The 461,373-nt window shown below is 71.4% G+C and carries 373 protein-coding genes, 7 tRNA genes, 4 pseudogenes, 1 CRISPR repeat array and 2 riboswitches; of the genes and pseudogenes, 216 read left to right on the top strand and 168 right to left on the bottom strand.

The features are described from left to right. The first annotated feature begins 84 nt into the window (after positions 1-84). The 3 genes from ACF1CT_RS02585 (at position 85) to ACF1CT_RS02575 (ending at position 2,772) form a co-directional block, all read left to right on the top strand. Positions 85-158: transfer RNA gene (locus ACF1CT_RS02585), tRNA-Met, on the top strand. A 213-nt stretch (positions 159-371) separates the two neighbouring features. Continuing rightward, positions 372-2,570 (top strand): tetratricopeptide repeat protein, encoded by a 2,199-nt coding sequence (locus ACF1CT_RS02580; protein WP_391781894.1) that lies wholly within the window; start codon positions 372-374, stop codon positions 2,568-2,570. A 128-nt stretch (positions 2,571-2,698) separates the two neighbouring features. Beyond that, positions 2,699-2,772, top strand: a tRNA-Met gene (locus ACF1CT_RS02575). A gap of 157 nt (positions 2,773-2,929) precedes the next feature. Here the strand turns inward: ACF1CT_RS02575 and ACF1CT_RS02570 are convergent. Then, the gene (locus ACF1CT_RS02570) at positions 2,930-3,349 is read right to left on the bottom strand and encodes a Fur family transcriptional regulator (RefSeq protein ID WP_391781893.1); all 420 of its coding nucleotides are present in this window, start codon (positions 3,347-3,349) and stop codon (positions 2,930-2,932) included. 161 nt (positions 3,350-3,510) lie between these two features. Here ACF1CT_RS02570 and ACF1CT_RS02565 point away from each other — a divergent pair, with 161 nt between their 5' ends. After that, positions 3,511-4,962: a catalase gene (locus tag ACF1CT_RS02565; protein ID WP_391781892.1), complete on the top strand. Its 1,452-nt coding sequence runs from the start codon at positions 3,511-3,513 to the stop codon at positions 4,960-4,962. An 82-nt stretch (positions 4,963-5,044) separates the two neighbouring features. On the opposite strand, the gene ACF1CT_RS02560 is transcribed toward ACF1CT_RS02565, so the two are convergent. The 6 genes from ACF1CT_RS02560 to ACF1CT_RS02535 form a co-directional block, all read right to left on the bottom strand. Continuing rightward, positions 5,045-5,449 (bottom strand): cyclic nucleotide-binding/CBS domain-containing protein, encoded by a 405-nt coding sequence (locus tag ACF1CT_RS02560; RefSeq protein WP_391781891.1) that lies wholly within the window; start codon positions 5,447-5,449, stop codon positions 5,045-5,047. A 167-nt stretch (positions 5,450-5,616) separates the two neighbouring features. Next, entirely contained in the window at positions 5,617-6,417 is an 801-nt protein-coding gene (gene hisN / locus ACF1CT_RS02555; RefSeq protein WP_391781890.1) for a histidinol-phosphatase, read from the bottom strand. Positions 6,418-6,499: 82 nt separating this feature from the next. Next, positions 6,500-6,823 carry a DMT family transporter gene (locus tag ACF1CT_RS02550; protein ID WP_391781889.1) on the bottom strand — a complete coding sequence of 108 codons (324 nt, stop codon included), beginning with the start codon at positions 6,821-6,823 and terminating at the stop codon, positions 6,500-6,502. Between the two features lie 183 nt (positions 6,824-7,006). Continuing rightward, positions 7,007-8,023 (bottom strand): ribosome small subunit-dependent GTPase A, encoded by a 1,017-nt coding sequence (rsgA, locus tag ACF1CT_RS02545; RefSeq protein ID WP_391781888.1) that lies wholly within the window; start codon positions 8,021-8,023, stop codon positions 7,007-7,009. 3 nt (positions 8,024-8,026) lie between these two features. Further along, a complete protein-coding gene (gene aroA / locus ACF1CT_RS02540; protein WP_391781887.1) occupies positions 8,027-9,367 on the bottom strand; it encodes a 3-phosphoshikimate 1-carboxyvinyltransferase in 1,341 nt (446 codons plus the stop codon). Between the two features lie 122 nt (positions 9,368-9,489). Next, positions 9,490-10,203, bottom strand: coding sequence for a M50 family metallopeptidase (locus tag ACF1CT_RS02535; protein ID WP_391781886.1), 714 nt, complete (start codon positions 10,201-10,203; stop codon positions 9,490-9,492). A 78-nt stretch (positions 10,204-10,281) separates the two neighbouring features. On the opposite strand from ACF1CT_RS02535, the gene ACF1CT_RS02530 reads away from it, so the two are divergent. The 7 genes from ACF1CT_RS02530 to ACF1CT_RS02500 all read left to right on the top strand — a co-directional run bounded on the left by ACF1CT_RS02530 (position 10,282) and on the right by ACF1CT_RS02500 (position 16,657). Beyond that, on the top strand, positions 10,282-11,097 hold the full coding sequence (locus ACF1CT_RS02530; RefSeq protein WP_391781885.1) for an SOS response-associated peptidase: 816 nt from the start codon (positions 10,282-10,284) through the stop codon (positions 11,095-11,097). Between the two features lie 25 nt (positions 11,098-11,122). Then, positions 11,123-11,809 carry an alpha/beta family hydrolase gene (locus tag ACF1CT_RS02525; RefSeq protein ID WP_391781884.1) on the top strand — a complete coding sequence of 229 codons (687 nt, stop codon included), beginning with the start codon at positions 11,123-11,125 and terminating at the stop codon, positions 11,807-11,809. 330 nt (positions 11,810-12,139) lie between these two features. Then, positions 12,140-12,796 carry a sigma-70 family RNA polymerase sigma factor gene (locus ACF1CT_RS02520; protein WP_376234883.1) on the top strand — a complete coding sequence of 219 codons (657 nt, stop codon included), beginning with the start codon at positions 12,140-12,142 and terminating at the stop codon, positions 12,794-12,796. Further along, complete coding sequence (gene rsrA, locus ACF1CT_RS02515) at positions 12,793-13,113, top strand: mycothiol system anti-sigma-R factor (RefSeq protein ID WP_391781883.1); 321 nt, start codon at positions 12,793-12,795, stop codon at positions 13,111-13,113. Before ACF1CT_RS02520 ends, rsrA begins: the two co-directional genes overlap by 4 nt. Before the next feature lie 764 nt (positions 13,114-13,877). Then, positions 13,878-14,870 carry a tetratricopeptide repeat protein gene (locus tag ACF1CT_RS02510; RefSeq protein ID WP_391781882.1) on the top strand — a complete coding sequence of 331 codons (993 nt, stop codon included), beginning with the start codon at positions 13,878-13,880 and terminating at the stop codon, positions 14,868-14,870. A gap of 230 nt (positions 14,871-15,100) precedes the next feature. Continuing rightward, the gene (gene def / locus ACF1CT_RS02505; protein ID WP_391781881.1) at positions 15,101-15,739 is read left to right on the top strand and encodes a peptide deformylase; all 639 of its coding nucleotides are present in this window, start codon (positions 15,101-15,103) and stop codon (positions 15,737-15,739) included. A 180-nt stretch (positions 15,740-15,919) separates the two neighbouring features. After that, positions 15,920-16,657, top strand: a complete 738-nt coding sequence (locus tag ACF1CT_RS02500) for a D-Ala-D-Ala carboxypeptidase family metallohydrolase (protein WP_391781880.1) — start codon at positions 15,920-15,922, stop codon at positions 16,655-16,657. Positions 16,658-16,781: 124 nt separating this feature from the next. On the opposite strand, the gene ACF1CT_RS02495 is transcribed toward ACF1CT_RS02500, so the two are convergent. Then, positions 16,782-18,704: a family 20 glycosylhydrolase gene (locus ACF1CT_RS02495; protein WP_391781879.1), complete on the bottom strand. Its 1,923-nt coding sequence runs from the start codon at positions 18,702-18,704 to the stop codon at positions 16,782-16,784. A gap of 92 nt (positions 18,705-18,796) precedes the next feature. Then, positions 18,797-19,771 (bottom strand): GlxA family transcriptional regulator, encoded by a 975-nt coding sequence (locus ACF1CT_RS02490; protein WP_391781878.1) that lies wholly within the window; start codon positions 19,769-19,771, stop codon positions 18,797-18,799. 81 nt (positions 19,772-19,852) lie between these two features. On the opposite strand from ACF1CT_RS02490, the gene ACF1CT_RS02485 reads away from it, so the two are divergent. Further along, positions 19,853-20,065, top strand: coding sequence for a hypothetical protein (locus tag ACF1CT_RS02485; protein WP_391781877.1), 213 nt, complete (start codon positions 19,853-19,855; stop codon positions 20,063-20,065). Between the two features lie 22 nt (positions 20,066-20,087). On the opposite strand, the gene ACF1CT_RS02480 is transcribed toward ACF1CT_RS02485, so the two are convergent. The 5 genes from ACF1CT_RS02480 to ACF1CT_RS02460 form a co-directional block, all read right to left on the bottom strand. Next, positions 20,088-21,119, bottom strand: a complete 1,032-nt coding sequence (locus ACF1CT_RS02480; RefSeq protein ID WP_391781876.1) for a ribonucleotide-diphosphate reductase subunit beta — start codon at positions 21,117-21,119, stop codon at positions 20,088-20,090. Beyond that, a complete protein-coding gene (locus ACF1CT_RS02475; protein WP_391781875.1) occupies positions 21,119-23,527 on the bottom strand; it encodes a ribonucleoside-diphosphate reductase subunit alpha in 2,409 nt (802 codons plus the stop codon). Before ACF1CT_RS02475 ends, ACF1CT_RS02480 begins: the two co-directional genes overlap by 1 nt. A 140-nt stretch (positions 23,528-23,667) precedes the next feature. Continuing rightward, a riboswitch (cobalamin riboswitch) is annotated at positions 23,668-23,796 on the bottom strand. Positions 23,797-23,963: 167 nt separating this feature from the next. Beyond that, positions 23,964-25,592 carry a monocarboxylate uptake permease MctP gene (gene mctP, locus ACF1CT_RS02470; protein ID WP_391781874.1) on the bottom strand — a complete coding sequence of 543 codons (1,629 nt, stop codon included), beginning with the start codon at positions 25,590-25,592 and terminating at the stop codon, positions 23,964-23,966. Then, positions 25,589-25,843: a DUF3311 domain-containing protein gene (locus tag ACF1CT_RS02465; protein ID WP_391781873.1), complete on the bottom strand. Its 255-nt coding sequence runs from the start codon at positions 25,841-25,843 to the stop codon at positions 25,589-25,591. Before ACF1CT_RS02465 ends, mctP begins: the two co-directional genes overlap by 4 nt. A gap of 340 nt (positions 25,844-26,183) precedes the next feature. Beyond that, on the bottom strand, positions 26,184-26,948 hold the full coding sequence (locus ACF1CT_RS02460) for a GntR family transcriptional regulator (protein WP_391782169.1): 765 nt from the start codon (positions 26,946-26,948) through the stop codon (positions 26,184-26,186). A 279-nt stretch (positions 26,949-27,227) separates the two neighbouring features. Here ACF1CT_RS02460 and ACF1CT_RS02455 point away from each other — a divergent pair, with 279 nt between their 5' ends. From ACF1CT_RS02455 to ACF1CT_RS02440, 4 genes are all read left to right on the top strand, one after another. Further along, entirely contained in the window at positions 27,228-28,526 is a 1,299-nt protein-coding gene (locus tag ACF1CT_RS02455) for a sugar ABC transporter substrate-binding protein (protein WP_391781872.1), read from the top strand. A gap of 115 nt (positions 28,527-28,641) precedes the next feature. After that, the gene (locus ACF1CT_RS02450) at positions 28,642-29,655 is read left to right on the top strand and encodes a carbohydrate ABC transporter permease (RefSeq protein WP_391781871.1); all 1,014 of its coding nucleotides are present in this window, start codon (positions 28,642-28,644) and stop codon (positions 29,653-29,655) included. Further along, on the top strand, positions 29,652-30,512 hold the full coding sequence (locus tag ACF1CT_RS02445; RefSeq protein ID WP_391781870.1) for a carbohydrate ABC transporter permease: 861 nt from the start codon (positions 29,652-29,654) through the stop codon (positions 30,510-30,512). The genes ACF1CT_RS02450 and ACF1CT_RS02445 overlap by 4 nt, the downstream gene beginning before the upstream one ends. Before the next feature lie 9 nt (positions 30,513-30,521). Beyond that, positions 30,522-32,063, top strand: a complete 1,542-nt coding sequence (locus ACF1CT_RS02440; protein WP_391781869.1) for a glycoside hydrolase family 3 protein — start codon at positions 30,522-30,524, stop codon at positions 32,061-32,063. 183 nt (positions 32,064-32,246) lie between these two features. Here ACF1CT_RS02440 and nagB read toward each other — a convergent pair whose 3' ends face one another. Next, complete coding sequence (nagB, locus tag ACF1CT_RS02435) at positions 32,247-33,029, bottom strand: glucosamine-6-phosphate deaminase (RefSeq protein ID WP_391781868.1); 783 nt, start codon at positions 33,027-33,029, stop codon at positions 32,247-32,249. A 469-nt stretch (positions 33,030-33,498) separates the two neighbouring features. Between nagB and ACF1CT_RS02430 the strand changes: the two genes are divergently transcribed. Beyond that, on the top strand, positions 33,499-34,965 hold the full coding sequence (locus ACF1CT_RS02430) for a histidine kinase N-terminal domain-containing protein (protein WP_391782168.1): 1,467 nt from the start codon (positions 33,499-33,501) through the stop codon (positions 34,963-34,965). Between the two features lie 243 nt (positions 34,966-35,208). Here ACF1CT_RS02430 and ACF1CT_RS02425 read toward each other — a convergent pair whose 3' ends face one another. Together ACF1CT_RS02425 and ACF1CT_RS02420 are read right to left on the bottom strand one after the other, a co-directional pair. After that, a complete protein-coding gene (locus tag ACF1CT_RS02425; RefSeq protein WP_003953983.1) occupies positions 35,209-35,466 on the bottom strand; it encodes a WhiB family transcriptional regulator in 258 nt (85 codons plus the stop codon). A gap of 318 nt (positions 35,467-35,784) precedes the next feature. Further along, positions 35,785-36,753, bottom strand: a complete 969-nt coding sequence (locus ACF1CT_RS02420) for a diacylglycerol/lipid kinase family protein (RefSeq protein WP_391781867.1) — start codon at positions 36,751-36,753, stop codon at positions 35,785-35,787. A gap of 253 nt (positions 36,754-37,006) precedes the next feature. Between ACF1CT_RS02420 and ACF1CT_RS02415 the strand changes: the two genes are divergently transcribed. Beyond that, the gene (locus ACF1CT_RS02415; protein ID WP_391782167.1) at positions 37,007-37,387 is read left to right on the top strand and encodes a hypothetical protein; all 381 of its coding nucleotides are present in this window, start codon (positions 37,007-37,009) and stop codon (positions 37,385-37,387) included. Between the two features lie 129 nt (positions 37,388-37,516). On the opposite strand, the gene ACF1CT_RS02410 is transcribed toward ACF1CT_RS02415, so the two are convergent. The 3 genes from ACF1CT_RS02410 to ACF1CT_RS02400 form a co-directional block, all read right to left on the bottom strand. Then, entirely contained in the window at positions 37,517-38,443 is a 927-nt protein-coding gene (locus ACF1CT_RS02410) for an RNA polymerase sigma factor SigF (protein WP_391782166.1), read from the bottom strand. 23 nt (positions 38,444-38,466) lie between these two features. Beyond that, positions 38,467-38,880 (bottom strand): anti-sigma regulatory factor, encoded by a 414-nt coding sequence (locus ACF1CT_RS02405; protein WP_073781878.1) that lies wholly within the window; start codon positions 38,878-38,880, stop codon positions 38,467-38,469. Positions 38,881-39,146: 266 nt separating this feature from the next. Then, positions 39,147-39,407, bottom strand: a complete 261-nt coding sequence (locus tag ACF1CT_RS02400; protein ID WP_391781866.1) for a UBP-type zinc finger domain-containing protein — start codon at positions 39,405-39,407, stop codon at positions 39,147-39,149. A 235-nt stretch (positions 39,408-39,642) separates the two neighbouring features. Here ACF1CT_RS02400 and ACF1CT_RS02395 point away from each other — a divergent pair, with 235 nt between their 5' ends. Further along, positions 39,643-41,247, top strand: a complete 1,605-nt coding sequence (locus ACF1CT_RS02395) for a Na+/H+ antiporter (protein WP_391781865.1) — start codon at positions 39,643-39,645, stop codon at positions 41,245-41,247. A gap of 10 nt (positions 41,248-41,257) precedes the next feature. Here the strand turns inward: ACF1CT_RS02395 and ACF1CT_RS02390 are convergent, their stop codons facing one another. The 3 genes from ACF1CT_RS02390 to ACF1CT_RS02380 form a co-directional block, all read right to left on the bottom strand. Continuing rightward, complete coding sequence (locus tag ACF1CT_RS02390; RefSeq protein ID WP_391781864.1) at positions 41,258-42,151, bottom strand: 1-aminocyclopropane-1-carboxylate deaminase/D-cysteine desulfhydrase; 894 nt, start codon at positions 42,149-42,151, stop codon at positions 41,258-41,260. Positions 42,152-42,241: 90 nt separating this feature from the next. After that, positions 42,242-43,438, bottom strand: a complete 1,197-nt coding sequence (locus ACF1CT_RS02385) for a globin domain-containing protein (protein ID WP_391781863.1) — start codon at positions 43,436-43,438, stop codon at positions 42,242-42,244. Positions 43,439-43,634: 196 nt separating this feature from the next. Beyond that, complete coding sequence (locus ACF1CT_RS02380) at positions 43,635-44,081, bottom strand: RrF2 family transcriptional regulator (RefSeq protein ID WP_391781862.1); 447 nt, start codon at positions 44,079-44,081, stop codon at positions 43,635-43,637. A gap of 171 nt (positions 44,082-44,252) precedes the next feature. On the opposite strand from ACF1CT_RS02380, the gene ACF1CT_RS02375 reads away from it, so the two are divergent. The 3 genes from ACF1CT_RS02375 to ACF1CT_RS02365 all read left to right on the top strand — a co-directional run bounded on the left by ACF1CT_RS02375 (position 44,253) and on the right by ACF1CT_RS02365 (position 48,177). Further along, positions 44,253-45,659 (top strand): family 2B encapsulin nanocompartment shell protein, encoded by a 1,407-nt coding sequence (locus tag ACF1CT_RS02375; RefSeq protein ID WP_391781861.1) that lies wholly within the window; start codon positions 44,253-44,255, stop codon positions 45,657-45,659. Between the two features lie 635 nt (positions 45,660-46,294). After that, positions 46,295-47,341 (top strand): family 2 encapsulin nanocompartment cargo protein polyprenyl transferase, encoded by a 1,047-nt coding sequence (locus ACF1CT_RS02370; RefSeq protein WP_391781860.1) that lies wholly within the window; start codon positions 46,295-46,297, stop codon positions 47,339-47,341. A gap of 167 nt (positions 47,342-47,508) precedes the next feature. Beyond that, complete coding sequence (locus ACF1CT_RS02365) at positions 47,509-48,177, top strand: DUF6304 family protein (RefSeq protein ID WP_391781859.1); 669 nt, start codon at positions 47,509-47,511, stop codon at positions 48,175-48,177. Positions 48,178-48,738: 561 nt separating this feature from the next. On the opposite strand, the gene ACF1CT_RS02360 is transcribed toward ACF1CT_RS02365, so the two are convergent. From ACF1CT_RS02360 to ACF1CT_RS02350, 3 genes are all read right to left on the bottom strand, one after another. Next, the gene (locus tag ACF1CT_RS02360) at positions 48,739-51,747 is read right to left on the bottom strand and encodes a BTAD domain-containing putative transcriptional regulator (protein ID WP_391781858.1); all 3,009 of its coding nucleotides are present in this window, start codon (positions 51,745-51,747) and stop codon (positions 48,739-48,741) included. 403 nt (positions 51,748-52,150) lie between these two features. Then, the gene (locus ACF1CT_RS02355; protein WP_391781857.1) at positions 52,151-52,702 is read right to left on the bottom strand and encodes a hypothetical protein; all 552 of its coding nucleotides are present in this window, start codon (positions 52,700-52,702) and stop codon (positions 52,151-52,153) included. Between the two features lie 41 nt (positions 52,703-52,743). Continuing rightward, positions 52,744-53,907: a hypothetical protein gene (locus ACF1CT_RS02350; RefSeq protein ID WP_391781856.1), complete on the bottom strand. Its 1,164-nt coding sequence runs from the start codon at positions 53,905-53,907 to the stop codon at positions 52,744-52,746. 323 nt (positions 53,908-54,230) lie between these two features. Here ACF1CT_RS02350 and ACF1CT_RS02345 point away from each other — a divergent pair, with 323 nt between their 5' ends. Then, complete coding sequence (locus ACF1CT_RS02345; RefSeq protein ID WP_391781855.1) at positions 54,231-55,214, top strand: DUF1648 domain-containing protein; 984 nt, start codon at positions 54,231-54,233, stop codon at positions 55,212-55,214. 2 nt (positions 55,215-55,216) lie between these two features. Continuing rightward, a complete protein-coding gene (locus ACF1CT_RS02340) occupies positions 55,217-55,576 on the top strand; it encodes a GntR family transcriptional regulator (RefSeq protein ID WP_391781854.1) in 360 nt (119 codons plus the stop codon). Positions 55,577-55,690: 114 nt separating this feature from the next. Here the strand turns inward: ACF1CT_RS02340 and snpA are convergent, their stop codons facing one another. After that, positions 55,691-56,368 (bottom strand): snapalysin, encoded by a 678-nt coding sequence (snpA, locus tag ACF1CT_RS02335; protein ID WP_391781853.1) that lies wholly within the window; start codon positions 56,366-56,368, stop codon positions 55,691-55,693. A 461-nt stretch (positions 56,369-56,829) separates the two neighbouring features. Between snpA and ACF1CT_RS02330 the strand changes: the two genes are divergently transcribed. The 6 genes from ACF1CT_RS02330 to ACF1CT_RS02305 all read left to right on the top strand — a co-directional run bounded on the left by ACF1CT_RS02330 (position 56,830) and on the right by ACF1CT_RS02305 (position 63,011). Further along, positions 56,830-58,509: a sensor histidine kinase gene (locus ACF1CT_RS02330; protein ID WP_391781852.1), complete on the top strand. Its 1,680-nt coding sequence runs from the start codon at positions 56,830-56,832 to the stop codon at positions 58,507-58,509. Between the two features lie 84 nt (positions 58,510-58,593). Then, entirely contained in the window at positions 58,594-59,271 is a 678-nt protein-coding gene (locus ACF1CT_RS02325; protein ID WP_391781851.1) for a response regulator, read from the top strand. A 498-nt stretch (positions 59,272-59,769) separates the two neighbouring features. Beyond that, the gene (locus tag ACF1CT_RS02320; RefSeq protein ID WP_391781850.1) at positions 59,770-60,723 is read left to right on the top strand and encodes a LysR family transcriptional regulator; all 954 of its coding nucleotides are present in this window, start codon (positions 59,770-59,772) and stop codon (positions 60,721-60,723) included. A gap of 195 nt (positions 60,724-60,918) precedes the next feature. Beyond that, positions 60,919-61,278, top strand: a complete 360-nt coding sequence (locus ACF1CT_RS02315; protein ID WP_391781849.1) for a DUF952 domain-containing protein — start codon at positions 60,919-60,921, stop codon at positions 61,276-61,278. Further along, complete coding sequence (locus ACF1CT_RS02310; RefSeq protein ID WP_391781848.1) at positions 61,275-62,291, top strand: NAD(P)H-binding protein; 1,017 nt, start codon at positions 61,275-61,277, stop codon at positions 62,289-62,291. The genes ACF1CT_RS02315 and ACF1CT_RS02310 overlap by 4 nt, the downstream gene beginning before the upstream one ends. 105 nt (positions 62,292-62,396) lie before the next feature. Next, positions 62,397-63,011 (top strand): nucleotidyltransferase domain-containing protein, encoded by a 615-nt coding sequence (locus ACF1CT_RS02305; protein ID WP_391781847.1) that lies wholly within the window; start codon positions 62,397-62,399, stop codon positions 63,009-63,011. Between the two features lie 26 nt (positions 63,012-63,037). Here ACF1CT_RS02305 and ACF1CT_RS02300 read toward each other — a convergent pair whose 3' ends face one another. Then, the gene (locus tag ACF1CT_RS02300; RefSeq protein WP_391781846.1) at positions 63,038-63,517 is read right to left on the bottom strand and encodes a VOC family protein; all 480 of its coding nucleotides are present in this window, start codon (positions 63,515-63,517) and stop codon (positions 63,038-63,040) included. 336 nt (positions 63,518-63,853) lie between these two features. After that, a complete protein-coding gene (gene sodN, locus ACF1CT_RS02295; RefSeq protein WP_327369805.1) occupies positions 63,854-64,249 on the bottom strand; it encodes a superoxide dismutase, Ni in 396 nt (131 codons plus the stop codon). Positions 64,250-64,483: 234 nt separating this feature from the next. Here sodN and sodX point away from each other — a divergent pair, with 234 nt between their 5' ends. Beyond that, positions 64,484-64,942, top strand: coding sequence for a nickel-type superoxide dismutase maturation protease (gene sodX, locus ACF1CT_RS02290; protein ID WP_391781845.1), 459 nt, complete (start codon positions 64,484-64,486; stop codon positions 64,940-64,942). Here sodX and ACF1CT_RS02285 read toward each other — a convergent pair. Continuing rightward, a complete protein-coding gene (locus ACF1CT_RS02285; RefSeq protein ID WP_391781844.1) occupies positions 64,846-65,475 on the bottom strand; it encodes a CGNR zinc finger domain-containing protein in 630 nt (209 codons plus the stop codon). The two genes, sodX and ACF1CT_RS02285, sit on opposite strands and share 97 nt — an antisense overlap. Positions 65,476-65,633: 158 nt before the next feature. Between ACF1CT_RS02285 and ACF1CT_RS02280 the strand changes: the two genes are divergently transcribed. After that, complete coding sequence (locus ACF1CT_RS02280; RefSeq protein WP_391781843.1) at positions 65,634-66,323, top strand: class I SAM-dependent methyltransferase; 690 nt, start codon at positions 65,634-65,636, stop codon at positions 66,321-66,323. Between the two features lie 133 nt (positions 66,324-66,456). On the opposite strand, the gene ACF1CT_RS02275 is transcribed toward ACF1CT_RS02280, so the two are convergent. From ACF1CT_RS02275 to ACF1CT_RS02265, 3 genes are read right to left on the bottom strand one after another with little or no spacing between them, the layout of a single operon-like run. Further along, complete coding sequence (locus tag ACF1CT_RS02275) at positions 66,457-67,218, bottom strand: amino acid ABC transporter ATP-binding protein (protein WP_391781842.1); 762 nt, start codon at positions 67,216-67,218, stop codon at positions 66,457-66,459. Beyond that, positions 67,215-68,165: an amino acid ABC transporter permease gene (locus ACF1CT_RS02270; RefSeq protein WP_391781841.1), complete on the bottom strand. Its 951-nt coding sequence runs from the start codon at positions 68,163-68,165 to the stop codon at positions 67,215-67,217. Before ACF1CT_RS02270 ends, ACF1CT_RS02275 begins: the two co-directional genes overlap by 4 nt. Before the next feature lie 58 nt (positions 68,166-68,223). Further along, positions 68,224-69,282, bottom strand: a complete 1,059-nt coding sequence (locus ACF1CT_RS02265; RefSeq protein ID WP_391781840.1) for an ABC transporter substrate-binding protein — start codon at positions 69,280-69,282, stop codon at positions 68,224-68,226. A 527-nt stretch (positions 69,283-69,809) separates the two neighbouring features. Here ACF1CT_RS02265 and ACF1CT_RS02260 point away from each other — a divergent pair. The 5 genes from ACF1CT_RS02260 (at position 69,810) to ACF1CT_RS02240 (ending at position 74,904) form a co-directional block, all read left to right on the top strand. Further along, on the top strand, positions 69,810-71,021 hold the full coding sequence (locus tag ACF1CT_RS02260; RefSeq protein WP_391781839.1) for an NADP-dependent malic enzyme: 1,212 nt from the start codon (positions 69,810-69,812) through the stop codon (positions 71,019-71,021). A 550-nt stretch (positions 71,022-71,571) separates the two neighbouring features. Then, complete coding sequence (locus tag ACF1CT_RS02255; RefSeq protein WP_391781838.1) at positions 71,572-72,537, top strand: zinc-binding dehydrogenase; 966 nt, start codon at positions 71,572-71,574, stop codon at positions 72,535-72,537. Positions 72,538-72,704: 167 nt separating this feature from the next. Then, on the top strand, positions 72,705-74,102 hold the full coding sequence (locus ACF1CT_RS02250; protein WP_391781837.1) for a cellulase family glycosylhydrolase: 1,398 nt from the start codon (positions 72,705-72,707) through the stop codon (positions 74,100-74,102). 35 nt (positions 74,103-74,137) lie between these two features. Continuing rightward, positions 74,138-74,347, top strand: coding sequence for a helix-turn-helix domain-containing protein (locus ACF1CT_RS02245; RefSeq protein ID WP_391781836.1), 210 nt, complete (start codon positions 74,138-74,140; stop codon positions 74,345-74,347). Beyond that, positions 74,347-74,904 carry a Clp protease N-terminal domain-containing protein gene (locus ACF1CT_RS02240; protein ID WP_391781835.1) on the top strand — a complete coding sequence of 186 codons (558 nt, stop codon included), beginning with the start codon at positions 74,347-74,349 and terminating at the stop codon, positions 74,902-74,904. Before ACF1CT_RS02245 ends, ACF1CT_RS02240 begins: the two co-directional genes overlap by 1 nt. A gap of 133 nt (positions 74,905-75,037) precedes the next feature. Here the strand turns inward: ACF1CT_RS02240 and ACF1CT_RS02235 are convergent, their stop codons facing one another. From ACF1CT_RS02235 to ACF1CT_RS02225, 3 genes are all read right to left on the bottom strand, one after another. Continuing rightward, a complete protein-coding gene (locus ACF1CT_RS02235) occupies positions 75,038-76,081 on the bottom strand; it encodes a helix-turn-helix transcriptional regulator (RefSeq protein ID WP_391781834.1) in 1,044 nt (347 codons plus the stop codon). A gap of 1 nt (position 76,082) precedes the next feature. Beyond that, on the bottom strand, positions 76,083-76,946 hold the full coding sequence (locus ACF1CT_RS02230; protein WP_391781833.1) for a DUF4097 domain-containing protein: 864 nt from the start codon (positions 76,944-76,946) through the stop codon (positions 76,083-76,085). 802 nt (positions 76,947-77,748) lie between these two features. Further along, on the bottom strand, positions 77,749-77,931 hold the full coding sequence (locus tag ACF1CT_RS02225; RefSeq protein ID WP_003961784.1) for a DUF6104 family protein: 183 nt from the start codon (positions 77,929-77,931) through the stop codon (positions 77,749-77,751). A 208-nt stretch (positions 77,932-78,139) separates the two neighbouring features. Between ACF1CT_RS02225 and ACF1CT_RS02220 the strand changes: the two genes are divergently transcribed. The 8 genes from ACF1CT_RS02220 (at position 78,140) to fxsT (ending at position 92,170) form a co-directional block, all read left to right on the top strand. Then, positions 78,140-78,823 carry a CU044_2847 family protein gene (locus tag ACF1CT_RS02220; protein ID WP_391781832.1) on the top strand — a complete coding sequence of 228 codons (684 nt, stop codon included), beginning with the start codon at positions 78,140-78,142 and terminating at the stop codon, positions 78,821-78,823. Then, positions 78,820-80,988, top strand: coding sequence for a trypsin-like peptidase domain-containing protein (locus ACF1CT_RS02215; RefSeq protein ID WP_391781831.1), 2,169 nt, complete (start codon positions 78,820-78,822; stop codon positions 80,986-80,988). Before ACF1CT_RS02220 ends, ACF1CT_RS02215 begins: the two co-directional genes overlap by 4 nt. Positions 80,989-81,085: 97 nt before the next feature. Beyond that, entirely contained in the window at positions 81,086-82,117 is a 1,032-nt protein-coding gene (locus tag ACF1CT_RS02210) for an AAA family ATPase (protein WP_391781830.1), read from the top strand. Positions 82,118-82,124: 7 nt separating this feature from the next. Continuing rightward, a complete protein-coding gene (locus tag ACF1CT_RS02205; protein WP_391781829.1) occupies positions 82,125-85,688 on the top strand; it encodes an SAV_2336 N-terminal domain-related protein in 3,564 nt (1,187 codons plus the stop codon). Positions 85,689-86,028: 340 nt separating this feature from the next. Then, positions 86,029-86,262, top strand: coding sequence for an FxSxx-COOH cyclophane-containing RiPP peptide (gene fxsA / locus ACF1CT_RS02200; RefSeq protein WP_391781828.1), 234 nt, complete (start codon positions 86,029-86,031; stop codon positions 86,260-86,262). Positions 86,263-86,551: 289 nt separating this feature from the next. Next, positions 86,552-87,691 carry an FxsB family cyclophane-forming radical SAM/SPASM peptide maturase gene (locus ACF1CT_RS02195; RefSeq protein ID WP_391782165.1) on the top strand — a complete coding sequence of 380 codons (1,140 nt, stop codon included), beginning with the start codon at positions 86,552-86,554 and terminating at the stop codon, positions 87,689-87,691. After that, positions 87,688-89,076: an aKG-HExxH-type peptide beta-hydroxylase gene (locus ACF1CT_RS02190; protein WP_391781827.1), complete on the top strand. Its 1,389-nt coding sequence runs from the start codon at positions 87,688-87,690 to the stop codon at positions 89,074-89,076. The genes ACF1CT_RS02195 and ACF1CT_RS02190 overlap by 4 nt, the downstream gene beginning before the upstream one ends. Before the next feature lie 100 nt (positions 89,077-89,176). Then, on the top strand, positions 89,177-92,170 hold the full coding sequence (gene fxsT / locus ACF1CT_RS02185; RefSeq protein ID WP_391781826.1) for an FxSxx-COOH system tetratricopeptide repeat protein: 2,994 nt from the start codon (positions 89,177-89,179) through the stop codon (positions 92,168-92,170). Positions 92,171-92,254: 84 nt separating this feature from the next. Here the strand turns inward: fxsT and ACF1CT_RS02180 are convergent, their stop codons facing one another. The 6 genes from ACF1CT_RS02180 to ACF1CT_RS02155 form a co-directional block, all read right to left on the bottom strand. Continuing rightward, complete coding sequence (locus ACF1CT_RS02180; RefSeq protein WP_391781825.1) at positions 92,255-96,061, bottom strand: multifunctional oxoglutarate decarboxylase/oxoglutarate dehydrogenase thiamine pyrophosphate-binding subunit/dihydrolipoyllysine-residue succinyltransferase subunit; 3,807 nt, start codon at positions 96,059-96,061, stop codon at positions 92,255-92,257. Between the two features lie 257 nt (positions 96,062-96,318). Continuing rightward, a complete protein-coding gene (locus ACF1CT_RS02175; RefSeq protein ID WP_391781824.1) occupies positions 96,319-97,395 on the bottom strand; it encodes an ATP-binding protein in 1,077 nt (358 codons plus the stop codon). Beyond that, entirely contained in the window at positions 97,392-98,129 is a 738-nt protein-coding gene (locus ACF1CT_RS02170) for a response regulator transcription factor (protein ID WP_391781823.1), read from the bottom strand. The genes ACF1CT_RS02175 and ACF1CT_RS02170 overlap by 4 nt, the downstream gene beginning before the upstream one ends. A 229-nt stretch (positions 98,130-98,358) precedes the next feature. After that, the gene (locus ACF1CT_RS02165; RefSeq protein ID WP_391781822.1) at positions 98,359-99,051 is read right to left on the bottom strand and encodes a spermidine synthase; all 693 of its coding nucleotides are present in this window, start codon (positions 99,049-99,051) and stop codon (positions 98,359-98,361) included. A 192-nt stretch (positions 99,052-99,243) separates the two neighbouring features. Next, on the bottom strand, positions 99,244-99,615 hold the full coding sequence (locus tag ACF1CT_RS02160; protein WP_391781821.1) for a hypothetical protein: 372 nt from the start codon (positions 99,613-99,615) through the stop codon (positions 99,244-99,246). Positions 99,616-99,759: 144 nt separating this feature from the next. Next, the gene (locus tag ACF1CT_RS02155; RefSeq protein ID WP_391781820.1) at positions 99,760-100,512 is read right to left on the bottom strand and encodes a hypothetical protein; all 753 of its coding nucleotides are present in this window, start codon (positions 100,510-100,512) and stop codon (positions 99,760-99,762) included. Positions 100,513-100,846: 334 nt separating this feature from the next. Between ACF1CT_RS02155 and lon the strand changes: the two genes are divergently transcribed. The 3 genes from lon (at position 100,847) to ACF1CT_RS02140 (ending at position 103,766) form a co-directional block, all read left to right on the top strand. Next, a complete protein-coding gene (gene lon, locus ACF1CT_RS02150; protein ID WP_391781819.1) occupies positions 100,847-103,270 on the top strand; it encodes an endopeptidase La in 2,424 nt (807 codons plus the stop codon). 113 nt (positions 103,271-103,383) lie between these two features. Beyond that, entirely contained in the window at positions 103,384-103,611 is a 228-nt protein-coding gene (locus ACF1CT_RS02145; RefSeq protein WP_391781818.1) for a hypothetical protein, read from the top strand. Beyond that, the gene (locus tag ACF1CT_RS02140) at positions 103,608-103,766 is read left to right on the top strand and encodes a hypothetical protein (RefSeq protein ID WP_391781817.1); all 159 of its coding nucleotides are present in this window, start codon (positions 103,608-103,610) and stop codon (positions 103,764-103,766) included. Before ACF1CT_RS02145 ends, ACF1CT_RS02140 begins: the two co-directional genes overlap by 4 nt. Before the next feature lie 67 nt (positions 103,767-103,833). On the opposite strand, the gene ACF1CT_RS02135 is transcribed toward ACF1CT_RS02140, so the two are convergent. Both ACF1CT_RS02135 and ACF1CT_RS02130 read right to left on the bottom strand, forming a co-directional pair. Beyond that, on the bottom strand, positions 103,834-104,598 hold the full coding sequence (locus ACF1CT_RS02135; protein ID WP_391781816.1) for a polysaccharide deacetylase family protein: 765 nt from the start codon (positions 104,596-104,598) through the stop codon (positions 103,834-103,836). Between the two features lie 239 nt (positions 104,599-104,837). After that, on the bottom strand, positions 104,838-105,692 hold the full coding sequence (locus tag ACF1CT_RS02130; protein WP_391781815.1) for a lysozyme: 855 nt from the start codon (positions 105,690-105,692) through the stop codon (positions 104,838-104,840). Positions 105,693-105,934: 242 nt separating this feature from the next. Here ACF1CT_RS02130 and ACF1CT_RS02125 point away from each other — a divergent pair, with 242 nt between their 5' ends. Further along, positions 105,935-106,417 (top strand): MarR family winged helix-turn-helix transcriptional regulator, encoded by a 483-nt coding sequence (locus tag ACF1CT_RS02125; protein WP_391781814.1) that lies wholly within the window; start codon positions 105,935-105,937, stop codon positions 106,415-106,417. A gap of 187 nt (positions 106,418-106,604) precedes the next feature. On the opposite strand, the gene ACF1CT_RS02120 is transcribed toward ACF1CT_RS02125, so the two are convergent. Next, on the bottom strand, positions 106,605-107,390 hold the full coding sequence (locus tag ACF1CT_RS02120) for a hypothetical protein (protein WP_391781813.1): 786 nt from the start codon (positions 107,388-107,390) through the stop codon (positions 106,605-106,607). Between the two features lie 366 nt (positions 107,391-107,756). Between ACF1CT_RS02120 and ACF1CT_RS02115 the strand changes: the two genes are divergently transcribed. The 5 genes from ACF1CT_RS02115 to ACF1CT_RS02095 all read left to right on the top strand — a co-directional run bounded on the left by ACF1CT_RS02115 (position 107,757) and on the right by ACF1CT_RS02095 (position 114,009). After that, on the top strand, positions 107,757-111,194 hold the full coding sequence (locus ACF1CT_RS02115; protein ID WP_391781812.1) for a nitrate- and nitrite sensing domain-containing protein: 3,438 nt from the start codon (positions 107,757-107,759) through the stop codon (positions 111,192-111,194). Next, positions 111,191-111,670, top strand: a complete 480-nt coding sequence (locus ACF1CT_RS02110; protein WP_391781811.1) for a roadblock/LC7 domain-containing protein — start codon at positions 111,191-111,193, stop codon at positions 111,668-111,670. The genes ACF1CT_RS02115 and ACF1CT_RS02110 overlap by 4 nt, the downstream gene beginning before the upstream one ends. Further along, positions 111,667-112,080, top strand: coding sequence for a DUF742 domain-containing protein (locus tag ACF1CT_RS02105; RefSeq protein WP_391781810.1), 414 nt, complete (start codon positions 111,667-111,669; stop codon positions 112,078-112,080). Before ACF1CT_RS02110 ends, ACF1CT_RS02105 begins: the two co-directional genes overlap by 4 nt. Further along, on the top strand, positions 112,061-112,708 hold the full coding sequence (locus ACF1CT_RS02100) for an ATP/GTP-binding protein (protein ID WP_391781809.1): 648 nt from the start codon (positions 112,061-112,063) through the stop codon (positions 112,706-112,708). The genes ACF1CT_RS02105 and ACF1CT_RS02100 overlap by 20 nt, the downstream gene beginning before the upstream one ends. Before the next feature lie 62 nt (positions 112,709-112,770). After that, complete coding sequence (locus tag ACF1CT_RS02095) at positions 112,771-114,009, top strand: styrene monooxygenase/indole monooxygenase family protein (RefSeq protein WP_391781808.1); 1,239 nt, start codon at positions 112,771-112,773, stop codon at positions 114,007-114,009. Positions 114,010-114,566: 557 nt separating this feature from the next. Beyond that, a CRISPR array of direct repeats spans positions 114,567-115,022; the repeat unit is 28 nt; unit sequence GTGGTCCCCGCAGGCGCGGGGGTGGTCC. Positions 115,023-115,293: 271 nt separating this feature from the next. On the opposite strand, the gene ACF1CT_RS02090 is transcribed toward ACF1CT_RS02095, so the two are convergent. From ACF1CT_RS02090 to ACF1CT_RS02070, 5 genes are all read right to left on the bottom strand, one after another. Then, on the bottom strand, positions 115,294-116,442 hold the full coding sequence (locus tag ACF1CT_RS02090) for a C40 family peptidase (RefSeq protein WP_391782164.1): 1,149 nt from the start codon (positions 116,440-116,442) through the stop codon (positions 115,294-115,296). A 276-nt stretch (positions 116,443-116,718) separates the two neighbouring features. Continuing rightward, on the bottom strand, positions 116,719-119,355 hold the full coding sequence (locus ACF1CT_RS02085; RefSeq protein WP_391781807.1) for a PQQ-binding-like beta-propeller repeat protein: 2,637 nt from the start codon (positions 119,353-119,355) through the stop codon (positions 116,719-116,721). Between the two features lie 278 nt (positions 119,356-119,633). Next, complete coding sequence (locus tag ACF1CT_RS02080; RefSeq protein ID WP_391781806.1) at positions 119,634-119,903, bottom strand: hypothetical protein; 270 nt, start codon at positions 119,901-119,903, stop codon at positions 119,634-119,636. A gap of 81 nt (positions 119,904-119,984) precedes the next feature. After that, a complete protein-coding gene (locus ACF1CT_RS02075) occupies positions 119,985-120,737 on the bottom strand; it encodes a TetR/AcrR family transcriptional regulator (protein WP_391781805.1) in 753 nt (250 codons plus the stop codon). A gap of 159 nt (positions 120,738-120,896) precedes the next feature. After that, positions 120,897-121,832: a diiron oxygenase gene (locus tag ACF1CT_RS02070; RefSeq protein WP_391781804.1), complete on the bottom strand. Its 936-nt coding sequence runs from the start codon at positions 121,830-121,832 to the stop codon at positions 120,897-120,899. Between the two features lie 191 nt (positions 121,833-122,023). Here ACF1CT_RS02070 and ACF1CT_RS02065 point away from each other — a divergent pair, with 191 nt between their 5' ends. Beyond that, entirely contained in the window at positions 122,024-123,133 is a 1,110-nt protein-coding gene (locus tag ACF1CT_RS02065; RefSeq protein ID WP_391781803.1) for a ferritin-like domain-containing protein, read from the top strand. A 195-nt stretch (positions 123,134-123,328) separates the two neighbouring features. Here ACF1CT_RS02065 and ACF1CT_RS02060 read toward each other — a convergent pair whose 3' ends face one another. The 9 genes from ACF1CT_RS02060 to ligD all read right to left on the bottom strand — a co-directional run bounded on the left by ACF1CT_RS02060 (position 123,329) and on the right by ligD (position 134,313). Then, complete coding sequence (locus ACF1CT_RS02060) at positions 123,329-123,763, bottom strand: DUF3291 domain-containing protein (protein ID WP_391782163.1); 435 nt, start codon at positions 123,761-123,763, stop codon at positions 123,329-123,331. A gap of 98 nt (positions 123,764-123,861) precedes the next feature. After that, a complete protein-coding gene (locus ACF1CT_RS02055; protein WP_391781802.1) occupies positions 123,862-124,956 on the bottom strand; it encodes an amidase family protein in 1,095 nt (364 codons plus the stop codon). 4 nt (positions 124,957-124,960) lie between these two features. Continuing rightward, positions 124,961-126,418, bottom strand: coding sequence for a peptidoglycan D,D-transpeptidase FtsI family protein (locus ACF1CT_RS02050; protein WP_391781801.1), 1,458 nt, complete (start codon positions 126,416-126,418; stop codon positions 124,961-124,963). Next, positions 126,415-127,797 (bottom strand): FtsW/RodA/SpoVE family cell cycle protein, encoded by a 1,383-nt coding sequence (locus ACF1CT_RS02045; protein WP_391781800.1) that lies wholly within the window; start codon positions 127,795-127,797, stop codon positions 126,415-126,417. Before ACF1CT_RS02045 ends, ACF1CT_RS02050 begins: the two co-directional genes overlap by 4 nt. Before the next feature lie 130 nt (positions 127,798-127,927). After that, positions 127,928-129,487 (bottom strand): ATP-binding protein, encoded by a 1,560-nt coding sequence (locus ACF1CT_RS02040; protein WP_391781799.1) that lies wholly within the window; start codon positions 129,485-129,487, stop codon positions 127,928-127,930. Further along, the gene (locus ACF1CT_RS02035) at positions 129,484-130,227 is read right to left on the bottom strand and encodes a hypothetical protein (RefSeq protein ID WP_391782162.1); all 744 of its coding nucleotides are present in this window, start codon (positions 130,225-130,227) and stop codon (positions 129,484-129,486) included. The genes ACF1CT_RS02040 and ACF1CT_RS02035 overlap by 4 nt, the downstream gene beginning before the upstream one ends. 265 nt (positions 130,228-130,492) lie before the next feature. Beyond that, on the bottom strand, positions 130,493-130,831 hold the full coding sequence (locus ACF1CT_RS02030) for a zinc-ribbon domain-containing protein (RefSeq protein WP_391781798.1): 339 nt from the start codon (positions 130,829-130,831) through the stop codon (positions 130,493-130,495). Then, on the bottom strand, positions 130,828-133,011 hold the full coding sequence (locus ACF1CT_RS02025) for a HEAT repeat domain-containing protein (RefSeq protein WP_391781797.1): 2,184 nt from the start codon (positions 133,009-133,011) through the stop codon (positions 130,828-130,830). The genes ACF1CT_RS02030 and ACF1CT_RS02025 overlap by 4 nt, the downstream gene beginning before the upstream one ends. Positions 133,012-133,401: 390 nt before the next feature. After that, entirely contained in the window at positions 133,402-134,313 is a 912-nt protein-coding gene (gene ligD / locus ACF1CT_RS02020; RefSeq protein ID WP_391781796.1) for a non-homologous end-joining DNA ligase, read from the bottom strand. An 88-nt stretch (positions 134,314-134,401) separates the two neighbouring features. Between ligD and ACF1CT_RS02015 the strand changes: the two genes are divergently transcribed. After that, positions 134,402-135,505: a Ku protein gene (locus ACF1CT_RS02015; RefSeq protein ID WP_391781795.1), complete on the top strand. Its 1,104-nt coding sequence runs from the start codon at positions 134,402-134,404 to the stop codon at positions 135,503-135,505. Positions 135,506-135,682: 177 nt separating this feature from the next. Here ACF1CT_RS02015 and ACF1CT_RS02010 read toward each other — a convergent pair whose 3' ends face one another. From ACF1CT_RS02010 to ACF1CT_RS02000, 3 genes are all read right to left on the bottom strand, one after another. Further along, the gene (locus ACF1CT_RS02010; RefSeq protein WP_391781794.1) at positions 135,683-137,674 is read right to left on the bottom strand and encodes a protease pro-enzyme activation domain-containing protein; all 1,992 of its coding nucleotides are present in this window, start codon (positions 137,672-137,674) and stop codon (positions 135,683-135,685) included. A gap of 281 nt (positions 137,675-137,955) precedes the next feature. Next, the gene (locus ACF1CT_RS02005; RefSeq protein ID WP_391781793.1) at positions 137,956-139,569 is read right to left on the bottom strand and encodes a hypothetical protein; all 1,614 of its coding nucleotides are present in this window, start codon (positions 139,567-139,569) and stop codon (positions 137,956-137,958) included. Positions 139,570-140,166: 597 nt separating this feature from the next. Continuing rightward, positions 140,167-143,388 carry a tetratricopeptide repeat protein gene (locus tag ACF1CT_RS02000; protein ID WP_391781792.1) on the bottom strand — a complete coding sequence of 1,074 codons (3,222 nt, stop codon included), beginning with the start codon at positions 143,386-143,388 and terminating at the stop codon, positions 140,167-140,169. 480 nt (positions 143,389-143,868) lie between these two features. On the opposite strand from ACF1CT_RS02000, the gene ACF1CT_RS01995 reads away from it, so the two are divergent. Next, positions 143,869-145,122: a hypothetical protein gene (locus ACF1CT_RS01995; RefSeq protein ID WP_391781791.1), complete on the top strand. Its 1,254-nt coding sequence runs from the start codon at positions 143,869-143,871 to the stop codon at positions 145,120-145,122. Positions 145,123-145,549: 427 nt separating this feature from the next. On the opposite strand, the gene ACF1CT_RS01990 is transcribed toward ACF1CT_RS01995, so the two are convergent. Both ACF1CT_RS01990 and ACF1CT_RS01985 read right to left on the bottom strand, forming a co-directional pair. Beyond that, positions 145,550-147,847, bottom strand: a complete 2,298-nt coding sequence (locus ACF1CT_RS01990) for an ATP-binding protein (RefSeq protein ID WP_391781790.1) — start codon at positions 147,845-147,847, stop codon at positions 145,550-145,552. Between the two features lie 251 nt (positions 147,848-148,098). Further along, complete coding sequence (locus tag ACF1CT_RS01985) at positions 148,099-148,512, bottom strand: hypothetical protein (protein WP_391781789.1); 414 nt, start codon at positions 148,510-148,512, stop codon at positions 148,099-148,101. 142 nt (positions 148,513-148,654) lie between these two features. On the opposite strand from ACF1CT_RS01985, the gene ACF1CT_RS01980 reads away from it, so the two are divergent. Next, positions 148,655-149,032: a hypothetical protein gene (locus ACF1CT_RS01980; protein WP_391781788.1), complete on the top strand. Its 378-nt coding sequence runs from the start codon at positions 148,655-148,657 to the stop codon at positions 149,030-149,032. Between the two features lie 680 nt (positions 149,033-149,712). Here ACF1CT_RS01980 and ACF1CT_RS01975 read toward each other — a convergent pair. Further along, a tRNA-Arg gene (locus ACF1CT_RS01975) sits at positions 149,713-149,784 on the bottom strand. A gap of 169 nt (positions 149,785-149,953) precedes the next feature. Between ACF1CT_RS01975 and ACF1CT_RS01970 the strand changes: the two genes are divergently transcribed. The 25 genes from ACF1CT_RS01970 (at position 149,954) to ACF1CT_RS01850 (ending at position 176,421) form a co-directional block, all read left to right on the top strand. Then, positions 149,954-150,436: a response regulator gene (locus ACF1CT_RS01970; RefSeq protein WP_391781787.1), complete on the top strand. Its 483-nt coding sequence runs from the start codon at positions 149,954-149,956 to the stop codon at positions 150,434-150,436. A gap of 55 nt (positions 150,437-150,491) precedes the next feature. After that, the gene (gene nrtL / locus ACF1CT_RS01965) at positions 150,492-151,490 is read left to right on the top strand and encodes an ArgS-related anticodon-binding protein NrtL (protein ID WP_391781786.1); all 999 of its coding nucleotides are present in this window, start codon (positions 150,492-150,494) and stop codon (positions 151,488-151,490) included. A gap of 26 nt (positions 151,491-151,516) precedes the next feature. Beyond that, positions 151,517-152,908 carry a diaminopimelate decarboxylase gene (gene lysA, locus ACF1CT_RS01960; protein WP_391781785.1) on the top strand — a complete coding sequence of 464 codons (1,392 nt, stop codon included), beginning with the start codon at positions 151,517-151,519 and terminating at the stop codon, positions 152,906-152,908. Positions 152,909-153,003: 95 nt separating this feature from the next. Next, positions 153,004-154,335 carry a homoserine dehydrogenase gene (locus ACF1CT_RS01955; protein WP_391781784.1) on the top strand — a complete coding sequence of 444 codons (1,332 nt, stop codon included), beginning with the start codon at positions 153,004-153,006 and terminating at the stop codon, positions 154,333-154,335. 6 nt (positions 154,336-154,341) lie between these two features. After that, entirely contained in the window at positions 154,342-155,412 is a 1,071-nt protein-coding gene (gene thrC / locus ACF1CT_RS01950) for a threonine synthase (RefSeq protein ID WP_391781783.1), read from the top strand. Positions 155,413-155,862: 450 nt separating this feature from the next. Next, the gene (thrB, locus tag ACF1CT_RS01945) at positions 155,863-156,780 is read left to right on the top strand and encodes a homoserine kinase (protein WP_391781782.1); all 918 of its coding nucleotides are present in this window, start codon (positions 155,863-155,865) and stop codon (positions 156,778-156,780) included. 385 nt (positions 156,781-157,165) lie between these two features. After that, positions 157,166-159,184: a transcription termination factor Rho gene (rho, locus tag ACF1CT_RS01940; RefSeq protein WP_391781781.1), complete on the top strand. Its 2,019-nt coding sequence runs from the start codon at positions 157,166-157,168 to the stop codon at positions 159,182-159,184. Between the two features lie 446 nt (positions 159,185-159,630). Further along, a complete protein-coding gene (locus ACF1CT_RS01935; protein ID WP_391781780.1) occupies positions 159,631-160,734 on the top strand; it encodes an LCP family protein in 1,104 nt (367 codons plus the stop codon). 226 nt (positions 160,735-160,960) lie between these two features. Further along, on the top strand, positions 160,961-161,185 hold the full coding sequence (rpmE, locus tag ACF1CT_RS01930; protein WP_376234244.1) for a 50S ribosomal protein L31: 225 nt from the start codon (positions 160,961-160,963) through the stop codon (positions 161,183-161,185). A 156-nt stretch (positions 161,186-161,341) separates the two neighbouring features. Next, positions 161,342-162,418, top strand: a complete 1,077-nt coding sequence (gene prfA, locus ACF1CT_RS01925) for a peptide chain release factor 1 (protein WP_391781779.1) — start codon at positions 161,342-161,344, stop codon at positions 162,416-162,418. 133 nt (positions 162,419-162,551) lie between these two features. Next, the gene (prmC, locus tag ACF1CT_RS01920; protein ID WP_391781778.1) at positions 162,552-163,397 is read left to right on the top strand and encodes a peptide chain release factor N(5)-glutamine methyltransferase; all 846 of its coding nucleotides are present in this window, start codon (positions 162,552-162,554) and stop codon (positions 163,395-163,397) included. Positions 163,398-163,461: 64 nt separating this feature from the next. After that, a complete protein-coding gene (locus ACF1CT_RS01915; protein WP_391781777.1) occupies positions 163,462-164,109 on the top strand; it encodes an L-threonylcarbamoyladenylate synthase in 648 nt (215 codons plus the stop codon). Beyond that, entirely contained in the window at positions 164,106-164,747 is a 642-nt protein-coding gene (locus tag ACF1CT_RS01910) for a protein-tyrosine-phosphatase (RefSeq protein ID WP_391781776.1), read from the top strand. Before ACF1CT_RS01915 ends, ACF1CT_RS01910 begins: the two co-directional genes overlap by 4 nt. 181 nt (positions 164,748-164,928) lie before the next feature. Then, the gene (gene glyA / locus ACF1CT_RS01905; protein WP_391781775.1) at positions 164,929-166,254 is read left to right on the top strand and encodes a serine hydroxymethyltransferase; all 1,326 of its coding nucleotides are present in this window, start codon (positions 164,929-164,931) and stop codon (positions 166,252-166,254) included. A 156-nt stretch (positions 166,255-166,410) separates the two neighbouring features. Next, positions 166,411-167,793, top strand: a complete 1,383-nt coding sequence (locus tag ACF1CT_RS01900; RefSeq protein WP_391782161.1) for an MraY family glycosyltransferase — start codon at positions 166,411-166,413, stop codon at positions 167,791-167,793. 259 nt (positions 167,794-168,052) lie between these two features. Beyond that, positions 168,053-168,490: a hypothetical protein gene (locus ACF1CT_RS01895; protein ID WP_391781774.1), complete on the top strand. Its 438-nt coding sequence runs from the start codon at positions 168,053-168,055 to the stop codon at positions 168,488-168,490. 210 nt (positions 168,491-168,700) lie between these two features. Then, complete coding sequence (atpB, locus tag ACF1CT_RS01890) at positions 168,701-169,537, top strand: F0F1 ATP synthase subunit A (protein WP_391782160.1); 837 nt, start codon at positions 168,701-168,703, stop codon at positions 169,535-169,537. Positions 169,538-169,621: 84 nt separating this feature from the next. Next, on the top strand, positions 169,622-169,873 hold the full coding sequence (locus ACF1CT_RS01885; protein ID WP_037689279.1) for an ATP synthase subunit C: 252 nt from the start codon (positions 169,622-169,624) through the stop codon (positions 169,871-169,873). Between the two features lie 37 nt (positions 169,874-169,910). Continuing rightward, positions 169,911-170,468: a F0F1 ATP synthase subunit B gene (locus tag ACF1CT_RS01880; protein WP_391781773.1), complete on the top strand. Its 558-nt coding sequence runs from the start codon at positions 169,911-169,913 to the stop codon at positions 170,466-170,468. Continuing rightward, positions 170,465-171,280, top strand: coding sequence for a F0F1 ATP synthase subunit delta (locus tag ACF1CT_RS01875; protein WP_391781772.1), 816 nt, complete (start codon positions 170,465-170,467; stop codon positions 171,278-171,280). The genes ACF1CT_RS01880 and ACF1CT_RS01875 overlap by 4 nt, the downstream gene beginning before the upstream one ends. Before the next feature lie 133 nt (positions 171,281-171,413). Continuing rightward, positions 171,414-172,985, top strand: coding sequence for a F0F1 ATP synthase subunit alpha (gene atpA / locus ACF1CT_RS01870; protein WP_391781771.1), 1,572 nt, complete (start codon positions 171,414-171,416; stop codon positions 172,983-172,985). A gap of 3 nt (positions 172,986-172,988) precedes the next feature. Further along, a complete protein-coding gene (locus ACF1CT_RS01865; protein ID WP_391781770.1) occupies positions 172,989-173,903 on the top strand; it encodes a F0F1 ATP synthase subunit gamma in 915 nt (304 codons plus the stop codon). Continuing rightward, complete coding sequence (gene atpD, locus ACF1CT_RS01860; protein ID WP_391781769.1) at positions 173,903-175,345, top strand: F0F1 ATP synthase subunit beta; 1,443 nt, start codon at positions 173,903-173,905, stop codon at positions 175,343-175,345. Before ACF1CT_RS01865 ends, atpD begins: the two co-directional genes overlap by 1 nt. Before the next feature lie 111 nt (positions 175,346-175,456). Beyond that, positions 175,457-175,831 (top strand): F0F1 ATP synthase subunit epsilon, encoded by a 375-nt coding sequence (locus ACF1CT_RS01855; RefSeq protein WP_391781768.1) that lies wholly within the window; start codon positions 175,457-175,459, stop codon positions 175,829-175,831. 143 nt (positions 175,832-175,974) lie between these two features. Continuing rightward, complete coding sequence (locus ACF1CT_RS01850; RefSeq protein WP_391782159.1) at positions 175,975-176,421, top strand: DUF2550 domain-containing protein; 447 nt, start codon at positions 175,975-175,977, stop codon at positions 176,419-176,421. 296 nt (positions 176,422-176,717) lie between these two features. On the opposite strand, the gene ACF1CT_RS01845 is transcribed toward ACF1CT_RS01850, so the two are convergent. The 3 genes from ACF1CT_RS01845 to ACF1CT_RS01835 all read right to left on the bottom strand — a co-directional run bounded on the left by ACF1CT_RS01845 (position 176,718) and on the right by ACF1CT_RS01835 (position 180,612). Next, entirely contained in the window at positions 176,718-178,598 is a 1,881-nt protein-coding gene (locus tag ACF1CT_RS01845; RefSeq protein WP_391781767.1) for a glycosyl hydrolase family 18 protein, read from the bottom strand. 170 nt (positions 178,599-178,768) lie between these two features. Further along, entirely contained in the window at positions 178,769-179,419 is a 651-nt protein-coding gene (locus ACF1CT_RS01840) for a response regulator (protein WP_391781766.1), read from the bottom strand. After that, positions 179,416-180,612, bottom strand: coding sequence for a sensor histidine kinase (locus ACF1CT_RS01835; protein WP_391781765.1), 1,197 nt, complete (start codon positions 180,610-180,612; stop codon positions 179,416-179,418). Before ACF1CT_RS01835 ends, ACF1CT_RS01840 begins: the two co-directional genes overlap by 4 nt. A gap of 150 nt (positions 180,613-180,762) precedes the next feature. On the opposite strand from ACF1CT_RS01835, the gene ACF1CT_RS01830 reads away from it, so the two are divergent. Beyond that, a complete protein-coding gene (locus ACF1CT_RS01830; RefSeq protein ID WP_391781764.1) occupies positions 180,763-181,326 on the top strand; it encodes a hypothetical protein in 564 nt (187 codons plus the stop codon). Positions 181,327-181,369: 43 nt separating this feature from the next. On the opposite strand, the gene ACF1CT_RS01825 is transcribed toward ACF1CT_RS01830, so the two are convergent. Then, on the bottom strand, positions 181,370-181,942 hold the full coding sequence (locus tag ACF1CT_RS01825) for a cob(I)yrinic acid a,c-diamide adenosyltransferase (protein ID WP_391781763.1): 573 nt from the start codon (positions 181,940-181,942) through the stop codon (positions 181,370-181,372). Positions 181,943-182,327: 385 nt separating this feature from the next. Between ACF1CT_RS01825 and ACF1CT_RS01820 the strand changes: the two genes are divergently transcribed. From ACF1CT_RS01820 to ACF1CT_RS01810, 3 genes are all read left to right on the top strand, one after another. Then, complete coding sequence (locus ACF1CT_RS01820) at positions 182,328-183,176, top strand: 3-hydroxyacyl-CoA dehydrogenase family protein (RefSeq protein ID WP_391781762.1); 849 nt, start codon at positions 182,328-182,330, stop codon at positions 183,174-183,176. A 234-nt stretch (positions 183,177-183,410) separates the two neighbouring features. Next, a complete protein-coding gene (locus tag ACF1CT_RS01815; RefSeq protein ID WP_376234295.1) occupies positions 183,411-183,734 on the top strand; it encodes an STAS domain-containing protein in 324 nt (107 codons plus the stop codon). 309 nt (positions 183,735-184,043) lie between these two features. After that, positions 184,044-186,590, top strand: a complete 2,547-nt coding sequence (locus tag ACF1CT_RS01810; RefSeq protein ID WP_391781761.1) for an ATP-binding protein — start codon at positions 184,044-184,046, stop codon at positions 186,588-186,590. Between the two features lie 359 nt (positions 186,591-186,949). Here ACF1CT_RS01810 and nucS read toward each other — a convergent pair whose 3' ends face one another. After that, the gene (nucS, locus tag ACF1CT_RS01805; protein WP_391781760.1) at positions 186,950-187,621 is read right to left on the bottom strand and encodes an endonuclease NucS; all 672 of its coding nucleotides are present in this window, start codon (positions 187,619-187,621) and stop codon (positions 186,950-186,952) included. Positions 187,622-187,891: 270 nt separating this feature from the next. Here nucS and ACF1CT_RS01800 point away from each other — a divergent pair, with 270 nt between their 5' ends. Beyond that, on the top strand, positions 187,892-188,284 hold the full coding sequence (locus ACF1CT_RS01800) for an SCO5389 family protein (RefSeq protein WP_391781759.1): 393 nt from the start codon (positions 187,892-187,894) through the stop codon (positions 188,282-188,284). A 340-nt stretch (positions 188,285-188,624) separates the two neighbouring features. On the opposite strand, the gene ACF1CT_RS01795 is transcribed toward ACF1CT_RS01800, so the two are convergent. Next, positions 188,625-189,680 carry an LLM class flavin-dependent oxidoreductase gene (locus ACF1CT_RS01795; protein WP_391781758.1) on the bottom strand — a complete coding sequence of 352 codons (1,056 nt, stop codon included), beginning with the start codon at positions 189,678-189,680 and terminating at the stop codon, positions 188,625-188,627. Between the two features lie 211 nt (positions 189,681-189,891). Between ACF1CT_RS01795 and ACF1CT_RS01790 the strand changes: the two genes are divergently transcribed. Further along, positions 189,892-190,221: an ATP/GTP-binding protein gene (locus ACF1CT_RS01790; RefSeq protein ID WP_391781757.1), complete on the top strand. Its 330-nt coding sequence runs from the start codon at positions 189,892-189,894 to the stop codon at positions 190,219-190,221. A gap of 52 nt (positions 190,222-190,273) precedes the next feature. Here the strand turns inward: ACF1CT_RS01790 and ACF1CT_RS01785 are convergent, their stop codons facing one another. The 7 genes from ACF1CT_RS01785 to mce form a co-directional block, all read right to left on the bottom strand. Next, positions 190,274-191,146, bottom strand: a complete 873-nt coding sequence (locus ACF1CT_RS01785) for an ABC transporter permease subunit (protein ID WP_391781756.1) — start codon at positions 191,144-191,146, stop codon at positions 190,274-190,276. Beyond that, positions 191,143-192,282, bottom strand: coding sequence for an ATP-binding cassette domain-containing protein (locus ACF1CT_RS01780; RefSeq protein ID WP_391781755.1), 1,140 nt, complete (start codon positions 192,280-192,282; stop codon positions 191,143-191,145). Before ACF1CT_RS01780 ends, ACF1CT_RS01785 begins: the two co-directional genes overlap by 4 nt. 206 nt (positions 192,283-192,488) lie before the next feature. Then, positions 192,489-193,268 carry an ABC transporter permease gene (locus ACF1CT_RS01775; protein WP_391781754.1) on the bottom strand — a complete coding sequence of 260 codons (780 nt, stop codon included), beginning with the start codon at positions 193,266-193,268 and terminating at the stop codon, positions 192,489-192,491. Positions 193,269-193,273: 5 nt separating this feature from the next. Next, positions 193,274-194,317, bottom strand: coding sequence for an ABC transporter ATP-binding protein (locus ACF1CT_RS01770; RefSeq protein WP_391781753.1), 1,044 nt, complete (start codon positions 194,315-194,317; stop codon positions 193,274-193,276). A 95-nt stretch (positions 194,318-194,412) separates the two neighbouring features. Beyond that, a complete protein-coding gene (locus ACF1CT_RS01765) occupies positions 194,413-195,351 on the bottom strand; it encodes a cellulose-binding protein (RefSeq protein WP_391781752.1) in 939 nt (312 codons plus the stop codon). A 182-nt stretch (positions 195,352-195,533) separates the two neighbouring features. Further along, positions 195,534-199,493: a polarized growth protein Scy gene (scy, locus tag ACF1CT_RS01760; RefSeq protein WP_391781751.1), complete on the bottom strand. Its 3,960-nt coding sequence runs from the start codon at positions 199,491-199,493 to the stop codon at positions 195,534-195,536. A 203-nt stretch (positions 199,494-199,696) separates the two neighbouring features. Then, a complete protein-coding gene (gene mce, locus ACF1CT_RS01755; protein WP_391781750.1) occupies positions 199,697-200,125 on the bottom strand; it encodes a methylmalonyl-CoA epimerase in 429 nt (142 codons plus the stop codon). A gap of 135 nt (positions 200,126-200,260) precedes the next feature. Here mce and ACF1CT_RS01750 point away from each other — a divergent pair, with 135 nt between their 5' ends. Further along, positions 200,261-201,460: an acetyl-CoA C-acetyltransferase gene (locus ACF1CT_RS01750; protein ID WP_391781749.1), complete on the top strand. Its 1,200-nt coding sequence runs from the start codon at positions 200,261-200,263 to the stop codon at positions 201,458-201,460. 117 nt (positions 201,461-201,577) lie between these two features. Next, positions 201,578-202,534, top strand: a complete 957-nt coding sequence (meaB, locus tag ACF1CT_RS01745; protein ID WP_391781748.1) for a methylmalonyl Co-A mutase-associated GTPase MeaB — start codon at positions 201,578-201,580, stop codon at positions 202,532-202,534. A gap of 214 nt (positions 202,535-202,748) precedes the next feature. Here meaB and ACF1CT_RS01740 read toward each other — a convergent pair whose 3' ends face one another. Beyond that, a complete protein-coding gene (locus ACF1CT_RS01740) occupies positions 202,749-203,378 on the bottom strand; it encodes a PepSY domain-containing protein (RefSeq protein ID WP_391781747.1) in 630 nt (209 codons plus the stop codon). A 119-nt stretch (positions 203,379-203,497) separates the two neighbouring features. On the opposite strand from ACF1CT_RS01740, the gene ACF1CT_RS01735 reads away from it, so the two are divergent. Together ACF1CT_RS01735 and ACF1CT_RS01730 are read left to right on the top strand one after the other, a co-directional pair. After that, positions 203,498-204,163, top strand: a complete 666-nt coding sequence (locus ACF1CT_RS01735) for a response regulator transcription factor (protein WP_391781746.1) — start codon at positions 203,498-203,500, stop codon at positions 204,161-204,163. Further along, a complete protein-coding gene (locus ACF1CT_RS01730) occupies positions 204,160-205,632 on the top strand; it encodes an ATP-binding protein (protein WP_391781745.1) in 1,473 nt (490 codons plus the stop codon). Before ACF1CT_RS01735 ends, ACF1CT_RS01730 begins: the two co-directional genes overlap by 4 nt. Before the next feature lie 255 nt (positions 205,633-205,887). Here ACF1CT_RS01730 and ACF1CT_RS01725 read toward each other — a convergent pair whose 3' ends face one another. From ACF1CT_RS01725 to ACF1CT_RS01710, 4 genes are all read right to left on the bottom strand, one after another. Then, complete coding sequence (locus ACF1CT_RS01725) at positions 205,888-206,364, bottom strand: MarR family winged helix-turn-helix transcriptional regulator (protein ID WP_391781744.1); 477 nt, start codon at positions 206,362-206,364, stop codon at positions 205,888-205,890. Between the two features lie 361 nt (positions 206,365-206,725). Continuing rightward, positions 206,726-207,415 (bottom strand): AIM24 family protein, encoded by a 690-nt coding sequence (locus ACF1CT_RS01720; protein WP_391781743.1) that lies wholly within the window; start codon positions 207,413-207,415, stop codon positions 206,726-206,728. Further along, complete coding sequence (locus ACF1CT_RS01715) at positions 207,412-208,062, bottom strand: AIM24 family protein (protein ID WP_391781742.1); 651 nt, start codon at positions 208,060-208,062, stop codon at positions 207,412-207,414. The genes ACF1CT_RS01720 and ACF1CT_RS01715 overlap by 4 nt, the downstream gene beginning before the upstream one ends. Next, positions 208,062-208,691: an AIM24 family protein gene (locus ACF1CT_RS01710; protein WP_391782158.1), complete on the bottom strand. Its 630-nt coding sequence runs from the start codon at positions 208,689-208,691 to the stop codon at positions 208,062-208,064. Before ACF1CT_RS01710 ends, ACF1CT_RS01715 begins: the two co-directional genes overlap by 1 nt. 267 nt (positions 208,692-208,958) lie before the next feature. On the opposite strand from ACF1CT_RS01710, the gene ACF1CT_RS01705 reads away from it, so the two are divergent. Together ACF1CT_RS01705 and ACF1CT_RS01700 are read left to right on the top strand one after the other, a co-directional pair. Further along, the gene (locus ACF1CT_RS01705) at positions 208,959-209,309 is read left to right on the top strand and encodes a DUF3817 domain-containing protein (RefSeq protein WP_391781741.1); all 351 of its coding nucleotides are present in this window, start codon (positions 208,959-208,961) and stop codon (positions 209,307-209,309) included. Further along, positions 209,306-209,605: an MTH1187 family thiamine-binding protein gene (locus tag ACF1CT_RS01700; RefSeq protein ID WP_391781740.1), complete on the top strand. Its 300-nt coding sequence runs from the start codon at positions 209,306-209,308 to the stop codon at positions 209,603-209,605. The genes ACF1CT_RS01705 and ACF1CT_RS01700 overlap by 4 nt, the downstream gene beginning before the upstream one ends. 90 nt (positions 209,606-209,695) lie before the next feature. On the opposite strand, the gene ACF1CT_RS01695 is transcribed toward ACF1CT_RS01700, so the two are convergent. Next, positions 209,696-210,691, bottom strand: coding sequence for a DUF5937 family protein (locus tag ACF1CT_RS01695; protein ID WP_391781739.1), 996 nt, complete (start codon positions 210,689-210,691; stop codon positions 209,696-209,698). Positions 210,692-210,767: 76 nt separating this feature from the next. Here ACF1CT_RS01695 and ACF1CT_RS01690 point away from each other — a divergent pair, with 76 nt between their 5' ends. From ACF1CT_RS01690 to ACF1CT_RS01675, 4 genes are all read left to right on the top strand, one after another. Beyond that, the gene (locus tag ACF1CT_RS01690; RefSeq protein WP_391781738.1) at positions 210,768-212,186 is read left to right on the top strand and encodes an MFS transporter; all 1,419 of its coding nucleotides are present in this window, start codon (positions 210,768-210,770) and stop codon (positions 212,184-212,186) included. A gap of 10 nt (positions 212,187-212,196) precedes the next feature. Further along, positions 212,197-212,706, top strand: coding sequence for a MarR family winged helix-turn-helix transcriptional regulator (locus tag ACF1CT_RS01685; protein ID WP_391781737.1), 510 nt, complete (start codon positions 212,197-212,199; stop codon positions 212,704-212,706). A gap of 63 nt (positions 212,707-212,769) precedes the next feature. Next, a complete protein-coding gene (locus ACF1CT_RS01680) occupies positions 212,770-213,102 on the top strand; it encodes a DUF3817 domain-containing protein (protein ID WP_391781736.1) in 333 nt (110 codons plus the stop codon). Positions 213,103-213,209: 107 nt separating this feature from the next. Then, positions 213,210-214,910: a methylmalonyl-CoA mutase gene (locus ACF1CT_RS01675; protein ID WP_391781735.1), complete on the top strand. Its 1,701-nt coding sequence runs from the start codon at positions 213,210-213,212 to the stop codon at positions 214,908-214,910. Between the two features lie 85 nt (positions 214,911-214,995). On the opposite strand, the gene ACF1CT_RS01670 is transcribed toward ACF1CT_RS01675, so the two are convergent. Continuing rightward, on the bottom strand, positions 214,996-215,625 hold the full coding sequence (locus ACF1CT_RS01670; protein WP_391781734.1) for a TetR/AcrR family transcriptional regulator: 630 nt from the start codon (positions 215,623-215,625) through the stop codon (positions 214,996-214,998). A gap of 314 nt (positions 215,626-215,939) precedes the next feature. Between ACF1CT_RS01670 and ACF1CT_RS01665 the strand changes: the two genes are divergently transcribed. The 4 genes from ACF1CT_RS01665 (at position 215,940) to ACF1CT_RS01650 (ending at position 220,144) form a co-directional block, all read left to right on the top strand. Next, complete coding sequence (locus ACF1CT_RS01665; protein ID WP_391781733.1) at positions 215,940-216,920, top strand: tetratricopeptide repeat protein; 981 nt, start codon at positions 215,940-215,942, stop codon at positions 216,918-216,920. A 600-nt stretch (positions 216,921-217,520) separates the two neighbouring features. Next, complete coding sequence (locus ACF1CT_RS01660; RefSeq protein WP_391781732.1) at positions 217,521-218,165, top strand: DUF6230 family protein; 645 nt, start codon at positions 217,521-217,523, stop codon at positions 218,163-218,165. 97 nt (positions 218,166-218,262) lie between these two features. Then, positions 218,263-218,838, top strand: a complete 576-nt coding sequence (locus ACF1CT_RS01655; RefSeq protein ID WP_391781731.1) for a DUF6114 domain-containing protein — start codon at positions 218,263-218,265, stop codon at positions 218,836-218,838. Continuing rightward, positions 218,828-220,144, top strand: a complete 1,317-nt coding sequence (locus tag ACF1CT_RS01650; RefSeq protein WP_391781730.1) for a hypothetical protein — start codon at positions 218,828-218,830, stop codon at positions 220,142-220,144. The genes ACF1CT_RS01655 and ACF1CT_RS01650 overlap by 11 nt, the downstream gene beginning before the upstream one ends. A gap of 85 nt (positions 220,145-220,229) precedes the next feature. Here ACF1CT_RS01650 and pyk read toward each other — a convergent pair whose 3' ends face one another. From pyk to pta, 3 genes are all read right to left on the bottom strand, one after another. Next, complete coding sequence (gene pyk / locus ACF1CT_RS01645; RefSeq protein WP_391781729.1) at positions 220,230-221,660, bottom strand: pyruvate kinase; 1,431 nt, start codon at positions 221,658-221,660, stop codon at positions 220,230-220,232. 74 nt (positions 221,661-221,734) lie between these two features. Continuing rightward, entirely contained in the window at positions 221,735-222,952 is a 1,218-nt protein-coding gene (locus tag ACF1CT_RS01640; protein ID WP_391782157.1) for an acetate kinase, read from the bottom strand. A gap of 53 nt (positions 222,953-223,005) precedes the next feature. After that, the gene (pta, locus tag ACF1CT_RS01635) at positions 223,006-225,135 is read right to left on the bottom strand and encodes a phosphate acetyltransferase (protein WP_391781728.1); all 2,130 of its coding nucleotides are present in this window, start codon (positions 225,133-225,135) and stop codon (positions 223,006-223,008) included. Positions 225,136-225,603: 468 nt separating this feature from the next. Here pta and ACF1CT_RS01630 point away from each other — a divergent pair, with 468 nt between their 5' ends. Continuing rightward, positions 225,604-226,629, top strand: coding sequence for an ATP-dependent 6-phosphofructokinase (locus ACF1CT_RS01630; RefSeq protein ID WP_391781727.1), 1,026 nt, complete (start codon positions 225,604-225,606; stop codon positions 226,627-226,629). Positions 226,630-227,002: 373 nt separating this feature from the next. On the opposite strand, the gene ACF1CT_RS01625 is transcribed toward ACF1CT_RS01630, so the two are convergent. The 3 genes from ACF1CT_RS01625 to ACF1CT_RS01615 all read right to left on the bottom strand — a co-directional run bounded on the left by ACF1CT_RS01625 (position 227,003) and on the right by ACF1CT_RS01615 (position 230,205). Next, positions 227,003-227,641 carry a helix-turn-helix domain-containing protein gene (locus tag ACF1CT_RS01625; RefSeq protein ID WP_391782156.1) on the bottom strand — a complete coding sequence of 213 codons (639 nt, stop codon included), beginning with the start codon at positions 227,639-227,641 and terminating at the stop codon, positions 227,003-227,005. 189 nt (positions 227,642-227,830) lie between these two features. Beyond that, complete coding sequence (locus ACF1CT_RS01620; RefSeq protein WP_391781726.1) at positions 227,831-228,505, bottom strand: response regulator; 675 nt, start codon at positions 228,503-228,505, stop codon at positions 227,831-227,833. Then, positions 228,502-230,205, bottom strand: coding sequence for an ATP-binding protein (locus tag ACF1CT_RS01615; RefSeq protein WP_391781725.1), 1,704 nt, complete (start codon positions 230,203-230,205; stop codon positions 228,502-228,504). The genes ACF1CT_RS01620 and ACF1CT_RS01615 overlap by 4 nt, the downstream gene beginning before the upstream one ends. 165 nt (positions 230,206-230,370) lie before the next feature. Here ACF1CT_RS01615 and ACF1CT_RS01610 point away from each other — a divergent pair, with 165 nt between their 5' ends. The 3 genes from ACF1CT_RS01610 to trxA all read left to right on the top strand — a co-directional run bounded on the left by ACF1CT_RS01610 (position 230,371) and on the right by trxA (position 232,632). Continuing rightward, positions 230,371-231,750 carry a cation:dicarboxylate symporter family transporter gene (locus tag ACF1CT_RS01610; RefSeq protein ID WP_391781724.1) on the top strand — a complete coding sequence of 460 codons (1,380 nt, stop codon included), beginning with the start codon at positions 230,371-230,373 and terminating at the stop codon, positions 231,748-231,750. A 129-nt stretch (positions 231,751-231,879) separates the two neighbouring features. After that, positions 231,880-232,284 carry a MerR family transcriptional regulator gene (locus ACF1CT_RS01605; RefSeq protein ID WP_391781723.1) on the top strand — a complete coding sequence of 135 codons (405 nt, stop codon included), beginning with the start codon at positions 231,880-231,882 and terminating at the stop codon, positions 232,282-232,284. Positions 232,285-232,287: 3 nt separating this feature from the next. Beyond that, positions 232,288-232,632, top strand: coding sequence for a thioredoxin (trxA, locus tag ACF1CT_RS01600; protein ID WP_391781722.1), 345 nt, complete (start codon positions 232,288-232,290; stop codon positions 232,630-232,632). Between the two features lie 73 nt (positions 232,633-232,705). Here the strand turns inward: trxA and glgB are convergent, their stop codons facing one another. The 4 genes from glgB to ACF1CT_RS01580 form a co-directional block, all read right to left on the bottom strand. After that, positions 232,706-235,108: a 1,4-alpha-glucan branching enzyme gene (gene glgB, locus ACF1CT_RS01595; RefSeq protein WP_391781721.1), complete on the bottom strand. Its 2,403-nt coding sequence runs from the start codon at positions 235,106-235,108 to the stop codon at positions 232,706-232,708. A gap of 62 nt (positions 235,109-235,170) precedes the next feature. Next, positions 235,171-236,571, bottom strand: a complete 1,401-nt coding sequence (locus ACF1CT_RS01590) for a maltokinase (protein WP_391781720.1) — start codon at positions 236,569-236,571, stop codon at positions 235,171-235,173. A gap of 315 nt (positions 236,572-236,886) precedes the next feature. Next, positions 236,887-238,593 (bottom strand): maltose alpha-D-glucosyltransferase, encoded by a 1,707-nt coding sequence (gene treS, locus ACF1CT_RS01585; RefSeq protein WP_391781719.1) that lies wholly within the window; start codon positions 238,591-238,593, stop codon positions 236,887-236,889. Continuing rightward, complete coding sequence (locus tag ACF1CT_RS01580; protein WP_391781718.1) at positions 238,590-240,614, bottom strand: maltotransferase domain-containing protein; 2,025 nt, start codon at positions 240,612-240,614, stop codon at positions 238,590-238,592. Before ACF1CT_RS01580 ends, treS begins: the two co-directional genes overlap by 4 nt. A 387-nt stretch (positions 240,615-241,001) precedes the next feature. Here ACF1CT_RS01580 and glgP point away from each other — a divergent pair, with 387 nt between their 5' ends. After that, positions 241,002-243,602: an alpha-glucan family phosphorylase gene (gene glgP, locus ACF1CT_RS01575; protein ID WP_391781717.1), complete on the top strand. Its 2,601-nt coding sequence runs from the start codon at positions 241,002-241,004 to the stop codon at positions 243,600-243,602. Positions 243,603-243,791: 189 nt separating this feature from the next. Here the strand turns inward: glgP and ACF1CT_RS01570 are convergent, their stop codons facing one another. The 4 genes from ACF1CT_RS01570 to ACF1CT_RS01555 all read right to left on the bottom strand — a co-directional run bounded on the left by ACF1CT_RS01570 (position 243,792) and on the right by ACF1CT_RS01555 (position 248,980). Beyond that, positions 243,792-245,831, bottom strand: a complete 2,040-nt coding sequence (locus tag ACF1CT_RS01570) for a M4 family metallopeptidase (RefSeq protein WP_391781716.1) — start codon at positions 245,829-245,831, stop codon at positions 243,792-243,794. Between the two features lie 753 nt (positions 245,832-246,584). After that, on the bottom strand, positions 246,585-247,607 hold the full coding sequence (locus ACF1CT_RS01565; RefSeq protein ID WP_391781715.1) for an alcohol dehydrogenase catalytic domain-containing protein: 1,023 nt from the start codon (positions 247,605-247,607) through the stop codon (positions 246,585-246,587). A gap of 199 nt (positions 247,608-247,806) precedes the next feature. Beyond that, positions 247,807-248,244, bottom strand: a complete 438-nt coding sequence (locus ACF1CT_RS01560; protein ID WP_391781714.1) for a hypothetical protein — start codon at positions 248,242-248,244, stop codon at positions 247,807-247,809. 10 nt (positions 248,245-248,254) lie between these two features. Then, entirely contained in the window at positions 248,255-248,980 is a 726-nt protein-coding gene (locus ACF1CT_RS01555) for a hypothetical protein (RefSeq protein WP_391781713.1), read from the bottom strand. A gap of 181 nt (positions 248,981-249,161) precedes the next feature. Between ACF1CT_RS01555 and ACF1CT_RS01550 the strand changes: the two genes are divergently transcribed. From ACF1CT_RS01550 to ACF1CT_RS01540, 3 genes are all read left to right on the top strand, one after another. Then, a complete protein-coding gene (locus ACF1CT_RS01550) occupies positions 249,162-249,890 on the top strand; it encodes a Crp/Fnr family transcriptional regulator (RefSeq protein ID WP_391781712.1) in 729 nt (242 codons plus the stop codon). Positions 249,891-250,031: 141 nt separating this feature from the next. Then, positions 250,032-252,479, top strand: coding sequence for an ATP-binding protein (locus ACF1CT_RS01545; protein ID WP_391781711.1), 2,448 nt, complete (start codon positions 250,032-250,034; stop codon positions 252,477-252,479). Between the two features lie 25 nt (positions 252,480-252,504). Beyond that, positions 252,505-252,816: a hypothetical protein gene (locus ACF1CT_RS01540; protein ID WP_391781710.1), complete on the top strand. Its 312-nt coding sequence runs from the start codon at positions 252,505-252,507 to the stop codon at positions 252,814-252,816. A 92-nt stretch (positions 252,817-252,908) separates the two neighbouring features. Here the strand turns inward: ACF1CT_RS01540 and ACF1CT_RS01535 are convergent, their stop codons facing one another. Then, entirely contained in the window at positions 252,909-254,780 is a 1,872-nt protein-coding gene (locus ACF1CT_RS01535; protein ID WP_391781709.1) for an ABC transporter ATP-binding protein, read from the bottom strand. After that, the gene (locus tag ACF1CT_RS01530; protein ID WP_391781708.1) at positions 254,777-256,720 is read right to left on the bottom strand and encodes an ABC transporter ATP-binding protein; all 1,944 of its coding nucleotides are present in this window, start codon (positions 256,718-256,720) and stop codon (positions 254,777-254,779) included. The genes ACF1CT_RS01535 and ACF1CT_RS01530 overlap by 4 nt, the downstream gene beginning before the upstream one ends. Positions 256,721-257,007: 287 nt before the next feature. Between ACF1CT_RS01530 and ACF1CT_RS01525 the strand changes: the two genes are divergently transcribed. The 12 genes from ACF1CT_RS01525 to ACF1CT_RS01470 all read left to right on the top strand — a co-directional run bounded on the left by ACF1CT_RS01525 (position 257,008) and on the right by ACF1CT_RS01470 (position 268,742). Next, entirely contained in the window at positions 257,008-257,910 is a 903-nt protein-coding gene (locus ACF1CT_RS01525) for an ATP-binding cassette domain-containing protein (RefSeq protein ID WP_391781707.1), read from the top strand. A gap of 1 nt (position 257,911) precedes the next feature. Then, the gene (locus ACF1CT_RS01520) at positions 257,912-258,733 is read left to right on the top strand and encodes an ABC transporter permease (RefSeq protein ID WP_391781706.1); all 822 of its coding nucleotides are present in this window, start codon (positions 257,912-257,914) and stop codon (positions 258,731-258,733) included. Between the two features lie 48 nt (positions 258,734-258,781). Continuing rightward, complete coding sequence (locus ACF1CT_RS01515; protein ID WP_391781705.1) at positions 258,782-260,071, top strand: sensor histidine kinase; 1,290 nt, start codon at positions 258,782-258,784, stop codon at positions 260,069-260,071. Positions 260,072-260,090: 19 nt separating this feature from the next. After that, positions 260,091-260,753 (top strand): response regulator, encoded by a 663-nt coding sequence (locus tag ACF1CT_RS01510; RefSeq protein ID WP_391781704.1) that lies wholly within the window; start codon positions 260,091-260,093, stop codon positions 260,751-260,753. Between the two features lie 56 nt (positions 260,754-260,809). After that, on the top strand, positions 260,810-262,051 hold the full coding sequence (locus ACF1CT_RS01505; protein WP_391781703.1) for an Ig-like domain-containing protein: 1,242 nt from the start codon (positions 260,810-260,812) through the stop codon (positions 262,049-262,051). Between the two features lie 219 nt (positions 262,052-262,270). After that, entirely contained in the window at positions 262,271-263,521 is a 1,251-nt protein-coding gene (locus ACF1CT_RS01500; protein WP_391781702.1) for an Ig-like domain-containing protein, read from the top strand. A gap of 148 nt (positions 263,522-263,669) precedes the next feature. Beyond that, on the top strand, positions 263,670-264,437 hold the full coding sequence (locus ACF1CT_RS01495) for an enoyl-CoA hydratase/isomerase family protein (protein WP_391781701.1): 768 nt from the start codon (positions 263,670-263,672) through the stop codon (positions 264,435-264,437). A gap of 251 nt (positions 264,438-264,688) precedes the next feature. Beyond that, the gene (locus ACF1CT_RS01490) at positions 264,689-265,204 is read left to right on the top strand and encodes an ATP-binding protein (RefSeq protein WP_391782155.1); all 516 of its coding nucleotides are present in this window, start codon (positions 264,689-264,691) and stop codon (positions 265,202-265,204) included. 424 nt (positions 265,205-265,628) lie between these two features. Further along, a complete protein-coding gene (locus ACF1CT_RS01485) occupies positions 265,629-266,450 on the top strand; it encodes a polysaccharide deacetylase family protein (RefSeq protein ID WP_391781700.1) in 822 nt (273 codons plus the stop codon). Continuing rightward, positions 266,450-267,643, top strand: coding sequence for a beta-propeller fold lactonase family protein (locus ACF1CT_RS01480; RefSeq protein ID WP_391781699.1), 1,194 nt, complete (start codon positions 266,450-266,452; stop codon positions 267,641-267,643). Before ACF1CT_RS01485 ends, ACF1CT_RS01480 begins: the two co-directional genes overlap by 1 nt. Before the next feature lie 133 nt (positions 267,644-267,776). Continuing rightward, positions 267,777-268,385 (top strand): ADP-ribosyltransferase, encoded by a 609-nt coding sequence (locus tag ACF1CT_RS01475; RefSeq protein WP_391782154.1) that lies wholly within the window; start codon positions 267,777-267,779, stop codon positions 268,383-268,385. A 141-nt stretch (positions 268,386-268,526) separates the two neighbouring features. Next, the gene (locus ACF1CT_RS01470; RefSeq protein ID WP_391781698.1) at positions 268,527-268,742 is read left to right on the top strand and encodes an EF-hand domain-containing protein; all 216 of its coding nucleotides are present in this window, start codon (positions 268,527-268,529) and stop codon (positions 268,740-268,742) included. Positions 268,743-268,851: 109 nt separating this feature from the next. Here the strand turns inward: ACF1CT_RS01470 and ACF1CT_RS01465 are convergent, their stop codons facing one another. The 3 genes from ACF1CT_RS01465 to ACF1CT_RS01455 form a co-directional block, all read right to left on the bottom strand. Next, positions 268,852-270,345 carry a carboxylesterase/lipase family protein gene (locus ACF1CT_RS01465; protein ID WP_391781697.1) on the bottom strand — a complete coding sequence of 498 codons (1,494 nt, stop codon included), beginning with the start codon at positions 270,343-270,345 and terminating at the stop codon, positions 268,852-268,854. A gap of 192 nt (positions 270,346-270,537) precedes the next feature. Continuing rightward, on the bottom strand, positions 270,538-271,959 hold the full coding sequence (locus ACF1CT_RS01460; RefSeq protein WP_391781696.1) for an MFS transporter: 1,422 nt from the start codon (positions 271,957-271,959) through the stop codon (positions 270,538-270,540). Positions 271,960-272,050: 91 nt separating this feature from the next. Beyond that, on the bottom strand, positions 272,051-273,559 hold the full coding sequence (locus ACF1CT_RS01455) for a long-chain fatty acid--CoA ligase (protein WP_391781695.1): 1,509 nt from the start codon (positions 273,557-273,559) through the stop codon (positions 272,051-272,053). A gap of 211 nt (positions 273,560-273,770) precedes the next feature. On the opposite strand from ACF1CT_RS01455, the gene ACF1CT_RS01450 reads away from it, so the two are divergent. Further along, positions 273,771-275,300: a PucR family transcriptional regulator gene (locus tag ACF1CT_RS01450; protein ID WP_391781694.1), complete on the top strand. Its 1,530-nt coding sequence runs from the start codon at positions 273,771-273,773 to the stop codon at positions 275,298-275,300. Positions 275,301-275,612: 312 nt separating this feature from the next. On the opposite strand, the gene ACF1CT_RS01445 is transcribed toward ACF1CT_RS01450, so the two are convergent. The 3 genes from ACF1CT_RS01445 to ACF1CT_RS01435 all read right to left on the bottom strand — a co-directional run bounded on the left by ACF1CT_RS01445 (position 275,613) and on the right by ACF1CT_RS01435 (position 278,246). Next, a complete protein-coding gene (locus tag ACF1CT_RS01445) occupies positions 275,613-276,590 on the bottom strand; it encodes a terpene synthase family protein (RefSeq protein WP_391781693.1) in 978 nt (325 codons plus the stop codon). A gap of 966 nt (positions 276,591-277,556) precedes the next feature. Further along, a complete protein-coding gene (locus ACF1CT_RS01440) occupies positions 277,557-277,790 on the bottom strand; it encodes a hypothetical protein (RefSeq protein ID WP_391781692.1) in 234 nt (77 codons plus the stop codon). Between the two features lie 147 nt (positions 277,791-277,937). Further along, positions 277,938-278,246, bottom strand: a complete 309-nt coding sequence (locus tag ACF1CT_RS01435) for a hypothetical protein (RefSeq protein ID WP_391781691.1) — start codon at positions 278,244-278,246, stop codon at positions 277,938-277,940. Between the two features lie 282 nt (positions 278,247-278,528). Between ACF1CT_RS01435 and ACF1CT_RS01430 the strand changes: the two genes are divergently transcribed. Together ACF1CT_RS01430 and ACF1CT_RS01425 are read left to right on the top strand one after the other, a co-directional pair. After that, complete coding sequence (locus ACF1CT_RS01430) at positions 278,529-279,332, top strand: ABC transporter permease (protein WP_391781690.1); 804 nt, start codon at positions 278,529-278,531, stop codon at positions 279,330-279,332. Positions 279,333-279,334: 2 nt separating this feature from the next. Continuing rightward, positions 279,335-280,081, top strand: coding sequence for an ABC transporter ATP-binding protein (locus tag ACF1CT_RS01425; RefSeq protein ID WP_391781689.1), 747 nt, complete (start codon positions 279,335-279,337; stop codon positions 280,079-280,081). Positions 280,082-280,274: 193 nt separating this feature from the next. Here the strand turns inward: ACF1CT_RS01425 and ACF1CT_RS01420 are convergent, their stop codons facing one another. The 7 genes from ACF1CT_RS01420 to ACF1CT_RS01390 form a co-directional block, all read right to left on the bottom strand. Next, complete coding sequence (locus tag ACF1CT_RS01420) at positions 280,275-281,090, bottom strand: hypothetical protein (protein ID WP_391781688.1); 816 nt, start codon at positions 281,088-281,090, stop codon at positions 280,275-280,277. 132 nt (positions 281,091-281,222) lie between these two features. Further along, positions 281,223-281,615 carry a DUF2511 domain-containing protein gene (locus ACF1CT_RS01415; RefSeq protein WP_391781687.1) on the bottom strand — a complete coding sequence of 131 codons (393 nt, stop codon included), beginning with the start codon at positions 281,613-281,615 and terminating at the stop codon, positions 281,223-281,225. A gap of 7 nt (positions 281,616-281,622) precedes the next feature. Then, the gene (locus ACF1CT_RS01410; RefSeq protein WP_391782153.1) at positions 281,623-282,546 is read right to left on the bottom strand and encodes an ABC transporter ATP-binding protein; all 924 of its coding nucleotides are present in this window, start codon (positions 282,544-282,546) and stop codon (positions 281,623-281,625) included. Continuing rightward, positions 282,546-283,337: a hypothetical protein gene (locus ACF1CT_RS01405; RefSeq protein ID WP_391781686.1), complete on the bottom strand. Its 792-nt coding sequence runs from the start codon at positions 283,335-283,337 to the stop codon at positions 282,546-282,548. Before ACF1CT_RS01405 ends, ACF1CT_RS01410 begins: the two co-directional genes overlap by 1 nt. Beyond that, on the bottom strand, positions 283,334-283,975 hold the full coding sequence (locus tag ACF1CT_RS01400) for a hypothetical protein (RefSeq protein ID WP_391781685.1): 642 nt from the start codon (positions 283,973-283,975) through the stop codon (positions 283,334-283,336). The genes ACF1CT_RS01405 and ACF1CT_RS01400 overlap by 4 nt, the downstream gene beginning before the upstream one ends. Positions 283,976-284,167: 192 nt before the next feature. Next, positions 284,168-285,235, bottom strand: coding sequence for a hypothetical protein (locus ACF1CT_RS01395; protein WP_391781684.1), 1,068 nt, complete (start codon positions 285,233-285,235; stop codon positions 284,168-284,170). Beyond that, entirely contained in the window at positions 285,232-285,789 is a 558-nt protein-coding gene (locus ACF1CT_RS01390) for an RNA polymerase sigma factor (protein ID WP_391781683.1), read from the bottom strand. The genes ACF1CT_RS01395 and ACF1CT_RS01390 overlap by 4 nt, the downstream gene beginning before the upstream one ends. A 349-nt stretch (positions 285,790-286,138) precedes the next feature. Here ACF1CT_RS01390 and ACF1CT_RS01385 point away from each other — a divergent pair, with 349 nt between their 5' ends. From ACF1CT_RS01385 to ACF1CT_RS01355, 7 genes are all read left to right on the top strand, one after another. After that, positions 286,139-286,309 (top strand): gallidermin/nisin family lantibiotic, encoded by a 171-nt coding sequence (locus ACF1CT_RS01385; protein WP_391781682.1) that lies wholly within the window; start codon positions 286,139-286,141, stop codon positions 286,307-286,309. Positions 286,310-286,554: 245 nt separating this feature from the next. Further along, a complete protein-coding gene (locus ACF1CT_RS01380) occupies positions 286,555-289,998 on the top strand; it encodes a lantibiotic dehydratase (RefSeq protein WP_391781681.1) in 3,444 nt (1,147 codons plus the stop codon). Continuing rightward, the gene (locus tag ACF1CT_RS01375) at positions 289,995-291,497 is read left to right on the top strand and encodes a lanthionine synthetase LanC family protein (RefSeq protein ID WP_391781680.1); all 1,503 of its coding nucleotides are present in this window, start codon (positions 289,995-289,997) and stop codon (positions 291,495-291,497) included. The genes ACF1CT_RS01380 and ACF1CT_RS01375 overlap by 4 nt, the downstream gene beginning before the upstream one ends. Further along, a complete protein-coding gene (locus ACF1CT_RS01370) occupies positions 291,494-292,474 on the top strand; it encodes an ABC transporter ATP-binding protein (protein ID WP_391781679.1) in 981 nt (326 codons plus the stop codon). Before ACF1CT_RS01375 ends, ACF1CT_RS01370 begins: the two co-directional genes overlap by 4 nt. Next, a complete protein-coding gene (locus ACF1CT_RS01365; protein ID WP_391781678.1) occupies positions 292,471-293,274 on the top strand; it encodes an ABC transporter permease in 804 nt (267 codons plus the stop codon). The genes ACF1CT_RS01370 and ACF1CT_RS01365 overlap by 4 nt, the downstream gene beginning before the upstream one ends. Further along, positions 293,271-294,674, top strand: a complete 1,404-nt coding sequence (locus tag ACF1CT_RS01360) for a DUF6895 family protein (protein ID WP_391781677.1) — start codon at positions 293,271-293,273, stop codon at positions 294,672-294,674. Before ACF1CT_RS01365 ends, ACF1CT_RS01360 begins: the two co-directional genes overlap by 4 nt. Positions 294,675-295,040: 366 nt before the next feature. Further along, a complete protein-coding gene (locus ACF1CT_RS01355; RefSeq protein ID WP_391781676.1) occupies positions 295,041-296,171 on the top strand; it encodes a DUF5954 family protein in 1,131 nt (376 codons plus the stop codon). A 471-nt stretch (positions 296,172-296,642) separates the two neighbouring features. Here the strand turns inward: ACF1CT_RS01355 and ACF1CT_RS01350 are convergent, their stop codons facing one another. From ACF1CT_RS01350 to gcvT, 4 genes are all read right to left on the bottom strand, one after another. Next, a complete protein-coding gene (locus tag ACF1CT_RS01350; RefSeq protein WP_391781675.1) occupies positions 296,643-298,025 on the bottom strand; it encodes an L-serine ammonia-lyase in 1,383 nt (460 codons plus the stop codon). Positions 298,026-298,307: 282 nt separating this feature from the next. Then, entirely contained in the window at positions 298,308-299,567 is a 1,260-nt protein-coding gene (gene glyA / locus ACF1CT_RS01345; RefSeq protein ID WP_391781674.1) for a serine hydroxymethyltransferase, read from the bottom strand. Positions 299,568-299,587: 20 nt separating this feature from the next. Then, a complete protein-coding gene (gcvH, locus tag ACF1CT_RS01340; RefSeq protein ID WP_391781673.1) occupies positions 299,588-299,965 on the bottom strand; it encodes a glycine cleavage system protein GcvH in 378 nt (125 codons plus the stop codon). Between the two features lie 191 nt (positions 299,966-300,156). Then, on the bottom strand, positions 300,157-301,332 hold the full coding sequence (gcvT, locus tag ACF1CT_RS01335; protein ID WP_391781672.1) for a glycine cleavage system aminomethyltransferase GcvT: 1,176 nt from the start codon (positions 301,330-301,332) through the stop codon (positions 300,157-300,159). 140 nt (positions 301,333-301,472) lie between these two features. Continuing rightward, positions 301,473-301,570, bottom strand: a riboswitch (glycine riboswitch). 179 nt (positions 301,571-301,749) lie between these two features. Here gcvT and ACF1CT_RS01330 point away from each other — a divergent pair. From ACF1CT_RS01330 to ACF1CT_RS01285, 10 genes and pseudogenes are all read left to right on the top strand, one after another. Beyond that, positions 301,750-302,418, top strand: a pseudogene (locus tag ACF1CT_RS01330) (AAA family ATPase); the annotation flags it as partial. A 243-nt stretch (positions 302,419-302,661) separates the two neighbouring features. Continuing rightward, positions 302,662-303,432 carry an enhanced serine sensitivity protein SseB gene (locus ACF1CT_RS01325; protein WP_391782152.1) on the top strand — a complete coding sequence of 257 codons (771 nt, stop codon included), beginning with the start codon at positions 302,662-302,664 and terminating at the stop codon, positions 303,430-303,432. 223 nt (positions 303,433-303,655) lie between these two features. Further along, positions 303,656-304,429, top strand: a complete 774-nt coding sequence (locus ACF1CT_RS01320) for an enhanced serine sensitivity protein SseB C-terminal domain-containing protein (protein ID WP_391781671.1) — start codon at positions 303,656-303,658, stop codon at positions 304,427-304,429. Between the two features lie 547 nt (positions 304,430-304,976). Then, positions 304,977-305,981 (top strand): ABC transporter permease, encoded by a 1,005-nt coding sequence (locus tag ACF1CT_RS01315; RefSeq protein WP_391781670.1) that lies wholly within the window; start codon positions 304,977-304,979, stop codon positions 305,979-305,981. Positions 305,982-306,084: 103 nt separating this feature from the next. Then, on the top strand, positions 306,085-307,857 hold the full coding sequence (locus ACF1CT_RS01310) for an ABC transporter substrate-binding protein (protein WP_391781669.1): 1,773 nt from the start codon (positions 306,085-306,087) through the stop codon (positions 307,855-307,857). Positions 307,858-307,998: 141 nt separating this feature from the next. Continuing rightward, positions 307,999-309,000, top strand: coding sequence for an ABC transporter permease (locus tag ACF1CT_RS01305; RefSeq protein WP_391781668.1), 1,002 nt, complete (start codon positions 307,999-308,001; stop codon positions 308,998-309,000). Beyond that, positions 308,997-310,094, top strand: a complete 1,098-nt coding sequence (locus ACF1CT_RS01300) for an ABC transporter ATP-binding protein (protein WP_391781667.1) — start codon at positions 308,997-308,999, stop codon at positions 310,092-310,094. The genes ACF1CT_RS01305 and ACF1CT_RS01300 overlap by 4 nt, the downstream gene beginning before the upstream one ends. Before the next feature lie 110 nt (positions 310,095-310,204). After that, positions 310,205-311,395: an ABC transporter ATP-binding protein gene (locus tag ACF1CT_RS01295; RefSeq protein WP_391782151.1), complete on the top strand. Its 1,191-nt coding sequence runs from the start codon at positions 310,205-310,207 to the stop codon at positions 311,393-311,395. Between the two features lie 18 nt (positions 311,396-311,413). Next, entirely contained in the window at positions 311,414-312,085 is a 672-nt protein-coding gene (locus ACF1CT_RS01290; protein WP_391781666.1) for a trimeric intracellular cation channel family protein, read from the top strand. A 95-nt stretch (positions 312,086-312,180) separates the two neighbouring features. Further along, entirely contained in the window at positions 312,181-313,047 is an 867-nt protein-coding gene (locus ACF1CT_RS01285; RefSeq protein ID WP_391781665.1) for a thioesterase family protein, read from the top strand. Positions 313,048-313,302: 255 nt separating this feature from the next. On the opposite strand, the gene ACF1CT_RS01280 is transcribed toward ACF1CT_RS01285, so the two are convergent. Further along, positions 313,303-313,941, bottom strand: coding sequence for a TetR/AcrR family transcriptional regulator (locus ACF1CT_RS01280; RefSeq protein ID WP_391781664.1), 639 nt, complete (start codon positions 313,939-313,941; stop codon positions 313,303-313,305). A gap of 106 nt (positions 313,942-314,047) precedes the next feature. On the opposite strand from ACF1CT_RS01280, the gene ACF1CT_RS01275 reads away from it, so the two are divergent. After that, a complete protein-coding gene (locus ACF1CT_RS01275) occupies positions 314,048-314,893 on the top strand; it encodes a class I SAM-dependent methyltransferase (protein ID WP_391781663.1) in 846 nt (281 codons plus the stop codon). Positions 314,894-314,994: 101 nt separating this feature from the next. On the opposite strand, the gene ACF1CT_RS01270 is transcribed toward ACF1CT_RS01275, so the two are convergent. After that, positions 314,995-315,684: a TetR family transcriptional regulator gene (locus tag ACF1CT_RS01270; RefSeq protein ID WP_391781662.1), complete on the bottom strand. Its 690-nt coding sequence runs from the start codon at positions 315,682-315,684 to the stop codon at positions 314,995-314,997. Between the two features lie 117 nt (positions 315,685-315,801). Here ACF1CT_RS01270 and ACF1CT_RS01265 point away from each other — a divergent pair, with 117 nt between their 5' ends. The 3 genes from ACF1CT_RS01265 to ACF1CT_RS01255 all read left to right on the top strand — a co-directional run bounded on the left by ACF1CT_RS01265 (position 315,802) and on the right by ACF1CT_RS01255 (position 317,860). Next, positions 315,802-315,963 (top strand): hypothetical protein, encoded by a 162-nt coding sequence (locus ACF1CT_RS01265; RefSeq protein WP_391781661.1) that lies wholly within the window; start codon positions 315,802-315,804, stop codon positions 315,961-315,963. 70 nt (positions 315,964-316,033) lie between these two features. Next, entirely contained in the window at positions 316,034-316,516 is a 483-nt protein-coding gene (locus tag ACF1CT_RS01260; protein ID WP_391781660.1) for a DUF4190 domain-containing protein, read from the top strand. A gap of 174 nt (positions 316,517-316,690) precedes the next feature. Then, positions 316,691-317,860: a cysteine desulfurase family protein gene (locus ACF1CT_RS01255; RefSeq protein WP_391781659.1), complete on the top strand. Its 1,170-nt coding sequence runs from the start codon at positions 316,691-316,693 to the stop codon at positions 317,858-317,860. Positions 317,861-318,010: 150 nt separating this feature from the next. On the opposite strand, the gene ACF1CT_RS01250 is transcribed toward ACF1CT_RS01255, so the two are convergent. Then, positions 318,011-318,703, bottom strand: a complete 693-nt coding sequence (locus tag ACF1CT_RS01250; RefSeq protein ID WP_391781658.1) for an N-acetylmuramoyl-L-alanine amidase — start codon at positions 318,701-318,703, stop codon at positions 318,011-318,013. 61 nt (positions 318,704-318,764) lie between these two features. Between ACF1CT_RS01250 and mnmA the strand changes: the two genes are divergently transcribed. After that, entirely contained in the window at positions 318,765-319,895 is a 1,131-nt protein-coding gene (gene mnmA, locus ACF1CT_RS01245; protein ID WP_391781657.1) for a tRNA 2-thiouridine(34) synthase MnmA, read from the top strand. A 184-nt stretch (positions 319,896-320,079) separates the two neighbouring features. On the opposite strand, the gene ACF1CT_RS01240 is transcribed toward mnmA, so the two are convergent. Both ACF1CT_RS01240 and ACF1CT_RS01235 read right to left on the bottom strand, forming a co-directional pair. Next, positions 320,080-320,883: an alpha/beta fold hydrolase gene (locus ACF1CT_RS01240; RefSeq protein WP_391781656.1), complete on the bottom strand. Its 804-nt coding sequence runs from the start codon at positions 320,881-320,883 to the stop codon at positions 320,080-320,082. Positions 320,884-320,995: 112 nt separating this feature from the next. Beyond that, the gene (locus ACF1CT_RS01235; protein ID WP_391781655.1) at positions 320,996-321,331 is read right to left on the bottom strand and encodes a DUF427 domain-containing protein; all 336 of its coding nucleotides are present in this window, start codon (positions 321,329-321,331) and stop codon (positions 320,996-320,998) included. A 235-nt stretch (positions 321,332-321,566) separates the two neighbouring features. On the opposite strand from ACF1CT_RS01235, the gene ACF1CT_RS01230 reads away from it, so the two are divergent. The 12 genes from ACF1CT_RS01230 to ACF1CT_RS01175 all read left to right on the top strand — a co-directional run bounded on the left by ACF1CT_RS01230 (position 321,567) and on the right by ACF1CT_RS01175 (position 339,268). Beyond that, a complete protein-coding gene (locus tag ACF1CT_RS01230) occupies positions 321,567-322,106 on the top strand; it encodes a TIGR00730 family Rossman fold protein (RefSeq protein WP_391781654.1) in 540 nt (179 codons plus the stop codon). 50 nt (positions 322,107-322,156) lie between these two features. Next, positions 322,157-322,846: an SDR family oxidoreductase gene (locus tag ACF1CT_RS01225; protein ID WP_391781653.1), complete on the top strand. Its 690-nt coding sequence runs from the start codon at positions 322,157-322,159 to the stop codon at positions 322,844-322,846. 124 nt (positions 322,847-322,970) lie between these two features. Beyond that, positions 322,971-323,996 (top strand): methionine synthase, encoded by a 1,026-nt coding sequence (locus ACF1CT_RS01220; protein WP_391781652.1) that lies wholly within the window; start codon positions 322,971-322,973, stop codon positions 323,994-323,996. A 30-nt stretch (positions 323,997-324,026) separates the two neighbouring features. Then, positions 324,027-326,219 (top strand): NAD-dependent DNA ligase LigA, encoded by a 2,193-nt coding sequence (gene ligA, locus ACF1CT_RS01215; RefSeq protein ID WP_391781651.1) that lies wholly within the window; start codon positions 324,027-324,029, stop codon positions 326,217-326,219. 525 nt (positions 326,220-326,744) lie between these two features. After that, on the top strand, positions 326,745-328,907 hold the full coding sequence (locus tag ACF1CT_RS01210; RefSeq protein WP_391781650.1) for a putative bifunctional diguanylate cyclase/phosphodiesterase: 2,163 nt from the start codon (positions 326,745-326,747) through the stop codon (positions 328,905-328,907). 170 nt (positions 328,908-329,077) lie between these two features. Next, positions 329,078-329,374 carry an Asp-tRNA(Asn)/Glu-tRNA(Gln) amidotransferase subunit GatC gene (gatC, locus tag ACF1CT_RS01205; protein ID WP_015036350.1) on the top strand — a complete coding sequence of 99 codons (297 nt, stop codon included), beginning with the start codon at positions 329,078-329,080 and terminating at the stop codon, positions 329,372-329,374. Positions 329,375-329,379: 5 nt separating this feature from the next. Next, positions 329,380-330,891 carry an Asp-tRNA(Asn)/Glu-tRNA(Gln) amidotransferase subunit GatA gene (gene gatA, locus ACF1CT_RS01200; RefSeq protein ID WP_391781649.1) on the top strand — a complete coding sequence of 504 codons (1,512 nt, stop codon included), beginning with the start codon at positions 329,380-329,382 and terminating at the stop codon, positions 330,889-330,891. After that, positions 330,888-331,127 carry a hypothetical protein gene (locus tag ACF1CT_RS01195; RefSeq protein ID WP_391781648.1) on the top strand — a complete coding sequence of 80 codons (240 nt, stop codon included), beginning with the start codon at positions 330,888-330,890 and terminating at the stop codon, positions 331,125-331,127. Before gatA ends, ACF1CT_RS01195 begins: the two co-directional genes overlap by 4 nt. 15 nt (positions 331,128-331,142) lie before the next feature. Beyond that, positions 331,143-332,651 (top strand): Asp-tRNA(Asn)/Glu-tRNA(Gln) amidotransferase subunit GatB, encoded by a 1,509-nt coding sequence (gene gatB / locus ACF1CT_RS01190; RefSeq protein WP_391781647.1) that lies wholly within the window; start codon positions 331,143-331,145, stop codon positions 332,649-332,651. Positions 332,652-333,029: 378 nt separating this feature from the next. Continuing rightward, positions 333,030-334,289 carry an arsenic transporter gene (locus ACF1CT_RS01185; protein ID WP_391781646.1) on the top strand — a complete coding sequence of 420 codons (1,260 nt, stop codon included), beginning with the start codon at positions 333,030-333,032 and terminating at the stop codon, positions 334,287-334,289. 318 nt (positions 334,290-334,607) lie between these two features. Continuing rightward, on the top strand, positions 334,608-336,734 hold the full coding sequence (locus ACF1CT_RS01180; protein ID WP_391781645.1) for a phosphocholine-specific phospholipase C: 2,127 nt from the start codon (positions 334,608-334,610) through the stop codon (positions 336,732-336,734). 266 nt (positions 336,735-337,000) lie between these two features. Next, positions 337,001-339,268, top strand: coding sequence for an MMPL family transporter (locus tag ACF1CT_RS01175; RefSeq protein ID WP_391781644.1), 2,268 nt, complete (start codon positions 337,001-337,003; stop codon positions 339,266-339,268). Between the two features lie 47 nt (positions 339,269-339,315). Here the strand turns inward: ACF1CT_RS01175 and ACF1CT_RS01170 are convergent, their stop codons facing one another. Further along, complete coding sequence (locus tag ACF1CT_RS01170; RefSeq protein ID WP_391781643.1) at positions 339,316-341,910, bottom strand: helix-turn-helix domain-containing protein; 2,595 nt, start codon at positions 341,908-341,910, stop codon at positions 339,316-339,318. Positions 341,911-342,236: 326 nt separating this feature from the next. Between ACF1CT_RS01170 and ACF1CT_RS01165 the strand changes: the two genes are divergently transcribed. The 7 genes from ACF1CT_RS01165 (at position 342,237) to ACF1CT_RS01135 (ending at position 349,322) form a co-directional block, all read left to right on the top strand. Then, complete coding sequence (locus tag ACF1CT_RS01165) at positions 342,237-342,464, top strand: hypothetical protein (protein WP_391781642.1); 228 nt, start codon at positions 342,237-342,239, stop codon at positions 342,462-342,464. Positions 342,465-342,569: 105 nt separating this feature from the next. Continuing rightward, positions 342,570-343,796 (top strand): serine hydrolase domain-containing protein, encoded by a 1,227-nt coding sequence (locus ACF1CT_RS01160; RefSeq protein ID WP_391781641.1) that lies wholly within the window; start codon positions 342,570-342,572, stop codon positions 343,794-343,796. 116 nt (positions 343,797-343,912) lie between these two features. Then, complete coding sequence (locus ACF1CT_RS01155; RefSeq protein ID WP_391781640.1) at positions 343,913-345,004, top strand: alpha/beta hydrolase; 1,092 nt, start codon at positions 343,913-343,915, stop codon at positions 345,002-345,004. A 115-nt stretch (positions 345,005-345,119) separates the two neighbouring features. Beyond that, positions 345,120-346,982 carry a hypothetical protein gene (locus ACF1CT_RS01150; RefSeq protein ID WP_391781639.1) on the top strand — a complete coding sequence of 621 codons (1,863 nt, stop codon included), beginning with the start codon at positions 345,120-345,122 and terminating at the stop codon, positions 346,980-346,982. Continuing rightward, positions 346,979-347,530: a hypothetical protein gene (locus ACF1CT_RS01145; RefSeq protein WP_391781638.1), complete on the top strand. Its 552-nt coding sequence runs from the start codon at positions 346,979-346,981 to the stop codon at positions 347,528-347,530. Before ACF1CT_RS01150 ends, ACF1CT_RS01145 begins: the two co-directional genes overlap by 4 nt. 13 nt (positions 347,531-347,543) lie before the next feature. Next, positions 347,544-348,185 (top strand): hypothetical protein, encoded by a 642-nt coding sequence (locus ACF1CT_RS01140; protein ID WP_391781637.1) that lies wholly within the window; start codon positions 347,544-347,546, stop codon positions 348,183-348,185. A gap of 390 nt (positions 348,186-348,575) precedes the next feature. Then, positions 348,576-349,322, top strand: a complete 747-nt coding sequence (locus ACF1CT_RS01135) for an alpha/beta fold hydrolase (RefSeq protein ID WP_391781636.1) — start codon at positions 348,576-348,578, stop codon at positions 349,320-349,322. 294 nt (positions 349,323-349,616) lie between these two features. On the opposite strand, the gene ACF1CT_RS01130 is transcribed toward ACF1CT_RS01135, so the two are convergent. The 3 genes from ACF1CT_RS01130 to ACF1CT_RS01120 all read right to left on the bottom strand — a co-directional run bounded on the left by ACF1CT_RS01130 (position 349,617) and on the right by ACF1CT_RS01120 (position 352,386). After that, complete coding sequence (locus tag ACF1CT_RS01130) at positions 349,617-349,991, bottom strand: DUF6191 domain-containing protein (RefSeq protein WP_391781635.1); 375 nt, start codon at positions 349,989-349,991, stop codon at positions 349,617-349,619. A 21-nt stretch (positions 349,992-350,012) separates the two neighbouring features. Continuing rightward, positions 350,013-351,185 (bottom strand): PQQ-dependent sugar dehydrogenase, encoded by a 1,173-nt coding sequence (locus ACF1CT_RS01125; protein ID WP_391781634.1) that lies wholly within the window; start codon positions 351,183-351,185, stop codon positions 350,013-350,015. Between the two features lie 244 nt (positions 351,186-351,429). Then, entirely contained in the window at positions 351,430-352,386 is a 957-nt protein-coding gene (locus ACF1CT_RS01120; protein ID WP_391782150.1) for an aldo/keto reductase, read from the bottom strand. Positions 352,387-352,990: 604 nt separating this feature from the next. On the opposite strand from ACF1CT_RS01120, the gene ACF1CT_RS01115 reads away from it, so the two are divergent. The 10 genes from ACF1CT_RS01115 to ACF1CT_RS01070 all read left to right on the top strand — a co-directional run bounded on the left by ACF1CT_RS01115 (position 352,991) and on the right by ACF1CT_RS01070 (position 367,620). Next, positions 352,991-353,941, top strand: coding sequence for a 2-hydroxyacid dehydrogenase (locus ACF1CT_RS01115; protein WP_391781633.1), 951 nt, complete (start codon positions 352,991-352,993; stop codon positions 353,939-353,941). Positions 353,942-354,428: 487 nt separating this feature from the next. Beyond that, positions 354,429-357,272, top strand: coding sequence for a putative bifunctional diguanylate cyclase/phosphodiesterase (locus ACF1CT_RS01110; RefSeq protein WP_391781632.1), 2,844 nt, complete (start codon positions 354,429-354,431; stop codon positions 357,270-357,272). Positions 357,273-357,488: 216 nt separating this feature from the next. Further along, positions 357,489-359,345: an acetolactate synthase large subunit gene (locus ACF1CT_RS01105; protein ID WP_391781631.1), complete on the top strand. Its 1,857-nt coding sequence runs from the start codon at positions 357,489-357,491 to the stop codon at positions 359,343-359,345. Positions 359,346-359,367: 22 nt separating this feature from the next. Then, entirely contained in the window at positions 359,368-359,895 is a 528-nt protein-coding gene (gene ilvN / locus ACF1CT_RS01100; RefSeq protein WP_376234605.1) for an acetolactate synthase small subunit, read from the top strand. Positions 359,896-359,995: 100 nt separating this feature from the next. Then, positions 359,996-360,997: a ketol-acid reductoisomerase gene (gene ilvC / locus ACF1CT_RS01095; protein ID WP_391781630.1), complete on the top strand. Its 1,002-nt coding sequence runs from the start codon at positions 359,996-359,998 to the stop codon at positions 360,995-360,997. A 260-nt stretch (positions 360,998-361,257) separates the two neighbouring features. Further along, a complete protein-coding gene (gene serA / locus ACF1CT_RS01090) occupies positions 361,258-362,850 on the top strand; it encodes a phosphoglycerate dehydrogenase (RefSeq protein ID WP_391781629.1) in 1,593 nt (530 codons plus the stop codon). A 161-nt stretch (positions 362,851-363,011) separates the two neighbouring features. Further along, positions 363,012-363,599, top strand: a complete 588-nt coding sequence (locus ACF1CT_RS01085) for a TetR/AcrR family transcriptional regulator (protein WP_391781628.1) — start codon at positions 363,012-363,014, stop codon at positions 363,597-363,599. A gap of 236 nt (positions 363,600-363,835) precedes the next feature. Next, entirely contained in the window at positions 363,836-366,286 is a 2,451-nt protein-coding gene (locus ACF1CT_RS01080; protein WP_391781627.1) for a Tox-REase-5 domain-containing protein, read from the top strand. A 102-nt stretch (positions 366,287-366,388) separates the two neighbouring features. Then, positions 366,389-367,105 (top strand): hypothetical protein, encoded by a 717-nt coding sequence (locus tag ACF1CT_RS01075; RefSeq protein WP_391781626.1) that lies wholly within the window; start codon positions 366,389-366,391, stop codon positions 367,103-367,105. Beyond that, positions 367,102-367,620 (top strand): hypothetical protein, encoded by a 519-nt coding sequence (locus tag ACF1CT_RS01070; RefSeq protein ID WP_391781625.1) that lies wholly within the window; start codon positions 367,102-367,104, stop codon positions 367,618-367,620. Before ACF1CT_RS01075 ends, ACF1CT_RS01070 begins: the two co-directional genes overlap by 4 nt. Positions 367,621-367,782: 162 nt before the next feature. Here the strand turns inward: ACF1CT_RS01070 and ACF1CT_RS01065 are convergent, their stop codons facing one another. Next, complete coding sequence (locus ACF1CT_RS01065; RefSeq protein ID WP_391781624.1) at positions 367,783-368,925, bottom strand: PucR family transcriptional regulator; 1,143 nt, start codon at positions 368,923-368,925, stop codon at positions 367,783-367,785. 179 nt (positions 368,926-369,104) lie between these two features. Between ACF1CT_RS01065 and ACF1CT_RS01060 the strand changes: the two genes are divergently transcribed. Both ACF1CT_RS01060 and pruA read left to right on the top strand, forming a co-directional pair. After that, entirely contained in the window at positions 369,105-370,031 is a 927-nt protein-coding gene (locus ACF1CT_RS01060; protein WP_391781623.1) for a proline dehydrogenase family protein, read from the top strand. Between the two features lie 53 nt (positions 370,032-370,084). Continuing rightward, positions 370,085-371,716: an L-glutamate gamma-semialdehyde dehydrogenase gene (gene pruA, locus ACF1CT_RS01055; RefSeq protein ID WP_391781622.1), complete on the top strand. Its 1,632-nt coding sequence runs from the start codon at positions 370,085-370,087 to the stop codon at positions 371,714-371,716. 140 nt (positions 371,717-371,856) lie between these two features. Here pruA and ACF1CT_RS01050 read toward each other — a convergent pair whose 3' ends face one another. Further along, positions 371,857-372,567: a nitroreductase family protein gene (locus tag ACF1CT_RS01050; protein WP_391781621.1), complete on the bottom strand. Its 711-nt coding sequence runs from the start codon at positions 372,565-372,567 to the stop codon at positions 371,857-371,859. A 168-nt stretch (positions 372,568-372,735) separates the two neighbouring features. On the opposite strand from ACF1CT_RS01050, the gene ACF1CT_RS01045 reads away from it, so the two are divergent. From ACF1CT_RS01045 to ACF1CT_RS01000, 10 genes and pseudogenes are all read left to right on the top strand, one after another. Beyond that, on the top strand, positions 372,736-373,290 hold the full coding sequence (locus ACF1CT_RS01045) for a GNAT family N-acetyltransferase (RefSeq protein ID WP_391781620.1): 555 nt from the start codon (positions 372,736-372,738) through the stop codon (positions 373,288-373,290). A 361-nt stretch (positions 373,291-373,651) separates the two neighbouring features. Continuing rightward, on the top strand, positions 373,652-373,780 hold the full coding sequence (locus ACF1CT_RS01040; RefSeq protein ID WP_391781619.1) for a hypothetical protein: 129 nt from the start codon (positions 373,652-373,654) through the stop codon (positions 373,778-373,780). Between the two features lie 402 nt (positions 373,781-374,182). After that, positions 374,183-375,244 (top strand): 3-isopropylmalate dehydrogenase, encoded by a 1,062-nt coding sequence (locus ACF1CT_RS01035; RefSeq protein ID WP_391781618.1) that lies wholly within the window; start codon positions 374,183-374,185, stop codon positions 375,242-375,244. A gap of 256 nt (positions 375,245-375,500) precedes the next feature. Continuing rightward, on the top strand, positions 375,501-376,589 hold the full coding sequence (locus ACF1CT_RS01030) for a branched-chain amino acid aminotransferase (RefSeq protein WP_391781617.1): 1,089 nt from the start codon (positions 375,501-375,503) through the stop codon (positions 376,587-376,589). A 196-nt stretch (positions 376,590-376,785) separates the two neighbouring features. Then, positions 376,786-378,404: pseudogene (locus ACF1CT_RS01025) on the top strand (urease subunit alpha); the annotation flags it as partial. A gap of 2 nt (positions 378,405-378,406) precedes the next feature. Next, positions 378,407-378,586, top strand: a pseudogene (locus ACF1CT_RS01020) (TetR family transcriptional regulator C-terminal domain-containing protein); the annotation flags it as partial. Positions 378,587-378,742: 156 nt separating this feature from the next. Continuing rightward, on the top strand, positions 378,743-380,077 hold the full coding sequence (locus ACF1CT_RS01015; RefSeq protein ID WP_391781616.1) for an MFS transporter: 1,335 nt from the start codon (positions 378,743-378,745) through the stop codon (positions 380,075-380,077). A 278-nt stretch (positions 380,078-380,355) separates the two neighbouring features. Then, the gene (cimA, locus tag ACF1CT_RS01010; RefSeq protein WP_391781615.1) at positions 380,356-381,963 is read left to right on the top strand and encodes a citramalate synthase; all 1,608 of its coding nucleotides are present in this window, start codon (positions 380,356-380,358) and stop codon (positions 381,961-381,963) included. 211 nt (positions 381,964-382,174) lie between these two features. Further along, positions 382,175-383,593, top strand: coding sequence for a hypothetical protein (locus tag ACF1CT_RS01005; RefSeq protein WP_391781614.1), 1,419 nt, complete (start codon positions 382,175-382,177; stop codon positions 383,591-383,593). A gap of 218 nt (positions 383,594-383,811) precedes the next feature. Beyond that, on the top strand, positions 383,812-386,550 hold the full coding sequence (locus tag ACF1CT_RS01000; RefSeq protein ID WP_391782149.1) for a SpoIIE family protein phosphatase: 2,739 nt from the start codon (positions 383,812-383,814) through the stop codon (positions 386,548-386,550). A gap of 181 nt (positions 386,551-386,731) precedes the next feature. Here ACF1CT_RS01000 and ACF1CT_RS00995 read toward each other — a convergent pair whose 3' ends face one another. Next, the gene (locus ACF1CT_RS00995) at positions 386,732-387,352 is read right to left on the bottom strand and encodes a YceI family protein (RefSeq protein WP_391781613.1); all 621 of its coding nucleotides are present in this window, start codon (positions 387,350-387,352) and stop codon (positions 386,732-386,734) included. 380 nt (positions 387,353-387,732) lie between these two features. Between ACF1CT_RS00995 and ACF1CT_RS00990 the strand changes: the two genes are divergently transcribed. From ACF1CT_RS00990 to ACF1CT_RS00965, 6 genes are all read left to right on the top strand, one after another. Continuing rightward, entirely contained in the window at positions 387,733-388,257 is a 525-nt protein-coding gene (locus ACF1CT_RS00990; RefSeq protein WP_391781612.1) for a hypothetical protein, read from the top strand. A gap of 214 nt (positions 388,258-388,471) precedes the next feature. Beyond that, a complete protein-coding gene (locus tag ACF1CT_RS00985) occupies positions 388,472-389,572 on the top strand; it encodes a DUF4185 domain-containing protein (protein WP_391781611.1) in 1,101 nt (366 codons plus the stop codon). Positions 389,573-389,669: 97 nt separating this feature from the next. Further along, complete coding sequence (locus ACF1CT_RS00980) at positions 389,670-390,140, top strand: nuclear transport factor 2 family protein (protein WP_391781610.1); 471 nt, start codon at positions 389,670-389,672, stop codon at positions 390,138-390,140. Positions 390,141-390,284: 144 nt separating this feature from the next. Next, positions 390,285-390,914, top strand: a complete 630-nt coding sequence (locus ACF1CT_RS00975; RefSeq protein ID WP_391781609.1) for a PadR family transcriptional regulator — start codon at positions 390,285-390,287, stop codon at positions 390,912-390,914. Continuing rightward, on the top strand, positions 390,911-391,918 hold the full coding sequence (locus ACF1CT_RS00970; protein ID WP_391781608.1) for a hypothetical protein: 1,008 nt from the start codon (positions 390,911-390,913) through the stop codon (positions 391,916-391,918). Before ACF1CT_RS00975 ends, ACF1CT_RS00970 begins: the two co-directional genes overlap by 4 nt. 186 nt (positions 391,919-392,104) lie before the next feature. Beyond that, positions 392,105-392,806, top strand: a complete 702-nt coding sequence (locus ACF1CT_RS00965; protein WP_391781607.1) for a type 1 glutamine amidotransferase domain-containing protein — start codon at positions 392,105-392,107, stop codon at positions 392,804-392,806. Between the two features lie 166 nt (positions 392,807-392,972). Here the strand turns inward: ACF1CT_RS00965 and ACF1CT_RS00960 are convergent, their stop codons facing one another. The 19 genes from ACF1CT_RS00960 to ACF1CT_RS00870 all read right to left on the bottom strand — a co-directional run bounded on the left by ACF1CT_RS00960 (position 392,973) and on the right by ACF1CT_RS00870 (position 413,932). Continuing rightward, a complete protein-coding gene (locus tag ACF1CT_RS00960) occupies positions 392,973-393,617 on the bottom strand; it encodes a dihydrofolate reductase family protein (RefSeq protein WP_391781606.1) in 645 nt (214 codons plus the stop codon). Between the two features lie 139 nt (positions 393,618-393,756). Then, a complete protein-coding gene (locus tag ACF1CT_RS00955) occupies positions 393,757-394,986 on the bottom strand; it encodes a glycoside hydrolase family 64 protein (RefSeq protein WP_391781605.1) in 1,230 nt (409 codons plus the stop codon). Between the two features lie 433 nt (positions 394,987-395,419). After that, entirely contained in the window at positions 395,420-395,797 is a 378-nt protein-coding gene (locus tag ACF1CT_RS00950; RefSeq protein WP_391781604.1) for a hypothetical protein, read from the bottom strand. A gap of 137 nt (positions 395,798-395,934) precedes the next feature. Then, the gene (locus ACF1CT_RS00945; RefSeq protein ID WP_391781603.1) at positions 395,935-396,753 is read right to left on the bottom strand and encodes a fumarylacetoacetate hydrolase family protein; all 819 of its coding nucleotides are present in this window, start codon (positions 396,751-396,753) and stop codon (positions 395,935-395,937) included. Between the two features lie 47 nt (positions 396,754-396,800). Next, positions 396,801-398,036 (bottom strand): acyl-CoA dehydrogenase family protein, encoded by a 1,236-nt coding sequence (locus ACF1CT_RS00940; RefSeq protein ID WP_391781602.1) that lies wholly within the window; start codon positions 398,034-398,036, stop codon positions 396,801-396,803. Continuing rightward, positions 398,033-398,629: a flavin reductase family protein gene (locus tag ACF1CT_RS00935; RefSeq protein ID WP_391781601.1), complete on the bottom strand. Its 597-nt coding sequence runs from the start codon at positions 398,627-398,629 to the stop codon at positions 398,033-398,035. Before ACF1CT_RS00935 ends, ACF1CT_RS00940 begins: the two co-directional genes overlap by 4 nt. 165 nt (positions 398,630-398,794) lie before the next feature. Then, positions 398,795-400,255, bottom strand: a complete 1,461-nt coding sequence (locus tag ACF1CT_RS00930) for a purine-cytosine permease family protein (protein ID WP_391781600.1) — start codon at positions 400,253-400,255, stop codon at positions 398,795-398,797. A gap of 78 nt (positions 400,256-400,333) precedes the next feature. Beyond that, a complete protein-coding gene (locus ACF1CT_RS00925; RefSeq protein ID WP_391781599.1) occupies positions 400,334-400,735 on the bottom strand; it encodes a RidA family protein in 402 nt (133 codons plus the stop codon). Between the two features lie 13 nt (positions 400,736-400,748). Then, entirely contained in the window at positions 400,749-402,353 is a 1,605-nt protein-coding gene (locus ACF1CT_RS00920) for an aldehyde dehydrogenase family protein (protein WP_391781598.1), read from the bottom strand. Between the two features lie 84 nt (positions 402,354-402,437). Beyond that, positions 402,438-402,860 (bottom strand): cupin domain-containing protein, encoded by a 423-nt coding sequence (locus tag ACF1CT_RS00915; protein WP_391781597.1) that lies wholly within the window; start codon positions 402,858-402,860, stop codon positions 402,438-402,440. A gap of 3 nt (positions 402,861-402,863) precedes the next feature. Then, complete coding sequence (locus ACF1CT_RS00910; protein WP_391781596.1) at positions 402,864-403,640, bottom strand: dimethylmenaquinone methyltransferase; 777 nt, start codon at positions 403,638-403,640, stop codon at positions 402,864-402,866. Continuing rightward, entirely contained in the window at positions 403,637-404,572 is a 936-nt protein-coding gene (locus ACF1CT_RS00905) for a VOC family protein (RefSeq protein ID WP_391781595.1), read from the bottom strand. The genes ACF1CT_RS00910 and ACF1CT_RS00905 overlap by 4 nt, the downstream gene beginning before the upstream one ends. 142 nt (positions 404,573-404,714) lie before the next feature. Then, positions 404,715-406,280, bottom strand: coding sequence for a 4-hydroxyphenylacetate 3-hydroxylase N-terminal domain-containing protein (locus tag ACF1CT_RS00900; protein ID WP_391781594.1), 1,566 nt, complete (start codon positions 406,278-406,280; stop codon positions 404,715-404,717). A 487-nt stretch (positions 406,281-406,767) separates the two neighbouring features. Continuing rightward, the gene (locus ACF1CT_RS00895; protein ID WP_391781593.1) at positions 406,768-407,673 is read right to left on the bottom strand and encodes a LysR family transcriptional regulator; all 906 of its coding nucleotides are present in this window, start codon (positions 407,671-407,673) and stop codon (positions 406,768-406,770) included. Between the two features lie 452 nt (positions 407,674-408,125). Further along, the gene (locus tag ACF1CT_RS00890; protein WP_391781592.1) at positions 408,126-408,449 is read right to left on the bottom strand and encodes a putative quinol monooxygenase; all 324 of its coding nucleotides are present in this window, start codon (positions 408,447-408,449) and stop codon (positions 408,126-408,128) included. Positions 408,450-408,840: 391 nt separating this feature from the next. After that, positions 408,841-409,977 (bottom strand): ATP-grasp peptide maturase system methyltransferase, encoded by a 1,137-nt coding sequence (gene tgmC, locus ACF1CT_RS00885; protein ID WP_391781591.1) that lies wholly within the window; start codon positions 409,975-409,977, stop codon positions 408,841-408,843. Further along, on the bottom strand, positions 409,967-410,935 hold the full coding sequence (gene tgmB, locus ACF1CT_RS00880) for an ATP-grasp ribosomal peptide maturase (RefSeq protein ID WP_391781590.1): 969 nt from the start codon (positions 410,933-410,935) through the stop codon (positions 409,967-409,969). The genes tgmC and tgmB overlap by 11 nt, the downstream gene beginning before the upstream one ends. Then, positions 410,932-411,180 (bottom strand): putative ATP-grasp-modified RiPP, encoded by a 249-nt coding sequence (gene tgmA, locus ACF1CT_RS00875; RefSeq protein ID WP_391781589.1) that lies wholly within the window; start codon positions 411,178-411,180, stop codon positions 410,932-410,934. Before tgmA ends, tgmB begins: the two co-directional genes overlap by 4 nt. 319 nt (positions 411,181-411,499) lie before the next feature. Continuing rightward, on the bottom strand, positions 411,500-413,932 hold the full coding sequence (locus ACF1CT_RS00870; protein WP_391781588.1) for a DUF4157 domain-containing protein: 2,433 nt from the start codon (positions 413,930-413,932) through the stop codon (positions 411,500-411,502). Between the two features lie 257 nt (positions 413,933-414,189). Here ACF1CT_RS00870 and ACF1CT_RS00865 point away from each other — a divergent pair, with 257 nt between their 5' ends. Next, a complete protein-coding gene (locus ACF1CT_RS00865) occupies positions 414,190-414,417 on the top strand; it encodes a hypothetical protein (RefSeq protein WP_391781587.1) in 228 nt (75 codons plus the stop codon). Between the two features lie 91 nt (positions 414,418-414,508). Here ACF1CT_RS00865 and ACF1CT_RS00860 read toward each other — a convergent pair whose 3' ends face one another. The 3 genes from ACF1CT_RS00860 to ACF1CT_RS00850 all read right to left on the bottom strand — a co-directional run bounded on the left by ACF1CT_RS00860 (position 414,509) and on the right by ACF1CT_RS00850 (position 415,978). Next, complete coding sequence (locus ACF1CT_RS00860; RefSeq protein WP_391781586.1) at positions 414,509-414,754, bottom strand: DUF397 domain-containing protein; 246 nt, start codon at positions 414,752-414,754, stop codon at positions 414,509-414,511. Positions 414,755-414,896: 142 nt separating this feature from the next. After that, positions 414,897-415,160 carry a DUF397 domain-containing protein gene (locus ACF1CT_RS00855; protein WP_391781585.1) on the bottom strand — a complete coding sequence of 88 codons (264 nt, stop codon included), beginning with the start codon at positions 415,158-415,160 and terminating at the stop codon, positions 414,897-414,899. After that, positions 415,157-415,978, bottom strand: coding sequence for a Scr1 family TA system antitoxin-like transcriptional regulator (locus ACF1CT_RS00850; RefSeq protein ID WP_391781584.1), 822 nt, complete (start codon positions 415,976-415,978; stop codon positions 415,157-415,159). Before ACF1CT_RS00850 ends, ACF1CT_RS00855 begins: the two co-directional genes overlap by 4 nt. Positions 415,979-416,090: 112 nt before the next feature. On the opposite strand from ACF1CT_RS00850, the pseudogene ACF1CT_RS00845 reads away from it, so the two are divergent. After that, positions 416,091-416,507: pseudogene (locus ACF1CT_RS00845) on the top strand (ATP-binding protein); the annotation flags it as partial. 182 nt (positions 416,508-416,689) lie between these two features. Here ACF1CT_RS00845 and ACF1CT_RS00840 read toward each other — a convergent pair. The 3 genes from ACF1CT_RS00840 to ACF1CT_RS00830 all read right to left on the bottom strand — a co-directional run bounded on the left by ACF1CT_RS00840 (position 416,690) and on the right by ACF1CT_RS00830 (position 420,980). Then, on the bottom strand, positions 416,690-417,868 hold the full coding sequence (locus ACF1CT_RS00840) for a glycoside hydrolase family 3 N-terminal domain-containing protein (protein WP_391781583.1): 1,179 nt from the start codon (positions 417,866-417,868) through the stop codon (positions 416,690-416,692). 205 nt (positions 417,869-418,073) lie between these two features. Next, entirely contained in the window at positions 418,074-418,892 is an 819-nt protein-coding gene (locus ACF1CT_RS00835) for a GH25 family lysozyme (RefSeq protein WP_391782148.1), read from the bottom strand. 567 nt (positions 418,893-419,459) lie between these two features. Beyond that, a complete protein-coding gene (locus ACF1CT_RS00830; protein ID WP_391781582.1) occupies positions 419,460-420,980 on the bottom strand; it encodes an alpha/beta fold hydrolase in 1,521 nt (506 codons plus the stop codon). A gap of 455 nt (positions 420,981-421,435) precedes the next feature. On the opposite strand from ACF1CT_RS00830, the gene ACF1CT_RS00825 reads away from it, so the two are divergent. After that, the gene (locus ACF1CT_RS00825) at positions 421,436-422,389 is read left to right on the top strand and encodes an MBL fold metallo-hydrolase (protein ID WP_391781581.1); all 954 of its coding nucleotides are present in this window, start codon (positions 421,436-421,438) and stop codon (positions 422,387-422,389) included. 47 nt (positions 422,390-422,436) lie between these two features. Here ACF1CT_RS00825 and ACF1CT_RS00820 read toward each other — a convergent pair whose 3' ends face one another. From ACF1CT_RS00820 to ACF1CT_RS00800, 5 genes are all read right to left on the bottom strand, one after another. Next, a complete protein-coding gene (locus ACF1CT_RS00820; RefSeq protein WP_391781580.1) occupies positions 422,437-422,973 on the bottom strand; it encodes a S26 family signal peptidase in 537 nt (178 codons plus the stop codon). A gap of 282 nt (positions 422,974-423,255) precedes the next feature. Then, positions 423,256-425,115: an ABC transporter ATP-binding protein gene (locus tag ACF1CT_RS00815; protein WP_391781579.1), complete on the bottom strand. Its 1,860-nt coding sequence runs from the start codon at positions 425,113-425,115 to the stop codon at positions 423,256-423,258. Continuing rightward, positions 425,112-425,690 carry a hypothetical protein gene (locus tag ACF1CT_RS00810; protein ID WP_391781578.1) on the bottom strand — a complete coding sequence of 193 codons (579 nt, stop codon included), beginning with the start codon at positions 425,688-425,690 and terminating at the stop codon, positions 425,112-425,114. The genes ACF1CT_RS00815 and ACF1CT_RS00810 overlap by 4 nt, the downstream gene beginning before the upstream one ends. 2 nt (positions 425,691-425,692) lie before the next feature. After that, on the bottom strand, positions 425,693-426,256 hold the full coding sequence (locus ACF1CT_RS00805) for a MauE/DoxX family redox-associated membrane protein (protein ID WP_391781577.1): 564 nt from the start codon (positions 426,254-426,256) through the stop codon (positions 425,693-425,695). Between the two features lie 210 nt (positions 426,257-426,466). Next, complete coding sequence (locus ACF1CT_RS00800) at positions 426,467-426,667, bottom strand: hypothetical protein (protein ID WP_391781576.1); 201 nt, start codon at positions 426,665-426,667, stop codon at positions 426,467-426,469. Between the two features lie 175 nt (positions 426,668-426,842). Between ACF1CT_RS00800 and ACF1CT_RS00795 the strand changes: the two genes are divergently transcribed. The 10 genes from ACF1CT_RS00795 (at position 426,843) to ACF1CT_RS00750 (ending at position 445,843) form a co-directional block, all read left to right on the top strand. Continuing rightward, the gene (locus tag ACF1CT_RS00795) at positions 426,843-429,713 is read left to right on the top strand and encodes a BTAD domain-containing putative transcriptional regulator (protein ID WP_391781575.1); all 2,871 of its coding nucleotides are present in this window, start codon (positions 426,843-426,845) and stop codon (positions 429,711-429,713) included. 168 nt (positions 429,714-429,881) lie between these two features. Continuing rightward, complete coding sequence (locus ACF1CT_RS00790; RefSeq protein ID WP_391781574.1) at positions 429,882-433,754, top strand: endo-alpha-N-acetylgalactosaminidase family protein; 3,873 nt, start codon at positions 429,882-429,884, stop codon at positions 433,752-433,754. 90 nt (positions 433,755-433,844) lie between these two features. Further along, complete coding sequence (locus ACF1CT_RS00785; protein WP_391781573.1) at positions 433,845-436,193, top strand: polysaccharide lyase 8 family protein; 2,349 nt, start codon at positions 433,845-433,847, stop codon at positions 436,191-436,193. Positions 436,194-436,277: 84 nt separating this feature from the next. After that, complete coding sequence (locus tag ACF1CT_RS00780) at positions 436,278-437,609, top strand: serine protease (protein ID WP_391781572.1); 1,332 nt, start codon at positions 436,278-436,280, stop codon at positions 437,607-437,609. Between the two features lie 317 nt (positions 437,610-437,926). Then, the gene (locus ACF1CT_RS00775; RefSeq protein ID WP_391782147.1) at positions 437,927-439,987 is read left to right on the top strand and encodes a tetratricopeptide repeat protein; all 2,061 of its coding nucleotides are present in this window, start codon (positions 437,927-437,929) and stop codon (positions 439,985-439,987) included. 93 nt (positions 439,988-440,080) lie between these two features. Continuing rightward, positions 440,081-441,550 (top strand): hypothetical protein, encoded by a 1,470-nt coding sequence (locus ACF1CT_RS00770; RefSeq protein WP_391781571.1) that lies wholly within the window; start codon positions 440,081-440,083, stop codon positions 441,548-441,550. Further along, on the top strand, positions 441,547-442,569 hold the full coding sequence (locus ACF1CT_RS00765; protein WP_391781570.1) for a hypothetical protein: 1,023 nt from the start codon (positions 441,547-441,549) through the stop codon (positions 442,567-442,569). The genes ACF1CT_RS00770 and ACF1CT_RS00765 overlap by 4 nt, the downstream gene beginning before the upstream one ends. After that, the gene (locus ACF1CT_RS00760; protein ID WP_391781569.1) at positions 442,566-443,807 is read left to right on the top strand and encodes a carbohydrate ABC transporter substrate-binding protein; all 1,242 of its coding nucleotides are present in this window, start codon (positions 442,566-442,568) and stop codon (positions 443,805-443,807) included. The genes ACF1CT_RS00765 and ACF1CT_RS00760 overlap by 4 nt, the downstream gene beginning before the upstream one ends. Positions 443,808-443,961: 154 nt before the next feature. Next, positions 443,962-445,545: an acyl-CoA carboxylase subunit beta gene (locus ACF1CT_RS00755; protein ID WP_391781568.1), complete on the top strand. Its 1,584-nt coding sequence runs from the start codon at positions 443,962-443,964 to the stop codon at positions 445,543-445,545. A 94-nt stretch (positions 445,546-445,639) separates the two neighbouring features. Next, complete coding sequence (locus tag ACF1CT_RS00750; protein WP_362203972.1) at positions 445,640-445,843, top strand: acyl-CoA carboxylase subunit epsilon; 204 nt, start codon at positions 445,640-445,642, stop codon at positions 445,841-445,843. A 149-nt stretch (positions 445,844-445,992) separates the two neighbouring features. Here ACF1CT_RS00750 and ACF1CT_RS00745 read toward each other — a convergent pair whose 3' ends face one another. The 8 genes from ACF1CT_RS00745 to ACF1CT_RS00710 all read right to left on the bottom strand — a co-directional run bounded on the left by ACF1CT_RS00745 (position 445,993) and on the right by ACF1CT_RS00710 (position 456,675). Continuing rightward, a complete protein-coding gene (locus ACF1CT_RS00745; protein ID WP_266911682.1) occupies positions 445,993-446,574 on the bottom strand; it encodes an ATP/GTP-binding protein in 582 nt (193 codons plus the stop codon). Beyond that, positions 446,555-447,151, bottom strand: a complete 597-nt coding sequence (locus ACF1CT_RS00740) for a DUF742 domain-containing protein (protein ID WP_391781567.1) — start codon at positions 447,149-447,151, stop codon at positions 446,555-446,557. The genes ACF1CT_RS00745 and ACF1CT_RS00740 overlap by 20 nt, the downstream gene beginning before the upstream one ends. A gap of 89 nt (positions 447,152-447,240) precedes the next feature. Then, complete coding sequence (locus tag ACF1CT_RS00735) at positions 447,241-447,654, bottom strand: roadblock/LC7 domain-containing protein (protein ID WP_037649449.1); 414 nt, start codon at positions 447,652-447,654, stop codon at positions 447,241-447,243. A gap of 10 nt (positions 447,655-447,664) precedes the next feature. Continuing rightward, complete coding sequence (locus tag ACF1CT_RS00730; protein WP_391781566.1) at positions 447,665-450,994, bottom strand: nitrate- and nitrite sensing domain-containing protein; 3,330 nt, start codon at positions 450,992-450,994, stop codon at positions 447,665-447,667. A 348-nt stretch (positions 450,995-451,342) separates the two neighbouring features. Beyond that, on the bottom strand, positions 451,343-451,924 hold the full coding sequence (locus ACF1CT_RS00725; RefSeq protein WP_072487286.1) for an ATP/GTP-binding protein: 582 nt from the start codon (positions 451,922-451,924) through the stop codon (positions 451,343-451,345). Further along, positions 451,905-452,312 (bottom strand): DUF742 domain-containing protein, encoded by a 408-nt coding sequence (locus ACF1CT_RS00720; protein ID WP_073784783.1) that lies wholly within the window; start codon positions 452,310-452,312, stop codon positions 451,905-451,907. Before ACF1CT_RS00720 ends, ACF1CT_RS00725 begins: the two co-directional genes overlap by 20 nt. Before the next feature lie 127 nt (positions 452,313-452,439). Further along, positions 452,440-452,862 carry a roadblock/LC7 domain-containing protein gene (locus ACF1CT_RS00715; protein WP_014048545.1) on the bottom strand — a complete coding sequence of 141 codons (423 nt, stop codon included), beginning with the start codon at positions 452,860-452,862 and terminating at the stop codon, positions 452,440-452,442. Further along, the gene (locus ACF1CT_RS00710) at positions 452,863-456,675 is read right to left on the bottom strand and encodes a nitrate- and nitrite sensing domain-containing protein (RefSeq protein ID WP_391781565.1); all 3,813 of its coding nucleotides are present in this window, start codon (positions 456,673-456,675) and stop codon (positions 452,863-452,865) included. 580 nt (positions 456,676-457,255) lie between these two features. On the opposite strand from ACF1CT_RS00710, the gene ACF1CT_RS00705 reads away from it, so the two are divergent. From ACF1CT_RS00705 to ACF1CT_RS00670, 8 genes are all read left to right on the top strand, one after another. Further along, positions 457,256-457,444 carry a hypothetical protein gene (locus ACF1CT_RS00705; protein WP_391781564.1) on the top strand — a complete coding sequence of 63 codons (189 nt, stop codon included), beginning with the start codon at positions 457,256-457,258 and terminating at the stop codon, positions 457,442-457,444. Between the two features lie 163 nt (positions 457,445-457,607). Next, the gene (locus tag ACF1CT_RS00700; RefSeq protein ID WP_391781563.1) at positions 457,608-458,384 is read left to right on the top strand and encodes a fumarylacetoacetate hydrolase family protein; all 777 of its coding nucleotides are present in this window, start codon (positions 457,608-457,610) and stop codon (positions 458,382-458,384) included. Further along, positions 458,377-459,891, top strand: a complete 1,515-nt coding sequence (gene gltX, locus ACF1CT_RS00695) for a glutamate--tRNA ligase (protein ID WP_391781562.1) — start codon at positions 458,377-458,379, stop codon at positions 459,889-459,891. Before ACF1CT_RS00700 ends, gltX begins: the two co-directional genes overlap by 8 nt. A 254-nt stretch (positions 459,892-460,145) precedes the next feature. Next, on the top strand, positions 460,146-460,865 hold the full coding sequence (locus tag ACF1CT_RS00690) for an HAD family hydrolase (RefSeq protein WP_391781561.1): 720 nt from the start codon (positions 460,146-460,148) through the stop codon (positions 460,863-460,865). An 87-nt stretch (positions 460,866-460,952) separates the two neighbouring features. After that, a tRNA-Gln gene (locus ACF1CT_RS00685) sits at positions 460,953-461,024 on the top strand. Between the two features lie 34 nt (positions 461,025-461,058). Continuing rightward, positions 461,059-461,131 (top strand) — tRNA-Glu (locus ACF1CT_RS00680). A gap of 60 nt (positions 461,132-461,191) precedes the next feature. Beyond that, positions 461,192-461,264, top strand: a tRNA-Glu gene (locus tag ACF1CT_RS00675). Between the two features lie 12 nt (positions 461,265-461,276). Beyond that, positions 461,277-461,348, top strand: a tRNA-Gln gene (locus tag ACF1CT_RS00670). Positions 461,349-461,373 lie beyond the last annotated feature (25 nt).

Here is a 461,373-nt window from a genome sequence, read left to right as displayed (position 1 = left end):
GCCCGGAAGCGGCCGGGCCGCCCGGTGACCGGGCGGCCCGGTAAGGACCCACCCCCGCGTCGTGGTACTGTTTCCACACAACGACGCGGGGTGGAGCAGCTCGGTAGCTCGCTGGGCTCATAACCCAGAGGTCGCAGGTTCAAATCCTGTCCCCGCTACTGAAAGACGAAGGCCCGGATTCTTTCGAGGATCCGGGCCTTCGTCGTGTCGCGACGACTTTCTTGGACAGTCGGTCCGAAGGGCGGTTCGCGGGCCATGAGTTGAGGCCGAACGTGTTTGACTTATCTCTCTGTGGGCATGTCGACAAAACGCTGAAGTGACCTCGCTGGCTGCGATATACCAGCAGTGCGCGGGTTGCGGGTGGTGCGACGATGATATTTATGGGGGACAGGGCAACTCTGTTGGAAACAGGGCGATTTGTTCGGCGCCGCGTTCATCGGCAGGAAAGCGTGGTGAATGCGGCTTTCGGTGTTGCCGCCGCGGAGGACGCGGAGAACAGCGAGATCACTGATACCACTGAGATCACCGGGACTACTGAGACCGTCGAAACGGCTGGGACCACCGAGACGGCTGGGACCACCCGGGCAACGGAGACTGCCGAGACTGCGGGGTGTGCCGCGACCGTCGAGAGCACAGGGACAGCGAACGCGAAGGACGCTGCGGCGTCCGGCACCCCGGACGGTGCAGCGGGCCTCGGGGCTCCGGAGCGTCGGGGTGGTCGCGGGGCCCGGGAGGAGCAGGACCCCGCGGAGACCCCGGAAAGCGACGAGAACGAGGCGCGCCATCGCAGGGCCGCCGACGCCGGCGACACCACGTCGATGAGCATCCTCGGTGCCCTGCTGCTGCGTCGAGGAGATCTGGACGAGGCCGAGTCCTATCTGCGTGCGGCGACCGCCGACGGCGACCGGGCCGCCGCGAACAACCTGGGCGTCCTCCTCCACCGGCGCGGGTACACCGATGACGCCGCAGGCTGGTGGCGCATCGCGGCCGTCGCAGGATCCGCCGCCGCGGCGCACGCCCTCGGCCGCCACTACCGCGAGCGCGGGGACGAACCCGGCGCCGAGTACTGGCTGAGGCAGTCCGCCGAGCAGGGCCACGCACTGGGCGCCTACGCCCTCGCCGAGCTGCTGGAGCACCGCAGCGACGTCGGGGCCGAGCGCTGGCTGCGCGCCGCCGCCGAGCAGGGCCACCGGGAGGCCGCGTACCGTCTCGCGCGGATGCTGGACCGCAACGCCGACGACGACGATCCGCAGGACGCGTTCGGACACCACGCGCCGCGCCACGGCATCGGCCGCCCCACGGCCACGGGCGGCTTCTCGGTACTCAGGGGCGACGGCCCGGTGGCAGGTCCCACGACCGGGCGCGTGGGCGAGGCGGAGCAGTGGTACCGGCAGGCCGCCGCGCGCGGTCACCGGCAGGCCGCGCTGCGCCTCGGCGCCATCCTCGAACAGCGCGGCGAGCCCAAGGAGGCGGGCCGCTGGTACCTCATCTCGGCGAAGGCCGGCGAGCCGCGGGCGGCCTGCGCCCTCGGATTCCTGCTGCGCGACGCGGGGGACGAGGAGAGCGCCGCCGTGTGGTGGCTGCGCGCGGCCCAGGACGGCGACGGGAACGCCGCCAACGCCCTGGGTGCGCTGCACGCCGCCCGCGGCGAGCAGCAGACCGCCGAACGCTGGTACCGGGCCGCCATGGACGCCGGCGATGTCAACGGCGCCTACAACCTGGGGCTGCTCTGCACGGCACAGGACCGCACCCCCCAGGCCGAGCAGTGGTACCGCCGGGCCGCGTACGCGGGTCACCGCGAGGCCGCCAACGCGCTGGCCGTGCTCCTGCTCCAGGCGGGCGACGCGAGCGGAGCCGAACCCTGGTTCTCCAAGGCCGCCGAGTCCGGCAGCGTCGACGCGGCCTTCAACCTCGGCATCCTGTACGCCGGGCGCGACGAGGACCGGATGGCGTTGGTCTGGTACGAGCGCGCCGCGGCGGCGGGCCATACGGAGGCCGCGCTCCAGGTCGGCATGGCCCTGCTGCACCAGGGCGAGGACCAGGAGGCCGAACGGCATCTGCGCTGCGCGGCGGGCGGTGGCAGCGCGGAGGCCGCCTTCCGGCTGGCCGGGGTGCTGGACTCGCGGCAGCCGCGGCCCGGCGCCCCCGCGCTGGGCGAGCCGATGCCGGTGAAGACCGAGTGCGAGGAGTGGTACGAGCGGGCCGCCGAGCAGGGACACCGCCGTGCCCAGGTGCGGGTCGGGATGCTGGCGGCGGCCCGGGGCGACGTGGCGAGCGCGGCCCGCTGGTACCGCGAGGCCGCCGAGGCGGGCAGCCGCAACGGGGCCTTCAACCTCGGGCTGCTGCTCGCGCGGGAGGGGAGCGACCGTGAGGCCGCCCTGTGGTGGACCCGGGCCGCGAACGACGGGCACGGGCGGGCGGCCCTGCGCCTCGCCCTGCTGGCCGCCCGCCGGGGCGAGCTCGCGGAGGGGCAGCGCTGGTGTGCGCGGGCGGTCGAGCTGGGCCCGGCCGAAGTGGCCGAGCGGGCCGCCAGGCTCCGGGAGGCGCTGCACCAGGAACTCACCGCGTGAGACGCACCGCCCGCGGCACGCGGGGCGCCGGACGTGGGCCCGGGCGACAGGCCGGGGTGTCCGCACAGGCGCCCCGGAAGTGATTTGCACAGGTCCGAAGCGGTGACGTAAGGTTGTGAACACAACGACGCGGGGTGGAGCAGCTCGGTAGCTCGCTGGGCTCATAACCCAGAGGTCGCAGGTTCAAATCCTGTCCCCGCTACTGAAGACCGAAGGCCGGATCCTTTCAAGGGTTCGGCCTTCGGTGTTTTCCGGTGCGCGGAAACGCGTCCCTGTGCATGTCTGAGGCCTCGGTGCGCGTGCGCTCCGAGGCCTCAGGCGTTTCGGTCGGGGTCGTTGCCCGGGGTGGTCGTCGTGCCTCAGGCCGTCGCGGCGCAGTTCGGGCAGAGGCCCCGGTAGGTCACCTCGACGCCGGAGACCGTGAAACCGAACCGCTCGTCCTGCGGCAGGTCCGCCAGCGGATTGCCCGCCGGGTGAACATCTCGGATGGTGCCGCAGCGCGCGCAGACGAGGTGGTGGTGGGGGCGATGCGCGTTCGGGTCGTAGCGCTTGGCGCGGCGATCGGTGGACACCTCGATGACCTCACCGAGCGTCACCATCTCACCCAGGGTGTTGTAGACGGTGGCGCGGGAGATCTCCGGCAGCCTTGCCACGGCCCGCGCGTGCACCTCGTCGGCCGTCAGGTGCACATGGTCCCCGTCGAGGACCTCGGCCACGACGCGCCGCTGGGCGGTCATGCGCCAGCCGCGTCCGCGCAGTCGTTCCAACAGGTCACTCATGCGTACAAGCCTAACAGTGAGGGGACCGAGTCCCGAACGGGTGTGACTTTGGATGTTCCCTTGACTTGGACTAAGTCCATTGTAGGATCGGAAACGGCATACGCCAAGGGACAGGCTGTGCAGGACATGACGAATGTGCAGGAACGACGCAGGAGGCGCACGTGACGCAGGGACCGCTCACCACGGAGGCCGGGGCGCCGGTCGCCGACAACCAGAACAGCCAGACCGCAGGGGTCGGCGGTCCGGTGCTGGTGCAGGATCAGTCGTTGCTGGAGAAGCTCGCGCACTTCAACCGTGAGCGGATTCCGGAGCGCATCGTGCACGCCCGGGGCGCCGGCGCGTACGGCACGTTCACGCTGACCCGCGACGTCTCGCAGTGGACGCGCGCGAAGTTCCTGTCCGAGGTCGGCAAGCAGACGGAGACCTTCCTCCGCTTCTCCACCGTGGCGGGCAACCTCGGCGCCGCCGACGCGGTGCGCGACCCCCGCGGCTTCGCGCTGAAGTTCTACACCGAGGAGGGCAACTACGACCTCGTCGGCAACAACACCCCGGTGTTCTTCATCAAGGACGCCATCAAGTTCCCCGACTTCATCCACACCCAGAAGCGCGACCCGTACAGCGGCTCGCAGGAGGCGGACAACGTCTGGGACTTCTGGGGGCTGTCGCCCGAGTCGACGCACCAGGTGACCTGGCTCTTCGGCGACCGCGGCATCCCGGCCTCGTACCGTCACATGAACGGCTACGGTTCGCACACGTACCAGTGGAGCAACGAGGCGGGTGAGGTCTTCTGGGTCAAGTACCACTTCAAGACCGACCAGGGCATCAAGAGCCTCACCCAGGCCGAGGCCAACAAGCTCGCCGGTGAGGACCCCGACAGCCACCAGCGCGACCTGCGCGAGGCCATCGAGCGCGGCGACTTCCCGTCCTGGACGGTGCAGGTCCAGATCATGCCGGCGGCCGAGGCGGCGGCGTACCGTTTCAACCCGTTCGACCTCACCAAGGTGTGGCCGCACGAGGACTACCCGCCGATCGAGATCGGGAAGCTGGAGCTGAACCGCAACCCGGAGAACATCTTCGCCGAGGTCGAGCAGTCGGTCTTCAGCCCCGCGCACTTCGTGCCGGGCATCGGCCCGTCCCCGGACAAGATGCTCCAGGGCCGGCTCTTCGCCTACGGCGACGCCCACCGCTACCGCGTCGGCATCAACGCCGACCACCTGCCGGTGAACCGTCCGCACGCCACCGAGGCCCGCACCAACAGCCGCGACGGCTTCCTGTACGACGGCCGCCACAAGGGCGCGAAGAACTACGAGCCGAACAGCTTCGGCGGACCGGCCCAGACGGACCGGCCGCTGTGGGAGACCACCCCGGTCACCGGTGAGGTCGGCACGCACCCGGCGGCCGTCCACGCCGAGGACGACGACTTCGTGCAGGCCGGGAACCTCTACCGGCTGTTCTCCGAGGACGAGAAGGCCCGGCTGATCGACAACCTGGCGGGGTTCATCGCCAAGGTGTCGCGCGATGACATCGCCGAGCGTGCGATCAACAACTTCCGCCAGGCGGACGGCGACTTCGGCAAGCGTCTGGAGGCCGCGGTCCAGGCCCTGCGCGGCTGACGAGGACGCCTGTCGTCGACGGCGGGCCGGCCCCTTCCCCGAAGTCCGTGGAGAGGGCCGGCCCGCCGGTTGTCGTGGGCGCTCAGCCGACGAGTTCCACGTGGCGGCGGCGCCTGTGGGGCGCCCAGCAGCGCAGGATGTCGCGGACGGAGACGATGCCGACGGGTCCGTGATCGTCCAGGACGATCAGATGGCGGAACCCGCCGTGTGTCATGGCCTCCGCGGCCTCTTCCAGGGTCCAGGTGGGCGCGGCGAAGACCACGTCGGTGGTGGTGTGGGCGGAGGCGGTCTCGACGTCGGGATTTCGGCCCGAGCCGACCGCGTTGAGGATGTCGCGTTCGGTGATGATGCCGAGCCCGCTGGTGTCCTGGTCGAGGACCACCGCGGCTCCGACGTGCCGGACCGACATGAGCCGGGCGGCATCGCGGAGCGTATGGGCGGGCCCGATGGTGAGGACCAGTGTGCTCATGGCGTCACGGACGAGCATGAAGGGAGCCACCTCCTTCGCGAAACGATTGCGTGACTTGATTCACAAGTTCACAAGATGGGTGGGCTCTCAGCGTTGCATCCGTGCGGGGCAGCAGCAAGGGGGGAATGGGGCCGTCCGAGGGGCGCACGGTGGTGCGTGACGCCCCTCGGGGGGCGCGGCCGGGGTCAGGGGCGCGGGTTGAGGTAGCTGAGCAGTTCGTGGTGGAGCAGTCCGTTCGAAGCGGCGGCGTTGCCGCCGCCGGGGCCGGACACGCCGTCCAGGCTGGTGAACCTGCCGCCCGCCTCCTGGACGATGATCGCGTTCGCGGCCATGTCCCAGAGCGAGAGTTCGGGCTCCGCGCAGATGTCCACCGAGCCCTCGGCGACCATCATGTACGGCCAGAAGTCCCCGTAACCGCGGGTGCGCCAGCAGGCCCTGGTCAGGTCCAGGAATCCGTCCAGCCGGCCCTGCTCCTCCCAGCCGCTCAGCGAGGCGTAGGCGAACGAGGAGTCCGCGAGCCGTTCGACCTTCGACACCTGGATGCGGGTCGCGGAGGTGAGGGAGCGGCCGGTGAACGCCCCGGCACCCTTAGCCGCCCACCAGCGCCGGTTCAGCGCGGGCGCCGAGACCACGCCGACCACCGGCTGGAAGCCGTCCTCCCCGGCCTCCATCAGCGAGATCAGCGTCGCCCAGACGGGCACACCGCGGACGTAGTTCTTGGTGCCGTCGATCGGGTCGACGACCCAGCGCCGGGGGCCGGTCCCCTCGATCCCGAACTCCTCGCCCAGGATCGCGTCGCGCGGGCGGGCCCGATGCAGGTGGCCGCGGATCAGTTCCTCGGCGGCCTTGTCGGCCTCGCTCACCGGCGTCATGTCCGGTTTGGTCTCGACCTTGAGGTCCAGGGCCTTGAACCGGTCCATGGTCGCCGCGTCGGCGGCGTCCGCCAGTACATGGGCAAGGCGCAGATCATCGTGGTAATCGGGCATGTCGTCACAGTATCGACCGCAGGTGAACGGATCCACACGTCCTCGTGGCCGTGCGGCAGGCCCGGCGGGGTGCGGCGCCAGGTCAGTGGGACGAGCCGGAGAGCTGGAGTCCGATCACCCCGACGATCACGAAGGAGATCGAGACCAGCTTGAGCGTGGAGACCACGTCGTTGAGGAAGACCATGCCGTAGATCGCGGTGCCCGCGGCCCCGATGCCGGTCCACACGGCGTAGGCGGGCCCCACGTCGAGCTTCTTCAGCGAGAGCGTCAGCAGACCGAAGCTGCCGAGTGCGAAGGCACAGAACGCGATGGTCGGCCAGAGCCGGGTGAAGCCGTGCGACAGCTTCAGACAGACGGCGAAGCCGGTCTCCAGAAGCCCTGCGACCACGACCAGCAGCCACGCCATCGTCAGTGCCTTCCCACGTCGGTGACCGCCTTGCCACGGTGAGTGTGATTATGCACTTACCGGCTCCGACCGGTCGCAAACGCGCCCCGACCGGTCACCTTCGCGTCGCTTCCGGATCGGTCGTCTTCGCATTGCTTCTTGATCGGTCGTCTTCGCATGGACCCGGGCCGGTCGTCCAGGCTCTCAGTCGCCCTCGCGTCGCTCCCGGGTGGACAGCAGCCGCCGCAGCGAGTCCAGCCGCGCCGGGTCCGCGTGCCCCCCCGCCACCCAGGCGTCCAGGGCGCATTCCGGCTGACCGCTCTCGTGGGTGCAGCCGCGCGGGCAGTCCTCGGCGGCGGGCTCCAGGTCCGGGAACGCGTGGATCACCCGGGACGGGTCGATGTGGTGGAGCCCGAAGGAACGCACGCCCGGAGTGTCGATCACCCAGCCCCGGTAGTCGGGCAGCGGCAGCGCCAGCGCCGAGGTGGTGGTGTGCCGGCCGCGGCCGGTGACCGCGTTGACGACCCCCGTCGTGCGCCGCCGGTCCTTCGGCACGAGCGCGTTGACCAGCGTCGTCTTCCCGACGCCGGAGTGCCCGACGAAGGCCGTGACCCGGTCGCGCAACTGCTCGCGGACCCGCTCGGCGGCGTCGCCGTTCTCCAGCTCCTCGCGACTGGTCACCACGAACGGGACGCCCAGCGGCGTGTACGCCTCCAGCAGCTTGTCCGGGGAGGCGAGGTCCGACTTGGTGAGGACCAGCAGCGGGGACAGCCCGCCGTCGTACGCGGCGACCAGACAGCGGTCGATCATCCGGGGGCGGGGCTCCGGATCGGCCAGCGCGGTGACGATCGCCAACTGGTCGGCGTTGGCGACGACGACCCGCTCGTACGGATCGTCGTCGTCCGCGGTCCGGCGCAGCACCGAGCGGCGCTCACCGATCCGGACGATCCGGGCGAGGGTGTCCTTGTCGCCGGAAAGGTCGCCGACCAGGGAGACCGTGTCACCCACCACGGCGGCCTTCCGGCCCAGCTCACGGGCCTTCATCGCCATGACCGTACGGTCCTCGACGAGGCAGGTGAGGCGGCCCCGGTCCACGGTGAGGACCATGCCGTCCTCGGCGTCCTCGTGCTTGGGACGGATGTGGGTGCGGGGCCGGTTGCCCTTGCGGTTGGGGCGGACCCGGACGTCGTCCTCGTCGGGGTTCTTGCCGTAACGGCGCATCTCTCAGGCCCCGAGCATTCCGGTCCACATCTGCGGGAAGTCCGGCAGGGTCTTGGCGGTCGTCGCCACGTTCTCGATCTCCACTCCGGGGACGGCGAGTCCGATGACCGCCCCGGCCGTCGCCATCCGGTGGTCGTCATAGGTGTGGAAGACGCCCCCGCGCAGCGGGCGCGGCCGGATGTGGAGGCCGTCGACGGTCTCGGTGACGTCGCCGCCGAGCTCGTTGATCTCCTTGGTGAGCGCGGCCAGCCGGTCCGTCTCGTGCAGTCGCAGGTGGGCGACACCGCTCAGCGTGGACGGGCCGTCGGCAAGGGCCGCGACCGCCGCGATGCCCGGGGTGAGCTCCCCGACCTCGCCGAGGTCGACCTCGATGCCGTGGATACGACCCGAACCGGTGAACGTGAGGCCGTGTTCGGTCAGCTCGCAGCTACCGCCCATGGCGGTGAAGATCTCGCGCAGCGCGTCGCCCGGCTGGGTGGTGTGCTCGGGCCAGTCGGGGATGGTGACCCGGCCGCCGGTGACCAGCGCGGCGGCCAGGAACGGCTGCGCGTTGGAGAGATCGGGCTCGATGGTCAGGTCGCGGCCGAGGAGCGCCGAGTGGGAGACCCGCCAGACGTTCGGCTCGCCGCCCGTCTCCGGCTCGTCGACCTGGGCGCCTACGGCCCGCAGCATGTCGACGGTCATGCGGATGTGCGGCATCGAGGGGAGCCGGGTGCCGGTGTGGCGGACCTCCACCCCCTGGTTGAAGTGCGGAGCCGACAGCAGCAGCGCCGAGACGAACTGCGAGGACGAGGAGGCGTCGATCTCCACCGCCCCGCCGTCCAGCGCGCCGCCGCCGTACACGGTCATCGGCAGCGCGCCGCGCTTGTCGTCGTCGATCCGGGCGCCGAGCACCCGCAGCGCGTCGATCACACCGTTCAGCGGACGCTCGTACGACCGCGGATCGCCGTCGAAGCGGATCGGGCCGTCGGCGAGGGCAGCGACCGGGGGCAGGAAGCGCATGACCGTACCGGCGTTGCCGACGTCGATCGTGGCCGGGCCGTGCAGCCCGGCCGGGATGACCCGCCACGCCTCGCCGGAGACGTCCGGCGCACCGGCGACGGCCGAACTGGACGACACCGTCTCCTCGATGCCGACGCCCATCGCGCGCAGCGCCTCGGCCATCAGCAGGGTGTCGCGGGAGCGCAGCGGGCGGCGCAGCCAGCCCGGCTCGGCGGCGAGGGAGGCAAGGACGAGCGCGCGGTTGGTGACCGATTTCGAACCGGGCACGGTGACGGTCGCGTCGACGGCTCCGCTCGCGTGCGGAGCGGGCCAGAGGGCGGGGTGCACGGGGGTTTCGGTCATGAACCTCACTTTAGTGGTTCACCGCGAACCGGAATCTCGATCAAATGAGCCGAAACCCGTGCTTAATCAATCTGTGGTAGACACCGGTGACCCTTCTGCACGCCACCGGGCGTCCTGCGGTCTCACATGCCGAGCAGCCAGCGACCGCCGCCGATCAGCGAACAGAGCGACACCGCGTGGAAGAGGAACAGCCAGAGCACGGCCGGCACGTTCGTCAGCCGCGACAACTGGTCCGCGTCCGAATCGGGCGCGCCCCCGTGCCGCCGCTTCGACTGGAGCTCGAAGACCGGCCGCACCCCGCCGAACAGCAGCAACCAGATCACCGTGTACGCGAACAGCGACTGCACGGCGGGCGAGGCCAGCCAGGACACCAGCAGGAACGCCGACCCGGTGAGGATCACGGCCAGTGCCCCGTACACGTTGCGGATCATCACCAGCATCGCCGCGAGCAACGCGGTGGCCAGCCACAGCAGCAGCGTGATCCTGCCGTCGACGAGCAGCCACGCGCCGCCGAGCCCCAGCAGCGACGGGGCGGTGTAGCCGGCCGCCGCGGTGAGGATCATGCCGATACCGGTCGGCTTGCCCCGGCTGACCGTCAGCCCGCTGGTGTCCGAGTGCAGCCGGATTCCCGACAGCCGCCGTCCGGTGAGCAGCGCCACCAGTCCGTGCCCGCCCTCGTGCGCGATGGTGACCGCGTTGCGGCTCAGCCGCCATATCGGGTTCGGCACGACGGCGATCATGGCGAGCGTGCCGGTCACCACCACCAGCCACTGCTCGGGTGCCGGCTGGGTGCCGAAGACGCGGTCCCACAGGTTTCCCAGATCGGTGCTGTCCATGGTGCGGGCGGCTCCTCGTGGTAGCGGCTTGCGATATCGGCGTCCGGTCACCCGGGCGGTCGTGGCAGTCTGGCACTCATGTGCGGACGGTTTGCAGCGAGTCGGCGGCCCGAGGACCTGACCGGGCTCTTCCAGGTGGAGAAGTGGGAACCGGCGGAGACGCTGGCGCCCGACTGGAACGTGGCACCGACCAAGGAGGTCCACGCGATAGTGGAGCGTCCTCTGAAAGACGCAGAGGACCGGCGTCCGGTTCGCCAGATGCGCGCCCTGAAATGGGGACTCGTGCCGTCCTGGGCGAAGTCCCCCGAGGGCGCCGCGCGCATGATCAACGCCCGGGCGGAGACCGTCCACGAGAAGCCGTCCTTCCGCCGTCCGTTCGTCTCCCGGCGCTGCATCCTGCCCGCCGACGGCTACTACGAGTGGGTCACCGGCGCGGAGGAACGGCAGCTGGAGGAACAGGGGAGGAGGAAGCGCCCGCGCAAGCAGCCCTACTTCGTGACGCCTGCCGACGGTTCGGTCTTCGCGATGGCCGGACTGTACGAGTTCTGGCGCGACCGGACGCTGCCGGACGACCACCCGACGGCCTGGTGGGCGACCTGCACGGTGATCACCACCGAGGCGGAGACCACCCCGCTCGCCGTCGCCCCCGCCGAGGGCCCGGCCACGCTCGCCGACATCCACCCCCGGATGCCGCTGATGCTCACCCCGGACCGGTGGGACGCCTGGCTCGACCCCTCGTGCACCGACGTCGCGGAACTGCGGGCGCTGCTCGCGCCGCCGCCGAGCGGTCTGATGCGCGCCTACCCGGTGACCACCGCCGTCAGCAACGTCCGCAACAACGGTCCCGAGCTGCTGGCGGAACTTGCCGCGCCGGAGGCCGGCACGCTCTTCTGACGCGCGGGCGGGCAGGATGGGAACCGTGACTGCCACGGAGACGGAACGCAGGGTCGAGACGGTGGACACCGGGGCCGGGCCCGCCCGGATCACCTGGGTGCCCGCGGAGCGCGAGGGAAGTACGGGAAGCGCCGCCGGCACCGGCGGCGCCCGGCTGGTGCTCGCCGTCGGCCACGGTGCGGGCGGCGGCATCGACAGCCGTGATCTGCGGGCCCTGGCCGCCGCGCTGCCCGCGCACGGGGTGACCGTCGCCCTGGTGGAGCAGCCGTGGCGCGTCGCCGGCAAGAAGGTCGCGCCCGCCCCGAAGACGCTGGACACCGGATGGCGGGGCGTGTGGCCCGCGCTCGCCGCCCCCGGACTCCCCGTCGTCGCTGGCGGGCGCAGTGCCGGGGCCCGGGTGGCCTGCCGGACGGCAACGGAGCTCGGTGCCCGCGCCGTTCTCGCGCTCAGCTTCCCGCTGCACCCTCCGGGCAGGCCGGAGAAGTCCCGCGCGGAGGAACTCCTCGCGACCGGCGTGTCCACGCTCGTCGTCCAGGGCGGGAACGACCCGTTCGGACGGCCCGCGGAGTTTCCGCCGGGGGAGTACGCACTCACCGAGGTGCCGTACGGGGACCACGGGTTCGCCGTACCGAAGAAGTCCGGTTCGACCGAGGAGCGGGCGATGGGGATCGTGACCGACGCCGTGACCGCCTGGCTGTCCGCCCTGCTGTGAGCCGCGCCCTCCCCGAGCCGTCCGCCCCGGTGCGGGCCGGACGCGCCGCCGGGGCGGGCGCCTCCCGGGGGAATGTTGCGCCGGGGGCCGCTGTTGTCGGTGACATCGGTACATCACGTCGTATGTGGAGAGGGAGTCCGTCGCATGGGTTCGACCATCTGCCCGCGTCGCTCGAACACCGCTGACCTGGAGTGGACGGTCCTGCATGCGGCCACGACCGCTTCCGGGCACGCTCCGGGCGCGCCGGAACGACAGCCCGTCTCCGGGCAAGGTCGACTATTCTCCGATTCGAGCGGGTCCGGTTTCGGTTCCGCCACAGCGTTGGAGGAGGTGGGTCCGGTCACCGGTACCGGCACAGGGACCGACGACGGCCGCGCGCAGGAGACGGCCGCCGAGCGCAACGCGCGCTTCGAGCGGGACGCCCTCGGTTACCTCGACCAGATGTACTCGGCGGCGCTGCGCATGACGCGCAACCCCGCGGACGCCGAGGACCTGGTCCAGGAGACGTACGCCAAGGCGTACGGCTCCTTCCACCAGTTCCGTGAGGGCACCAACCTCAAGGCGTGGATGTACCGCATCCTCACCAACACGTTCATCAACTCGTACCGCAAGAAGCAGCGCGAACCCCAGCGCAGCGCCGCCGAGGAGATCGAGGACTGGCAGCTGGCGCGCGCCGAGTCGCACATGTCGACGGGTCTGCGTTCGGCCGAGTCCCAGGCGCTGGACCACCTTCCGGACTCCGACGTGAAGGCCGCACTGCAGGCGATTCCCGAAGAGTTCCGCATCGCCGTGTATCTCGCCGATGTGGAGGGCTTTGCCTACAAGGAGATCGCGGACATCATGGGGACTCCCATCGGTACGGTGATGTCCCGACTGCACCGGGGCCGCCGCCAGTTGCGCGGCATGCTGGAGGACTACGCCCGCGAGCGCGGGCTCGTCCCGGCCGGTGCCGGAGAGTCGGACGATCGGAAAGGCTCGGGCTCATGAGCTGCGGAGAGCCGCACGAGACGGACTGCTCGGAGGTCCTCGACCACCTCTACGAGTTCCTCGACCACGAGATGCCCGACAGCGACTGCACCAAGTTCGAGACGCACTTCGAGGAGTGCTCCCCGTGCCTGGAGAAGTACGGCCTGGAGCAGGCCGTGAAGAAGCTGGTGAAGCGCTGCTGCGGCCAGGACGACGTACCGAGCGACCTGCGGTCCAAGGTGATGGGACGAATCGACCTGATTCGCTCGGGGCACGCGGTTCCGGAACAGGACCTGACGGCGCCCGAACCGGACCGGCCGACCGCCGCCAAGGAATGACGGCCGCTGTCGAGTACTGACGACCGCCGTCAGGCGAATGGCGGCGGTGTCGGACGACGGCCGCCGTCCCGGGGATGACGCCCGCCCCCTAGGGCCGCGGTGCGTGACGCCCGCCCCCTCGCGAACGCGCATCCCACCGCGCCACCACCGGGGCCCTCGTGCGGCCCGCCGATGTCAAGGACACGGACGCCCGCGGCCACGGCGAGCGGGTGGGTCACGCCTCCTCCGCGCCCCTCGCCCGCGGACCGGGCACGGACCCGCGGACCGGGCGTGGAACGGAGCCGGCCGGACGCACTCCCGTCCGCCGGTGTTCCGCACGACAGCGGTGAACTTTTCTTCGCCGGGGCCGTCGACGCATACGACGGCCTGTCCGGGGAAGGGCTCATCCGGCCGCTCGACGCACGGGAACACCCCAGGTCCGGTACCGGCCGGGACTACCGGCCGCAGGCCGTCGAGACCCCGGCCCGGGTTCCGGCCCGGGGTGGTCCGGCGTCCGTCCCGCACGGGTAACCCATGGGTAATGAGCGGGCGTCCGGCCGGGCATGGTTGGATGCGAAGAAGAGCGGAAAACGAGGGTGTCCAGAGCGTCCGGCAGCAGGCAGCGCAGGCGAAGGAGCGGGGCCGGGGTGCGTGCATCGCAAGGCGGAGGATCGAGGCGACGCGGAGCGTTGGTGAGGAACGACAACGCCGCGAGGCGCACGCCCCGGGCCCACGACGCCGCGAAGCCCACTGCCGGACGCTCCTAGTCGGGACGGGCGGGAATCGTGAGGATCTTCGGGAAGGTACGGCATCGGCCCTCCGCCTCTTGGCGGCAGGCCACGGACCGCGCGTTCACGCTGATCGGCGACGGGCGGTACGAGGACGCGGGCGCACTGCTGACACGTGCGGCGGATCTGGAACCCTGGCTCTCGGAGTCGTGGTTCAACCTGGCGCTGCTGCACAAGTTCCGGCACGACTGGGAACAGGCGAGAGCCGCCGGTCTGCGGGCCGTCGCGCTGCTCGACAAGGAGTCCGGCGCCCCCGACTGGTGGAACGTCGGGATCGCGGCCACGGCGTTGCAGGACTGGCCGCTGGCCCGCCGGGCCTGGCAGGCGTACGGCCTGAAGGTTCCGGGAGTCGGCCAGCACACCTCGGCGGCGGCCAGTGAGCCCGTCGGCATGGATCTCGGCAGCGCCGCGGTACGGCTGTCGCCGGAGGGCGAGGCCGAGGTGGTGTGGGGGCGCAGGCTCGATCCGGCGCGCATGGAGGTGCTGTCCATCCCGCTGCCGTCGTCCGGACGCCGCTGGGGCGAGGTCGTCCTGCACGACGGTGTGCCGCACGGCGAGCGGGTCACCGCGGCCGGTCCCTCGTATCCCGTCTTCGACGAGATCGAGCTGTGGGCTCCGTCGCCCGTTCCCACCTGGGTCGTGTTGCTGGAGGCGGCCACCGAGGCGGACCGGGACGCGCTGGAGCGGCTGGCGTCCGACGCCGGGTTCGCCGCCGAGGACTGGTCGTCGTCCGTACGGCTGCTCTGCCGGGCGTGCTCGGAGAGCCGGATGGAGAGCGACGAGGGCGACGGCGAGCACCTGGACCCGCACGATCACAGCGAGCCGGGGCATCCGGGGCCGCTGGGCCACCGCACCGCGGGCGAGCTGTGGGTGCCGGAGCGCGAGTGCGGGATAGCGGCGCCGGCCGGACTGGTGCGCGGGCTGCTGGACGGCTGGGTCTCGGACAGCCCGGACAGCCGCGAGTGGCGGGATCTCGAAGAGGTCTGCTGACCGGCGCTCGATCCCTGCGTCCTGCCCCGGGGCGGGGCGGGGCGGTGTCGTGTTGGCGCCGTGCGGTGACGCGTGCCCCCGCGGTCCGCGGGGCGCTGTCCGGTCCGGCCCACACGAGTGGCCCCGGTGCCCGTAGGCTGTACGGGCACCGGTCTCGGTGCTCGGGTGCTCGGGGCCCGAACCGCTTCGGACGCCCGGGTTTCAGGTTTTGAGGAAGGCGTACGGCGGACATGGCGCAGCAGGAGACGGACGAGCAGACCAGCGTCGACGACGAGGGCTTCGTCGTGGACACCGAGGACTGCGAGGCGCGCGAGACGGCGCATCGCGAGCGCGGCACCTCGCGTCCGATCACGGTCGTGGGCAACCCGGTGCTGCACAAGGAGTGCAAGGACATCACCGCGTTCGACGAGGAACTGGCCCGGCTGATCGACGACATGTTCGCCAGCCAGCGGACGGCGGAGGGCGTCGGCCTTGCCGCGAACCAGATCGGTGTCGACCTCAAGGTCTTCGTCTACGACTGCCCGGACGACGACGGTGTGCGGCACGTCGGCGCGGTCTGCAACCCGGTGCTGGAGGAGCTGGCGCCCGAGGCGCGGGTCCTGGACGACTCCAACGAGGGCTGCCTCTCCGTGCCGACGGCGTACGCCTCGCTGGCCCGCCCCGACTACGCGGTGGTGCGCGGCCAGGACGCCGAGGGCAACCCGATCCGGGTCCGGGGAACCGGCTACTTCGCCCGCTGCCTCCAGCACGAGACGGATCACCTGTACGGGTACCTCTACATCGACAGGCTCTCCAAGCGCGACCGCAAGGACGCGCTGCGACAGATGGCGGAGAACACGCCGCGTTACGAGACCGTGCCGAACGACTGAGCGCGCACCGGACTGCACCCGGGCCCGGCATCCCTTCCACGGGGTGCCGGGCCCGTGGTCCTTGCGCTCGCCCGATCGTCAACTGCCGTTTTCCTGCGCACAGTTGACGCGCGTCGACTCGTCCGACAGGCTCTCTCACCACATCTTCGTCACGCCTCCGTCTCGACAGGGAGCCCCTTCATGCTCAGACGCACCGCCCGACTCCTGCTCGGCATTGTCATGACCATGGCTTTCGCTGCGGGAGGTGTCGCCGTCACCGCCGGGACCGCGCAGGCCGACGGCTGCTACACGTGGACCCGCACGCTGTCCCCGGGCGCCACCGGGAACGACGTCGTCCAGCTCCAGATCAGGGTGGCCGGCTATCCCGGATACAACTCCGTGCTCGCCGTCGACGGCTCCTACGGGCCCGCGACCACCGCCGCCGTCAAGCGTTTCCAGGCCGCCTACGGGCTTGCCGCCGACGGCATCGCCGGTCCGGCGACGCAGGCCAAGCTGTACGCCCTCCAGGACAACGACTGCACCCCGGCGCACTTCACCTACGCCGAACACAACCAGTGCAATTCCACCTGGGCGGGCGGGGCCGTGGCGGCCGGCACCGCGAAGGCCAACGCCCTGAGCACCATGTGGAAGCTGGAGGCGCTGCGGCACGCGCTCGGCGACCAGCCCATCCGGATCACCAGCGGTTTCCGCTCCGCGAGCTGCAACAGCGCGGTCGGCGGCGCGGCCAACAGCCGTCACATGTACGGGGACGCGGCCGATCTGGGCGCCGGGCCGCATTCCCTGTGCACGCTCGCCAAGCAGGCCCGCAACCACGGCTTCAACGGGATCCTCGGCCCGGGCTACCCCGGCCACGGCGATCACATCCACGTCAACCAGGGCCCCAGCCACTTCTGGTCGGCGTCCGGCTGCGGCATCTGACGGGTGCGGGGGCCGGGCGGTCCCGGCCGCGGGCGGCCCGGTCCGTGGGGTGGCCCGGTCCACGGACCGGGCCCCGTCCGACGGGATCGTTCCGCCGGGCGGGGCCGTCGTCGTTTCGCGGGTCTCAGGCGGTGCGCGCCGTGAGCGGCGTTCCGCCCGTCGTCTGGACCGCGGCACCGTCCGGTGCCCGTTCCGTCAGGCGGAGCTGCGAGACGGCGTTGCGCAGGACCAGTGCCCCCGCCACGGGATCCAGCTGCCAGCGCTGGGTGCGTGCCGTCGCCGAGCAGGCCCCGAGCGACAGCTCGGCCCCGACCTCCAGCGGGGCGCCCAGGTACTTCTTGCCGCGCACCGCGTCCAGGCACTGGCCGGTCGCCGCCGACCGCACCGTGTAGTAGCCGTCGGTGGTCGCCGTCAGGGTCCAGGAGGCGGCGGTGCCGCGGACCAGGGAGACCGCCGAGTCCGCGCCCGGGGTGAGCGCCTTCGGGCCCGAGGCCAGCCGGTACGTGCCGTCGGCGAGCGGGGCGCGGTCGGTGTTCGACCAGCCGGGCGCGTGACCGATCCGCCGGGCGAGTTCCTCGAACCCGGCGTAGGTGTCGCTCGGCTTCGGCCCGCCCCAGGTGGCCTGTGCGAGGAAGCGCAGGGGCATGAAGGTCTTCTCCTCCACCTCGTTCTCGGTCTCGGCCGCCGCGCTGTCCGGCCACAGGCTGATCTTCGCGCCGGTCAGGTTCTCCGGGGCGGCCGGCAGGGTCTCGTCCTCGAAGCGCAGCGGCGTCCAGTCGCTCTCGTACAGCTCCCGCGTCCGCGTCGTGTAGCCGCCGCGCACCAGGTAGAGCGCGTACGCGGAGTTCATGACCGGTCGGCCCTCGGCCAGCAGCGCGGACGGCTTCTGCACGGCGCCGCCGCCCAGCCAGTGCTCGACGGTGATGTCGGGGTTCAGCGGGACGACGCCGTTGCGGCCGGACAGGCCGTCGTTCCAGATCCGCAGCGACCGGCCGTCGGCCCGCACGTGTCCGTCGACCTGGTTGACGAAGTCGGCGAAGAGATCGTCGGGGGTCGCGTCGGCGCCGAACCCGGCGGTCGCGGCGGCCTGGAGCTGTGGGTACTCCGGGTACGAGGAACCGATCATGTACTCGTCGGCGCCCATGTGCCAGGTCCGGGTGTCCCACACCTCCAGGGCCTCGTCGACGAGCGAGGTGTAGTAGGCGAGCGCCTCGGGCCGGGAGATGTCGAGCCGGGACGGGGAGGCGACCCCGTCCCGGTCCTTGAGCTGGAGCTCCGGATGGTTCTCCAGGTAGGTGTCCATGTGTCCGGGGGAGTTGATCTCCGGCACCAGCTCCACGTGGTACTTCTTCGCCAGTGCGACCAGCGTGCGCACCTGCGGCTTGGTGTAGTAGCCCCAGAAGGCCGACGCCGGGTCGGTGTCACTGCGGACCTTGGCCTCGATCCACAGCTGGTTGAGCTTCTGCGAGGCCATGTCCTTCAGCAGCCGCTCGAACCACGGGATCGAGACGTTGATGTAGCAGGCACAGACGCCGACCCCGCGTTCCCGGTACTCCGGCACGTCGGTCGCCGAACCGCGGGCGGCCCGGCCGTCGTCGTTCAGCAACTGGAGGGCGGTGCGCGAACCGTAGAAGACGCCGGTGGAGGTGGCGGCCGTGACGGTCATCCGGTCGCCGACGTCGAGGCGGTAGCCCTCCGGACCCAGCGAGCCCTTCAGGGCGGCGTCCTGGCGCAGCACGATGTCGCCGGAGCGGGCCGCCCCCCGGCCCCGTACCACCGATGCCCCGCCGGCCAGCTCGTCGGCGAAGCGGCGCGCGTCGGCGGCCGTCCGGCCGTCGCGCTCCCCGTCCAGCACGATCCTCGCCCGGTCGGCGAGCGTGAACTCTCCCTCGTCCGGGTGCCACTGCCGCAACGAGGGCAGCACCTCGGGCGGTGGCGCGGCGGCGGGGGAGCCCTCGGCCGCGGCGCTCTGCCAGGGCAGCAGCGCGGCGGCGAGCGCGGCCACCACCGCCCAGGTCGTCCTTCGTCCTATCGTCTGCGTGTTCATGCCACAGACCTTGGTGCGGTGTGCGGGTGGCGGTCCATGGACAGGTGCGGCGATCGGTTGGACGAATGATCTGACGTCAGATCTGCTCCGGTTCAGGCGACTTCGGCCGCCGTCCCCGGGCCGCGGAAGGTGCGGCGGTAGGTGTGCGGGGTGGTGCCCAGCGACCGCACGAACTGATGGCGCAGCGCGGCGGCGGTCCCGAACCCGGTGCGCCCGGCGATCGTGTCCACCGTTTCGTCGGACGTCTCCAGCAGGTGCTGTGCCAGCAGCACCCGCTGACGCAGCAGCCAGCGGTACGGCGTGGTGCCCGTCTCCTGCTGGAAGCGGCGGGCGAAGGTGCGCGGCGACATGTGCGCCTGCGCCGCCAGCTGCTCGACGGTCATCTCCCGGTCGAGGTGGCGTTCCATCCACACCAGCGTCTCGCCCACGGTGTCGCACCGGGTGCGCGGCAGCGGCCGTTCGATGTACTGCGCCTGTCCGCCGTCCCGGTGCGGCGGCACCACCATCCGGCGGGCGATCGCGTTCGCGGTGTCGGTGCCGTACGCCTGCCGGACCAGATGCAGGCAGGCGTCGATGCCGGCCGCGGTGCCCGCCGAGCTGATGACCGGTCCGTCGTCCACGTACAGCACGTCGGGCTCGACGGTGGCCCGCGGGTAGCGGCGGGCCAGCTCGTCGGCGTGCCGCCAGTGGGTGGTGCAGCGGCGGTCGTCCAGCAGCCCCGCCGCGCCGAGGACGTACGCCCCGGAGCAGACGCTCAGCACGCGTGCGCCCCGGCCCACGGCCCGGCGCAGGGCGTCGAGGACCTCCTCGGGGTACTCCCGCTCGATGTAGCTGCCGCCTGCCGGTACGGCGATGAGATCGGCCTCCTCCAGACGGTCGAGGCCGTGCGGCGTGCCGATGGTGAACCCGGCGTGGGTCCGCAGCGTGGGGCCCTCGGCGGAGACGACGGCGAAGTCGTGGACCGGCAGACCCTCCTCGCTGCGGTCGAGACCGAAGATCTCGCACAGCACGCCGAGCTCGAAGGGGTGGACCTCGTCCAGCAGCAGGGTGGCGACATTGTTCAGCATCGGACCAGTGTGGCAGTAAATCGATGCTGTGTGGCAGTCCTGCCACTGCCGGAATGTGCGGGCGCCGACGAGAGTGAGGTCATGAACACCTTCCTGAATGTTCTCGGCATGTCCGCGTTCGTCGTCCTCTCCCTGCTGCCCGCCCTCCTCGGCCTCGCCCGGGAGCGCCGCATCTCCCGCGAACTGCTGGAGGCGGAACGGGCACGGGGGGACGCGCCACCGGAAACGGAGGGCGCCGCCCGGCCGGTCATGGCCGAGCGGCGCCCGTACGTCAGGAGCTGGGCCCGGATCTGATCCACCGGGCCCGCCCGGTGGATCAGAAGTCCTCGTCCAGGTCGACCGAGCCCTCCACCGCCACCTGGTACGCGGACGGCCGGCGCTCGAAGAAGTTCGTCAGCTCCTGCACGCCCTGGAGCTCCATGAACGAGAACGGGTTCTCGGAGCCGTAGACCGCGGGGAAGCCCAGCCGGGTGAGGCGCTGGTCGGCCACGCACTCCAGGTACTGCCGCATCGACTCCGTGTTCATGCCGGGCAGTCCCTCGCCGCACAGGTCGCGGCCGAACTGCAGCTCCGCCTCCACGGCCTCCTTCAGCATGTCGGTGACCTGCTGCTGGAGCTCGTCGTCGAAGAGGTCCGGCTCCTCCTTGCGGACGGTGTCCACGACCTCGAACGCGAAGTTCATGTGCATCGTCTCGTCGCGGAACACCCAGTTGGTGCCCGTGGCGAGACCGTGCAGCAGGCCGCGCGAGCGGAACCAGTAGACGTACGCGAACGCGCCGTAGAAGAACAGTCCCTCGATGCACGCCGCGAAGCAGATGAGGTTGAGGAGGAAGCGACGGCGGTCGGCCCTGCTCTCCAGCCGGTCGATCTTCTCGACCGAGTCCATCCACCTGAAGCAGAACTCGGCCTTCTCGCGGATGGACGGGATGTTCTCGACCGCCGCGAACGCCGCCGCCCGGTCCTCCGGATCGGGCAGGTAGGTGTCGAGCAGCGTCAGATAGAACTGGACGTGCACGGCCTCCTCGAACAGCTGACGGCTCAGGTACAGCCGCGCCTCGGGGGAGTTGATGTGCTTGTAGAGCGTGAGCACCAGGTTGTTGGCGACGATCGAGTCACCCGTCGCGAAGAAGGCGACGAGCCGCCCGATCATGTGCTGCTCACCCGGCGACAGCTTCGCGAGGTCGGCGACGTCCGAGTGGAGATCGACCTCCTCCACCGTCCAGGTGTTCTTGATCGCGTCCCGGTAGCGCTCGTAGAAATCGGGGTAGCGCATGGGGCGCAGGGTCAGCTCGAAGCCCGGGTCGAGCAGGTTCTTCTCGGCCTTCGCGGTGTGTTCGGTGGAGCTCATTACTGGCAGGCCTCGCAGGACTCGGGGTTTTCGAGGGAACAGGCGATCGCGTCCGCGTCGGGCGCCGACGCCTGCTGGGCGGGAACGACGGCGGCGGCGGCCGTGCCGGAGGCCGCGCGGGCGATCCGGGTGGCGGGGCGGGACCGCAGGTAGTACGTCGTCTTCAGCCCCTTCTTCCAGGCGTACGCGTACATGGAGGAGAGCTTGCCGATGGTCGGCGTCTCCAGGAAGAGGTTCAGCGACTGGCTCTGGTCGAGGAACGGCGTACGGGCCGCCGCCATGTCGATCAGACCGCGCTGCGGGATCTCCCACGCGGTGCGGTACAGGGCCCGCACGTCCTCGGGGATCCAGGCGAAGCCCTGCACCGAGCCGCTCGCCTCGCGCAGCGCCTCACGGGTGCGCGCGTCCCACACGCCGAGCTTCTTCAACTCCTCCACCAGATAGGCGTTGACCTGGAGGAACTCGCCGCTGAGCGTCTCGCGCTTGAAGAGGTTGGAGACCTGCGGCTCGATGCACTCGTACACACCCGCGATCGAGGCGATCGTCGCCGTCGGCGCGATGGCCAGCAGCAGCGAGTTGCGCATCCCGGTCCTCGCGACGCGGGCGCGCAGCGCGTCCCAGCGCTCCGGCCAGTTCAGCTCGGCGTCGTAGTGGTCCGGGTGCAGCACCCCGCGCGCGGCACGCGTCTGCTCCCAGGCGGGCAGCGGACCCGACCGCTCGGCGAGATCGCAGGACGCCTCGTACGCGGCCAGCATGATCCGCTCGGCGATCCGTGTGGACAGCGCGCGGGCCGCGGGGGAGTCGAACGGCAGCCGCAGCTGGAAGAAGACGTCCTGGAGGCCCATCGCACCCAGGCCCACCGGGCGCCACTTGGCGTTGGAACGCCCGGCCTGCTCGGTCGGGTAGAAGTTGATGTCGACGACCCGGTCCAGGAAGGTCACGGCGGTGCGGACGGTGGCGTCCAGCCGCTCCCAGTCGATGTCGCCGTCGGCCACGAACGCGCCGAGGTTGACCGATCCCAGGTTGCAGACGGCCGTCTCGCCGTCGTCGGTGACTTCGAGGATCTCGGTGCACAGGTTCGACGAGTGGACGACGCGGCCCGGCTCGGCGGTCTGGTTGGCGGTCCGGTTGGCGGCGTCCTTGAACGTCATCCAGCCCTGGCCGGTCTGCGCGAGGGTGCGCATCATCCGGCCGTACAGCTCACGGGCCGGCATCGTCTTGCGGGCCAGGCCCTTCGCCTCGGCGGCCCGGTACGCGGCGTCGAACGCGTCGCCCCACAGGTCGACGAGCTCGGGCACGTCGGAGGGGGAGAACAGCGACCAGTCGCCGTCCGCGTCGACCCGGCGCATGAACTCGTCGGGGATCCAGTGCGCCAGGTTGAGGTTGTGCGTGCGCCGCTGGTCCTCGCCCGTGTTGTCGCGCAGCTCCAGGAACTCCTCGATGTCCGCGTGCCAGGTCTCCAGGTAGACCGCGGCGGCACCCTTGCGGCGACCGCCCTGGTTGACGGCGGCGACGGACGCGTCGAGCGTCTTCAGGAACGGCACGATGCCGTTGGAGTGTCCGTTGGTGCCGCGGATCAGCGAGCCGCGGGCCCGGATGCGGGAGTACGGCAGGCCGATGCCGCCCGCGTGCTTCGAGAGCCGCGCCACCTGGTGGTAGCGGTCGTAGATCGAGTCGAGCTCGTCGAGCGGGGAGTCCAGCAGGTAGCAGGAGGACATCTGCGGGTGCCGGGTGCCGGAGTTGAACAGGGTCGGCGAGGACGGCAGGTAGTCGAGCCGGCTCATCAGCCGGTACAGCGCCGCGACGTCGTCCACGGCCTGCGGCGAGTCGTCCTCGGCGAGCCCGGACGCCACCCGCAGCATGAAGTGCTGCGGGGTCTCGATGACCTGGCGGGTGTGCGGGTGGCGCAGCAGGTAGCGACTGTGCAGGGTCCGCAGGCCGAAGTAGCCGAACCTGTCGTCGGCGCCGTCGACGAGGGCGCGTTCGACGAGGGCGTCCAGGGTCGCCGTGTGGGCCGCGACGAACGCGGCGGTGCGGTCGGCGATCAGGCCCTCGCGGTGACCGACGGCGACGGAGGCGGAGAAGGAGACAGCGCCCTGGCCCGCCGCCTCGTCCGCGATGGTGCGGGTGAGCAGCCGGGCGGCGAGCCGGGAGTAGGCGGGGTCCTCGGAGATGAGTCCCGCGGCGGCCTCGGTGGCCAGCGACCGCAGCTCGGCCTCGTCCGCCCGGGCGCTGCGGCCCCGCAGCGCGGCGGCGGCCACCCGTCCGGGGTCGGCGTCGGGAAGGTCGACGGTGAGGTCGGTCAGGGTCCGCAGCAGCGCGGTGCCCGGTCCGTCCTGTGCGGTTCCCTCGGACTCGGCCGCTACGGACGCGGCGACTGAGGCCGGATCGGCTGGCGCGATGGTCACGTGGTGCTCTCCCTCGCTCGGCTCGGGGCCAGGGCGGGGGAACGGGGCAGCCGGGCAGCACGGAGCCCTGGGCGGGCGGCACTGCGTACGGCGTCCACCGGCCCATCCGCGAGGCCCGGACGTCTGGCACCCGGATCGGTCGAGCCGGGTGCGCTGTCGGCAGGTCGTCGGACTTCGTCGGGGGTGCGCAAAAGCGCACTGAACACACCGTTGCGGGACAGTTCCGGATTCGCACCGGATTCCCCTGCGACGACAGCGAGGATGAGCATACATGTGGGGGCCGCCCGATGAGGCAGCCCCCAGATGTTGTGTCGGCCTCCGTGTGCCGGGCCCGCAGGAGGCGCCCTGCGGGCCTCGTGCCGGGCGGCGGACGGCCCGCCACCCGCCCCCTTTCGAAGGGGCGGGGACGGGCCGTCCGGGGGCCGGGAAGGGGCGGTCAGCGACCGTCCGGAACTCCCGCGGTGACCGGCGCCGGCTCCGCCCGGACACCCGGGTCGCCCGCGTCGGCCGTGTAGTCGGCCGGTGACGTCTCGTCCGTTCCGGCGGGCGCCTTCACCGTGTTCAGGACGAACGTCAGCACCACCGTCACGATCACGTTCAGCACGAACGCGGTGAGGCCGATGTAACCGATCTCACCGATGCCGGGGATCTTCTCGGAGGAGCCGCCGAAGTGCTTCTGGGTGGGCGACGCCACTCCGTACGCGGCCAGCGTGCCGTACACCATGCCGACCGCCCAGCCCGCGAGCAGTGCCCAGCGGTGGAACCAGCGGGTGAACAGGCCGCCGACGAGGGCGGGCATCGTCTGGAGGATCCAGATCCCGCCGAGCAGCTGGAAGTTGATCGCGACCGTCTTGTCCATGGTGAGGACGAAGGCCAGCGCCCCGACCTTCACCAGCAACGACACAAGCTTGGAGACCTTGGTCTCCTGCTCGGGAGTCGCGTCCGGCTTCAGGAAGTCCTTGTAGATGTTGCGGGTGAAGAGGTTCGCCGCCGCGATCGACATGATCGCCGCGGGCACCAGCGCGCCGATCCCGATGGCGGCGAACGCCACCCCCGCGAACCAGTCGGGGAACATGTTCTCGAAAAGCTGCGGAATGGCCAGCTGCCCGTTGTCCACCTCGATCCCGGCGGCGATCGCCATGAAACCGAGCAGCGCCAGCAGCCCGAGCATCAGCGAGTACAGCGGCAGGATCGTGGTGTTGCGCCGGATCACGTCGCGGCTGCGGCTGGAGAGCGTCGCCGTGATCGAGTGCGGGTACATGAAGAGCGCCAGCGCCGAGCCCAGCGCCAGGGTGGCGTAGCCCCACTGGCTGCCCGCGCCGGGGGCCAGGGCACCGGTCGGCTTCCCTCCCGGCGGCCCGGCGAACTTCTCCTGCGCGGCGGCGAAGATGTCGTGGAAGCCGCCCAGCTTGATCGGGATGTAGATGATCGCCACGGCGATGACCAGGTAGATCAGCCCGTCCTTGACGAACGCGATCAGCGCGGGCGCCCGCAGGCCGGACGAGTAGGTGTACGCGGCGAGCACCGCGAAGGCGATCAGCAGCGGCAGGTCCTTGACGAACCAGTGGGTGTTCTCGCCGCCGCCGACGCCCATCACGTCCAGCACCGCCTGGATGCCGACGAGTTGCAGCGCGATGTACGGCATGGTGGCGAGGATGCCGGTGACGGCGACCGCCAGCGACAGGCCCTTCGAACCGAACCGGCCGCGCACGAAGTCCGAGGTGGTCACGTACCCGTGCCGGTGCGAGACCGACCACAGCCGGGGCAGGAAGGTGAAGATCAGCGGGTACACCAGGATCGTGTACGGCACGGCGAAGAAGCCGGACGCGCCGGCCGCGTAGATCGCCGCGGGGACGGCGACGAAGGTGTACGCCGTGTACAGGTCGCCGCCGAGCAGGAACCAGGTGACCCAGGTGCCGAACGACCGTCCGCCCAGGCCCCATTCGTCGAGACTCGCCTCGTTCTCGGCCTTGCGCCAGCGCGCCGCCAGGAAGCCCATGACCGTGACGGCCAGGAAGAAGAAGACGAAGACGCCGAGCGCGACGCCGTTCACGCCGTCCTTCACGCCGACGCACCCCCCTTGCGGGCGCGCTGGTCACGCCGCCACAGCGTGTGCGCGGTCGCGGTGAGCGCGGTGGAGATCAGTACCCAGAGCATCTGGTACCAGTAGAAGAACGGAACGCCGATGAAGGTGGGGTCCACCTTCGCGTACGAACTCACCCAGAGCATCGCGACGAACGGTGCGACGAGGCACAGGGCGATGACGACCCGTACCGGTGTGATGGTGGGCGGCTTTCCTTCCGGCCCTGCTGACATGCGGCGACTCCGTCCCCTCGCTGATCACCTGCTGTGACGCGCAGGAAATCTAGGGGAGGTTTCCGGTCACCGTCACCCCCGGCCGCGTTGCGGTCCGGAAACGGCCACGCGGGCGGGTACACATATGCGAAATCCGGTCAGGCGTACGGGAGTTCGTTCGTCCCGGACACACGGAACGCCCCCGTGGGGAACAGCGTTCCACGGGGGCGGACGGGGTGCTGGTGCGACGGGGAAGGGGTGGCCGGAATCGATCGGCCGGATGCCCTGCCGGGCCCGGTGGGGCATCCGGCCGATCGATTCCGCGCGGGTGGCGGGGCCGGTGCCCCGTCCGGGCCGGAGATCAGTCGGTCGGCCGCTTCAGGCGCGCCACGAACTTGTACCGGTCGCCGCGGTAGACCGAGCGCACCCATTCCACGGGCTCGCCCCGTCCGTCCAGCGAGTGGCGGGAGAGCATCAGCATCGGCAGGCCCACGTCCGTACCGAGCAGCCCGGCCTCGCGCGGGGTGGCGAGAGAGGTCTCGATGGTCTCCTCGGCCTCGGCCAGCCGCACGTCGTACACCTCGGACAGCGCGGTGTAGAGCGAGGTGTACTTCACCAGCGAACGGCGCAGCGCCGGAAAGCGTTTGGCCGAAAGGTGTGTGGTCTCGATCGCCATGGGCTCGCCGCTGGCGAGCCGCAGCCGCTCGATCCGCAGCACCCGGCCGCCGGACGAGATGTCGAGCAGACCGGCGAGCATGTCGTCGGCCGTGACGTAACCGATGTCCAGTAGCTGGGACGTCGGTTCCAGTCCCTGGGCGCGCATGTCCTCGGTGTACGAGGTGAGCTGGAGCGCCTGCGAGACCTTCGGCTTGGCGACGAAGGTGCCCTTGCCCTGGATGCGTTCCAGCCGGCCCTCGACGACGAGTTCCTGGAGCGCCTGGCGCACGGTCGTGCGCGAGGTGTCGAACTCGGCTGCCAGGGTTCGTTCCGGCGGCACGGGGGTGCCCGGCGGCATGGTGTCCGTCATGTCGAGGAGATGTCGCTTCAGCCGGTAGTACTTCGGGACGCGCGCCGTGCGTGTGGCCGCGCCCGTCTCGTTCTCCGAACTGCCCCCGCCGGCGCCCATGGCCCGCCTTCCCGACTGCTGCGTTGCTGCCGTCACCGGCTCCTCCGTCTGTCGCGGCTCACATGGTGGCACGGTCCGGTCACGGCTCGTCGCCCTCCCTTAGGTGTCGGTCCTATAACGGACGCGAGTGCACTTCTTATACACCCTTGACACCCCTAAAGGTCTAGGCCAAGCTCCCGGTACTGGTCTAAACCATTAAAGACCAGGTCCAGCCCCAGCAGTACTCGTCGAATGTCTTCGCGGTGGGCGGGGTTGCAGCATCCCTGAGGAGGGTTTGGCGTGAAGCGCAAGCTCATCGCGGCGATCGGCGTCGCGGGCATGTTGGTGTCGATCGCGGCGTGTGGTTCCGACGACAAGGCATCGTCGAAGGACCCGAAGGACCGCAAGGACAACCTGACCGTCTGGCTCATGGGCGAGGCCCGGACCACCTGGCCGGAACTGGTCAAGGACGTCAATGCCGAGTTCAACAAGAAGTACCCCAACGTCAAGGTCGATGTCCAGTACCAGCAGTGGGGCGACAAGGTCAAGAAGCTTGACACCGCGCTGGGCGGCGACAAGTTCCCGGACGTTGTCGAACTCGGCAACACCGAGACCATGCAGTACATCCTCAATGGTGCGCTCGGCGAGATCGACGCCAAGAAGTACGAGAACTCCGACACCTGGATCAAGGGCCTCAAGGACACCTGCTCCTACGAGGGCAAGCTCTACTGCGTTCCTTACTACGCCAGCGCCCGCGTCGCCGTCTACAACAAGGACATGCTGAAGGCCGGCACCGGCAGCGACGCCCTCCCGCAGACCGAGGACGAGTTCCTCAAGGGCATGGACAAGGTCGCGGCCGAGCTCGCCAAGAAGGACAAGCGCGCCTCCTCCCTGTACTACCCGGGCCGCTACTGGTACGCCGCGATGTCCTACGTCGCCGCCTACGGTGGCCAGATCGCCAAGTACGACGAGGGCAGCAAGGAGTGGAAGGCCTCCCTCTCCACGCCCGAGGCGCAGCAGGGCCTGACCCACTTCGTCGATCTGGTCAAGAAGTACAACAAGGCCGACCAGACGAAGGACGAGCAGGACCACGCCAACGTCATGGCCAACGAGAAGGCCGCGGTCATCTACGGCCAGGCGTGGGAGGCCGGCAGCGTCACCACGGGCGAGAACGGCAACCCGAAGCTGGAGGGCAAGATCGGCACGGCCGGTATGCCCGGCCCGAACGGCAAGGCGCTCCCGTCCTTCATCGGCGGCTCCGACCTGGCGACCATCTCCAAGTCGAAGAACCAGGACCTCGGCGAGGAGTGGATCTCGCTCTTCACCAACGCGAAGTCCATGGAGGTCCTCGCGGCGAAGAACATCCTTCCGAACAACGAGAAGCAGCTTGAGCCGCTGAAGAGCAAGCCGGAGACGGCCCCCATCGCCAACGCGGTGCCGGACGCCTGGTTCACCCCGATCGCGCCGGGCTGGGCCTCGATCGAGAAGGAGGAGACCCTGGAGAAGATGCTCCTGGAGATCCTCAAGGGCACCTCCGTCGCCGACGCCACCAAGAAGGCCGACGCCGAGATCAACGGTCTGATCAACAAGAAGGCCTGAGCCTTCCGAACTGCCAGGTGGGGGCCCGGCGTTGTGCCGGGTCCCCACTTTTTCAGCTAGAGACTGCTGTGATTTCCGGGGCGTGCCTCGGATCCCGCGATGGAAGGTCAGCCACGTGACTGCCGCTGATACCAAGGCTGCCGGACCACCGGTCCCCGCACCACGTGATCCCCAAGTGTCCACGAGCCCGTCGTCCGGCGAGGCCGGCACCGGACCACGCAAGCAGAAGAGGCGGCGGAAGAAGGGGGAGCTCCTCCCCTATCTCCTGATACTCCCGGCGATCGTGGCGATCGCCGCCGTCTACCTCTACCCGCTCGGCAAGACCGTCGTCATGTCCTTCCAGGACATGGGCCGGCGCGAGCTGTGGACCGGCGATTCCGCGCCATGGGTCGGACTGGACCAGTTCACGAACATCCTCGGCGACTCCGAGTTCTGGTGGGTCACGCTCCGCACGGTCGTCTTCATGGCCGTCTGCGTGACGCTCACGATGGGCATCGGACTGCTGATATCGCTGCTGATGCGCCGCCTGACCAACTGGGTCCGGCTGGCGCTGACGTTCGCCCTGATCGCGGCCTGGTCGATGCCGCTGATGGTCGCCGCCTCGGTCTTCCGTTTCATGGCGGACTCCGACTACGGCCTCATCAACACCCTGATCGCCAAGGTCGTCGGCGAGGACTGGCTCGGCCACAACTGGTACCTCGACCCGATCCAGGGCTTCTCGATCATCACCCTGCTCGTGGTCTGGGGCGCCATCCCCTTCGTCGTCGTCACCCTGTACGCGGCGCTCACCCAGGTCCCCAAGGAACTGGAGGAGGCAGCCTCCCTCGACGGCGCGAGCAGCTACGGCGTCTACAAGTACGTCACCTGGCCGGTCATCAAGCCGGTCTTCACCATGGTGGCCACGCTCTCGGTCATCTGGGACTTCAACGTCTTCGGCCAGATCTGGCTGCTGCGTGGCAACAAGCCCGAGCCGGAGTACGAGACCCTCGGCCTCTACTCCTACTCCAAGGCATTCACGTCCACCTCCTTCAGCCAGGGAACGGCGATCGCCCTGATCACGGTCGTCCTGCTGTCCGGCGTGGCCGTGTACTACCTGCGCCAGCTCATGAAGACGGGAGAGGTCGAATGAGCACCACGACCGACACACAGGTCCTGCGGCCGGACCGCAAGAAGAGCCGACTGGGCTTCGACGTCCTCGGCCTGGGCATCGCGCTCGTCATGATCTTCCCGGTCTACTGGCTGGTGATCAGCGCCCTGCGCCCCAACCGGGAGATCCGGTCCTACGACCAGACCCTGTGGCCCACGTCGATCACCTTCGACAACTTCGCCCGGGCGATCAAGCAGGCCAACTTCGCCACCGCGATCCAGTCCAGCCTGATCGTCTCCATCACCGCCGTGGTCGGCGGCATGATCATCGCCACCCTGGCCGCGCTGGCCATCGGCCGCTTCCGCTTCTTCGGCCGCAAGCCGCTGCTCCTGATCATGATCCTTGTGCAGATGCTGCCGCCGACGGCGATGCTCATCCCGATCTACGCGCAGCTCAACGCCATGGGCGGGATCGACGAGTACTGGGGCCTGATCGTCGTCTACCTGGTCTCCACCCTGCCGTTCGCGACCATCATGATCCGCGGCTTCGTGGTGAACATCCCGGTGGAGCTGGAGGAGTCCGCCATGGTGGACGGCTGCACCCGCTTCGGCGCCTTCCGCCGCGTGATCTTCCCGCTGCTCGCCCCCGGGCTCGCCGCCGCGTCGATCTTCGCGCTGGTCAACGCCTGGAACGAGTACCTCTTCGCGTACATCCTGATCAACGACAACTCCAAGTACACGCTCAACGTGTGGCTCATGACGTTCACCACCGAGCGGGGTACCGACTTCGGCGCGCTCATGGCGGCGTCGACGATGATCGCGCTTCCGGTGGTCGTGTTCTTCATGTTCATCCAGAAGAAGATGGCCACGGGTCTCACCTCGGGCGCCGTGAAGGGATAACGCAGCCTCATGACCACCCTGATATCCACCACGGACACCCTCACCCGCGACGCGCTCGCCGTCCTGCAGCCCGGGTTCACCGGCACCACCGCCCCGGACTGGGTGCTGCGCCGGGTCGACGAGGGACTCGCCTCCGTCGCGCTGTTCGGCCGCAACATCCGTACGGCCGAGCAGGTCACCGCGCTTACCGCCCAGCTCAGGGCCGAGCGTGACGACCTCCTCGTGGCCATCGACGAGGAGGGTGGTGACGTCACCCGGCTGGAGGTCCGCACCGGCTCCTCCTTCCCCGGCAACCTCGCGCTCGGGTACGTCGACGACGTGGAGCTGACCCGCGGGGTCGCCCGGGAACTGGGCCGCCGGCTCGCCGAGTGCGGCGTCAACCTCAACTGGGCGCCGTCCGCCGACGTCAACTCCAACCCGGACAACCCGATCATCGGCGTACGTGCCTTCGGCGCCGACACCGGGCTGGTGGCCCGGCACACCGCCGCGTACATCGAGGGAATGCAGAGCTCCGGGGTCGCCGCCTGCACCAAGCACTTCCCCGGGCACGGCGACACCGCGATCGACTCGCACCACGCGATGCCGCGCATCGACGTGGACCTGGAGACCCTGCACGCCCGCGAGCTCGTGCCGTTCCGGGCGGCCGTCGCGGCGGGCTCCAAGTGCGTGATGAGCGCGCACATCCTGCTGCCCGCGCTCGACCCGGAGCGCCCCGGGACCGTGAGCCCGCTGATCCTCACCGGTCTGCTCCGCGAGGAGCTGGGCTTCGACGGCCTGATCGTCACCGACGCCGTCGAGATGCAGGCCATCGCCGGGACGTACGGCATCGAGCGCGGTTCCGTCCTCGCCATCGCCGCGGGTGCCGACGCCCTGTGCGTCGGCGGCGGCCTGGAGGACGACGGCACCGTGCTGCGGCTGCGCGACGCGCTGGTCTCGGCGGTGCGCAGCGGCGAACTCGCCGAGGAGCGGCTCGCGGACGCGGCGGCCCGGGTGCGTGCCCTCGCGTCGTGGGCGCAGGGGGCCAGGGGGACCGGTTCGGAGCCGGGTGCGGCAGCGCAGGAGGGGACCGCGCCCGGCACCGGAATCGGTTCCGACATCGGTCTGGTCGCCGCCCGTCGCGCGGTGGAGGCGACCGGCTCCGCCGAGCCGCTGACCGCCCCGGCGTACGTCGCCGCGTTCACCTCCGCGTCGAACATCGCGGTCGGCAACGAGACCCCGTGGGGTGTGCTCGCCGAGCTGGCCCGGCTGGTCCCGGGCACGGAGGGCGACACCTACAGCGACGAGACCGAGGCACCCGTGGACGCCGTGCTGGCGGCGGCGGGGGAGCGGCGCATCGTCGTGGCCGTCCGCGACGCCCACCGCCACGCCTGGATGGCCGAGGCGCTCGACGCCCTGGTCGCCCGGCGCCCCGACACGGTCGTCGTCGAGATGGGCGTCCCGCAGGCTCCCGCCCGCGGCGGTCTGCACATCGCCACCCACGGCGCCGCCCGCGTCTGCGGTCTGGCGGCCGCGGAGCTCATCGTGCGGGGGACGCCCGCCCGGCAGGGCTGACCCGCGCCACCACCGGCCCCGACGCCCGGTGACCGTCCCCGCGGACGGTCACCGGGCGTCGTCCGTCCGGCCCGGCGGGACGGGGCGCGCGCCCACGACATCGCGGCCACGACGCGCGGGAGGCCCGGAACACCCACCTCGGGTGTTCCGGGCCTCCTCGTCGGTTTCGGCCTTCCGGAGGGCCTACAGCCCCTGCCACGACGGCTTCGCCGCGTACGTGGCGCGGAAGTAGTCCGCCAGCTTCAGCTTGGACGCCGCGGCCTCGTCGACCACCACCGTCGCGTGCGGATGCAGCTGGAGCGCCGAGGCGGGCACGATCGAGGCCACCGGCCCCTCGACCGTCTGCGCCACGGCGTCCGCCTTGCCCTCGCCGGTGGCGAGCAGGATCGGGTGGCGGGAGTCCAGGATGGTGCCGATGCCCTGGGTGATGACGTGGTGCGGCACCTGCGAGATGTCGTCGAAGAAGCGCGCGTTGTCGATCCGGGTCTGCTCGGTGAGCGTCTTGATCCGGGTGCGGGAGGCGAGCGAGGAGCACGGCTCGTTGAAGCCGATGTGCCCGTCGGTACCGATGCCGAGGAGCTGGAGGTCGACGCCCCCGGCCTCGGCGAGCGCCCTGTCGTACGCCTCGCAGGCGGCCGGGATGTCCTCGGCGGCGCCGTCGGGGCCCATGAAGGACGCCTCGGACAGACCGAGCGGTTCGATGACCTCGCGCAGCACCACGGAGCGGTAGGACTCGGGGTGGCCGGCGGGCAGTCCGACGTACTCGTCGAGCTGGCACACGCGGGCGCGCGAGGCGTCCACGGCGCCGGAGCGGACCTTGTCCGCCAGCGCCCGGTAGATGGGCAGCGGGGTAGAGCCGGTGGCAACGCCGAGAAGGGCGTCGGGCTTGCGGCTCAGCAGAGCGGCGATGGCCTCTGCGATGAGTTCGCCGCCTGCCTTGGCGTCCGGGACGATGACAACTTCCACGCGGGGCCTGCCGATCTGAAGAGTTGAATCAGGTGGTATAGACCATTCAAAGTCCAATCTAGCAGAAGCGGGTGAGGGCCCGGGGGCAAGAGGGGGAAGGGAGCGCGCGGCGCCCCGGGGCCCGGAAACACCCGCGGGCCGCGGTGCCGGAACGGGACCCTCAGCCCGTCCGGCGCCGCGGCCCGGAATGGGACCGGCCCATCGGGCGGTCCGCCCGGCCGACGGTGTGCGGTGCCCCCGGCCGGAGGAGGCGCCTGCGCGGTCAGGGCAGAGAGTGCGGACGCCTCGATCCGCCCTCCTGTGCGGGGAGAGCGGAAGCTCTGTCCTGAGCATTGTGGACTAGACCATTCCTCCGTGTCCATCCGTCGGCGCACCGCAATTCCGCGGGCCCGTTCCCTTTCACGCGGGGCCGGCCCGTCCGGTTCGAGGCCGTGGCCCGTACGCGGGTACGCTCGCACACGTGCCCTCCATGAACGACCTCGTCCGCCAGCACACAGCCCTCGGTGACACCGACCTGGAGTGGCTGCATCTGCTGGTCTCGGAGTGGCAGTTGCTCTCCGACCTGTCCTTCGCGGATCTCGTGCTGTGGGTGCCCACCCGCGACGGCACCCGCTACGTGTCCGTGGCCCAGATGCGGCCCAACACCGGCCCGACGTCCTACCAGGACGACATGGTGGGCCACCTGGTGCCGCGCGGTCGCCGTCCGATGCTCGACGTGGCGCTGGACGAGGGCCGGATCGTGCGCGAGGGCGATCCGGAGTGGCGCGAGGAGGTTCCGGTGCGGGTGGAGTCGATCCCCGTGCGCCGGGAGGGCCGGGTCCTGGGCGTGATCGCCCGCAACACCAACCTGCTGACCGTCCGCACGCCGTCCCGGCTGGAGCTCACCTACCTCCAGTCGGCCTCCGACCTCGCCCAGATGATCGCCGCCGGGGCGTTCCCCTTTCCCGGGCAGCAGGTCGACATGGACGCCTCGCCCCGGGTCGGCGACGGGCTGTTGCGGCTCGACGCCGACGGGGTCGTCCAGTACGCCAGCCCCAACGGCCTCTCCGCGTACCACCGCCTCGGCCTCGCCTCCGATCTGGTCGGCCAGCACCTGGGGTCGATCACCGCCGAACTCGCCCCGTCCCGGGGCCCGGTGGACGAGGCCCTGGTCAAACTGGCCAGCGGTTACGCGCCGCGTGAGTTCGAGGTCGAGTGCGCGGGCGGGGTGATCCAGCTCCGTGCGATCCCGCTCAAGCCGAAGGGGGTCCGGATCGGCTCCCTGGTCCTTCTCCGGGACGTCACCGAACTACGCCGCCGTGAACGTGAGTTGATCACCAAGGACGCCACCATCCGGGAGATCCACCACCGGGTGAAGAACAACCTCCAGACCGTGGCCGCCCTGTTGCGGCTCCAGGCCCGCCGGATGGACTCGGTGCGGGGCCGCGAGGCACTCAACGAGGCGGTGCGGCGCGTCGGTTCGATCGCCATCGTTCATGAGACGCTGTCCCAGAATCTGGACGAGCGGGTGGAGTTCGACGAGATCGCCGACCGGGTCATCGCGATGGTCGCCGAGATCTCCCCGGGCAAGGTCGTCTGCCGCCGCACGGGACGCTTCGGCATTCTCGATGCCGAGGTGGCCACCCCGCTGGCGATGGTCCTCACCGAGGTTGTGCAGAACGCGCTGGAACACGCCTTCACCCTTGCCGAACGCGGCACCGTGGACGTGTCGGCGGTGCGCGGCGGGACCTCCGCCGAACAGCGGTTGCTGATCACGGTCCAGGACGACGGGTGCGGTCTGCCCGAGGGGTTCGACCCGCAGAGCGCCGGCAATCTGGGGCTCCAGATCGTGCGGACGCTGGTGGAAGGGGAGCTCGGCGGGACGTTCGGCATGATCCCGGCACCGGAGCGCGGCACGCAGGTCGTCCTCGACATCCCGGTTCGAGCCGAGAAGTAGCATTCCGGTCCGAGCCGAGAAGCGGCATTCCGGTCCGAGCCGAGAAACAGTGCGAGCGCCGGAGCGCACACCCGGCGCGGGACCGGCAGCGCGCACAGCAGTGGGCCCGGACCGTGAATCACGGTCCGGGCCCACTGTTCATGCATGCGCTTGGGGGGTACTGCGCGCTGCGACTCGGGGGGCGGGGTGATGCGTACGCGCTGTACGCGCCGCCTGGCTGAGGCTCGTAGCGGTGGCGTCGGATCAGGCGCTGGCGTTGCGCGCCCGGTTGCGAGCGGCGCGGCGCTTCATTGCGCGGCGCTCGTCCTCGCTGAGGCCACCCCAGACACCGGAGTCCTGACCGGACTCGAGCGCCCACTGCAGGCACTGCTCCATGACGGGGCAGCGACGGCAGACGGCCTTGGCTTCCTCGATCTGCAGCAGCGCAGGACCGGTGTTGCCGATGGGGAAGAACAGCTCGGGGTCTTCCTCACGACAAACGGCGTTGTGACGCCAGTCCATGGCTGCTACCTCTCCTTGGTATTGCAAACAGTGCTTGTGAATGTGAACGCTTTCACGAATCCCCCCGCGGCTAAACGGGCCGACTCCCAGATGAACTGGTTGTGGTCCTGTGAAGTGAGGAGGGGTTCTGGCTCTCAGTGGAGGCTGTTGTTTCTGCCGTCCCGATCGCCATGTAGAGATTCGCAAACCTCAGCGGCGGATACAACCCCTTCCGGAAAGTTTTTTTTGATTCCTCGGTGTCGACTAGGTCACAGCCGTACTTCTATGGGGTGGATCGCAGCCCAAACGTTCGAGTTAAAGGACTTTGGACTCTTCTACTCACACAATCACACGCAGTGCACGGCGTACGCCTGTGAACGTCACACTCGTACGCACTCCCAGATGGTCGCCGTCCATCTGGAAAGGCAGCGGTGCCTTTGAATGCAAGGTGAAGTCCGTGAGGTCGTGGAGCGACACGGCGTGCTTGCCGCGCGGGCCCTTTTCGGGGCTCGACGTGAGCAGCTGGGTGCCGTAACGGGCGACCGCCGAAGTGGAGAGCCGCTTCAGGCCGAGCACGTCCAGGCCGGTGTCGAAGGAGGCCGCGGGCGACGCGTACATCGGCCGGTTCCCCAGGTAGGTCCAGGGGGCCGTGTTGGAGATTATGGACAGCGCGAGATCGGTGACCGGCTCGTGTCCGGGCGCCTCCAGGGTCATCGCCCCGTGCCTGCGGTGCGGTTCCTCCAGGAACTGCCGGACCACCTGACGCACGTAGAGCGCGTGCGTCGACCGCTTGCCGCGTTCGCGCTTCTGCTCGACCCGGCCGACCACGCCCGCGTCGAATCCGAGCCCCGCGCAGAACGTGAACCAGCGCTCGGGAACGGATTCGTCCTCGGTGCCCGGGGTGCCGGCCGCGAGGCCGAGGCCCACGGTGCGCTCGGTGCGGTTGGCGAGCGCGTCCAGGATCGCGCCGGTCGCCTCGACCGCGTCGTTCGGCAGGCCCAGGGCGCGTGCGAAGACGTTGGTGGAGCCGCCGGGGACCACCGCGAGGCGGGGCAGGACGTCCAGGTCGGGGCCGTTGTGGAGCAGGCCGTTGACGACCTCGTTGACCGTTCCGTCGCCGCCCAGGGAGACCACCAGGTCGATTTCCCCGGAGTCCGCCGCCTGGCGGCCGAGGTCCCGGGCGTGCCCCCGGTACTCCGTGGTCACGGCCTCCAGCTTCATCTCGCTGGCCAGGGCGTGGATGAGGACATCACGGGTCCGCGCACTGGTGGTGGTAGCAGCTGGATTGACCACGAGAAGTGCGCGCATGACCGCCAGAGTACCTACCCGGTGGTATCGCCAAGAAGTCCTTCCCCATGGCCTTTACGCTCCGTGACGGCCCGGGTGCGGTGGGGCGGGCGCGGTTCCGTGTCCCCGTGTCGTTCGCCACCCCGGCTTCGCCTTCAGGGGGTGGGGATGCCAGTCTGCAAGGGTGAGTACTCAGCAGAACGCCCCCGACTCGTCGGCCCCGTCGTCGTCCTCACCGCCGGTCGAACCGGCGAAGCCGAGCAGGATCACCCTGGTGGCGGGGCTCACCGCCCTGGAGGGGGCGGCGCTCGTCGTCGGGGGGCTCTACATGCTGGTGATGGGGCTGCTCGGGCGCCCCGAGAGCCCGCAGCAGGCGGAGACGGGCGGCCTCACCCTGATCGCGCTGGGCCTGATCCCGCTGATCGCCGCGCGGGGGCTGCTGCTGCGGCGCAGTTGGAGCCGCGGCCCCGCCCTCATCACGCAGATCATCGCGCTCCCGGTGGCCTGGACGCTGCTGCGGTCCCACGGTGTGCTGATCCCGGCCGGGATCGTGCTCGCCGCGGTGGTCGTGACCGCGTTCTACCAGTTGGTCAGGCCGACGACGATCGAGGAGCTCGGCATCCGCCGCCCCGGGACCACGACCCCGGACGCCTGACGGGCCCGGCCCGGACCCCGGTGGCACCGCGAGGCGCCACCGGGACCGCGGGCCGCCGCGCCGCTCTCTCCTGCCCGGTTCCGGGTGACGTCTCCCCGGTCCCGCCCGCGGCACGAGCCGGGCGGCCCACTACTCCTCGACGAGCAGCCGTTCGCGCAGCTGGGCCAGGGTGCGGGCCAGCAGGCGCGAGACGTGCATCTGCGAGATGCCGACCTCCTGCGCGATCTGCGACTGGGTCATGTTGCCGAAGAAGCGCAGCAGCAGGATCCGCTTCTCGCGCGGTGGCAGGTCCTCCAGCAGGGGCTTGAGGGACTCCCGGTACTCGACCCCCTCCAGCGCCTCGTCCTCGGAGCCCAGCGTGTCCGCGACCGCCGGGGACTCGTCGTCGGTGTCCGGCACGTCCAGCGAGAGCGTGCTGTACGCGTTGGCCGATTCCAGGCCCTCCAGCACCTCCTCCTCGGAGATGCCCAGGCGCTCCGCCAGTTCGTGCACGGTCGGCGAGCGGCCGTGCAGCTGGGAGAGTTCGGCGGTCGCCGTGGTGAGCGACAGCCGCAGTTCCTGGAGGCGGCGCGGCACCCGGACCGCCCAGCCCTTGTCGCGGAAGTGGCGCTTGATCTCGCCGACGACCGTGGGGGTCGCGTACGTCGAGAACTCGACGCCGCGGTCCGGGTCGAACCGGTCCACCGACTTGATCAGCCCGATCGTGGCGACCTGGGTCAGGTCGTCCAGCGGTTCGCCCCGGTTGCGGAACCGGCGGGCCAGGTGCTCCACCAGCGGCAGGTGCATCCGCACCAGCCGATTGCGCAGCTCCGCCCGCTCGGGCGACCCGTCGGGGAGGTCGCGCAGCTCGATGAAGAGCGCCCGCGCGCCGCTGCGGTCGTGTGGATCGTGGTGCCCGTGCTCGCTCATCTGGCCTGCCCGTTCCGCCTGCGACTGCTCCATCGCGACCGTACGGCCCGCAGGCCCGTCCGCCCCGTCCTCCGGATGGGGCAGGGCCTGCTGTTCCGGGATGCCTGCCGTACGCACCACCCCGGGTCGGATCGTCTCGTCCCGCACCGGACCGTCCCCGTTTCCGTCGCTCACGCCGGCCCGGGTCCCGCGCCGCGCTGCTTGTAGAGACTGATGCTGACCGTTCGGTCGTCGGCCACCGAGGAGTCGACCTTCCCGGCCAGTGCGGAGAGCACCGTCCAGGCGAAGGTGTCGCGCTCCGGCGCCCGGCCGTCCGTCGTCGGGGCCGACACGGTCACCTCAAGAGAATCCTCGATGAGCCGGAAGACGCAGCTGAGGACGGAGCCGGGCACGGCCTGCTGGAGCAGGATCGCGCAGGCCTCGTCGACCGCGATGCGAAGATCCTCGATCTCGTCGAGCGTGAAGTCCAAGCGCGCCGCGAGACCGGCCGTGGCCGTACGCAGCACCGACAGGTAGGCACCCGCAGCCGGCAGCCGGACCTCTACGAAGTCCTGATTCCCGGGCTCGCCTGCGATCTGGGACACCCTCACCTCCAAGGTGGCACAAACTCTTCCGAGGATCCGGGAAGGGCACCCCGGAGCCATGTGGTACGTCTTCGGTTCTGGTCCGGCGACGCTATCGCGATCCATGATGCCGTGTCCCCGGACGTCCGGGGTCTGCCGACGGATCAAGGTCGGGCAGGCCCCAGCCCATGGCTGTCACTCATGGTAAGTCAGTGACCACACACGGTGGCTAGGGGTCTGCGGCGATCAATTACGGACAACGGGCGCCGGGTTGACGTACCCAGGTGTCAGACGATCGAACCGTCCTCGTAGCACCATCGCCAGCTCTCGCCCGGTTCGAAGCTGCGCATCACCGGGTGACCGGTCTCCTCGAAGTGCGCCGTGGCGTGCCGCAGCGGTGACGAATCGCAGCAACCGACGTGGCCGCAGACCAGACACAGCCGCAGATGCACCGGTCGCACCCCCGCCGCGACGCACTCGGGGCAGGTCGTGTCGAGCGGGCCCGGTTCGGGGCGCGGCAGCACGAGCACATGCGGGCATTCACTCATGATGGTCAGGTTACGAGCCGGGGAGCGGGAACGGGCGCGCTCGCGACGCCCTGTGACCGCGCCTCCCGCGTTGTCGCCGGTCGAGAGGTTGCCCGCGTTCCCGGCTTCGCCCGCACAGGGGAGGACCCATTCGGCCTCACCCTCCTCCGGCCCGGACCCGAAGCCTCAGGACGCCACTCGCCGCTCCACCCCCTGTTGCCCCCCAGCCCGTCACGACGGATGCGAGGATCATGAGATGGACGCATTGCCGCTGGTGGGACTGGTCGCGGCCAGTGCCGCCGTCGCGGGCGCGGCCCGCCGCGTGCCGGTGCCGGCGCCGCTGCTGCTGGTCGCGGCCGGGCTCGTCGCCTCGTACCTGCCCGGGGTGCCGACGTACACCCTGGACGCGCACATCGTGCTCCCGCTGCTGCTGCCGCCGCTGCTGCACACGGCGGCCGTCGACAGCTCGTACCTCGACCTGCGGGCCAATCTCCGCCCGGTCGCGCTGCTCTCCGTCGGTTACACCCTCTTCGCGACCGTGATGGTCGGCTGGCTGGCGTACCGCCTGGTGCCCGACCTGCCGCTCACCGCCGCGCTGGTGCTGGGGGCCGTCGTCGCCCCGCCGGACGCGGTCACGGCCGCCGCGATCGCCCGGCGGGTCGGGCTGCCCGGCCGCGTCACGACGATCCTCCAGGGCGAGTCCCTGGTGAACGACGCCACCGCGATCACGGCCTACAAGGTGGCCCTCGCCGCCGCCGTCGGCGAGGGCATGAGCTGGGGCGCGGGCATCGGCGACTTCCTCCTGGCCGCGGTCGGCGGGGTCGTGGTCGGCCTGGTGCTGATGGTGCCGCTGCACTGGCTCCGTACGCACCTGAGGGAGCCCCTGCTGCAGAACACGCTGTCGCTGCTGATCCCCTTCGTGGCGTACGCGGCGGCCGAACGCGTCCAGGCCTCGGGGGTGCTCGCCGTGGTCGTCGTCGGGCTCTACCTGGGGCACCGTGCCTGGCAGGTCGACTTCGCGACCCGGCTCCAGGAGGCGGCCGTCTGGCGGATGGTCGCGTTCGTCCTGGAGTCCGCGGTGTTCGCGCTGATCGGCCTCCAGCTGCCCCTGGTGCTGAAGGGGCTCGGCGCGTACGCGGTGGCGGACGCCCTGTGGTACGCGGTGGCGGTGTTCCTCGCCGTCGTCGTGGTCCGCTTCGTCTGGGTCTTCCCGGCGACGTACCTGCCCCGGTGGCTGTCGGCACGGATCAGGCGGCGCGAGCCCGACACCGACTGGAAGGCACCGCTGATCGTCGGCTGGGCCGGCATGCGCGGCGTCGTCTCGCTCGCCATCGCGTTCTCCATCCCCCTGCTCACCGCCGACGGCCGGCCGTTCCCGGCCCGCAACCTCGTGCTGTTCCTCACCTTCACCACCGTCATCGCCACCCTCGTCGTCCAGGGGCTCAGCCTGCCGCCGCTGGTGCGTGTGCTGAAGCTCCCGGGGCGCGACGCGACGGCGCAGACACTTGCCGAGGCCCAGGCGCAGAGCGAGGCGTCCACCGCCGCCGAGGCGCGCCTGGAGGAGTTGCTCGCCGACCCGCGCAACACCCTGCCGGAGCCGCTCACCGACCGCCTGCGCACGGTCCTGGAACGCCGCCGCAACGCCGTGTGGGAGCGGCTCGGCGCCGCCAATCCGGTGACCGGGGAGTCGGCGGACGAAACCTACCGGCGCCTGGCCGGGGAGATGATCGACGCCGAGCGCGAGGTCTTCGTACGGCTCCGGGACGAGCGGCGGATCGACGACGAGATGCTGCGCGACCTGCTCAGACGCCTCGATCTGGAGGAGGCGGCGGCCTACCGCGAGGAGTCGGACGCGCCGTGAGCGGGGCCGGTCAGGGGCGGCCCGTGACGACGGCCGCGACCGCCGTCCCCGCAGGGAACGCGCCCTCCGCGGCGAGCGCGGTGAGCGCGAACAGGAGCTTGGCCACGTAGAGCCGCTCGACGGCCAGCCCGTGCCGCTGCTCGAAGTCGTCCGCGAAGGCGTGCAGCTCCGGGGAGGTACGGGCGTAGCCGCCGAAGTGGAAGCGCTCGTCCAGGGACCACGACCCGGTGGGCCCGCCGAACGCGTCCCGTTGCAGTTCCCGCACCGCGTCGCCGAGGAAGCCGCCGCGCAGCACCGGGACACCGAGCGCCCGCTGCCCCGGCGCCAGACCGGCGGCCAGGCCGGCGAGGGTGCCGCCGGTCCCGCAGGCCACCGCGGCCACGTCGGCCCGGTCGCGCAACTCCCGGCCCAGCTCCGCACAGCCCCGCACGGCCGCGGTGTTGCTGCCGCCCTCCGGGACGACGCAGCAGTCGCCGAAGGTGCTCAGCAGGCCCTCCAGAACCTCCGGCTCGTTCTTCGCGCGGTACGTCGTACGGTCCACGAAGCGCAGGGTCATCCCGTCGGCGGCGCACCGCGCGAGCGAGGGGTTGAGCGGGCGGTCGGCGAGTTCCTCGCCCCGGACCACCCCGATGGTGCGGAATCCGAGCAGCCGCCCGGCGGCGGCGGTGGCCCGCAGGTGGTTGGAGTACGCCCCGCCGAAGGTCAGCACGGTGCGTCCGGCGGCGGCCCGCAGATTGGGTGCGAGTTTCCGCCATTTGTTGCCCGGGACGTCGGGGTGGATCAGGTCGTCCCGCTTCAGCAGGAGCCGGACGCCGTGGCGGTCGAACCGCTCGTCCCGCACCTCCTCCAGCGGGGAGGGAAGCCGGGGCGCGAGCAGTGCTTCGGGGGACGGGGGCCGGTTCACCCGTCCATTGGACCAGGCCCGCGGGGCCGTGTGCCGGACCGGGTTCCGGTCCGGTCCGGGCACGGCCGGTTCCGCGGAGGGGAGAGGCTCTCAGTCCTGGCCGAGCCAGAGGTCGGGGCCGAACACCTCGTAGTGGATGTCGCAGGCCGGAACCCCCTTGGCCAGCAACTGGGTGCGCACGGCGCGCATGAAGGGCAGCGGGCCGCAGAGGTAGGCGTGGGTACCGGGGACGACCGGGAGGTCGGTGAGGTCGACCAGGCCGGTGCGGTCGGCCGGGTGGCCCGGCTCCGGGTGCTCGTACCAGAAGTGGGCTCCGGCGTCGGGGAGCTTGCCGGTGAGCGCCGCGTGGTCGGTGCGCATCGCGTGGTCGGCGGGGGAGCGGTCGCCGTGCACGACGGTGACCGGCGCGCGGTGGCCGGTCGTGGCGAGGTGCTCCAGCATCGAGAGCATCGGGGTGCAGCCGATGCCCGCGGAGGCGAGCAGCAGCGGGGCGTCGGCGGAGTCGAGCACGAGATCGCCGTACGGTGCGGAGACGCGCAGCCGGTCGCCGGCCCCGATCTCGGCGTGCAGATGGCGGGAGACCTCGCCGTCCGGCGAGCCGCCGCCGTGCACTCGCTTGACGGTGATCGAGCGCAGCGGGGACCCCGGGGCGCCGGAGAGGCTGTACTGGCGTATCTGGTGGGCCCCGTCGGGGAGCTCGACCTGCACGGAGACGTACTGGCCGGGACGGAAGACGGGGGCGGGCGCATCGTCTGCGGGGCGGAGCCGGAAGGTCGCCACGTCGGCCGTCTCCTCGATCCGGGAGACCACGTCCCACTCGCGCCACACGTCGCCGGCGACGACGCCCTGCTGGGCGTACAGCCGTTCCTCGATCGAGATCAGGGCACCGGCCATCAGCCAGTAGACCTCGTCCCAGGCGGCGGCGACCTCGGGGGTGACCGCGTCGCCGAGCACCTCGGCGATGGCGGCGAACAGATGGGTGTGGACGATCTTGTACTGGTCGGCGGTGACGCCGAGCGAGGCGTGCTTGTGGGCTATGCGGCCGAGCATCACGTCGGGGCGGGTGTCCGGGTGCTCGACCAGGTGGGTCGCGAACGCGGCTATGGAGCCCGCGAGGGCCTGGCGCTGGGCGCCGGACGACTGGTTGCCGCGGTTGAAGAGGTCGCGCAGCAGCTCCGGGTGGGCGTCGAAGAGCTTGCGGTAGAAGAGATCGGCGATGTCCCCGATGGCCGCTCCCACGGCGGGGAGAGTGGCACGGACGGTGGTGGTCGACGTCTCGGAGAGCATCGGTGACTCCTTGGTTTCTCGGGTGTCTGGCTTTCTCGGGAATCTGAATTGGTATTTCAGATTCGTATTTTTGGGCGAGATGAACCCGGGCAGGGGTGCCCGGTCGTGGGGGAGGGTGCGGCTCGGATCGGGCCGGTGTTTGGCCGCTACGGGCCGACTCGGTCCATCGGGTCGGCCCGGTGGGTGCCCGGCCGGCTCAGCCGGTGTCGGGCCGGCTGGTGATGCCGATCAGCAGGGGGCCGGTGGGGGAGGCGACGAGTTCTTCCACGGTGAGCGGGTCGAGGGAGGCGTAGAAGGCGTCCTCGGCCTGGCGCAGGGCGACGCGCAGGCGGCAGGCCGAGCGCAGGGGGCAGGGGGTGGTGCCCTCGCAGTCCACGACATCACCCGGGCCCTCCAGCTCCCGGACGAGCCCGCCGATCGAGGCGGACCGGCCCGCCTCGGTGAGGCCGATGCCTCCGCCGCGACCCCGACGTGCCTCGATCAGGCCGAGGTGCTGGAGCCGGGCGACGACCTTCGCGGTGTGGGTGTACGGCACCTGCATCGTCGCCGCCACCTCTCGGGTGGTCGGCGGGTCCTCGCCCTTCACGACGGCGAGGCGCATCAGCACGCGCAGCGCCACGTCGGTGAATCTCGTCAGCCGCATGACCGCCACGGTAGATAAGTTGCATCCTGGATGCAACTTAAGGCGCCTCGTTCGGCGTAGTGCCCAGTCCGATGCCGGGATAATCACACTCTTTTGTGTAATGGCGGTGCGACTCTGCGTGCTGAAAGGCTTCTTCGCGCAGGCCAGTCGGAAATTTCGAGAGGACCACAGATGTCCGTGGGTGAAGAGGTTCAGAACGCGTCGCTGCCGCCGCAGCAGAGTCTGGGAACGGCGGCGGCGCGGAACCTCGCGACAACCACCAAGTCCGCACCGCAGATGCAGGAGATCACCTCGCGGTGGCTGCTGAAGATGCTGCCGTGGGTGCAGGTGCAGGGCGGTACGTACCGGGTGAACCGGAGGCTGAGCTACTCGGTCGGGGACGGCCGCGTCACCTTCGTGCAGACCGGTGACCGGGTGGCGGTCATTCCCGCCGAACTCGGGGAGCTGCCCGCCCTCCGTGACTTCGGCGACGAGGAGGTGCTCGGCGAACTGGCCCGGCGGTGCGAGCAGCAGGAGATCGCCGCGGGCCAGGTACTGGCCAGCGCCGGGGAAGCGGCGGACCGCGTCTACCTCCTGGCGCACGGCAAGGTGCAGAAGGTCGGCACCGGCAAGTACGGCGACGAGACGGTGCTCGGCGTCCACGCCGACGGCGCCTACTTCGGCGACCAGTCCCTGGTGGACGGCAACGCCACCTGGGACTACACGGCCCGCGCCCTCACCGCCTGCACCGTGCTGACGCTGAGCCGGGCGGATCTGCTGAACCTCGCCGAGCGCGCGGATTCGCTCCGCGGGCATCTCGCCGGTCTGCTCGACCTCCCGCAGCAGCGGACCAACAAGTACGGCGAGGCGGAGATCGATCTCGCGGCGGGCCATGTCGGCGAGGCCGTCGTCCCGCACACGTATGTCGACTACGAGGCCGCACCGCGCGAGTACGAACTGAGCGTCGCGCAGACCGTCCTGAAGGTCCACAGCCGGGTCGCCGACCTCTACAACCAGCCCATGAACCAGACCGAGCAGCAGTTGCGGCTGACGGTCGAGGCGCTGCGCGAGCGCCAGGAACACGAGCTGATCAACCACCGCGAGTTCGGCCTGCTGAACAACTGCGACTACGGGCAGCGCCTCCAGCCGCACGACGGCGTGCCCAGCCCCGACGACATGGACGAACTGCTTTCGCGCCGCCGCGGCTCGAAGCTCTTCCTCGCGCACCCGCGGGCCATCGCGGCGTTCGGGCGCGAATGCAACAAGCGCGGTCTGGTGCCGGAGAGCGTGGACGTCGGCGGGCACCATGTGCCGGCCTGGCGGGGCGTGCCGATCTTCCCGTGCAACAAGATCCCGGTCACCGAGGCCCGGACCACGTCGATCATCTGCATGAGGACGGGCGAGGCCGAGCAGGGCGTCATCGGTCTCCAGCAGACCGGCATCCCCGACGAGATCGAGCCCAGTCTGTCGGTCCGCTTCATGGGCATCGACGAACAGGCCATCATCTCCTACCTGGTGACTGCCTACTACTCCGCGGCCATCCTCGTCCCGGACGCCCTCGGCGTCCTGGAGAACGTCGAGGTAAGCCGCTGGAGGTAGCCCCTCGGGGCCCGGACGACCGTGTCCGGGCCCCGGACGACACCCCTGGACGACACGACCGTGTCCGGGTCCCTGACGACACCCCCCGGACGGACACCCGGCCCGGGCGCATCCGCCCCGGGCGGATCCGGGCAGGGGCAGACCCGGCCGGGGGCGGGGATGCGGCGGCCTCGCCCGCGACGGGCGGTGGCGCCGCTGCGTCGCGCGCCTCGCTCCCGGTGTTGCGCACTCCGCGTCCGTAGTCGTGCCTCTTCGTGCCCGGGGTCATGAACCCCGCGCCCGACGTCGCGCACCTCTGCCCCGACGGTGTCGTCGGTCCCCGACAGTCCTTCCCCGAGCTCCCGGTCCCAGCCGGGCGGGGGAGGCCCCGTTCGATCCTTTTCCCCCGCCTTGGACTCGAAGGCACCAGACACAGCTCCTTGCCCACTGCCCGTCGTGGGCGAGGCCGTAAGGACGCCCCAGTGAAGATCCACCACGCACCCCAGCCACCCACCCCCCGAGTCCCCGGCGGCGCCCGTCCGGCTGTCCCGGCGAGGCCGGTTCGGGACTCCGCGACACCGTGTCAGGAATCCGGGACTCCGGTTCGGGAGGTCGTGACGCCGGGCCAGGAACCCGCGACTCCGGTTCGGGAGGTCGTGACGCCGGGCCAGGAGGGCGCGGCCCCCGGTCAGGAGGCCCTGGCCCTCCTGGAACAGACCCGGATCCTCGTCGACCCCCAACTGCGCGCGGCCGTGGATTCGTTGCCCGGGTCCATCCGCCGCGTCGCGCGGTACCACTTCGGCTGGCAGCAACCGGACGGCACTCCCTCCACGGGACGGGCGGGCAAGGCGATCAGGCCCGCGCTCGTCCTCGCCGCCGCCCGGGCGCTGGGCGGCGATCCACGACAGGCGGTGCGGGCGGCCGTCGCCGTCGAACTGGCCCACAACTTCACGTTGCTGCACGACGACGTCATCGACGAGGACCGCACCCGTCGGCACCGGCCCACGGCCTGGGCGGTGTTCGGCGTCCCGGACGCGATCGTCGCGGGCGACGCCATGCTCGCCCTGTCCCAGCGACTCCTCTCGGAGGACACCGGCCCGACCGGGGCCCGCGCCTCGGCCAGGCTCTCGAACTGCGTCATCGAACTCTGCGCGGGCCAGCAGGCCGACTGCGCCTTCGAGGACCGAGGGCCGGAGGACGTCTCCCTCGACGAGTGCCTGGCCATGGCCACGGCCAAGACCGGCGCCCTGCTCGGCTGTGCCTGCGCGCTGGGAGCGCTGTACGCCGGTGCCGGGGAGCGGGCCGTCGGCGCGATGGACGGGTTCGGCCGGGAGGCGGGCCTCGCCTTCCAGCTGATCGATGATCTGATCGGCATCTGGGGAGATCCGGAACGGACCGGGAAGCCCGTCGGGGCGGATCTCGCCGCCCACAAGAAGTCCCTGCCCGTGGTCGCGGCACTGTCGTCCGGCACGCCCGCCGCCGCTGAACTCGCCGCGCTCTACCGGGGTTCCATGAGCACCTCCGACGAGGTGCGTCGTGCGGCCGATGCCGTCGACCGGGCCGGTGGCCGGGACTGGGCCCAGATGGGCGCGGCGGACCGGATGGCCCGCGCGGTTCACCACCTCGCCCGGGCGGTCCCCGACCTGGCCCGGGCCGGCGACCTCCTGACCCTTGCGGAGTTCGTCACCCGCCGCACGCACTGAGCCGTCCGCACCGAGCCGTCCGGCACTGAGTCACACGCACCGAGCCGTCCGGCGGTGAGCCGTCCGTACGGGAGTGGCAGCCGGAGCCCGTGGCCGTCACGGGGTCCGCGGGGTGAAGCGGAGGGCGGCAGGGCGACTGTCATGGGCACGGGCTACAGTCCGTGCCCATGACAGATGAGTCATGGGCGGGGTGGTACCGGGACCGGCAGGGTTCCGACGCAATCGTCCTCACCACCGACGGACAGCAACTCCGCCTCCGGGCCCGGGGCGTCGACTTCGAGGGCGAGAGCTTCGACGGCCTCGCGCCGGTGGCCGGCACCCCGCCGCCCGGCGACCTGTTCTCCCTGGTCGACGGGGCGCTGGGCGACTGCGTCCTGGAGTGGGACCTCCCGCTCCCGGTCCTCTGGGACGACTCCGTTCAGCAGGCCACGCTCAGCTGTCTGTTGTCGCTGCGCCGCCCCGATCCGTATCTCCACCTGGAGTTGCAGTTCGGCGGCGCGGCGTACGGATCCCACCGGGCCGAGAACGACTTCGCGACCGCCCTCGCCACGATTCAGCGCTCCCTGCCGCCGGGCGTACGCCTCCAGACGTGTATCGCCTGCGCCTTCTCGGACTACTTCCCGACCTCCGGCCGCGGCCTCTCCGGCGGCCTCGCGTGCTTCCGGGGCGCCAAGGACGCCTACCGGGGGGTCGCCGACGAGGGGGACGTCCGTGAGCTGTGGGACCGGCGGACGGGGTTCGTCCAGGAGATCTGGAGCTGCCGGGAGTACGAGCCCCGCCCGGATCGGGGAGCGGGCACCGGGCACCGGGGCGCGTTCCCGCTGGAACTGGCCTGAGAGCGCAGCGGGTGGCCTTCGACCGGAAAGCGGACGGGGCACGGTACGCACGCTTCCGGGGCGCCGGGAGGGCCCGGCGGCGGAGCTGCCCGGTCGTCCCGGCAGCGCCGGAAGCGTGCGTGCCAGGACGTGGCCGCCCGGTCGGAGGTCACCCGGCAGGCTCGGAGCGTCCGGCGCGTCCGAGAGGTGCGAAGGGGCTCCGTGCCGGAGTGCTTCCGGCGCCGACGATCCCGCCGGGGCCACGGGCGGGCTACGTGGTGCCGGTCCGTCCTATCTCCATCGGGAGAGAGTGCCCTGCGACGGCGGAATCTGCCTTTCCTGGCGCCGCGAGGAAAGAAGGCAAACAAATCAGCGTGATGGCGATAATGCGTCTGGCATATGCCATGATGTTGCGCCTGTTGGTGCTCACGTGCGACTGCTCCATGGTTTTTCGAAAGGTTCTTTGAACTAGTGCCGGAGCATACCGCTTCATGATCCCTAGGGCTCACCAATAGGTCGTGGGCGGTAAATCGCTCCACGCCACTTCATGCCGTACCGGTCGGTTTCCCGTGCCCGGTCGAATTACCCGCGCAGTGCGGAGAGTTCGTATTGCGCCTGAGTGGCTTCGTCCGTCGCCCCGATTCGGTCGGCGAGATCGACGGCCTCCTCCAGATGCCCGATCGCCGCACCGGTGCGACCGAGCCGGCGCTCGGTCGCACCGAGTCGGCAGAGGGCCTGAAGGCGGTCATGCGCTGCGCCTATGCCCGTGGCAACGTCGAGTGCGCGCTCGTGGTGCGCGACCGCCCGGTCGTCGTCACCGGCCGCCTCGAACGCGAGGCCCATGTGGTGCAAGGTGATCGACGTATTTCTGCGGTCGCCGAGGCGATGCAAAGTCAGCAGGGCGTCACGGTAGAGGCTCAGCGCCTCGTTCAATTCCTCGGGAATTTTCATGGTGTTCGCCAGATTTACCTGGCTGGTCGCCCGCGTCAATGGATTGGCTGCCGCGTGCGGACTCCCGAGGATTTTATTGAGGAGGCGGCGCGAGGATTCCTGGTCCCCGGTGATCGAATGGAGGTCGGCGATATTGTTGAGGGCCTTCAGTTCCTCCTGGATCTCTCCGGTCCGGCGAAATCCGCTGAGTGCGGAGGCGAAACACCCCATCGCTTCGGCGTAATTCTTCAGGTAGAGATGGGTGATTCCCAGGTTGTTGCGGCTCTTCGAGAGCTGGAGGTCGCCCCCGGTCCTCAGCCTTCGTTCCAGCGCTTGGGTCTGGAGGGACAGGGCCTCCTGGTGATTGCCGAGATTCCAGTGGATGACGCCCAGGAGATGCCGGGTCTCCGCCTCCGCCTCCGGGTCGTCGAGGGTGCCGGCGAGCTCCAGGGCCGAGTGGCCGGCGTCGAGCGAGTGCTCGTACCGGCTGGAACGCGCGAGTGCCGTACCGAGGTCCGTCAGGGCGCGCACCGCCGCCCGCCTGTCTCCCGCTTCGAGCCAGTACCGGGCGGCGGGTTCGTGCATGCGCCGAGCTGCCCCCCAGTAGCCGGCCTCGTCGAGGAAGCGCGCCAGAGCGCGGGCGAGCCGGGCCGCCCGGTGGGCGTGTCCCTGGGTGCGGGCGTACTGCTCCGCGGAGAGCAGGGCGGTGAGTTCCTGGGTCAGCCAGCCCGTCGCGGCGGCCGCGTCGGGCCATTCCGGGAGGAGGAACGTGGGTGCGGGCGGCGTTTTCCTCAGCGAGTGGTCGGGATAGATCATCACATCGGCGTGCTCGGCCGCCTGCACGTAGAAATCGATAAGCCTCTCCACGGCGAGGCGGTGATCTTCTTCCTGTTTCCCGGTGGAGGCGAGGGTCCGCGCGAACTCGCCGATCAGATCGTGGAACCGGTATCGGTCCGGCGCGGGTTCCTGGATGAGATGGGCGTCCAGCAGCGACTCCAGGACGCGTTCCACGGAATCGAGCGGCAAGGAGGTGAGGGCCGAGGCCGCATGGAGATCGAAGTCCTGGCCAAGATATCGACTGAGCATTCGAAACGACGTGCGCTGATCGGGGGTCAGAGTTGCATAGGACATTTCGAACACCCCGGCGATCTCGCGATATCCGTCTCTTATTTCGTCGAGTCGGCCGTGTGTGCGCGAGAGTTTTTTGATCAAGTGGGACGTGGTCCAGGACGGGCGGGACACCAGGCGTCCTGCGGCGATCTCCACCGCGAGCGGCAGGTAACCGCACAGGTGAACGATTCTTGCGACGTCGGCCGCGTCCGGTGTGCGCTCCTCGCCGGCGAACCGACGGAACAGTCGGCTCGCGTCGTCCTCGGGCAGTACGTCCAGGACGAGTGACCGGACGCCGGGCAGCCCCGTCAGCCGGTGGCGGCTGGTGATGATGATCAGCGAGGCGGAGGGGCCGGGAAGCAGCGGGCGGACCTGATCCGCGTCGACGGCGTCGTCGAGAACGATCACCGCGCGCCGGGTGCTGAGCAGGGTGCGCCACTGCGAGACGAGTCCGCCGAGGTCGTCGGGGAGTTCGCCGGCGGAGACGCCGAAGGCCCGCAGCAGGGTGGTCAGGGCCGATTCGGGCGACAGCGGACGCCGCCCCTGGGAGTGTGCGCCGAGATCGATGTGGATCTGCCCGTCCGGGTACTGGGCGGCGAGTCGTCGAGCCGCGTGGAGGGCGATGTGGGTCTTGCCGACCCCGCCCATCCCGGTGATCGTCTGTAACGCGATCACGGTGCCGGTTGTCGGGGAGGCTTCCAGGACGCGCATCTCCTTCTCCCGGCCCACCAGGTCTCCGTGGCTGGGAAGTGTGACCGGTACCACCCGGGCGGCCTCGGGCCGGCCCAGCAGCGCCGAGAGCGGGGCCCGGTCCAGAATGCGCTGGTAGAGCCTGGTCAGGGCCTCGCCGGGGTCCGAGCCGAGTTGCTCACTCAGCCGACGGCGGATGATGTCGTACGTGCGGAGCGCGTCGGCGAGTCTGCCGCAGCCGTAGGTCGCGACCATGAGCTGCTGCGCGACCGTCTCGTCCGTCGGGTGCTGCTCGAAGAGCGTGGACAGGTCCGGGACGAGTTCCGCGTAGTGCCCCATCCGGAGTTCGATCCCCGCGCGGGCCAGGGTGGCGGCGAGGTGCTTCTCCCTCAGGTTGGCGCGGACGCTCTCCGCCCAGAGGCCGGACAGCCCGGTGAGCGGATCGCCCCGCCACAGCCGTTCGGCCCGGTGGAACAGGGCGAGCGCGCCGGTGTCGTCGCCGTTGTCGGACAGCGCACGGGCCTCGGCGCAGAGCCGCTGGAAGCGGTGGCTGTCCACCCGTTCGGGGTCGATGGCGAGGGTGTAGCTGTGGGCCTGCTGGACCAGGAGGTCCGGGCCGTCGTCCTCGGGTCCGCGCAGACGCTGCCGGATCCGGGTGGCGTACGCGTGCAGGCTGGCCCGGGGCTTTCCCGGCGGGTTGTCGTCCCACAGACGGTGGATCAGGGTGTCGACGGAGATCGGGCGCCCCGCGTCGACGGCGAGTGCGGCGGCCATCGTCCTCGCCTTGGGCGTGCCGAGGGCTTCGCCGTGCCCGTTCACCCTCAATTCGACTGGTCCGAGCAGCGCGATCTCGAATTCCACCAGCGCCCCAATCGCCAGTCGGCTTCATCGGTCCCCGGCATCCGAACGCACGTCGGCAGCCGAAGTGATTCAGTGCACGCCCGAGGATGGCATGGCGCTGGCATCGTTTAAAAGATGGCGCTCTTTGGTCAATGAATACGATCAAGCGATCGTTTTGGAGTAGGGGCAGGTCGAGGTGAGGGCGACAGCGGAGGCAGATCTTGCCCTGTCCGGCTAAACACGAGACCGGCACCGCTCCTGATCCGAGAGGGAAGACGCTGGGTGCGAACCGATTTGTGGCCATCGAACGGTGGAGCGGAGGGGCGCTGAACTCGGCCTGCGCTCGGCGACACGGCGGCCGAGCGCGGCGACCTCCCGGCGGCCAGGGACTGGTACGACCGGTCCCTGGCCCGTTACGAACCGGTCAGCGAGGTGGACGTGCGGCGTCTGGCGGAGCGACTGCGCCTGCTCGGCGGCCGTCGCGAGGGGTGACGCCGGGCGACGGCGCGAGAGACGCGACGAGCCGGGCCACGACCTCGTGCAGGCCGGGCACGGACCCGGGCGGCCACGTCCCCAGCGCCGCCCGGCGGCCGAGGGTGACAGGAACGGAGGCGGAGGCGGTCACGGAGGCGGAGGCGGGTACGGGGTCGGGGCCGGGAGTGGAGTCGGAGACGGAAGCGGTGACGGGGCCGGGAGGGGAGTCGGGGCCGGGAAGGGAAACGGAACCGGGAGCGGAGACGGAAGCGGTGAGGCAGCAGCCGTCGTCGCGCCGGATCACGGCCAGTAGGCATCCGGGGTAGTGCCTGAGCGCCCACAGGGCGAGAGCCCTGGCCTCGGCCCCGGGACGCGGGCGGCTGCCGTACAGGACATCGGCGCACTGACGCCACGCCTCGTCGGCAGGGCTGTCGAGGTCGACGCCCACCGCTCCGTCCGCGGCCACGATGCCCGTGACGTCCGCGGCCACGACGCCGGTCACGGCTGCGGGCCCCCGCCGGGCGTCGTTCCGGCAGCGCCGGGTCACGCCGTCGCCTCCGACTCGTCGGCCCCGGCCCGCTGTCGCAGCGGCGTGGGCAGTGGCAGCGGTGCGGTCGCCGGGGCGTGGGCAGGCTCGCCGAGCCCCAGCATGCGGTACAGCAGCCGTCGCATCCGTCGGTCGAACCGGCCGGGCTCGGAGGAGATCCGTGCCGCGACGCGCCGGTGCTCCTGCGCCGCGTACTCGGCCGCGGCGTAGGCGAGTTGCTCCGTGAGCGGGTGGGTGGGCGAGAGCGCCGGGGCGATCCGGGCCAGTTCGGCCCCCGGCGACATCGGATTGACATCGGCCTCGGGGAAGCGCGCCAGGATGATCGGCAGTCCGGCCAGCGTGGCGTACAGGGTGACGGAGCCGTGGTCGCCGATGAGGAAGTCCGCCGCGATCAGGGTGGAACGCCAGTCCTCCTCCGGCGGGACGACCGTCATTCCGCGCCGCCGGAACGCGTCGAGCCAGGCCAGCACCTGCCAACGGCCGTGGCCCGACCAGACGTTGGGGTGCACCAGCAGCGCGATGCGGAACTCGTCCGCGGGCAGTTCGGCCAGCAGCCTCGGCAGCAGTGCCTCCAGCCGGTTGAAGGACGAGCCCAGCCCCCAGGTCGAGGAGACCAGGACCAGTTTCTGGCCGGGGCGCAGTCCCAGAGCCGCGCGGTAGCGCTCGCGCGACGGCAGGCCCGCCGTGATCCGGTCGTGGCTCGCGTCGCCGACCACCTCCGCGATCGGCAGAGCCTGGGGGCACCACCGCTCCAGCGCGACGAGATCCTCGTGGTGGGCCAGGGCGAAGGCCCTCGGGACCACCTTCCCGTCCCACATCAGATACGAGGCCCCCAGCCCGCCGACGGTACGGGGCGCGTCCTGGGGGCCGTCCGCCGGACGGGACAGCTTCATGTGGCCGATGCCGTGCGGCATGCGGAGCAAGGGGGCGCGGAGCTGTTCCACGCCCTGGGAACCGGCGGCCACCGCCAGGTCGAACGGTGTGCGCACCGCTTCCTCCCAGGGGACGACGGTGGCCCCGAGGTCGGGGAGCGAGTGGGCCGCGCCGTTGTTGAACGCGTGCGGCGCGATGGTGAAGGAGACCTGGACGCGAAGGTCCCCGGCCAGCAACGGCAGCAGGTCGCGCAGTCGTTGGCCGTAGACCTCGGTGTGCACGACCATCAGGACCTTCCTGCATCCGGGCAGGGTCAGCCACTGGTCGCGGTTGCGCCGGACCGGCGCGGTGGGTTCCGTTCGGGCGGGCCGCAAGGGCACCGCCGGGGCGGGTACCGGTACCGGCGGAGCCGCCGGTACCGGAACGGACGCGGGCACGGTCGTGAGGCCCGAGGGCCTTTCCGCAGCAGACATCGAATCCCCCGTTTTCGCTTCGGACAGTTCCACCTCCCAGCGTTGCCCGGTGCCGTGGCGCGAAGGCTTGCCCGGCGCTTGCCAAAACCTTGCCGTCCCAGGATTGTTCTACTAGCATGCGAACAATGGAGGTTTTCATGAAGCGTAAGAAACTGGGTGACGTGATCGTCGTGGCGCTGCCGTTCCTGCTCGCGCTCGTGGTCGACCTGGTGCTGTTCGTGGCCTTCCGCGACCGGCTTCCCGGGCGGATGGCCGAGCACTTCGGCATCGACGGCCGGGCGGACGGGTACATGGGGCAGGCCTGGCACGCGGTGCTCGGCAGCCTGCTGTTCGCCGTGACGGGGGTGCTGTGGACCGGCATGGTCGTGAAGGGGAGGTTCTACGGGCGGGCCCACCGACTGCTGGTCGCCGCCGGATACGCCTTCGCCGGATTCATGGGATGGCTGCTGGCCGCCGTGCTGTTCGCCAACGTGGACGCCGTCGAGGACGCGGCGGGCCGGGCGCAGGGTGTGTCGCTTCCGCTGTGGCAGATCGCCGCGGCCCTGGCGGCTGCCGCGGTCGCCTTCGGACTCGGTACGGCGCTGGCCGCGCTCACCCCCGTACCCGCGCCGCCCGCCGGAGCCGTGCCCGTCGGGGACGGTGCCCGGATCGCGCTCGCCGAGGGGGAGGTCGCCGGATGGGCCCGTGGCACGGGGGGCTGGTGGATGCCGCTGCTCGCGCTCGGGCTCGTGGCCGTCGGGGTGGTGCTGCTGCTCGCCTCGGGCTGGGCGGCCGGGATTCCGCCGCTGGTCCTCGGTGTCCTGCTGACCGTCTTCGCCCGTCCCCATGTGGTGGTCGACCGCCGAGGCATCACCATCTCGGGGCTACTGCCCTGGCCACGCCTCAGAGTCCCGCTCGACCGGATCGAGACCGCGACCAGCCGCGACATCAAGCCCCTCGCCGAGTACGGCGGATGGGGATACCGCGTCCGCCCGGGGCGGAGCGGCCTGATGATCCGTTCCGGTGAAGGCATCGTCGCCACCCTGGTCGGCGGCCGGGACTTCGCGGTGACCGTGGACGACTCGGCGACCGGGGCCGCGCTCCTCAACACCCTGATCGACCAGCGACGGGCGGAGCGCTGACCATGCTCTTCCGGGTCGACCCCACGTCCACCGTGCCGCTCGGCGACCAGATCGCCGCCTCCGTCCGCCGCGCCGTCGCCGACGGCACGGTGTCCACGGGCGAGCGACTGCCCGCCGCACGGGTGCTCGCCGAATCCCTCGGGGTGAACGTCCACACCGTGCTGCGCGGTTACCAGCAGCTCCGTGAGGAGGGGCTGATCGAACTCCGCCGCGGGCGCGGCGCGGTCGTCACCGGCGGCGCGTCGCCGCACCGCGCCCGCCTGCTGGAGCGCGTCCGCGAAGTGGCCGCGGACGCACGCGAGCTGGGGATGGCGGAGGACGAACTGCTGGCCCTGGTCCGTGCCGCGCTCGGCGCCCGGTAGACCCTCGCCCCGCGCCTGTGGCGGACCGTGCCGCGCGAGACGGATCCGGTGCCGACGCGCATGGGGCCGCCCCGTCCTACGAGGCGGCCCCACATGTCGCCGGAAGACCCGTCGTCAGGAGGCGTTGGCCGCGAGCGCGGCCGCGAAGCCGTACTGCCACAGGTAGTTCACCTGGCTGCGCTCGTTCGAGTCGGGGTACGGGTTGGTGCAGGACGGGCCGGGGCCACCACCGGACATCAGCTCGCTGCACGGACCGGAGTAGTGGTCCGGAAGGCCGAGCACGTGGCCGGTCTCGTGCGTGGTGACCCGCGTCGAGTCGTACTGCTGGTTCTGCGAGTAGTCGAGGAGGATGTACCCGTTGCCGTGCCCGTCGGTGCTCGCGTACGAACCGCGCGGGTCATTGCCCTCGTAGTACGTGAAGTCGGCGTTCGAGCCCTCCTGGAGCCGGACGTTGGACACCGAACTGTTCCAGATCTGCGCGCTGTTGGATATCTGCGTCCGGAAGCTCGGCGCGTTCGCCGTGCTGTAGACGATGGTGACCGCCTGGGCGCCGGGGTGCGCACCCCGCTTCTTCGCGACGGACTTGGCGACCGCCTCGAAGAACGCCTTGTTGGCGGCGGCGTCCTCGTGGGCACCGGCCTTGGCGGCGTAGCCGACGTGGGCCGCCGGTGCCGACGCGGGCGGTGCGGCGGGGGCGGGGGAGGCGGCGATGGCGGGTGCGGTGCCCAGCGCGGCCGCGAGTCCGAAGCCGAGGCCGATCACGGCCGACATGACGGTCCTGGGGTGTTTCATGGGGGGTCTCCTGCCGATTACCGGTCCGATGAACCCGTCCGACGAACCGTCCGATGACCGGACGTGGACGGGGGCGGTACGGGGAGAGTGTCGGGGAGACGAAAGCCCCGGCGGATGATGTCAACCGGCGATAGGACCGACCTATCACCACCGCCGGTACGGGCCCCGGGCGTTCTGCGACGTCGCGGGCCGCGCATCGGGACCGGCTCCGCGCGGTGGGGCGGTGGGGCGGAGGCGTGGTGGGGCGTTCCGGATGACGGGCGCCCCGGGCAAGGTCCCGGAAAGCCCGTCGGCCGGCGGGCTGTCGGCATCCCCGGCACCGGGCGGATCCGGTCGGGCCGGGAATACTCGCCGCGGCGGCCGACCGCTCCGACCGTTCCACAGCCTCTGCCGAAGGGCGGAGTCCCGGATCGGTCCTGAGGCCCATCTCCGCTCGACCGACGCGGTCGATACTGGACGGTGTGCCCCTCATCAGCCACTTCCGTCGTCGCGTCCGTCCCGGACGGGAGGCCCCGGCGCGCCCCTCGGGACGTGGCCGGGCCGTCGGGGAGACGGCCGGTGCGGCGGTTGCCGCGCTGTGTCTGTGGGCGGTCGCACTGCGGCTGTGGAACCTGCCGCACGCCGGGGCCCACCTCTTCGTGATCCCGGTCGCCGTCGCGCTCTTCCCGCTGCGTCGGCGTTGGCCGGACGCCACGCTCCTGGTCCTCGCCGTCCTGGCCGGGGCGGCACCCGCCGTGGGCCCGGTGACGGCGGGTGCCGCGTACACGGTGACGATCGACACGGCCGGTCCGCGCCGGCGTGTCCGGCTGCTGGGTGGCGCGAGTCTGCTGATCATGGCGTCCGCGACCGCGGCCGGCCCCTCGACCGGCCCCGGTTCGGCCGTCTACGGTCTGGAGCTCGGGCTGGCCCTGGCGGTTTCCGCCGTGGTCGTGCCCGGCCTGGCCGGGACGGTGTCGGGGCAGCAGACCCGGCTGTTGCGGGCGCTGCGGGAACGCGGGGACGCGGCCGAGCGGGCCCGCCGGTCCGCGGACAACGAGGCCCGCACCCACGAACGTTCCCGGATCGCCGCCGAGATGCACGACCTGGTGGGCCACCGGCTCAGTCTCATCTCCCTGCACGCCGGCGGCCTGGAGCTCGCCCTCGACGAGGCGGCCCCCGAACTGCGCGAGGAGGCGGTCCTGGTGCGGCGCACCACCCGGGACGCGATGCGCGAACTGCGGCAGGCGCTCGGGGTGCTCGGCCCGCTCGGCCGGGACACCGGGCCGGACGTGCTCACCGACGCCACCGGCACGCGCGCCGACGTCGAGGCGCTGGTCGCGGGATCCCGTGACGGCGGCATCGCCGTACGGCTGGAATGGAGCGGGCCCGACCTCGGCGTACGCCCGGCGCAGGTGCGGCGCGCGGTGCACCGGGTGGTGCGGGAGTCCCTGACGAACGTGCACCGGTACGCGGCGGCGTCCCAGGTCACCGTGCGGGTGGAGCACGACGACCGGACGGTACGTGTCACGGTCCGCAACGGTGCGTCGGCCGCCGTGGCGGGCACACCGTCCGGGGCCGGGACGGGGCGGGGCCTGCCGGGCCTGTGCGAACGGGTCGAGCTGCTCGGCGGCACCTTCGAGACCGGTGTGCCGACGTCCGGCGGGTTCCGGGTGGCCGCGACCGTCCCCGCGGAACCGGACGACACCGTCGCGAGGAGACCGGCCGCGGGCGACGTGGCGGCCTCCGCGCCGGACGGACCCGACGGCCCTGCCGCGGCGCTGCCGCGCGGCCCGGGAACCGCCGGGGCGCTGGCGTTCGGCCTCGGGGCGGTGGCCCTGTGGGGGGTGATGGCACTCGCGATCGGCGTGGCCTACAGCCAGCCTCGGCACACGGCCCCGCCTCCACAGCCGCGCCCGGGCATGACGTACCAGGAGCTGAAAGGGGTTTTCGACAGCCCGGCCGTGCGCGCGGCGGCCACCGGACGCGAGCCCCCGCGGCCCGTCGGCGCGGTGGGCTGCGTCTATCCTTCCGCCGGCTCGGGCACCCGGACCGGCGTATTCACCATCACCCGCTACTGCTTCGACGCCGCACGACGGCTCATCGCCATCGACCGCTTCCCCGTCCCGTCCGTGCGGGACGTCCCGCCCTGGAAGTCTCACTGATGAAGTCGAGCCGCTTGTTTGCGTGACGGGCGGGGCGGATCAGGCCCTTCCCTCCCGGGCCACCTCACAACTTACGGAGACCCCATGACCGAGTCCGCCGCGCCGATCCGTGTCCTGCTCGCCGACGACGAGGCGATGATCCGGTACGGGGTGCGACTGATCCTTCGGCACGCGCAGGGCATCGACGTGGTCGCCGAAGCCGCGAACGGACACGCGGCGGTCGAGGAGGCCGCGGCGCACCGCCCGGACGTGGCGCTGGTGGACATCCGGATGCCGGTGTGCGACGGGCTGGCCGCGATCGCGCCGCTGCTCGCCCTGGATCCCGCGCCGCGTGTGGTGATGCTGACGACCTTCGGCGACGACGACAACGTCATGCGGGCGCTGCGGGAAGGTGCCACCGGGTTCCTGCTGAAGGACGAGGGCCCGCAGGAGTTGATCAGCGCGGTGCGGGCGGCCGCCGCCGGGGACGCCGTGCTCTCGCCGGGCGTTACCGGGACGGTGATCTCCCGGATGCTGCGTTCCGGCAGCCCGCGGGGCGAGGAGGACGCGCCCGGGGACGACCGGATCGCCCGGCTCACCGGCCGGGAACGGGAGGTCCTGGCGATGCTCGGCAAGGGGCTGTCGAATCAGGACATCGCCGAGGGGCTCGGCATCGGGATCGGCACGGTCAAGACCCACATGGGCGCCATCCTGGACAAGACCGGTTCGGCGAGTCGCGTGCAGGCCGCGTTGCTGGCCCACCGCACCGGCCTGGCCTCCTGAGGCGCGATCGTCGACCGGCCACCCCGCAGCCGGGGGAAGCCGGCCCTGCGGCGGGGAGGAGCCGCGGAAACCGGTCCTCCGACAGAGAACAGCCGAGGGGAGCCGGCCCTTCGACAGATACCCAATCGGGCCTCCAGCACGACGTTTCCGCGGCTCGGAGCGTGCTCGTGGTCCTGCTCCCCCTCGCCGTCGGCGTGATCGCGGCCGCCCTGCCCGCCCGGCGGGCAGCCCCGCTCGCCCCCCTGCGAGCCGTCACCGGCGTCCGAGCCGGCGAGCCGGGTCCTGGCAAAGCGAACCGGCTCCCCGACGCGGCGCGGTGACCGGCACGCGCGGTCCCGGTCACGGACATCGCTCCCCGTGAGGCGCCCCCCTCACCCCGGCGGGCGCCCCCCACTGCACCAGTCGCCGAAGATCAGGTCAACTACCGGTGAATTCAAGGGTATTGAACGGGTTCGGTCGTCTGGTGCGACTGCCGTCCGCCGCCCTACGCTCAAGGGCATGGAGCTTGAGGTGAGACACCTCAGGGCGCTGTGCGCCATCGCGGACGCGGGCAGCCTGCACCGAGCGGCCCGCAGACTGGGCGTGAGCCAGCCCTCCCTGACCACCCAGCTGCGCCGGATCGAGAACGCCCTCGGTGCCGAACTCTTCTGCCGGGAACGGACCGGCTGCCGGCCGACGTTGCTCGGCCACGCCGTCCTCAGCCGGGCCCGCCCCCTGGTCGACGGCATGACCGCCCTGGTGAGTGACGCGAGGGCGGAGGCCGACGCGGTGCGCGCCTCGGGCCCACGGCTGCGCATCGGCAGCACCGCGAGCCGTGTCATCGGCGGCTGGCTGCGCGGGCTGCGGCTCCGGCTGCCCGGCACGGACATCTCGCTGCGCGTGGACGTGTCGGCGGGCGCGCTGCTGCGCACGGTCGAGGCCGGCGGGCTCGACGTCGCGTTCGTGCACGAGGTCGAGGGCTGCCCGCTGGCCATCCCCGAGACGCTCACGCGGCGTGTGCTCGTGGACCGCGAACCGCAGTTCATCTCCATGGCCCGGGACCATCCGGCCGCCGCCCGGACCGTCGTCGACCTCGGTGACCTGGCCGCGGACCGTTGGATGGTCGACCCCACGGTGGACGGTGAGTGGGACGGGCTGCGCCGGGTGTTCGGCGAGGCCGGTCTCGCGCCGACCGTCCTGCACGGCGACTACCTCACCGCCGCCTCCCTGGTGGTGCTCGGCGAGGCGGTCGCTCCCTGCCAGCCCACGTCCGGACCCCGTGACGACATGGCGATACGCCCACTGCGCGACGACCCCCTCGCGGTACGGCTGCTGCTGGTGTCCCGGCCGGGCACGGACATGACGACGGTGTACGCGGAACTGGAGGCCGCCTACCGGGAGGCGGCCCGGCGGGCGGCCGGTTACCACCAGTGGCTGCTGCGCCACCGCAGCCCGCTCGCCCGCACCGCGTGATCGGCGCCGCCCCCGCGGGACGGGACCGTGCGGCGGCCGGGGCGGACAGCGCTGCCACGCCGCCCGCCACCGTTGCCCGGCACGACGTCCGGAACTGCGTCCGGGACCGCCGTCCGGGCGCGAGGGCGTGTGAAGGCGCCGGACACCGCTCCTCGCTTCACCGCCAATCGTGGGCGAGGTCGTTAGCGTGGGCCCATGGCCGAACTGCTGCTGCACCTCACCGAAGGCCCCCTGTGGGAGGCGGCCCGCGGGATCGGGACGTACGAGATGTCCACCCGCGGCCGAACTCTGCACGAAGAGGGCTTCATCCACTGCTCGTTGCCGCACCAGCTCGACGGAGTGGCCGAGATGCTGTACGGCCCCGGGAGCCGGGCCGGGACCAGTGACCAGGACCTGGTGGTCCTCGTGATCGACCCCGCCCGGCTTCCGGTACCCGTACGGTACGAACCCGCCGCACCCGGCGGCGAGGAGTTCCCGCACATCTACGGCCCGGTCCCGGTGGACGCGGTCGTCGAGGTGCGCTCCTGGACGGGCGAGGGAGGCGGACACGCATGACCCCCCAGGACCGCACCGATCCCACCGACCGCACCGACCGCACCGATCCGGCCGGTGCCACCGACCGTGCCGATGCCACCGGTCCCACCGACCGTGCCGATGCCAACGGTCCTGAAGCTTCAGGGGCCCCCGTCATCGCCGTCACGGGTGCGAGCGGTGCGGTCGGCGGACAGGTCGCCCGACGCCTGGTGCGGGCCGGAGTGCCCGTACGGCTCCTCGGCCGCGACCCGTCCCGGCTGCCCGAACTCCCCGGAGCCGTCGCGGCACCGCCCGCCCCCTACGGTGACGGCGAGGCAATGCGACGCGCCCTCGCGGGGGCGCACACCCTGTTCCTCGTCTCGGCGCACGAGAGCCCCGACCGGGTCCGCGAGCACACCACCGCCGTGGACGCGGCCGTGGCCGTGGGCGTCGAGCGGATCGTCTACGTCTCCTTCCTCGGCGCCGCGCCGGACGCCACGTTCACCTTCGCCCGCGACCACTGGCACACCGAGGCGCACATCCGGGTCGCCGACGTCCGCCACACCTTCCTGCGGGACAGCCTGTACCTCGCCGGGCTTCCCGCGATGACCGGCGCCGACGGCGTGCTGCGCGGCCCGGGCGGCGACGGCCGGGTGGCGGCGGTGGCGCACGAGGACATCGCCGACGCGGCGACCGCCGTACTGCTCGCCGACACCGAGCGGGACGCGACCCGCCACGACGGAATCGGCTACGACCTCACCGGCCCCGAGGCGTTCACCCTCGCCGAGGCAGCCGAGGAACTCGGCAGGGTCACCGGCCGGACCGTCACCTACGTCCCGGAGACCCGCGAGGAGGCGTACGCCTCACGGGCGCGGTACGGGGCCGAGGACTGGGAGGTCGCCGGCTGGGTGACGTCGTACGAGGCCATCGCCGTCGGCGAGATGGCCACGGTCTCGGACGCCGTACCGCGGCTCACCGGACACCCGGCGATGAGCCTGGCCACCTATCTGACGAAACACCCGGACAGCTACCGGCACCTGCTGCCGACCGCCTGACGGGCCGCAGTCCGGCCCGGCCCGATCCAGTCCGGCCCGATCCAGTCCGGGCCGGACCGGTTCGGCCGGGGCGGTGGAGAAACGACAGGAAGGGGTCGCGCAGGGATGCGTACGGAAACGCCGTGGGGGCCCTGGGACCCGCCCCCGCTCGACGAGGCCGCCCGTCTCTTCGCCCCCCTGCGCACTCCCTGGTGGATCGCCGGCGGTTACGCGATCGAACTCGCCGTGGGCCGTGCCATTCGGGCCCACGGCGACATCGACGTGCTCCTGCTGCGCCGTGACCAGCTCACCGCGCAACGGATTCTGGCGGGCTGGGAGTGGTGGGCCGCCGACCCGCCCGGCACCTTGCGCCGCTGGCTGCCCGGAGAGATCCTGCCGCCGCACGTGCACGACATCTGGTGCCGCCCGGGGCCCGACGCCCCCTGGCGCGTCCAGTTGATGCTCGACGACACGGAGGGCGCCGACTGGCTGTTCCGCCGCGACCCCCGCATCCGCCTCCCGCTCGGCCGGCTCGGCCTGACCTCGACGGACGGCATCCCCTACCTCACGCCCGAGGTGCAGCTCCTCCACAAGGCCGGGTCCCGGCGCCCCAAGGACGAACAGGACTTCACGGCGGCGCTCCCGGTTCTCACCGGGGACCAGCGGGCCTGGCTGACCGAGACCATCATCCTCGTCCAGGGGGCCGGCCACCCCTGGACGACCCGCCTGCGCGCCCGTTGAGTGCCGGCCCGCGCCGCCCTCGCGTCTCAGCCCGCTTCGTACGCCCTCCGCAGCGCGGCGATGTCGAGCTTCTTCATGGTCATCATCGCCGCGGTGGTCCGCGCGGCACGTCCGGCGTCCTGATCGGCGATGAACTCGATCAGCGCCTCGGGCGTGACCTGCCAGGAGACCCCGTACCGGTCCGTCAGCCAGCCGCAGGCCCCCTCCTCGCCCCCGTCCGTGAGGCGGCCCCAGTAGTAGTCCACCTCGTCCTGGTCCGCACACCGGATCTGGAAGGAGACGGCCTCGTTGAACGTGAACTCGGGTCCACCGTTCACCGCGATGAACTTCTGGCCGTTGATCTCGAACTCGACCGTCATCACCGACCCGGCGGGCCCGGGTCCGGCCTCGGTGTAACGCACGGTCCTGCCGCGGCGGGAGTTCCCGAAGACCGAGAGGTAGTACTCCGCCGCCTCCTCGGCCTGTCCGTCGAACCACAGACACGTGGTGAAGCCCTCGGTGGTCATCCCTGTCTCCTGTCATGAGCGCGTACCGGTCGGGTGCGCAGATCCACTCATACCGACCGATCCCGCTCGCGGACCGGAAAGGTCGCACGCGAGAGGTGCGGGCATCTGTGTCGGTACGGCCATCATCACCGGCAACGCATTCAGGACACCGCTCAACGCGCCGGACGACCCGGCGAGCCGCAGGTCACATCTTCCTTGCCGCCCAGGGGTGTTCGGCGATCCGTACGCGCCGCACCCCTCCGCGGCCGACGCCGCTCGGCACCACGTCCGCTCACAGACGACCGAAGGGGTGCGGCCGCAGAGCGGTCGCACCCCTTCGGACAGGAAAGGAGAAGGTCAGGCCTTCTTGGTCTCCCAGAAGATCTTGTCGATCTCGGCGATGTAGTCCAGAGCCTTCTGGCCCGTCGCCGGGTCCGTGGACGCCTTCGCGGCCGAGAGGGCCTTCAGGGCGTCGTTGACCAGCTGGTGCAGCTCCGGGTACTTCTCGAAGTGCGGCGGCTTGAAGTAGTCGCTCCACAGCACCGAGACGTGGTGCTTGGCCAGCTCGGCTCGCTGCTCCTTGATGACCACCGCGCGGGCCCGGAAGTGCGGGTCCTCGTTGGCCTGGTACTTCTCCTGGACGGCCTTGACGGACTCCGCCTCGATGCGGGCCTGGGCCGGGTCGTACACACCGCAGGGCAGGTCGCAGTGCGCGCTGACCTTCACCTTGGGGGCAAACAGGCGGGAAAGCATGGAGCTGTCCTTCCTCGTGATCGTCTTCTCAGGTGGGACATTACTCCGTGAGAGACCGCTTTTCGTGGGTGCCCCCATGGGCTTAGGCCAAAAGTCCGGGGTGAGGATGGGTCCAGTGGCCGAATCTGCGGAACGCTGTCGGAGAAGCGGAAGACGTGGATCAGGCGGAACAGGCGGAAGGCGCGGACGACGTGGACGACGCGGTGACAGGACGGACGGGGAGGTGTCGGAACGATGCGGGAGGTGCCGGAGGTGCCGGAGCCGACGTGGGAACGGTCCGGGCGGGGGCCGGCGGGGCGGATGCCCTTTCAGGTGGTGGAGGTGACGGGGCCGTCGATGGTGCCCACGCTGTATCACGGGGACCGGCTGCTCGTGCACTACGGGGCGCGGGTGCGCCCCGGGGACGTGGTGATTCTGCGCCACCCGTTCCAGCAGGACCTGCTGGTCGTCAAGCGGGCCGCGGAGCGTCGCCGGGGCGGCTGGTGGGTGCTGGCCGACAACTCGTTCGCGGGGGGCGACAGCACGGACTACGGGACGGTGCCCGAGGACTTCGTGCTGGCCAGGGCGCGGGTACGGTACCGGCCGCTGAAGAAGGGTCAGCGATCGGTGCGGGCCGTGCTGGTCTGGGCCGCCTCCGCGGTGCGGCCGGTCTCGGCGGCGCGTTCCGTCTCCAGGCGCTTGCGGGCCCGGTAGGCGGCCACGTTGGCGCGGGTCGCGCAGCGGTCCGAGCAGTAGCGGCGGGACCGGTTGGTCGAGGTGTCGAGATAGGCGTTGCGGCACGGCGACGCCTGGCAGAGGCCGAGCCGGTCCACTCCGTACGAGGTGAGGTGGAAGGCGAGGCCCATCGCCGCGATCGCCGCGTAGCCTGCCGTCGCGTTGGACGGGTGGTCGGCCAGGTGCATGTGCCAGTCCGGTTTGCCGTCCTTGTCGCGGAAGTCGTGGCCGGAGATCTGCGGGCTGACCGGGAACTCCAGCAGCAGGGAGTTGAGCAGGTCGACGGCCAGCGTCTCGTCACCGTCGTCCGCCGCTTCGAAGACCGCGCGCAGTCGTGCCCGCACGGACCGGAAGCGGGTCACGTCCGTGTCGGTGGCGCGGCGGGCCGCCTGCTGGTTGGCGCCGAACAGTTCGCGGATCGCCTCGACGGAGGTGAGGGAGTCCTTGCTGCGGGCCGGCTCCTCGGTGTTGACCAGAGTCACCGCATAGTCCGAGTAATAGGCCAGTTCCACTTGTAGTCCTTACGGCGTCGGTCTAGAGTCGGTGCGCGAACGGTGTAATAGTCGTTTTCGGAACCAGGGTATTACATGGAGGTCTCGTGGTGGAGTCGACGGCACCTACGAATTGGGCGGCCTGGCAGGAGAGCTGGGATCGGCAGCAGGAGTGGTACATGCCCGACCGCGAGGAGCGGTTCCGGGTGATGCTGGACATGGTCGAGGCCCTGGTGGGGCCCCGGCCGCGCGTTCTCGACCTCGCATGCGGTACGGGAAGTATCACGGACCGGCTGCTCAAGCGGTTCCCGGAGGCGACCAGTACGGGTGTCGACCTCGACCCGGCGCTGCTCGCCATCGCCCGCGGCCACTTCGACGGCGACGAGCGCGTCACCTTCGTCACCGCGGACCTCAAGGATCCCGACTGGGCGGGGCGGCTGCCGTACGAGTCGTACGACGCCGTGCTCACCGCGACCGCCCTGCACTGGCTGCACACCGAACCTCTCGCCGCGCTCTACCGGCGGATCGGCGGGCTGGTGAGGGACGGCGGGGTGTTCATGAACGCCGATCACATGATCGACACGGACACCCCCAGGATCAACGCCGCCGAGCGTGCGCACCGGCACGCCGCCATGGACCGTGCCAAGGCCGCGGGCGCGCTGGACTGGGCGGACTGGTGGGCGCTGGCGGCCAAGGACCCGGCCCTCGCGGAGCCCACCGCCGAGCGGTACCGGATCTACGGTGAGCACGCCGACGGTGACACGCCGTCCGTTCGGTGGCACGCGGACACCCTGCGCGAGGCCGGGTTCGCCGAGGCGCGGGCGGTCTGGGCGTCGCCGTCGGACACCCTGGTGCTCGCCGTGAAGTAGCGGCGGACGACGGGACCGCGCGGGGCAGGATTCGTGCCCGGGAGCGGGATTCGTGCCAGGGCTCTGCCCGGGGCGGGATTCTTGCGCGGAGAGGGGTGGGGGCCGGGTCGGCCGCCACCCCTCTCCGGCGTCCTCAGAGGACCTTGGACAGGAAGGACTGCGTCCGGGCGTGCTGCGGATCGGTCAGCACGTCGCGCGGGTGGCCCGCCTCGACGACGACACCGTCGTCCATGAAGACCAGGGCGTCGCCCACCTCACGGGCGAAGCCCATCTCGTGGGTGACGACGATCATCGTCATGCCGTCCTGGGCCAGCCCGCGCATGACGTCCAGGACATCGCCCACCAGTTCCGGGTCGAGCGCCGACGTCGGCTCGTCGAAGAGCATCAGCTTCGGCTCCATGGCCAGGGCGCGGGCGATGGCCACCCGCTGCTGCTGGCCGCCGGAGAGCTGGGAGGGATAGCTCCCCGCCTTGTCGGCAAGACCGACCCGGTCCAGCAGCCGTTCGGCCCGGGTCCGTGCCACGGCCTTCGTCTCGCGCCTTACCTGGACCGGGGCCTCCATGACGTTCTCGATCGCCGTCATGTGGGGAAAGAGGTTGAACCGCTGGAAGACCATCCCGATGTCCCGGCGCTTCAGGGCCACCTCGCTGTCCTTGAGCTCGTGGAGCCGGTCACCCTTCTGGCGGTAGCCCACCAACTCGCCGTCGACGTAGAGCCGGCCCGCGTTGATCTGCTCCAGATGGTTGATGCACCGCAGGAAGGTCGACTTGCCGGAACCCGACGGGCCGATCAGGCAGAAGACCTCGCGCGGGGCGACCTCCAGATCGATGCCCTTGAGAATGTGCGCGGTGCCGAAGGACTTGTGGACGCCCTCGGCCTTCACCATGGCGGTCATGCCATGCCTCCCTTCGGGCGGCCCAGCGACAGCAGATCGGCCCTGATCCGCTGCAGCGGGGTGGGCGGCAGGCTGCGGGACGAGCCGCGTGCGTAGTAGCGCTCCAGGTAGAACTGGCCGATGCTCAGCACCGAGGTCATGATCAGGTACCAGGCCGCGGCGAGGAAGTACATCTCCACCGGGGCACCGGACGACTGCCCGATGTCCTGGGCGTACTTGAACAGCTCGTAGAACTGCACGGCGGCCACCAGCGAGGTCGTCTTGAGCATGTTGATGACCTCGTTGCCCGTCGGCGGCACGATCACCCGCATGGCCTGCGGGATCACCACCCGCCACAGGGTTCTGCCGTGGCTCATGCCCAGCGCGTGCGCCGCCTCCGTCTGCCCCTCGTCGACCGAGAGCAGACCCGCCCGGCAGATCTCCGCCATGTAGGCGGCCTCGTTGAGCCCCAGCCCGAGCAGCGCCGTCAGCAGCGGCGTCATGAAGCTCGACCAGTAGTCCTTGTAGACCGGCCCGAGATTGATGTACTCGAAGACCAGCCCCAGGTTGAACCAGACGAACAGCTGGACCAGGACCGGCGTGCCGCGGAAGAACCAGATGTAGAACCAGGAGACCGACGAGGTCACCGGGTTCTTCGACAGCCGCATGACGGCCAGCAGGACACCGCCGACGATGCCGATCACCATCGACAGGGCGGTCAGCAGCAGGGTCTTTCCGACGCCCGTCAGGATGCGGTCGTCGAAGAAGTAGTCGGGCACCGCTCCCCAATTGATCCTGCCCCGGGAGAAGGCGTAGACGATCGTGGCGAGCGCCGCGATCGCGGCGACGGCGGCGACGTACCGGCCGTAGTGCCGGACCGGTACGGCTCTGATCGGCTGCGGCGCGGTCGTCGCGGTGGCGGGAAGGGGCGGCCGATCGGCCGGACCCGTCTTCTGGATGTCGGTCACGGAAGAGTCCTTTCGGTGCCGGGCGGGGACACGGAGAAGTCCTTTCGGTGCCGGGTCGTCAGGACCCGCCGTTCAGCTTCGCCTCGGTCACCGCTCCGGCCTCCACCCCCCACTTGGCGATGATCCGGCCGTACTCGCCACTCCTGATGACCGCGTCGAGGGCCGCCCGCACGGCCTTGGTGAGCCGGTCGTTGCCCTTGGCGACGGCGATGCCGTACGGCGCGGCCTGTACCTGCTCGCCGACGAGCTGGAAGTCCTTGCCGCCGCCCGAGGTCTTCACCGCCCAGGCGGCCACCGGGAAGTCGGACGAACCGGCGTCCGCCCCGCCGCTGCGCAGCCGGGTCCGGGCCTCCAGGTCGTTGTCGAACGTCTCCATGGCGATGCTCCTGCCGCCGGCGCACTTCTTCGACTCGGTCTTGGCGAGGTTGTGCGAGACGGTGCCGCGCTGGACGGCGATCTTCTTGCCGCAGAGGTCCGCCCAGGTCCTGATCCCCTGGTCGTCGCCCTTCCTGGTGTAGATCGAGACACCGGCGGTGAGGTAGTCGACGAAGTCGACGCCCTCGCCGACCTTCTTCCCCGTGTCGGAGTCGATGCCCTCCTGGCGGTTCCTGGTGTCGGTCATCGCCGACATGGCCAGGTCGTAGCGCTTGGAGCGCAGCCCCGTGACCAGCGTGTCGAACGTGCCGTTCTCGAACCGGAACGTCACGCCGAGCTCCTTGCCGAGCGCGGCCCCGAGGTCGGGGTCGATGCCGACGGTGTCGCCCGACCCGTCCTTGAACTCGACCGGCGGATACGCGATGTCCGAGCCGACCCTGATGACGCCCCTGGCCCTGATCTCCGGTGGCAGGAGCGCGGCGGCCGCGGAGCTGCCGACGGTGTCGGGTCTCGTCGGGTCGCCGGGGCGGGGGTGGTTCTTCGTCTGGTCGCCGCAGGCGGTCAGCAGCAGGGCCCCGGCGACCACGAGGGCCCCGATCGCCGCGGTCCTGGAGCGGGCGGCCGTGCGACGAACGGTGCGAGCGGTGGCCGTGATGGTGCGACGAGTGTGGTGAGGGGGCGGGCACGTGCGACGGGTGCGGTGGGTGGCCGTGATCGTGCGACGAGTGGTGTGTGCGGTCATGATCGGGCTCCTTCGGCGAGTGCGGTTCGGGGCCGGGCGATGAGCGACACACGACGTCGGATGCCGTCGCGTCGAGCGGGTAAGGAAACGCGCCGGAACCGGGCGAACCCGGTTCCGGGCATGTCAAAATCGGGTAACGGGCGATCCCCTGACAGCAGCGGCCGGTACACCGCGGCCGGACCATCCACGACGGCTCCCTCCGTGCGCCGGCGCGTCTCCGGCGCGTCTCGACAACTGGACGCCATACGTCGTTCGCCGTTCGGCCTACTTGTCCGGATATTCGACTATGAGTCGCATCACCGTGCGGCCATGAACTCGTCCGTAACACGGTCCGTCCGGTAAGAAAGACCTTTACACCCCTCATCCGGGGCTCAGGGCGCGTGTGCGGCGCGCCCCGCGCGTACGTATTTCCCCCCTGCCGGGGCGGGCCAACCGCCGGGCGCAGGGCGCGTACGCGGTGCCCGCCCACCCCTCCTCAACCAGGAGTGGCCACCCTCAAACGATGAAAGACTTAAGGGGTCAACACCATGGCAGCGGAGATCGTGAATCCTCGCAGCGACAGCACCACAGACAGCACCACCGACGAGCCGTTCGATCCGGCCTTCGCCCTGCACCGCGGGGGGAAGATGGCCGTGCGGGCCACCGTCCCCGTCCGTGACAAGGACGACCTCTCCCTCGCGTACACGCCCGGCGTCGCCAAGGTGTGCAGCGCCATCGCCGAGAACCCCGAGCTGGTCCACGACTACACCTGGAAGTCGCAGGTCGTCGCCGTCGTGACGGACGGCACCGCGGTCCTCGGTCTCGGTGACATCGGCCCCGAGGCATCCCTCCCCGTGATGGAGGGCAAGGCGATCCTCTTCAAGCAGTTCGGCGGCGTCGACGCGGTGCCGATCGCGCTCGCGACCACCGACGCGGACGAGATCGTCGAGACTGTGGTCCGGCTCGCCCCGTCGTTCGGCGGTGTGAACCTGGAGGACATCTCGGCGCCGCGCTGTTTCGAGATCGAGCGCAGGCTCCAGGAACGCCTCGACATCCCGGTGTTCCACGACGACCAGCACGGCACCGCCGTCGTGACGCTCGCGGCCCTGCGCAACGCCGCGAAGCTGTCCGGCCGCAGCCTCGGCGACCTGCGCGCGGTCATCTCCGGCGCGGGCGCGGCCGGGGTCGCCATCGCCAAGTTCCTGCTGGAAGCGGGGCTGGGCGACGTCGCCGTCGCCGACCGCAAGGGCATCGTCAGCCGGGACCGCGAGGACCTGACGGACGTCAAGCGGGAGCTGGCCGAACTGACCAACCGGGCCGGCGTCTCCGGCTCGCTGGAGACCGCGCTGGCCGGCGCCGACGTCTTCATCGGCGTCTCCGGCGGTACGGTGCCCGAGGCGGCCGTCGCGTCGATGGCGCCCGGTGCGTTCGTCTTCGCCATGGCCAACCCGAACCCCGAGGTCCACCCCGACATCGCGCACAAGTACGCGTCCGTCGTGGCGACCGGACGGTCGGACTACCCGAATCAGATCAACAACGTGCTGGCCTTCCCCGGCATCTTCGCGGGCGCCCTCCAGGTGCGGGCCGCGCGGATCACCGAGGGCATGAAGATCGCCGCCGCGAACGCGCTGGCGGACGTCGTGGGCGACGAACTCGCGGCGGACTACGTGATTCCGTCGCCGTTCGACGAGCGCGTGGCGCCCGCGGTGACGGCGGCAGTCGCCGCCGCGGCGCGCGCCGAGGGCGTGGCCCGGCGCTGAGGGCCCGTCGGTGACCTCTGACCGGGCGGCCACGTCCTGGCACGCACGCACCGTGCCGCGTCCGCTCTCCGGTCGAAGGTCACCCGACACGCTCTGAGGCCCGGGTGCGGGGCGCGGGTGCGGGTGCCGGATGCGGGGTGCGTCTGGGGCGGGCCCGCCCGCCGTCCCGCCCCGTTCGCCCCGCGCCTTTCCCACGTGCGGCGCCCCGCGCCTCCCCCACGTGCAAGCAAGTGCCCGGTGCCTCTTCCCTCCCACGCGCAGTGCCCCGCGCTCCCGCAGTGTGTCGCGCCCCGCGCGTTCCTCACGCCGTGCGCCCCGCGCCTTCCCGGTGCTCTCCTCGCACTGTGCGCCCGCGCACTTCCCTGGCGTTGCGCCCCGCGCATGCGCAAGCGTTGCGCGCCGCGCTTCCTCCACGTGCGGCGCCCTTGCCCGTTGTGCCTTCCGGGCCCTGTGGCCCGCGCGCCCCGTTCCGCGAACGGCCGCACCCGCGCGGCGCGCGTCACACCGGTGACCGGTATCGCCGCCCCACCCACCGGCCTATCGTCGGGACATGTTCGCCGCCTACGCATCCCGCATCGATCGCGACCGCCCCCTCACCGGCCTCGAACTGGGTGAACGCCCCGCCCCCGAGGCACGCCCCGGCTGGACCACCGTCCGGGTGAGGGCCGCGTCGCTCAACCATCACGATCTCTGGTCGCTCCGGGGCGTCGGCCTCACCGAGGACAGGCTGCCGATGATCCTCGGCTGCGACGCCGCCGGGATCGACGAGGACGGCAACGAGGTAGTTCTGCACTCCGTCATCGGGCAGAGCGGCCACGGTGTCGGCCCGGACGAGCCCCGCTCCATTCTCACCGAGCGCTACCAGGGCACCTTCGCCGAGCAGGTCAGCGTCCCGAGCTGGAACGTGCTGCCCAAGCCGAAGGAGCTCACCTTCGAGCAGGCCGCCTGCCTGCCGACCGCCTGGCTCACCGCGTACCGGATGCTCTTCACCCATGCCGGAGTGCGGCCCGGGGACTCGGTTCTCGTCCAGGGCGCGGGTGGCGGCGTCGCCACCGCGGCGATCGTGCTCGGCCGCGCCGCCGGGCTGCGGGTCCACGCCACCAGCCGGGACGAGGCCCGGCGGAAGCGTGCCGTCGAGCTCGGCGCGGTGGCGGCGTACGAGCCCGGCGCGCGGCTGCCGGAGCGTGTCGACGCGGTCATCGAGACGGTCGGAGCGGCCACCTGGTCCCATTCGGTGAAGGCACTGCGTCCCGGCGGCACGATCGTCATCTCCGGGGCGACAAGCGGCGACCGGCCCTCGCACGCCGAGCTGACCCGGATCTTCTTCCTGGAGCTGAAGGTCGTCGGCTCGACCATGGGCTCCAAGGAGGAGCTGAAGGATCTGCTGTCGTTCTGCGCGACGACCGGGGTGCGTCCCGTCATCGACGAGGTTCTGCCGCTGGACCGGGCCCGCGAGGGCTTCGAACGGCTGGAATCGGGCGACCAGTTCGGAAAGATTGTGCTCAGCTGCTCTTGAGGTGTGCGGGGTGAACTGCTCTGATCTGCGCCATGCGAATGCGAATGCGAGTGCGGACGTGGGCGCGAGTGCGGACGTGGGCGCGGGTGCGGGTGCGAGCGAGAGTGCGTACGTGGACGCGGACGCGGGCGCGGATTCGAACCGGCGGCGTACTCACCTCGACCGTCATGTCGTTCGTGCTCGCGGCGGGGGCCCTCGCCCCCGCCGCCGACGCGCACCCCGTTCCATCGGACCGGTCCGGGATCCCCCGCCTCACCGACGACGCCGGACGCACGCTCACCCTGCGCGGCTGGAACGTCGAGGACAAGGCGAACCGGGGCGACCGGGCGCTGACCGCCATCACCGAGAAGCACTTCCGCGACCTGCGCGCCAACGGCTTCGACTTCGCCCGGCTGCTCATCTTCTGGGACGACCTGGAACCCCGTCGCGGCCACTACAGCACCGCGTACCTGCGCCGCATCGAGCGCGTCCTGGACTGGGCGCGGAAGTACGGCATCCAGGTGCTTCTCGACGCCCACCAGGACGTGTTCGGTCCGGCGTTCGGGCATCGCGGCATTCCCGCCTGGGCGACCCGGACCGACGGGCTTCCCTTCACGCCGCATCCCGACGACTGGTTCTCGGAGTACTTCGAGCCGGCCGTCCAGCGGGCCTTCACCCATCTCTACGAGGACCCCGATCTGCGACGCGCCCAGGAGCGGATGTGGCAGGTCGTCGCCGAGCGCTTCGGACGCCATCCCGCCGTCCTCGGCTACGACCTGATCAACGAGCCGATGGGGGAGATCGCCGAGGGCGAGGACCTGCCGACCGCGGCCCGCCGCATCGAGGCCCGTCAGCTGACTCCGATGTACAACCGGCTCGCCCGCGCGATCCGCTCGGTGGACCGCGCCAACTGGCTGTTCGTCGAGCCCACCCCCGCCGTCGGCGAAGGCGTACCCACCGGCCTCGGGACGATCGCGGACCACCGGACCGTCTACGCCCCGCACTTCTACGACACCGCGATGGAGGCGGGCGCCGACTACGACCCGTCGGCCGGATGGATCGAGTCGTACGAGGCCGCCGTCACCGCGTACCCGGCACGGCACCGCCTTCCGGTCGTCGTCGGCGAATGGGGCCCGCTCAACAACGCGCTGCCGATGATGGGCCGCTTCTACCGGGACGCGATGGCCTCGCTGAACCGCTACACCTCGGGCTGGGCGGGCTACGTGTGGTGCTACGGCGGAGGCTACTGCGCGCTGGACGAGAACGGCGCCTTCGCGGTCAACAAGGAACGGACCGTCACGCCGTACGCGCCCGCCGTCGCCGGAACGGTCCACTCCGACACGTACGACGCCACCACCGGCGTCTACCGGCTGACCTACACGGCGGGCCGCAGGGGTGTCACGGAGATCTCCCTGCCGACCGCGGCGGGGCGGTGGTGCGTCTCCGCGCACGGCAGCGCCGAGGTGCGCGGGAGCGGGGGAGCGATCACGGTCCGGGCCCGCGCGGGGGCCCGCGTCACGGTCACGGCGACCCCGGCCCGGCGGCACGGCCGAGCCGATGCGACCCGCTCCCGTTGTCAACTTTGATTGACGTTGGTCGACTGTCAACGTACATTGACGGCATGAGTGAAGCGACGGATCTCGCCGCACGCGCCGGTGACCACGACCCCCGGGTGGGGTTGCGGGCGGTCGCCGCGTTGCGCCGGCTGCTGGAGCACCTCGAATCCGTGCAGGTCGTACGCGCCCGCGCGCAGGGCTGGTCGTGGCAGGAGATCGCGGCCGAACTGGGTGTCAGCCGACAGGCCGTGCACAAGAAGTACGGGAGGCGATGATGTTCGAACGATTTACGTCGGATGCCCGGTCGGTCGTGACCGGCGCTGTGGCCCGCGCCGAACGGACCGGTGCCGCGGCGGTCACGGAGGAGCACCTGCTGCTCGCCGTGCTGGACCGGGAGGGCGGCCGGGCCGCCGCGGTCGCCGCCTCGTCGGGGCTCCTCGACCGCCGGGCGGCGGTCGAGGCCGATCTGGCCGCCGCCCGCCGCCGCGGCGGTCTGACCCGCGCGGACACCGACGCGCTCGCCGGAATCGGCATCGACGTCGACGCGATCGTCGCCCGCGTCGAGGAGGTCCACGGGGAGGGTGCGCTGGACCGGCCGGGGCGGCGCGGCGCGCGGCGTCGCCCGTTCAGTCGCGAGGCGAAGGACGTCCTGGCGAGATCTTTGCGGATCGCCGTGGGGCGCAAGGAACGTTCCATCGGTGACGAGCACCTCCTGCTGGCGCTCACCGCCCGCCCCGGAGCGGTCGCCGAAGTCCTCGCCACCCACGGTGCGACGTACGCGTCGGTGAGCCGCGCGCTGGACGGGGACGGGAACAGGAGAGGAGACGGGTAGGGGCAGGAACGGGGGACGGGGAGAGCGGGGTGAGGGGGGCGGGTGGCGGCGGGCGGTGACCGGCGGACTTCGGCCGCCCGGTCCCCGGGCCCCGTCGCCCGGCGTGGCGGCGGGCCCGGCCCGCCGCCACGGTTCACTTCTCCTCGTCGTTCCCGCCGTCCGTGCCGTCGCCCTTCCGCAGCAGTGCCCCGATGCGGGCCGCCGCCGTCGACAGGTGGCGACGGGTCTCGGCCAGCTGTTCCTCGGTGACGCCGTGGTCCCGTGCGGTGTCGCGGACGCCGTCGCGGAAGCGGTCCAGCAGCCGGTCGAGGTCCCGGGCCGGGTCACCGGTGCCGACGATGTCGCGGCCCCACTCCGGGTCGGCTTCGGCGGCGGGCTCCGGCTTGACGTACGGGGGCCGCCCGCCCGCCCTGGCGAAGTTGCCGAGCTGTCCGGTGATCTCGGCCAGCCCCTCCCGCACGCCCGAGGGCCAGTCGCCGCGTGCGAAGTGCTCCTGCACCTGGCGGGCGGCGTTCTGCATCTGCTCGCGCGCCCTCTCCTGCGCCTCCTTGGCCTGACGGCGGGCCTGTTGGGCTTCCTCGCGGGCGCGGCGCGACTCGTCCTTCGCCCGGCGCGCCTGCTCCTTCCATTCCTGCTTGGCCCTGCGCAACTCCTCCTTCGCCACGCGCCACGCCTCCTTGTCGCCGAGATCCGTGAAGTCGGCGAAGTCGGTGAAGTCCGGGAAGTCGGGGAAACCGCCGAGAGGAGACTTCCGGTTCCCCGGGCGTCCCGCGGACCCGGCGGGAGGCTGCCGGGTTTCGTGCGCCGCGGCCCTCATCTCGCTGCGCAGCTTGCCGGCCGCGCCGCGCACGTCGTCCCGTATCTCGGCGGCGAGCTCGGAGACGGAATCCTTGATCTCCTGTTCCAGGTCGGCGAGTTCGCCGGTGCGTCCGGCCAACTCGGCGCGACCCGCGTCGGTGATCGAATAGACCTTGCGGCCGCCTTCGGTGGCATGGGTGACGAGCCCCTCGGCCTCCAGCTTGGCGAGCCGTGGGTAGACCGTGCCGGCCGAGGGCGCGTAGAGCCCGTGGAAGCGCTCCTCCAGGAGGCGGATCACCTCGTATCCGTGGCGAGGGGCCTCGTCGAGCAGTTTCAGCAGATAGAGGCGGAGGCGGCCGTGGGCGAATACGGGGGGCATGTCAGAGCACCTTTCCGGTCGGCTCGGCGTCGTACGCGTCGTCCTCGGTCGCGGGGCGGCGGAGCAGGGCGATCGAGCCCGAGACGGTTGTCGCCCGCAGCTTTCCGGTTCCGGCGCCGAGGGTGCCGGAGATCTTCTTCGCGCCCCACTGGCCGCTGACCCGCAGGTCCTCGAAACCGTTGGACACGGCGCCGCTCGCGGTGTTCGCCTCGACCGTCGCGTCCGTCGGCTGCGGCAGCCGGACGGCTACCTCGCCGGACACCGTGGTCAGCCGGATGTCCGTGAGCTCTCCGGCCGGGACCGGGCCGAGGTCCAGCACCATGTTGCCGCTCACCGATTCCGCGCGAACCGACGGACCGGTGCCCTCGACGACCGTCAGATCGCCCGCGACCGTCTGGAAGCGCAGCTCACCGGTGACCGACTGGGCCTCCACGCTGCCCGACACCGTCTCGGCCCGGACCGGTCCGGCGAGCCCGACGAGCGTGGTGTCACCGGTGGCTCCGCGTACCTCCGTGCGCCCGCGGATGCCGGACACCACGGCCCCGGCACCGACCACGCCGACCGCCACGGCCGACCCGGCCGGTACGGCGAGGGAGACGACCGCCCTGCGGTTCCAGCCCTTGCGGTCGAACCATTCGAGGAGGCCGTTCCACGACAGGCCCTCGTACGCCACCGTGAGGACACCGGCCTCCTGGGTCACGATCAGCGGCGGCCCCTCGATCTCGGAGACCTCCAGGCGGGCGGTCGGCTCGTCGGTGCCGACGATGTTGACCGCGCCCCCGACGATGCGTACGTCGAGCGACGTCACGGGGGCGTCGAAGGCGAGCTTCTGGGGCTCGGCGATGGCCCATGTCGACACAGGCATGAATCTGGCCTCCCGGGGAAACGCGGAATGACGCAACATATCGCGTCTCTTGTGAACACGATATATCGCGGAATTGTGAAGTCAAGGGAGGAAGCCGGAGGAAGCCGGGGAGGAAGTCGGGGGAAGCCGGGGGAAGCCGGGGCGGAAGTCGGGGGAGCACGCGCGGGAACGATGATGCCGGGCGGAGAGACCGCGCGGGTGGAGAGGCCGCGTGCGGGGGATGAGTCCGGGCCGGGGAGTCCGGACCGGGGGAGGAGGGGACGCCCGGGAGCGAGACGGCCGTGGTGTGTGCGACGGGCCGGGGCCGGAGACTCGGGCCGAAGGCGGCTCCCGGACCGGCGCGCCCTGTGTGCTCGGTGGTCCCTGCGCACCCGGTGCGCTCTGTGTACGCGGTGCCCCCGGCGCCGGGGCGTCCGGCCGGTCCGGTCCGGTCCGGGATTTGAGGCGCCCGGCCGGTCCCGGGGCGCCCGACGCCGGGGTCCCGTACGAGGCGGCGCCCGGCAGCCGGAGATGTGCTTCCGCGTCTGCGTGCTTCCGCGCGGGGCATCGGGTGTGCGACCTCGGGCGGTCCGTGCGGTTGCTGTCGGTACTCACCGGGGACGAGGTCCGACGGCGTGCACCGAGGAGGCGGGAGGTGGGTCCCGGAGGGGGCACCGGGGCGGAACGGGTCCGTCGGGCGGCTCGACACCGGCCCGATCCGTCAGCGTCCGGTACTGTCCGGCGGCTTCCGCCGGATGCGCTGCGGGCCGGTGGGCCGGTGGGCCGGGGGGCCGGGGGGCCGACGGGCTGTGCGGCGGCCGGGCTACTCGTCCTCGTCCTCGTCGTCGAGGCGGGCCAGCCAGGTGGCGAGGCGCTCGACCGGCACCTCGAAGTCGGGGTTGAGGTCGACGAACGTACGCAGCTGCTCGGCGAGCCACTCGAAGGTGACTTCTTCCTCGCCTCGCCGCTTCTCCAGTTCCTCGATGCCGCGGTCGGTGAAGTACATGCCGCACAGCCTAATGCCTGGTGACGGCCCCCGCGGAGGCCGGAAGCGCGCCGCCGGGCCGGTCCGCGGCGGTGGTGCGGCCGGGGCCGGCGGCGGATCGTGACCCCCGTCGAGAACCCCCGCGCGGGCCCCCGCGTCATGGTTCATGTACCTCGCGCGGGTCGCGTACTGCCGTTAGCCTGCGGGTAGTTGGGAATCGGGGGGTTTCATGGACGACAACGGAGCTCGCGTCACGCGCATCGAGATGCCGGACGGCACGCCGGTCTGGGCACGGATCTCCGGTGCAGAGGAACTGGCGGCGCCCTCCCTGGGGCCGGCGTTCACGGACATCGGTTACGGGGACTTCGCCGACCAGGTACAGGCCCGGGTGGAGAGCCTCCGGGGCGTCGTGACCAGTGTGGCGCGCTCGCTCGCCGAGCCGCTGCGCGCGGTGCGCCCCGACGAGGTCAGCGTCGAGTTCGGTATCGAGCTCACCGCCAAGGCCGGCAAGGTCGTCGGACTGCTGGCGGACGGCGAGGCCAAGGGCGGTATCACGGTCACGCTGACGTGGCACGGCGGAGGGCCGCCCGTCGACCCGGCGATCCCGTCGCAGGGCGGTGCGGGCACGGCGGGGCGGACGCCGTCGGTCCCGGACGCGGAGCCCTCCCCGCCCTCGTCGACGTATGCGGCCCCTCCGCGCCCCGCCCCGCCCATGCCGCCGGGCCCCCCGCCCGCGCCGCCGAACGGGCGGGACGATGTGCCGCCCGCGTCTCCCGGTGGCCGGGACGACGCGTCCGCCGCGGCTCCGGGCGGTCCGGACGAGGGGTCCGCCGGGGGCTCGGGCACGGGGGCGTCCACCGGCGCACCGATGCATCGGGACGGGGACGGCCGGGGTGCCGGGAGCCGTTCATGACCCAGCCGCCGGGCTGGGGCGCAGGGGGCGGCTCGGAGAGTGCGCACCGTGCGCTGGCGGGCCTCGTGATGGCGGCGACCGTCCGCATCCACCGGCCGGAGCCCGGGTATGCCCCTGACGGATCCGACCGGGGATTCCTGGGGAGCGGCTTCTTCGTCGCCCCGAGCTGGGTCCTCACGTGCGCGCACGTGGCGATGGCGGGGGAGGGGCGGCAGGTGAGCGTGGTCTTCAAGCCCGACCCGGGCAGCGCCGAGACGGTGGTCGAGGGTGCCGTGGTCGCCGCCATGCCCGAGACCCGGCCCGGCAGCCCCGGCCCCCGCGGCGGACGGGCCGCCGCCCCGGGCGGCTGGCCCGCACCCGACCTCGCGCTGATCCGGTTGCTGCGGCCGGTCGAGCACCCGTGCGTGTACGTCACCGAGCGTCCGGCCGGCATGTTCGGCGGCGGGTCCGTCCTCTACACGGGCTGGACCGCGGGCGGATCCGGGCAGCTGACCCGGTTCAGCGGGCGGTGCCAGGTGATGGGCACCTTCGGCGACTGGGCCGAGGACGACGAACAGATGCGGCTCGACGGCGACCGGATGTACCCCGGTCTGTCCGGCGGCCCCGTGGTGGACCTGGCCCGCGGCGAGGTCGTCGGCGTACTCAAGTCCCGCTCCGACGGCACGACGGGCGGCACCTCGATCGGCCTCGAACGGCTGCGCACCCTGCCCGTACCGCCCGGAACGGTCGCCACCGAGTCCGACGACCCCTATCACGCGGTGTTCCACGCCCACGACCGCTACCACGCCGACCGGCACACCAGCCCGGTGGGCACCGAGCGGACCTGGGCCGACCTCCAGCGCGAGCTGGGTGCCGGGGCGGGGCGCGCGCTGAGTCCCCAGCAGCGCATCGACCTGCTCGGCAGGCTCGCCGACCTTCCGCCCCCGCTCAGCACCCGCAGCCTCCTCGACCTGCTGAACGAGCTGCCGGACACCCACCCGGGAGAGCACCACGCGGCCCCGCGCGGCTGGCGCGACGGACTCGGCGCCCTGTACGACGCCCCCGGGGGCGACAGCGCGCTGGAACTGGTCCTGCGCTACTGCATGAGCGCGCTCTCCGCCGAACGCCCCTACGTCCTGCCGTCCACGCCGGACGCCGAGGAGGCGCTGTGGCAGTGGGTGAAGCGGATCGCCGAGGACCGGCTCTCCCGCAAGTTCCGCCACGAACTCGCCGGGATCCGGTACAACGACCGGCACGCGGCCGGTCGCGAGCACCCGCTCGTTCCGGCGCCCACGACCGAACCCGCCAGACCGTTCGGCGCGCCGTTCGTCGTGCTGGAGCTGGAACCGCGCGGCTGGGAACGGGACCGCTACGACTGGCGGGTCGGCGTCGCCCGGCAGTCCGGGGAGGTGCTGCCGGTCGCCGAGGACAGCCGGGGCACGTCACCGGACGCCCTTCCGGCCCGGCTCGCCGCCCCGCTCGCCGAGGCGTTCCGGCGGTGCGACGAACCCGACGCCCCGGCGGTGCTTCAGGTCGTTGTCCCTCCGGCCCTGATGGACCTGGAGGTCGACGCGTGGCGGCCGGACCCCGACGGGCGACCGCTCGGGGTGCTCCGTCCGGTGGTCGTCCGCCCACTGCACCGCGGCATGTTCGTGGCCGGTGGAGGGGCTGATGGAGCAGCCGGTGGAGCGGCGGACGAAGGCACCGACGAAGGCGCCGACGAAGGAGGGGACGAGCGCGAGGCGCGCTGGAACCGGGCCATGACCGTTTCGATGCAGGCCGCCGTCGTCGACTGCGAGGACGGGATGGGGGTACCCGTACCGGCGGCGGAGGAACTGCGTCGGCTGGCGTACGAGACAGTTCCGGTGCTGTGCAGGTACGGCGAACGGCCCGGCCCGGAACGAGCGGCCGGACTGGGACGGGTGCTCGAAGCGGGCTTCGGGCTCGCCCTGTGGAGGCGCGGGGCGGCCGAGCCGGCCGCGGTCTGCGCCGACTTCCACCGGCGTGCCTCCGACGAGGTCGCCGCGGCCCGGACCCCCGATCGACTCCCCGGGAAAATACACGAATGGAGGCAGGGGGTGCATGCGGGGCGTACGGAGACGTACTGGTCGGCCGGGGTTGCCGTGATGTATGACGACCCGCACCAGCAAATCCCCGGCCACGGCGACTACTTGGAAGCGCCGTGAGAGCCGTCCGGCCCCTTACGGGGGGTGCGCCGGATCGCTACCGTGATGCACGTTCGACTGCTGCCCCTGGCGGACGAGTGACGACGAGGAACACGCTATGAGTGAACCCAGCGAGTGGCTCATCTATCGAGGGGCCGGCGAACCGCACGAAGGCATCGACCGGCTGCCGCCCCCGCCCCCCTGGCGGGACTTCGCGGGCCGCGGCGCCCCGGACGGCGACGGGCCGGACGGCGACGGATCGGCCGACCGCCGTCTCGGCGGCTACCGGCACATCGCCGAACTCCACCGGCCGGGGGCCGAGGAGCTGGAGATGATCAACGCGGCGCTGTATCTGCGGCGGCCGCTGCTGGTCACCGGGAGCCCCGGCGCGGGAAAGAGCACGCTCGCCCATTCCGTGGCCCACGAACTCGGTCTGGGCCGGGTGCTGCGCTGGCCGATCGTCAGCCGTTCGACGCTCCAGGACGGGCTCTACCGCTACGACGCGATCGCCCGGCTCCAGGACGTACAGCTCGCCGCGCACGCCGCGTCGGCCGGGACGACCGGAGCCGAATCGGCGGAGAACGTCGGCAGCTACATCCGGCTCGGCCCGCTCGGTACCGCGCTCATGCCCTCGGACCGGCCACGGGTCGTCCTCATCGACGAACTCGACAAGAGCGACATCGATCTGCCGAACGACCTGCTCAACGTGTTGGAGGAGGGCGAGTTCGGCATCCCCGAGCTGGAACGGATCGCCGACCGGCTGCCCGACGGCGAGGCGCAGGTACTGGACCACGACGGCAACAAGGTGACGGTGCGGGGCGGCAGGGTGCAGTGCCGGGCCTTCCCGTTCGTGGTGCTCACCAGCAACGGCGAACGGGACTTCCCGGCCCCGCTGATGCGCCGCTGCGTCCACCTGGAGCTGGGGCGCCCCGACCACCAGCGTCTCGCCACCTTCGTGCGCGCCCACCTCGGCGACGAGGCGGCTCGCTCCGGGGACGATCTCATCGCCCATTTCCTGGAACGGTCCCGGAGCGAACTCCTGGCCACGGACCAGCTGTTGAACGCGATCTATCTCACCGACGCCGCCGCGCCGGCCGGTCGGGACCGTCTCGCCGACCTGCTCATCCAGCGACTCGACCGGCCGAGGTGATGCGCTGATGTCCGATGGCGCGGCGCGGCACGGACCGCAGGGGAGACGCGGCCCCGACGGCGACCCCGAGGATCCGGCGCGGGGCCGCGACGACGACGCGCCGGTGGTGCCGCATGACCCGCGGGCGGACGGGGCGGGGGCCTCGGACACGGTGAACGGCCCGTCCCGGGCGGGGAAGGCGGCCCCGGAGCCCCGGCCGTACGACGGCGGGCTGCTGCCCGAGTTCGTCGCCCGGTTGCGCGAGGCGGGACTCGACCCCGACGCCGAGCAGCTCTGCGACGCCCTCTGGCTGGCCCGCTGGACCCGCCACCCCGACGCCCCGGGCGATGACGAGGGGACCGTTCCGCCGCTGTCCGACGCACCTGCCGCGACGCCCCGGCCGGACGGGGCGTCCGCGTCCCCCGTGTCCGGCCGGGACGGCGTCCCGGCCGCCCAGCCGGACGGCGATGACGGCGGCGACCCCGCGGAGCGCCGCCAGGACGCCGGGGGAGCGGACGGGCGCGTCGCGCTGCACCCCGTCCCCCGGGCCACGCCGTCAGCCGGGCCCCGCACGTCCGGGCGCGGCGCGGGCGGCACCCGGGGGGCGACACTGACCTTCGGCGTGCCCGCCGCCCCCGCCCTTCCCGCACCACTCGAACTCCAGCGCGCCCTGCGCCCGTTGCAGCGCTACCGCCCCGCCGCGCCGCCGATGCGCCACACCCTCGACGAGGCGGCGACCGCCGAGCGCAGCGCCGGGGCGGGCGGGCTGATCCTGCCGGTCTTCCGCGGCGCGTCCCGGCGCGAGTCGGTGGTGCAGTGCGTCATGGACGCCTCGTCCTCGATGCTGGTGTGGGACCGCCTCTTCGGCGAACTCCAGCAGATATTCGGGCAGTTGGGGGCCTTCCGGGACGTCCGGGTGCGCTATCTGCACCAGGGGCCCGACGGTGCGGCCGTGGTGAGCCGCAGCCCCGATCCGGCGGCCGCGCCGCTGCATTCCGCGGACCGGCTGAGCGACCCGACGGGCCGCCGCGTCACCGTCCTGGTCAGCGACTGCGCCGGTCCGCTCTGGCGCAGCGGCCGAGCCCACCGGCTGCTCCACCACCTGGCCGGTCAGGCCCCCACGGCCGTGCTGCAGCCGCTGCCGCAGCGGATGTGGAGCCGGACCCGGCTGCCGGTCACCTACGGCTCGCTGTCGCGCGGTGACGGTCCCGGCGGGGCCGGCGTGCTGAAGGTCGTGGAGCACGCCGGAGCGGGACCCGCCGTGCACCCGGGCGCGCTCCCCGTTCCCGTGCTCCCGCCGGTGGAAGGGGCGTTGGCGGCCTGGGCGAAGCTGCTCTCCGGCACCGGCGCGGGGCAGGTGTCCGGCGCCGTCGGCTGGGTGCGGGCCGACCAGCCCCCGGCTGCCGTCCAGCGCCCCGGCGACGGGCTGTCCTCGCTCCAGCTCGTCAGCCGCTTCCGCTCGACGGCCTCGCCCGCCGCCGGGCAGCTCGCGGTGTACCTCGCGGCCGCCCCGCTGTACCTGCCGGTGATGCAATTGGTGCAGCGCACGATGCTGCCGGACTCCGGTCCCTCGGAACTTGCCGAGGTGCTGCTCAGCGGACTGCTGACGCGGGCCGGGACCGAGGACGCCGCGGAGGCCGGCGGCCAGTGGTACGAGTTCGCGCCCGGCGTTCGGGAGGCCCTGCTCGGCCCGCTCGGCCGGGACGAGGCACTGCTCGTCCTCAAGCACTGCTCGCAGTACATCGAGCAGCGCTACGGCAAGGGCGGACCGAACTTCCCCGCCCTTGCCTTCGCCCAGTTGGGCGAGGGCAGGTACGGGCCCGCGCCGCTCACCGACCGGGCCCGGACCCCCGGGAATGGCGCGGGTGACGACGAGTTCGAGGAGGGGGACGAGGACGGGGGGAACGACACGGGCGGTGCCTCGCGCGTCCCGCATCCCTTCGCCGAGGTCGCCGTCCGGGTGCTGGAGCGCTTCATGCCCCTGCCCGACCGGTTCGTCGTCGACCCCGACCGGAACCTGCCGCCCGCCGACCCGCCGACACCGAACGCGGCGGTGGAGAGCGCCCGCGTCCTGCTGCGGCACTTCGAGTCGGACGGCATGGTCCAGTACCTGATCGACGCCGTGCAACTGCTGCGCGGTGCCACCGAGCGGCAGGACGGACAGGGCTCCGAGCCGGGGGTGTGGGCCGAGTACTCGCGCTGCGTCCTGCGGCTGTGGGAGGTCCAGGGCGACGCCGAACTGCTCCGTGAGGCCGAGTACGCCGCCGAGCGGGCCGCCGCGCACCCCGGCGCGATGCGCGAACGGGCGGCTCTGGCGAAGGTGTTGCACGCCGCGGCCGACGACCGCCGGGGGCGCGGCGACCGGCGCGGGGCACTGGAACTGCTGCGTCGCGCCGACCGCGAGTACACGGCGGCGTGCTCGGCCCCCGGACTGGAACCCGCCGAGGCCCTCCGGCTCACCCTGGAACGGGTCCGGGCGCTGGAGGCGCAGTGGCGGCTCGACGGCGACAGCGCGCTGCTCCAGGCCGCGTGCGGCATGCTGGAGGCGTTCGCCGACGCGTGGCACGACCAGGAGAACCGTCCCGCCGCCCTGCCGCTGGCGCACGGCCGCACCCTGCTCAGGCTCTCCGGGGCCACCGTCGACACCGAACAGTCCCGGGCGTACGCCGCCCGGGCCGCCCGCTCCCTGCGCACGGCCTTCCAGCAGGAGGGCGGCCGGCACACCGTGGGCACCGGGACGCGCGTCCTGCTGGACCTGGTGGACGCCCTGCTCGCCTCCGGCGCGGAGCCGGACGAGGCGGCCGTACTGGTCGACCGGGCCCTGGCGACCGTACGGGACCAACGGCTGCGCGCCTCGCTCCTGACCCGGGCGGCCCGGGTCGGGGTGGCCCGCTACGAGCACACCGGCGATCCGGACGAACTCGTCGAGGCGGCCGACCGGTTCGCCCGCGCCGCCCGCGGCGTGCCGCGCGACTCGCAGGCCCACGCCGACCTGCTCGCCGAGTGGGGCGGCACCCTGCTGCGGCGCGCCGGGCTGCCGGACGGGCGGGGTCATATCGGGGCTGCGGTGCGGGTGCTGCGCGACTGCCGCACCGAGACCGCGGCGGGCAGCGCGCGGCAGTCCGAGCGGCTGCTGATGCTGGGCCGGGCACTGATGCTGCGGCACCGCGCCACCGAGGACCGAGTCGACCTGCGGGAGGCCGAACACCTCTTCGGACTCGCGGCCCAGGAGGCGACAGAACCGCTGGCCGAGGCGCGCTGCTGGCTGGATCTGGGCCTTGCCCATCTCGACGCCGCCCGGGTGTTGCGGCGGCCGGCCCGGCTCGACGAGGCGGCGGAGGCGTTCCGGGACGCGGCCGAGGCGGCCGGAACGGCGGAGGAGGAACTGGAACATCCGCAACTGCTCCGGCAGGCCGTCGAGTTGCGCGCCGAGGCCCACCACTGGCGGGGGACGACCTACGAGAGGGCGGGCCGTCCCCGGGCCGCTCGCGACGCGTACCGCGCGGCACGCCACGAATGGCGCAAACTGCCGGACGGCGGCGGCGCAGCGGGGGAGGCGACCGTCGCGCGGCTGGCGGAGCTGGAGCGCTGACCGCCTCGGGCGGGGCGCCGACGGGCGCGCCCGCCGGCGTGTCCGGTACGACCGGCGCACGACGACACCGGCGGACAGGACGGCGCACCAGGCGTAGGCCGCGCCGTGCGGGGCATCCGTACAGGAGCGGCCGGTGCGGGCGCGGCCCCGTGCCGCCGCGGGCAGCACGGCACGGGGTGTGACGGAGGCCGGTGGCCACCGCCGCACGGGCAGAGGCACGGTGCCGGGAACCGGGCCCCGACGGCACGCTCGACGGCGAGCGCGCGTACGGGGCCGTGTGCCGCGGAACCGCGCGATACGGAACCACGCGATACGGAACCACGCGTTACGGGGAGGCGTGATGAACGAGTCGACGGGGAACGACGGGCCGTCCGACGGGCTGTCCGGTGGATTGCCCGACAGGCCGTCCGAGAGGCCGTCCGGTGGGCCGGACGCACTGCCGGAGCTGCTGGAGCTCGATCTGGAGGCGTTGCGGACCCTGGACCATCCGGTGCTCCGCGACGTGGTCGCGGAACTGCGCGAGCGGGCCGAGCAGCCGCGGGAAATGCTGTGGGGGTTCACCAACGCCTTCTGATCCGGCGCGCGCCGCGGCGGTGGGCTCCCGATCCGCCGCATGTCCGGGCTCCGGTGCCGGGGCCGCACGATTCCGGTCCCCGGCCCGTCCCAACCGGACATCGTGGCCCGCGGCGGGTTTGCCCGTAGGGCGGGCCAGGGATACTCGCCTCGGGCCGGCGACGGGGGCCGTCCCGGCGTACACGCAGCACGGGGGTGCCTCAGTGGCTGGACGGGCGACGCCGCGCGCACCCGGGCACACCGACGGCGACACCGTCCGCCGTCGGCCCCCGGTCCCCTTCGCGCAGTTCATCGTCAAGGTGCACGGCCGCTGCAACCTGGCCTGCCGCTACTGCTACCTCTACGAGGGCCCCGACCGGACCTGGCGCGACCGCCCGGCCGCCGCCCCGCCCGCCGTCCTGGACCGCACCGCCCACCGGATCGCCGAACACGCGAGCGCCCACGCACTGCGCGGCATCGCCCTCGTCCTGCACGGCGGCGAACCCCTGCTCGCCGGCACCGACCGTCTCGCCGCCCTCACCGACCGGGTGCGCGAGCTGGTCCCCGACTCCTGCGCCGTCCGCACCACCGTGCAGACCAACGGCACACTGCTCACCGACGCGCACGCCACCGCCCTCGCCCGGCACGGCATACGCGTCGGCGTCAGCCTCGACGGCGGCCTGTCCACCCACAACACCCTGCGCACCGACCGCGCCGGGCGCCCCTCCTGGCCCGCCGCCGCTCGCGGCGCCCGGCTCCTCGCCGAGCGGCACCCCGACGCGTACGCGGGCATCCTCACCGTCGTCGACCCCCGCACCGACCCGGTCGAGATGTACGAGTCGCTGCTCGCCCTGCGCCCGCCCGCCCTGGACCTGCTGCTGCCGCACGGCAACTGGACGAACCCCCCACCGGGTCTGCCCGTCCGGCAGCCGCCCCGCACCGGACCCGGAACGGACCGCCCGACCCCGTACGGGGACTGGCTCACCACCGTCTTCGACCGGTGGTGGCGGGCCGGACGGCGCGAGACCCGGATCCGGCTCTTCGAGGAGTGCCTCGCCCTGCTGCTGGGCCTGCCCGCCGCCACCGAATCCCTCGGCCTCGACCCCGTCAACGCGATCGTGATCGAGACCGACGGGACGATCGAGCAGGTGGACTCCCTCAAGTCCGCCTACGACACCGCCGCCGCCACCGGACTCGACGTGTTCCGCCACACCCTCGACGACGCCCTGCGCCACCCCGGCGTCGCCGCACGCCAGGCGGGCGCCGACGCACTCGCCGCCGTCTGCCGCGCCTGCCCGCTGCTGACCGTCTGCGGTGGCGGCCACTACGCACACCGCTACCGCGCCGACCACGGCTTCACCAACCCGTCCGTCTACTGCGCCGATCTCGGACGGCTGATCCGCCACGTCGCGGCCCGGCTGTCCGACGCGACCGCGGGAGCCCGCCGATGATCCCCCCACCCTTGGACCACATGCTGCGCCTGCTCGGCCGCACCGAGGGCGACGCAGACACCCTCCACGTCCTCGTCCGCGACCAGGACACCCGCCGACTCCTCCTGCTGCGCGCCCTGCTCGACGCGGCCGAGGCCGCCCCCGCCTCCCTCTGCCCGCCCCCGGCACTCGACCGGCTGCGACAGGACTGGGCGCTGCTGGAGACCGCCGAACGCGCCGACCGGGCCGCCGTGCGCACCGTCCTGTTCCACCCCTTCACCGGCCCCTGGGCACAGCGCTGCCTGCGCGGTCTCTCCGGTACCGCCACCGATCCCGAACTCACCACCGAGCTGAGGCACCTGGGCGCCCTCGCCGCCGCTTCCGCAATCCGCGCGGGCCTCCCGTTCACCACCCGGCTCACCGCCCGCGAGGGCCTCCTGGCGCTCCCCACCCTCGGCGCCCTGCGGACGGCGTCCTCGACCTCCCCGGTCCGGATCGCCTTCGACGGAACGGAACTGACGGCACGCGAGACAGCGGGCGGGACCCGCCTCACCGCGTACGCGCAACCGGACGGAACCACCGGCTCGGCCGACCCGCGCTGGCTGCCGGTGCTCGCCCTGCCCGCCACACGGCACGGCATCGGCCCCGTGCCGCTGGACGACGTGGACCCGTACCGCACCGACGGCAACGGCCTGCGCCGCCACGGGCTGAGCGCCGCCACCCACATCGACGACCACGACCGCAAGTCCTGGGCCGCCTCCTGGGCCGGGGTGACACCCCTGCTCCGCATCGGCGGCCCGCACCGTCTCGCCGAGACGGCCGTCCTGCTGCGCTGCCTCGTCCCGCTCGGCCCGCCCCCCGGCTCCGCCCCCACCGGCGAGGGCGCGGCCCACTGCAGCGGGACCAGGCGCGAGGCGTTCGGCGCCGTCCTCAGCAGCAGACCGGCCACCGCGGCCTACTTCGCCTCCACCCTCGTCCACGAACTCCAGCACACCAAACTCGCCGCCCTCACCGCCCTCGTACCGCTGCACCACGAGGACCCGGCACCACGCCACTTCGCGCCCTGGCGCTCCGACCCCCGGCCCTTCGACGGGCTCCTCCAGGGCGCCTACTCGCACCTCGCGCTCGCCGACTTCTGGCAACGGTTCGCGCTCGACGCGCGGCGCGTCACCCATCGCGACCTCGCCTGGGCCGAACACGCCCGCTGCCGCGAACAGGTCGGCGCGGTCCTGCCCGTGCTCGCCGGTTCGGCGGCCCTGACCCGCGAGGGCCGCGTCCTGGTCAACGAGATGATCGCGCTCTACCACCGTCTGGACGATTGTCCGCCCCCCGCGGGCCATCTCGCCCGCGCGGAGGCGTATGTGGCCACGGCCCGGGTGATATGGCAGCAGAGGAACGGCTCGTGAACGCGGTGCCGGACCGGCGCCCGTCCACGAAACGTCCGCCGGTACGACGGCGCCCAGGTGTATGTTGACAAAGCTCGGACCGAGGCAGGGAGACGGCTGAATGCCCGTTACGCGTAAGCAAGTTGGAGCCATCGGGGCGCAGACCGTCACCATCAGTTTCGCCGGTTTCAACCGGGCCTGGGCGGCATGGATCGGCGACCGGCTGGAACGGCGCGGGGTGTCGGTCGTCCAGCAGCGCTGGGACCCGCCGGTGGAGATTCCGCTGGAGGAGGCGCTCCGGGACCTGATGCTCGCCCGGGGCCAGGTCCTGGTCATCCTCAGCGACTGGTACTTCCAGCTCGGCCCGCGCAGCCACGAGGAGTGGAACAGGGCGCTGCGCGAGGTCGTCGCCCCCGACCCGGAGCGGTTCGCCGCCGTGTCCGTGACCACGTCCGCACTGCCCGGAGCCACCTCGGTGCTCGCCGCGGCCGATCTGACCCACGTCGGCGCCGACGAGGCCGAACGGCGACTCCTGACGCGCCTGGGACTGCCCGCCGACCCGCTGCCGGAGCCCGCCGAGGACCGGGCCGGGCCCCGCTACCCGGCCGACACCCCCGAGGTGTGGGGCGGGGTGCCGCGGCGCAACACCCGCTTCACCGGCCGCGAGGAACTGCTCAACCAGACCTACCGCGCCCTCCAGGACGCCGGATCCGGCGCCGGGGTCGTGGCCCTGCACGGCATGCCCGGCGTCGGCAAGACCCAACTCGCCGCCGAGTACGTCTACCGCTTCGGCCCCGAGTACGACGTGGTGTGGTGGGTGCCCGCCGACCGCCGCGCCCTCTACCGCCAGAAACTCGCCGAACTCGCCCCGGAACTCGGCCTGTCGACCGGTGCCGAGTACGGCGAACGGCTCCGCGCGGTCCGCGACGCGCTGCGCCGGGGCGAACCGCACTCCCACTGGCTCCTCGTCCTCGACGGCGCGGACGAACCCGAACAGATCTGGGACCTGGTGCCGACCGGCCCCGGACACGTCCTGATCACCTCCCGCAACCCGGAGTGGAGCGAGCACAACAGCAACCTCGTCGAGGTCCCGGTCTACGCCCGCGACGAGTCGGTGGCGTTCGTCCGCCGACGCGCCCCGCGACTGACCCCGGCCGAGGCCGACCAGCTCGCCGAGGCCCTCGAAGACCTGCCGCTCCTCCTCGACCAGACCGCCGGCTGGCTGGGCGACTCCGACATGTCCGTCCAGGAGTACATCGAACTCCTGGAGGGCGGCATCGACCAGGACGTCGTCAAGGTCTCCGCCGACTTCCCGCTCGCCTTCCAGACCGCCTGGTCGATACTCCTCAACAAGCTCAAGGAAACCGTCCCCGAGTCCGTCGACCTGCTGCGCCTGTGCAGCTTCTTCGCACCCGGCTCCATCCCCGTACGGCTGCTGCGGGAGATGCCCCCCGGCGAACTGCCCGAGCAGCTCTCCGGCCTGATGAACGACCCGCTGCTGTGGAACAGGGCCATCGGCCAGCTCCGCCAGTACTCCGTGGTCCGGCTGGAGTCCCACGAGACGCTCGGCGAGGAGTCGTCGTCCGGCGAATCGCTCTACATGCACCGCATGGTCCACCAGATCATCGGCAAGGACATGCCGGAACGCGACCGCCGGGAATTCATCGACGTGGTCCGCCGCGCCCTGGCCGCCGCCGACCCCGGCCGCCCCACCGACACCCGCCTGTGGCCCGCGTACGCCGAGATCACCCCGCACCTGAAGTGGGCCGACGTGCTCAAGAGCACCGAGCCCGCGGTGCAGAGCCTGGTCCTCAACTGCCTGCGCTACATGTACCTCTCCGGGGAGTACCGGGCCGGCATCAAACTCGGCCAACGCGCCATGGCCGCCTGGCGCGAGCTCCTCGGCGAGGACCACCCCAGGGTCTGGGACCTCAGCTACAACTACGCCAACGTGCTGCGGGCCGTGGGCGACTACGCCGGGACGGAGATCATCGAACGGGCCGCCGTCGAGCACCTGCGCGTCGAGCGCGGCGCCCAGGACCTGGAGCACCTGCGCGCCGCCGGTGGTCTCGCCGCCGATCTGCGGGGCCTGGGCCGGTACGACGAGGCGTTCCAGATCTCCAGCTGGATCTACGCCGCGTACCGCGAACTGCTGGGCGAGCTGGACTCGCGCACCCTCAACGCACAGAACAACCTCGCCGTGTCGGTCCGGCTGCTCGGCAGGTACGAGGAGTCCCTGGAGCTCAACCGGAGCACTCTGGACAACCGGCGGCAGCTACTGCGCTCGCGCCACACCTGGACCCTGTTCTCCGAGATCAACTACGCCACCGACCTGCGGCTGCTCGGCAGGTACACCGACGCCCTCTCGCTGCAGAACCAGAGCGTCCGGGTGCACCGGCTGGTCATGGGGCCCGACAACCCGCAGACCCTGCGCGCCGAGCACAACCTCGCGCTGTGCCAGTACCGATCGGGCGATCGCGGCAGGGCCGCCGCCCTCTTCACCCGGGTCCTCGAACGGGCGGAACGCGTGCTGGGCGAGAGCGACCCGTTGACCATGATGTTCGCGGTCAGCCAGAGCTTCTTCGCCCGCGAGCACGGCGACATCGACCGGGCCAGGGACATAAGCGAACAGGTCCTCGCGGGCTACGGGGCGATGCTCGGCCAGGCACACCCCTTCGTGGCGGGCACCCGGGCCAACCACGCCCTGATCCTGCGCAACGTGGGGGAGCGGGACCAGGCCCACGCCCTCCTGGAGGAAGCGCTCGCCGACATGACCTCGGCCGTGGGCGAGAACCACCCCTGGACCCTGGGCTGCGCGATCAACGCCTCGGCGCTGCGCAATCTGGTCGGGGACCCGGAATCCGCGGCGGCCCTCACGGACTCGGTCACCACCCGGGCCGTCGAGGTCCTGGGGCGGACCCATCCGCTGACCCTCTCCGCCCGCATCGCCCACGCCGCGGACCTGCGCGGCCTGCGCGAGCGGCAGCGGGCCCAGAAGGTCGAGGACGAAGCGCTGGGGGACCTGGCGGCGACACTCGGCGCCCAGCACGTCCACACCGTCTCGGCCCGTTCCAGGAACCGCCCGTACTGGGACTTCGAGCCGCCGATCGTCTGAGAGCCCGCCGGATCCCGCACACCGGGGGCCCGGCCCCGCGATCGAGTCGCGGGACCGGGCCCCCGGTGTGCGTACGGTGTCCGGTCAGGCGTCGAAGACCTCGGCGACGAGCTGGGCCTGCTCGGCCTGGTGGCGCTTGGCCGAACCGACCGCCGGGGAGGAGCTGCGCGGCCGCGAGATGCGGCGCAGGCGCTCACCGTGCGGGACGTCGGCGCCGACGGCCAGGTCCAGGTGGTCGATCAGGTTCAGGGCGATGAACGGCCAGGCACCCTGGTTGGCCGGCTCCTCCTGGGCCCACAGGTACTTCTCGGCGTTCGGGTACTTGGCGATCTCGGCCTGGAGCTCGGCACCCGGCAGCGGGTACAGGCGCTCCAGCCGGATGATCGCCGTGTCCGTGACACCGCGCTTGACCCGCTCGGCCTCCAGGTCGTAGTAGACCTTGCCGGAGCAGAAGACGACCTTGCGGACGTCGTTCGCGTTCACCGATTCGTCGCCGATCACCGGGCGGAAGCCGCCGGTGGTGAACTCCTCCACCTTCGACGCGGCCGCCTTGAGACGGAGCATCGACTTCGGGGTGAAGACGACCAGCGGCTTGTGGTGCGGGTTGTGCACCTGCCACCGCAGGAGGTGGAAGTAGTTCGACGGCAGGGTCGGCATGGCGACCGTCATGTTGTTCTGCGCACAGAGCTGGAGGAAGCGCTCCGGGCGGGCGGACGAGTGGTCCGGGCCCTGGCCCTCGTAGCCGTGCGGCAGCAGCAGCGTGACGCCGGAGGTCTGGCCCCACTTCTGCTCGGCGGAGGAGATGAACTCGTCGACGACGGTCTGCGCGCCGTTGACGAAGTCACCGAACTGGGCCTCCCAGACGACCAGCGCGTCCGGGCGGGCCAGCGAGTAGCCGTACTCGAAGCCCATCGCCGCGTACTCGCTGAGCAGCGAGTCGTAGACGTTGTAACGGGCCTGGTCGTCGGCGAGGTAGAGCAGCGGGGTGTAGTCCTCGCCGGTCACCTGGTCGACGAGGACCGCGTGGCGCTGGCCGAAGGTGCCGCGGCGGGTGTCCTGGCCGGCGAGCCGGACCGGGGTGCCCTCCATCAGGAGCGAACCGATGGCCAGGGTCTCGCCCATGCCCCAGTCGATCGTGCCGTTCTCCACCGAGGCCGCGCGGCGCTGCATCTGCGGCATCAGACGCGGGTGGACGGTGATCCGGTCGGGGATGTTGACCTGGGACTCCGCGATGACCTTCACGACCTCCTGGGAGACCGCGGTGGTCACGGCGACCGGGAACTCGGGCTGGACCTCGGGGGTGTGCGCCGGGGCCGGCAGCGAGGTGGCCTCGCGGACCTCCGCGAAGACCTTCTCCAGCTGGCCCTGGAAGTCCTGGAGCGCCTGCTCGGCCTCTTCCAGGGTGATGTCGCCGCGACCGATGAGGGACTCGGTGTAGAGCTTGCGCACCGAGCGCTTCTTGTCGATCAGCGTGTACATCTGCGGGTTGGTGAACTCCGGGTTGTCGCCCTCGTTGTGACCGCGGCGGCGGTAGCAGATGAGGTCGATCACGACGTCCTTGTTGAACGCCTGCCGGAACTCGAAGGCGAGCCGGGCGACCCGGACGACGGCCTCGGGGTCGTCGCCGTTCACGTGGATGATCGGCGCCTCGATCATGCGCGCCACGTCGGTGGCGTACATCGAGGAGCGGGAGGACTCCGGGGCGGCGGTGAAGCCGACCTGGTTGTTGATCACCACGTGCACGGTGCCGCCGGTGCGGTAGCCGCGCAGCTGCGACATGTTGAGCGTCTCGGCGACGACGCCCTGGCCCGCGAAGGCCGCGTCGCCGTGGAGCGCGACGGGCAGGACCGTGAAGTCCGTGCCGCCCTTGTTGATGATGTCCTGCTTGGCGCGGGCGATGCCCTCCAGGACCGGGTCGACCGCCTCCAGGTGCGAGGGGTTGGCGGCCAGCGAGACCTTGATCTGCTCGCCGTCCAGTCCGGTGAAGGTGCCCTCGGCGCCCAGGTGGTACTTCACGTCGCCGGAGCCGTGCATCGACCGGGGGTCGAGGTTGCCCTCGAACTCGCGGAAGATCTGCGCGTACGACTTGCCGACGATGTTCGCCAGCACGTTGAGCCGGCCGCGGTGGGCCATGCCGATGACGACCTCGTCGAGGCGGGCCTCGGCGGCGGAGTCGATGACCGCGTCGAGCAGCGGGATGACGGACTCGCCGCCCTCCAGCGAGAACCGCTTCTGGCCGACGTACTTGGTCTGCAGGAACGTCTCGAACGCCTCGGCGGCGTTCAGCCGGCGCAGGATGCGCAGCTGCTCCTCGCGCTCCGGCTGCGGGGTGCGCGTGCGCTCCACCCGGTCCTGGATCCACTTGCGCTGCTTCGGGTCCTGGATGTGCATGAACTCGATGCCGGTGGTGCGGCAGTACGACTCGCGCAGCACACCGAGGATGTCGCGGAGCTTCATCATCGACTTGCCGGCGAAGCCGCCGACCGCGAAGTCCCGCTCCAGGTCCCACAGGGTGAGGCCGTGCTCGGTGATGTCCAGGTCGGGGTGCTTGCGCTGGCGGTACTCCAGCGGGTCGGTGTCGGCCATGACGTGGCCCCGGACCCGGTAGGAGTGGATCAGCTCGAAGACCCGCGCGGCCTTGGTCACGTCGTTGTCGTGCGAGGCGTCGATGTCCGTGAGCCAGCGGACCGGCTCGTACGGGATGCGCAGCGCCTTGAAGATCTCGTCGTAGAACTCGTTCTCGCCGAGCAGCAGCTGGGAGACGATCCGCAGGAACTCGCCGGAGGCGGCGCCCTGGATGACCCGGTGGTCGTACGTCGAGGTCAGCGTCATGACCTTGGAGATGCCCAGCTTGTTCAGGGTGTCCTGGGAGGTGCCCTGGAACTCGGCCGGGTAGTCCATCGCGCCGACGCCCATGATGAGGCCCTGTCCGGGCATCAGGCGGGGCACCGAGTGGACGGTGCCGATGCCGCCGGGGTTGGTCAGCGAGGCGGTGACGCCGGTGAAGTCGTCCATGCCGAGCTTGCCGCTGCGGGCGCGGCGGACGATGTCCTCGTACGCCTGCCAGAACTCGAAGAAGTTGAGCGTCTCGGCCTTCTTGATGGCCGCGACGACCAGCTGGCGGTCGCCGTTCGGCTTGACCAGGTCGATGGCCAGACCGAGGTTGACGTGCTCCGGCTTGACCAGGGTCGGCTTGCCGTCCTTCACCGCGAAGGAGTGGTTCATCGCCGGCATGGCCTTGAGGGCCTGCACCATCGCGTAGCCGATGAGGTGGGTGAAGGAGATCTTCCCGCCCCGGGCGCGCTTGAGGTGGTTGTTGATGACGATGCGGTTGTCGAAGAGCAGCTTCACCGGGACGGCGCGGACGGACGTGGCCGTCGGCAGCTCCAGCGAGGCGTTCATGTTCTTCGCGACGGCGGCCGACGGGCCGCGCAGCGTCACGTACTCGGGGCCCTCGGGCGCCTGGGCGGCGGGGGCCGCCGCGGGCTTCGCCGGGGTCTCGGCCTTCGCGGCGGGGGCCGGAGCGGCCTTCGCCGGGGCGGCCGGGGCGGCCGGAGCGGCCTGTGCGGGGGCCGGGGCCGGTGCGGCGGGCGCGGGTGCGGCGGGGGCCTTCGCGGCAGGGGCCGGAGCCTGTGCCGGAGTGGCCTGCGGTGCGGCGGCGGTCGGGGCCGCGGCGCCGGGAACGGGCTTGTCCGCCGTGCCGGACGCACCCGGCTTGTAGTCGGCGAAGAAGTCCCACCAGGCGCGATCGACCGAATTGGGATCCTGGAGGTACTGCTGGTAGATCTCGTCGACGAGCCACTCGTTGGGGCCGAAGGCGGCTGCCGGGTCGGAACCCGGGCCTGCTTGGTCGGTCGAGATGCTCGAGTTACTGGGGGACTGAGACGACACGGCGGCAACCGCCCTCTTCCGCTTCACAAGGTGATGGACAGCGGAAATCAAGGCTACGCCTCCCCGGCCGTTCCTCGCAGGCGGGGCCACCCATCGTCGCGCAAGTCACATGGAAAGGCGGGTTTCGAGGGTGGAATTGGCGGGAAACAAGCCTGGTTCCGCTCCATCGCGACAACGCCGGACAAGGGCTACGGCCTCCTGGGCGGTACCCCTGGAAGAGAACACGCAGAACGCGTCCTTCCGGTTCGAACCCTACGTCAACCGCGCGGTCGAGGGATCCCCGGAAGAGTGACTCGAATGCGGCAACCGCGATCGGATTCGGCCACTCCGATCCGGCCGCCGTGCAGATCCACCGCCCAGCGGGCGATCGCCAGGCCGAGGCCCGTGCCGCCGTCGCTGCCGGGCCCGTGCGGCGAGGGCACCTCGCCGCGGTTGAAGCGCTCGAAGACCCGGTGCCGCTCCGGTTCCGGAATGCCGGGCCCCTCGTCCAGCACCTCCAGCGCCAGCGACTCCGGGCCCTCGCCGCGCCGTGCCAGCACCTGCACCCTGCCGTGCGGCGGACTGTGCTTGACAGCGTTGTCGATCAGATTGGCCACCACCTGATGGAGCCGTTCGGTGTCCGCGTACGCGGTCAGCTCCGGCGGCGACACGTCCAGGGCCAGGTGCACGTCCTTGCGGGTGTGGTTCCCGGAACCGGAGGCGAGCTGACGGTGCGAGACGGCGAGATTCGCCTCCTTCAGCACGCCCGACAGATACGGCCACACCTCGAAGCGTCCGGTCCTCAGCGTGACCACACCGTTGTCCAGGCGCGACAGGTCCAGCAGCGTCTCGACCAGCCGGCCGAGCCGCTCCGTCTGCTTCAGCGCCGTGCGCATCGTCTCCGGATCGGCCGAGGACACCCCGTCCACGACGTTCTCCAGCACGGCTCTCAGCGCCGCGATGGGGGTGCGCAGCTCGTGCGAGACGTTGGCCACCAGTTCCTTGCGGTGCCGGTCCACCGCCTCCAGGTCGTCCGCCATGCGGTTGATGGTCTGTGCCAGGTCGCCGAGCTCGTCGCGCCGGTCGGCGCCGCTCACCCGTCTGGTGTAGTCGCCGTGCGAGATCGACCGGGCCACGGTCGTCATCTCGTCCAGCGGTGCGGTGAGACCGTGTGCCACGAACTGGGTGATCAGCAGGGTCGCGATCACCGAGAACACGGTGATGAACCGCAGCTCGGTCCTGGTGCGCAGGGCCACCATCAGCAGCCCGGTGGTGATGAACACCGAGATCACCACGAGCGTTCCCAGCTTGGCCTTGACCGAGAAGGGACGCAGTCCGGAGCCGGGCCGGGTCATGTCGCCGGGGTCTCCAGGGCGTAGCCGACGCCGTGCACGGTACGGATCCGCTCCGCGCCGATCTTCCGGCGCAGGGCCTTGATGTGGCTGTCGACGGTACGGGTGCCGGAGGCGTCCGCCCAGTCCCAGACCTCGGCCAGCAACTGCTCGCGGGAGAGCACCGCGCGCGGGGTGTTGGCGAGGCAGACCAGCAGGTCGAACTCGGTCGGCGTGAGGTGGACGTCCTCGGCGCGCACCCGGACCCGGCGCTGGGCGTGGTCGATCTCCAGCTCGCCCAGGCGCAGGATGCCGCTGCGCGGGGTGACCGCGGCCAGCGCCGCCCGCTCGACCCGGCGCAGCAGAACGTGCACCCGGGCCGCGAGCTCACGCATGGAGAACGGTTTGGTCATGTAGTCGTCGGCGCCGACCCCGAGACCGACGAGCATGTCCGTCTCGTCGTCCCGCGCGGTCAGCATCAGCACCGGCACCGGCCGCTGGGCCTGTACCCGGCGGCAGACCTCCAGGCCGTCGAAGCCCGGAAGCATGATGTCGAGCACCATCAGGTCCGGCTGCCACGCCTCGGCGGCGTCCACCGCCGCGGGCCCGTCGAGTGCGGTCTGCACCAGAAAGCCCTCGGCCCGCAGCCGGGCGGAAATGGCATCGACGATCGTGGCGTCGTCCTCGACCACCAGCACCCGGCGCTGCGCGCCCGGGGTGGCCGCGACGCCGTTGTGGGTGGTGTGTGTCTGTTCCATCGCCCCGCCCCTGCCCGTCCTCCCGGGGGCCGTTCCCCCCGGGACGTACGGTCTTCGCTCGTGGATGTCGTGGGTGATCCCGTCACCCGTTCAGCAGCGTAAAGGCAGTGCACTGCTCTCGGCTACGCAGGGTGTAACGGCCGGGGCGCGCCGAAGTGGCGGAGTGTCGGCCTTGTGGCACTTGGCCCCCCGGTCGTCCGGGGCAAAGGGGAAGGAACGGAGAGGGGAATCAGACCGTCCGGATTGCGAGATGCACCACGTCGGGAACACCTCGGGCAACGCCGACCTCTTCCGTCCTTACTCCACTGAATCCGGCATTCCGCAATGCCTGTTCGAAGTCGGCCGAGGGCTGGGCGGACCAGACCGCGAGGACGCCGCCCGGCGTCAGCCGCTCCCGGCAGTCCGCCAGACCGGCGGGGGAGTACAGGTTCGTGTTGTCCTCGGTGACCGTCCAGTCCGGTCCGTTGTCGATGTCCAGACACAAGGCGTCGTAACGTTCCGTAGTCGTCCGCAGGTGCGCGACGAGGTCCGTGGTGAGGATCGACGTACGGGGATCGGCGAGCGCCGCGCGGGAGATCCGGCCCAGTGGCCCCCGCAGGTGCCACTCCACGATCGCCCGCTCCCGTTCGACGACGGCGATCCGCCCCCAGCGCGGTTCGGCGGCGGCCCGGACGAGCGAGAAGCCGACCCCGAGCCCCCCGACGAGCACCGTCGGCTCCGGCCGGTCGGCGGGCAGTGCGGCCAGGGCGGCGTCGATCAGCAGCCGCTCGGACCGGCCGTCCGAGGTGTCCATGAGGAAGCAGCCGTTGGCGATGATCTCGAAGTCGTCCCCCCGTTCCCGCAGCACCACCTCGCCGTACGGGCCGTCGCGGCGGTCGAGCGTGACGGGGGCGGGAACGTGGGTTCCGGGGCGATCGGGCATGGCGCGGCTCTCCGATGGGCGTCGGACGGGGTCCCCGCCATCCTGGCCGCCCGACGGGGTGGACGGCCAGCCGATTGCCGATGGCGTCACCCGGATCGGCCGGACCGGCGCCCGGGGGCCGTGCGCCGACGGTTCGCGGCCCGCCCCGGGCGTGACACGGGACGCCGCGCCGGCCGTGCACCGGGACTCGTGTCAGGCCGCCGGTCGTCGGCCGCCGCCGGGAAGGCGTGCGACGGCGGAGTCGAGCACGGCACCGAACTCCTGCGGGGTGGTGACCCGCGGGCACGAGGTGACGACCTCGTCACCGGTCAGCACGTCGAGATCCGCCCAGCCGCCGCGGTACAGGACGACGTGGAGTTCGGCGCTTTCGTCGGAGCCCAGGACGCGAACACCGACCGAATCCGGGGCGGCGACGACACCCCGGTCGGTCTCCGGCCGCCGGGGCCACGCGGCGGCCCCGTCCCGCCAGGTGAGCGGACCGGGGGCGTGGCCGGACGCGATCCAGACCGGCAGGCGCGCGACGATCTCGGCGGCGGCCCGATCGAGGTCGATGACGTGATCCATGGGGCGATCCTCGCCGATGCCGCTCCGCCGGGTGCGGTGCGGGGCCGCACCGTGCCCGGGACCCGGCCGCCGCTCCGGGCCGGTCGCCGTGCGGTGAATTCCTGACGAACTGGGGAGCGGCAGAGAGCGTCGCGAGCCCGTCCTCTATTGCTCCGCAGCCTGTTGGCCGGCGCCGACGCGGTCGGCGACTGAGAAGTCGGTCTCGCAGTCCGGGCAGGTCGCGTTCCCGAAGACGTAGGTCAGCACATGGGCGACTTCGTGCTGGCCGTCGCCGAGCGCGATGCCGTGGAGGCGCGAGCCGATGGCTTGCAGGTCCGCGGGGCTCGTCGGGCGGAGCGGGCGGGTTTCGACGGGGCCGTCCGACAGGGCGTAGTCCTCGCTGGTGCAGAAGAAACCGCGTTCGCCGAGGACGACGAAAAGGCTGGTTTCGCATCCGGGGCAGGAGACTTCGTATTCCTCGTTCCCGATTCCCCACGCCAGGTCCTCGCTCCATCCCGCGACGCCCTCGAAGCCGAGCATGGATTCCAGGAGCTCGACGTATTCGGTCCGGTCGGTCGCGGTCCGCAGACGGCGGTTCACCGATGCCAGCAGGGCCGCGATTTCCGTCGAGTGCCGGGTGCGGACATCGCGCGCTTCATGCGGCTGCTCGGCGCCCGCCATGATGGCCCCCGCCAGACCCAGGGCGTTCACGGCCTGTTCCCGGTCTTCGCTCTCGGCCATGTCGGCCAGCCAGGGCAGCGCCGCGAAGCTGGCCGGGTAGACGGTGCCTTGATGGCAGAGCGCGGACCACAGGTCGTTCCAGAGCTCCGGCTCGGGCTCGGAGGCGATGAGTGCCAGCAGGGCGGGTATGTCCTCGGCGGAGCCGTAGGCGTGGCTGAGTTGCGGCCAATCTGTCATGCCGGGGATCGAACCATGCCCGTGGCTGCCGGGGACGAGGGGGCGGCCACTCTCCGGCCCGGGAGGTGAACCCGCGGGACGGTGATCGGGCCCTGCCGGGTGCGTACGAAAACCCGGGACGGGCCGGAGGGGCCGTAGGGGACCTCCCGGACCGGAAAGGAGCGCGCGGAGCGTCGTGCGGTCGGGCCTTCCGGCCGGCAGCACCGCCGCGCAGATCGTGCGGGTGGTGACAACGGCCGCCCCTGATCGCTCACGGCGAACACGCTCGGGGAACAAGGGAACGCTCAGGAGCATTGAGTCTGCATAGCTCAACTTGACTGCCGAAGGGGAGATCATGGCTACTGAGTCCAATGCGGTCACTCCGCTCGCCCTGCCCGTGCTGCCGCTCGACGACGAGGTCGTGCTGCCCGGGATGGTGGTGCCCCTGGACCTGTCCGACACCGAGGTGCGCGCCGCCGTGGAGGCCGCGCAGGCCGCAGCCCGCGAGGGCGGCGGGAAGCCCGAGGTGCTGCTCGTGCCGCGCATCGACGGGACCTACACCGGAACCGGTGTCCTCGGCACCGTCGAGCAGGTCGGGCGGCTGTCGGACGGAGATCCGGGCGCACTCATCCGCGGCCGGGGCCGGGTGCGGATCGGGGCCGGGACCAGCGGACCGGGCGGGGCGCTGTGGGTGGAGGGGACGCGGGTCGACGCCGTCGTGCCCGACCCCCTTCCGGGCGCCGCCGCCGAACTCGTCAAGGAGTACAAGGCGCTCGCCACGAGCTGGCTGAAGAAGCGCGGGGCCTGGCAGGTCGTGGACCGGGTCCAGCAGATCGAGGACATCTCCGCGCTCGCCGACGATTCCGGATACTCGCCCTTCCTGACCACCGCCCAGAAGGTGCGGCTCCTGGAGACCGCGGACCCGGTCGCCCGGCTGAAGCTCGCCATCCAGTGGCTCGGCGAACACCTCGCCGAACAGGACGTCGCCGAGTCCATCGCCAAGGACGTCCAGGAGGGCGTCGACAAGCAACAGCGCGAATTCCTGCTGCGGCGCCAGCTGGACGCCGTCCGCAAGGAGCTCGCCGGACTCAACGGGGACCCGGAGGACGAGTCCGACGACTACCGGGTGCGCGTCGAGGCCGCCGACCTTCCCGAGCACGTCCGCGAGGCGGCGCTCAAGGAGGTCGACAAGCTGGAGCGCGCCTCCGACCAGAGCCCGGAGGGCTCCTGGATCCGCACCTGGCTCGACACCGTCCTCGAACTGCCGTGGACGAAGCGGACCGAGGACGCCTACGACATCCGCGGTGCCCGGGAGATCCTGGACGCCGAGCACGCGGGCCTCCAGGACGTGAAGGAGCGGATCACCGAGTACCTCGCCGTGCGCAAGCGGCGCTCCGACCGGGGCCTCGGCGTCGTCGGCGGCAGGCGCGGCGGTGCCGTGCTGGCGCTGGTCGGACCGCCCGGTGTCGGCAAGACCTCGCTCGGCCAGTCGGTGGCGCACGCCATGGGCCGCGAGTTCGTCCGCGTCGCGCTCGGCGGTGTCCGCGACGAGGCGGAGATCAGGGGCCACCGGCGCACCTACGTCGGCGCGCTGCCGGGCCGCATCGTCCGAGCCGTCAAGGAGGCCGGTTCGATGAACCCGGTCGTCCTGCTCGACGAGATCGACAAGGTCGGCTCCGACTTCCGGGGCGACCCGGCGGCGGCCCTCCTCGAAGTTCTCGACCCGGCCCAGAACCACACGTTCCGCGACCACTATCTGGAGGTCGAACTCGACCTCAGCGACGTCGTGTTCCTGGCCACCGCCAATGTGCTCGAAGCCATCCCGGAGGCCCTGCTCGACCGCATGGAGCTGGTCCGGCTCGACGGCTACACCGAGGACGAGAAGGTCGTCATCGCCCGCGACCACCTGGTCCCGCGCCAGCTGGAACGGGCCGGTCTGGCGACGGACGAGGTGACGCTCGACGAGTCCGCGCTGCGCAGGCTGGCCGGCGAGTACACCCGCGAGGCGGGCGTGCGGAACCTGGAACGGGCAGTCGCCCGGCTGCTCCGCAAGGTCGCCGCCCAGCACGAGCTGGGTGACCGGGAGCTGCCGTTCACGGTCACCGAGGCCGATCTGCGCGCGCTGATCGGACGGCCGCACCACGTGCCCGAGTCGGCCCAGGACCCGGCCGAGCGCCGCACCTCGGTGCCGGGCGTGGCCACCGGACTCGCGGTGACCGGCGCGGGCGGCGACGTGCTGTTCGTGGAGGCGTCGCTGGCCGACCCGGAGACCGGGGCCTCCGGACTGACCCTCACCGGGCAGCTCGGCGACGTGATGAAGGAGTCCGCGCAGATCGCGCTGAGCTTCCTCAGGTCGCACGGCGCGGAGCTTGAGCTGCCGGTGGCGGACCTCAAGGACCGCGGGGTGCACATCCACTTCCCGGCGGGAGCGGTTCCCAAGGACGGCCCGAGCGCGGGCATCACGATGACGACGGCGCTGGCCTCCCTGCTCTCCGGGCGGCAGGTCCGCACGGACGTGGCGATGACCGGCGAGGTCTCGCTGACCGGGCGGGTGCTGCCGATCGGTGGCCTGAAGCAGAAGCTGCTCGCCGCGCACCGGGCCGGGATCACCACCGTGGTGATCCCCCGGCGGAACGAGGCCGATCTGGACGAGGTGCCGGCCGAGGTGCTGGACACCCTGGACGTGCACCCGGTGACGGACGTCCGCCAGGTGCTGGAGATCGCCCTGACCCCGGCCTCCGCCGCCCGGCCCGAGGAGAGGATCCCGGCCGCGGCGTGACGGCCGCGGTGTGACGGACGCGGCGCCACGCACGCGACCGGCACGGACGGTCCGCCCGCCCATCGAGGGCGCGCGGACCGTTCCGTGCGCGGGCCCGACGCGTCCGGACCGTCTTGACGGGCGCCGAGGGGCTGCGGGTCGACGGCGATCTGGTGGTCTTCACCGGGTACGCCCCCTTCGGCGGCCGGCACGTCGGCCACGTCAACACCCGGACCGGCGACCAGGCCCACGTGGACGGCGGCAGGTACCGGCTCCCCACCGCCGCGGGCTCGGTCAGGGGCGACACGATCGCCTACGGGAAGCTCCGCCCCGGCGAGGGCGAGCGAGGGGGTGGCAGTTGACCCCGGACGGCTCGCGCGTCGAGCGGGTGTCCTGCAACCGCGGTGAGCAGTCGTACGCGGCCGCCGACGGCGGCGGCCGGGTGGTGTGGGTCGACGGCGCCACCGGCTGCACCGACCTGGTGACCGGGCAGCGGCCCGCGGGCAACTGTGGCTGACGGCGGGACGGTTCGTACGGCTCTCAGGCCCCCGGTGCCGACGCGCCGGAGGTTCGGCGTTCCAGGATCACGGGTGGTAGACGGTGCCCGGGACCGGCTCGGCGGGGGCCATCAGTTCCGGCACGGTGACGAAGGTGTAGCCCCGCTTCTTCAGTTCGTCGATGATGCCCGGCACCGCGGGCACCGTCCCCTTGTAGATGTCGTGCAGCAGGATGATGCCGTCCTTGCCCGCCTGGTCCAGGATGCGCTTCCTGATCAGCGCCGAGTCGGTGGTGGAGTAGTCCTTCGCGGTGGCGCTCCACAGCACCTCCGACAGCCCCAGGTCCTTGCTGATCTGCGAGACGGTCTCGTCGGTGCGGCCCTGCGGCGGGCGCATCAGGCGCGGCTTCCTGCCGGTTATCTCCGCTATCGCGTTCTGGGTCTTCTCCAGCTCGGCCCGTATCTCGGCCGGCTTCCGGTCGGTGAGGATCTTGTGCGTCCAGGTGTGGTTGGCCACCTCGTGCCCCTCGTCGGCGATCCTGCGCACGGTGTCCGGGTACTTCTTGACGTGGTTCTTGCCCAGCAGGAAGAAGGTCGCGTGCACCTTCTTCTCCTTGAGGACGTCCAGCAGATGCGGGGTGTCCTCGCCCGGCCCCGCGTCGAAGGTCAGCGCTATGCACTTCGCCTTGCGGCAGTCCGCCGGGCCGAAGGAGCCCTTGGCGTCGGAGCCCGCGTCCGCCCGGGCCGCGGCCGGCGCGGTGGTGTCCGAGGAACAGCCGGCCAGCGTCAGGGTGAGTGCCGTCACAAGGGCGGCGGCCAACCCCGTACCGATCGGCTTCGTCTTCAAGGGCACGGCGGGTCACTCCTCCACAGCTGGGCCGGACACACGATGTGCGGCGCAGATGGACTATACACATGGTGTATAGAGGGGTCGGGGGAGGGGTGGAGAAATCGAATGAGGACATGAAGTGCCCGGTGAGGGCTCGAAAACGGGTCGAGCCCCCGGCGATGGGTGGTCGCTGGGGGCTCGGCTGTGCGAAGCGGTCGATCCGGGTGGCGCGCTGGGCCGCGCGGCGGACGCGGCGGGCCGGGTCAGCCGTTCGCGAGGGCCTGCACACGGTCGTAGGCGCCGTTGAAGTGGCTGTGGTCGCCCACGTACGGGCCGGACGAGGTGTACTGCCACATCGTGTAGAAGCCCCAGCCGGCCGGGAGTTCGCCGACGGCGCTCGCGTAGCGGGCCACCCACAGCGGGTTGGTGGCGCCGAAGCCCGCGTTGTTGCCGGTGCAGTCCTTCCACCAGCTCGTCGCGGTGTAGATGACCGCGTCGCGGCCGGTGCGCGCCTTGTAGGTGTTCACGAAGTCGCGGATCCAGTTGACCATGGCCGCCTGGCTCAGGCCGTAGCACTGCGCGCCGTACGGGTTCCACTCGATGTCGAGCGCGCCGGGCAGAGTCCGGCCGTCCTTGGACCAGCCGCCGCCGTGGTCCACGAAGTAGTTGGCCTGGGCGGCGCCGCTCGTGGTGTTCGGGGTGGCGAAGTGGTACGAGCCGCGGATCATGCCTACGTTGTACGAGCCGTTGTACTGCTGCGCGAAGTAGGGGTTCGTGTAGTACGTGCCCTCGGTGGCCTTGGTGTAGGCCCATCGCACGCCGCTGCCGGAGAGTGTCGGCCAGTCGACGTTGCCCTGGTAGCTGGCGACGTCCACGCCCTCGGTCTGGGCGGCGCGGGTGTCGCGCGGCAGGCCGCCCTGACCGTCGTGGGCGACGACGCCCATGCCCATCGTGGCCGTGCCGCGGGCGGGCTTCTTGGCCGCGGCGGCGTCGGCGGTGTCCGTGGCGCTCGCCGCGCCGGGCAGGGCGAGGAGAAGGGAAAGGGCTGCGAGCAGGGTCCCGGCCGCCGCGAGGCGCGAGCGGCGGGGCGTTCCGGATGCGGATCTGAGCACCGGCATGTGAGTGCCTCCGAGGCGTTGGTGGGGGGACGCGCTGATCCCGGGGGGAGCCGGGCGCACCCCCCGTCGGCATGTCATGGTGTGAACATGCCAGGCATGACGCTACGCACGTAGACCCGTGCTGCGGAAGAGGGGCGGGGTGCCGTCACTGGTCTATGCCTGCGAAATACTGATCGAGCTGCGGCAATGACCAGCGGCGGAAGAAACTTTCAGCGACAGGAAAGCTCGTGAGGGGTGTTGACGTGCACGGGAGCGAAAGCGGTAGTGAACGCGGCGCGACCGGTGGAAGTGGTGTGGACCACGCATTCCTGGCCCTGGAAAGGGAGTTGGCCGTCTTCCTGCGCCGGGCGCGCGCCAACTCCGGGGAGATGGCGCGCGAGGTCCATCCCGAACTGGAGCCCGCCGCGTATGGACTTCTCGTACGGCTGGAGTCGGCCGGATGGCAGCGGGCCACCGATCTCGCGGCCTACTTCGGCGTCGGCAAGGCGACCATGAGCCGTCAACTTCGGGCCCTGGAGGGACTCGGGCTGGTGGCGCGCGAGCCCGATCCGGCCGATGGGCGGGCCTTCCTCGTCCACCTCACCGGCGAGGGGCTGGCCCGCTACCGCAGTGTCCGCGACGCCCGCCGGGACCGCTACGTGCGCAAGCTCGCCGACTGGGACCGGGCCGAGGTCGCCGAACTCGCCCGTCTGCTACAGCACTTGAACACCCGCGCGGAGGACTGACGCCGTTCGCCGGCATGCGACGGACCGGCCTCGCGACGTTGCGGCCCGCGCCGGCACGGCGATACGGAGTCACGGCGTCATCGGGATCGCTGTCACGGCCCCACGCCCCACGCCCCCACGGCGGCACAGCCTCACGGCTCCACGGCGGCACGGCCTGATGTCGTCACGTCGTCACGTCGTCACGTCGTCACGGCGTCACCAGGGTCGCCGTCGCGTCGTCATGCGTCTTGCTGCGGCGCAGGTGCACCCGCCCGGTGTCCTCGTCCTCCAGCGACCTGACCCGGTCGATCAGCCCCTGGGGTCCCTCTTCGCCGAGCACCGCGAGGCAGTCCGCCCAGTCGCCCTCGTGGAACATCTCGACCCAGCGTCCGGCCCCGTCGGTGAGGGCCGCCAGACTCCGCACCTCGGCGAGCGGGGTGCGCCCGGTGACGGCGCGGGCGGCCACGGACGGATCGGCGGCGGCGGTGAAGAAGCCGCCCTCCTTGTTCCGGAACCGCGCGTCGACGGCCGCCTCGTCGGTCAGCGCACCCGGCGGCAGCCGGTCCAGGCGGTCGTCGACGTGGGGGCGGGCGCTTCCGTCGGACATCTCGAACAGCAGCACGGAATCGGAGAGCACCAGGTGCTCGATCTCGTGTGTGTCCCAGCGGGCCAGGACGACCGTCGCCTGTGGCGTCCGCGCGTGAGAAAGGTCACACGAGGGCCGGTGGGTCTCGGCGGTGCGTCGAATGGACTCGGCCAAGATCTCCTGGAGGGTCAGATCCTGTCGTGAACCGGACAGTTCCATCAGTGATCCGCCCAGTCGTGCCGTGAACCAGGGGACCGAGTGCACACAACCGTCATCGCCGCGCGGTGGAGTCACCCCGTCCAGCAGGACGAGTGTCCCGCCCTGGCCGGAAGCGGGAAGGGCGGTGGCGACCCAGTCCTCGTTCGGGCGGTCGGCGCTGCCGGCGGCGGTGGCGAGTTCGATACGCATGCGGCCAGTCTGCACGACGCCTTCACGAACCCTGCACGTGGCTGAAATTGGCCTATACCAGCAGGTCAGACGGCTGGGCGGGGTGGAATGGGGGGCTCCGTGCGCGTTGCGGGCGGGCATCTTCCCAAAGCATGGACGGAAGTTCCAGCCGACGGTTCGGGTGTGGCGGAAAGGCCTCCGGGGGAGACTTGTTCGTCAACTCTGGAGTGATGTTCACTCGTTCGGGTGGCGGAGCGGTTGATGCGCGCCCCCCTCTCAAAAGCACTGGAATGGTCGGAAGCCGTACCAGGGGTCGGGGCGCTCGCTCACACGTGACCGCGCGTCACCTCTGCTTCAAGGGCGGACGAGTCAAGAATGCGAGCACCGGTGCAGAAGAAGCGGCCTCGGAGCAAGGTCAGCGAGCACAGCGGTTCCGGGGCGACGCCTCCGGTGTCCGCCGGGAGCGAGAGTGCCCGGCGTGCGGTGCGCGTACGCAGTCGGCTGGTCGCCGGCGTCGCGGTCGTCGGTATCACCGTCATCGCCGCCGGTGCCCCGGCGATCCTCGGCGCCTCCGCCGACCTGAGCGAGTCGCAGCGACTGGTCACACTCGCCGAGCTGAACCAGCAGGCCGTCGCGCTCGCCCACGCCCTGGCGGACGAGCGCGACGGGGTCACCGCCCTCCTCGCGACGGGCCGGGACAAGAAGTCCGGGGACAAGAAGTCCGAGGACAAGAGCGACGCCGACGCCCGGGGAGCCCGTGTCGACCGGCAGGTGGACGAGATCGGTGATGCCGCCCCCGCGGCGCTCCGCCGCGACCTGGCCACCATCCCCTCGGTGCGCCGCGACGCGCTCGGCGGCAAGGGCACGGCGCTGGAGGTCCACCAGGCGTACACCGAGATCATCGCCAAGCTCCACGCCGTTGCCGACGAGCTCGCCCGGAAGACCCCGCCGCGCGCCGCCGAGGCCACCCGTGCCCCGCTCGCCCTCGGCCGGGCCACCGAGCAGGCGTCCTCCGCGCGGGGGCTGTTGCTCGCCGCGCTCTCGGTGCCCGCCCAGGACACGAGCCCGCAGACCGACCCGTTCACCGGCCTGCCCGTGGAGACCCAGGACAAGGGCGACGACGAGGACGACCGCACCCGTGACGGGCTGAGCGCGGCGGCCCAGCAGGCCCGGGTCGGCGAACTCGCCTCGCTCGCCGACTTCGACCAGTCCGCGAGTCCCACCACCCGCGACACCCTGGCCTCCACCGTCACCGGACCCGAGGTCACCAAGGCCGAGAAGTACCTCAGCACGCTCGCCGACCGCCCCGAGCTGTCCGAGTCGGACCGGCGCACCAGCCGCAAGAAGGTCGAGGAGGCGCTCTCCGCCCGGCTCGACCGGATGCGCAGCGTCGAGTCCGCCCTCGGCACCGAGCAGGTCGCGCACCTCGAAGAACTCCGCGACGACGACGTCACCGCGCTCGAACTGCGGGTCGCGTTGCTCGGCGGCTGCCTGCTGATCGCGGTCGCTGTCTCGACGGCCGTGGCCCGCACCCTCACCCAGCCGCTCGCCGTCCTGCGGATCGGTGCCGCCCGCCTCGCGGCGGAGCCCGCCACCGCCGAGCCCGTGCGCTACAAGGGCCGCAACGACGAGTTCGCCCAGGTCGTACGCTCCGTCAACGCGCTCCACGGCCGACTCCGGGAGCTGCTCGGCGAGCAGCACGGACGCGTCGAGGGCCAGCGGGCCGAACACGCCGAACTGCTCGCCGCGCGCGAGGAACTCGCCGCCCGGCGCGCCGAGTTCCAGCGGGTGACCACCGAACTCACCACCCAGCTGGAGCAGCTGAAGCACACGGTCCACCACACCTTCGTCAACCTCTCACTGCGCACCCTCGGTCTCGTCGAGCGGCAGCTCGGGGTCATCGAGAGCCTGGAGGACCGGGAGCAGGACCCGGAGCAGCTGGCCACCCTCTTCAAGCTCGACCACATGGCCACGGTCATGCGACGGCACGGCGAGAACATGCTGGTCCTCGCGGGCACCGAGCACAGCCACAGCCACGCGGGCCCGATCCCGCTGGTCGACGTGGCGCGCGCGGCCGTCTCGGAGATCGAACGGTACGAGCGGGTCACCATCCAGGCCCTGCCGCCGCACGCCCAGATCGCCGGATTCGCCGCCGACGACCTCAGCCACCTCGTCGCCGAACTCCTGGAGAACGCGACCTCCTTCTCACCGCCGGACTCCCAGGTCCAGCTCTCCGGCTGGCTGCTGGAGAGCGGCGAGGTCATGCTTTCCGTCCAGGACGAGGGCATCGGCATGCCGGCCGAACGGATGGGCGAGCTCAACTCCCGGCTCGGCGATCCCGCCCTGTTCGACGCGGTGGAACGGGACGACCGGGGCGAGACCGAATCCGGCCTCGGCCTCCACGTCGCCGCCCTGCTGGCCGCGCGGCACGGTGTACGGGTCCAACTGCGCGAGCACACGGGCAGTGGGGTCACCGCGGTCGTCGTCCTGCCCAAGGCCCTGCTGCCGAAGGCGCCGTCGGCAGCCACGCCGCCCGCGGTGAAGGTCGCCGGGGACGGGCCGGGGCTCAACCTGCCGGGTTCGGTCGCCGAGGCCAACTCCAACGCGCTTCCCGCACGGGCCCCCGGTCACGTGGACGACGCGCTTCCCGCGCGTACCCCCGGTCACGTGGACGACGGGCTTCCCGCACGTGCCTCGGGCCACGTGGACGACGGGCTTCCCGCGGTGGTGTCCGACCAGTCGGGCGACGCGCTCGCCGCACGCACGCCGGACCGACCGGGCGACCCGCTGATCGCAGCCGCCGAGCGCGCGATCCGCGCCTCCGAAGCCGCGGCCGGGACCGAGGCCGCGCCCGCCCCCGACCGAGCGGCCGAGCACCTGGCCACCCCGAAGGCGGCCGACCCCGACCCGGTTGCCGATGTCGAGCCGTCCCCGGCGGCTCACCTGCCCGCCCCGGAGACTCACGCCCAGGCGGACGAAGCCGAGTTCGCGTTCGATTCAGAGTTCGGGTCCGAGTCCGATCCAGAGTTCGGGTCCGAGTCCGAGTTCGGGTCCGAGTTCGGGTCCGATTCCGAGTCCGAGACCACGATGCAGGTCCGGCTCCCGGTGGCCCCGACGACCGGGGATGCCCCCGGGGTCGCGGCGCCCGGCCCGTACGCCATCGGCCCCGACCGCCACGAGCGCACCGCCGACGCGTCCCCGGAGCAGTTCCGTCCGGCCGAACCGACGCCGCCCGCCCCGGAGCCGCACCCCGCGCCCGCCCCGGAGCCGTACGCGGAGCCGGAGCCGCACTTCGCGCCCGCGCCCGCCGCCGACACCGCCCCGGAGCCGCACACCGGACCGGAGACACACCACACCGTCCCGGAGCCGCACACCGGATCGCAGACGCACACCGTCCCGGCCCCCCGGCGACCGGAGCAGACGCAACCGGACCAGCCGCTGCGGGAACGCCTCACGGACAAGGGGCTGCCCAAGCGCACCCCCAGGGTCGTCAAGGCCGGCACGGCGCCCGCCGCCGAGCGCAAGGGCGGCGGCCTGGACAAGGAGGCCCTGCGCCGTAGGCTCGGAGGTTTCCACCAGGGGGCGAAGGACGGTCGTCGCGACGTCGAGGCGGAACTCGCCGGGACGCCGGAGACCCAGCCGCCCACCGGCGGCACCGCACCCGCCGCACCCGTCGCGCACACCGACCACCGCGCACCAGCCGCGCGCACCGCGCCGACCGACCATCGCGCATCCGCCGCGCCGACCGACCACCGCGCACCAGCCGACCGCACCAACGACCGAACCGATGAGACGGGGGACACAGTCGAGGAGGCACGCAGTTGACTGCGCCCAGCACATTCGGGCTGAGCACCGAGGCCCGGAACCTTCACTGGTTGCTGAGCAATCTGGTGGAGGAGGTGCCAGGGGTCCACTCGGTCACCGTCGTCTCGTCCGACGGACTGATGCTCCTCTCCTCCGACCCCGGCCACCTCACCGCCCCGGCCGCCGGTCAGCAGGACGGACCCAGGGGCTCCAGCGCCGATCTGGCCACCATCGTCTCCGGCATCGGCAGCCTCACTCAGGGGGCCGCCAAGCTGATGGACGGCGGAGGCGTCAAGCAGACCATGGTCGCCATGGACGAGGGCAGCGTCTTCGTCATGTCGATCAGCGACGGCTCGCTGCTCGGCGTGCACGCCACTCCGGACTGCGACATGAGCGTCATCGCCTACCACATGGCGCTCTTCGTCGGCCGGGCAGGACACGTACTCACCCCCGAACTCCGCAGCGAGCTGCGCAAATCGATGGAGAGCACCCAGTGACGTCCGCAGCCGAACCTCTCCGCAGGCTCCCCGTCCGAGGGGCCGACCGGAAGCCCGCGCGGGTCCGCCCGTACTCGCTCACCGGCGGTCGCACCCGCTTCGGCCACGTCCTGCTCGTCGAGACGTTCGTCGCCGCGCTCGAAGCGCCCGAGGAACGCCGCGAACTGGCCAACGGCGCGTCGGCCGGCCGTCTGATGCCGGAACTCCAGGCCATCGTCGAGATCTGCCGCCGGATGCGTACGGTCGCCGAGATCTCCGCCCTTCTCAAGATGCCGCTCGGCGTGGTCAGGGTCCTGCTCAGCGACCTCGCCGACCAGGGAAAGATCCGCGTGTACGGGACCGGTCACGGCACCGGCCAGCCCGACCGCGCACTGCTCGAAAGGGTGCTCGATGGACTCCGCCGTCTCTGAGCCGTCGCTCTTCGCCCCGCGCCAACCGGGGGTCGAGGACCTTGCCGACGAAGGGCTGCAGGCCTGGCAGCTGGACCGCACCCGGGCCCCCATCGCCACGAAGATCGTGGTGGCGGGCGGGTTCGGCGTGGGCAAGACGACCTTCGTGGGATCGGTCTCCGAGATCACCCCGCTGAGGACCGAAGCGATGATGACGCAGGCCAGTGAGGAGACCGACGACCTCACCGGGACGCCCGACAAGCTCACCACCACCGTCGCGATGGACTTCGGCCGCATCACGCTCGCCGACGACCTGGTGCTGTACGTCTTCGGTACCCCCGGCCAGCAGCGCTTCTGGTTCATGTGGGACGACCTGGTGCGCGGCGCGATCGGCGCGATCGTCCTCGCCGACACCCGGCGCCTCGCCGACTGCTTCCCGGCCCTCGACTACTTCGAGAGCTGCGGGCTGCCGTACGTCGTCGCCGTCAACCACTTCGAGGGGACAACGGCGTTCGACGCCGAGGACGTCCGCGAGGCCCTGACCATCCCGTCGCACGTGCCTGTTGTGATCATGGACGCGCGTCGGAGGATCACGGTCGTCGAGTCGCTGCTGGCCCTCGTCGGCCACGCGCTGGACGTCACCCCCTGACGCGGCCGGGGCGGCCGTTCCGGCCGCCCCCACACGGACACGCAGAACATCGGAGAACCGCGATGCGGAAGATACTCATAGTCGGAGCCGGTCAGTCCGGTCTCCAGCTGGCCCTCGGACTCCAGTCCAAGGGATACGAAGTCACCCTGATGTCCAACCGCACACCCGACGAGATCCGCTCCGGCCGGGTCATGTCGACGCAGTGCATGTTCCACACGGCGCTCCAGCACGAGCGCGACTATCAGCTCAACTTCTGGGAGTCGCAGGCCCCGCGCATCGAGGGCCTCGGCGTCTCGGTCGCCGCCCCCGACTCCTCGCGCGCCGTCGACTGGGTCGGCAAGCTGGACGGTTTCGCCCAGTCCGTCGACCAGCGCGTGAAGATGGCCGGCTGGATGGACACCTTCGCGCAGCGCGGCGGCCAGCTCGTCATCCACGGCGCCGCCGTCTCGGACCTTGACTACTTCTCCCGCACCTACGACCTGGTGCTGGTCTCGGCGGGCAAGGGCGAGCTGGTCTCCATGTTCGGCCGGGACGCGTCCCGTTCGCCGTTCGACGCCCCGCAACGCGCCCTCTCCGTCGCGTACGTCCACGGCATGGGACCGCGCCCCGAGCACCCCGAGTTCGACGCGGTCCGCTGCAACCTCGTCCCCGGCGTCGGCGAGCTCTTCGTGATGCCGACCCTGACCGTGTCCGGCCGCGCCGACATCCTGTTCTGGGAGGGCGTCCCCGGCGGTCCCGTCGACGTGTTCCAGGGGATCAAGGACCCCTCCGAGCACCTCGCCAAGACCTTGGAGCTCATGGAGCGCTTCCTCCCGTGGGAGTACACCCGCGCCACCAAGGTCGAGCTGACCGACGCCAACGGCACCCTGTCCGGCCGCTACGCCCCGACCGTCCGCAAGCCGATCGGCCGACTGCCCGGCGGCGGTCTGGTGCTCGGCGTCGCGGACGTCGTCGTCGCCAACGACCCGATCACCGGTCAGGGCTCCAACTCCGCGTCCAAGTGCGCGAACTCCTACCTCGACTCGATCATCGAGCACGGCGACCGGGAGTTCGACGCGGACTGGATGCAGGCCACGTTCGACCGCCACTGGGAGACCGCGCAGCACGTCGTGAAGTGGACCAACGCGATGCTCGGCGTCCCGCCGGAGCACGTGCTGAACCTGATCGGCGCGGGCGGACAACTCCAGCCCGTCGCCGACCGCTTCGCCAACGGCTTCAACAACCCGGCGGACTTCGAGAACTTCTTCTTCGACCCCGAGAAGACCAACGCCTACCTGGCCGAGGTCTCGGGCGCCGCGTAGGCTTCTGACCTGCGAAGAAGCGGTCAACGTTGGTGAACGTCCGTGAACGTCGGTGTCTGTGGGCCGCCCTCCGACGGCCCACGGACGACCCGGCCGTCGGCCCGAGAGGGAACGGGTCTGATACCTGTGTGACGCCTGGCAGAGTCACGGGGCCGTGACACCCAAACCCATAGGTGGGACGGGTGTGACGGGCGCGTCGCACTTGCCCGCGCACCTGCGTCACACCCCCCGTCACACCTCGTACAGTCACACAGCAGCAGAGCGCGAATCCCCACATCACGCGGCGCGTGAATCGGCCCGCACACGTTCGCACAGTCCTCCCGCACACCGCCTCACAGCTCCGTTGCACAGCTCACCAGGCAAGTGCAGGAGCCCGTAGGGGAGAGCGGATCCTGTAGTTCCATCTGATGCTGTGTGTGGTGTGATGGGTCCGCTCGTTCAAGGGGAGGGAGGGGCGGCGTTGAGATCGGCACGCACGTTTGCTGCGACTGGCGTGGGTCAGAAGCAACTAAACGAGAATGGCCACTTTCCCGAGTAAAACCGCAGCTCAAAAAGGGGTGGTCCCCGCAGGCGCGGGGGTGGTCCGGGTCGTACAACGGTGGGATGGGGGCCGTCCTGGTGGTCCCCGCAGGCGCGGGGGTGGTCCGTTGGTGCGGGAGTACTACTCCCGCTGCCCGACGTGGTCCCCGCAGGCGCGGGGGTGGTCCCTGCGGGACCTTGCTTTCGCGGCCGGTGGTCTGGTGGTCCCCGCAGGCGCGGGGGTGGTCCGGCACATCCAGTTCAGGATGCCGCCGAGGGTGCGTGGTCCCCGCAGGCGCGGGGGTGGTCCCTTTTGGCGGCGGTCCTCCGTCCACTGCGTCATGTGGTCCCCGCAGGCGCGGGGGTGGTCCGTGCGAGTTCTGCCACCAGGCCAAGCCCGACGTGGTGGTCCCCGCAGGCGCGGGGGTGGTCCGGCCGACCTCACCGGTGCGCGCCTGGTGCCGTAGTGGTCCCCGCAGGTGCGGGGGTGGTGCCCGGAGGGAAGAGCAGAAGGGGCCGCCTTCGGTGGACGGCCTTCGGGCGTCCACGCCGAGAGCTTCCAGAGCTGTCCGGCGCCCGCCCCCGTGGCTCGATGGCGCGCCAATGAAGCGACCATCCCGCCGCCGGGCCGTGTTCTTTTCCCTCCCACACGTTCGCGCCACCGAGAAGACCAATGCGTACCTTGCCGAGGTTTCCGGGCCGGCACCGTCCGCCCGACCGCGGTGTGCGTCCGCGAGGCCACTCGGGGCACGGCGGACGGGCCGCCTATTGCCCGGGGGCCGAGGACGAGCCGTACCCCGTGTCCGAACCCTCGGTCGCCCCGTCGGGGAGCCGGGGTCCGCGGTAGTCGGCCAGCGGGGCACCCCCCGGGTCCGGGCGGACGGCGCCGAGCAGCGGGTTGGAGGCCACCGGCGAGACCTTCACCCGCGTGCCGGGCCGCGGCGCCTGCACCACCAGACCGTTGCCGATGTACAGCGCCACATGCGTGGCCTTCGGGAAGTACACCACCAGGTCGCCCGGGCGCAGCGCGTTCAGCGGCACCTTGCGCAGTTGCCGCCACTGCTCCTGAGAGGTCCGGGGGATGACCAGGCCCGCCCTGGCCCAGGCACGAGAGGTCAGCCCCGAACAGTCGAACGAGTCCGGGCCCTCGGCGCCCCAGACGTACGGTTTGCCGAGCTGCTCGATCGCGTACCGCACCGCCGTGCCGCCCGCCGCGGACGGTGGCCGGACCGAGGACAGCGCCCCCGAGGCGGCAAGGGCGCTCTGTGCCTTGGCCGTGCCCTGCTGTTCCAGCCGGGCAAGTTCGGCGAGCTGAGCGGCGGACAGCTTGGCCAGCTTCGCCTCCACGACCCCCAGCCGGGCCCGTACGGTGTCCCGCTGCTTCCCGCGCCGCGTGGTCAGGGCCCGCTGCCGGTCCAGTACCTTGCGGGACTCGGATGCCAGGGCGTCGGCGCGCTTCTCGGCCGTGGCGAGCCGCTTCACCGTCGTCGCCCGCCAGGTCGCCGCCCGCCGCAGCAGGTGTTCCTGGTCCATGAGGTGCTCGGGGTCGGGGGCGAGCAGCAGCCGGGCGTAGCCGGAGAAGTCGGAACGCTCCCGGTACTGCTCGCGAGCCAGTCGCCCCGCCGCGTCACGGCTGTCGGACAACGCGGTGCGGGCGGCGGCGAGGGCGGCGCCGAGCCGCTTCGCCTGGGCCGTGCGCCTCTTCAGCTCCGCCGCGGTCCCGTTGTACGCCTCGGTGGCCTCCTCGGTCTGCTGGTAGAGCTTCTGGAGCTCGGTCAGCAGCGGCGCGACGCCCTGCGGTGGGGCCGGTGGGGCCGGTGCGGCGGGAGCGGCGGGAGCGGCGGGTGGCGGTTTTCCGGTGCGGTCCGCCGAGGGGCCCGGGTCCACGGGCGCGGCGATCGCCGACGTGCTCATGGCGATCGTGACCAGTGCCGCGGTGCAGGCCACGCGCAGGGCTCCGACGGGCACGACATCACCTCCGGTGACGGGGCGCGTCGCGGGACCGCCCCATGAGCGAGCGAACGCATCCATACGGACACCCGTCGCCGGAAGTCACAAGGACCGCGCGGTGTGGCGGCCTGCCGGTTCGCCCGGAAGGCGGCAACGCGGAAACCACGACGGAACCACGACGAAACCGGGGGAGAGGGGGAGCCGAGGGGAGCCGGGCAGTCCCAGGGGCACCGGTCCGGGTCAGGCGACGGGGAACGCGTAGAAGATCCGTTCCCGCTGGACGACGGCGGTCCGGCCGGCGGCGAGTACCCGGTACGGGGTGGTGACCGTGGGGCCCTTCGGGTCCTGGGCCCCGATGTCCTGGAACTTCCACAGCCGTCGTCCGTCCTGTGCCGCGAAGGCGGTCACCTGCGAACCGTCCGCGGCCAGCAGCGTCCTGCCGGTCGTGCTCAGCGTGACCGCCGGGGCGGTGGCGCCCGGCGCCGCCTCCGTCGAGCGCCGCCAGCGTGCCTGTCCCGTCGCCCGCTCGACCGCACCGACTTCCTGGTTGCGGTGGGTGGTGTAGAGGAGGGCTCCGCCGACGACGGGGGTGCCGTACGGGAGGCCGGTGGTGCCGTTGAGGATCCACTTCGGCTTGCCCGTGGGGGTTTCGAACGCCTGGAGGTCGTCGCCCGCGGCGGCGTAGAGCAGACCCTGCCCGTCGCCGGTGACCGCGCCGTCCGTCGCGACCGTGCCGACCGCCCTGGCCCACAACTGCTTCCCGGTCGTCCGGTCAAAGCTCCGGAAGATGGCCTTCCCCTTGGCCGCGGCGAGGTCGGCGGGGGTGAGTGTGGCCGGGGTCTGGCGCAGGACGATGTCCTTCTCACCGCAGGCGACCAGCCGGTACACGGGGGCGGCGGGGCCCCGTCCGACCGGCACCTGGGCCCGCCACAGTTCCTTGCGCCGGAGTACGTCGTAGGCGAAGAGGTACGCCTTGACGACCTGGGTGTCCTTGCCGGGCTTCTTGCCCTTCTTCGGCGGCGGGGCCTTGACGGTGACCGTGTGCGAGCCGGTGAACCAGATCACGGCCCCGTCCGCGCCGACGGTCTCCGAGACCACGAGGTCCGGCACGCCGGGGACCAGGGCCGTGTGGTTCTCCCGGTGCGCGACCTTGCCGTCCTTCGCTGACAGCCACAGGAACGCGCCGGGCCCGGCGACGAAGCAGAGATCCTCACCGGCCGGCAGTGCGGCTCGCCCGCCGGCGGCGTCCGGGCTCGCCCACAGCCGTCGTCCGGTGCGCAGATCGACACCGGTCGCCCCGTTCGCAGCGGTCAGTACCAGCAGCCGGTCGTTCCCGAGGGCGGCGGTGAGCGGCGGCGGCTCGGCCGCCGGATGCCGGTACACCCAGCGCGGTCGCGGTGCCAGCCCCGCGACGACGGGTCCGCTCTCGTCCGGCGCGGGCTTCGGGTCGTCCGCCGTTCCGTCGCCGGACGCCAGCGCGAACGCCCCACCGCCACCGATCACCAGCCCCGCGGCACCGGCGGCGAGACCGATGAACAGTCCGCGCCGGTCCGGAGCGGGAGAGGAGAGCGGGGCGGGAGGAGGGGAGGAAGAGACGGGTGGAGGTACGGGTACCGGCAGCGGGCCGGGGGGTGCCGGCGCGAACGCGGTTCCGGCGGCGGGTGCGGGGGCTGCGGTGAGTTCGCGTGGCACGGACAGTTGGGCCGTCGGCCGGTCGGTCCTCGGGACGTGGCGTCCGACGTCCCCGAGCTGGGTGGTGCGGGTGTCCGGGGAGGGGGTGGGGGTGGAGTGGGGAGCGGGGGAGGGGACGGGGGTGTCGTCCGACGCGCTGGGTGCCGTGACGGCGGTGGCGCCGGAAGGCCCGTCGGCGGGGACGGTGTCCGAGGGGTCCTCGGCCGGTTCGTGCGACGGTCGACCGGACCCGGTCAAGGACCCGGGCTGAGCCCCGGGCTCCGACCCGGTCAAGGACCTCACCCGCAGGCGCTGTTCCTCTAGCGCGGTCGTCAGGGCCACCGGCAGCCGGAGGCTCTCGGCCGGGCCCGTCGTCTTCTCCGGGGCGAGTTCCGCGGCCACTGTTCCCGCGTCCGGCCGTTCGGCCGGGTCCTTCGCCAGACAGCGGGCGATCAGGTCGCGCAACTTCTCGGGAACCGCGTCGAGTTCGGGCTCGGTACGGGCGATGCGTTCGGCGGCCCCGGCGGCGGGGCCGTCGGCGAGCGGGGTCGTGCCGGTCGCCGCGTACGCCAGCAGCAGGCCCAGTACGAAGAGATCGGAGGCCGGTCCGGGCTCCTCGCCCGCCACCTGCTCCGGGGTGAGGTAGCCGAGCCGTACGGACAACTGCCCGCCGGGGCGGGCCTCGGCATCGGCCGCCGCGCCCAGCGGCCCGAACGCGGTGAGCCGCGGTCCGTCCTCGGCCAGCAGCACCGTACCGGGCGTCAGCCCCTGGAGCACGGCTCCGGTGGCGTGGACCCGGGAGAGGGTTTCGGCGATGCCCGCGCCCAGTATCCGTACGATCCGTTCGGGAAGCGGGCCCACGATCCCGATCGCCTCGGTGAGCGTCAGGGCGGCCACGTAGGGGTTGGCCGTCCACGGCAGCTCGTCGTCACCGTCGTCGGCAGGGGCGCCGAGCCGGGGTTCGACCCAGGGGCCGGCCAGCAGTTCCGCGGTGCGGGCCTCCGCCAGGAAACGGCGACGGAAGGCGGGCAGCGCGGCCAGCTCGGGCCGGGCCGCGGTGACCACCACCGGGTGACCGGCGGCCTCGGAGCCCTCGGCGGATGTGTCGTGCGCGAGGTACCGCACTGCGCTCGCGGTCGCACGGAGTCGCGCCCGCAGGGCGTACGGGCCGATTCGACGTGGATCGTCCTGACGCAGCGCCTCCATGGCGCACCCCCTTGCTGGCCGTGCGGACCGGAGCGTCGATCTTACGACCTCGTCCGCGACCGTCAGCGGCCCCAGGACGCCCGGGACTTACGAGCTGGGGAGCAAGAGAGGCGGGCTCGTGACGTCCTCGACCGCTTCCCGGCCCGTTACGCCCCCGGATGCCACCCTCGGTCACCACGGCCCGGCGGCATCTCCTCCGTCTCCGCGCCGGACACGAGGATTCCTCGTGTCGTATTCTGCTCAACGCGCCGCGATTCCGCGCGAGTTGGTCCCTCTCTTCATCGCTCCGGCTTGGACCAGGGCCACTTGGGGCGCCGACGCACCCGGCCCTCCGGCGCGTACACGTACACCCAGCCGCGGGGGATCCCCAGCCGCTTGGAGTGACCGGCCGGGGTCCTGCGGTACGCGTGTACGGTGGCGGGCCCGCCGTCGGCGTCCGGCACCGGCACCTCGTACCACTGGGGTGGATGACCGGTCGGACCGACCAGGACGGGCAGCACGCGTCCGTCCAGCGGGCCGCCGGTGAAGTGGGTGTTCTCGCTTCTCACCACTCCAGTCTGGCTGATCGGCCCCGGGGGCGACGGGCTCGGCCCCCGCAGGCGACCCGAACGGCCCCCCGCGACGGACGATCAGCCCCGGGGCAGCAGGTGGGCGGCCCCGCCGACCACCGGGATCAGCCGCTCGGCGAGTCGTCCGGCCGGGCCCGACGGGCTCTCCCACGGCAGCAGCCCGGACACCACCGACGCGGTCTCCGGATCCGTGGCCGCAGTGGTGGCCAGCAGCCCGAGCAGCTGGTCGACCAGCCAGTCCCGCAGCTCGGCGGCATCGGGCCGCTTCCCCTCGTCCAGCCAGATCAGCGATGCCGCCTCGACGGCCGCGATCCAGGTGCGCACCATCATCCGCAGCCTGCGGCCCGGCCCGGACCCCGCCCCCATGCCGCCCAGGTGCCGCAGGATCTGGTCGGCCGCGGCCCGCCGCACCTCGTCGACGATCGCCGTCGTACGGGAGGTCCCGACGACGCCGCCGCCGCGCAGCAGGGCACTGAATCCGGTGTCGTGTTCGTCCACGAAAGCCAGATAGCGGTCGAGTACCCGCTGCACCCGTTCGGTGGGCGGCCCGGCCTCCGGCTCGTCGAAGCACCCGATCAGGGCCTCGGCCGCGGACCTGAGCGCCGCCTCGTACAACTGCTGCCGCCCGCCGGGAAAGTAGCGGTACACCAGCGGGCGGGAGACCCCGGCGACCGTCGCCACCTCGTCGAGCGAGACCTCGTCGGGTGCCCGGTGGGCGAAGAGGGTGAGTGCCGCACCGAGGAGCTGCGTACGGCGCTCCTCCACGGTGAGCCTGCGGTAGGCGCGGTGCGGCGGCGCGGCGGCGGAGGACATACGGGAAGCCTAACGATCGTGGGCGAGATCATGAGAGCTGTCCCCGATGGCCGGTCCGGCCTGAGTGGCTCCGTCCGCGGGTGGCCGGTCCGGCTTGAGCGGGGTCCGTCCGCGGGTGGCCGGTCCGGCTTGAGCGGGGTCCGTCCGCCGGGGTCCTGCTCAAGCCAGCAGGCCCGAGCTCTTCCACAGCCTGCGTCCGACGCCGTTCAGCACCCCGATGTCGTCGAAGAAGTCCGTCAGCCGTTTCGCGCCCGTCTGCATGATTTCCGCGCGGTGGCCGCTGGCCCGCACCTGGGCGACGGCCTGGCGCCGGTCCAGGCCGACGTTCTCGTACACCTTCGGGTTGATGAAGCAGACGGAGAACACGCGGGCCGCCTCGCCGCAGCTGACCCTGGTCAGTTCGCGTTCCCAGCGCGGTGCGGTCACCATCTGGCGGCGCAGCTCCTCACGGGCGTACCGGACGTGCCGGGCCTCCTCGACCACGTGGATGCGGGTCACCCCGCGCACCAGTGTCTGCACCCGCTCGTCCGGGAAGGTCAGCCGCTGCATCCAGTCGAGGATCTCCTCGCCGAGCAGCGTCGCGGCGAACGAACCGGGCGTCGTGGAGACGGACTTCAGTACCCGGGCCAGGTTGTGGTAGACGCGCGGAACGGGGTAGTCGGGTGCCCTGCCCCATGTGATCATGCGGCCGAACATCATCGAGTGCCGGCATTCGTCGGCGATCTCGGTGAGCGCGTAGCGGACATGATTGCTGGTCACCGGCCGGTCGTAGATGTGCCGGATCAGCAACTGCATGAGGATGATCTCGAACCAGATGCCCAACGAGGCCAGCGACGCCGCCTCGTGCCGGGACAGTTCGATCCGCTGCTCCTCGGACATCCGGCGCCACAGCGGGGTGTCGTAGAGCGAGACGAGTTCGGGCGGCCAGTGCCACTTGCCCTCCTCGACCGGTGCGTCCCAGTCGAGCTCCTTGTCCGGGTCGAAGGAGTGCTTCGCGGAGGCTTCGAGCAGGCGTGCGGCGATCTGCTCGCGGTCCCGGAGCGGGCCGATCGCATCGCGGAGCAACTGCACGTCGCGTTCGGTCACTGGCGTCATGGCTTGAGGCACCTCGCACAAGGATGACCGGTGAAGTTACCGGCGGTCACCCCTTATGAGACTGCTTGTCAGCAAAGCCGTCAATCCCTTGCGCACGACTTGTTGACCCGGCGTCCAACAACGTGTGAACCTGCCAACCAAGGTGACCAGCAAGGGACTTGATGGAGCACGTCAGGCGTAAGGAGCCGTCCGTGTCGACACACGACCTCTACACCACCGCCCCCGACGCACCGCTGTGGGAGGTGCCCGCCTCCGGTGCCGCCCGCTTCAGCTGGGACTACGACGACGGCCGTGAGCGCCTGCTCGCCCTCTACCAGAAGGGCAAGGACAAACAGTGGGACGGCAACAAGCGCATCGACTGGTCGCTGGAGGTCGACCCCCTCGACCCGCTCGGCACGCCCGACGACGCACTCCCGCTGTACGACTCGCCGCACTGGGCGAAGATGACCGACAGGGACCGGGGCGAACTGCGCAAGCACTACACCTCCTGGCAGTTCAGCCAGTTCCTCCACGGTGAGCAGGGCGCCATGGTCTGCGCCGCCCGGATCGTGGAGTCGGTCCCCGACCTTGACGCGAAGTTCTACTCGGCGACCCAGGCGATGGACGAGGCCCGGCACGCGGAGATATACGGCCGGTTCCTGCACGAGAAGATAGAGATGCTCTACCCGGTCAACGACAATCTCCAGGCGCTGCTGGGCGACACCCTGCGCGACTCCCGCTGGGACATGCCCTACCTCGGCATGCAGGTTCTCATCGAGGGGCTCGCGCTCGCCGCGTTCGGCATGATCCGCGACACCACGGACAAGCCGCTGCCCAAGCAGATCCTCGCGTACGTGATGCAGGACGAGGCCCGCCACGTCGCCTTCGGGCGGATGGCGCTGCGCGACTACTACAAGCAGCTCAGCGACGCCGAACTGCGCGAACGCGAGGAGTTCGTCATCGAGGGCTGCTACCTGATGAGGGACCGGCTGCGCGGTGTCGAGGTGCTGGAGAACTTCGGTGTCGGGAAGCGGGAGGCGCACGAGCTCTCCGAGCAGTCCCCGTTCCTCCAGCTCTTCCGCAAGCTGTTGTTCAGCCGGATCGTGCCGTGCGTCAAGGACATCGGTCTGTGGGGCGAACGGCTCCAGAAGGCGTACGTGGACATGGGCGTCCTCGAACTCGGCGATTCCAACCTGGACCTGTTGATGACCCAGGACGAGGAGCTTGCCGAGCAACTGGACCGGGACCGCTTCGCGGCGGAGGAACGTGCGAGGGTCGCCGAGGTCGAGGAAGCGGTGGTGCGGGGCGCGGCGGGGGAGTAAGGGCGCGGGGCACGGTGGGCGAGCGAGGTGCGGGGCACGACGGTGGGGGAGTGAGGGTGCGTGGTGCGGTGGCGGCGGGATGCGTCGCCGCGTGTCTCCCGCCGCCCGGTGCGGTCCTCGGCCGGTCGTGTCCGGCGCGGTCCTCAGCGGGCCGTGTCCGGTGCGGTCCTCAGCGGGCCGTGTCCGGTGCGGTCCTCAGCCGGCCGTGCCCGGCGCGGGGAAGGGCTTCCGCAGCGTGAACGCCCGCTCCGTGGGCCCGTGTTCACGCAGATGGCGCAGGCGCTCCTCGGCGTCCGCCACGGTCGGGCGCACGCCCGCCGGCACCCACCACAGGGCCGTCATCGCCTCGTCCACCCGCTCGAACCACTCCCGTCGGCGGGCCAGGAGCTCGCGGTGCCGGCCCTGGTACATGAACGCCGTCAGCGCGTCCGTGTCCCGCCACACCGACATGTTCACGATCAGCCAGGAGTCCCCGAAGACGGGTACGTCGGTGGCGTTGCCGGTGTCGCTCTGCAGGCGCCAGACGAAGCCGGTGGCCCGGTCGGCCACCGCGTTCACCGGGTCGAGCGCGTCGACGAAGTCCTTCAACTCGGTTGATTCCAGGGGAAACCGGAGGCGGGCTATGTTCACCTGAGCCAGCTCGTGACCCACGTGATTCGTCCGGGTCGGTTCGTGGCCGAGGTGATCCGTCCGGCCCGGTTCGTGGTCGTCCTGCGGGTTGTTGTGTGTCATGGCCGCACAGTAACGACCCGGGGAGCGATCAGCGCGCCCTCCACCGCATCGGCGATCTCGACAAGCGAGACGTCCGTGCCGTGCCGTGCTACCAGGTGCAGGCCCACCGGGCAGCCGTCCGCCGTGAAACCGGCGGGCACGCTCGCGGCGGGGTGCCCACTGAGGTTGAACGCCCAGGTCAACGCCGTCGAGTAGAGCTCCCCCGGTCCGTCGTGGCCGTGCGGGCGGTTCGGTGTGGTCGGGCTGAGCAGCAGGGGGACGCGGGCGAACAGCGCGTCGAGCCGGATGTCGTTCTCCCGCCGGATCTCCGCGGCGGCCGGGGACGGCTCGCCGCCCCGGACCGCCTGCCAGGCCTCCAGCGGGTCGAGCAGCCGGCACGGGGCGTCGACCAGCCGCACCACGCCGGTCGCCACAAGGCGGCGCACCGCGCGCCGGACCACCGCCGCCACCTCCGGGTCGACGTGCGCGTACCCCAGGTCCGGGGAGAAGACGGCCGGGACCGGGAGGGAGGGCGGCGGCTGCGGCCGGTGGTCGCCCAGGACGTGGCGCAGACAGGTCCGGGCCCCGGCCGCCGAGCGGGCCAGCACCCCGGCGGCGGCGAGCCCGGTGCGGTCGGGGGAGGGCAGCCGCCCGTTCGTCGTCTTCAGGCCGAAGACCCCGCACCACGCGGCCGGGATGCGTACCGACCCCGCCCCGTCGCTCCCGGTGGCCAGCGGCACCAGTCCCGCCGCGACCGCCGCCGCCGAGCCCGCCGAGGACCCTCCCGGCGTCCGGTCCGGCCGCCACGGATTGACCGTACGGCCGTGCGCGCCCAGCCCCCACGTCTGCCAGACCGTGCCCGGACCGGGCACCGAGGTCGAGCCGAGCGGCACGGCACCGGCCGCGATCAGCCGCCGGGCAACGTACGAGCGGATGCCGGCCGGTCCCTTCACGGCGAACGGCAGGGCGCCCAGCGGGAGCCGGACGGCCCGTTCCACGTCGGCGAGGGCCCGCTCGGGCCACACCTCGACGAACGCGGAGAGCCGCGGGTCCTCCCGCTCTATCCGCGCCAGTGCCGAGGCGACCTCGCCCGTATCCCCCGCGCCCGTCATGCGGTCAGTCTCGCAGCGCCGCCGCCATCACGGAACGGGCGATCGGGGCGGCGTTGCCGCCGCCGCTGATGTCGGCCCGGTGTGCGGCGGCGTCCTCCACGACCACGGCGACCGCCACGGCCGGCTGACTCGCGTTCCGCGCCTGCGCCCAGGAGATGAACCAGGCGTAGGGGCGGCCCGAGTTGTCGACGCCGTGCTGCGCGGTGCCGGTCTTGCCGCCGACGGTCACCCCGTCGATGGCGGCGTTGGATCCGGTGCCGCGTTCCACGACATCGACCATCATCTCCCTCAACTGCGCGGCCGTACGCGGGTTCATGGCCCGGTGGTAGGTGCGCGGACCGTACCGCCGGACGGTCGAGCCGCTCCGGGTCGTCGTACGGTCCACCAGATACGGGTGGGTGAGCCGGCCGTCGTTCGCCACCGCCGAGGCGACCATCGCCATCTGGAGCGGGGTCGCCGTCGTGTCGAACTGCCCGATCGAGGAGAGCGCCAGCTGGTCGTCGCTCATCTCGGTGTCGAAGTTGCTCTTCGCCACCCCGGACGGGATCAGTAGCCCGGTGTCGTCGAAGCCGAACTTCCGCACGGCGCCGACCATGCCGTTCAGCCCGACCCGCACGCCCAGCTCCGCCATCACGGTGTTGCAGGAGACCCGGATCGCCTCCGCCAGCGAGGCGTCCTCGCAGCCCTCCGCCTCGTTGGGGAGCGTGGTCGTCGTGCCCGGCAGCACGTAGGGAGAGGGGGTGTCGGTCTCGGCGTAGGGATCGGTGACGACACCCGCGTCGAGCGCCGCCGCCGCGGTCACGATCTTGAAGGTGGAGCCCGGCGGATAGGTCTGCCGGATCGCCCGGTTGAGCATCGGCAGGCTCTTGTCCGCGTTCAGCCGCTGCCAGGCATCGGTCACGGACGGACCGGTGCCGGAGATCAGCCCCGGGTCGTACGACGGGGAGGAGACCAGCGCCAGGACACGGCCGGTGGACGGTTCGAGGGCGGCGACCGCGCCCCGCCGTCCGGCGAGACCCTCGTAGGCGGCGCGCTGCACCGCGGCGTCGATGGTGGTGACCACGTTCCCGCCGGGCTGCTGGCCGCGGGTGATCTCGTTCCACAGCGGGACCGGGGCGAGCGCCGAGTCGGTACCGGAGAGGATGCCGTCCTCGGCGTGCTCGATCAGGGTGGTGCCGTAGGTCTGGGAGGCGTACCCGGTCACCGGCGCGTACAACGGACCGTCCTTGTACGTGCGCTCGTACGCGAGCTGCTCGCGGGTGTTCACGGAGCCGGTGACGGACGCGCCGCCGACCAGGATGTTGCCCCTCGGCTGGCCGTAACGGGCGATCGTGGCACGGCGGTTGGCGGGATTGTCGTCAAGTTCCGGGGAGTCGAGGACCTGGACGCGCGCCGCGTTCAGCAGCAGGGCCACGAGCAGCAGCAGACAGAGCGCGGCGGCCCGGCGGATGCAGCGGGTCACGACACCTCCCGCGGGCTCGGAGCGGCGGCCCCGGTGTCCGTGGAGTCGGGCGGCGGTGGTCTGCGGGCCTGGTCGCTGACCCGGATCAGCAGCGCCACGATGATCCAGTTGGTGACGACGGACGATCCGCCCTGGGCGAGGAACGGCATCGCCATGCCGGTCAGCGGGATCAGCCCCATCACCCCACCGGCGATCACGAACACCTGGAGCGCCAGGATCGAGGAGAGCCCGATCGACAGCAGCCTTCCGAACGGGTCGCGCAGGGCGAGCCCGGTCCGGTAGCCGCGGGCGACGAGCAGCGTGTACAGCAGGAAGATCGCGGTCAGCCCGGTCAGGCCGAGTTCCTCGCCCGCGGTCGCCAGGATGAAGTCCGACTTGGTGGCGAAGCCGATGAGGATGGAATGCCCGAGCCCGAGTCCGGTGCCGAGCATCCCGCCCGCGGCGAACGCGAACAGTGACTGGGCGAGCTGGCCGGGGCCGCGGCCGGCGGCGATGGAGGCGAACGGGTCGAGCCAGTCCTCGACACGGCTGTGCACGTGTGGTTCGAGCGAGCCGACGACGAACGCGCCCACCGCGGCCAGCAGCAGGCCCACCGCGATCCATCCCGTCCGGCCGGTCGCCACGTACAGCATGATCACGAAGAGGCCGAAGAAGAGCAGCGAGGTGCCCAGATCGCGTTCCAGGACCAGCACCCCGACGCTGAGCACCCAGATCGCCACGATCGGGCCGAGTACCCGGCCGGTGGGGAACTGGAGCCGCCAGATCCTGCGGCCGGTGAAGGCGAGGGCGTTGCGGTTCGCGGCGAGGTACGCGGCGAAGAACACGGCGAGCAGGATCTTGGCGAACTCGCCCGGCTGGAACGAGAACCCGCCGACCCGGATCCAGATCTTGGCCCCGTTCACCGCGGGGAAGAAGATCGGCACGATCATCAGCACCAGGGCGGCGGCGACCGACAGATAGGCGTACCGCTGGAGCACCCGGTGGTCGCGCAGCAGAACGACCACGACGATGAAGAGCGCCACCCCGAGCGTGGACCAGATCAGCTGGGTGGGGGCGGCCTGGTCCCTCGGGGTCTCCAGATCGAGCCGGTAGATCAGCACCAGGCCGAGCCCGTTGAGGAGCACCGCGATGGGCAGCAGCAGCGGATCGGCGTACGGGGCGCGGAAGCGGACCGCGAGATGGGCGAGGAGGGCGAGCAGCCCCAGTCCGCCCCCGTAACCGGCGACGTCGGGCGGGACCGCGCCGTTCCTGGCCAGGCCGACGGCGGCATAGCCGTAGACCGGGACGAGGACGGCGCCGACGAGGAGCAACAGCTCCACCCCGCGCCGCTTCGGCAGACGCGGCGCGGGCGGTGACGGGTCCACCGCGGTTACGGTCATGCCACGCAACGTAGCAAGAGGCGGTGCCTATTTCCCTTATGTCATAGCGGGGATGTTCTGATCCGCGGATGAGGAGAGACCTGATCCGCGGATGAGGAGAGACCTGACCGCGGATGAGGGGACCGGATCCTCAGTCCCGGGGGCGGGAACCGGAGCCCGGCCCGTGCTCGCCCCGCACGGTCTTGCCGCCTGTGCCGCCTGTGCCGCCTGTGCCGCCTGAGCGGTCCGAGCCGCCTGTGCCGGTCATGCTGTTTGCGCCGTCCGAGCCGCCTGTGCGGTCCGAGCCGTCCGGGGCGCCCGAGTCCTGCGAGCCGTCCGGGTCTTCCGACGGCACGTACGCGGGCAGTGCCAGCCGGGCCACCGCTCCGCCCTCCGGGGCGTTGGAGAACGTCAGCTCGGCGCCGATCACCGCGGCCTGCCCGACGGCGATGGTCAGGCCCAGTCCGTGTCCCTTGCCGCCGCTCTCGGTGCGAAACCGCTGCGGACCGCCGTCCAGCAGATAGTCCGGGAAGCCCGGTCCGTGATCGCGTACCGTCACGACCGGCCCGTCGACCGTCACGAGCACGGGCGGGCGGCCGTGCCGGTGCGCGTTGGCGATCAGATTGCCCAGCACCCGCTCCACGCGGCGTCTGTCGGTCTCGACCCGCACCGGCGCCGGAAGCGGTACGGGCGCGCGCTCGCGCAGTCGCCCCCCGGCCGCCCCCGACCCGGTGGCGGTCTTCCCGTGCCGGACCTCGGTCTCCGTCCCCGACGCGCGCACCACGCGTTCGACGAGGGGCGCCAGCTCATGCACGTCGAGATCGACGCGCTCGGTACGGGCGTCGAGCCGGGAGATCTCCAGCAGGTCCTCGGTCAGCGCCCGCATCGCCCGAACCCGGTCGCGCACCAGCTCGGACGGCCGCCCCGGCGGCAGCAGCTCGGCCGCGGCCGTCAGACCGGTGAGCGGGGTGCGGAGCTCGTGTGCCACGTCGGCGGTGAAACGCTGCTCGGCCTGCAGCTTGCGCTGGAGCGTGGACGCCATCGTGTCCAGCGCGCCCGCGACGATCGCCACCTCGTCCTGCGGGCGCGAGGGATGCGCCGTACGCGGGTCGTCGACGCGGGCATCGAGATCACCCGCGCTGATCAGACGGGCCACCCGGGCCGTCTGGTGCAGCCGCCGGGTGACCCGGGTGACGGCGAACGCGCCGACGAGCAGCGTGGCCCCGGTGGCCAGCAGCGAGGAGCCGACGATCGCCCGGTCGAGAGCGCCGATCGTGCCGGCGCTCTGGCTGTAGTCCACCGCGGTGGCCAGCACGCCCTCGTCGGCCGGGGTCGCCGCCCACATGGCGGGTCGCCCCTGACGGTCGGCGACGAGCGTGCCGCGTTCGCCGCGTGTGGCCAGTGCGCGCAGGGCGGTGGGCAGCTCGGGCGGATCGAGACCGGAACGCGGCGGCAGTGCCTCACCGGCCTCATACGCGGCCGTTGCCTCGGACAGCCGGAACAGCGCCTTCTCGCGCGCCACGGCGACGGTCTGCCGGGTCACCTCGCCGTGGACCAGGATGCTCAGCAGCGCGGCCAGCGCACAGCACATCGCGGTGATGAAGACGGCGGCCTTCCAGGTGAGCGTCGCGGTCCAGGCGGGGAAGCGCAGCCGGCGCGCCCCCGATCCCCGCTGTCCGGTCCCCCGCCGCCCCCGGCCGTGCCGTCTCATCGGCGCTCCGCCGCGACCCCGGCGGACGGGGAGGCCGAAGCGGAGGGCGCGGTCGCGGAGGGCGCGACGGGCGGCCGGGACGTGCGCGGCGGAGGCATCCGCAGGATCTCGTCCCGCGTGGGCAGCATCGCGCGCTGCCGCTGGTCCCAGGTCCAGGCGGTGCGGTACTCGTATCCGGTGATGGCCGACGGCACCCGCATGATCAGGTCCCGCCCGGCCAGTTCGATGCTGATCACGGCGTCCGAGGTGGACAGGATCCGGGTCAGCCCGCCCGCCTCCGGCATGTAGACCCGTACGGAGACCTGGTCGTCGGGCAGCCGGATGCCGAGCACCATGTCGTCCTTGCCGTCCCCCGTCAGATCACGGAAATAGGGGCGGAGCACCGGGCAGGAGGCGGGTGCGTCGTGGCACTCGTTGATCCGGCGGACGGTGTCGGCGGGCAGGGCCGCCGTACCGCTGGACCGGTCGGGCCGCGCCTTCAGCCCTGCCTGCGCCACCGCCACCGGATCCAGCCGGTGCACGTCACCGTCCGGGAGCTCGATCCCCGGGATGCGCGCGGTCTCGCCCTCGCCGTAGTCGTACGGGGCGGCCGAGGCGGGCGGCAGCTCGGGCCAGAGCCGGGCGGGCCCGATGGCGTGCGGGGCCGGGCCCGTGCTCCGCAGACCGCCGCCCGCACCGCAACCGGCCAGCAGGGCACCCCCGGCGACGGCCCCGAGGGCCGCCACCAGGCGGTATCGCATCCGGCGACGGGGACCCATGGCACCCTCCCTTCCCTCGGCCCATGCCCCTAGACCATATGCGGAAGGAAGTCGTTTATCCCTATTTACCTACTGGTCGGGATCTGGTGCCGCCCGGAATCCGGCGCGCAATCCGGCGCGGATTCCGGCACGGATTCCGGCGCGGATTCCGGTGCGGATTCCGGTGCGGGCCGGATTCCGGCGTGCGATCCGCTGCGGGTCGGGATTCCGGTGCCGATCGGGAGGCGGCGCCGACCGGGAGGTGGACTCAGCCCTGGTAGGGGTTCCCGCCCGGCGTGTACCCCGGCTGCCCCTGCCCCTGCCCCTGAACCGGTCCCTGCGGCTGCCCGAACGGATTGCCCTGCTGAGAGGCCGCGTGCTGTGCCAGCAGCTGCTCCGCCTGCTCCTTCGGGATCTGCTGCTCCCCGCCGCAGAACGTGCACTGCGTCGCGAACTTCGTCGAGAACGGGAAGAGCGGTATGAAGAACAGCGTGAACTTGGTGACCCGCTTGCGCAATGTGTGTGCGGCCGGGTTGGTGCACCAGTTGCAGACCAAGGTCATGACGGCCAACTGGTACAGATATCCCCGCGTACCGAAAATGATCACGTTGTGGGTCCTTTCCCCGTGTTCCCCTGGAGTGCTTGCCGGCAGAACGCCAGCAGCGATTCGTCCTCGTATATGTCGTGGCTGCCGTACCCGCCGTCCATCGCGTTGTGACGGCGGAGGGAGGCGAGTTCGGTGCGCAGCACACGCGTCGCGTCCGACCCTGCACCAACGGCACCCGTCCGCGCCAGGCATTCCGCCACACGAACCCGGATCTGCCGGTTCCGTTCCCAGGCCGACAGCAGCACGGGCACGGATTCCCCGGCCCGCCCGGATACCTCCCGCAGCGCGTCCGCGGCGTCCACCCGCACCCACACGTCCTCGTGCCCGAGCAGCGTACGCAGTCGGGGAACGGTCTCCGCCGCCCGGGTCCCGAGCTCGGCCACGGCGTTCACGGCACAGCGCAGCGCGTGGACGTTCCCGGCCCACAGCCCCTCGGCCAGTACCGGCAGTACGGCGACGTCGTCACCGCCGACCGCCCACAAGGTCCGGGCCGCCTCCGTGGCCGAGGCCGTCCCCGGACCGCGCAGTAACGCACGCAGCTCCGGTACGGCTTCACGTGCCGCGGGCCCGAACGAGGCGAGCGACCGCAGTGCGGCCCTGCGCAGCCACTCGCCCCGGCTCCCGTGGGCGCCGCGCAGCATCCGCAGCACCTCCGGCAGCGCCTCGTCCGCCCGCAGCGCGGTCAGGGCCGTCAGCAGCGGGCTCGCCAGTTCGTACGCCGCCTCGTCCAACGGGACCTCGCCGAGCCTGCGGCGCAGCACATCGGTCAGCGGGGCCGCCTCGGCGCCCAGGAAGCCGATCGTGAACCCCACGTCGTGCGGCACCCCGGGCCGCTCCAGGGCCGCCGCCAGCGCCGGTACGGCACGGGCGTCGCCCAGCCGGGCCAGGGCCTTCACCGCGCCGCCGAGCGCCGGGGGGCCGCTCGGCCAGTCCCGTACCCAGGCGCCGGGATCGGCGGTCACCCGGGCCGCCAGCGCGTCGGCGGCGGGTGCGGCCAGCCCGAACAGGTCCTCCAGCACATGCGCCGCGGCCTCGGCCAGCCGTGGTTCGGGTGTGGCGAGTTGCTCGCCGACCAGCCGGATCAGTTCCTCGTAGCCGCCCCGCCAGGACCGGATCAGGCCGTTGCTCATCCGGAGCGCGTCGATCCGCTGGTGACGGTCGGGGCTGCGCAGCTGATCCGCCAGCAGCGCCGATCGCTCGGCCACCCGGTCGTCGAGTCCGACGTGCAGCGTCCGCAGCAGGTCCGCCGTCCACGGGGCGGGGGGCATCGAGTCCTCGCCGCCCGGTGTTCGGGGCTGGCCGGCCCGGGTACCCGGCACGGACCACTCGTCCACGGACGGATCACCGGTCCCGGCCGCCTCGGTGTACGCGTCGACGGCCGCGATCACCCCGGCCGGTCCGGTCCGTTCCTCGCCCGTGCCGTACCCGGTCGGCGCGGACCGCCGTGCGGGCGCCGCCCGAAGCTGCCGCAGCAGCCCCGTCACCATCCGGACGACGTCGCCCGGCAGCGCGTCCGGTGCGCACCGGGCCAACTGCGCCAGGGCGGCGAGCCGCAGCCCCGGCGGGAACCCCTCACCGGCAAGCCGGGTCAGCCAGGCCGCCGCCTGCCCGGCGAGTGCGCGATGCCGGAGCGCGACCCTCCCGGCGGCCTCGACCAGCGCGAGCCGTACTTCCTCGGACGGTTCCACCGGCAGCCGTTCCCGCAACAGTGCGAGCACCCGCGTCGGGTGGCCGTGGAGCCCGGCGAGCGCCGACGGCGCGGCGAGCCGCACCCCCGGATCCTCGTCGGCCATCAACTCACAGAACACCCCGGCTCCCGCGGTGACGGCGGTCGCCGCCATCGCGTAGTTCGCCGCACCCTCGATCTCGTCCTCGCCGATCTCGTCCTCGTCGTCCTCGCCCAGATCGATGCCGCCGATGCTGGTGAGCAGCTCCACGATGCTGCCCCGGTCCTGGACGTCCGGATCCACGACCAGTTCGAAGAGAAAAGGAATGCAGGCCAGTGTGCAGGCGTACACATCACCCTGGTGGTGAACGGCCCCGTACATGCCGTCAAGTGCCTGCTCGCGCTCCGCCGGATCACCGGACGCGAGACCCCGCAGCATCGCCGGCACATCATCGGCAGGCCCGTAGGCATGCTCCATCGAGGCCCAGTCGACTTCGTCGATCCCTGCGAACACGCCATCGCCTCCCCACGCATATTCCACGAAGCAGTGTCTGCCAGAGTGTGCACCACGGCCCGGACGGTCCGCCCTTCACATGCGGTCTTTTCCTGACGGACATGACAAAAGTCTCGCCATGCGCTAGCGGTCGGCCGGGGAAAATGCCCCACTTCCCACGGATGCGCGTCACGCATGCCCGCGTCGCACGACGGCGCGGTGGTGCGGCGGACGGCATGCCTGCCCCGTCGGCGGACGGAGCCCCGTCGCGCCGCTCCCGCACCTGATCTGCACAGCAGTTCCCCCACGGTCGCTCCCGCAGCCGCTCGGCACGCAGCCGCCCCCGCAGCCGTTCAGCCCCTTCAGTCACCCAGCCCCTTCAGTCACTCAGTCACTCAAATGTTCGGTCGTTCATTCGTTCTGAGGGGTGTCCCCGCGCGGCAGCGGGCGGGCCCGGTCGGGGTCGACGAGCGGTGCCAGCAGGTCGCCGTGGTCCGCCAGCCGGGTCGCCATGTCGTCGGCGAGGAAGACGAGTTCCCCGGGTGCCCGGCACCCCTCGATCTCCGCCCACGAGACGGGCGCGGAGACCGTCGGCCCGGGGCGGGCGCGCAGTGTGTAGGGGGTGGCGGTCGTCTTCGCCGCGGCGTTCTGGCTGAAGTCGACGAACACCTTCCCCGGCCGCAGTGCCCGCCTCATCCGGTGCACCACCAGCTCCGGCAGGGCCCGCTCCGCCTCGACGGCCAGCCCCTTCGCGTAGGCCGACACCCGTTCGGAGGCAGTCGGCTCCAGCGGTACCAGCAGATGCAGCCCCTTCGAGCCGGAGGTCTTCGGGCAGGCGAGCAGCCCGTCCGCCGCCAGCCGTTCGCGCAGCCACACCGCCACCGCGCAGCACTCCACCACGGTCGCGGGCGCCCCCGGATCCAGATCGAACACCATCCGGTCGGCGACCCCGGGCGTCCCGGCCCGCCACTGCGGGGTGTGGAACTCCACCACCAGGTTGGCCGCCCACATCAGCGAGGCCAGATCCTCCACGACCACCTGCCCGGCCCGCTCGTCCCCGCGGTGCGGCACCGGAGTGGTGCGTACCCAGGACGGCGTACCGGGCGGCGGATTCTTGGTGAAGAAACACTGGCCCTCCGGCCCGTCCGGATAGCGCAGGAAGGACACGGGCCGGTCACGCAACTGGGCCAGCAGGGGCTCCGCCACGGAGGTCGCGTAGTAGTGGAGCACTTCCCCCTTGGTGGTTCCGGTGGCCGGGTACAGCACCTTGTCGAGGTTGCTGAGGACCAGCCGCCGCCCCTCCACCTCCGTGATCGGCGTCATACGATAAGAATCACATGATTTCCGCACAAACCGCATCGCCTCAAGCGGGCGGAACCTCCGGCGCATACGCGGACGCAAGGGGTGAACAGTGAGATCCATATGGAACGGCGCCATCTCCTTCGGGCTGGTCAGCATCCCGATCAAGTTGGTCAACGCGACCGAGAACCATTCGATCTCGTTCCGTCAGATCCATCTCGCCGACGGTGGCCGGATCCGCTACCGGAAGGTGTGCGAGATCGACGAACAGGAGGTCACCGCGGCCGAGATCGGCAAGGCGTACGAGGACGCCGATGGTTCGATGATCCCGATCACCGACGAGGATCTCGGTTCGCTCCCGCTCCCGACCGCCAAGACGATCGAGATCGTCGCCTTCGTGCCCGCCGCCTCGATCGATCCGCTCCAGATGGACGCGGCGTACTACCTCGCCGCCAACGGTGTCCCGGCGGCCAAGCCGTACACCCTGCTCCGTGAGGCGCTGAGACGGAGCCGGAAGGTCGCCCTGGCCAAGTACGCCCTGCGCGGGCGGGAACGGCTCGGCATGCTGCGCGTGGTCGACGACGTGATCGCCATGCACGGCCTGCTCTGGCCGGACGAGATCCGCAGTCCCGAGGGCGTCGCCCCGGAAGCCGGGGTCACGGTGCGCGATGCCGAACTGGACCTGGCGGACGCGCTGATGGACACCCTCGGCGAGGTCGACATGGACTCGCTCCACGACGACTACCGTGAGGCCGTCGAGGAACTCGTCGCCGCCAAGGCGGAGGGCCGGACCCTGGAACCCGAGAAGGCGCGGGACTCCGGCCGGGGCAAGGTCATCGACCTGGTGGCCGCGCTGGAGAAGAGCGTCCGGGCCGCCAGGAAGTCCCGTGGCGAGGAACCGGAGGACAAGACACCGGAACCGTCGGAGGAGCCTGCGGGCGCCTCCATGGCCGAGGTCACCTCGCTCGACGGCCGCAGAAAGCCGGGCGGCACCGGGACGAAGAGGAAGACCGCGTCGGCAGCCGGGAAGACGGCCGCGAAGAAGCCGAAGTCCACGACGAGCAGGGCCCCCGCCAAGAAGTCCGCCCCACGGTCCGCGGCGAAGAAGCGGGCCACCGCGACCGCGGCGAAGAAGACCACCGAGACGTCCGGAACCAAGACGACCGGCAAGTCCGCGGCGAAGAAGACGACATCGCGCAAACGCGCGTCGGCCTGAGCGCCGAGCGTCCGCACGCACCGAGCAGCCGTACGTCACCGAGCAGCTGTGCGTCGCAGGGCGGCCGTGTGTGGCCGGGAGGCCGTGCGTCGCCGACTGCCGCCCCGGAGCCGAAGCCCCGGGGCGGCAGTCACACCGCGCTCGTACGTCCCCCCGTGTCCGTACTCGGAACGCGCGTCAGTGCCCGTGCCCGTTCCCGTGCCCGTTCCCGTGCCCGTTTCCGAACAGTCGGTACGAGTCGACGTATCCGGCCGCCGGGGTCCCGACCCCCGTCACGTCGTCGTATCCCCTGACCGCCTTGAGCGAGGCGTCCTTGCCGAGGCCGCGCAGCGAGGTCAGCAGACCGTCCGTCGCGTCGACCCCGTTGGCGTAGTCGACGCGGACCACCGCGAGGTCGCGGTTGGGGCCGAGCGGGTGGTCGGTGACGTCGTGGTACGCCTTCGAGCCGTACCGGGCGTAGATCGCCGGATTGGCGAAGCCGATCGGCAGCCCGTACCGGGCCTGCTGGGCGAGCGCCTGCACGCCGGCGATGACCGGGGCGGCCAGTGACGTGCCGCCGATGCGGTACTCGTCGTAGCCGAGAGTGCCGTCGGGCAGCGTCTGGGTCTGACCGACCAGGAAGCCGGTGTTCGGGTCGGCGACGGCCGCGATGTCCGGCGCCGTGCGCATCCGCTGCTTCCCGTTGGCCCGCGCGAGCGAGTCCGGGACGACGCCGCGCTGGTAGAACGGCTGCTTCACGGTCGCGCTGGTGCCGCCGCCCGCGCCGCCGGTGTACGCGCCCGGGTAGTCGGCCCAGCTCTTGCCGTCGTCGGCCAGGTTCGCCTTCAGGGTGCCCCAGCCGGTCTCCCACAGGTACCGGTCGTTCTTCCCGACGGCCAGCGCGGTGCCGCCGACCGAGGTCACCCAGGCGGAGTTCGACGGCACGTCGATCTGCTTCGTCCCGGTGGAGTCGACGTTGTCACCGGCGTCGCCGGAGGAGAAGTAGAAGCCGATGCCTTCGATCGCGCCCATCTTGAAGACCTGGTCGTAGGCGGCCGCGATGTCCGGGGTCTCGTTCGACTCGACGTCGCCCCAGGAGTTGGACACGATGTCCGCGAGCCGATGGTCGACGATCTTGTTCAGCGAGTCCAGCAGGTCGGCGTCGTAGCAGGACGCGCCGCCCACGTACACGATGTCGGCGGCGGGCGCGAGCGCGTGCACCGCCTCGACGTCGAGGGTCTCCTCGCCGTACCAGCCGGAGGCCCCGCACTCCTCGGTCTTCGTGTAGTCGTCCGGCAGCACCTGGCGGAGCTGGCCCCGGCGGTACGGGGCGTCGCCGTTGCGCTTCGCGTACTCGGCGGCGTCCTTCGCGATGGTCGGCGAGGCGTACGCGTCGGTGATCGCGACGGTGACCCCCTTGCCGGTCCACTTGCCCGCACCGTACGCGGCCCGCAACTGCTTGCCGGTGTACCCCTTCACGGCGTACGGCGCCTTCTCCCCGTTGGCGCTCGGGAGCGTCGACGCGGTCTTCGAGCCGTAGTACGACGAGAACGGGCCGGAGTTGCGGAACACCGCGTCCGGCGGCGGCAGCGTCTCGTCGTGACTCGCCTTGTGCGGCGCGTTGTCCAGCCCGGAGACGGCGAGCACGGCATCGCTCAGCGCGGCGGGCACGGAGGCGGTGGAGGCGGGGGCGCGGTAGGTCCGCCCGCCCTTGCGGTAGTTGCGCAGCTGCGTACCGAACGTCTTCTCGGTGGCGGCGACGTCGCCGGTGGCCGAGACGTAGTGCTGGTTGGTGCCGGTGACGGTCAGCCCGTTCGACCGCAGCCACTGGGCGACCCGGTCGATCTGGTCCTGGGTGGCACCGTACCGGGCCTGCGCCTGCTGCGGGCTCAGGTACTTCCCGTACGAGGCCGACTGCGGGTCGGACACGGCGGCGGCGTAGGCGGCCAGCCCCTTGGCGTCCCGCCCGGCCAGATGCACCCGGACGGCGACCTTGCCGCTGTCGGCCGTGGCCCCCTGATCCGCCTGGGCGGTCGCCCAGGCCGGCTTGGTGCCCTGCAGAGCGTTCCGCCCGCCGGGTGCGGAGTCGGCACTGGCGTTCGGTGTTCCGAGGGCGAGTACACCGGCCAGCAACGGCAGTGTCGCTGCCATGCTGAGCGCGGCGCGCCTTCTCGCGCGGCTGGTTCTCATACAACCCCCTGCGAAGTGGTCTACGCGTGTGGACCATGTGCGGGATGAGGTGCACATGTAATGCGCCACTCTGGCGAGGAACCCTTCATGCAAGGGGCATGCATTCACCAAGAATCGACCAAGTGACGTTCTCCGCACCGCCGTTCACGAAGAATGCGGGGAAAAGCGCACCCATGATCGATCGGGTGGTCCCCGGCCGTACGACCGGGGACCACCCGACAGCGCCATCCGACGGGAACCACCCGACAGGGCCATCCGACCGGCGACGCCCCGACTGGCCGTCAGATTCCCGAGGTCGTGTCCCTCGGCGTGAGACCGAACGTCGGCGAACTGCTCATGTACGTGCAGCTCGTGTACCGGTAGCCGGACTGGATCTTCGAGCCGTCCGCGTAACTGCTGACGTCGCTCGACGAGCCGCCCCGGTGCTTGTACAGGAAGTGGTACTCGCCCGCGGGCAGCCTCAGCGTCGTCTTCGGATAGTTCTTCCCCTTGGCCTTGCACGCCGACAGGATCCCGTTGACCGGGGAGTACGTCGAGCAGCTGCCGCACTTCCCGATCACCGCCCTGCCCGTGACCGGTCCCGTGTACAGGACCTCGACCCCGTCGGGTGCGTCGTTGCTGATGACGAGTTCCATCCGGGCCCCGCCCGGCGCGCTCGCGGGTGGCAGATGTTTCCCGGCGGCGGCCCGTTTGTCGGCGATCTCGGCGGCGATGGCGATGTCCTGGGCTCGGGCCCGGCGCTTGTCCTTCTTGTACGTCGCGGCGAACTCCGTCAACGACAGCCGGGCCGAGTCGAACTTCTTCTCCTCGAACTTCGCGACGCCGCAGGCGTACGCGCCGTCCTCGATCCCCGGGTCGGCCTTCGCGGCCAGTGCCGAGACCTTCGCGTCCGGCAGCGAGAGGGCCGTCGCGCGGATCGTCCGCAGCGCCCCCAACGCCGTGCAGGGAGCCTTCCCGCGCACGGCCCGGCTCTGCGCCGAGATCTTCTCCGTGACCGTCGGCCCCACCTTTCCGGCCTGCGCGGAACCGGGGAACGTGCGGAGCAGCTCGGCGAGCTCAGGACCGTCCGCGGGGGAGGTCACGCTGCCGAGCTTCGAGACCCCGCACTCGTACAGCGCGGTGGCCAGCGGATCGTCCGGGAAGCCGACCAGATCGCCCAGCAGCTTCCGGTCGATCGCCTTCGGCACGGTACGCAGATAGGTCAGCGGCTCGACGGCCTCGCAGTACTTGTTCTGCCGGTACGGGGCCGAGATCGCCCGGTAGTAGGCGTCGAGCCGCTTCGGCACGAGCTTCCCGGCCCGCGAACCCGTGTGCTTCTCACCGAGGTCGCGATAGACGGCGAGGGCCGACCGGTAGTCGTCGCGTACGTCGGCGAAGGGCCTGCCCGAGGCCGCGGCGACACCCCTGTCGCCCTGCTCCAGCCGGTCCAGCAGCATCTGCTCCACGGCCTCGTCGCGTTCCGATCCGTAGAGGGCGACGCCCCCCGCGGGCGCTGCCAGCAGCACCAGACCCGCGCCCGCCGCCACCACCGGCCGCCACGACCCGCCCACCGCCCGCCGCCGGGCGGCCCGCGCCCCGTCCAGGGCGGCCAGGACCAGCGCCACGGCGTACGCGACCACCACCCCCGTGGCCACCCCGTCGGGATCGGCGGGCAACGCGACGAACAGCAGCGCGCCGGTCGCCGCCCAGCACGCGACCGCCCTGCCCCAACACCGCATCAGTACGTAGCCCAGCCCGAACCCGCTCAGATTGAGCAGCGCGACCGCCGCCGACCGCAGCCCGCTCCCGTCCGGCGGCGGCCCGACCATGGGCGGCCGCGTCGGCGGCGGCGGCACCGAGAATCCGGGCGGTACCGAGGACGAGGCGTCCACCCCCGCCCCTTCCCCTGTCTCCACGTCTCGATCATCCCAACTCACTTGCATTCCCCCACTGTTGAGCAATCCGAACACGATTCCCGTACCTGGCTGGAATACCTTCCATGACGTCATGAACAGTGTCAATCCGGGCTCCTGACCCGCTTCGGTGGCCCGGGCTGCGGCTCCCGGATGCCTACCGCCCCGCCAGGTTCGGTCACGGTCCGACGGGGTGGGTCGTCGTTTCGGACGAGGTGAAACTTCGCTCCGCATCGGCCGGGTGTTCGTGTACCGCGCGGATGGCGGACGAGGTCCCGTCCAGTGCGGGGCGTTTCGCTCCAGACCGTACTTCGCCACTACATCGCTGCTCATCGGTGTCGCGGAGCCTCGTACCACCGGGCGGCGCGCCCTCGCAATCTCATTGGTGCGGCTGCTGTCGGCCGCATAGAGTCTCGACGCGGATCACTCTTGTGAGTGATGTACCGTCATATCAATTACGTAGCAAGGAAAGTAAGCAATGCACCAGATGCTGATCTATTTCTCCTCCGCCGTCGACGTTCTGCGACAGTGGATGTGGTAGACGCTGGTCACGCCGACGGCCCGGCCGTCGGCGTCCGACGGCCGCCGGGGCGAAGTTCCTCAGGAGCCCGTCACCTCCGGATGATTCAGCAGTATGCGTCGTAGCCTGTCCACTTCCTGCCGGGCGTCGAGCCGCCGGTACAACGCCACCGCACGGTTGCCGTGGCGCCTGGCGGGTCCCCAGTCCTGCGTAGCCAGGGCCGTACGGGCCAGCCCCGCATCGGCCTGGGCGCAACCGAGCAGAGAACCGAACCCCCGGGCGACCGCCAGGGCCTCTGCGTACGTTCGGGACGCGTCGGTGAACCGCCCCGAAGCGCACTGGACGTCGGCTGTGCCCAACAGGGCGCGCTGACGCTCGTACGGGGAATCGATCCGCCGTGCTACTTCCTCCGCTCTCCGGAAATGATCCAGGGCCTCGTCTTCGCGACCCATGTCCGTGCATGCCTTGCCCAGCTGGATGAGGGCATTGGCCTCTCCCAGCGAGTCGCCGTGAGCACGATGGCTTTCCAACGAGCGCTGGAAGCAGCCCAGGGCCCGTTCCGTCTGACCCGTCGCCTGGTACACGGTCCCCATATTGGTGTCCAGGATGTCCAACTCCTGTCGTCCACCGTAGAGCTGGGCCAGAGTCAGGGAAACCTCGTAATAATCGAGAGCCTCTCTGTGTTGTCCCTGCAGCGCACAGAGCTCACCCAGATTGTTCAGGGCTCGAATCCGGCCGAGGAGGTTCTGCGTCTCCTCGTAGATGCCGAGCATCACCCGGGCCCTGTCCAACGCCTCTCCGTGCTGCCCCGTCTGGTAGAACGCCGCCCCTTGGACGTTCAGGGCGTCCGCCTCGCCCTCACGATCGCCGACCTCTCTGTACGCCGTCAGAGCCTGTCCGAGGACATCCAGGGCGGCCTTGCTGCGTCCCGACGCGAGGTGGGCGCGACCCGCCTGGAGAAGAGCGTCCGCGCAGCCGTGGGGGTGACCGAGCCCCCGGAACCGGACAAGGGCCTCGCTCGCGCAGCTCAGCGCCTCGTCGGGACCGGTCTGTGCGAGTATCTCGGCCGCTTCCACCAGGGTCTGGGCCAGCGCGTACGGGTTGTTGAGCATGCGCAGCGCCCGTACAGCGGCCTCGTAGAGCTCGTTGGTGACGACCCAGGAGCCGAGACGTTTGAGCGTGGGTGCGAGGACATGAGGGAAGAGTGCCGCGTACGCGGGAGCCTCCGCGGCGGCCGCACCCGCCGCCGCGAGGAGGTTGTTCCGCTCCAGGTCGAGCCAGTCGGCGGCGTCGTCGGGGCCAGCGAAGTCGTGTGCGTACAGGGAGGTGAGCTCGGGCTCCAACGGCAGCCGACGGCGCCGGGACCGGACATGTCGGTCGGCGTTGTGGGCGGTGGTGAGATAGAAGGCGAACAGTCGGTCGAGCGCCTCGGTCCGCGCCTCCTCCGGTTCCGTCCGGGCGAACACGCGCAGTGCGAAGCCTCTGATCAGTTCGTGCAGGCGGTACCTGCCGGGGGCGGGTTCCTCCAGCAGGTGGGCGTCCTGAAGCTCGTCCACACTGTGGCCGGTACTGGTGCAGTCCGGTGGTGCGTCGGCCAGTGCCGCAGCCGCGGCGACGGTGATGTCCGGAACAGGGTTCAGTGCGAGATGGCGCAACAACGTCCGTGCCGAGGAAGTGAGTTCGGTGTAGGAGAAGCGAACCACCGGGACGAGTTCCGCGTCGTCGAATTCGTCGAGCGGGTCTACGGCGGCGTTCAGCCGGTCCAACAGGTGGTGCAGATCCCAGGACTCCCGGTGCCGGAAGCGGCTCGCCAAAAGCTGAATCATCAGCGGGTGGTTGCCACAGGCATCCGTGACCGGGGCCAGGGCCGCGGGGATGGCGGGGACGCGTTCGGTACCCGCGATCCGGGTGAACAGGGCGGCAGCCTCCGTGCCGGACAGCACGTCGAGCCGGAACGTGGTGGCGCCGTCCAGCCCGGCGAGTCGGCTCCGGCTGGTCACGATTGCCCGGCAGGTGGCGGAACCGGGCAGTAACGGACGTACCTGCGCGGCGTTTCTGGCGTTGTCCAGCACCACGAGCACCTGGTGATGTGACGTCCACTCCCGCCACCGTGCCGACCGTTCGTCGACCGAGTCGGGGAGCTTGCCCGTCACCCCGGCGGCGTGCAGCAGCACGGCGAGCGCTTCGGCGGGATCGTACGGCGGGCGTCCGCTGAACCCGTGCAGGTCGACGTAGAACCGGCCTCCCGGATAGGCGGAACGGAGCCGGTGCGCGGCATGGACGGCGAGGGCGGTCTTGCCGATACCCGGCATGCCGTGAATGACCGTGACTGGCATGGCGTACTGGGCGGAGCCACGCGGATCGGGTGTGTCGGAGCCGGGGAGGGGCGTCGTACCCGCACCCGTACCGGCGTCGAGGCCCGAGCCGGGCGTTCCTGTTCCGGTACGGCTGTCCGAGCCGGACAAATCCGTTCCCGACGCGTCGTCATGCGACCATAAGTCTCCCAGCAACAGGCGGAGTTCCTTGGTGCGTCCGGTGAAATCACGACTGTCACGAGGAAGGTTGCTGCGCGGCTCCGGCTCGATGGGGTACTCGACACGCACCGCCGTCTCCGCCAGTGCGCCGTCCTGCTCCAGGATGCGTCGGTGGAGCCGTTGCAGATCCGGAGCCGGCTCCATGCCCAGGTCCTCGCTCAGACGCTGCCGTGTGGCGCGGAAGAGGGCGAGCGCCTCGTCGTGCCGTCCGGATCGGTAGAGGGCCAGCATCAGCGCGGCGATCACCTGCTGGGCCAGTGGATTCTCCGACGCCAGTTCGTGCAGCTCACCGAGGAGGTCCGCGTGCCGTCCCAGCTCCAGCTCCAGCCGGATGCGCTCTTCCCGTACGCGGCGATGGTCCTCCAGCAGGCGGGTCCGCACCGATTCCGCCCAGTCGCTCGCGGCCTCGGGCAGGGGGTCTCCGCGCCACCTGCTCTCCGCTGTTCGCAGCAGGCCGACCGCCAGTTCCCGCCTGCCCTCCTCTGCCGCCGCGCGGGCCTGTTCGCACAGTCGCTGAACATGGGTCAGGTCGACCTCGACGGAGGGCGCGAGCCGGAGCTGGTACCGACGGGGCGACAGGCTCTCCACCTGAATGAGATCACCGGCCGTGTCACGCAGTCGACGGCGCAGCTTCGACACGTAGCTCTGTATGGTCGCCGTGGCCCGACCGGGCGACGCGTCGCCCCAGACACGGTCGATCAGCGCGTCCGTGGAGACGGGCTCGCCACGGGCGTGCACCAGAACGGCGAGTACGCAGCGCGTCTTCACCGATCCGAGTTCGCACTGATGATTCCGGTGCCAGAGTTCCAGAGGTCCTAGAGCAAGAAGTTCCACATGGCCCCCGTTGGGTGCGTTACTTCCTGCTGCCGACGGCAGCGCCCGCACGTGTGTGCGGGACCTTTCACTGTTACTCCGGCGGCGACGGGAGCGGACAGAGGCGCATGGTCGCGTGCCGGGCGCATCGGCCCGCCCTTTCGGCCCAGGGGCCGGACCGGAACCGCAGGGTGTCCGGCGCTAGGCCCGAAGCCGGTTCGCACGCGCCCCGGCCACCGATCAGGGACGTGAGGGTGCCCACCGACGACTGCGGCGGGCTGCCCGGACGGACCCGCCTGGGCCTTCAGCCGGAGTGCAAGATTCCTGCAAGCGGTCCGTCCAGAACCTTGGGCATCCCTGAGACGTATGCCGCGAACGGACGCGGCGGCCGGCCCGTGTGCCGGTCCGATGTCGAGGAATCGGGGGATCGATTCGATGAGTCCGACAATGGCCGAAATCAACCGGCAGCCGGTGCCGGTACGCATGGACGTCGAGCGCTGGGTCACCCGGCGCGCCCGCAGAACGGTGCTGGCCGTGGTGCATACGGTGACCTCGGGCCAGCGACTGCTGGACGCCGTACGGTTACTGGAGGGCGACACCCGGGTACAGGTGTTCTTCACTGCGGCGCCCGACGTGTTCAGCCACGGGGTAGATACCTTCCTGGACCAGCTCAACGGGCTGGTACTGCCCTGGCACCAGGCGGTTCAGATGCCGTTCGACCTGGCGCTGGCCGCAGCGCACGGCGGCCTCAACGACCTGCACGCTCCGGTGATCGTGCTGCCCCACGGCGCCGGCCACAACAAACTCGTTCCCGACGGGCAGCGCGGACGCCCGGTGGCGGAGCGCGGTGTGTACGGGCTCAACCGGGAATGGCTCGTCCAGGACGGCAGGCTGGTGCCCGACTCCCTCGTGCTGGCCCACCACGAGGATTTGAACCGGCTCGGCCGCGAGTGCCCCGAGGCATTGCCCGCGGCGGAAGTGATCGGAGACCCCTGCTTCGACCGCATCCTCGCCAGCCTGCCGCTGCGGGCCCTGTACCGTGAGGCGCTGGGCACCGGCGCCCGGCAGCGACTGGTGCTCGCCTGCTCCACCTGGGGAGCCCGCTCCCTGTACGGGCAGAGCCCGGATCTTCTGGAACGCCTGGTCACCGAACTGCCCCAGCACGACTACCGGGTCGCCGTACTGCTCCACCCCAACATCTGGAACGCCCACGGCGAGTGGCAGATCCGTAGCTGGCTTGCGGCGCTCGGACGGGCCGGCCTGACGGTGGTCAGTCAGCAGGCCGACTGGGTGGGCGTCCTCGTGGCCGCGGACTACATCGTCGGCGACCACGGCTCCCTCTCGCTCTACGGCGCGATGACCGGTGCTCCTGTGCTGATGGCGGGCGCACCGGAAACGGACGTTGACCCCACCTCGCCAGGAGCCGAATTGGCCACGCTCGCCCCCAGGCTGCACCCGGACCGGCCGCTCGGCCGTCAGCTCACCAGGTCCTCGGCGCTGTACCGCAAACAGCGGTACGAGCGGATCGCGGACCGGATCACCTCCGAGCCCGGCCGGTTCGCCACCAGGATGCGTGCGCTCCTGTACCGCAAGCTCAAGCTGCGCGCCCCTGCCGTGGGGCTCGCGGCCGAGCACGCGCCGTTGCCGTTCGCCGTGCGCTACGACGAGCCCGGCCGGGCCGTCCGGTGACGGCGTCTGTCATGGTGTTGTCCGAGGACCCGCGTGGTCGGGGGCCGGCCCATCGTATCCGGGTCACACTGTTGCACCCCGGACTGAACGGCCCGGCCACGGACGACCACCTGAGGGTTCGGCTGCCCGCGCCCCGTCCGCTGCCCCTGCTGGCCGACGTACTGGTGGCCGCGGGACGGGGGCCCGAGGATGTGGCGGCGCTGGCCGCTCGTTACCCCGGAGCCCTCGTGCTGGCCGTGCATCGTGGGTCGCGGTGCTGGTTGCGGCTCGGCCGCGAGGGGCCGCTCCTGCTCCTGTCCACGCGGCGGCCGTGGTTGCCGTGGTCGCTGTTGGCCTCGCTCGCCCATGCCTGGCTGGTCGCGGGCCTGCCCGCTGCCGAGTTCGGCTCGGTCGCCGTACGCATGAGGGGCGGCACGAGCGTGCGGACTCAGTCGGCCGTATCACCGCCGATGTCCTCGCCCACCGCGTCACTCACTTCCTCGTCGGTGTCCGCGGCGGCATCGGGGTCCGCTTCCAGAGCCCCGAGCCGACTGCGCATCTCTGCCGCGTCCGCCGAGTCCGAACGGCCCGCCTCGGAGTACAGACGCAGCGCCTCCCGGTAACACCGTCCGGCGACTTCCGGCTGCCCGCGCCGCTCGGAGACCATGGCCAGGCTCCCCAGCGCGCGGGCCGTCTCGTAGTCGGCGGACATGGACCGCAGCGTGTCCACCGCCGTCCGGAGACCTTCCTCGGCCCGGTCGAGCAACCCGAGGCCGAGGTACGCCCGTCCGGCCAACGCGTCGGCGCGTGCGGCGTTATAGGTGTCCCCGACCTCTCGCAGCACGGAGCGGGCATCCTCGGCGCCGTGGACGGCGTCCTCGTACCGTCCGCGCGACAACGTGACATCCGCGAGATTGAACCGGGCCAGCGCACAGGCCCTGCGGTCGCCGCAGTCGAGCAGTTTGGCGGCCGCCCGGTCGAACAGTTCGGCGGCCCGGTCCGGATCATGGAGCCGCTGGTGAGCCAGGCCGCGGTAGTTGAGGGTACGTGCGTGTCCCAGAGAGTCCCCGGCGCGTCGAAAGATCTCGGACGCTCGCTCGAACATCTCCAACGCCGCCCCGTGGGCGCCCAGATCGAGTTCTCCCAGGCCGCCGGAGGTGAGCATGCGGCAGATGGCCGCCTCGTCGCCCGATTCCTCGGCCGCGAGCAGCCCCACTCTGTGCGTCTCACGCCACTCCGAGTAAAATTTGCGCCGCAGGAACAGCGGCCACATGGCATCGGCGAGCTGCCAGCCGAGTGCCGGAACCCCCCACTCGCGAGCGCGTCGAACGACTGCCATGAGGTTGGGCAACTCGCGTTCGAGCCAGTCCAGCGCGATGTCAGCGGCGTTAATGCTTTTGTCGGTGGTTCTGTTGCCCGCGCCACTCTCCCCTGCTCCGCGTCCATCGGCGGAAGTCCCGCCCGTGGTGCCGCCATCGAATTCCGCGACGAACGGACCGGAGCCGAGATCCCTTTCCATGGTGCGGTGCTGGGGGTCGAGGATCTCCTCCGCGAGGGTGGCGTTGGCCAGGTAGTGACAACCGATGCGATGCCGGGCCGCGGTTCGTCCCGCGGGGGATTCGTCCTCGTCCGCCTGCGCGACGGCGTGCAGCCGGACGAGGTCGTGAAAGCGGTAGCGCTCGGTGCCGGCCGCCTGACCGGCGTCGACGAGCAGGTTCGCGTCATACAGCGCGTCGAGTGCCTCGGCGGCTTCCGTACCCAGGACAGCCTCTGCCACAGGCCCGCCGAACTCCCGCCCCGGATGCAGCCCCAGCAGCCGATAGAGACGGGCGGCAATGGGCGGGAGCCCCTGGTAGGAGAGGTCCAGCGCGGCCCGTACATCGTGATCGCCCTCGATGGCCAGCGCCTCCAACCGGTCGTGCTCCTCAGCCAGCGCCCGAACCATCGTGGTGATGCCGTGCCGCGGGCGCGCCGCCAGCCGGGCCCCGGCGATGCGTACCGCGAGCGGCAGCCCCGCACACAGGTCGACCAGTGCACGCGCCTCCTCGGGCTGGGCAGCCACCCGCCCGTCGGCCAGCGTGGACGCCAGCAGTTCCACCGCCGCCTCCGTTTCCAGGGGCTCCAGATGGATCACGTGGCCCCCGTCGACGCTCAGCCCCGGCAGCCGCTGGCGGCTGGTCACTGCCGTCACGCACTGACCAGCGGGCAGCAATGGTCGGACCTGCGCCGCGGTGGCCGCGTCGTCCAGCAGGACCACGAGCCGCCTGCCCGCGGTCAATGACCGGTACAACGCGACCCGTTCGGCAAGCTTCGAGGGAACCTGGGGAGTCGGTACGCCCAGGGCCCGCAGGAACTGCCCGACGACATCGCCCGGATCCACCGGCCCGTCGGGCGACTGGGCCCCCAGGTCGGCGTGCAACTGGCCATCGGGGAACTGTGGACGGAGACCATGGAGCCAGGTCAGCGCAACCGCTGTCTTGCCGACACCACCGAGCCCGCTCACCACCGCCAGAGCGGGATGCCCCGCTTGGCCGGCGCGGTCACGGTGCTCCTCCAGCGCGCGTACCTCTGACCTGCGGTCGGTGATGCGGAGCGGCGGAGGTAACTGCCAGGGCGGATTCGGCCCACCGGGCTCCGGGAAGTTCCCCGTTCGGATGTGGATGCCGCCATACACGGTTCCCGACTGGATCGTGGGGCCGTGCACTGTTCCGCTCACGTCGTTGTCACTGCGCTCGTGTCCCCGCACTGGTCCCCCTCCGTACGGCCACCGACGAATGTCTCCGAGGACATCCTTTCCGCACAGACGAGCGATGACCCGGCCGGCCGGCGGCCGTTTCCGCCTCTGTCTGGATACTGTCCAAGGTATCGGCGTGTCGCATGTGCTGGAGGCATATGCAACACGCATGAGTGACGTCGATTGTGTGGCAAAGTGCGGTCAGTACCCGGAAGCAATACACCCGGTGGCCGCACCGTCGGTCGGGCGGCCGGAGCGACGGCTCACGGAGTGCGCGGCCGTAGGAGCGCGGAGGACAGAACGGTCACCGCGATGAACAGCGCCAGGGGACCGAGAGGCATCAACGTGCGGGGACTCTCGCCGAGTTGATTGATGCAGTTGCCGACGGTGAGGAACCATCCGACCGTGCCGACGATCACGATCAGATACACCCGGCGTTCCCCCAACAGCCGCATGCCTGTCCACAACACGGCAGGCATGGCCAGCAGTGTGTTGACGATCGCCGCGGAGAACGCGGTGTCGCCCGAACCACCGAGATCGCCGCCCACGTTCGCGGCGGCCTCCTGCCACTGGGACAGCGACAGGCCGTCGGACAGCAACAGATGGGACAGGGCGGTGGCGATTATGGTCGCTATCAGCGCCTTACCGGCCCGTCGTACCACGTGCGTTGATTCCATGGCGTCACGATAGGGCGCAGCCGAGAACGCCCCGCGAGGGGACCGGATCCATGTCCCTCGCGGGAGGCCGTGACCGTGGCGCCGCACGGACCATGGCTCCGACTGCCCCGCGCGGTACCGATTCCACACCTATGCTCACGGCATGGAGCAGAGCGAAGTGGTGAAGCGTGTGGTGGGAATCCTCACGGAAGCGGGCGAGATCCGTCGGCTGCTCGAAGAGAACATCGACCGCGACGACATCGAAACCGACTCGACGGTGGTGACCGCCCTCCTGAACGAGACGATGCCCCGGATCACGATTCCCGAGGACGCCTCGATCGAGGAGGTCGCGACCCTCGTCGGCCGGGAGGTCGGCGGCGCCGTGGAACAGTTGGTCGGCGCGTTCACCCTGGCTTTCGCCATGCTGGCCCAGGTGCACGACTCCGGACAGACCGACGTGACCTCCGCCGACGTGCTCCAGGACCTGGCACTGCGAGCGGAACAACTCGGCTCCGGCGGGACGGAGGGCACGGATGCGTAGGACGACGGCCGCCGGAGTGGTGTCACGGCAGGGGAGGGACGAGTCGCGGACGGTTCGACCGAGGCGAATCCCAGGGTGCTGGCAGGTGCCCGTTCCTTTGAGCGCGGGCGTGGATACCTCCATGCGGTGACCAGGGTCGAGATCCGTGACACCCGGATCACCGCCACCGTCCACGGTGCGGAACGGTACGAGACGGAGCCGACCTCACCGGGCCGGGAGGCCCGAGCGGCGGACTCGGCTGCCCGTACGGCCCGGAGGTCCTGGAGACATCTGCTCGCGCTCGGTCCGACCGTGCCGGGCCCGGCACAAGAGCCTCCTGCGGGCGGCGGGGCGTCGACGACTCCGGCGGATGGTTCGGGGAGGCCGGTGCCTCCCCGGCCGACGCCGCCTCGACGCGTGCCGCGCCGCACGTTCAGGCCGGACCGGCACGCGCGTCGGCTGGTCACCCATGTGCTCGGCGACGCCGACGACTTCACCGCCGCCCATCCGCTCGACTGCGAGGACGCGTACTCGGTGAACCGGGGACGGCGGCCCTGCGGAAGCACACGGTCGCCGCGTGGCGGCGCCATCGCACCAGGCGGCATAGGGCTGCACACAGCTGCATACGACGGCACATACGCAAAGACCCCGGCCTCAGCGTTTTCGCTGACGAACGGGGTCTTCAGGCACTTCGATCGAAGTGCCCCCGGCAGGATTCGAACCTGCGCACACGGCTCCGGAGGCCGATGCTCTATCCCCTGAGCTACGGGGGCGTATCGCTGTGCTGCTCGGCGACGGGTGAAACACTACCAGCTTCCGCGGGGTGCCCGTGAACAGGTATTTCCGCGCTGCGGGGGAGGGCGTCGCGAGGGCCGGAGGCGAGTGGCGTGGAACCGTCGGCGTACATCCGGCCACCCCCGCACCACTCGTCCGGGGCCGGAAATGGGCAAAACCCGGACGCAGCCCCTACACCCCGCCTACTCTCGGAGTGTGTCAGGCGCGTGCGGCCGCGTGCTTGTTGTCGACGACAACAAGGTCATCCGGCAGTTGATCAGGGTCAATCTCGAGCTTGAGGGCTTCGAGGTCGTGACCGCGTCCGACGGTGTCGAGTGTCTGGATCTGGTGCATCGGGTCTGTCCCGATGTGATCACTCTCGACGTCGTCATGCCTCGGTTGGACGGTTTGCAGACCGCCACCAGACTGCGTTCCGATCCGCGGACCAGACATCTGCCGGTGGCGATCATCAGTGCCTGCACGCCCCACGAGGTGGACAGCGGCGTCGCCGCGGGGGTCGACGCCTTCCTGGCGAAGCCCTTCGAACCCAGCGAGATGGTGCGGCTCGTACGCCAGTTGGCGAACCGGCAGGACTCGCCTTCGGCCGACGACAGACGCGGTGCGGGAAAGGCGGAGAGCGCCGCCGGATGACCGCATGGCGAAACCGGGTCGCGGGGTGCCCCCCTTCCTCCCATACGCTGGTCCCGTGACCCCCGCCGATCTCTCCAGGGCCGTGCTGCACGCCGTGTGCCGCGCGGTCGACGAGGGCGCCCTGCGCGCGCCCGTGCCCGCGCGCGTGCGGGTGGAGCGGACCCGGCCCGGCGGGCGCGGGGACTACGCCTGTGCCGTCGCCCTCCAGCTCGCCCGGCCCGCCGAGCTGCCGGCGAGGGACGTGGCCGAGATAATCCGGGAGCGGGTGCCGGGCGTGCCGGGGGTCGGCGCGGTCGAGGTCACCGGGCCCGGCTTCCTGAACTTCGTCCCGATGGACGGCGACGACCGCCTCGGAGCACTCGTCGAGACCGTCCGCGAGCGCGGCGCGGCCTACGGGCACGGGAACGCGCTCGCCGGTACGACGGTCTCGTTCGCTGCCGTCGAGGAGGTGCGGGCGCTGGTCGTCACCGAGACCGTCGAGCGGCTGCTCGGCGCCCAGGGGGCGACCGTCGGGGCACGGACCGGGGGCGGGGAGGCGCTGCACGTGGCGCCGGTGGCCGCCGCCGACCGCGACCTCTTCGAGCGACTCGGGAACGACGCCGCGCGCTGGGCGCTGCTGCGACCCGCCCCGCACGACCGCCCCCGTGACACCGGGGGCGACGCACTGCTCGCGCAGCGGGAGGACAACCCGCTGTTCCGGGTGCGGTACGCGTACGCGCGGACCCGGGCACTGGGCCGGAACGCCGAGCGGCTCGGGTTCGACGCCGGGTACGAGGAGCGGGTGGACGCGCCGGTGCTCGGGTCGCTGCTCGCCGATCATCCGGACGTGCTCGCCGCCGCCGCCCGCCACCGCGAGCCCGACCGGGTCGCCCGGCAGCTGGAGGCGGTCGCGGGGGCGTTCTTCGACTTCCACGACGCCGCTGCGCCGCTCCCCGCCGGTGACGAGAAACCCTCGGCCGCCCACCGCTCCCGGCTCGCCCTCGCCGAAGCCGCCGGGACGGTGCTGGCCGGCGGCCTGTCCCTGCTCGGCATCAGCGCACCCGAAGTCCTCTGAGAGAACCGAGAGAGCAGAGCAACACCATGAGCCGATCCGCACACCCCGCCGGGCCCCGCCACGCCGACGTCCTGCCGGACGGGCACTACACCGCCCCGCCCGCCGACCTCAACGTGCTGGACCGCAAGGTCTGGTCCCGCACCGTCGCCCGGAACGCCGACGGCGCGGTCGCCGTCGGCGGGATCGAAGTCACCCGGCTCGCCGAGGAGTTCGGCACCCCCGCCTACTTCCTCGACGAGGCCGACTTCCGGGCCCGCTGCCGGGCCTGGGCCGACGCCTTCGGGCCGGACGCCGACGTGTTCTACGCCGGGAAGGCGTTCCTGTCGCGCGCGGTGGTGCGCTGGCTCACGGAGGAGGGACTCAACCTCGACGTCTGCTCCGGCGGGGAACTGACCTGCGCGCTGGAGGCCGGGATGCCCGCCGAGCGCATCGCCTTCCACGGCAACAACAAGACCACCGCCGAGATCGAGCGCGCGGTCACCGCCGGCGTCGGCCGGATCGTGCTCGACTCCTTCCAGGAGATCGCCCGGGTCGCGCACATCGCGCAGCGGCTCGGCAAGCGGCAGCGCGTACAGATCCGGGTGACCGTGGGCGTCGAGGCGCACACCCACGAGTTCATCGCCACCGCGCACGAGGACCAGAAGTTCGGGATCGCGCTGGCCGGGGGAGAGGCCGCCGAGGCGGTGCGCCGGGCGCTCACCCTCGACGGGCTGGAACTCATCGGCATCCACTCCCACATCGGCTCGCAGATCTTCGACATGGCCGGTTTCGAGGTCTCCGCCCGGCGCGTGGTGCAGCTGCTCGCCGAGGTGCGCGACGAGCACGGCGTCGAGCTGCCCGAGATCGACCTGGGCGGCGGCCTCGGGATCGCGTACACCTCCGAGGACGATCCGCGCGAGCCGCACGAGATCGCCAAGGCGCTCGGCGACATCGTCACCCGTGAGTGCGAGGCGGCCGGGCTCGCCACCCCGCGGATCTCCGTCGAACCCGGGCGCGCCATCGTCGGTCCCACCGCCTTCACGCTGTACGAGGTCGGCACCATCAAGCCCCTGGAGGGGCTGCGCACCTACGTCAGCGTCGACGGCGGCATGTCCGACAACATCCGCACCGCGCTCTACGACGCCGAGTACAGCGTGGCGCTGGTCTCGCGCACCTCCGACGCCGAACCGATGCTCGTCCGGGTCGTCGGCAAGCACTGCGAGAGCGGCGACATCGTGGTCAGGGACGCGTTCCTGCCGTCCGACCTGGCGCCCGGCGACCTGATCGCCGTGCCCGCCACCGGCGCGTACTGCCGCTCCATGGCGAGCAACTACAACCATGCCCTGCGCCCGCCCGTCGTCGCCGTGCGCGACGGGGAGGCGCGTGTGATCGTCAGGCGCGAGACGGAGGAAGATCTCCTGCGTCTCGATGTCGGCTGATGAAATAGATGTCTCAGGATCCGGACGTATGGCAGAAAGTCCCGTCCGGTGAGTGAGACTGGTCCGGATACCAGAAGTAAAGGAATCGAGGTCGGATGATGCGTACGCGTCCGCTGAAGGTGGCGCTGCTGGGCTGCGGAGTGGTCGGCTCAGAGGTGGCGCGCATCATGACGACGCACGCCGACGACCTCGCCGCGCGCATCGGCGCGCCGGTCGAGCTCGCCGGCGTCGCCGTGCGTCGGCCCTCCAAGGTGCGCGAGGGCATCGACCCCGCGCTGATCACCACCGATGCGACGGCCCTGGTCAAACGGGGCGACATCGACGTCGTCATCGAGGTCATCGGAGGCATCGAGCCCGCCCGCACGCTCATCACCACCGCCTTCGAGCACGGTGCGAGCGTCGTCTCGGCCAACAAGGCATTGCTCGCCGAGGACGGCGCCGCCCTGCACGCCGCGGCCGAGCAGCACGGCAGGGACCTCTACTACGAGGCCGCGGTGGCCGGGGCCATCCCGCTGGTCCGGCCACTGCGCGAGTCGCTCGCCGGGGACAAGGTCAACCGGGTCCTGGGCATCGTGAACGGCACGACCAACTTCATCCTCGACCGGATGGACACCAGCGGCGCCGGATACTCCGAGGCGCTCGACGAGGCCACCGCGCTCGGCTACGCGGAGGCCGACCCCACCGCCGACGTGGAGGGCTTCGACGCCGCCGCCAAGGCCGCGATCCTTGCCGGTATCGCCTTCCACACCCGGGTCCGGATCGGCGACGTGCACCGCGAGGGCATCACCGAGGTGACCGCCGCCGACATCGTCTCCGCGCGCCGCATGGGCTGCACCGTCAAGCTCCTCGCGATCTGCGAGCGCGCCGCCGACGGAAACTCCGTCACCGCCCGGGTGCACCCCGCGATGATCCCGCTGAGCCACCCGCTGGCCTCCGTCCGCGAGGCGTACAACGCCGTCTTCGTCGAGGCCGAGGCGGCCGGTCAGCTGATGTTCTACGGGCCGGGCGCCGGCGGCTCGCCGACCGCCTCCGCGGTCCTCGGCGACCTGGTCGCGGTCTGCCGCAACAAGCTCAACGAGGCCACCGGCCCCGGTGAGTCCGCGTACACGCGCCTGCCGGTCAGCCCCATGGGCGATGTCGTCACGCGCTATCACATCAGCCTCGACGTGGCCGACAGACCAGGCGTGCTCGCCCAGGTCGCGACGGTCTTCGCCGAACAGGGCGTGTCGATCGACACGGTCCGCCAGCAGAGCAGGAACGCGAGCGGCGCCGACGCTGCCGCCGCCGCGCAGGACGGCGGCGAGGCCTCCCTCGTCGTCGTCACCCACCGCGCGCCCGACGCCGCCCTCTCGGCGACCGTCGAGGCGCTGCGCAAGCTCGACACCGTGCGCGGTGTCGCCAGCATCATGCGTGTTGAAGGGGAGTAAGGACCCATGACCAGCAAGGGCACCCACCAGTGGCGCGGCATCATCGAGGAGTACCGGGACCGCCTCCCGGTCACGGACACGACGCCGGTCGTCACACTCCGTGAGGGCGGGACGCCGCTCGTCCCCGCCCAGGTCCTCTCCGAGCGCACGGGCTGCGAGGTACACCTCAAGGTCGAGGGCGCCAACCCGACCGGCTCCTTCAAGGACCGGGGCATGACGATGGCGATCACCCGGGCCAAGGAGGAGGGCGCACGGGCCGTCATCTGTGCCTCCACCGGCAACACCTCCGCCTCCGCCGCGGCGTACGCGGTGCGGGCCGGCATGGTCTGCGCCGTCCTCGTCCCGCAGGGCAAGATCGCGCTCGGCAAGATGGGGCAGGCGCTCGTGCACGGCGCCAGGATCCTCCAGGTCGACGGCAATTTCGACGACTGCCTCACGCTGGCCCGCTCGCTCTCGGACAACTACCCGGTGGCGCTGGTCAATTCGGTCAACCCGGCCCGTATCGAGGGCCAGAAGACCGCCGCGTTCGAGATCGTCGACGCCCTCGGCGACGCCCCGGACATCCATGTCCTCCCGGTCGGCAACGCGGGCAACATCACCGCGTACTGGAAGGGGTACAAGGAGTACGCCGGGGACGGCATGGCCACGCACACCCCGCGCATGTGGGGCTTCCAGGCGTCCGGCTCGGCCCCCATCGTGCGCGGCGAGGTCGTCAAGGACCCGTCGACCGTCGCCACCGCGATCCGGATCGGCAACCCCGCCTCCTGGCAGTTCGCGCTGAACGCCCGGGACGAGTCGGGCGGTTTCATCGACGAGGTGACGGACCGCCAGATTCTGTCCGCCTACCGGCTGTTGGCCTCCCAGGAGGGTGTCTTCGTGGAGCCCGCGTCGGCCGCGTCCGTCGCCGGTCTGCTGAAGGCGGCCGAGCAGGGCAAGGTCGACCCGGGGCAGAAGATCGTCTGCACGGTCACCGGCAACGGTCTCAAGGACCCCGACTGGGCCGTCGCGGGTGCTCCGCAGCCGGTCACGGTCCCGGTCGACGCGGCGGCGGCCGCCGAGCGGCTCGGCCTCGTGTAGCACCCCCGTCCGGCCGGGGCGGGGTCCGGGCGCGGGACCGCCGCGACGGCGGCGGCTCCGCGACGGACCGCAAGGGCGTTCGGCCGGAGCGCGGACCGCACCGGCGGGAGCGGGTCCGGCCGCCGGGCCCCGTCGGCGGCCGGGCCGTCCGCCCTCGTGCGGAAACCCGCCCCAGTCGGGCAGGAACCCAGCTCAACCGTCCCTTTTCGGGGCGGAGAGCGCATAGGAGGCGGGCGACACGCATCGTGCGCCTCCTGTGCGCCCTATGTCGCCACAGAACCTTCCTTCGATAAGCTGTGGTCAACCCGCCCGCCGCATATGCCGCGGTGCAAGGGCCGTCGCGGCCGTCGGTTTCCCCAGGAACCCCACTCCCCGCCGCCCGCGACTTCGGGTACCGCCGAGAAAACGCACCACCACCCCCGCTGTCTCACAAGGAGAGTCGTCCGACCGATGGCCCCTCCCGCCTTCCGCGCCGCCGCCGTCCGGGTGCGCGTCCCCGCGACCAGCGCCAACCTGGGCCCGGGGTTCGACGCCTTCGGCCTCTCGCTGGGGCTGTACGACGACGTCGTCGTCCGCGTGGCCGACTCCGGACTGCACATCGACATCGCCGGTGAGGGCGCCGACACCCTGCCCCGCGACGAGCGGCATCTTCTCGTGCGCTCCCTGCGCACCGCCTTCGACCTGCTCGGCGGGCAGCCGCGCGGCCTGGAAATCGTGTGCGCCAACCGCATCCCGCACGGACGCGGTCTCGGCTCCTCCTCCGCCGCCATCTGCGCCGGCATCGTCGCCGCCCGCGCCGTGACGACCGGCGGCGACTCCCGGCTCGACGACGCCGCTCTGCTGGACCTCGCCACCGAGATCGAGGGGCACCCGGACAACGTCGCCGCCTGCCTGCTCGGCGGATTCACCCTTGCGTGGATGGACGGCGGATCCGCCCGCGCGATCAGGATGGATCCCGCGGATTCCATCGTTCCGGTGGTTTTCGTCCCCGATCGGCCGGTCCTGACGGAGACCGCCCGCGGACTGCTGCCCCGTACGGTCCCGCACGTCGACGCGGCCTTCAACGCCGGCCGGGCCGCGCTCCTCGTCGAGGCCCTGACCAGCCATCCCGAGCTGCTGCTCACCGCCACCGAGGACCGGCTCCACCAGGAATACCGCGCCCCGGCGATGCCGCAGAGCGCGGAACTCGTGAACCGACTGCGTGCCGAGGGCGTGCCCGCGGTCATCTCCGGTGCCGGGCCGACCGTGCTCGCACTTGCCGAGGACGGTGAGGCCGACAAGGTCGCACGACTGGCGGGCGAGGGATGGGCCGCCAACCGGCTCGCGCTCGACGCCCCGGGCGCGAGTGTGCTGCCGCTCGCCCCGTAGCCGAGAAGTGATTGCCGGTGCGTGAGAGGGGGAATGTTTGTTGGAGCCGGTAGTGTTAACCTCAAGTCTGCAATCGACGTCCATGAGGCGCGTTGCTTCGTGTCCCTTTCCGGGACCACCATTTCTCCGGGAGCCTCCTCAACTGCCTGAGCAGCCCGCCTGAGCAGTTTCGTGCACGCTCCGGAACCGGCACGACACCCCTCGCTCGTTCAGGAGTGGGCCGAGCAGGGGGATGCTCGCGCCGGACCCTTGCACACTTTCATCTCTCCGCCGTACCCGGCGGACCACCGCCCCGGCACGGTCCGCAAGAAGACAGACCGCAGTCGGACAGCACAACCGGTCGCCGAGCCAGAAGGCCGACGTCCGCTCCAGGGAAGGACCCTTCGTGAGCGACACCACCGATCTGATGGGCGTGACTGCCGACAAGACCGTCGACAGCGCCGCGCCCGCCGAAGGTGCTGCCACTGGCACCACCACACGGCGCCGCCGCTCCGGCACCGGCCTTGACGGCATGGTCCTGGCCGAGCTGCAGCAGGTCGCGTCCGGCCTCGGTATCAAGGGCACCGCGCGGATGCGCAAGGGCCAGCTGATCGAGGTCATCAAGGAGGCGCAGGCGGGCAACGCCGCGCCCAAGGCCGCCGCGGATGCCGAGACCAAGCCGAAGCGACGTGCCACGTCCAAGGCGCGCACCGGTGAGGAGTCCGCGGCCGCGTCCGCGCCCGCCGAGAAGGCCGCCGCCCAGCAGCAGATCGACATCCCCGGTCAGCCGGCCAGTGACGAGCAGCCCGCGGGCGAGCGTCGTCGGCGTCGCGCCACGGCCCAGGCGGGAAGCCCGGAGTCCAAGGCGGACAGCAAGCCCGCCGCGGAGGCCAAGGCCCAGCCGCAGGCCGACGCCAAGAGCGCCGAGCCGAAGGGCGAGGACCGCACCGACGCCAAGGCCGACTCCGCCGACACGGCCGAGGGCCGTCGCGGTGACCGCCAGGAGCGTGGCCAGCGCGGCGACCGCCAGGAGCGCGGCGAGCGCGGGGAGCGCCGCGACCGTCAGCGCGACCGCCGGGGCAAGGGCGACGACCAGGGCGGCGGCCAGGGCAGTGGTCAGGGACAGCCGGGCGGCCAGCGTCAGCAGCGCCAGGCCGGCCCGCAGGACGACGGCTACGACGACGAGGCGGGCGGTCGCCGCGGTCGTCGCGGCAGGTACCGCGACCGTCGCGGCCGGCGCGGCCGCGACGACTTCGCGGGCGAGGTCCAGGTCTCCGAGGACGACGTCCTGATCCCCGTCGCGGGCATCCTGGACATCCTCGACAACTACGCGTTCATCCGGACCTCCGGCTACCTGCCGGGCCCGAACGACGTGTACGTCTCGCTCGCGCAGGTCCGCAAGAACGGCCTGCGCAAGGGCGACCACGTCACCGGTGCGGTGCGTCAGCCCAAGGACGGCGAGCGGCGCGAGAAGTTCAACGCCCTGGTCCGCCTCGACTCGGTGAACGGCATGGCGCCCGAAACCGGCCGCGGCCGACCGGAGTTCCAGAAGCTGACCCCGCTCTACCCGCAGGACCGGCTCCGTCTGGAGACCGACTCCAATGTGCTGACGACGCGGATCATCGACCTGGTCGCGCCGATCGGCAAGGGGCAGCGCGGTCTGATCGTGGCCCCGCCGAAGACCGGCAAGACCATGATCCTCCAGGCGATCGCCAACGCGATCACGGTCAACAGCCCCGAGTGCCACCTGATGGTCGTCCTTGTCGACGAGCGTCCGGAAGAGGTCACCGACATGCAGCGGTCGGTGAAGGGCGAGGTCATCTCCTCGACCTTCGACCGCCCCGCCGAGGACCACACCACCGTCGCCGAACTGGCCATCGAGCGCGCCAAGCGTCTCGTCGAGCTGGGCCACGACGTGGTCGTCCTGCTGGACTCGATCACCCGTCTCGGCCGCGCGTACAACCTCGCGGCCCCCGCCTCCGGCCGCATCCTGTCCGGTGGTGTCGACTCGACCGCGCTGTACCCGCCGAAGCGCTTCTTCGGTGCCGCGCGCAACATCGAGGACGGCGGCTCGCTGACCATCCTGGCCACCGCGCTCGTCGAGACCGGCTCGCGCATGGACGAGGTGATCTTCGAGGAGTTCAAGGGCACCGGCAACATGGAGCTCAAGCTCGACCGGAAGCTCTCGGACAAGCGCATCTTCCCGGCGGTGGACGTCGACGCGTCCAGCACCCGCAAGGAGGAAATCCTGCTCGGCAGCGAGGAGTTGGGCATCGTCTGGAAGCTGCGCCGGGTGCTGCACGCGCTCGACCAGCAGCAGGCGATCGAGCTCCTCCTGGACCGGATGAAGAAGACCCAGTCCAACGCGGAGTTCCTGCTCCAGATCCAGAAGACGACGCCGGCCCCGGGCAACGGCAACGACTGACGTCGCGCCCGGAGCGGCAGGATCACAGGGCCGCCCCCGTCACCTTCGTGGTGACGGGGGCGGCCCTGTTCCGTGGACCGACGGGCGATTCGGCCCGTCGCCGTCGAATCTCCGCCGAACCGAGACCTTCGCCACACCGCCGCGCGGCGGAGCTGCCTCGGCGCGATGGCCGCAATGGGCAAGAAACCGCAGGTGAGTGCGGTGCCACCGCCCGTCCGGCGCCGCGCGGTGCCCCATGGGCGGGCACGCGGTACTCACGCGGATGTGACGGAACGCTGTGCAACCCTTCTTCATGCCGCGACGTCGTACGAAGTGGCGACAAGCCGTCGAAGTATCGACAAGCCGCCGAAGTGGCCACAAGCCGTCGAAGCCGACCAAACCGGTGCGCGCACGCCGCTGCCGGGGATGGCGGACAGCCGGGAGAAGCCGAGGACCGAAGGAGAAGGATGAGCGGGCAGAAGGGGAGCGGTGCCCGAATACGCCCCACCGGCAGACGCCGGAAGAAGCCTTCCCGTCGCCGTCGCGTGACGGTGGTCGCCGCCTGGACACTGGCGGGTGCCGTGGTCCTCGGCGGCGGCGGACTCACCCTCGCCTACCTCAGACTCAACGGCAACCTCAAGGCCGTCGACATCAACGCGGCGCTCGGCAAGGACCGTCCGGGCAAGGTCGACAACGGCTCCCAGAACATCCTCGTGCTCGGCTCGGACTCGCGCTCCGGCGCCAACGCCGCGTACGGCGCCGACGACGGAGGGGCCCGTTCCGACACCGCGATGGTCGTGCACGTCGACAAGGGCCACCGGACGGCCTCCGTCGTCTCCATCCCGCGCGACACCCTCATCACCCGCCCCGCGTGCGTCAGCGACACCGACGGGCGGACCGTCGCGGGGCAGTCGCGCGCCATGTTCAACACCGCGTACGAGGTCGGCGGACCGGCCTGCGCGGTGAAGACCGTCGAATCCATGTCCGGTATCCGCATGGACCACTACCTCGAAGTCGACTTCACCGGATTCAAGAAACTCATCGACGAACTGGGCGGTGTGGAGATCACCACCACCGCGGCGATCCACGACGCCAAGAGCCATCTGGACCTCGAACCCGGCACCCATGTCCTGGACGGCGAGCAGTCGTTGGGCCTCGTCCGTACCCGCAAGAGCGTCGGCGACGGCAGTGACCTCGGCCGCATCCAGCTCCAGCAGGCCTTCGTCAAGGCGCTGATGGAACAGGTGAGGACCGTTGGGGTGTTCTCCAACCCGAAGAAGCTGTTCGACCTCGCGGACGCCGCGACCAAGGCCGTCACCACCGACTCCGACCTGGGCTCGGTCACGCAGCTCACCGGCTTCGCGAACGGCCTCAAGGGGCTCGGCGCGAAGAACGTCCACATGGTCACCCTGCCCGTGCGGTACGACCCGGTCGACCCGAACCGCGTCGTCCCGCTGGAGGATTCCGCCCGGCAGGTCTGGGACGCGCTCGCGCGGGACGAGCCGATACCGGCCTCCGCCACCGAGAAGTCGGCGGGCGACAAGGGCGCCGCGGGCGGCGTCGTCAGGTGAGGTGCGCGCCGCCGCACGCGCGGACCCCGCGCCACGCGTGACGCACCGCGACGGACCGTCGCGACCGGTGACACCCGGATGCCCCGGAGGGCGCCGGGAATAGCTGGGCCCCGCCCCCGGTTTTGGGAGATGCGGCCGGTCCTGGCAGACTGGTACGTCGGCCCCGGTTCACGGACGCGCATCCCGCGCGTGCGACCCGGTGCCCTCCCGAACCTAGGAGAAACCCTTGAAGCGCGACATTCACCCCGAGTACGTCGAGACGCAGGTCAGCTGCACCTGTGGCGCGTCGTTCACCACCCGGAGCACCATCGACGGCGGCACCATCCGCGCCGAAGTCTGCTCCGAGTGCCACCCGTTCTACACGGGCAAGCAGAAGATCCTCGACACCGGTGGCCGCGTGGCCCGCTTCGAGGCCCGCTTCGGCAAGGCTGCCGGCTCCGCCAGCAAGTAGCGAGCCACTGCGCCGGTTCTCGGCGCCCTCTTTCCCGGGGGCGCCGAGGCCGGCGTTTTTCGGACTCGGGGCACGGACGACGTCCCCGCGTCCCAGCCCGGACGGCATCACGTCGCCCAGCAGGCACGTTCGAGTGAAGGAACCAGGAGCCCGAAGATGTTCGAGGCGGTCGAGGAACTGATCGGCGAGCAGGCCGATCTTGAGAAGAAGCTCGCGGACCCGGCGGTCCACGCCGACCAGGCCAACGCGCGCCGGCTCAACAAGCGCTACGCCGAGCTGACCCCGATCGTGGCCGCGTACCGCTCCTGGAAGCAGGCCGGCGACGACATCGAGACGGCCCGCGAGTTCGCCGCCACCGACCCCGACTTCGCCGCCGAGGTCAAGGACCTGGAGCAGCAGCGCGAGGAGCTCACCGAGAAGCTCCGCCTCCTGCTGGTCCCGCGCGACCCCAGCGACGACAAGGACGTGCTCCTGGAGATCAAGGCGGGCGCGGGCGGCGACGAGTCGGCCCTGTTCGCCGGCGACCTGCTGCGGATGTATCTGCGCTACGCCGAGCGCGTCGGCTGGAAGACCGAGATCATCGACTCCACCGAGTCCGAGCTCGGCGGCTACAAGGACGTCCAGGTCGCCGTGAAGACCAAGGGCGGCAACGGCGCCACCGAGCCCGGCCAGGGCGTCTGGGCACGGCTGAAGTACGAGGGAGGCGTGCACCGCGTGCAGCGGGTGCCGTCCACCGAGTCCCAGGGCCGCATCCACACCTCCGCCGCCGGTGTGCTCGTCACCCCCGAGGCCGAGGAGGTCGACATCGAGATCCACGCCAACGACCTCCGCATCGACGTCTACCGCTCCTCGGGCCCCGGCGGCCAGTCCGTCAACACCACGGACTCCGCGGTCCGCATCACCCACCTGCCGACCGGTGTCGTCGCCTCCTGCCAGAACGAGAAGAGCCAGCTCCAGAACAAGGAGCAGGCCATGCGCATCCTGCGTTCCCGGCTCCTCGCGGCAGCCCAGGAGGCCGCCGAGCAGGAGGCGTCGGACGTGCGTCGCAGCCAGGTGCGCACCGTCGACCGTTCCGAGAAGATCCGCACATACAACTTCCCGGAAAACCGGATCTCGGACCACCGCGTCGGCTTCAAGGCGTACAACTTGGACCAGGTGCTCGACGGCGACCTGGACACCGTGATCCAGGCGTGCGTCGACGCCGACTCCGCAGCCAAGCTCGCCGCCGCGTAGTCAGGTGACCGGAACGGCCCGCCGGGCGCCGCGCCTCGGCGGACCCCTCCGGATCACCGCCCCGGGACCGTCCGCACCCAACGGCCGGTCCGAGCCAAGCCCGCCCCGCCCGTAACCCCGTACGGAGTACGCGATGAACCTGCTGCTCGCCGAGGTGGCCCAGGCCACCCAGCGGCTGGCCGACGCCGGTGTGCCCTCACCGCGATTCGACGCGGAGGAGCTCGCCGCGTTCGTGCACGGCGTCAAGCGGGGCGAGCTGCACCGTGTGCCGGACGCCGACTTCGACGCCCGCTACTGGGAGGCCGTCGCCCGCCGCGAGGCCCGCGAACCGCTCCAGCACATCACCGGCCGCGCCTTCTTCCGCTATCTGGAACTCCAGGTCGGACCCGGTGTCTTCGTGCCCCGCCCGGAGACCGAATCGGTCGTCGGCTGGGCGATAGACGCGGTGCGCGCGATGGACGTCGTCGAGCCGACCGTCGTCGACCTGTGCAGTGGATCGGGCGCCATCGCCCTGGCCATGGCCCAGGAGGTGCCCCGCTCCCGGGTGCACGCCGTGGAACTCTCCGACGACGCCCTGAAGTGGACCAGGAGGAACGCCGAGGGATCCAGGGTCACCGTCCACCACGGAGACGCCCTTACCGCGCTGCCCGAGCTCGACGGCCAGGTCGACCTGGTCATCTCCAACCCGCCGTACATCCCGCTCACCGAATGGGAGTACGTGGCGCCCGAGGCCCGCGACCACGACCCGGAGATGGCCCTCTTCTCCGGCGAGGACGGCCTCGACACCATCCGGGGCATCGAGCGCACCGCCCACCGTCTGCTGCGCCCCGGCGGCCTCGTCGTCATCGAGCACGCCGACACCCAGGGCGGCCAGGTGCCGTGGATCTTCACCGAGGAACGGGGCTGGGCCGATGCGGCCGACCACCCCGACCTGAACAACCGGCCGCGTTTCGCCACGGCCCGCAAGGCCATGCCGTGACCGGCGGCCCCCACCCGCACGCCCCGCACCCGCCATACCCGTACACGCTTGAGGAGGCCGGCTGATGGCACGGCGATACGACTGCAACGACGCGACCGACCGCATCACGGGGCTGCGCGAGGCCACGTCGGCCGTACGCCGCGGCGAACTCGTCGTGCTGCCCACGGACACCGTCTACGGCGTCGGCGCGGACGCCTTCAGCTCCGAGGGCGTCGCCGACCTGCTGGCCGCCAAGGGCCGCGGCCGCAACATGCCGACACCGGTCCTGATCGGTTCCCCGAACACGCTGCACGGCCTGGTCACCGACTTCTCCGAGCAGGCGTGGGAGCTCGTCGACGCCTTCTGGCCCGGCGCCCTCACCCTCGTCGCCAAGCACCAGCCGTCGCTCCAGTGGGACCTCGGGGACACCCGCGGAACCGTCGCCATCCGCATGCCGCTGCACCCGGTCGCCATCGAACTGCTCACCGAGTTCGGCCCGATGGCGGTCTCCAGCGCCAACCTCACCGGGCACCCGGCCCCCGAGGACTGCGACGCCGCCCAGGAGATGCTCGGCGACTCCGTCTCCGTCTACCTCGACGGCGGACCGACACCCGGCATCGTGCCGTCGTCCATCATCGACGTGACCGGCAAGATCCCCGTGCTGCTGCGCGCCGGCGCACTCACGGTCGAGGAGCTCCGCAAGGTGGTACCCGACCTTGAGGTGGCGAATTGACCGTCCCCGAGGGGCGTGGCATAGCGGCGCGGACCGACACCTTCCGCATCCTCCACGTCAGCACCGGCAACGTCTGCCGCTCACCGATCACCGAGCGGCTGACCCGGCACGCCCTGGTGGACCGCCTCGGCGATCCGCTGCAGGGCGGACTGATCGTGGAGAGCGCGGGGACCTGGGGCCACGAGGGGGCCCCCATGGAGGACAACGCCGAGGTCGTCCTCGCCGACTTCGGCGCCGACCCCACCGGCTTCGTCGGCCGGGAGCTGCTCGACGAGCACGTGATCCGCGCCGACCTGGTGCTCACCGCCACCCGCGACCACCGGGCGCAGGTCATCTCGATGGGCCACTCGGCCGGTCTGCGGACCTTCACGCTCAAGGAGTTCACCCGGCTGGTCCGCGCCATAGACCCGGCCACCCTGCCCGACCCGCTCGACGAGGGCGTCGTCGAGCGCGCCCGCGCACTGGTCCGGGCCGCCGCCGCGCTGCGCGGCTGGCTGCTCGCGCCCACCGCCGAGGCCGACGAGGTGTACGACCCCTACGGTGCCCCGATCACGTTCTTCCGCTCCATCGGCGACGAGATCAACCAGGCCCTGGACCCGGTCGTCACCGCGCTGACCGGCGTGCCGGCCCCGCACTGACCGGCGCCGTACCCGCGACCTCGGCCGAAGCCGCCGGGCGCCGCCCCGGAGGCCGCACGCGAACGGGGTGAGGGGCAGGGCCCAACGGGCGTACTCCGGCGCCGCGGAGCGGGCACGGGACCCGCCGCGGGCCTACATTGGAGCTGACGCCAGCGCACCCACCCCAGGTCCGGAGCCCCCGATGCCGGTCACCACGCCCGCCGCTCCCTCCTCCGCCCCCGGCACGAGCCTCCCGCAGGATTTCGGCGCCCTGCTCCGGGAGGACCCGGAGATCGCCGCCGTGCTGCTGGGGGAACTGAACCGGCAGTCGGACACCCTGCAGCTCATCGCCGCCGAGAACTTCACCTCGCCCGCGGTCCTCGCCGCCCTCGGCTCTCCGCTCGCCAACAAGTACGCCGAGGGCTACCCCGACGCCCGGTACCACGGCGGCTGCGAGCACGCCGACGCCGCCGAACGCATCGCCCGCCGCCGCGCCACCGCGCTCTTCGGCGCCGAGCACGCCAACGTCCAGCCGCACTCCGGCTCCTCCGCCGTCCTCGCCGCCTACGCGGCCCTGCTGCGCCCCGGCGACACGGTGCTCGCGATGGGCCTCCCGTACGGCGGCCACCTCACCCACGGCTCGCCCGCCAACTTCTCCGGCCGCTGGTTCGAGTTCATCGGGTACGGGGTGGACCCCGAGAGCGGCCTCATCGACTACGCGCAGGTGCGCGCCCTGGCCCGCGCGCACCGGCCCAAGGCGATCGTCAGCGGCTCGATCGCGTACCCCCGCCACCCCGACCACGAGGTGTTCCGGGAGATCGCCGACGAGGTGGGGGCGTACCTCATCGCGGACGCCGCGCACCCGATGGGGCTGATCGCCGGGGGAGCGGCCCCGAACCCGGTCCGGTACGCCGACGTGGTCTGCGCGACCACGCACAAGGTGCTGCGCGGGCCGCGCGGCGGGATGATCCTGTGCGGTGCGGAACTTGCCGAGCGGATCGACCGGGCGGTCTTCCCGTTCACCCAGGGCGGCGCGCAGATGCACACGGTCGCCGCGAAGGCCGTCGCGTTCGGCGAGGCGGCCGCTCCGGCGTTCGCGGCGTACGCCCACCGGGTGGTCGCCCACGCCCGGGTGCTGGCCGCCGGTCTGGAGGCGGAGGGTTTCGAGATCACCACGGGTGGCACCGACACCCACCTGATCGTCGCGGACCCGGCCCCGTTGGGTGTCGACGGGCGGACCGCCCGGGACCGGCTGGCGGCGGCGGGCCTGGTGCTCGATGCCTGCGTGCTCCCGTACGGGAGCGGCAGAGGCATCCGGTTCGGCACCGCGGCCGTCACCACCCAGGGCCTGGACGAGGCCGACATGGCCCGGCTGGCGGTGCTCTTCGGGGCGGCGGTGCGGGGGAAGGGCGAGGAGGGGGCCGTTCGCGCGGAGGTCCGGGAACTGGCCCGCGCGCATCCGCCCTATCCCGGCCACGGGGTGCCGGCCGGCCTTCCGGGAGGTGCTCCGTCCGCCGGTCCGGTCTGATCCGGGCGCCGGGGCCGGTTGCGGAGCGGTCCCGTCCGGTGAGTGGTTCCGGCGCAACCGACCATGGAACCACGGGGCGGTGCTCGGTGTCCCGCACCACGGGGCGAAACGCTCGGAGCGTCTAAGGTTGAGGGCTGAGATGGCCGGCGAAATACTCTGGGGCAGCCTGTGCGTGATTATCTGCTGACACTCTGTGTCACGGCTGCCGTGACCTACTTGCTGACCGGTCCGGTGCGGAAGTTCGCCATCGCGGTCGGGGCGATGCCCGCGATCCGCGCGCGTGACGTCCACCGGGAACCGACACCCCGGCTCGGCGGCATCGCCATGTTCGGCGGGCTGTGCGCGGGCCTGATCGTCGCGGCCCATCTCTACAACCTGGACTGGATCTTCAAGTCCTCCAGCGAACCGCGGGCGCTGCTCTCCGGGGCGGCTCTGATCTGGCTGATCGGTGTCCTTGACGACAAGTTCGAGATCGACGCCCTGATCAAGCTCGGCGGGCAGATGATCGCCGCCGCGGTCATGGTGATCCAGGGCCTCACGATCCTGTGGCTGCCGATCCCCGGAATCGGCACGGTCGCCCTCACCCAGTGGCAGGGCACACTGCTGACGGTCGCCCTTGTCGTCATCACCATCAACGCGGTGAACTTCGTCGACGGTCTGGACGGTCTCGCGGCGGGCACGGTGTGCATCGCCTCGGCCGCGTTCTTCCTGTACACCTACCGGCTCTGGTACGGGCACATGATCGAGGCGGCAGCCCCCGCCACGCTGTTCACCGCCATCCTGATGGGCATGTGTCTCGGCTTCCTGCCGCACAACATGCACCCGGCCCGGATCTTCATGGGCGACTCGGGGTCGATGCTGATCGGTCTGGTGCTGGCGGCCGGCGCGATCTCCGTCACCGGGCAGGTCGACCCGGACACGATGAAGCTGTTCGCGGGCAGTGAGCGCGAGGCCACCCAGGCGATGCTGCCGGTCTTCATCCCGTTGCTGCTGCCGCTGACCATCATCGCGATCCCGGCCGCGGACCTGGTGCTGGCGATCGTGCGGCGGACCTGGAACGGCAAGTCGCCGTTCGCGGCGGACCGCGGCCACCTGCACCACCGGCTGCTGGAGATCGGTCACTCGCACAGCCGGGCGGTGCTGATCATGTACTTCTGGTCGGCGCTGATCGCGTTCGGGGCGGTCGGATACTCCGCGCACTCGACGTCCCTGTGGATCGTGCTGGTGGTGATGGGACTGAGCGCACTGGGTCTCGCCCTCCTGCTGATGCCCCGATTCACCCCGCAGGCGCCGCACTGGGCGGAACGCTTCCTTCCGCCGCGCTACCGACGGAGCCGGGGCGGGGGCGGTGGGGAGTCCTCCGCGCTCGCGCGAAAAGCCCAACAAGGGCCGTCGGCCGCGCAGATGGGGCAGGGCGCGCACGGACTCCAGGAGCGCGCGCAGGCCGTCGTCGTGGGAGTTTCGGGCGTCAACGGGGCGACCGCCGTCGGTACCCGTTCGCATTTTTCGGACAGAGGCACGGCCGATTCGCCCCGCTGACTATTCGGTTATTCGTGGGCAATACCAGACAAGATGTTGAGTTGTCTTGCTCACACGCGCATATTCACTCTCATGTGTGACAGTAAGCACAGGTCAGAGTAAAGACCTCATCAAATAGTTTGTGATACCGTTCACTAAGCCCGGTGACGGAGTTGAAGGACTTGAGTACCACGGTCCACCAGCCCGAGGCATCGACCCGGACCGGGCCATGCTCGTCCCCGACGACACACTGCCCATCCCCTGCAAGCGGAGCTGCCCCATGCCGTCCAACGACGCCCGGACTCTCCTCCATACCGCCGTACCCACCGCTGCCGCCGGCGCCGTCGCCGCTGCCATCAGCGGTGGTGTGGCGGGCGGCAAGGGAGCCCTCGGCGCGGTCGTGGGGACGCTCGTGGTGATCCTCTTCATGGGGATCGGGCTCGTGGTCCTGCAACGGACCGCCCGGTCGCTGCCCCACCTGTTCCAGGCGATGGGGCTGATGCTGTACACGGCTCAGCTTCTTCTGCTGTTCATCTTCGTCGCCGTATTCAAGAACACCACGGTGTTCAACCCGAAGGCCTTCGCGATCACCCTGGTCGCGACGACACTCGTGTGGATCGGCGCACAGGCGCGTGCGCACATGAAGGCCAAGATCCTTTACGTCGAACCCGAGTCCGACAAGGACAAGAAGTCCGAGAACTCAGGGCCGAAGTCGTGAAGGGTAGGGGCGGGATAAGCGGGGGTTCAAGACCCTGCTATCGTCCGGTTCCAACTGCGGCATTGCGGGCGCGGGCATGTGAGCTGACGCCTGCTCGATCGCGAGGCTCAATGCCTGACTGCCGCTCACACATCCGTAATACCAGTCCAGTGCCGAACCGCGGCTGCGCGCCGCGCCGACACAACGAGGTTGCCGTACCTATGCGCCACGCTGAAGGAGCCCGCGGTGAGTGCTGACCCGACACAGGTGCTCGCCTTCGAGACCGATTGTCACATCTTCGATGGTTGTGGCTTCCCGGCACCCGGCTTGCACTCGTTCCTGTTCGAGCCCCTCTGGGGCGACGCGGACAGCAACCTGTACTTCAACAAGACGATGCTGCTGGCGCTGCTCGGCTCGATCATCATCGTCGGCTTCTTCTGGGCGGCTTTCGCCAGGCCGAAGATTGTTCCGGGCAAGCTCCAGATGGTGGCCGAGGCCGGCTACGACTTCGTACGCAGGGGCGTCGTCTACGAGACGATCGGCAAGCGCGAGGGCGAGAAGTACGTCCCGCTCATCGTCTCGCTGTTCTTCTTCGTCTGGATGATGAATCTCTGGTCCATCATTCCGGTGGCCCAGTTCCCCGTGACGGCGATCATCGCCTACCCGGCCGCGCTCGCCCTGATCGTCTACGTCCTCTGGGTCAGCCTGACCTTCAAGAGGCACGGTTTCGTCGGAGCCTTCAAGAACTTCACGGGCTACGACAAGAGCCTCGGGCCGGTCCTGCCGCTCTCGATGACCATCGAGCTCTTCTCGAACCTGCTGGTCAGGCCGTTCACGCACGCCGTCCGGCTCTTTGCCAACATGTTCGCGGGTCACACGCTGCTGCTGCTCTTCACGATCGCCAGCTGGTACATGCTCAACGGCATCGGCATCGCCTACTCGGGCGTCTCGTTCGTGATGGTCATCGTGATGACCGCTTTCGAACTCTTCATCCAGGCTGTCCAGGCCTACGTGTTCGTGTTGCTGACCTGCAGCTACATCCAGGGCGCCCTGGCCAAGGGCCACTGAGCACCACAGCCACCGAACACCTCACCTCCTGAAGCTCCCGGTGGCCAACCCCCACCGGACCAAGAAAGAGAAGGAAGAACCGGCATGTCTGCTCTCCAGACCCTCGCCGCCACCAGCGTCGAAATCAAGGGCAACCTCGGCTCCATCGGTTACGGCCTCGCCGCGATCGGCCCCGGCGTCGGCGTCGGCATCATCTTCGGTAACGGCACCCAGGCGCTCGCCCGCCAGCCCGAGGCTGCCGGTCTCATCCGCGCCAACCAGATCCTCGGCTTCGCCTTCTGTGAGGCGCTCGCGCTGATCGGTCTGGTCATGCCGTTCGTCTACCCGACCTCCTGACCGGTCGCGAACAGCCCATTCGACGGAAGGCACTGACGTGAACCCTCTGGTTCAGCTCGCGGCGGAGGAAGCGGAAAACCCGCTCATCCCGCCGATCCCTGAGCTCGTCATTGGCTTCATCGCCTTTGTCATCGTCTTCGGCTTCCTCGCCAAGAAGCTCCTCCCGAACATCAACAAGGTTCTGGAAGAGCGCCGCGAGGCCATCGAAGGCGGTATCGAAAAGGCCGATGCGGCCCAGACCGAGGCCCAGAGCGTCCTTGAGCAGTACAAGGCTCAGCTCGCCGAGGCCCGCCACGAAGCCGCGCGCCTGCGCCAGGAGGCGCAGGAGCAGGGCGCCGTGATCCTGCAGGAGATGCGGGCCGAGGGCCAGCGGCAGCGCGAGGAGATCGTCGCTGCCGGCCACGCCCAGATCGAGGCCGACCGCAAGGCCGCGGCCGCCGCGCTGCGCCAGGACGTGGGCACGCTCGCCACCGAACTGGCCGGCAAGCTCGTCGGGGAGTCCCTGGAGGACCATGCCCGGCAGAGCGGCACCGTCGACCGCTTCCTCGACGAGCTCGAGGCGAAGGCCGACGCGAAGGCCGAGGCCGTCCGATGAACGGCGCGAGCCGCGAGGCACTGGCCGCCGCCCGCGAGCGTCTCGACGCGCTGACCGACAGCACGTCGGTCGACGCGGCGAAGCTCGCGGAGGAGCTGGCCGGTGTCACGGCACTGCTCCAGCGCGAGGTCTCACTGCGACGGGTCCTCACCGACCCGTCGCAGGCCGGCGAGGCCAAGGCCGAGCTGGCCGGACGACTGCTGAGCGGGCAGGTGGGCGGCGAGACCGTCGACCTGGTCTCCGGCATGGTCCGTTCGCGCTGGTCCCAGTCGCGCGACCTGGTCGACGCGGTCGAGGAACTGGCGAACATCGCGGACCTCACCGCCGCCCAGCGCGGCGGGGACCTCGACGACGTCGAGGACGAGCTGTTCCGGTTCGGCCGGATCGTCGCCTCGGACAAGGAACTGCGCGCCGCGCTGACCGACCGGTCCGCGACCGCCGCCGCCAAGGGACAGCTGCTGCACAGCCTGCTGGGCGGCCGGGCACGGCCCGCCACCGAGCGCGTCGTCGTGCGGCTCGTCACCCAGCCGCGTGGACGTAGCCTGGAAGCGGGCCTGGAGTCCCTCTCCAAGCTCGCCGCCGAGCGCCGGGAGCGCATGGTCGCCGTGGTCACCTCCGCGGTGCCGCTGAGCGACCGGCAGAAGCAGCGCCTCGGCGCCGCGCTGGCGAAGATCTACGGCCGGCCCATGCACCTGAACCTGGACGTGGACCCCGAGGTCCTCGGCGGGATCGCGGTGCAGGTCGGTGACGAGGTCATCAACGGCACCATCGCGGAGCGCCTCGCCGAGGTGTCCCGCCGCATGGCCGGCTGACGGACGAAGCAACAGAACAGAGCAAGACCAGCGGCCCGGTTGGGCCGTGCAGAAACTGCAGAAGATTCCTGGGGGTCGGCCCCCAGACCCCCTTAAGAAACTTCGGGCCCAACAAGGAGAGCAGGGAACCCAGATGGCGGAGCTCACGATCCGGCCGGAGGAGATCCGGGACGCACTGGAGAACTTCGTCCAGTCGTACAAGCCGGACGCGGCCTCGCGCGAGGAGGTCGGTACGGTCAGCGTTGCCGGCGACGGCATCGCGAAGGTCGAGGGTCTTCCCTCGGCCATGGCGAACGAGCTGCTGAAGTTCGAGGACGGCACCCTCGGTCTCGCCCTCAACCTTGAGGAGCGCGAGATCGGTGCGATCGTCCTCGGCGAGTTCAGCGGCATCGAGGAGGGCCAGTCGGTGCAGCGCACCGGCGAGGTGCTCTCCGTCGGCGTCGGCGAGGGCTACCTCGGTCGCGTCGTCGACCCGCTCGGCAACCCGATCGACGGCCTCGGCGAGATCGCGACCGACGGACGCCGCGCCCTCGAACTGCAGGCCCCCGGCGTCATGGTCCGCAAGTCGGTGCACGAGCCGATGCAGACCGGCTACAAGGCCGTCGACGCCATGGTGCCGATCGGCCGCGGTCAGCGTCAGCTGATCATCGGCGACCGTCAGACCGGCAAGACCGCGCTGGCCGTCGACACGATCATCAACCAGCGCGACAACTGGCGCTCGGGCGACGTCAACAAGCAGGTGCGCTGCATCTACGTCGCCGTCGGTCAGAAGGGCTCCACCATCGCCTCCGTGCGCGGTGCCCTGGAAGAGGCCGGAGCGCTGGAGTACACGACCATCGTCGCCGCCCCGGCGTCCGACCCGGCCGGCTTCAAGTACCTCGCGCCGTACACCGGATCGGCCATCGGCCAGCACTGGATGTACCAGGGCAAGCACGTCCTGATCATCTTCGACGACCTCTCGAAGCAGGCCGACGCCTACCGCGCCGTGTCGCTTCTGCTGCGCCGTCCGCCGGGCCGTGAGGCCTACCCGGGCGACGTCTTCTACCTCCACTCGCGTCTGCTGGAGCGCTGCGCCAAGCTCTCCGACGAGATGGGCGCCGGTTCGATGACGGGCCTCCCGATCGTCGAGACCAAGGCGAACGACGTGTCGGCGTTCATTCCGACCAACGTCATCTCCATCACCGACGGCCAGTGCTTCCTGGAGTCCGACCTGTTCAACGCCGGTCAGCGTCCGGCCCTGAACGTCGGTATCTCGGTCTCCCGCGTCGGTGGTTCCGCCCAGCACAAGGCGATGCGCCAGGTCTCCGGCCGTCTTCGCGTCGACCTCGCCCAGTACCGCGAGCTGGAGGCGTTCGCCGCCTTCGGTTCCGACCTGGACGCGGCCTCGAAGGCGTCGCTGGAGCGCGGCAAGCGCATGGTCGAGCTGCTGAAGCAGCCGCAGTACAGCCCGTTCCCGGTCGAGGAGCAGGTCGTCTCCGTCTGGGCCGGCACCAACGGCAAGATGGACGACGTCCCGGTCGAGGACATCCGCCGCTTCGAGTCGGAGCTGCTGGAGTACCTGCGCCGCGAGCGCAAGGACCTCCTCACCAGCATCCGCGAGGGCGCCAAGATGTCCGACGACACGCTGCAGGCGATCGCCGACGCCGTCGCCGCCTTCAAGCAGCAGTTCGAGACCTCGGACGGCAAGCTCCTGGGCGAGGGCTGATCGATGGGCGCTCAGCTTCGCGTTTACAAGCGCCGCATTCGCTCCGTCACCGCCACGAAGAAGATCACCAAGGCGATGGAGATGATCGCCGCCTCGCGCATCGTCAAGGCGCAGCGTCAGGTGGCGGCGTCGACGCCGTACGCCACCGAGCTCACCCGCGCGGTGACGGCGGTGGCGACCGGCTCCACCACCAAGCACCCGCTGACCACCGAGGCCGCCACCCCGGTCCGGGCCGCGATCCTGCTCATCACGAGCGACCGCGGCCTGGCCGGCGGTTACTCCTCCAACGCCATCAAGGCCGCGGAGCGACTGACCGAGCGGCTGCGTGGCGAGGGCAAGGAGGTCGTCACGTATGTGATCGGCCGCAAGGGTGTCGCCTACTACGGATTCCGCGAGCGCAAGGTCGAGGATTCGTGGGTGGGCTTCACCGACAGCCCGACCTACGCGGACGCCAAGCGTGCCGCCGCCCCGCTGATCGAGGTGGTGTCCAAGGAGACCGCCGAGGGCGGCGTGGACGAGCTGCACATCGTCTTCACGGAGTTCGTGTCGATGATGACGCAGAACCCGGTCGACGACCGGATGCTGCCGCTCAGCCTCGGCACCGCCAAGGACGAGGACAGCAAGGGCGAGATCCTGCCGCTGTTCGAGTTCGAGCCGTCGGCGGAGGACGTCCTCGACGCCCTGCTTCCGCGGTACGTCGAGAGCCGCGTCTACAACGCGCTGCTCCAGGCGGCAGCCTCCGAGCACGCCGCCCGTCGCCGCGCGATGAAGTCGGCGACCGACAACGCCGGTGAGCTCATCAAGACGCTCTCCCGGCTGGCCAACGCGGCCCGCCAGGCCGAAATCACCCAGGAAATCAGCGAGATCGTCGGTGGTGCCAGCGCGCTGGCCGACGCGACCGCGGGGAGTGACAAGTAATGACGACGACAGTTGAGACGGCCGTTGCCACGGGCCGCGTCGCCCGGGTCATCGGCCCGGTCGTCGACGTGGAGTTCCCCGTCGACGCGATGCCGGACATCTACAACGCGCTGACCGTCGAGGTGGCCGACCCGGCCGAGGACGGCAAGCTCAAGACGCTGACCCTCGAAGTCGCCCAGCACCTCGGCGACGGCGTGGTCCGCGCGATCTCGATGCAGCCCACCGACGGTCTGGTCCGCCAGGCCGCGGTGACCGACACGGGCACCGGCATCACGGTCCCCGTCGGCGACATCACCAAGGGCAAGGTCTTCAACACCCTCGGCGAGATCCTGAACAAGCCCGAGGCCGAGGCCGAGGTCACCGAGCGCTGGCCGATCCACCGCAAGGCGCCCAACTTCGACCAGCTCGAGTCCAAGACCGAGATGTTCGAGACCGGCGTCAAGGTCATCGACCTCCTCACCCCGTACGTCAAGGGCGGGAAGATCGGTCTGTTCGGTGGTGCCGGTGTCGGCAAGACCGTGCTGATCCAGGAAATGATCTACCGCGTCGCCAACAACCACGACGGTGTGTCGGTGTTCGCGGGCGTCGGTGAGCGCACCCGTGAGGGCAACGACCTCATCGAGGAGATGGCCGACTCCGGCGTCATCGACAAGACGGCGCTCGTCTTCGGTCAGATGGACGAGCCGCCGGGCACGCGTCTGCGCGTCGCGCTGGCCGGTCTGACCATGGCGGAGTACTTCCGCGATGTGCAGAAGCAGGACGTGCTCTTCTTCATCGACAACATCTTCCGGTACACCCAGGCCGGCTCCGAGGTGTCCACCCTGCTCGGCCGCATGCCGTCCGCGGTGGGTTACCAGCCGAACCTGGCCGACGAGATGGGTCTGCTGCAGGAGCGCATCACGTCGACCCGCGGTCACTCGATCACCTCGATGCAGGCGATCTACGTCCCCGCGGACGACCTGACCGACCCGGCCCCGGCCACCACCTTCGCCCACCTCGACGCGACGACGGTTCTCTCCCGTCCGATCTCCGAGAAGGGCATCTACCCGGCCGTGGACCCGCTGGACTCCACGTCCCGCATCCTGGACCCGCGCTACATCGCGGCGGACCACTACAACACGGCCATGCGTGTCAAGGGGATCCTCCAGAAGTACAAGGACCTCCAGGACATCATCGCGATCCTCGGTATCGACGAGCTGGGCGAGGAGGACAAGCTGGTCGTCCACCGTGCCCGTCGCGTCGAGCGCTTCCTGTCGCAGAACACCCACGTCGCCAAGCAGTTCACCGGCGTTGACGGGTCGGACGTGCCGCTCGAAGAGTCGATCACCGCGTTCAACGCGATCTGCGACGGCGAGTACGACCACTTCCCCGAGCAGGCGTTCTTCCTGTGCGGTGGCCTGGAGGACCTCAAGGCCAACGCCAAGGAGCTCGGCGTTTCCTGAGCCGACGGCTCACCGAGGGGGGCGGGCGCGTCCCGTCCCCCTCACCACGCCCCGTAGAATTGACCCAACACCCGGCCGGTCCCGGCCGGGTGGTGACCCGAGGAGCCACCCTTGGCTGCTGAGCTGCACGTCGAGCTGGTCGCCGCGGACCGCAGTGTCTGGTCCGGTGAGGCCACCCTGGTCGTCGCGCGCACCACGTCCGGCGACATCGGCGTCATGCCCGGTCACCAGCCGCTTCTGGGTGTGCTGGAATCGGGCCCGGTGACGATCCGCACGAGTGACGGCGGAACCGTTATCGCCGCCGTGCACGGCGGTTTCATCTCGTTCGCGGACGACAAGCTGTCGCTGCTCGCGGAGATCGCCGAGCTGGCGGACGAGATCGATGTCCAGCGCGCCGAGCGTGCGCTGGAGCGTGCGAAGTCGGACACGGACGCCGCTTCCGAGCGGCGCGCCGAAGTGCGACTGCGCGCGGTGGCGGTGCGCTAGCGCACCGCGACAACGTAGCTTTACCCTCAGCCGCGGCACGGCCTGGAGACCTCTCCGGACCGTGCCGCGGCTGAGGCGATGCAGGTGGGCACAAGACGTTCGTGTGTTTTCCGTTACTCGACGACGCGAGGAGGTCGGTGGAGATGTTCCTCGCGCTGTGGGTGGGCGGGCTGGTCGTCGCACTGGTCCTGATCGGACTCTTCGTCTTCGGCCTGCGCCGAAGGCTGATCCAGCGTTCCGGCGGGACCTTCGACTGCAGCCTGCGATGGAACGTGCCGGAGGAGCCCGATCTCTCGGGCAAGGGCTGGGTGTACGGGGTCGCCCGGTACCGGGGCGACCGGATCGACTGGTACAGGGTCTTCTCGTACGCTCCCCGTCCGCGCCGGACCCTGGAGCGTTCCGCGATCGAGGTCGTGGGCCGCCGGATGCCCGAGGGCGAGGAGGAACTGGCCCTCCTGTCGGACGCCGTGGTGCTCGGCTGTCTCCATCGCGAGACCCGCCTGGAGCTGGCCATGAGCGAGGACGCGCTCACCGGTTTCCTGGCCTGGCTGGAGGCGGCTCCGCCCGGTCAGCGGGTCAACGTGGCCTGAGCGGGGACGCTCCGGACGGAGTGCCCTCCCCGTTGTGTCGTTCGCGGTCCCGCAGGAGGACCGCTGCCCGCGTCCTGGCCCGGCGGGTGTTCTCGGCAGGGACCGACGTGATGTGTCGCGGGCGCTTTCCGGTCGTGACCGATGCAATGGCCGCGGGTGTCCTCACGCCGGGACCGATGTGTCGCCGGTGCTCTCCGCCGGGTGAACCGGGGCGTGGACGACGAGAACCGGGGAGACAGGGGGCGGACCTGTCTCCCCGGTGGCTTTCCGGAGTGGTGTGCGCGGTGCGCGGTGGGTTACTTCAGGCCGCTGTTGATCGCGCCGACCAGCTCACCGTTGGCGGTGTCGCCACTGAACTCCCAGAAGAACGCGCCTCCCAGGCCCTGGCCCTTCGCCCAGCTCATCTTGGACGCGATGGTGGCCGGGGTGTCGTAGCTCCACCAGTTGGTGCCGCAGTGGGCGTAGGCGGTGCCGGCGACGGTGCCGGTGGTGGGGCAGCTGGTCTTGAGGACCTTGTAGTCCTCGATGCCGGCCTCGTAGGTGCCGGGGGCGGCGCCGGTGGCGGTGCCGCCGGGCGCGTCCTGGGTGACGCCGGTCCAGCCGCGGCCGTAGAAGCCGATGCCGAGCAGCAGCTTGGAGGCGGGGACGCCCTGCGCCTTCAGCTTGGCGATGGCGTCGGCGGAGTTGAAGCCGGCCTGCGGGATGCCGTTGTACGAGGTCAGCGGGGAGTGCGGGGCGGTCGGGCCCTTCGCGTCCCAGGCGCCGAAGAAGTCGTACGTCATCACGTTGTACCAGTCCAGGGACTGGGCGGCGCCGGCGTAGTCGGTGAGGTCGATCTTGCCGCCGTCGGAACCGTCGGCGGTGATGGCGGCGGTGACCAGGTTGCTGCTGCCGAACTTGGTGCGCAGGGCCGAGGTGATGGCCTTCAGCGCGTTCGGGCCGCTGCTGTCGCAGGTCAGACCGCAGGCGTTGGGGTACTCCCAGTCGACGTCGATGCCGTCGAAGACATCGGCCCAGCGGGGGTCCTTCACCAGGTTGTAGCAGGAATCGGCGAACGCGGCCGGGTTCTTCGCGGCGTCGGTGAAGCCGCCGGACCAGGTCCAGCCGCCGAAGGACCACAGGACCTTGATGTGGGGGTACTTCGCCTTGAGCTTGCGAAGCTGGTTGAAGCTTCCGCGCAGCGGCTGGTCCCAGGTGTCCGCGACGCCGTCGACGGACTTGTCCGCGGTGTACGCCATGTCGTAGTCGGCGTAGGAGTCACCGATCGTGCACTTGCCGCCCTGGACGTTGCCGAAGGCGTAGTTGATGTGCGTGATCTTCGCGGCGGAACCTGACGTGTCCAGGTTCTTGACGTGGTAGTTCCGGCCGTAGACACCCCAGTCGGTGAAGTAGCCGAGGTTGACCTTGCCGCCGGTTCCCGGGCCGGGCGGGTTGCCGCCGCCACCGGTGGTGTGGACCTTGACGGCGCCGCTGACCGGGCCGGTCTGGTCGGCGGTGTCCCGGGCCTGCACGGTGTACGAGTAGTCGGTGCCCGCGGTGAGACCGGTGTCGGTGTGCGTCGTGCCGGTGACCGTGGCGACGACCGCGCCGTCGCGCAGGACGTCGTAGTTCTTGATGCCGTTGTCGTCGGTCGCGGCGGACCAGCTGAGCTTGACCGAGGTGTCGGTGATGGCGCTCGCGGTGGGGGTGCCCGGGGCGGAGGGGGCGTTGTCGCCGGGGACGCTGCCGCCGTCGCAGGAGGCGCCGTTGAGCTTGCAGCCGGTGGGGGCGCCGGGGCCGGTGCCGTTGAAGCCGAAGCTGACGCTGGCGCCCGGTGCGACCGAGCCGTTCCAGCCGAGGTTCTTGGCGGTCCAGTGGGTGCCGGAGCTGGTGACGGTGGCGTCCCAGGCCGAGCCGACCGCGGTGCCCGAGGGGAAGTCCCACTCGATGGTCCAGGAGGACAGGGCGGTGGTGCCGGTGTTCTTCACCGTCCACTGGCCCTCGAAGCCGCCGCCCCAGTCGGACTTCTTGAGGTACGTGGCGGTCGCCGAGGTGGCGGCTTCGGCGGGGGAGGCCAGGCCGACCATGGCGGCGAGGGGAAGGAGCAGTGCGGTGACGCCCGCGACCGCTCTGGATCTGGTGGCTCTCCCGGTCCCGAGTCTGAATCGGGTCCGGCGTAGGGGGGTTTCAGTGCTCAACGGTGCTCCTCGGTTGAGGTCTGGACAATCGGGGTGGTCCGTGGACTGCAAACCCTGCGCCGCCCAGAGCACGCTTTGTCATGGCGCACTCACCGCAGTGTGTGTGCGGCGAGATTAGGAAGGTCTGGACCAATCGTCAAGAGGTCCAGACCAAAGATCACGGATGAACGTCAGGCGTCCAACTCCTGTGCCAGCACGGCGGCCTGCAGTCTGCTGCGCAGTTTCAGCTTGCCCAGTACCCGGCTGACGTGCGTCTTCACGGTCGCCTCGGCCATCGACAGCCGAGTCGCGATCTCTGCGTTCGACAGCCCCGCGCCGAGACAGCCCAGCACCTCGCGCTCCCGTCGGGTCAGGGCGTCGAGCACCGCCGGATCGGGGGCGCGCGCCGAGCGCGAGGACGTCGCACCGGCGAATTCCGCGATCAGACGGCGCGTCACCGCGGGGGCGATCAGGCCCTCGCCGCGCGCCACGGTGCGTACCGCTTCGAGCAGATCGCGCGCGTCGGCGTTCTTCAGCAGGAAGCCCGCCGCGCCGGCCCGCAGTGCGCCGAAGACGTACTCGTCCAGGTCGAACGTGGTGAGCACCAGCACGTCCGCCAGTCCCTCGCCCGTCACCCGGCGGGTCGCCGAGACCCCGTCGAGGCGGGGCATCTGAATGTCCATCAGCACCAGGTCGGGCCGTAGTTCGCGGGCCAGGCGCACGGCCTCCTCGCCGTCCGCCGCCTCGCCGACCACCTCGATGTCCGCGGCGCTGCGCAGAATGAGCACCAGCCCGGCACGTACGGCGGACTGGTCCTCGGCGACCATCACCCGGATCGTCATGACGTCATATACCCTTCGCCCACGGGCAGTTCCGCCCGCACCCGCCAGATCCTCGTTCCGTCGGCACCGTGTGCCGGTCCCGCCTCGATCACCCCGTCCAGCAGGGTCACCCGCTCCCGCATCCCCACCAGACCGGCCGCCGACCCGGGCGCGCGCGGCTCCGGACGGTCGGCGAACACACTGCTGATCTCCACCGTGAGCGACTGCCCGGACTGCCCGAGCCGCACCGCTACCGGGCCCGGCGCGGCGTGCTTCAACGCGTTCGTCAGGGATTCCTGGACGATCCGGTACGTGGCAAGTCCGACCGGCGCCGGAACCGGCCCGCGATCCTCGCGGGTGTCGTCGAAGGTGCAGGTCAGTTCGGTGGATTCGGCGTTCGCTCCGGCCTGTTCGACAAGCGCGTCCAAGGAGTCGAGGGTCGGCGAGGCGCTCGGCCGGGCGCTGTCGCCGCCGGTGCGCAGCAGGCCGATCAGCCGACGCATCTCGGCGAGCCCCTCGACACTGTTCTCCCGGATCACGCCCAGCGCGTCGCGGGAGGTGCCGGGGTCGTCGATGGAGAGCGCGGCGGTGGAGTGGATGGCGATCGCCGAGAGGTGGTTCGCCACCATGTCGTGCAACTCGCGCGCCATCCGGGCGCGCTCCGCCGCCACCGCCTGGGTGCGGTCCATCTCTGCCAGCAGCGCGGTCTGCTCGGCCCGCAGCCGGGCCGTCTCGGCGGCGTCGCGATGGTTGCGCATGCTGACGCCGGTGATGGCGGGGCCGAACGCGATCACGCCGACGACGACCCCGACGATCAGCGCCTCGGGGGTGCGGAACCACGCGAGGAGACCGATCGTGACCGCGACCGTGACGAGGAACGTGATCACCGGAATGCGGCGTGCGGCGGACGGCGTCCCGTACACCACGGCCGCGTACACCAGATCGGTGAACAGCATGACGGTGGCCAGGTTCCCGGTCGTGAACTGGTCCGCGACCAGGGCGAGCGTGCCGACGCCCAGCGCCGTCCGCGGAGCGGTCCTGCGGACCAGTTCGAGACCGCACACGACGGCGAGCGGCAGCAGGGACGCCCAGGACGGGGCGAGGTACCGGTTGCCCTGGGTGTGCAGCCCCAGCGTCCACTGGAACAGACCGCCGAGGAGGCCGACGACGGCGATGAGCACGTCGTGGCGGTGCGGGCGGGGGAGGGAGGACACGCTCCCATCCAACACGGTGGCCCGGTCCCGGGCCTCGGCGCCGGGAGCGATGTCCGAGTACATCGAAGGATGCAGTCGACTGTCGTCACCTCAGACGACGATTCCGCGCCGCGGAGCCGGGAGGCTGGAGGAGGAGGAAGGAGAACCGCCGTGATCGTCACGCTGATCGTGCTCTGTGAGGTCGCCTTCTGGGTGCTGCTGGCCCTGGGGCTGGTGCTGCGGTACCCGGCGAGGAAGCCGCGCCTGGGGGCCGCGGTGCTGTTGTGCGAGCCACTGCTGGAGGTCGTGCTGCTGGTGGTGACCGCGATGGACCTGAGGAACGGGGCCCAGGCCGACTGGAAGCACGGGCTCGCCGCGGTGTACATCGGCTTCACGGTCGGGCTCGGCCACTCCACGATCCGCTGGGTCGACGCCCGGGTCGCCCACCGCTTCGCGGGCGGCCCGCCGCCGGTGAGGCCACCGAAGTACGGCACGGCGCGCGCCGTGCACGAGTGGCGCGTCGCCGCGCGGTGGACCGTCGCCGCGGTGACGGCCCTGGCACTGCTCCAGGCGGCGGTCTGGTACGTCGGCGGGGACGGGGACGTGTCGTCGCTGCGGGCGTGGCAGCAGAAGATGCTGTTCGTGATCGGGATCAACGTGGTCATCGCGGGGAGCTACACGCTGTTCCCGAAGCGGGAGCCGGCGCGGGAGCGGGGGCCCGCGGCGAAGCGGTGACCTCGCCGGGCGGGCCCGCGGGGCGGGACGCGCGGCCGGGCGGCTACCGCTCCCCGCCCGGCACCCACAGCACGTCGCCGACCTCCTTGTTCGCCGTCCGCGCGAGAATGAACAGCAGGTCGGAGAGCCTGTTGAGGTAGGTGGCGGTCAGCGCGTTCATCACCTCGCCGTGCACGTCGAGGGCCGCCCAGGTGGACCGCTCCGCGCGCCGGACCACCGTGCAGGCCTGATGCAGGAGAGCGGCCCCCGGTGTGCCGCCCGGCAGGATGAAGCTGCGCAGCTTCTCCACCCGCTCCAGGAAGTGGTCGCAGTCCGCCTCCAACTTGTCGACATAGCTCTGCTCCACCCGCAGCGGCGGGAACTTGGGGTTCTCGACGACCGGCGTCGACAGGTCCGCGCCCACGTCGAACAGGTCGTTCTGCACCCGGACGAGAACCTTCACGACGTCCTCGGGGAGACTGCCGAGGGCGATCGCCGTGCCGATGACGGCATTGGCCTCGTTCGCGTCCGCGTACGCGGCGATCCGCAGATCGGTCTTGGCGGTCCGGGACATGTCGCCGAGGTGGGTGGTGCCCCGGTCGCCGGTGCGGGTGTAGATGCGCGTCAGATTGACCATGCCGCCAAGCCTAGAGCGTGTTCCGGAAGCGGCGTCGTCCGCCCGAGGGCAGGCCGGGCGGTGTCCGGCAGAGGGGACTTCCGGAACACGCTTCGGACCCTTTCCCGGAGCGGGTGCCGTCCGGCGGGAGGCCGGGGCCGGCCGTCGCCCGCCGGGCCGCGGGGAGCGGCGCGGGGGAGGGGAGACCCCTCAACTGCGCCCGGCGCGCCGCCGGATGGGGCATGCCGGTGTGATGTCCGTCATGTGAGACGTGACGCGCATCTCTTAGCGGTCACAGGACCTCCCGCGAGTACTAGTGTCCGCCGGAGAGCAAGGTGAACAACCGTTATGACCGGGGCCGTGCAGGGACAGCTGCAGAGGCGAACAGAAACCGAGGGGTGCACACGTGGCCAGGAAGCTCGCCGTCATCGGAGCCGGACTCATGGGATCCGGCATCGCGCAGGTCTCCGCCCAGGCGGGCTGGGACGTCGTGCTGCGCGACGTCACCGAGGAGGCCCTGACCCGCGGGCTGAACGGCATCGAGGCCTCGTACGACAAGTTCGTCTCCAAGGAGAAGCTGGCGGCGGCCGACGCCGAGGCCGCGCTCGCCCGCATCACCACCACCACCGACCTCGACGCGGTCGCCGACGCGGACGTCGTCGTGGAGGCCGTCTTCGAGAAGCTCGACGTCAAGCACGAGATCTTCCGGTCCCTCGACAAGATCGTCCGGGACGACGCGGTGCTCGCCTCCAACACGTCCGCCATTCCGATCACCAAGATCGCGGCCGTGACGGAGCGCCCCGAGCGCGTCGTCGGTGTGCACTTCTTCTCGCCGGTCCCGATGATGCGGCTGTGCGAGCTCGTGCGCGGCTACAAGACCAGCGACGAGACCCTCGCCACCGCTCGGGAGTTCGCCGAGTCCGTCGGCAAGACCTGCATCGTCGTCAACCGTGACGTGGCCGGATTCGTCACCACCCGGCTGATCTCGGCACTGGTCGTCGAGGCGGCCAAGCTGTACGAGTCCGGCGTCGCCACGGCCGAGGACATCGACATCGCCTGCAAGCTGGGATTCGGACACGCCATGGGTCCGCTGGCCACGGCCGACCTGACCGGTGTCGACATCCTGCTGCACGCCACGGGCAACATCTACACCGAGTCGCAGGACGAGAAGTTCGCCGCACCCGAGCTGATGCGCCGGATGGTGGATGCCGGTGACATCGGCCGCAAGAGTGGGCAGGGCTTCTACACGTACTGATCTTTTTCGGTCCTCCGGCCGCCCGTTCTGTCGTCGGTCGGGCCCGGAGAGCCGGGGGTTTCCTCCGGAACGGGCGGGTCCCTTCGGGTCCGCCCGGAGCCTCGGTCACTCTGCGGAGTGAATTCGGTATCGGTTCGCTTACAGACGGCAACTTCCCTGTCTCCGCCGCAGTCAGTTGTGGGAGAGACAGAACAGACAGACGAAAATGCAACGGAGCATTCCCGGGGAGCGCATATGCACATCAGGGGCGACCACGCCGAACTGGTCGTCGGGGGCCGCCTCGACGTCCGAAGCGCGGCGGACGCCCGTACGGCCCTGCACTCGGCCCTCGACGACGGGGTCGGCGACCTGGTGCTCGATCTGACCGAGCTGGACTCCTGGGACGCCACCGGGCTCGGCGTCATCATGGGGGTGCACCGCCGGGCCGGGCGGGCCGGACGCCGACTGGTGCTCCGGGGCGTGCCGCCGCAGATGCAGCGTCTGCTGGTCGCGACCCGACTGCACCGCATTCTCGCCATCGAGGGCGGAATCGCCGCGGACTCCCTGCCGCGCGTGTAGCATCCCGGCCGCACGCGGTGTCCCGGCCCGGCCGTGCGGATCCGGCCGCTTCCGCGCTCTCCGGCCCTTGCCCGGTGCGTCCGGGCCCGGCCGATCGAAGCGCACGAACGGGCATATTCCATGGGAGAACGCGCGCATCGGACGGCGCGGCCCCCCGACTGCGCGGGGCCACCGGCCGACGGTCTAGGGTTCGGCCCGTCCGCCGATTGACGGGACCCACCGGGCGGACACCGGACCGGGAGCGACAGCAGGGCGTGCGAGGCCGGGAGGGAGAACCGTGCGCGACGCGTCTGGGGGCTTAGTTAGGCGATGGACCCGACACACCGGGGAACGGAAGAAAACGGACCGGACGGTGACGGCTTCGGCGGGGGTGGCGGGCGACCGGGCACCCCCGATGATCCGGCCGCGAGCACTCACCCCCGCCCGAGGGAAGAACCCATGACTCCGGAGTTCGGCCGGCGGGCCTCGCACCCGGCCCGAGTCGTCCGGGTCATATCGGGCGACTACCTCCTTACCGTCAACCCGATCGACGGCAGCGAGGTCGAACTCCGCCCGCCGGGCGAGCGGCTCGACCCCCCGCGCCGGCGCACCGAGACCGAGCGCGCCGACCGCGAGCGTGCCACCGCGCCCCCCGTGCCACCGGGGCCGCCCGCCCCGCAACCACCCCTCCTGGAACGCGCGGAAGAACGTGAACGGCTGGTGCGCCTGCTGTCCCGCGGGCGCTCCGTGCGGCTCACCGGCCCGGCCGGTTCCGGGCGCACGGCGCTGCTGGACGCCGTCGCCGCCGACTGCGGCGCGTTCGCGCCGGACGGCGTCGTACGGCTCTCCGGACACCGGCGGACCGCCACCGACCTGCTGCACGCGCTTTTCGAGGCCGTGTACGACGCGCCGCTGCACCGCCCCGACCGCGCAGGTCTCCTCGACCACACGCGGGGCATCGGCGCCGTCGTCGTACTCGACGACCTGGAGTTCGGCGGGGCGGCTCTGGAGGAGCTGCTCGACGCCACACCGGAGTGCGCCTTCCTGTTCGCCGCGACCCCGGACGTCCCCGCGCCCACCGCCCCGTCGCACCTCGAAGAGGTCTTCCTCGCCGGGCTCGGCCGCGACTGCTCGATCGATCTGCTGAAGCGGGTCGTCGAGCGTCCGCTCACCGAGGAGGAGACGAACTGGGCGGGGGACCTCTGGTTCGAGTCCGAGGGACTTCCGCTGCGCTTCGTCCAGGCGGGTGCCCTGCTGCGTCAACGCGACGCGCTGCGCACCGGCCCCGGTGCCCATGACCGTCCCGACCCGCACGACGCCCCCGTCGGCCTCCCGGCGGAACCGCCGTTCGGGCACGACGAGGCGACCGACGGCGTCCACCTGCCGCTGCCCAGCCTCGGCGAGGGGGCGGCGCCCGCCGCGCTGCTCGCGTCGCGGCTGAGCGGCCCCGCCCGCGACACCCTGCGCTTCGCGGTCGCGCTCGGCGGCGAGGTACCGCACCAGGCGCACCTGCCGGCCCTGGTGGGGGACACCCACGCGGACGCCGCGCTGGGGGAGCTGGCCGGCTGCGGGCTGCTCTCCCCGGCCGGTTCCCGCTACCGGCTGGCCGCCGGCGCCGTCGCCCAGTTGGAGGCGGCCGGATACGGCGAGGACGGCGCGGATCGGGCCCGGACGGCGGCCCAGCACTACGCCTGGTGGGCCGCTCACCCCTCGGTCACCCCGGAACGGGCGGTCGCGGAGGCGGACGCCCTGGTCGCCGCCATGGCCGGGCTCGTCCCCGGTGACGGTGCCGGGCAGACCAGCGCGGCCGTGCTGCTGGCCCGCAGCGCCGCTCCCGCGTTCGCCTCGGGGCTGCACTGGGGCGCCTGGGAGAAGGCCCTGCGGATCGGGCAGGAGGCCGCCAGGATCGCCGGGGAGGTCGCCGAAGAGGCGTACTTCCACCACGAGTTGGGGGTACTCGCGCTCTGTGCGGGCAACCCGGACCGGGCCAGGGCGGAGCTGGAGACGTCGATCGGCATGCGCGGAGCGCTCGCCGACAAGCCGGGCGCGGTGGCCGGACGCCGGGCGCTCGCCCTGGTCGCCGACCTCACCGGCGGGATGCTGCCCGGCGGACCACCGACCGCAGCCTCCCTCCCGACGGGCGACGAGACGCCGGACCGGCGGCGGGAACAGCCGGCGCCGCAGGCCGGACCGGCGGCGGTGACGCAGAAACTGGTGCCCCGGCACGACGTGGACACCACCGCGGTGATCTCCCGGCAGAGTGCCCCGGCCGCCGCCCCCGGTGCGCGGAAGGGTCCCTACTGGCTGGTGAGGACGGCCCGGCGCAACCTCGTCGCGGTGGGCGCGGGCGCGCTCCTCGCCGCCGTCCTCGGTACCGTGGTGGTGCTGGGGGCGACGTCCGGCGGCGGCCCCCAGGACAACCCCGGCGTCACGACCGAGGAGTCGGCACATCACGACGACGGCGGGAACGGGGACCCCGACGACGGGACGGAGAGCGGATCCGGGCCGCGGGACACCTCGTCCGGCGGCGACGCGGCGACGCCCGGTCCGTCCGGCAGCCCGACCACGCCGAGCGGGAGCGAGACGCCGTCCGAGGATCCGACGGAGCCGGACACCGGCCCCTCGTGGGGCACCCCCTCCGACGACGGGCAGCCGTCCGGTCCGTCGACGGGGACGCCCGACCCGACGAATACGTCCGAGCCGACGCATTCGGAGAACCCGAGCCCGAGCGAGACGGAGAGCGACACGCCCGACCCCACGGACACGACCACGGGGGAACCCCCGGAGTCCTCGCCGGGCACCTCCGACTTGGCGAGCGGGCCGTCCTCGTCGTCGTCCTCGCAGGAGAGCGCGGGCGGCGATCCGGCAGTGCTCTAGGCCGTGTCTGACCATTCCACGCGAGCGGGCGCCGCCCCGCACGGGACCTCGCCGCGTCGCCGAAAAGCCCTGGTAGCTCCGCTACAAGGACTTCCCGGCGCCTTGCGACGCACCGCACAGGACGACGCCCGCTGATCCATGCGGAATTGTCAGACACGCCCTGGTGACGTGAGCGGCACCAGCAGTGTGTGGGAGTCCTCCGGACGGTGCGGGGCCGCCGGAGGACGCACGAATCCGGACACGGCGGAACGCCGGGCGCCGGAGCACGAACGCCGGGCGCCGGACACGTCCCGCGTGTCCGGCGCCCGGCGTTCGCGGGGCCGGTGTGTCCGGAGTCCGGGGAGGCCGCGGGGGAGCGGTCAGAACAGGCGCAGCTTGTCGTCCTCGATGCCGCGCAGCGCGTCGTAGTCGAGAACCACGCAGTCGATACCCCGGTCCGTCGCCAGCACCCGCGCCTGCGGCTTGATCTCCTGCGCCGCGAAGACGCCCTTCACGGGAGCGAGGTGCGGGTCGCGGTTGAGCAGCTCCAGATAGCGCGTCAGTTGCTCCACGCCGTCGATGTCGCCCCGCCGCTTCAGCTCCACGGCCACGGTCCCCCCGTTCGCGTCCCGGCACAGGATGTCGACCGGCCCGATCGCGGTGAAGTACTCGCGGCGGATCAGGGTGTAACCCTCGCCGAGTGTCTCGATCCGGTCCGCGAGGAGTTCCTGCAGGTGCGCTTCGACACCGTCCTTGATGAGCCCCGGGTCGACGCCCAGCTCGTGGGAGGAGTCGTGGAGGATCTCCTCCATCGTGATGATCAGTTTCTCGCCCGCCTTGTTCACCACGGTCCAGACGCCCGCGGTGTCGTCGGCGCCCTCCTTGAGGGTGCAGGGCGGCGACATCCAGTTGAGGGGTTTGTACGCCCGGTCGTCGGCGTGGATCGACACGCTCCCGTCCGCCTTGACCAGGATCAGGCGGGGGGCGGAGGGCAGGTGGGCGGTGAGCCGGCCGGCGTAGTCCACGGAACAGCGGGCGATGACGAGACGCATGGTCGGCAACGCTACTCGACGACGGGTGCTCCACGCGATTCTCCCCTGCCGCCCTTGACCGCCGGGCCCCGGCCGTACCCGCCGTTTTCGCTCTTGCCCCTCTTTGCTCCCCTTCGGTATTGGCCGGTTGTGTTCCCAATCTCCTGGTGCGGCCAGGACCGCACCCTTACCGTGTAAGCAGGAGGTCGCCGTGTGTGCACGCTGCGTCGCCGCCCTCCTGCCCTGCCCGTAAGGCCCCGGCCCGGCGTCGGGGTCGCGAGAGGAGAACCCATGTCGCTCGACGTCTCACCGGCCCTGTTGGAACAGGCCGAGCGAGGCGAAGTCGACGAAGCCGATTTCGTCGACTGCGTCCGGACCTCCCTGCCCTACGCCTGGGAGATGATCAGCTCGCTGGTGGCACAACTGAAGGTCGACGGCGGAGAGTTCGCCGACAACCAGACGCCGCCGCCGGACGAGCAGGCCCGTGGCCAGCTGCTGCGCGCGCTTGCGAGTGATGCGATACGCGGCGCCCTGCAGCGGCACTTCGGGGTGCGTCTGGCATTCCAGAACTGCCACCGCGTCGCCGTGTTCCCGCTCGACGCCTCGGCGGACGAGCGGCTGACCCGATTCACCTCGGTGAGGGGGCAGCTGCTCAACCAGTCACCCGAACTCCGGGACTGCTGAGGCCTGTTCGGCGGCTCGGGATCTGTTCGGCCGTGGTCCGCCGGACAGAGCCCGAACGCCGCTGCTGTTCCGGACCGGGGGAGGCGCGATCGGCTCCGGAGCGGCGGCCCCGTACGCCCGACGGCCGTACACGCGCTCCCGTACGCCCGACGGCAGTGTGCGCGCCCCCGCACGTCCGGACGGTTTGCCCCGCCGTTCCATGGTGCCCGTGTCTCCTCGTGCGCCCCGGTGCGGCCTCGCGCGACCCGGTGCCTCCTGGAGCGGCAGCATGTGCTCTCGTGCCGCCCCGGCTCTCCTTCCGCGGGCCCGTGCCGCCGATGACCCGTCGGCCGGTCCCCTCTCAGACGAGGAGCGGCAGGACCTCGGTGCCCAGCCGGGCCACGTTCTCCTCCGTGGCCGCCAGGTCTCCCGACCCCTCCGCCAGGAGAGCGAAGCGGGTGATGCCCGTCCGCTCGGCGGTCGCGGTGAGCCGGTCCGCCGCGAGCCGGGGCGGACCCACCGGATGAAGGCCGCAGAGCAGCTCCGTGTAGGCGACCGGATCGCGCATCACCCGGTGCCGGCCGTCGACCGTCACATGCGCGTCCAGACCCTGCCGCAACCAGCCGGGCATCGCCTTGACGAGGGTCTCCACCGCGTCCTCGGGACGCTCGGCGATCTGCACCACCCCCGCGGACACGTGTCCGGCCGCCCGGACGCTCTCGGGCGGACGGCCCGCGGCAAGGGCGGCGGAGCGCCACAGGGCGATCATCTCCGCCTTCTCCTCGTCCCCGCAGTGCATCCCCAGAAGCATCGGCAGGCCGTTCTCCGCGGCGAGCCGCACGGTCCTCGGCGAGGTGCACGCGACGACCACCTCGGGGCCGCAGGGCCCGTCGCCCCCCTCCTCGTCCCCGACCCCGGCGAGCAGCTCGTCGGCCCGGGGGACCACCGCCACCTCGCGGAAGTCGTACCGCGGTCCCTTCCCGGCGACCCGCGCCCGGGTCAGCCAGTCGAGCAGCAGCTCCAGGGACTCCGGGAAGGCGTTCTCGTACGCCTCCAGGCCGCCTCCGAACACCTCCAGGTCCACCCAGGGGCCGCCCCGGCCGACGCCGAGCGTGAACCGGCCGCCGCTGGTGAGATGGAGCAGCGCGGCCTGCTCGCCGAGTGCGACCGGGTGCTGGGTCGGCAGCACGCTCACCGCCGTGCCGACCCGGATTCTCCTGGTGCGGCCGAGCAACAGCGCGGCCAGGGTGACAGCGGACGGGCAGACCCCGTACGGCACGAAATGGTGCTCCGCCAGCCAGACCGAGTCGAGTCCCGACTCCTCCGCGACCTCGGTGGACCGGATCGCGCGATGCAGCGCCTCCCCCGGACCCTGCCCCGGGAACTGGGCTGCCAGTACGAACGTTCCCACGCGCATCGCCAATTGCCTCCTTGCGGCCTACGTGGCTTCTCCCCTACGGGCAACAACGTCTGACACGTGCCAAAGGCACGGTCTGTCGGCAAGGTGGTGCGATTTTCCGGTAACTCACTCCGTCGGAGGCGCCGTTCCCGTACGCTGCGGCACGCACGGCTGGGCCGAATGGCCCTACCCTGGACGGGAACTGCCCGGTCTGTCTGTGAGGTGTCCTGTGTCCCCGCGCCGCAACCGTCCCCGAGACGGAGAGAGTTTTCAGGAGCGGGCAGCGGAGCCCGGCGCCCGGTACGGCGGTGGCGGACGCACCGAGGAATGGCGCGGGGAGGAGTGGTCGGTCCGCCCCGTGAGCGGCGCGGGCGCGGCCGGCAAGCGGTACCGCTGTCCCGGCTGCGACCAGGAGATCCCGTCCGGCGTTCCGCACCTGGTGGCCTGGTCCGAGTACGGCGGGATCGACGACCGCAGGCACTGGCACAAGGCCTGTTGGAACGCGAAGGACCGCCGCACCACACAGGTGCAGCGGTCCAGGAACGCCCCTCGGTACTGACCGCCCGCGGGCCGTCCGGTCACCGGGGACGAGCGGCAGGCGCCGGCCGGGGTCACACGTCCCGGCGGTTCAGCGTCGTGTAGGTGACGGCCATGACCGCGGCCGTCACCCCGATCATGATCCACAACGGGTCCCAGCCGGTCGGACCGGAGCTGGTGACCGAGACGTCGTAGAAGACGCTGAGCTGGCTGGGGATCGAGTAGATGAACAGCGCGCGCTGGAGTCCGAGCAGGGAGTCCGTGAACATGAAGATCCCCAGCACGAGCGGCAGCAGCACCACGCCGATCATGATCGTGATGGCCCCGGCCGAGTGCCGGACGAGCGCGCCGACGGCGAGCGAGAGCAGTCCCAGCGTCGCGATGTAGAGGCCGACGCCGACCGTGGCACGCAGCCACTCGTCCCAGCTCGCCGACACCCCGTCCAGCATCGCCGCCTGCATCGCGCCGACCGCCGCCGCCGTCACGGTGGTGACCGTGAAGGTGAGCAGGAAGAAGACGACGGCCTTGGCCGTCAGCACCCGGGAACGGTCGGGGCAGGCCGTCAGCGTCGGACGGATCAGACCGGTGCCGTACTCGGACGTGATGGTCAGCACGCCGAGCGTGATCACGCAGATCGAGCCCAGGAGCACCCCGAAGAAGCCGAAGCTGAGCACCGGTGTGTCCATCATCCGGGCTTGCGTCAGATTCAGTGCGAGCGTCACCAGCACACCGACGCCGAGCACCAGAACGACCATGACGCCGAGCGTCCACATGGTGGAGCGCACCGAACGGATCTTGGTCCACTCGGAGGCGAGCGCGTCGGCGAAGGTGGCGGGACGCACCGGGATGGGGGAGGCGTAGAGCGGTGCGTCCGGCGCGGTCGGCCGGTTCTGCCCGGGCGCCGACGTCTGTCGGTCCGGTACCCGCGGGGTCGGCGGTGTCGTCATCGGGCGTCCTCGCTGGTCTCGCTCTTGGTCAGGTCCGCGGGCGCGGTGGTGGTCGCGGCCCCGGCGGCGTCCGGGGCGGGCCCGGGCACCGCGTCCGTCGCGTTCCGGTCCTTTCCGGGCGGCGGTGGGGCGTACCAGTTCTGCTGCGGCATCTCCGGGACCGGTGGCAGCGGCTCCGCGTCGCCGGGCACGGGCTGCTGGAGCCCGGCCTTCTGGTCCTCCGTCGAGCGGTAGTCCACGGCACCCTGCGTCATCCGCATGTACGCCTCTTCGAGGGAGGCCCGGTGCGGCGAGAGCTCCCACAGCCGCACATCGGCCTCGTGGGCCACATCGCTGATCCGCGGCAGGTCCAGGCCGGTGACCCGCAGCGCCCCGTCCGGTTCAGGCAGGACCTGGCCGCCCGCCCCGGTCAGCGCGGCGATGAGCTTCTCGCGCCGCTCCGGCGCGCCGTCCACGACCCGTACCCGGGCGAAGCCCGCCGAGTTGGCGGCGATGAAGTCCCCGACGCCCATGTCGGCGAGCAGCTGACCGCGTCCGATCACGATCAGGTGGTCGGCGGTGAGCGCCATCTCGCTCATCAGATGACTGGAGACGAAGACCGTACGACCCTCCGACGCCAGCGTCCTCATCAGATTGCGGACCCAGAGGATGCCCTCCGGGTCGAGCCCGTTGACCGGCTCGTCGAAGAGCAGCACCTGGGGGTCGCCGAGCAGGGCCGCCGCGATGCCGAGCCGCTGACCCATGCCGAGCGAGAACCCCTTGGTCCGCACCCGGGCGACCTCGTGCAGGCCGACGACGCCGAGCACCTCGTCGACCCGGGCGGCAGGGATGCCGGCCAGCTGGGCGAGCGAGAGCAGGTGGTTGCGGGCGCTGCGCCCGCCGTGCACCGCCTTCGCGTCCAGCAGCGCGCCCACCAGCCGCGGGGCGTTCGGCAGGTGCCGGAAGGGGTGGCCGCCGATCGTGACGTGGCCCGACGTCGGCCGGTCCAGGCCCAGCATCATGCGCATGGTGGTGGACTTGCCCGACCCGTTGGGACCGAGGAACCCGGTGACGGCACCCGGCCGCACCTGGAAGGAAAGGTTGTGCACGGCCGTCTTCGCACCGTAGCGCTTGGTCAGGCCGACTGCCTCGATCATGCTTCAGCCCCATCGACTCTTGTCCGTCGTCGGGGCCCGGCCGTCCGGCCGGACACCCCCGTAAGAGGTACGAGGATATCGAGCCCTTGACTACCGGGGCCAAGCCGTTCCTCAGCGCGTCGTCGTCGTGACGAGGCGTGGCGGGTGTGCGGGGCGCCTGCCGACGGCGGCCGTGCCCGCGCCCGCCGTCCCGCGGGGCGGACGGCTCACGCGTCGCGCTTCTTCAGGACGAGACAGCCGCCGATCAGCGCGGCCACCACCCAGGCCACCAGGATGCCGAGCCCGCCCCACGGTCCGTAGGGGCTCTGACCGCTGTTCATCGCGTCGGGAACCACCTGCATGATCTTGGACCCGGCCCGGTCGGGGAAGTACTGGGCGACCTTCTTCGCACCCGGCACCACCGACAGGATCTGCGAGACCAGGAAGAAGAACGGCATCAGGATGCCCAGCGACAGCATGGAGCTGCGCAGCATCGTCGCCACGCCCATCGAGAAGATCCCGATCAGGCCCATGTAGAGGCCGGCGCCGACGACCGCGCGCAGGACGTGGGGCGCGCCGATGTCCGTGTGGTGGTCGCCGAGCAGGGCCTGCCCCAGGAAGAACGAGACGAAGCCGGTGACGAGGCCGACCACCAGGGCCAGCACACCTGCCACCGTGATCTTGCTGAAGAGGAACGTACCGCGCCGTGGCACGGCCGCGAGCGAGGTGCGGATCATGCCCGAGCTGTACTCCGTGCCGACCACCAGCACGCCGAACACGACCATGGCCAACTGGCCGAGGACCATGCCGGAGAAGCTGACGAAGGTCGGGTCGAACGTGCCCCGTTCCAGGGGCGGGAGGTCGTCGAACTGGGCGTTCATCAGGGCGCAGAGCGCCGCGCTCATCAGCACGGTGACGGCGAACGCGCAGATCAGCGTCCAGACGGTCGACGAGACCGTGCGGATCTTGGTCCATTCCGAGGTCAGGACCGCGGGTACCGATGCCATCGTCCTCACACCCCCTTGTCCATGGTGTCCGTGATGCCTGGGGTGCCCGTGGTGCCTGTGATGCCGTCCGCACCCGGCGCATCGGGCCGCCGGTCGTACTGCTCGCCCCAGCGGGGGCCCGCGGGCGGCGGCACCCCGTCCAGCTCCGAGTGCGCGTGGTACTCCACCGAATCCGCCGTCATCTGCATGAACGCTTCCTCCAGGGAGGCCCGCTGCGAGCTCAGCTCGTGCAGCACGATCCGGTGCCGGGCGGCGAGCTCGCCCAGGGCCTCGGCGGTGGTGCCGTCGATCTCCAGCGTGCCGCCGCCCGCCTCGACCACCACCAGACCCTCCGCGTGCAGCACGTCGCGCAGCCGCTCGCGCTCCGGGGAACGCAGCCGCACGTAGCTGCGGGAATTCTGCTGGATGAAATCGGCCATCGAGGTGTCGGCGAGCAGCCGGCCCTGTCCGATCACGATCAAATGGTCGGCGGTGAGCGCCATCTCGCTCATCAGATGGGACGAGACGAAGATCGTCCGGCCCTCCGCGGCGAGCGCCTTCATCAGGTTGCGGATCCAGTGGATGCCCTCGGGGTCGAGCCCGTTGACCGGCTCGTCGAAGAGCAGCACCCGGGGGTCGCCGAGCAGGGCCGCCGCGATGCCGAGCCGCTGGCCCATGCCGAGCGAGAAGCCCTTCGACTTCTTCCGCGCGACCGCCGTCAGGCCGACGGTGTCCAGCACCTGGGCGACCCGGCTCACCGGGATGCGATTGCTCTGCGCGAGGCAGAGCAGGTTGTTGTACGCGCTGCGCCCGCCGTGCATCGATTTGGCGTCCAGCAACGCGCCGATGTACTTCAGGGGTTCGTCGAGCTCGCGGTAGCGCCTGCCGTCGATGCGCACCGAACCGCTTGTCGGGTTGTCGAGATCGAGCATCATCCGCATCGTGGTGGACTTGCCGGCCCCGTTCGGACCCAGAAAGCCCGTCACCATGCCGGGGCGGACATGGAACGAGAGCCGGTCCACGGCGACCTTGTTCCCGAAGCGCTTGGTGAGGCCATCGAGCTCGATCATGCGTTCACGCTAGAACGGCCACGCGCCCGGCGCCACCACAAAGGCGGAACCGGGCGCGTCGGGGCGTGGAAGCGGAACGGCTTCGACGCGGCGGATCAGCGGGTCTGCTGGGCCGGGACGCCGCGGGTCGCGGACTCGTCGTCGACGGGGGAACCTGCGGCGGCGACCGCGGCACCCGTCAGCGTCGCCAGCATCTCGCGGACGTTGGTCAGCTGGGCGTTGATCGAGTCGCGGCGGTTGGTGAGCGCCGCCAGCTCGCGCTCCGATTCGCTGCGGATCCGGTCGGCCTTGGCGTTCGCGTCGGCCACGATGTCCTCGGACTGGCGCTGCGCGGTCTCGACCGTCTGACGGGCCCGGCGCTCGGCGTCCGTACGGAGCTTCTCGGCCTCCAGGCGGAGCTGCTCGGCGCGGTGCTCGATCTCGGCGAGGCGCTTCTCGGCCTTGGCCTGACGGGACGCGAGGTCGCGCTCCGACTGGTCGCGGCGCTTGGCCAGGTTGGTCTCGAAGTCCGCGGCGGCCTGGGCGGCCTTGGCGCGGGTCTCCTCGAAGAGGGCGTCGGCCTCCTCGCGCTTCTGCGCGGCGTCCTTCTGGGCCTCCGTGCGCAGCGAACCGGCCTCACCCTTGGCCTTCTCGACGATGCGAACGCCCTCGTCCTCGGCCTTCGCCTTGCGCTCGGCGGCGAACGCCTCGGCGTCGTTGCGCACCTGCTGGGCGGCCGACTCGGCGAGCTCACGGTGCTGCTCGGCGGCGCGACGGGCCTCCTCACGCAGGTCCTTCGCCTCCTCCTCGGCCAGGCGGAGAATCTTCTCCACACGCGCACCGAGACCGGCGTACGACGGCTCCGCGTCGCTCACCTGGGCCTGGGCGTTCTGCGTTTCGAGGTGGAGTTCCTCGATGCGCTTTTCCAGAGACGTGATGCGGGCGAGAGCACTATCACGATCGGCGACGAGCTTGGTAATGCGGTCATCCACCTGACCGCGGTCGTATCCACGTCGCACGAGCTCGAAGCCGAAGGGGGAGGAAGGGTCGCTCATGGGGTTCCTGTCGAATGAGACCGGTGAGGTGTTAGAGGGAATCCTAGGGGCCGGAGCGGCGTGTCATCGAGTGGATGCCGGTTTGGTCTGGAGAATGACACCCCTTTTGAGTGGCCGCCCCGGGTAACTCTTGCTACTCGAAGGGTCGAACCTCCCTGCCTGGACGCGGACATGACGTAACGCTACTTCTCGGACGACTTACCACCCGATCGAGTGCCCGCGGCTGCCCCGGCTTTGACGTTGTTGCCGGAACCGCCGCCCGAACCCTTGCCGTTCGACGGTGTCTCGAACGACTCCAGGGCCTCCAGTACGTCCTGGACGCGGGAGATCTCGGTGTTGATGTCCGCGCGCCGCCGTACCAACTGGTCGAGTTCGCGTCTGCCCTCGTCCACCGTACGCTTCGCCTCCGCCTCGGCGTCGGCCCGCAGCTTCTCGGCCTCGCGCACCAGCGTGGCCTTCTTCTGCTCGGCCTCCTTCAGCAGTGACTCGGCCCGCTTCACCGCGGCGATCCGGACCTTGCTCGCCTCCGAATTGGCGTTCGCCAACAGTTCCTTGGCCTTCGACTCGGCGTCGTCCCGCTGCTCGGTCGCCGCCTTCATCAGCTTGTCGACGCGTTCGCCCGCCGTCTTCATCTGCTCGGCGGTCTCCCGCCGTGCGCGGTCGTGCAGTTCCTCGATCTCGGCCTCGATCCGGGTCCTGAGCTCCTCGGCCCGTTCCCGGATGGCCGTGGCGTCCCGGCGTGCGCCGACCAGCAGTTCGTCGGCGTCCGTACGGGCGCGCTCCACCAGGGAGTTGCCCTCGACGGTGGCCTCGGACGTGATCCGCACGGCCTCCTTGCGGGCCGCGCCGACCATGGTGTCGGCCTGCCCCTCCGCCTCGGTGGCGGCCCGCAGTGCCTCCTCCTGGGCCTTGCCGATGAGCTGGTCCGCCTGCTCGGCGGCATCGGCCCGGCGCTTCGCCGCCGCCTCGCGCGCCTCGTCGAGCGACCGGTCGGCCTCCTGGCGGGCCCGGGCGCGCAGCTCCTCGACCGCGGCCTCAGCCTCGGCGCGGACCCGCTCCGACTCCTCGCGGGTGCGGGTCGCGTGCTCCTGCGCCGCCGCGACGGTGGCCGCCGCCTCCGCCCGCAGCCGCTCGGCCTCGTCCGTGGCCTCGCCCATGGTCCGGGTGGCCCGCTGACTCGCCTCGTCGGACAGCGCCTTCGCCTTCCGCGTCGCGTCGTCGACGAGCTGGGTGGCCCGCTGACTCGCCTCGTCGGACAGCGCGTTCGCGTGCCGCGTCGCGTCGTCGACGAGCTGGGCGGCCTGCTGGGTCGCGTCCTCGACGAGCTGGGTGGCCCGCTGCGTCGACTCGGCACCGAGGCGCTCGGCCTCGCTCGTGGCCTCGCCCACCAGGCGGTCGGCCTGGGCCGCGGCCTCGGACCTCATCCGGTTGGCGTCCTCGCGCGCCTCGGCGCGGCTGCGTGCCGCGTCCTGCTCGGCCGACGCCAGCGAGTCCGACGCCTCGGTACGCATCCGCTGGCTGTACTCGGCGGCGTCCGCGCGCATCCGTTCCGACTCGGTGATCGCGTCCGCGACCGTCCGCTCGGCCATCGCCTTCGCGGCCTCGGACTCCTCCTGGGCCTCCCGGCGGATCCGGGCCGCGTCCTCCCCGGCCCGGTCGCGCTCCGCGTACGCGTCGGTACGGACCCGGTCCGCCTCCTCCTGCGCCTCGGACTTCGTCCGCTCCGCGGCGTGCTCGGCGGCCGAGCGCAGCCCGGCGATCTCCTCCTCGGCCTGTTCCTGGAGGCCGGCGACCGAATCCCGCACCTTCTGCGCGGCCTGTTCGGCGGTGGCGACCAGCTCGGTGGCCCGGCCGTCCGCCTCCTCGACCAGGCGCTGGGCCTCGGCCTGTGCCTCCTCGACCCGCTTGCGGGCGGAGGCGAGGAGCTCCTCGCTCTGCTCGCGGGCCCGCTCGCGCTCCTGGTCGGCCTCGGTGCGTGCCGTGCCGAGGGTCTCCTCGGCCTCCCGGCGGCGCCGGTTCGCCTCCTCGCGCGCCGCCTCCAGCGCCTCGGCGGCCTCCGCGCCGACCCGTTCCGCCGCGGCCGCGGCCTCGGACCGCAGCCGGTCGGCGGTCTCCTGCGCCTCGGACCTGAGCCGCTCCGCCTCCGCGGCGGCCTCGGTGCGCAGCCGTACGGCGGTGGTCTCGCCCTCCGCGCGCGCCTGCGAGGCGTCCGCGGCGGCCTCGTCGCGCAGCCGCTCCGCCTCGGACTCCGCCTGCTCGCGCAGCGTCCGCAGCCGCTCGGCCGCTTCCGTGCGCAGCCGCTCGGACTCTTCGTTCGTCTCGCGCCGGAGCCGTTCCGTCTCGGCACGGGCGTCCGTGAGCGTCTGCTCGGCGGTGGCGACCTTGGTCTCGGCCTCGGTGTGCAGCCGGGTCAGTTCCTCGGCGGCCTCGGCCTGCCGGGCCGCGACCGCGCCCTCGGTCTCCTCGCGCAGCTCCGCCGCCGCCCGCTCCGCCGCGGTGGTGGTGGACTCGGCCTGCTCCTCGGCCTCGGTGCGCAGCTCCTCGGCCTCGGTGCGGGCGCGCTCCAGGGCCTCCTCGGCCTGCTTGCGCAGCGCGGCGGCCCGCTCGGACGCCTCGGTGCGGACCCGCTCGCTCTCCGCGCTCGCGGTGGTGCGCAGCTCCTCCGCGTCGCCCTTCGCCTTCGCCAGCAGCTCCTCGGCGGTCTTCGCGCCCTCCTCGATCTGCTGGACGGCCTCGCGCCTGGCCTCGCCCCGGATCCGCTCGCCCTCGGCGACCGCGTCGGAACGCAGCTGCTCGGCCTCGCCGCGCAGCCGGCGCGCCTCCTCCTGGAGTTCGACCGTCTTGGCCCGGTACTCCTTGGTGTCGTCCTTGGCCGCGCCCTTGAGCTGATCGGCCTGCTCGGCGGCCTCGCCGCGCAGCCGGTCCGCCTCGGCCTCCGCCTCGCGGCGAATCCGCTCGGCCTCCTCGCCCGCCGCCCTGGTGGTGGACTTCGCGTCCTCGGACGCCTTGGTCAGCACCTCCTCGGCGGACCTGGCGGCCTTGGCGAGCTGTGCGGCGGCGTCCTCGGCGGCGGCCGACCGGGCCTTCTCGGCGGCCTCGGACTTCAGCCGCTCCGCCTCGGCGCGGGAATCGACGAGCGCCTGCTCGGCCTCCTCCTTGAGGGCCTCGGCCTCCTTGGTGGCCTCGCCGACCAGGCGGGCGATCTCCGACCTGGCGGTACGGGTGCGCTGTTCGTTCTCCGACTCGGCGGCGGCCAGCCGCTTGACGGCCGCGTCCTTCGCCTCCGCGGAGACCTTCTCGGCCTCCAGCCGGGCCTCGCGCAGCCGGGTCTCGGCCTCCTGCATGCGCTGCTCGGCGGCCCGGTTGAGCTCGGCGGTCCGCTGCCGTGTCTGCTCGGTCTCGGCGGTCGTCGACGAGCGCAGCCGTTCGGCGTGGCTGGTGGCCTCCTGAGCCTGGGCGGAGGCGGTGTCCAGCATCCGCTCGGCGTCCTTGCGGGCGCGCAGCAGGATCGCCTCGGCCTCGGCCCGGGTGGCCTCGGCCTCGGAGCCCATCCGCTGCCGGGTCTCCTCCGCCAGCCGGCCGGCCTCCGCCCGCGCGGACGTCAGGGCCTGTTCGGCCTCGGCCCGGGACTCGTCCAGCAGCCGCCGGGCCTGGGACTCCGTCCTGGCCCTGAGCTGCTCGGCCCAGGCGACGTTCTCGTTGACGTGCGACTCGACAGTGCGGCGGCGCTCGGCCAACTCCTGGTCGAGCTGCTGGCGCCGCTGGACTGCCTCGTTGTGCAGCTCCGCCTGGAGCCGTGCCTGGTGTTCGGCGTGCTCCTGGAGGATCCGCTGCGTCTGCGCCCGGGCCTCGCGCAGTTCCCGTTCGGCGTCCGTGCGCAACTGCTCGGCCTGGATCTGCGCGTTGCGGAGCATCTGCTCGGCCTGGTAGCCGAGGTCCGCGCTGTCGTACGCGGGACGGTTCGCGAGATTGCGCCGAGCCTCGTGCAGCTTGGCGCGCAAGACCTCGACCTGGTAGCCGAGGTCCTCGGCGTGCTGTACGGCCTTCTCCCGGTCGGTTTTCAGCCGCTCCATCTCGGCTTCGAACCGCGAGAGATGGTCGTCGTCAGCTCGGTGGCTCTCCTGGCGTTCGTAGCCCCGCACTGCGCGGTCCCATCCTTCCCCGAGCTCTCAACTTTGTTCGAGCGGGGGAGACCCCAACCCTGGTCGCAACTTTCCAGCGGGCACCGTTCGCCGGTGAACGGTCCCCCGGGGAATGGTGACAGATCAACGGCTGGGGACGCGGCGCGGCCCCGACCCGGCCCCGGCCCGGAATCGCCCACTCTACCGGGCCAGGTATCCGGAGGTCAGTGCTCCGCTGCGGACGTGACCAGTTCCGTGAGGACGCCGTGGCAGTCCTTGGGGTGCAGGAAGGTGATTCTGGACCCCATGGACCCGGTCCTGGGCTCGTCGTACAGCACCCTGACTCCCTTCCCGCGGATGTCCGCCGCGTCCGCGTCGACGTCCGCGGTGCCGAAGGCGATGTGGTGGACCCCCTCCCCGTTCTTCGCCATCCACTTGCCGACGGGCGAGTCCTCCCGGATCGGCTGCAGGAGCTGGAGGTAGGAAGCGCCGCCGTCGGACGTATCGTTGATCTTGAGCATGGCCTCGCGTACGCCCTGCTCCTCGTTGATCTCGGTGTGGAAGACCTCGAACCCGTAGGTCGAGCGGTAGAACTCGACGGTCGTGTCGAGGTCGGAACAGGCGATCCCGATGTGGTCGATTCGCGTCAGCATGGAACAAGTGCAGCGCTCCACCGATGGTTACGCAACGTGCGCGCGATCACACCCATCACCGGATGACGGGCGGAGTACCGCTCAGTACATTCGAGTAAACCCTCGTTCACACCTCATCCCAAGGGGCTGCGCCTCATGTCAGGAACGACCGGTACCACCTCAGTGATCGTCGCGGGCGCGCGTACGCCCATGGGCCGTCTCCTCGGCTCGCTGAAGAGCTTCTCCGGGGCCGAACTCGGCGGCATCGCCATCAAGGCGGCGCTGGACCGGGCCGGCATCGGCGGCGACCAGGTCGACTACGTGATCATGGGCCAGGTGCTCCAGGCCGGTGCGGGCCAGATTCCGGCGCGCCAGGCGGCGGTCCGGGCGGGCATCCCGATGAACGTCCCGGCGCTCACCATCAACAAGGTGTGCCTGTCCGGGCTCGACGCGATCGCGCTCGCCGACCAGCTCATCCGGGCCGGCGAGTTCGACATCGTCGTCGCCGGCGGCCAGGAGTCCATGACGAACGCCCCGCACCTGCTCCCGAAGTCCCGGGAGGGCCACAAGTACGGCGCGATCGAGATGCTCGACTCGATGGCGCACGACGGCCTGACCGACGCCTACGAGAACATCCCGATGGGCGAGTCCACCGAGATCCACAACGCCCGCCTGGGCCTGACCCGCGCCGACCAGGACGAGATCGGCGCGCTCTCCCACCAGCGCGCCGCCGCCGCGCAGAAGAACGGGATCTTCGAGGCCGAGATCACCCCGGTGGAGATCCCTCAGCGCAAGGGCGACCCGGTCCTCTTCGCCAAGGACGAGGGCATCCGGCCGGAGACCACCGCGGAGTCCCTCGGCAGGCTGCGTCCGGCCTTCGCCAAGGACGGCACGATCACCGCGGGCACCTCCTCGCAGATCTCCGACGGCGCCGCCGCGGTGGTCGTGATGAGCAGGGCCAAGGCCGAGGAACTGGGCCTGGACTGGATCGCCGAGATCGGCGCCCACGGCAACGTGGCGGGCCCGGACAACTCGCTCCAGTCGCAGCCGTCCCACGCGATCCTGCACGCGGTGAAGAAGGCGGGCATCCGGGTCGAGGACCTCGACCTGATCGAGATCAACGAGGCGTTCGCGGCGGTCGCCGTCCAGTCGATGAAGGACCTGGGCGTCACGTCGGAGAAGGTGAACGTCAACGGCGGCGCCATCGCGCTCGGCCACCCGATCGGCATGTCCGGTGCCCGGCTGGTGCTGCACCTGGCGCTGGAGTTGAAGCGGCGCGGCGGCGGCACCGGGGCGGCGGCGCTGTGCGGCGGCGGCGGTCAGGGCGACGCGCTGATCATCCGCGTACCGAAGTAGTCCCCGGGCTCCCCGGGTGGGCCCGCTCCGCGACCGGCGCGGGCCCGGGAGCAGGAACGGTCCGGGAGGGCCGTACGTCGTACCACGTGGAGCACGCAGCGAGTGAACGGAGCGGTGATGGTGGACGTCCCCACCCTGGTCGAGCAGGCACGGGCCGGCCGGCCGAGGGCCGTGGCCCGGCTCATCTCCCTGGTGGAGGGCGCGTCGCCGCAACTGCGCGAGGTGATGGCGGCGCTGGCGCCGCTGACGGGCAACGCCTACGTCGTCGGCCTCACCGGTTCGCCCGGCGTCGGCAAGTCCACGTCGACGTCGGCACTGGTCTCGGCGTACCGCAGGGCGGGCAGACGGGTCGGCGTCCTGGCCGTCGACCCGTCCTCGCCGTTCTCCGGCGGCGCGCTCCTCGGCGACCGGGTGCGGATGTCGGAGCACGCCTCCGACCCGGGTGTCTACATCCGCTCCATGGCCACCCGCGGGCATCTGGGCGGCCTCGCCTGGGCGGCACCGCAGGCCATCCGGGTGCTGGACGCGGCGGGCTGCGACGTGGTCCTGGTGGAGACGGTCGGCGTGGGCCAGTCGGAGGTGGAGATCGCCTCCCAGGCCGACACCTCGGTCGTCCTGCTGGCGCCCGGCATGGGCGACGGCATCCAGGCGGCGAAGGCCGGGATCCTGGAGATCGGCGACGTCTACGTGGTCAACAAGGCCGACCGGGACGGCGCGGACGCCACCGCCCGCGAGCTCAACCACATGCTGGGCCTCGGCGAGGCGCGCGGACCCGGCGACTGGCGACCGCCGATCGTGAAGACGGTCGCGGCCCGGGGCGAGGGCATCGACGAGGTCGTCGAGGCACTGGAGAAGCACCGGGCGTGGATGGAGGAGCGCGGGGTCCTCGCCGAACGGCGCACGGCCCGCGCGGCCCGCGAGGTCGAGACCATCGCCGTCACCCGGCTGCGCGAGCGCATCGGCGACCTGCACGGCGACCGCCACCTCGGCGCGCTCGCCGAACGCATCGTCGCGGGGGGCCTCGACCCGTACACCGCGGCGGACGAACTGGTGGCGGGACTCACCGAGGGCTGACCGGCCCGGGCGGTCGCGGCCGTACCCCGCCGCGCCGGGGCGCCGGGGCGCGGACGTGGGGACGGACGGCCCCCGGCACGGTCCCGCGCGTTCCGGCGCGTTCCCGCTGCGGGCGTCGGGGCCGCTTCCTCACACGTTTCCCGACGCCGCTTCTCCCTGTCCTCCGAGGACGGGACGGCGCCCTCGGCCTTCCTGCCCCGCCCCCGACGGGCTGTCAGTCGTCGTCCCGGTCGTCCCGGTCGTCCCCGTGGTCGTCGTGGTCGTCGTGGTCGTCGTCGGGCCGGTCCGCCGTCACCTTCGCCGTCGCGGCGTCCACGTCCAGCTCGTGGCGCGTGCCGTCCCCGCCCCGGATCTCGACCTCCCAGTGCGACGCCGCGCCGCCCCGGACGCGGTGGTCGTCCTCCAGGTCGACCGAGGTCACCGTCCCGGGCCTCGCCGCGAGCGCCGCCGCGACCGCGGCGTCCAGGGACACGGCGGCCGACCGGGGAGCGTGCCGGCCGCGGTCGTCGTTGTCGTCGGGGACGCGCGTGCCGAGCACCGCGCCGTCGCCCGCGTCCACCGTCACCCCGTGCCACTTCCGGTCGGCGCCGTACACGTCGAGCTCCCAGACCCGCCCGCCGTCCTCGTCGTCAAGCTCGGCCTCGGTGACCGTGCCCGGTACGGCCTTCAGGGCCGCCGCCACGGCGTCACCGACATCCACGCGGTCGGCGCCGTCGTCCGGCACACCGCTCCGGGCGGCGGCCCGGTCGCGGCCCCCGACGTCCGTGAGGGCGACGGCGGTGGCGGTGCCACCACCGATGAGCACGGCGGCCGCGACGGCGGCGATGGCGATCTTGCGCTTCATGAGGGTTCCTCCCCGGATCGGGTGCCGGTGTCGACGGGGCCCACACTGCCCGGGTGATGCTGAACGCAGCCTGAAGGCGGCTGAAGCCGTCTTCAGGTTCGGTTTGCGACCCTGGGCGCATGCGCCTTTTGATCGTGGAGGACGAGAAGCGGCTGGCCCTGTCCCTGGCCGGCGGGCTCACCGCCGAGGGCTTCGCCGTGGATGTCGTGCACGACGGTCCCGAAGGGCTGCACCGGGCCGCCGAGGGGGTGCACGACCTCGTGGTCCTCGACATCATGCTGCCCGGGATGAACGGATACCGGGTCTGTGCCGCGCTGCGTGCCGCCGGTCACGAGACGCCGATCCTGATGCTGACGGCCAAGGACGGCGAGTACGACGAGGCCGAGGGGCTGGACACCGGGGCGGACGACTACCTGACCAAGCCGTTCTCGTACGTGGTGCTGGTGGCCAGAATCCGGGCGCTGCTGCGCCGCCGGGGCGGCGGCTCCGCCTCTCCGGTGGTCGCCGTAGGCGCCCTGCGCATGGACACCGCCGCCCGCCGGGTGCACCTCGCCGGTACCGAAGTACCGCTCACCGCGAAGGAGTTCGCCGTACTGGAACAGCTCGCGCTGCGCCCCGGGCAGGTGGTCAGCAAGGCACGGATCCTGGAACACGTCTGGGACTTCGCCTACGACGGCGACCCCAACATCGTCGAGGTGTACGTCAGCGCGCTGCGCCGCAAGCTCGGTGCCGCCGCCATCCGCACCGTGCGCGGGGCCGGATACCGGCTGGAGGAGGTGCCGTGAGGTCCGTACGGGCCAGGGCCGCGCTCGGCGCCACCGCGGTGGTCGCCGTCGCACTGATCGGGGCCGGACTCTCCGTGCTCCTCGTGCTGCGCGCCGACCTCACCGGCCAGGCGGGGCTCCAGGCCGAGGTGGTGGCCCGCGAGGTGGCCGGGCAACTGGCGCTCGACGTGCCGTACGACCGGCTGGAGACGCGGGACGAGGAGGACCACCCGGTCCAGGTGACCGACGAGGACGGACGGGTCGTCGCCGTCTCCAAGGACCTGGAGGCGATCTCCGGCACGGGTACGGACCGGGTCGTCCCCGACCCGTCGACGGGCCCGGGCGGTCCCGTCGGGCCCGACGGCCGGGGCGACGGCGACGACGACCGGGACGGTGACGACGACGCGGACGACGACGATGCCCGGCACGCTCCCGGCCGGGGCGAAGTCGACTCCGACGAACCGGACTTCGGCAACGGCACCGCCACTGTCGACGGCGAGCGGGCCGACTACCGCTTCGCGTCCGTGCGGGCGACGACACCGGCCGGGGCCACCCTGACCGTGCACGCGGGCGCCCCGCTGGCCGCCGAGCGGGAGGCCGTCGGCAGTGTGCGCACCGCGATGCTGGCAGGGCTGCCGGTGCTGCTGCTGGTGGTCGCCGGGGTGACCTGGCTGGTGACCCGCCGGGCGCTGCGCCCGGTCGAGGGCATCCGGCGCGAGATGGCCGCGATCACCGCGTCCGAGGACCTGGGCCGACGGGTGCCGGAGCCCGCGTCGCGCGACGAGATCGCCCGGCTGGCCCGCACCACCAACGAGACCCTGACGGCGCTGGAGGCGTCGGTGGAACGGCAGCGGCGCTTCGTCGCCGACGCCTCGCACGAACTGCGCAGCCCGATCGCCTCCCTGCGCACCCAGTTGGAGGTGGCCGAGGCGCATCCGGAACTGCTGGACCTGCCGGGTGCCGTCGCCGATACCGTGCGGCTCCAGGAACTGGCGGCCGACCTGCTGCTGCTGGCCCGGCTGGACGCGGGCGAACGGCCGGGCCGTACGACGCTGGATCTGGGCGCGCTGGTCCAGGGGGAGGCCGGCCGGCGCACCGGCGACCGGATTCCTCCGACGGTACGCGTACCGGAGACCGGCACGTTCGAAGTCAGCGGCTCACGCGGGCAGTTGGCGCGGGTGATCGGCAATCTGCTGGACAACGCGGAACGCCACGCGGAGCGGGCGGTGACGGTCTCGGTCGGTCGTGACCGCGACGGGGTGGCCGTCACGGTGACCGACGACGGGGCGGGGGTGCCGCCCGGGGAGCGCGAGAGGATCTTCGAACGCTTCGTGCGCCTCGACGACGCCCGCACCCGGGACGAGGGCGGAGCCGGTCTCGGCCTGGCCATCGCCCGTGACGTCGCCGTGCGGCACGGCGGCCGGCTGACGGTGGGCGAGGCGCCGGGGGGCGGCGCGCGGTTCGAACTGTGGCTGCCGGCCACCGGCTGAGAGCCTGTCGGGGGCCCCTGACAGGGCGGCCACGTCCTCGCGCGCACGCTTCCGGCGTTGCCGGAACGACCGAGCAGCTCCGCTATCGGGCCCTCCCGGCGCCTTGGAATCGCAGGCGCCATGCTCCGTCGGCTTTCCGGTCGAAGGTCACCCGGCAGGCTCTGAGCCCCGGCCACGTCGCAGCGCGGCCGGGACCCGGCGCGGGTCGTGCCTCGCCGCCGCCGGGTGCCTCCGTCGATGTCGTTCCGGCGCGGGTCACGCCCTGCCGCGTCGTCCCCGCAGGTGCTCGGCCACCGGGTCCAGCGCCGCGCGCAGGTTCGCCAGGGACTCCGGCGTCAGCAGGTCCATGAAGTGCTTGCGCACCGAGGCCACGTGGTGCGGCGCCACCTTCCGCATCGTCTCCGCGCCCTCCTCCGTGAGCACCGCGTACAGACCTCGCCGGTCGGACTCGCAGTTCTCGCGGCGGACGAGGCCGGCGCTCTCCATGCGGGTGATCTGGTGCGAGAGCCTGCTCTTGGACTGCAGCGTCGCGGCGGCGAGATCGCTCATCCGCAGGCGCTGGTCCTCCGACTCCGAAAGGTTGACCAGGATCTCGTAGTCGTTGTTGGTAAGGCCGAACGGCTGGAGATCCTTCTCCAGTTGGTGCATCAGCAGCCTGCTGACGTCCAGGTGGGTGCGCCAGGCGCACTGCTCCGCGTCGCTCAGCCAGTGGGTGGCCGTCTCGGTCTCCATGTATGGATTCTACCTAAGAAGTTGAAAGCTGGACGAAGTGGGGAGGCGTGACGCCGGGCACGCGCCCGATCCGGCTCCGGGGCGGAGCGCAGGCGTTCGACGTCACACTCCGCAGACTACCGTTCACCAACCGGAGTAATTCCGGTGGTCCCGTGCCGACCGGACGGTGCGAGGAGCCGGGTTGACCGGAAGCGGCACGGGGCCACGTCGACTTCCGGCCACATCACGTACGGCACCTGGGTCATGCACGGCACCCGCGGCACGCACATCACATACGGCGCATACGGCACGCACGTTCCACACGGCGCTCACGGCACGGACGGCCCACACGGCACTCATGGCACCCGCGGTATCCGCGGCATCAGGGAACGCCCGGCTGTCCGGGCGTGATGCCCCTCGGCTGTTCGGGCACCAGGGTCTCGGTCGACTGGAGCAGCACCGTGCCCGCCCCCACGAACTCGAACTGGTGCTCCTCGCCGGAGGTCCCGCCGATCCCGGTCAGCGACCGCAGGCCGCCCAGCACACCGGTCAGATAGCCGTGGTCGTAGTGGTGGCACGGCGAGGGGCAGTCCGCCCAGCCCACCAACGCCTGCGGGTCGACCCGCAGCGGCGGCTCCATGAACACCACCGGACCGTTGGACGCGGCCACGAACTTTCCCGTGCCGATCAGTGTCAGGAACCCCGGCACGATCGACTGCTTCAACGCCAGGGACGGCTGGAACGCCAGGAGGTTGCCCGCCCGGATCGTCAGGTTCCCGTCGTCGAGGTCGTACGAGTTCACGTCGAACGCGCGGTCCGCGAGCAGCATCTTGCCGCTGCCCTCGGCCACCACCCACTCGCCCGCGTGCAACGGCGAGTGGAAACTCGTCCGCAGCAGGTGTTCGAACCTGCCGTTGCCGACGCCGTCGAACTCGATGCGCCCGTAGTAGGCGATCATCTTGCCCTTCTGCAGGAACCACTGGCTCCCCGCCAACTCCACGCAGAAGGTGTACGCGTTGACGTTGTCGTCCGACGGCAGCGTCATCGCGTCGAAGACCACGGGCGTGCTCACAGCTTCTCCTCCGATGCCTGGACGTACACCGTGCCGTTCCCGCTCAGCTCCAACTGGAACGCCTCGCCCGAGCCGCGCCCCACCATCTCGCGCCAGCCGACCGACGCGGAGAGCCTGTTGCGCACCTCGCCGTGGTGCGCGACGTACGCCTGCGGGTCCACGTGCACCTCGCGCCCCGGGGTGATCGGCAGCTCGATCACCCCGCCGTGCGCCATCACGGCGACCGCGCCGTACCCCGTCAGCGTGGTGGTGAACAGCCCCTGGCCGGTCACCTGGCCGCGCACCATGCCCATCACCCCGCCCTGCGAACCCATGAACATGGTGGACTGCTGGAGCGAGCCGTCGAACGCGAGCAGCCGGTCGGCCTCCACGTACAGGGTGTCCCCGGAGAGGTCGATCACCTGGATGTGATGGCCGCCGTGGCCGAACATCACCGTTCCGTTCCCCTCGACCGTCATCAGCGGGGTCGCCTCGTTGGCCACCCGACGGCCGATCATCGACATCACACCACCCTGGCCGCCCAGGATGTTCGGCGTGAACGACATCTCGCCGCGATAGGCGAGCATCGCGCCCCGCTGGCTGAACAGCCGCTGGCCGGGAACCACCGTCGCCTCGACCATCTTCGAGTTGATCTCACGGAACGGCATCAGACATCACCCCCGAGGGTGTTGCGCTCGCTGGGCTGGACGTAGACGATCCCCTCGCCCTCGAACCGGATCTGGAACGCCTCGCCCGACCCCTCGCCGATCAGCGTCCGGAAGTTCACCCCGGACTGGAGCTGCTGTCGCAGACCGCCCTGGTGGGCGATGTAGGCGCCGGGGTCGACGAACAGCGGGTACTGCGGCGACACCCGCAGCGCCACGGCCGCCCCGTCCGACATGATCGCCACCTGCCCGGTGCCCTCGACGGTGGTGGTGAACAGCCCGTTGCCGCTCGCCCCGCCGCGCAGGCCGGTGAAGGTGGTGCCGGTGCGCAGCCCGGCGTCGGCGCAGAGCAGATTGCTCGCCTCGACGTAGAGCTTGTCGCCGTGCAGCGGGACGAGGCTGATCTCGCTCGCGCGATCGGCGAAGTAGCAGGTGCCCTTTCCCGACACCTGCATCACCGACATGTGCTCGCCGGTCAGCCGGCGCGTCACCATGCCGCGCAGGCCGTCACCACCACCGGTCATCTTCTTGAACGTCATCCGGCCGTCGTACGCGACCATCGAGCCGTTCTTCGCCTTGACGGCGTCGCCGTTCAGGTCGACGGCCAGCGTTCTGCCTTGGAGTCGGAACATCGCCACCCGCCCGACGTTATCCGCAGTTGTCCGGTCCGCACAGGGCATCGAGGCGGAACCGGCCTCCCCGACCGCCCTTGACGCACATCCGGTACAGGACCGGGACGCACTCGGGACGAGCCCCGCCCCGACCTCGCCGGACGGGGGCGGCACGTGACCGGATACATACGCCCCCGGGGCCGGGCGCCGCTCGGGCCGATGCCACAATGGGGTGCGCTTGTGCCCGCGTTCACAAGCCGTCACGACCCTCCCACCGAAGGTGCCCTCGTGGACATCAAGACCGCTACCGCCCTGCACCGGCTGCGCCTCATCTCGATCCCCGAGGCGCTCTCCTTCCCGGCGCTGATCATTTTCGGCTCGGTGCTCAGCCGGGTCTCGGACATCGACTTCCTGATGATGCCGCTCGGCATCCTGCACGGTGTGCTCTTCGTGATCTACGCCGTGCTGCTGCTGGACGTCTGGTCCAAGACCAAGTGGCCGCTGAAGCGCGTCGCGCTCTTCTTCCTCCTCGCGGTGCTTCCGTTCGGCGGCCTGTACGGGGACAAGCTCCTCAAGCGGTACGAGGCCGACGGCGTCATCGCAGCCCGGGCGCGCCGGGAGGGCGTGGTCGGCGCATGATCGTCGCGTTCTCGGTAAGCCCGCTGGGGGTCGGGGAGGACGTCGGCGAGTACGTCGCCGACGCGGTCCGGGTCGTGCGCGAGTCCGGCCTGCCCAACCGCACGGATGCCATGTTCACCTCCATCGAGGGGGAGTGGGACGAGGTGATGGATGTCGTCAGGCGCGCCGTCGCCGCCGTCGAGGCCCGGGCCGGACGCGTCTCCCTGGTGCTGAAGGCCGACATCCGGCCGGGCGTCACCGACGGTCTGACCTCCAAGGTGGAGACGGTCGAGCGGTACCTCGCGGGGACGGACTGAGCCCTCGCGGGGTGGCACCGACGCCGCCTTCCCCGTCGCGGTGAACCGACGCGACCCCCGGCCGCCGGACGGCGCCGGGGGTCTTGTCCGTCACGCGCCGGGTGTGTCCGGCGCCGCCAGGGCGATGCCCAGCGGCGTCCGCTCGTACAGCACCTGATGGCCGTACCGCCGTGATGTCAGCAGCCCCGCCGCGCGCAGCACCGACAGATGCTCCGACACGGAGGACAGCGCGAGGCCGAGCCGCTCGGCGAGCGCGCTCGTCCCGGCCGGCTCGTCGAGCGCGCAGAGGATCTCGGCCCGTCCCCGGCCGAGCAGCCGCGCCAGTGCCTTCGGGGTGCGGTCGGCGGACCGGGTCCACAGCCCCCCGATCCCGCGCGCCGGGTACACGATCGCCGGCTGCCAGGGCGGCTCGTAGCCGCTGACCGCGTCCGGCCAGCAGAAGACGCTGGGGATCAGGACGAGCCCCTGCCCGCCGAGCACCCGACTGTGCCGTCCCTGGATCCCGACGATGGTGAGCGTCGATTCCGACCAGCTCAACTGCGGGCTCAGTTCGCCCAGCAGCCGCTCGAAGCCGACCTCCGCGAGCCGGCGCGAGTGGTAGGCGATGTCCGCCTCCAACAGGGCGCGCAGCCGCGGCCAGTGCGGCTCGATCAGGGTCCTCCAGGCCCGCTCCAGCAGGTCGGCCAGGTCTCGGAGGGCCCGGGCGGGGTCGGCGAGCATCGCCCGTCCGGCGGGGGAGCGCAGCACCTCCGGCCGGTTCGCCAATGCCAGCGCGAGGTCCTGACGGGCGAGTTCCGGATCGAGCGACCTCACTCCGGCGATCTCCTCCTCGAAGGAGGGCACCGGGCCGGGCGGCGGCGGGCTGAAGAAGTCCGGGCTGTGCCCGCTGCGGGGCATCAGCAGCCACAGCGGTCGCAGATCGAGTCCGGTCGCCGCCTCCCGGATCAGCCGGAGCCACGGCAGGTGGTACCCGTGCCTGTCGGGCCGGTCCAGCACCCGCACGGCGGCCTGCGTCTCGCCGAGCGGGGACAGCGCGAACCGGCAGCGGAGCAGGTCGCTCTCGTCGAGGTGGAGCTGGAACGACATGCGCGACCTTCCCGCGAACTTTCGGTGTGGGCCGAAAGTCTACGGAGAACAGGCACGTCCGCCGCAGGCTGCGTCCATGCCGAGAGACACCGAGAGCCCGGCGGAGCCGTGCCGTGCGGCGCAGCACCCGCCCGCGAGCACCGCGACGCCCGAGAACACCGTGAGCACCGAGAGCACCGAGAGTACGGAGAGCCGCCCCACGGCACCGATCGCCTCCCCGGAATCCCCTGCCGGCCCGGCCGCGCCCGGCGGCTACCGTGCCGTCTTCGCGGTGCGGGAGTTCCGGGCGGTCTTCGCCGCACACCTGCTCTCCCTCCTCGGCGTCGTCATCAGCGAGCTCGCCCTCACCGTCCTGGTGTACGACCTCACCGGATCGCCCCTGCTCAGCGCACTCACCTTCGCGCTCGGCCTCCTCCCGTACCTCGTCGGCGGCACCCTCTTCGCAGGGGTCGCCGACCGCTACCCGGCCCGCCGGGTCCTGGTCACCTGCGACCTGATCTGCGCGGGGTGCGTCGCGGTGATGCTGTTGCCGGCCACCCCGGTCGGCGGGCTCCTCGCGCTGCGCTGCGTGATCGCCGCGGTGTCGCCCGTCTTCACCGGGACGCGGATGGCCGCGCTCACCGAGATCCTGGGCGGGGGCGACGCCTTCGTCCTCGGCCGTTCGCTGCTGCGGATCGTCTCGCAGAGCGCCGTGCTCATCGGCTTCGGTGCGGGCGGGTTGCTGCTCGCCGTGCTGAGCCCGCGCGGCGCGATCACCATCACCGCGGTGACCTTCCTCTGCTCGGCGGCCCTGCTCCGCTTCGGCACCCGCGCCCGCCCGGCCAGGGCCGACGCGAGCGGCGGTGGTGCCCTGCTCGGGGAATCGCTCGCCGGGGTCCGCACCCTCCTCGCCGACCGCCGGATCCGCGCGCTGATGCTGCTGTTCTGGGTGCCGCCGCTGTTCCTCGTCGCGCCGGAGGCGCTCGCCGCCCCGTACGCGGACGAGATCGGCGTCGGCTCGGCCGCGCTGGGACTGCTGATGTGCGCGATGCCGGTCGGCCAGATCGCCGCCGAGCTCTTCGTGGGCACCGGGCTGACGCCCCGGCTGCGCTCCCTGATCGTGCTGCCGGCCGCGGCCCTGGAGCTGCTGCCCCTGATGCTGTACGGCTTCCGGCCCGGCGTCGTCCCGGCCGCGATCGTGCTGGCGGTGGCGGGCGCGGGCGGGGCGTACGTCATCGGCCTCGACAAGTGGTTCGTGGCGGCCGTCCCGGGGGCGCTGCGCGGCCGGGCCATGACCGTGCTCACCGCCGGGTTGATGACGCTCCAGGGTGTCGGCATGGCCCTCGCCGGGCTGGCCGCCGAGTTCTTCCCGGTGCACCAGGTGGTCGCCGGGGCCGGGGCGCTGGGCGCCCTCTGCGTGCTGCCGCTGGTGCTGGAGGTGCGGCGGACCGGGCGCGGCGAACGTATTCGGACCGAAGTTCGAGACGGAGCTGACCGCCATATGGCCAATGGGTAAGGTCGTCGGCGTGCCGAAGCCGCTCAGTCTCCCCTTCGACCCCATCGCCCGCGCCGACGAACTCTGGCAGCAGCGCTGGGGGCCGGTGCCCTCGATGGCCGCGATCACCTCGATCATGCGCGCGCAGCAGATCCTGCTGGCCGAGGTCGACGCGGTGGTCAAGCCGTACGGGCTGACCTTCGCCCGCTACGAGGCCCTGGTGCTGCTCACCTTCTCCAAGGCCGGCGAGCTGCCCATGTCCAAGATCGGCGAGCGGCTCATGGTCCACCCCACGTCGGTCACCAACACCGTGGACCGTCTGGTGCGCTCCGGCCTGGTGGACAAGCGCCCCAACCCCAACGACGGACGCGGCACGCTCGCCTCCATCACGCAGAAGGGGCGCGAGGTCGTCGAGGAGGCGACGAAGGACCTGGTCGGCATGGAGTTCGGGCTCGGGGCGTACGACGCGGAGGAGTGCGCGGAGATCTTCGCCATGCTGCGACCGCTGCGGGTCGCGGCGCAGGACTTCCAGGAGCGGTAGGCCGCCGGCCCGGGGCCCGGCCCGCTGCAAGATCGCCCGGGTCGTCCGGTTACGCTCGATGCCATGAAACGCAGTGTGCTGACCCGGTACCGGGTGATGGCCTACGTCACCGCCGTCATGTTGCTGGTGCTCTGCACCTGCATGGTCTTCAAGTACGGCTTCGACATGGGCAAGGACCTGACGCTCGTCGTCTCCCAGGTCCACGGTGTGCTCTACATCATTTACCTGATCTTCGCCTTCGACCTCGGTTCCAAGGCGAAGTGGCCGGTCGGCAAGCTGCTCTGGGTCCTGATCTCCGGCACCATCCCGACCGCCGCGTTCTTCGTCGAACGCAAGGTCGTGCGCGAGGTCGAACCACTGGTCACCGACGCCGCCCCGGCGACCGCCAAGGCCTGACCCGCCGGGGCCCCGGCCCCGGCCCGCACCTCCCCGAACCGCCCCGTACCGAGTGCGAGGCGGTTTGCCATCGACATTTACTAGGACGTCCTAGTAAATTCGAGGGTATGGACGCTGACGCGATCGAGGAGGGCCGCCGCCGCTGGCAGGCCCGTTACGACAAGGCCCGCAAGCGTGACGCGGACTTCAGTACGCTCTCCGGGGACCCCGTGGAGCCCGTGTACGGCCCCCGCCCCGGGGACACGTACGAGGGGTTCGAGCGGATCGGCTGGCCCGGCGAGTACCCCTTCACCCGAGGGCTGCACCCGACCGGCTACCGCGGGCGCACCTGGACCATCCGCCAGTTCGCCGGCTTCGGCAACGCGGAGCAGACCAACGAGCGCTACAAGATGATCCTCGCCGCGGGCGGCGGCGGACTGAGCGTCGCCTTCGACATGCCGACGCTGATGGGCCGCGACTCCGACGACCCGCGCTCGCTCGGCGAGGTCGGGCACTGCGGCGTGGCCATCGACTCCGCCGCGGACATGGAGGTCCTCTTCCGGGACATCCCGCTCGGCGACGTCACCACGTCCATGACGATCAGCGGACCCGCCGTCCCGGTCTTCTGCATGTACCTGGTCGCCGCCGAACGCCAGGGCGTCGACCCGGGCGTGCTGAACGGCACCCTCCAGACCGACATCTTCAAGGAGTACATCGCGCAGAAGGAGTGGCTCTTCCAGCCGGAGCCCCATCTGCGCCTCATCGGCGACCTCATGGAGCACTGCGCCCGCGAGATCCCCGCCTACAAGCCGCTCTCCGTCTCCGGCTACCACATCCGGGAGGCCGGGGCGACGGCCGCCCAGGAGCTCGCGTACACCCTCGCCGACGGCTTCGGCTACGTGGAGCTCGGCCTCTCCCGCGGACTGGACGTCGACACCTTCGCGCCTGGCCTCTCGTTCTTCTTCGACGCGCACCTCGACTTCTTCGAGGAGATCGCCAAGTTCCGCGCCGCCCGCCGGATCTGGGCCCGCTGGATGAAGGAGACCTACGGGGCGAGGACCGACAAGGCGCAGTGGCTCCGCTTCCACACCCAGACCGCCGGGGTCTCGCTCACCGCCCAGCAGCCCTACAACAACGTCGTGCGCACCGCGGTCGAGGCGCTGTCCGCGGTTCTCGGCGGCACCAACTCGCTGCACACCAACGCCCTCGACGAGACCCTGGCGCTCCCCTCCGAACAGGCCGCCGAGATCGCGCTGCGCACCCAGCAGGTGCTGATGGAGGAGACCGGCGTCGCCAACGTGGCCGACCCGCTGGGCGGTTCCTGGTACGTCGAGCAGCTCACCGACCGCATCGAGGCCGACGCCGAGAAGATCTTCGACCAGATCAAGGAGCGCGGCACCCGGGCCCACCCCGACGGACAGCACCCGGTCGGACCGATCACCTCCGGCATCCTGCGCGGGATCGAGGACGGCTGGTTCACCGGCGAGATCGCCGAGTCCGCCTTCCGGTACCAGCAGTCGCTGGAGAAGGGTGACAAGCGGGTCGTCGGCGTCAACGTCCACCACGGCTCGGTCACCGGCGACCTGGAGATCCTGCGGGTCAGCCACGAGGTGGAGCGCGAGCAGGTGCGCGCACTCGCCGGCCGCAAGGACGCCCGCGACGACGCCCGGGTGAAGGCCGCGCTGGACGCCATGCTGGCCGCCGCCCGCGACGGCTCCAACATGATCGGCCCGATGCTCGACGCGGTACGGGCCGAGGCGACGCTCGGCGAGATCTGCGGGGTCCTGCGCGACGAATGGGGCACCTACACGGAGCCGCCCGGTTTCTGAGAGCCCGAGGTCGCCCGACAGGCTCTGAGGCACCCGTCCGGGGCGTCGCCGTGCGGGGCCGCGCGGCGGCGTTCCTCCGCGGGGGCTACGCGGCGGACGCCGCCTCCAGCCCCCCGAGCAGCAGGGCGGTGAAGCGCCGGGCCCACTCCGCGTCCACCGGCTCGGCGCTCACCAGTACCCGGTGCACGACCGCCCCGGCGATCACGTCGAAGATCAGATCCGCCGTCGCCGCCGCCATGGCGCCGTCCTGTTCGCGGGGCAACTCGCCCCGTTCCTGGGCCCGGCGGCGTCCCTGGAGCACCAGCCGCTTCTGCCGGTCCACGATCGAGTCGCGGATCCGGGCCCGCAGCGCCTCGTCCCGGGTCGACTCCGCCACCACCGCCATCAGCGAGGTCCGGGTCTCCGGCCGCTCCAGCAGCGCGGCGAACTGGAGCACCACCGCCTGCACATCGGCCGCCAGGCTGCCCAGATCGGGTAGTTCCAGCTCGTCGAAGAGGACCGCGACGGCGTCCACCACCAGTTCGTTCTTGCCCGCCCACCGCCGGTACAGGGTCGTCTTCGCGACCCCGGCACGCGTCGCCACGTCGCCCATCGTCAGCTTCGACCAGCCGAGGTCGACCAGGGAGGCTCTGGTCGCCTCCAGGATGGCCTCGTCGGCCGCGGTGCTGCGCGGACGTCCCGTTCGCGGGGGTTTGGGGTGGCTGCGGCTCAGCATGCGGCGACCATACCCGTCAGTAGGTAAAGTCGGCCGGTCCCGTCCGGCGTGAGACAGATCACCGAACACCCATGTGCGAGACGGGGGTCGGGCAGTTACGCTACGGGGCGTAGCGTAAGGGCGACGGTCGATCCGTCGTGACGCACGACCGAACGACAGCCACAGGTACCGGGTGGGGACCCGGCGCCGAACGGGTCTTTCAGGGGCCCGGGGACCGTCTCCGGCCGTCCACCCCGCACACCGGCGGGGGTGCGGACGGGTGCGGTTCCCGCATCGCTTTCCGTATCGGTGCGCCAAGGGGGGAGGATGTACGCATGCAGCCTAGGAACATGTCCATGAGCGGCGTCGTCGACCTCGCCGCGGTGAAGGCGGCCGGCGAGGCCAAGGTGAAGGCGGAGCAGGCCCGTGCCGAGGCCGCCCGGCAGGGTGGTGCGGGTGCCGTGCCGCCGTCGGCCCTGGTGAGCGATGTCGACGAGGCGGCCTTCGAACGCGATGTCATCCAGCGCTCAGCCGAGGTCCCGGTCGTCATCGACTTCTGGGCCGAATGGTGCGAGCCGTGCAAGCAGCTGGGCCCGCTCCTGGAGCGCCTGGCCCATGAGTACAACGGCCGTTTCGTGCTGGCCAAGATCGATGTCGATGCCAACCAGATGCTGATGCAGCAGTTCGGCATCCAGGGCATTCCGGCGGTCTTCGCCGTCGTCGCCGGGCAGGCCCTTCCGCTCTTCCAGGGCGCCGCCCCCGAGGCCCAGATCCGGCAGACGCTGGACCAGTTGGTCCAGGTCGGCGAGGAGCGGTTCGGTCTCACCGGCATCGTGGTCGACCAGGACGCCGCCGCCGACGACGGAGCGGACCGGGCCCCCGCCGAGGCGCCCGCCGGGCCGTACGACGCCCTGCTCGAAGAGGCCGTACGGGCCCTGGACACCAATGACTTCGCCGCCGCCGTCCGGGCGTACCGGAGCGTCCTGTCCGACGACCCGCTCAATACGGAGGCCAAGCTGGGCCTCGCCCAGGCCGAACTCCTCGCGAGGGTCCAGGGCATGGACGCGCAGCAGGTGCGCAAGGACGCCGCGGAGCGCCCGTCGGACGTGGCGGCCCAAATCGCCGCCGCCGACCTGGATCTGGTGGGCGGTCACGTCGAGGACGCCTTCGGCAGGCTCGTCGAGGCGGTACGCCGGACCGCCGGTGACGACCGGGACGCGGCGCGGGTGCGGTTGCTGGAGCTGTTCGAGGTGATCGGCCCCGACGACCCGCGGGTGGGTGCCGCGCGCACCGCGCTGGCGCGGGTCTTGTTCTGATGTGACAACGCGGCCGCGGCACCCCCGGGATGCCGCGGCCGTTTTCGCGAGAGAGCGATAAGAGACGGCTCCGCTTTACCAAATCTTGATAAAGCGAGCGCCTGTTACTCGTAGTAAATCGACCCCCGGGTTCTGTCCCTATAAGGGTCCCGATTCTCCCTTTCGTCCGTCCGGCCCGGGCCACCGTCCGTGGCCGCGTGGTTTCGCCATGTGGTGTGCCGGTTATCCGGTCATTACCAGTGAGTAATGAACCCCTTGTGCGGCGGGCTCGAATGCACCACGATCGGCCACGCTCGGTCCGATGACGCCCAGCCCGGCCGCCAGTCGGCGCGGTGGCTCCGTCGGGTCCCCACCGAGTGGGCCGACGGCAGTGGCGTCGGCTCCGGACAGGGGGGTTCCTGCCGTCCGGCAGGGCCTGTCCGAACCGGCCGCACGCCTGTGCGGCCAGTGGTTGTCGCTCGGGGGTGATCGCCGGCGATTCGGACGCGGTTCCCGCCTCCGCGCGCGGGCGCTCTCCTTGCCGAGGACGTAGCACTTCTCCCATCTCGGGACGGGCCCCGGGCCCGGACCGGAGATGTACGTCCGAGAAGGAGGAAATAGATGAGTTCCCAGGTTCGTGGCGGCACGAGATGGAAGCGCTTCGCTCTGGTCATGGTGCCGAGCATCGCCGCGACCGCCGCTGTCGGTGTCGGTCTCGCCCAGGGCGCCCTCGCGGCGTCGTTCAGCGTGTCCGGCCAGGACTTCAAGGTGACCGCGGACAGCCTCGTCGGTCACGACTTCGTGCAGTACGGCTCCGTGGCCACCGGTAAGAGCCTCGACGGCACCAAGGACGAGGCGCACGCCGTTGCCGTCTCCGGCTTCAGCGATGCCACGATCACCAACATGTGTCAGTCGGTGGTCACTCCGAACCTGCCGTTCGGACTCGGCACCGTCACGCTGCGGCTGACGGCGGGTACGAACCCGCAGAAGCCGGTCACCGCGACCAACCTGTACCTGGATGTCGCCGAACTCGACGCGGACGCCGAGTTCACCAACATCGACATCGGCGTGGCGGCCGGCAGCATAGGCAAGCCCGGTATCCAGGCCGGTACCAAGAAGAAGGTCAACCCGAACAGTTTCGCCCAGCGCGCGGAGGTGGCGAAGCTGACCGGCGTGAGGCAGACGGCGTGGGCGACCACGGCCGGCACCTTCAAGCTGAGCGACCTGAGCCTGCGGTTGAAGTCGGGCAACAAGCCTTGCTACTAGGGCACTTGCCCTGGGTGGCCGGAGTGCCCGCCATGGGCCTCCGGCCGCCCACCCTTTCACTTCTCACAGCAGTACCGGTTCCAGGGAGCTGTTTTCCATGAGCCCCGAGTCCACAGGGCAGAACGAGCACTACCTCCGCGCCTGGCGGCGCGGATTCCGCACCTGGCGGGGTGACCGGCCGTTCTGGGCGGGCCTGTTCACCATGATGGGTGGTCTGCCCATCGCGTACTTCCCGTACGCCAACATGCACCTCGGCAACATCACACTGGCGATGTCCACGACGGCCGGCGCGGGGTCGCTGATCATCGGGGTGCTGCTGATCACGCTCGGCCTCACGATGTGGTTCCACCACATCGTGCGGGTGTTCGCCGGTGTCGCCGCGATCCTGCTGGCGCTGATCTCCATACCGGTCGCCAATATCGGTGGCTTCCTGATCGGCTTCCTGTTCGCCCTGCTCGGCGGTGCGCTCTCCGTCTCCTGGGCTCCGGGCGAGCCCGTCGAGCCGGAGCCCGGCTTCCCGGACACCGGCGCGCGGGACGCGGCGTCCGAGGGCGCCGGCGCGAGAACGCGGGAGACCGGCCCGGACCTCCACGAGGCGGGGGTGTCCCAGGGGCAGCCTGAGCAGAACGACACGACAGTCGAGGCCGACGGCGGGAGGCATCGTGCGGGGTGACGAGAGGGAGCTGAACTCGACCGGGGAGGACGCCCGGACGAGAAACGGACCGCGTCACGCGGCCCCCAGGAAGTCGCTGCTGACGAAGCTGCACATCCCCGCGGGCAAGGCCATCGCCCTCGCCGCGATGCCGACGGCGGTCTTCGTGGGCATGGGGCTGACGCCCAAGCTGGCGCTGGCCGACGACAACGCGGACATCCCCTTCGCCCCCGGCCCCTGTGTGACCCGTTCCGACGAGCCGGGCGAGTCGCCCTCCCCGAGCGCGTCGGAGACGAAGTCCCCGTCGCCGTCCGCCACCACCGGTTCCGGCGGCAAGGACGAGGGCGAGTCGCCGAAGCCCACCACGACCCCGTCGGCCACCGGCACGGCGAAGTCCGTTACACCGGACGGGACGCCGGGCGGCGGGACAACGGACGGGGTGAAGGACGGGACGAGGGCCGCCGACTCCTCGGCCGCCTCGCCGAGCGCCACCCCCACCCCCACGAAGTCGAGGAATCCGCTCGATCCGCTGGGCGTCGGGGACGCGTTGAGGGACCTCTTCGGCATCCCCGGCAAGGAGACTGCCGAGCCGTCGCCGTCCGCGACCGCCGAGCCCCCGGAGCCGTCGCGGAGCGACTCCGCCGACCCGGCGAAGAAGCCCGCGGACACCGCGAAGAAGCCCGCGGACACCGCGAAGGAGACCGCCGACGGGACCGCGGACGCCATCCGCGAGGCCGCGCGGCAGGCCGGCGAGCCGGTCGAGGAGCTCGACGAGAGCGTCAAGGGACTCGACGCCAAGAAGGACGACGACATCCCGGACGGCGCCAAGCCGCGCTTCCCGTGCCCGACGCCCGACCCCGAGGCACTGGCCGCGGCGGACCTGGAGACGGGGGTGCCGCTGCTGCCGACCGACCCGTGGATCCTGAACAGCTCGCTGCTCACCCTCGGCGGGCTCGACTACAAGGGCATCGTCGAGGTGAAGACGTACGACGGCACCATCAAGAAGGTGCTGAAGTTCACCGCGAGCTCCGTCGACATCAAGGACCTGCACCAGACGACGGTCGGCCCCATCGGCACCACGGCCCACGTGGAGGCGCGCAAGGGCTCCACGTCCACCATCCGCCACGGCACGGTGACCATGTACACGGAGGAGCTGAAGGGGAATCTCTTCGGCCTCATCCCGGTCACGTTCAGCCCGCACAGCCCGCCGCCGCTCAACGTGCCCTTCGCCTTCTTCACCAAGGTCAAGGTGACCCAGGCCGGGCAGTTCGGCGGGACGCTCAAGGTACCCGGGCTGCACAACTACTTCACCGGCGGCACCGGCTGACCGGACCGGCCGGACCACGCACGAGGCGGTGGGCCGCACTCCTTCGGGGAGTGCGGCCCACCGCCTCGTGGTGCGTACGGTCGCGTCAGTCGCGGTCGCCGCCGCCGACGTGGTGCACCCGCACCATGTTGGTGGTGCCGGGGATGCCGGGGGGCGAGCCGGCCGTGATGATCATCGTGTCGCCCTCGTTGTAGCGGCCGAGCTTCATCAGCTCCGCGTCGACCAGGTCGACCATCGCGTCCGTGTTGTCCACGTGCGGGACGACGTGGGCCTCGACGCCCCAGCTCAGCGCGAGCTGGTTGCGGGTGGACTCGTCCGTGGTGAAGGCCAGGATGGGCTGGGCGGCGCGGTAGCGCGAGAGCCGACGGGCCGTGTCACCGGACTTGGTGAAGGCGACGAGCGCCTTGCCGTTCAGGAAGTCCGCGATCTCGCAGGCGGCGCGGGCCACCGAACCGCCCTGGGTGCGCGGCTTCTTGCCCGGCACCAGCGGCTGGAGGCCCTTGGAGAGCAGTTCGTTCTCGGCGGCGACGACGATCTTCGACATCGTCTTGACCGTCTCGATCGGGTACGCGCCCACGCTGGACTCGGCGGACAGCATGACCGCGTCCGCGCCGTCCAGGATCGCGTTGGCGACGTCGGACGCCTCGGCGCGGGTCGGGCGCGAGTTGGTGATCATCGACTCCATCATCTGGGTCGCCACGATCACCGGCTTGGCGTTCCGTCGGCAGAGCTCCACCAGGCGCTTCTGCACCATCGGGACCTTCTCCAGCGGATACTCGACGGCAAGGTCGCCGCGGGCGACCATCACACCGTCGAACGCCATGACGACGCCCTCCATGTGCTCGACCGCCTGCGGCTTCTCCACCTTGGCGATGACGGGGACCCGGCGGCCCTCCTCGTCCATCACCTTGTGGACGTCCTTGACGTCGTTCGCGTCGCGCACGAAGGAGAGCGCCACCAGGTCGCACCCCATCCGCAGCGCGAACCTCAGGTCCTCGACGTCCTTCTCGGACAGCGCCGGGACGTTGACCGCCGCGCCGGGCAGGTTGATGCCCTTGTGGTCGGAGATGACACCGCCCTCGATGACGATCGTCCGCACCCGCGGGCCCTCGATCGCGACGACCTTCAGCTCGACGTTGCCGTCGTTGATCAGGATCGGGTCGCCCTTGGCGACGTCCCCGGGCAGACCCTTGTAGGTCGTGCCGCAGATCGACTTGTCGCCGGGCACGTCCTCCGCGGTGATGGTGAACTCGTCCCCCCGGACCAGTTCGACGGGCCCCTCGGCGAACTTCGCCAGACGGATCTTGGGGCCCTGGAGGTCGGCGAGCACACCGATGGCCCGGCCGGTCTCGGCGGCGGCGCGGCGGACCCGGTCGTAACGACCCTGGTGCTCCTCGTGGCTGCCGTGACTGAAGTTGAAGCGGGCCACGCTCATGCCGGCCTCGATCAGAGCGACGAGCTGCTCGTGCGAGTCGACGGCGGGACCGAGTGTGCAGACGATTTTGGAACGGCGCATGAGGCGGATCCTATCGGTTTGTTCAGCAGCGGAATATTCCGTCTGGCGGAAGGTACAAAGGGGCGCGGGGGTGCTCAGTTGTGGCTCTGTCCGACGAGTGCGAAGGTCTGAACGGCGATCTCCAGTTCCTCGTCCGTCGGCACCACCGCGACCGCCACCCGCGCGTAGTCCGGTGAGATCAGCCGGGGTGCGCCGGACCGCACGGCGTTCAGGTCCGCGTCGACCGCCAGGCCGAATTCCTCAAGACCGGTGATCGCAGCCTCCCGCACCGGCGCCGAGTTCTCCCCGACCCCCGCCGTGAACACCACGGCATCCACCCGGCCGAGGACCGCCGAATAGGCGCCGATGTACTTCTTCAGCCGGTGCACGTAGATGTCGAAGGCCAGGGCCGCGCGTTCGTCGCCCGCCTCGACCCGGCGCCGGATCTCCCGCATGTCGTTGTCGCCGCACAGCCCGACCAGGCCGCTCCGCCTGTTCAGCAGTTCGTCGATCTCGTCCGTCGACATGCCCGCCATCCGCTTGAGGTGGAAGGTGACGGCCGGATCGATGTCGCCGGAGCGGGTGCCCATCACCAGCCCCTCCAGCGGCGTGAGCCCCATCGAGGTCTCCACGCACCGGCCGCCCGCCACCGCCGACGCCGAGGCGCCGTTGCCCAGGTGCAGCACGATGACGTTGACGTCCTCGGGAGCGCGCCCCAGCAGTTCGGCGGCCTTGCGGGAGACGTAGGCGTGCGAGGTGCCGTGGAAGCCGTAGCGCCGGATGCGGTGCGCGTCGGCAACCTCGGTGTCGATCGCGTACCGGGCCGCGTACTCCGGCATCGTGGTGTGGAACGCCGTGTCGAAGACCGCGACCTGCGGCAGGTCCGGGCGCAGCGCCCGCGCGGTACGGATGCCGAGGATGTTCGCCGGATTGTGCAGCGGGGCCACCGGGACCAGGCGTTCGATCTCCTCCAGCACCTCGTCGTCGATCACCACGGGTTCGGTGAACCGCAGCCCGCCGTGCACCACCCGGTGCCCTATCGCGGCCAGCGCGGGGGAGTCCAGCCCCAGTCCGTCGGCCGCCAGTTCCTCGGCGGCCGCCTTCAGCGCGGCCTCGTGGTCGGGGATCGGGGCGGTGCGCTCGCGGCGTTCGGCCCCTCCGCCGATCAGCGGCGTGTGCACCAGTCGGGACGTTTCCTCACCGATGCGTTCGATCAGCCCGGACGCCAGCCGGGAATGGTCGCTCATGTCCAGGAGCTGGTACTTCACCGACGAGGAGCCGGAGTTGAGGACGAGTACGCGATACGCAGCCATGCGGGAGGGGCCTTCCGCGGTCGGGTGGGACGAGCCGTGCGCGCTCGGGGCGGTCATGCGGTGAGCTCCTCGCCCTGGGCCTGGGCCTGGATCACCGTGATGGCCACGGTGTTCACGATGTCCTGCACGAGTGCGCCCCGGGACAGGTCGTTGACGGGCTTCCGCAGCCCCTGGAGGACCGGCCCGACGGCGACCGCGCCCGCCGAGCGCTGCACGGCCTTGTAGGTGTTGTTGCCGGTGTTCAGGTCCGGGAAGATCAGCACGGTGGCCCGGCCGGCCACCTCGGAGCCGGGCAGTTTCGTCGCGGCGACGCCCGGGTCCACCGCGGCGTCGTACTGGATCGGGCCCTCGATCAGGAGATCCGGCCGGCTCGCCCGGACCAGCTCCGTCGCCTCGCGCACCTTGTCCACGTCGGCGCCCGACCCGGAGCTGCCCGTCGAGTACGACAGCATCGCGATCCGCGGCTCCACACCGAACCGGGCGGCGGTGGCGGCCGACTGCACCGCGATGTCGGCGAGCTGCCTGGCGTCCGGGTCCGGGTTGACGGCGCAGTCGCCGTACACCAGGACCCGGTCGGCCAGGCACATGAAGAAGACGGACGACACGATCGACGCGTCCGCCGCCGCCCGCTCGCCGTCCGCCGCCGCGCCCTGTCCGGCCCTCCTGGTCCTGATGACCTCGAACGCGGGCCGGATCGTCGCCGCGGTGGAGTGCACCGCCCCGGACACCATCCCGTCCGCGTGCCCCTCCTCGACCATCAGGGTGCCGAAGTAGTTGACGTCCGCGACCACGTCGTACGCCAGCTCCGCCGTGACGCCGCGGTGCGCGCGCAGTCGCGCGTACCGTTCGGCGAACGCCAGGCGCAGCTCGGAGGTCTGCGGGTCGACGATCCGGGTGGCGGCGAGGTCGATGCCGAGGTCGGCGGCCTTCTTGCGGATGACGTCGGGCTCGCCGAGGAGCGTGAGATCGCAGACGTCGCGGCGCAGCAGTACGTCGGCGGCGCGCAGCACGCGTTCCTCGGAGCCCTCCGGCAGGACGATCCGGCGCCGGTCGGCGCGTGCCTGCTCCAGCAGCTCGTGCTCGAACATCATCGGGGTGATCCGGCCGCTGCGGGCCACCGAGATCCGGTCCAGCAGCGCACCGGTGTCCACGTGGCGCTCGAAGAGGCCCAGCGCGGTCTCCGCCTTGCGGGGCGTCGCCGCGTTCAACTTGCCCTCCAGGGCGAAGAGTTCCCCGGCGGTGGGGAAGGAGCCGCCGGCCACGGAGACGACCGGGGTGCCGGGTGCGAGCCGTGCGGCGAGGGTGAGTATCTCCTCGCCGGGACGTTCGTCCAGGGTCAGCAGCACCCCCGCGATGGGCGGGGTCCCGGCGCTGTGCGCGGCGAGCGAGCCGACCACCAGGTCCGCACGGTCCCCGGGCGTCACCACCAGGCAGCCAGGCGTCAGCGCCTTCAGCAGGTTCGGCAGCATCGCGCCGCCGAAGACGAAGTCGAGCGCGTCCCTGGCCAGCCCGGAATCGTCGCCGAGCAGCACCGTGCCGCCGAGCGCCGCGGTGATCTGCGCGACGGTGGGCGCGGAGAGCGTCGCGTCGTCGGGCAGCACCGAACAGGGCACGGGCAACTGCGCGGACAGCCGTTCAGCCACGGCGTCCCGGTCCGCGGCCGTCACCCGGTTCACGACCACGGCGACGACGTCGCAGCCCAGTCCGGCGTAGGCGCGGTAGGCGTTGCGGGTCTCGGCGCGCACGGACTGCGCCGTCTGGCCCCGGCCGCCGACCACCGTGATCACCGAGGCGCCGAACTCGTTGGCGAGACGGGCGTTGAGCGCCAGTTCGTCGGGCAGCTGGGTGGCGGCGAAGTCGGTACCGAGGACCAGCACCACCTCGTACGTCCGGGCCACCTCGTGGAAGCGGTCGACGAGCCGGGAGACCAGTTCGTCGGTACCCTGCTCGGCCTGGAGCGCGGACGCCTCCTCGTAGTCGAGGCCGTAGACCGACGCGGGGTCCTGGGAGAGCCGGTAGCGGGCCCGCAACAGCTCGAACAGCCGGTCGGGCCCGTCGTGGACGAGCGGCCGGAACACCCCGACCCGGTCAACCTGACGCGTCAGGAGTTCCATGACTCCCAGATCGACGACCTGTCGGCCGTCTCCCCGGTCGATCCCGGTCACGTACACGCTGCGCGTCACGTGTGCTCTCCCGTCCATATGTGCGGTTTGGGATGGCATTGCGATGTTGACGATACCCGTGGTGGCGCGGACGCCGCCCACCGGAGGAGGGGGCCGCGTCGGCGGCCGTCGGACCGTGCCCGGACCGGGGGCCGAATCGCCGCGGCGTTCGGCGAAACACCCGTGCGGGCGTCCCCGGAACGGGTGAGCCGGTGAGGTCCAGACCAGACGTGGGACAATCGTCGTGGCTCATGGTCGCGGGAGCCCCTGGTTCCACACCCGCCGCACACGGCCACAGCACCCGTGCTGCGACCGGCGGGGTTCACCGGCCCGCGACGCCCGGCACGGCACCTCGCCGCGTTGTCGCACGGCCCGCGTGCATCCGGTACGCGGGGCGTGCCCGCGACCCGCGACGCGCCGTACCGGACACCGCGGGCCACCCGGCAGACCTTGCCGGACACGGCACTAGCGAGCAGGAGATACAGCACGATGCGCATCGGAGTTCTCACCGCAGGCGGCGACTGCCCGGGCCTGAACGCAGTGATCCGGTCGGTCGTGCACCGTGCCGTGGTGGGTCACGGCGACGAGGTCATCGGCTTCGAGGACGGGTTCAAGGGGCTGCTCGACGGCCACTTCCGCCCGCTCGACCTCAACGCGGTGAGCGGCATCCTCGCCCGCGGCGGCACCATCCTCGGCTCGGCCCGGCTGGAGCGCGACCGGTTGCGCGAGGCCGCCGAGAACTGCGCCGAACTGAGTCGCCGTTACGGCATGGACGCGCTCATCCCGATCGGGGGCGAGGGCACCCTCACCGCCGCTCGGATGCTGTCGGACGCGGGCATGCCCGTCGTCGGTGTCCCCAAGACCATCGACAACGACATCTCCGCCACCGACCGCACCTTCGGATTCGACACGGCGGTGGGCGTCGCCACCGACGCCATAGACCGCCTCAAGACCACCGCCGAATCGCACCAGCGGGTCATGGTCGTCGAGGTGATGGGCCGCCACGCGGGCTGGATCGCGCTGGAGTCCGGCATGGCGGGCGGCGCGCACGGCATCTGCCTCCCCGAGCGCCGTTTCGAGGTCGACGATCTGGTCACGATGGTCGAGGAGCGCTTCGCGCGCGGCAAGAAGTTCGCGGTCATCTGCGTCGCCGAGGGCGCGCACCCGGCCGAGGGCTCCATGCCGTACGCCAAGGGCGAGATCGACCAGTACGGCCACGAACGCTTCCAGGGCATCGGCAACCGGCTCGCCATCGAACTGGAGAAGCGGCTCGGCAAGGAGGCACGGCCGGTCATCCTCGGCCACGTGCAGCGCGGCGGGACGCCGACCGCGTACGACCGGGTGCTCGCCACCCGCTTCGGCTGGCACGCGGTGGAGGCCGCGCACCGCGGCGACTTCGGCCGGATGACGGCGCTGCGCGGCACCGGCATCGAGATGGTTCCGCTCGCCGACGCCGTCACCCAGCTCAAGACGGTTCCCAAGAACCGGATGGACGAGGCCGAGTCGGTCTTCTGAACCCCCCGCGTGCTTCCCGGCACGCGGGACGGCCCGCCACCGCGCGGTGCCGTGACCTGGACATGACGCGCCCGGCGGCCCCGGCCGTCCCCCGTGGACGGCCGGGGCCGCCGTCGGCGCTCGCCCCGCCCGGCTCGCACCTCGGCCGGCGAGGTCGTGAGGCCGGCGAGCCGGTCCCGACCGTGTCGCCGACACCGGTCCGGCGGTTCAGAGCCTGTCGGGTGGCCTCTGACCGGGCGGCCACGTCCTGGCACGCGTGCCTCCGGCGTTGCCGGAACGACCGGGCAGCTCCGCCACCGGGCCCTCCCGGCGCCCTGGAACCGCACGCACCACGCCCCGTCCGCCTCCCGGCCGAAGGCCACCCGACAGGCTCTCAGCCGTCCGCCCTCACCACCCCCGCCGCCCGCCAGAAGCGTTCCAGGATCCGCGCCAGGAACGCCCGCCCCGCGTCACCCGTCGCCCCGGCCCGCTCCCCGCCCCCGCCTCCCCAGCTCAGCGTCGACACCATCAGCGCCTGGTAGTCGGCGTGCAACCGCTCCAGCACGTCCACCAGGAGCCCCCGCTCCAGCGGCACCAGCTTCGCCACCGGCCGGACCTGTGCCTGCCAGCGCGTCGTGACCGCGCCCCGCAGCAGCTCCGCCAGCTCCTCGTCACGGCCGGACACCGTCACCAATCCGGCGGGCGTCAGCTCCAGCACCTCGACGAGAGCCGCCGACTGGCGTTCGTTGCCGCGCCAGCGCCCCGACCTCTCCATGCGCAGATACGCGGAGGCCGTCAGCCCCACCAGCCGCGCCAGCTCCGTCGCGGACAGCCGCCGGGCCACCCGGTGCTCCCGCAGGGTCCGCGCGGCGGTCAGCAGTTCACCCGGCGAGCACCACAACACCCCGGCCAGCGCCGTGAGTTCGTACTCGGTCGGGACGGCGGTCCCGCGCTCCCAGGCGATCACGGTCCCGGTGTCGATCCGGAGCCCGTACTGGGCGCCGAGACCGTACGCGACATGCCCGGGCAGCATCCCCAGGGCCTCGCGGAGACGGCGCGCGGCGGTGGCGTCGAAGGGCGGGGAGTCCGGGGAGTCCGGGGACCGGGAGCCGGGGCGCGGGGAGGGGGGCACGGCCCCACCGTAGGAGCCGCCGGGCCGTGCGACCACGGTGCGTTCCGCCGATATCCCGGCTCGTAGGAACGTCCTACGCCGGCACGGGGGTCAGCGCCCCCGATCCACCCACCGGTAGTGCAGCTCCGGTCGCCCTACCTGACCGTACTGCGGGCTGCGCACCGCGCACCCGACCGTCACCAGATGCTCCAGATACCGGCGCGCGGTGATCCGCGAAATCCCGAGCCCGGCCCCGGCGGTCGCCGCCGTCAGCCCGTCGGGCGCGGCGCGCAGGGCACGGGTCACGGCCTCCAGCGTCGGGGCGCTCAACCCCTTCGGGAGCCGGGACGGCTGCGGGGCGCGCAGCGCACCGAGCGCACGGTCCACCTCGTCCTGGCCGCTCGCCTCGCCCGCCGCCGCACGGAACTCGGCGTAGCGGACCAGCCGGTCGCGCAGGGTGGCGAAGGTGAACGGCTTCAGCACGTACTGCACGACGCCGAGCGACACCCCCTCCCGGACCACTGACAGATCGCGTGCCGAGGTCACCGCGATGACGTCCGCCGCGTGCCCGGCCGCGCGCAGCGAGCGCAGCAGGTGCAGGCCGTGGCCGTCGGGCAGGTACAGGTCCAGGAGCAGCAGGTCGATCGGTGTGCGGTCCAGCGCCCGTACCGCCTCCGCGCGCGAGTGCGCGACCGCGGCCACCGCGAAGCCGGGAACACGGCCCACGTACAGCTGATGCGCGTCCGCGGCGACGGGATCGTCCTCGACGACGAGCACCCGGATCATGCGACCACCTCCCCGGCGTCGTGCCCCGCCCGGCCGCCGGCCGTCAGCGGCAGACGCACCGTGAAGCGGGCGCCGCCGTCCGGTCCCCGGTCCAGTTCCACCGTCCCGTTGTTGCGGCGCACCGCCTGCCGCACCAGGGCCAGGCCGATGCCGCGGCCCGCGCCGTGCGTCGACCAGCCGCGGTCGAAGACCTCGGAGGCGTCCACCGGGTCGATCCCCGGCCCGGTGTCGGTGACCCGCAGCAGCACCTCGTCCTCCCCGGTGAGCGCCGTGACGGTGACGCGGGCCCGGCCGGTCCGGTCCGGCGCCGCGTCCCGGGGTTCCGGCGCGCACCGCTGCTCCGGGACGGCGGCGGGGCCCGGCCCGGCGGTCGCCGCCTCCGACGCCGCGTCCACCGCGTTGTCGATCAGGTTGCCGAGGATCGTCACGAGGTCCCGGTCCGGCAGCGCCGCGGGCAGCGCACCGTCGTCGATCAGGCTGTCGTCCGTGAGCACCAGTTCCACCCCGCGTTCGTTCGCCTGCGCCGCCTTGCCCAGCAGCAGGGCCGCCAGTACCGGCTCGGCGACGGCGCCCACCACGCGGTCGGTGAGGGCCTGGGCCAGCTCCAGTTCGGCGGTCGCGAACCCGACCGCCTGCCCGGTCCGGCCCAGTTCGATCAGCGAGACGACGGTGTGCAGCCGGTTCGCCGCCTCGTGCGCCTGCGACCGCAGGGCCTGCGTGAACCCCCGCTCGGAGTCCAGCTCGCCGGAAAGCGCCTGGAGTTCGGTGTGGTCGCGCAGGGTCACGACGGTGCCGCGCCGCTCCCCGCCCACCACCGGACGGGTGTTGACCACGATCACCCGGTCCGCCGTCAGATGCAGCTCGTCGACCCGCTTCTCGGAGGCGAGCAGCGCACCGGTCAGCGGCGCCGGAAGCTCCAGATCGGCCACCCGGCGCCCGAGCGCGTCCGGCCCGAGACCGAGCAGTTCCCGGCCCGCGTCGTTGATCAGCGCGATCCTGCGCCGCCCGTCGAGCATCAGCAGCCCCTCGCGCACCGCGTGCAGGGTGGCCTGGTGGTAGTCGTGCATCCGGCTCAGCTCGGCGGCGTTCATGCCGTGCGTGTGCCGCCGCAGCCGGGCGTTGATCACGAACGTGCCGACGCCGCCGAGCGCCAGCGCCCCGCCCGCCGCCAGCCCCAGCGCCTTCAGCTGCGCCCGCACCTGGGACGAGACCCGGTCGACCGTGATGCCCGCGCTGACCAGGCCGGTGACCCTTCCGCCGTCCCGGATCGGGGTGACGACGCGGATCGAGGGCCCGAGCGTGCCCGTGTACGTCTCGGTGAACGTCTCACCGCGCAACGCCCGTGCGGTGTGCCCGAGGAACTCCTCGCCGATCCGGTCGGTGTCCGGGTGCGTCCAGCGGACGCGTTGCGGGGACATGATCGTGACGAAGGCGATCCCGGTGTCCCTGCGGACCCGCTCCGCGTACGGCTGGAGCACGGCGGACGGTTCCGGGGTGCGGACCGCCTCGCGTACGGACGGGGCGTTCGCGATGGCCAGCGCCGCCGTCCTCACCTGCCGGGCCGCGGTCTCCTCCGCCTGCTCGCGACCGGAGGCGTAGGCGAAGAACGCGCACCCCGCCACCACGGCCGCCACCAGCACCACCTGCATGGCGAAGAGCTGCCCGGCCAGGCTGCGCGGGCGGGTACGGGGGAGACGCATGGTTCCAGTCTGCCCGGCCGGAAACGCGTGAACGAAATGCACGCAACCGTGACCGCCGTCACAAGGAGCGAGATATTCACCAAGGGTTTTCCGGCCCCGTTCCGCCGGACTGCCCTTGCGCCCCCAGGGACGGGGGAGCGACCCGGACGAACCGAGGAGAGCCCCGTGACCGTGGCAGCCGCCAGGCGGGACCGCACGCACTATCTGTATCTGGCCGTGATCGCCGCCGTGGGCCTCGGCATCCTGGTGGGCTTCACGGCCCCGGGCGTCGCCGTCGAGCTCAAGCCGATCGGTACCGGCTTCGTCAACCTCATCAAGATGATGATCTCGCCGATCATCTTCTGCACGATCGTGCTGGGCGTCGGTTCGGTGCGCAAGGCGGCCAAGGTCGGCGCGGTCGGCGGACTCGCCCTCGGCTACTTCCTGGTGATGTCGACGGTCGCGCTCGCCATCGGTCTGCTCGTCGGCAACTTCCTGGAGCCCGGTCAGGGCCTGCACCTCACCGAGGCGGCCCGCACCGCCGGTGAGCAGCAGGCGGCGGGCGCGAGCGAGTCCACCGCGGACTTCCTGCTCGGCATCATCCCGACGACCATCGTCTCCGCGTTCACCCAGGGCGAAGTCCTCCAGACGCTGCTGGTCGCCCTGCTCGCGGGCTTCGCGCTCCAGGCCATGGGCGCGGCGGGCGAACCGGTCCTGCGCGGCATCGGCCACATCCAGCGTCTCGTCTTCCGCATCCTCGCCATGATCATGTGGGCGGCCCCGGTCGGCGCGTTCGGCGCGATGGCGGCCGTGGTCGGCGAGACCGGCGTCGACGCGCTGAAGTCCCTCGCGATCATCATGATCGGCTTCTACCTCACCTGCGCGATCTTCGTCTTCGTGGTGCTCGGCACGATCCTGCGGCTGGTCGCCGGGGTCAGCCTGATCGCCCTGCTGAAGTACCTGGCCCGCGAGTTCCTGCTGATCCTCTCCACCTCCTCCTCGGAGTCCGCCCTGCCGCGGCTCATCGCGAAGATGGAACACCTCGGCGTCAGCCGCCCGGTCGTCGGCATCACCGTGCCGACCGGCTACTCCTTCAACCTCGACGGCACCGCGATCTACCTCACGATGTCCTCGCTCTTCATCGCCAACGCGATGGGCGACCCGCTGAGCGCCGGCGAGCAGATCTCCCTGCTGCTCTTCATGATCGTCGCCTCGAAGGGCGCGGCCGGAGTCACCGGCGCGGGGCTCGCCACCCTCGCGGGCGGCCTCCAGTCGCACCGGCCCGGACTCGTCGACGGCGTCGGGCTCATCGTCGGCATCGACCGCTTCATGAGCGAGGCCCGCGCCCTGACCAACTTCGCGGGCAACGCGGTCGCCACCGTCCTGGTCGGCACCTGGACCAAGGAGATCGACAAGGAGCGCGTGGACCTGGTCCTCTCCGGCGCCCTCCCGTGGAACGACACGATGCTCAACCAGGACGCCGAGGACACCGAGGACGGCGACGCCACCGACGGCCTCCCGCGGCCGCGCGGCGGCGAGCAGGAGCACGCCGGGGCGAAGGCGTAGGCAGTCCGAAGACACGGCCCGGCGCACGGGGCGTGTGACGACCGGGGTGGGACAGCCGTACGACGGCTGCCCCACCCCGGTCGTCGTCTCCTTGCCTTGACGTCGGCGTGAACGTCTACCGTCGGCGACATGCGAATCGGGGAGCTGGCCGAACGGGCCGGGACGACCACGCGGACTCTGCGGTACTACGAGTCGCGCGGGCTGCTGCCCGCCCGGCGCGCCGACAACGGGTACCGCGCGTACGACGAGGACGACCTGCGCCTCGTCCAGCAGATCCGGACCCTCCAGGACTTCGGGTTCGAGCTGGAGGAGACCCGGCCGTTCGTCGAGTGCCTGCGCGCCGGACACCCGGCCGGAGACTCCTGCCCCGCCTCGCTCGCCGGGTACCGCCGCAAGCTGGGCGAGCTCGACGCGCTGATCGACCAGCTCCGGGCGGTGCGCGCCCAGGTGGGCGCGGAGCTCGCGCGGGCCGAGCTGGAGGCGGCGGCGGAGCTGCCCGGCGGACCGGAACCACGTTGTGAACTGGGAGGATGACAGATGATTCGGACAGTGGAAGGCGTGACGGAGGTCACCGAGGCCACCTTCGACGCGGAGGTGCTCGGGGCGGGGTCGCCCGTACTGGTCCAGTTCACCGCCACCTGGTGCGGCCCCTGCCGTCAGCTCGCCCCGGTGCTCGGTGAGATCGCCCGTGAGGAGGCCGGGCGCATCAGGATCGTCCAGGTCGACATCGACACCAGCCCCGGGATCGCGAGCCGCTACACGGTACTGGCGACCCCGACCCTGATGGTCTTCCGCTCCGGCGAACCCGTGAAGTCGATGGTGGGCGCCCGCCCGAAGCGCAGGCTGCTCCAGGAGATGGAGGACGTGCTGGACGCGGTGTGAGCAACCGCGTTCCCGCCCGGAACCGTCCGGGGGTCACCCGGACGGCTCCGGCCGGAGGCCACCCGGCAGGCTCTCAGACCGGCCGGAACCAGACCGTGGCCAGCGGCGGCAGCGTCGGCGTCAGGCTGCCGGGCAGGCCGTGCGCGGACACCGCCTCGGCCTTCAGCGGATCGGGGTGGCGCACGTCGCCGCCGCCGTACCGCGCCGCGTCCGTGTTCAGGACCTCCTCCCACGCGACCCGGCCGCCCCGCACGTCCGGGACGCCGACGCGGTAGTCGTGCCGCACCACCGGGGAGAAGTTGCTGACGGCGAGCAGCGGGGAGCCGTGCCCGTCGTGGCGCAGGAAGGCGAAGACGTTGTCCTCGGCCGCACCCCCGTCCACCCAGGCGAAGCCCTCCGGCGAGGTGTCGCGCTGCCAGAGCGCCGGGGTGGCCCGGTACACCGCGTTCAGATCGCCGACCAGCCTGCGTACGCCCCGGTGGTCGTCGGCCGAGTGGTACGTCGGGTCGAGCAGCCACCACTCCGGGCCGTGCTCCTGCGACCACTCCGCTCCCTGGGCGAACTCCTGCCCCATGAAGAGGAGTTGCTTGCCCGGATGGGCCCACATGAAACCGAGGTAGGCGCGGTGGTTGGCGCGTCGCTGCCACCAGTCGCCGGGCATCTTGCTCACCAGGGCCCGTTTGCCGTGCACCACCTCGTCGTGCGAGATCGGCAGCACGTAGTTCTCGCTGTACGCGTACACCATCGAGAAGGTCATCTCGTTGTGGTGGTACTTGCGGTGCACCGGCTCCTTGGACACGTACTGGAGCGAGTCGTGCATCCAGCCCATGTTCCACTTCAGGCCGAAGCCGAGCCCCCCGTAGCCACCGGCCCCGACCCGGTCGGTCGCGCGGGTCACACCGTCCCAGGCGGTGGACTCCTCGGCGATCGTGACGACACCGGGATTGCGCCGGTAGACGGTGGCGTTCATCTCCTGGAGGAAGGCGACGGTGTCCGGATTCTCCCGGCCGCCGTGCTCGTTCGGGGCCCACTGCCCGTCCTCGCGCGAATAGTCGAGGTACAGCATCGAGGCGACGGCGTCGACCCGCAGCCCGTCGACGTGGAACTCCTCGCACCAGTACGTGGCGTTGGCCACCAGGAAGTTGCGCACCTCCTTGCGGCCGTAGTCGAACTCCAGCGTTCCCCAGTCCGGATGCGCCGCCCGCGACGGGTCCGTGTGCTCGTACAGCGGGCGGCCGTCGAACTCGGCGAGCGCCCAGTCGTCGCGCGGGAAGTGCGCGGGCACCCAGTCGACGATGACACCGATGCCCGCCCGGTGCAGGGCGTCGACGAGGTACCGGAAGTCGTCGGGCGTTCCCAGACGGGCCGTCGGGGCGTAGAAGCCGGTGACCTGATACCCCCAGGAGCCGCCGAAGGGATGCTCGGCGACCGGCATCATCTCCACGTGCGTGAAGCCCAGTTCCCGCACGTACTCCGGCAGCTGCACGGCGAGTTGGCGGTACGTCAGTCCCGGTCGCCAGGACGGGAGATGCACCTCGTACACCGAGAACGGGGCCTCGTGCACCGGTACGTCCCCGCGGTGCGCCATCCACTCGTGGTCCCGCCACTCGTGGTGCGCGGCCGTCACGATCGAGGCGGTGGCGGGTGGCGCCTCGGTCCTGCGGGCCATCGGGTCGGCCCGGGTGGTGTGCGAGCCGTCGGGCCGGCAGATGTCGAACTTGTACAGCGCGCCCTCGCCGATCCCCGGCAGGAACAGCTCCCACACCCCGCTGGCGCCGAGCGAACGCATCGGGAAGCCGGTGCCGTCCCAGAAGTTGAAGTCCCCGACGACCCGTACCCCCCGGGCGTCGGGCGCCCACACGGTGAACCGGGTCCCCGTCACGCCCTGGTGCTCCATGGTCCGGGCGCCGAGGGCCGTCCACAACTCCTCGTGACGGCCCTCGCCGATCAGATGGAGATCGAGTTCTCCGAGCGCGGGCAGGAAGCGGTACGGGTCCTGGACCTCGATCGCGTCGTCCGCGTAACCGACAAGGAGCCGGTACTCGGGCAGCGACGGCATCGGCAGGAGCCCGGAGAAGAGGCCGTCGCCGTCGTCGTGCAGGTCCGCCCGCAGCCCTTTGGCCAGCACCGTCACGGACCGCGCGTACGGGCGCAGCACGCGCAGGACCATTCCGCCGCGGACCGGATGGGCACCGAGCAGGCCGTGCGGGTCGTGGTGCTCGCCGGCGAGCAGCCGGGCCCGGTCGCCGTCGTCGAGGGGCCGCGCCTCGCGGACCCCCTGGCCGCCCGCGCCGCCGCGCGGCCGGGCCGGCGCGGCACGCCGGGCGGCCGGTCTTCTCCCCGCGACAGGGGCGGGCGGCCGCGGGGGCGCCGGTTCCGGGGCGGGCGGCACGGGTTCCTTCGTCGGCAGCGGAGTCCGGCGGGCCTCGGCCTCGGCGGGAACCGGCGTGGTGCGGGACGGCTTACGGGCGGTCACGGGGGACGGCCTCCTTCGCGGATGGACGTGGGGCGGAACGAATGGGCAGCGGGCGCGGGGTGTCAGTCGGCGACGGCGGCCAGCCGGTGGATCGCGGCCATCGGGACCGGCAGCCAGTCGGGCCGGTGCCGCGCCTCGTACAGCACCTCGTACACCGCCTTGTCGGTCTCATGGGCCCGCAGCAGCTCCGGTTCGCCGCGCGGGTCCATGCCCGAGGCCGCCGCGTACCCCTCGCAGAAGGCGGTCCGGCAGCGCGCCGCCCAGGCGGCGTTCCACGGGCGGTGCGAGCGGGCCGCGTAGTCGAAGGAACGCAGCATTCCGGCGACATCGCGTACCGGCGGCTGCGGGCGGCGGCGCTCGGTGAGTGGCTTGGCCGGTTCGCCCTCGAAGTCGATCAGTGACCAGAAACCGTCGGCCGCGCGCAGCGTCTGACCGAGATGGAGGTCGCCGTGGACCCGCTGCGCCGCCCAGTCGCGGCCCCGGTCGCCGAGGGAGGCGACCGCGTCGAAGGCCGTGCGCAGACCGGGCACGTATGGCAGCAGCGCCGGTACGGCGCGCGCCGCGGCCTCCAGCCTCCGCACCATCGCGTCGGCCAGGTGTTCGGTCTGGCCGCGGTGCAGTGCCGGTGTGGGCAGGGCGGCGGCCAGCGCGGTGTGGACCTCGGCGGTGGCCCGGCCCAGCGCGTGGGCCTCGACGGTGAAGTCGTGGCCCCGGGCGAGCGCGCGCAGCGCGAGCTGCCAGCCGTCCTCCGCGCCGCGCAGGAACGGCTGGAGGACGCCGAGGGTGAGCGGCTCCGGCGCGGTGGCCTCGAACCAGGCGACGGGCGCGGGCACCCGCCCGCACCCCTCGCGGGCGAGCGCGAGCGGCAGTTCCAGATCCGGGTTGGTGCCGGGGAAGACCCGGCGGAAGATCTTGAGGATGTAGGCGTCGCCGTAGACCAGCGAGGTGTTGGACTGCTCGGTGTCCAGGACGCGCGGGGCGGCCCCCGCGGCGATCGGGGCTCCGCCCCGGTCGAAGCGCAGCGCGCCGAGGCTGCCGGGGGTGCGGAGCCGCTCCAGCAGGAGTGCGGCGAGGCGCGGGTCGTGCAGTCCCTCGTAGACCGCGCGTCCGGCGAGCGGTCCGTCCGCCGGGCGGCCGATGACGGCGGCCGCGGACCGGGGCGGCAGCGTCGCCCTTACACCGAGCAGCAGTTGGTAGCAGTCGGCCGGCCACTGGGCGGGAGCGGACGGCTGGTGGGCGCGGACCAGCAGATGGAGCAGCCCGGCCCCGGTTCCGGCACCCACGGCGGGGGAGTCCACCGGCAGTACCTCGGTCGCCGACACCAGTGAGAACGCGGTGATCGGCTGTCCCTTGCCCGCGAACCACCGCTGCCGGGGCAGCCACTCGTGCAGCAGCGGGGCGAGGGACGGGAGCAGAGCAGTGCTGTCGGCCATGGCGACCCGAGTGGATGCAGCCTCCGACATGGCAACGCGTCCTTTCCCCGGGCACACCACAGGATGCGAAGAGTGTCCCGGATTGCGGCATTGGGTGTCCGGCTGTGCGGGACGTGTCGGGTCAGGATGGTCCGTACGGACTCGGCTCGCGGGTGCGGGACACCGGCGGCGGACCGCGAGGTCCCGGAGCGGGGTGAGGGCATCCGGAGGCGCGAGGCGTCCGGGTGAGGGGAGCCGGACCGGAGAAGGGGAGGGGCGGGGGCGGCAGGGGGGAGCGTGTCCGCGGGGCGGATGCTGGTGCGGGGCGGCGGCAGCCGCCCCGCGGTCGGGGCGCGGGGCGCCCGGTCAGCTCGGCGGCACGTCGCGGCGCAGCCGGAACCAGTAGAAACCGTGCCCCGCGAGCGTCAGCAGGTAGGGGAGCCGGCCGATGGCCGGGAAGCGCACCCCGCCGATCAGCTCCACCGGATGGCGTCCGTCGAACGACTGGAGGTCGAGCTCCGTCGGCTGCGCGAACCGGGAGAAGTTGTGCACGCACAGCACGAGATCGTCCCCGTGCTCCCGGGTGAAGGCGAGCACGGCCGGGTTCGACGACGGCAGTTCGTTGTACGAGCCGAGACCGAAGGCCGGGTTCTGCTTGCGGATCTCGATCATCCGCCGCGTCCAGTGCAGCAGCGACGACGGGGAGGCCATCGCCGCCTCGACGTTGGTGACCTGGTAGCCGTAGACCGGATCCATGATCGTGGGCAGGTAGAGCCGCCCGGGATCACTGGAGGAGAACCCGGCGTTGCGGTCGGGCGTCCACTGCATCGGGGTGCGTACCGCGTCCCGGTCGCCCAGCCAGATGTTGTCACCCATCCCGATCTCGTCCCCGTAGTAGAGGATCGGGGAGCCGGGCAGGGACAGCAGCAGCGCGGTGAACAGTTCGATCTGGTTGCGGTCGTTGTCCAGCAGGGGCGCCAGCCGGCGCCGGATGCCGATGTTGGCGCGCATCCGCGGATCCTTGGCGTACTCCGCGTACATGTAGTCGCGCTCTTCGTCCGTGACCATTTCGAGGGTGAGCTCGTCGTGATTGCGCAGGAAGATGCCCCACTGGCAGTTCTTCGGGATCGCCGGGGTCTTCGCCAGGATTTCCGAGACGGGGTAGCGCGACTCGCGGCGCACGGCCATGAAGATCCGCGGCATCACGGGGAAGTGGAACGCCATGTGGCACTCGTCGCCGCCGGCCTCGTAGTCGCCGAAGTAGTCGACGACGTCCTCCGGCCACTGATTGGCCTCGGCGAGCAGCACGGTGTCCGGGTAGTGCGTGTCGATCTCCTTGCGGAGCCGCCTGAGGAAGTCGTGCGTCTCGGGAAGGTTCTCGCAGTTGGTCTCCTCGCGCTGGTAGAGGTACGGCACCGCGTCCAGCCGGAACCCGTCGATGCCGAGGTCCAGCCAGAAGCGCAGCGAGGCGAGGATCTCCTCCTGCACCGCCGGGTTCTCGTAGTTGAGGTCGGGCTGGTGGGAGAAGAACCGGTGCCAGTAGTACTGCTTGCGCACCGGGTCGAACGTCCAGTTGGACGTCTCCGTGTCGACGAAGATGATCCGGGCGTCCGGGAACTGCTTGTCGTCGTCCGCCCAGACGTAGTAGTCGCCGTACGGGCCGTCGGGATCGGTGCGGGACTGCTGGAACCAGTCGTGCTGGTCGCTCGTGTGGTTCACGACGAAGTCGATGATCACGCGCATGCCGCGTTGGTGCGCGGCGTCGACGAACTCCACGAAGTCCGCCAGGTCGCCGAACTCCGGAAGCACCGCGGTGTAGTCGGAGACGTCGTAACCTCCGTCCCGCAGCGGCGACTTGAAGAAAGGCGGCAGCCAGAGGCAGTCGACGCCGAGCCACTGGAGGTAGTCCAGTCTGGCGGTGATGCCCTTGAGGTCGCCGATGCCGTCGCCGTTGGAGTCCTGGAAGGACCGGACGAGTACCTCGTAGAAGACGGCGCGCTTGAACCAGTCGGGATCGCGGTCCTTGGCCGGGGTGTCCTCGAACGTGTCGTGGACGGGCTCATTGACGATCATGGTGTGGGTGACCCTCCGGTCGGCGGGGACGGTCGCAGAACCACGATGTGCGCGGGCGTGACGCCCGGCTCCAGGCGCACATAGAAGGTTCTGCCCCAGTGATAGGTGTCGCCGGTGAGCTCGTCGCGCACCGGCACGCTCTCGTGCCGGTCGAGGCCGAGTCGCGGCATGTCCAACGAGACCGTGGCCTCCTGGGTGTGGTGCGGGTCGAGGTTGACGACCACCAGAACGATGTTCGAACCCGAACGCTTGCTGTACGCGATCACCGCCTCGTTGTCGGTGGAGTGGAAGTGCACGTCGCGCAGTTGCTGGAGCGCCGGATGGCGGCGCCTGAGGCGGTTGAGACGGGTGATGAGCGGGGCCAGCGAACGGCCCTCGCGCTCGGCCGACTCCCAGTCCCTGATCCGGATCTGGTACTTCTCCGAGTCGAGGTACTCCTCGCTGCCGGGCCGGACGGGGGTGTTCTCGCACAGCTCGTAACCCGCGTACACGCCCCAGGAGGGGGAGAGCGTCGCGGCGAGCACGGCCCGCGCCTCGAAGGCCGGACGGCCACCGTCCCGGAGGTAGTCCGGCAGGATGTCCGGGGTGTTCACGAAGAAGTTGGGCCGCATGAACGACGCGGTCTCGCCCGCGAGTTCCGTGACGTACTCGGTGATCTCGCGCTTGCTGTTGCGCCAGGTGAAATACGTGTAGGACTGCTGGAACCCGACGGCGGCCAGCGCGCGCATCATCGCGGGCCGGGTGAACGCCTCGGCCAGGAAGATCACATCCGGATCCGCCCCGTTGACCTCGGCGATCACCCTCTCCCAGAAGACCACCGGCTTGGTGTGCGGATTGTCCACCCGGAAGATCCGCACACCGTGGTCCATCCAGAGACGCAGCACGCGCACCGTCTCCGCGACCAGCCCGCACAGGTCCTTGTCGAAGGCGATCGGATAGATGTCCTGGTACTTCTTCGGCGGATTCTCGGCATGGGCGATCGAGCCGTCGACACGATGGTGGAACCATTCGGGACGTTCCTTCACCCAGGGATGGTCGGGCGAGCACTGGAGCGCGAAATCCAGCGCGATCTCCATCCGCAGCCCGCGGGCGGTCTCCACGAAGTGGTCGAAGTCGTCGAGGGTGCCCAGACCGGGGTGGACGGCGTCGTGCCCGCCCTCGGCCGAGCCGATCGCCCACGGCACACCCACGTCATGCGGGGCGGGCGAGAGCGAGTTGTTGGAGCCCTTGCGGTGGGTGGTGCCGATGGGGTGGATGGGCGGGAGGTAGACCACGTCGAACCCCATGGCGGCCACCGCGGGAAGCCGCTCGGCGGCGGTGCGGAAGGTGCCACCGACGATCCGGCCGCCCGGTGCCCCGGTCCGGCCCCGCCCCGCCGCACCGGCCGGTTCCGCCCGGGCGCCCTCCGAACGGGGGAACAGCTCGTACCAGGAGCCGAACAGGGCCCGTCGGCGCTCGACCAGCAGCGGGAGCGGGGCGGACGCGGTCACGAGTTCGCGCAGCGGGTGACGGTCGAGCGCCGCCCGGGTCTCGGGGGCGAGCGCCGCGGCCAGCCGCTCGGCGGCCGGCCGGGACACGTCGCGCAGGGCGTCGGCCGCCGCCAGCACCGCCTCCCGCCCGTCCCGTTTGGGCACGCCCGCGGCGGCCCGTTCGTGCAGTTCGGCACCCTCCGCCAGGACGAGCGCGGTGTCGACGCCCGCCGGGATCTTGATCCGGGCCGCCTCCCGCCAGGTGGTGACCGGGTCGCTCCAGGACTCGACCGTGTACGACCAGCGCCCCTCGGAGTCCGGGGTGACATCGGCGCCCCACCGGTCGGTTCCGGGTGCGAGTTCGCGCATCGGTGTCCACGGACCGGGACGCCCGTGGGGGTCGAGCAGGACCACATTGGCGGCGACGGCGCCGTGCCCCTCGCCGAAGACGGTCGCGGTGACCCGGAAGGTCTCACCGGCGACGGCCTTGGCGGGCCTGTTGCCGCAGTCGACCAGCGGACGGACGTCGAGGACGGGAATGCGACCGATCATGGAATCCTCTGGGACGGGGCTGGTGCCCGGTGCCCCTCCCGGCGAACATGGCCGGTCACGGCACTGGCGGGGCACGTCGGTGCCGCGGAGCGCGAGACGAACGCACCGCGACCGGTGGGGTTCCGTCCTTTCTAACCGCTCGGTGGACCCCTCATGGGGTGCGGGCGTGCCCGCGCCCGTCCCCATTCACTCGAATGGCAGTCGAACGACCCGTGTGCGTGCCCCCGGGGCCGTGTCCGACAAGTCCGTGTGGAATCGTCGGACACGGCCGGGGGAAGGCCGGTGCGTTCGGGGCGGTGGACACGCGGGCGGTGCCGGGGTGACGGAACGACGCCCGCCCGTGGCGCGTCCGCCGGGAACCGCGCCTCCCCTGTAAAGGTGGAACACGTGAAGGCCATCCGTCGGTTCACCGTGCGTCCCGTCCTCCCCGAACCCCTCCGACCGCTCAGCGACCTCGCCCGCAATCTGCGCTGGTCCTGGCACACCGAGACCCGCGACCTCTTCCGGGCCGTCGACCCCGCGGCCGGGTCGGCGGAGTGCGATCCCGTGCGGCTGCTCGGTGCCGTGTCCGCCGGGCGGCTCGCCGAGCTGGCCGGGGACGAGCAGTTCCTGCGCCGGCTCGCCGAGGCGTCCGCGGACCTGAGGACCTATCTGGACGGGCCCCGCTGGTACCAGGACCAACTCGCCGGGGGCGCGGAGCTGCCGGCCGCCGTCGCCTACTTCTCGCCCGAGTTCGGGGTGACCGCCGCCCTGCCCCAGTACTCCGGCGGGCTCGGCATCCTCGCCGGCGACCACCTCAAGGCCGCCAGCGACCTCGGCGTCCCGCTCGTCGCGGTCGGCCTGCTCTACCGCCACGGCTACTTCCGCCAGAGCCTGTCCCGGGACGGCTGGCAGCAGGAGCACTACCCCGTGCTCGACCCCAACGAGCTGCCCCTCGGCCTGCTCCGCGAGGCCGACGGCAGCCCCAGCCGGGTGGTGCTCGCCCTTCCCGGCGGCCGGTCGCTGCACGCCCACATCTGGCACGCCCGGGTCGGGCGCGTGCCCCTGCTGATGCTGGACTCGGCGGTGGAGGAGAACGCGCCCGGCGAACGCGAGGTGACCGACCGGCTGTACGGCGGCGGCAGCGAGCACCGGCTGCTGCAGGAGATGCTCCTCGGCATCGGCGGGGTACGGGCGGTGCGCACATACTGCCGGCTCACCGGGCATCCGGCGCCCGAGGTGTTCCACACCAACGAGGGCCACGCGGGTTTCCTCGGACTGGAACGCATCCGTGAACTCGGCGGCACCGGACTGGACTTCGACGCGGCGGTGGAGGCCGTGCGGGCCGGAACCGTCTTCACCACCCACACCCCCGTGCCCGCCGGGATCGACAGGTTCGACCGCGAACTCGTCGCCCGGCACCTCGGCGACGACGGCGAACTCCCGGGCGTGGACGTCGAACACATCCTGCGCCTGGGGGACGAAACCTACCCCGGCGGCGAGCCGGAACTCTTCAACATGGCGGTCATGGGCCTGCGGCTCGCCCAGCGCGCCAACGGTGTCTCCACCCTCCACGGACAGGTCGGCCGGGAGATGTTCGCGGGACTGTGGCCCGGCTTCGACGCCGCGGAGGTGCCGATCACGTCCGTCACCAACGGCGTCCACGCACCCACCTGGGTCGCGCCCGAGATCCTCCGGATGCACGGCCCGTGCGACGGCGCCCCCGGCCGCACGGCACCAGCCGACTCCATCCCGGACCGCGAACTCTGGGACCTGAGACGGACCTTGCGCGCCCGGCTCGTCACCGAGGTGCGCGAACGGCTCCATGCCTCCTGGCGCGACCGGGGGGCCCAGGCCGCCGAACTCGGCTGGATCGACGGCGTGCTGGACCCCGACGTGCTGACCATCGGATTCGCCCGCCGCGTCCCCTCGTACAAGCGCCTCACCCTGATGCTGCGCGACCGCGACCGGCTGGGGAAACTGCTGCTCCACCCGACCCGGCCGGTCCAGATCGTCGTCGCCGGAAAGGCACACCCCGCCGACGACGGCGGCAAGCGGCTGGTGCGGGAACTCGTGCGGTTCTCCGACGACGCCCGGGTCCGCCACCGCATCGTGTTCCTGCCGGACTACGGCATGGCCATGGCCCAGAACCTCTACCCGGGCTGCGACGTCTGGCTCAACAACCCGCTGCGCCCCCTGGAGGCCTGCGGCACCAGTGGCATGAAGGCCGCGCTCAACGGCTGCCTCAACCTCTCGGTCCTCGACGGCTGGTGGGACGAGTGGTACGAGCCGGACTTCGGCTGGGCGATCCCCACCGCCGACGGCCTCGCCGTGGACGAGGACCGCCGCGACGATCTGGAGGCGGGCGCGCTCTACGAGCTGATCGAGGACCGGATCGCGCCGCGCTTCTACGACCGGGACGGCGAGGGGCTCCCGGGACGCTGGATCGAGATGGTCCGCCGGACGCTGCGCGACCTCGGCCCCAAGGTCCTCGCCGAGCGCATGGTGGCCGAGTACGTGGAACGGCTGTACGCGCCCGCGGCGCGGGCGCACCGTGCCACGGACCGCGGCGCGGCCCGGCGGCTCGCCGGATGGAAGGCCCGCGTCCGCTCCGCCTGGCCGGGTGTCGCCGTCGATCACGTGGAGGCGTCGGCGGCCGACGGCGCGGGCGGTTCGGCCGAACTGGGTGCGACGCTGGTGCTGCGCGTCAGGATCGCCCTCGGGGCACTGGAACCGGACGACGTGGAGGTGCAGGCGGTGGCCGGCCGGGTGGACGCGGCCGACGGGATCTCGGACGCCCAGGTCTTCCCGCTGAAGCCGGCCGGAGGCCAGGACCTGGAGGGCCGCTGGCTCTACGAGGGGCCGCTGACCCTCGACCGCACCGGCCCGTACGGCTACACGGTGCGGGTGCTCCCCACGCATCCGCTGCTCGCGACCGGCGCCGAACTCGGGCTGGTGGCGCTGCCCGCGGAATCGGCGGGGGACGGTGCCGGGGTGTTCCTGCGCTGAGAGCCTGTCGGAGGTCACCCGGCAGGCTCTGGCCGGTGCGCGAACGGCGAACCGCCCGGGAGGAGCGCGAGGCTTCTCCCGGGCGGTTCGCCGTTCAGATGGTCCGGGCCGGGCCCGGAGCGGTGGTCCGGGGAGTCGGAGCGGCGTTCACGAGGCGCCGCCCCGGACTCCGGGGACACCACCGGTGGTTCAGAAGGTCAGCTTGAAGCTGTTGATCTTGCCGGTGTCGCTCGTGTACATGTCCTGGACCTTCAGCTTCCAGGTGCCGTTCGCGGCGACCGACGACGCGTTGACCGTGTAGGTGGTCTTGATGTCCGCCCCCGAGTCGGAGATGGAGGCGCTCTTCAGGCGGAACGTGGTGCCGTTCGGGGCGACCAGGTCGACGTTCAGGTCACCGCGCCAGCTGTGGCTGATGTCCACGCCGACCTTGAGGGCGCTCGGCGCGTTGCCGGTGCGGCCGGTGACGTTGACCGAGGTGGTGACGGCGGCGCCGCGGTCCGGGATGGCGACCGAGGTGCTGTTCTCGAAGACGGTGCCCTCGGGGTCGGGGTCGGTGCCACCGCCGGGACGGGTACCGACGTTGATGGCGGCCCAGGCGTCGGCGACGGCCTTGTACTCGGCGCTGGTCGTGCCGTACAGCTCACCGGCCGCGGCGAGGGTCCCGGTGCGGGCCGCCGCGTAGTTCGTGGTGGAGGTGAACTTGGTGGTGAGCGCCTTGAACCAGATCTTCTCGGCCTTGTCGCGGCCGATGCCGGTCACCGGCAGGCCGTCGGAGGTCGGCGAGTCGTAGGAGACGCCGTTGATGACCTTGGCGCCGCTGCCCTCGGAGAGCAGGTAGAAGAAGTGGTTCGCCGGACCCGAGGAGTAGTGGACGTCGATGTTGCCGATGCCCGAGTACCAGGCGTCCTTGGAGATGCCGTCCCTGCTCGGCTTGTCCTGGTAGCGCAGCGGGGTGCCGTCCCCGTTGATGTCGATCTTCTCGCCGATGAGGTAGTCGCCCTTGTCGGTGGCGTTGTTGGCGTAGAACTCGACGGCGGTGGCGAAGATGTCGCTGGTCGCCTCGTTGAGGCCGCCGGACTCGCCGCTGTAGACCAGGTTGGCGGTGGAGGCGGTGACACCGTGCGACATCTCGTGGGCGGCCACGTCGAGGGCGGTCAGCGGGTTCGCGTTGCCGCTGCCGTCGCCGTACGTCATGCAGAAGCAGCTGTCCTGCCAGAAGGCGTTGACGTAGTTGTTGCCGTAGTGGACGCGGGAGTACGCGCCGACGCCGTCGCCCCGGATGCCGGTGCGGCCGTGGACGTTCTTGTAGTAGTCCCAGGTCTCCGCGGCGCCGTAGTGGGCGTCGGCGGCGGCCGTCTCGGCGTTCGACGGGCTGCCGTTGCCCCACACGTCGGTGGAGTTGGTGAACAGCGTCCCGGTGCCGGAGGAGCCGTGGTTCAGGTTGTACGTCTTGTGGTTGCCGCGACCGGTGTCGGTCAGCGTGTACGACGGCGCGGTGCCGAGGGTGACCTGGCCGCTGTACTCGGTGTTGCCGACGCCGTTCTCGACCGCCTGCCACTCGTACAGCTTCGCCCCGGTGGCCGCGTCCGTGACGACGTGCAGCTCGTTGGGGGTGCCGTCGTGCTGGAGGCCGCCGACGACGGTCTCGTAGGCGAGCTGCGGCTTGCCCTGCGCCATCCAGACGACCTGGCGGGGTGCCCGGTCGGCCTCGGTCTTCTGCGAGCCGTCGGCCTTGGCGAGCCCGAGCGCCTGCTTCTCGGCGGCCGCGGGGGCGACGCCGGCCTTCAGGTCCATGGCCTTCAGCGTGCTGCTGCTGACCCCGGAGGCCTTGACGACGCCCTGGGTCACGCCGGCCTTGGACTCCTTGACGACCATGTCGCCGCCGAGTACCGGGAGTCCGGCGAAGGTGCGCTCGTAACGCGTGTGCGTGGTGCCGTCGTTGTCCTGGATGACGTCCTTGACGACGAGCTTTTCCTGAGAACCGAGACCGAGTTCCTTGGCCGTGGCCGCCTTGGTCGCGTCGGCCTCGCGGATCAGCTCGGCACGCTGGGACGGGGAGAGCTGCTTGGCCAGTGCACCGTACTGGGCGCCGGCGGTCGCGGCCTGCGCCGCGGTGTCGGCGCCGGGGGTGGCAGTGGCGGTTCCGGCCTGGACGCCGACGGCGAGAAGCGCTGCTGCGGCGATCAGAGCGCCGGTCGCGGTGGCACGACGGCTGGGCGTGGATCTCACGCGGACTCCTTCTGCGAGGGGGGTACCGGCGGCAGGGTGTACCGGCCGGGAGAACGAGAAGTGCGCAGAACGGGGTGAAGAGTGTCAGCCGGAGACGTGTTCTGTCAGGACCGCGTCAACAACTTGGCCGGAAGTCGTTCGTTGCCGGAAAGGTCATGTTCGTTAAGCGGACGTTTCGCCGATCATCACCGGGTGGTCGTCCGGGGTCCGTTGCGGCCCGAATTCGAAGAGAGTGTCGAGGTCGACCTCGAACGGATTCTGTTCGAACGGGGGGAGGGGGAACGGGTGAGCGCCACTGGCCGAGATGGCGTCGAACTGTGGCTCATATCTTTCCGTCTGTTCCGTGCCGGACGGCCCGCCGTCCCGAGGCGTGCGGCCCCTGCCCGGGGGCTCAGGACGACACCCGCCGGGCACGGGCGGGCAGGACGGGGCGGGTGTGCGGCCCGGTGCGCGACGGGGGCGTGGGGCCCGGGAGGGGCGCGGTGCCGGTCCGGGCGACGTCTCGCCCGCGGCACGGGACGGGGTCCGGGCGCGAGACGTCCGGGCCCCGGGCCCCGGGCCACCGCCCCTACACCGACCGGAGCCCCCGAGCGGCGAGTTCCGGCCCCGGACGGACCACACGGGGCGGCGTGACGGTGACGGGGCGGTGGCGGGCGCGGCCGTGACGGTGGCGTGGCGCCGTGTGGCGGAGGGCCGTGTGGCGGAGGGCCGTGTGGCGGACGGTGACGGAGCGCCGTCCGGAAGTGGGGTGCGTCAGCCGGTGGTGAGCACCATCCGGAAGCGGGCCGCGCCCGAGAGCATCTTCCGGTACGCCTCGGCGACGTCGTCCAGCGGCACGTTCTCGGTCATCGGACGGATGCCGTGCAGCACGCTGAACGCCAGGGTGTCCTGCACGTCCTGCGCGGTGCCGGACGGGTGGCCCCGGACGATCCGGCCGGCCATGAGGAGCTGGTTCGGACTGATGCCCAGCGGTTCGGAGTCCGCCCCGACGACCACCAGCTCACCGCGGGGCGCGAGCCCGTCCGCGGTTGCCGTGATCGCCCCGGAGTTCGCGGCCGTGGCCAGGACCACCCGGGCACCGCCGAGCGCCTGCAGGGCGTCCGCGACGGAGGTGCCCGCCGTGCTGTCGATGTAGTGGTGCGCGCCGAGCTCCTCGGCGAAAGCCGCCTTGGCCGCCCCGCGCGCGATGGCCACGGTCTCGAAACCCATCGCGACCGCGTACCGCACCCCCAGGTGGCCGAGGCCACCGATGCCGAGCACGGCGACCAGGTCGCCCGGCCGGGCGGAACTCCGTCGCAGGCCGTTGTACGTGGTCACACCCGCACAGCCCAGCGGCGCCGCGTCCGTCGCGGCCAGCGCGTCGGGAATCCGGGCCAGCGCGTCCGCGGGCGCGATCACCGTCTCGGCGTAGCCGCCGTCGTACGCCCAGCCCGGGACCTTCAGGTACCGGCACACGACGAAATCGCCCTGCCTGCACGGCGTGCAGTGGCCGCAGCTGCCGCCGAACCAGCCCACCGCCACCCGGTCGCCCACCTGCCAGGCGCTCTCCGCGCCCTCGCCGAGCTCCTCGATCCGCCCGGCGATCTCGTGCCCCGGGACCACCGGGAACCGGACCCCCGGAAGCAGGTCGTCCACGAAGAGGGCGTCACTGTGGCAGATGCCGCAGGCGTCCACGGCCACGCGCACATGGCCCGGACCCGGCCGCGGCACCTCGCGCTCGACGATCTCGAACGGGCCACCGGCGGTGGCGACCTGCGCGGCTCGACAGACGCTCATCCGGCTCTCTCCTGGTCACGGCGGGACATCCCCCGGGTCCAGCAGACCGGCCCGGGCCCGATCACGCACGCCGAACGGGGCGGGCAGGTGACGCGCACACCGGGGGAGGGAAGGCGGCGGCCCGTGGACGACCGGTTCCCCTCCACGACCGGCTTCTCCACGGCCCGGCGCGTGACAACCGCCCCGGCCCTGGGTGGGATCAACGGCTCTCCCGAGCGGGGCGCCCCGGATCCCAGGTGTGCTGGATGCCGTACTGCACAGCGTTCACGGTCGCGGAGTCCCGGGCCGTGTTCGTCTGCGTGGGCGCGGGCGCACTGCCGATTCCCCGGCCGCCGTCGGCGGCGGCCGCCAGCCGTGCGACGACGCCTCGGGCGGCGGGATCGTCCCGGAGCAGCACCGCCAGCTCCAGGGCCCAGTACGCGAGCAGCGTCCCCCGCACCCCCTCCGGGTCCACCGCGCCCCGGACGAGGGCGGCGTTGGCGTCCAACTGGGCCTCCAGAGCGCTCCGGCGCCCGCGGCCGGACCGGCGGAACAGCCCGACGACGGCGTTCCGGGTGTCCTGCCACACGTCCGTGGCCATCGCCGTGACCACGGCCGCGGCGCCCGCCTCGGCCAGCACGGTCAGTTCGTCGTTCATCCGCTTCCTCTCACCTCTTCCCGGTGATGCTGATGTTCTGGGTGCCGTGCTGCGTCGCGTAGATGACACCGTGGCCCGAGGCCTTGTTGACCATCCGCGCGCCGCCGGGCGGATCCGGCGCCGCGGGGACCTCGTCCGCCGGTTCCCGCGGCAGGGCCCCGCCCGGCAGATGCAGCCAGGCGTCGGCGGTGTGCTCCTTCACCGTGAAGCCGACCTCGCGGAAGTCCTCCGGATACAGGCCGTGATGGCCGTTGCGCACCGTCTCCTCGTAGAAGTGGCGGGAGAGCAGCAGCGAGACCGTCACCGCCTCCGGCGCCCCGGCCAGGGCGGCCCGCGCCGGCGGGGCGTCGAGCAGCCGGGACAGCACTTCCAGCGGGCTGCCGGCGACCTCCCCGGTGGGTGCGAGGTGCACGTCGCCCGCGTGCAGCGCGACACGGACCCGCATCCTGGCCCGGGGCGCCGCGTCCCGGTTGTGGGCGCGCAGACGGAGCGCGAGCTCATGGACCAGCGGATGGATCAACGCCGACTTCCGCGTCCCGGCCGGTGCCGTCACGCGCATGCCGTCGCCCAGATCGTGGCGCAGACACGCCTCCCAGTCGATGCCGCTCTCCAGGAACGCGTCGCGGAGCAGGCCCGACAGCGCTCCGCGCATCTCCATCAGGGCCCGGTCCCCGCGCCCCGCGGACCGCTCGATGTCCACGGCCAGGACCGCCCGGTACTCCAACTCTGCTTCCATACGTCCCTCTTCGGCTCGTTCGACGGGGCCCCGCTCCAGTGTGCCCGGCTCGGGAGGCGCACAACTCGTAGGAATACGGGGTCCGGAGAGAAGCGGACGGCGCGCCCGAAACCCGTGCGGTCGCGGGAGCGGGGACGCACACTGGGTCCGAGGCCGTCAGCTGTGCGGGGAGGGTTCGACCATGGACGCGGGACGTTCTTCGCGCGGGCGGGCCGGACGATTGCGCGAGACGTGGGCCTGGCCGACGACGAGCCTGCTCGGCGGCCTCGGCGAGGCCGCCCGCGAACGGCTGCTGGAGGCCGGTGTTCCGGTGCGCCACCCGGCGGAACGTATCCTCATGCGGGAGTCGGACCGCACCGACTTCGTCCTGATCCTGCTCGACGGGGTCGTGAAGGCCACCGGACGCACCGAGGACGGCCGCGATGCCCTCCTGGCCGTCCGGATGGGCGGAGACCTGGTGGGCGAGTTGGCCGCGCTGGACGCCAGCCCCCGCTCGGCCACGGTCACGACCGTCGGGCCCGTCGCCGCCCGCCGGCTGACCCGCGCGGAATTCCTCGGCTGCGTGCGGCGCGACGCGCGCCTGGCGGACGCCGTGAACCGGAGCATCGTGGCCAAGCTGCGTACGGCCAACACCCACCGGGTCAACTTCACCGGATGCGACGTCGCGACCCGGCTGGCCCGTGTGCTGCACCATCTGACGATGACCTACGGGGAGCGCGTCGGGGCCGGAGCGGTGATCCACTGGCCGATCACCCAGCCGGAACTGGCCACCCTGTGCGGCGCGGCGGAACCCAGTGTGCACAAGGCCCTGCGCCGTCTGCGCGCCCTGGGCGCCGTGTCCACCGGCTACCGCAGCATCCGGGTCGAGGATCTCGCCCTGCTGCACTCGGTCGCGTATCCGGAACCCTGAAGTCGCTTGTGCAGAAGCTGTGGTGGTCGCCCACCGATGTCCCGGAAACCGTACTTTGACGAAGGCCCGGCACGTGCTCGTGGCTAGCGTGACGCCGCAAGGACGACAGCGAGGCATGACGAGTGCGGCGGGGGAGTTCCGATGGCTCACGGAGACGAGAACAGGACACGGGCGGCGGCCGACACGGGACGGGGCGCGCCGCCCGGCGACGGACATGCCGATCACCGGATCGACATCGCGGGGAACGCCTCCGGTCCGGTGGTCGTGGGCCACCACAACGTGGTCGTCGACGCCGACCACGGTTCGACGGTGACCCTGCTCGTGGAGGGCGAACGCCCCCGGCCGGTCCGCCGTCCCCGGGTGGCTCTCCTGCCCCGGCGCCAGGCCACCCCCCTCGGCCGGGACGCCGAGCTGCGACGGCTCGCGGACGCCGTCCGGGACAGCGGCCCGGTGCAGGTGTGGGGCGTGTCCGGAGTCGGCAAGAGCGCTCTGCTGAGGCACGCCGCGCGTACCCTCGATCCCGGTCCGGACGGGGTGCTCTTCCTCGACGCCGCCCGGCGGGAACCCGAGGATCTCGCCCAGGACATCTTCGAGGCCTGCTACGAGGCCGCGGGCTACGCCCCGTCCAGAACCGAACTGCGCCGCCTCATGGGCGAGATCGAAATCACGGTGTACCTCGACAACGTCGGGTTCACCGCCGAGGCGCTGCGGACCCTCATGGACGCCGCCCCCGACGCGACCTTCGTCGTCGCCGGACGGGACAGAGTGCTGCTCGGCGACGGCAGCGCGCTGCGCCTCGAAGGGATCGACCGGGACGCCGGGCTGGAGCTGCTGGAACGCGAGCTGGGCCACGCCCTGGCACCGGAGGCCGAACAGGGCCCGGCGGCGGCCCTGTGGGAGACCGCGTCCGGCCGCCCCCTGCTGCTGCTGCGCGCGGCGGCGCTCACCCGCACGGACCCGTCGGGCGGTACGGTGCTGCCCCGCCCCGGCGAGGTCGCGGACCTGCTCCCGCTCCTCCTCGACCGGCTCGACGGCGCCCCGTTGCGGGCACTGCGCCTTCTCGCGGCCCTCGGGGACGCCGAGTTGGACCCCGCGCACATCGGCGCCCTCAGCGAGGCGTCCGACGCACCGGCCGTGTGCGCCCGGATGGCCGGCCTCGGCCTGGTCGAGCAGACGGAAGCGGGCTACCGCGTCGTGTCCGACGTCGTGCCGGTGCTGCTGGAACGCGAGCCGGTTCCCTTCCCCGTCGAGCGACTGTCCGACCACTTCGCCGAGTGGATCGCCCTGCCCTCCACGACCGCGGCCGACATCGCGCGGTACGCCCGGGCCCTGGAGCAGGTGGCCGAGCTGGCCGAGCGGGCCGGGCGGCCCGAACTCGCGGTACGGATCGTCCGGGCCGCCTCTCCGGCCCTGGCCCGCTCCCTGCGCTTCGGCGTCTGGGGCCGTCTCCTCGAACGCGGCCTGCCCGCCGCCCGGCGGGCCGACGACCGTCAGGCCGTGGCGTACTTCACCCACGAGCAGGGCATCCGCAAACTGCTCACCGGCCACCGGGTCACCGCGGCCGTGCTGCTGACGGAGGCGGTCGTCCTGTGGCGGCAACTCGGCGACCTGCACGGAGCCCATGCCGCGGCGGGGGCCCAGCAGTACGTGCCACCGCCGTCGGCGGCGGCACCTCCGGCACCGCACGCGGACGGGGCGGCGCAGGCGCTGCAACCCGGCGGCCCCGATCCGGCTTCGGTTCACGGCGGGGCGGCCCATGGTGCCGGGACGCCGACCGATCCGGGAACGACGGTCGATCCCGGGTCGGCGGTCGATCCGGGGTCGGCGGTCGATCCGGGGTCGGCTGCTCACCAGGCCGGGGCACACCAGGCCGGTGCGCACCATGCCGGGGCACATCACGCCGGTGCTTCGCACGCGGCGGCCCCGCATGCCGGTGCCCATGGTGCGGCCGGTGCCCATGGCGCGGCGGGGACGCACGGTGCTGCCGCCGCCCACGGGGCCGCCGCCCACACCGCCGGCGCCGCCCACCTCAGTGCCTCGGCGGTCACCGGAACCGCCGGAACCGCCGGAGCGGGTGCGGCGGGCGTGGCGGGTGCGGGTGCGGCGGCGGCCGGCGCGGGGGCCGCTGCGGCCGGGACCTCCGCCGCCGTCGCGGCGCTGCTGAAAGTGGTCGCGGTCATCGTCGCCGTCGTCATCGGCGGAGTCGCCGTCCACCAGGCACAACTTTCGGGGGACCCCACCGATCCCCCACACACCGGCACCGGTCTCGCCGGGGTGTGGCGGGACAGCGGCGGCGGCATGTACGAGTTCGAGGAGACGGGCACCGGGTCCTATTCACAGACCGGAAAGGACGTGTGCGGCAACGTGAGCACCATGGAATTCACCGGTGGCGACGGCACCTACACCACCGTCGGGGAGTTGTACGACACGGCGAGTGGTTCCTGCGGGGCGGTCATCGGTGAGGTCACCACGACCGTCACACTCGACCCGGGAGGGGACACCGCTCAGGTCACCATGGAGATGACGTCCGGCGACGAGGGAGCGCAGTGCTACGACTGCGGGACGAGCACCCTGACCCGCCAGTCGTAGCCGCCCGGAACACGAGGAGAACGCCATGAGCCGCAACACCATCCGCATCGGTGGCGACGCCTCCGGCCCGGTCGTGGCCGGGGACGGCAGCCGTGTCGAGGTCCGCCACGCACCCGCCGACCCCGCACCCGCCGACACCGCGTCGGCCGACAACGGAGCCGCCGACACCGCACTCGCCGATACCGCGCCGACCCAGAACAACACGGCCAAGGGGCACGGCACCCTCTTCGCGGTCCTGGAGGGCGATGTGCACGTCCACCACGAAGCCACCGGTCCTACCGGTCCTACCGGCACCGCCGGTACTTCCGCCGCTTCCGGCGCCTCGGAAGAGGACTGAAACCACGGGGGCGCGCCGGGGGCTGTCATCGGACGCCCCCGGCCTTCGGACGGCACCGCACATCGAGAGGCGTCCCCCCGCGCCCCGGCCCGTCACGTCAGGCTGTCCCGCCAGGCCCGGTGAAGACCCGCGAACCGGCCGGTGCCGGCGATGAGTTCGGACGGGGTGCCGTCCTCCACGACGCGACCGTGCTCCATCACCAGCACCCGGTCCGCGATCTCCACGGTCGACAGGCGGTGCGCGATCACCACCGCCGTGCGACCGCGCAGCACCGTGTCCATGGCCCGCTGCACGGCCCGTTCACCGGGGATGTCCAGGGAACTCGTTGCCTCGTCCAGGATCAGCACCGACGGATTGGCGAGCAGGGCCCGGGCGAACGCGACGAGTTGGCGCTGACCTGCCGAGATCCGGCCACCCCGTTTGCGTACGTCCGTGTCGTACCCCTCCGGGAGGCCGGTGATGAACGCGTGCGCGCCGATCGCCCGGGCGGCCCGCTCGATCTCCTCACGCGTCGCGCCCGGGCTGCCGATCGCGATGTTCTCGGCGACCGTTCCGGAGAACAGGAACGCCTCCTGGGTCACCATCACCACGCCCCGCCTCAGCTCGGCCACGGCCAGGTCCCGCAGGTCGGTCCCGTCGAGCAGTACGTGTCCCTCCGACGGGTCGTAGAAGCGGGCCAACAGCTTGGCCAGCGTCGACTTGCCCGCGCCCGTCGAACCGACCACGGCGACGGTCTGCCCGGCCGGGATCGTCAGATCGAAACGGGGCAGTACCTCGCCGCCCGTGCGGTAGGCGAAGCGCACCGAGTCGAAGACGACCTCGCGGCCCGGGTGCTCGCCGGTGAGGGCGGGCAGTTCCCGGGGCTCCGACGGCTCGGGAACGGACGGGGTCTGGGCCAGCAGCCCCGCGATCTTCTCCAGTGAGGCGGCGGCCGACTGGTAGGAGTTGAGGAACATCCCCAGCCGGTCGATCGGGTCGTACAGCCGCCGCAGGTAGAGCACGGCCGCGGCCAGCACACCGAGCGCCAGCGTGCCCGACGCCACCCGGTACGCGCCCCACAGCACGATCCCGGCGACCGCCGTGTTGGCGACCAGCCTGGAGCCGACGACGTAACGCGCCATCTCCAGCATCGCGCCGCCGTTCGACCAGCGGTGCGTGTCGTTGAGCTCCTCGAAATGGGCGTCGTTGGCCCGCTCCCGGCGGAAGGCCTGCACCGGACGGATGCCGTTCATCGACTCGGCGAACTTCACGATGACCGCGGCGATCGCCGACGACCGCGCGGTGTACAGGACCCCGACCCGTCGTAGGTAGGACCGGACCAGCAGGTACAACGGCACGAAGGAGAGCACCGCGACCGCGCCGAGACCGAGATCCAGCCAGAGCAGCACCAGTGAGATGGAGACGAACGACAGGATGACGGTGATCAGTTCCTGCAGACCCTCGCTGAGCAGTTCCCGCAGCGACTCCACGTCCGTGGTGGAGCGGGAGATCAGCCGGCCCGACGTGTAGCGCTCGTGGAACTCCACGCTCAGCGCCTGCGCGTGGCGGAAGATCCGTCCGCGCAGTTCGAGCAGCACGTCCTGGTTGATCCGGGCGGAGACCTGGATGAAGGCGTACTGCATGGCCCCCGCGACGGCCGAGCACACCGCGTACCCGACGGCCACCGCGATCAGCGGCCCGTGGTCCGCGTCGCGGAAGGCCGGTACACCGCTGTCGATGGCGTACGCGACGAGCAGCGGCCCCGCCTGCACGGCTGCCTGCTGGACCAGCAGCACCAGCGCCGACACCAGCACCAGGACCCGGTGCGGACGCAGCAGCGACAGCAGCAGCGCGAAGGTCGCACCGGGGGGCGCGGGCAGGTCGTCCCGGTCGAACCGGTCCCGCTCGTCGCCGGGCGGGGGCGCCTGCGCGGGCCCCTTCCGGGCGTCCCGCCGTCCGGCGGCCCCGGTCGTCGTACTGGTCATCGGGTGCTGCCCTTCTCGGCGGGAACGTCCGGCACGAGGTGGTCGTCGGCGGACGGACCGGGGGACGCGTCCCCGTCCGGGGGACCGGCAGGGGCACCCCCGCCGGGCGGGCCGGTGCGGGTGTCCACGGCGAAGGCGTCGGCCCCGCTGTCGGCACCCGACATCAGCCAGGCGTACTCGGCGCTGCCGCGCAACAGCTCCTGGTGGGTGCCGACCGCGGTGATCCGGCCGCCGGAGAGCAGCGCCACCCGGTCCGCGAGCATCACGGTGGACGGCCGGTGCGCCACCACGATCGCCGTCGTCTCCCGGAGCACCTGGCGCAGTGCGGCCTCCACCAGCGCCTCGGTGTGCACGTCCAGGGCCGAGAGCGGGTCGTCGAGCACCAGGAAACGGGGCCGGCCGAGTACGGCGCGGGCGAGCGCCAGCCGCTGCCGCTGGCCGCCGGAAAGGCTGAGCCCCTGCTCGCCGACCTGGGTGTCGATGCCCCGGGGCAGGTCGTGCACGAAGTCGGCCTGGGCGACCGAGAGCGCGCGGTGCAGCGCGTCCTCCCCGGCTCCCTCCGCGCCCATCAGGATGTTCTCGCCGACGGTCGCGGAGAACAGGGTGGGTTCCTCGAAGGCCACCGACACCAGCTCGCGCAGTTCCTGCCGGGGCATGGCGGTGATGTCCCTGCCGTCGAGCGTGATCCGTCCCGCGGTGGCCTCGTACAGCCGCGGCACGAGGGCGGTGAGCGTCGTCTTGCCCGAGCCCGTCGCCCCGACCAGCGCCATCGTCTCGCCGGGCCGGATGTTCAGGTCGATCCGGGACAGCACGGGCGCGGAGGCGGGATCGGCGTCGGGGTAGCGGAACTCCACCCCCTCGAACACCATCCCGCGGTCTGCGTCCGCGTCTGCGTCTGCGTCTGCGTCCCGGCGCACGGAGCCGTCCGCAACGGCCGGGGCGTCCTTCTCCTCCGCCACGTCCATGACCTCGAAGAACCGCTCGGTCGCCGTCGCCGACTCCTGGCTCATCGCCAGCAGGAAGCCGATCGACTCGATCGGCCACCGCAGTGCGAGGGCGGTGGAGAGGAAGGCGACCAGCGTTCCCGCCGAGAGCCCGCCGTCGGCGACCTGGACCGTGCCCAGGACCAGCGCCGCCCCGATCGCCAGCTCGGGAACCATGGTGTTGACCGCCCACAGGGTCGCGAGCAGCCGCGCCTTGCCCAGCTCCGTGCCGCGCAGCTGTTCGGACAGCGCGCGGAACGCGCGGGTCTGGCTGCGGTGCCGGCCGAAGCCCTTGATGATGCGGATGCCCAGCACGCTCTCCTCGACCACCGTCGTCAGGTCACCGACCTGGTCCTGGGCCCGGCGCGCCACGATCGAGAACTTCGTCTCGAAGACGAGGCAGACGATCGCCAACGGCACCACCGGAGCGAGCAGCACCAGTCCCAGCGTCCACTGCTGCATCAGCAGAATGACGCAACCGACCAGGATCGTGGTGCCGTTGACCAGCAGGAACGTCAGCGGGAAGGCAAGGAACATGCGCAGCAGCATCAGGTCCGTGGTGGCCCGGGAGAGCAACTGCCCCGACGGCCAGCGGTCGTGGAAGGCCACCGGCAGTCGCTGGAGGTGCCGGTACAGGTCGGCCCGCATCGCCGCCTCGACCCCGGCCAGCGGCCGGGCCACCAGCCAGCGGCGTACCCCGAAGAGGGCGGCCTCGGACAGGCCCAGCAGCAACAGGTACAGCGCGCCGAGCCAGACACCGCCCAGGTCGCGCTCCGCGACCGGGCCGTCGACCATCCACTTCAGGACGAGCGGGATCACCAGGCCGGCGCAGGAAGCGACGATCCCGACCAGCGCGGCGGTGAACAGTCGCTTGCGCACCGGTTTCACATAGGGCCACAACCGCAACAGGGAGCGTGCCGTGGAGTGGTCCTTGGGTTCTGCATGTTGTTCGGGCATCGCGGTCGAGCCTACGGTTCGACCCCGACATCGCTCATGTGGTTTTCTCCCGCCGGACGATGACACGGCGTCGGCCGCGTCGGGCAGGACGGGAAGGACGGCTCGGGAGAGGCCCGGTCCCGGCCCCGATTCCGGCCCCGGTCCTGGCCCCGATTCCGGCCCCGGCTCCGGTTTCGGCCGCCGGTCGCGCGCGCCACAGGTCGTACCCGGCATCAACCGATCGGCCGATGCCCCTTCGAGCGCGATGGCCGATGGTGCGCCGGGCGTCCCGTCACGATCCTCGTGACATGGCAATCATCGAAGTCGACGGGGTGCACAAGGCCTATGCCGGGCGTCCCGCGGTGGAGGGGGTGAGCTTCACCGTCGACCAGGGGGAGATCTTCGGCATCCTGGGCCCCAACGGCGCGGGCAAGACCACCACCGTCGAATGCGTCGAGGGGCTGCGGGTCCCCGACACCGGAACCATCCGTGTCGCGGGCCTGGACCCCGTGGCCGACCGCGACCGGGTGACCCGGCTGCTCGGCGCCCAGCTCCAGGAGAGCGAACTCCAGCCCAAGATCACCGTCGCCGAGGCGCTGGAACTGTACAGCGCCTTCTACCCGGAACCGGGCGACTGGCGCGCCCTTGCCGAACGCCTCGGTCTGCACACCTCCCTGGGCACCCGGTTCGCCAGGCTGTCCGGCGGCCGGAAGCAGCGGCTGTCCATCGCGCTCGCACTGGTCGGCAATCCGAGGGTCGTGGTCCTCGACGAACTGACCACCGGCCTCGACCCCCGGGCCCGCCGGGACACCTGGAAGCTCATCGAGGACGTGCGCGACAGCGGCGTGACGGTCCTTCTGGTCACCCACTTCATGGAGGAGGCCCAGCGGCTCTGCGACCGCGTCGCCGTGATCGACCGCGGCCGGGTCGTCGCCCTCGACACCCCGTCCGGCCTGATCAGCAGGGCCGGCACGTCCACGGTCATCTCCTTCGCCCCGTCCCGGCCCCTTGACGACACCGAGCTGGACGCGCTGCCCGGAGCGACCTCGGTGGAACGGAAGGACGGACGGATCGTCATCAACGGCACCGACGAGACGGCGAACGCGGTGATCTCGCTGCTGGCCCGTCACCACGTCACCGCACATCGGCTCCGCGTCGGCGAGGCGACTCTGGACGACGCCTTCCTCGACCTCACGCAACGGGCGGCCTGACATGACAGCGGTGAACCCGGCGAGCCCGGTGAACCACCCGACCCCCGCGAACCCGGCGGAAGGCGCCGGGGCCGGACACAGCGCCACCCCGTGGGCGGCGGTCCTCCGGGCCGAGACCCGGCTCTTCCTCCGCGAACCCGGCAGCCTCTTCTGGATCCTCGGCTTCCCGGTCGTGCTGCTGACGGTCCTCGGCCTGATCCCGTCCTTCCGGGACCCCGACGAGACGCTCGGCGGACGCCGGGTCATCGACCTGTACGTCCCGGTGGCGGTGCTGCTCGCCATGATCATGGCGGGACTCCAGGCCATGCCGCCGGTCCTCACCGGCTACCGGGAACGCGGGATCCTGCGCCGCATGTCGACCACCCCGGTCCGGCCGTCCGCCCTGCTCACCGCGCAGATGGTGCTGCACGGCGCCGCGGCCCTCGGTTCGGCGGTCCTGGCCATGGCCGTCGGCCGGGCCGTGTTCGGTGTCCGGCTGCCCCGACAGCTCCTCGGCTACGCCCTGGCCCTGCTCCTGGCGACGGCGAGCGTGCTCGCCCTCGGCGCACTGCTCTGCGCGCTCTCCCGCACGGCCAGGGCGTCCTCCGCCATCGGAACGGTCCTCTACCTGGCGATGATGTTCACCGCCGGGGTGTGGATCCCGGTCCAGGCCATGCCCGGCACCCTGCGTCACATCGTCCAGGCAACTCCGTTCGGTGCCGCCTCGCAGGCACTGGACCGGGCCGCGTCCGGCGGCTGGCCCGGCTTCGTCCCGCTGGGCGTGATCCTGCTGTGGACCGCGGCGGCGGCCCTGTCGGCGACCCGCCTCTTCCGGTGGGAATGACCGTTCCCGGGGCGTCCCGCGTGCGTGGACGCGGGAGACACTTCGTCCATGGACACGGGGGAGAAGACGGGAACGGGGCGGGCCGTACCGACGACGGCGGCCCAGTGGTGGGAACGGTTCCTCCGGTACGGGCCGTACGTCCTGCTCGGCCTGAGCACGGCGGTCACGGCGGTGATCGCGGACGCCATCATGTCCCGGCCGGAGGTGTACGCGACGGCGGGGCTCGTCCCGGCGGCGCTCGCCCTCCAGCTCTGGTGGGGGCGGGCGGCACGTACCGCCGAGGCCGGAAGCCGGGCGGCGATCGGCTACTTCTGCGCCCGCACGGTGCTCGCCTTCGCGCTGACCTGGTGCAACCCGTTCTTCTCCGTCTTCGCCGTGCTCGGCTACTTCGACGCCGGCCGGCTGCTCCCGAAACCGGCGGTCCGCGCCGGGCTGTGGACCACCGCCGTGATCCTGGCCGGCGCGCAGTGCGGCAGCGGCCTTCCCCCGGCCACCGTCATGAACTGGCTGGCCTTCGGCATCCTCCTCGCCGTGCACGTGACGGTCACCATGGTCTTCGCCCAGATCGCCGACCGGGAGGCCGATCACCTCCGTTCCCAGACCGACACCATCAGCGCGCTGGAGACGGCCAACGCCCGCCTCGAACAGGCTCTCGCGGAGAACGCCGCGCTCCATGCCCAACTCCTCGTCCAGGCCCGTGAGGCGGGCGTCGCCGACGAGCGGCGACGGCTCGCCGCGGAGATCCACGACACGCTCGCGCAGGGACTCGCCGGCATCATCGCCCAGCTCCAGGCGGTGACCTCGGTCGCCGACAGCGATCCGGGACTGGCCCGGCAGCACCTGGACCGGGCCGCCACCCTCGCCCGGGACAGCCTGGGCGAGGCACGCCGCTCGGTCCACGACCTGGTCCCCGGCGCGCTGGAACACGACGACCTTCCCGGTGCGTTGAAGAAGACGGTCTCCGCGTGGACGGAACGGCACGGCGTCCGTGCCGATTTCACCGTCACCGGAACCGTCGAACGGGTCCACGACGAGACCGCCGCCACGCTCCTGCGGATCGCCGAGGAAGCCCTCGCCAACGTCGGCCGCCACGCGTCGGCCTCACGCGTCGGCCTCACCCTGTCGTTCATGGACGGTGAACTCTGCCTGGACGTACGTGACGACGGCCGGGGCTTCGACCCCGCGGCCCTGCCCCCGTCCGGCAGGGCGGGCGGTTTCGGTCTCGGCGGCATGCGGGCACGCGCCGAACGCGTCGCGGGCACCGTCGAGGTGGAGGCGGAGCCCGGCCGCGGCACCGCGGTCCGCGCCCTGGTGCCGCTGGTCCGGGGCGGCCGGTGACCAGTACGGTTGGCCTGCCATGGCTGAGGAACCCACACGTGTCATCACGCTCGTCGTCGTCGACGACCATCCCGTCGTACGGGACGGTCTGCGCGGCATGTTCGATTCGGCGCCGGGCTTCCGCGTCCTGGGGGAGGCGCCGGACGGGCCGGCGGGCGTCGACCTGGTGGCCGGGCTCGACCCGGACGTCGTGCTGATGGACCTGCGGATGCCGGGCGGCGGCGGGGTCGCCGCCATCGCCGAGCTGACCCGGCGGGGCGCCCGGGCCGAGGTACTCGTCCTCACCACCTACGACACCGACGCCGACACCCTGCCCGCCATCGAGGCCGGGGCGACCGGGTACCTGCTCAAGGACGCGCCCCGCGAGGAGTTGTTCAACGCCGTCCGCGCCGCCGCCGACGGCCGCAGCGTCCTCGCGCCCGCCGTCGCCACCCGCCTCGTCTCACGGGTGCGCGCCCCCGCGTCGGCGCCGGGCGGCGACTCGCTGTCGGCCCGGGAACGCGAGGTGCTCGAACTCGTGGCGAAGGGCACCCCGAACCGCGAGATCGCCGCCGAGCTGTTCATCAGCGAGGCCACCGTGAAGACGCACCTCACCCATGTCTTCGCCAAGCTCGGTGCCAAGGACCGGGCCGCCGCCGTCGCGATCGGCTACGACCGCGGAATCCTCGGGCCCGTTCCCTGATCCCCGACGGGGCCGCGTCCACGTTGCCCCGGGCGGCCCCCGTCGTTGGGGTGGACGTGAACCACGTAGCGAAGCGGACGGTGGCGCACCCGGCCACCGTGCCGACATGGACAGGACTCGTCGTCGTGCCGGCCGTGCTGGCGGCACTTGCCCTGCTGGGCGGCTGCACCGGCGCAGGCTCCTCCGCCGGCAAGGGGCGACCGCCGCACGAGGCGATCTCGATCGTTCCCCGGGACGACGCGCGGGACATCGGCCCCGACGACCGGGTGGAGGTGAGGGTTCCGGACGGGCGGCTGGAGAGCGTGAAAGTGGTCCGGGTCGAGGACGCGCGTCGTCAGGAGGTGCCCGGCCGGATCGCGCGCGACGGCAGGTCCTGGACACCGTCGAAGGGCGCGGGGCGGCTCGCCCTCGCCGCGAAGTACCGTGTCGCCGCGGTCGCCGTGGACGCCGCCGGGCACCGCGCCGCCCGGCACACCACCTTCACCACCATGGTGCCCGAGCACCGGTTCATCGGTTACCTCACACCGGAGAACCGGTCCACGGTCGGCACCGGAATGATCGTCTCCCTCGTCTTCAGCCGGCCGGTCAGCAACCGTCCGGCCGTGGAGCGGGCCGTCCGGGTGTCCGCCGAACCGCCCGCCGAGGTGGTGGGGCACTGGTTCGGCGACAAACGGCTCGACTTCCGCCCGGCCGTCCACTGGGCGCCGGGAACCGAGGTCACCGTCGGGGTGCGGCTGCGCGACGTGGAGGGGGCGCCCGGCGTGTACGGCAGCCAGGACAGGACGGTCTCCTTCAGGGTGGGCCGTTCCCAGACGTCCCTGGTGGACGCGGCAGCGCACACGATGGAGGTCCGCCGCGACGGCCAGCTCGTCTCCACGGTCCCGATCACGGCGGGGCGCCCGGGAAAGGACACGTACAACGGCAGGATGGTGGTCAGCGAGATGTACGACGTGACCCGGTTGAAAGGCCGCACGGCCGGCCTCGGCGGGGAGTACGGCATCAAGGACGTGCCGCACGCCCTGCGGCTCACCGGTTCCGGCACCTTCCTGCACGGCGACTACTGGTCGGACCGGGGGGTCTTCGGCTCGTCCGACGTCAGCCACGGCTCTGTCGGCCTGCGCGACGTGCGCGGCGGCGGGAGCGGCACCCCGGCCGGCTGGTTCTTCGACCGGACCCTCGTCGGCGATGTGATCGAGGTCGTCAACTCCGCGGGCAAGCGGGTCGTCGCACCGGACGACGGTCTCGGCGGCTGGAACCTCGACTGGGCCCGGTGGAAGGCAGGATCGGCCCTTCGCTGAATCCGGGGACAGCGGCCCGGACGCCCGTTCCCCGCCCCCGCTCCGTACCCGGTGGGCTCCCCGGGACAAGTTGGGACTGAACGGTGACATCCACGGGATCTTTTCGGTGTGATCAGTGTGATTATCTTTCGCTGAGCGCGCAGGTGCAGCGCGTGGGGGCGGGGCCTGCGGGCTCCGGGGCCTTGGCGGGGCCGGGCCGTGCGAGGGGAGACGAGCACTTTGAACGGGCAGCCGATATCGGGGACATCGGCCGGGGCGAGCGGCGGACGACGCGGGCGCGGAGCCACCGGGCCGCTGGCTCTGGTCGTGGGCGCGATGCTGATGCTGGTGACGGCGTGCGGCGGGGACGACACCGCCGGCGCGGGCCGGGACGGCAAGGGCGGCGCGAAGGTGGAGGACACCAGCGCGTCGCAGGCGGTGGTGGACGTCGCGCCGAAGGACGGGGCGGAATCCGTCGCCACCAGCGGGGCACTGAAGATCTCGGCCGGCCAGGGGAAGCTGACCACGGTCAAGGTCTCCGACCCCAAGGGCACCGAGGTCGAGGGGAAGATCGCCGCCGACGGGGCGAGCTGGGTGCCCGATCAGCACCTGGCCGCGGCGACCAAGTACAAGGTCCACGCCGTGGCCGAGGACGCCAAGGGCCGTGAGTCGGCGAAGGACACCAGCTTCACGACGTTGGTCCCGCAGAACACCTTCATCGGGCAGTACACCCCGGAGGACGGTTCCACGGTCGGTGTCGGGATGCCCGTCTCGATCCACTTCACCCGCGGCATCACCGATCCCGCCGCGGTCGAGAACGCCATCAAGGTGACCGCCGAGCCGTCCGTGCCGATCGAGGGCCACTGGTTCGGCAACGACCGCCTCGACTTCCGTCCGGAGAACTACTGGGCCGCGGGCACCAAGGTGACCGTGAAGCTCAACCTCGACGGCGTCGAGGGACGGCCGGGCGTCTACGGCAAGCAGGCCAAGACGATCTCCTTCACCATCGGCCGCAGCCAGGTCAGCACCGTCGACGCGAAGACGCACCGGATGAAGGTCGTCCGTGACGGCAAGGAGATCAGGGACATCCCGATCTCGGCGGGCGCCCCGGCGACCACCACGTACAACGGGCAGATGGTCATCAGCGAGAAGCTCAAGGTGACCCGGATGAACGGCGACACCGTCGGCTTCGGCGGCGAGTACGACATCAAGGACGTCCCGCACGCCATGCGGCTGTCCACCTCCGGTACCTTCCTCCACGGCAACTACTGGGGCGGCTCGGGCATCTTCGGCAACAGCAACACCAGCCACGGCTGCGTCGGCCTGCAGGACGTCCGCGGCGCCTGGAGCAAGAAGACCCCGGCGGCCTGGTTCTTCGACAACTCGCTCATCGGCGACGTGGTGGTCGTGAAGAACTCGCACGACAAGACGATCCAGCCGGACAACGGTCTGAACGGCTGGAACATGTCCTGGTCGGAGTGGATCAAGTAGCACTCCGCACACGTGACGCGGACGGGCCCGGCGCTGCGACAGCGCCGGGCCCGCCGTCGTCGAGGCCGTTGGCGTCGGCCACGGGCTGGGGAGCGACGGGACGGGCTCCACCCGTCCCGTCGCTCCCCGGCTCGTTTAACCTCCTCCCATGACCGTAACCCTCGAAGCAAGCGACGGCGTCGGCACGATCCGGCTGGACCGACCGCCCATGAACGCCCTGGACGTGGCGACCCAGGACGGGCTGCGCGAACTCGCCGAGGAGGCGACCCGGCGCGAGGACGTGCGCGCCGTGGTCCTCTACGGCGGCGAGAAGGTGTTCGCGGCGGGCGCGGACATCAAGGAGATGCGGGCGATGGACCACACGGCGATGGTCGTACGGTCCAAGGCGCTCCAGGACGCCTTCACCGCGGTGGCCCGCATCCCCAAGCCGGTCGTCGCCGCGGTCACCGGCTACGCGCTGGGCGGCGGCTGCGAACTGGCGCTCTGCGCCGACTTCCGGATCGCCGGGGACAACGCCAAGCTGGGCCAGCCGGAGATCCTGCTCGGGCTGATCCCCGGCGCCGGCGGCACCCAGCGGCTCGCCCGTCTCGTCGGTCCCTCCCGGGCCAAGGACCTGATCTTCACCGGTCGCCACGTCCGGGCCGAGGAGGCCCTGACGATCGGTCTGGTGGACCGCGTGGTGCCCGCCGCCGAGGTGTACGAGCAGGCGCACGCCTGGGCCGCCGCGCTGGCCAAGGGCCCGGCTCTCGCACTGCGGGCGGCCAAGGAATCCGTCGACGCGGGGCTGGAGACGGACATCGACACGGGGCTCACCATCGAACGGAACTGGTTCGCCGGGCTGTTCGCCACCGAGGACCGGGAGCGCGGCATGAGCAGCTTCGTGGAGGACGGGCCGGGCAAGGCCAAATTCCTCTGACCGAACGACAGTTGGGCACAGGATGACGCGGGTTCATCCATGCGGGCGGATTGCCCGGGCCCCGGGGGAGACCTGGGGCCCGGCCGCCCCGACGCACGGGTGATGTCTCCCGGGTCGATGATGCGCGCAGGTCAGAGGCGGTACCGCGAGCCATTCAATACCAAAGGCATATGCCGAAAGCCTTCCTCGGAGTGATGCGTTCCGGAGCGCTGATTCTCCGGGAACGGCCCCGGGGCGCTCTCCCTGCGGTCATGATGGTCTGCATGGCGGGCCTGGAGGGTGTGGAGCAGCCGCGACCGCGCGGGGGTGCGACGGCGGCACGTTGGGCGTCCGGTAGCGAGGACGAACAGGCGTTCAAGGCGCTGGAGTTGTTCGGGAATCCGGCGGACGGAGAGGTCCGGCTGCCGTCCCGCCCGGAGTCGGCGGCCACCGCGCGACGGCTCACCTCAGGCGTGGTGCTCCGGCACTGGGCGCTCACCCCGCAGATCGCGGAATACGCCGTGCTGCTCGTCTCGGAACTCGTCGGCAATGCCGTGCGGCACACCGGTGCCCGGGTCTTCGGATTACGGATGCTGCGCCGTCGGGGCTGGATCAGGATCGAGGTGCGCGACCCCTCGCGCGGGCTGCCGTGCCTGATGCCCGTCCAGGAGATGGACATCAGCGGGCGCGGACTCTTCCTCGTCGACAAGCTGTCCGACCGGTGGGGGGTGGATCTGCTGCCCCGGGGCAAGACCACCTGGTTCGAGATGCGGATCTCCGACCGCTGACACCCGCCCGGACGGCGCGCGGGATCCGGGTGCGGGATCCGGGCGCGCGTTCGGCGTGCGGCGCCCCGTCCGCGCCGGGGTGCTCCGGACGCACAGAGGCCCCCGGTCTGCCGTGGTGGGGCACTTCGGGGGCCGCTGTGCGGGGGCCGTGAAATGGGGGGTGTGTTCACGGCCGCTTGTGACAACCGGCTCGGGTCGTTGCGGTCGTGTCACCGACTATGGCAGACGGGCGACCTCACCGCCAAAGGTGCAAAACGGTAGATCTCTGTGTATTTATGCTCATTCCTTCAGTGAATCGCAGGTGTAATGGGTCACTTGCCTGGAAAAGCATGAATATTTATTGAGTCGGCAGCATGAATCATTCGCTCTGGTCGTATGTATAAATTGTTATGTTCTGACCGTTTCGCCCCTATTGTTTCTGTACATGAACGTCTCCGACAGGCCGGTGCGCCGCCGCAGTGCCCTGCGCGCGGGCGCGGGCGCCGCGCTGGCCGGTGCCCTCGCCGCCGGATGCGCGGACCACCGGGCCACCACCGGTACGTCGGCCGGGTCCGCCACGGACCCGCCGAGCCCGAAGAGCGCCGCCACCGCGTCCGGTCGTACCGCGGCTCCGCGCCCGGCGCCCGCACCGCACCGCTTCCCCGGCCTGCCGGTCCAGATCGACCACGGCCCCCGCGACCGCCCGCGCGTCGCCCTCACCTTCCACGGCCAGGGCGACCCCGCCATCGCCCGGACCGTACTGGCCGAGGCCGAAAGGGCCCACGCCCGGATCACCGTCCTCGCCGTCGGAAGCTGGCTCGACGAACACCCCGACATGGCCCGCCGCGTCCTCGACGGCGGCCACGACCTCGGCAACCACACCCAGCACCACATCGACATCTCCTCGCTGGGCGAGGCCGACGCCTACGCGGAGATCAACGACTGCGCCCAGCGGCTGCGCCGGCTCACCGGCTCCGTCGGTACCTGGTTCCGGCCCTCGCGCACGCGGGACGCCACCCCGCTCGTCCGGCGGCTCGCCGCCCGGGCGGGCTACCCGCACGTCCTCTCCTACGACGTGGACTCCCTCGACTTCACCTCCCCCGGCGCCGCGGCCGTCATCCGCAAGGTGACCGGCGAGATCCGCGACGGATCGGTGGTGAGCCTGCATTTCGGCTACCCGGACACGGTCGCCGCCCTGCCCCTCCTCCTCACCGAAATCGACCGCCGCGGACTGCGCGCGGTGACGACCACGGAGCTGCTGACCTGATGCTTCCCTCCACGAGACACACCGCCGCCCTGCTCGGGGGCTTCCTCCTCGCCGCCCTCACCGGCTGCGGAACCCCGGCAGGCCAGAAGAACGTCCAGGCCGTCGGCAGCGAGGCCGCCGCCCCGCCCACCGCCGAGGAACGGGTCGCGCCACCCGCGCGGCCGGGACTGCCCGGCATGCCCCCGGTCCTCGACGCCAAGGACGTCTACGCCGCCGACCGGCCGGGAAAGCTGTCCCCGGTCGTGAAGGACTTCCCGCCCCGCGTGTACGTCCCCAACACCAACTCCAACACGGTCTCCGTGATCGACCCCGCGACGTACAAGGTCGTCAGGACCATCAAGGTCGGCCGCCAGCCCCAGCACGTCGTCCCGTCGTGGGACCTGAAGACCCTCTGGGTCAACAACGACCTCGGCGACAGCCTCACCCCCATCGACCCCGCCACCGGGAAGGTCGGCCGCGCGGTGCCGGTCTCCGACCCGTACAACCTCTACTTCACCCCGGACGGCAAGTACGCGGTGGTGATGGCCTCGATGGACCGTCAACTGGTCTTCCGCGACGCCCACACCATGAAGATCGCCAAGACCGTCCCGGTCGACTGCGCCGGGGTCAACCACACCGACTTCTCCGCGGACGGCCGGTACTTCATCGTCTCCTGCGAGTTCTCCGGCGAACTCCTCAAGGTCGACACGGCAGGGATGAAGGTCGTCGCGAAGCAGAAGCTGCCGCTGCACGGCGCGATGCCGCAGGACGTGAAGCTGTCGCCCGACGGCGGCACGTTCTACATCGCGGACATGATCGCGAACGGGGTGTGGGTGCTGGACGGGAAGAAGTTCACCGCCCCGAAGCTGTTGCCCACCGGCAAGGGGGCCCATGGTCTCTACGTCAGCCGGGACTCCAAGGAGATGTACATCTCCAACCGCGGCGAGGGCACCATCTCCGTCTTCGACTTCGCCGAGCGCAGACTCGCGAAGAAGTGGCGGCTGCCCAACGGCGGCAGCCCCGACATGGGCGGGGTCTCGACCGACGGCAAGGTCCTTTGGCTGAGCGGCCGTTACAACTCCGAGGTGTACGCCATCGACACCGCCAGCGGAAAACAGCTCGCCCGGATCCCGGTGGGCAGCGGCCCGCACGGTCTCGCCGTCTACCCGCAGCCCGGCCGCTACTCGCTCGGCCACACCGGGGTCTTCCGCTGACCTGACGGGGACCGCCACCCGGCACGGCTCCGGCGGCCCCGGGCGACGCGGCGTCAACCCTCCGGCGGACCCGCTCACCATCGGATGACACTCCACGGCCCGGCGCCGCATTCCCGGGACAGTGACCAACATGATGATCACTTCTCGTCTGCGGCGCCGGGCCGCAGTTGTCGTCCTCGCCCTCTCCGCCGCGCTCCTCCCGGCCGCCGCCACCGAGGCGGCACCCGCCGCCGCCCCCGCGGCAGCCGCCCTCAAGCCGGGCGGCTGCCCGGTCGTCACCGACCACCTCTTCGCCGCCGCCGACCCCGTCGACGTCGGCCGGATCACCCCGCGGCCCGCCTGGCGCGACGACTGCCGCCAGCTCTACCGGGCGGACGGCCGCGGCCCCGAGACCGTCTTCGACGAGGGCTTCCACGCCCGGGACATCGCCTACGGCCAGTACGACGTGGAGAAGTACGTCCTCGTCAACCAGCCCTCGCCCTTCGTCTCGACCACGTACGACCACGACCTGTACAAGCGCTGGAAGGCCGCGTTCAACTACTACATCGACGCTCCCGGCGGCGTCGACGTGAACAAGACGATCGGCGACACCCACAAGTACGCCGACCAGGTGGAGGTCGCCTTCCCGGGCGGAGTCGACCGGACGTTCATCGTCGGGGCCTGTCCGATCGACCCGGCGACCAAGACCGAGGTCATGAGCAAGTGCGTCGACAACCCGCACTACCGGCCCTGGCGCCACTGACCCCGCCGGTGTCCCCGCCCCGGGGCGGTGCGCGCCGGAGCCGTCCGGCCGACGCGAGCACCACCCGTCCCGCCCGATAATCTGACCACCTCAACCAGGCACTGGTCAGGCACTGGTCAGGCATGACGAAGGGGCGGAACTGTGGCGGACATCGAGTCGGCACGCAAGGCGTTCGAGCGGTTCGATCTGAACGGCGACGGACTGATCACGGCCGCCGAGTACAAGAGCGTGATGGCCCAGCTCGGCGACCCCCACGTCACCGAGCCGGTGGCCCAGGCCGTCATCAACGCGCACGACACCAACGGCGACGGCCTGCTGACGTTCGACGAGTTCTGGGCGTCGCGGAACAAGGGCTGACAACCGACCGGCACCGGTCCCCGTGACAGGGGGCCGGTGCCCGGTGCTGTGACCGGGAGGGTTCACCGGGGTTCCGGGACACTCCCTGCCCGCGCGTCCGTCTCCGTCGTCAGCGCTTCCCCCGGTACGGCGCCCAGCCGCGCAGTTCCTCGTCGCGCGGGGCGCGCACCAGGGCCGGGGCGCCCGGACCGAACCCCATCACCGGACGCGACGCGTCCCAGGCGGGCCAGCCCGGGTCACCGGTGGCGGCGAACCGCACCCACGCCGTGTGCATCGCGTCGGCGAGCCCCTGCGGGGCGTCAGGTCCGGTCAGGGCCACCGCGTCCGGGTGGTCCAGGGTGTCGAAGACGAAAGCGATCTCCAGCGCGTGACAGGCGCCGAGCCCCAGCACGGGGGACGGCCAGCCGAACTCGTAGAGACGGGTGCCTCCCGGGGCACCGGCACGGGCGTCCGCAACCCGGTTCAGGGGGACGCGCAGCAGCAGATCGGTGGCGAGCGCCCCGAGCAGCTCACCCGGGGTGGCGTCCGGCCGGTTGGCGCGGTACGTGCGCTCCGTGGCCCCCGGCACCCCGAACTTCAGCAGGGCCAACCGCAGCTTCGTCCTCGACAGCCGTTCCGTGAGCCCGCTCGGCACGAACCAGAGCCGGTACTCCTCGCTGTTCGACCCCATCAGCAGATCGACCCCGGACGCGGCACCGTCCAGCAGGGCCTCCAACGGGTCACGGGGCAGCAGATCGCCATCCACCACGATCTGGAACGCGTTCCCTCCGGTCAGCGGGGACCCGCCGGACGTCACCTCGGTCTGCGCGGCCAGCAGCGCCTTTGGATCCACCGAGGCCAGCGCGGCGGCCGTCGCCGCCACACCCAGCCGCTTCGCGATCAACTCCGTGGTGCGGCGGGCGGCGGCCGGGGACAGCGCGTTCGGTGCCCCGCTCTGCAGCACGGCCCGCCGGAACAAGCCCTCGGCGCGTGGCGCGGCCAGCAGCGCGGCGATGCTGATCGCCCCCGCCGACTCGCCGCACACCGTGACCAGGTCCGGGTCGCCGCCGAACGCCGCGATGTTGTCCCGCACCCAGGTCAGCGCCGCCACCTGATCGAGCAGCCCCCGGTTGGCCGGCGCGTCCGGGAACACCCCGAACCCCTCGATGCCCAGACGGTAGTTGACCGAGACGAGGACCACCCCGTCGCGGGCGAACGCCGTCCCGTCGTACAGCGGCACGGACGACGAACCGTGCAGCAGCGAACCGCCGTGTATCCAGACGAGGACGGGCAGCCCGGTCGCCGCCGGTGAAGGGGTCCACACGTTCAGGTTGAGCCAGTCGTCCCCGGCCACGTCGGGGTCGGGCAGCAACCGGTCCAGCGGCGGGGAGTAGGGGCGCTTCGGCGCGGTCGGCCCGAACGCCACAGTGTCGCGCACCCCCTCCCAGGGCTCCGGCGGCTCGGGTGCCCGGAAGCGGCGGGCACCGACCGGCGCGGCCGCGTACGGGATGCCGCGGAAGACCGCGACCCCCCGTTCCCGTGCGCCGCGCACCGTCCCGTGGACGGTGCCGACCAGCAAGGAATCCTCGGAAACGGGGGATATCGGAGGGAGAACGGCAGACATGGGCTTCGGTCCTTCCGCGGTGCGGGTGGGTCCGGCGAGCGCGACGGCAGACGGGCCGGACGGGTGATGGGTGAGGAGGACGTCGGGGTGCGGCACCTCACCGACACCGGTGAGGTGATACGTACCCGGTCCGGGGCCGTGCCGACCCGGTGGAACTCGTTCGGCCCCGCGCCGTCGCCGTCGTGCTTCGGCTCATCGACGCCCACTCCCTTCGCCCGGCCGCGTGACCGGGGCCACCGCGCGCCGCACGGCGAGTTCGTCCGCGATCCGCGCCGAAACCCGGCGATCGATCGGATACGCCAGGAACACCAGACCACCGAGCACGATCAGCGCCAGCGGAATGCCGCCCTGGGCGAAACGGATGCCGTCGAGCGCCCGTTCCGACTGGTCGGCACGGGCGACGTAACCGAACAGGCCCAGGCAGTACGCGGTGGCCGCACCACCCAGCCCGCCGCCCGCCTTGGCGGCGAACGAGGCGAGCGAGGCCAGCGCGCCCTCGGCACGATGCCCGTGCCGCCATTCGACGTAGTCGGTCAGCTCGGCCAGCAACGTGTAGTTGAGGGTCGTCGCCGTTCCCATGCCGAGGCCGGCGAAGGCCAGACAGGCCATGATCACGGGGACCATGTCGTACGGGGCGAACAGCATCGCGCCGTTGCCGAGCGCGGCGACCACCAGCCCTCCGAGATAGGCGGGCTTCCCGCCGAAGCGGCGTGCCAGCACGGGGGCGATCACACTGCCCGCGGCCATCGGGACCATCATCACGAGGGCCGCCACGCTCATCAGGCCCTCCTCGCCCACGTTGTAGAGGAAGTAGAAGGGCATCGTGGCGAGCATCGCCGCACTGGCCGCCGCGGTCGACACCTTCGCCGTCAGCAGCACGGGCACCGGCCTGCCGCCGATGAAGATCCGCAGCAGGTCGCGCACCCCGTAGCGGTCGGTACGCGTGGGCCGCACCCGCTCCCGCACGCCCAGCGCCGCGATCGCCGTCAGGACGACGGACACGACGGCCAGCGACGTCGCCCAGATCAGCCAGCCCGTGCGCTCCGAGCCGAACGAACCGACCACCGGCAGCGTCCCCGCGACCACGATCACACCGCCGGTGAGATAGGTGAAGCCCTTCACCGCGGCCAGCTTCCCGCGCTCCGACCGGTCCGACGTCATCACGGGCAACAGGGAGTTGAGCGGGATGTCCATCGTCGGGTAGGCGAACCCCCACAGCAGGTAGACGATCCAGGCGACGGCCAACGGCGCGGGCAGCAACGCCGGGGCGAGGAAGAGCGCCGCGAAGCTGATACCGCCGAGCACACCGCCGACGAGCAGATACGTGCGGAACCGGCCGCGACGGGTCTCGGGGAGATGGTCGACGGCATACCCGACGAACGGGTCGATGAGGCTGTCGACGACCCGCACGACCAGGAGCAGGGTGCCGACGGCCGCTGCCGCGAGGCCCAGCACGTCGGTCAGGTAGAGCAGCAGGAACGAGCTGATGGTGGTGGACAGCAGGACGTTGCCGAAGTTGCCTGCGAGGAAACTCGACTTCTCACTGAAGGACGGCCGTTGATCGTGCGGTCCGCTGTCCGCGGGCGGGGCGGCGGGAGGCGCGGGAGCGGTCATGGCGGGTTGCTCCGGTCTTCGTGGGTCAGGGCGTCGGAACGGTCCCCGGATGTCGGAGAGGGCGGTGGGTGTCGGAGGGAATCCGGGCGGATCAGGAAGCGGGGTCCGTCAGCGCCCGTTTGAGGACCTTGCCGGTCGGGCCGAGCGGAAGGGACGGGGCGAACCGCACGATCCGCGGATACTTGTGCCGTCCGAGCCGGTCCCGGGACCAGGCGATCAAATCCTCCTCCGTCACCGCGTCGGCGTCCGCGCGCCGCACCACGACCGCACAGATCTCCTCACCACGTGCCTCGTCCGGCACACCGATCACCGCCACCTCGGAGACCGACGGGTGGCGCACGAGCACCTCCTCGACCTCGCGCGGGTAGATGTTGAAACCGCCCCGGATGACCAGGTCCTTCTTCCGGTCGACGATGCGCAGGAAGCCGTCCTCGTCCCGCACGCCGAGATCCCCGGTGCGGAACCAGCCGTCGACCACGGCGGCCGCCGTCGCCCCGGGGTCGTCCAGGTATCCCGCGAAGACGTTGTGGCCGCGCACCACGACCTCGCCCACCTCGCCGTCCGGCAGCAGCACCACGGAATCCTCCACCGCGGCGTCCGCCACCCCGATCTCCACTCCCCACACCGGATGCCCGACCGTGCCGGGGCGACGACCGGAACCGGGCTGGTTGAACGTGGCGACCGGCGAGGTCTCGGTCAGTCCGTACCCCTCAAGGACCCGGGTCGAGAAGGCCGCCTCGAAGCGTTCGAGCACCGCGACGGGGAGCGCGGCACCGCCCGAGACCGCCGCGCGCAGGCGGTAACGGCAGGTCGCTTCCACCAGCGCCTCGGGGGCCCGCGCCGCCGCCTCGACCAGCGCGTGGTACATCGTCGGTACGCCCATGAACACGCTCACCCCCTCGGCGGCCAGCAGGTCCAAGGCGCCCGCACCGGTGAAGCGGGGCATCAGGACCAGCGTCGCGCCCGCCCGCAGCGTCGCGTTCATGGCACAGGTCTGCCCATAGCTGTGGAACAGTGGCAGACAGCCCAGCACCACGTCGTCGGGGCGCAGGCCCAGCAGGTCGTGGGTGACCACGGACGCGTTCATCACGATGTTGAGATGGGTGAGCAGGGCTCCCTTCGGCCGCCCCGTCGTCCCGCTGGTGTAGAGGATCACCGCCGTGGCGTCCGGGGCCGCGGGCTCCGGAGCCGACAGCGCCTCGCCGTCCGTCGGCACACCGCGCACGGCCCGCACCCCGGCGGCCCGCGCCCCCTCCTCGGCGACCGGCCACAGCGGACCATCGCTGATCAGCGCGGAGGCGCCGCTGTGCCGCAGCACGTACGCCACCTCCTCGGCCACCAGCAGCCCGTGCACCGGGACGACCGTCGCCCCCGCGGCGAGCGCCCCGTAGTACGCGTACAGGAAGTCCGTCATGTTCGGCAGCAACACCGCCACCCTGTCGCCCGGCCGCACCCCGGACGCCCGCAGCGCGCCCGCACACCGCAGCGCACGGGCCCACAACTCGCGGTAGGTCAGCCGTGTGCCGGGATCGACGACGGCGACACGGTCGGGGTGTGTGCGGGCCGATTCGCCGAGGACAGAGGCGACGCTGAGAAACATGACACGCTCCGGGAAACATGGCGTTCACAAGGCTGGTGCTGCTCAGAATCAGCCGACGCCCCTTCTCGGCACAATGTGCAGATGCCCACCATGTGTGTCGTTCACCTGGGCATTGGCCCCTGGGGCCGGACGCGGCAAAGCGTCCGCCTGAGCAACTGCCTACACACCGCCGTCTCTGGATTCACCCGGGGGAAGGTTCTAACCTTCGGGGATGGCGGAATACCACCGTGCCGGGAGCCGACCCCCCGGCCGTCGCCGCGATGACGGCGAGGACGGCCGTGACGGCGACGACGGCGAACTGAGACGGGCACTGGCCGTCGCGATCGTCCCGGAGATCGACGAGCTCACCCGGCGGGTGGTCGCCGACATCCACGCGCACAGTGACACCTATGCCTCCGGCATGCCCGTCAGCCGTGACGACCTGCGGGAGATCTGCCGGGACAACCTGTTGCGCGCGCTGGAGGATTTCGGCGGACTGCCGCCCAGCGAGGGCGACTTCGAACACGCGGCCCGCGAGACGGGACGGCGGCGTGCGGAGCAGAACGTGCCGTTGGACACCGTGCTCCAGGCGTACCGGCGCGGCGGCCGGGTGATGTGGCAGGTGATGACGGAGCACCTGCGGGCGACCAGGGCTGCCAGGGCAACGGGGGCGGCCGGGGCGGCCGGGAGGACCGGGGCGGCCGGGGTGGCCCGGACGGATGGTGCACACCGGGACGGGCGCGAGGTTCCGGCCGGGGGCGGTGAGCGGGCCGGGGCCGATGTCCGGGCCGGGAGTCCGGCGGTCGCTTCGGACGACGGACGGGCGCGGGGGACCGGGGACGCCATGGGTGCCGCAGCGGGCGACCGGGACACCGAACTCGACATGGCGGGCGCCGTGTGGGAAACCATCGACCGCTATTCCCTGGTGATGGCGGAGTCCTACCGGCTGACCCGGTTGGAGATGCAGGGCCGCCAGGACACCCGCCGCGTCGCGCTCTTCGAGGCACTGCTCGACGGCCGCGGCACCGACCCGGCCGTCGCGGCGTCGGCCTCCGCCGCGCTCGGTGTGCCCGTCCACGACCGATACGTCGTCGTCGCCGCCGCTCAGGACCCGGCCGCGCCTCCGAACCCGGCACCCGTGCTCGACGACCACGGCATCTGGTCCTTCTGGCGGCCCCGGTCGGGCCGGTACGCGGGCATCGTGCGGCTCGCCGCGGGGGAGACCGGCGTACTGCTCGACCTCCTGCGCCACCGCACCGGTGCCACCGCCGGGGTGTCACCCGAGTTCGACCGGCTCTCCGGGGCGGGCTCCGCCCTGCGCCTCGCCGAACAGGCCCTGCGCACACTGCCCGTCGGCAGCGGAGAGGTGGCATCGTTCGACGACCGACTGCCGGAGGCCCTTCTCGTGGGACGGCCCGAGATCTCCGAGCGCATCGTCGCCGTACACCTGGGCGCCGTCCTCGACACCGCGGCCGAACGGGACACGCTGCTCGGCACGCTCCGGGTCTGGCTCGACAGCGGATGCTCGGCCGCGCGCGCCGCCGAGCGGCTCTACTGCCACCGCAACACGGTCCTCAACCGCATCGGCCGGATCGCCGAACTCACCGGTCGGTCGCCCGACTCGGGCGACGCACGGCTGGGCTGGGCGCTGGCCCTGAGGGCGCTGCCACTGAGTGGTACGGACGACCGACGGGGCCCGTCGGAGGACGGCTCGGGCACCCCCGGCCCCGGTGGCCCGGACGGCGCCCGACAGGACCGGTAGGCCGTGTCCGACCATTCCGCGCGGGCGGGCGCCGCCCCGCACGGGACCTTGCCGCGTCGCCGAAAAGCCCTGGTGGCTCCGCTACGACGCGGGCAGGGCGGGCGGCGCGGACGGCGCGGGAGCCGTGGCGGAAGCGGAGGAGCGGCGAGCGGAGGGAGAGCCGGGAGCCGGGCGGACCGGAGAGGCCCGGAGCCACCCGCAGGATCTCCGTTCCCACGCCCCTCCGTTCCCCGTTCTCGTCTCTTCCTGCCGTCCGGCCTCGCGCCGTCGGGCTTCCTGCTGTCCGGCTTCCTGCCGTGACCGGGAGGCCGGTCAGGCGGCGAAGAACTGGGACAGCGTGTCCCGTTCGTCGACCTCCACCAGATCCGGACGGGTGTAACGCTCCGCACGGGCGTGGTAGTCGAAGTCGCCCCGGACCAGGCCGCGGTAGTCGCGCACGCACTGTTCCAGGGCGGCCCGGGTGGGCCCCTCGATTCCGGCCGCCGCCATCTGTTCGACCAGTTCCCGCTCGGCGCTCCGTACTCGTTCCGCGGTCCTTCCGAGTTGTAACCCGGCCTCGTCGACGGCTTCCTGGAGGGTGAATCCGCGATCGCGCTGAATGAGCCGTACCGCATTGTGCTCGTAACCGAGCAGAGCTTCTTTCTCGAAGGAGCAGATGTCGTTGCAGAGTCCTGAGTGGTCGGTGACGGCATTGCGAAGTGCGATGTACGCGGGAAGGCTGCGTGCGTATTCCGGCAGGTCGATTCCGGCGGTGATCTCATGCAGGTCCAGGAAAGGCTGCATGGCCACCGAATCCCGTCTGTGCTTCACGAAATCGGCTCTGCTCGGTACTTGTCCGGCGGCCCGCTGCACGGCCTCCGCGTAGTAGGTCCACAACCAGGCGACCGTGTCCCGGCGGAACTGCCGGATCCAGCGGGCCGAGCGGTCCTGGTACGTCCGGTTCCGCAGCCCTGCGAGCGCGTGTTCCATGGGGACGCGCGGTGGTCCGCCGTCGAGAACGTCGACCAGTCGTTCGATCGCCGCCTCGCACATGAGCGGATCGCGGCCGGCCGGGCCGTCGTCGAACTCGTCGTCCACGAGAAATGCCCAGAAGAGCCACTGGCAGAAGAGGTCGAGATGCTGCTGCGAAGCCGTGGGGAAAATGAGAGATATCCAGAGTTCGGGCCTGGTCCGGATCATCTTCTTCCGGGCCGTCGGGGAGAGCGCGAGGCCATGGGATTCGGCCCATTCCCAGGCGGCCTTCCTGGTCTCCTCGATGCCGGGATTACAACCGGCACTCAGAAACGGCATATGAAACTTTGGCAGCGCAATCTGGCTCATTGGTGCCCCTCATCGAGACAATGCGGATGAACGATAGATCGGAAGCCGATCGAATTCACGCTTCGGCGCGGGTACGCATGGAGGGGCGGGTTGCCGTCGATGCCCGTCCGCGGACACAGAAGTGCCCTGCGGAATGGTGCGGTCATCCCTGCTCACTCTCCTCCGCCGGGGATTCAGGGCATCGTGGCCGGGCGCGTTGGCGCACACTGGCAAGAGCCCATGGCTCAGGACGGCGGCATCACCATGCGTGATCCCCAGTCAACCCCCTGTGGAGGGGAGAGGGAAGTCATGTGTGACTGAAAATGTGTGACTGCCGGGAGTGAGTGAACGTCTTTGAGTGGTTGGTGGTCTCTTGTCCCACACTTCGTTTCGGCCGTTCCGCCCTCGACGACCCCTGAGAAAAACGGCCAGTTTGCGCTGTTGCGGCCGGGCTTCCGACGGTTTCGGACGGACTCCGGGAAGCGAATCAGCCGCCCGAAGCCGTGCGGCCCCGGCAGGCTCGTCCCGGCAGATTCCTTCCAGCGGGTACGTTCCGGCGCGGCTGTTCGAACAACGCCCCGGACTGCCTGACGGGACCCGGCTGGGGTCCCGTCAGACAGTCCCCTGACAACCCCTGGCAGGTCCGCATGGCAGGGCAGCCGTGTCGGTCGGCGCCGACGGGAGCCGGCCGGTTCGTCGCGACGCGTTGTGCGGCCAAGTCGCGGCGTGCCGGGGAAGGTTGCCATGCGCCATCGACTGTCGAGCCGCCGGGACCGCTGCTGTCGGCCCGGTGCGCGGATCGTCGGGACCGTGTCCGGCGCGCCGCGCCGCGGGCAGCCTTCGGCCCGGGCTCCCGACTCACTCGCTCAGAGGACAGAGGACAGAGGACAGAGGACAGAGGACAGAGGGCAGGGGCGGGTCGGGGAGAACGGAGGCGCAGGGGCGCGGAACGCGGGGCTACGGGCGGAGGTGCTTCTCCGCCTCGGCCTGTTCGACCAGCTCGGGGTACGGATCGTCGTCGCCGGGTCCCGCACCGTGAAGAAGCGATACCGACCACGGAATCGGGCACGGCGGGGCGTGGTCGGGGTCCGAGCAGAGGAGTCTGGCGATGCGTTCCTTGATTTCCTCGGCCTGTTGCGGAGTGGCGTACATGCCCAGCCGAACTTCCCAGACACTCGGATTCTCAGGCATTGCTCACGTCCCTGATCGGCGGAAGAAAGGAAGGGAAAGGAAAGGAAAGGAAGCACGGACAAAAAACGGGAAAGGAGGAGAAGGTGGAAGGAGAAGGAGGAACGAGTCGACAAAGGGGGCGAAGTGGTTCGCCCCCTTTTGCCGAGGTTACCAGGTGCGCTTGGCGTCGCAATGGCGCTTGTAGTGGCCGGCCGGGACCGGAATGTTACGTGCGGCGTCGTTGATGGCCGCCTGCTCGGTGTTGCCCGTGCCGTCGGCCCGGTCGTACCCGACGACGTGGTTGTCACTGATGCGGACGATCTGGCACTGCACCGTGGCGTGCCAGGTCTTCATGACGGCGATCTCGCGCGTGACGGTCGCACGGGCCGTGCCCGGGACGGCGGAGGCGGTGGGGGCGAGGCCCCCGAGCGCGAGGGCCGCGATCCCGACGGCGAACGTGCGGCGGAGTGTCTTCATGAACGTTCCTCCCTGACGGTGGTTGGCCGCCTCCGGCCAGGGGTCCCTCGCCAAGGGGCCGATGTCCGGCGGTGCTCCCGACACTCCCATTCGGGTGCCGCGGGGTGCTCCTCCCGGCGGTGTGATTGGCAGGCACTCGGCAGTCCTCCGCCAGCCGTCGCCAGCCGCCCGTCAACTGCCCGGGGGCTGCCGGGCGGGGCGGGGCGTCCCCGATCGTGAACCCCGCCGGGTGCCGCCGCTACGTACCTTCTGTAACCGACAGCGGTCAGGCAAGGAGCACACATGGCGTACGACATGGCGGCCCCACCCCTTCCGGGGCTTCGTGACAACCCTTCGCTGGTGACGGTGGTGGGTACGGAACTCGCCCGCAACAAGCGAGGTTTCGTTCCCTGGTACCACCTCCTCGCCCCCGTCATCATCACGGTTCCCCTCTTCCTCGGCGCCCTCGGCTCGTCCGAGGCGAAGGCGGGACAGACCTTCGAGGTGTTCCGCAACGTGACCCTGGAATTCTGGGGTGTGCTGGTACCGATGACCGCCGGGCTGGCTGCGGCACTCACGGTCCGCGCCGACCAGGACGCCTGGCGGCTGCTGCTCTCGTACGGTGTGCCGCGCGGGCGCTACTTCATCGGCAAGGTGGCCGCCCTGGGGGTGCTGGGCTTTGTCTCCTCCACCGTGCTGCTGGCGATGCTCTCCCTCGGAGCCCTGATCAGCGGACGCCTTCCCGGGTCCTTGGGGACGGTGGCCGCGGCGGTGTACCTGCCCTGGCTGGTCGGTCTGTCGATGACGGCCCTGGCGGTGCTGGTCGCGGTGGTGTGGGGCATGGGCCCCAGCATCGGCGTGGGAGTCGCGGGCCTGCTGTGCGGGGCCCTCGTCTCGGACAAGGTCTTCTGGTACGCCGTCCCGTTCGCCTGGCCCATGAGAGTGGTGCTGCCGCTCGCCGGTATCGGCCCCAACGGGGTGCCGCTCCCGAAGGACAGTCCGGTGACCGCGATGTCAGCCATTCCGCTCGCCGTGGGCCTGGCCGCCGTACTGACCGCGGTCCTGCTGGTCATCGGCAGCATGCACATGCGCCGCAAGGAGATCTGAACATGACCGCGACACCGGCCGCGCCGGAAGCCCTGATCACACCCGCACTCACGATCCGAAGCCTGCACAAACACTACGGTTCCCACCGTGCGCTGGACGGCGTGGATCTCACAGTCGCGGCCGGAGAGGTCTACGGCCTGCTGGGACCGAACGGTGCCGGCAAAACGACCCTCATGAAAGCGCTGCTCGGCCTGCAACGACCGACGTCAGGAACAATCGAACTCTTCGGCAAGCCGGTCGGCCGGGAATCATTGGCCGATGTCGGAGCGCTGATCGAAGTCCCCGGACTGTGGCCGACCCTGACCGCGGACGAGACGCTGAGACTGCACGCCAAACTGCGCGGTGTACCACCGGAATGGATCGATCCGGCACTGGAGCTGGTCAAGATGACCGAGGTCCGAGGAAGGAAAGTAGGCGCGTACTCCCTCGGTATGCGTTGGCGGCTGGGCATCGCCGTGGCACTGCTCGCCAGGCCGCGGCTGATCGTCCTCGACGAACCCACCAACGGGCTCGACCCCATCGGCATTCGCGAAATGCGTGGAATCATCCGCTCCCTGGCAGACCAAGAAGTAGCCGTACTGATCGCCAGCCATCAACTGGCAGAGGTCGCCCAAGTCTGTGACAAGGTGCAGGTACTGGCGTCCGGCCGTACACAGTACGAAGGCCCCCTGGCCGGACTGGCCATCGACGGAGACGTGGAAGCCGGGTTCTTCCAACTGCTGGAAGCGGCCGACGCGGGCATCCGCTGACCCGCATCACCATGCGCACACCCACCATCGGTCCCGGCCACAGCACCTGAAAGCTGTCCCGCCCGGCCCGATCAAGAACGTGATGGGCCGGCCGAGGGCCGAGGACGTGCCGCAGAATCCGCCCGGAGCACGATCCCGCGACGCACCCTCCGCACCCTTCGTGCCCGCGCCGTGCCTTCCGCGCCCCCCGGAGTCAGGAGGCCCGCGCCGTCATGGGGCGACGCGGACCGAGCGCCGTACCCAACGACATCAGTTCCGCACGGCCCGCGACCCCGAGATCGTCGTAGAGCCTACGGATGCGGCGGTACATGGACCGCTCGGAACAGTAGTAATGACGGCGCGCGATCTCGGCCACCGTGATGGGCGTACAGAGCAGACGCAAGAGTTCCGTGTCGTATGAGGGCGTCGTGGGCTGCGGACGCTCCCCCGATATGTCGCTCTCGCGACCGGCCTTCGCACCGGTCGAAAGCTCTTCTCCGTAGTACCGACAGCGATGACGGGAACCTCCCTGCTCCGGCAGGACGCCCTGTGCACCGGAGTCCGAGGCGCCGTCGGTACCGTCGGTACCAGTGGCACCGGTTGCGGCGACGAGGCCGGCGGCGCCGGCTGCACGATGCGCCCTGAGCTGCGCGTACAGCAGATCGCGATGACACTCGCCGGGGATCGCGAGATTGAGCACGAAATTCGCGCCCGAACGGATCGCGTAGTACGTCCGGTAGCCCGAGATGTCATGAGTGACCGCGATGAGCAGGGACAACGGATGCCGCACCCTTACGGTGCGCAGTTCCTCGGCCTGGAACTCGCTGGTGACCGGTATCAGCACCGGCAGGTCGAGCGCGCCGCAGGGCGCGGTCAGCGCTCCGGCGTCGACGAATTCGACCCGATCCAGGCCGGAACGAAGCATGCCGAGCAGTGCGTGCGGTGGATCGAAGTACGGCTGGAGTCCTGAGTGGACCAGGACATGGAGCTCGGCGGCGGTCGATGCGTGCTGCTGCTCGCGTTGGTGCAAGGCGCTGTTCCCCGTAGCGTTGATCCCGGTGGTGGTCGTCCCGCGGTCACTGGACGGCGTAGGGCGTCGGATCACGTGCGTGACGCACCGGCGGCGGCCACGCCCGGCCGGCCATCGGCTGACCGCCCCCGGTCATTGCCCGGCCTTGCACAGCTTCAGAGTCCTGCTGAGCAGTGTGCCGATACTCATCTTGTCCCCGCCGTCCCCGGTGGAACGCACCGCTGCCACGTCGTTGTAACCGGCCTCCCGCGCCCGATCGTTGAGCGCATAGGTCGTGCCATCGGGAACGGTGATGACGGCCTGATCGCCCGCGCGGCACTCGGCGGTGACGTGATCAACCGTCAGCGGCCAGGTGTATCCGAGGTTCTTCTCACTGATCTGCTGCCTGGTGGCGGTCGGGCTCGGGAGAGGAACGGGGTCCGTTGTGGCTGGTTCGCTGCGGCCGCCGCTCCCGCAGGCGGTGAGCATCAGAAGCGCGAGTCCGGCGAGAGCCGCGACGGCGGCGCGACGGTGATTCACGATCATGTATCTGCTACCTCACTGTCGGAATGCTGGTGGGGTGGGTGCGGCTGCTGGGACGGGCCCGGCCGTCGGCCCCGAGAAGGGCGGCATATCCGTCTTCGAGCGACGGCTCGACCGGGCGTGCTCCCGGGGGTGGGTCGCCCGTGACGATGCGGTACTCCGTTCCTGTGGCGGCGGTCACCGCGCTCACCACTTCGGCGCCGGGCGGCGGGCCGTCGGCGGGTCTGCCGGACCGGCACACGTAGGTGCAGCCGGCGGCCTGACTGACCAGGGCGGCGGTGGTGTCGTGAAAGACCAGACGGCCGGAGGCGAGCACGGCCACCTCGGGGCAGGTCTGGGCGACATCGTCCAGGATGTGGGTGGACAGCAGTACCGTGCGGCCGTGACCGAGGCCCGCGAGCAGTGCGCGGAAGCGCATCCGCTCATGCGGATCCAGCCCTGTGGTGGGTTCGTCCACGATCAGTACCGACGGGGACCCCATCAGGGCCTGCGCGATGCCCACCCGCCGTTTCATGCCGCCGGAGAACCCGGCCAGCCGCTCGTCGGCCCGGTCGTCAAGTCCCACCTCGGCGATTCGGTCATCGACCTGACGACGCCGTTCACGCCTGTCGTGGATCCCCTTGAGCACGCCGATGTAGTCGAGGAACTCGCGTGCGGTCAGGTCCGGGTAGAGCGACAACTCCTGCGGCAGATAGCCCAGGGTCCGCTTCACGGCGGCAAGCCCGGAACCGGTCGCCAGATCGTGTCCGGCCACGAGCACCCGGCCGGAGGTGGGACGCAGCACTCCCGTCAGGATGCGCAACAAGGTCGTCTTGCCCGCGCCGTTGGCACCCAGCAGCCCGACGGTGCCGCTCTCGATGTGGAGGTCGACGGCGTCCAGCGCGCAGAGCCCACCCGGGTGGATCTTCGTCAGTCGCTCCGTGGTGATGTTCATCATGCTCCGTGTCGTCGGATGCGGACGGTGAGGTGGCCGAGCACGTAGCAGGTGGCGGCCATGGCGAGGACGAGGGCGACGTTCAGCAGCGCCGCCGTGCCGTCGGCCTCGGGGCGAAGCACTCCGGTGCTCTGGCGGGCGGCCCACACCTCGGGGGCGTGGGCCCAGGCGACCAGGGGATAGCCGCCGAGCGGGGAGAGGACCGTACCGGTCGGCGTGGGCAACGGGGAGAAGGCCGGGGGGAAATGGCAGGCCCACAGCCACACCGCGACCGTGACCGCGCGCGCCGCCGCCACCGGCAGGAGCACTCCGAGGAGGCCCGCGAACGCGGTGACCAGCAGAGCCGCCGGTATGACCGCCGTGCACAGCGCGACCACCGCGGACACGATCGGGGCGAAGGAGCCTCCGGCCACCGAGAAGACCGCCGCGTACAGCAGGAAGAGACCGGCGACCGGCGCCAGGGCGGTCAGCAGCGGGCCGCCGAGCACTCCGGCGGTACGCGGCAGCACCCCGGTGGGGGTGGCGGCCAGCAACTCGGCCATGCCGCGGGCCTCAAGGCCGAGGCGCAGACGGTCGGCGAGCGCGATGCCCACGCCGAGCGTGCAGAAGGTGTTGACGACCACCGCGGCAGCCCCGGTTCTGGCGGCGAGGTCGCCGTGCCCGACGATAACGGGTGAGGTGATCACCAGCAGCAGGCTCAACAGAGCAAGCGGCAGTACGGCGCCCCATACGACTTTTCGACGGGCCGTCATCAGGGCCTCGTAGCGCAGGGTCCACAGCAGAGCGGTCACGATGCCTCCCGGGGGCCGAGGTGCGCGTCGCCGTGACCGAGCCGGGCGCCGGGGCGCCCGCTCGGGCGCAGCGCGCGGAGTGCGAGCAGGAGCAGCCAACCCCCGGCCAGCAGGGCGGGAACCGCCTGCGCGGCTCCTTCGGGAACCACCCGGTCGATCAGCAGCAGCTTCGCCAGGACCGCTGCGACGATCAGCCCCGTCGCGGGCGCGGCCGATCCCGTCCGTACCGTCGCCCAGAGCGCGGCGCCGCTCAGGAGCATGGTCAGACCGGACAGCTCCAGCAAGGTGGCGACGGGGCCGGGCCGGTGGCCGGTGGCCGCCACCAGGGCCACCAGGGTCAGGACCGCGATCGCCGTCACGGACGCCGGCCACGCCAGGCGGCGTGCGACGGTGCGTGGGTAGGGCGTGGGCAGGGACAGCTGAAGCTCCAGCATCGGCTCCCGTGCCATCACGGCAGCACACGCCAGGGCGGTGGCGGTGGGAAGTGCGCAGCTCAGCAGCGCGCGGTCGAACACCACTCCCGTGCCGGAGCCCGTCGCCACCGCGGTGAAGGCGAGGAGCGCCGCCAGGATCGGCAGTACGAACGCCTGCCTTCCGCAGCGGCGTGCTTCGTGGATCCACCAGGGTGGAGTGGTCATGGTGCTGTTCCTCCCGTTGTTCCCCTGTCTCCCGATACACCCCGTACGTAGCGGTCCGGCCCGGGACGGTTCACTCCGGTGTCGGAATCAGCGCGTGGGCCGTGCGTGCGGTGTGTTCGGCTCCTGGCCGTCCGGATCGTCGGCGTGGCGACCGGAGGGGTTCGTCGCCCGGCAGACCCTTCCGGCCACGGCTCAGGAGGGGGTGTGCTCGCCGAACGACCGCATGGTCCCGGCCGTCCACATCAGCAGGACGGTGGCCGCCGCGAGTGTCCATGGTGTCGTCGAGAGCAGTGCGTCCAGCAACGCGTCGAACGGCGTGGTCAGCAGCCCGTGCGGGCCGGCGACCACGCCCAGGAACCACAGTGTGCCTCCCGCCGCCGCGCCCACGGTCGGCGAGAACCGGACGGACAACGCGAGGGCGAGTGACGCCGCCAGCAGCGACTCGCCGAGCCAACTTGCCACCACCGTCCACCAGCCGGGGCCCCGTACCAGCGCGGAGCAGATCATCGCGAGTGCCAGGTCCACGCAGAGAACGGTCGCCAGTCGGGCCAGGAACACCGCCGCCGGTGACACCGGGAGGGTGAACAGCAGCTCGCGTCTGGGGTCCCGGCGCGGCGAGGCCACGAGCAGGGCTCCGAGCAGTACGGACAGCACGACCACCGCACCGAACAGCCGCATCCCCGGCCGCTCCTGCATTCGGGCCGATGCCACGAGGGCCGCGACGACCAGCCCCATCGCGCTCAGCGGAGCCCACATCCTGGGCATCAGCACGAACTGTCGGGCGGCGAGTTGCCAGGCCGTCCGCCAGGGCCGGGCGAGGCCCGGGGCTCGGACGGTGCCCGCGGCCGGTGCGGGCGGGGAGCCGACGCCCGGCACCGGTTCCGGTCGGGACGCGGGCTCCGGCGGGGCGTGGGCACCGACGGCGTCCTCGCGCCCGTCGACGTAGGCCCGGCGGGCGAAGCGTTTCCGTGCGGCGGCGTTCCGCCCCGAGTGCGGGGCGGCCGGGAGGCCGGAGGGGCGGGAGGACTCGCCGACGGGCGCGGTGGCGGTCGGCAGGTCCGTCCCCAGCAGGGCGTCGAAGGACGGCACGGACACGGTTTCCTCCTCCGCCTCGGCTCGCACGGCGCATGTGATGTCCTGCCAAACTGCCAATCTTCTGCGGCAGTCGCCGCATTGGCCCAGGTGTCGGCCGTGGTGCTGGTCGACGGCTTCGGAGCGTGCCAGGCATGCCAGGACGTCGTCCGAGAGGTGATCACTCATAGCTGTCCCGATCCTTCCAGCCGCGTGGCGGCGAGCATGTTGCCCAACCGCCTTCGCGCGTGGGACATCCGGCTTTTGACGGTCCCCACCGGGATGGCGAGCGTGGTGGCCACCTCCGGGTAGGTCATCTCCTCGAACAGCACCAGCGCGAGCACTTCGCGCAGGTGCTCGGGGAGGGCGCGCAGGGCTGCCCGCAGCGCGGTGTGCTCGGACTCCCTCACGATCTGCTCCTCGACGCCGAGAGCGGTGTCGGCAACGTCCCGGGCCTCCGAAAGATCCGCCCATTGTGGCCGTGATCTGCGGAGTTGGTTGTGAGCCTGCCGTCTGGCCACGCCCATCAGCCAGCCGCGCACGGAGGATTCGCCCCGGAACCCGGCCGCCGAACGCCAGACGGCCAGCCAGGTCTCCTGCAGGATTTCCTCGGAAACACCCTGATCCGAGGTGAGTCTGCGGATGAGTCGGAGCATTGCGCCGGCATGCCTGTCGTAGAGGGTTCGCAGAGCGGTCTGGTCGCCGTGGGCGACGGCGGATAGCAGAGCTTCGTCCGAGCACACACCTGGTACGTATCAAGAAAGCACGGAACGGTTCACCGTCCGTCGGCGCCGTCGAGGAATTTTCAGCCGGGCGAGTGGTGCGCGGGCCACGTGCCGGGGGGACGTCTGGTAACGGGAGCGAAGCCCTGGGCGGGCCCTTCACGGCTGCCCCGTCGTGCGGGGCGTACGGGAGAGGCCCCGGGGGGACCCGGCCTGCGGGACTGTCTGCCAGGACTGCCAGGACTGCCAAGCGGGCGGGAACCTATTGAACGGTGGCGGACGGCCATGGATCGTGGGTGCACAGATCACGATCCGTGACCACCCGTTCGGTTTCCGTGAAGGAGCCCGAAGGAGCCCCGAGGAGTTCAGCATGGGAATCAAGGCCATCCCGCTGTCGGAGAACGAAACGAATCTGTTCGACCTCGACCTGGAGATTGGCGTGGAGCAGTCCGTCGCCGGTCCCGCCGTCACGAGCATCTCCTACTGCACGCCCGGCTGCACCAGTGAGGGCGGCGGTTCCGGCTGCAGCCACTGCTGTTGACAGCGGGTGTCCGTGGGTTCGGACGGGCGACGGCCCGGGCCCGCGGACTGCTGTCGACGGGGCCGCCCGGACGGGAGAGCCGGATGGGAAAAGACGTGGAAAAGATGGGGGAAGGTGAGAAAAAGGGACGAAGGGCGTAAGAACGGGACGGGAGCGAGGCACACGGCGGACGGGACCCGAGCGAGCGGGCGGGGCAGGACGGGACCGTGCGGGCGGGGCGGGGCGAAGCAAGGAGGGGGATTGCGGTGGGGCAGACGCAGGGGACAGCGTTCGAGGCGAAGCGAGTCTTCCTGTATCGTGCGCCGCTGGCGTCGCGGGCGTCCTCGGCAGACCCCCGGGCACCGGACGGCGGTGGTCTGCGCGTGCCCGCCACGGGCGGTCCCCGGTCCCTCGACGCCTGTGCCGAACTGCTCATGTCGGTCTCCTCCGACAGTGTGCTGCGCGAGGCCCTCGAACTCGCGTCACCCAGCCTCGGTGCCCTGGTCCGACGCGTCACCGAGCACGGTGCCGCCGGTGTCAGGGCGGGCCAACTGCGGCGGGCCGCGCTCGCCGTGCTCCGCTACGACATCAGGATGCGGACCCGGCCGACCCCCTTCGGCCTGTTCGCGGGGGTCGCCCGCGGACGTTTCGACTCCGCAGCCAGGGCCGAGCACGGCTCGGTACATCGCACCCGCACCCATGTCGACATGCAGTGGCTCACCCGGATCGGTCACCGGCTGGAATGCGATCCGGCTGTCCTGGCCACGCTCACCGTCCAGGCCCACCAGGCCCTGGTTCCGCGCGGCGACCGACTGGTCCTCACCGCCCCCTCCACGCAGGGCGTGCCCCCGGGAGAGGACGGCGGGGGCCGCTCCACCGTCTCCGTGCGCAGGACCCCGGTCGTCGAACGGGCCGTCGTCGAGGCCGCCACACCCCTGCCGTACGAGGAACTGGTCCGCCGCACCGTCGGGGCGTTCCCCGGCGCACCCCTCGAACGGGTACGCGGCCTGTTGGCCGAACTGGTGCGACAGGAGATCCTCATCACCGGACTGCGCCCGCCGCTGGACGGCGGCGACCCGTTGCACCATGTCCTCGGCCTGCTCGTCGCGGTCACCGCACCGTCCGCGGAAACCCTCCGGGTGCGCGACGGGCTGCGGGCCGTGGACGAACAGCGGCGGGCGTACGACGCCCGGCCCATCGGCGCCGGACACGAACAGTTGGGCCGGCTGCTGGGCACCGCGCGGTCGGTGGAGCCCGACGACACGCCCCTGCACGTCGACACCCGCCTCGACGCCGTGGTGCGCCTGCCCTACGCGGTGCGCGACGAGATCGAGGCAGCCACCGGCGCGATGTGGCGGCTCTCGCGGCCGAAGCTCGGTCTTCTCGCGCTGCGCGACCACCACCGCCGGTTCCTCGACGTGTACGGCGCCGACCGGCTGGTACCCGTCCTGGAACTCCTGGACCCGTCGACCGGACTCGGCGCACCCGCCGGCTACGGCTGGCCCAACAGCGAGGCACCGCCGACATCGCCCGAGGTTCCCCGCACCGCCCGCAGGGATCGGGCCATGGCGCGGCTCGTGGCCGCCGCGCAGCGCGCCGGACGGCACGAGGTGGTTCTCGACGACGCGGACCTCGGCGAACTGTGCCACGACACGGCCGACCGTGCCCACACGCCCAACTCCTGCGAGGTGACGGTGCAGGTCGTCGCCCCCTCGGTGGAGGCGCTCGACGAGGGCGAGTTCCTCGTCTTCCTCTCGCCCTCGCCCGGATCGCACCGGGCAGGTTCCACCTTCGCCCGGTTCGCCGACCAACACCCCGACTGGAGGGACGAGTTCGCGTCCGTGCACCGCGACAACCCGGTGCACGTCCAGGACGCCGTCGCCGTCGACCTCGCCTTCCGGCCCCGTTCGGGCCGGGCCGCCAACCTCGCGCACACCGCCCCCGCCACCGGCCGCCGTATCGGTGTGGGCCTCCCCGACGCGCCCGACACCGAGGAACTGCGTCTTGCCGACATCGGTATCGGCGCCACCCTCGACCGGCTGACGGCCGTGCACATGCCCACCGGTCGCGAGATCGTGCCGGTCCTCGGCAACATGGTCAGCGCACCCGCCCAGGCCCCCAACGCCGTCCGGTTGCTGTGGGAGATCGGGCTGGAGGGGCAGCGGCTCTGGGAACCCTGGAGCTGGGGCCCGTTCGCCGACGCGCCCTTCGTCCCCCGGGTGCGCCACGGACGGTTCGTGCTGGCCTCCGCGATCTGGCGGTTGGACCGGATCCGGTCACGGGCCCGGGAACTGCGCGCGAGGGACGACAGGGGGCGGGACGCCGACTGGGAGCACACGGTCGCCGACTGGCGGGCCGACTGGGACGTACCGCGCCGGATCCTCGCGGTCACCGCCGACCAGCGGCTGCTGCTCGACCTCGACGACGCCTGGCACCGGGAGCTGCTGCTCGACCAGGTGCTGCGCCATGAGGACCTGATCGCCCAGGAGGTCCCCGGCGCGTACGAGGGCTGGCTGGACAGTCCGCTCGCCGGGCACACCTTCGAGGCGGTCGTCCCGATGACACGACGGGAGACGGGTCTGCCCCGCCGAAGGCCGTACGGCGGACCCCGTCGCCCCACGCCGTCCGCAGGGCCCGTGCTCCACGCGGACTCCGCCACACGGGACGTGACTCACGCGCGGTCCGGAACACCGGAGATGCCCCGTTCGCGGTCCGGAACGCCGGAGGTGTCTTCCGCGCGGTCCGGCACGCCGGACGCACGCCCTCCGGCCGCCGGGGGCGTGAGCACCCCTCGCACACCGGACGCCCCGCGTGCCGCCCGCGCCCCTCGTACCGTGTACGGCCTCGGCGACGAGTGGCTCTACCTCAAGCTGCACGGTTCCGTCCGCACCCAGGACGACCTGCTGCGCGACCGGGTTCCGGAACTGGTCGACCTGGCCGGGCGGCACGGTGCCGACCGTTGGTTCTTCGTCCGGTACACCGACGACCGCGGCCACCACCTGCGGCTGCGGCTGCACGGAGCATGTCCGCGGACGTTGTGGGCCGCCGCCGCCCCGGCGGTCGGTGCGCTGCTCCGGCAGTGGCAGCGGGACGGGCTGCTGCGCGGCCACACCCTCGCCCAGTACGAGCCGGAGACCGAGCGGTACGGCGGCCCGGCGGCCCGGGACGCGGCCGAGGACGTCTTCCGGTACGACAGCGAGGCCGCCGTCGAGCTGCTGCGTGTGGCCAAAGCCCCCGAGAACGCCTACGACGTCGACGACCTCGCGGTCATCTCCTGCGCCGCCCTGGCCCACGCCTTCGGGGTGCCAGGGCCCGGGGGCCCGCGCGGCACCGGCGGCTACGGCGACGACGCCGCCGCGACCTGGCTGTCCATGACCGGCGCGCGGCGCGATCTGCCCGGGGCCTTCCGCGCCCGTTCCGCGCGCTGGCGCGAACTCGTCGATCCCTACGACGGCTGGCCCACCCTCGCGGCCGATTCCCTCGGTACCCGTGTCCTCGAAGCCCTGAGCCCGCGCGACCGGGCGGTGCGCAGACTCGCCGCATGCGTGCGGTGCGCCGGGGAGACGGCGGAGGGCCGGGTCGTCGGCAGCCTGCTGCACATGGTGTGCAACCGGCTCTTCGGCGGTTCGGGCGCCCGCGAACTGACCGTGCTCGGCATCGCCCGCGGCGCCGTGCAGGACCACGCCAACCGTCGGAGGCACCAGCCGTGAAACCTGCCGCAGCCCACCGCGACGACGCCCCCGCCGCCACCCCCGGGACGTCGGCCCCGTCGGCGGCCCGCGCGACGGACACGGCCCGGACCCGCGCGCCGCGCGAGCCCCGTGCCGCCGACGGGCCCCCGTCGGCGGACACATCCCCGGACACGTCCCCCGGCCCGGACCGGGCTGTCCGTCTCGTCGCCGAGCGGCTCGCCGACCCGGAGCACGTCGCCCGGGTGGCCTCCCGGGACGGCAACCGCGACCCCGTCTACGACGCCGTCATGTGGGGCCCGTCGACACTCGCCAACGGCCTTCCGGGCACCGCTCTGCTGTACGGCGAACTGGCCCGTGCCGACGAGTCCCGCAGGGAGGCCGCCCACCGCCATCTCGCGGCCGCCGCGCGTGCCACGGCCGCCGCACCGAACCGGGGCCTGTTCTCCGGACCGGCCGCGCTGCTCGCCGCCGCACAGACCTGCGCGGGACCCGAGGGGCACTACCGCTCGCTGCGCCGAAGGCTCGCCACCTGGCTGGCCGAGGACCAGACCGAGCGGCTGCGGGTCTTCCGCGCCCGAGCCCGCGCCGGTGGCCGCGGCACCGACTGGGGCGCGTACGACCTGGTCAACGGGGTTTCGGGAACGACCCGGCTGCTCCTGGACGCGGCGGCCGACCCGGCCGAGAGCGGCCCTGTCGTCGAGGCCGCGCTGGACGCCTCCCTCCGGCACCTCATCGATCTCACCGCCCCGATCCGCGTCGACGGCCACCGGGTGCCCGGATGGTGGGTGCCCGTCGGACTCCAGGTCGGCACCCGGGACCGCGAGGCCTACCCGCGCGGCGACTTCAACCTCGGCATGGCGCACGGCATCGCCGGACCGCTCGCCGTCCTCAGCACCGCGTACGAGACCGGACACGGCCCACCCGGCCTGCGCGACGCCCTCCACCGCGTGGTCGACTGGCTGCTGAGCTGGACGCTGCACGACGACGCCGGACCGTACTGGCCCGCCCGGGCCGGCTGGGACGACGAGGTGGCGCCGCGCCGCCCACGACGGCTGTTCACCCGCACTGCCTGGTGCTACGGCACCCCGGGCGTCGCCGCCGCGCTCCTGAGGGCCGCTACCGCGCTGGACCGGCCGGACTGGCGCGCCGCCGCCGTCGACGCACTGCGGGCCGCGCTGAGGCGCGACGAATCGGCGTGGGCGATCGAGGGGCCCACCGTCTGCCACGGCTACGCAGGCCTGCTGCGTGTCGTGGCCCGGGCGGCCGAGACGACCGGAGATCCCGAACTGAGGGCCGGGCAGCTGCGCCTGACGGACAAGGTGCTGGAATGCCTCGACGACGACGCGCCGTTCGCGTTCCGTCACCTCATGCGCTTCCCGGCCGCCGCCCGCTCACCCGTACCGCACCGTGCCGTCGACGCCGCGGGCATGCTGGAGGGTGCGGCGGGCGTCGCCCTGGCCCTGCTCCCCGTCTCCCGCGAACCCCTTCCGTGGGACCGCACCCTGGGGCTGGCATGACCGGGCGGCCGCCGGAGCCGGACGAGCGGACGGAGACCCCCGCCTTCGAGGTCGCCGACCTCGTCGTGCGCCACGGCGGGGTGACCGCCGTGCGGGGGGTGTCGATCAGTTCGCCGCCGGGCCGGGTGACCGCCCTGCTCGGCCCGAACGGTGCCGGGAAGTCAAGCCTGCTGGGTGTTGTGTCGACCGCTGCCCGACCCGACGCGGGAACGGTCCGTGTCTTCGGCCACGACATCCGCGAGGCGCCGGCGGCCGCCCGCCGCCGCCTCGGGCTGGTCTTTCAGGAACGCACCCTGGACAAGGAACTCTCCGTCGAGCGCAACCTGTGGTTCCACGCCCGGCTGTACGGCATGAAGAGGGTGGACGCCAGGGAACGCATCGGCCTGCTGCTGGAGCTGTTCGATCTCGCCGACCGCCGCCGCAGTCCGGTCGAGGAGCTCTCCGGCGGACTCGCCAGACGGGTCGAGATTGCCCGCGCCCTGGTGCACCGGCCGGGACTCGTCATCCTGGACGAGCCGACCAACGGCCTCGATCCGGCCGCACGCGCCACCGTCTGGGGCGATCTGCTGCGGCTGCGCCAGGAGCTGGGCGTCACCGTCCTGTACGCGACGCACTACATGGACGAGGCGGAGTACGCCGACGAGATCGTCATCCTGCGGCAGGGCCGGATCGTCCGGCGGGGCGCCGTCGACCGGCTCAAGGGCGGCCTGGACGCGTCCCGCCTCGTGGTCGGCTCCGCGGACGACGAGGCCGCCGCCCGGCAGCTGCGCGCGGCCGGCTTCGAGCCGTTGACCGAGCCGGGCGGTGTCGCGGTGCACTGTGCCGATCCCGAGGCCCGGATCGCGGAAGTGGTGCGGGCGCTGGACGTCCCGGCTCTCACCGTGTCCGTGCACCGTCCGTCCATGAACGATGTCTACCTGGCGGCGGCCGGGCAGGCCGAAACGCACCGGCGGCCGGAGGGGACGATCACACCGTGACCGTGACGACCGCCCGCGCGCGGACCTCCGACGCGGCCGACGGCGGCCGACCGCGGGTGGCCCTGCGCGCCATCGGCGTCATCGCCCACCGCGATCTCCTGCGGCAGGGCAAACGCCCAGGTGTGCTGCTCAGCCAGGGGGTGCAGATCCTCTTCTTCGTCCTGGTGTACGCGGTCGGCTTCGACGGAATGATCGGTTCGGTCGGTTCCGTGCCGTTCAGCGCCTACGTTTTCCCCGGCATCATCGCCATCCAGGTCGTGTCGATCGGCGTCGCCTCCGGTCAGACGTACGCCTGGGACCGCGAGTACGGTGTGCTGCGCGAACTCCTCGTCGCCCCGGTGCCCCGGATCTGCCTGCCGCTGGGCAAGGTCGTCGCCGGGGCGGGGACGGTGACGGTGCAGAGCGCGGTGATGCTCGCGTTCTCCCCGCTGATGGGCGTGGAGCTGACGTTCGGCCGGTTCGCCGCCGCGCTCGGCTGTTATGCGCTGGCCGCCACCGTGTTCAGCGTCATCGGCCTCTGTCTGGCCACCGTCATCACCCGCGTACAGACACTCCAGGCGACCGTCCAGCTCGCTATGTTCCCGATGCTGTTCCTGTCCGGATCGGTCTTCAGCCCGCAGGACGTCCCGGCCTGGCTCGGCTGGATCATGCACGTCAACCCCATGACGTACGCGGTCGATCTGGCCCGGCAGACCCTGCTGGACGGCGGTGGTCTGCTGTCGCCCCAAGCGGATCTCGGGGCGCTCGCGGCGATCCTCGCCGTCGCGTTGACGGTGCTGCGGCTGCGGAGCGGACGATGAGCGGCACGCCAGGGGACGACGACACCGACTGGCCGGTGCTCCCGGCATACGGCGGGGACCCGTCAGCGCCTGCGCCCGAGCCCGTGCCCGCGGACGGGGGGCGTGGCGAGGCGGCCGGGCAGGTGCTGACAGGTGCGCTGCGCTGGATCGACGCGCATCTGGAATGGTTCGAGCCGCGGCGCTGGGAGGAGTTTCTGCCCCGCCGCCCCTTCCGGCCCGGCCCGCTCCTCGAACTCCTGGGACTGGTCAGGGTGCTGGACCGGTCGGGCATCGTCCCCGTCACCGCGTCCCTGCCCGGCCGTGTACTCGCTCTTGCCGAACAGGCGGTCCGTGAGCCGGAGTTCGTGCGCGGACTGCACCGGGGTGACACCTTCTTTCCCTACCACCTCAACCTGACCGCACTCCTGGATCTGCTCGGACGCCCGCACCCCGCGCTCCGCGCGGCCTGCCAGGCTCTGCTGGCGGCGGACGCGGGCGGCCACTGCCGCCCGTACAAACCGGTCCTCCCCAGGATCGAACTGCGCTACTTCGTCGACCGGGGCGGCTTCACCGCCCCCGACCGGCTGCCCGGCATCGGACCGCTCTACCGGCAGAGCGTCGCGGCCACGGGCGCGGACGTTCTCCAGCTCACCGTCGACGAGACCTACGCGCTCACCCATGTCCTCCTCTACGCCACGGACTTCGGCCGTCACGGCCGACTTCCCTGCCGGAGTGACGCGGTGAGCGAGGTGCGCGAGACCGTACGGGTCCTGCTCGGCGTCCACCTCGCCAGGAGCAGTCTGGACCTTCTGGCGGAACTGCTGCTCTGCGACGAGGCGTTGGACGACGGACGCGGCGACGGACAGGCCCGGTCAAAACCGTGGAGACGGGCGGGCTGGAACGCGCTCGCCGCCGCGCAGCGCGCGGACGGCGCCGTACCCGGTCCGGTGCACCGTCCCGGCATCCTGGCAGGTCTGACGGGCGACAAGGCCAGGGCCTATCTCTTCGGCACCTGCTATCACACCACGCTCGCGTCCGCGCTCGCCGCCGCCGCGCGAAAGCCGGACGCCGCGCCACAGCACGGTCCGCGGCAGGTGTCGGGGCCGGCATCGGGCCCGACGGCCGGGGACGTCCCCGGCCCCGTCGGCTTTCCGTTTCCCCGTGCGTGTCCCGAGGAGGTCCGGCAGTGGGCACGGCGGGCGACCGACGCGGCCCGGTCCGCCCCGGACGCCGTGCGCGCGGAACTGGCCGCGTGCCTCGATCCCCTGCTGGTGCTCGCGGTTCAGGCGCATGACCGGGGTGTGCTGGCAGAGGTCCTGCGTGCCGCCGAGCGCCTCGGTCACGGGGACGGGGCGACGGTGCGGTCGGCGGCGGCCCTTCTTGCCGCCCGGGGCAACACCTGGAGCGGCGACGAGTGGTGAGGCGGATACGGACGTGCTCGTTCCGATGCGGCAGCGACAGCGACAGCGACGGCCACGGCCATGGTGAAGGCGATGCGAAGGCAACGGCGACGGCGACGCCGAAGGCGAAAGCCACAGCGACGGCGGTGCGAAGACAAAGGAAGGCCAAGGAGGGCGAAGGGAGGCGAAGGAAGGCGAAGGCGATTGCGAAGTTCGGCGCGAGGACGAGGGGGCGCCGGCTCATGGCTCGCCTTGTCGGGCGAGAGGCCGGGGGAGAGGTCGGGGCGCGGGTGACCGTGATGACCTAATTCGACCGAGCGTATACGTGAATTGATCACTTCTGCCGGTGCCCCGGCAAGGATGCCCCGGGTCGGGCACATTGAGTACATGACCGGTTACGAAGACAGGCTCCCCGGATATCTCACCTTCCGGGTTTCTCCCCAGGAGGGCCCCATCGCGGCCTTCGCCGAGCAGGAGGCGTGGCAGGCGAGGGAGCTCTATCCCAACCTGCTGGGGGTGGGACTTGGCGAGTTCTTCCACGCGAGAGAACACGACGCCGGCGGCTGGGAGTTGTCCGAGTACGGTACCGATACGCCGCAGGGCGCCAGGGATTCCCTCGGGTCGTACTTCCGCAGGCGGGCCGAGGAGGCCCGGGAGGCCGACGACACGCAGGGGCAGAAGGCGTGGATGGCCGCCGCATCGCGGATGGACCGCGAGGTCGTCGACGATCTCGGCGTCCACGGCGAGCGTTTCCGGATCGTGCGTGCCTCGAAGTTCATCCGTATGGGGCGCAGCGGTCCCGAGGGGCCTCGTCCCTCCGACCCCGATCAGGCGGAGGTCGGCGAAGCCTACCGGGTGCGGTCCCGGACCAAGGGGTTCATCGTCGACCCCTACGTCAGTACCGGGTTGTCCGACAGCCTGTTGAAACTCGATCTCGTGCAGTTCGTCGGCTCTTCCCCCGGGGCGCCGAAGGAGGTGCGCGACGACGCGGTGCGGGCGGCCCGGCGGTATCCGGGCGGTGTGCTGCTGCCGGCGGTCTTCATGATCTCCGAGCGGGAGGACGGGCAGTGGAAGGCACACAATCCCGGAGCGTCGGACGCGACGCCGCAGGGAGCCCGCGACAGCCTGGGGTCTTGGCTGCGGGTGATGGCGCCGTTCACCCTGAGGCTCTCGGACGAGATGCGGGCGGAGTACGCGCGGGCGGCCGACGGACTGGACGAGAAGCGCAGGAACAACCTCCTCGTGGACGGGGTCAGGTACCGCATCACCCGGGTCGAGCGGATGGTTCGCGTCGGTCCCGACGGCCCGGAGGGACCGCGGCCCAGCGACTACGATCCCGAGCCCCCGGTGGAGGTCCACACCCGGCAGCTGAAGGAACAGGGGCTGTGGAAGGAGCCCAACGACGACGAGCCGATCGAGTTCGACGAGCGCACCCTGGAGCTCAAGGAACTGTGGGACCAGGAGGAGGTCCGTCGCGCGGCGGCCAAGGAGCGCAGGAAGGGCGGGAGCCGCGCCTGAGACGCTGCTCCGCGCGGTGAGCCGGACGCGTCCGCTCAACGGGGCAGGGGCCATGGGCCCGGGCTGTTCCGGACGGGCCGCGGGAGGCGTTCACCGCCGTCGATCCGGGGCCGAGTGCGACCGCACGACGGTCGCACACCCGGTCTCGCCGGGCCGGGCAGCCGGGCAGCCGGGGCTCGGGCGTGGGCTCCGGGGCCAGGCCGGTCCGCCGGGCCCGCCCGGCCGAGGACGTGCGGTCCGGCACCGGGCCGGGACCGCGTTGGGACGTCGGGGCTCTTCCCGGAGGCCGTGTCGGTGATTCGTCCGCGATTCGCCGGTGACTCGTCGGCGATCCGGCTCATCCGGGGCGTCGCGAGCAGCCCATCCCCGCGATGCCGGGACTCCTCGGCCAGTACGCCGATCGTGTGATGACGAGAGCGCCTGGCCCCGTACGAGGAGGAGATCTCACCTGTGCGGGGCCCGGGGCCGTCCTCAGCACTCGATGATGTTCACCGCGAGCCCGCCCCGCGCGGTCTCCTTGTACTTCACGCTCATGTCCGCACCGGTCTCCTTCATGGTCTTGATGACCTTGTCGAGGGAGACCTTGTGGCTGCCGTCGCCGCGCAGTGCCATCTTCGCCGCGGTGACGGCCTTGACCGCGGCCATGCCGTTGCGTTCGATGCACGGGATCTGGACGAGACCCCCGACCGGGTCGCAGGTCAGGCCGAGGTTGTGCTCCATGCCGATCTCGGCGGCGTTCTCGACCTGCTCGGCGGTGCCGCCGAGGACCTCGGCGAGGGCGCCCGCGGCCATGGAGCAGGCGGAGCCGACCTCGCCCTGGCAGCCGACCTCGGCGCCGGAGATCGAGGCGTTCTCCTTGAAGAGCATGCCGATGGCTCCGGCGGCCAGGAGGAAACGGACCACGCCGTCCTCCTTCTCCGTCTCCGTGGCACCACCGGCCGCGAAGTTCATGTAGTAGTGCAGCACCGCCGGGATGATGCCCGCGGCGCCGTTGGTCGGCGCGGTCACGACACGGCCGCCCGCCGCGTTCTCCTCGTTGACCGCCATGGCGTAGAGGGTGATCCACTCCATCGCGTGGGCCTGCGGGTCGCCCTCGGCGCGGAGCTGGCGGGCGGTGGTGGCGGCGCGGCGGCGGACCTTGAGGCCGCCGGGCAGGATGCCCTCGCGGGACATGCCGCGGGCGACGCACGCCTGCATGACGCGCCAGATGTCCAGCAGGCCCGAGCGGATCTCGTCCTCGGTGCGCCAGGCCCTCTCGTTCTCCAGCATCAGCGAGGAGATGGACAGGCCGGTGTCCCGGGAGAGCCGCAGCAGTTCGTCGCCGGTACGGAAGGGGTGCTTCAGCACGGTGTCGTCGAGGACGATCCGGTCCTCGCCGACCGCGTCCTCGTCGACGACGAAGCCTCCGCCGACCGAGTAGTACGTCTTCTCCAGCAGGAGTGCGCCGTCGCGGTCGAAGGCGGCGATCGTCATGCCGTTGGCGTGGTAGGGCAGGGCCTTGCGGCGGTGCAGGACCAGCTGTTCGTCGGCGTCGAAGCCGATCTCGTGCATGCCGAGCAGATTGATCCGGCCGGTGGTGCGGATCCGCTCCACCCGGTCGTCGGCGGACTCCACGTCGACGGTGCGGGGCGACTCGCCCTCCAGGCCGAGCAGGACGGCCTTGGGGGTGCCGTGGCCGTGCCCGGTCGCCCCGAGCGAGCCGTACAGTTCCGCGCGTATCGAGGCGGTGTGGGCGATCAGGCCCTCGTTCTTCAGCCGGCGCGCGAACATGCGGGCGGCGCGCATCGGGCCGACCGTATGGGAGCTGGACGGGCCGATGCCGATCGAGAACAGGTCGAAGACCGAGATGGCCACGGGAGACTCCTCAGGGGTTGGTAGACGCCGTTGTCTGCCGGGTGGTGCGGGACGGGCCGATCGGCCCGGCGTGCGGGGGCAAGGGATGGGGCACCGCGCACACCGACCAGTGTGCGCGGTGCCCCGTCCGAAGAATGGCGGACTGTGTCCATTCTGTATCGGATCGCTCCGGTCTGTTATTCCGGAGTGTGCCGTTTTTCTCCCGGACGACCCCGGGTGTTTCCCGGATCGCTCCGGTGCGGACGCGTCCCGGAGACCGCCGTGCGCGGTCTCCGGGCCGGATCAGCTCAGGCCGGGGTACAGCGGGAACTTCTCGGCGAGCGCGACGACGCGGGCCTTCAGCGCGTCCGCGTCGTAGGACGGCTTGAGCGCGGCGGCGATGATCTCGGCGACCTCGGTGAAGTCCTCGGTGCCGAAACCGCGGGTCGCCAGGGCCGGCGTGCCGATCCGCAGACCCGAGGTGACCATCGGCGGTCGCGGGTCGTTCGGGACGGCGTTCCGGTTGACCGTGATGCCGATCTCGTGCAGCCGGTCCTCGGCCTGCTGGCCGTCCAGCTCGGAGTCGCGCAGGTCGACGAGGACCAGGTGCACGTCCGTGCCGCCGGACAGCACGGAGACACCGACCTCGGTGACGTCCGGCTGGACCAGGCGCTCGGCGAGGATGCGGGCACCGTCCAGGGTGCGCTGCTGGCGCTCCTTGAACTCCTCGGTCGCCGCGACCTTGAACGAGACGGCCTTGGCCGCGATCACGTGCTCCAGCGGACCGCCCTGCTGGCCGGGGAAGACGGCCGAGTTGATCTTCTTGGCGAGTTCCTGCGTCGACAGGATGACGCCGCCGCGCGGGCCGCCCAGGGTCTTGTGCGTGGTGGTCGTGACGACGTGGGCGTGCGGCACCGGGTTGGGGTGCAGGCCCGCCGCCACCAGACCGGCGAAGTGCGCCATGTCGACCATCAGGTACGCGCCGACCTCGTCCGCGATGCGGCGGAAGGCGGCGAAGTCCAGCTGACGCGGGTACGCGGACCAGCCGGCGACGATCAGCTTCGGCTTGGTCTCCTTGGCCAGGCGCTCGACCTCGGCCATGTCCACGAGACCGGTGTCGTCGACGTGGTAGGGGACCACGTTGTAGAGCTTGCCGGAGAAGTTGATCTTCATGCCGTGGGTCAGGTGACCGCCGTGGGCCAGGTTCAGGCCCATGATCGTGTCGCCCGGCTTCAGCAGCGCGAACATCGCGGCGGCGTTGGCCTGCGCGCCGGAGTGCGGCTGGACGTTCGCGGCCTCGGCGCCGAACAGCGCCTTGATCCGGTCGATGGCGATCTGCTCGACGACGTCGACGTGCTCGCAGCCGCCGTAGTAGCGGCGACCGGGGTAGCCCTCGGCGTACTTGTTGGTGAGGACGGAGCCCTGGGCCTCCATGACCGCGACCGGAGCGAAGTTCTCCGAGGCGATCATTTCGAGGGTGGACTGCTGTCGGTGGAGCTCGGCGTCGACGGCGGCGGCGACGTCCGGGTCCAGCTCGTGAAGGGAGGAGTTGAGAAGCGACATCAGGTGGTCCCTTGGGGTCTTTAGTTGCCGGAGAACTCGGTGTACTCGTCGGCGGAGAGCAGGTCCTCGGGCTCCTCCGCGACACGTACCTTGAACAGCCAGCCGCCCTCGAAGGGGGCGGAGTTCACCAGCGACGGATCGTCCACGACGTCCTGGTTCGCGGCGGTGATCTCGCCCGTCACCGGCGAGTACAGATCGCTCACCGACTTGGTCGACTCCAGCTCGCCGCAGGTCTCGCCCGCGGTCACCGTGTCACCGACCTCGGGGAGCTGCGCGTAGACGACGTCGCCGAGGGCGTTGGCGGCGAACTCGGTGATGCCGATCGTGGCCACACCGTCCTCGACGGCCGACAGCCACTCGTGCTCCTTGCTGTAACGCAGCTGCTGGGGGTTGCTCATGACCTGAATTCTCCTGTACGTGGGGCAGTGCTGATGAACGGTGGTCTTACGGTGTGAGACGCGACTGCGTCACTTTCGGGACGGGCGGACGCCGAGTTCCGGCGTCGGGCGTCGCCGGATGGCGTCGGTGGTGTGGGGCGGTGTCGGGCGTGGTGCCGATGTCGGCCCGTGGGGTTCGTGCGGCGCCGGTGTCACTTCTGGCGCTTGTAGAACGGCAGGGCCACGACTTCGAGCGGCTCGTGGTTGCCCCGGATGTCCACGCCGACGCCCTCGGTGCCGGGCGCGGCGTGCGCGGCGTCCACGTACGCGATCGCGATCGGCTTGCCCAGGGTGGGGGAGGGGGCGCCCGAGGTGACCTCGCCGATGACCTCGCCCCCGGCCACCACGGAGTAGCCGGCGCGCGGGACCCGGCGGCCCTCGACGATCAGCCCGACCAGCTTGCGGGGCGGGGCGGACTCGGCGCGCTCGGCGGCGGCCCTCAGCGCCTCGCGGCCGACGAAGTCGCCCTCCTTCTCGAACTTCACGACCCGGCCGAGCCCGGCGTCGAACGGGGTCAGCTCGGTGGTCAGCTCGTGGCCGTAGAGCGGCATGCCCGCCTCCAGGCGCAGCGTGTCGCGGCAGGAGAGGCCGCACGGGACCAGGCCGTGCGCGGCGCCCGCCTCGGTGAGAGCCTTCCACAGCCCCTCGGCGTGGGAGGGGTCGACGAACAGTTCGAAGCCGTCCTCGCCGGTGTAGCCGGTACGGGCGATCAGCGCGGGAACCCCGGCGACCGTGCCCGGCAGCCCGGCGTAGTACTTCAGGCCGTCCAGGTCGGCGTCGGTGACGGAGGCCAGGATGGCGGGGGACTCGGGGCCCTGGACGGCGAGCAACGCGTACGCGTCGCGGTCGTCGCGCACCTCGGCGTCGAAGCCCTCGGCCCGGGCGGTCAGCGCGTCCAGCACGATCTGGGCGTTGCCCGCGTTGGCGACGACCATGTACTCGGGGGCGTCGGCCCCGCCGAGCCGGTAGACGATCAGGTCGTCCAGGATGCCGCCGTCCTCGGCGCAGATCATCGTGTAGCGGGCGCGGCCGGCGGCGACGGTGCCGATGTTGCCGACCAGCGCGAAGTTCAGGAAGTCCACGGCCTGCGGGCCGGTGACGGTGATCTCGCCCATGTGGGACAGGTCGAAGAGACCGGCCCGGGTGCGGACGGCCTGGTGTTCCTCGCGCTCGCTGCCGTACCGCAGCGGCATGTCCCAGCCGGCGAAGTCGGTCATGGTCGCGCCCAGCGAACGGTGCAGGTCCTGAAGGGGGCTGTGGCGCGAAGCACCTTCGGGCAGGGTGGTGCTGGGAGACGGGTGGGCGGTCTGGCGGGGTGCGGTGCTCATGGATGTGGCTCCCGGGGCATGACGACGAGGACGGACCCTCCCCATCTGTCATCGGAACCTGAGAGGTTCGCCGAGAGCCCCCGAAGGGTTCGGCTTGCACCTTGGGTGGAGCCGCGAAGCGGCCCGCTTTTCAGATCTGCCTCATCCGTGCGGTACGGGGCCTGAGAGATTCAAGGGAGGAACTTGCTCCTTCGGCGCCCGGCACATGCAGTGACCGGAACTCTCCCGCGCGGATTCAAGCGGCCTTTATGCAGTTGGCGGGGTCATCATCGCACGCATCGCGCCGGAGCGGGGCGCCGGTCCCGGACGGAAACCGACCGGGGGTCCCGTGCCGGATCCGACGGCGTGGACGGTTGTGTCGCATTACCTTTTCTTTACACTTCGGCGCATGGGTGGACACCCGACAGGGGGAGCGCGATGACGTTACGGCGGTATGCGACGAGCGCCGGGACCGCCGGCGGTGCGATGCCCGCGCAGCCCGGGGGCCCGGCCGCGGAATCGCTCGACCGGCCCCCGCCCGTCGTGCGCGACCTGCGGCGGCGCGGCGGGCGGGCCCCGCGCGTCCTGCGCTTCGCCGCGGGCGACGTGGTGGTGGTATCCGGACTTCCCGGCAGCGGCAAGTCGACACTGATCCGGCGGGTGACCGCGGTCCGCACCGTCGACTCCCAGAACACCCGGGACCGCTGGGCGCGGCTGATGCCCCGCCCGCTGCCCTACGCCCTCTACCGCCCGCTCGTCCGCCTCGCCCACTACGCGGGGCTGTGGAGGGCCCTGCGCTCCGGGGAGTCCGTCGTCGTCCACGACTGCGGAACCCAGGCCTGGGTGCGCCGCTGGCTGGCCCGGCACGCGCGGCGGCGGGGTCGGGCCCTCCACCTGCTGCTGCTCGACGTCACGCCGCAGACCGCGCGGGAGGGCCAGCGGGAGCGCGGCCGGGGCGTTTCCGGGTACGCCTTCGCCCGGCACCGCAGGGCCGTCGGCAGGCTGCTGCGGGACGCCGGGAACGGGCTGCCGCCGCCCGGCTGCGCGTCGGTGGTGCTGCTGGACCGGGAGGCGGCCGGGCCGCTGCGCCGGATCGTCTTCGCGGACGTTCCACGCGGATTCGGGGGACCGTCCGGGACACCCGCCACGGCCCCGACCGAGACGGGCGGCGAGGTCGCGGCCCTCGGCGCCCGTGCCTTCGCCCCGGACGCGCAGGAACCGGACCCCGCTCCCCGTTCCGCCACCCCTCGTGGGCGGGGTCGCTAACCTTCTGCGGTGACGACCCCATCCCCGACGGACGCCGCGACGGGCGTGGGTGAGGTCGTGAGGCTCGGGCGAGAAGGGGAAGCAGTGGACATTCCGGGACAGGTCCAGTCCCATCCGCAGCACGGATGGCCGGCCAATGAGCTCGAAGAGGTGCTGATGGCCTCGGTGGGCGCGGCGGAGGCCGGCGGGCGCCTCGTCGAGGTGCTCGGACGCAGTCAGGTCTGGGTGCCCCTGCCGAACGGCGGCGGTCCCGAATCGGCCGACCTGGACCTGCCGACGCTGGAGATCGACGGCGCCGCGTTCGTTCCCGTGTACAGCTCCGAACAGCAGTTCCTCAGCTGCGTCGGCAACCAGATGTCCTTCGCCGTCGCGCCCGCCCGCGACTTCGCCCGCGGCCTGCCCCCGCAGCTCGGCATCGCCGTGAACCCCGGTGGCGCGGTCGGGGTGCCGGTGCCGCCGCCCGCCGTGGCCGAGCTCTGCCGGGCCGGACGCACCCCGCTGGACGGAGCGGCGAGCGGGGGCCGGGTCCGCCTGTACGAACCGGACTGGCAGGAGGAACCCATCGACTTCCTCTCCGCGGCGGCCGGTGAGTTCGAGGAGAGCGGCGTCGTACTCACCGCCCGCCGGGCGCTGGCCAGCGTCGAGGGCGGTGAGCCCGTCCTCTTCGTCGGCGTCGAGCTGTCCACCTGGGACGGTTCCGCCCAGAGCGCCCCGATGGACGCGCTGGGCCGGGCGCTGGGCCGCGTGGCGGTGCCCTGGCCGGTGAATCTGGTCCTGCTCGACATGACCCAGGACCCGGTCGGCGACTGGATGCGGGACAGGCTCCGTCCGTTCTACCGGCGCGCGGAACGGTAGCGCGCGAGGGTGGTGCGGGGCGTGGAACGGTGGCGCGGGGCGCGTGGCGCGCGGACCGGCCCGCGGCGGCCGGAGCGGGGCACCGTACCGGCCCGAGGCGTCAAGCCGGTGTCAGTACCGGCGCCTAAGCTGGTTTGATGGCGGGTGCCATGGCATCCGCCGCTCCCGTGTGCCCCGGGAGCGGCGGGCCGGCACAGTGGATCGAAGAGGGGGGCGGGACCAGGTGAGTGCGTCAGGCACCGCGGCGGCCGGACAGGTCGAGCACATGCTGCGCCAGGTGACGCCCGGGCGCTACGACGCGTACGAGGCGCTGCTCCAGGCCCTCGCGGACGGCCGGATCTGGATGCTCCTCTGGCACGGCCGCGCGGGTTCGCCCGACGCCCAGTACGGGAACATGGAGATCGACGGCCTCGGCTACGCCCCCTGTGTGACCTCCGCCCAGGAGCTCTCGGCCAGCGGCTGGAACCGGGCCCACGAAGTGGTCACCGGCCACGACATCGCCCGCGCGCTGTTCCCCGACCGCTGGGGGATCTGGCTCAACCCGCACGCCCCGGGCGGCGGTGTCGGCATCCCCTGGCTGGACCTGCGCCGGATCGCCACCGGCCTCGACCGGATGCCCGCCGGCCCGCTCCGGCTCACCGAACCGGCCATCGAGATCCCGCAGTTCTACGCCCTGCTGTCGCAGAACGCCCATCACACCCCCGCGATCCGTTCGCTGCGCCGCGCCTGGGTGCAGCCCGCGCTCGGCACGCCGTACCTCGCCATCGGCCTCGACCTGTACGACACCAGCCGCCCCTCCGTCGACGCGGTGCGCGCGATGATGCAGCAGTCGGTGGGGGCGGTCCCGGAAGGGCTGCCCGTCTCCACCGTCGCGATGTCCGACGAGTACGACCCGGTCGCGATGTGGCTGCGCGCCAACTCCCGCCCGTTCTACGACCGCGAGGCCCACGTGCCGGCGGCCGGGTACGGCTATCCGCCGTCGCGGAGCGCGTACTGAGCCCTGCGGGACGCGTATCCGTTCCCGCAGGACGCGTATCCACTCCCGCGGAACGCGAGCCGCGATCCGCCGCGCGCCCCGTACGGCCGCCCGCACGGCGGCTGCCGAGTCCCTTCCGGGTGCCTCGACCGGCCCGGGCGTGCGCCGCAAGTCACCTCGTCCGAAGGTAAGTTGTATCCGCCCGGTACCCGGAACGCGGATGTACGTCCGCGATGCCCGGATCAGATGTCACATGACTCGCATGTCGAGGAATCTCCGCTCTGGTGCCGCCTGGTGATGAAAGCTGGACGTATGGGGGGCGACGTCCCGTTGAACCTCAACTGACCTGTGTTCGACGGGCGTTCACGTGCGTCCGGATAACGGAACACACTGGACCGCATCACGGTTAGGCATCCATTCGCCTGTCGGTATGGCTACGTCGCGCGCCCGCAATGAAGACTCCCGCAGCAAGGGCGTCTTGCCGCCTCTGCGTACGACTGACTGATCCGCGCCGCCACAGCGGCCAGTTCGGCCCGGCCACCGCCGGTTGAGAGGGGTCCTTGCCACGATGACGGCACCACTGCACGAGCCGACCACGGAAGCGGATCCGCACACGACCGGTGGTCCCGCGGCCGACTCCGGGGCGAAGAAGGTCGAGGGACGGTCCCTCAAGCAGATCGCCTGGAACCGTCTCAAGCAGGACAAGGTCGCTCTGACGGGTGGCATCGTTGTCCTCGTCCTGATCGCGGTGGCGGTCTTCGCACCGCTGATCGTCGGTCTGCTGGGACATCCGCCCAACGACTTCCACCAGGACAAGCTCGATCCGCTGACCAACCTGCCCACGGGCTCCCTCGGCGGCGTGAGCGGAGACTTCCTCTTCGGCGTCGAGCCCAACAAGGGCCGGGACGTGTTCAGCCGGATCGTCTACGGGGCCCGGATCTCGCTGCTCGTGGCGTTCCTGGCGGCTCTGGTCGCCGTGGCCCTCGGCACCCTCTTCGGGATCATCGCCGGTTACTTCGGCGGCTGGATCGACGCGGTGATCAGCCGGGTGATGGACGTGCTGCTCTCCTTCCCGCAGCTGCTCTTCATCATCTCCCTGGTCTCGGTCCTGCCCGACGACCTCCTCGGCCTCACCGGCAGCGGGGTGCGGATCGCCGTACTCGTGGCCGTCATCGGCTTCTTCGGCTGGCCGTATGTGGGACGCATCGTCCGGGGGCAGACGCTCTCGCTGCGCGAACGCGAATACGTGGAGGCCGCCCGGAGCCTCGGCGGCGGGCGCGGGCACATCCTCTTCCGTGAACTGCTGCCGAACCTCGTGGCGCCGATCACCGTCTACGCGACGCTCATGATCCCCACCAACATCCTCACCGAGGCGGCCCTGAGCTTCCTCGGCGCCGGTGTCCGGCCGCCGACGGCCTCCTGGGGCGGCATGCTGCGCGACGCCCTGGAGACGTACGAGCACGACCCGATGTTCATGGTCTTCCCCGGCGTGACGATCTTCATCACCGTACTGGCCTTCAACCTCTTCGGGGACGGGCTGCGCGATGCCCTGGACCCCAAGGGGACCCGATAGACCCGATAGCCCACGACTTGCCCCTGCCGCACTGTCAGGTGGCTCTTCCCATGGTTCTCCGGCAAGCAACGGCCTGGGACCTCGATCTCGGAGGTTGCGAGAAATGTCCACAGTTTCCACGAAACGACGGCTCACCGCTGGTGCGGCCCTCGTGGTCGCGGCGCTGATGACCACCACGGCGTGCGGCGGCGGCGACGGCGACAGCGGCGACAGCAAGGCGAAGGCCGCCGGTTACAACGCGGCGTTCAACAAGGTCGCCAACCCGTCCGCCAAGAAGGGCGGGACGCTGAAGATGGTCGGCAAGCAGGACCTGGACTCCGCCGACCCCCAGCGTGCCTACTACGGCATGGTGTGGGACTTCATGCGCTTCTACACCCGTCAGCTGGTCACGTACGACACCAAGCCGGGCGTCGCCTCCACCAAGCTGGTCGGCGACCTCGCCACCGGCCCCGGTGAGATCACGGACGGCGGCAAGACGTACACGTACAAGCTGCGCGAGGGGCTCACCTGGGAGGACGGCTCCAAGCTGACCTCCAAGGACATCAAGTACGGCATCGAGCGCATCTGGGCGACGGACACCATCACCGGTGGCCCGCAGTACCTGAAGCAGACGCTGGACCCGAAGGGCGAGTACAAGGGCCCGTACAAGGACTCGTCGCCGGACAAGCTCGGCCTGAAGGCGATCGAGACGCCCGACGACAACACCATCGTCTTCAAGCTGCCCAAGCCCAACGGTGACTTCGAGCAGTTCCTCGCCATGCCGTCCGGCTCGCCCGTGAAGGCGTCGGAGGACACCAAGGCCAAGTACACCCAGCGGCCGTTCTCCTCGGGCCCGTACAAGTTCGAGTCGTACAAGCCGAACAAGAGCATCGTCCTGGTCCGCAACGACAAGTGGCAGAAGTCCTCGGACCCGGTCCGCGCCGCGCTCCCGGACAAGATCACGGTGACGATCTCCGCCAACCTGGAGGAGAACGACAAGAAGCTGATGGAGGGCGACTACGACGTCGACCTCAACGGCACCGGCATGACCCAGTCCGGCCGGGTCACCGCCATCCAGAAGTACAAGGACAGCGTCGACAACATGCAGACGTCCTTCGTCCGCTACGTCGCGCTCGTCCACACCGCGAAGCCGTTCGACGACGTCCACTGCCGCAAGGCCGTCTTCTACGCCACGGACTTCGCCGCCCTGCAGCAGACCCGCGGTGGCGAGGTCGCCGGTGGCGGGATCGCCAACAGCACCCTGCCGGCCTCCATCAAGGGCCACAGCGACTACGACCCGTACGGCGTCCTCGCCCGCAAGGGCAAGCCGGACGTGGCCAAGGCCAAGGACGAGCTGAAGCAGTGCGGTCACCCGGACGGCTTCTCGACCAAGCTCACCGCCCGCAACAACAACCCGGGCGAGGTCGACACCGCAGAGGCGCTCCAGGCGCAGCTCGCCAAGGTCAACATCAAGGTCTCGGTCGACCCGATCAACGGCGCCGAGGCGTCCAGCATCACCGGCTCGCCCTCCGTCGTGAAGCAGCGCGGCTACGGCATGACGATGAGCGGCTGGGGCCCGGACTTCCCGTCCGGCCAGGGCTTCGGCCAGCCGCTGTGGGACAGCCGGTTCCTCTCGGAGACCGGTAACTACAACGAGTCGCAGCTTGAGGACCCGAAGATCGACAAGCTCTTCGACGACGCGATCGCGCAGACCGACCCGGACAAGGCCGGCGAGATCTACGCGCAGCTCGACAAGCTGATCCTCGACCAGGCCGACTGGCTGCCGTTCATCTACGAGAAGAACATCACCTGGCGCGGCAACCGACTGACGAACGTCTACATGTCCGACGCCTACAACGGCCGTTACGACTACGTCTCGCTCGGCGTCGTCAAGTAGTCGCTGCAGCCAACAGCACCCGCAGTCGACCCCGTCGACTGCCAAACCGCCGCCGAAACCCGCCAGTCCGAAGGGCAGGTGATGGCCGGGGCGGTGGCCGGGGCCCCACGAGGGGCTCCGGCCACCGCCGGGCCGCGCACAGTGCTTGCTTATCTCATCCGGCGCCTGTTCGCCGTAGTCATCATGGTGCTCGTCGTACTGCTCGCGACCTTCACCATCTTCTTCATGCTGCCCAAGTGGGCGGGTCAGGACGTCGCAGTCCTCTTCGCCGGCAAGGCCTCCGGAGCCGAGCAGCTCGCGGGCATCCGGATCAAACTGGGGCTCGACCAGCCCCTCCTCGTCCAGTTCTGGGACTTCGTCAAGGGCATCCCGATGGGGCGCGACTACGCGAACGGTGACGACATCACCCACTGCGCCGCGCCCTGCTTCGGCTACTCCTTCCGCACCGAGGTGCCGGTCTGGACCACCCTCAAGGACGCCCTGCCCGTCACCGGCGCGCTCGCCGCCGGCGCCTGCGTGCTGTGGCTCATCGGCGGTGTCGCCACCGGTGTCGTGTCCGCGCTGAAGCGCGGCACCTTCTGGGACCGGGCCGCGATGACCACCGCCCTCGGCGGTGTCTCCCTGCCGATCTTCTTCACCGGCATGGTCGCGATGGGCCTCTTCGTGCACACCCTGGGCTGGGTGCACATCGCCGACAACCTCTCCACGGACGACGGCATCGGTGTCTGGTTCCAGACCCTGATCCTGCCGTGGATCGTGCTCGCCTTCCTGAACGCCGCGATGTACGCCCGCCTCACCAGAGCCACCATGCTCGACGTGCTCGGCGAGGACTACATCCGCACCGCGCGCGCCAAGGGCCTGGGCGAGGGCACCGTCATCACCCGGCACGCGCTGCGGTCCGCGATGACGCCGATCCTCACCGTGTTCGGCCTGGACATCGGCGTGCTCCTCGGTGGCGCCGTCCTCACCGAGTCCACGTTCAACCTGCCCGGTCTCGGGCTCGCGGCCGTCCAGGCCATCAGCGACAAGGACCTGCCCGTGATCCTCGGCGTCACGCTGTTCGCGGCGCTCGCGATCGCCCTCGCCAACCTCGTCGTCGACATTCTGTACGCCGTCATCGACCCGCGAGTGAGGCTGGGATGACCGAACTGCACAGGAGCGGTGCCGCGTTGGGCGAGCCCACCGACCGCTCGCCCGCCCCCACCGCGTTCCTGGACGTGCGCGACCTCAAGGTGCACTTCCCGACCGACGACGGTCTCGTCAAGTCCGTGGACGGGCTCAGCTTCACGCTGGAGAAGGGCAAGACCCTCGGCATCGTGGGCGAGTCCGGTTCGGGCAAGTCCGTCACCTCCCTCGGGATCATGGGCCTGCACACCGCCGGCCAGTACGGCAAGCGCAAGGCCCGGCTCTCCGGCGAGATCTGGCTGGACGGCAAGGAACTGCTGTCCGCCGACCCCGACGAGGTGCGCAGGCTGCGCGGCCGCGACATGGCCATGATCTTCCAGGACCCGCTGTCCGCGCTGCACCCGTACTACACGATCGGCAAGCAGATCGTGGAGGCGTACCGGGTCCACCACGACGTGGACAAGAAGACCGCCCGCAAGCGCGCGATCGAGATGCTCGACCGGGTCGGCATCCCGCAGCCCGACAAGCGCGCCGACAGCTACCCGCACGAGTTCTCCGGCGGGATGCGCCAGCGCGCGATGATCGCGATGTCGCTGGTCAACAACCCCGAACTGCTGATCGCCGACGAGCCGACGACCGCACTGGACGTCACCGTCCAGGCCCAGATCCTCGACCTGATCCGCGACCTGCAGAAGGAGTTCGGCTCCGCCGTCATCATCATCACCCACGACCTGGGCGTCGTCGCCGAGCTCGCCGACGACCTCCTGGTGATGTACGGCGGGCGCTGCGTCGAGCGCGGACCGGCCGAGAAGGTGTTCTACGAACCCCGCCACCCCTACACCTGGGGCCTGCTGGGATCGATGCCGCGCCTCGACCGCGACCAGACCGACCGGCTCATCCCGGTCAAGGGCTCCCCGCCGTCACTCATCAACATCCCGTCCGGCTGCGCCTTCAACCCGCGCTGCCCGTACGCGGACGTGCCCAAGGACGACGTGACCCGCACCGTACGGCCCGAGCTCCAGGAGGTCGGCAGCCGGCACTGGGCGGCCTGCCACATGTCGCAGGAGCAGCGGGAGCGTATCTGGACCGAAGAGATTGCGCCCAAGCTGTGAGCGAGGAAAAGGCCGTGACGAGCCAGGACAAGGGTGTGGACGTTCCCGTTCCCGGGCAGCGGGCCGCCGGGGACGCGGCGTCGGAGGGCAGGGGCACCGCCTCCCCCGAGGTGCTGCTCAGGGTGACCGGGCTGCAGAAGCACTTCCCCATCAAGAAGGGGATGATGCAGCGCACCGTCGGCGCCGTGAAGGCGGTCGACGGGATCGACTTCGAGGTGCACTCGGGCGAGACCCTCGGCGTCGTCGGGGAGTCCGGGTGCGGAAAGTCGACGATGGGCCGGCTGATCACCCGGCTGCTCGAACCCACCGCGGGGGAGATCGAGTTCGAGGGGCAGGACATCACGCACCTCGGTGTCGGCGCGATGCGTCCGATGCGCCGGGACATGCAGATGATCTTCCAGGACCCGTACTCCTCGCTGAATCCGCGGCACACGATCGGCACGATCGTGGGTGCCCCCTTCAAGCTGCAGGGCGTCACGCCCGACGGCGGCGTCAAGCGGGAGGTGCAGCGGCTGCTGGAGGTGGTGGGCCTCAACCCCGAGCACTACAACCGCTACCCGCACGAGTTCTCCGGCGGCCAGCGCCAGCGCATCGGGATCGCCCGCGCGCTCGCGCTCAAGCCCAAGCTCGTCGTGGCGGACGAGCCGGTTTCGGCGCTGGACGTCTCCATCCAGGCGCAGGTGGTGAACCTGCTCGACGACCTCCAGGCCGAGCTGGGCCTGACGTACGTGATCATCGCCCACGACCTGTCGGTCGTCCGGCACGTCTCGGACCGGATCGCGGTGATGTACCTCGGCAAGATCGTGGAGCTGGCCGACCGCGAGTCGCTCTACAAGGCGCCGATGCACCCGTACACCAAGGCGCTGCTCTCGGCGGTCCCGATCCCGGACCCGAAGCGCCGGTCGGCCAAGAGCGAGCGCATCCTGCTCAAGGGCGACGTGCCGTCGCCGATCTCGCCGCCCAGCGGCTGCCGCTTCCACACCCGGTGCTGGAAGGCGACGGAGACCTGCAAGACGCAGGAACCCCCGCTGGTCTCGCTGCGGACCGGACACCAGGTGGCCTGCCACCACCCGGAGAACGCACCGGACCAGGTGCCCGGGGAGGCGGTGACGGCGGCGGCGCGCGAGGCGGTCGAGATCGTCTCGGTGCGGAAGGCGGAGGCCGACGACGCGACGACGGCCGACGAGGACGACGCGACGACGACGGACGGGGGCGAGGCGCCGGACGTCCCGTCGTCCGAGGGCCCCTCGTCCGCCGCTCCGACGTCGTCCGATACGCCGGAGGTCGGCCCCAAGGAGTAGTACCGGCACAATTGCCCGGTGCTCAACGAACTGTTCACGCCCTCCGTCCAGCACGCGCTCGACATCGCCGGGATCTTCGTCTTCGCGATCTCCGGCGCACTGCTCGCCGTACGCAAGAACTTCGATGTCTTCGGCATCGCGGTACTCGCCGAGGTGACCGCGCTGGGCGGAGGGCTGTTCCGTGACATCGTCATCGGGGCGGTACCGCCCGCGGCGTTCACGGACCTCGGCTACTTCACCACCCCGCTGCTCGCCGCCGCCCTGGTGTTCTTCCTGCACCCGCACGTCGAGCGGATCCAGGTGGGGGTCAACGTCTTCGACGCGGCCGGCCTCGGGCTGTTCTGCGTCACGGGCACGGTCAAGGCGTACGGCTACGGCCTCGGGCTCACCGCGTCGGCGGCGCTCGGACTGGCGACCGCGGTCGGCGGCGGCGTGCTGCGCGACGTCCTGGCCAACGAGGTGCCGTCGCTGCTGCGCTGGGACCGCGACCTGTACGCGGTGCCCGCGATGGTCGGCGCCGCGATGATCGTGCTGTGCATCCGCTTCGACGTGCTCAACGCCCTCACCAGCGGGGCCGCGGTGATCGTGGCCTTCGCACTCCGGCTGCTCGCGATGCACTTCCACTGGCGGGCCCCGCGCGCCTACAACCGGCGCTCGTCCACGGCCGAGGAGGGGTCCGCGGCCACCTGAGAGAGGCGTGGTGCCCGCCGGGACCCCGGGCCGGCTCTCTCTCCGGCCACCAAAAAGCTACCGCTCAGTAATACTGTCGGTGTACCGTGCACCGCATGGCACAGGCAGCTGAGCAGGCAGCGCTCACCACGCAGGCAATCATCGGGGACAGCGAGTTCGACCGCGACACCGCCGTCACCCTCCGCGAAGAAGGCGTCTACGACGCCGAACTCTCCGCGGGATGGACGATCATGCGCGCGGTCAACGGCGGCTATCTGCTGGCCCTGCTCGGCCGCGCGCTCGGTCAGGCGCTGCCCCATCGGGACCCCTTCTCGATCTCCGCGCACTACCTCACGACGTCCGTGCCGGGACCCGCGGTGATTCGTACCGGCACGGTCCGCACCGGACGCACCCTCTCGACCGGACAGGCGTCCCTCTTCCAGTTCGCGGACGACGGCACCGAGATCGAGCGCATCCGCGTTCTCGCCACCTACGGAGACCTGGACGCGCTGACCGGCGACGTCCGTACCTCGGCGAAGCCGCCGGCCATCCCGCCGACGGCGCAGTGCGTCGGTCCGGGCGACGGCCCGGCCCCCATCGCGGGCGGTTCCGCGATCACCGAGCGGCTCGACATCAGGCTCGACCCGGCGACGGTGGGCTGGGCCGTGGGCGCCCCGTCCGGCAAGGGGGAGATGCGCGGCTGGTTCGGCCTCGCGGACGGCCGTGACCCCGATCCGCTTTCGCTGCTGCTCACCGTCGACGCCCTGCCGCCGACCTCGTTCGAGCTGGGCTTCCGGGGGTGGACGCCGACCGTGGAACTCACCGCGCACGTCCGCTGCCGACCCGCCCCGGGCCCGCTGCGGGTCTCCCTGACCACCCGCAACTTCGCGGGCGGCTTCCTGGAGGAGGACGCGGAGGTCTGGGACAGCGCCGACCGGCTGGTGGCCCAGTCCCGTCAACTGGCGCGGGCGCCGCGTTCCTGACGGGCCCGGGAGCGGCCGCGCGCACCGGGATCGGCGCACGGGCCTCGTAGCGGTCCGGCGGAGGGTCTGCAGCCCTCCGCCGGACCGTTTCCGCTTCGGATCGCTTCCGCTTCGGGCTGCTTCCGCTTATGGCCGCTTTTCTGCCGGGCCGTTTTCCGGCGGAATGTTTTTCGTCTTTTCGTCGTCTTTTCGTCGCGTTTTCGTCGCGTTTTCGTCGCGCCGAATTCCACCGGGCCGCCCCCGCCCGCGAATCGCTCAGCGCGGGACCCGGTCGGCGCCCGCTCCGCCCTCGGTCCCCGTGTCGACGGCGGCGGAGCCGACGAGCAGGGCGACCAGCCGTTCCGCCTGCTCGCGGGGGTCCGGTGCGCCGGTCCAGGTGGTCATCAGCAGATGGTGGACGGTTCCCACGAGGGCGAGCGCGACCGCCTCGGTGTCGGTGGTCCCGGCCAGCCGCCCCAGCCGCTGTTCGGCGGCCAGGTAGGCCGTGATCGCGTCCTGGATCGAGGCGAAGCCCGGTGCACCGCCCTCCAGCGCCCGGCGGATCCGCAGGGACGCGTCGGGGCGGGTCAGGGCGAGGCCCGCGACCGTGGGGTCCAGGGAGCTCAACAGCGCGTGCGCGGCCAGGACGAGGTTGTCGTTCACGGTGTCGAGCCCCGCCCGCCCGGGGAGTGCCTCCGCCCGTTGCGCCGCGCGCGCGAACCTGTCCAGGACCAGTTCGGCGACGAACGCGTCCAGCCCGTCGAAGTGGGCGTGCAACAGCCCCTTGGCACACCCCGCCTCCCCGGTGATCGCCCTGCTGGTCAGGGCCGCCGGGCCCTCTCGGGCGAGAACCCGTTCCGCGGCGTCGAAAAGACGCGCGCGAGGGTCGGGGATCGCTACTCCACGCGGTGACAAAAGAACTCCCTCGGCTGCCGGATTGCGAGTATGGGCGAGTGCCCATACTGTATGGGCACTCGCCCATACTAGTCTCGGTGGGGCGTCGTACCGGCAGGAGACCTCCGTGCAACACACTGTCAACATCGACCAGGCGCAGGCGTGGAACGGATACGAAGGCGCCCACTGGGCCCGGAACCAGGACCGCTGGGACGCCGTGAACGCGGGGTTCGACGAGCCGCTGCTCGCCGCTGCCGCGATCGGGGAGGGGGACCGCGTCCTGGACGTCGGATGCGGAGCCGGGCGGACGTCCGGACTGGCCGCACGCCGGGTGGGGAGCGGCCGGGTGCTCGGGTTCGACCTGTCGGCACCGATGCTGGCGCGCGCACGTGAGGCCGCGCGGAAGGAGGGCCTCGGCAACGTGGCCTTCGAGCAGGGGGACGCCCAGGTGCACGCCTTCGAGCAGGCCGGGTTCGACGCCGTGGTCAGCTGCTTCGGAGTGATGTTCTTCGGGGACCCCGTCGCCGCCTTCGCCAACATACGACGAGCCCTGCGTCCCGGCGGTCGCATGGCGTTCGTCTGCACCGCGGAGCCCGGGGGCAACGAATGGCTCCGGGCCATCGGGGCGCTGAGCGACCTCCTGCCGGTCGGAGGCTTCGGCGAGCCCGGAAGCGCGGGCATGTTCTCCATGGCGGATCCGGACCGGACCGGTGACCTGCTGTCCGCCGCGGGCTTCGAGCGTGTCGACGCCACGCGCGTGGAGGCCTACGGCACGTGGGGGCGGGACGCCGACGACGCGGCCGCCTTTCTGCTGGACTCCGGGCCCGGGCGACACCTGACCGGCGAGGTCGGGCCGGAGGTCCGGGACCGCGCTCGTCGGAAGCTCCGAGAGGTCCTGCGTGCTCACGAGCGGGACGGCGCGCTTCGGCTGCGCAGCACCGCCTGGCTGGTCACGGCCGTACGCCCCAGGTGACCGACGCGTTCACGGAGGGCCGGACGGAGGCGTCCCGGACGGCGCGGGCGGGCAGGGGTGCCCGGCCGCGCCGTCCGTGGTTCCCGCGCCGGGCCCGTGGGTCAGGGGCCCCCGGGACGTCCGTCGTCCGGGCGGGGCGCGCGGTCGCGCTCGTCCGGGCCGTCCCCGTCGACGCCGTCCAGCCAGTGGAGCCTGCCGAGCGTGATCAGTCTCAGCCGTCGGCGGGCCATCGCGATCACCTGCCGTTCACCCTCCGGCCCCGCCTCCAGGAGCGCCGAGGTGGTGATCACCACGTGGTCGACGTAGAGGCCGCCCAGCATCAGCAGGTCCTCCTCGCTCCAGCCCCGCGACTGCGGCTCCGCGGCCAGGGCGACCGCCACCTCGCTGCCGAATCGCCGCAGTTGGGCCGCGATGGCCTTGCGGACCGGCCCCACGCCGCCGTGCTGCTCGCGGGCGATGAAGCGGAAGTGGGCAGGCTGTTCGCGCACGTGGCACGCCGTCAGTTCGATGCCCCGATCGAGCCGTTCGCGGCTGTCGCCGGTGCCGTCGAGGACCGCGCCGATCATTCCGTGCAGGCTGTCCAGCGCCTCCTCGACGAGCGCCACGCCCAGGGCTGCCGTGTCGTCGAAATGCCGGTAGAAGGCGGTGGGGGTGACGCCCGCCGCCCGGGTCACCTCACGCAGCCCCAGGCTGCTGAGGCTCTGATGCTCCAGAAGCCCGAGCGCGGCGTCCAGCAGCGCCTGGCGGGTTCTCAGCTTCTGGGTCCGGCGGACGCCGGCGGTGTGACTCATGCCATTCAGTAAACAACTGTTCTCCGGGGCGGGGAACGATGTCACGAGTCTAGACTGACCAGTCAGTGAACAGTCGTAATCTCAAAGGCTCGTCGGGAGCCGGTAGAAAGGCTGAACATGATCATCCTGGTCGCCGCCCTGCTCCTGCTCGGGGTCGTGCTCGGAGCCGTGGTCCAGATTCCGCTTCCGCTGAGCCTCGCGCTCGCCGCAGTGATCGGCTGCTGGCTGCTGATCTTCGCCGTGCGCGAACGGACGGGCGGGCAGCGAGGGCCCCGATGACCTCCGGTCCGGCCCGCCCGCACGGCGGCCGAACCGCTCCGACCACCGGACACGCACGAAGGATCACGCCATGACCCTCACCGCGCTCCTGCGCCGCCCCCTCACGGAGTCCGGCGCCGACACCACCGACACCACCGACACCACCGACGGCGTCGTCACCCGCGAGGAACCCGCCGACGGCGCCGTCACCCGCGGGGAACCCGCCACCCGCACGGAACCCGGCGCGGATGCCGGATCCCGGCCCGGTGCCGGATCCCGGCCCGGTGCCGGATCCCGGCCCGGCGCCGGTGAGGGCCTCGACGCCCGCGGAAGCCGCCGACGGGACGCCGACGGACTGGCCGTCGCCTCCTTCGTGCTCGGGCTCGTCGGCCTGCTGGTGATGAACATCCTGCTCGGCCCGGCCGCGATCGTCATGGCGGTCATCGCGCTCGCCCGCTCCACCTCCCGCCCCGGCCGGGCCGTCCTCGGGCTCGTACTCGGCATCGCCGACCTCGTCGTGCTCGCCCTTCTGTTCGCCGGCTCCGGCACCATCTCCTGGAACTTCGCCGGCTGACCGGGCCGGTTCGCGACGGAGCCCCGGCACCCGCCCCGTTCCGATGGTCCCGCCGGGTTCCGGACCGTGACGGGCGGGCGGCCGTTCCGGCCGGTGCGCGGGTATGGGGCAGCGGTGCGCCCGGCGTACGCCCCGCCGCGGGCCGTCGGGCGGGCTCGTAGAATCGGCCCCACCATGGCATACCTCGACCACGCCGCGACCACGCCGATGCTTCCCGAAGCGATCGCCGAGATGACCGCCCAGTTCGCCGTCGCCGGCAACGCGTCCTCGCTGCACGGCGCGGGACGCCGGGCCCGGCGCACCGTCGAGGAGTCGAGAGAGACCCTCGCCGACGCCCTCGGCGCGCGCCCCAGCGAGGTGGTCTTCACCTCCGGGGGAACCGAGGCCGACAACCTCGCGGTGAAGGGCCTGTACTGGGCCCGCCGCGACGCCGATCCCCGTCGTACCCGGGTGCTGGCCAGCCCGGTCGAGCACCACGCGGTCCTCGACGCCGTCGACTGGCTCGCCGAGCACGAGGGCGCGGACGTCGAGTACCTGCCCGTCGACCGGCACGGCCGCGTCGCCGCCGACGCCCTGCGCGAGGCGGTCCTCCGCGACCCCGACAATGTCGCGCTGATCACCGTGATGTGGGCCAACAACGAGATCGGCACCATCATGCCGATACGTGAACTCGCCGACGTGGCAGGCGAGTTCGACGTTCCGATGCACGCCGACGCGGTGCAGGCGTTCGGGCAGTCGGACGTCGACTTCGCCCGGTCCGGGCTGGCCGCGATGACGGTCAGCGCGCACAAGATCGGCGGGCCGTTCGGCGTCGGCGCGCTGCTGCTCGGCCGCGAGTACACCCCCGTGCCCGTGCTCCACGGCGGCGGCCAGGAACGGCACGTCCGCTCGGGCACCCTCGACACCCCCGCCATCGCGGCCTTCGCCGTCGCGGGGCGCCTGGCCGCCGACGGCCGCGAGGAGTTCGCCCGCAGGGTCGGCGGGCTCCGCGACGACCTCGTCGCGGCGGTACGGGCGGCCGTGCCCGACGCGGTCCTCGGCGGTGACCCGGCGCCGGGCGGCAGGCTCCCCGCCAACGCCCACTTCACCTTCCCGGGGTGCGAGGGAGACTCCCTGCTCCTGCTGCTGGACGCCCAGGGCATCGAATGCTCCACCGGCTCCGCGTGCACCGCGGGAATCGCCCAGCCCAGCCACGTCCTGCTGGCCACCGGAACCGACCCGGACCTGGCCCGCGGCACCCTGCGCTTCTCGCTCGGCCACACATCCACCGAGCAGGACGTCGACGAGGTGGCCCGGGCGATCGGTCCGGCGGTCGAGCGGGCTCGCACGGCCGGACTCAGCTGAGCGGCCCTCGGCGGTCCGGGCCGCGCCCGCCCGGACCGTGACGGACCGTGTTCCCGTTCGCCCGGCCCGGGGCCGCGGTCGTCCTCCGGCCGCCGAACGCGCCGGGCGGCCGGGCGGCGGGCTCCCGGTCGGAGGTCACCCGGCGGGCTCTCAGCCGGCGGAGGCGCCCGCCGCCCGGACCAGCTTCAGGTATCGCTCCCAGTCCCAGTGCTTTCCGGGATCCGTGTGATCCGCGCCCGGCACCTCCACGTGCCCGACGACGTGCTCGCGGTCGACGGGTATTCCGTACCGTCCGCAGATCGCCGCGGTCAGCCGGGCCGAGGCCGCGTACATCTCCGCCGTGAAGTCCTGCGGCCGGTCCACGAAGCCCTCGTGCTCGATGCCGACACTGCGCTCGTTGTACGACCTGTTCCCCGCGTGGAACGCCACGTCCAGCTCACGGATCATCTGCGTCACATGACCGTCCCGCCGCACCACGTAGTGCGCCGCCGCACCGTGCTCCGGGTCCTGGAAGACCTTCACCGCGCTCCGGTAGCTGCCCTGGGTGACATGGATGACGACCCGGTCGATGACGTAGTCGTCGGGGCGGTCGGCCCGGCGCCAGTTCGCCGGGGACGCCGATATCCACTCGGCGCGCGCGTAGTCCACCTCCCCGGGCTTCCGGGGCTTCTCCACCCCCGGCAGCCGCCACCAGGCGCGTTCCAGCTCGTCCCGCGCCAGCACGGCCGTGCCCGCCGCCGCGACCGCGGCGGCGGCACCGATCAGCAGCCCGCGCCGGCCGATGCCGTGCCCGGACTCCGCCGCCCCGGACGACTCGCCGCCCGCCGACCCCTTGCTGCCCATGTGATCCCCAACGCATATCCGTGAGCGTTCGGTTCCCGCCGACCCGTACCCTGGGAGGGCTATGACTCAGACTCCCCAGCGCCCCCTCCGTGTGCTCGCCGCCATGTCGGGCGGCGTCGACTCCGCCGTCGCCGCGGCCCGCGCCGCCGAGGCGGGCCACGACGTGACCGGTGTGCACCTCGCCCTCTCCGCGAACCCGCAGTCCTTCCGTACCGGGGCCCGCGGCTGTTGCACGATCGAGGACTCCCGCGACGCCCGCCGCGCCGCGGACGTCATCGGCATCCCGTTCTACGTCTGGGACCTGGCGGAACGCTTCCGCGAGGACGTCGTCGACGACTTCGTCGCCGAGTACGAGGCGGGCCGCACCCCCAACCCGTGCCTGCGCTGCAACGAGAAGATCAAGTTCGCCGCGCTGCTCGACAAGGCCCTCGCGCTCGGCTTCGACGCCGTGTGCACCGGCCACTACGCGACCGTCGTCCTGAACGAGGACGGCAGCCGCGAACTGCACCGCGCCTCCGACATGGCCAAGGACCAGTCCTACGTCCTCGGTGTCCTCGACGAGAAGCAGCTCGCCCACGCGATGTTCCCGCTCGGCGACACCCTCACCACCAAGGACGAGATCCGCGCCGAGGCCGAGCGCCGGGGCCTCGCCGTCGCGAAGAAGCCCGACAGCCACGACATCTGCTTCATCGCCGACGGCGACACCCAGGGCTTCCTGGCGAGCCGGCTCGGCACCGCCGAGGGCGACATCGTCGACGAGGCGGGCACCAAGCTCGGCACCCACGAGGGCGCGTACGGCTTCACCATCGGCCAGCGCAAGGGCCTTCGCATCGGCCACCCCGCCCCCGACGGCAAGCCGCGCTACGTCCTGGACATCTCCCCGGTGAACAACACGGTCACGGTCGGCCCGGCCGAATCCCTCGACGTCACCGCGCTCACCGCCATCAAGCCCCGCTGGTGCGGCACCGCCCCGGCGGGCCCCGGCACCTACACCGCCCAGCTCCGCGCCCACGGCGGCGAGACCGGGGTGACGGCCGAACTCGTCGACGGAACGCTGGACGTCACCTTCACCGAACCGGTCCGCGGCGTGGCCCCCGGCCAGGCGATCGTCCTGTACGACGGCACCCGCGTCGTCGGCTCGGCCACGATCGCGACGACGGTCCGGCGGGAGACGGCGACGACGTCCGGCTGAGCGACCGGGGGCACGATCGTCGGGGCGGCTCGAGTCGAGGAGGCCGGGGCCGGCCTCGGACAGACGTCCCGAAGGGGCGGCCCGTGCTTTCGGCGCTCGTCGCGCCCACCGGCCCACCGCGCTGCGGTCCACCGGCACTCCGGTATTCCGGCACCGCGGCCGGAATTCCGCGAGGGCCGCCGGGTCAGCAGGCGCGGCGCAGCGGGTACGTGTCCGCGGCGAAGAAGTCCGCCAGCACGGGGGCGATCGCGTGCGGTGCCAGGTCGTGGGTCTGGCCCGTCAGGGTGCGGTGGCGGGCGCGCGGGACGGCGTCGGTGAGGGCGCGGGTCGACAGCCTGGTGCGGGCGGGACTGGAACCGCCGCAGACCACCAGGGTGCGGGCCGTGACGGCCGCGAGGCGGGAGGCCGGGACCGAGCCGTCGCCGAGCAGCGCGTCGTCGTAGGCCAGGGTGTGCGCCGAGGACACCAGGCCGTGCCACAGCGGCGCGCGGCGCATCCGGTCGATCATGTCGGCCGGCACGCCCGTCACGGACAGGAACAGTTCCACCGCACCGGCCCGGTCGCCGACCGACAGCAAACGGTCCAGCCGTGTCGTGCAGCCGGCCTTGAACCGCACGCCCGAGGCCCCCGGGGTGTAGGGCGGTTCGTACACCGCCAGCAGTCCGATCGGTACTCCGGCGGCCGCGGCCTCCAGGGCCAGTGCCCCGCCCGACCCCACGCCGAACACCGAGGCGCCCCCGCCCACCGCGGTGACCAGCGCGGCGAGGTCCTCGACCTCGCGCCGCACCGCGTACGGCCCGCTGTCGCCGCTGGACCCGCGCCCGCGCCTGTCGTACGTGACCACGCCGAAGCGCGGTGCGAGGAGGCGGGCCAGGGGGGCCTCGGTCGCCGCCGTGCTCAGCGCCCCGCCCACCAGGATCACCGGCGGGCCTTCGCCCCGGCGCCGATACGCGATCACGGTGCCGTCGCGGGAGAGAGTCTTGTCCATGCGAGGGCAGACCGCGGCGCTCCGGCAAACTCATCGCTCCGGTCGAAGATTTTTCGCGATGCTTCGATCCCGCAGGTCACGGGCGGGAGACGACGACCGTGACCTGCGACGGTCAGTCGTCGACGGTCTCGGTGTCGTAGAAGCAGAAGTGGTCCTTGATCGCGGCGACTTCGGGCTTCGGCTCCGGATAGGCCCAGACGAGATCCGGCGCGTCCGGCAGCGACCAGTAGGAGGCGTCGCCCTTGAACGGGCAGTGGGTCCGGGTGTCCGAGGGGGTCAGGAGTTCGGTACGGACGTCCTCGGGCGGCAGGTAGTGACGGACCGGGCAGCCGGTCTCGCGCAGCACCAGCGGGCGGCGGCTCTCGGCGAGCACCCGCCCGTCGCGGACCACCCGTACGTGATCGGTTCCCGGTTCGACGGTGATGCGGTGTCCCTGTGTGGAGGTCATGTCTGGTTCAGCCGGGGAGCGTGCCGGTTTCTTCCCGGGCTCCGGCCCGTTCCCGACCCCGGTGACCGGATCCGGGTTCCGCCCGGTTCCGGCTTCCGAGGCCGCGATCCGGGGCTCCGGCCCGTTCCCGGCCTCGGTGGCAGGGCCGGATCCGGGCCCGTCCCGTGCCCGCTGCGGTGGCCGGAACCGGGGCCCGGGAGGCGGGACTGTCGGTGGTTGCCTCTACCGTGGCCGCATGAACATCTGCGTCTTCCTCTCCGCCGCCGACCTCGACGACCGCTACACCCGCCCCGCCCGCGAATTCGCCGAACTGATCGGCAGGGGCGGGCACACCCTGGTCTGGGGAGGTTCGGAGAGCGGGCTGATGAAGGTCGTCGCCGACGGGGTGCAGGAGTCGGGCGGACGGCTGGTCGGGGTGTCGGTCGACTTCCTTGCCGCGAAGGCCCGTACCAACGCCGACGAGATGGTGATCGCCCGCGATCTCGCCGAGCGCAAGGCGCTGCTCCTGGAGAAGGCCGACGCGATCGTGATCATGGTCGGCGGTACCGGGACGCTCGACGAGGCGACCGAGATCCTCGAACTGAAGAAGCACGGCAAGCACGACAAGCCGGTGGTCCTGCTGAACACGGCGGGTTTCTACGACGGGCTGCGCCAGCAGTTCCAGCGCATGGAGGACGAGGGCTTCCTGCCCGTCCCGCTCACCGACCTGGTGTTCTTCGCGAAGGACGGCGTGGGTGCGCTCGCCTACCTGGAGGAGTGGTCCGGCCTGCGGTGACACGGCGGCGGGCGGCGCCCGGCGCCCGGCGGGATGAGAGCATGGGTGCCATGTCCACCCATGTGATCACCGGTGCGGGCTCCGGCATCGGCGCAGCCGTCACCCGTCGTCTTCTGGAGCGCGGCGACGAGACCGTGCTGCTGGCCCGGGACGCCGCCCGTGCCAAGGAGCTGGCCGCGCTCCACCCCGGCGCCCGTACGCTCGTCGGTGACCTCGGCAACCCGGACCGGCTGTCCTGGGCGTTCGCCCAGCAGGCGATGCCGGAGCGGGTCGACTCGCTGCTGCACGTCGCGGGCGTCGTCGAACTCGGCACGATCGGTGACCTCACGCCCAAGGCGTGGCACTTCCAGCTCAACACCAACCTCGTCGCACCCGCCGAGCTGACCCGGCTCCTCCTGCCGCAACTGCGGGTCGCCCAGGGCCACGTCGTGTTCGTGAACTCGGGCGCCGGTCTCGCCGCGCACGCCGAGTGGGGCGCGTACGCCGCGAGCAAGCACGGCCTGAAGGCGCTCGCCGACGCGCTGCGCCACGAGGAGCACGCGAACGGGGTCCGGGTGACCTCCGTCTACCCGGGGCGCACCGCCAGCCCCATGCAGGCCAAGGTGCACCAGCAGGAGGGCAAGGAGTACGACCCCTCCCGCTGGATCGACCCGGAATCGGTGGCCACCACGATCCTGATGGCCGTCGACCTGCCGCGCGACGCCGAGGTCAACGACCTCACGGTGCGCCCCGGCCACTGATCCGAGGGCCTCGGGAGCCGGCCCGCCGCCTCTCCCGTCCCCCTCCCCGTCTCCGTCCCCGGCTACCTCCCCGTCCGACGGACGGTCCGGCCCGATCCGGACGCACGGCCCTTAGGCTTCCCCCGTGAGCGAGAAGAACAAGTTCAGGGGTTGCCCGGCCACCGGGATCGGTTCCATGCCCGGGGGAGACGCGCGGGAGGCGGCGAAGACCGTCACCGGATCCTTCGGGGACGGCGAGGGGCTGCCGTTCCTGGCGGAACTCCCGGCCCGCGGGCCGGGAGCGGACATGATCGGACGGACCATCGGGCTGCTCGTCGACGTGTACGGCCATGTGGAGCCGAGCGGTTGGCGGGTCAGCGACCGGCCCGGCCGGGACACCCGCCGGGCCAGGTCCTGGCTCGGCGAGGACCTCGACGCGCTGGAGGAGTTCACCCAGGGGTACGAGGGCCCGCTCAAGGTCCAGGCCGTCGGCCCCTGGACGCTGGCGGCCGCACTGGAGCGGCGGGGCGGCGAGGCCGCGCTCGGGGACCCGGGAGCCTGCCGCGACCTGACGGCCTCACTGGCGGAGGGGCTGCGCGCCCATCTCGCTGAGGTAGGGCGCCGGATGCCCGGTGCCGACGTGATCCTCCAGCTCGACGAGCCGTCGCTGACCGGTGTGCTGCGCGGGCAGATCCGGACGGCGAGCGGCTACCGCACCCACCGGGCCGTGGACCGGCAGGTCGTGGAGGGCGCCCTGCGCGACGTCCTGGCCTCGGCCGGGGACGGGGCGACCGTCGTGCACAGCTGCGCCCCCGACGTACCGTTCGCGCTGCTGCGCAGAGCCGGTGCCGACGGCATCTCGTTCGACTTCGCCCTGCTCACCGAGCGTGAGGAGGAGGCGATCGGGGAAGCGGTCGAGAGCGGTACCCGGCTCTTCCTCGGGGTGGTGCCCGGCACCGACCCGGCCTCGGGCGGATTGTCGGACCCGGGCGGTAGCGTCATGGGGGTCAGGACGCTGTGGCGCAGGCTGGGGCTGAATCCGGGGACTCTGACGGAGTCCGTGGTCATCACTCCGTCGTGCGGGCTGGCGGGCGCCTCGCCCGCCTACGCGCGCGCCGCGCTCGCCCACTGCGCCCGGGCCGCGAGATCGCTCGCAGACAACCCTGAGTGACGGGGCAACGGGTAACGGGAGGACGAGACCATGGCCGGCGAACAGCAGACGGCGGTGCCCGCGGAGGCCCGGGAGCGGCACGCGCTCCTCGCCGAGCAGATCGAGGAGCACCGCTTCCGGTATTACGTGAAGGACCAGCCGGTCGTGAGCGACGCCGAGTTCGACCGGCTGATGCGCGAGCTGGAGGGCCTGGAGGAGACGTATCCGCAGCTGCGCACGCCGGACTCGCCGACGCAGAAGGTGGCGGGTCCGTACCAGACGGAATTCACCTCCGTCGAGCACCGGGAACGCATGCTGTCCCTGGACAACGCCTTCGACGACCTGGAGCTGGCCGCCTGGGGCGAGCGGATCGCCAAGGACGTCGGCACCACCGACTACCACTTCCTGTGCGAGCTGAAGATCGACGGCCTCGCGGTCAACCTCACCTACGAACACGGGCGCCTGACCCGGGCGGCGACCCGGGGCGACGGGCGCGCCGGTGAGGACATCACCCCCAACATCCGCACGATCGCCGAGATCCCGCACCGGCTGAGGGGCGACCGGATTCCGGAGCTCGTCGAGATCCGCGGCGAGGTCTTCTTCCCGATGCACGCGTTCGAGGAGCTCAACGCCCGGCTCGTCGAGGCCGACGACAAGCCGTTCGCCAACCCGCGCAACGCGGCGGCCGGTTCGCTGCGCCAGAAGGACCCGAAGGTCACCGCCACCCGCCCGCTGCACATGGTGGTGCACGGCATCGGCGCCCGTGAGGGCTTCGACATCGACCGCCTCTCGCACGCCTACGAGCTGCTGCACGAATGGGGCCTGCCCACCGCGAGGCACAACCGGGTGGTGGACTCCCTCGACGGGGTACGGGAGTTCATCGCCCACTACGGGGAGAACCGGCACTCCGTGGAGCACGAGATCGACGGCGTCGTCGTCAAGCTCGACGAGATCCCGCTCCAGGGCCGGCTGGGCTCCACCTCGCGCACGCCGCGCTGGGCGATCGCCTGGAAGTACCCGCCGGAGGAGGTCAACACCAGGCTGGTGAACATCCGGGTCGGTGTCGGCCGCACCGGCCGGGTCACGCCGTACGCCCAGGTCGAGCCGGTCGAGGTGGCGGGTTCCGAGGTGGAGTTCGCCACCCTGCACAACCAGAACGTCGTGAAGGCGAAGGGTGTCCTGATCGGGGACACGGTGGTGCTGCGCAAGGCGGGCGACGTGATCCCGGAGATCCTCGGACCGGTCGTCGACCTGCGCGACGGCACCGAGCGGGAGTTCGTGATGCCGACGCACTGCCCCGAGTGCGGCACGGAACTGAAACCCATGAAGGAGGCGGACGTCGATGTCCGCTGCCCCAACGCGCGCTCCTGCCCTGCCCAGTTGCGGGAGCGTCTCGCCTATCTCGCGGGCCGCAAATGCCTCGACATCGACCACTTCGGCTATGTGGCGGCGGCAGCCCTGACCAAGCCGCTGGAGCCCGCCGAGCCGCCGCTGCGCGACGAGGGCGACCTCTTCGACCTGACCGTCGAGCAGTTGCTGCCGATCCGGGCCTATGTCCTCGACCCGGACAGCGGACTGCCCCGGCGCGACCCGAAGACCGGGGAGGAGAAGACCGCCCGGGTCTTCGCCAACCAGCAGGGCGAGCCGAGGAAGAACGCCCTCGCCATGCTCGACGCCGTCGCCGCGGCCAAGGACGCGCCCCTCGCCCGGATCCTCACCGGGCTGTCCATCCGGCACGTGGGTCCGATCGCGGCGGCGGAACTGGCGCGTCAGTTCCGCTCCATCGACCGGATCGACGAGGCGACCGAGCAGGAGCTGGTCGAGGCCGACGGGGTCGGGGCCGTCATCGCCGCGTCGGTGAAGCAGTGGCTCGCCGAGGACTGGCACCGGGAGATCCTGCGCAAGTGGCGGGAGGCCGGGGTCCGGATGGCCGACGAGGAGGCGGGCGAGGACACGGGCCCGCGCCCGCTCGAAGGGCTCACCGTCGTCGTCACCGGCACGCTGTCCGGCCACACCAGGGATGGCGCGAAAGCGGCGTTGCAGAGCCGTGGGGCGAAGGTCACGGGCTCCGTCTCGAAGAAGACCTCCTTCGTGGTCGTCGGCGAGAACCCCGGCTCGAAGTACGACAAGGCGATGCAACTGAAGGTGCCCGTCCTCGACGAGGACGGCTTCGCCGTCCTGCTCGCGCAGGGACCGGACGCCGCGCGCGAGGCGGCCGTACCCGTCGAGGAACCGGCGGAATAGCACAAGTCATCGTCAACTGCCCGGTCGAACGGAGCGGATGACAGTCGGAACGGGCCGTCGGGCCTGAGGGCGTCGGCGGGCGGACGGCTGCGGGGATCCGGGCCCGGCCGGACGACCGCCCGGCCGGAAGCGGATATCCGGGGGCCGACGACGACCCCCGCGGGCGGACCGGGATTTCCATGGAGGGGCGAGGATTCCCATGAGCGAAGGGACGGCGAGGGGATCGGGAGGGGGCGATTCGTGGATGAACGCTGAATAAAAGTGAGCGGAAAGGTTGTACAGGTGCGTACGCGGGCAAGTGTCGTTACCGGAAGATGCAGTTCACCCGAACGGCGCATATCAGATACTCACGGACGGTCGGTTCGCATTCGGGCAAGAGCTGCCGAGCGCTGCCCCTGGTGGCCTTTCGCGGCCTACTGTTGAGATGTGCGCCTGCCATGCCCGGCCACGGGTGAATCCGGGGCGCGAGGGCATGGGGCCTGACCATCGGGTGACATCGGCACCGCCGGCTGTGAGAGGGACGGAATGAAACCGACCGAGAGCGCCGCACCGGTGTCGCGGCTGCAAGGTTTCGTCGGCCTCACGCCCAAAGTGGGTGCCGTCGTCGTGGCGATCGCCTTCCTTCTGATCACGACCGGTTTCTACCGGACTCTGAACGAAGGACACGCGCTCTTCCCCGACGGAAAGGTCGGCTGGTCCCTGGCCGTCCTCACCGGCGTGATCGTCGGCCACCTGGTGGCGCTCGGACGCGACCGCTGGTGGGGCGGCACCGGGTCCGGGGCCGCCCTGACGCTCGCCGTGCTGCTCCTCTACGGCTGGGTGCCCGCCGGGCTGGTCAGCCTCGTCGTCGTCGTGCTCGTCGGAGTGGCCCGCAGACACCGCTGGTGGCAAGGGCTGCTCCACGGGGCCGTCGACATCCTGGGGATCGGCGCGGCGGCCCTGGTGCTCGCCGCGTTCGGTGACATCCAGACCGTCGAGTCCCCCTGGGAGCCACTCGACTGGGGCATCGCCGCCGTTCCCGAGGTCCTGCTGGCCGCCGCCACCTACCTCCTGGTCACCCGGGCCCTGCTGTGGTACGCGGGAACACCCCAGGGCAACGGGCTGCCGACCGTCGCCCGCACCGCGCTGCTCCGGCAGGGCCTCGTCGTGGTGGCGCTGCTCGGCATCGCGCCGCTGATCTGCGTCGTCGCCACGACCATGCCCGTGCTCCTGCCGCTCTTCGCGGTCCCGCTCATCGCCCTGGACTCCACCCTCTGGATCGCTCGCGCCCGGGCCGAGGAACAGCTGCGCGATCCGCTGACCGGGCTCCCCAACCGGCAGTGGCTGCTGGAACGCATCTGGAGGGCCCTGGAGGACGCCGAGACCATCGGGGCCAGATCCGCTCTCGTCCTGATCGATCTCGACCGGTTCCGCGCGGTCAACGACACTCTCGGCCACCTGGCGGGGGACCGGTTGCTGCTGCAGATAGCGGAGCGGCTCAGGCTCGCGCTGCCGCGCGGAGCGGAGGCTGCGCGGCTCGGGGGCGACGAGTTCGCCGTGCTGCTGCCGACCACCGACTCCGCCACCAGCGCCCAGCGGGTGGCCCGCCACCTCGTCGCGGAACTGTCCTCCCCGCTGGACCTGGACGGCCTGACCCTGGTGCTGGAGGCCAGCGCCGGTGTCGCCGTCCACCCGGACCACGCCCCGGACGCCGAAGGGCTGCTGCGGCGGGCGGACGTGGCGATGTACCAGGCCAAGCGCGACCGCACGGGCGTCGAGGTCTACGAGTCGAAGCGGGACAGCAACACCCCCGACCGGCTCGGGCTCCTCGGCGATCTGCGCCGTGCGCTGGACGCCGGCGAGGTGGAGCTCCACTACCAGCCGAAGGTCCGCTTCGACGGCCAGGTGGCGGGCCTGGAGGCGCTGGTGCGCTGGGTGCACCCGGAGCGCGGCCGGGTTCCCCCGGACGAGTTCATCGCCATCGCCGAGTCCTCCGGGCTGATGCCGCACCTCACCGAGTACGTGCTGGAGACGGCCCTGGCCCAGGTCGCCCGGTGGCGGGCGCAGGGGCTGTTCGTCCCGGTCGCGGTCAACGTCTCCCCGCGCGATGTCCACACCCCCGGCTTCGCGGGCGGCGTCGCGGCCCGGCTCGCCCGGCACGGCGTCCCGGCCGGGGCGCTCCAACTGGAGATAACGGAGCATGTGCTGCTGGAGGACCCGCAGCGCGCGGCCGACACCCTGGCCGGACTCACCGGCCACGGCGTGAAGATGTCCCTGGACGACTTCGGCACCGGATACTCCTCGCTGGTCCACCTGCGTCGGCTGCCGGTCAGCGAGCTGAAGATCGACCGGTCGTTCGTGGCCCGTCTCGCCGTCGACAACGAGGACGCGGAGATCGTCCGCTGCACCATCGACCTGGCGCATTCGCTGGGTCTGCTGGTGGTCGCGGAGGGCGTCGAGGACGACGAGACCTGGGAGCGGCTGCGGGATCTGCGCTGCGACGCCGTGCAGGGCTGGCTGGTGGCCGCGGCGATGCCGCCGCAGGAGGCGACGGCCTGGCTCCGGGCCCGGGGCGAGCACGGGTGGCGCAGGCCGGCCGAGCTGGCGGCGGCAGCGGCGGCGGCCGCCGCGGCGGCGGTGGCCCAGAACCCCGAACTGGAGCAGCGCCCGCCGGGGCGGTCGGTCGATTCACGGCCCGCGACGACCTGACGCGGGTGCGTTGCCGGCCCGGGGGCGCACCCGCGGCGTGGCCGGGTGCGCGACCCCGAGGGGGCAGGATCTCCCGTCCGGCCACGCTCTTCACCCGGGTGGCGGGAGCGGTCGCGGGGGACCCCATAGGATTGGGCCAAAACCACACACCAACCCCTGAGGATCGCTGCATGCCTGGCATCACGCGCGAGGAGGTCGCCCACCTCGCCCGGCTGGCGCGTCTTGAGCTGAAGGGCGAAGAGCTCGATCACTTCGCCGGTCAGCTCGACGACATCATCGGCGCGGTCGCCCGCGTCTCCGAGGTCGCCGACCAAGACGTACCGCCGACCTCCCACCCGCTGCCGCTGACCAACGTCATGCGCGCGGACGAGGTCCGTCCGTCGCTCACCCCCGAGCAGGCGCTCTCCGGCGCCCCGGCCCAGGAGCAGCAGCGTTTCAAGGTGCCGCAGATCCTGGGGGAGGACTGAAAACCATGACGGACAACAGCACCATCATCAAGCTCACCGCCGCCGAGATCGCCGCGAGGATCGCCTCCGGCGAGCTCACCGCCGTCGAGGTCACCGAGGCGCACCTGGCCCGGATCGACGCGGTCGACGAGAAGGTCCACGCCTTCCTGCACGTCGACCGCGAGGGCGCGCTCGCGCAGGCCCGTGCCGTCGACGCGAAGCGGGAGGCCGGCGAGAAGCTGGGCCCGCTGGCCGGCGTCCCGCTCGCGCTCAAGGACATCTTCACCACCGAGGGCGTGCCGACCACCGTCGGTTCCAAGATCCTCGAAGGCTGGATCCCGCCGTACGACGCGACGCTCACCAAGCGGCTGAAGGCCGCCGACGTCGTGATCCTCGGCAAGACCAACATGGACGAGTTCGCCATGGGGTCCTCCACCGAGAACAGCGCCTACGGCCCGACCGGCAACCCCTGGGACCTCACCCGCATCCCGGGCGGCTCCGGCGGTGGCTCCTCGGCCGCGCTCGCCGCGTACGAGGCCCCGCTGGCCATCGGCACGGACACCGGCGGTTCCATCCGCCAGCCCGCCGCCGTCACCGGCACCGTCGGCGTCAAGCCCACCTACGGCGGCGTCTCCCGCTACGGCATGGTGGCGTTCTCCAGCTCCCTGGACCAGGGCGGCCCCTGCGCCCGTACGGTCCTGGACGCGGCCCTGCTGCACGAGGTGATCGGCGGCCACGACCCGATGGACTCGACGTCCATCGACGCCCCGGTCCCGCCGGCCGTCGAGGCAGCCCGCAACGGCAGCGTCGAGGGCATGCGCATCGGCGTCGTCAAGCAGTTCTCGGGCGAGGGCTACCAGGCCGGTGTCGTCCAGCGCTTCAACGAGTCGGTCGAGCTCCTGAAGTCGCTCGGCGCCACGATCGTCGAGCTGGACTGCCCGTCGTTCGACCTGGCGCTGTCCGCGTACTACCTGATCGCGCCGTCCGAGTGCTCCTCGAACCTTGCCCGGTTCGACGCGATGCGCTACGGCCTGCGGGTCGGCGACGACGGCACGAAGTCCGCCGAGGAGGTCACCGCGCTCACCCGCGAGGCGGGCTTCGGCGACGAGGTCAAGCGCCGCGTCATCCTCGGCACGTACGCGCTCAGCTCCGGCTACTACGACGCGTACTACGGCTCGGCCCAGAAGGTCCGCACCCTGATCACCCAGGACTTCGAGAGGGCCTTCGGGGAGAACGGCGGTGTCGACGTGATCGTCTCGCCGACGACGCCCACCACCGCCTTCCCGATCGGCGAGCGTGCCGACGACCCGATGGCGATGTACCTCGCGGACCTCTGCACCATCCCGACCAACCTCGCCGGCAACGCCGCCATGTCGCTGCCCTGCGGCCTGGCCCCCGAGGACGGCCTGCCGGTCGGTCTGCAGATCATCGCCCCCGCCATGAAGGACGACCGGCTGTACAAGGTCGGAGCCGCCGTCGAGGCCGCCTTCGTGGAAAAGTGGGGGCACCCGCTGCTGGAGGAGGCACCGTCGTTGTGAGCGCACTGACCAAGGCCAAGGGCTTCAAGAAGTCCAAGGCCGGTACGTACCTGTCCATCGGCACCACCGCCTTCGGGGCAGTCGGCGTCATCAAGCAGGCCAAGCAGGCCCGCTTCGACCACGACACGCTCCGACTGGTCGACGCCGTCGTCTCCGCCGCCGCCATCGCCACCGGTATCGCCCTGCTGCTGCGCGAGCTCAAGCGCATCGGCGACGACGACGTACTGCTGGGCTGAGAGGGAAGTTTCACCGTGACTGTCACCGACCTGGTGTCGTACGAGGACGCCCTCGCGTCCTACGACCCCGTCATGGGCCTGGAGGTCCATGTCGAGCTCGGCACCAAGACCAAGATGTTCTGCGGCTGCTCCACCGAGCTCAAGCAGGACGCCAACTCCCAGACCTGCCCGGTCTGCCTCGGACTGCCCGGCGCCCTGCCGGTCGTCAACGAGATCGGCGTCGAGTCCGCCATCAAGATCGGCCTCGCGCTGAACTGCGAGATCGCCGAGTGGTGCCGCTTCGCCCGGAAGAACTACTTCTATCCGGACATGCCGAAGAACTTCCAGACCTCCCAGTACGACGAGCCGATCGCCTACGACGGCTACCTCGACGTCCAGCTGGAGGACGGGGAGATCTTCCGGGTCCACATCGAGCGCGCCCACATGGAGGAGGACACCGGCAAGTCGACCCACGTCGGCGGTGCCACCGGCCGCATCCACGGCGCTTCCCACTCCCTGCTCGACTACAACCGTGCCGGCATCCCGCTCATCGAGATCGTCACCAAGCCGATCGAGGGCGCGGGCGCCCGTGCCCCCGAGGTCGCCAAGGCGTACGTCGCCGAGCTCCGCGAGCTCATCAAGGCACTCGGCGTCTCGGAGGCCCGGATGGAGATGGGCCAGATGCGTTGCGACGTCAACCTGTCGCTGCGCCCCCACGGCACCGAGACCTTCGGTACCCGCTCCGAGACGAAGAACGTGAACTCGCTGCGTTCCGTCGAGCGCGCCGCCCGCTTCGAGATCCAGCGCCACGCCGCGGTGCTGTCCTCGGGCGGCACGATCGTGCAGGAGACCCGGCACTTCCACGAGGAGGACGGCTCGACGACGGCCGGCCGCATCAAGGACAACGCCGAGGACTACCGCTACTTCCCCGAGCCCGACCTGGTGCCGGTCGCCCCGGCCCGCGAGTGGGTCGAGGAGCTCCGCAAGGGCCTCCCCGAGCTGCCGCGGCTGCGCCGGGCCCGGCTCAAGGAGGAGTGGGGCGTCTCCGAGCACGACATGCAGTCCATCCTCAACGCGGGCGCGGTCGACCTGATCGTCGCCACGACCGACGCGGGCGCCCCCTCGGACCAGGCCCGCAAGTGGTGGATGGGTGAGCTGGCCCGCAACGCCAACGAGACCGGCCGCGGCCTCGACGAGCTGCCGATCACCCCGGCGCAGGTCGCCCGGGTGGCCGAGCTCGTCACCTCGGGCGACCTCAACGACAAGCTGGCCCGTCAGGTCATCGAGGGCGTCCTCGCGGGCGAGGGCGACCCGGACACCGTCGTCGAGAAGCGCGGACTCAAGGTCGTCTCCGACGAGGGCGCGCTGGGCGCGGCCGTGGACGAGGCCATCGCCGCCAACGCGGCTGTCGCGGACAAGATCCGCGGTGGCAAGGTCGCGGCGGCGGGCGCGCTCGTCGGCGCGGTCATGAAGGCCACCCGCGGCCAGGCGGACGCGGCCCGGGTGCGTGAGCTGATCCTGGAGAAGCTCGGCGTCCAGGGCTGACCCGCCCGACCGTCCCGCAGACCCCGCCCGCCCCGTGCGTGCGGGGTCTGCGACGTTCGGCCCGCCGCCCGGGCGGCTCCGCGCGCACCGTCCGGCGCCGGACACGGTGCGGGTGTTCCCGGACGCACGGGTACGCGGGTTTTCCCGGATGCGCGGGTGCGCGAGGGCGGTTCTCGCGCCGTTCGCGTGCGTGTGGTCCTTCCCGTCGTACCTTCGCCGGAGGGCGGCGCGTTCCCGTGCGCCCCTGCCGTACGGGTGCATGGCTCCGCACCCGTGCGCCCCGGACGACGGATGCGCCCTCCCCGGTCGTGCGCCCCGGACCGGGCCGGTGCGCCGACCCCCTGACCCGTCCCCTTCGTCCGGAGAGCCCTCAGCCCGTTGAACAACGTCACCGCGGAGATCGTCTCCGTCGTTCTCCTGCTCGGTGTGCTGGCCTTCGCCGTCGTACGGCCCCGGGGCCTGCCGGAGGCGACCGCCGCGGTGCCCGCCGCGGTGCTGGTGATCGCGGTCGGCGCGGTGTCGTGGCAGCAGGCCCGCGACCGGGTGGACGACCTGCTGCCGGTCGTCGGTTTCCTCGCGGCGATCCTGGTCCTGGCGCGGCTCTGCGCGGACGAGGGGCTGTTCACGGCCGTCGGTGACCTCGTGGCCCGGGCCTGCGGCGGACGGACCGGCCCGCTGCTCGGCGGCGTCTTCGTCGTCGCCTCGGTGATCACCGCCGTGCTCAGTCTCGACGCGACCGTGGTCCTGCTGACCCCCGTCGTCCTCGCCACCGCCACCCGCGTGGGCGCCCGCCCCCGCCCGTACGTCTACGCCTGTGCGCACCTGGCCAACTCGGCGTCCCTGCTGCTGCCGGTCTCCAACCTCACCAATCTGCTGGCGTTCACCGCGAGCGGCCTCTCCTTCACCCGCTTCGCCGCGCTGATGGCCCTGCCCTGGCTGGCCGCGGTCGCCGTCGAGTACGTCGTCTTCCGCGGGTTCTTCGCGGACGACCTGGCCGCGGGCGCGCACCCGCCGGAGCCGGAGGAGGACCGGCCGGGTGTTCCCGTCTTCACGCTCGTCGTCCTCGCCCTGACCCTGGGCGGATTCGTCGTCACCTCGTTCGCGGGCGCGCAGCCGCTGTGGGCGGCGCTGGTCGGGGCCGGGGTGCTGGCGGCCCGGGCGCTGGCGAGGCGCGACACCACCGTCAAGGGGATCGTCCGCTCGGCCAACCCGCTGTTCTGCCTGTTCGTGCTCGCACTGGGGGTGGTGGTCCAGGCGGTGGTGGACAACGGCCTGGGCGCCGGGATCGACGCCTTCCTGCCGGACGGCACGTCGCTGCCCGCGCTGCTGGCGGTGGCGGCGGTGGCGGCGCTGCTCGCCAACCTGATCAACAACCTGCCCGCGATCCTCGCCCTGCTGCCGGTGGTCGCGGCGGCCGGGCCCGGACCGGTGCTCGCCGCGCTGATCGGTGTGAACCTGGGCCCGAACCTGACCTACGTCGGCTCGCTCGCCACCCTGCTCTGGCGCCGCATCCTGCACGCCCACGGCACCCCGCCCGACCTCGGCCGCTTCACCCGGCTGGGGCTGCTGACCGTACCGGCGACCCTTGCCGTGTCGACGGTGGCGCTGTGGGGCGCGCTGCGGCTGATCGGGGTGTGACGGGGCGTGTCGTAGTACGTGCTGTTCAGGGTGCCGTTGCCGATGGCGATGCTCGCGAACTGTCCGGTGGCGACGGGGTCCAGGGTGGTCAGGGACACGCTGTTCGTCACGCGTACCGGTCGGTGTCCGGGGGCGGCCGGGTGGCGATTGGACTTTCCGGCCGACGTGTTGGACGTTCACCACCGGGCCGTCCGCAGTCCTTCCCCGGGTCACCTGGCTTGACTAATTTCCGACTGTGACGAGCTGGGGAGCAATGGAGGGCGTCGCGAGCCCGCGCTCCCATACTCCCCGCTCGCAGAACCGACTTGGGAGGATCACTTGACCACGGACATTTCACGGCGACGGCTCTTCGCACTCGGTGGCGGTGCGCTCGGTGCGGCGGCGGCGGGTTCGCTGCTGCCGCCGTCGCTGCAGGCCGCGATGGCCGCGCAGCCGGCGCACGCGGCCGGGTCCGGTGGCCGCGGCGGGCTCGGAGCCATCAAGCACGTGGTGATCCTGATGCAGGAGAACCGTTCCTTCGACCACTACTTCGGGACGCTCCGGGGCGTGCGCGGCTTCGGTGACCGCAACGCCATCGAACTGCCCTCCGGCGGTTCCGTCTTCGAGCAGCCCGCCCCGCTCGGCGCCTCCGTGCTGCCGTTCCCGGTGCGCGGTGCCGCCGAGACGCAGAAGAAGGACCTCCAGTACATCGGCGCGCTCGACCACTCCTGGAGCGGCGGCGGCAAGGCGTGGGCCGGCGGGTGGATGAACGGCTGGGTGAGCGCGAAGACCGCCGCCACCATGGCGTACTACGACCGCCGCGACATCCCGCTGCACTACGAACTCGCCGACACGTTCACGGTCTGCGACGCCTACCACTCCTCGATCCACTCCTCGACCAGCCCCAACCGCAACCACCTGTGGAGCGGGAAGACGGGCAACGAGCCGAACGGCGGGCGCGCCGTCGGCAACGACGCGTACGACGAGGGCACGCATCCCGGCTACGACTGGGGCACCTACGCGGAGCGGCTGGAGAAGGCCGGGCGCAGCTGGCGCACGTACACCGAGTGGGAGAACTTCACCGACAACCAGATCGAGTTCTTCGCCACCTTCAAGGCGGTCGCCCGCAAGGCGCTGGCGAGGACCGGCGGCCACACGTACATGGAGTCCTTCTACTCGGCGGTCCGGGGCGCGGACGCAGCCGAACGGGAGCGGCTGTTCGGCCTGCTCGAAGAGGGGGTCGCCACCCTCGACCGGGCCGAGCGCAGCCTCTTCGAGCGGGCGCTGCGCCGGGTGGAGACCGGGACGCTCGCCGACGAGTTCGCCAAGGACGTGGCGGCGGGCACCCTGCCCGAGGTCTCCTACCTGGTGCCGTCGGCCGTCGACTCGGAGCACCCGAGCGTCTCCTCGCCGATCCACAGCGCCACGATCGTCTACAAGGTCCTCGACGCGCTGGGCAAGCACCCCGACGTGTGGCGGCACACCGCCGTCATCATCAACTACGACGAGAACGACGGCTTCTTCGATCATGTGCCGCCGCCGGTCGCGCCGCCCGAGGTGGCCGAGGAGCAGTGGGAGGGCAAGCCCACCGGTCTCGGCATGCGGGTGCCGCTGCTCGTCGTGTCGCCGTGGACCGTGGGCGGCTACGTCTGCTCCGAGGTCTTCGACCACACCTCCGTGATCCGCTTCCTGGAGCGCTGGACCGGGGTGAGGGAGCCCAACATCAGCACCTGGCGGCGCACCGTCACCGGCGACCTGACCTCGGCCTTCGACTTCGACCGTGCGCGCAGGCGGCCCGATGTGCAGCAGCCGGGCACCATCCCGCCGTTCAGCGGGCGCTGGGCGCCGAAGCCGCCGCTGGAGCAGCACATGCCCGTGCAGGAGCCCGGACACCGTCCGGCCCGCGCACTGCCGTACCAGCCGGACGCGCAGGCCCGGCTGGTGGACGGCGCGGTGCGGGTGGCGCTCAGCAACACCGGCCGCTCCTCCGCGCACTTCGCGCTGTACCCGTACGCGGGTGAGTTCCCCGCACCGCGGCACCGGGACGTCAGGGGCACGGCGCAGTGGACGGTGCCGGTCGCGGGCGGGGCGTACCGGTTCACGGTGACGGGCCCCAACGGCTTCCGCCGCGAGTTCGCCGGGCCCGCGAAGGGGGGTGCGTCGGCAGGTGCCGAGGTCGCCTCGCGGATCGACGCCCGCGAGCGCGACGTGCACCTCACCCTGCGCAACCACGGGCGGACCACGCTCACCTTCACGGTACGGCCGCTGGGCTACGTCGACGAGGCGGACCTGCGGGACTGGACCAGGACCGTCAGGGTCAAGCCGGGACGCAGCCGCACGGTGGCGCACTCCGCGGCCGACGCGCGCGGCTGGTACGACCTGGAGATCACCGTCGACGGGGACGACGTCTTCCGGCGACGGCTCATGGGACACATCGAGAACGGCCGGGCGAGCGTCTCCGGCTGAGCCGGGTCCGTACGGTCCGTGCGGCGGCCGAGGGTCCTCACCGGCCCTCGGCCGCCGCGCGCCGTCGGTGGGAGGCGCGCGCGGAGCCCCGCCCACGACCCGTGACCGTCCGGCGGGCACGGCGGGAAAGGGCCTGTGAGTAATGCCACGAAAGGGGCAAAGGATCACTATCGGCTGCAAGAGTGGCGTTCTCAGGACATGCGTTCTTCGCAGGTGCCCCAGGCCCCGTTCCGCCGAAGAGCCACGACCGTCAGGGAGCACGTCCGTTGGCCGCCATTGCCCGCTGGTGCATCAGGCACCGTCTCGTCACCGTCCTCATCTGGCTCCTCGCCCTCGGCGGAGCGGCCACCGCCGCGGGCCTCGCGGGTTCCGCGTACACCAACCAGTACGACGTGCCCGGCACGGAGGCCGGACGGGCCGCCGAACTCCTGAAGGACGGGTTCACGGACCTCGGCGGGGACACCGACACCATCGTCTGGCACACCACCGACTCCACAGTGCGGGCGGCCGACGTCCGGCAGACGATGACCCGCACCCTGCACGAGGTCGAGCGACTGCCCGGCGTCGGCGCCGTCACCGGACCGTACGGGGCGTCCGGCACCGGACAGATCAGCGAGGACGGGCACACCGCCTACGCCACGGTCACCTTCGACCGGCCCTCCGACGAGATCACGGCCCCACAGGCCCAGGCGCTCGTGGACACCGCGAAGTCGGCCGGGGGCGACGCGCTCCAGGTGGAACTGGGCGGCTCGGCCATCGCGCTCACCGAGGCGCCCGCCGTCCACCTCAGCGAGATCATCGGCGTCGTCGTCGCCGCGGTCGTGCTGTTCCTCGCCTTCGGCTCGCTCGCCGCCAGCATGCTGCCCATCGCCACCGCCCTCGTCTCCGTCGGCACGGCGTACGCGGGCATCACGCTGCTGGGCCACGTGATGACCGTGGCCGACTTCGCCCCGATGCTCGGCATGCTGATCGGCCTCGGCGTCGGCATCGACTACGCGCTGTTCATCGTCACCCGGCACCGCAGCGGCCTGCGCAGAGGCATGTCCGTCCCCGACGCCGCCCGCACCGCCGTCGCGACCACCGGCCGGGCCGTCGTCTTCGCCGGGGCCACCGTCTGCATCGCGCTGCTCGGCATGCTCGTCCTGCGGCTCGGTTTCCTCAATGGTGTCGCGATCGCGGCCTCACTCACCGTCGTGCTGACCGTGGCCGCGTCGGTGACCCTGCTGCCCGCCCTGCTGTCCTTCATCGGGATGCGGGCACTGAGCCGCCGCGAGCGCGCCCGGCTCGCCGAGCTGGGGCCCCAACCCGAACTCCCCACCGGCTTCGCCGCCCGCTGGTCCGTGTTCGTCGAACGCCACCCGAAGCTGCTCGGCGCGCTCGCCGCCGCGGTGATGCTGGTCCTGGCGCTGCCCACCTTCTCCCTGCATCCGGGCACCTCCGACCAGGGGAACAACCCCGCCTCGTCCACCACCCGGCAGGCCTACGACCTGCTGGCCGACGGATTCGGTCCCGGCGTCAACGGCCCGCTGACCATCGCGGCGCAGCTCGACGGCGCGGGCGACCGGCTCGCGATGGACGGCCTGCCGGCCGTGCTGCGCGCCACCGACGGCGTCGCCTCGGTCGGGCCGGTCACGTACAGCGGCGGCGGCGACACCGCCTTCGTCACCGTCGTACCGGCGTCCTCACCGCAGTCGCGGGACACCAGCGCACTCGTCGAGCGGCTGCGCACGGACGTTCTTCCGAAGGCCGAGGCGAACACCTCGCTCCGGGCCCATGTCGGCGGGGTGACGGCCGGATACGACGACTTCGCCCGGACCGTCATGGGCAAGCTCCCGCTCTTCGTCGGCGTGGTCGTCGGGCTCGGCTGCCTGCTCCTGCTGCTCGCCTTCCGGTCCATCGGCATCCCGCTGAAGGCCGCCGTGATGAACATCGCCGCCGTCGCCTCCTCGTTCGGGGTCGTCGTGGCGGTCTTCCAGTGGGGGTGGGGGAGCGAGCTGCTGGGACTGGGCGGCGCCGGGCCGATCGAACCGTTCCTGCCGGTGATCATGGTGTCCGTGCTGTTCGGGCTCTCCATGGACTACCAGGTGTTCCTGGTGGGGCGGATGTACGAGGAGTGGCTGGAGACCCGTGACAACCGGCGGGCGGTCCGGGTCGGCCTCGCCGAGACCGGGCGGGTGATCAACTCCGCCGCCGTGATCATGATTTCGGTCTTTCTCGCGTTCGTCCTCAGCGGCGACCGGGTCATCGCGATGTTCGGCATCGCGCTGGCGGCGGCCGTCGCGCTGGACGCCTTCGTCCTGCGTACGCTCCTGGTCCCGGCCCTGATGCACCTGCTCGGCGGGGCGAACTGGTGGCTGCCGCGCAGCCTGGACCGGTGGCTGCCGCGGATCAGCATCGAGCCCCCGGAGTGCGGCGTGCCGCATGCGGGGGCCCGGCGGCCGGCGGAACGGGACCGGTCGGCGGGGCCGGGCGGGGCCACGCAGCCGGTGGAGCAGCCGTTGGAGGCGGTGGAGGCGGTCCGGGAAGGCACGTGACGCCCGTGCCGGATCCCGCGAGCCCGGCGTGGTCCGGACGGGAGGGGCTACGTCCCGCGGCCGAATCTGGCCGGAGCGTACTCGGCCCGGCGCTCGCGGTAGGTGCGACCGAGATGGTGCTGGAGCCGGATGTGACGGAACTGGTAGACGGCGCCGGTCTGGCGCAGGACCCCCCGGCGGTACGCGTCGTCCAGGAAGGCCACCGTGTCCCAGGGCAGCTTCCCCGTCAGGGGCAGCCATACGCGTGACAGGGCCGTCCACCGTCCCCAGGCGGTGAAGGAGAACGCGTACGAGAGCGCACCGCCGAGCCCGCCCACGGCGCCGATGGAGAGCCCGTCCACCAGCCCCCAGTTCATCGGTCCGAGGACCGTGCTGAGCAGACCGGTGACCAGACGTCCGCCGACGGCGATCACGAGGGTGAGCATCGGCGCGAGGACGAGGACCTGCCGGACCACCGTCGCACGGTTCGAGGCCAGCAGACTCACCGGCGTCGCCGCCGAGGTCACGTCCAACGGTGCTTCGAGCGCGGCAGTGAGCCCGAAGACCAGCCCGGCGCCCACTCCGAAGATCAGGCCGAAGGCCAGCATGTTGATGAGTGTGCCCCTGATCACCAGGTCATCGGTGAGCGGGATCCCGTAGTAGACCTGGCGCTGGACGGCGAAGGCGCTCGCGCATCCGACACCCATGACGAATCCGCCCGGCAGAACGGCCCCGAACCGGGCGGCGAACGTGCGGACCGGTCCGCGGCCGATGCCCGGACCGACGGCCTTGCCGGGCAGCCGCAGCCGGACACGGGACGGCTCGAAGGCCCCACCGCCCAGCGAGACCAGGATCCCGTGGACGCACCCGAAGGAGAGCCCGGCGACCACGCCCATGGAACTCCCCAGCAGCAGGGCCTCGCCGACGCCGAACGGCGCGGAGAGCAGAGTGACGCACCACCCGGACACCGCCACGCACAGCGCCGAGGCCACCACCACCGTCAGGAGGCGAGTGGAGAGCCGCAGCGAGTCGCCGATCCGCCACCACGCGAGGTCCTGTTGATCACGATCGAGGCGGGCCAGATGGTGGGCGAGATAGCCGAGCCAGCGTTCGGCGTCCTCCGGATCCCGGTTCCGTTCCCCGGAACGGTGGCCGATGGCGTCGCGCTCGGCGGCACGACGCCGGTAGACCGTCGGTACGAAGCCGGCCAGCAGATGGTCCTCCAGCGCGTTCGCGTCGGGGAACCGTTCGGGGTCCAGCAGCTCGATCGGGTCCCTGTCGCGGGCCTCGCTGTACATCGTCCGCGCCAGGACGATCATGAGGGGAGTGGTGAGGACCTGCGCGAGAGGCGCGCCCGCCGGGTCCTGCGGGGCGCGCAGCCGCTCCAGAACGGGCTTCCACACCGCCCCGCCCGGCCCGCCGCCGCCCCGGGCCGCGGGCCGGGCCGTCCTGGGCAGATAGGCCGAGAGATCGTCGAGGGTGAGGTCGGTGAGCTCGATGCCGGCGGCCCAGACCAGCGGGGCCCCCGCGGCCTGTACCGCCTCGGCGAACTCGGCGCGCCGGCTGGTCAGTACGAGGGGAAGCGAGGTGGCGTTGAGCGCCTCCAGCGCGGCACGCCGGAGGCCTTCCGCGATCTCGTCGAACCCGTCGAGGACCGGCAGCACGACACCGGCGTCGACCAGCGCGGCGGCCGTCGTCCCACCACCGGGTGCCCGCCCGGACAGGTGCGGATGGTCACGTATCAGCAGATCGACCAGCCAGTCCCGTAACGCGACGGCCGTGGGGTCCCAGGACCCGAGACTGAAGATCACCGGCACCTGGCCGGTGAAGTCCGTCGCCTCCAGGAAGTCCAGGACGAACCTGATCGTCAGAATCGACTTGCCGGAACCGGCCCGGCCGAGCACCACCAGTCGTCCGGACCGGATGCGCCGGTAGGTCTCGGCCACGCTCCGGACGTCGCCGCTGAGATCCAGATGACGCGGGGCCGCTCCCGACGGCAGGCGTTGGACGTTCGCCGGGTAATCGGTCAGGGACGCGGGCGCCTCCTGCCAGCGCACCGGCAGGGGAAAGGGGTCGTGAACCCGGCGTTGTTCTTCCTCGTGCTGCCAACGGCGCCTGATTTCCGCGGACAGGGCGGCGGCGGGGGAGGCGAGGACGCCGGGACCGGACGATCCCGCCCGTGCCGTTCCGGGGCGCGGGGGTAATGGCCTACCGGCGAATTCTTTCGTGGGGGAGTCCGGTGGGGGCGGCGCGGAACGCGACTCGGGCACCCGGTCGGCCTGTCGAGTCGTACCGGAATCCGATCCCGATTCCGCTCCCGATCCTGATTCCGATCCCGCTCCCGATCCGGATTCATATTCCGATTCCGATTCCGACGTGTGCGCGGCCGGACGGGGAGCGCCGGAATTCGATTCGGACGAGACGGGATCCGGTTCGCTCCGCGCCTTGATCAGCATGGCCGCAATGCGCTGACGGTCCTCGGGCGCGGTCCCCAGGGCATCCGCCAACAGGTCCAGCGTGCCCAGCCGATGGTCCTTGGACCGTCCGGTCTCCAGTCTTCGGATGGTGCTGACGCTCACTCCGGACCGGGTCTCCAACTGCTCCTGTGTCAGCCCCGCCTGCGCGCGCAGTCGGCGCAACAACGCGCCGAGCCGATCCGTCACTTCGACATCCCTCCACCACCGGGTGCGGCCGTCCGTGAGCCTACCGTGACGACCGGTCATATGTGACCGGTGCTCTGACCTGTCCACGGGGCGGTGCGAACGCCACGATCGGAGACGTCCGGTCGACGTGGCAACGCGGGACGGAGCGCACCGCGGTACTCCGGGGGAATTCCGCGGCGACCGGCGACGGGGGCCACGCGGCTGCCTGCCGGACGAACGGCCGTCCGGCAGGCAGCCGCGAGGGACCCGGACCGTCGGACCGTTCCGGTGCCGAATTCCGATCAGGGCTCATGAATGCCTCCCGCCACGACACAGGAGGAGTCGGCATGGCATACCGCTACTGGTGTGGTGAATGCGGTTTCAAGACGCCGTGGCTCAGTGAGTCCGAGGGCGAACAGCGCCAGTTGGACCACTACGCCCAACGACACCCGGGAATTCCTCCCGGCGGTCATGTGGAGGCGAACCGGAAGAATCCGGAGGGCGGCATCGGATGCGTTCACGTGATCGGAATCATCGTTCTGCTGCTGATCATCGCGGCGGCGTGCAGCCGCTGAGCGATTCTCCACCCCGTCCGCACTTCCGCGATCCCGGCATGACGGTCCGGAACATTCCGTCACCCAGCCGAATTCTGGCATCCAGCCGAAACGGAGAGAAAGTTGATGAGCGTGCTCGATGGTTCCCGGAACGAATCCCCGGCGGACACCGAGGGTGTGGACGCCGGCCGTGCGGCCGGGCCGTCCGCGCGGATGTCCGGGCGCCGGCGGTGGCTGCTGCCGACGGCAGTGGCGGCCTGTCTCCTGATGACCGGCGTCGGTTCGGCGAGTGCCGCCGAACCGTCCCCCGCCGACATTCTCCAGGCCGGCGCCCAGAAGGGCGTCGCCGACGGATACCCGGGCGTGATCGGCATGGTGCGCCGGGGCGACACCGCGCAGTACGTGCACGCGGGTGTCGGTGACCGCGCGACCAAGGTGCCCGCGGACCCGAAGGCGAAGTTCCGGATCGGCAGCAACACCAAGGCGTTCATCTCCACCGTGCTGCTCCAACTGGAGGGCGAGCACCGGCTCTCGCTGGACGACACCGTCGACCGGTGGCTGCCGGGGGCGGTCGCCGCCAACGGCTACGACGGAAAGAAGATCACGATCCGTCAGCTGCTCAACCACACCTCGGGTCTGCCCGACTACCTCGGCAGCCTGCAGATCTCCACACCGTACTTCCTCAACACCAACCCGAGGGAGGTCCTGCCGCCGCAGAAACTCGTCGACATCGGCCTCGCCCGGCAGGCCCCGCAGAGCGCGCCCGGGGAGAAGTTCGGCTACAGCAACACCAATTACGTGCTCGCGGGCATGGTGATCAGGATCGTCACCGGCTCGGAACCGGCCGCGGAGGTCCAGCGGCGCATCATCGAGCCGCTCGGTCTGCGCGACACCGACTTCCCCACCGAGGACCCCGCCCTCTACGGCAACTACCTGCACGGCTACGTACTCCGCGCGATCCTCATCGACGATGCCACGGTCTCCAACGTGCAGGTCACCGGGAACGCCGGTGCCATCGTGTCGACCCTGGACGACCTGGCGACGTTCTCCCGGGCGTTGCTGGGCGGAGAGCTCCTGGCGCCCGCCCAGCTCGCCGAGCTCAAGACCACGGTGCCGGTGGACGCCGCGGGCAACGCCGGTTACGGGCTGGGCATCGAACACGTGAAGCTGCCGTGCGGCAAGTCGGCCTGGGGGCACGACGGCGCGGTGCTCGGCTACTTCAGCGAGTGGCTGACCGGCGAGGACGGCACCGAGCAGGTCCTGCACGCGAACAACGAGTTCCACATGCTCGGCGGCACACAGGGACAGGCCGACACGGGCAAGGCCATGACTGACGCGTTCTGCGCGCTCTGAGCACCGAGACCGGAAGGGCCCCGCCCCGCCGGGCCGGGCCGTCCGCGCCGCGCGCACGGACGGCCCGGCCGCCCCTTCACACCAGGGGAGCGAACCGCTCCCGGAGAGGACCACCGATGGCATCCCCGCTGACCGCCTGGCGACGACACGCGAGGGCGACGGCCGTCGCCGCGGTCATGGCCGCGGCCGCGACACTCGCGACACCGCCCGCACACGCCGGAAACCCCGCCCCGCCCGTACTGTCCGACGGGTTCGGACTCACTCAGGTCGCGACCGGCACCGAGGTGCACTCCAGCACCGATTTCACGATCACCGTGACCACACCGCAGGTGGCGGGCCCGCACCGGATCCGGATCTTCCTGCCCCACGACTACGCGTCCACGCCCGGCAAGCGGTGGCCCGTGGCCTACTTCCTGCACGGCGGCGGTGGCACCGTGGACGACGCCGCCGCCGCGCCCGCGCTGCACTCGGACTCGATGATCACCGTGGTGCCGGACGGCGGGCTGAAGGGGTGGTATGCCGACTGGGTCATGCAGAACACCGTCGTGGGGGCGGCGAACTGGGAGACCTTCCACCTCGACCAGGTCGTCCCCTTCATCGACGCGAACCTGCGCACCCTGGCGGACAGGTCCCACCGGGCCGTCGTCGGCCTCTCGATGGGGGGTTCCGGCGCACTGCACTACGCCGAGTCCCGCCCCGATCTGTTCGGCCACACCGCCTCCCTGTCCGGCGGCATCGACTTCGACATGGCGGAGGTCCGCGCCGCGGTCCTGGCCACGGAGCTCAACCTCACGGGCGCCTGGTGCGCCGTGAGCACCTCCAGCCCCTCGGGCACCGGCCGGTGCACCGGTTACGGGCCCACCGTCGACAGCGACGCGGTCTACGGCTCGCCCTACCCGATCCTCGGCGCCGACCGGGTGTGGAAGGCCGTCAACCCCGCCGCCCCGGCCAACCTGACCCGGCTCGCCGGAACCGAGATCACGCTGTACACCGGCGACCAGGGGCTCATCGACCACTTCACGGCGATCGCCGCCGAGCACGTCAAGACCCGCGCGGACCAACTCGGGCTCCGTACCCGGCTCGTCGACTACGGCGACGGGTCGGCGCTCTCGCCGACGTGCGACGGCGGCCACAACTACGGCTGCTGGGCCCCCGTGCTCGCCGACTACATGACCCGGCTGCGGACCGCGTTCGACCCGGCGGACTGACCCCACGACGGGCCGGTCTTCCGGCGACGAGCGGCCGGACACCACGACAGGACCGTGCCCCGGCACCGCGGCGGCCGGGGCACGCGACCACCCGCATCGCGAAGGAGGGCGGCACATGACGGAGAAGATCCCGGCAGACGGTCCGGGAACGGGCGACGGGCACCGAAGGGCAGGACCTCTGCCTCCGCACGGCGACGACAGGGGCACGAACACGGGCACGGGCACGAACACCGGCACGGGCGCAGGCACGGGCACGAACATGAGCAAGGGTGCGAGCACAGGCACGGGTGCGAGCAAGGGCACGGGAAGCGGCAACGCGCCGCTCCGACGGCCCACCTCGTACGCCACCCGGCGCAGCGACGCCACCCGGCTGCTGTGCGCCGGCGTCCACCTCGACAGCGACTTCCGGGGGCGCGTGATCCAGGAGCTCGTCCGGCACGAGGAGCGCCCGGTCGCCCTCTCGCTCGGCATCGACGCGGTGCCGGTGCTCGCACACGCGCTGCGGGCCCGTCGTGGGGAGGCGCGCACCGCACTCGTACTGCTGGCCGTGTGGGTCCTGTTCATCGGCCTGGGAATGGCCGGCATCGGCTCGCGGTCGCCGCTCCTGGTGCCCTGGTGGGCGGCGTACGCACTGGTCTGCCTCGCCCTGGGCGTCGTGCGCGGTGCGACCGGGGTCGGCGTCGCGGTGTTCACGTTCGACCGCACGATGGTGGAGCAGGCCACCCGCGGGCGACTGAAGCTGCTCCCGCTCGTGCCCGCCCTGGTGGCGATCGCGTACTGGGCGGCCGTCCTCGTCGCCCTCTTCACACAGGCCGACGCCTGGGTGGGGGTGCTGTTCCCGGTCCTGCTGACGCTGCCGGTATGGGCCTACCGCGAACACGTCACCGCGGTCATGCGGGCGGAGCTGGGCTCCGCGGCGTTCTCCCGGATGCCCCGCGAGAAACTGCCGGACACCGTCCGCTACCGGCGCATCGGCGGTGCCATCGCACGCGAGCAGTACGCGGCCCTCACGATCTACGACCCGTTCCGCCCCTTCATCGGAGCCGGGCGGCCCTACGAGGCGCCGTGGTCGCTGGTGATGGAACTCAAGAAGCGGGGCGAGCGACGTGCGGACGGCCCGCCGCGACCGGACCCGGGGCCGGAACAGGAAACCGTCCCGGCACCCGGGGCCGCCACCGGTCCGCTCACCGGCCGGGAGGTCATCGATCTCATCAAGCCGCAACTGGAGGCGCTGCGCACCTCGGCGGCGGCCACCAGCCGGGACCGGCTGCGCGCACTCGAAGTCGAGGAGTTCGTCTACCTGCCGACCGGTTCGGCCCGCTGGGACGTCGACTACAGTCCGCACGCCGCCGACCGGCACCTCGACGAGGCGGTGGGCGAGGGCGCGGAGGGGCGCCGTCACTTCCTGCGCATCCGGATCGGCGCGTGGGACGAACAGATCGTGGTCTCGGTGCTCGTGCGCGTCCACACCCAGGGCGGGATGCTCGTCCTTGAGGTCGTGCCGCACGTCCTCACCCCGGTACGGCCGGAGTTCCGGGCCGTCGACGTGATCGAGGCGCGGGGCGGACCCGACCCCCTCCGGGACGCCGTCCGCGCCGTGCTCGCGACGCCCACCGCCAACTTCGCCGCCGGGACGTCGCTGTTCCGGACGGCCGTGGCCGAGTTCCGCACCTGGCTGGCCAATCCGCGCCAGGCGTTCCCCGACGGACCGGTCACGTCCGTGCGGGAGCTGGGCAGCACGGCCGAACTCTCGGTGTTCCAGGAGATGGACGTCAAGCGGTACGTGCGGACGGTGCAGGACCGGATCGCGAGCGGAGTGCGGGAGGCGCTGCGGACGAAGAACTACGAGACGGGCGACTTCGAGCAGCAGATCGTCACCGTCAGCGGTGGCGGCGTGTTCATCGGAACGATGCACGGGGGTGCGGTCGCGACAGGCGAACGGTCCTCGGCGAAACACGGGAGGGGCGGCACACGATGACGGACGAGCCGGAAGGTCCGGACGGGACGGAGACCGACGGAGCCGATGGTCCGGGCCCGGCGCCGGGGGGCATCTCCGTCGGACTGATGACCGGCGGCGCCGCGGCGGCCGGTGAACGGGCGTACGCGGAGGACCGCGGGCGGCACGCGGGAGAGGCCGCGACGGTGCCCGTGCCACCCACCGGTACACCCGCGCCGCCGATCGTCCCCGGCGGTATCGGCATCGGCACGATGACGGGCGGCGCGGTGGCCTCGGGCACCGACGCCCGTGCCGTCGACTCCTCACAACGGTTCGTCGACGTGTCACCCGAACTGCTCGCGGCCGTCGCCGCGTTGCGAGGACACCTGGGCGTGCTCACCAGGACCGGGGAGGTCGCCGAACTGGACGCGGGACTCGCCGAGGTCGAGGAGGGGACGATCCACGACGGCCGGGTGCGCCGGGACCGTCTGCGATGGCTGCGCGACCGGCTGGACGTCGGCGCGACCGCGGCGGCGGGGCTCGCCTCGGCCGCTGCCGTGGTCGAGGCGATCACCCAGCTGACCGGTTGAGGGGCGGGGTGCCATGAGCCACTGGGACGCGGACGGGCAGCGCTGGGTGCCGGATTCGGCACCCGGGGGCGGCAGCGGACAGCCGCCGCCCGACACCGACCTTCCCCGCGTGCTGATCGTGGTGGCCGTCGTCGTCCTCCTGCTCGCGGTGGTGGGCGCGACGGTCTGGACACGCGGACACGATCACGGTGCCGGGGGCCCGGTGGCCGTCTCCACCGCCCTTCCGGAGCCCCCGGAGTCCTCCGACAGCGCGACGGAGGCCCCCGTGCTCCCGGACACCGCAGATCCGGACACCGCCGATTCGTACGGGGCCGACCCGTCGGCGACGGAACGGGACCCGTCCGACCCGTCCGACCCGTCCGGGACCGAGGGGCCGTCGGACACCGTGGAGCGCTACTACGACGCGATCAACAGCGGCGACTTCTCCGCCGCCTGGGACCTCGGTGGCGAGAACCTCGGCGCGAGCTATTCCTCGTACGTGTCCGGCTTCGCCGGGACACTGCGCGACACGGTCACCGTGCGGGCCGTCGAGGGCGACACCGTGTACGTGGACATCACCGCCCATCAGACGGACGGTACCCGGCACACGTTCGCCGGCACCTACACCGTGCTCGACGGAGTCATCACCGGAGCCGACATCGAACGCACGGGCTGAATCGGCCCGATGAGGGAGGACGTTCACCGCGCCGGGGAGGCGAAGGGGGACAGCCCCACCGTGCGCGGTACCTGAACGGCCCCTGCGATCGGCCTGGTAGCCGGATCGATCGGGGAGTCGGACGAGCCGAGGATGGTGCCCGTTCAGCACAACCGCACCAACGACTCCCGGAGGACCCCCCTGATGAGGAACTTCCTGCCTCGCCGACACACGCACCGGTTACTGCCCACGATGCTCCTCCTGGCCGCCACCGCCGGGACGGTCACCGCCTGTGGCGAAGTCGGCGCTTCCGCTCCGGCGGATTCCGCTTCATCGGCTTCATCGGCTTCATCGGCTTCCGCGGCGCCGACCGCGGCGGCTTCGGAACCGGCAGCCGATCCGACGTTGCGTATGGTCAACGCCGACGGCCACCGTCTGGCGTTCCACGTCACTCCCGGCCGTCTTCCCGCCATCGTCCTGGACGCGGGCGGGGGTCTGGACTCCTCGTACTGGAAGAACCTGGTTCCCGAACTCGCGGCAGCCACCGGATCCGAGATCATCACCTACGACCGGGCCGGGCTCGGCGACAGCGACGAGGTGCCCGGCCCCTGGAAGGTGGAGAGCGCCGTCAGCGATCTGGAGATCGGTCTGCGCGCACTCGATGTCACCGGGAATGTCGTCCTGGTGTCGCACTCCCAGGCGGGCGAGGTCGCGACCTGCTTCGCCCGGGCGAACCCGCGACTGCTCTCCGGTGCGGTCCTCGTCGACGCAAGCCTGCCGGAGCTCTACACCGACGAGGAGATCGCCCGTCTCGCAGCCGCGAACAAACCGCAGGTCGATGCGGCGAGGAAGGACCCTTCCACGAAGGAGAACCGCCAGTTGATCGCCACCGCGGAGAATTACGTACCGATGCACCGGGCGTACCACCAGGTCGCCTGGCCCGACAGTGTCCCCGCCACCGTCATCGTGTCGGAGAAGACCCCGTTTGACGGGTCCCCCGAGGACGCCCGGCTCTGGCGGGACGCCGCCGCCGCGTTCGTGAAGGCCGGACCGGACCGGACACTCGTCACGGCGGTGGGCAGCTCGCACGACATCCCGATCGAGCGTCCCGGCCTCGTTCTCGGCGAGATCGAGAAGATGGCCGCCGCACGCGGATGACGTGTGCGGCAGGCCGACGATCCCTGCTCCGGGCACCACCTTCCGCGCCGTCGGCCGCTTCGCCGGCGAGACCGCCCACCGGGCGGCGGGCCGGGCGGCTGTCACAGCGGCTCGATGCCGTCCGGCGGGACAATCTCCCCGGCCTCCGCTCACTCGCCGCGGAACGCGGGCGTCAGGGCGGACTCCCGGCAGGCCACGACAGCGGACTCCCGGCAGGCCACGACAGCGGACTCCCGACAGACCACGACAGCGGACTCCCGCCATCCCGCCAGACCCCACCGACACCGCACACGGTCAGGGCCGGACGTCCCGCCCGGTCGTTGGTGTGTGCGGGGCAGCTTCCCCGGGTGCCCCGTCGGGGCCGTCCGAGACGGGCCCGGGGGCCGGTTCCGGATCCGCGTCCCGGCGCGCGCCGGGCACGGCCCGTGATTCCGCTTCGAGTGCCTCGTCGGGCCGGTCCTGGGGTTCCGTTTCCTGTGCCGTCGGCCGAACGCCGTCGACTCCGGGGGCGCGGACGACGACCTTTCCGGAGGCCAGATCTATCGGCCCGCGCCCCGGGTCGCCGACGCCGAGATCGACCCGGGACAGCTCCAGGCGCTTCCGCTCCTCGGCGGCATGCCTGCGCCCCGGCGCGAAGATCTCCTCGAAGAAGTTGAACACCAGCCGCACACCCTTTCACCGCTGCCCGCGCTACCGCACCTCCAGCACCAGGATCCTGTCGTCTCCCGGCTTCGGAGTGCCGCGCTTGTCCGTATTGCTCGTGACGAGCCAGAGCCTGTCGCCGCCCGCGGCGAGCACGGTACGCAGACGGCCGTACTTCCCCTCCAGGAACGACTGCGGGGCGGCCAGAGGTTCCGCGCCCTCCTTGCCGGACAGCGGAATCCGCCAGAGTCGCTCACCGCGCAGGCCCGCCATCCAGATCGAGCCCCCGGCAAAGGCGATCCCGCTCGGGGACGCCTCGGACGTCTTCCACTGTGCCACGGGATCGACGAGATCCGTCTTTCCCGCCTTGCCCTCGGCCCGCGGCCAGCCGTAGTTCCCGCCCGGCACGATCCGGTTCAGCTCGTCCCAGGTGTCCTGCCCGAACTCGGACGCCCACAGCTGTTTCAGCCCGTCCCAGGCGAGCCCCTGCACATTGCGGTGTCCGTACGAATACACCACTGAGTCGGCCTCGGGGTTGCCGTGCAGCGGCTGACCGTCCGCGGTCATCCGAAGGATCTTGCCGGCCAGCGACTTCCTGTCCTGCGCGAGCCCGTCGTCCCCCGTCTCCCCGGTACCCGCGTACAGCATGTGGTCCGGGCCGAAGGCGATCCGCCCGCCGTTGTGGATCGAGCCCTTGGGGATGCCCCGGAGAATCGTGTCCGGCGCGCCCAGCAGCCGGCCGGGCGTCGTGCCGTTCTCGTCGTACTGCAGGCGCGCGATCCGGTTGTCGGACGCTGTCGTGAAGTACGCGTACACCAGGTGGTCCGTGCCGTACGTGGGGGACACCGCGATGCCCAGCAGCCCGCCCTCCCCGCCGGCCGCCACCCCCGGCACACTGCCCAGCAGCGTCTTCTTCCCGGACTTCCCGTCGACGCGGGTGATCGTTCCCTTGTCGCGCGAGGCCACCAGCAGGTCACCGCCCGGCAGTTCGGCCAGCCCCCAGGGCGAGTCGAGCCCACCGGTGAGGGTGGCGACCACCTTCACCGACCCCTTCTCGGGGGGCGACGGGACCGGGGCGGACGGCGGGGCCGAGGGCGGGGCAGGGGACGAGGGGACGGTGTGGGAGGGCGTCCCGCGGCCGGGGCCCGCCGTGTCGCCGGAGCCGTCCCCCGGCGCGCAGCCCGCGGTCAGCAGCAGCGAGCCGACGGCCAGCGCGGCCACCCCTGCGCGGCGTCCGCCTCCCGGCCGCCGACGACCCGCTGAGCCTCGTACCGTCTCGAACAGAACACCGCGCACCGCACCGGTCCCTTCAACCCCGTGGACAACCGCCTGGACACCGTTCATACACCGCGACAGGGCCGGGGGCCGCCCGGACCGGCCGAATCTCCCGTCCCGCCGACCGGCCCGGTGCCGTGGCCGGCCCCGCCCGCCCGGCACCCACCGGCGGCGGACAGGCGGGTCGTCGTCAGTCCCAGGACCTCTGCGCCCGCGGCAGCCGGGCGAGTTCCACGAGATCCCGCTCGGTCAGCGTCAGCCCTGCCGCACCCGCGTTCTCCACCGCCCAGCGCTCCCGCTTGGTCCCCGGGACCGGCACCACGTGCGGACCCTGCCGCAGCACCCAGGCCAGCGCCACCTGCGCCGCGGTCGCCCCGTGCCGCTCGGCGACCCGACGCAGACCGACCACCAACGGCTGGTTCGCGGCCATCATCTCGGCCGTGAACCGCGGATGCCTGGCCCGCAGATCGTCCCGTTCGAAACCCTGCCCGGGCGTCAGCGTGCCGGTCAGATAACCGCTTCCCAGGGGCATCGCGGCCAACAGCCCCACACCCCGGGCCGTGCACCACGGAAGCAACGACTCCAGCGCCTCCGGCGACCAGACGGAGAGTTCGGCCTGAACCGCTCCCACCGGGAACACCTGCTGCACCCGCTCCAGCTGACGGATCGTTTCGTCGTACATTCGGGCCCCCGACCGGCGGGAAGCCCGCGCACCCACCGCACACAGCCCCAGCGCCCGCACCTTCCCGGCCGTCACCAACTCGGCCATCGCGCCCCAGGTCTCCTCGATCGGCACCTCGGGATCGGGCCGGTGCAGTTGGTACAGGTCGATCACATCGGTCTGCAGCCGCCGCAACGAGGCGTCACAGGCCCGCCGCACATAGCCGGGCCGTCCATTGGCGACGATGTGCTGATCGCCCACGAGCAGACCGCACTTGGTGGAAACGAACGCGTCGGACCTGCGGCCCTTCAGAGCCCGCCCCACCAGCAGTTCGTTGGTGAACGGGCCGTACATGTCGGCGGTGTCGAGCAGTTGGACCCCCGCGTCGAGCGCGGCGTGCACCGTGCGCAACGCACGGTCACCACGCTGCTGCGACGCGCTGTACGCCCAGCTCATCGGCATACAGCCGAGCCCGACCGCGCCCACGGCGAGCGCCGCCGCACCGAGACTCCTGCGCTCCAACTCCCCGTACCCTTCCTGAGGTCGTGTCGTCACACCGCCGTCGTCCGGCCGGAGGCCCTGTCGTGCTGTGTCCGGCGCGTGCGGTCGCGAGGCGGCGAATCATCCATGTGCGGACGTACCCGGACGAGTCCGGTAGCGCGGCGAACACCCGTGCCGGGCGTCGTGCGGCAGACGGCGGTGTGACGACACGACCTGGGCCCCGCCGTCACGGGACCACAACGCCCCCCAAAGTAACCTCTGCCGACCGCGCCCCCTCGCGCAGCCTCCCGACGCGGTGCTCCGGCGCATCCACCTCGGATTCGAAGGCCCGGACGCCACTCCGCCCGCCGCCTCGCCGAAGAAGCCGCATGGCGCCGCTCGCCGCTCCACTTCCCCTCATGGGCCGGGCGGTCGCGGCCCGCCCCATGAGGGGAAGCGGGCTCCCGGCGTCCTGCTGCCCCGCCCGCCGCGTTGTCGTCGGTCACCGACGCTCCGCGTCGACTCCTTCCTCCGCCTTGGATTCGAAGCCGCAGGACCCCGCTCGCTGCTCCACCCCCCTGTTGCTCACCGGCTCGTTAGCCTGATGACCATGATTGCGAAGCAGAATCCCGACGTGTGGCTGCCGTACCCGGCCGACGAGATCGAGGGACTTCCCGAGGAGTTCACCTATCACTTCTGGGACGGTGGGCCGGACTACCCCGCCGACCCGGCCGACTGCGAGTTCTACGTAGTGCCGTACCTGAGCGGCGGTGAGGTCGCGGTCCGGCCGCTCGCCGCCATGAGGCGGGTCCGGGTCGTGCAGACGCTCTCCGCGGGGATCGACCACGTCGAGCCCGCCCTCGGTCTGCTCCCCGCCGGGGCGCGGCTGTGCAACGCCAAAGGGGTCCACGAGGCGTCGACCGCCGAACTCGCCCTCACCCTGATCCTCGCCTCGCTGCGCGGCGTCCCCGGATTCGTCCACGGCCAGGACGCGGAGGAGTGGCGGGACGGCTTCTACCCCGCACTCGCCGACAAGTCGGTGCTGATCGTGGGGTACGGGTCGATCGGTGCCGCCATCGAGGACCGGCTCGCACCCTTCGAGTGCGCGCGGGTGGTGCGCGTCGCGCGTTCCGCGCGGACGACGGCGCACGGGCCCGTCCACGCACTCGACGACCTGCCCGCGCTCCTTCCCGGGGCGGACGTCGTCGTGCTGTCCACCCCCCTGACCCCTTCCACGCAAGGGCTGGTGGACGCGGAGTTCCTCGCCGCGATGGCGGACGGGGCGCTGCTCGTGAACGTGGCCCGGGGCGGTGTCGTCGACACCGAGGCACTGCTGGTCGAACTGGAGTCCGGCCGGTTGCGGGCGGCCCTCGACGTCACCGACCCGGAACCCCTGCCCGCGGGTCATCGGCTCTGGCATGCTCCCCACGTCCTCATCACTCCGCACGTGGGCGGCAGCACCTCGGCGTTCCTGCCCCGGGCCAAGCGTCTGATGGCCGGACAGCTGAGCTGTTTCGCGGCCGGGGAACCGCTGCGGAACGTCGTACGCACCACGGACTGACCACGCTACGGGTCCGTTCGACTGCGCTCCGTCCCGACAACCCCCATGATCGTCACGCAGCGTATATGGGCTATGTCCCTGAGTGACTGGTCTGGTGTATCGTCCCGAAAGGGGCGCTGCGCCGGGGAAGGGACGGCGCCGGGGAGGACGGCGACACGCGAGGGGGGCCACGGGCGATGTACGGCCGAGGGGCGAACGATCCGACACCACGGGACGGTCGATGGCGACCGTGCCCTGCCGATGGACATCCATGGCCCGTCCGCGGGACGACGGCCGGGTGCGGGCCCGGGGCTCCGGCCCTTCCCCGCACCGGCCGCGCGCCGACGGGCCGGGGCGCCGGGCGGGTCGGCCGCGGCGCCGCGGTGCCGGCGCGCCCGCCCGCGCGAGGGGTTCGCCCGTCCGCTGCCGCCGGGCGTCCGGCCCGCTGCGGACGGGCCCCGGCAGGACGCCCGGCGTGTGCGCGTCCCGCGGTTCCGGGTGCGTCCCGGTGAGCGCGCCGACCGACGCCCTCGGGGCGTTCCTCTCCCGGCGGTCGGCCGTCGGCGGCACGTCCGCGGTGGTCTCGCAGATTCTGCTCGGACTCGTCTGCGGCGGATACGCGGTCGGGGCGGCCCTCGGCTGGGGCTCGCCGGAAATGGCGCTCCTCATGGGGGACTTCGGCCTCAGCGCCGCCGCGCTGGTCGCGGCAGTCTCCTGCTTCCTGTACGCGCGGGCCGACGGGAACCAGTGCCGGCCCGCCTGGCTGCTCTTCGCCGTCTCCTCGCTCATGGCCTCCGGGGGCAACGCCGTCTGGGGCTGGTACGAGGTCGTGCGCGGCGTCTGGGTGCCCAGCCCCTCCCTCGCCGACGTCCTCTTCCTCTGCTTCGCACCACCCGCCATCGTCGGGCTGCTCGTCCTCGCCAAGCGCCCCGTCAGCCGGGCCGGCTGGCTCTGCCTCGCACTGGACTCCTGGCTGATCGGCGGCTCGCTCCTCACCATCTCCTGGAGCCTCGCCCTCGCGCACACCGCGCACCTCGTGGGCGCCGAGGGCACCAGCGTGGCCCGCGCGGCGCTCTCGCTGGCCTATCCGCTGCTCGACATCGTGCTGGTCTCCATGGTGCTGGCCCTGCACTTCCGCCGCGCCAACGTCAACCGCTCCGCGGTGAACACCGCCGTCGCCGCCCTGGCACTCACGGTCCTGTCCGACGCCCTGTTCACCTCTCCGCTGCTGCGCCAGACCTACCACTCCGGGCAACTGCTGGACGCCGGCTGGTTCGCCGGGTCCCTGCTCCTCGCCTACGCCCCCTGGGGCGCGCAGGGCGCCGCGGGCGACGCCCTCCCGTCGCGGGGCGCGCCGCCGCTGCGGGCCGAGCGCCCCATCGGGGGGTCGCTGGCCGCGCTGACCCCGTACCTCGCCGCCGCGGTCTGCACCCTCGGCATCCTCTACAACGTCGTCGAGGGCCGCAGGGTCGACCGCGTCGTGATCTTCACCGGCTGCACGGTGGCGCTCGCGCTGGTCGTCCGGCAGGGCATCATGCTCGTCGACAACATCGCCCTCACCCAGGAGCTGGCCCAGAAGGAGAACCACTTCCGCTCCCTGGTGCAGGGATCCAGCGACGTCATCATGATCGCGGCCCCCAACGGCGTCCTGCGCTACGTCAGCCCGGCCGCCGCCGGGGTGTACGGGCGCGAGGCCGAGGACCTGGTCGGCACCGAGCTCGCCTCGATCATCCACCCGGACGACCTGGGGCGCGTGGTCCACGAGCTGCGCCGCTTCCTCGCCGCACCGCCGGGCGAGGAGCCGACCACCCGGATCGAGTGCCGCTTCAGATCCGGTACGGGCGACTGGCTCAACGTCGAGTCCACGGTCAACCGTCACCAGGGCGGGCTGATCCTCAACAGCCGTGACGTGACCGAACGGGTGCGGCTGCAGGCGCAGTTGCAGCACAACGCCGAGCACGACCCGCTGACCGAGCTGCCCAACCGCGCCCTGTTCACCGCCCGGGTGCGTCAGGCCCTCGGCGGGCGCCGCACGGGGGACGCCGGAACGGCGGTGCTCTTCATCGACCTCGACGGCTTCAAGGCGGTCAACGACCGTCTCGGCCACCAGGCGGGCGACGAACTGCTCGTCCAGGCCGCCCGCCGCCTCCAGGAATCCGTCCGGGCCGGCGACACCGCCGCCCGGCTCGGCGGCGACGAGTTCGCGGCGATCATCCTCGGCGACGGCACCCGCGACCAGCCCGGCCGCGAGTGCCAGGTCCACGAGATCGCCGACCGGCTCCGGCTCACCCTCTCCCAGCCCTACCGGGTCGGTGCCGGCATCGGCGAGGTCAGGGTCGCCGCCTCCATCGGGGTCGCCTTCGCCGAGCCGGGCATCACCCCCAGCGACCTCATGCGCAACGCCGACCTCGCCATGTACCGGGCCAAGGCGGGCGGCAAGAACCGCGTCGAGCTGTACGCGCCGCAGATGCAGGCCGAGGTCGTCCGCCGCTCCGAGCTCACCGCCCGGCTGCGCACGGCCCTGCGCGACGGAGAGTTCGCCCTGCTCCACCAGCCGGTGGTGCACCTCGCCAGCGGCACCGTCGCTGCCGTCGCCGCGCAGGCCCGCTGGCGCTCCGCCCAGGGCATCCTGTTCACCCCGGCCGAGTTCCTCCGCGTCGCCGAGGACGGCGACCGCACCGCCGAGCTCGGCCGCTGGCTCCTCGAAGAGGCCGTCGAACAGGCCGCCGACCGGGCCAGGGCCGGACACGCGGTCTCCGTGGCCGTCCGGCTCTCCGCCCGCCGGCTGCTCGACAAGGGGACGCCGTCCGCGTCCATCGAGGCCCTGCTCACCCGGCACGGGCTGCCCTCCGGCGCCCTGATGATCGAGGTGGCCGACAGCGACCCCCGGATCTCCTTCGACGAACTCGAACAGCGTCTCGTCGCGCTGCGCCGCCTCGGTGTCCGTATCGCGCTCGACGGCTTCGGCAGCGGCTACGCGGCGATCAACGCCCTGCGCAGGCTCCCCATCGACGTGCTCAAACTCGACCGCGGGCTCGTCGAGGGCGTCGTGGAGTCCGCCCGCCTGCACAAGATCACCAGTGGGCTGCTGCGCATCGCCTGCGACCTGGGCATGCAGTCGGTGGCCGACGGGGTCGACGTACCCGAACAGGTCGTCGCCCTGCGCGCCATGGGCTGCACGCACGGCCAGGGCATGGCCTTCTCCGGGCCGCTCGACGAGTACCGGCTGCGGCGCGCCCTGACCCGGGGCGCTTTCCCGATGCCCGGCGCCGCCGCCGAGCCCGTCCTGGCCGGTGGTTCCCTCCCCCGTCTCAGCGGATCACATGCTGAGACGCCCGTCCCACCCACTTGACACGTCACATGCGTCGGAGAGAGGGTCAATGCCATGCGCACCCGAATTCTCGTACTTGGAAAGCGCGTCGGCTGAGCAGAGTCCCACGATGGCACTCTGCGGACCACACCGACGCGCTCCCCTCGCTTGCCTCACGGCACGAGGGGTTTTTTGTTGCACCGGACCACCCAAACCGTTGCAGAACACCCCGCACAAACCCTCAGCTTCGAGAAGAGAATGCCGATGACCGAGCAGGCCACCGGGGCCCACCATCCCCAGCCGCGGGCCCGTAACGCCGGATCGCCCGCCGCCACCGTTGAGCACGTCACGGGCGCGCAGTCCCTCATCCGTTCTCTTGAGGAAGTGGGCGCCGACACGGTATTCGGCATTCCCGGCGGCGCCATCCTCCCGGCCTACGACCCGATGATGGACTCCACCCGGGTCCGCCACGTGCTGGTCCGTCACGAGCAGGGCGCGGGGCACGCCGCCACCGGCTACGCGCAGGCCACCGGCAAGGTCGGCGTCTGCATGGCCACCTCGGGACCCGGTGCCACCAACCTGGTCACGCCGATCGCGGACGCCCACATGGACTCCGTCCCGCTGGTCGCCATCACCGGTCAGGTCGCCTCCAAGTCGATCGGCACGGACGCCTTCCAGGAGGCGGACATCTGCGGCATCACGATGCCGGTCACCAAGCACAACTTCCTGGTCACCAGGGCCGAGGACATCCCGCACACCATCGCCGAGGCCTTCCACATCGCCTCCACCGGCCGTCCGGGCCCGGTCCTCGTCGACATCGCCAAGGACGCCCTCCAGGCGCGGACCACGTTCTCCTGGCCGCCCACCCAGGACCTGCCCGGCTACCGCCCGGTCACCAAGCCGCACGCCAAGCAGATCCGCGAGGCCGCCAAGCTGATCACCCGGGCCAGGCGCCCGGTGCTGTACGTCGGCGGCGGCGTCATCAAGGCGGGGGCCACCGCCGAGCTGAAGGTCCTCGCCGAACTCACCGGAGCGCCCGTCACCACCACCCTGATGGCGCTCGGCGCATTCCCCGACAGCCACCCGCTGCACGTGGGAATGCCGGGCATGCACGGTGCGGTCACCGCCGTCACCGCGCTGCAGAAGGCCGACCTGATCGTCGCCCTCGGAGCCCGTTTCGACGACCGCGTCACCGGCAGGCTGGACAGCTTCGCCCCGTACGCGAAGATCGTCCACGCCGACATCGACCCGGCCGAGATCGGCAAGAACCGCGCCGCCGACGTGCCGATCGTGGGCGACGCCCGCGAGGTCCTGGCCGACCTGGTCCAGGCCGTCCAGGCCGAGCACACCGAGGGCCACGTCGGGGACTACGAGGCGTGGTGGAAGGACCTCAGCCGCTGGCGCGAGACCTACCCGCTCGGCTACGACCTCCCCGAGGACGGCAGCCTGTCGCCGCAGCAGGTCATCCGGCGGATCGGCGAACTCGCCCCCGAGGGCACGATCTTCGCCGCGGGCGTCGGCCAGCACCAGATGTGGGCCGCCCACTTCATCGACTACGAGCAGCCCGCCACCTGGCTGAACTCCGGCGGCGCTGGAACGATGGGCTATGCGGTCCCGGCCGCGATGGGCGCCAAGGCCGGCGCGCCGGACCGTACGGTCTGGGCCATCGACGGCGACGGCTGCTTCCAGATGACCAACCAGGAACTCACCACCTGCGCGCTCAACAACATCCCGATCAAGGTAGCGATCATCAACAACGGCGCGCTCGGGATGGTCCGCCAGTGGCAGACCCTGTTCTACAACCAGCGGTACTCGAACACGGCGCTGCACTCCGGCGCCGACACCGAGGGAGTCCCCGCGAAGGGCACCCGCGTCCCGGACTTCGTCAAGCTGTCCGAGGCGATGGGCTGCTACGCGATCCGCTGCGAGGACCCGGCCGACCTGGACAAGGTCATCGCGGAGGCGAACTCCGTCAACGACCGGCCCGTCGTGATCGACTTCATCGTCCACGAGGACGCCATGGTCTGGCCGATGGTCGCCGCCGGCACCTCCAACGACGAGGTCATGGCCGCCCGCGGCGTCCGCCCCGACTTCGGCGACAACGAAGACGACTGAGAGACAGAGAGAGACCGACGCCATGTTTACCAAGCACACGCTCTCCGTCCTTGTCGAGAACAAGCCGGGTGTCCTCGCCAGGATCACCGCCCTGTTCTCCCGCCGCGGCTTCAACATCGACTCGCTCGCGGTCGGAACCACCGAACACCCCGACATCTCGCGCATCACCATCGTCGTCAATGTCGAGGGCCTGCCTCTTGAGCAGGTGACCAAGCAGCTCAACAAGCTGGTGAACGTCCTCAAGATCGTCGAACTGGAGCCCTCCGCTGCGATCCAGCGGGAGCTCGTCCTGGTGAAGGTCCGCGCCGACAACGAGACGCGCTCCCAGATCACCGAGATCGTCCAGCTGTTCCGCGCCAAGACCGTGGACGTCTCCCCCGAGGCGGTCACGATCGAGGCCACCGGCGGCGCCGACAAGCTGGAGGCCATGCTCAGGATGCTGGAGCAGTACGGCATCAAGGAGCTGGTCCAGTCCGGCACCATCGCCATAGGGCGCGGCGCGCGCTCGATCACCGACCGGTCGCTGCGCGCCCTCGACCGCACGGCGTAGCACCCGCCGCCTCGCCGCCCGCATGGCGAGATCCGTCAACGTATTCACCGCACCCCGCCGTACGGTGGGACGCAACACCTGCACACCAAGGAGAGACCCAGTGGCCGAGCTGTTCTACGACGACGACGCCGACCTGTCCATCATCCAGGGCCGCAAGGTCGCGGTCATCGGCTACGGCAGCCAGGGACACGCCCACGCGCTGTCGCTGCGCGACTCGGGTGTCGACGTCCGTGTCGGTCTGCACGAGGGCTCGAAGTCCAAGGCCAAGGCCGAGGAGCAGGGCCTGCGCGTCGTGACGCCGTCGGAGGCCGCCGCCGAGGCCGACGTCATCATGATCCTGGTGCCGGACCCGATCCAGGCGAAGGTCTACGAGGAGTCCATCAAGGACAACCTCAAGGACGGCGACGCGCTGTTCTTCGGCCACGGCCTGAACATCCGTTACGGCTTCATCAAGCCGCCGGCCGGCGTCGACGTCTGCATGGTCGCCCCGAAGGGCCCGGGCCACCTGGTCCGCCGTCAGTACGAGGAGGGCCGCGGCGTCCCGTGCATCGTGGCCGTCGAGCAGGACGCCTCGGGCAACGGCCTGGCGCTCGCCCTGTCGTACGCGAAGGGCATCGGCGGCACTCGCGCCGGCGTCATCAAGACGACGTTCACCGAGGAGACCGAGACCGACCTGTTCGGTGAGCAGGCCGTCCTCTGCGGTGGCACCGCCGCCCTGGTCAAGGCCGGTTTCGAGACCCTGACCGAGGCCGGTTACCAGCCGGAGATCGCGTACTTCGAGTGCCTGCACGAGCTGAAGCTCATCGTGGACCTCATGTACGAGGGCGGCCTGGAGAAGATGCGCTGGTCGATCTCCGAGACCGCCGAGTGGGGCGACTACGTCACCGGCCCCCGGATCATCACGGACGCCACCAAGGCCGAGATGAAGAAGGTTCTCGCGGAGATCCAGGACGGCACCTTCGCCAAGAACTGGATGGAGGAGTACCACAACGGTCTGCCCAAGTACAACGAGTACAAGAAGGCCGACGCCGACCACCTGCTGGAGACCACGGGCCGTGAGCTGCGCAAGCTCATGAGCTGGGTCAACGACGAGGACGCGTAGCACGCCCCGGGGGCGGACCGGCACCGGTCCGCCCCCGCTGCATTTCCGCGGGAAGAAGCGGCGTCGTACGTGTGTACAAGTCGTCCACTCCGTGTGGGTGATCCTTCCAACGGGGCGCAGTATGCGTCCTGGTGCATGACTACACTTCTCCACACATACACGCGTCAGGCCCACAGTGTCGTGCGTCTTCCACGCGGCAAGCCCCTCCACCGCCTGCGGCCGTCGGGACGGCCGTCCGCACTGGACCTGTGAGGACTCACGTGAGCTCGAAACCCGTCGTACTCATCGCCGAAGAGCTGTCGCCCGCCACGGTGGACGCCCTGGGACCGGACTTCGACATCCGGCACTGCAACGGCGCGGACCGCGCCGAGCTCCTCCCCGCGATCGTCGACGTCGACGCCATCCTGGTGCGCTCCGCGACCAAGGTCGACGCCGAGGCCATCGCCGCCGCGAAGAACCTGAAGGTCGTCGCCCGCGCGGGCGTCGGTCTGGACAACGTCGACGTCTCCACCGCCACCAAGGCCGGCGTGATGGTGGTCAACGCGCCCACCTCGAACATCGTCACCGCCGCCGAGCTGGCCTGCGGTCTGCTGGTCGCCACCGCGCGCAACATCCCGCAGGCCAACGCCGCGCTCAAGAACGGTGAGTGGAAGCGCTCCAAGTACACCGGCGTCGAGCTGAGCGAGAAGACCCTCGGCGTCGTCGGCCTCGGCCGCATCGGCGTCCTGGTGGCCCAGCGCATGTCGGCCTTCGGCATGAAGATCGTCGCGTACGACCCCTACGTGCAGCCGGCCCGCGCCGCCCAGATGGGTGTCAAGCTCCTCTCGCTGGACGAGCTGCTGGAGGTCGCCGACTTCATCACCGTCCACCTGCCCAAGACCCCCGAGACGCTCGGCCTGATCGGTGACGAGGCGCTGCACAAGGTGAAGCCCACCGTGCGCATCGTCAACGCCGCACGCGGCGGCATCGTCGACGAGGCGGCGCTCGCCTCCGCCCTCAAGGAGGGCCGGGTCGCCGGTGCCGGTCTCGATGTGTACGCGAAGGAGCCCTGCACGGACTCCCCGCTGTTCGAGTTCGACCAGGTCGTCTGCACCCCGCACCTGGGCGCCTCCACCGACGAGGCCCAGGAGAAGGCGGGCATCGCGGTCGCCAAGTCGGTGCGCCTCGCCCTCGCCGGCGAGCTGGTGCCGGACGCGGTCAACGTCCAGGGCGGCGTGATCGCCCAGGACGTGCGCCCGGGCCTGCCGCTCGCCGAGAAGCTCGGCCGGATCTTCACCGCGCTCGCCGGTGAGGTCGCGGTCCGGCTCGACGTCGAGGTGTACGGCGAGATCACCCAGCACGACGTCAAGGTGCTCGAACTCTCCGCGCTCAAGGGCGTGTTCGAGGACGTCGTCGACGAGACCGTCTCCTACGTGAACGCCCCGCTCTTCGCGCAGGAGCGTGGCGTCGAGGTCCGCCTCACCACCAGCTCCGAGTCGCCGGACCACCGCAACCTGGTGACCGTCCGCGGCACGCTCTCGGGCGGCGAGGAGGTCTCCGTCTCCGGCACGCTGGCCGGACCCAAGCACCTCCAGAAGATCGTCGCCGTCGGCGAGTACGACGTGGACCTGGCGCTCGCCGACCACATGGTGGTGCTGCGCTACGAGGACCGCCCCGGCGTGGTCGGCACGGTCGGCCGCATCCTCGGCGAGGCCGGTCTGAACATCGCGGGCATGCAGGTCTCGCGGGCGGGCGCGGGCGGCGAGGCGCTGGTCGTGCTCACCGTCGACGACGACGTCCCGGCGTCGGTGCTCGCCGAGATCTCCACGGAGATCGGCGCCACCTCCGCCCGCACGGTGAACCTGACCGACTGACCGACTGACCGACTGACCGACTGACCGGCTGAGCGGCTGACCGGCTGAGCGGCCCGGCTCGTCGGCCGTCACGCCGACGGTCCGGCACTTCCCGGTCTTGCGTACCCGGCATCTAGACGCGTGTCTTACACGAACGTCTGCATGCCGGGTACGCTGTTTTCATGGGACATCGTGAGGATCTGCTCGAAGGCGCCAAGCGCTGCCTGCTGGAGAAGGGGTACGCACGGACGACGGCACGCGACATCGTGGCCGCCTCCGGTACGAACCTCGCCTCCATCGGTTACCACTACGGCTCGAAGGAGGCTCTGCTCAACCTCGCCTTCCTCAAGCTGACCGAGGAGTGGGGCGATGTGCTCACCGAGCCGCGGGACGAGGAGGCGGGCGACGGCGACGCGTCCCGGCCGCCGCTCGACCAGTTCCGCGAGACCTGGGAGCGGGTGATCGACAGCTACGAGCGGACGCGTTCCGTCTGGCAGCTCCAGATGGAGGTCGTCTCCCGGATCGACCAGGACCCGGAGCTGAAGAGCGCGCTGATCGGCCCGCAGCGCGAAGGGCGGGACGGGCTCGCCGAGAACATGCTCGGCATCGACCCGGAGAAGGATCCCGAGAGGGCCCGGGTGGCCGGGCTTTTCTGTCAGGCACTCCTCGCGGGCGTGATGGTGCAGTGGCTGATGGACAGTGATTCGGCACCGTCCGCGCAGGACCTGACGGACGGCCTGAAGGCGGTGCTGGAGGGGCGCGTTCAGTAACCGCGTCCCGTGACCGCGCTCCGAAGCCGGGCTCCGTGATCGGGTTCCTGGTGTGCGCTCCTCGGGCGGTCCGTGACCGCGGCCCCGGTTCTCCCGCCGGCCCGTGAGGTGGCGGACCGTCAGGCGTGTTTGATGGGTCCGGCGTTGGGTCCTGAGACCCATGACGCGGGACGTTTCCCGGCCCTAGGGTGAGTGGCTGTCATGTCACTTGCTGACATCGGGGGTCGGGGACGCGTATGTCTGTTATCGGTGGCATGTCGGTGCCCGGGGGGCCGGTTCCGGCGAGACCGGGGACGCGGGAGCTCCCGCGTCCGCTCAACACGGTGCGGGTACTGCTCCTCGTCCTGTTCGGCGCGACGGCCCTGGGCGGCCTCGGCCTGTTCGGCTCGGCGCTCGCGGTGGACGCGATGGGGGCCCAGGTCCTCGGGATCCTGCTGTACGCGGCTGTGCCGGGCGCGCTCGGCCTGCTGCTGGCGCGGCATGTGCGGACCGGCCGCAAGCGGGTCTGGTGGGGGCTGGTCGCCGTCCAGGCGTGGCTGGTCCTCGGCGGCCTCGGCAACATCGGGAACGGTTCGGCGAGCGGCTTCACCCAGCTCCTCCTGCCGGCCCTGATCCTGTTCCTCCTCACCCGGCGGCAGAGCAGGTCCTGGTTCCTGCTGCCGCCGGTGGAACGCGGCGCGAAGCCCGAGGGGGAACGGAGGCGGTGGCGCGGGTTCTCGCTCCCGCACCTGATCACCTGGCGCCGGGACCGGGGACAGACGGCCCTGGAGTACCTGGGCCTGGTGCTGATCGTCGTCGCGCTGATCGCCGCGATGGCCCTGAGCGGACTCGGCGGACGAATCACCGCCGAACTCCAGTCGGCGATCTGCTCGCTGAGCGGCTACTCGTGCCCGGCGTCCGGGGACGGCCCGGGCCGGGTCGAGGCGGGCCCCGGACGGAACGGGGGCACCGGCAACGGCACCGCGGGCGCGGACGGCGGCGCGACCGTCACCGGAGGCACCGGCGCGACGGGCGGTGGCAACGGCGGTCCGTCCGGCAGCGGCAATGGTGGCGGCGACGCGAGTGGCGGCAGCGCGAACGGGGGGAACACCGGCGGCGGGAGCACCGAGGGGAGTCCTTCCGGCGGTGCGGGCGTGTCCGGCGGCACCGGCGGCCCCGACGACGGCCGTCCCGGCAGCGGTGTGGACACCTACCCGGAGGACGGCGTCGAGCCCGAGGCCGACTACGACACGCCCGCGCCCGGCGAGGAGGGCAAGGGCGGCGACAAGGGCGGCGACAGGGCCGACCAGGAGGACTGCGGCGGCTGGGGCTTCTTCGGCTGCGCGTGGGACCGCACCACCCAGGTCGTGAAGGGGCTGGCGGTCGACGGCGTCTGGGGCGACATCACCGGGATCATCGACCTGTTCAAGCCCGAGACGTGGTCCGGCATCGCGGACTACGGCAAGCAGCTCGGCCACGAGTGGACGCAGGACTCCAAGGACGCCGGCGACAAGTGGGGCAAGGGCGACTACCTCGGTGCCCTCTGGGACTGGGGCAAGGCGTCGGTCAACACCGTGGTGAAGGTCGGCGACACCGTGTTCGTCGGCGACGAGGTCCGCGACCGCTGGAACAACGGGGAGAAGACCCGGGCCGTCACCGATGTGATCTGGAACGTCGGCTCCCTCTTCATCCCCGGCTACGACGTGGCGAAGGTCGTCGGCAAGGTCGGCAAGCTCGGCGAACTCGGCAAGATCGCCGAGAAGGTGGCGAAGGCCGTCGACGACGCGGGGGACGCGGCCCGCCGTGCCCGCAAGGCCGCCGAACTCGGTGACCTCGACGGGCTGCGCAAGGCGGCCAAGGAGGCGGACGACGCCGCCGACGCGGCGGAGGACGCGGCACGCCGGACCGGCTGTGTCATCGCGTCCGGGCCGCGCCCGGTGCGCTACGGCGCCGGGATCGCGGGAGTCGCCGGCTCCGGCACCGGCGTACTGGCCTCCGGTTCCACCGGCCGGGTGGTCCTCGCGGGCGGCGGCTGTGACGAGGCGGCCAAGGCGAGGGCCGCCGAGGCGCGCGCCCAGGAACGCGCCGCCCACCTGGAGCAGAAGCGCCTGGAGGAACCGGAGCGCGCCCGCAAGGCCGAGCTGGACAAGAAGAAGTACCCCGAGCCGACCCGCAACGACACCTCCGACCCGCGCAACTACAACCCGCCGTCCTGGGCCGAGGACCTCAAGGACCGCAAGCTCGGCGACGCGGACCTGGGCGACGGCTACTGGGCGAGCCGCGACCGCAACCCGGCCCCCAACTGGAAGAACGAGTCCTGGCTGCGGTACCAGGAGCAGGTCACCGGCACCAACCGGGGCCAGGAGTACGTCGTCCCGCACCCCAAGGAGGGCAAGCCGGCCGTGGAGTACGACGGCTGGGACTCCGGCAGGCAGACGTTCCTGGAGGCCAAGAACGGCTACCAGAGCTACCTGTCCCGGACCGAGCCCGGAAAGCTCACCACGTCCGGCAGGGACAAGTTCGTCGCCGAGGCCCGCGCGCAGGTCGAGGCGTCCGGAGGCCGGGCGGTGGAGTGGCACTTCTCCGACCCCGAGGTGGCGAAGGCGGCGCGCCAGGCCTTCCGGGACGAAGGGCTCCCGATCAAGGTCGTCCACACCAAGCCGAAGCCGAACGACAGCACCAGGAGACCGGGGGCCTTCGACAAGTAGTGCGGTGAACCTCGCCGGTCACCGCAGTAGCCTGCACGCAGGGCGGCCCGGCCGGGTCCGTGCCGCCCTGCCCGACGGACGAAGCTCGACGGAGGAAAGTGCATGCGACGTGTGGTGCGGGTCTTCTGGGGTCCCAGGCCGGAGCCGGTGGAGACGCTCGCCGGACGCTGGAAGCGGACGCTGGACGGGATCACCGGACTGCTCCCCGGGGCGGCGTCGCCCGGTGAGGGGACGGGTACCTGGCGCCAGGTCCGCGGCTCCGGCCCGGAGACCGAACTGCCGGCGGACGAGGGCGCGCTGCTCGGTGCCCTGCGCGTGGCACAGGCGGCCGAGGACTGGTCGGACCTCACGGGCACCGCGCTGCGGCTGGAACGTGCGGACGAACCCGGCCGGCGCACCGAGATCAGCGGACTGGCCGGGGGCGCGCCGGAGTTCCTGCTCCAGTCGTTCGTGGTGACGCTGCACGCGCCGGACGGTGTGGAGGTTCCGGAGGCCGAACTCCTCGCCGTCCTCGCCCGCGAGTGGGAACCGGACTTCGGTGACGTGAGCGACGACGACGTGCTGGACGCCCTGGAGGACGACGCCGGGTACTCCGTCGGCGACCCCGTGGTGGGCCGGTTCGGATACCTCTCCCCGGCGCGGGCCGCCCTCGTCCCGGAGGGCCTGGGGACGGCCCGGGAGGAACTGCCGGGCGGCGGCGTGCTGCTGAGCCTCGCGGACCCCGGTGCCGGTGCGGACGTGGTGGCGGCCTACGAACGGCTCCGTGACGCCGGGGCGCTGGAGCCGCTGCCCCGCCCGATGGACCGGCCGGTCCTGTGACCGCGCGCGCCGGGGAGGCGTTCACCGTCGCGGGAGCCCTCGCCGACATCGACGCGCTGCTGGCGCGCCCGTTGCCGACGAGCGGGCCCACGGCGGCCGAGGGCGATCCGGAAACGGGGGAGTGGACGACGACCGGCGGCGACGGCTTCCGCGTCGTCCCGCTCTGGGAGGGCGATCCGCTGACCGGGGTGTACGCCCCCGAGTGGAACGACCTCACGGACGCGGCCGAGGCCCATCTCGCCGCCCTCGTCGAGGAACTGGACCGTCGATGGGGCCCGCATCGCGCGGTGCCCCTGCACGTGCCGATGTTCCGCCGTCAGGAGGGGGCCGCCGTCGAGCCGTTGTTCGATGCCTTGTTCGATCAGGATCTCTACGGCGACCTGACCGTCTGGGGCCCGGTCGGCGGCGCGGACCGCTGGGTCGGGGCGAGCGTCGGGCACAGCGACGGCGACGCGCCGATGGTGCTGGCGGCCCTCGTCAGCGGCCGTCCGGTCACCGCCCCGGACGCGTGGTGAGGACCGGATGAGGTGAACGGGCCCGGGCCGTGCGGACGTCGTACGGCCCGGCCCCGCCGTCACCCGCTCCCGGCCGAATGGGCGGGGGCGCAGTCGCGCGGATCGGGGCGCCCCGCCCGCACCCGGCGGGGCTCCGGGAAACCGGTGGCACACGGCAGGCTCTCAGAGCCGGGCCCCCTTGAGCACCATGTGCAGCAGCAGCCGGTCCTCGCCGTCGTTCAGATCGAGACCGGTGAGCTGGTGGACCCGGGACAGCCGGTAGTACAGCGTCTGACGGTGGATGCCGAGCGCGGCGGCCGTCCGTGACGCCTGGCCCGCACAGTCGAGGAACACCTCGGCGGTGCGGGCCAGGTCCGTGTGCGCGGGGGCGAGCAGGGCGCGGACCGACGGGTCGGCGGCCGATTCGGCGGGCAGCGCCGTCAGCAGCCGGTACGGACCGATCGCCGACCACTGGGCGACCGGGCCGAAGCGGGACTCGGCCGCCGCCGCGCGGGCCGCGGCCGACGCCTCGTGCCAGGCCGCGGCCAGGTCCGCCAGACCGCGGCGGGGCGCCGCGATCCCGGCGGTGGCGCCCCGGCCCGCGATCGCCCGCAGCCGGTCCGCGGCGCCGAGCGCGGGTTCCGGCACCTCGGCCGAGCGCAGCCTGATCAGCGCGGCCAACGAGGGCGGCCCCGCCGGACCCGGGGCGGCGACCGAAGCGAGCGCCGCCGCCGACGGCACCGTACGCACCGACGGCGCCTCCTGCGGCCACGGCGACACGCACACCACCGTGTGCAGCCCCTCCGCGTCCGGACCCAGCGAATCCCGCAGCGCGGTCACCGCCATGTCGCGCTGCCAGCCCCGCCCGGCGGTCAGGACCGCGCCGAACTCACGGGACAGGTCCGTGCCGGCCCGCGCCTCCTCGGAGAGCAGCACCCCGATCCGGGCCGCCACCTCCATCGCCGCCGCCAGCCGCTCCTCGGTCGGTCCGGGATCGGCGTCGAGCAGCCACACGTATCCGAGGACCACACCCCGATGGCGCACCGGCAGGCAGATCCGGTCCCGGAACACCCCGGCCTCGGGGGCGGCCGGGATGCGCACCGGGCCGGTGGCGCGGGTGATGCCGAAGCCCTCGAACCAGGCGCGGACCGCGGGCGTCGAGCGCCGGGTCATGATCGATCGGGTGCGGACCGGGTCCATGGCCGTGTCGTCGTCGCTGTCGTGGGCCCCGAAGGCGACAAGACCGAAATCTCGGTTCTCCAGCGTCGCGGGGGCACCGAGCAGCCCCGATATCTCGTCGACCAGCTCCTGGTAATCGCCCTTCACCCGGCCATTCTCGCACCCCTTCAGACATATGTCTGAGATCCGGGCAACGGATGCGTGACAGCTGTCGATGGCCCACGATCGGAGTGATCCCTAGATTTCACGGTGGTTCTCCGTGCTGTACCGCGCCGTTCCCCCGCCGCCGGTACGGCCCCCGTCCGTACTTTCCGTGGAGGTGCCCCGTGCTGGGTCCCGTGATTCTCGCCGCGTCCCGCAGCGACAAGATGCGTCGTTTCATCTCGGCCGCTCCCGGCACGAAGCAGGTCGTCGACAGGTTCATCGCCGGTGAGACCGTCGACCAGGTCGTCCCCGTCATCCGGGACGCCGCCGACAAGGGCCTGGAAGTCACCCTCGACGTGGTGGGCGAGGACATCACCACGCCCGAGCAGGCCGCCGCCGCCCGCGACGCCTACCTGGAGCTGATCGACCGCCTCAAGGACCTGGAGCTGGGGACCGGGGCGGAGATGTCCGTCAAGCTCTCCATGTTCGGACAGTCGCTGGAGGGCGGGCACGAGCTGGCGCTCGCCAACGTCCGTCCGGTCGTCGAGGCCGCCGCCGCGATCGGCACCACGGTCACCCTGGACGCCGAGGACCACACCACCCTCGACTCGATGTTCGCCATCCACGAGGAGCTGCGGAAGGACTTCCCGCAGACCGGATGCGTCATCCAGGCGTACCTGTTCCGCACCGAGGAGGACGCCCGCCGTCTTGCCGCCGCCGGCAGCCGCGTCCGCATCGTGAAGGGCGCCTACAAGGAGCCCGCCTCCGTCGCGTACCAGGACAAGTCCGAGACCGACAAGGCGTACGTCCGCATCCTGAAGATCCTGATGGAGGGCGAGGGCTACCCGATGATCGGGTCGCACGATCCGCGGCTGATAGCCATCGCCCAGGAGCTGGGACGCAAGGCAGGGCGCAAACTGGACGAGTACGAGTTCCAGATGCTGTACGGCATCCGCAGCGACGAGCACGTCCGGCTCGCCGCGGAGGGCCACCGGATGCGTGTGTACACCGCGTACGGAACCGACTGGTACGGCTACTTCATGCGCCGTCTCGCGGAGAAGCCGGCGAACCTGCTGTTCTTCGGCCGCTCCATCCTGACCAAGGGCTGAACCGGCCGCCGGCCGTCCCCCACCCCCGCCGACACCAAGGAGACAAGGCACTCATGGACGCTGTGACCCAGGTCCCCGCGCCGGTCAACGAGCCGGTCCACACCTACGCCCCGGGCACCCCGGAGCGCGCCCGTCTGGAGGCGAAGCTCAAGGAGCTCGCCCAGAACCCGATCGACCTGCCGATGACCATCGGCGGCGAGAAGCGGATGGGTGGCGGCGAGCGCTTCGACGTCGTTCAGCCCCACAACCACAAGGCCGTCATCGGCACCTTCGGCAACGCCACGCAGAAGGACGCCCAGGACGCGATCGACGCCGCCCTGGCCGCCGCCCCGGCCTGGCGCGCGACGTCCTTCGACGACCGCGCCGCGATCATCCTGCGCGCCGCCGAGCTGCTGGCCGGCCCCTGGCGCGAGACGCTGGCCGCGTCCACCATGCTCGGCCAGTCCAAGACCGCCCAGCAGGCCGAGATCGACACCCCCTGCGAGCTCGTCGACTTCTGGCGCTTCAACGTGCACTACGCGCGCCAGATCCTCGCCGAGCAGCCCCCGGCCAACTCGCCGGGCGTGTGGAACCGCATGGACCACCGCCCGCTGGAGGGCTTCGTCTACGCGATCACGCCGTTCAACTTCACGGCCATCGCGGGCAACCTGCCCACCGCCCCCGCCCTCATGGGCAACGTCGTGGTGTGGAAGCCGTCCCCGACGCAGACCCACGCCGCCGTGCTGCTGATGCGCCTCCTGGAGGAGGCGGGCCTGCCCAAGGGCGTCATCAACCTGGTCACCGGTGACGGCCTCGCCGTCTCCGAGGTGGCCCTGAACCACCGCGACCTGGCCGGTATCCACTTCACCGGCTCGACCCCCACCTTCCAGCACCTGTGGAAGACGGTCGGCAACAACATCGCCACCTACCGCACCTACCCGCGGCTCGTCGGCGAGACCGGCGGCAAGGACTTCGTCGTCGCCCACCCGTCGGCCGACCACGCCGTGCTGAAGACCGCGCTGACCCGGGGCTCCTTCGAGTTCCAGGGCCAGAAGTGCTCGGCGTCCTCGCGCGCCTACGTCCCGGCCTCCATCTGGAACTCCGGTTTCAAGGAGAAGTTCGCCGCCGAGGTCGACTCCATCGCCATGGGCGACGTCACCGACCTGTCGAACTTCATCGGCGCCGTCATCGACGACCGCTCGTTCGCGAAGAACAAGGCAGCGATCGACCGCGCGAAGGCCGACCCGACCTGCACGATCATCGCGGGCGGCAGCTACGACGACTCGGTGGGCTACTTCGTCCGCCCGACCGTCATCGAGTGCACCGACCCGGCCAACGAGGTCTTCACGACCGAGTACTTCGGCCCGATCCTCGCCGTGCACGTCTACGAGGACGACGCGTACGACGCGATGCTGGAGCAGATGGAGTCGGTCTCCGACTACGCGCTCACCGGTTCCGTCATCGCGAACGACCGCACCGCTGCCGCGTACACCATGGAGAAGCTGCGCTACGCCGCGGGCAACTTCTACATCAACGACAAGTCGACCGGCGCCGTCGTCGGCCAGCAGCCCTTCGGCGGCGGCCGTGCCTCCGGCACCAACGACAAGGCGGGGGCCCCGCAGAACCTCCAGCGCTGGACGCTGACCCGGGCCATCAAGGAGACGCTGGTCCCGCCGACCGAGTACACCTACCCCCACCAGGGCTGACGCCCCCGGGACGCCGGCACCCCGGGCGCCCCGCGACGAACTCCGCCTCCCGACCGGTTCCCCTGCCGGCCGGGAGGCGGTTTCCATGTGGCCCCGGCCGGCCGGGGATCCGCGCCCGGGCGTCCGCGAACACCGGCCCCTCAGACCTCCACGATCACCTGGTCGAGCGACTTCCGTACCAGGTCCGGCACCTCGCAGTCGTCGGCCGGATACCCGACGGGGATCACCGCGAACGCCTTCTCGTTCTCCGGCCGGTCCAGCACCTCGCGCAGGAACCGCATCGGGCTCGGCGTGTGGACCAGCGCCGCCAGGCCCGACAGGTGCAGCGCCGAGAGCAGCATGCCGACCGCGATCCCGACCGACTCGTCGACGTAGTAGTGCTTGCGCCGGGTGCCGTCCTCACCCAGCCAGTACCGCTGCTGGAACACCACGACGAGCGCCGGGGCATCCGTCATGTGGGACTTGACGGCGTCCGTGCCCAGCGGGCGCAGCGCGGTCAGCCACTCCTCGCCGAGCCTGCCGTCGTAGCTGATCCGCTCCTCGCGCTCGGCCGCCTCGCGGATCAGCCGTCGTACCTGCGGGTCCTTGACCAGGACGAACGTCCACGGCTGCTGGTGCGCGCCGGACGGGGCGGTGGCGGCGCAGGCGATGGCGTCCCTCACGACCTGCTCCGGCACGGGATCGGTGGAGAACCGGCGCACGGTCCTGCGTTCGTCCATCCGCCGCCGCAGTTCGGCGGAGCGGGAGAGGGACTCGTCGGCCACGATCCGTTCGGGGCGGTAGGGGACCGGCCGGTAGGGCGAGCCGTGGGTGGGCGTCCAGTGCGGTGTTACGGCTGTGGTGTCAGACATGTCGGCAGTCTGGCGGTGGCGGCAGGTCCGGACCAGAGGGCCGTCGGACAGAACGGACGGGTGCGACCGGTCAGTGTCCGCCCGGGGCCCGCCCGGGGCCCGCCCGGGGCCCTTTAGCGCCCGGCCGGAACCCGATCGGCCGTCGGAGTGGCGTGGCAGGCTGGCCGCATGACCGAGCAGACCGTCCCGCCCGTGCACACCGCCCACACCCACCGACTGGCCCCGGCCGCCCTGGACGAGATCCACGCCTTTTTGGATATTGCTTTCGAGGGCGATTTCAGCGAGGAGGACTGGGACCACGGTCTCGGCGGCATCCACGCGTACGTGCGGGACGGGAGCGGGCTCCTCGCGCACGGCAGCGTCGTCCAGCGCCGGGTGGTCCTCGCGGGCCGCTCGTACCGGGTCGGCTACGTGGAGGCGGTGGCGGTACGCGCCGACCGGCGCCGCGAGGGGCTCGGCTGGCGGGTGATGGCCGCCCTGGAAGAGGTGGTGGACGGGGCGTACGCCTTCGGGGCCCTGTCCGCCTCGGAGGCCGGAGCGGCGCTGTACGCGGGGCGCGGCTGGCGGGTGTGGCCGGGACGGATCGCCGCGCAGGCCGCGCACGGCGTCGAGCGGCTGCCGGACGAGGAGGGCAGCACCTATGTCCGCCCCGTGACCGGGGGCGCGCTGCCCGCCGGGTCCGGGACCCTGGTCTTCGACTGGCGGGACGGCGACGTGCTCTGAGGACCTGCCGGGTGGCCTCCGACCGGGCGGCCGAAGGCCACCGACATGCTCTGAGACGTGCGCCGGACCGGGTGGACCGGGTGGACCGGGGGTTCCGGCGGCGGCGGTGGCGTGTACTCCGTCTCAGATAGTAGGAAGTCCGAGTAATTGTGGAGACAGAGCGGCCCGGCTGCCCTAGCGTTGTAGGAGCCGAACGAATCGCTCGATCCAGCGACCGGCGGTTGTGAGCGCGCGCCCCGTGCAGGCCATCCCTGCGGCGTCCGTTCCCCGCCCCTTCCGGCGCCTCGAAATCCTGATCTCGACATCACGTTCACGCGTTGCCGATCTCGAAATCCTCGCGATCTCAAGGAGTCGATCCACCATGGCCCAGACGACCGTCCGCCGCGTCCGTCACACCCACCGCCCGACCGAGTCGGAGCGCCGCAATGCCGCGGCCGCCCTCCAGCGTGCCCTCGACCGCAGGGACAACGGCGGCTCCACGGGGCACTGACCCCGCTCTCCCGGCCCCGCCCCCCGGCCGACGTGGTGCCGGGCCGCAGCCGCTCCGGACTCGCGTGCACGCAGCAGCGCTCGGGGTGGCGGCGATCCTGCCGCCGTTCAGCTCGGGCGTGGTGAGGTGGCGGATCTCGGCGTCGATGCGGCGACCCGGCGCCCACGGCGCGAGACCGCGCGGACGCACGGCCGCCGCACGGCGAACGGCACCTGCCGGGAGGCGTCGTGTGCGTCTTCGGACCGGCCCCGTACGCCGGGTGCCGTCCCGACGGCGCCACCGGCGAGCCGTCCACCCGGGTCGGGGTGGGGTGCGGGAGCGGCGCGTACACGTACAGCTCCCCGCATGTCCGCATGGTGGACATGGCGTGTCATGGGGTGGGACGCGCAGTAGGGTGCGTCCATGTCTCGCAGCATCAATCTCGCAGTGATCCCCGGTGACGGCATCGGCCAGGAGGTCGTGGCCCAGGGCCTCAAGGTCCTCAGGGCCGTACTCCCGCAGGACGTGAAGCTGGAGACCGCGGAGTACGACCTCGGCGCCCGGCGCTGGCACCGCACCGGCGAAACCCTCCCGGACGCCGAACTCGAAGCCCTCAAGGGCCACGACGCCATCCTGCTCGGTGCGATCGGAGACCCCTCCGTGCCGTCCGGCGTCCTGGAGCGCGGGCTTCTGCTGAAGCTGCGGTTCGCCTTCGACCACTTCGTCAACCTGCGCCCGTCGAAGCTGTTCCCGAACACCGCGACCCCGCTGGCCGGCCGCCCGGACATCGACTTCGTCGTGGTCCGCGAGGGCACCGAGGGCCCCTACACCGGCAACGGCGGTTCGCTGCGCACCGGTACGGAGCACGAGGTCGCCACCGAGGTCAGCATCAACACCGCGTACGGTGTCGAGCGCGTCGTCCGTGACGCCTTCGAGCGGGCGAAGGCCCGCCCGCGCAAGAAGCTGACGCTGGTCCACAAGAACAACGTCCTGGTGTACGCGGGCCACATGTGGAAGAACATCTTCGACAGGGTCGCGACCGAGTACCCCGAGGTCACCACCGACTACCTGCACGTCGACGCCGCGACGATCTTCTTCGTCACCCAGCCGGAGCGCTTCGACGTCATCGTCACCGACAACCTCTTCGGCGACATCATCACCGACCTCGCCGCCGCCGTGACCGGCGGCATCGGCCTCGCCGCGTCCGGAAACATCAACCCGAGCGGCGCCTTCCCGTCGATGTTCGAGCCGGTCCACGGCTCCGCGCCCGACATCGCGGGCCAGGGCAAGGCCGACCCGACCGCCGCGATCCTCTCCGTCGCCCTCCTGCTGCGCCACCTCGGCCACGAGACCGAGGCCGTGCGCATCGAGGACGCCGTCTCCGCCGATCTCGCGGAGCGGGGCCCTGAAGGCTCCGGGGGAGAGGGCTCGCCCCGTACCACCGACCAGATCGGCGACGCGCTCGCGGTACGCGTAGCGAGCTGACCCGACGACTCCCTTCCGAAGCCGCCGGGTCGCGAGAGCACCCGGCGGCTTCCTCATGTGCGGTCCCGGGTGTCTCCGCCACCGCCGGACACCGACCACCGGACCGCATTTCGCGTCATTTCGTGCAGCGCCGCCCCGGAGCGATAATCGAACGGGGCTGCGACTCGCACGCGAAAGCCCGCACGTCCCGGCAGCCGCCGGGCGGCAACGACGCGAGCGCGGTCCATCGCACACAACAGGTGAAGGACACGCACTCATGACGACGCCCACGATCGAGCTCAAGCCCACCTCGACCCCGCTGTCCGACGCGGAGCGCGAGGCGATCCTCGCCGGGCCCGGCTTCGGCCGGCACTTCACCGATCACATGGTGACGATCCGGTGGACCGAGGGCCGCGGCTGGCACGACGGTCAGCTCGTCCCCTACGGGCCGCTCGCCCTCGATCCGGCGACCACCGTGCTGCACTACGCCCAGGAGATCTTCGAGGGCCTCAAGGCGTACCGTCGGCCCGACGGCAGCGTGGCCACCTTCCGCCCGGAGGCGAACGCCCGGCGGTTCCAGGCGTCGGCGCACCGGCTCGCCATGCCGCAGCTGCCGGTCGAGACGTTCATCGAGGCGTGCGACGTGCTGGTCCGGCAGGACAAGGCGTGGGTTCCGGCGCACGGCGGCGAGGAGTCCCTCTACCTCCGCCCGTTCATGATCGCCACCGAGGTCGGTCTCGGCGTCAAGCCCGCCAACGAGTACCTCTTCGTGGTCATCGCCTCGCCGGCCGGCGCGTACTTCCCCGGCGGCGTCAGGCCGGTCTCCATCTGGCTGTCCGAGAACCGGGTGCGTGCCGTTCCCGGCGGCATGGGCGACGCCAAGACCGGCGGGAACTACGCAGCCTCCCTCCTCGCCCAGGCCGAGGCCACCGAGAAGGGCTGCGACCAGGTCGCCTACCTCGACGCGGTCGAGCACAAGTGGGTCGAGGAGCTCGGCGGGATGAATCTGTACTTCGTGTACGGGAACAAGATCGTCACGCCCGCCCTGACCGGTTCGCTGCTGGCCGGGGTCACCCGTGACTCGCTGCTCGCCGTCGCCCGCGACCTGGGCCACGAGTCCGAGGAGGGCCGCGTCTCCATCGACCAGTGGCGGGCCGACACCGAGAACGGCACCCTCACCGAGGTCTTCGCCTGCGGCACCGCCGCCGTCATCACTCCGGTCGGCACGGTCAAGTGCGAGGGCGGCGAGTGGACCCAGAGTGGTGGTGAGCCCGGCGAGGTCACCTTGAAGCTGCGGGAGCGTCTGCTCGACATCCAGCGAGGCGTCGCCGAGGACACCCGCGGCTGGATGCACCCGCTCGGCTAGTTCTCAGGTGTGTGAAGGCCGCGTCCGGCTCCCCGCCGGGCGCGGCCTTCGTCGTGTCCGGCGGAGAGCCACACGGTATGGAGCAGCGCTCAACAAAAAATGAAGTGAACCTTCCGTCTCCCCCGCTCGACGCGCCCGGCGCACGCGAGGAGGCCCTGCGGCCCGCGGCTGCCTGCGGATATCTGGGAGCGGAACGATGAGCATCGACGGACACGAGTATGCGGGCGTGCACAGCCCGCGCGCCGGTGACCGGGTCAGGCTCGGCGACTCCGGGCTGACCGTGCGCGTCGAGTCCGACACGCAGGCGCCGGGCGACGAGTTCCTCGCCGGGTTCGGCAAGACCGCCCGTGACGGACTGCACCTCAGGGCCGCGGCGGTCCGCGACACCTGTGACGTCGTGATCAGCAATGTGCTGGTCATCGATGCCGTGCAGGGCATCCGCAAGGTGTCGATCGGCATCCGCGAGGGCCGGATCGCCGCGATCGGGCGGGCCGGCAACCCGGACACCCTGGACGGCGTCGACGTCGTCGTCGGCACCGGCACCACCATCGTCTCCGGCGAGGGCATGATCGCCACGGCGGGCGCCGTCGACACCCACGTCCACCTGTTCCCGCCGCGGATCATGGAGGCCTCGCTCGCCTCCGGCGTCACCACGATCACCGGCCAGGAGTTCGGCCCGGTCTGGGGTGTCGGCGTCAACTCGCCCTGGGCGCTGCGCCACGCCTTCAACGCCTCGATGCCTGGCCGGTCAACATCGGCTTCCTGGGCCGTGGTTCGTCCTCCGATCCGGCGCCCCTGGTCGAGGCTCTCGCCGAGGGCGGGGCCTGCGGCTTCAAGGTCCACGAGGACATGGGCGCCCACACCCGGGCCCTGGACACCGCGCTCCGGGTGGCCGAGGAACACGACGTCCAGGTCGCCCTGCACAGCGACGGGCTGAACGAGTGCCTGTCGGTCGAGGACACCCTGCGCGTTCTCGAAGGCCGCACCATCCACGCCTTCCACATCGAGGGCTGCGGCGGCGGCCACGTCCCCGACGTCCTCAGGACGGCGGGCGTGGAGAACGTCATTGGCTCGTCCACCAATCCGACGTTGCCCTTCGGCCGGGACGCCGTCGCCGAGCACTACGGGATGATCGTCTCCGTCCACGACCTCAAGACGGACCTGCCGGGCGACGCGGCCATGGCCCGCGACCGCATCCGCGCCGGGACGATGGGTGCCGAGGACGTGCTGCACGACCTCGGGGCGATCGGCATCACCTCCTCCGACGCGCAGGGCATGGGGCGGGCCGGCGAGACGGCGCGCCGCACCTTCGCGATGGCCGGGAAGATGAGGGCCGAGCTGGGCCCGATGGACGGCGACGGGCCGGCCGACGACAACGCCCGGGTGCTGCGCTACCTCGCCAAGCTCACCATCAACCCCGCCATCGCCCACGGTCTCGCCCACGAGATCGGTTCCATCGAGACCGGCAAGCTCGCCGACATCGTGCCGTGGAGGCCCGAGTTCTTCGGCGCGAGGCCGCCGCTCGTGCTGAAGGCCGGGTTCCCGGCGTACGGCGTCACCGGTGACCCCAACGCCGCCACCGACACCTGCGAACCCCTCGTTCTGGGGCCGCAGTTCGGGGCCCACGGGGCGACTGCCGCCGATCTCTCGGTGGCCTTCGCCTCGCAGGCGGCGACCCGGCTCGGCGCGGACCTGATGCCCACCCGACGACGCCGCGTCGGGGTGCGCGGCACCCGTGGGATCGGCCCCGGCGACCTCGTCCACAACTCCCGCACCGGCGAGGTCGCGGTGGACGCCCGCAGCGGTCTGGTCACGCAGGGGAGTTCCGGCCCGTCGACGCCGAGCGCTTCGCCACCCGGCTGCGCGCCATGCTCGACGGATTCAGCGTCCACGTCGCGGTCGGTCTCCCCGGCACCGGACGTCACCAAGTCCTCTCCCGGGTAGGGGAGTTCGTCGAGGAGTCGCTCATCGCCCCGGAGTCGCCCGGACGGCCGTGAACGGCCTCGTGGTGAACGGCCTCGTGGTCAACGATCCCGTCGTGAACGACCCTGCGGCGAACAACCCCGTCGTGAACGAAACGCACGTAAGTACGCGTGATCGTTGCCCGTTGCGCTCTTGTTGTGCGCCCGGCCGTTCGGGCACGGTGACGGTCCATGGGACGAGAGCAGTGGAAGAAGATCTGGGTCGGCTCCGCCGGCAACATGGTCGAGTGGTTCGACTGGTTCGTGTACGCGACCTTCGCCGTCTACTTCGCGGATTCGTTCTTCCCCGAGGGCAACGAGACCGCCAACCTCATGAACACCATGGGCATCTTCGCCGTCGGCTTCTTCATGAGACCGGTCGGCGGCTGGATGCTCGGCAGGATCGGTGACCGCAGGGGCCGCAAGGCCGCGCTCACCCTCACCGTGACCCTCATGTCGGCCTCCGCGATCCTCATCGCCGTCGCGCCGACGTACGGCGTCGCCGGATACGGCGGGGTGGCCGTCCTCCTGGTGGCCCGGCTCCTGCAGGGACTGTCGGTCGGCGGCGAGTACGCCGCCAGCGCCACCTACCTCACCGAGGCGTCCGCGCCGAACCGGCGCGGCTTCGCCTCCAGCTTCCAGTACGTGTCCATGACCGCCGGGCAACTCGTCGGGCTCGGTCTCCAGATCGTCCTCCAGCGCAACATGTCCGAGGCGGCCCTGCACAGCTGGGGCTGGCGCATCCCGTTCGTCATCGGCGCGCTCGGCGCCGCGATCGTCTTCTACCTGCGCCGCTCGATGCTGGAGACCGAGGTCTACGCCGAGTCCGGCGCCGCCGGACAGGCCGACCGCGGCACCCTGAGGGCCCTGTGGCAGCACCGGCGCGAGGCGTTCCTGGTGATGGCCCTGACCATGGGCGGAACCGTCGCGTACTACACGTACACGACCTACCTCACCAAGTTCCTCTCCACCAGCGCCGGCATGGCGAAGTCCACCGCCTCGCTCGTCAGTTTCTGCGCGCTCCTCGTCTTCATGTGCCTCCAGCCCCTGGCCGGGCTGCTCTCCGACCGCGTCGGCCGCCGCCCGCTGCTGATCACCTTCGCCGTCGGCTCCACCTTCCTGACCGTGCCGATCATGACGCTGCTCAGGCACGCCGGAACCTTCTGGCCCGCCCTCGGCCTGGCGCTCCTCGCCCTGGTCGTCGTCACCGGCTACACCTCCATCAACGCCTGCGTGAAGGCCGAGCTCTTCCCGACCGGCATCCGCGCCCTCGGCGTCGCGCTCCCGTACGCGCTGGCCAACGCGCTCTTCGGCGGCACCGCCGAGTACGTGGCGCTCTGGTTCAAGAAGGCGGGCGTCGAGTCGGGCTTCTACTGGTACGTGGCGGGCTGCGCCGCCGTCTCCCTGGTCGTCTACCTGACGATGCGGGAGACCCGCGACATCGACCTGGGCCGGGTCGGCGCCGACCCGGCCGGACGGGGACGGGCGGAGCCTGCCGGGGCGACGAGCGTCACGCCCGCATCCTGAGACGCGGCACGGCACGGGAGCGGCGTTGTGCGACACTGCTTCCGTGTCCTCGTTCGTCATGATTATTGGCAACAGGCGCGCCGGTCCGCAGTGACCGTCCCGCACCATCACGTGCGGCGCGGCCATCGTGCCCCAGACCCGCGCGCAGACCTCTCGCACCCGCGAGGGGTTTTTTCGTTTTCCGGCCCCCACCCCGGCCGGGGCGAGGCGCGCGGGATGATGGGGGCAAGTGGAGCCATTTCGTACGGATCCACTCATCCGACAGGAGTCAGACCAGCATGACCACCAAGGCCAACGCCACCGACGACAGTTTCCACGTCTTCGACACCACGCTGCGCGACGGCGCCCAGCGTGAGGGCATCAACCTGACGGTCGCGGACAAGCTGACCATCGCCCGGCACCTGGACAACTTCGGCGTGGGCTTCATCGAGGGCGGCTGGCCCGGAGCGAACCCCCGTGACACCGAGTTCTTCGCCCGTGCCCGGCAGGAGATCGAGTTCCACAACGCCGAGTTGGTCGCCTTCGGCGCGACCCGCAGACCCGGCGGGAAGGCGGCCGAGGACCCCCAGGTCAAGGCGCTGCTCGACTCCGGGGCCCAGGTGATCACCCTGGTCGCCAAGTCGCACGACCGCCATGTGGAACTCGCCCTGCGCACCACCCTCGAAGAGAACCTGGAGATGGTCCGCGACACCGTCTCCCACCTGCGCGAACAGGGGCGCCGAGTCTTCGTCGACTGCGAGCACTTCTTCGACGGCTACCGCGCCAACCCCGGATACGCCAAGTCCGTGGTCCGTGCCGCCTCCGAGGCCGGCGCCGACGTGGTCATCCTCTGCGACACCAACGGCGGCATGCTCCCCGCCCAGATCCAGGCCGTCGTCTCCACCGTGCTCGCCGACACCGGCGCCCGGCTCGGCATCCACGCCCAGGACGACACCGGCTGCGCCGTCGCCAACACCCTCGCCGCCGTCGACGCGGGCGCCACCCACGTCCAGTGCACCGCCAACGGATACGGCGAACGGGTCGGCAACGCCAACCTCTTCCCCGTCGTCGCGGCGCTGGAACTCAAGTACGGCAGGACCGTCCTGCCCGAGGGCGCCCTCGCCGACATGACCCGGGTCTCGCACGCGATCGCCGAGGTCGTCAACCTGACGCCCTCCACCCACCAGCCGTACGTGGGCGTCTCCGCCTTCGCCCACAAGGCCGGACTGCACGCCTCCGCGATCAAGGTCGACCCCGACCTCTACCAGCACATCGATCCCGCGCTGGTCGGCAACACCATGCGGATGCTGGTCTCCGACATGGCGGGCCGCGCCTCCATCGAGCTCAAGAGCAAGGAGCTCGGCATCGACCTCGGCGGGGACCGCGCACTCGTCGGCCGGGTCGTCGAACGCGTCAAGGAGCGTGAACTCAAGGGCTACACCTACGAGGCCGCCGACGCCTCCTTCGAACTGATGCTGCGCGCCGAGGCCGAGGGCCGCCCGCGCCGCTACTTCCGCACCGAGTCCTGGCGGTCCATCGTCGAGAACCGTCCCGACGGCACGCACGCCAACGAGGCGACCGTGAAGCTCTGGGCCAAGGGCGAGCGGATCGTCGCCACCGCCGAGGGCAACGGCCCGGTCAACGCCCTCGACCGGGCGCTGCGCGTGGCGCTGGAGCGGATCCACCCGCAGCTCGCCAAGTTCGAACTCGTCGACTACAAGGTCCGCATCCTGGAAGGCCGCACCGGTACCGAGTCCACCACCCGCGTCCTGATCACCACGCGCGACGGCAACGGCGAGTGGGCCACCGTCGGCGTGGCGGACAACGTCATCGCTGCCTCCTGGCAGGCGCTCGACGACGCGTACACCTACGGGCTGCTGCGGGCCGGGGCCGAGCCCACGGAGTAGCGCGGGCGTGCGCCGGGACGCGCGCGGCGACCGCCCCGGACCGGCCGGGCGTTCCGGCCGGTCCGGGGCGGCCATCCGGGAGCGTCCGGGAACATCCGGAAACATCGGGGAGCATCCGGAACGCGAGGGATCATTCGGTCGCGTCCGGGAGCGTTCGGCCGTGGCGGCCGACGCGGGGGCACGGCTCGCCCGTACGGGTTAACGTCGAACTATGCGGAACAGGCTGTTCCTGATCTGGCTGGCCGGTCTGCTGCTGGCGCTGTCGGCGGCCCTGCCCGCCGCGACGGCCGTCACGTCCCCCGTGCCGGCCGTCTCCTCCGCGTCGAACGTGACGTCCTTGTCCGCCGTGGCGTCCGCCCCCCGCGCGTCGACGATCGACGAGGTGGCACGGGCGTTGCGCGGGAACCCGGTCTACGTCGACCCGGCCGCCGCCGGTCAGCTTCCACCGGTGCAGGCGGCGGCACTGGCGAAGAAGATCAAGGACGCAGGCAAACCCGTGTTCGTGGCGGTGCTCCCGCGCACCGCGGCGTTCCCCGAGCAGAGCCTGCTGGCCACCCTGCGCGCCGACACGGGCATCACCGGCGTCTACGCGGTCCGTCTCGGCGACGGCTTCGCCGCGGGCGCAGACCCGCAGGTCATGGCTACCCGGGCGGTCCAGAACCTCGCCGCCGCGGTGAAGGCCCCCGGCACGGGCACCGACGCCACGACCCAGCTGAACGCCTTCGTCGACAGCGCCCTCGAACAGGCCCGGGGCAGCGCCCCCGCCTCCTGGGGCGGTTCCGCCGGGGGCGGCGGACCCTCGCCCGCCGCCGGGCTGATCGTCCTCGGCGCGGTGCTGGTCCTGGGCGGTGGCACCGCCTACGCGATCACCCGCCGCAACCGCGTGCGCAGGGCGCAGGAGGAGCGGGCCGCCCTCGACAAGCTCAGGGTGGTCGTGGACGAGGACATCACCGCGTACGGCGAGACGCTGGAGCGACTCGACTTCCACCCCGCCGAGGCCGGGGCCGACGACGCCATGCGCGCCGACTACGAACGCGCCCTCGATTCCTACGAGACCGCGAAGACCCGCATGGCGCACGCCCGGCACCCCTCCGACGTGCGTGAGGTGACCCGGGCACTGGAGGACGGGCGCTTCTCGCTCGCCGTGCTGGCGGCCCGGCGCGCCGGGAGCGAACCGCCCGCCCGCCGCCCGCCGTGCTTCTTCGACCCGCGCCACGGTCCCTCGGTCGCCGATGTCCGGTGGTCGCCGTCCGGCGGCACCGCCCGCGAGGTCCCGGTCTGCGCGGCGGACGGACTCCGGCTGCGCGAGGGCGAGGAGCCGCTCGCCCGCACCGTCGACACGGCCGACGGCCGCCGCCCGTACTGGGAGGCCGGTCCGGCCTACGGCCCCTGGGCGGGCGGCTACTTCGGCGGCGGGCTGCTCCCCGGCCTGCTGGTCGGCACCGTACTCGGCTCCATGCTGTCCAGTCCGGCGTACGCGGCGGAGTACGGGGGCGGCGACTGGGGCGGCGGGGACTTCTCCGGCTCCGACTTCGACCCGTCCGGTTTCGACTCGTCCGGTTTCGACGGCGGAGGTTTCGGGGGCGGCGACTTCGGCGGAGGCGGTGGTTTCGACGGCGGCGGGTTCTGAGCGGGGCGCCGGCCGCCTCTCGGGCGGAGTCGATTCATGCTAGACCTGATTTTATGTCTGGTATCGGTCGATTCCGGGCGAGGCTGCGACGCTCCGTCCGGCGGCCGGACCGGCACGAGGGGAAGCACACGGGCCCCGCCGCTCCCGTACCGCCCGGCCGGGACACGACGGACCGCACCCCGGCTCGCGAGCTGCGCTCGGTGTTCAGCGTGCGCACCATGGCCGGTCAGGTCTTCTGCCTCGTGCTGGTGCTCGTCCTGCTGATCATCGTGGGTGCCGCGATCACACTGGTGGTACAGGGCCGCCGGGCCAGCCTGGAGGAGGCCCGGCTGCGCACCCTGAGCGTGGCCCAGACCTTCTCCAACGCTCCCGGCCTCGTGGCGGCCCTGGACAGCAGGAACCCCACGGCGCTCCTGCAATCGCGCGCGGAGGAGGTTCGCAAGGACGCCCATGTCGACTACGTCGTGGTGGCCAGCCCCCAGGGCGTCCGCTACACCTATCCCGACCCCGCCCGCATCGGGACGCGCCTGACCGTCCCGTACCAGAAGGCGTTGACCGGCCAGAGCGTCACCCAGACGGTGAAGAGCCCCGAAGGCCCCGAGCTCAATTCGGTGGTGCCCGTCACCCGGACCGACGGCTCGGTCGCCGGACTGATCTCTGTGGGGCTCACCGACAAGTCGGTGAACAGCGCCGCCAGCCGGTACATCCCGCTCAGCCTTCTCGTGGCGCTGATCGCCGCCGCGCTCACCACGGTGGGCGCGGCGCTCGTGAGCAGACGGCTGCGCCGCCAGACGCACGGACTCGAACCCGCCGAGATGACCCGGATGTACGAACATCACGACGCGGTGCTGCACGCCGTCCGGGAGGGCGTGCTCATCGTCGGGGACGGCCGTCGGCTGACCCTGGCCAACGACGAGGCCCGCCGGCTCCTCGGGCTGCCCCCGGACGCCGAGGGCCGCGCGGTGGCGGACCTCGGACTGGACCCGGACACCGTCGCGGTCCTCACCTCCGACGACAGCGTCACCGACCGGGTGCTGCGCAGCGGCAACCGGCTGCTCGCCGTGAACCTGCGGCGCACGGACGCGGGCGGCGGCCCGCCCGGCACCGTCGTGACCCTGCGCGACACCACCGAGCTGAGCGCCGTCGCGGGCCGTGCCCAACTGGTCAACGAGCGACTGCTGCTCCTCTACGAGGCCACCGCCCGGATCGGCACCACGCTCGACGTGACCCGGACGGCGCAGGAGCTGGCGGACGTGGCGACGCCCGGATTCTCCGACGTCACCACCGTGGACCTCGCCGAGCCCGCGGATCCCGGGGAGGAACCGGATCTCGACGCCGGGCGCCCGCTGGACATGCGCCGTACCGCCATCGCCACCACCGATCCGCGCCAGCCCCTCTACCCGGTCGGCTGGCCGGTCGGCTTCGTGCCCACCAGGACCGCCGCCATGCGGGTGGACATAGAGAGGACCGGGCTGGGCCCCGACATGATCACCCAGCTGGGATGGCGGAACTGGGACCCGTCGCGGGCGGGGTCGATACAGGGCTTCGGCTTCCACTCGGTGCTCTCCGTGCCGCTGCACGCGCGGGGCGTCATCCTGGGCCTGGCGAACTTCTGGCGCGCCCACCCCTCCGAGCGGTTCGACGACGACGACCAGACCTTCGCCGAGGAACTGGTCTCCCGGGCGGCGGTCAGCGTGGACAACGCCCGCCGGTACACCCGGGAGCACACGATGGCGGTCGCGCTGCAACGCAGCCTGCTGCCCCGTGACCTGCCCGACCAGAGCGCCCTCGATGTCGCCCACCGCTACCTCCCTGCACGGGCCGAGGTCGGCGGCGACTGGTACGACGTGATCCCGCTGTCCGGGGCCCGGGTGGCGCTGGTCGTCGGCGACGTGGTCGGCCACGGTCTGCACGCGGCCGCCACCATGGGCCGGCTGCGCACCAGCATCCACAACTTCTCCGCGCTGGACCTGGCGCCGGACGAACTCCTCGGGCACCTGGACGATGTGGTCAGCCGTATCGACCAGGCCGAGGCGGACGACGACGGGGGAGGCGAGGTCACGGGGGCCACCTGCCTCTACGCGATCTACGACGCGGTCTCCGGCAACTGCTCGGTGGCGCGCGCCGGACACCCCGGCCCCGCCCTGGTCCTTCCCGACGGAAGCGTCGAGTTCCCCGAGGCGCCGACCGGGCTGCCGCTCGGTATCGGCGGCATGCCCTTCGAGGCGGCGGAGTTCCACGTTCCGGAGGGGAGCCGCCTGGTCCTCTTCACGGACGGGCTCGTCGAGGGCCGCGACCGGGACATCGACACCGGGCTGGAACTGCTGCGCGACACCCTTGTCGGCCGCGACCGCACACCGGAGGAGACCTGCGACGACGTGCTCGCCGCGATGCTGCCCGACGCTCCGACCGACGACGTCGCGCTGCTGGTGGCCCGTACCCGCACCCTCGATCCCGACCAGGTCGCGCAGTGGGACGTGGCCACCGACCCGGCGGCGGTGGCCGGGGTCCGCAAGAACGTCGCCGAGTGGCTGGCCGAACGGGGTCTGGACGAGGAGGCGTTCACCACCGAGCTGATCCTGAGCGAACTCGTCACCAACGCGGTGCGCTACGGCGCCGGGCCGATCGAGGTCCGCCTGCTCCTCGACCGCAGCCTGATCTGCGAGGTGTCCGACACCAGCAACACCTCACCGCATCTGAGATACGCGGCTTCGACGGACGAGGGCGGCCGGGGCCTGTTCCTGGTCGCCCAGATCGCCGAGCGCTGGGGTACCCGCTACACGGAGAGGGGCAAGGTGATCTGGTCGGAGCAGTCGGTCGGGGAGCCGGAGCAGCCGCCCGGGGGCGGCGCCGGGGACGGAAACGAAGAGGGAAACGGTGGGGGAAGCGGCGGGGACCGCCAATCGGGGGGCGTCGGGGGCGAAGGCGCCGGAGATCCGAGCGACGGGCGGGTCTGACCCCGCGCACCCGGCCGGGCCACTCCCGGTCAGCACCCCGGCCCTGTCCGGTCCCTGAAACCCGACCGCACCCGGCCGTGCCCGCCCTCCGGCCCCGGAGAGGAAGGAGGGGGCGGAAGGCGGGCACGGCCGGGCTCGTGCCCCGGCGCGGGAGGCCGGGGGACGAGGGGCAGGGGGTTGGTCAGGCTCCGGGAGCGGCCTTGATCGCGGAGATGTCGAAGGTGAGCTTGACCTTGTCGCTGACCATCACGCCGCCGGTCTCCAGTGCCGCGTTCCAGGTCAGGCCCCAGTCGGAGCGCAGGATGTTCGCACTGCCCTCGAAGCCGACGCGCTCGCTGCCGTAGACGTCGGTGGCGGAGCCGTTGAACTCCAGGTCGATGGAGAGCGGACGCGTCACGTCCTTGATCGTGAGGTCGCCGGTGACGCGGTACGTGTCGCCGCCGAGCTGCTCGGCCCGGGCGGAGCGGAACGTCATCAGCGGGAACTTCTCGGCGTCGAAGAAGTCGCCGCTGACCAGGTGGCCGTCGCGGTCGGCGATGCCGGTGTCGACGCTGGCGATCCTGACGTCGATCGACGCTGTGGAGTTCGACGGGTCGCGGCCGTCCAGCTTCAGGACACCCTCGTGCTCGCCGAAGGTGCCGCGCACATTGGTGACCATGGCGTGCCGCACGGTGAAGCCGATGCTGCTGTGGGCCGGGTCGATCGTGTAGTCGCCGGTCAGCGCGGCGAGGGCCGGGTCCACAGGGGGAGCGGTGACGGTGGCGGCGGGGGCGTTGTTGTTCTTGCGGGTGAACAGAGCCATGGCTCCTCCTCGGGGGACGCGACCGGATGACGGTCGAGGGGGTCGGAATCAGGTTGTTTAACCTTCAACGAGAACGACAGTAGCGCAATCTAGTTCAATGTTCAACATTGCCTGCGAGTGTTCTGTCGTGGTCCTTGCCGTGGCGTTCGGCCGCGGCGTTCGGGCCCGCCGTTCCGCCGTGGCGTTCCGCGGTGGTGTTCGGCCGCGGTGTTCGGCCGTGGTGTTCGCCGTGATGTGGGGTTGGCGTCCCCGTCGTGTCACCGGGGCGGGCCGGATGCCGCCCGCGATCCGTCCGATCCCCGGCGGGCCCTGGCGACGCGCGTAGAACTCGGGCAGTATCTCCCTGCCCCTTGTTTGTCATGACCAGGAGGAGTCCCCCCATGGTGTCCCGTATGACACTGCGCCCCGTCCTGACCGCCCTCGCCCTCGTCCTGGGCGTCCTCTTCGCCCCCGGCATCGGCGTCCTCGGCGGCGGCGCCACCCAGGCCCATGCCGACACGAAGCTCACCCACTCCCAGGCCACCGCCCGGTTCAGTTCCTCCGGGGTCACCTGGTCGTCCTCCGGTGGCTGCTCCGACCGCAACGTCAGCACCTGCACCTCGTTCGACCAGCTCAACCTGGCCACCGCCCAGGGCGCGCAGACCCTCAAGGGCGCCACCGGCTGCGCCCTGAACATCACCGGCGGCACCGAGACCGGGCACGCCGGCGGCACCTACTCGCACTGGAACGGCTACAAGCTCGACTTCGGCAAGTCGACCTGCCTGACGAACTACATCCACGGCACCTTCACCTACATCGGCCTGCGCGGTGACGGCGCCCCCCAGTACAAGGCGGGCTCCGGCAACATCTACGCCGACGAGGGCAACCACTGGGACGTGACCTACTACAACTGCGGCGGCTGCTGACCGCCGGCGGCGTCCCGCCGCACCTCCGTACGCGTGCCCCTGTTCCGGTCGACGGCCGGAACAGGGGCACGTGCGTTCGACCGGCCGGAGGCCGTCTGTCGGGGCCCGGCGACGGGGCCCTATCCTCCGGTTGGCGATCGGGCCGTACGGGCCGTACGGGCCTCACGCCCCGCCCCGCCGAGTCCGCAACAAGCCCTTCCCCACAGGAGCTTCGATGCACGGATCCAGTCGCTTCGTCCCCGCCTCGCCCCTCACCCGGCGGGCGCTGCTGCGCTCGACCGCCGGCGCCGCCCTCGGTGTCGCGGGTCTCGCCGCGGGCGCCACGACAGCGCGGGCGGCCCAGCCCCGTGCGGCACTGATCACCGGCGACAAGGTCCGCGATCTCACCGGACCCACCGAGACCGGCCGGTTCGCGGCACCCTGGACCGACCTGGGCATTCCCGCCCGGTGTCCCGACGGCTCGATGCTGTTCGTCGGCGGCGACACCTTCGACGGTGCCGGGGTGGGCGCGTCCGACTGGCGTGCGCCGGTGGGGCTGCGTTCCCGCGACAGCGCGCTGAACTCCCTCGTCATCGACGGCAGTGTGGGAGGCGGTCACGCGGAGGGCCTCGTCCCCGAGGGGCACGAGGGGAACACCACGGCCATCCCCTCCGACGTCTTCACCGTCGGCGGCACGATGTACATGCACCTCATGCGCGGGGTGATCTACCGGACGCACCACTCCGACTTCTGGCGGTCCGACGACAACGGCGAGACCTGGCAGTACCTCTGTCAGTGGCCGGGCGACCAGTACGACGGGCAGTTCCAGCAGAAGACCTACGCGGTGGCCGACGACGGATACTGCTACGTCCTGTCGACCGCCTTCAACCGCGATGTGACATCCGACCTGCTCCTGCACCGGGTCCGGCAGGACGCGCTGGGTGATCCGGGGGCGTATGAACCCTGGGGGTACGCCAACGGCGCCTGGGGCTGGGGGAATTACCCGACCGGGATCACCGGCGCGCGCCGCTGGGGCGAGATCTGCTTCCGGGCCATGGGCGGGAAGTACGCGCTGACCTGGCTCAACATGGCCCCCCTCGACATCCGTGCGCAGGTCTTCGCGTTGCCCACCTCCAACCTGTTCACCACTCCGGAACAGACGGTCATCGTGCCGATCGTCCCGGGACTGGAGTTCGGGAACGCGGTGGCGAGCCCGTACGGCGGATTCATCGTCCCCGGCTCGACGTTCGCCGATTTCCACATCGCCGTCAGCCAGTGGTACGACGACCGGAACTACCGGGTGATGCAGTACCGGATCAACGGACTCGCCGCGTAGCGGGGCGCGTTCGGGCGGGGGCGGGGGCGGGGCGGGGGGTGCGCGACGCCCGGAAATTCATTCGCTGCGCCTCGCGGACGGCTGATAGCAGTGGGAGATGCCTACCGAAGCCCTTGACCCGATGGAACATCTCCTCGCCGAGCGGGCCTGCGAGCGTCTGATCGTCGAGTTCGTCCGCCGCCTGGACCTGGGGGACCCGAGCGGAGTCGCGGATCTCTTCACGCCGGACGGGGTGTGGGAGTGGCCCCACGGCGACCGTGAAGTGCGGGGACGGGACGCGCTCCGCACCTACTTCGGGGCGCGGCCCGAGGACCGGCTGTCCCGTCGCATGTCCACGAACATCCTGGTCACGGTCCATTCCGCGGTGGAGGCGACCGCCACCTCCTACTTCGCCACCTACCGGGTCGACGGTCACACCGGCGGCATGGTGCCCCCGAGGCTGCCCGCGAACGTGGGCCACTACGAGGACACGTTCCGCAGGGCCGACGGCGTCTGGCTCCTCGAAAGGCGGATCGTGCACCTGCCGTTCGGCGGAGAGACGGCGCGGCTCGGTCAGGAACGGCAATAGCGACGAGCGCGTGACGGCGACAAGCGCGACGGGGCCGGGCGCGACGGGGCCGGGCGCGACGGGGGGCGTGACGGGGCCGGGCGCGACGGGGTGACGAGGCCCCGGCGTGTCTCGATGGTCTATTTGGACTGTTAGAGTTCGACCATGCCACGTCGCGCTCTCGACAACCCGATCGTGCTCGCGGTGCTGGGACTTCTGCTGGAGCAGAGCTCGCACCCCTATCAGATCCTCTCCGAGCTGCGGAAACGCAGCGACAACCACGCAGCCGCGATCACCCGCGGCACGCTCTACAACACCGTCTCCGCCCTTGCCGAGGCGGGTTGGCTGGCCGAGCAGGGCCAACAACGCACGGGAAACCGCCCGGAGCGAACCGTCTACGCGCTCACGGAAGCGGGCCGTGACGAACTCGTGCGGCGTCTTGACGCCCACATCCGCACCCCCGAGCGGGAGTTCTCGCAGTTCCTGGGGGCCGTCAGCTATCTGGGAGCCCTGGGCCCGGACGGTGCCGTCGAGGCACTGACGGAGCGGGCCGGACGTCTTCGGCGGCGCACGGTGGCGGACGAGGAACGCCTCGCGGGCGCCCTGGCCGCGGGCGTGCCCCGGCTGCACGTCATCGAGGCCGAGTACGCGTTGTCCCTGGCACGCGCCGAGATGACGTGGATCGACGAGGTCATCGACGACATCCGGAACGGGAAGCTGAGCTGGCCCGAGGCCGCCGCCACGCAGCCCGGTACCGACCGGGAAAGGGCCGACCGGGAGGGAGGGCGCGCATGACACCGACACCGGCACCGGCACCGAACGCGCATGCGGGGCTGATCTTCGGGATCTACCCGGGATCGGTCGCGGGCGACGACACCGGGGGACTCGCCGCCGGGCCGCCCGACGACCCCGACCGTGTGTCCCACGCCCTGGACCAGCTCCAGGGCCGGGCCGGGCGACCGTTCCTGGTGCGCGCCTACACGGGGTTCGGCGACACCACCCGGCCCGGCGGCCCGCACCCGACCGAGACGCCGGCCGATGCCGAGCGGTACGCCGTGCGGGGCCGCCGGCTGGACCTGGTGGCCCAGTACCGGTCGCGCGGCGCGGACGTCGACGGCTACTGCCGATTCCTGTGCGAGCTGGTCGCCCAGTACGGCCCGGTCACCGATACCCTCCAGGTCGCGGAGGAGCCGAACATCACGACGAACCCCACCCTGGACGGCTACTACCCGGGCGTGCGCGAGGCGATCGTGCGGGGCGTCATCGCCGCCAAGGCGCGGGCACGCGAACTTGGCCACACCCATCTGCGCGTCGGCTTCAACACCACACCGCTCTTCGGGCCCGGCGCCTCCTTCGTCGCCGACCTCGTCGCCCTCGGCGGCGATGCGTTCGTCGCCGAACTCGACTACGTGGGGCTGGACTTCTTCCCGGACGTCTTCCGCCCCGTGCCCGCCGCCGATCTCGCCGGGGCCGTCGAGGGACTGCTGCGCCACCACCGCGACGCGGTCCTCGACGCGGCCGGGTTGGGGCATCTGCCGCTGCACATCACCGAGCACGGCTGGCCCACCGGGCCGGAGCGCCCCGTGCGTCGGCAGGCCGAGGTCGTCGAGACGCTGATCCACGTCCTCGCGGCGCACGCGCGCGAGCTCCGCCTGAGCGGTTGCACGCACTTCGCGCTGCGCGATGCCGACAGCACCGAGCCGGGCCTGTTCCACCGGTTCGGCCTCACCACCGACGACTACACGCCCAAACCCGCCTTCGGGGTCATGAGGGCACTGATCGAGCAGTACGGCGCCTGACGGGGGCGTCCCGCCCCCGCCGTTCCACCGGCCCGGACCGGTCCTGCGTGATGCGCACGGCCGGTCTAGGCTGGGAAAACCGGCAGGCGGTCCACCGGACGGGCGGACCGCCTCCGACGTGCGACACCCCCTCGGCCGCGCAACGGCCGGGGCCCACGCTTCGACCGGCAGGAAGGGTGCACGATCATGGCCGAGAAGCGGAAGATCCTCGTCGTCGTCACGAACGTCGGCGCGTACGAGAAGGTCGGCATGCGCACCGGCCTCTGGCTCGGCGAGCTCACCCACTTCTGGGACGTCGCCGAGAAGGCCGGGTTCACGATGGATGTCGTCAGCCCGCGGGGCGGGCTGATCCCGCTGGACCCGGAGAGCCTGTCCCATGAGGCCCTTGCCGAGCTCGGCACCGGAAAGCGGTATGCCGACCGGGAGTTCATGGACCTCCTCGACGACACGGGGAAGATCGCGGACGTGGACATGGGGGAGTACGACGCGATCTACCTGACCGGCGGACACGGGGTGATGTTCGACTTCCCGCAGACGGCGGAGCTGGAGGCCTTGATCGCCAGGTTCCATGACTCCGGCCGCATCGTGTCCTCGGTGTGCCACGGGGCCACGGGGCTGCTGAACGTCACCCTCGAAACGGGAGATCCGCTGGTACGGGGGCGGAGGGTCACCGGCTTCTCCTGGCCCGAGGAGGAGCTGGCCGACCGGGCCGAGGCCGTCCCGTACAACCTCCAGGAGGAACTGAAGCGGCTCGGCGCCGAGTACAGCACCGCCGACGAACCGTTCGCCCCGTACGTCGTCGAGGACGACAACCTCGTCACCGGCCAGAACCCGGGCAGTGCGAAGGGGGTCGGCGAGACGGTGGTCAGGCGGCTGGCCACCGTGTAACTGACGCCTGCGGGGCCCGGCCCGGGCGCGGTACGAACGAGCCGCGGGGCCCGGAGCAACCGGGACGGCGGTGGCGTGCCCCACCGGCCGGTGGCTCCGGCCCTCGCCCCGTCAGGTGCGGGCCCGCGCGGCCACGTGTGTCACTTCCGCCAGAAGAGGTGGTGTGTCACGTCCGCCAGAAGAGGTGGTGTGTCACGCCGCTCGGGCTGGGCACGACGTCCAGGTGGAACCGGTCGAGCAGATCGTCGGGGGAGTCCCAGAGCCGCAGCCCGGAACCCAGCTCCACCGGCGAGACCGCCACATGCAGGGTGTCGACGAGGTCGGCGTCGAGGAACTCCCTGATGGTGGTGACCCCGCCGCCGAGCCGGACGTCCTTCCCCTGCGCCGCCTCCCGCGCCCGTGCGAGGACCGCCGCCGGCTCGTCGTCGACGAAGTGGAACGTGGTGTCGGAGAGGGTGAAGGAGGGACGCACGTGGTGGGTCATGACGAACACCGGCGTGCGGAACGGGGGCTCGTCGCCCCACCAGCCGCGCCACTGCTCGTCGGCCCAGGGGCCGCGCTGCGGACCGAACTTGTTGCGTCCCATGATCTCGGCGCCGATGCCGTGCGGGTAGTCCCGCGTGAGGTAGTCGTCGAGGCCGCGGCTGCCGCCGGGTTCGGTGCGCATGGGCCAGCTCGCCGTGGCGCCGGCCCAGGCGAACAGACGCTCGGGGTCGACGTGACCGAACGGGCGCTCGAAGGTCTGGTCCTCACCGGCCGCGATCCCGTCGCGCGAGACATTGAAGTTCTGGACCCTCAGTAGTTGAGCCATGTGCTTCTCCTGTTGCTGTTGTCGACAACAGGGGTAAGACTGCCCGACGCGCGGAAATTCATCGCCGCCCGTGCGAACTTTTGTGCGAATGACCGGCCGGACGGGGAACCCCGTCCTCGCGGCCGGCCACCTGGTCCCCTCAGCTCCCCACCCGCACCGTGAAGCGTCGCGGACTGCCGTCGTTGGCGGCGCCCGAGACGTCGGGCTCGCCGTCCGGACGCACGTCGTCGTACGGGAAGGCGTACCCGATCGGACTGTTGGTGTGAACCACCCGTGACCAGTGGTTCGTGACCGCGCCCCGGTAGTAGTCCGCCGCCGAGGTGCCGTTCGGCTGATCGGGGTGGGTGAGCATCAGGGAGCGGTTGAACCCGGCCGCGAGCCGGGCCAGCAACGCCTTCTTGTCGTCCGGGTCGCCAGGATTGTTGGCGAACGGGCCGTGGTTGCATGTGAAGACGTCCTTGGACACCGGTTTGACGAAGGTGTGCCCGCCGTCGAAGGTCAGGACGTCGCCGTTCACCCGACCCGTGCGCACGCCCCGCCCGCCCTGGAGGTCGATCCGCAGATCCGTGGAGCGGTATTTCTCCCAGACCTCGTCGATGTAGGCGGTGAACACGTCCCGGAACGGCATCTCGTCCGGCCGGTCGAAGAACGGGGCCATCAGGTTCTGGGGCGAGATCACCCGCAGCACGCCACCGTCCGACCCCCGGATCACCAGCTTGTCCCAGGGCCGGCCGTCGGTGGCGGCCTGGGCGGTGAGCCCGTCGGCGATTCGCTGCACGGCCCCGTCCGGGAGCGGGGCCACGGTGTGCGTGCCGTCGCCCTCCAGCGTCAGGCCGATGGGCAGGGCGGTCACCAGGTCGACGTAGCTGATGTTCGCGTACAACTGCTGCGGATTGAACGTGAACTCGCAGAACGACCACGTCCGCCCGTAGTTGGGGTCGGTGGATGTCGCGAACGCGGGCTCGACCAGTGCGGGGCCGGGGTTGAGATAGAAGGTGAGGGTGTCGTCGCGCACGAAGTAGACGCGCGCGCCGTACATCTGGGGAAGCGTCAGCACGACGGGTGCGCCGCCCGCCGCGTTCAGCGGGATGGCGCAGTCGACCGGCAACGGCGTCTGTGGCGCGGCGGGGGAGTCGGGGTGGTAGACACTGCCGTCGGCCCGCAGCAGCACCCAGCGGTCCGAGCCCTGTTCGTGGCCGATGACGTAGGCGTTGACCCGGCCCGGCAACGACAGGTTCTCCAGGGCGAGTTCGCAGGTCGCGGGTGCGGCGGAGGCGCTGGATGCGAGGGCGCTGCCCCAGACGGGGCAGGTGAGGGCGGTCGCGGAGGCGGCGAGGCCGCGGGTCAGGAACGTTCGGCGTGAATGCACGAGAGGACTCCCGAGGTGTGGGGGGACGCGGAAGGGCCGGGGTCGTACGCGAGTGGGGCGCGGGAGACGCCGGAGGGGCATCCGCGGGTGTTCACCACTGTCCCGGTGGCCGACGGGGGCCGTCAAGACATGTGGCTGAGAGCGCTCTCAGAATCGCCGGGGCTTCATCACCCGACAGGCTCTCAGGTGGTCGCGGGCGGTCGCGGAACTCCTGTCGTTCGGTGCGCAACCTGTCCGCTTGCGGGTGCCTCACCCTTCTGTGACACCACGAGCTCAACCGCGCCATTTATGGGAATCGCATAATCCCTCCTCCCGGAATCGGTCGACTCCTTCCCTGATTCTCCTTCTGAAAGCTGACGTGATCCCCAGGAGGGCAAGTCAGGCGTTATGTGGGGTCCATATAAATCAAGGAGGCTCGTATGACCCGCAAGGGTCATGTGCCGGTGACGGGGACCGGTGCGATGACGCCGCCGGGGGCCGATGCGCCGTCGTCGTGGTCGGGGTTGCTGGAAGGCAGCTCGGGTGTGCGATTCCTGGAGGAGGAGTCGGTACGGGGACCGGTGGTGTCCTCACCACGCTGGGACAGGACGACGTCTTCGAACGCGCCGGTATCCGACGGCTGTCGCCGTTCACGGTCCCCATGCCGATGTCCAACGGGCCCGCTGCCCGGGTGGGCATGGACCTGGGGGGGCTGCTCGCGCTCAGGGACGGCACGGTCCCGGCGACGTGCAACCTCGACGAACTCGACCCGCGCGTCGAACTGGACGTGGTGCGCGGTGAGCGGCGTACCGGTCGATGGTCCGCCGCTCACCGCGCAACTCGTTCGGGTTCTGCGGACATGACGTCAGCCTCGTCCTCACCATGTGACGACGCGACCCCGACCGCCATGCCGGCGACCGGGGCCGGACGATCCGGGTGGCAGGGGCCGGACGGTCGGTGCGTCCGGGGTCAGACGATCGGGGTGGTCACCGTGCCGATGCCGTCGATGGTCACCTCGACCACGTCGCCGGTCTTCAGGTACCACCGCGGGACGCGGGCCCGGCCCACGCCGCCGGGGGTGCCGGTGAGGACGAGATCGCCGGGGCGCAGGGGGAGCATGGTGGAGATGTACGCGATCAGCCGGGCCGGGGTGAAGAGGAGGTCGGCGATCGCGTGTTCCTGGACGGTCGTTCCGTTGACCGTGGTGGACAGGGTAGCGGTGGTGGGGTCGAAGGCGTCGGGCGTGGTGAGCACCGGGCCCACGGGGGTGGAACGGGCCCAGATCTTGCCCTGGAGCCATTCCGTGGTGCGGTACTGCCAGCCGCGCATCGAGATGTCGTTGGCCACCGTGTATCCGGCGATGCAGTCGGCCGCCTCGTCCTCGTCGACCCTGTACGCGGTCCGGCCGACGACGACGGCGAGTTCGCCCTCCCAGTCCATCTCCGGGTCCTCCGGCACGGCGGCCACCGGGTCGGCGGGGCCGGTCAGGGTGTCGGCGAACTTCGCGAAGAGGGTGGGGTGGGAGGGCAGGTCCCGTCCCATCTCCTCGATGTGTCCGGTGTAGTTGAGTCCGGCGCACAGCACCTTCGACGGATTCGGCACGACCGTGTCGAGTGCGGTTCCGGCGGCCGGGACGCGGCGCCCGTCGGCGTCGGCCGCGAGCTCCCGCCAGTTCTCGTGGTGCAGCAGGGTGCCGATGTCGGCATGGCCGGGGATCTCGGTGAACGTGCCGCCGTCCAGGCGGGCCGCGATCGTCCCGTCGGCGGTGCGCACGGTTGCCAGTTTCATGTCCTTGCTCTTTCTCTTCCCGCGGAGGATGTACCCGCGGAGCGTGTTCAGGCGTCGACGGCGCAGTTCCCGGGGACGACCAGGTCGAAGAATCCCCAGTGCGCACCGGCGGGCAGGGTGCCCGACAGCATGCGGCCGCATTTCTGCGTCACGATGTGCGAGGAGCCCCGGTGCTGGCTGCCGGCGTGACTGTCACGGAAGAAGCGTTGCAGCACACCGTCCCGCATGACCCGCGCTCCGGCGAATCGGTGCACGAGTTGGCTGATCTCCACCGCGGTCCGGCCGGCGAGACTGCACGCGAGGCGCGACATCGTCTCCTGTTCGTCACCGAGCCGTGCCCCGGTGGCGAGCGTCGACTCGTTGTCGCCCCAGGTCTCGCGGAGCAGCGCCATCGTGCCGCGGACGTGCGAGAAGTGGCGGGCGAACTCGCCGAAGAACTCGTCGCTGGTGACCGGGGACTCCTGCGCGGGGTCCTTGCGCAGGGTCAGTTCGCGCAGCTCGTCGAGCATGCGCCGGCCGACCCCCTGCGACCAGGCGGCCTGGTGCAGGCCGGCGCAGAGGGCGGGGCTCAGCCGGTTCGCGGGGCGGCCCCGGCGGGCGTGGCCCGGGCCGATGCCGTACACGTACGCGTCCTCGACAAGGACGTCCTCGGCCCGGTAGTCCAGGCTCGCGGTCGCGCGCAGCCCGAGCATGTCCCAGTTGTCGCTGATCCGGACGGCGGAACGGGGGACGAGGCAGACCACCCGCTCCCTGGTGCCCTCGACGGTGGCGGAGAGGTTGAGGTGCGTGGCCATGGAGACGCCGGGGGCGAACTGCCAGACACCGCTGACCCGGTAGCCTCCCGCGACGCGCACCGCCCGGCCGGTGAACGACGCGGACTGACCCGCCACCAGCGGATACGCGCCGTCGGCGAAGAGTTCGGCAACGGCTTCGTCGCCCAGGTGGGCGGCGGCGGTCGCCGTCTCGCTCGTCAGGGCCCGGACCAGCCAGCCCAGCGAGGCGTCCGTGTGGGACAGCTTCTCCATCACCTCCAGGATCTGGAGCGGGGAGGCGTCCAGGCCACCGAGTTCGGCGGGCACGGTCAGCCGGAGGATGCCGCTGTCGCGCAGGGCGTCCTGGACCGCGGGCGTCGGGCGGCGCAGCCGTTCGCTGTCGGCTGCCTCGCTCAGCAGGAGGGGACGGATCGCCTCCAACTCCGCCGACAGGGCGGTGAACTCGGCGGATGCGGATGCGGATGCGGGTGCGGGTACGGGCGTGGTGGTGGGCGTGGTGGGGTGGGTCACGGTCGGTTCCTTTCGGACCGGGCGCCGTTCGCGGTGCCGTCCTCGGATTCCTGGGCGAGCGCGCTCCACTGGCCGCGGTAGAAGAGCAGCGGCCGGGCGTCGTCCTGCTGGCCGTACGCAGTCACGCGGCCGAGTACCAGGACGTGGTCCCCGCCGTCGTAGCCCGCCCAGGGCGTGCACTGGAAGTACGCCGGTGAGCCGCCGATGCGCGGCGCCGGGCCGTCCGTGATCCAGTCGACCGGCCGTTCCTGGGGCTTGCCCGCGAAATGGAGTGCGGTGTCGAGCTGGTTGTCCCCGAGGACGTTGACCGCGAAGGGGCGTTCCAGCAGGTGGGTCAGGGCGCGCGAGGTGCGTTGCATGGACACCAGCACCAGCGGCGGGTCCAGGGACACCGAGGTGAAGGAGTTCACGGTGACGCCGTAGTGGTCGGCGCCGGAGCGGTAGGTGAGGACGACGACGCCGGTGGCGAAGTTGCCCAGGGTGTTGCGGAGTTGGCGGGGGTCGGGGTGCGGAGGGAGCGCGGCGTCCGATGCGGGGGGTGCGGCGTCGGCGGCCTTCTCGTAGATCTCGGCGTCCCACATGATGTCGGTCATCGGCGAACCTCCTGGATGGGTTGTGGGCCCCGCGGGTGGGACCGGGCGGAAAGTGAGGGAAACGGTGGAAGGCGGTGGTGGGTGGCGGGCGATGGCGGGTGGAACGGGGGGCGGGCGCGGGGCGGGCGGCCGGTCGCGGGGGACGAACACGGCCGCCCGCCCGGATCAGAGCGCTTCCTCGACGGCTTCCTCGCTCGCGGCGAAGGAGGTGCCCGTGCCCTCGGGCAGCCACGTCCGCAGCAGCGGGTAGAGGAGGAGTGCCGCGACGAACGACACCAGGAAGCCGAGGGGGAAGACGTCGGTGGCCATCAGGACCATGCCGGCGGCGGCGGACAGGACCAGCGTGATGACCCCGGCCCAGTTCCACTTCTCCACCCGGTGGGTGCGGCTGTCGTACCGCGCCCTGCGCACCAGGTAGTAGTCGGCGATCATCACGCCGCACATGCCGAGGGTCATCGCGCCCAGGTAGGCGAGGTAGGTGGAGAACTTCTCCAGGATTCCGGCGCCGATCATCACCAGGGCGATGAGGTTTCCGAGGACCACCATCGCCGCCCTGCCCGGCTTCCTGCCGGTGAGGGCGTCGACCAGGTTGACCAGGGAGAGCGAGCCGGAGTAGGCGTTGATGGCCTGGGCCTTGGCCTGTGCCGCGTAGATGGTGACGAAGCCCATCCAGGCGGCGAAGATCACGAAGAAGGCGCCGGTGTTCTGCATGACGAAGTCGCTGCCGGCCGCGCCCGCCGCCTCCGGGGTCAGGCTGCTGTCGTGGTCCATGAGGTACGTGACGACATCGGGCATGCCGCCGATGACGACGAGCGATCCCAGGACGGTCATCAGGACGTTCTGGGTGATCGGACCGGCCGCGGCCAGGACCGTGACATCACGTCGGGTCCGGCAGTAGCGGGCGAAGTCCGTGGTGACGAGGGCGATGGTTCCGGCCGTCGCGCCCATGACCGATACCGCGGCCTCGAACTTCGGCCACAGGCCCCCGGGGACGACTCCCGCGTAGCGGAAGACGTCCATCGGGTCGGCGCCCTCGATCACGTAGATGTGAATGATCATGTAGATCGTCACGAGGAGGGTGACCGCCGTCAGCACACCGGAGGCGCGCAGTGCGAGCTTCAGCCCGAAGACGGCGAGCCCGATCCACAACAGGGTCATCAGGCCGTAGAGCAGGATGCGCGTCACCCAGGAGTCGGGCAGGTCGAACATCAGCAGGGTGCCCTGGTAGAGGAGGGCGGACTCCATGGCCAGGAAGCCGAGGATCATGAACGCGAAGATCGCCGAACCGATCGACGATCCCCGCAGGCCGAATCCGAAGAACCGGGAGGTGATCGTGGAGGACATACCCGTCTCGAAGGCCATCCTCCCGAGTGCCTTGCCGAGGAAGACCCCGAAGGCCGCGACCAGGACGCCGACGATCAGACCCACCGTGAAACCGGCGAGGACGACGGTGAAGCCCGCGATGGCGAAGACGACGAGCGCGGTGGCGACGCTGATGGGGCTGAGCGCGAGCTGATGACCGCTCCTGCGCTCCGCCGCCGGGACGCTGACCAGGGCATGGTCCTCCGCCGCGGCGGACAGCGTCGAATCGGTGGGTCTCGGGGGGTTCGTTGTTGATGACGACACAGTTTCCTACCCATCGGAGAAGAGACAGCGCCCTCGGCGCGTTCCGCGAGGGAACGCGCCTGGTGTCGCCGTGGTCGGTCAGTCCGTGCTGCAGCCCGCGATCGCGACGGCCTCGATCTCGACGAGGATCTCCGGCTTGGCCAGAGCCGCGACCTGGACCAGCGAGCAGGCCGGGAAGTCGCCGGTGAAGAACTCCTCGCGGGCCTTCCACACCTGGGCGTTGTCACTCATGTGAGTGACGAAGATGGTCATCTTGACGACGTCGTCCATGACGCCGTCGGCCGCCTCGACGAGGTCCTTGATCTTCTGGAGGACGACCTTGGACTGCTCGTAGGCGTTGTCGCCGAGGAGGGTCTCGCCGTCCTTGCCGCGCGCGGTCATCCCGGAGACCCAGATCAGGTCGTCGACGCGGAGACAGTTCGACCAGGTCTTCGCCGCCGGTTCGCGGACGGCGTCGGAGAAGAAACGTTCCTTCTTCATGTTCGCGGGTTCCTCACAGGTTGATTCGGCTGTCCCAGGCGGACGTTCCGCCCCAGTTCACGCACACGCTCTGGCGGCGCATGAAGCCCTGCCAGGCGGTGGAGCCGGCGGTGCGGCCGCCGCCGGTCTCCTTCTCGCCGCCGAACGCGGCACCGACGTCGGCGCCCGTGGTGCCCATGTTCACGCGCACGATTCCGCAGTCGCTGCCCCGGGCGGAGAGGAAGGTCTCGATGTGGTTCAGGTCGGTGCTGTGCATGCCCGAGGCGAGTCCCTGGGCCACCCCGTTGTGGATCTCGATGGCCGAGTCGAGGTCGTCGTAGACCAGCACGGAGACGATCGGGACGAAGGTCTCGGACTGCGCGATCTCGAAGTGCGGTTCCACCCCCGTGACGATCGTCGGCTCCACGTACAGTCCCGGCCGGTCGATCACCCGGCCCCCGTACACCACGGTGGCCCCGTCGAGTTCGGCGCGGGCGAGGACGGCGCGGTAGTCCTCCACCGCCTGGGCGTCGATCAGCGGGCCGACGACGGTGTCCGGGTCCCGCGGGTCCCCGATGGCGATCTGCTCGAAGGACTTCTTCATCAGCTCGACGAGTTCGTCCACGATGCTCCGGTGGGCGATGACCCGGCGGGTGCTGGTGCAGCGCTGACCGGTTGTACCGACCACACCGAACGTCAGCGCCTTCGCGGCGAGTTCGAGATCGGCGGTCTCGTCGACGATGCAGCCGTTGTTGCCCGAGCACTCCAGCTGGTAGCGGCGTCCGAGCGTCGAGCCGACGATCTCGGCGACCTTGCGACCCACGCCCGTGGAGCCGGTGAAGGAGATCATCGCGACCCGGGTGTCGGCGATCAGCCGCTCGGCGACGGCGTTGTCGGCGGGGACGAACAGCGAGAAGACGCCCTCGCACCCCATCTCCGCCGCGGCCTGGTTGACCAGCTTCTGCACCGCGATCGCGGTGAGCGGCACCTTGGGACTCGGCTTCCAGACCACCGTGTTCCCGGCGATCGCGGCGAGGAACCCGTTCTGTGCCCAGACGGCGGCCGGGAAGTTGTACGCGCTGATCAGCCCGATCACGCCCAGCGGCAGCCACTGGTCGTACATGCGGTGCTCGGCACGCTGCGACTGCTGGGTGAAGCCGTACATCATCCGCGCCTGGCCGGCGGCCAGGGTGGACATGTCGACGGCCTCGCGGAGCTCGCCCCGCGCCTCCATCATCGACTTGCCGGTGTCCAGCGCGACGACGGCGGCCAGACTGTCGATGTTCTCCTCGATCAACTGGCCGATGCGGCGGACGAACTCACCGCGACGGGGCGGCGGCACCATGCGCCACTTCCGCTGCGTCTCGACGGCGGCGGCCACGATCCGCTCGTAGTCCTCGGCGTCGGAGGCGGCGATCCGGCCGACGATCTCGCCGTCGGCGGGACAGACCGCCTCGATCACCGGGCGGTCCTCGACGGCACCCCAGCCGAGGGAGTCCGTGTAGGTGCCGGAATGCACATGGTCCAGGCCGAACGCGGCAAGCACCTTCCCGGTGTCGAACAGGGACGTGGCCGTCCCGTTCGTCCCGGCGGTGTCGTTCGTCGTGGTGGTCCCGGTGGTGTCGTTCGTTTCCCTCATCGTCACTTCTCCTCGCTCCCCGCCGATGCCGCGACTCCGGCGAATTCCCTGCCGCACGTGGGCGCCGCGTTCCTCCCCGGCGCCTCAGTCCTTCGCAAGGAAGTCCCCGATCGTCTCGTCGGTGTGGTATTCGGGCTTCTCGTAGTAGTGCGGGCCGTCGTAGATCTCGATCAGCACGCTGCGCTCGTGGGCGAGCGTCGGGCCGTGCGGGTGGTCCTTCGGGTTCATGTAGAACGAACCGGGGCGCAGCCGCAGGCCGGAGTCGGTGTACTCGTAGTCGCCTTCGAGGCAGTACATGAACTGGTTCGAGGCGTGCGTGTGCCTGGTCGGGATCGTCCCGCCCTTCTCGTACTCCAGGAGGGCGATGCTGGCGCCGGTCCCGGGGTTCTTGAAGAGGAAGTACTGCCGGAACCCGTAGTCGGGGTAGTCGATCCAGTTCGCGTCGTCGAGATCGGCGGCGTGGATCAGTACTTCGAGCGACTTCATGGTGGTGGGGTCGATGTCCACTGTTCACTCCAGACCGGGGCGGCCCGAGGCCACCCATGTGTCGTATTCCTTGCGGCTCTCCGGCGTGGCCGGGAAGAGCCCGAAGAGGGACCGGCCGCGCCGGATCTCCAGGGCCGCGAACTCCTCGTACGCGGCGGCGTCGGCGGCCTCGGCGGCCACCTCCGCGACCAGATGGCGCGGGATCACCGCGACCCCGTCGTCGTCGCCCAGCACCACGTCACCGGGGTAGACCGCCACCCCGCCGCAGCCGACCGGTTCGTCCAGCGCGACCGGGTGCAGGGCGATCGGGGTCGCCGCGGGGGCGTTGCCCCGGTGGAAGCAGGGCAGTCCGGTGGCGGCGATGGCGGCGGAGTCCCGGTAACCGCCGTCGGTGACGACGCCGGACACGCCGCGCCGCTTCAGCCGGGCCGCCATCATGTCGCCCATGGACGCACCCGCCAGGGAGCCGAACGCGTCGATCACGAGCACCGCTCCGGCCGGGCACTCCTCGATCGCGCGCCGGTGCGGGTTCTCGCTGCTCGCGTAGTTGGCGAGGGTGTCCAGGTCCTCGCGCGCCGGGATGAACCGCAGCGTGCTCGCCGGACCCACCACCGGTGCCCCGCCCCCGGCCAGCGGCCGGACCCCGGCCATCAGCACGTTGCGCAGGCCGCGCCGGAGCAGCATGTTGGCGACGGTGGACGAGCCGGCCCGCGCCAGTTGCTCGCGGACGGCCGGTGACAGCGGCTCGCCGGTCCGCCGCGGCTGCCCCTCGGCGCGCTCCGGGCGCGCTGCCGCGCTCACTGGAAGAACTCCAGCGGCGGACGGTTCCCCCACTGCGTGGTGTCACTGGCGGTGCCGTTGAACTTCCCGGGCCGGTGGCTGCCGTCGACGGTGTCGCCGTCGGTGTAGTGCTCGATGCGGAAGCCGAACGGGTCCTTCCAGTAGTCGAAGATCTGGCTGCCGAGCAGGTGGCGGCCGACCCCGACGTCCAGGCCGTAGCCCTGCTGGAGGAGGTAGTCGTGCGAGGACATGACCGCGTCCACGTCGGTGACTTCGAAGGCGCTGTGGTGGACGCCCACCCAGTCCGACTGGAGCACCAGCATGAAGTGGTGGTCCACGAGCTGTTCGCCCAGGTCCAGCCGGACGAAGGTGCCGACGACCGGCCCGTCCTCGCCCGGCGGGAGGAAGTAGTCGGAGGGCAGGAAGTTGAAGCGCTCGTTCAGCCAGGCCATCGACGCGTCGTGGTCCTTCACGTGGAGCACGAAGTGACCGAGCCGGGCGATGGTGCACGGCGCGACGGGCTGGCGGACGAAGGCGTTGACCCGGTTCTTGTCGCGGATGTTGTTCATCGCGAACGGCTCGCGGTCCGCGATCGGTTCGGCCCTGTCCCGGCCCCAGATCGCCCGGATCTCGATGCCGTCGGGCATGGTCATCGAGACCACCTGTCCGCCGCCGGGCTCCGTCGACTCGGTGACCGGGGAGGATCCCGGCAGCGCGGCGAGTTCGACGAGGTCCTGGTAGGCGGCGACCTCGATCGACGCGCCGACGAAACGCTGTTTGGCGGCCTTGCGGGTGACGTGGATGTGGTGCTGGGTGCCCGTTCCCCGCATGTACAGGGTCCGGTCGTCGCTGCCCTCGGTCCTGGTCATGCCGAACGCGGTGAGGAACTTCTCCATCACGTCGAGATCAGGTGCCTCGTAGGTGACGTGGGCAGCATCGATGGCCGTGGCCACGGGTGCCTCCTGTGGTGGGTGGGAGCGCGGTGACGCGCTCGGTGGATCGCCGAGGGGCTGGGCCGTGTCGTCGCACCGCTCTCCGCCGTGCGACGACACGGCCCGGTTGGGCTCCCCCGACCGGGAGCCCGCGGGACGGTGGTCAGCGCTTGAGGATGCTGACGTCGTCCGGCCCGATCAGGTCCGGTACGGTCCAGCCGTCGAGGTCGTACTCGTCCATGGCGCTCTGCGCGAAGTCCTTGCAGTAGTCGAGGAGCCCGCTGCCCCGCGCGCCGAACAGGTTGGTCTGCCGCGTCACGTCGTTGCTGCCGATGTAGTTGATCTCGTAGAGCTCGTGGCGGGCCCCGAACTCGGTGCCGATGGAGTCCCAGAGCATCTTCATGACCTTGACGCGTTCCTCGGCGTCGATGCCGCCGGTGCCGCGCAGGTAGGTGTCCAGGTAGCCGCGGATCTCGGGGGTGCTGAAGTCCTTGGCGTGGGAGTTGAGGTAGATCAGCCCGCTGGCCACGACCTGCTCGATGATGTTCTTGATCTTCGGCATGGCGAGCTGGTTCATCACCCGGTACGCCCCGGCGAACTGCGGGTCGGGCTGGATCATGCCGCCCTTCCACGGCACGGCGCTCTTCGCCATCGCGTCCGACAGCGCCCAGAACGTGTTGCGCCAGGCGATGACCTCGCCGAGCTGCGACATGACACCGTGGAACTGCCCGGCCCCGGTGACGTCCAGCGCGCGGGACAGCATGCCGACCAGGAAGTCCATCTTGACGGCGAAGCGGGTGCAGCCGTGCAGGGAGGCGCGCTCCAGGTAGCCGGAGTGGATGTTGTACTTGTTGGCCTGCTCCAGGTCGTTGTGGATGAACGCGTTCTCCCAGGGGATGAACACGTCGTCGAGGACCAGGATCGCGTCGTTCTCGTCCAGCCGGCTGGACAGCGGGTAGTCGAACGGGCTGCCCAGCACGGCCGCGCGGTACTCGTTGGACGTGCGGCAGAGCAGCTTCACGCCGGGGGCGTTCGTCGGCATGATGAACACCGGCGAGTACGCCGGGTCCTGCACGGCGACCTGGCCCACGTGACCGACGAAGGTGTAGTGGGTCAGGGCCGAGCCCGTGGCCACCACCTTGGCGCCGGTGACGTAGAAGCCCGCGTCGGTCTCCCGGGTGACCCGGATGAACACGTCCTTGCCCGCGTCGGCGCCGAGGCCCCGGTCGACCGGCGGATTCATGATCGCGTGGTTGATGTACCAGGTCTTCTGCTGGGCCTTGCGGTACCAGTTGCGCGCGTTGTCCTCGAACCCGCGGTAGAACTCCGCGTTGGCGCCCAGCGTGCCGAGGAAACACCCCTTGTAGTCGGGGGAGCGGCCCATCCAGCCCCAGGCGATCTTCTGCCACTCGGCGATCGCGTCCCGCGAGGCCACCTGCTCCTCGACGGTCTTCGGCGCCTGGTAGAAGCGGTGGGTGAAACCGCCGTCCTCGGTGGGCGCGGTCAGGATGTCCTTGCGCGCCGGATCGTGCAGGGCGTCGTACATGCGGGCGATCATGCGGGCCGAGTTGCGGAACGCGGGGTGCTCGGCGATGTTCTCGACCCGCTCGCCGTAGATCCAGACCTCGCGCCCGTCGTTCAGGCTCTCCAGATACTCGGCACCGGTAAAGGGGATGTTGTCACGGCCGGCGGTGCCGGATGCCGACTGATTTGCATTTTCCGTGTTCATGGAACGAAAACCCCATCTTCTCCCCGACGGAAATGGATCACGTCGCCGGATACAGGTCATGCGCGATCAGCTGCCCGCGAAGAGGGATTTCAGTTGCCGATCCGAAGTTGCCTGCGGCGTCGAATTGCCGGAAGGCTTCCACGGGGGGTGACCCCGGGCAATAGATGCCGGGAGAGGTCGAGAGGGGCGGGCGCGGCGGAGGTCGAGCGGGCCGCCGGTCGGCGAACGACGGGTGAACTGCCCCTGAACTGGGCTTTCCTGCCCCGGTCGGCAGGGCAAGGGCCGACCGGGACACCCCTTGATGTGATGCACGTCACGTGGAATTCATCTCGTTGCGCGAGATGTGCCATCGTTTTTTCCCGCGCGGTCCATACGCGGCGCAATGGAGGGGGCCATAGTTTTATGTATGGCTCATTTCTCGTAGGCCCCGCTCGCGGTTCTCCGGGGGTACGGGTACCGCCTCCGGCGGCCCCGGGGCCCGCGGGGCCTACGACCTGAGCGCGCGCCGGTGCTCGGCGACCACGCGGGTCGCCTCCAGCCAGTGCCGCATCAGCGGGCTGATCTCGGCGTCCCGCCGCCACAGCAGCGTGGCCTGCATCGGGGCGAGCCAGTGCGGCGGATCGAGGAGGGCCACCGCGTCCGTCCTGCCCGCGATGCGCTGGGTCACGGGGGCCACGCCGAGCCCGGCGGCCACGAAGGCCACGGCGGTCTGTGGGGTGGAGACCTCCAGCACCTCGAAGGTCTCGTCGCCCACGAGCGCGTTCCCGACGACCTCCGGCATTCCCGTGAACGCGGGAATGCGATACGGAAGAATCCAGCGCCCCCACCCCTTTCCGCCGGGATGGTCCTCGCGTGCGCGGGAACGGGGAACGGCGAGTTTGATATCGATTCCCAGCACCGGAAAGGAGTCGCAGAAATCGGTGACGAAACCGGCGAACTGGCTGGACCCGAAGGGAATGCACCCCATGTCCAGCCGCCCGTCCCGAATTCCCTGCACGATGAGATCGGGAGTGACGTCGGTGAGACTGACCCGGGCCCCCGGAACCTGGTCGAGGAACTCGGCGAGCACGTCGGCGACGATCTCGTTGATGACCATGGGCTCCACGCCGATCCGCAGGTCCCCGACCGCGCCCTCGCCCATCAGCTTCAGCGTCTCCACGGCCCGGTCCCGGTCCGCCATCAGGCGGCCCCCCTTGGACAGCAGGTAGAGCCCGGCCTGCGTGGGGTGGACGCCCTTGGCCGTACGTTCGAGCAGCCGCACCCCCAGCTCGCCCTCCAGCTTCGCGACGGCATGGCTCACCGGCGGCTGCGTCATGTTGAGGTTCTTGGCGGCCTGCGAGACCGATCCCGCCTCGACGACGGCCCTGAAGTACTCGATCTGACGAAAGTCCACGCTCTTCGCCCTTCCGTGACCCCCGACATCTGCCGACAAGCAGGCAGATTACGGCCTGGGGAGCGGGAGGGGACGGGCTCCCCTCGTGCGCCCCCAGGCCGTGGGCGCAGGTGCTGTGCCGGGGTCGTCGGGGGCGGACGCGCCGTGGCCGGGAGTGCTGGGCGGTCGTCCGGTGTGGAGGATGCGCACGGCGGTCAGCGCCAGGAGCTGTTGCCGCGAGCCGGGACCGGACGGTTTCCGGGTGGCGGGCCGAGTGCCGGTCGGTGACCGGATGGGCCTTCCGGCCGAAGCTCCCGACGACGCCGGCGAGGAAGCGGCACATGACCTGCGCGTCGAACGACTCGGTGAGGACCGTGAAGTGCGTCCGGCGGAGCTACTCGGTCATGCCGGCAACCCCGGAAGCGTGCGTGCCAGGACATGGCCGCCCGGTCAGAGGCCATCCGGCAGGCATCTCAGTCGATGCCGAGCTCACCCATCTTGTCCCAGCCGCTGATGCCCGCGATCGTGGTGCTGACGATCTGCGGCGCCCTCTGGACCAGTGGACGCATGGTCTCCATCGCGGCGCGGAAGTGGTCCGAGTTGACGTGGGCCTCGGCGGCGTCGTCCTGGAACGCCTCGACGAGCACATAGGTGTCGGGTTCCTCGATGCTGCGCGACCACTCGAACCACAGGTTCCCGGGTTCGGCGCGGGTCGCCCGGGTGAACGTGTCGACGTGGGAGAGCCAGGAGTCGGCGTGCTCGGGCCGAACCGGGAATTTGACGACGATGAAGATCATCCGGTGATTTTAGTCCGACCCGCACGGACAGATCGGGACTGACACAGGCCCAAGAGGTTGTCCCGTAACCGCTGGTCGTCACCGGAGGGTGACGCGCAGGTCCCGGATGTACCGGTCGAACCGTGTGCGTCCTTGCTGCGCGGACCGACCTGATCGTCGCGTCGGGCCGTGACTCGTACAGCGCGACCGCGTCCGCCTTGAACTCCGGCGGGTAGTTCTTCATGACCACGAGATGGCCGTTCTCAGTTCCGCAGGATCCAGTGTCTCGTGTGTCCAAGATCCTGGGTCAAGGCTCCTTGCTCATCAACCCCCAGGGCTGCACACACGTCGTTTCTGTTCTTCTGACGCGGCGCTGATCAGCGGTCCTCCTTCTGATTTGCCGGCCAGAAAATCAGACGGGTAGCTGCCAGTGGGGGCCTTGAGGTGAACCGATCCACACGGTCTGGGATTCGGCTGTTGCTGTCATGCCGAACTCGGCAAGGTCGGGTGCTCCGGATCCGTGCCACTGGATGAGTGCGTCTTCGACTTGGTTCCACAGCCGGAGTGGTCCGTGCTGGTGCACGGTCCAGCCTGTTCCTTTCGGCTCTGTCCATGCCTGCGACCCGGTGGCGACGTCGCGGAGGATGATGCCGGAGTTCGTTTCCATCAGCTCGGCGGACGGGGCCGCGAGCTGGGCGACGAACCGTGCCTCCCACCGCTGAAGCAGCTCCGGGTCCAGACAGGCGGACGTGGTGTCGCCGTCGAGCTTGAAGAACAGCGGGGACGGGGGCCGCTCGTGGGGACGGGCGAGCATATACGTGATGTTGTCGGCAGTGAACCGCCCGTGGGCGGTTCCTTCGTCGTCGAGGACAAGACGGATCAGACCGGCTGCCTGCATCCATCCGCAGATCGTGGTGGTGATGGAGCCGCCATCGGTGAGTTGCCAGAACCAGTGCGGGGGAATGTACCGCACGGAGCAGGTGGCGATGATCGCGTCGTAGTCGGCGTGCTCCCTACAGCCACGAAGGCCGTCTCCTGCGGCGAGGGTGGGTGTGTACCCGGCGGCGTGCAGGTGGGCTGCGGCGGTGGCGGCCAGGCCCGTGTCGTATTCGATGCTGACGACGTTCTTGGCTCCGAGCCGGTGGCACAGGACAGCGGTGGAGTATCCGGTGCCGGTGCCTACCTCAAGGACGCGGTGTCCCGGCTGGAGGTCCGCCACCTGGGCTGTGCGTACCACGAGGGAGGGCAGAGTGGCTGAGGACGTGGGGCTGCCGGTGACCGGGCCTTCGACGTCGGCCGCGTCCCGCCCGTCGATCTGTGTGACCCACGTCCGGTCGGTGTAGACCATGCCCAGCCACTCGTCGTCGCTGGTCTCCGTCTGGTGTACGGGCGTCCATTCGCTCCCGGCGTGACGGAAGAGGGCGTTGTCGACGAACAGTTCCCGCGGGACGGCGGCGACGGCGTCAGGCCAGGCGGGATCGAGTGCTGGGTTGCCGGCCGCGATGTCATCTGCGAGGGCGAGGCGGAGTGCGGTGGGGTCAGCGGGCATGGTGCTCTCCTGCGTGATGGAGCCGGTCGGCGACGGCCGAGACAATCTTGTCGGTTATGGGAGCCGGGAACCAGGCGAACTGCCCGTTCGGGTTGCATTCGTACAGCCAGATCCGGTCTTCGTCATCGATGCCGAAGTCGAAAGCCCCGAAGACCAGCCCGAACGTGTCGAGGTAGCTCCGGATGCTCCTGACCAGATGTGGCGGCGGGTCGATGAGGGTGTATGACAGTTTGTCGTAGTGGCGTCGCCAGTCCAGGCCGGGCGAGCCGTCGATCCTGACGGCGAACACCTTCTCACCGACGGCTGTCACCCGAAGGTCCGCGATGGAGGTCACCCGCTTCTGGAACAAATGCATGGTCAGCCCGACCGTGCCGGTCAGATCGGCCGGGACCACTTCCTCGACCCACACGGTCAGGGCGCGGCCGTCGGCGTCGTGGTAGTCGGTGTTCCGTAGCGGTTTGTAGATCATCGGGCCGTGTTCGTGGGCAAAGCCTTTCGCTGCGTCGACATCGTTGGTCAACAGGGTGGGCGGGATGCTGAACCCGCATGTGGCCGCGGTGGCGAGTTGCGTGGGCTTGTGCTCGGCGTCCCGGTTGCGCCACGGGTGGTTGACGTAGTGGGCGCCGGGCAGTGCGGCGAGAATCCCTCCGAGGCCGTAGCGTGCCTCTTCTCGGCACCACCGTGTGGTCTGCTCATCCAGACCGGGTGGTGCGGTGTACGGCCGGGGCCGCCGCCAGTACACGGAACGGACTCCGTCGAGGTCGGCTACACGGGTGGCGGTCCGTGCCTCCCCCCGCAGGCCGTCCTGGCCGAGGCGGGCGGTGACGGTGAGACCGGTGGGGAAATCTCCGGGGTCAAGTCGTATGACGGGGACACTCCGGCGGTTCAGTTCCTCGATGACCATGTCCGCCGTCGCGTCGTGTGCCTGGGTGACGACGAGAACAGGGCCGCTTCTCAATCGGTGTCCCCTTCCTGGTCGCTGCCCTGGTCCGGGGCGCCGTCCAGACTCGTCTTCGTCGAAGTCTCCTTGCTGGTCTCGGACCGCTTGTGCCGCGCCGTCGCGGGCAGGACGTCTCCGTCCGGGCCGATCCACCGGCCGGTCTGGGTGACCGGGTCGACAGTCACGGTCGCACCGGGCAGGGATACGGCGTCCGGGTAGCGCCTCATACGGGTGAGGCCCCAGGGAACGGTAGCGGTGGTCACACGTACCTCCATTGCTTCGTGATCGTTGACGGGCATCATGTGTCCTGGACGAAACACCTCGATAGATCACAACAGGCCGATTCCCTCACGTTGTGCAGCGCGATCAGTTCGCTACCGAGGGAGGCGAAGGCGAAACGTCCGTTCGACTGGCGGCGACCCGCCCCGCCTCCCGCACCGGTCTGGCCGGTGCGTGGCGGCAGACGGCCGCCGAACTGCGCGGCCCTGCACGGGAGTGGGTGCCGCAGGCTGTGCGTCCCGAAGCCACGCGGCGGTGGTACGAGGATGCTCGGAATTCCGCCCAGGGCGACCCGAAGATTATTTATGGGGGACCAAAAACGGGGTCACCGCCCTTTTTGTTGTCCTTCGTGCTCCGGTACTCCTTCAATATCTCTTCTGTTGAATCTTTCTCAAACTCTGCTGCATTGTAGGCATCCGGGTAGGCGATCTTCACCGTACTCAGGTGCTGATCCATCAAGGCAATACGCTTTGAATCGTCATGGTCGCGGGGGATTTGCAGCAATCCGAAAATAGATTTCCGTGAGTCCTCCTTGTCCTGCGTGGTATTTTTTGGGTGAGTCTGTGCGCGCTTGCCCTTCAAGTAGCCGCGGTGAATTCCTTCCGCATCTCCCTTGGAGCTGAGGCCCAGGTAAGCTGTACCGGGGATGAGATTGATACGTGCCAGGATGGCGGATACTGCCGCCTGCAACGCGAGTATCAGTATCGTATTTCCCTCTGTTGCGGCCTTCACTGCATTCGTCATGCGCTCATCGGCCGTTTTGGTATTGTTCTCCAGTGTTTCCTGTACGGCCTTGTCGGCCTCCCTCAGCGCGTCGTTTTCCTCGAGTGCTGCATATTTCTTCACAGGTTTTGGCGCTCGATTGGATCTCCGTGGCCCCATCCTGAAGCCGGAGAAGGCATCCTCAAGGGCAGGGGAGTTGAGTCCTTGCGTCAGGGCGCCGACATGTGAAACCAGGCCGTCCAGCTCGTCATGAATGGCCTGGGTGGCCGTCTTGCCCTTCAGGCACGCCTCGACGTAGTCGATGTGCACTGTCCAGGCGATCGTGTGACCGCCGTTGCCCTCGGACGAGGCGAACTGAGTCAAAGGCCGCCCCTCCGACAGCAACTTGTCGATCGTGCCGTCGTCCTTGGTGACGATTTGCACTGCCATTTTCGGTTGGCCGGCCGCCTCATCGTCTTTTCCGGAAACTTTTTCCGTCGAGGGTGCGGGATTGTTTGTGCTCTCCTCGCCTCGCAGTGCGGCGGTAATCACCTTGCTGGCACCCTGTGTATCAGCCCACGCGCCGGTGATGACCTTGTCACCGTAGGTTCCGGCGATCTCTGCAATGTGCCGATTCGTGACGATGTCCACTATTTTGGTCTCATCCGTCTTTTCCTGCTTTTCCATGTAATACCTGACGGCTCCTATGTCCAGCAGTGCGAGGATCGATGTCTGTAGTTCATCCTTGGTCAGATTGTTGTCGGGGTAGCCCAGGAGTGCCCTGTGGTGCCTGGACTCGCCGTCTCCCTTCCCGGACTTCTTCTTTCCCTTCGTGTTGAACGTGGACAGCGGCAGTGCATCCTGGTATTGAAGGTAAGCGTTGATCATTTCCTGGAGCCCGGACATGCCCCAATTTTCGTCGCTTTCACTCGTCCGTAAAATATTGAGGCGCTCCAGCTCTGTGGATTCCTCTTTCATCAGCTGCTCGTTCTTATTCCACTGTTCTTCGCCCTCTGCGAGATTTGCCGCCGCCGTTTGCTGCGCCTGCTTGAAGAGTTGGTACACCTCTTCTCCGGCCGCTTTCGCGTTCTTGCCGCGGATTTTATTTCGCACTCCCTCGTGCACGACGACATAAGCGGTGCCGTGGTCGCCTGCTGTCTGGGAGTGCGTGGACTCGGGGCGGCCGAAGAAAATGACATCGCCCACCGCCTCCTCCTCGCCTTCCTTGCCGCTCGCCGTGATCTGTGTCGCCAGGGCTCGCTGAACCAGGGCGGTGCCCGGCTGGGCCGGCGCGGCGCGGGATGCGTCGGCCGCCGGATGAGGGCCTTGGCCGGGCGTCGGTTGGGCCAGCGCGGTGCGGGCCACTTGCTCGGCCTCGCGTTCGAAGCGGTCGGAGGGGTCGCTCACGCGAAGGCCCGACCCGTTGTCCGTTCCGGAGACCGGGCCCTGGCGTTGCTGGATGACGTGGGTCAGTTCGTGGGCGAGGGTGTGCTTGTCCGTACCGCCGTCACCGATGACTACGTGGCTGCCGGAGGTGTAGGCGCGGGCGCCGACTTCGGCGGCGGACGCCTTCGCCGCGGCCCCGCTGTGGATGCGGACGTCGGAGAAGTCCGCGCCCAGGCGCGCTTCCATGTCGGAGCGGGTGGCGGAATCCAGGGGGCGTCCGGGGGAGCGCAGGACGTTGTGGACGGCCGAGCGCTGGACGGAGGGGACGGCGGGTTCGGCCCGTTGGTGGTCGTGGTCGTGGCCGAGGTCGCGGTCGTGGTCGAGGTCGTGGTCGTCGGTGTGCGGCTGTTCCTCCTGGGCCCACGGGTGGCCGGCCCGGCGCAGCATCTGGACGACGGCGGCATGGCCGACGGTGTCCTGGAGGCCCGACAGGTCGCGGAGTCGCGCGGGCGGTTCCGTTGTGCGGTCGGGGGCCGTTGTGAGGGCCGGTGCCGTTGTACGGTCCGGTGTGTGACCGTCGGCGCCCTTGACGACCGTGACGCGCCCGTGCTCGCTCTCGTGCTTGTCCTTGTGGCTGTTCGTGTACAAGGGAGTCTCGTCTCCGGGTCGGTTCGTCGACTCTCCTGCATACGTTGCGGGGAGCCCCTGACGCCAGGTACGGGTGGGCACTCTTGGTTGACCCGGCGGGCCAATGGCAGCCGGGCGCGAGGAAGATGGTGCTCCGACCCTTCCTCGATGCCTGCGTCCGGTGCGTCCGGTGCGTCCGGTGCGGTCGGTGCGGTCGGATGGGGCGGTTCGGCGCGGTGGGGGCGAAGGGTGGCGAGCGGGAGAGTGGGAGGCGATCGGTGGCCGTGAATCCGAGGGACGCGTTCTTCGAGCGGCCGTCGGGGATGTGCCTGCACATCCTGTTCTTCGGGTGGACGGCGGCCAGTGGTGGCAGTCCGACCTGGGCCAGGGTGCTCGCGGCAGCTCTCGTGATGGAGCGGGTGGCGGCGTTGGCGCGGTACCTCGTGCGGCGTCGTCGAGCCCGGCGCGGTACGGCCGCCGGGCCGGAGGCCGACCCGGTGGGGTGACCGACATGGTGGGGTGACGGGGTGGGGTGATGCCGGGGGCGACCGGTCGGAGGGGGTGGGGCGTGGTCGTGGAGCCGTCCGGGGTGCTGGTTCAGCGGGTGGTGGCGGCGAGGAATGCGGTCCAGGCGGTGGGCGGGACGGTGAGGATGGGGCCGTCGGTGACCTTGGAGTCGCGGATGTGGACGGCGGCGGGGTGGGTGGCCACCTCGACGCAGTTGCCGCCCTGGCCGCTGCTGTGGCTGGACTTGTGCCAGTGGTAGGCGACTTCGAGGCACGCGCCGCCCTGGCCGCTGCTGTAGCTGGACTTGAACCAGGCGAGGGGGGTGGTGTGGGGCATGGGCTCTCCCAGCGGTGCATCCGGGTGGTGGACGGGGGCTCGGGTGAGACCAGCATGCGGGGTTCGGCGGCGGGTGGGAAGCCTGCCGACACCTCGGCCCGGGGGACGGGCCGAGGGGGAGCGGAGGGGCGGGGGTGTTGGGTCAGACGGTGGCGGCGAGGAATGCGGTCCAGGCGGTGGGCGGGACGGTGAGGACGGGCCCGTCGGTGACCTTGGAGTCGCGGATGTGGACGGCGGCGGGGTGGGTGGCCACCTCGACGCAGTCACCGCCCTGGGAGCTGCTGTGGCTGGACTTGTGCCAGTCGTAGGCGACTTCGAGGCACGCGCCGCCCTGGCTGCTGCTGTAGCTGGACTTGAACCAAGTCAGGGCGGTGGTGCGGGGGGCCGGGTGTGCTGCGCGGGTCATTTCTCTCCAAGCAGTTCGTCCAGTAGGCGCGCGCTGTTCTCGACGGAAAGCGCCTGCGAACGAAGCATCCCATAAATCTGTTGGAGCACACTGACGTCGTCGGGGTCGTCGTGCAGGTAGCTGGTCAGTTGCCCCTCGACGTAGGCGAGATGGTCGTGGTCGGGGGTCTCCAGCAGCACCATGGGACCTGCGAACCCCGCGTGCTTCGGCAGTTTCATCGGCATGATCTGGAGGCCGAGGAAGGGGAGTTCCATGCAGCGGCGCAGATGGGCGATCTGCTCCCGCACCATGGCGGGGTCGCCGATCTCGCTGCGCAGGATGCTCTCCTCCAGGATGAAGTGCAGCATCGGGCGGGGCCTGCGCTCCAGGAGCCGCTGCCGGTCGAGCCGGGCGGCCACCCACTCCTCCAACTGGTCCTCTTCGAGGGGCGGGTAGAGGCAGGTGAAGACGAAGCGGGCGTACTCCTCGGTCTGGAGCAGGCCCGGCACCACCTGGTTCTCGTACCAGAGCAGGGTCAGCGCCTCCTGCTCGTAGTCCATGTAGTCCTGGACGAACGCCGGGAAGCGTTCCTTCTTCGGGACCTTCTCCACCGCGACCTTCAACACCCCCTTGGTGTCCAGGATGTGGTCGAGCAGAATGGCGAAGTCGAGCTGGAGCGGGCGGCGGCCCTGCTCGATCGACGCGATGGTGTCCTCGCCCACCTTGCACCGGGCGGCCAGTGCCGCCTGTGTCATCCGGGCCGCCTTGCGGAACGTCGCCACCTGGGCGCCGATGACGTGCCACGACGTGATCCGCTTGGTCCTCTTCGCTGCTTGCATGGAGTTGCCTCTCCCCGCTCCGTACCCGTACCGACCCGTCATAGGTCGTACATGCGCGATGTACTCTCGCACGCGCTGCTCAACGCTAGTGACGTTGTGTGACCTTGGTGGAGTGAATCGAGCAACTCAACTCCCCCACTTCCGCGAGACCTTCCGGCGCCGCGAACGGCGGTCCGTGCCGCTCGTACGGCAGTTCGTGCGCACCGCACTCATCGACTGGGCGTGCGAGTCCCGTGTCGACGACGTAGTGCTCTGCGTGAGCGAACTGGCCACCAACGCCCTGCTGCACGGCGTTCCGCCCGGGCGCGGGTACCTGGTCTGCATGCGGCTGGAGCCCGCCGACGGTGTGCTGCGCATCGAGGTCCACGACAGCGGCGGCGGGGAGGTCCGCCCGGCCGCCCCGGTCGATCCGGAAAGGGCGGCCGACGCGGAGGGCGGGCGGGGGCTGCTGCTGGTGGCGGCGCTCGCGGACAAGTGGGGGGTGGGGGAGCGGAACCCCGGCAAGGTGGTGTGGTGCGAGTTCGAGGTGCCCCGGGGCGGGTTGTGCCCGGGGGCGGAGGGGGCGGCCGTCGTGGGGCGGTCCGCGTTGTTCCGGGAGAGGGGGGTCGGGCGGGCGGCCGGTCCGGCACCCGGGTGATCGGGTGATCTGCCGATCACCCGGGTGGGAGGGGGAGGGGCCCGGACGGTGCGTTCGGGTGTCGTCGTGTCCGGTCAGGACAGGGCGCTGCGCAGGGAGTTGACGCGTGCGGCGCCCGCGTCGAAGGCGGTTCCGTCGAGCGTCCCGGCCGTCAGGGCGTCGCTCAACGCGGTCACCGCCTCCTCCCCCTGGGCGGTGTCGCGGGCCGAGCACAGGATCAGGTCCATGCCCGCGGCGGCGGCCAGTACCGCACGTTCCGCCGTGCCGCCGTAGGTCCGGAGCGCTCCGGCCTCCAGCGCGTCGGTGACCGTCACGCCCGGGAAGCCGAGCCGGTTCCGCAGTTCCCCGACCACGGTCGGGGACAGGCCTGCGGGCCGGTCGGCGTCCAGGGCCGGGTAGACGGCCCAGGACAGCATGACCAGCTTGGTCCCGGCCGAGATCGCGGCCCGGTACGGCACCTCGTCGACGCCGCGCAGGGTGGCTGCGGAGGTGGTGAGAGTGACGGGGCCCAGGTCGGTGTTCTGGCTCGCGGAGGCGGGGCCGAGACCGGGGAAGTGCTTGGCGGTGGCCGCCACTCCCGCGTTCTGCTGCGCGGTGATGAAAGCCGAGCCGCAGGCGCCGACCGCCTCCTCGTCCTTGCCGTACGAGCGGCCGTACTGGTCGGTGAAGTCCCCGGCCGTCCGGTACACGTCGAGCACCGGCGCGAGGTTCACGTTCATGCCGACGCCCGCGAGGTTCATGCCGGCCCCGCTGCCGGTGAACTCCGCCTGCCCCACAGGGTCATTGGAGGCGCCGACGTCCTTGGCGGACCGTACGGGCTCGCCGGGCAGGCGGCGTACCAGGCCGCCCTCCTGATCGGTCATCAGGAGCAGCGGGGCCTTCACGGGAGCGGAGGCGTGAGCCTCGTTCATCTCCTGGATGACGCCCTCGATCTGGGCCAGGTTCTTGATGTTCTCGCCGAAGAAGATCACCCCGGCCGTACGGCCCTCGCTGATCGCGGTCAGCAGCCGGGCCGGAGGCGTGAGCCCCGGGTAGGAGTGGATGACGCACTGCCCGGCGCGCTGTGCCGGGGTCAGGGCGGACGAGGGGGAGCGCCACCCCTCGGGAAGCCGTACGGCCGCCTCCGTACGGCCCGCCGGTCCCAGCGCCAGTCCCAGTCCGCCGGCCAGGGCCGCCGTTCCGGCGAGCAGGGCGCCGCGCCTGCTGAGGGGGTGCGGAGTCGAGTGGGGTGTTGAGTGGGGTGTCGAGCTCATGACGTGCTCCTTCGCGAACTGTCGTGGCGCCCGGCCGGGCCGTCGGCAGGGACCGGACTCCTGGCCATCGGGTCGGAGCGGGCTGTCCGGCCCGCCCAGCCCGTTCCGCCCCGGCCCGCCCCGGCGGGCCGTTCCGGCCCGGAACGCCGACCGGCGCCGGGAGCGTGAGCCCCCGGCGCCGGTCATGGGGTACGGGGCCCCGAGGTCACGGGGTGTTGTTGGCCAGGGCCAGCAGACGGGAGCGGTCGCCGCTGAAGCGGTCGCGGTCGACGTTTCCGGAGATGCCGCTCACCGAGCCGGTGGACGTGTACTGCCAGACGGTCCAGAACGGGAAGCCCTGCGGGATGCTGGGGCTGCCCGCGTCCGTCCAATGGGCCACCCACAGCGGGCTCCTGGCGGACATGCCGGTCCAGCCGCCGGTGCAGGAGTTCCACCAGCTCGGGCTGGTGTAGATCACGACGTCGCGGCCGGTGCGGGCCTTGTACGTGTTGTAGAAGTCGAGGATCCAGGACTGCATCGCCGCGGCCGTCTTGCCGTAGCAGTTGCCCTCGATGTCCAGTACGCCGGGGAGCGTCAGGTTGTCGCGGGACCAGGCGCCGCCGTTGCTCGCGAAGAAGTTCGCCTGCTCCGCGCCCCCGGACACGTCGGGCCGCGCGAAGTGGTACGCGCCCCGGATCACACCGGCGTTGTAGGCGCCCAGGTAGTTGGCGCTGAACGTGGGGTCCTTGTACGTGGTGCCCTCGGTCGCCTTCATCCAGGCGAACTCGATGCCCGCGCCGCGGACCGAGCCCCAGTTGATGCCGCCCTGCCAGCTGGAGACGTCGATTCCGACGGGGTTCGCCGCGAGGTTCGCGTCCGGCTTCGCACCGAGGTGCAACTGCCGGGTGTCCGGCTTGAAGTCCTTGCTGTCCTGGACGTAACCGACGCCCATGTAGCCCTTGCCCACCGGCACGGCGCCGTCGGACGGCAGCGGGGCCGAGGAAGCGGTGCCCGACATCAGGCTGAGGGTCAGCGCGGCGCTCATGCCGAGGACACCGGCCGCGGTGATTCTTTGCTGGGTGGACTTGAGGGAAAGGCTCCGGGGGAACAAGGTTTCCTCCTGCTTGGTGGGGGGTGGGATTGCGTGGTGCCGAGTGAACTTCCGGTGCGGTGGATCTCGACGCGCCGGTGTGGGAGCCGCGCGGCGAACAGAAAGATCGGCGTGCGTCCGGTCAGGAGGAATCGGCCGCGCTTCCCGGAGACGGGATCTACGCGCGTCCGATTGACGCGAACACGACACAGTGAGCCACAGGAGGGGGTGCGCGGTAAACGGTTTTCCGGTTCGTTAGTGGTCTAGACCCATTCGCGCTTCGGTGAGCTGCGGAAACGGAGGGGCGTCGGTAGAACTTTTTTCAGGTGACGGGAACGGTGAGCGTGCGGCGCGGGGGAGGCGGGCGGTCGGCAACGGCCACCGGACGTTGCCGACCGCGCTCAGGACTGTGGGGATCCGCGGCGTGCCCCCGTCACGGCCGGCCCTTCGGTGCCGACCTGTCTGCCGACGACCGCGCGGCGCTTTTGGCGGTCGCTCCGGCCCGGTCCCCGCGGTCGGCCCTCAGCCGGCGGGAGGGCACCCGCTTCCGGCGCTCGGAATGCTCAACTCCGTGAGGTAGGCGTCGACGGCGCCGCGCGTGCAGGCGCTGCGACCGTAGACGCTGTGCCCCGCTCCCTCGTACGGCAGCAGGACGGTCGTCCCGCGTGTCTGCCGGTGCACGTCGGAGGCCCAGCTGAAGTGGTTCGCCGGATCGTGCCGCGAGTGCAGCATGAGAATCCTGGGCGCCTCGGTGATGCGCAGGCGGTGTTGCGGGTTGTTCACCTCGTCCGGACGGCCGACGCACCCGGCGACCGCGTCGTGCACGCGCGGCGCGCCGCGCATGTGCGGCGCGGCCCGCAGTTCGGCCTCGGTGAGGCGCGCGAACTCCTGGTAGTCCTTCGGCCGGAACCGCCAGTCCTGGCAGAACACCGCGTGGAACGGCTCGGCTTTCGTCCGCTGCCGTTCTGCCGGAGATGTCTCCGGTGGTGTCTCCGGTGATGCGCCCGGTGACGTTTCCGGTCGAGCCGGACGGGTGCGCTGTTGCCGGGCGGGCCGCTGCGCGTCCAAAGCCGCCACGTAGGAGGCGAGTCCGGACCGGTTGGGGCCGTAGAAGGTCTGGAAGGCGGAGAGGGTGATCGTGTGTGCGTCGAGGAGCCGGCCGGGGTTCTCCGGGTCGGTGATCTCGCCCCGGTCCGCCCTGTTGAGCAGTCCGTCCCACACGGCGGTGACGTCACGGCCGTGCAGTGCGCAGGACGGGTTCGACTCGCACCACTTCACGAACTCGTGGAAGGAGTCCTCCGCCGCGGTCGCCGAGGAGACGAGGAAGTCGCGCAGGCCGATGCTGTGGTCGATGTTCGCGGTGAGGGCCATGGACCGGATCCGGTCGCCGTACTGCTCCGCGTACTGCTCGCCGATGAGCGTGCCGTAGGAGTGGCCGAAGTAGTTGATCCTCTCCTCGCCCAGCGCCCTGCGGATCGCCTCCATGTCCCGGACGACGGCCAGGGTGTCGGCGTGGTCGGCGATCGGGCCGCTGTGCTGACGGCAGTCGTCCTGCAACGCGCGGTTGAAGGAGGCGAGTTGATCGAACGCGGCCTGGTCGCGGGGGTACGAGGACGGGCGCCGGTCCAGCAACTCCCCCGAGCACACGACCGGTCGGCTGCGCCCGATCCCTCGTGGATCGAAGCCGATGATGTCGAATCTCTCCTGGACGCCCGTGCTGAAGTAGGCCGGTGCGTCGGCCACGGCGAAGTCGACCCCCGACGCACCCGGTCCGCCCGGATTGACCAGCAGCACGCCGACCCGGCGATCCGGATCGGTCGCCCTGCGACGCGCCACCGCGAGATCGAACCGCTCGCCCGAGGGACGCGCCCAGTCGACGGGCAGGCGGAGGGTCCCGCAGTCCGCCGAGGTGTCCTGGGGGCACGGTTTCCAGTCGATGGTGTCCCGTGCCGTCGGGTTCCCGCCCGGACGGCTCGCGTCGGACACCCCGGTGCCCGGCGTCGAGGTCGCGGCAACCTGCGTCGAGGCTGTGGCAACCGGCAACGAGGTTGTGGGAACCGGCGTCGTGGCCCGTTCGCCCGCCGTCGAAGCCGCTGCGCCCGGCGCCGACGCCCCGGCGAGTAGGACGGCAGTGACCGCTCCGGCCAGCGTCCTGAAAAGTAATCGCATGAAATGTCTTTCGAGGTTCTTGGAGGATCTCGGGTGAGAGGCACGGGGGTGTGCCCCGGGCGACCCTGGCAGTGGTCCGACCGGGGCCACAACAGCCGGAGACGCGAATCGGGGAAGGCCCCGGGACCGGGTCGGAAATTCCCGTACCTCCCGTAGGGGAGACACCTCGGGGATGTCCCCCACCGGCCCCCGAGGAGCCGCCGGGACGGGCAGGCGGGCCGGGCGCTCCTGAGGGGCTGCGCGGCCTACCACTTCCGGTCGAGCGTGGGTTATCCATGGAACGGAGGCCTCGACGGGGCCGTACCCGTGGACGTGTGAGGAGCATCGTCATGAATGACTGGTACGTGGACGACCGTTGCACCAACTGCGATGTCGCCCGCCAGTTCGCGCCCGAGCTGATCGGGGAGGAGGAGGGGCGGTCGAAGATCCTGCGCCAGCCGAATGGCGCGGCGGAGGCCCGGCGCTTACACGCCGCCGCCTTCGCCTGCCACACCCGCTCGATCCGGCCGGGATCGGGGAGGACGGACCCGATGCTCGACCCGTTTCCGATGGCGCTGGACGACGGCGCGGACGACGGCGCGGACGACGCTGCGGGAGACGGAGTGGGCGACGGAGTGGACGGGGGCACGGGCCGCGGAACGGATGACGGAGTGCTGCTGTGCGGGCACAACTCCCCCCGCACCGCCGGGGCCAACTCCTACCTTCTCCGGCGGCCCTCCGGCACGTTCATGATGATCGACACCCCGCGCTGGAGCGCCGGGCTCGCGGAACGGTACACGGCGAACGGTCCGGTCACCGATGTGCTGCTGACCCACAGGGACCACGTCGCGCACGGGCGCCGCTACGCCGACCACTTCGGCGCCCGGATGTGGATCCACGAGGGCGATCTCGACGCGGCACCGGACGCGGACCGGGTGATCCGGGGACTGGACCCCGTGGAGATCGGCGAGGGTGTCACGGCCCATCCGCTGCCCGGACACACGAAGGGCAGCGTGCTCTACCTCGCGGACGACCGGTACTGCTTCAGCGGCGACAGTTTCTACTGGTCGCGCACGACCGGTGATCTGGAGGTCGTGGACAGCGTGACCTGGTACTCCATCGAGGAGTTGGCGGCCTCCCTGGCCAGGACGGCGGGGAAGCTGCGGTTCGAGTGGGTGCTGCCGGGCCACGGCGACCGGCACCGGCTGGACGCCGACGAGATGTCGCGGCGGCTGCGCGCCCTGGCGGAGCGCACGGCCCTGCTGCGGCCCCGGGAGATCGACTTCGCGGCCGTCCGTTGGTGATTCCCGCGGTCGTGCGCGGGTGACCTCGCGGCGGTCCGCGGGGGGTCTCATCGGCGGTGTTCGAGCCTGCGGATCACCACCCCCACGATGTCATCGCGCTCGACGTAGCCGGTGTGGCGGGAGTCGTGGCTGTGCGCGGCGTTGTCGCCCATGACCACGAAACGGTCCCGCGGCACGGGCATTCCGGCCTCCGCGGCCAGGGCGGGACCCATGCCCGCGGGAACCGGGTCGCCCGGCCCCGCCACGACCCGCTTGATGATCCAGCCCCGGCCGTCGGGCCGTGCGCCACCCGGCTGCACGCCGTCGGGCCGTGCGCCACCGGACCGCCCCCGGTCGGACTGCCGTCCGTCGGGCCGCCCTCCGTCGGACCGTTCGTCTCCGGGCCGTACGCCACCGGGGTGGCGGGGCCCCGCGACGTCGGCGCCCCGCGGGCCCGGCGGCGCGCCGGAGGGCGGTCGCCAGGTCGCGACGACGACCTCGTCCCTGCCGATCCCGGTCCGCCCGCGTCGGCCGAGCCGCCGGACCAGCACCCGGTCGCCGTTGCGGTAGACCGGTTCCATGCTGGCGCCCGCGACGGTGATCACGACGAAGCGGTGACGGGCCGACAGGAGGCCCAGGGCGTGTTGCGAAAGTCCCGTCTTCCCGGGGGCGCCCGGCACGCACGCTCGCCGCGTTGTCGGGATCGCCCCGATGCATCCAGTATCGGGGCGACCCTCCGCCTTGCGATCGCACGCACCGGACACCCCCAGGCCTGCCCTCCGGGCAGACGACGCTACTTTCGCAACACGCCCCAGCAGGGTCGTGGCCACGGCCAGGACGGCGAACGGGGACAGGCGCCCGTCGGACGGTCGCACGGGACCACCTCCTCAGGTGTCGGGAGCGGACACCGGCGTTCCCGGCCGGTAGCCGCTCGCCTGCATCGCGAAGAGCCGGGCGTACGCACCGCCGGCGCGCATCAGCCGCTCGTGGGTGCCCTGCTCGGTGATCCGCCCGTTCTCCAGCACCACGAGGAGGTCGGCGTCCCGGAGCGCGCCGAGCCGGTGCGAGATCAGCAGACCGGTACGGCCCGCCCGGTGGTCGCGCAGCCGCCGGTGGATCTCGTACTCGGCCTCGGCGTCGAGCCCGGAGCTGGGCTCGTCGAGGATCAGCAGATCGGCGTCGTCGCGGAGGAACGACCGTGCCAGGGCGAGACGTTGCCACTGCCCGCCGGACAGCACGACTCCGGTACCCGGGTCGTCCCGGTCCTCCTCGGAGAAGAAGGTCCGGCTCAGCATGGTGCGGTACCCGTCCGGCAGGGCGGTCAGGGCGTCGTGCATGCCCGACAGGCGTGCGGCGCGCTCGATGCCGTCCTGCTCCGTCAGCCGGTCGAGATCCCCGAGGCCGATGTTCTCTGCGGCGGTCAGGTCGTACTCCATGTAGTCCTGGAAGGTGGCCCCGACGCGCCGCCGCATCTCGGCGGGGTGGAACGCCCGCAGGTCGGTGCCGTCCCACAGGATCCGGCCGCGCTCCGGGTCGTACAGCCGGCACAGGAGCTTGACCAGCGTGCTCTTCCCGGCCCCGTTGAGTCCCACCAGGCCGACCGAACCACCCGCGGGAATCGTGAGGTTCACCCCGCGCAGCACCCAGGGGCGCTCGGGACCGTAGCGGAACCAGACATCACGCAGCTCGATGCCCTCGCTCAGGCGCGGCACCGGCCGGGGGCCGGTGCTGACCGGCAGGTCGTCCGGCACGTCCCGGACCGCGACGTAGTGGTCGAAGAGCAGCAGTGCCTGGTGCCCGTCGGCGATCTCGGCGGCCAGCCCGGCGAGTGCCGACTGCACTGCGGGCAGCGCCGTCACCAGCAGCGAGACCCCGCCGACGCCGATGCCGCCCTGTCCGGCCGCCCGGACCGCCCACAACAGGCCCAGACCGGCGACCGCCGCCGAGAGCACCCCCAGGCAGAACTGGATCGCCAGTTCCTGGCGGTCCACCGCCTGCTTCGCCGCGTTGGCCCTGCGGCGCTCGGCGAGCATCCGCCCCCGCAGGAAACCCCCGATGCCGAGCAGCCGGATCTCCTTCGCGGCCCGCGTGCTGGTCAACAGCTGGAGGTAGAACAACTCCCGCCGTTCCGCGGGCCCGATCTCCCAGAACACCGCCGCCCGACGACGGCTCATCACCAGCTCGCCGATCAGCACCGGCACCCCGGCCAGCACCACGGCGGCGGCCAGCAGCGGGCTCAGCACGATCAGCGATCCGAGGAATCCGCCGATGGTCAGCGTCCCGCGCAGCACCCCCAGCGCGTTGGTGACCGCCTGCGTCGGCATCAGCCCGCCGGCCTGCTGGGCCAGCCGCAGCCGGTCCAGGAACCGGGGGTCCTCGAACCTGCTCAGCCCGGTCAGGCCGTCCACGGCCCGGTAGAGGGAGTCCTGGGCGCGCAGTCCGGCCGCGCGCTGCGTCTGGGCCTGGACGTACTGGAGGAGGTGCGACACCGCCGCGGCGGCCACACCCGCCGCGGCGAGCAGCACGGTCGGCACGAGGAGTGCGTCGAGCCCGCCGCCGGCGGCCAGTCGGTCCAGCACCGCCCGCACCGTCCACGCCGCGACGACGGGCAGCGTCGCGCCGAGCGCCGTGAGCAGCGTGAGCGCCGCGAGATGCCAGGGCGCCGCCCCGAGGGCGAGTCCCGTCGCCGCACGCAGGACGCGGGCCAGCCGCCGTGGCCCCGGCGACGACGCCCGTGCCGCTCTCACCGGGGCGCGGGGACGGGGGCCGACGGGGTCGACGAGTCCGTCAAGGCCGACAGGACACTGTCGCCGACCGCCTCCACCACGCGTACGTCACCGGCGGCGCGGACCCGGCAGACGACGGGGAACGCGCGGGCCGCGAACGCCGCGGTCACGGGTCCCGCCATCCCTTCGTGCACGACCCTGGCGACCGGTCCCAGCTCCGTGAGCAACTCCTCGGTATCCGGGTCCCCGGCCGTCCCGCCCGCGACGACGGCGACGGCGCCGCTCGCGGGGGCCGAGGCCAGCGCGGCCACCACCCGCGGCAGTTGGGCATGGCACGGGGGGCAACCGGGGGACAGGAACACCACGACGGACCCGGTGCCGAGATCACGGCCGCGCAGGAGGCCGCCGTCGACGGTCCGCGTCTCGAAGTCCCCGACGACGCCGCCCGGGGGAAGCATCCCCTCGTCGGCGAACCCCGTCGCGGGGGCACGCGTGGAGTCCCGCGCGCGCAGCCTCCTGACCAGCCCCACCGTCAGCAGGAGGTCGAGCAGGCACAGCGCGCCGACGAGCACGACGGCCGCGATGAGATACGACATGATCAGCTCTGCCCTTTCCGTACGGTCACGACGAAGGAGTCGCGCAGCGACTCGGAGATGTCGTCCAGGACGGTCACCACGACGCCGAGGACGAGACCGGTGGCGACGGCCACCGCGAGGCCGCCCGCCGTGTCCGGCAGGCCGGGCGGCGTGCCGGCGGCACCCACCACCGCCACGGCGATCAGGAAGCCGTTGCGGACGAGGTGGAGGACGCCCGCGTCGCCGGCGGAGGAACCGAAGCACCGGCACGGCACGCGCACACCGCGCCGGAGCGAGGCCCCTGTCGCGACCGTGAACGCCGCGAGCAGGCATCCCGCCAGGGCGAAACCGGCGACCGCCGCCCGCCCGGGGCACAGCAGCAGGACGACCCCCACCGCCTCCGCCCCGATCACCAGACGGGCGACGGCGAGCCCCCGGCGCGCGGACAGCGCGGCCAACTCGCGGGTGGAGCGCACGAACGCCCCGAAGGACCCCGCGCCGCGGAGCTTGCCCGCCACCGCGATCGCGAAGACGACGGCGAGCAGCGTCCGGCAGGACCATGAGACGAGTTCCATGTCGAGTTCCATGTCGGATGACGTCCTTCCATTGCGCCGGATCCACGAAGTCCCGCCGCGCCCTGCGGAGTTCCGCCGCGCCGGATCCACCGGGTCCCGCCGCGCCCTGCGGAGTTCCGCGCGGGTTCCCGGGGGCCGAGGGCGCCGGTGGTCCCGTTCCCGGGAACCACCGGCGCCCTCCCACCGCTCCGGCGGGGCCGAGGGCCCGGCGGGCGGCGGCTGTCAGCAGCCGCAGTGGCCGTAGGCCCAGTACCAGCTGCCGTCATCGCAATTCATCCGGTACTGGGTGTAGTTGGGCTTGCCCGCGCAGGCTCCCGAAATGCACCGCGAGCCGACGTTCGTGCACTTGACCGCGTGGGCCGTGCCCCCGGGCACCAGCTGCTCCACCAGGCGATCGCCGATCGCCCGCACGACCTTGGTCATCTGTGACTCCTTCCGCTGTGCTCCTGAGTTGACGTGCCTCCGACGTTTCCCCGACAGCTCGCCGGGTTCCGTTCGAGGGCTGTGTCCCCACCGTGGCGGGGAGGCCTTCGGCAAACCTTCGGGAAGTCTGGAATCGGGCTGTACCCCATGGTCAGCGGCGGGTATGCAGAGTGACGTGACCGCGGGGGGAGACGGCATGACGGTGCGGTTCGGGGTCCTGGGCGCCATCACCGTGTGGCGGGGCGGGGAACCGGTGGACGTGGGACACGCACGACAACGGTGGGTCCTGGGGGCGTTGCTCGCCGACGCCGGGGACGTGGTGCCGGCCCACGTCCTGGTGGACCGGGTGTGGGGCGAAAGGGCACCGGGGCGGGGCCGGGACGCCGTGTACGGCTACGTGTCCCGACTGCGGCACGTGCTGTCCGGGACCGGCACGGACATCGTGCGGACCCAGGGCGGGTACCGGCTGGGGGCGCCGGCCGGGTCGGTGGACGTGCACCGGTTCCGTGACCTGACCGGACGGGCCCGGGAGGCACCCGACGCGGAGCGTGCGGCCACGTCCTGGGAGGAGGCGCTGGCGCTGTGGCGCGGACCGGCGTACGAAGGGGCGGACACCCCGTGGTTCAACGCCCGGCGCGACTTCCTCGAACGGGAACGACTGGCCGCCCGGCTGGACCTGGCCGAAGTCCGGCTGCGGCTGGGACAGCACGACCGGATGCTCGCCGAACTGTTCGCGCGGGCCGAGGACCATCCGCTGGACGAGCGCGCGGCCGGACAGCTGATCCTCGCGCTCCATCGCAGCGGCCGGTCCGCCGACGCGCTGACGCGTTACCAGGAGACCCGGCGACGCCTGGGGGAGGAGCTGGGCACCGACCCGGGCCCGGCGCTGCGGCGACTCCACCAACAGGTCCTCACCGCCGACCCGGCGCTCGACCTCGCCCCGGCCGCGGCGACGGTGTCCGCGACGCGGGCGGCCCGGCCGGTGCCCCGGCAGCTTCCGGCACCCCCGGGCGCCTTCGTCGGCCGCCGTCGCGAACTCGCCGAACTCGACGCCCTGCTGAAGGAACCCGACGGCGACGAGACCGTGCTGGTGATCTCGGCGATCGGCGGGGCGGGCGGGATGGGCAAGACCTGGCTGGCACTGCGCTGGGCCCACGAGAACCTCGGCCGTTTCCCCGACGGGCAGCTCTACGCGTCCCTGTGCGGATTCGCCCCGTCCGCCCGCCCGACGCCGCCCGAGACGGTGCTGCGCGGATTCCTCGACGCCCTCGGCACCGAACCCGGGAACATGCCGGCCGAACCCGACGGGCAGGCCGGGCTGTTCCGGTCCCTGACCGCCGACCGGCGCATGCTGATCGTGCTGGACGACGCCCGCGACGCGGACCAGGTGCGGCCGTTGCTCCCCGGCGGCGCCACCTGCACCGTGGTCGTCACCAGCCGCAGCCACCTCGGCGGCCTGAACGCGACGCACGGCTGCCGGTACCTGGCGCTCGACACGCTCCGCGACGAGGACGCCCAGCAGATCCTGACCCGCGCCGTCGGCCACGACCGGGTGGCGGCCGAACCCGGAGCGGTGACCGCCCTGTTCCGACGGTGTGCCGGGCTGCCCCTGGCCCTGTCCGTCGTCGCGGCCCGCGCCGCCACCCGGCCGGGCTTCCCGCTCGCCGTCCTGGCCGGGGAACTCGACGACACCACCGGGCTCGACGCCCTGAACGCCGGGGACCTGGCCACCGACCTCCGCGCGGTCTTCGCGACCTCCTACCGGACGCTGGACGACCGGACGGCGGAGGTCTTCGCCCTGCTGGGGCTCGCACCCGGACCCGACATCGGCATCGACGCCGCCGCCCGTCTCACCGCGCTCCCCGTCCACCGGGTCCGGGCGGCCCTGCGCACCCTGGAGGCCGCCCACCTCGTCCAGCAGCAGACGCCGGGCCGCTACCGGATGCACGACCTGGTCCGCCTGTACGCCGCCGAGCGGGGCAGGGAACGGCCCGCCGACGTCCGGGACGGCGCACTGCGCCGCGTCCTCGACTTCTACGTGGGCACCGCCCTGGCCGGCGACCGTCTGGCGGCCCCGCACCGGACGCCCCTCGCCCCGTGCGGGGACGGAGCCGGCACGGACCCGGTCCCCCTCAGGGACGCGGACGCCGCGCTGTCCTGGTTCGAGGCCGAACACGCCTGCCTCCTCGCGGTACACCACTTCGCCCTGACACACGGACGCCACCGCCCGGCCTGGCAACTCGCCTGGGCCCTGGACACCTTCCACTGGCGGCGCGGTCGGCTGCCCGACCGCATCGCCGTCCTGGGGGCCACGCTGCCGGCCCTGCGCACGCTCGGCGACCCGGCCTCCCTGGCACTGGCCCACCGGCTCCTCGCACGCACCCACGTCCCGTTCGGCCGGCACGTCCGGGCGCTGGAACACCTGCGGCGGGCCGTCGAGCTGTACGAGGAGGCGGGCGACGCCGCGGGACAGGCACAGACCCACCTCAACTTCGCACTGGCCTGGGAGGCGCGGGGCGACCACGGACAGGCGCTCGCGCACGCCGAGGAGAACCTGCGCATCCGCACGACGCTCCGGAGCCCCGCCCGGGAGGCGGAGGCCCTCAACGCGGTCGGCTGGTACCACGCCCACCTCGGACACCACGGGCAGGCCCGGGACTACTGCGAGCGGGCCCTCGTCCTGTGCCGACGGCACGATCTGCTGGAGACCGAGGCGTTCACGCTGGACAGCCTCGGATACACCGCCCACCACAGCGGTCGGTACGCCCTGGCCGTGGACCACTACGGTCAGGCCCTCGCCCTGCGCCGGCACCTCGGGGACCGGTTCGAGGAGGCCGACGCGCTCGCCCGTCTGGGGCACGCGTACCAGGCGCTGAGCCGCTTCGCCGAGGCGCACCGCGCCTGGAGCCTGGCCCTCGGCCTCTACCGCGATCAGCGCCGCACCACCGAGGCCCTGGGAGTCCAGCAGCACCTGGCGGTGCTGGAGCAGCGGTCCGAGCGGCCGTGGGCGCGGGCATCGGGGCCCGCCTGGCTTGCGGGGCCGTAGTGCCCGGCGGGGAACGGCGCGCGGGCCGCCCCGGGCCCGCCCACCGGGACCGGCGCCGGGCGCGCCCCGCACCCTGCTTGGACTTACGCAACGCGGTTGTTGGACTGGCGCGTTCCGAGTCGTCGCAGGTCATTGACGGTGTCCAGTCACGGACACTACGCAGAGCACATGTCGCGAAGATTCACTTCGGCCGGCGCCGTAGCCGCCGCCTCAGCCGCCGTCCTGGCGCTGGTCGGGACCGCGCTCCCGGCCTCAGCCGTCTCCCCGTCATCCGCCGCGGCCGAGTCGGCCGTGCTCGCGGACGCCCCCGTCATCCGGTCCGCGCAGCTCGCGGTCACCGTCGCCGACGACTTCCCGCGCGTCCTGGCGTACACCGACCGAAGCAGCGGCAGCCGACTGCTGGGCAGCACCCGGCCGGTCACCGCCGTCACCCTCAACGGGACCGCGCACCCGGTGAAACCCAAGGGCTCGCCCCGGTTCACCGGCTCGGCCGCCCGCTACACGCTCACCTTCCCCGACCTGCCCGGCGTCGAGATCGACGCCTCGCTCTCCGTCTCCGGACGCGCCACCACCTTCAGGGTCACGGCCGTCCGCGACACCGCCGCGTTCCGGGTCGGCACCCTCGACATACCCGGACACGACCTGGTCTCCGTCGGCTCCACCGACACCGGGGCCGCCACCGCCTTCACCCGGCTGGACAACGACTCCACCAGGACCGCCGACGTCTTCGCCCCGGTCACCGCGGACACCGCCGTCGACAAGGACCCGGTCGGCGCCACCTACGCGATCGTCAACACCGGCGCCCTCGCCGCGGCCGTCGAGTCCAACTCCTCGTACGACAAGCCCTCCGGCGCCACCGGCGGCGACGGCGCCCGGTTCTGGCACCAGGCCCGCAAGGCCGACGACGGCAGTGTCCGGGTCGGCGTCCGGTCCGGGCAGTGGACCTACCGGGGCGAGGGGGCGCCGAAGCCGGAGAGCGGGGACGGCCTCCCCTGGGCGAAGGTCGTCGTCACCCCCGACGCCAACGGCGACGGGAAGGTCGACTGGCAGGACGGCGCCGTCGCGTTCCGCACCATCGGCGTCACCGCGCCCGGCAGCCAGGACACCCCGGACCGGGTCATCACCCACATCCCGTTCAACTTCGCCAGCCAGGCCACCCACCCCTTCCTGCGCACCCTCGACGACGTCAAGCGGATCTCGCTGTCGACCGACGGGCTCGGTCAGCTCGCCGTGCTCAAGGGCTACGCCTCCGAGGGCCACGACTCCGCCCACCCCGACTACGGCGGCGACTACAACAAGCGCGCCGGAGGGCTGAAGGACCTCAACGCCCTCCTGAAGAACGGCAAGAAGTGGGGCGCCACCTTCGGCGTCCACGTCAACGCCACCGAGGCGTACCCGGAGGCCAGGGCGTTCGACGAACAGCTTGTCGACAAGGCCAGGCCCGGCTGGAACTGGCTCGGCCAGAGCTACTACATCGACCAGCGCCGCGACATCAACAGCGGCGACCTGGCCGCGCGCTTCCGGCAACTGCGCGACGAGACCGACCGCAACCTGGACTTCCTCTACATCGACGTCTACTACACGCACGGCTGGATCGCCGACACGACGCTGCGGGCCGTGCAGAAACAGGGCTGGAACGTCGGCACCGAATGGGCCGACAAGTTCGAGCGGGGCTCGCTCTGGTCGCACTGGGCCAACGACCTCGACTACGGCGGCGCCACCAACAAGGGCCTCAACTCGAAGATCATCCGGTTCATCCGCAACGACGAGAAGGACGTCTGGAACAACGACCCGGTTCTCGGGCAGACCGCCATCGAGGAGTTCGAGGGCTGGACCGGCGAGACCGACTGGAACGCCTTCTACGACAACATCTGGCAGCGCGACCTGCCCGCCAAGTACCTCCAGCACCAGAAGATCACCCGCTGGGACGGCAACGACATCACCTTCACTGGCGGGGTCCGGGGCACGGTCGAGGACGGGAAACGGACCTTCTACGACCACGGCCGCAAGGTGCTCAGCGGCACCGACTACCTGCTGCCCTGGGACGGCGGCAAGAAGCTGTACCACTACAGCGAGTCCGGCGGCACCAGTAGCTGGACCGTGCCGTCCTCGGGCACGTACACCGTTTACGAGCTCACCGACAACGGCCGGGTGAAGACGGGAACGGTCAAGCCCGTCGGCGGGAAGATCACACTGACCGCCGAGGCCGGGCGGCCCTACGTCCTCTACCCGGCGCAGGCGCCCAAGGCCGCCGATCCGCGATGGGGCGAGGGCACCCCGGTCGCCGACCCCGGCTTCAACGACGCCCGGCTCGGCGCCTGGACGAAGACCGGGACCGTCACCCGCGACACCGACGGGCAGGGCCGCAACAGCGCCTCCCTGAGCGGAGGTCCGGCGGCGTCACTGACGCAGCGCATCGACGGGCTGACGCCCGGCAAGCGCTACACCGCGTCCGCGCTGATCGAGGTCGAGCCCGGGAGGACCCGGCACACCACGCTCTCGATCGGCGGGAAGTCCGTCGCCGTGGACCGTTCCACCGTCAAGGACCAGGTGGCCGCGTCCGACTGGCACGGCACCTACTTCCAGCGCGCCAAGGTGAACTTCACCGCACCCGCGAACGGCCGCGCCACGCTCCGTATCGACGCGGCGGCCGGCGGCGCGGCCCGGGTCCGCGCCGACGACGTGCGCATCGTCGCCAACGCCCCGGCCACCAGGAAGAACACCGTGGTGTACGAGGACTTCGAGGACGTCGACCAGGGCTGGGGCCCCTTCCTCAAGGGCGACGCGGGCGGCTCCACCGACCCCCGGACCGTCATCTCCCAACTGCACGCCCCGTACACCCAGGCCGGCTGGAACGGAAAGCTCGTCGACGACGTGATCGGCGGCAAGGAGTCCCTGAAGGCCCACGAGGAGAACACCGGCCTCGTCTACCGCACCGCGCCCTGGACCGTGCCGATGACCGACGGCCACCGCTACGAGGTCGAGTACGACTACCAGTCCAGCCACGCCGGGGCCTACGAATGGGTCGACGGCTACGACCGGATCACCGCCGACGGCAAGCCCGGCTCCGTCGAGACCCGGGCCACCCCCCTCGGGCAGCAGCGCACCACCGGCCACTTCACCGAGACCGTCACCGCGGGCTGCGGCGACACCTGGACCGGGCTGCGCAAGCGGAGCGACGCCCCCGACGGCGCCGACTTCGTCCTCGACGCGTTCACCGTCACCGACCTCGGCCCGGCCCCGGCCTCCGAACGGGCCGCCTGTGGCACGCTCGCCGTCGACCCGGGCGCCGAGACCCTGGAACCGGGTACTGCCCACACCGTCACGGTGTCGTTCACCAACCACGAGGCGACGGCGGCGACCGGTGCCGTCCTGGGCCTGACCGTTCCCGGGGGCTGGACGGCCGAGCCGTCCGGCGCCGTCGCCTTCGACTCGGTCGCGGCGGGCGCCGAGGTCACCGGAAGCTGGCGGGTCACCCCGCCGGTGGACGCGAAGTACCAGACATACAGCCTGAGTTCGCAGGCCTCCTACACGGTCGGCGGGGCCCGTCGCACACTCGGCGCGCAGACCTCCGTCCGTACCCTGCCGCCCCCGCCCACCACCGACAGCTGGGCGAGCGACCTGGACTGGACGGCCTCCGAGAACGGCTGGGGCCCGGTCGAGCGCGACCTCTCCAACGGCGAACAGGGCAGCGGCGACGGCACCCCGATCACCATCGGCGGCACCGACTACGCCAAGGGCCTCGGCACCCACGCCCCGGCGAAGATCCGCTACTACCTGGGCGGGCGGTGCACCTCCTTCACCGCCGAGGTCGGCGTGGACGACGCGCAGACCTCGCGCGGCAGCGTGCAGTTCGGCGTCCTCGCCGACGGCACCGAGAAAGTGACGTCACCGGTGCTGAAGGCGACCGACAGCGCCTGGAGGCTCACCGCCGACATCACCGGCGCCGCCTACGTCGACCTGGTCGTCGGTGACGGCGGAGACGGCAACGGCAACGACCACGCGGACTGGGGCGACGCACGCTTCCACTGCGGAAACTGATCCACCATGATGCGGGACGGGTATCCGTTATATGGATATCTGTCCCGCATCGTGCATTCAGGGTTATCTCCCGACGACATGGAGTCGCACATGCCGAACCAGCCCGCCTGGTCCCGCCGTACCCTGTTGACCCTCTCCGCCGCCACCGCCCTGGCGGTCACCCTCCCCGGTACCGCCACGGCCGCCGGCACCGGCGCGGACGCCGACGAGTTCGACGTCCTCTGCCGCCGCTGGGCAGGCATCGTGCTCGGCACCGGCTACGACCCGGGAGCGGAACCCTTCGCCTCGCGTCTTGCCGAGACGGGCACGCTCGCCCGCGGTTTCCGGTCGACGATGGCCCCGGCCGCGGACTCGCTGTGGCCCGGCATCGGGTACAACCCGCCCTCCGGCATCACCCAGAGCTACAGCCGGCTGTGGACGATGACCCAGGCGTACGTCCAGCCCGGCACCGGTTCGACCAACGACGCCGCCCTCCTCGCCGACATCCTCCGCGGCTGGGACCACCTGGCCGCCACCGCCTACCACTCCTCCGTCACGCCGTACGGCAACTGGTGGGAGTGGCAGATCGGCAGCCCGCGCATCCTCATGGACATCGCGGCGGTGCTGTACGGCCCACTGGGCGCGGCCCGCGTCGAAGCCGCCTGCGCGGCCGTCGACCACTTCATCCCCGACGCGGTCCTGCGCGACTACAGCGGCACCTCCACCGGCGCCAACCGCGTCGACCTGTGCCGCTCCGTCGCCCTGCGCGGCATCCTCGGCCGGGCACCCGCCAAGGCCGCCCTCGCCAGAGACGCCCTGTCACCCGTCTTCCCGTACGTCACCAAGGGGGACGGCCTCTACGCGGACGGGTCGTTCATCCAGCACACCACCATCGCCTACTCCGGCAGCTACGGCCAGGTCATGCTCGACGGGCTCGGCAGGCTCTTCGCCCTGCTCGCCGGATCGACCTGGGCCGTCACCGACCCGAACCGGCAGGTCATCCTGGACAGCGTCGAGCGTGCCTACGCGCCGCTGATCTACAACGGCCTGATCATGGACAGCGTCAGCGGCCGTGCCGTCAGCCGCGGATACATGAAGCACGACGACCTCCAGGTGATGCGCAGCGACCACTTCCACGGCCAGGGCGTCATCGCCGGGATGGCCCTCCTCGCCGCGAGCGCCTCGACCGCCGAACGCGACCGCTGGCACGGCATGATCAAGGGCTGGATCGCCCGTGAGCGGACCAGCCCGATCCTCGCCGCCCGTCAGTTCCCGGTCGCGGACCTGGCCCGGCTGCACGCGATCCAGAACAACGCCGTCCCGGCCGCACCGGAGCGGGTGGGCCACCACCTCTTCGCGCAGATGGCCCGCGCCGTCCACCGGCGCCCGCACTGGGCCGCCGGAATCTCCATGGCCTCCTCACGGATCTCGTACTACGAATACGGCAACGGCGAGAACCCGCGCGGCTGGCACACCGGCTCCGGAATGCTCTACTGGTGGCCGGGCACGGAGCGGAACGACCAGTACACCGACTGGTTCTGGCCCACCGTCGACCCCTACCGGCTGCCCGGCACGACGGTGTCGACCAAACGGCTCGCCGACGGGGCCGGTGGCGACTGGGGCGCGGCCAGGCCCGCGGCGAACTGGGTCGGCGGCGCCACCGACGGCGAGTACGGCGCCGTCGGCCAGCACCTCAAGGGCCTCGGCTCCACACTGGACGCCCGCGCGTCCTGGTTCTGCGTCGCCGACACCGTCATCTGCCTCGGCGCGGGCATCACCGCCACCGACGGGGTACCCGTCGAGACGATCGTCGACAACCGCATGCTCGGCGAGAACGGCACCGAACCGCTCACCGTCGACAGCCGCACCGAACCCCGCTGGGCCCACCTGGAGGGACACGGCGGCTGGGTCTTCCCCGGCGGGACGGACCTGCGCACCCTGCGCGAGGACCGCGCCGGCGCCTGGTCCGACATCAACATCAACGGCTCCACCGAGCGCCGCACCCGCCGCTACCAGACCCTCTGGCTCGACCACGGCACCGACCCGGACGCCGCCGACTACGCCTACCTGCTGATGCCCGGCGCCTCCCGCCGCGCCGTCTTCGACCGTGCCGCCGACGAAGGATGGCTGACCGTGCTCGCCAACACCGCCACCGCCCAGGCGGTCGCGGTGGGCGCGCTGGGGCTGACCGCCGCCAACTTCTGGCGGGCGGGCACGGCCGGACCGCTCTCCGCCACGGCCCCGGCGAGCGTGCTGGTACGGCAGCGGCAGGGCACGACGACGCTGTGCGTGAGCGGACCGGATCGCAGCGGCGCGCCGGTGGACCTCATCTGGGAGCGGCCGGTGCGCGAGGTCGTCTCCGCCGACCCCGGCATCGAGGTGCTCGCCACCGGGCAGCGCCTGGTGCTCAGGGTCCGGCCCGGCGCGGAGGGAGGCACCCTGCGATGTGACCTCCGGTAGACACGCCGTCACCGGAGTGCGTCCAAGGTCTGTGTCCGGGCCCCTCGCGCGCGTACCCTCGTGCGTTGTCACGGGGGAGGCGGTATGGGGGAGTTGAGGGCGGACTGGCGGCTCAGGCTGCGGCGCGGCGGGCCGGGCGGGCGGGTGTGCGGGGCCGGTGTGCTGCTCACCCAGGACCGGGCGCTGACCTGCGCGCACGTCGTCGGCGAGGCGGACACGAGGATGTGGGTGGAGTTCGCCGAGAACCCCGGCATCGCCCCGGTCACGGCACGGGTCGCCGAGGGCGGGTGGCTGCCCGGCCTTGGCGCGAGGGGCGAGGACATCGCCGTCCTCGCCCTGGACAGCCCGCGCCCGCAGGCCACCCCGGCGACCCTCTCCCGCGGCCTGGAACGCGGACGCGAGGTGTGGATCGGCGGGTACGCGCGCGCGTTCGCCGACGGCATGTGGCTGACCGGGCGGATCAACGGCGCGCACGGGCAGTGGATCCAGCTCGACGCCGGACGCAACGAGCAGGTGGTCCGGCCCGGGTTCAGCGGGGCCGCCGTACAGGTGCGCGACGAGCGGAGCGACCGTCCCGAACGGGTCGTCGGCATGGTGGTCAGTTGGCGCGGCGACCTCGATCTCGCCCTGCCCGCCGACAACGACCTGGCCTTCTCCTACATGACCTCGATCGACCGGATCGCCGAACTCGTGCCATTGGTGGCGGAGTTGAGCGGCCCGGACGGCTGGGACCACGGCCTGGCCCGACGGCTGCGGGACTGGTTCGCGGGCACCGGGCAGCCGACGGTGCGCTTCACCGTCGTCCCGCACGGCGGCGGCCGCGACCGCACCCTGCGCCACCAGCTCCACCGCGCCCACCTCGTCTACCGCTGCGGTCGCACCGAGCCGGACGCGTTCGTCGACGAACTCGTCGCACGACTGCACCCACCGCGCCCCCAGACGCGCGCCTACCGCGCCTGGTTGCTGGACGGCGGCACCCCACCGGACCGCGCGACCGAAGGGCCGCTCGGCGCCACCGGCCCCACGCTCGCCGTGATCGGTATCGACGAGGACCACCGGCCGCGCCGCCTGGTGCCGCTGCTCGCCCGGGTGCGGCAGCTCGGCTTCCGGCTGCTCGTCGTCGCCCGGGACGGCGGCGGCGACGGCGTGGCCGACGTGGCCCGGTACCTGCTCCTGCCCGCCTTCGACGAGCGGGCCGAGGAGCTCGTCGACCGGGTCGCGGCAGTCGAACGGAACCGGGCCATGCTGAACGGCCTCGTGGAATCGGCCTCGCTGGCCCCGCCGCCACGCGTCGACGCGGCCCGTCGCCGCCGGCAACTGGAGCGACTGCGCGCCCTGAGGGACCCGCACGAACGACTCACCTCCCTGCGCGGCCTGCTGCGCGAACTCGACACCGACCTCGGCCGGTACGCGTGAAACGGCGCGGCGGGCACCGGGACCCGGCACCCCGGCCGGACGGACCACCAAACGCCGAGACCCGGCCGGGGGACGCCGGGGCCCCCGCGAACCCGTCCTGCCCGCACCGCCGGTTCACCGGGGCCCGCTGCGAGGGCGCCCTCTGCGCCACCGGATACTGCGACACCTGCGGCCGGCGCGCGAGCGACCCCGGCCTGCCGCCGCTGCCCCCCACGCCCGAGCGGAACGGACCCGCCGGGCTGCTGGAACTCCCGCCGCTCAGACCGAGCAGCCCGGAACGGCGGCTCGACGCCGCCACCTCCCGGGCCCGCGTCCTGATGCGCTGCTCCGCCAAGTCCTGCACCACCACCTTCATCGCCCCCTACACCGCCGCCCCGCCACCCGAGAGCGGTTACTGCCCCACCTGCCGCACCCCGTACGCCTACCGGCCCGAACTCACCGAGAACGGGCTGCTCCAGGACCAGTACCGGATCCGCGGACCGATCGCCCACGGCGGCCAGGGCTGGGTCTACCTCGCCCAGGACACCCACCTTGACGAACTGGTCGCCGTGAAGGGACTCCTCAACCGCTACGCGGAGCGCGGCGCCGCCCAGGCGGACGAGGAGCGCCGCAGCCTCGTCGCCATCCGTCACGAACGCATCGTCCGCATCCGGGACTTCGTCAGCACCCGGGGCGAGGACGGGGCGGTCTCCGGCGGGTACATCGTGATGGACGACGTCGGCGACCGCACCCTCTCGGCGATCGTCGAATCGACCCGGCAAGGGGCCTTCGTCCTCGACATCGAGCACGTCGTCACCTACGGCTGCCAGATCCTCGAAGCCCTCGCCCACCTGCACGACATGGGCTTCCTCTACGGGGACATGAAACCGTCCAACGTCGTCCACCGGCACGACGGCATCAAGGTCATCGACCTCGGCGGGGTGCGCAGGCAGGACTCCGCCGAACTGCCGCCCGTGATCACCCCCGGATACGCCGCGCCCGAGACGGAGCGCGGCAGTCCGCTCACTGTCGCGCACGACATCCACACCGTCGGGGCGACCCTGGCCGAACTCGCGGGCTGGGCGGTCGGCGACGACGTGCCCGGCCTCGGCATCAGCTCCTTCCGGCTGGTGGTGGAACGGGCCACGGCCGCCGACCCGGAACGCCGGTTCGGCACCGCCGAGGAGATGGCCGGACAGCTCCGCGGTGTGCTGCGCGAGATCCGGGCCCTGCGCGGCAAGCGCGACCAGCCCGAACCCTCCGCGTACTTCACCCCGTCCACCGAACTCCTCGGCGGACGGCTGGGTTCCGTGCCCGACCACACGCACTGGCTGCGCCGCCCCCCGCACCGCCGCCACGAGACGCCCGACGCCCCCGCCCTGGACGCCGGACTGCCCACCCCCACCGAGATCGCCCGACGGCTGCCGGTGCCCCGGCCCTACCCGGGAGACCCTGCCGCCCCCCGCTTCCTGCTCAGCAGCTACGACCCCGCCCGGCCGCTGACCCAGCGCGCCGAGGGGGAGCGGTCGGTGGAGATCTGCCTGCACAACGTGCGGCTGCTGCTCGGGCAGGAGGGCGAGGACGCGCTGGCCGGGGCACGCGCCCAGGTCGAGGAGGCGAACGCCATACCGGGACCCGGACCGGTGCGGCAGTGGCGGCTGCGCTGGCACTGGGGCCTGGTCGCCCTGCGCAGCGCCGACGTGCTCGACGACCGGCCCCGGATGCTGGAGGCCGCCCTGGAACACTTCGCGGCCGTGCACCGGGCGCTGCCCGGCGAGTACGCGGCGAAGCTCGCACTCGCCTATGTCGCCGAACAACTCGGCCCGGACCGCCCGCCCGGCGCCGCCCCCTCGGCATACGAACTCTTCCGGGCCGTGCACGCCCGCAACCCCTCGCACGTCGGCGCCGCGCTGGGCCTGGCCCGGCTCGCCCTGGCCCGTGGCGACCGGGAGGGGGCGGTCGCGGTGCTGGACCAGGTGCCCGACGAGTCGCGCGACCACGCCGTCGCCCGCGTCGCCGCCCTGCGCATCCGGGCCGCCCGGCTCGCGACGGGCGGGCGGCCACTGCCCGGAATCCGGGCCATCGACGCCGTTCTGGCAGCCGTCCGGCTCGGCGGGGGCGGCGCGGCGGCCGGGGTGGCGGCGGGCGACGAGGCGGCCCGGCTGCTCCGTACCGAACTGCTCGAATGGAAGCTCGACGCGGTACGGGCCGCGGCAGGCCGCCCCCGGCGCGGGCGGCGATGGCGCGGCCTGCCCCCGCCGCCGGTCCCCGGGGAACGCGCGGTCCGCGCCGAACTGGAGCGCTGCTACCGCTGGCTGGCCCGGCAGCGCCAGAGATCCGACGAGCACGAGCGACTGATCGACCTCTCGCACGCGGTCCGCCCGCAGACCTTCCTCTGACCGTCCGCAGATTCTCCTGCGGCCGCTCACCGACCGTCCGCCGACCGCCCGCCGACCCGTGACCCGGACTCCGCACCCCCTGGAGGCAGTTGAATGAGGCGCGCCGCTCCCCAGTCCGGCCTCGAACCCGGACTGCTCGTCGAGGTCCCGGAGCGGTACCCGCCGGGCCGGGACGTCCTGGTCGAGGCCCATGTGCGGGTCGAGGCGGTCGCCGTCGGCCCGCGCGACCGGATCCCCGCCACCGACATCGCCCTGGTCATCGCTGTGGACGTCGCCGCGTCGCGCCGGGCCGACGCCGTCGCGGCACTGGCCGGGGCCGTGAACGCGCTGCCCGACGGGCTCACCTACACCGTCCTCGGCGGCGGCGCCTCCCGGTGCTACCCGCTGCGCGGCGCCTGGGCGGTCGCCGACCCGGACGACCGCCCCCGCGCCGCGTTCAGCGTCGGACAGATCGTCGCCGCCGACGCCCGGCCCCCGGACGGGCACCGGGGACGGGCCGGGGCGACCGACCGACGACGGCCGGGCGGCTGCGCCGGATGGCTCGCCGCCGCGCGGGAGCTGTTCGCCGACCGCGAGCAGCCCGTGCGGCACCTGCTGCTGATCACCGACGGGACCGGCCGCGACGACGAGGCGGACCGAGTCGGCCGGGACGACGGCGGACCGGAGGACGAGAACAGCCCGCTGGAAGCCGAACTCGACCGCTGCGAGGGCGACTTCACCGCCGACGTGCTCGCCCTGGAGGGCGCCTGGGACCCGGCCCCGCTGCTCGCCGTCGTCGAGCGGCTGCACGGCGGCGCCGCCCACGCGCCCGAAGCGTTCGCCCCCGCCGTCACCGGGACGCTCGCCCGCCTGCGCAGAATCCGCACCCCCACCCTGCCCCTCACCGTCACCGCGCGTCCGGCGGTGCGCGAGACGACCCTCACCGAGACCGCCCCGCACCAGCAACGGATCACACCCGCCGCGGACCGGGACGACCCGCGCCGACTGGAGTTCCTCACCCACGGATGGGAGCCGGGCGTCCGCGACTACCTCCTCACCCTCCGGGCCGACGCGGGCAACGACCCGCTGGGCGTCCCGCTCCAGCTCGCCACCGTCTCCGTCGGTTCCGTCACCGAACCCGTCGTGATCCGCTGGCTGCCCTCGCACGTCGCCGCCACGACCGGGCCGTCCGGCGCCGCCCACCGGAGCATCCACGTGATGAACGCCTCCACCGAGATCCGGACCGCCCTCAAGCACGGATACGAGGCCCTCGACCACGACCGGCCCGACGAGGCGGCCGAGGAGTTCGGACAAGCCCTGCGGCTGGCCGCCAGGATCGGCCTCGCCTGGGTCCCCGAGGAGGTCCGCAACGTCGTCGAGATCGTCGACGAGCGGGAGGGACAGGTCCGGATCGGGCCGACCGTCGACCGGGGAACCGTCCGGCGCGGGCTGCTGGGCGCCGCCTCCGCGCACCGGGGACAGCCGCCCGACGCCCCGGCCGGACCGCCGGCCCGCTGCCCGGTGTGCGAGCACCCGGCCGGACCTGCCGCCCGGTACTGCATCGCGTGCCGGAGCGGGCTGTGACGCCCCGGCCGGCCCGGCGGAGCGGCGCGCCGCGCTCCCGCCGCAGCGGCGGCTCCCGCACCCGGCGGCTCCTGGACCGGTACCTGGCCGCGCTGCTGCTGCTCGCCGCGGTCGCGGCCGCCGCCCTGATCGTCTCGTACCGCGAGGTGCAGGTCTCGGCCGACGAGATGCGCACCCGCGCCGCCCCGGCCGTGCAGGGCGTCGCAGCCACCCAGCTCGCCCTGCTCCGCGCCCACCAGGAGGCCCGGAACTCCGTCGACCGGGACATCGACAGCGTGGTCGGCGCCGGTGCCCGCTACGAGAACCAGCTCGCCGCGGCCTCCCAGGGCCTCTCCCGCCTCTCCGACGTGCAGATCGACGGCGACCGCGGGCGCGGGGTGCTCGAAACCGTCAACGGCGTCCTCACCTCGTACAGCAGCTCCATCACCCCCGGCACGGTCAAGTACGTCTCGGACGACCTGATGCAGCAGGAGAAGTTCGCCGAGGCCGAGCGACTCCTCGAACGCGAGGGCACCGGGGTGGTGCCACGCCTCGACGTCCTCCAACGGCACCAGACGGAACGCGTGGGGGCGATCAGCTCCATGGGCACCGCCCGGCGCACCGGATGGATCGTCGCCGAGACCGCCCTGCTCGCCATGGCCCTGACCACACTGGCCGCGCTCCGGATGCTGCGCACCCGCTGCGGACGCAGTCACGACCCCTGGCTGCTGGTCTCGCTGGTGATCACGGTCGGGCTGGCGGTCCTCCCGCTGTGGGCGACCGCCCTGACCCAGCACCGGCTCGACGCCGCCCGGGAGGGACTCGTCCGGATCGACCGGCGCGCCCACGACCACCGCGCCCTCGCCGAGGCCCAGCGCTACGTCACCGACACCTCGACGGGTGTCCGCGCCGACCTGGCCGCCCGGGACTGGCAGAACTGGGCCTACTACGGGGCACTCGGCGGCAGCGCCCTGATCGTCCTGCTGCCCGCCGTCGGCATCGGCAGGCGGCTCAACGCCGACTACTGGAGGGCCGGATGACACCCCGCGCCCCGACCCGGGCCGTCCTGCTCGTCCTCGCCCTGCTCCTCACCGCGGCCGGCTGCGGACTCGCGGCCCCCGGCAGCGGCGACGGACCGACGAAGGTGACGATCCTCGGCCCCTGGACCGACGGCCAGGAGCGGCAGTTCGAGGACGTCCTGGACGGACTCGGCATCCCCTACACCTACCAGGGCACCGCCGCCACCCGTGAGGTCCTGCTCGCCGAGGTGCAGGCAGGGAACCCGCCCGACATCGCGATCCTGCCCGGCGTCGGGGAACTCGTCGAGTACGCCGCCGAGCACCGGCTGCGGTCCCTGCGCGGCCTCTACGACCCGGCGGAGTACGGCAGGCCCTGGCGGCCCGGGGCGCGGGGCGTCGCCGACGACCTGTGGGTGCCGCTCAAGGCCGACCTCAAGAGCATCGTCTGGTACCGCGAGGACCGCCCCCCGCCCTCCTCCCCGGCGCCGCTCACCTCCTGGTGCATCGGCATGGGTGACGACGGGGCGTCCGGGTGGCCCGGCAGCGACTGGATCGAGGACCTCATCCTCCAGACGGCGGGCCCGGTGCTGTACGAGCGGTGGGCCACCGGCGACCTGAAGTGGACCGACCCCCCGGTGGTCAACGCCTGGAAGCTGTGGGCCGGGCTGCTGGCCCAGGACCCGGACGCCGCGAGCCGGGCCCTGCTCTCCGACCACCGGGGCCCGCCCGGCGGGCACGGGCTGCTGTTCCAGGGCGGCTGCGACCTGGAACACCAGGGCTCGTTCGCCCGGTCGTTCTACGGGGACCTGAAGGACCGGGCCGCCTTCACGGACTCCGCGCGGCTGCTCCCGGGCGGCGCCCCGGCCAAGGGGCGCGAGGTGTCCGCGGACTTCGCCGCCCTCTTCGGCCGGTCCGAGCAGGCCCACGACCTGCTCAGGAGACTGACCTCCCGTCGGGCCCAGGAGGAGTGGGGCCGCAAGGCCGGGGTATTCTCACCGAACTCCGCCGTGCACACCAAGGACGCGGCGGTCGACCAGCAGATCGCCGGCCGGCTCACCGACCACCGGCTGCCGCTCTGCCTGGACGCCTCCGACGTCATGCCGGCCGCCGTGCGGGACGCCTTCTACGAGGCGGTCCTGCTGACCATCGCCCACCCCGAGGCACCGGTGCACGACCGGCTCGCGGACGTCCAGAAGGTCCAGGACACCCAATCGGACCACACCCCGAGGCTGACAGGGGTGTGCAGCAGACCCCAGTGACCCCCTTGTCGGGTTCCTATAAGGACAGGGCGGCAGAAGCTGGTACTTCGCCTGCATGCCGTCGTCGCACTGTCAGGCTCCGCCAGGAAACGGGGCAGGAGACTGTACGGAGTCGACGGCGGGATTTGCTTGCCGGGGTTCGTAGGGTCGGTGCATGACCGTTGTGGACGAAACCCCGGGCGAGCCGAGTGACACCCGTGGCCGTGTGGCCGAGCTGCTGGCGCTGCGCGAGCAGGCACGGCGCGGACCCAGTGACCGGGCGACCGAGGCGCAGCACGCCAAGGGCAAGCTGACGGCGCGCGAGCGCATCGAGTTGCTGGTCGACCCGGGCTCGTTCCGGGAGGTCGAGCAGTTGCGGCGGCACCGGGCGACCGGTTTCGGCCTGGAGCAGAAGAAGCCGCACACGGACGGTGTCATCACCGGCTGGGGCACGGTCGACGGCCGCACGGTCTTCGTCTACGCGCACGACTTCCGGATCTTCGGCGGAGCGCTGGGCGAGGCCCACGCCACCAAGATCCACAAGATCATGGACATGGCCATCGCGGCCGGTGCCCCGCTGGTGTCGCTGAACGACGGCGCCGGCGCGCGCATCCAGGAGGGCGTCAGCGCGCTCGCCGGATACGGCGGGATCTTCCAGCGCAACACCAAGGCGTCCGGCGTCATCCCGCAGATCAGCGTGATGCTCGGCCCGTGCGCGGGCGGCGCCGCCTACTCCCCGGCGCTCACCGACTTCGTCTTCATGGTCCGCGACACCTCGCAGATGTTCATCACCGGCCCGGACGTCGTGAAGGCCGTCACGGGCGAGGAGATCACCCAGAACGGGCTGGGCGGCGCGGACGTGCACGCCGAGACCTCGGGCGTGTGCCACTTCGCGTACGACGACGAGGAGACCTGCATCGCCGAGGTCCGGTACCTCCTCGGGATGCTGCCGTCCAACAACCGGGAGAACCCGCCGAACGTGGCGGGCGACGACCCGGCCGACCGGCGTGGCGATGTGCTGCTGGACCTGGTCCCGGCCGACGGCAACCGCCCGTACGACATGCACAAGGTCATCGAGGAACTCGTCGACGACGGCGACTACCTGGAGATCCACGAGCGCTGGGCACGCAACATCGTCTGCGCCCTGGCCCGCATGGACGGCCAGGTGGTCGGGATCGTGGCCAACCAGCCGCAGGTCCTGGCGGGCGTCCTGGACATCGAGGCGTCGGAGAAGGCGGCCCGATTCGTCCAGATGTGTGACGCGTTCAACATCCCCATCATCACTCTTCTGGACGTACCCGGCTTCCTGCCCGGCGTCGACCAGGAGCACGGTGGAATCATTCGGCACGGAGCGAAGCTGCTCTACGCGTACTGCAACGCCACCGTGCCGAGGATCTCGCTGATCCTGCGCAAGGCCTACGGCGGTGCGTACATCGTGATGGACAGCCAGTCCATCGGTGCCGACCTGACGTACGCCTGGCCGACCAACGAGATCGCCGTGATGGGCGCGGAGGGCGCCGCCAACGTCATCTTCCGCCGGCAGATCGCCGACGCCGAGGACCCGGAGGCCATGCGGACCCGCATGGTCAAGGAGTACAAGGCCGAACTGATGCACCCGTACTACGCCGCGGAGCGCGGCCTCGTCGACGACGTCATCGACCCGGCCGAGACCCGCGAGGTGCTGATCGCCTCGCTCGCCATGCTCCGCACCAAGCACGCCGATCTGCCGTCCCGCAAGCACGGGAACCCACCGCAGTAGTCCCGTGACGGTGCCGGCCGTGTACCCGCCCCGTCCGCGCACCCGCCGAGAAGACCTGCCGACCAGCACCTGTCGAGAAGACGGAGAACCACCCATGAGCACTGCCACCGAGTCCGTGCTGCGCGTCGAGAAGGGTCTCGCCGACCCCGAGGAGCTTGCCGCGATAACCGCCGTGCTGCTCGCCCGCGCCGCCGCCCAGCCCGCCGCGACCCCCGCCCACCGCGGCCGCAGCACCGCCGGATGGCGCCGCCTGGAGCGCACCCCCGGCTTCCGCGCCCCGCACTCCTGGCAGGGCTGACCGGCACCGGAGACACACGATGCCCCGCACTCCTCGGGAGTGCGGGGCATCGGCGCGTCACGGGGCCACCGAGGCCCGTACGGGCCCTTCGCGCCCCGCCCCCGTGAGGGCAGGGCGCGAAGGGCCCGTACGGCCCGGTGCGGGGCTCCCTACCGCAGTCGTGCCATGAGCGCGTGCTCGACGAGGGTGATCAGCGCGCTCTTGGCGTCCGTGCGGTGGCGGGCGTCCGTGGTGAGAATCGGGGTGTCGGGTCCGATCTGGAGTGCTTCGCGGACCTCGTCGGGGGTGTAGGGCTGGTGTCCGTCGAAGCCGTTGAGGGCGATGACGAAGGGGAGGCCGCTGTTCTCGAAGTAGTCGACGGCGGGGAAGCAGTCGGCGAGGCGGCGGGTGTCGACGAGGACGACGGCGCCGATGGCGCCGCGGACCAGGTCGTCCCACATGAACCAGAAGCGGTCCTGTCCGGGGGTGCCGAACAGGTACAGGATCAGGTCCTGGTCCAGCGTGATGCGGCCGAAGTCCATCGCCACCGTCGTGGTGGTCTTGTCCCCGGTGTGTGTGAGGTCGTCGATGCCCGCGGAGGCGGACGTCATCACGGCTTCGGTGCGCAGCGGGTTGATCTCCGAGACGGCACCGACGAACGTGGTCTTACCCACGCCGAAGCCCCCTGCCACCACGATCTTCGCCGAGGTAGTGGAGCGGGCTGCTCCGCCGCTAGAGCTTGCGAAGTCCACTGAGCACCCTTTCGAGCAGTGTCACATCTGGCTGGCCCCCGGCGGACTCGTCGCCGCCGGGCTGATGGATGGCGACGAGTCCGGCCTCTGCCAGGTCGGCTACGAGGATCCGGGCGACGCCGAGCGGGATCGAGAGCAGTGCCGAAATCTCGGCGACCGACTTGATCTCGAAGCACAACCGGCAGATCCGCTGATGCTCGGGCAACTGCCCTTGCAGTTGGGACGGATCGGCCGTGGTACTGACCAACGCCTCAATCGCGAGTTGGTAGCGCGGTCGGGTCCGGCCGCCGGTCATGGCGTACGGACGGACCAGTGGATTGTGGGCGCCGGGAGCGGCGGGCTCGGGAGCCTGCCGCGGTGGTACGGGCTGGATGCCGGGGGAGCGGGGCGGGTCGTAGCGGTGCGGCCGTCGCGGGGACCGGCCGGGCCCCTGCGGCTGCTGCTGCTGATAGGGCCGGTACGGCTGCTGGAAGCCCTGTCCGCTGGGTGCGGAGGGGAAGTTGAAACGGTTGTCCCCGTGCTCACCCGGTGCGTTCTGGCCACCGTTGTACCGGTGCCCGTCTGGGGGTGTTGTCACGATTCCTCCTCCGCCTGCCGGTCCCGCTCCCGGTGGGTCCGCGCCACCGCACTGTATGGCGCGGTGGCGAGAAACGCACTGTCCGTTTACTAGTTAAGAAGACTTCCTTGCAATTCGGCCCGGAGGTCCGGGGTGAGGACGCTGCCCGCACGGTCGACGAGAAGGGCCATCTCGTACCCGACCAGACCGATGTCGGCCTCCGGGTGGGCGAGCACGGCCAGTGAGGAGCCGTCGGAGATGGACATGAGGAAGAGGAACCCGCGTTCCATCTCCACCACGGTCTGGTTCACGGCGCCGCCCTCGAAGATCCGGGAGGCGCCCGCGGTCAGCGAGGTCAGCCCGGAGGCGACGGCCGCCAACTGGTCGGCGCGGTCGCGCGGGAATCCCTCGGACATGGCCAGCAGGAGTCCGTCGGCGGAGACCACCACCGTGTGCGACACCCCGGGGGTGTTGTCCACGAAGTTGGTGATCAACCAGTTCAGATTCTGCGCCGCCTGGCTCATCGGGCTCACACTAACGCTCCTGGTTGTAGGTGTTACTTGTGTCCGCACCCGCGTTACGTCCCCTCAGCACGCCCCGCCGCAGGTTGCTCAACCTGCCGCGGACGTCCTCGGGGGCGCGGGAGACCTGAGGCCCGCCCTGCGGGGTCTGCTCCGCCGTGCCCTCGACCAGATTGGCCTTGGGTACCCGCCGGGGAAGTCCGGACGGGGTGATCCCGCCCGCCTTCGGGTCCCGGAGCTTCTCGGCCCGCTCCCAGCGCTCGTCGTTCGTCGAACGCCAGTCGCCGGAGCCGTCCCCGTCCTGCGGCGCGGGCGACTGCTGCTGCGGCGGCAGTTCCTCCGTCTGCTGCTGCGGCCGGTGTTGCGCGGCTGAAGGCCGGTTGCTGCCGCGGCCGTTGGGCTGCCAGTGCTGCTGGCCGCCCCGGCGCGGCAGACCGGCGTCGGTCAGCTCGTGACCGGAGTTCGGGGTGGGGCCCGGACGGTCGAAGCCTACGCTTTCCGGTGCTTCGGCGGGCGCGCTCGGGGCGGATTCCGCCTCCGCCGGGGACGACGGTCCGTGCGTCTCCCGGTACCCGTCCCGGTCGGTGGCGGCGGGCTGCCCGCCGGGGGTGCCGTCACCGGACCAGGCGGCGAAGCCGCCCGCGTACGGTTCCTGCCCGTACGGTTCCTGCCCGTACGACCCCTGTTCGTACGACCCCTGTCCGTACGGTTCCTGCCCGTACTCCTGCCCGTAGGACCCCTGCCCGTACGGCTCCTGCCGCGGTTCGGGGGTGTGGCCGTTTCCGGCGTACCCCGCTGCCGGGTACCCGTTCCCGCTGTGTCCGTCGGGAACGTATCCGTCGGGAACGTATCCGTCGGGAACGTATCCGTCGGGGACGTGTCCTCCGGGGACGTGTCCGTCCGCCGGGTATCCGTTTCCGGTCCATCCGTTCGGGGCGTACCCGTCGCCGGCCCCGGCGCCCGGGTCCGCCGCGTACGGCTCCCGCGTGAACCGCGGCCGGTCGTCGGCCGTCCGGCTGTCCCGGGCGGCCCCGGGTCCGTCGCGCAGCGGCGAGCGGTCCACCGGGTCCGTCCGCGGGGCGCCGGACGACGGCTGCTCGTAGCGCGAGTCGTCGAAGCCGAGGTCGGCGGCCGTGGGCGTCCGGGGGTGGGCGACGGGACGTTCCGGTGTCTGCTGCTGCTGCGGAATCATCGAGGAGACGGTGAAGTCGTCCTGGGAGACGTCCGGTTCGCCGCCGCCGCCATGGGTGATCGAGTTCGGCAGCATGACCAGCGAGGTGGTGCCGGCCTGCTCGCCGGAGGGGCGGAGCTGGACCCGGATGCCGTGCCGGTCGGAGAGACGGCCGACCACGAACAGGCCCATCCGCTGCGACACCGCGGCGTCCACCGTCGGCGGGTTGGCCAGCCGGTGATTGATGTCGGCGAAGTCCTCGGCGGTGAGACCGATGCCCTTGTCGTGGATCTCGATCACCACGCGGCTGTCGGGCAGCCGGGTCGCGGTGACCCGCACCTTGGTCTGCGGCGAGGAGAACATGGTGGCGTTCTCCAGCAGCTCGGCCAGCAGATGCACCAGGTCGGTGACGGCCTGGCCGTGGATGTCGGTCTCCGGCACGCCGGAGATCTCGACGCGCTCGTACGACTCCACCTCGGAGGCGGCGGCCCGCAACACATCGACCAGCGGGACCGGCTCGTTCCACCGGCGGCCGGGTTCCTCGCCCGCCAGGACCAGGAGGTTCTCGCCGTTGCGGCGCATCCGGGTGGCCAGGTGGTCCAGCCGGAACAGGTTCTCCAGCTGGTCCGGGTCGGCCTCGTTGTTCTCCAGGTCGGTGATGAGGGTCAGCTGTCCCTCGATCAACGACTGGTTGCGGCGCGAGAGGTTGGCGAAGATCGCGTTGACGTTGCCCCGCAGCATGGCCTGCTCGCCCGCCAGCCGGACCGCCTCGCGGTGCACCTGGTCGAAGGCGCGGGCGACCTCGCCGATCTCGTCCCGGCTGTTGACCGGGATCGGCCGGACACGGGTGTCGACCAGGCCCGGATCGTTCCTGGAGAGCTGGTCGACCAGGGTGGGCAGCCGCTGCTCGGCGATCCCGAACGCGGCGGTGCGCAGTTCGCGCATCGAACGGCTCATCTGCCGGGCCATGAGCCCGGCGAGGACGAAGGCGGCCAGCAGCGCGACCAGCACGACGGCGGCGTTGACGATCGCGTCGGTCCGGGCGCCGGAGGAGATGTCCGCGGCCTCGGCCACCGCCTTGTCGACGAGCTCGTTCTCGACCGTGGTGTAGCCGTCGAACTTGGCGGTGGCGGCCGACATCCAGGTCTCGGGGGTGATGCCCTTCGCGGCAAGCTTCTGGGGGGACGTGCCCTGCGCGATCTGCTGGGCCATGCCGTCGAAGACCGAGCCGTCGACGCTGGGCGGCGCGACGAACGGCGTGCCCGCCGCGTCGGCCTGGTCCTTGACCCTCCGCAGTTCCTTCGCGCCGACCGCCGCCTGCGCCTTCATGACCTGCTCCAGGCGCCTCGCGTCGGCCTCCGTGCCGCCGGAGACGAACTCGTTGAGCGCGATCTGCTCCAGATAGTTGTACGAGCCGAACGCCTTGACCTGGGCGTCGAACGTGGCGCGCTCCTGGCTGGGGCGTACCAGCAGGTGCATGCCGATGGAGCGCTGAAGCGATTCTGCAGCCTTGGCCAGTTCGAGCGCGTAGACCGTACGGCCGTAGCTGGTGACGTTGCCGGTGCCCAGGCCCAGTTCGTTGCAGAACTCCATCAGGGAGTGCTGCACCTGGACGTAGCCCTCCTCCGTCTTCACCGGGTCCATGCCCTCGGCGTAGGCGGCGCGGCGCAGTTCGGGGAGCTTGGGCTCCTCCAGCCGCAACAGCTGAAGACGCCGCTCCAGCCCCTTCTTCCGCGGCATGTCCTTCACGGCCCTGCCGAACGCGGCGGCGGCGGCGTCGGTGGCGGACCGGACCTGCCCGATCACGGCGTCCTGGCGGTTGTTCGACAGCAGGGGGCGGGCGGACAGATCGCGCTCGTCGAGAAGTGCCTGACCGTAGTCGGAGGCCGCGCGGACGATCAGCGCGGTCCTCTCGGCGTCCTGTGCCTCCCGCCAGGTGTCGATCGACCCCTTCACCTGGAAGCCGCCCATGACGAGGCCGACCGCCACCGGGATGAGGAGGATCGCGTTCAGCCGGGTGGGCACCCGCCAGTTGCGCGGCGCCAGTCGGCTGGTGCTGCCACCGGACACGTTCGTCCCGGACGCATGGACGGGCGGCGCCGCGGCGCGCGGCGACGGGGTGAAGTTGCCCCGTTCGGGCTGCGCCGCGGAGCCCTCCTTGCTTCGCCTCACTCGACCAATAACCTCTCGGCGTCGGCACCTGCGGTGTGCCGTATTTCGTTCAGGGTCGTACTACTCAGAAGTCCGTCGAATTCCAGCATGGGGACCGGTCGCGTTCCAAACAGTCGGAATCAGCCATTCCGAGTGGTCCAAGCCTCGGATAAAACGGGCATAAAGAGCGAGCCCCGCCAAAAGGCGGGGCTCGTGTGAGCGCAGCGGCACCGATTGAACGCATCGGGTGCCGATCGCGGTGGCAATTCTCTGTCGAAACGTTATGAACATGGGGGCGGATCGTGTCAAAGGACACAGCCCGCCCCTGGGATGGTACGGCAACTTCCGTATGACAATACCGACTTGCGCCTACTTGAGTCGTGCCATCAGCGCGTGCTCGACGAGAGTGATCAGACCGCTCTTGGCGTCCGCGCGGTGGCGGGCGTCCGTCGTGATGATCGGGGTGTCGGGTCCGATCTGGAGTGCTTCGCGGACCTCGTCGGGGGTGTAGGGCTGGTGTCCGTCGAAGCCGTTGAGGGCGATGACGAAGGGGAGGCCGCTGTTCTCGAAGTAGTCGACGGCGGGGAAGCAGTCGGCGAGGCGGCGGGTGTCGACGAGGACGACGGCGCCGATGGCGCCGCGGACCAGGTCGTCCCACATGAACCAGAAGCGGTCCTGTCCGGGGGTGCCGAACAGGTACAGGATCAGGTCCTGGTCCAGCGTGATACGGCCGAAGTCCATCGCGACGGTCGTCGTCGTCTTTCCGCCGGTGTGCGTCAGGTCGTCGATGCCCGCGGAGGCGGACGTCATCACGGCCTCGGTGCGCAACGGGTTGATCTCCGAGACGGCACCGACGAACGTGGTCTTGCCCACGCCGAAGCCCCCCGCCACCACGATCTTCGCCGAGGTGGTGGCCCGGGCCGCACCGCCACTAGAGCTTGCGAAGTCCACTGAGCACCCTTTCGAGCAGTGTCACATCCGGCGCGCCGCCGGCCTCTCCATTGCCCGGCTGGTGGATGGCCACCATGCCGGCTTCCGCCAGGTCCGCGACGAGAATCCGGGCCACACCGAGCGGCATCGACAGCAGCGCCGACACCTCGGCCACCGACTTGACCTCGCGGCACAGATGGCAGATCCGCTGGTGCTCGGGGAGCAGCGTCGCCATGTGCGCGGGGTCGGCCGTGGTGGAGACCAGGGCCTCTATGGCGAGCTGGTAGCGGGGCCGGGTCCGGCCGCCGGTCATGGCATAGGGGCGGACCAACGGCTGGTCGCCTTCACCGTCGTACGACGCGTGGTGCAGTGCGCCGTACGGATCGGATGAGGCGGGTGGCGGGGTCATGAATCCTCCGGGCGTGACAGCAGGGTGTCGGCTTTGCCGTCTGAAGGGGCCGGTGGGGGCTCTAGGCGGCCGGGCGGGCTGGGACGAGGGTATTGCGCGATCGAGTCTGTCATCGATCCGCGGCCGCCTAGTGGAGCAGGCTGCCTTGGAGTTCGGCCCGGAGGTCCGGGGTGAGGACGGTGCCCGCACGGTCGACGAGAAGGGCCATCTCGTACCCGACCAGACCGATGTCGGCCTCCGGGTGGGCGAGCACGGCCAGTGAGGAGCCGTCGGAGATGGACATGAGGAAGAGGAACCCGCGTTCCATCTCCACCACGGTCTGGCTGACGGCGCCGCCCTCGAAGATCCGGGAGGCGCCCGCGGTCAGCGAGGTCAGCCCGGAGGCGACGGCCGCCAACTGGTCGGCGCGGTCGCGCGGGAATCCTTCGGACATGGCCAGCAGGAGTCCGTCGGCGGAGACCACCACCGTGTGCGACACCCCGGGGGTGTTGTCCACGAAGTTGGTGATCAACCAGTTCAGATTCTGTGCGGCCTGACTCATCGGGCTCAACTAACGCTCCTGCTGGTGAGTGGGGCCGAGTGGGAAGCTGCCGGTCGACTGGCCGTTGGCCTGCCGTCCCTGCTGGATGCCCCGGCGGAGATTGGTCAACCGCCCGCGCACATCATCGGGCGCGCGCGACACCTGAGGACCGGACTGGTGGTTCTGTTGTTGGGCGGTGCCCGGAACCAGGTTCGCGCGTGGGACCCGGCGAGGCAGTCCGGAAGTGGTGACTCCGCCTGCCGCGGGCTTCTTGGCCCGCTCCGCCTGCCGGACGAGTTCGTCGTTCGGCGAGGGGCGCCAGGAGCTTGTGGTGGAGCCCGGTTCGCCTCCGTCGTGGCGCGGCGCCTCGGGAGCGTGACGCTCCTCGTGGGCCGGCTGCTGGGAGGAGGCGGGCGCCTGCGGCTCGGCGGGCGGCTGCTGACCGCCCTGCTGCGGGCCGTGGAACCAGTTCGTCTCCAGGGTGTCGTACAACGGCGTGCGGCCGTCTCCCGGGCCGGGCACCGGCGGCAGCGCCTCGGGCTGCTGTCGCGGCGGGACCGGGTGGTACTGCGCCTCGCCGACGGGCGGACGCGGGGCACCGAAGTCCTCGTCGCCGCGGCCCCGCTGGTGCGGTGCAGGCAGGCCCTGGTCCGGCGCCGGCCGCGGCTGGCCGAAGTCGGGGCGGGCGAACTGCGCGGTGCTCGCCGGGTCCTGCGGCGGTCCGCCCAGCGGCGAACCGCCGAACGGCGAACCACCCTGCGACGGCCCGTCCAGCGGCGAACCGTCCTGCGACGGGGTCTGCGGCGCGGGGGCGGAGAAGTCGGGGCGGGCGAACTCGGCGGTGGCACCGGGTCCCTGCCGGTCGTCGTCCAGGTACGGCTGCGGCGCGAACTGCGGGTTCACCGGGAGCTGGAACTGGCCGGTGGCCTCGTGCTCCTCGTGACCGCGCGGGGCGTCCGGCGCAGTGAGCCCCGGTACGGACTGCTCCTCGGCGCCCCAGCCGGCGGTCTGCGGACGCTGCGGCAGGGGATTGCCGCCGGGCAGCTCGGCACGCGGGCCGCCGACCGGGGGCAGCTGACGGCCGGGATCGACCGGACCGCCGGGCTGCTGGAAGACACCAGGTCCCTGCGGGGCCTGCTGGGGCTGCGGGGCCTGCGGCGCCTGCCACGGGGCGGGGCCGACCGCACGGCCCTGCGGGTCGTTCGGGTTCTGGCGGCCCTGGCGGTTCTCGCTGAACAGGTCGGGGCCGGTCGCGTCGGTACGTCCGTTACCGGCGCCCTGGTTACGGGCACCGAGCCGGGCACCGTTGCCGAAGGCACCGGCCAGGCCGCCGCCCTGACGCGTCGACGCCGTGCGCGGAAGGTCCCGCGCACCGCCGTCGGGCATCCCGGTGGACTGGAAGCCCGCGTTCTGCCGGTCCTGCTGATCCTGCTCGTCGGGCGACCGGCGGACACCGCCGTCACGCGTCGGCAGTGCGGCGCGCGGACCGGAGCCCGCGCCGACCTGGCCGCGGGCGCCGCCCTGGCCCGGTTCGAGCCGGCCCGCCGGGGCGCCGCCGGGGCCGGGACGGGAACCGCCCGGGGCTCCCGCGTTGCCGCCCGCGCCGAGCGGCCCGCCCGGGGCGCCGGACTGCTGACCCGGCCCCTGCTTGGGGGCCGGCCGACCGCCGCCGTGCGCCACCTCGACGGGCAGCATGACGAGCGCGGTCGTACCACCGGAGTCGGAGGGCCGCAGCTGGATCCGGATGCCGTGACGCAGCGACAGCCGGCCGACCACGAACAGACCCATGCGCCGGGAGACCGAGACGTCCACGGTGGGCGGCGAGGCGAGCCGCTCGTTGATCGCGGCGAGGTCCTCGGGGGAGAGGCCGATGCCGGTGTCGTGGATCTCGACCAGCACCCGGCCGTCGGGCAGCGCGTGACCGGTGACCCGGACCTTGGTCTGCGGCGAGGAGAACGACGTGGCGTTCTCCAGCAGCTCGGCGAGCAGGTGCACGAGGTCGTTGACGACCCGGCCCGCGACCTCGGTGGCGGGCACCGCCGCCAGTTCGATGCGCTCGTACTGCTCCACCTCGGAGGCGGCGGCGCGGAGCACGTCGACCAGCGGGACGGGGCGCGTCCAGCGACGCCCCGGCTCCTCGCCCGCGAGGACGAGGAGGTTCTCGCCGTTGCGGCGCATACGGGTCGCGAGGTGGTCGAGCTTGAAGAGCGAGGACAGCTGGTCCGGGTCGGCCTCGCGCGACTCCAGCTCGGAGATGAGCGAGAGCTGGCGCTGGATGAGGCCCTGGCTGCGGCGCGAGAGGTTGGTGAACATCGCGTTGACGTTGCCCCGGAGGAGGGCCTGTTCGGCGGCGAGCCGGACGGCCTCGCGGTGCACGTCGTCGAAGGCCGCGGCCACCTGGCCGATCTCGTCCCGGGAGTGCACACCGACCGACTCGACGGAGGTGTCGACGTCCTGCGGGTCGGCCTCGGAGAGCTGCTTGACGAGCTCGGGCAGACGGTCCTGCGCGACCCGGGTCGCCGTGTCCTGGAGCCGCCGCAGCGAGCGGATCATGGACCGGGCGACGACGAACGCGCCGACCAGCGAGACACCGAGCACGAGCAGGATGAGCGCACCGCTGATGATCGCTTCGCGCTTCGACTCGTCGCGCAGCTCGCGGGCCTTGCCCTCCATCTCGCTGAGCAGGGTCTGCTCGATGGTCGTCATGGCCTGGATCTTGGTGGAGCTCTGGTCGTACCAGTCCATGTACGAGCGCTGCGTCACGCCGTCCAGTCCGGAGGGGCTGTCCAGCACCTTCTTCGCGTAGGTGTCGGCGGCCTTGATCTCCGGGTTGCCCTCCTCCAGGGTGGCGGTCAGATCGTCGGGGTTGTTGCCCGTGGCCCCGTAGACCGAGGTGAAGGCGCGGCGTGCAGCGGTCTCCTTGCGCTGTGCGGCGCGGCCGAACTGCTGGTCGTTCGGGTCGAGGTGCGGCTGCTGCTTGTCGCCGACGGTCAGCGAGGCGGCGATGATCGCCCGCTGGACCGAGGCGTACTCCTTCGCGGAGGAGAAGGCCGCCAGCGCCCGGGTCCGCTTGATCATCTCCGAGTTGCTGGTCGCCTGCGCCATGTCCTGCGACAGGCTCAGCAGCGAGGTGATCAGCTGGCTGTACTGGTCGACGGTCTGCATGCCCGGGGTGCCCTTGGCATACGCGGACTTACGGATCTCGCGGATGTCGCCGAGCTGGCTGGCGATCTGACTGACGCTGGAGTAGATGCCCTGCAGCGCGTCGTCGCCGGAGGGATCGCCGATCGTCGCCGTCGCGTTGAGGAAGGCGGCCTGTGCCTGGTCCGTCTTGTCGCGGGGAGCCTTGACCTTGTAGTCCTCGGGCTTCGCGCCGTTGGACAGCGGGCCGGCCGAGCTGTCGCGCTCCACCTGGAGCGCCTGGGCGAGCGAGGTCGCCTGCTTGGTCAGCTGGGTGAGCAGCTGCATGTGGTCCAGCTGCTGCATGTCGTTCATGGACTCGTTGATCCGCAGACCGCCGAGCGTGGTCGCCGCGACCACGGGCAGGGCGAGCAGCGAGACCAGACGCGTGCTGATGCGCCAGTTGCGCAGCGCCATCCGCGAGCCCGCGCCGACGGGGTCCTGGGGCTTGGCCGACGCGTGCGGCTCGGCACCTGCGTCGGCGGCGTCACCGGGGCGGCGGGAGCGGTCGTCGCCGTCACCGGCCGGTCCGGGGTTCTGGGCGTGCTGGGGCGAGGAGCCGCGGTCGGTCCCGCCGTGCGGCTCCTGCTCCGCCGCGGCTTCCCCTCGGCCCTGGCGGGCCTGGGGAGACCCGTTGCCATCCCTCTTGAAACGTCCCTGCACTAGCGTCGCAACCTCTGGACCAGGCGTCCCTCCGCGTGGAGGCGGGTGGGACGGTGTCGGCGTCGTGGGGCGTCGTATCTGCCCCTGGTGGTCGTGAGTGACCGGCGCACTTCCCCTTTCCGCCGCCACTCGGCGCTGCGTTGCGCCCCCTGCGCGCCGGTACGAAACCCGCGGCGGTGCGTGGAATTCCAGCACAGTGCCGGATCTCCAACAAGGGCCCCGTGCCTGGCCGTGACCCGAGTGACACTTTGTGACCGTTAAGTAACAAGCGGTGGAGCTTGGTCATGGACAAAACGGAATATTGCGTACTGATCGGCAGGAGGCGAAGGGTGTCCCAGTCGACATGATCAGGAGCGGAATGGTTGATTCAGTTACGTAATGTCCGTTATGCCCGAGGCGACCCTGCGTCCGAAATGGGTGATTTGTTCGCGCATGGGTGAGCAAACTCACATGATGATCGCCGTCTCATCCGGTCCGCGCGGGGGAATCCGATGTTTAGCCTGACGCTTTACAGGGATGGCAAATCCGACAACCGGCGCCCCTCCGGGCGGCGCCCGCACCGACAGGGTCCGAACGGCAGATGAAGACGACGAAGATGTTCCACAACATCGCCAACCCCCGCCGTACCACGCTGGCGCACCTCGACGACGCCGGTCAACTGCGGACGACGGAGCGGCCGGAGCACCGCGTCGAACTGCCCGCGCAGACGGCCAACCCCCGTCGCACCATCCTCATGGAGATTCCGGCCCCCGCCGCGCCCGCCGAGTAGGACGCCGCGGACCGCCCCCTCCCGCGACGCCTCTCCACCGGTGGCGTCCGGCGCCTCCACGCGCGCCGGGCCGTGCCCGCTTTCGGGCGGAACCCGCAGGGCGAGGCGTTAGCCTGGAGCGTCAGTCTTCAGTCAGCCAGCAAGTGAGGGGCGACAGCATCCCGTGCGCATCGCCAGGTTCTCCATCGACGGCAATGTCGCCTTCGGCGCCGTGGAGGGCGACGGGCCCGACGGTCTCGTCCTCGACATCATCAAGGGCATTCCGTACGCGGAGTTCGAGCTCTCCGGCACCAAGGTCCCGCTGAGCAAGGTCCGCCTCCTGCCGCCCGTGCTCCCCAACAAGGTCGTGGCCATCGGCCGCAACTACGCGGAGCACGCCAAGGAGCTCGGCAACGAGGTGCCGGACGTCCCTGTCGCCTTCTTCAAGCCCACCACCTCCGTGATCGGCTCCGGCGACGCCATCGAGTACCCCTCCTTCTCGAACGAGCTGCACCACGAGGCGGAACTCGCCGTGGTCATCGGCCGCATGTGCCGGGAAGTGCCGCGCGAGCGCGTCAAGGACGTCGTTTTCGGCTACACCTGCGCCAACGACGTCACCGCCCGCGACGCCCAGAAGCGCGAGAAGCAGTGGGCCCGTGCCAAGGGCTTCGACACGTCCTGCCCGCTCGGCCCCTGGGTGGAGACCGACCTCGACCCCGGTGACCTGACCATCCAGGCCACGGTCAACGGCGAGCAACGACAACTCGGCCGGACGAGCGACATGATCCGCTCGATCGAGGACCTGGTCGTCCACATCACGGAAGCCATGACGCTGCTTCCGGGCGACGTGATCCTCACCGGCACCCCGGCAGGGGTCGGCCCCCTCCACGTCGGCGACGAGGTCGCCGTCACCATCGAAGGCATCGGCACTCTCACCAACAAGGTGATCAAGCGTGGCTAACGCACCCTCCCCCAAGCTCTCGGCCCCGTTCGGGCAGGGGACACCCCCTCGTGTACGTTTCTGCCCCTCCCCGACCGGCAACCCGCACGTGGGTCTGGTCCGCACCGCCCTGTTCAACTGGGCCTTCGCCCGGCACCACGGCGGCACCCTGGTCTTCCGCATCGAGGACACCGACGCCGCCCGGGACTCCGAGGAGTCCTACAACCAGCTCCTGGACTCGATGCGCTGGCTCGGCTTCGACTGGGACGAGGGCCCCGAGGTCGGCGGCCCGCACGCCCCGTACCGCCAGTCACAGCGGATGGACATCTACAAGGACGTCGCCGAGAAGCTCCTGGCGGGCGGGTACGCCTACCACTGCTACTGCACCACCGAGGAGCTCGACAGCCGCCGCGACGCCGCCCGCGCCGCCGGCAGGCCCTCCGGCTACGACGGTCACTGCCGCGAGCTCACCGCCGAGCAGACCGCCGCGTACGAGACCGAGGGCCGCACCTCCATCGTCCGCTTCCGGATGCCCGACGAGCCGCTCACCTTCACCGACCTGGTCCGCGGCGAGCTGACCTTCCAGCCGGAGAACGTGCCGGACTACGGCATCGTCCGCGCCAACGGCGCCCCGCTCTACACGCTGGTCAACCCGGTCGACGACGCGCTGATGGAGATCACCCACGTCCTGCGCGGCGAGGACCTGCTCTCCTCGACCCCGCGTCAGCTCGCCCTCTACAAGGCGCTCATCGAGCTGGGCATCGCCAAGGGAACCCCCGCCTTCGGCCACCTCCCGTACGTCATGGGGGAGGGCAACAAGAAGCTTTCCAAGCGCGACCCGCAGGCGTCCCTGAACCTCTACCGCGAGCGCGGCTTCCTGCCCGAGGGCCTGCTCAACTACCTCTCCCTGCTGGGCTGGTCCATCGCCGAGGACCGGGACATCTTCTCGGTCGAGGAGATGGTGGCCGCGTTCGACATCGCGGACGTCAACGCGAACCCGGCGCGCTTCGACCTGAAGAAGTGCGAGCACATCAACGCCGAGCACATCCGCAAGATGGACGTGAAGGCGTTCACCGAGGCCTGCGGCCCCTGGCTGAGGGCCCCGTTCGCCCCGTGGGCCCCGGAGTCCTTCGACGCGGAGCAGTTCGCGGAGATCGCCCCGCACGCCCAGACCCGGGTCACCGTCCTCTCCGACATCACGGCCAACGTCGACTTCCTCTTCCTCGACGAGCCCGCCACGGACGAGGCCTCCTGGGCCAAGGCGATGAAGGAGGGCTCCGACGCCCTGCTCGTCACCGCCCGCGCCCAGTTGATCGCCGCCGAGTGGAACGCGGACGCCCTGAAGAACGCCGTCCTCGCCGCCGGTGAGGAGCACGGCCTGAAGCTCGGCAAGGCCCAGGCCCCGGTCCGCGTCGCGGTCACCGGCCGCACCATCGGTCTGCCGCTCTTCGAGTCCCTGGAGATCCTGGGCCGCGAGAAGACGATCGCCCGCATCGACGCCGCCCTGGCGAAGCTGGCCGCCGCCTAGGCCGTGTCTGACGGCCCGCCTCACACATCTCGTCCCGCACGATGGGGTGGCCGCTCCCGACGGAGCGGCCACCCCATCGTGGTTCCGCCGCCGTCCGGGACGCCTTCCGGCCGGGCGCCCGGCCGGGGTCCGCCGGCCGCGATCAGGGCCGCGACCGCACGGGACCGCGAGTGAGGTGATCGCGACCTCCGGGGTCCGGCGGCGCACCACGCGACGCACTCCCGCGCTCGGCGCGCGACCGCTAGCCTGGCCGCATGGTCATCCGAGCCGTGCTCTGGGACATCGACGACACGATCTTCGACTACAGCGGCGCCGACCGCGCCGGCATGCGCGCGCACCTCGAACAGGAGGGTCTGCCCGCCGGATACGCCGACGCCGAGCAGGCCCTCGACGCGTGGCGGGAGATCACCGGGGTGCACTGGGCGCGGTTCGCCGCCGGGGAGACCGATTTCCAGGGGCAGCGCCGGGACCGGGTCAGGGAGTTCCTCGCGCGGGCGCTGGACGACACCGAGGCCGATGACTGGTTTGACCGGCACGCGGCCCACTACGAGGCCGCGTGGTCGCTCTTCCCGGACGTGCTGCCGGTCCTGGACCGGCTGGCCGACGGGTTCCGGCACGCGGTGCTGTCGAACTCCAGCATCCGCAACCAGGACCGCAAGCTGCGCGCGCTCGGTGTGCGCGACAGGTTCGAGGCCGTGGTGTGCGCAGTGGAGCTGGGCATCTCCAAACCCGAGGCCGGTGCGTTCCACGCCGCGTGCGACGCGCTGGCGTTGGAGCCGGAGGAGGTGGCGTACGTGGGGGACGAGCCGGACATCGACGCCGGCGGCGCGGTCGCCGCGGGGCTCATGGGGATCTGGCTGGACCGGAACGGGCGCGGTGGACGACCGGAACTCGTCCGTATCGACGGTCTCGCCCAGCTCCCCGGCCTGCTGCCGTCCGATACCCGTTTTGGAGCGCCGGACACCTTCGGGTAATGTTCTTCCTGCGCCGCCCGAGCGGGACGGAAGATCCGAACGGGAAGCGCGACCGAAACAAAAATCCCGCAAGGGGTTGCGTTTCATTGGGCTATGGTGTAATTGGCAACACTACGGTTTCTGGTACCGTCATTCTAGGTTCGAGTCCTGGTAGCCCAGCGCAGAAATGCAACAGCAGTAACAGTAGGAACAAGCCCCCGTTGTGTAGCGGCCTAGCACGCTGCCCTCTCACGGCAGTAGCGCCGGTTCGAATCCGGTCGGGGGTACAGATCCTTCCCGCGAGATCGTCAGGGTCGCACCCACGTTCTCGATGCAGGATCGCTAGGGCCCCCGTTGTGTAGCGGCCTAGCACGCTGCCCTCTCACGGCAGTAGCGCCGGTTCGAATCCGGTCGGGGGTACGAGTACCACCATGGGCTATGGTGTAATTGGCAACACTACGGTTTCTGGTACCGTCATTCTAGGTTCGAGTCCTGGTAGCCCAGCGCAGAAATGCAACAGCAGTAACAG

Source organism: Streptomyces sp. NPDC014734 (assembly GCF_043083325.1).
In the GTDB taxonomy this organism is placed as follows: Bacteria; Actinomycetota; Actinomycetes; order Streptomycetales; family Streptomycetaceae; genus Streptomyces.
The sequence above is the reverse complement of the archived record's forward strand: the minus strand, read 5'-3'. Positions and strand labels throughout refer to the sequence as shown.

Bases quoted from the DNA above. Each gene is read 5' to 3' on its own strand.
- trxA (WP_391781722.1), top strand. From the start codon at position 232,288: ATGATTCGGACAGTGGAAGGCGTGACGGAGGTCACCGAGGCCACCTTC.
- ACF1CT_RS01230 (WP_391781654.1), top strand. From the start codon at position 321,567: ATGAACATCTGCGTCTTCCTCTCCGCCGCCGACCTCGACGACCGCTAC.
- ACF1CT_RS00855 (WP_391781585.1), bottom strand. From the start codon at position 415,160: ATGACCCGCGCAGCACACCCGGCCCCCCGCACCACCGCCCTGACTTGG.
- gcvH (WP_391781673.1), bottom strand. From the start codon at position 299,965: ATGAGCAACCCCCAGCAGCTGCGTTACAGCAAGGAGCACGAGTGGCTG.
- ACF1CT_RS00920 (WP_391781598.1), bottom strand. From the start codon at position 402,353: ATGAGGGAAACGAACGACACCACCGGGACCACCACGACGAACGACACC.
- ACF1CT_RS01660 (WP_391781732.1), top strand. From the start codon at position 217,521: ATGAGTTCCCAGGTTCGTGGCGGCACGAGATGGAAGCGCTTCGCTCTG.
- ACF1CT_RS01710 (WP_391782158.1), bottom strand. From the start codon at position 208,691: ATGTTCCGACTCCAAGGCAGAACGCTGGCCGTCGACCTGAACGGCGAC.
- pruA (WP_391781622.1), top strand. From the start codon at position 370,085: ATGGACGCTGTGACCCAGGTCCCCGCGCCGGTCAACGAGCCGGTCCAC.
- ACF1CT_RS01430 (WP_391781690.1), top strand. From the start codon at position 278,529: ATGGCGTACGACATGGCGGCCCCACCCCTTCCGGGGCTTCGTGACAAC.
- ACF1CT_RS01750 (WP_391781749.1), top strand. From the start codon at position 200,261: ATGTCAGGAACGACCGGTACCACCTCAGTGATCGTCGCGGGCGCGCGT.
- ACF1CT_RS01445 (WP_391781693.1), bottom strand. From the start codon at position 276,590: ATGCCGTTTCTGAGTGCCGGTTGTAATCCCGGCATCGAGGAGACCAGG.
- ACF1CT_RS01680 (WP_391781736.1), top strand. From the start codon at position 212,770: ATGAAACGCAGTGTGCTGACCCGGTACCGGGTGATGGCCTACGTCACC.
- ACF1CT_RS01495 (WP_391781701.1), top strand. From the start codon at position 263,670: ATGACCGTAACCCTCGAAGCAAGCGACGGCGTCGGCACGATCCGGCTG.
- ACF1CT_RS01665 (WP_391781733.1), top strand. From the start codon at position 215,940: ATGCAGCCTAGGAACATGTCCATGAGCGGCGTCGTCGACCTCGCCGCG.
- ACF1CT_RS02100 (WP_391781809.1), top strand. From the start codon at position 112,061: ATGGACTCCGCCGTCTCTGAGCCGTCGCTCTTCGCCCCGCGCCAACCG.
- ACF1CT_RS02160 (WP_391781821.1), bottom strand. From the start codon at position 99,615: ATGGATCACGTCATCGACCTCGATCGGGCCGCCGCCGAGATCGTCGCG.
- mnmA (WP_391781657.1), top strand. From the start codon at position 318,765: ATGACTCAGACTCCCCAGCGCCCCCTCCGTGTGCTCGCCGCCATGTCG.
- ACF1CT_RS01255 (WP_391781659.1), top strand. From the start codon at position 316,691: ATGGCATACCTCGACCACGCCGCGACCACGCCGATGCTTCCCGAAGCG.
- ACF1CT_RS00975 (WP_391781609.1), top strand. From the start codon at position 390,285: ATGCCACGTCGCGCTCTCGACAACCCGATCGTGCTCGCGGTGCTGGGA.
- ACF1CT_RS01655 (WP_391781731.1), top strand. From the start codon at position 218,263: ATGAGCCCCGAGTCCACAGGGCAGAACGAGCACTACCTCCGCGCCTGG.
- ACF1CT_RS00705 (WP_391781564.1), top strand. From the start codon at position 457,256: ATGAAGACGACGAAGATGTTCCACAACATCGCCAACCCCCGCCGTACC.
- ACF1CT_RS00805 (WP_391781577.1), bottom strand. From the start codon at position 426,256: ATGGAACTCGACATGGAACTCGTCTCATGGTCCTGCCGGACGCTGCTC.
- ACF1CT_RS01885 (WP_037689279.1), top strand. From the start codon at position 169,622: ATGTCTGCTCTCCAGACCCTCGCCGCCACCAGCGTCGAAATCAAGGGC.
- ACF1CT_RS00785 (WP_391781573.1), top strand. From the start codon at position 433,845: ATGCCGAACCAGCCCGCCTGGTCCCGCCGTACCCTGTTGACCCTCTCC.
- ACF1CT_RS01510 (WP_391781704.1), top strand. From the start codon at position 260,091: ATGGCTGAGGAACCCACACGTGTCATCACGCTCGTCGTCGTCGACGAC.
- ACF1CT_RS00900 (WP_391781594.1), bottom strand. From the start codon at position 406,280: ATGAACACGGAAAATGCAAATCAGTCGGCATCCGGCACCGCCGGCCGT.
- ACF1CT_RS02280 (WP_391781843.1), top strand. From the start codon at position 65,634: ATGCCCGACCGCGAGGAGCGGTTCCGGGTGATGCTGGACATGGTCGAG.
- ACF1CT_RS02250 (WP_391781837.1), top strand. From the start codon at position 72,705: ATGTCGTTCGTGCTCGCGGCGGGGGCCCTCGCCCCCGCCGCCGACGCG.
- ACF1CT_RS00965 (WP_391781607.1), top strand. From the start codon at position 392,105: ATGGCCGAGAAGCGGAAGATCCTCGTCGTCGTCACGAACGTCGGCGCG.
- ACF1CT_RS01895 (WP_391781774.1), top strand. From the start codon at position 168,053: ATGCCGTCCAACGACGCCCGGACTCTCCTCCATACCGCCGTACCCACC.
- ACF1CT_RS00825 (WP_391781581.1), top strand. From the start codon at position 421,436: ATGAATGACTGGTACGTGGACGACCGTTGCACCAACTGCGATGTCGCC.
- ACF1CT_RS00800 (WP_391781576.1), bottom strand. From the start codon at position 426,667: ATGACCAAGGTCGTGCGGGCGATCGGCGATCGCCTGGTGGAGCAGCTG.
- fxsA (WP_391781828.1), top strand. From the start codon at position 86,029: ATGAACGAGTCGACGGGGAACGACGGGCCGTCCGACGGGCTGTCCGGT.
- ACF1CT_RS02055 (WP_391781802.1), bottom strand. From the start codon at position 124,956: ATGACGGGCGCGGGGGATACGGGCGAGGTCGCCTCGGCACTGGCGCGG.
- prfA (WP_391781779.1), top strand. From the start codon at position 161,342: ATGTTCGAGGCGGTCGAGGAACTGATCGGCGAGCAGGCCGATCTTGAG.
- gatC (WP_015036350.1), top strand. From the start codon at position 329,078: ATGCCTGGCATCACGCGCGAGGAGGTCGCCCACCTCGCCCGGCTGGCG.
- ACF1CT_RS01700 (WP_391781740.1), top strand. From the start codon at position 209,306: ATGATCGTCGCGTTCTCGGTAAGCCCGCTGGGGGTCGGGGAGGACGTC.
- thrB (WP_391781782.1), top strand. From the start codon at position 155,863: ATGGCCCCTCCCGCCTTCCGCGCCGCCGCCGTCCGGGTGCGCGTCCCC.
- ACF1CT_RS01605 (WP_391781723.1), top strand. From the start codon at position 231,880: ATGCGAATCGGGGAGCTGGCCGAACGGGCCGGGACGACCACGCGGACT.
- ACF1CT_RS01465 (WP_391781697.1), bottom strand. From the start codon at position 270,345: ATGTCTGCCGTTCTCCCTCCGATATCCCCCGTTTCCGAGGATTCCTTG.
- ACF1CT_RS01865 (WP_391781770.1), top strand. From the start codon at position 172,989: ATGGGCGCTCAGCTTCGCGTTTACAAGCGCCGCATTCGCTCCGTCACC.
- ACF1CT_RS02035 (WP_391782162.1), bottom strand. From the start codon at position 130,227: ATGCGATACCGCCTGGTGGCGGCCCTCGGGGCCGTCGCCGGGGGTGCC.
- ACF1CT_RS00750 (WP_362203972.1), top strand. From the start codon at position 445,640: ATGAGCACTGCCACCGAGTCCGTGCTGCGCGTCGAGAAGGGTCTCGCC.
- treS (WP_391781719.1), bottom strand. From the start codon at position 238,593: ATGATCGTCAATGAGCCCGTCCACGACACGTTCGAGGACACCCCGGCC.
- ACF1CT_RS01765 (WP_391781752.1), bottom strand. From the start codon at position 195,351: ATGAGCGACCCTTCCTCCCCCTTCGGCTTCGAGCTCGTGCGACGTGGA.
- ACF1CT_RS00760 (WP_391781569.1), top strand. From the start codon at position 442,566: ATGACACCCCGCGCCCCGACCCGGGCCGTCCTGCTCGTCCTCGCCCTG.
- ACF1CT_RS02485 (WP_391781877.1), top strand. From the start codon at position 19,853: ATGAACACCTTCCTGAATGTTCTCGGCATGTCCGCGTTCGTCGTCCTC.
- ACF1CT_RS01620 (WP_391781726.1), bottom strand. From the start codon at position 228,505: ATGATCCGGGTGCTCGTCGTCGAGGACGATCCCGTCGCCGCGGACGCG.
- ACF1CT_RS01480 (WP_391781699.1), top strand. From the start codon at position 266,450: ATGCTTCCCTCCACGAGACACACCGCCGCCCTGCTCGGGGGCTTCCTC.
- ACF1CT_RS01515 (WP_391781705.1), top strand. From the start codon at position 258,782: ATGGACACGGGGGAGAAGACGGGAACGGGGCGGGCCGTACCGACGACG.
- ACF1CT_RS01155 (WP_391781640.1), top strand. From the start codon at position 343,913: ATGGCATCCCCGCTGACCGCCTGGCGACGACACGCGAGGGCGACGGCC.
- ACF1CT_RS01565 (WP_391781715.1), bottom strand. From the start codon at position 247,607: ATGAGCGTCTGTCGAGCCGCGCAGGTCGCCACCGCCGGTGGCCCGTTC.
- ACF1CT_RS02170 (WP_391781823.1), bottom strand. From the start codon at position 98,129: ATGGAACAGACACACACCACCCACAACGGCGTCGCGGCCACCCCGGGC.
- ACF1CT_RS02385 (WP_391781863.1), bottom strand. From the start codon at position 43,438: ATGCTCTCCGAGACGTCGACCACCACCGTCCGTGCCACTCTCCCCGCC.
- ACF1CT_RS01675 (WP_391781735.1), top strand. From the start codon at position 213,210: ATGGACGCTGACGCGATCGAGGAGGGCCGCCGCCGCTGGCAGGCCCGT.
- ACF1CT_RS02230 (WP_391781833.1), bottom strand. From the start codon at position 76,946: ATGCCTGTGTCGACATGGGCCATCGCCGAGCCCCAGAAGCTCGCCTTC.
- ACF1CT_RS01270 (WP_391781662.1), bottom strand. From the start codon at position 315,684: ATGAGTCACACCGCCGGCGTCCGCCGGACCCAGAAGCTGAGAACCCGC.
- ACF1CT_RS02460 (WP_391782169.1), bottom strand. From the start codon at position 26,948: ATGGGCGCCGGCGGGGGCAGTTCGGAGAACGAGACGGGCGCGGCCACA.
- ACF1CT_RS01915 (WP_391781777.1), top strand. From the start codon at position 163,462: ATGGCACGGCGATACGACTGCAACGACGCGACCGACCGCATCACGGGG.
- ACF1CT_RS01735 (WP_391781746.1), top strand. From the start codon at position 203,498: ATGCGCCTTTTGATCGTGGAGGACGAGAAGCGGCTGGCCCTGTCCCTG.
- thrC (WP_391781783.1), top strand. From the start codon at position 154,342: ATGACCAGCAAGGGCACCCACCAGTGGCGCGGCATCATCGAGGAGTAC.
- gcvT (WP_391781672.1), bottom strand. From the start codon at position 301,332: ATGAGCACCGCACCCCGCCAGACCGCCCACCCGTCTCCCAGCACCACC.
- ACF1CT_RS00840 (WP_391781583.1), bottom strand. From the start codon at position 417,868: ATGAGCTCGACACCCCACTCAACACCCCACTCGACTCCGCACCCCCTC.
- ACF1CT_RS00810 (WP_391781578.1), bottom strand. From the start codon at position 425,690: ATGTCGTATCTCATCGCGGCCGTCGTGCTCGTCGGCGCGCTGTGCCTG.
- ACF1CT_RS00960 (WP_391781606.1), bottom strand. From the start codon at position 393,617: ATGGCTCAACTACTGAGGGTCCAGAACTTCAATGTCTCGCGCGACGGG.
- ACF1CT_RS01800 (WP_391781759.1), top strand. From the start codon at position 187,892: ATGTCGCTCGACGTCTCACCGGCCCTGTTGGAACAGGCCGAGCGAGGC.
- ACF1CT_RS02040 (WP_391781799.1), bottom strand. From the start codon at position 129,487: ATGAGACGGCACGGCCGGGGGCGGCGGGGGACCGGACAGCGGGGATCG.
- cimA (WP_391781615.1), top strand. From the start codon at position 380,356: ATGACCACCAAGGCCAACGCCACCGACGACAGTTTCCACGTCTTCGAC.
- ACF1CT_RS02580 (WP_391781894.1), top strand. From the start codon at position 372: ATGATATTTATGGGGGACAGGGCAACTCTGTTGGAAACAGGGCGATTT.
- ACF1CT_RS01520 (WP_391781706.1), top strand. From the start codon at position 257,912: ATGACAGCGGTGAACCCGGCGAGCCCGGTGAACCACCCGACCCCCGCG.
- rsrA (WP_391781883.1), top strand. From the start codon at position 12,793: ATGAGCTGCGGAGAGCCGCACGAGACGGACTGCTCGGAGGTCCTCGAC.
- ACF1CT_RS02205 (WP_391781829.1), top strand. From the start codon at position 82,125: ATGTCCGATGGCGCGGCGCGGCACGGACCGCAGGGGAGACGCGGCCCC.
- ACF1CT_RS01450 (WP_391781694.1), top strand. From the start codon at position 273,771: ATGGCGGAATACCACCGTGCCGGGAGCCGACCCCCCGGCCGTCGCCGC.
- mce (WP_391781750.1), bottom strand. From the start codon at position 200,125: ATGCTGACGCGAATCGACCACATCGGGATCGCCTGTTCCGACCTCGAC.
- def (WP_391781881.1), top strand. From the start codon at position 15,101: ATGGCGCAGCAGGAGACGGACGAGCAGACCAGCGTCGACGACGAGGGC.
- ACF1CT_RS01115 (WP_391781633.1), top strand. From the start codon at position 352,991: ATGATTGCGAAGCAGAATCCCGACGTGTGGCTGCCGTACCCGGCCGAC.
- ACF1CT_RS02070 (WP_391781804.1), bottom strand. From the start codon at position 121,832: ATGACGCCAGTGACCGAACGCGACGTGCAGTTGCTCCGCGATGCGATC.
- ACF1CT_RS02300 (WP_391781846.1), bottom strand. From the start codon at position 63,517: ATGACCACCGAGGGCTTCACCACGTGTCTGTGGTTCGACGGACAGGCC.
- ACF1CT_RS01400 (WP_391781685.1), bottom strand. From the start codon at position 283,975: ATGACCACTCCACCCTGGTGGATCCACGAAGCACGCCGCTGCGGAAGG.
- ACF1CT_RS01785 (WP_391781756.1), bottom strand. From the start codon at position 191,146: ATGACGACACCGCCGACCCCGCGGGTACCGGACCGACAGACGTCGGCG.
- ACF1CT_RS01995 (WP_391781791.1), top strand. From the start codon at position 143,869: ATGAGTCCGACAATGGCCGAAATCAACCGGCAGCCGGTGCCGGTACGC.
- sodX (WP_391781845.1), top strand. From the start codon at position 64,484: ATGCGGGAGGTGCCGGAGGTGCCGGAGCCGACGTGGGAACGGTCCGGG.
- ACF1CT_RS02345 (WP_391781855.1), top strand. From the start codon at position 54,231: ATGAAGCGTAAGAAACTGGGTGACGTGATCGTCGTGGCGCTGCCGTTC.
- ACF1CT_RS01530 (WP_391781708.1), bottom strand. From the start codon at position 256,720: ATGCCCGAACAACATGCAGAACCCAAGGACCACTCCACGGCACGCTCC.
- ACF1CT_RS01615 (WP_391781725.1), bottom strand. From the start codon at position 230,205: ATGCGTCTCCCCCGTACCCGCCCGCGCAGCCTGGCCGGGCAGCTCTTC.
- ligD (WP_391781796.1), bottom strand. From the start codon at position 134,313: ATGACGCCGATCACGGAGGTGGAGGGGCGGCGGCTGGTCCTCAGCAAC.
- aroA (WP_391781887.1), bottom strand. From the start codon at position 9,367: ATGACCGAAACCCCCGTGCACCCCGCCCTCTGGCCCGCTCCGCACGCG.
- ACF1CT_RS01250 (WP_391781658.1), bottom strand. From the start codon at position 318,703: ATGGGCAGCAAGGGGTCGGCGGGCGGCGAGTCGTCCGGGGCGGCGGAG.
- ACF1CT_RS01145 (WP_391781638.1), top strand. From the start codon at position 346,979: ATGACGGACGAGCCGGAAGGTCCGGACGGGACGGAGACCGACGGAGCC.
- ACF1CT_RS02500 (WP_391781880.1), top strand. From the start codon at position 15,920: ATGCTCAGACGCACCGCCCGACTCCTGCTCGGCATTGTCATGACCATG.
- ACF1CT_RS01815 (WP_376234295.1), top strand. From the start codon at position 183,411: ATGCACATCAGGGGCGACCACGCCGAACTGGTCGTCGGGGGCCGCCTC.
- ACF1CT_RS01580 (WP_391781718.1), bottom strand. From the start codon at position 240,614: ATGATCGGTCGCATTCCCGTCCTCGACGTCCGTCCGCTGGTCGACTGC.
- ACF1CT_RS01135 (WP_391781636.1), top strand. From the start codon at position 348,576: ATGGTCAACGCCGACGGCCACCGTCTGGCGTTCCACGTCACTCCCGGC.
- ACF1CT_RS00985 (WP_391781611.1), top strand. From the start codon at position 388,472: ATGCACGGATCCAGTCGCTTCGTCCCCGCCTCGCCCCTCACCCGGCGG.
- ACF1CT_RS01795 (WP_391781758.1), bottom strand. From the start codon at position 189,680: ATGCGCGTGGGAACGTTCGTACTGGCAGCCCAGTTCCCGGGGCAGGGT.
- ACF1CT_RS01590 (WP_391781720.1), bottom strand. From the start codon at position 236,571: ATGTCGGAGGCTGCATCCACTCGGGTCGCCATGGCCGACAGCACTGCT.
- ACF1CT_RS01000 (WP_391782149.1), top strand. From the start codon at position 383,812: ATGGCCGGTCAGGTCTTCTGCCTCGTGCTGGTGCTCGTCCTGCTGATC.
- ACF1CT_RS01935 (WP_391781780.1), top strand. From the start codon at position 159,631: ATGAGCGGGCAGAAGGGGAGCGGTGCCCGAATACGCCCCACCGGCAGA.
- meaB (WP_391781748.1), top strand. From the start codon at position 201,578: ATGGTGGACGTCCCCACCCTGGTCGAGCAGGCACGGGCCGGCCGGCCG.
- ACF1CT_RS01550 (WP_391781712.1), top strand. From the start codon at position 249,162: ATGGACGCGGGACGTTCTTCGCGCGGGCGGGCCGGACGATTGCGCGAG.
- ACF1CT_RS02570 (WP_391781893.1), bottom strand. From the start codon at position 3,349: ATGAGTGACCTGTTGGAACGACTGCGCGGACGCGGCTGGCGCATGACC.
- ACF1CT_RS02095 (WP_391781808.1), top strand. From the start codon at position 112,771: ATGCGGAAGATACTCATAGTCGGAGCCGGTCAGTCCGGTCTCCAGCTG.
- ACF1CT_RS01140 (WP_391781637.1), top strand. From the start codon at position 347,544: ATGAGCCACTGGGACGCGGACGGGCAGCGCTGGGTGCCGGATTCGGCA.
- hisN (WP_391781890.1), bottom strand. From the start codon at position 6,417: ATGCCCGATTACCACGATGATCTGCGCCTTGCCCATGTACTGGCGGAC.
- ACF1CT_RS02310 (WP_391781848.1), top strand. From the start codon at position 61,275: ATGACCCCCCAGGACCGCACCGATCCCACCGACCGCACCGACCGCACC.
- ACF1CT_RS02420 (WP_391781867.1), bottom strand. From the start codon at position 36,753: ATGCGCGCACTTCTCGTGGTCAATCCAGCTGCTACCACCACCAGTGCG.
- ACF1CT_RS01300 (WP_391781667.1), top strand. From the start codon at position 308,997: ATGACCGAACTGCACAGGAGCGGTGCCGCGTTGGGCGAGCCCACCGAC.
- ACF1CT_RS01545 (WP_391781711.1), top strand. From the start codon at position 250,032: ATGGCTCACGGAGACGAGAACAGGACACGGGCGGCGGCCGACACGGGA.
- tgmC (WP_391781591.1), bottom strand. From the start codon at position 409,977: ATGCCCGCTGACCCCACCGCACTCCGCCTCGCCCTCGCAGATGACATC.
- ACF1CT_RS00850 (WP_391781584.1), bottom strand. From the start codon at position 415,978: ATGCAAGCAGCGAAGAGGACCAAGCGGATCACGTCGTGGCACGTCATC.
- ACF1CT_RS00835 (WP_391782148.1), bottom strand. From the start codon at position 418,892: ATGAGCGCCGCGCTGACCCTCAGCCTGATGTCGGGCACCGCTTCCTCG.
- ACF1CT_RS01370 (WP_391781679.1), top strand. From the start codon at position 291,494: ATGACCGGGCGGCCGCCGGAGCCGGACGAGCGGACGGAGACCCCCGCC.
- ACF1CT_RS01460 (WP_391781696.1), bottom strand. From the start codon at position 271,959: ATGACCGCTCCCGCGCCTCCCGCCGCCCCGCCCGCGGACAGCGGACCG.
- ACF1CT_RS01630 (WP_391781727.1), top strand. From the start codon at position 225,604: ATGCGCATCGGAGTTCTCACCGCAGGCGGCGACTGCCCGGGCCTGAAC.
- ACF1CT_RS01490 (WP_391782155.1), top strand. From the start codon at position 264,689: ATGATGGTCTGCATGGCGGGCCTGGAGGGTGTGGAGCAGCCGCGACCG.
- ACF1CT_RS01560 (WP_391781714.1), bottom strand. From the start codon at position 248,244: ATGAACGACGAACTGACCGTGCTGGCCGAGGCGGGCGCCGCGGCCGTG.
- ACF1CT_RS00925 (WP_391781599.1), bottom strand. From the start codon at position 400,735: ATGAAGAAGGAACGTTTCTTCTCCGACGCCGTCCGCGAACCGGCGGCG.
- ACF1CT_RS01740 (WP_391781747.1), bottom strand. From the start codon at position 203,378: ATGAAGCGCAAGATCGCCATCGCCGCCGTCGCGGCCGCCGTGCTCATC.
- ACF1CT_RS01625 (WP_391782156.1), bottom strand. From the start codon at position 227,641: ATGCTGCCCGGGCATGTCGCGTACGGTCTCGGCGCCCAGTACGGGCTC.
- ACF1CT_RS01015 (WP_391781616.1), top strand. From the start codon at position 378,743: ATGGGACGAGAGCAGTGGAAGAAGATCTGGGTCGGCTCCGCCGGCAAC.
- ACF1CT_RS02550 (WP_391781889.1), bottom strand. From the start codon at position 6,823: ATGGCGTGGCTGCTGGTCGTGGTCGCAGGGCTTCTGGAGACCGGCTTC.
- ACF1CT_RS00980 (WP_391781610.1), top strand. From the start codon at position 389,670: ATGCCTACCGAAGCCCTTGACCCGATGGAACATCTCCTCGCCGAGCGG.
- ACF1CT_RS01315 (WP_391781670.1), top strand. From the start codon at position 304,977: ATGACGGCACCACTGCACGAGCCGACCACGGAAGCGGATCCGCACACG.
- ACF1CT_RS02375 (WP_391781861.1), top strand. From the start codon at position 44,253: ATGTCCGTGGGTGAAGAGGTTCAGAACGCGTCGCTGCCGCCGCAGCAG.
- ACF1CT_RS01435 (WP_391781691.1), bottom strand. From the start codon at position 278,246: ATGAAGACACTCCGCCGCACGTTCGCCGTCGGGATCGCGGCCCTCGCG.
- ACF1CT_RS02010 (WP_391781794.1), bottom strand. From the start codon at position 137,674: ATGAGAACCAGCCGCGCGAGAAGGCGCGCCGCGCTCAGCATGGCAGCG.
- ACF1CT_RS01670 (WP_391781734.1), bottom strand. From the start codon at position 215,625: ATGCTGAGCCGCAGCCACCCCAAACCCCCGCGAACGGGACGTCCGCGC.
- prmC (WP_391781778.1), top strand. From the start codon at position 162,552: ATGAACCTGCTGCTCGCCGAGGTGGCCCAGGCCACCCAGCGGCTGGCC.
- ACF1CT_RS00790 (WP_391781574.1), top strand. From the start codon at position 429,882: ATGTCGCGAAGATTCACTTCGGCCGGCGCCGTAGCCGCCGCCTCAGCC.
- ACF1CT_RS00860 (WP_391781586.1), bottom strand. From the start codon at position 414,754: ATGCCCCACACCACCCCCCTCGCCTGGTTCAAGTCCAGCTACAGCAGC.
- glyA (WP_391781674.1), bottom strand. From the start codon at position 299,567: ATGTCGCTTCTCAACTCCTCCCTTCACGAGCTGGACCCGGACGTCGCC.
- ACF1CT_RS02320 (WP_391781850.1), top strand. From the start codon at position 59,770: ATGGAGCTTGAGGTGAGACACCTCAGGGCGCTGTGCGCCATCGCGGAC.
- atpA (WP_391781771.1), top strand. From the start codon at position 171,414: ATGGCGGAGCTCACGATCCGGCCGGAGGAGATCCGGGACGCACTGGAG.
- ACF1CT_RS01725 (WP_391781744.1), bottom strand. From the start codon at position 206,364: ATGGAGACCGAGACGGCCACCCACTGGCTGAGCGACGCGGAGCAGTGC.
- gatA (WP_391781649.1), top strand. From the start codon at position 329,380: ATGACGGACAACAGCACCATCATCAAGCTCACCGCCGCCGAGATCGCC.
- ACF1CT_RS01455 (WP_391781695.1), bottom strand. From the start codon at position 273,559: ATGTTTCTCAGCGTCGCCTCTGTCCTCGGCGAATCGGCCCGCACACAC.
- ACF1CT_RS01425 (WP_391781689.1), top strand. From the start codon at position 279,335: ATGACCGCGACACCGGCCGCGCCGGAAGCCCTGATCACACCCGCACTC.
- rsgA (WP_391781888.1), bottom strand. From the start codon at position 8,023: ATGCGCCGTTACGGCAAGAACCCCGACGAGGACGACGTCCGGGTCCGC.
- ACF1CT_RS01285 (WP_391781665.1), top strand. From the start codon at position 312,181: ATGGCACAGGCAGCTGAGCAGGCAGCGCTCACCACGCAGGCAATCATC.
- ACF1CT_RS00890 (WP_391781592.1), bottom strand. From the start codon at position 408,449: ATGATCTTCATCGTCGTCAAATTCCCGGTTCGGCCCGAGCACGCCGAC.
- ACF1CT_RS01440 (WP_391781692.1), bottom strand. From the start codon at position 277,790: ATGCCTGAGAATCCGAGTGTCTGGGAAGTTCGGCTGGGCATGTACGCC.
- ACF1CT_RS01265 (WP_391781661.1), top strand. From the start codon at position 315,802: ATGATCATCCTGGTCGCCGCCCTGCTCCTGCTCGGGGTCGTGCTCGGA.
- ACF1CT_RS02045 (WP_391781800.1), bottom strand. From the start codon at position 127,797: ATGACCGTAACCGCGGTGGACCCGTCACCGCCCGCGCCGCGTCTGCCG.
- ACF1CT_RS01030 (WP_391781617.1), top strand. From the start codon at position 375,501: ATGACGACGCCCACGATCGAGCTCAAGCCCACCTCGACCCCGCTGTCC.
- snpA (WP_391781853.1), bottom strand. From the start codon at position 56,368: ATGAAACACCCCAGGACCGTCATGTCGGCCGTGATCGGCCTCGGCTTC.
- ACF1CT_RS02090 (WP_391782164.1), bottom strand. From the start codon at position 116,442: ATGAGCACGTCGGCGATCGCCGCGCCCGTGGACCCGGGCCCCTCGGCG.
- ACF1CT_RS00970 (WP_391781608.1), top strand. From the start codon at position 390,911: ATGACACCGACACCGGCACCGGCACCGAACGCGCATGCGGGGCTGATC.
- ACF1CT_RS01775 (WP_391781754.1), bottom strand. From the start codon at position 193,268: ATGGCATCGGTACCCGCGGTCCTGACCTCGGAATGGACCAAGATCCGC.
- ligA (WP_391781651.1), top strand. From the start codon at position 324,027: ATGGCCGGCGAACAGCAGACGGCGGTGCCCGCGGAGGCCCGGGAGCGG.
- ACF1CT_RS02535 (WP_391781886.1), bottom strand. From the start codon at position 10,203: ATGGACAGCACCGATCTGGGAAACCTGTGGGACCGCGTCTTCGGCACC.
- ACF1CT_RS01240 (WP_391781656.1), bottom strand. From the start codon at position 320,883: ATGGACAAGACTCTCTCCCGCGACGGCACCGTGATCGCGTATCGGCGC.
- ACF1CT_RS02215 (WP_391781831.1), top strand. From the start codon at position 78,820: ATGACCCAGCCGCCGGGCTGGGGCGCAGGGGGCGGCTCGGAGAGTGCG.
- ACF1CT_RS01955 (WP_391781784.1), top strand. From the start codon at position 153,004: ATGATGCGTACGCGTCCGCTGAAGGTGGCGCTGCTGGGCTGCGGAGTG.
- ACF1CT_RS00935 (WP_391781601.1), bottom strand. From the start codon at position 398,629: ATGACCGACATCATGTGGGACGCCGAGATCTACGAGAAGGCCGCCGAC.
- ACF1CT_RS01540 (WP_391781710.1), top strand. From the start codon at position 252,505: ATGAGCCGCAACACCATCCGCATCGGTGGCGACGCCTCCGGCCCGGTC.
- ACF1CT_RS02265 (WP_391781840.1), bottom strand. From the start codon at position 69,282: ATGACCGCACACACCACTCGTCGCACGATCACGGCCACCCACCGCACC.
- ACF1CT_RS00780 (WP_391781572.1), top strand. From the start codon at position 436,278: ATGGGGGAGTTGAGGGCGGACTGGCGGCTCAGGCTGCGGCGCGGCGGG.
- ACF1CT_RS01160 (WP_391781641.1), top strand. From the start codon at position 342,570: ATGAGCGTGCTCGATGGTTCCCGGAACGAATCCCCGGCGGACACCGAG.
- ACF1CT_RS02350 (WP_391781856.1), bottom strand. From the start codon at position 53,907: ATGGTCGTGCACACCGAGGTCTACGGCCAACGACTGCGCGACCTGCTG.
- ACF1CT_RS02530 (WP_391781885.1), top strand. From the start codon at position 10,282: ATGTGCGGACGGTTTGCAGCGAGTCGGCGGCCCGAGGACCTGACCGGG.
- ACF1CT_RS02175 (WP_391781824.1), bottom strand. From the start codon at position 97,395: ATGACCCGGCCCGGCTCCGGACTGCGTCCCTTCTCGGTCAAGGCCAAG.
- ACF1CT_RS01040 (WP_391781619.1), top strand. From the start codon at position 373,652: ATGGCCCAGACGACCGTCCGCCGCGTCCGTCACACCCACCGCCCGACC.
- ACF1CT_RS01165 (WP_391781642.1), top strand. From the start codon at position 342,237: ATGGCATACCGCTACTGGTGTGGTGAATGCGGTTTCAAGACGCCGTGG.
- ACF1CT_RS02130 (WP_391781815.1), bottom strand. From the start codon at position 105,692: ATGCCGGTGCTCAGATCCGCATCCGGAACGCCCCGCCGCTCGCGCCTC.
- ACF1CT_RS01075 (WP_391781626.1), top strand. From the start codon at position 366,389: ATGCGACGTGTGGTGCGGGTCTTCTGGGGTCCCAGGCCGGAGCCGGTG.
- ACF1CT_RS01260 (WP_391781660.1), top strand. From the start codon at position 316,034: ATGACCCTCACCGCGCTCCTGCGCCGCCCCCTCACGGAGTCCGGCGCC.
- ACF1CT_RS00770 (WP_391781571.1), top strand. From the start codon at position 440,081: ATGAGGCGCGCCGCTCCCCAGTCCGGCCTCGAACCCGGACTGCTCGTC.
- lysA (WP_391781785.1), top strand. From the start codon at position 151,517: ATGAGCCGATCCGCACACCCCGCCGGGCCCCGCCACGCCGACGTCCTG.
- ACF1CT_RS01640 (WP_391782157.1), bottom strand. From the start codon at position 222,952: ATGGCTGCGTATCGCGTACTCGTCCTCAACTCCGGCTCCTCGTCGGTG.
- ACF1CT_RS01080 (WP_391781627.1), top strand. From the start codon at position 363,836: ATGTCTGTTATCGGTGGCATGTCGGTGCCCGGGGGGCCGGTTCCGGCG.
- ACF1CT_RS02430 (WP_391782168.1), top strand. From the start codon at position 33,499: ATGAACGACCTCGTCCGCCAGCACACAGCCCTCGGTGACACCGACCTG.
- ACF1CT_RS01985 (WP_391781789.1), bottom strand. From the start codon at position 148,512: ATGGAATCAACGCACGTGGTACGACGGGCCGGTAAGGCGCTGATAGCG.
- lon (WP_391781819.1), top strand. From the start codon at position 100,847: ATGGCTACTGAGTCCAATGCGGTCACTCCGCTCGCCCTGCCCGTGCTG.
- ACF1CT_RS01525 (WP_391781707.1), top strand. From the start codon at position 257,008: ATGGCAATCATCGAAGTCGACGGGGTGCACAAGGCCTATGCCGGGCGT.
- ACF1CT_RS02425 (WP_003953983.1), bottom strand. From the start codon at position 35,466: ATGGACTGGCGTCACAACGCCGTTTGTCGTGAGGAAGACCCCGAGCTG.
- ACF1CT_RS01310 (WP_391781669.1), top strand. From the start codon at position 306,085: ATGTCCACAGTTTCCACGAAACGACGGCTCACCGCTGGTGCGGCCCTC.
- ACF1CT_RS02380 (WP_391781862.1), bottom strand. From the start codon at position 44,081: ATGCGGCTGACGAGATTCACCGACGTGGCGCTGCGCGTGCTGATGCGC.
- ACF1CT_RS02260 (WP_391781839.1), top strand. From the start codon at position 69,810: ATGGCAGCGGAGATCGTGAATCCTCGCAGCGACAGCACCACAGACAGC.
- ACF1CT_RS01770 (WP_391781753.1), bottom strand. From the start codon at position 194,317: ATGATCGAGCTCGATGGCCTCACCAAGCGCTTCGGGAACAAGGTCGCC.
- ACF1CT_RS01810 (WP_391781761.1), top strand. From the start codon at position 184,044: ATGGACCCGACACACCGGGGAACGGAAGAAAACGGACCGGACGGTGAC.
- ACF1CT_RS02165 (WP_391781822.1), bottom strand. From the start codon at position 99,051: ATGCCCGATCGCCCCGGAACCCACGTTCCCGCCCCCGTCACGCTCGAC.
- ACF1CT_RS02440 (WP_391781869.1), top strand. From the start codon at position 30,522: ATGACCACCCTGATATCCACCACGGACACCCTCACCCGCGACGCGCTC.
- ACF1CT_RS01535 (WP_391781709.1), bottom strand. From the start codon at position 254,780: ATGACCAGTACGACGACCGGGGCCGCCGGACGGCGGGACGCCCGGAAG.
- ACF1CT_RS02075 (WP_391781805.1), bottom strand. From the start codon at position 120,737: ATGTCCTCCGCCGCCGCGCCGCCGCACCGCGCCTACCGCAGGCTCACC.
- ACF1CT_RS02340 (WP_391781854.1), top strand. From the start codon at position 55,217: ATGCTCTTCCGGGTCGACCCCACGTCCACCGTGCCGCTCGGCGACCAG.
- ACF1CT_RS01045 (WP_391781620.1), top strand. From the start codon at position 372,736: ATGACCGAGCAGACCGTCCCGCCCGTGCACACCGCCCACACCCACCGA.
- ACF1CT_RS02255 (WP_391781838.1), top strand. From the start codon at position 71,572: ATGTTCGCCGCCTACGCATCCCGCATCGATCGCGACCGCCCCCTCACC.
- ACF1CT_RS02560 (WP_391781891.1), bottom strand. From the start codon at position 5,449: ATGCTCGTCCGTGACGCCATGAGCACACTGGTCCTCACCATCGGGCCC.
- ACF1CT_RS02400 (WP_391781866.1), bottom strand. From the start codon at position 39,407: ATGAGTGAATGCCCGCATGTGCTCGTGCTGCCGCGCCCCGAACCGGGC.
- ACF1CT_RS01825 (WP_391781763.1), bottom strand. From the start codon at position 181,942: ATGGTCAATCTGACGCGCATCTACACCCGCACCGGCGACCGGGGCACC.
- ACF1CT_RS01225 (WP_391781653.1), top strand. From the start codon at position 322,157: ATGTCCACCCATGTGATCACCGGTGCGGGCTCCGGCATCGGCGCAGCC.
- ACF1CT_RS02225 (WP_003961784.1), bottom strand. From the start codon at position 77,931: ATGTACTTCACCGACCGCGGCATCGAGGAACTGGAGAAGCGGCGAGGC.
- ACF1CT_RS02210 (WP_391781830.1), top strand. From the start codon at position 81,086: ATGAGTGAACCCAGCGAGTGGCTCATCTATCGAGGGGCCGGCGAACCG.
- ACF1CT_RS02325 (WP_391781851.1), top strand. From the start codon at position 58,594: ATGACCGAGTCCGCCGCGCCGATCCGTGTCCTGCTCGCCGACGACGAG.
- ACF1CT_RS01050 (WP_391781621.1), bottom strand. From the start codon at position 372,567: ATGTCTGACACCACAGCCGTAACACCGCACTGGACGCCCACCCACGGC.
- ACF1CT_RS02445 (WP_391781870.1), top strand. From the start codon at position 29,652: ATGAGCACCACGACCGACACACAGGTCCTGCGGCCGGACCGCAAGAAG.
- ACF1CT_RS01780 (WP_391781755.1), bottom strand. From the start codon at position 192,282: ATGATCGAGGCAGTCGGCCTGACCAAGCGCTACGGTGCGAAGACGGCC.
- ACF1CT_RS01210 (WP_391781650.1), top strand. From the start codon at position 326,745: ATGAAACCGACCGAGAGCGCCGCACCGGTGTCGCGGCTGCAAGGTTTC.
- atpD (WP_391781769.1), top strand. From the start codon at position 173,903: ATGACGACGACAGTTGAGACGGCCGTTGCCACGGGCCGCGTCGCCCGG.
- ACF1CT_RS00775 (WP_391782147.1), top strand. From the start codon at position 437,927: ATGCGCTGCTCCGCCAAGTCCTGCACCACCACCTTCATCGCCCCCTAC.
- sodN (WP_327369805.1), bottom strand. From the start codon at position 64,249: ATGCTTTCCCGCCTGTTTGCCCCCAAGGTGAAGGTCAGCGCGCACTGC.
- ACF1CT_RS01385 (WP_391781682.1), top strand. From the start codon at position 286,139: ATGGGAATCAAGGCCATCCCGCTGTCGGAGAACGAAACGAATCTGTTC.
- ACF1CT_RS00990 (WP_391781612.1), top strand. From the start codon at position 387,733: ATGGTGTCCCGTATGACACTGCGCCCCGTCCTGACCGCCCTCGCCCTC.
- nucS (WP_391781760.1), bottom strand. From the start codon at position 187,621: ATGCGTCTCGTCATCGCCCGCTGTTCCGTGGACTACGCCGGCCGGCTC.
- ACF1CT_RS01970 (WP_391781787.1), top strand. From the start codon at position 149,954: ATGGGCAAAACCCGGACGCAGCCCCTACACCCCGCCTACTCTCGGAGT.
- ACF1CT_RS02120 (WP_391781813.1), bottom strand. From the start codon at position 107,390: ATGCGTATCGAACTCGCCACCGCCGCCGGCAGCGCCGACCGCCCGAAC.
- glyA (WP_391781775.1), top strand. From the start codon at position 164,929: ATGCCGGTCACCACGCCCGCCGCTCCCTCCTCCGCCCCCGGCACGAGC.
- ACF1CT_RS01840 (WP_391781766.1), bottom strand. From the start codon at position 179,419: ATGACGATCCGGGTGATGGTCGCCGAGGACCAGTCCGCCGTACGTGCC.
- ACF1CT_RS01105 (WP_391781631.1), top strand. From the start codon at position 357,489: ATGCCGATGACCGAGCAGGCCACCGGGGCCCACCATCCCCAGCCGCGG.
- ACF1CT_RS01980 (WP_391781788.1), top strand. From the start codon at position 148,655: ATGGAGCAGAGCGAAGTGGTGAAGCGTGTGGTGGGAATCCTCACGGAA.
- ACF1CT_RS01410 (WP_391782153.1), bottom strand. From the start codon at position 282,546: ATGAACATCACCACGGAGCGACTGACGAAGATCCACCCGGGTGGGCTC.
- ACF1CT_RS00690 (WP_391781561.1), top strand. From the start codon at position 460,146: ATGGTCATCCGAGCCGTGCTCTGGGACATCGACGACACGATCTTCGAC.
- ACF1CT_RS02365 (WP_391781859.1), top strand. From the start codon at position 47,509: ATGACAGATGAGTCATGGGCGGGGTGGTACCGGGACCGGCAGGGTTCC.
- ACF1CT_RS02395 (WP_391781865.1), top strand. From the start codon at position 39,643: ATGGACGCATTGCCGCTGGTGGGACTGGTCGCGGCCAGTGCCGCCGTC.
- ACF1CT_RS01690 (WP_391781738.1), top strand. From the start codon at position 210,768: ATGCCGAGAGACACCGAGAGCCCGGCGGAGCCGTGCCGTGCGGCGCAG.
- ACF1CT_RS02495 (WP_391781879.1), bottom strand. From the start codon at position 18,704: ATGAACACGCAGACGATAGGACGAAGGACGACCTGGGCGGTGGTGGCC.
- ACF1CT_RS02480 (WP_391781876.1), bottom strand. From the start codon at position 21,119: ATGAGCTCCACCGAACACACCGCGAAGGCCGAGAAGAACCTGCTCGAC.
- ACF1CT_RS01415 (WP_391781687.1), bottom strand. From the start codon at position 281,615: ATGATCGTGAATCACCGTCGCGCCGCCGTCGCGGCTCTCGCCGGACTC.
- ACF1CT_RS01715 (WP_391781742.1), bottom strand. From the start codon at position 208,062: ATGCCGTTCCGTGAGATCAACTCGAAGATGGTCGAGGCGACGGTGGTT.
- ACF1CT_RS02245 (WP_391781836.1), top strand. From the start codon at position 74,138: ATGAGTGAAGCGACGGATCTCGCCGCACGCGCCGGTGACCACGACCCC.
- ACF1CT_RS02190 (WP_391781827.1), top strand. From the start codon at position 87,688: ATGATCCCCCCACCCTTGGACCACATGCTGCGCCTGCTCGGCCGCACC.
- ACF1CT_RS01355 (WP_391781676.1), top strand. From the start codon at position 295,041: ATGACCGGTTACGAAGACAGGCTCCCCGGATATCTCACCTTCCGGGTT.
- ACF1CT_RS01085 (WP_391781628.1), top strand. From the start codon at position 363,012: ATGGGACATCGTGAGGATCTGCTCGAAGGCGCCAAGCGCTGCCTGCTG.
- ACF1CT_RS01395 (WP_391781684.1), bottom strand. From the start codon at position 285,235: ATGAGTGATCACCTCTCGGACGACGTCCTGGCATGCCTGGCACGCTCC.
- ACF1CT_RS01850 (WP_391782159.1), top strand. From the start codon at position 175,975: ATGTTCCTCGCGCTGTGGGTGGGCGGGCTGGTCGTCGCACTGGTCCTG.
- ACF1CT_RS00995 (WP_391781613.1), bottom strand. From the start codon at position 387,352: ATGGCTCTGTTCACCCGCAAGAACAACAACGCCCCCGCCGCCACCGTC.
- pyk (WP_391781729.1), bottom strand. From the start codon at position 221,660: ATGCGCCGTTCCAAAATCGTCTGCACACTCGGTCCCGCCGTCGACTCG.
- ACF1CT_RS01235 (WP_391781655.1), bottom strand. From the start codon at position 321,331: ATGACCTCCACACAGGGACACCGCATCACCGTCGAACCGGGAACCGAT.
- ACF1CT_RS01005 (WP_391781614.1), top strand. From the start codon at position 382,175: ATGCGGAACAGGCTGTTCCTGATCTGGCTGGCCGGTCTGCTGCTGGCG.
- ACF1CT_RS02085 (WP_391781807.1), bottom strand. From the start codon at position 119,355: ATGGAGGCGCTGCGTCAGGACGATCCACGTCGAATCGGCCCGTACGCC.
- ACF1CT_RS01875 (WP_391781772.1), top strand. From the start codon at position 170,465: ATGAACGGCGCGAGCCGCGAGGCACTGGCCGCCGCCCGCGAGCGTCTC.
- ACF1CT_RS02240 (WP_391781835.1), top strand. From the start codon at position 74,347: ATGTTCGAACGATTTACGTCGGATGCCCGGTCGGTCGTGACCGGCGCT.
- ACF1CT_RS01475 (WP_391782154.1), top strand. From the start codon at position 267,777: ATGATCACTTCTCGTCTGCGGCGCCGGGCCGCAGTTGTCGTCCTCGCC.
- ACF1CT_RS01695 (WP_391781739.1), bottom strand. From the start codon at position 210,691: ATGTCGTTCCAGCTCCACCTCGACGAGAGCGACCTGCTCCGCTGCCGG.
- ACF1CT_RS00735 (WP_037649449.1), bottom strand. From the start codon at position 447,654: ATGAGCCAGGCGGCGCAGAATCTGAACTGGTTGATCACCAACTTCGTG.
- ACF1CT_RS02235 (WP_391781834.1), bottom strand. From the start codon at position 76,081: ATGCCCCCCGTATTCGCCCACGGCCGCCTCCGCCTCTATCTGCTGAAA.
- ACF1CT_RS02490 (WP_391781878.1), bottom strand. From the start codon at position 19,771: ATGCTGAACAATGTCGCCACCCTGCTGCTGGACGAGGTCCACCCCTTC.
- ACF1CT_RS01150 (WP_391781639.1), top strand. From the start codon at position 345,120: ATGACGGAGAAGATCCCGGCAGACGGTCCGGGAACGGGCGACGGGCAC.
- ACF1CT_RS01360 (WP_391781677.1), top strand. From the start codon at position 293,271: ATGAGCGGCACGCCAGGGGACGACGACACCGACTGGCCGGTGCTCCCG.
- ACF1CT_RS02220 (WP_391781832.1), top strand. From the start codon at position 78,140: ATGGACGACAACGGAGCTCGCGTCACGCGCATCGAGATGCCGGACGGC.
- ACF1CT_RS02305 (WP_391781847.1), top strand. From the start codon at position 62,397: ATGCGTACGGAAACGCCGTGGGGGCCCTGGGACCCGCCCCCGCTCGAC.
- ACF1CT_RS00755 (WP_391781568.1), top strand. From the start codon at position 443,962: ATGACCGTTGTGGACGAAACCCCGGGCGAGCCGAGTGACACCCGTGGC.
- ACF1CT_RS02465 (WP_391781873.1), bottom strand. From the start codon at position 25,843: ATGTCAGCAGGGCCGGAAGGAAAGCCGCCCACCATCACACCGGTACGG.
- ACF1CT_RS01555 (WP_391781713.1), bottom strand. From the start codon at position 248,980: ATGGAAGCAGAGTTGGAGTACCGGGCGGTCCTGGCCGTGGACATCGAG.
- ACF1CT_RS02275 (WP_391781842.1), bottom strand. From the start codon at position 67,218: ATGACCGCCATGGTGAAGGCCGAGGGCGTCCACAAGTCCTTCGGCACC.
- ACF1CT_RS00720 (WP_073784783.1), bottom strand. From the start codon at position 452,312: ATGACCCCGCCACCCGCCTCATCCGATCCGTACGGCGCACTGCACCAC.
- ACF1CT_RS02315 (WP_391781849.1), top strand. From the start codon at position 60,919: ATGGCCGAACTGCTGCTGCACCTCACCGAAGGCCCCCTGTGGGAGGCG.
- ACF1CT_RS01035 (WP_391781618.1), top strand. From the start codon at position 374,183: ATGTCTCGCAGCATCAATCTCGCAGTGATCCCCGGTGACGGCATCGGC.
- ilvN (WP_376234605.1), top strand. From the start codon at position 359,368: ATGTTTACCAAGCACACGCTCTCCGTCCTTGTCGAGAACAAGCCGGGT.
- ACF1CT_RS02155 (WP_391781820.1), bottom strand. From the start codon at position 100,512: ATGACAGATTGGCCGCAACTCAGCCACGCCTACGGCTCCGCCGAGGAC.
- ACF1CT_RS00945 (WP_391781603.1), bottom strand. From the start codon at position 396,753: ATGAAACTGGCAACCGTGCGCACCGCCGACGGGACGATCGCGGCCCGC.
- ACF1CT_RS01485 (WP_391781700.1), top strand. From the start codon at position 265,629: ATGAACGTCTCCGACAGGCCGGTGCGCCGCCGCAGTGCCCTGCGCGCG.
- fxsT (WP_391781826.1), top strand. From the start codon at position 89,177: ATGCCCGTTACGCGTAAGCAAGTTGGAGCCATCGGGGCGCAGACCGTC.